Source organism: Oceanobacillus sp. M65, from assembly GCF_052246275.1.
GTDB lineage: Bacteria > Bacillota > Bacilli > Bacillales > Amphibacillaceae > Oceanobacillus_B > Oceanobacillus_B jordanicus.
Genome location: NZ_JBQQCJ010000001.1, coordinates 173,015 through 634,387, shown reverse-complemented (window position 1 = coordinate 634,387; position 461,373 = coordinate 173,015). Strand labels below are relative to the sequence as shown.

428 protein-coding genes, 4 pseudogenes and 3 riboswitches (1 of these 435 running past the window's edge) are annotated in these 461,373 nt (G+C 39.7%); of the genes and pseudogenes, 137 read left to right on the top strand and 295 right to left on the bottom strand.

Features of this window, described 5'->3' with window-relative positions; all coding sequences use genetic code 11:
- Nucleotides 1-5: 5 nt before the first annotated feature.
- Entirely contained in the window at nt 6-425 is a 420-nt protein-coding gene (fabZ, locus tag ACTWPF_RS03025) for a 3-hydroxyacyl-ACP dehydratase FabZ (RefSeq protein WP_106898005.1), read from the bottom strand.
- A 134-nt stretch (nt 426-559) separates the two neighbouring features.
- Between fabZ and ACTWPF_RS03020 the strand changes: the two genes are divergently transcribed.
- On the top strand, nt 560-709 hold the full coding sequence (locus ACTWPF_RS03020) for a lmo0937 family membrane protein (RefSeq protein WP_106898006.1): 150 nt from the start codon (nt 560-562) through the stop codon (nt 707-709).
- A gap of 279 nt (nt 710-988) precedes the next feature.
- On the opposite strand, the gene ACTWPF_RS03015 is transcribed toward ACTWPF_RS03020, so the two are convergent.
- The 69 genes from ACTWPF_RS03015 to speE all read right to left on the bottom strand — a co-directional run bounded on the left by ACTWPF_RS03015 (nt 989) and on the right by speE (nt 72,326).
- The gene (locus tag ACTWPF_RS03015) at nt 989-1,366 is read right to left on the bottom strand and encodes a DNA-directed RNA polymerase subunit beta (RefSeq protein ID WP_202606741.1); all 378 of its coding nucleotides are present in this window, start codon (nt 1,364-1,366) and stop codon (nt 989-991) included.
- Between the two features lie 48 nt (nt 1,367-1,414).
- Nucleotides 1,415-2,245 carry a flagellar hook-basal body protein gene (locus ACTWPF_RS03010; protein ID WP_443148237.1) on the bottom strand — a complete coding sequence of 277 codons (831 nt, stop codon included), beginning with the start codon at nt 2,243-2,245 and terminating at the stop codon, nt 1,415-1,417.
- 19 nt (nt 2,246-2,264) lie between these two features.
- Nucleotides 2,265-3,068 (bottom strand): flagellar hook-basal body protein, encoded by an 804-nt coding sequence (locus ACTWPF_RS03005; protein WP_106898008.1) that lies wholly within the window; start codon nt 3,066-3,068, stop codon nt 2,265-2,267.
- Between the two features lie 87 nt (nt 3,069-3,155).
- On the bottom strand, nt 3,156-4,157 hold the full coding sequence (locus ACTWPF_RS03000) for a rod shape-determining protein (protein WP_106898009.1): 1,002 nt from the start codon (nt 4,155-4,157) through the stop codon (nt 3,156-3,158).
- Between the two features lie 428 nt (nt 4,158-4,585).
- Nucleotides 4,586-4,870: a sporulation transcriptional regulator SpoIIID gene (gene spoIIID / locus ACTWPF_RS02995; protein ID WP_036578451.1), complete on the bottom strand. Its 285-nt coding sequence runs from the start codon at nt 4,868-4,870 to the stop codon at nt 4,586-4,588.
- A 486-nt stretch (nt 4,871-5,356) separates the two neighbouring features.
- Nucleotides 5,357-5,539 carry a hypothetical protein gene (locus tag ACTWPF_RS02990; RefSeq protein ID WP_443148236.1) on the bottom strand — a complete coding sequence of 61 codons (183 nt, stop codon included), beginning with the start codon at nt 5,537-5,539 and terminating at the stop codon, nt 5,357-5,359.
- Between the two features lie 133 nt (nt 5,540-5,672).
- Nucleotides 5,673-6,686: an AimR family lysis-lysogeny pheromone receptor gene (locus ACTWPF_RS02985; RefSeq protein ID WP_443148235.1), complete on the bottom strand. Its 1,014-nt coding sequence runs from the start codon at nt 6,684-6,686 to the stop codon at nt 5,673-5,675.
- A 251-nt stretch (nt 6,687-6,937) separates the two neighbouring features.
- Nucleotides 6,938-7,816: a peptidoglycan DD-metalloendopeptidase family protein gene (locus tag ACTWPF_RS02980; RefSeq protein ID WP_443148234.1), complete on the bottom strand. Its 879-nt coding sequence runs from the start codon at nt 7,814-7,816 to the stop codon at nt 6,938-6,940.
- Between the two features lie 282 nt (nt 7,817-8,098).
- Nucleotides 8,099-9,280, bottom strand: a complete 1,182-nt coding sequence (gene spoIID / locus ACTWPF_RS02975) for a stage II sporulation protein D (protein WP_443148233.1) — start codon at nt 9,278-9,280, stop codon at nt 8,099-8,101.
- 478 nt (nt 9,281-9,758) lie between these two features.
- Complete coding sequence (locus ACTWPF_RS02970; protein WP_443148232.1) at nt 9,759-10,217, bottom strand: hypothetical protein; 459 nt, start codon at nt 10,215-10,217, stop codon at nt 9,759-9,761.
- Nucleotides 10,214-10,822, bottom strand: a complete 609-nt coding sequence (locus ACTWPF_RS02965) for an ABC transporter ATP-binding protein (RefSeq protein WP_238017982.1) — start codon at nt 10,820-10,822, stop codon at nt 10,214-10,216. The genes ACTWPF_RS02970 and ACTWPF_RS02965 overlap by 4 nt, the downstream gene beginning before the upstream one ends.
- Entirely contained in the window at nt 10,819-12,801 is a 1,983-nt protein-coding gene (locus tag ACTWPF_RS02960; protein ID WP_443148231.1) for a DUF1430 domain-containing protein, read from the bottom strand. Before ACTWPF_RS02960 ends, ACTWPF_RS02965 begins: the two co-directional genes overlap by 4 nt.
- A 94-nt stretch (nt 12,802-12,895) precedes the next feature.
- A complete protein-coding gene (locus ACTWPF_RS02955; protein WP_443148230.1) occupies nt 12,896-13,249 on the bottom strand; it encodes a mediterrocin family bacteriocin in 354 nt (117 codons plus the stop codon).
- Between the two features lie 594 nt (nt 13,250-13,843).
- Nucleotides 13,844-14,851, bottom strand: coding sequence for an ABC transporter ATP-binding protein (locus ACTWPF_RS02950; RefSeq protein WP_106898013.1), 1,008 nt, complete (start codon nt 14,849-14,851; stop codon nt 13,844-13,846).
- Nucleotides 14,852-14,854: 3 nt separating this feature from the next.
- Nucleotides 14,855-15,808, bottom strand: a complete 954-nt coding sequence (locus ACTWPF_RS02945) for a C40 family peptidase (RefSeq protein WP_443148229.1) — start codon at nt 15,806-15,808, stop codon at nt 14,855-14,857.
- A gap of 20 nt (nt 15,809-15,828) precedes the next feature.
- Nucleotides 15,829-16,938, bottom strand: coding sequence for a mandelate racemase/muconate lactonizing enzyme family protein (locus ACTWPF_RS02940; RefSeq protein WP_443148228.1), 1,110 nt, complete (start codon nt 16,936-16,938; stop codon nt 15,829-15,831).
- Nucleotides 16,935-17,903, bottom strand: a complete 969-nt coding sequence (locus ACTWPF_RS02935) for a S66 peptidase family protein (protein ID WP_443148227.1) — start codon at nt 17,901-17,903, stop codon at nt 16,935-16,937. The genes ACTWPF_RS02940 and ACTWPF_RS02935 overlap by 4 nt, the downstream gene beginning before the upstream one ends.
- A 234-nt stretch (nt 17,904-18,137) precedes the next feature.
- Entirely contained in the window at nt 18,138-19,787 is a 1,650-nt protein-coding gene (locus ACTWPF_RS02930) for a peptide ABC transporter substrate-binding protein (RefSeq protein ID WP_443148226.1), read from the bottom strand.
- 19 nt (nt 19,788-19,806) lie between these two features.
- Complete coding sequence (locus ACTWPF_RS02925) at nt 19,807-20,808, bottom strand: ABC transporter ATP-binding protein (protein ID WP_106898018.1); 1,002 nt, start codon at nt 20,806-20,808, stop codon at nt 19,807-19,809.
- A gap of 8 nt (nt 20,809-20,816) precedes the next feature.
- Entirely contained in the window at nt 20,817-21,764 is a 948-nt protein-coding gene (locus ACTWPF_RS02920) for an ABC transporter permease (RefSeq protein ID WP_106898019.1), read from the bottom strand.
- A 1-nt stretch (nt 21,765) separates the two neighbouring features.
- A complete protein-coding gene (locus ACTWPF_RS02915) occupies nt 21,766-22,698 on the bottom strand; it encodes an ABC transporter permease (protein ID WP_106898020.1) in 933 nt (310 codons plus the stop codon).
- Nucleotides 22,699-22,713: 15 nt separating this feature from the next.
- Complete coding sequence (locus ACTWPF_RS02910) at nt 22,714-23,538, bottom strand: M55 family metallopeptidase (protein WP_161464231.1); 825 nt, start codon at nt 23,536-23,538, stop codon at nt 22,714-22,716.
- A 343-nt stretch (nt 23,539-23,881) separates the two neighbouring features.
- Nucleotides 23,882-25,210: a UDP-N-acetylglucosamine 1-carboxyvinyltransferase gene (murA, locus tag ACTWPF_RS02905; protein ID WP_238017965.1), complete on the bottom strand. Its 1,329-nt coding sequence runs from the start codon at nt 25,208-25,210 to the stop codon at nt 23,882-23,884.
- 34 nt (nt 25,211-25,244) lie between these two features.
- Entirely contained in the window at nt 25,245-25,952 is a 708-nt protein-coding gene (locus ACTWPF_RS02900) for a YwmB family TATA-box binding protein (protein WP_106898023.1), read from the bottom strand.
- Nucleotides 25,953-26,070: 118 nt separating this feature from the next.
- The gene (locus ACTWPF_RS02895) at nt 26,071-26,301 is read right to left on the bottom strand and encodes a DUF1146 family protein (protein ID WP_106898024.1); all 231 of its coding nucleotides are present in this window, start codon (nt 26,299-26,301) and stop codon (nt 26,071-26,073) included.
- A 340-nt stretch (nt 26,302-26,641) separates the two neighbouring features.
- Nucleotides 26,642-27,037 carry a F0F1 ATP synthase subunit epsilon gene (locus ACTWPF_RS02890; RefSeq protein ID WP_106898025.1) on the bottom strand — a complete coding sequence of 132 codons (396 nt, stop codon included), beginning with the start codon at nt 27,035-27,037 and terminating at the stop codon, nt 26,642-26,644.
- Between the two features lie 79 nt (nt 27,038-27,116).
- Nucleotides 27,117-28,526, bottom strand: coding sequence for a F0F1 ATP synthase subunit beta (gene atpD / locus ACTWPF_RS02885; protein ID WP_106898026.1), 1,410 nt, complete (start codon nt 28,524-28,526; stop codon nt 27,117-27,119).
- A gap of 98 nt (nt 28,527-28,624) precedes the next feature.
- The gene (gene atpG / locus ACTWPF_RS02880) at nt 28,625-29,482 is read right to left on the bottom strand and encodes an ATP synthase F1 subunit gamma (protein ID WP_036578475.1); all 858 of its coding nucleotides are present in this window, start codon (nt 29,480-29,482) and stop codon (nt 28,625-28,627) included.
- A gap of 130 nt (nt 29,483-29,612) precedes the next feature.
- Nucleotides 29,613-31,121 (bottom strand): F0F1 ATP synthase subunit alpha, encoded by a 1,509-nt coding sequence (gene atpA, locus ACTWPF_RS02875; protein ID WP_106898027.1) that lies wholly within the window; start codon nt 31,119-31,121, stop codon nt 29,613-29,615.
- 18 nt (nt 31,122-31,139) lie between these two features.
- Entirely contained in the window at nt 31,140-31,685 is a 546-nt protein-coding gene (locus ACTWPF_RS02870; protein ID WP_036578478.1) for a F0F1 ATP synthase subunit delta, read from the bottom strand.
- On the bottom strand, nt 31,682-32,209 hold the full coding sequence (gene atpF / locus ACTWPF_RS02865) for a F0F1 ATP synthase subunit B (RefSeq protein WP_036578480.1): 528 nt from the start codon (nt 32,207-32,209) through the stop codon (nt 31,682-31,684). Before atpF ends, ACTWPF_RS02870 begins: the two co-directional genes overlap by 4 nt.
- 127 nt (nt 32,210-32,336) lie before the next feature.
- Nucleotides 32,337-32,543 carry a F0F1 ATP synthase subunit C gene (gene atpE, locus ACTWPF_RS02860; protein WP_019378207.1) on the bottom strand — a complete coding sequence of 69 codons (207 nt, stop codon included), beginning with the start codon at nt 32,541-32,543 and terminating at the stop codon, nt 32,337-32,339.
- Nucleotides 32,544-32,633: 90 nt separating this feature from the next.
- A complete protein-coding gene (gene atpB / locus ACTWPF_RS02855; protein ID WP_106898581.1) occupies nt 32,634-33,356 on the bottom strand; it encodes a F0F1 ATP synthase subunit A in 723 nt (240 codons plus the stop codon).
- Nucleotides 33,357-33,379: 23 nt separating this feature from the next.
- Nucleotides 33,380-33,748 carry an ATP synthase subunit I gene (locus ACTWPF_RS02850; protein ID WP_443148225.1) on the bottom strand — a complete coding sequence of 123 codons (369 nt, stop codon included), beginning with the start codon at nt 33,746-33,748 and terminating at the stop codon, nt 33,380-33,382.
- A gap of 367 nt (nt 33,749-34,115) precedes the next feature.
- The gene (locus ACTWPF_RS02845) at nt 34,116-34,292 is read right to left on the bottom strand and encodes a hypothetical protein (protein WP_238017963.1); all 177 of its coding nucleotides are present in this window, start codon (nt 34,290-34,292) and stop codon (nt 34,116-34,118) included.
- A 143-nt stretch (nt 34,293-34,435) separates the two neighbouring features.
- The gene (locus tag ACTWPF_RS02840) at nt 34,436-36,613 is read right to left on the bottom strand and encodes a S8 family serine peptidase (RefSeq protein WP_443148224.1); all 2,178 of its coding nucleotides are present in this window, start codon (nt 36,611-36,613) and stop codon (nt 34,436-34,438) included.
- Nucleotides 36,614-36,704: 91 nt separating this feature from the next.
- Nucleotides 36,705-37,817, bottom strand: a complete 1,113-nt coding sequence (wecB, locus tag ACTWPF_RS02835; RefSeq protein WP_443148223.1) for a non-hydrolyzing UDP-N-acetylglucosamine 2-epimerase — start codon at nt 37,815-37,817, stop codon at nt 36,705-36,707.
- A gap of 25 nt (nt 37,818-37,842) precedes the next feature.
- Nucleotides 37,843-38,472, bottom strand: coding sequence for a uracil phosphoribosyltransferase (gene upp / locus ACTWPF_RS02830; protein ID WP_106898031.1), 630 nt, complete (start codon nt 38,470-38,472; stop codon nt 37,843-37,845).
- A 147-nt stretch (nt 38,473-38,619) separates the two neighbouring features.
- Nucleotides 38,620-39,855: a serine hydroxymethyltransferase gene (glyA, locus tag ACTWPF_RS02825; RefSeq protein ID WP_238017936.1), complete on the bottom strand. Its 1,236-nt coding sequence runs from the start codon at nt 39,853-39,855 to the stop codon at nt 38,620-38,622.
- A 22-nt stretch (nt 39,856-39,877) separates the two neighbouring features.
- Entirely contained in the window at nt 39,878-40,453 is a 576-nt protein-coding gene (locus ACTWPF_RS02820) for a TIGR01440 family protein (protein ID WP_202606440.1), read from the bottom strand.
- 32 nt (nt 40,454-40,485) lie between these two features.
- Nucleotides 40,486-40,932: a ribose 5-phosphate isomerase B gene (rpiB, locus tag ACTWPF_RS02815; protein WP_238017934.1), complete on the bottom strand. Its 447-nt coding sequence runs from the start codon at nt 40,930-40,932 to the stop codon at nt 40,486-40,488.
- 61 nt (nt 40,933-40,993) lie between these two features.
- On the bottom strand, nt 40,994-41,596 hold the full coding sequence (locus tag ACTWPF_RS02810) for a low molecular weight protein arginine phosphatase (RefSeq protein WP_161464062.1): 603 nt from the start codon (nt 41,594-41,596) through the stop codon (nt 40,994-40,996).
- A gap of 271 nt (nt 41,597-41,867) precedes the next feature.
- Complete coding sequence (locus ACTWPF_RS02805; protein WP_106898035.1) at nt 41,868-42,419, bottom strand: manganese efflux pump MntP; 552 nt, start codon at nt 42,417-42,419, stop codon at nt 41,868-41,870.
- Between the two features lie 74 nt (nt 42,420-42,493).
- Nucleotides 42,494-43,516 carry an L-threonylcarbamoyladenylate synthase gene (locus tag ACTWPF_RS02800; RefSeq protein WP_443148222.1) on the bottom strand — a complete coding sequence of 341 codons (1,023 nt, stop codon included), beginning with the start codon at nt 43,514-43,516 and terminating at the stop codon, nt 42,494-42,496.
- Between the two features lie 276 nt (nt 43,517-43,792).
- Nucleotides 43,793-44,194, bottom strand: coding sequence for a GNAT family N-acetyltransferase (locus ACTWPF_RS02795; protein WP_443148221.1), 402 nt, complete (start codon nt 44,192-44,194; stop codon nt 43,793-43,795).
- Nucleotides 44,195-44,262: 68 nt separating this feature from the next.
- Nucleotides 44,263-44,868, bottom strand: a complete 606-nt coding sequence (gene spoIIR, locus ACTWPF_RS02790; RefSeq protein WP_443148220.1) for a stage II sporulation protein R — start codon at nt 44,866-44,868, stop codon at nt 44,263-44,265.
- A gap of 325 nt (nt 44,869-45,193) precedes the next feature.
- A complete protein-coding gene (prmC, locus tag ACTWPF_RS02785; RefSeq protein ID WP_443148219.1) occupies nt 45,194-46,045 on the bottom strand; it encodes a peptide chain release factor N(5)-glutamine methyltransferase in 852 nt (283 codons plus the stop codon).
- A gap of 1 nt (nt 46,046) precedes the next feature.
- On the bottom strand, nt 46,047-47,117 hold the full coding sequence (gene prfA / locus ACTWPF_RS02780) for a peptide chain release factor 1 (RefSeq protein ID WP_106898040.1): 1,071 nt from the start codon (nt 47,115-47,117) through the stop codon (nt 46,047-46,049).
- 209 nt (nt 47,118-47,326) lie between these two features.
- Nucleotides 47,327-47,947: a thymidine kinase gene (locus ACTWPF_RS02775; protein ID WP_036578505.1), complete on the bottom strand. Its 621-nt coding sequence runs from the start codon at nt 47,945-47,947 to the stop codon at nt 47,327-47,329.
- Between the two features lie 136 nt (nt 47,948-48,083).
- A complete protein-coding gene (locus ACTWPF_RS02770) occupies nt 48,084-48,329 on the bottom strand; it encodes a type B 50S ribosomal protein L31 (protein WP_036578508.1) in 246 nt (81 codons plus the stop codon).
- A 163-nt stretch (nt 48,330-48,492) separates the two neighbouring features.
- Nucleotides 48,493-49,773 carry a transcription termination factor Rho gene (rho, locus tag ACTWPF_RS02765; RefSeq protein WP_036578509.1) on the bottom strand — a complete coding sequence of 427 codons (1,281 nt, stop codon included), beginning with the start codon at nt 49,771-49,773 and terminating at the stop codon, nt 48,493-48,495.
- A 512-nt stretch (nt 49,774-50,285) separates the two neighbouring features.
- Nucleotides 50,286-51,572, bottom strand: coding sequence for a UDP-N-acetylglucosamine 1-carboxyvinyltransferase (locus ACTWPF_RS02760; RefSeq protein ID WP_443148218.1), 1,287 nt, complete (start codon nt 51,570-51,572; stop codon nt 50,286-50,288).
- Between the two features lie 345 nt (nt 51,573-51,917).
- Nucleotides 51,918-52,556 (bottom strand): fructose-6-phosphate aldolase, encoded by a 639-nt coding sequence (fsa, locus tag ACTWPF_RS02755; protein WP_036578511.1) that lies wholly within the window; start codon nt 52,554-52,556, stop codon nt 51,918-51,920.
- Between the two features lie 47 nt (nt 52,557-52,603).
- Nucleotides 52,604-53,461 carry a class II fructose-bisphosphate aldolase gene (locus ACTWPF_RS02750; RefSeq protein ID WP_238017924.1) on the bottom strand — a complete coding sequence of 286 codons (858 nt, stop codon included), beginning with the start codon at nt 53,459-53,461 and terminating at the stop codon, nt 52,604-52,606.
- Nucleotides 53,462-53,562: 101 nt separating this feature from the next.
- Nucleotides 53,563-53,928, bottom strand: coding sequence for a response regulator (locus tag ACTWPF_RS02745; protein WP_443148217.1), 366 nt, complete (start codon nt 53,926-53,928; stop codon nt 53,563-53,565).
- A gap of 211 nt (nt 53,929-54,139) precedes the next feature.
- Nucleotides 54,140-55,753, bottom strand: a complete 1,614-nt coding sequence (locus tag ACTWPF_RS02740; protein ID WP_443148216.1) for a CTP synthase — start codon at nt 55,751-55,753, stop codon at nt 54,140-54,142.
- A 291-nt stretch (nt 55,754-56,044) separates the two neighbouring features.
- Nucleotides 56,045-56,551 carry a DNA-directed RNA polymerase subunit delta gene (rpoE, locus tag ACTWPF_RS02735; protein ID WP_443148215.1) on the bottom strand — a complete coding sequence of 169 codons (507 nt, stop codon included), beginning with the start codon at nt 56,549-56,551 and terminating at the stop codon, nt 56,045-56,047.
- A 494-nt stretch (nt 56,552-57,045) separates the two neighbouring features.
- On the bottom strand, nt 57,046-60,285 hold the full coding sequence (icmF, locus tag ACTWPF_RS02730) for a fused isobutyryl-CoA mutase/GTPase IcmF (RefSeq protein ID WP_443148214.1): 3,240 nt from the start codon (nt 60,283-60,285) through the stop codon (nt 57,046-57,048).
- A 4-nt stretch (nt 60,286-60,289) separates the two neighbouring features.
- Nucleotides 60,290-60,928, bottom strand: coding sequence for a TetR/AcrR family transcriptional regulator (locus tag ACTWPF_RS02725; RefSeq protein ID WP_443148213.1), 639 nt, complete (start codon nt 60,926-60,928; stop codon nt 60,290-60,292).
- 35 nt (nt 60,929-60,963) lie between these two features.
- Nucleotides 60,964-62,106 (bottom strand): acyl-CoA dehydrogenase, encoded by a 1,143-nt coding sequence (locus ACTWPF_RS02720; protein ID WP_443148212.1) that lies wholly within the window; start codon nt 62,104-62,106, stop codon nt 60,964-60,966.
- Nucleotides 62,107-62,121: 15 nt separating this feature from the next.
- Nucleotides 62,122-63,258 (bottom strand): acyl-CoA dehydrogenase family protein, encoded by a 1,137-nt coding sequence (locus ACTWPF_RS02715; protein WP_161463922.1) that lies wholly within the window; start codon nt 63,256-63,258, stop codon nt 62,122-62,124.
- A gap of 15 nt (nt 63,259-63,273) precedes the next feature.
- Nucleotides 63,274-64,134, bottom strand: coding sequence for a 3-hydroxybutyryl-CoA dehydrogenase (locus ACTWPF_RS02710; RefSeq protein WP_443148211.1), 861 nt, complete (start codon nt 64,132-64,134; stop codon nt 63,274-63,276).
- 136 nt (nt 64,135-64,270) lie between these two features.
- Nucleotides 64,271-65,458, bottom strand: a complete 1,188-nt coding sequence (locus ACTWPF_RS02705; protein WP_443148210.1) for an acetyl-CoA C-acetyltransferase — start codon at nt 65,456-65,458, stop codon at nt 64,271-64,273.
- 167 nt (nt 65,459-65,625) lie between these two features.
- Nucleotides 65,626-67,734, bottom strand: a complete 2,109-nt coding sequence (locus ACTWPF_RS02700; RefSeq protein WP_443148209.1) for a heterodisulfide reductase-related iron-sulfur binding cluster — start codon at nt 67,732-67,734, stop codon at nt 65,626-65,628.
- Between the two features lie 416 nt (nt 67,735-68,150).
- The gene (argS, locus tag ACTWPF_RS02695) at nt 68,151-69,821 is read right to left on the bottom strand and encodes an arginine--tRNA ligase (RefSeq protein WP_443148208.1); all 1,671 of its coding nucleotides are present in this window, start codon (nt 69,819-69,821) and stop codon (nt 68,151-68,153) included.
- Nucleotides 69,818-70,258 carry a DUF1934 domain-containing protein gene (locus ACTWPF_RS02690; RefSeq protein WP_161463926.1) on the bottom strand — a complete coding sequence of 147 codons (441 nt, stop codon included), beginning with the start codon at nt 70,256-70,258 and terminating at the stop codon, nt 69,818-69,820. Before ACTWPF_RS02690 ends, argS begins: the two co-directional genes overlap by 4 nt.
- A gap of 76 nt (nt 70,259-70,334) precedes the next feature.
- Complete coding sequence (locus ACTWPF_RS02685; RefSeq protein WP_443148207.1) at nt 70,335-70,541, bottom strand: hypothetical protein; 207 nt, start codon at nt 70,539-70,541, stop codon at nt 70,335-70,337.
- Between the two features lie 72 nt (nt 70,542-70,613).
- The gene (gene speB / locus ACTWPF_RS02680) at nt 70,614-71,486 is read right to left on the bottom strand and encodes an agmatinase (protein WP_443148206.1); all 873 of its coding nucleotides are present in this window, start codon (nt 71,484-71,486) and stop codon (nt 70,614-70,616) included.
- Nucleotides 71,487-71,498: 12 nt separating this feature from the next.
- On the bottom strand, nt 71,499-72,326 hold the full coding sequence (gene speE / locus ACTWPF_RS02675) for a polyamine aminopropyltransferase (protein WP_443148205.1): 828 nt from the start codon (nt 72,324-72,326) through the stop codon (nt 71,499-71,501).
- A 140-nt stretch (nt 72,327-72,466) separates the two neighbouring features.
- On the opposite strand from speE, the gene ACTWPF_RS02670 reads away from it, so the two are divergent.
- Complete coding sequence (locus ACTWPF_RS02670; protein WP_443148204.1) at nt 72,467-74,494, top strand: transglycosylase domain-containing protein; 2,028 nt, start codon at nt 72,467-72,469, stop codon at nt 74,492-74,494.
- Nucleotides 74,495-75,000: 506 nt separating this feature from the next.
- Here ACTWPF_RS02670 and ACTWPF_RS02665 read toward each other — a convergent pair.
- The 3 genes from ACTWPF_RS02665 to ACTWPF_RS02655 all read right to left on the bottom strand — a co-directional run bounded on the left by ACTWPF_RS02665 (nt 75,001) and on the right by ACTWPF_RS02655 (nt 77,398).
- Nucleotides 75,001-75,522: a YwhD family protein gene (locus ACTWPF_RS02665; protein WP_106898060.1), complete on the bottom strand. Its 522-nt coding sequence runs from the start codon at nt 75,520-75,522 to the stop codon at nt 75,001-75,003.
- 63 nt (nt 75,523-75,585) lie between these two features.
- Entirely contained in the window at nt 75,586-76,089 is a 504-nt protein-coding gene (locus tag ACTWPF_RS02660; protein ID WP_106898061.1) for a YwgA family protein, read from the bottom strand.
- Nucleotides 76,070-77,398, bottom strand: a complete 1,329-nt coding sequence (locus tag ACTWPF_RS02655) for an HD domain-containing protein (RefSeq protein ID WP_161465019.1) — start codon at nt 77,396-77,398, stop codon at nt 76,070-76,072. The genes ACTWPF_RS02660 and ACTWPF_RS02655 overlap by 20 nt, the downstream gene beginning before the upstream one ends.
- Before the next feature lie 344 nt (nt 77,399-77,742).
- Between ACTWPF_RS02655 and ACTWPF_RS02650 the strand changes: the two genes are divergently transcribed.
- Nucleotides 77,743-78,585 (top strand): lipoate--protein ligase family protein, encoded by an 843-nt coding sequence (locus ACTWPF_RS02650; protein ID WP_106898063.1) that lies wholly within the window; start codon nt 77,743-77,745, stop codon nt 78,583-78,585.
- 276 nt (nt 78,586-78,861) lie between these two features.
- Entirely contained in the window at nt 78,862-79,587 is a 726-nt protein-coding gene (locus ACTWPF_RS02645) for a DUF4181 domain-containing protein (protein ID WP_443148203.1), read from the top strand.
- A gap of 89 nt (nt 79,588-79,676) precedes the next feature.
- Here the strand turns inward: ACTWPF_RS02645 and pta are convergent, their stop codons facing one another.
- Nucleotides 79,677-80,651, bottom strand: coding sequence for a phosphate acetyltransferase (pta, locus tag ACTWPF_RS02640; RefSeq protein WP_106898065.1), 975 nt, complete (start codon nt 80,649-80,651; stop codon nt 79,677-79,679).
- A gap of 226 nt (nt 80,652-80,877) precedes the next feature.
- On the opposite strand from pta, the gene hemQ reads away from it, so the two are divergent.
- The 3 genes from hemQ (at nt 80,878) to ACTWPF_RS02625 (ending at nt 82,773) form a co-directional block, all read left to right on the top strand.
- Nucleotides 80,878-81,627 carry a hydrogen peroxide-dependent heme synthase gene (gene hemQ / locus ACTWPF_RS02635; protein ID WP_036578548.1) on the top strand — a complete coding sequence of 250 codons (750 nt, stop codon included), beginning with the start codon at nt 80,878-80,880 and terminating at the stop codon, nt 81,625-81,627.
- A gap of 299 nt (nt 81,628-81,926) precedes the next feature.
- Nucleotides 81,927-82,400: a spore coat protein GerQ gene (gene gerQ / locus ACTWPF_RS02630; protein ID WP_106898066.1), complete on the top strand. Its 474-nt coding sequence runs from the start codon at nt 81,927-81,929 to the stop codon at nt 82,398-82,400.
- Between the two features lie 121 nt (nt 82,401-82,521).
- Nucleotides 82,522-82,773 carry a hypothetical protein gene (locus ACTWPF_RS02625; RefSeq protein ID WP_443148202.1) on the top strand — a complete coding sequence of 84 codons (252 nt, stop codon included), beginning with the start codon at nt 82,522-82,524 and terminating at the stop codon, nt 82,771-82,773.
- Here the strand turns inward: ACTWPF_RS02625 and ACTWPF_RS02620 are convergent.
- The 8 genes from ACTWPF_RS02620 to ACTWPF_RS02585 all read right to left on the bottom strand — a co-directional run bounded on the left by ACTWPF_RS02620 (nt 82,768) and on the right by ACTWPF_RS02585 (nt 89,464).
- Nucleotides 82,768-83,136 carry a DUF423 domain-containing protein gene (locus ACTWPF_RS02620; protein WP_106898068.1) on the bottom strand — a complete coding sequence of 123 codons (369 nt, stop codon included), beginning with the start codon at nt 83,134-83,136 and terminating at the stop codon, nt 82,768-82,770. The two genes, ACTWPF_RS02625 and ACTWPF_RS02620, sit on opposite strands and share 6 nt — an antisense overlap.
- Before the next feature lie 18 nt (nt 83,137-83,154).
- Entirely contained in the window at nt 83,155-83,454 is a 300-nt protein-coding gene (locus tag ACTWPF_RS02615) for a YwdI family protein (RefSeq protein ID WP_106898069.1), read from the bottom strand.
- A 154-nt stretch (nt 83,455-83,608) separates the two neighbouring features.
- Nucleotides 83,609-83,746 (bottom strand): hypothetical protein, encoded by a 138-nt coding sequence (locus ACTWPF_RS02610; protein ID WP_199848498.1) that lies wholly within the window; start codon nt 83,744-83,746, stop codon nt 83,609-83,611.
- 213 nt (nt 83,747-83,959) lie between these two features.
- Nucleotides 83,960-84,532, bottom strand: a complete 573-nt coding sequence (locus ACTWPF_RS02605) for a cytochrome c oxidase subunit 3 (RefSeq protein WP_443148201.1) — start codon at nt 84,530-84,532, stop codon at nt 83,960-83,962.
- A gap of 1 nt (nt 84,533) precedes the next feature.
- Entirely contained in the window at nt 84,534-86,444 is a 1,911-nt protein-coding gene (locus tag ACTWPF_RS02600; RefSeq protein WP_443148200.1) for a cytochrome c oxidase subunit I, read from the bottom strand.
- Nucleotides 86,445-86,468: 24 nt separating this feature from the next.
- Nucleotides 86,469-87,155, bottom strand: coding sequence for a cytochrome c oxidase subunit II (coxB, locus tag ACTWPF_RS02595; protein ID WP_443148199.1), 687 nt, complete (start codon nt 87,153-87,155; stop codon nt 86,469-86,471).
- A 489-nt stretch (nt 87,156-87,644) separates the two neighbouring features.
- Nucleotides 87,645-87,953 carry a phasin family protein gene (locus tag ACTWPF_RS02590; protein ID WP_036578557.1) on the bottom strand — a complete coding sequence of 103 codons (309 nt, stop codon included), beginning with the start codon at nt 87,951-87,953 and terminating at the stop codon, nt 87,645-87,647.
- 14 nt (nt 87,954-87,967) lie between these two features.
- On the bottom strand, nt 87,968-89,464 hold the full coding sequence (locus ACTWPF_RS02585) for an AarF/UbiB family protein (RefSeq protein ID WP_443148198.1): 1,497 nt from the start codon (nt 89,462-89,464) through the stop codon (nt 87,968-87,970).
- A 69-nt stretch (nt 89,465-89,533) separates the two neighbouring features.
- On the opposite strand from ACTWPF_RS02585, the gene ACTWPF_RS02580 reads away from it, so the two are divergent.
- Nucleotides 89,534-89,719 carry a hypothetical protein gene (locus ACTWPF_RS02580; RefSeq protein WP_443148197.1) on the top strand — a complete coding sequence of 62 codons (186 nt, stop codon included), beginning with the start codon at nt 89,534-89,536 and terminating at the stop codon, nt 89,717-89,719.
- A 259-nt stretch (nt 89,720-89,978) separates the two neighbouring features.
- A complete protein-coding gene (locus ACTWPF_RS02575) occupies nt 89,979-91,328 on the top strand; it encodes a YjiH family protein (RefSeq protein ID WP_106898074.1) in 1,350 nt (449 codons plus the stop codon).
- Nucleotides 91,329-91,438: 110 nt separating this feature from the next.
- Here ACTWPF_RS02575 and ACTWPF_RS02570 read toward each other — a convergent pair whose 3' ends face one another.
- On the bottom strand, nt 91,439-92,443 hold the full coding sequence (locus ACTWPF_RS02570; RefSeq protein WP_443148196.1) for an acyltransferase family protein: 1,005 nt from the start codon (nt 92,441-92,443) through the stop codon (nt 91,439-91,441).
- Nucleotides 92,444-93,092: 649 nt separating this feature from the next.
- On the bottom strand, nt 93,093-93,947 hold the full coding sequence (gene ku, locus ACTWPF_RS02565) for a non-homologous end joining protein Ku (RefSeq protein WP_443148195.1): 855 nt from the start codon (nt 93,945-93,947) through the stop codon (nt 93,093-93,095).
- A 265-nt stretch (nt 93,948-94,212) separates the two neighbouring features.
- Between ku and ACTWPF_RS02560 the strand changes: the two genes are divergently transcribed.
- The gene (locus ACTWPF_RS02560) at nt 94,213-96,012 is read left to right on the top strand and encodes a DNA ligase D (protein ID WP_443148194.1); all 1,800 of its coding nucleotides are present in this window, start codon (nt 94,213-94,215) and stop codon (nt 96,010-96,012) included.
- Between the two features lie 196 nt (nt 96,013-96,208).
- Here ACTWPF_RS02560 and ACTWPF_RS02555 read toward each other — a convergent pair whose 3' ends face one another.
- The 3 genes from ACTWPF_RS02555 to chrA all read right to left on the bottom strand — a co-directional run bounded on the left by ACTWPF_RS02555 (nt 96,209) and on the right by chrA (nt 99,602).
- Nucleotides 96,209-97,603, bottom strand: coding sequence for an L-cystine transporter (locus tag ACTWPF_RS02555; RefSeq protein ID WP_238017863.1), 1,395 nt, complete (start codon nt 97,601-97,603; stop codon nt 96,209-96,211).
- A gap of 314 nt (nt 97,604-97,917) precedes the next feature.
- Nucleotides 97,918-98,358 carry an OsmC family protein gene (locus ACTWPF_RS02550; RefSeq protein WP_106898079.1) on the bottom strand — a complete coding sequence of 147 codons (441 nt, stop codon included), beginning with the start codon at nt 98,356-98,358 and terminating at the stop codon, nt 97,918-97,920.
- A 65-nt stretch (nt 98,359-98,423) separates the two neighbouring features.
- Entirely contained in the window at nt 98,424-99,602 is a 1,179-nt protein-coding gene (gene chrA / locus ACTWPF_RS02545) for a chromate efflux transporter (protein ID WP_443148193.1), read from the bottom strand.
- Nucleotides 99,603-99,783: 181 nt separating this feature from the next.
- Here chrA and ACTWPF_RS02540 point away from each other — a divergent pair, with 181 nt between their 5' ends.
- Complete coding sequence (locus ACTWPF_RS02540) at nt 99,784-100,473, top strand: DUF2294 domain-containing protein (RefSeq protein WP_106898081.1); 690 nt, start codon at nt 99,784-99,786, stop codon at nt 100,471-100,473.
- 170 nt (nt 100,474-100,643) lie between these two features.
- A complete protein-coding gene (locus ACTWPF_RS02535) occupies nt 100,644-100,817 on the top strand; it encodes a hypothetical protein (protein ID WP_443148192.1) in 174 nt (57 codons plus the stop codon).
- A gap of 193 nt (nt 100,818-101,010) precedes the next feature.
- On the opposite strand, the gene ACTWPF_RS02530 is transcribed toward ACTWPF_RS02535, so the two are convergent.
- Nucleotides 101,011-101,793 (bottom strand): TerC family protein, encoded by a 783-nt coding sequence (locus ACTWPF_RS02530; protein WP_106898082.1) that lies wholly within the window; start codon nt 101,791-101,793, stop codon nt 101,011-101,013.
- Between the two features lie 310 nt (nt 101,794-102,103).
- Nucleotides 102,104-103,852, bottom strand: a complete 1,749-nt coding sequence (locus tag ACTWPF_RS02525) for a phospho-sugar mutase (protein WP_443148191.1) — start codon at nt 103,850-103,852, stop codon at nt 102,104-102,106.
- Between the two features lie 188 nt (nt 103,853-104,040).
- On the opposite strand from ACTWPF_RS02525, the gene ACTWPF_RS02520 reads away from it, so the two are divergent.
- Both ACTWPF_RS02520 and ACTWPF_RS02515 read left to right on the top strand, forming a co-directional pair.
- Entirely contained in the window at nt 104,041-105,123 is a 1,083-nt protein-coding gene (locus ACTWPF_RS02520; RefSeq protein ID WP_443148190.1) for an AI-2E family transporter, read from the top strand.
- A 168-nt stretch (nt 105,124-105,291) separates the two neighbouring features.
- A complete protein-coding gene (locus tag ACTWPF_RS02515; RefSeq protein WP_443148189.1) occupies nt 105,292-105,468 on the top strand; it encodes an SE1832 family protein in 177 nt (58 codons plus the stop codon).
- Nucleotides 105,469-105,560: 92 nt separating this feature from the next.
- Here the strand turns inward: ACTWPF_RS02515 and ACTWPF_RS02510 are convergent, their stop codons facing one another.
- Nucleotides 105,561-107,423 (bottom strand): cation:proton antiporter, encoded by a 1,863-nt coding sequence (locus ACTWPF_RS02510; protein ID WP_238017844.1) that lies wholly within the window; start codon nt 107,421-107,423, stop codon nt 105,561-105,563.
- Nucleotides 107,424-107,965: 542 nt separating this feature from the next.
- Between ACTWPF_RS02510 and brnQ the strand changes: the two genes are divergently transcribed.
- Entirely contained in the window at nt 107,966-109,252 is a 1,287-nt protein-coding gene (brnQ, locus tag ACTWPF_RS02505; protein WP_161464364.1) for a branched-chain amino acid transport system II carrier protein, read from the top strand.
- 287 nt (nt 109,253-109,539) lie between these two features.
- Nucleotides 109,540-111,675 carry a DNA helicase RecQ gene (gene recQ / locus ACTWPF_RS02500; protein ID WP_443148188.1) on the top strand — a complete coding sequence of 712 codons (2,136 nt, stop codon included), beginning with the start codon at nt 109,540-109,542 and terminating at the stop codon, nt 111,673-111,675.
- A 264-nt stretch (nt 111,676-111,939) separates the two neighbouring features.
- On the opposite strand, the gene ACTWPF_RS02495 is transcribed toward recQ, so the two are convergent.
- On the bottom strand, nt 111,940-113,178 hold the full coding sequence (locus tag ACTWPF_RS02495) for an aminopeptidase (RefSeq protein WP_443148187.1): 1,239 nt from the start codon (nt 113,176-113,178) through the stop codon (nt 111,940-111,942).
- A 222-nt stretch (nt 113,179-113,400) separates the two neighbouring features.
- Between ACTWPF_RS02495 and ACTWPF_RS02490 the strand changes: the two genes are divergently transcribed.
- Nucleotides 113,401-113,730 (top strand): winged helix-turn-helix transcriptional regulator, encoded by a 330-nt coding sequence (locus tag ACTWPF_RS02490; RefSeq protein ID WP_106898090.1) that lies wholly within the window; start codon nt 113,401-113,403, stop codon nt 113,728-113,730.
- A gap of 176 nt (nt 113,731-113,906) precedes the next feature.
- On the opposite strand, the gene ACTWPF_RS02485 is transcribed toward ACTWPF_RS02490, so the two are convergent.
- From ACTWPF_RS02485 to megL, 4 genes are all read right to left on the bottom strand, one after another.
- Complete coding sequence (locus ACTWPF_RS02485; RefSeq protein ID WP_443148186.1) at nt 113,907-115,334, bottom strand: alanine/glycine:cation symporter family protein; 1,428 nt, start codon at nt 115,332-115,334, stop codon at nt 113,907-113,909.
- A 110-nt stretch (nt 115,335-115,444) separates the two neighbouring features.
- Nucleotides 115,445-115,966, bottom strand: coding sequence for a hotdog domain-containing protein (locus tag ACTWPF_RS02480; protein ID WP_106898092.1), 522 nt, complete (start codon nt 115,964-115,966; stop codon nt 115,445-115,447).
- Nucleotides 115,967-116,083: 117 nt separating this feature from the next.
- Nucleotides 116,084-117,526 (bottom strand): cardiolipin synthase, encoded by a 1,443-nt coding sequence (cls, locus tag ACTWPF_RS02475; RefSeq protein WP_106898093.1) that lies wholly within the window; start codon nt 117,524-117,526, stop codon nt 116,084-116,086.
- A 239-nt stretch (nt 117,527-117,765) separates the two neighbouring features.
- Nucleotides 117,766-118,947 (bottom strand): methionine gamma-lyase, encoded by a 1,182-nt coding sequence (gene megL, locus ACTWPF_RS02470; RefSeq protein WP_106898094.1) that lies wholly within the window; start codon nt 118,945-118,947, stop codon nt 117,766-117,768.
- Nucleotides 118,948-119,143: 196 nt separating this feature from the next.
- On the opposite strand from megL, the gene rarD reads away from it, so the two are divergent.
- From rarD to ACTWPF_RS02445, 5 genes are all read left to right on the top strand, one after another.
- Nucleotides 119,144-120,046: an EamA family transporter RarD gene (gene rarD / locus ACTWPF_RS02465; RefSeq protein ID WP_106898095.1), complete on the top strand. Its 903-nt coding sequence runs from the start codon at nt 119,144-119,146 to the stop codon at nt 120,044-120,046.
- Nucleotides 120,047-120,167: 121 nt separating this feature from the next.
- A riboswitch (SAM riboswitch) is annotated at nt 120,168-120,286 on the top strand.
- Between the two features lie 145 nt (nt 120,287-120,431).
- Nucleotides 120,432-122,180: an aminotransferase class I/II-fold pyridoxal phosphate-dependent enzyme gene (locus ACTWPF_RS02460; RefSeq protein ID WP_443148185.1), complete on the top strand. Its 1,749-nt coding sequence runs from the start codon at nt 120,432-120,434 to the stop codon at nt 122,178-122,180.
- 81 nt (nt 122,181-122,261) lie between these two features.
- Nucleotides 122,262-123,308 carry a homoserine O-acetyltransferase MetX gene (gene metX / locus ACTWPF_RS02455; protein ID WP_106898097.1) on the top strand — a complete coding sequence of 349 codons (1,047 nt, stop codon included), beginning with the start codon at nt 122,262-122,264 and terminating at the stop codon, nt 123,306-123,308.
- Nucleotides 123,309-124,072: 764 nt separating this feature from the next.
- Nucleotides 124,073-124,975: an SGNH/GDSL hydrolase family protein gene (locus ACTWPF_RS02450; RefSeq protein WP_443148184.1), complete on the top strand. Its 903-nt coding sequence runs from the start codon at nt 124,073-124,075 to the stop codon at nt 124,973-124,975.
- A gap of 5 nt (nt 124,976-124,980) precedes the next feature.
- Nucleotides 124,981-125,604 (top strand): YpmS family protein, encoded by a 624-nt coding sequence (locus tag ACTWPF_RS02445; protein WP_036577585.1) that lies wholly within the window; start codon nt 124,981-124,983, stop codon nt 125,602-125,604.
- Nucleotides 125,605-125,683: 79 nt separating this feature from the next.
- On the opposite strand, the gene ACTWPF_RS02440 is transcribed toward ACTWPF_RS02445, so the two are convergent.
- Nucleotides 125,684-126,313, bottom strand: a complete 630-nt coding sequence (locus ACTWPF_RS02440) for a hypothetical protein (RefSeq protein WP_106898100.1) — start codon at nt 126,311-126,313, stop codon at nt 125,684-125,686.
- A 224-nt stretch (nt 126,314-126,537) separates the two neighbouring features.
- On the opposite strand from ACTWPF_RS02440, the gene ACTWPF_RS02435 reads away from it, so the two are divergent.
- Nucleotides 126,538-128,160, top strand: a complete 1,623-nt coding sequence (locus ACTWPF_RS02435) for an ABC-F family ATP-binding cassette domain-containing protein (RefSeq protein ID WP_106898101.1) — start codon at nt 126,538-126,540, stop codon at nt 128,158-128,160.
- Nucleotides 128,161-128,316: 156 nt separating this feature from the next.
- Here ACTWPF_RS02435 and ACTWPF_RS02430 read toward each other — a convergent pair whose 3' ends face one another.
- A complete protein-coding gene (locus tag ACTWPF_RS02430; RefSeq protein ID WP_106898102.1) occupies nt 128,317-129,267 on the bottom strand; it encodes an L-threonine 3-dehydrogenase in 951 nt (316 codons plus the stop codon).
- A 28-nt stretch (nt 129,268-129,295) separates the two neighbouring features.
- On the bottom strand, nt 129,296-130,486 hold the full coding sequence (locus ACTWPF_RS02425; RefSeq protein WP_443148183.1) for a glycine C-acetyltransferase: 1,191 nt from the start codon (nt 130,484-130,486) through the stop codon (nt 129,296-129,298).
- A 435-nt stretch (nt 130,487-130,921) separates the two neighbouring features.
- Between ACTWPF_RS02425 and ACTWPF_RS02420 the strand changes: the two genes are divergently transcribed.
- Nucleotides 130,922-131,053: a hypothetical protein gene (locus ACTWPF_RS02420; RefSeq protein WP_259343647.1), complete on the top strand. Its 132-nt coding sequence runs from the start codon at nt 130,922-130,924 to the stop codon at nt 131,051-131,053.
- Nucleotides 131,054-131,153: 100 nt separating this feature from the next.
- Here the strand turns inward: ACTWPF_RS02420 and ACTWPF_RS02415 are convergent, their stop codons facing one another.
- From ACTWPF_RS02415 to ACTWPF_RS02365, 11 genes are all read right to left on the bottom strand, one after another.
- A complete protein-coding gene (locus ACTWPF_RS02415; protein ID WP_106898104.1) occupies nt 131,154-131,954 on the bottom strand; it encodes a 3D domain-containing protein in 801 nt (266 codons plus the stop codon).
- A gap of 517 nt (nt 131,955-132,471) precedes the next feature.
- On the bottom strand, nt 132,472-133,482 hold the full coding sequence (locus ACTWPF_RS02410; RefSeq protein ID WP_106898105.1) for an ABC transporter ATP-binding protein: 1,011 nt from the start codon (nt 133,480-133,482) through the stop codon (nt 132,472-132,474).
- On the bottom strand, nt 133,475-134,503 hold the full coding sequence (locus ACTWPF_RS02405; RefSeq protein ID WP_161464934.1) for an ABC transporter ATP-binding protein: 1,029 nt from the start codon (nt 134,501-134,503) through the stop codon (nt 133,475-133,477). Before ACTWPF_RS02405 ends, ACTWPF_RS02410 begins: the two co-directional genes overlap by 8 nt.
- Nucleotides 134,504-134,520: 17 nt before the next feature.
- Nucleotides 134,521-135,441, bottom strand: a complete 921-nt coding sequence (locus tag ACTWPF_RS02400) for an ABC transporter permease (RefSeq protein WP_443148182.1) — start codon at nt 135,439-135,441, stop codon at nt 134,521-134,523.
- Nucleotides 135,441-136,376, bottom strand: coding sequence for an ABC transporter permease (locus ACTWPF_RS02395; protein ID WP_106898108.1), 936 nt, complete (start codon nt 136,374-136,376; stop codon nt 135,441-135,443). Before ACTWPF_RS02395 ends, ACTWPF_RS02400 begins: the two co-directional genes overlap by 1 nt.
- A 297-nt stretch (nt 136,377-136,673) precedes the next feature.
- A complete protein-coding gene (locus tag ACTWPF_RS02390) occupies nt 136,674-138,359 on the bottom strand; it encodes a peptide ABC transporter substrate-binding protein (protein WP_106898109.1) in 1,686 nt (561 codons plus the stop codon).
- Nucleotides 138,360-138,691: 332 nt separating this feature from the next.
- On the bottom strand, nt 138,692-139,627 hold the full coding sequence (locus tag ACTWPF_RS02385; protein WP_106898110.1) for an ABC transporter ATP-binding protein: 936 nt from the start codon (nt 139,625-139,627) through the stop codon (nt 138,692-138,694).
- 1 nt (nt 139,628) lies between these two features.
- Nucleotides 139,629-140,687, bottom strand: a complete 1,059-nt coding sequence (locus ACTWPF_RS02380; RefSeq protein ID WP_106898111.1) for an ABC transporter ATP-binding protein — start codon at nt 140,685-140,687, stop codon at nt 139,629-139,631.
- A gap of 18 nt (nt 140,688-140,705) precedes the next feature.
- Nucleotides 140,706-141,725, bottom strand: a complete 1,020-nt coding sequence (opp3C, locus tag ACTWPF_RS02375; protein ID WP_106898112.1) for an oligopeptide ABC transporter permease — start codon at nt 141,723-141,725, stop codon at nt 140,706-140,708.
- Nucleotides 141,722-142,654, bottom strand: coding sequence for an oligopeptide ABC transporter permease (opp3b, locus tag ACTWPF_RS02370; RefSeq protein WP_106898113.1), 933 nt, complete (start codon nt 142,652-142,654; stop codon nt 141,722-141,724). Before opp3b ends, opp3C begins: the two co-directional genes overlap by 4 nt.
- Nucleotides 142,655-142,779: 125 nt before the next feature.
- Nucleotides 142,780-144,465 (bottom strand): peptide ABC transporter substrate-binding protein, encoded by a 1,686-nt coding sequence (locus ACTWPF_RS02365; protein ID WP_106898114.1) that lies wholly within the window; start codon nt 144,463-144,465, stop codon nt 142,780-142,782.
- A gap of 385 nt (nt 144,466-144,850) precedes the next feature.
- Between ACTWPF_RS02365 and ACTWPF_RS02360 the strand changes: the two genes are divergently transcribed.
- The gene (locus ACTWPF_RS02360) at nt 144,851-145,192 is read left to right on the top strand and encodes a DUF3899 domain-containing protein (protein WP_106898115.1); all 342 of its coding nucleotides are present in this window, start codon (nt 144,851-144,853) and stop codon (nt 145,190-145,192) included.
- Nucleotides 145,193-145,396: 204 nt separating this feature from the next.
- On the opposite strand, the gene ACTWPF_RS02355 is transcribed toward ACTWPF_RS02360, so the two are convergent.
- Together ACTWPF_RS02355 and ACTWPF_RS02350 are read right to left on the bottom strand one after the other, a co-directional pair.
- A complete protein-coding gene (locus ACTWPF_RS02355) occupies nt 145,397-146,326 on the bottom strand; it encodes a DUF1002 domain-containing protein (protein ID WP_443148181.1) in 930 nt (309 codons plus the stop codon).
- A 226-nt stretch (nt 146,327-146,552) separates the two neighbouring features.
- A complete protein-coding gene (locus tag ACTWPF_RS02350) occupies nt 146,553-146,696 on the bottom strand; it encodes a hypothetical protein (protein ID WP_443148180.1) in 144 nt (47 codons plus the stop codon).
- A 534-nt stretch (nt 146,697-147,230) separates the two neighbouring features.
- Here ACTWPF_RS02350 and ACTWPF_RS02345 point away from each other — a divergent pair.
- From ACTWPF_RS02345 to ACTWPF_RS02335, 3 genes are all read left to right on the top strand, one after another.
- Nucleotides 147,231-148,436 (top strand): MFS transporter, encoded by a 1,206-nt coding sequence (locus ACTWPF_RS02345; RefSeq protein ID WP_443148179.1) that lies wholly within the window; start codon nt 147,231-147,233, stop codon nt 148,434-148,436.
- Nucleotides 148,437-148,717: 281 nt separating this feature from the next.
- On the top strand, nt 148,718-150,070 hold the full coding sequence (locus tag ACTWPF_RS02340) for an MATE family efflux transporter (protein WP_106898118.1): 1,353 nt from the start codon (nt 148,718-148,720) through the stop codon (nt 150,068-150,070).
- 164 nt (nt 150,071-150,234) lie between these two features.
- Nucleotides 150,235-150,480, top strand: a complete 246-nt coding sequence (locus ACTWPF_RS02335) for a DUF1450 domain-containing protein (protein WP_036577616.1) — start codon at nt 150,235-150,237, stop codon at nt 150,478-150,480.
- A 114-nt stretch (nt 150,481-150,594) separates the two neighbouring features.
- Here ACTWPF_RS02335 and ACTWPF_RS02330 read toward each other — a convergent pair whose 3' ends face one another.
- The 8 genes from ACTWPF_RS02330 to ACTWPF_RS02295 all read right to left on the bottom strand — a co-directional run bounded on the left by ACTWPF_RS02330 (nt 150,595) and on the right by ACTWPF_RS02295 (nt 158,630).
- Nucleotides 150,595-151,764 carry an iron-containing alcohol dehydrogenase gene (locus tag ACTWPF_RS02330; protein WP_238017799.1) on the bottom strand — a complete coding sequence of 390 codons (1,170 nt, stop codon included), beginning with the start codon at nt 151,762-151,764 and terminating at the stop codon, nt 150,595-150,597.
- Nucleotides 151,765-151,779: 15 nt separating this feature from the next.
- Complete coding sequence (locus tag ACTWPF_RS02325) at nt 151,780-152,157, bottom strand: RidA family protein (protein WP_238017797.1); 378 nt, start codon at nt 152,155-152,157, stop codon at nt 151,780-151,782.
- A gap of 59 nt (nt 152,158-152,216) precedes the next feature.
- Complete coding sequence (locus tag ACTWPF_RS02320; protein WP_238017795.1) at nt 152,217-152,846, bottom strand: lysozyme family protein; 630 nt, start codon at nt 152,844-152,846, stop codon at nt 152,217-152,219.
- Entirely contained in the window at nt 152,843-153,271 is a 429-nt protein-coding gene (locus ACTWPF_RS02315) for a hypothetical protein (RefSeq protein WP_443148178.1), read from the bottom strand. Before ACTWPF_RS02315 ends, ACTWPF_RS02320 begins: the two co-directional genes overlap by 4 nt.
- A gap of 2 nt (nt 153,272-153,273) precedes the next feature.
- The gene (locus ACTWPF_RS02310) at nt 153,274-154,623 is read right to left on the bottom strand and encodes an MATE family efflux transporter (RefSeq protein ID WP_443148177.1); all 1,350 of its coding nucleotides are present in this window, start codon (nt 154,621-154,623) and stop codon (nt 153,274-153,276) included.
- Between the two features lie 222 nt (nt 154,624-154,845).
- A complete protein-coding gene (locus ACTWPF_RS02305; RefSeq protein ID WP_161463877.1) occupies nt 154,846-156,846 on the bottom strand; it encodes a TRAP transporter permease in 2,001 nt (666 codons plus the stop codon).
- Nucleotides 156,839-157,369: a DUF1850 domain-containing protein gene (locus ACTWPF_RS02300; RefSeq protein ID WP_443148176.1), complete on the bottom strand. Its 531-nt coding sequence runs from the start codon at nt 157,367-157,369 to the stop codon at nt 156,839-156,841. Before ACTWPF_RS02300 ends, ACTWPF_RS02305 begins: the two co-directional genes overlap by 8 nt.
- A 259-nt stretch (nt 157,370-157,628) precedes the next feature.
- Nucleotides 157,629-158,630 (bottom strand): TAXI family TRAP transporter solute-binding subunit, encoded by a 1,002-nt coding sequence (locus tag ACTWPF_RS02295; RefSeq protein ID WP_106898126.1) that lies wholly within the window; start codon nt 158,628-158,630, stop codon nt 157,629-157,631.
- Between the two features lie 301 nt (nt 158,631-158,931).
- Here ACTWPF_RS02295 and ACTWPF_RS02290 point away from each other — a divergent pair, with 301 nt between their 5' ends.
- The 3 genes from ACTWPF_RS02290 to ACTWPF_RS02280 all read left to right on the top strand — a co-directional run bounded on the left by ACTWPF_RS02290 (nt 158,932) and on the right by ACTWPF_RS02280 (nt 163,031).
- Entirely contained in the window at nt 158,932-160,548 is a 1,617-nt protein-coding gene (locus tag ACTWPF_RS02290; RefSeq protein WP_443148175.1) for a long-chain fatty acid--CoA ligase, read from the top strand.
- A 364-nt stretch (nt 160,549-160,912) separates the two neighbouring features.
- Nucleotides 160,913-161,731, top strand: coding sequence for a serine hydrolase (locus ACTWPF_RS02285; protein WP_106898128.1), 819 nt, complete (start codon nt 160,913-160,915; stop codon nt 161,729-161,731).
- A 13-nt stretch (nt 161,732-161,744) separates the two neighbouring features.
- Nucleotides 161,745-163,031: a hypothetical protein gene (locus ACTWPF_RS02280; protein WP_106898129.1), complete on the top strand. Its 1,287-nt coding sequence runs from the start codon at nt 161,745-161,747 to the stop codon at nt 163,029-163,031.
- Between the two features lie 17 nt (nt 163,032-163,048).
- Here ACTWPF_RS02280 and ACTWPF_RS02275 read toward each other — a convergent pair whose 3' ends face one another.
- A complete protein-coding gene (locus tag ACTWPF_RS02275) occupies nt 163,049-163,381 on the bottom strand; it encodes a hypothetical protein (protein ID WP_106898130.1) in 333 nt (110 codons plus the stop codon).
- A 128-nt stretch (nt 163,382-163,509) separates the two neighbouring features.
- Nucleotides 163,510-166,686 carry a DEAD/DEAH box helicase gene (locus ACTWPF_RS02270; protein WP_443148174.1) on the bottom strand — a complete coding sequence of 1,059 codons (3,177 nt, stop codon included), beginning with the start codon at nt 166,684-166,686 and terminating at the stop codon, nt 163,510-163,512.
- A gap of 256 nt (nt 166,687-166,942) precedes the next feature.
- On the opposite strand from ACTWPF_RS02270, the gene ACTWPF_RS02265 reads away from it, so the two are divergent.
- Together ACTWPF_RS02265 and ACTWPF_RS02260 are read left to right on the top strand one after the other, a co-directional pair.
- A complete protein-coding gene (locus tag ACTWPF_RS02265) occupies nt 166,943-167,707 on the top strand; it encodes an ABC transporter ATP-binding protein (protein ID WP_036577638.1) in 765 nt (254 codons plus the stop codon).
- A gap of 14 nt (nt 167,708-167,721) precedes the next feature.
- Entirely contained in the window at nt 167,722-169,575 is a 1,854-nt protein-coding gene (locus ACTWPF_RS02260) for an ABC transporter permease (RefSeq protein ID WP_443148173.1), read from the top strand.
- Between the two features lie 70 nt (nt 169,576-169,645).
- On the opposite strand, the gene ACTWPF_RS02255 is transcribed toward ACTWPF_RS02260, so the two are convergent.
- The 3 genes from ACTWPF_RS02255 to ACTWPF_RS02245 form a co-directional block, all read right to left on the bottom strand.
- Nucleotides 169,646-170,842 carry an MFS transporter gene (locus ACTWPF_RS02255; protein ID WP_443148172.1) on the bottom strand — a complete coding sequence of 399 codons (1,197 nt, stop codon included), beginning with the start codon at nt 170,840-170,842 and terminating at the stop codon, nt 169,646-169,648.
- Between the two features lie 160 nt (nt 170,843-171,002).
- A complete protein-coding gene (locus tag ACTWPF_RS02250) occupies nt 171,003-171,614 on the bottom strand; it encodes a superoxide dismutase family protein (protein ID WP_199848499.1) in 612 nt (203 codons plus the stop codon).
- A 152-nt stretch (nt 171,615-171,766) separates the two neighbouring features.
- Nucleotides 171,767-172,282, bottom strand: coding sequence for a DoxX family protein (locus ACTWPF_RS02245; RefSeq protein WP_106898133.1), 516 nt, complete (start codon nt 172,280-172,282; stop codon nt 171,767-171,769).
- A 424-nt stretch (nt 172,283-172,706) separates the two neighbouring features.
- On the opposite strand from ACTWPF_RS02245, the gene ACTWPF_RS02240 reads away from it, so the two are divergent.
- The 6 genes from ACTWPF_RS02240 to ACTWPF_RS02215 all read left to right on the top strand — a co-directional run bounded on the left by ACTWPF_RS02240 (nt 172,707) and on the right by ACTWPF_RS02215 (nt 177,676).
- The gene (locus ACTWPF_RS02240; RefSeq protein WP_238017769.1) at nt 172,707-173,438 is read left to right on the top strand and encodes a hypothetical protein; all 732 of its coding nucleotides are present in this window, start codon (nt 172,707-172,709) and stop codon (nt 173,436-173,438) included.
- Between the two features lie 16 nt (nt 173,439-173,454).
- Complete coding sequence (locus ACTWPF_RS02235; RefSeq protein ID WP_106898135.1) at nt 173,455-173,853, top strand: GntR family transcriptional regulator; 399 nt, start codon at nt 173,455-173,457, stop codon at nt 173,851-173,853.
- 2 nt (nt 173,854-173,855) lie between these two features.
- The gene (locus ACTWPF_RS02230) at nt 173,856-174,707 is read left to right on the top strand and encodes an ATP-binding cassette domain-containing protein (RefSeq protein ID WP_106898136.1); all 852 of its coding nucleotides are present in this window, start codon (nt 173,856-173,858) and stop codon (nt 174,705-174,707) included.
- 21 nt (nt 174,708-174,728) lie between these two features.
- Nucleotides 174,729-175,667, top strand: coding sequence for an ABC transporter ATP-binding protein (locus ACTWPF_RS02225; RefSeq protein ID WP_106898137.1), 939 nt, complete (start codon nt 174,729-174,731; stop codon nt 175,665-175,667).
- The gene (locus tag ACTWPF_RS02220; protein WP_443148171.1) at nt 175,660-176,898 is read left to right on the top strand and encodes an ABC transporter permease; all 1,239 of its coding nucleotides are present in this window, start codon (nt 175,660-175,662) and stop codon (nt 176,896-176,898) included. The genes ACTWPF_RS02225 and ACTWPF_RS02220 overlap by 8 nt, the downstream gene beginning before the upstream one ends.
- A gap of 238 nt (nt 176,899-177,136) precedes the next feature.
- Nucleotides 177,137-177,676, top strand: a complete 540-nt coding sequence (locus ACTWPF_RS02215; RefSeq protein ID WP_443148170.1) for a flavodoxin family protein — start codon at nt 177,137-177,139, stop codon at nt 177,674-177,676.
- A 37-nt stretch (nt 177,677-177,713) separates the two neighbouring features.
- On the opposite strand, the gene ACTWPF_RS02210 is transcribed toward ACTWPF_RS02215, so the two are convergent.
- Entirely contained in the window at nt 177,714-177,893 is a 180-nt protein-coding gene (locus ACTWPF_RS02210) for a hypothetical protein (protein ID WP_443148169.1), read from the bottom strand.
- Nucleotides 177,894-178,273: 380 nt separating this feature from the next.
- Between ACTWPF_RS02210 and ACTWPF_RS02205 the strand changes: the two genes are divergently transcribed.
- Nucleotides 178,274-179,383, top strand: coding sequence for an N-acetylmuramoyl-L-alanine amidase (locus ACTWPF_RS02205; protein WP_443148168.1), 1,110 nt, complete (start codon nt 178,274-178,276; stop codon nt 179,381-179,383).
- A 28-nt stretch (nt 179,384-179,411) separates the two neighbouring features.
- Here the strand turns inward: ACTWPF_RS02205 and ACTWPF_RS02200 are convergent, their stop codons facing one another.
- Together ACTWPF_RS02200 and ACTWPF_RS02195 are read right to left on the bottom strand one after the other, a co-directional pair.
- The gene (locus tag ACTWPF_RS02200; protein ID WP_161464957.1) at nt 179,412-179,912 is read right to left on the bottom strand and encodes a GNAT family N-acetyltransferase; all 501 of its coding nucleotides are present in this window, start codon (nt 179,910-179,912) and stop codon (nt 179,412-179,414) included.
- The gene (locus tag ACTWPF_RS02195; protein ID WP_106898143.1) at nt 179,902-180,954 is read right to left on the bottom strand and encodes a MerR family transcriptional regulator; all 1,053 of its coding nucleotides are present in this window, start codon (nt 180,952-180,954) and stop codon (nt 179,902-179,904) included. The genes ACTWPF_RS02200 and ACTWPF_RS02195 overlap by 11 nt, the downstream gene beginning before the upstream one ends.
- A 123-nt stretch (nt 180,955-181,077) precedes the next feature.
- Between ACTWPF_RS02195 and ACTWPF_RS02190 the strand changes: the two genes are divergently transcribed.
- Nucleotides 181,078-182,355, top strand: a complete 1,278-nt coding sequence (locus ACTWPF_RS02190; protein WP_443148167.1) for a hypothetical protein — start codon at nt 181,078-181,080, stop codon at nt 182,353-182,355.
- A 45-nt stretch (nt 182,356-182,400) separates the two neighbouring features.
- Here the strand turns inward: ACTWPF_RS02190 and ACTWPF_RS02185 are convergent, their stop codons facing one another.
- Both ACTWPF_RS02185 and ACTWPF_RS02180 read right to left on the bottom strand, forming a co-directional pair.
- A complete protein-coding gene (locus tag ACTWPF_RS02185) occupies nt 182,401-182,715 on the bottom strand; it encodes a DMT family transporter (RefSeq protein ID WP_443148166.1) in 315 nt (104 codons plus the stop codon).
- The gene (locus ACTWPF_RS02180) at nt 182,715-183,056 is read right to left on the bottom strand and encodes a DMT family transporter (protein ID WP_106898146.1); all 342 of its coding nucleotides are present in this window, start codon (nt 183,054-183,056) and stop codon (nt 182,715-182,717) included. The genes ACTWPF_RS02185 and ACTWPF_RS02180 overlap by 1 nt, the downstream gene beginning before the upstream one ends.
- 199 nt (nt 183,057-183,255) lie before the next feature.
- A riboswitch (guanidine-I (ykkC/yxkD leader) is annotated at nt 183,256-183,355 on the bottom strand.
- 193 nt (nt 183,356-183,548) lie between these two features.
- Between ACTWPF_RS02180 and ACTWPF_RS02175 the strand changes: the two genes are divergently transcribed.
- Both ACTWPF_RS02175 and ACTWPF_RS02170 read left to right on the top strand, forming a co-directional pair.
- Complete coding sequence (locus tag ACTWPF_RS02175; RefSeq protein WP_443148165.1) at nt 183,549-184,115, top strand: AAA family ATPase; 567 nt, start codon at nt 183,549-183,551, stop codon at nt 184,113-184,115.
- A gap of 44 nt (nt 184,116-184,159) precedes the next feature.
- Nucleotides 184,160-185,017: a metallophosphoesterase gene (locus ACTWPF_RS02170; RefSeq protein ID WP_443148164.1), complete on the top strand. Its 858-nt coding sequence runs from the start codon at nt 184,160-184,162 to the stop codon at nt 185,015-185,017.
- Between the two features lie 64 nt (nt 185,018-185,081).
- Here ACTWPF_RS02170 and ACTWPF_RS02165 read toward each other — a convergent pair whose 3' ends face one another.
- The 4 genes from ACTWPF_RS02165 to ACTWPF_RS02150 all read right to left on the bottom strand — a co-directional run bounded on the left by ACTWPF_RS02165 (nt 185,082) and on the right by ACTWPF_RS02150 (nt 190,159).
- Nucleotides 185,082-186,125 (bottom strand): ribonucleotide-diphosphate reductase subunit beta, encoded by a 1,044-nt coding sequence (locus ACTWPF_RS02165; RefSeq protein WP_443148163.1) that lies wholly within the window; start codon nt 186,123-186,125, stop codon nt 185,082-185,084.
- Nucleotides 186,106-186,540 (bottom strand): flavodoxin, encoded by a 435-nt coding sequence (locus tag ACTWPF_RS02160; protein ID WP_202606553.1) that lies wholly within the window; start codon nt 186,538-186,540, stop codon nt 186,106-186,108. The genes ACTWPF_RS02165 and ACTWPF_RS02160 overlap by 20 nt, the downstream gene beginning before the upstream one ends.
- Nucleotides 186,537-188,735 carry a ribonucleoside-diphosphate reductase subunit alpha gene (locus ACTWPF_RS02155; protein ID WP_161464697.1) on the bottom strand — a complete coding sequence of 733 codons (2,199 nt, stop codon included), beginning with the start codon at nt 188,733-188,735 and terminating at the stop codon, nt 186,537-186,539. The genes ACTWPF_RS02160 and ACTWPF_RS02155 overlap by 4 nt, the downstream gene beginning before the upstream one ends.
- 587 nt (nt 188,736-189,322) lie before the next feature.
- On the bottom strand, nt 189,323-190,159 hold the full coding sequence (locus ACTWPF_RS02150; protein WP_443148162.1) for an MBL fold metallo-hydrolase: 837 nt from the start codon (nt 190,157-190,159) through the stop codon (nt 189,323-189,325).
- Nucleotides 190,160-190,372: 213 nt separating this feature from the next.
- On the opposite strand from ACTWPF_RS02150, the gene ACTWPF_RS02145 reads away from it, so the two are divergent.
- Entirely contained in the window at nt 190,373-191,494 is a 1,122-nt protein-coding gene (locus ACTWPF_RS02145) for a DUF3137 domain-containing protein (RefSeq protein ID WP_443148161.1), read from the top strand.
- 21 nt (nt 191,495-191,515) lie between these two features.
- Nucleotides 191,516-192,082 (top strand): LemA family protein, encoded by a 567-nt coding sequence (locus ACTWPF_RS02140; RefSeq protein ID WP_443148160.1) that lies wholly within the window; start codon nt 191,516-191,518, stop codon nt 192,080-192,082.
- A gap of 132 nt (nt 192,083-192,214) precedes the next feature.
- Here ACTWPF_RS02140 and ACTWPF_RS02135 read toward each other — a convergent pair whose 3' ends face one another.
- The 6 genes from ACTWPF_RS02135 to ACTWPF_RS02110 form a co-directional block, all read right to left on the bottom strand.
- Nucleotides 192,215-192,871 (bottom strand): DUF421 domain-containing protein, encoded by a 657-nt coding sequence (locus ACTWPF_RS02135; protein ID WP_443148159.1) that lies wholly within the window; start codon nt 192,869-192,871, stop codon nt 192,215-192,217.
- A 70-nt stretch (nt 192,872-192,941) separates the two neighbouring features.
- On the bottom strand, nt 192,942-194,846 hold the full coding sequence (gene asnB, locus ACTWPF_RS02130) for an asparagine synthase (glutamine-hydrolyzing) (RefSeq protein WP_161464495.1): 1,905 nt from the start codon (nt 194,844-194,846) through the stop codon (nt 192,942-192,944).
- A 15-nt stretch (nt 194,847-194,861) separates the two neighbouring features.
- A complete protein-coding gene (locus tag ACTWPF_RS02125) occupies nt 194,862-195,635 on the bottom strand; it encodes a hypothetical protein (RefSeq protein ID WP_443148158.1) in 774 nt (257 codons plus the stop codon).
- Nucleotides 195,625-196,158: an RNA polymerase sigma factor gene (locus ACTWPF_RS02120; RefSeq protein WP_443148845.1), complete on the bottom strand. Its 534-nt coding sequence runs from the start codon at nt 196,156-196,158 to the stop codon at nt 195,625-195,627. Before ACTWPF_RS02120 ends, ACTWPF_RS02125 begins: the two co-directional genes overlap by 11 nt.
- 256 nt (nt 196,159-196,414) lie before the next feature.
- A complete protein-coding gene (locus ACTWPF_RS02115) occupies nt 196,415-196,951 on the bottom strand; it encodes a hypothetical protein (RefSeq protein WP_106898158.1) in 537 nt (178 codons plus the stop codon).
- Between the two features lie 11 nt (nt 196,952-196,962).
- The gene (locus tag ACTWPF_RS02110) at nt 196,963-198,141 is read right to left on the bottom strand and encodes an Alp7A family actin-like protein (RefSeq protein ID WP_443148157.1); all 1,179 of its coding nucleotides are present in this window, start codon (nt 198,139-198,141) and stop codon (nt 196,963-196,965) included.
- Between the two features lie 380 nt (nt 198,142-198,521).
- On the opposite strand from ACTWPF_RS02110, the gene ACTWPF_RS02105 reads away from it, so the two are divergent.
- Nucleotides 198,522-199,916, top strand: a complete 1,395-nt coding sequence (locus ACTWPF_RS02105; RefSeq protein ID WP_443148156.1) for an alanine/glycine:cation symporter family protein — start codon at nt 198,522-198,524, stop codon at nt 199,914-199,916.
- Nucleotides 199,917-200,042: 126 nt separating this feature from the next.
- On the opposite strand, the gene ACTWPF_RS02100 is transcribed toward ACTWPF_RS02105, so the two are convergent.
- Entirely contained in the window at nt 200,043-202,094 is a 2,052-nt protein-coding gene (locus ACTWPF_RS02100) for a catalase (RefSeq protein WP_443148155.1), read from the bottom strand.
- A gap of 206 nt (nt 202,095-202,300) precedes the next feature.
- Here ACTWPF_RS02100 and ACTWPF_RS02095 point away from each other — a divergent pair, with 206 nt between their 5' ends.
- The gene (locus tag ACTWPF_RS02095; protein ID WP_443148154.1) at nt 202,301-203,554 is read left to right on the top strand and encodes a GGDEF domain-containing protein; all 1,254 of its coding nucleotides are present in this window, start codon (nt 202,301-202,303) and stop codon (nt 203,552-203,554) included.
- A 75-nt stretch (nt 203,555-203,629) separates the two neighbouring features.
- On the opposite strand, the gene rlmN is transcribed toward ACTWPF_RS02095, so the two are convergent.
- The 3 genes from rlmN to gltB form a co-directional block, all read right to left on the bottom strand.
- A complete protein-coding gene (gene rlmN / locus ACTWPF_RS02090; RefSeq protein ID WP_106898587.1) occupies nt 203,630-204,697 on the bottom strand; it encodes a 23S rRNA (adenine(2503)-C(2))-methyltransferase RlmN in 1,068 nt (355 codons plus the stop codon).
- A gap of 204 nt (nt 204,698-204,901) precedes the next feature.
- A complete protein-coding gene (locus ACTWPF_RS02085) occupies nt 204,902-206,389 on the bottom strand; it encodes a glutamate synthase subunit beta (protein ID WP_443148153.1) in 1,488 nt (495 codons plus the stop codon).
- A gap of 34 nt (nt 206,390-206,423) precedes the next feature.
- Nucleotides 206,424-211,037 (bottom strand): glutamate synthase large subunit, encoded by a 4,614-nt coding sequence (gene gltB, locus ACTWPF_RS02080; RefSeq protein WP_443148152.1) that lies wholly within the window; start codon nt 211,035-211,037, stop codon nt 206,424-206,426.
- Nucleotides 211,038-211,598: 561 nt separating this feature from the next.
- Here gltB and ACTWPF_RS02075 point away from each other — a divergent pair.
- Entirely contained in the window at nt 211,599-212,618 is a 1,020-nt protein-coding gene (locus ACTWPF_RS02075) for an LLM class flavin-dependent oxidoreductase (RefSeq protein ID WP_161464391.1), read from the top strand.
- Nucleotides 212,619-212,703: 85 nt separating this feature from the next.
- On the opposite strand, the gene ACTWPF_RS02070 is transcribed toward ACTWPF_RS02075, so the two are convergent.
- The gene (locus tag ACTWPF_RS02070) at nt 212,704-213,486 is read right to left on the bottom strand and encodes an ion transporter (RefSeq protein ID WP_443148151.1); all 783 of its coding nucleotides are present in this window, start codon (nt 213,484-213,486) and stop codon (nt 212,704-212,706) included.
- A 111-nt stretch (nt 213,487-213,597) separates the two neighbouring features.
- Between ACTWPF_RS02070 and ACTWPF_RS02065 the strand changes: the two genes are divergently transcribed.
- Nucleotides 213,598-214,725, top strand: a complete 1,128-nt coding sequence (locus ACTWPF_RS02065; RefSeq protein WP_443148150.1) for a M14 family metallopeptidase — start codon at nt 213,598-213,600, stop codon at nt 214,723-214,725.
- 131 nt (nt 214,726-214,856) lie between these two features.
- Here the strand turns inward: ACTWPF_RS02065 and ACTWPF_RS02060 are convergent, their stop codons facing one another.
- The gene (locus ACTWPF_RS02060; protein ID WP_443148149.1) at nt 214,857-216,116 is read right to left on the bottom strand and encodes a cytochrome P450; all 1,260 of its coding nucleotides are present in this window, start codon (nt 216,114-216,116) and stop codon (nt 214,857-214,859) included.
- Between the two features lie 620 nt (nt 216,117-216,736).
- Entirely contained in the window at nt 216,737-217,339 is a 603-nt protein-coding gene (gene wrbA / locus ACTWPF_RS02055; protein ID WP_036577714.1) for an NAD(P)H:quinone oxidoreductase, read from the bottom strand.
- 319 nt (nt 217,340-217,658) lie between these two features.
- Between wrbA and htpX the strand changes: the two genes are divergently transcribed.
- Nucleotides 217,659-218,534, top strand: a complete 876-nt coding sequence (gene htpX, locus ACTWPF_RS02050) for a protease HtpX (RefSeq protein WP_443148148.1) — start codon at nt 217,659-217,661, stop codon at nt 218,532-218,534.
- Nucleotides 218,535-218,694: 160 nt separating this feature from the next.
- Here the strand turns inward: htpX and ACTWPF_RS02045 are convergent, their stop codons facing one another.
- The 10 genes from ACTWPF_RS02045 to ACTWPF_RS02000 all read right to left on the bottom strand — a co-directional run bounded on the left by ACTWPF_RS02045 (nt 218,695) and on the right by ACTWPF_RS02000 (nt 229,722).
- Complete coding sequence (locus tag ACTWPF_RS02045) at nt 218,695-219,291, bottom strand: response regulator transcription factor (protein ID WP_161464700.1); 597 nt, start codon at nt 219,289-219,291, stop codon at nt 218,695-218,697.
- Nucleotides 219,288-220,424, bottom strand: a complete 1,137-nt coding sequence (locus ACTWPF_RS02040) for a sensor histidine kinase (RefSeq protein WP_443148147.1) — start codon at nt 220,422-220,424, stop codon at nt 219,288-219,290. The genes ACTWPF_RS02045 and ACTWPF_RS02040 overlap by 4 nt, the downstream gene beginning before the upstream one ends.
- Nucleotides 220,425-220,518: 94 nt before the next feature.
- Nucleotides 220,519-221,571, bottom strand: coding sequence for a fatty acid desaturase (locus ACTWPF_RS02035; RefSeq protein WP_443148146.1), 1,053 nt, complete (start codon nt 221,569-221,571; stop codon nt 220,519-220,521).
- A gap of 114 nt (nt 221,572-221,685) precedes the next feature.
- Nucleotides 221,686-222,906: an MFS transporter gene (locus ACTWPF_RS02030; RefSeq protein ID WP_106898171.1), complete on the bottom strand. Its 1,221-nt coding sequence runs from the start codon at nt 222,904-222,906 to the stop codon at nt 221,686-221,688.
- A gap of 33 nt (nt 222,907-222,939) precedes the next feature.
- Nucleotides 222,940-223,986 (bottom strand): ArsR family transcriptional regulator, encoded by a 1,047-nt coding sequence (locus ACTWPF_RS02025; protein WP_161464622.1) that lies wholly within the window; start codon nt 223,984-223,986, stop codon nt 222,940-222,942.
- A 126-nt stretch (nt 223,987-224,112) separates the two neighbouring features.
- Complete coding sequence (locus ACTWPF_RS02020) at nt 224,113-224,643, bottom strand: D-glycero-alpha-D-manno-heptose-1,7-bisphosphate 7-phosphatase (RefSeq protein WP_443148145.1); 531 nt, start codon at nt 224,641-224,643, stop codon at nt 224,113-224,115.
- A gap of 179 nt (nt 224,644-224,822) precedes the next feature.
- A complete protein-coding gene (locus ACTWPF_RS02015) occupies nt 224,823-226,748 on the bottom strand; it encodes an ATP-dependent DNA helicase (RefSeq protein ID WP_443148144.1) in 1,926 nt (641 codons plus the stop codon).
- A 151-nt stretch (nt 226,749-226,899) separates the two neighbouring features.
- The gene (locus ACTWPF_RS02010; protein ID WP_443148143.1) at nt 226,900-227,766 is read right to left on the bottom strand and encodes a peptidylprolyl isomerase; all 867 of its coding nucleotides are present in this window, start codon (nt 227,764-227,766) and stop codon (nt 226,900-226,902) included.
- Nucleotides 227,767-227,784: 18 nt separating this feature from the next.
- A complete protein-coding gene (locus tag ACTWPF_RS02005; RefSeq protein WP_443148142.1) occupies nt 227,785-229,011 on the bottom strand; it encodes a S1C family serine protease in 1,227 nt (408 codons plus the stop codon).
- A gap of 222 nt (nt 229,012-229,233) precedes the next feature.
- Nucleotides 229,234-229,722, bottom strand: a complete 489-nt coding sequence (locus tag ACTWPF_RS02000; protein ID WP_106898177.1) for a PaaI family thioesterase — start codon at nt 229,720-229,722, stop codon at nt 229,234-229,236.
- 141 nt (nt 229,723-229,863) lie between these two features.
- On the opposite strand from ACTWPF_RS02000, the gene ACTWPF_RS01995 reads away from it, so the two are divergent.
- Entirely contained in the window at nt 229,864-230,925 is a 1,062-nt protein-coding gene (locus ACTWPF_RS01995; RefSeq protein ID WP_106898178.1) for an NAD(P)/FAD-dependent oxidoreductase, read from the top strand.
- A 79-nt stretch (nt 230,926-231,004) separates the two neighbouring features.
- Here the strand turns inward: ACTWPF_RS01995 and ACTWPF_RS01990 are convergent, their stop codons facing one another.
- The 5 genes from ACTWPF_RS01990 to ACTWPF_RS01970 all read right to left on the bottom strand — a co-directional run bounded on the left by ACTWPF_RS01990 (nt 231,005) and on the right by ACTWPF_RS01970 (nt 237,876).
- On the bottom strand, nt 231,005-231,694 hold the full coding sequence (locus ACTWPF_RS01990) for an LrgB family protein (protein ID WP_238017689.1): 690 nt from the start codon (nt 231,692-231,694) through the stop codon (nt 231,005-231,007).
- Nucleotides 231,687-232,058: a CidA/LrgA family protein gene (locus ACTWPF_RS01985; RefSeq protein ID WP_443148141.1), complete on the bottom strand. Its 372-nt coding sequence runs from the start codon at nt 232,056-232,058 to the stop codon at nt 231,687-231,689. The genes ACTWPF_RS01990 and ACTWPF_RS01985 overlap by 8 nt, the downstream gene beginning before the upstream one ends.
- A 104-nt stretch (nt 232,059-232,162) precedes the next feature.
- Nucleotides 232,163-234,805, bottom strand: a complete 2,643-nt coding sequence (locus ACTWPF_RS01980) for a cation-translocating P-type ATPase (protein ID WP_443148844.1) — start codon at nt 234,803-234,805, stop codon at nt 232,163-232,165.
- Nucleotides 234,806-235,207: 402 nt separating this feature from the next.
- Nucleotides 235,208-236,620, bottom strand: a complete 1,413-nt coding sequence (argH, locus tag ACTWPF_RS01975; protein ID WP_443148140.1) for an argininosuccinate lyase — start codon at nt 236,618-236,620, stop codon at nt 235,208-235,210.
- Entirely contained in the window at nt 236,617-237,876 is a 1,260-nt protein-coding gene (locus ACTWPF_RS01970) for an argininosuccinate synthase (RefSeq protein ID WP_443148139.1), read from the bottom strand. The genes argH and ACTWPF_RS01970 overlap by 4 nt, the downstream gene beginning before the upstream one ends.
- A gap of 231 nt (nt 237,877-238,107) precedes the next feature.
- Between ACTWPF_RS01970 and ACTWPF_RS01965 the strand changes: the two genes are divergently transcribed.
- Both ACTWPF_RS01965 and ACTWPF_RS01960 read left to right on the top strand, forming a co-directional pair.
- Nucleotides 238,108-238,791, top strand: coding sequence for a DUF1538 domain-containing protein (locus ACTWPF_RS01965; RefSeq protein WP_443148138.1), 684 nt, complete (start codon nt 238,108-238,110; stop codon nt 238,789-238,791).
- Nucleotides 238,788-239,513 carry a DUF1538 domain-containing protein gene (locus ACTWPF_RS01960; protein ID WP_443148137.1) on the top strand — a complete coding sequence of 242 codons (726 nt, stop codon included), beginning with the start codon at nt 238,788-238,790 and terminating at the stop codon, nt 239,511-239,513. The genes ACTWPF_RS01965 and ACTWPF_RS01960 overlap by 4 nt, the downstream gene beginning before the upstream one ends.
- Before the next feature lie 51 nt (nt 239,514-239,564).
- On the opposite strand, the gene ACTWPF_RS01955 is transcribed toward ACTWPF_RS01960, so the two are convergent.
- The 5 genes from ACTWPF_RS01955 to ACTWPF_RS01935 form a co-directional block, all read right to left on the bottom strand.
- Complete coding sequence (locus tag ACTWPF_RS01955) at nt 239,565-240,209, bottom strand: SDR family oxidoreductase (protein WP_443148136.1); 645 nt, start codon at nt 240,207-240,209, stop codon at nt 239,565-239,567.
- Between the two features lie 239 nt (nt 240,210-240,448).
- Nucleotides 240,449-241,270: a radical SAM protein gene (locus ACTWPF_RS01950; RefSeq protein ID WP_443148135.1), complete on the bottom strand. Its 822-nt coding sequence runs from the start codon at nt 241,268-241,270 to the stop codon at nt 240,449-240,451.
- 349 nt (nt 241,271-241,619) lie between these two features.
- Nucleotides 241,620-243,092, bottom strand: coding sequence for a Na+/H+ antiporter NhaC family protein (locus ACTWPF_RS01945; protein WP_161464590.1), 1,473 nt, complete (start codon nt 243,090-243,092; stop codon nt 241,620-241,622).
- Nucleotides 243,093-243,313: 221 nt separating this feature from the next.
- Nucleotides 243,314-244,519 carry a winged helix-turn-helix domain-containing protein gene (locus ACTWPF_RS01940; RefSeq protein WP_443148134.1) on the bottom strand — a complete coding sequence of 402 codons (1,206 nt, stop codon included), beginning with the start codon at nt 244,517-244,519 and terminating at the stop codon, nt 243,314-243,316.
- A 35-nt stretch (nt 244,520-244,554) separates the two neighbouring features.
- On the bottom strand, nt 244,555-245,415 hold the full coding sequence (locus ACTWPF_RS01935; protein ID WP_443148133.1) for a Cof-type HAD-IIB family hydrolase: 861 nt from the start codon (nt 245,413-245,415) through the stop codon (nt 244,555-244,557).
- Nucleotides 245,416-245,674: 259 nt separating this feature from the next.
- Here ACTWPF_RS01935 and ACTWPF_RS01930 point away from each other — a divergent pair, with 259 nt between their 5' ends.
- From ACTWPF_RS01930 to pstB, 4 genes are all read left to right on the top strand, one after another.
- Nucleotides 245,675-246,685, top strand: coding sequence for a PstS family phosphate ABC transporter substrate-binding protein (locus tag ACTWPF_RS01930; RefSeq protein ID WP_161464411.1), 1,011 nt, complete (start codon nt 245,675-245,677; stop codon nt 246,683-246,685).
- Between the two features lie 142 nt (nt 246,686-246,827).
- Complete coding sequence (pstC, locus tag ACTWPF_RS01925) at nt 246,828-247,778, top strand: phosphate ABC transporter permease subunit PstC (RefSeq protein WP_036577754.1); 951 nt, start codon at nt 246,828-246,830, stop codon at nt 247,776-247,778.
- Nucleotide 247,779: 1 nt separating this feature from the next.
- A complete protein-coding gene (gene pstA, locus ACTWPF_RS01920; RefSeq protein WP_106898191.1) occupies nt 247,780-248,664 on the top strand; it encodes a phosphate ABC transporter permease PstA in 885 nt (294 codons plus the stop codon).
- A 39-nt stretch (nt 248,665-248,703) separates the two neighbouring features.
- Entirely contained in the window at nt 248,704-249,522 is an 819-nt protein-coding gene (gene pstB, locus ACTWPF_RS01915) for a phosphate ABC transporter ATP-binding protein PstB (RefSeq protein ID WP_106898192.1), read from the top strand.
- A gap of 241 nt (nt 249,523-249,763) precedes the next feature.
- On the opposite strand, the gene ACTWPF_RS01910 is transcribed toward pstB, so the two are convergent.
- Nucleotides 249,764-250,420, bottom strand: coding sequence for a hypothetical protein (locus tag ACTWPF_RS01910; protein WP_106898193.1), 657 nt, complete (start codon nt 250,418-250,420; stop codon nt 249,764-249,766).
- 115 nt (nt 250,421-250,535) lie between these two features.
- Here ACTWPF_RS01910 and ACTWPF_RS01905 point away from each other — a divergent pair, with 115 nt between their 5' ends.
- From ACTWPF_RS01905 to tatA, 3 genes are all read left to right on the top strand, one after another.
- Nucleotides 250,536-251,285, top strand: coding sequence for a gluconate 2-dehydrogenase subunit 3 family protein (locus tag ACTWPF_RS01905; protein WP_106898194.1), 750 nt, complete (start codon nt 250,536-250,538; stop codon nt 251,283-251,285).
- 72 nt (nt 251,286-251,357) lie between these two features.
- Nucleotides 251,358-253,073 carry a GMC family oxidoreductase gene (locus ACTWPF_RS01900; RefSeq protein ID WP_106898195.1) on the top strand — a complete coding sequence of 572 codons (1,716 nt, stop codon included), beginning with the start codon at nt 251,358-251,360 and terminating at the stop codon, nt 253,071-253,073.
- 32 nt (nt 253,074-253,105) lie between these two features.
- Nucleotides 253,106-253,288, top strand: coding sequence for a twin-arginine translocase TatA/TatE family subunit (gene tatA / locus ACTWPF_RS01895; RefSeq protein WP_106898196.1), 183 nt, complete (start codon nt 253,106-253,108; stop codon nt 253,286-253,288).
- Between the two features lie 45 nt (nt 253,289-253,333).
- Here the strand turns inward: tatA and ACTWPF_RS01890 are convergent, their stop codons facing one another.
- From ACTWPF_RS01890 to ACTWPF_RS01880, 3 genes are all read right to left on the bottom strand, one after another.
- Nucleotides 253,334-255,031, bottom strand: coding sequence for a methyl-accepting chemotaxis protein (locus tag ACTWPF_RS01890; protein ID WP_443148843.1), 1,698 nt, complete (start codon nt 255,029-255,031; stop codon nt 253,334-253,336).
- A gap of 88 nt (nt 255,032-255,119) precedes the next feature.
- The gene (locus tag ACTWPF_RS01885) at nt 255,120-256,217 is read right to left on the bottom strand and encodes a glycosyl hydrolase family 8 (RefSeq protein ID WP_443148132.1); all 1,098 of its coding nucleotides are present in this window, start codon (nt 256,215-256,217) and stop codon (nt 255,120-255,122) included.
- 408 nt (nt 256,218-256,625) lie between these two features.
- Complete coding sequence (locus ACTWPF_RS01880; RefSeq protein ID WP_259343671.1) at nt 256,626-256,757, bottom strand: hypothetical protein; 132 nt, start codon at nt 256,755-256,757, stop codon at nt 256,626-256,628.
- 322 nt (nt 256,758-257,079) lie between these two features.
- On the opposite strand from ACTWPF_RS01880, the gene ACTWPF_RS01875 reads away from it, so the two are divergent.
- Nucleotides 257,080-258,549, top strand: a complete 1,470-nt coding sequence (locus ACTWPF_RS01875; protein ID WP_443148131.1) for a potassium/proton antiporter — start codon at nt 257,080-257,082, stop codon at nt 258,547-258,549.
- 50 nt (nt 258,550-258,599) lie between these two features.
- On the opposite strand, the gene ACTWPF_RS01870 is transcribed toward ACTWPF_RS01875, so the two are convergent.
- The gene (locus ACTWPF_RS01870) at nt 258,600-259,166 is read right to left on the bottom strand and encodes a GNAT family N-acetyltransferase (protein WP_443148130.1); all 567 of its coding nucleotides are present in this window, start codon (nt 259,164-259,166) and stop codon (nt 258,600-258,602) included.
- 331 nt (nt 259,167-259,497) lie between these two features.
- Between ACTWPF_RS01870 and ACTWPF_RS01865 the strand changes: the two genes are divergently transcribed.
- The gene (locus ACTWPF_RS01865; RefSeq protein ID WP_443148129.1) at nt 259,498-260,304 is read left to right on the top strand and encodes an N-acetylmuramoyl-L-alanine amidase; all 807 of its coding nucleotides are present in this window, start codon (nt 259,498-259,500) and stop codon (nt 260,302-260,304) included.
- Nucleotides 260,305-260,394: 90 nt separating this feature from the next.
- On the opposite strand, the gene ACTWPF_RS01860 is transcribed toward ACTWPF_RS01865, so the two are convergent.
- The 8 genes from ACTWPF_RS01860 to ACTWPF_RS01825 all read right to left on the bottom strand — a co-directional run bounded on the left by ACTWPF_RS01860 (nt 260,395) and on the right by ACTWPF_RS01825 (nt 266,940).
- Nucleotides 260,395-261,240, bottom strand: a complete 846-nt coding sequence (locus ACTWPF_RS01860) for a Cof-type HAD-IIB family hydrolase (protein ID WP_443148128.1) — start codon at nt 261,238-261,240, stop codon at nt 260,395-260,397.
- Nucleotides 261,241-261,305: 65 nt separating this feature from the next.
- Nucleotides 261,306-262,178: a class II fructose-bisphosphate aldolase gene (locus ACTWPF_RS01855; protein WP_106898205.1), complete on the bottom strand. Its 873-nt coding sequence runs from the start codon at nt 262,176-262,178 to the stop codon at nt 261,306-261,308.
- Between the two features lies 1 nt (nt 262,179).
- Nucleotides 262,180-262,647 (bottom strand): PTS sugar transporter subunit IIA, encoded by a 468-nt coding sequence (locus ACTWPF_RS01850; RefSeq protein WP_234368395.1) that lies wholly within the window; start codon nt 262,645-262,647, stop codon nt 262,180-262,182.
- 5 nt (nt 262,648-262,652) lie between these two features.
- Entirely contained in the window at nt 262,653-264,089 is a 1,437-nt protein-coding gene (locus ACTWPF_RS01845) for a PTS fructose transporter subunit IIC (RefSeq protein ID WP_443148127.1), read from the bottom strand.
- A 12-nt stretch (nt 264,090-264,101) separates the two neighbouring features.
- Nucleotides 264,102-265,016 carry a 1-phosphofructokinase gene (pfkB, locus tag ACTWPF_RS01840; protein WP_443148126.1) on the bottom strand — a complete coding sequence of 305 codons (915 nt, stop codon included), beginning with the start codon at nt 265,014-265,016 and terminating at the stop codon, nt 264,102-264,104.
- Between the two features lie 140 nt (nt 265,017-265,156).
- On the bottom strand, nt 265,157-265,936 hold the full coding sequence (locus tag ACTWPF_RS01835) for a MurR/RpiR family transcriptional regulator (protein ID WP_106898208.1): 780 nt from the start codon (nt 265,934-265,936) through the stop codon (nt 265,157-265,159).
- An 89-nt stretch (nt 265,937-266,025) separates the two neighbouring features.
- Complete coding sequence (locus ACTWPF_RS01830; RefSeq protein WP_443148125.1) at nt 266,026-266,574, bottom strand: alpha/beta hydrolase; 549 nt, start codon at nt 266,572-266,574, stop codon at nt 266,026-266,028.
- A 12-nt stretch (nt 266,575-266,586) separates the two neighbouring features.
- A complete protein-coding gene (locus ACTWPF_RS01825) occupies nt 266,587-266,940 on the bottom strand; it encodes a nuclear transport factor 2 family protein (RefSeq protein WP_443148124.1) in 354 nt (117 codons plus the stop codon).
- Nucleotides 266,941-267,193: 253 nt separating this feature from the next.
- On the opposite strand from ACTWPF_RS01825, the gene ACTWPF_RS01820 reads away from it, so the two are divergent.
- Nucleotides 267,194-267,568 carry a VOC family protein gene (locus ACTWPF_RS01820; protein WP_443148123.1) on the top strand — a complete coding sequence of 125 codons (375 nt, stop codon included), beginning with the start codon at nt 267,194-267,196 and terminating at the stop codon, nt 267,566-267,568.
- Nucleotides 267,569-267,620: 52 nt separating this feature from the next.
- Here the strand turns inward: ACTWPF_RS01820 and ACTWPF_RS01815 are convergent, their stop codons facing one another.
- The 8 genes from ACTWPF_RS01815 to ACTWPF_RS01780 form a co-directional block, all read right to left on the bottom strand.
- Nucleotides 267,621-268,598: a ring-cleaving dioxygenase gene (locus tag ACTWPF_RS01815; RefSeq protein WP_443148122.1), complete on the bottom strand. Its 978-nt coding sequence runs from the start codon at nt 268,596-268,598 to the stop codon at nt 267,621-267,623.
- Nucleotides 268,599-268,787: 189 nt separating this feature from the next.
- Nucleotides 268,788-270,728 (bottom strand): BglG family transcription antiterminator, encoded by a 1,941-nt coding sequence (locus tag ACTWPF_RS01810; RefSeq protein WP_238017635.1) that lies wholly within the window; start codon nt 270,726-270,728, stop codon nt 268,788-268,790.
- 103 nt (nt 270,729-270,831) lie between these two features.
- On the bottom strand, nt 270,832-272,226 hold the full coding sequence (locus ACTWPF_RS01805; RefSeq protein WP_443148121.1) for a glycoside hydrolase family 1 protein: 1,395 nt from the start codon (nt 272,224-272,226) through the stop codon (nt 270,832-270,834).
- Between the two features lie 32 nt (nt 272,227-272,258).
- Complete coding sequence (locus ACTWPF_RS01800; protein WP_443148120.1) at nt 272,259-272,564, bottom strand: PTS lactose/cellobiose transporter subunit IIA; 306 nt, start codon at nt 272,562-272,564, stop codon at nt 272,259-272,261.
- 70 nt (nt 272,565-272,634) lie between these two features.
- Complete coding sequence (gene celB / locus ACTWPF_RS01795; protein ID WP_106898215.1) at nt 272,635-273,921, bottom strand: PTS cellobiose transporter subunit IIC; 1,287 nt, start codon at nt 273,919-273,921, stop codon at nt 272,635-272,637.
- A 22-nt stretch (nt 273,922-273,943) separates the two neighbouring features.
- On the bottom strand, nt 273,944-274,252 hold the full coding sequence (locus ACTWPF_RS01790; protein WP_036577782.1) for a PTS sugar transporter subunit IIB: 309 nt from the start codon (nt 274,250-274,252) through the stop codon (nt 273,944-273,946).
- A gap of 274 nt (nt 274,253-274,526) precedes the next feature.
- Nucleotides 274,527-274,949, bottom strand: coding sequence for a DUF1801 domain-containing protein (locus ACTWPF_RS01785; protein WP_443148842.1), 423 nt, complete (start codon nt 274,947-274,949; stop codon nt 274,527-274,529).
- A gap of 479 nt (nt 274,950-275,428) precedes the next feature.
- Nucleotides 275,429-276,400: an ABC transporter substrate-binding protein gene (locus ACTWPF_RS01780; protein ID WP_443148119.1), complete on the bottom strand. Its 972-nt coding sequence runs from the start codon at nt 276,398-276,400 to the stop codon at nt 275,429-275,431.
- 184 nt (nt 276,401-276,584) lie between these two features.
- On the opposite strand from ACTWPF_RS01780, the gene ACTWPF_RS01775 reads away from it, so the two are divergent.
- Both ACTWPF_RS01775 and ACTWPF_RS01770 read left to right on the top strand, forming a co-directional pair.
- Nucleotides 276,585-277,628 (top strand): FecCD family ABC transporter permease, encoded by a 1,044-nt coding sequence (locus ACTWPF_RS01775; protein ID WP_106898217.1) that lies wholly within the window; start codon nt 276,585-276,587, stop codon nt 277,626-277,628.
- Nucleotides 277,625-278,638, top strand: coding sequence for a FecCD family ABC transporter permease (locus ACTWPF_RS01770; protein WP_106898218.1), 1,014 nt, complete (start codon nt 277,625-277,627; stop codon nt 278,636-278,638). The genes ACTWPF_RS01775 and ACTWPF_RS01770 overlap by 4 nt, the downstream gene beginning before the upstream one ends.
- Before the next feature lie 465 nt (nt 278,639-279,103).
- Here the strand turns inward: ACTWPF_RS01770 and ACTWPF_RS01765 are convergent, their stop codons facing one another.
- Nucleotides 279,104-279,529 (bottom strand): pyridoxamine 5'-phosphate oxidase family protein, encoded by a 426-nt coding sequence (locus tag ACTWPF_RS01765; protein ID WP_379551669.1) that lies wholly within the window; start codon nt 279,527-279,529, stop codon nt 279,104-279,106.
- A 181-nt stretch (nt 279,530-279,710) separates the two neighbouring features.
- A complete protein-coding gene (locus ACTWPF_RS01760) occupies nt 279,711-280,091 on the bottom strand; it encodes a helix-turn-helix domain-containing protein (RefSeq protein WP_051558025.1) in 381 nt (126 codons plus the stop codon).
- 202 nt (nt 280,092-280,293) lie between these two features.
- Between ACTWPF_RS01760 and ACTWPF_RS01755 the strand changes: the two genes are divergently transcribed.
- The 4 genes from ACTWPF_RS01755 to ACTWPF_RS01740 all read left to right on the top strand — a co-directional run bounded on the left by ACTWPF_RS01755 (nt 280,294) and on the right by ACTWPF_RS01740 (nt 286,057).
- Nucleotides 280,294-280,683, top strand: a complete 390-nt coding sequence (locus ACTWPF_RS01755) for a hypothetical protein (RefSeq protein WP_051558026.1) — start codon at nt 280,294-280,296, stop codon at nt 280,681-280,683.
- A 96-nt stretch (nt 280,684-280,779) separates the two neighbouring features.
- Nucleotides 280,780-281,616, top strand: a complete 837-nt coding sequence (glcT, locus tag ACTWPF_RS01750; protein ID WP_036577791.1) for a glucose PTS transporter transcription antiterminator GlcT — start codon at nt 280,780-280,782, stop codon at nt 281,614-281,616.
- A gap of 291 nt (nt 281,617-281,907) precedes the next feature.
- Nucleotides 281,908-283,968 (top strand): glucose-specific PTS transporter subunit IIBC, encoded by a 2,061-nt coding sequence (gene ptsG, locus ACTWPF_RS01745; protein ID WP_443148118.1) that lies wholly within the window; start codon nt 281,908-281,910, stop codon nt 283,966-283,968.
- Nucleotides 283,969-284,710: 742 nt separating this feature from the next.
- Entirely contained in the window at nt 284,711-286,057 is a 1,347-nt protein-coding gene (locus tag ACTWPF_RS01740) for a sodium/glutamate symporter (RefSeq protein WP_106898223.1), read from the top strand.
- A gap of 47 nt (nt 286,058-286,104) precedes the next feature.
- On the opposite strand, the gene ACTWPF_RS01735 is transcribed toward ACTWPF_RS01740, so the two are convergent.
- From ACTWPF_RS01735 to ACTWPF_RS01700, 8 genes are all read right to left on the bottom strand, one after another.
- Nucleotides 286,105-286,773, bottom strand: a complete 669-nt coding sequence (locus ACTWPF_RS01735) for a GTP pyrophosphokinase (RefSeq protein WP_443148841.1) — start codon at nt 286,771-286,773, stop codon at nt 286,105-286,107.
- Between the two features lie 78 nt (nt 286,774-286,851).
- Nucleotides 286,852-287,463, bottom strand: a complete 612-nt coding sequence (locus ACTWPF_RS01730; protein WP_161464847.1) for a TetR/AcrR family transcriptional regulator — start codon at nt 287,461-287,463, stop codon at nt 286,852-286,854.
- A 108-nt stretch (nt 287,464-287,571) separates the two neighbouring features.
- Nucleotides 287,572-287,859: a hypothetical protein gene (locus tag ACTWPF_RS01725; RefSeq protein ID WP_106898225.1), complete on the bottom strand. Its 288-nt coding sequence runs from the start codon at nt 287,857-287,859 to the stop codon at nt 287,572-287,574.
- Nucleotides 287,860-287,948: 89 nt separating this feature from the next.
- Entirely contained in the window at nt 287,949-288,992 is a 1,044-nt protein-coding gene (locus ACTWPF_RS01720) for a Gfo/Idh/MocA family protein (RefSeq protein ID WP_443148117.1), read from the bottom strand.
- A 10-nt stretch (nt 288,993-289,002) separates the two neighbouring features.
- Entirely contained in the window at nt 289,003-289,986 is a 984-nt protein-coding gene (locus tag ACTWPF_RS01715; RefSeq protein ID WP_443148116.1) for an ABC transporter permease, read from the bottom strand.
- On the bottom strand, nt 289,949-291,493 hold the full coding sequence (locus tag ACTWPF_RS01710; protein ID WP_443148115.1) for a sugar ABC transporter ATP-binding protein: 1,545 nt from the start codon (nt 291,491-291,493) through the stop codon (nt 289,949-289,951). Before ACTWPF_RS01710 ends, ACTWPF_RS01715 begins: the two co-directional genes overlap by 38 nt.
- A gap of 284 nt (nt 291,494-291,777) precedes the next feature.
- Nucleotides 291,778-292,752, bottom strand: a complete 975-nt coding sequence (locus ACTWPF_RS01705) for a substrate-binding domain-containing protein (protein ID WP_443148114.1) — start codon at nt 292,750-292,752, stop codon at nt 291,778-291,780.
- A 127-nt stretch (nt 292,753-292,879) separates the two neighbouring features.
- Nucleotides 292,880-293,869, bottom strand: coding sequence for a LacI family DNA-binding transcriptional regulator (locus ACTWPF_RS01700; protein ID WP_443148113.1), 990 nt, complete (start codon nt 293,867-293,869; stop codon nt 292,880-292,882).
- 192 nt (nt 293,870-294,061) lie between these two features.
- Here ACTWPF_RS01700 and ACTWPF_RS01695 point away from each other — a divergent pair, with 192 nt between their 5' ends.
- Nucleotides 294,062-295,030, top strand: a complete 969-nt coding sequence (locus ACTWPF_RS01695) for a sugar phosphate isomerase/epimerase family protein (RefSeq protein WP_106898230.1) — start codon at nt 294,062-294,064, stop codon at nt 295,028-295,030.
- A 270-nt stretch (nt 295,031-295,300) separates the two neighbouring features.
- Here the strand turns inward: ACTWPF_RS01695 and arsC are convergent, their stop codons facing one another.
- The 4 genes from arsC to ACTWPF_RS01675 all read right to left on the bottom strand — a co-directional run bounded on the left by arsC (nt 295,301) and on the right by ACTWPF_RS01675 (nt 298,710).
- Nucleotides 295,301-295,720, bottom strand: a complete 420-nt coding sequence (gene arsC / locus ACTWPF_RS01690; protein ID WP_443148112.1) for an arsenate reductase (thioredoxin) — start codon at nt 295,718-295,720, stop codon at nt 295,301-295,303.
- 15 nt (nt 295,721-295,735) lie between these two features.
- Nucleotides 295,736-297,031 carry an arsenic transporter gene (locus ACTWPF_RS01685; RefSeq protein WP_238017603.1) on the bottom strand — a complete coding sequence of 432 codons (1,296 nt, stop codon included), beginning with the start codon at nt 297,029-297,031 and terminating at the stop codon, nt 295,736-295,738.
- Between the two features lie 11 nt (nt 297,032-297,042).
- Nucleotides 297,043-297,387 (bottom strand): ArsR/SmtB family transcription factor, encoded by a 345-nt coding sequence (locus tag ACTWPF_RS01680; protein WP_443148111.1) that lies wholly within the window; start codon nt 297,385-297,387, stop codon nt 297,043-297,045.
- Nucleotides 297,388-297,477: 90 nt separating this feature from the next.
- Nucleotides 297,478-298,710, bottom strand: a complete 1,233-nt coding sequence (locus tag ACTWPF_RS01675; protein ID WP_443148110.1) for a hemolysin family protein — start codon at nt 298,708-298,710, stop codon at nt 297,478-297,480.
- Between the two features lie 154 nt (nt 298,711-298,864).
- Here ACTWPF_RS01675 and ACTWPF_RS01670 point away from each other — a divergent pair, with 154 nt between their 5' ends.
- Together ACTWPF_RS01670 and ACTWPF_RS01665 are read left to right on the top strand one after the other, a co-directional pair.
- Nucleotides 298,865-298,984 carry a DUF4023 domain-containing protein gene (locus tag ACTWPF_RS01670; RefSeq protein WP_081779477.1) on the top strand — a complete coding sequence of 40 codons (120 nt, stop codon included), beginning with the start codon at nt 298,865-298,867 and terminating at the stop codon, nt 298,982-298,984.
- Nucleotides 298,985-298,994: 10 nt separating this feature from the next.
- A complete protein-coding gene (locus ACTWPF_RS01665; RefSeq protein ID WP_106898235.1) occupies nt 298,995-299,189 on the top strand; it encodes an H-type small acid-soluble spore protein in 195 nt (64 codons plus the stop codon).
- A 47-nt stretch (nt 299,190-299,236) separates the two neighbouring features.
- Here the strand turns inward: ACTWPF_RS01665 and ACTWPF_RS01660 are convergent, their stop codons facing one another.
- Nucleotides 299,237-299,980, bottom strand: coding sequence for a hypothetical protein (locus ACTWPF_RS01660; protein ID WP_443148109.1), 744 nt, complete (start codon nt 299,978-299,980; stop codon nt 299,237-299,239).
- 156 nt (nt 299,981-300,136) lie between these two features.
- Here ACTWPF_RS01660 and ACTWPF_RS01655 point away from each other — a divergent pair, with 156 nt between their 5' ends.
- Nucleotides 300,137-300,841, top strand: a complete 705-nt coding sequence (locus tag ACTWPF_RS01655) for an NAD-dependent protein deacylase (protein ID WP_443148108.1) — start codon at nt 300,137-300,139, stop codon at nt 300,839-300,841.
- A gap of 21 nt (nt 300,842-300,862) precedes the next feature.
- Here the strand turns inward: ACTWPF_RS01655 and ACTWPF_RS01650 are convergent, their stop codons facing one another.
- Nucleotides 300,863-301,477 carry a YpjP family protein gene (locus ACTWPF_RS01650; protein WP_443148107.1) on the bottom strand — a complete coding sequence of 205 codons (615 nt, stop codon included), beginning with the start codon at nt 301,475-301,477 and terminating at the stop codon, nt 300,863-300,865.
- 349 nt (nt 301,478-301,826) lie between these two features.
- Between ACTWPF_RS01650 and ACTWPF_RS01645 the strand changes: the two genes are divergently transcribed.
- The gene (locus ACTWPF_RS01645; RefSeq protein ID WP_443148106.1) at nt 301,827-302,843 is read left to right on the top strand and encodes a DUF3231 family protein; all 1,017 of its coding nucleotides are present in this window, start codon (nt 301,827-301,829) and stop codon (nt 302,841-302,843) included.
- A gap of 73 nt (nt 302,844-302,916) precedes the next feature.
- Here the strand turns inward: ACTWPF_RS01645 and ACTWPF_RS01640 are convergent, their stop codons facing one another.
- Nucleotides 302,917-304,326: a SpoVR family protein gene (locus ACTWPF_RS01640; protein ID WP_238017584.1), complete on the bottom strand. Its 1,410-nt coding sequence runs from the start codon at nt 304,324-304,326 to the stop codon at nt 302,917-302,919.
- 188 nt (nt 304,327-304,514) lie between these two features.
- On the opposite strand from ACTWPF_RS01640, the gene ACTWPF_RS01635 reads away from it, so the two are divergent.
- The 6 genes from ACTWPF_RS01635 (at nt 304,515) to ACTWPF_RS01610 (ending at nt 309,937) form a co-directional block, all read left to right on the top strand.
- Nucleotides 304,515-305,660 (top strand): metal ABC transporter solute-binding protein, Zn/Mn family, encoded by a 1,146-nt coding sequence (locus ACTWPF_RS01635; RefSeq protein WP_443148105.1) that lies wholly within the window; start codon nt 304,515-304,517, stop codon nt 305,658-305,660.
- Nucleotides 305,661-305,976: 316 nt separating this feature from the next.
- Nucleotides 305,977-306,912, top strand: a complete 936-nt coding sequence (locus ACTWPF_RS01630; RefSeq protein WP_443148104.1) for a metal ABC transporter solute-binding protein, Zn/Mn family — start codon at nt 305,977-305,979, stop codon at nt 306,910-306,912.
- A 28-nt stretch (nt 306,913-306,940) separates the two neighbouring features.
- Nucleotides 306,941-307,723: a metal ABC transporter ATP-binding protein gene (locus ACTWPF_RS01625; protein ID WP_443148103.1), complete on the top strand. Its 783-nt coding sequence runs from the start codon at nt 306,941-306,943 to the stop codon at nt 307,721-307,723.
- Nucleotides 307,695-308,564, top strand: coding sequence for a metal ABC transporter permease (locus ACTWPF_RS01620; protein ID WP_443148102.1), 870 nt, complete (start codon nt 307,695-307,697; stop codon nt 308,562-308,564). Before ACTWPF_RS01625 ends, ACTWPF_RS01620 begins: the two co-directional genes overlap by 29 nt.
- A complete protein-coding gene (locus ACTWPF_RS01615) occupies nt 308,561-309,424 on the top strand; it encodes a metal ABC transporter permease (RefSeq protein ID WP_238017572.1) in 864 nt (287 codons plus the stop codon). The genes ACTWPF_RS01620 and ACTWPF_RS01615 overlap by 4 nt, the downstream gene beginning before the upstream one ends.
- Nucleotides 309,425-309,589: 165 nt before the next feature.
- Nucleotides 309,590-309,937 (top strand): hypothetical protein, encoded by a 348-nt coding sequence (locus tag ACTWPF_RS01610; RefSeq protein WP_443148101.1) that lies wholly within the window; start codon nt 309,590-309,592, stop codon nt 309,935-309,937.
- 42 nt (nt 309,938-309,979) lie between these two features.
- Here the strand turns inward: ACTWPF_RS01610 and yhbH are convergent, their stop codons facing one another.
- Both yhbH and ACTWPF_RS01600 read right to left on the bottom strand, forming a co-directional pair.
- Entirely contained in the window at nt 309,980-311,143 is a 1,164-nt protein-coding gene (yhbH, locus tag ACTWPF_RS01605) for a sporulation protein YhbH (RefSeq protein WP_443148100.1), read from the bottom strand.
- A 158-nt stretch (nt 311,144-311,301) separates the two neighbouring features.
- Nucleotides 311,302-311,472 carry a hypothetical protein gene (locus ACTWPF_RS01600; RefSeq protein ID WP_443148099.1) on the bottom strand — a complete coding sequence of 57 codons (171 nt, stop codon included), beginning with the start codon at nt 311,470-311,472 and terminating at the stop codon, nt 311,302-311,304.
- Nucleotides 311,473-311,498: 26 nt separating this feature from the next.
- On the opposite strand from ACTWPF_RS01600, the gene ACTWPF_RS01595 reads away from it, so the two are divergent.
- Entirely contained in the window at nt 311,499-311,606 is a 108-nt protein-coding gene (locus ACTWPF_RS01595; RefSeq protein ID WP_202606424.1) for a DUF3221 domain-containing protein, read from the top strand.
- Between the two features lie 96 nt (nt 311,607-311,702).
- Here ACTWPF_RS01595 and ACTWPF_RS01590 read toward each other — a convergent pair whose 3' ends face one another.
- From ACTWPF_RS01590 to ACTWPF_RS01580, 3 genes are all read right to left on the bottom strand, one after another.
- A complete protein-coding gene (locus ACTWPF_RS01590; RefSeq protein WP_106898249.1) occupies nt 311,703-313,598 on the bottom strand; it encodes a PrkA family serine protein kinase in 1,896 nt (631 codons plus the stop codon).
- A 55-nt stretch (nt 313,599-313,653) separates the two neighbouring features.
- A complete protein-coding gene (locus tag ACTWPF_RS01585; protein ID WP_238017559.1) occupies nt 313,654-314,919 on the bottom strand; it encodes an MFS transporter in 1,266 nt (421 codons plus the stop codon).
- 181 nt (nt 314,920-315,100) lie between these two features.
- Nucleotides 315,101-316,267, bottom strand: a complete 1,167-nt coding sequence (locus tag ACTWPF_RS01580; protein ID WP_443148098.1) for a TraB/GumN family protein — start codon at nt 316,265-316,267, stop codon at nt 315,101-315,103.
- 194 nt (nt 316,268-316,461) lie between these two features.
- Here ACTWPF_RS01580 and ACTWPF_RS01575 point away from each other — a divergent pair, with 194 nt between their 5' ends.
- From ACTWPF_RS01575 to ACTWPF_RS01560, 4 genes are all read left to right on the top strand, one after another.
- A complete protein-coding gene (locus ACTWPF_RS01575; RefSeq protein WP_238017953.1) occupies nt 316,462-316,770 on the top strand; it encodes a PadR family transcriptional regulator in 309 nt (102 codons plus the stop codon).
- 20 nt (nt 316,771-316,790) lie between these two features.
- Nucleotides 316,791-317,540: an HAAS domain-containing protein gene (locus ACTWPF_RS01570; RefSeq protein ID WP_443148097.1), complete on the top strand. Its 750-nt coding sequence runs from the start codon at nt 316,791-316,793 to the stop codon at nt 317,538-317,540.
- Nucleotides 317,541-317,615: 75 nt separating this feature from the next.
- Nucleotides 317,616-317,792: a hypothetical protein gene (locus ACTWPF_RS01565; RefSeq protein ID WP_443148096.1), complete on the top strand. Its 177-nt coding sequence runs from the start codon at nt 317,616-317,618 to the stop codon at nt 317,790-317,792.
- An 84-nt stretch (nt 317,793-317,876) separates the two neighbouring features.
- The gene (locus ACTWPF_RS01560; protein WP_443148872.1) at nt 317,877-318,185 is read left to right on the top strand and encodes a hypothetical protein; all 309 of its coding nucleotides are present in this window, start codon (nt 317,877-317,879) and stop codon (nt 318,183-318,185) included.
- On the opposite strand, the gene ACTWPF_RS01555 is transcribed toward ACTWPF_RS01560, so the two are convergent.
- Nucleotides 318,091-318,381 carry a phospholipase gene (locus tag ACTWPF_RS01555; RefSeq protein ID WP_443148095.1) on the bottom strand — a complete coding sequence of 97 codons (291 nt, stop codon included), beginning with the start codon at nt 318,379-318,381 and terminating at the stop codon, nt 318,091-318,093. The two genes, ACTWPF_RS01560 and ACTWPF_RS01555, sit on opposite strands and share 95 nt — an antisense overlap.
- Before the next feature lie 164 nt (nt 318,382-318,545).
- On the opposite strand from ACTWPF_RS01555, the gene ACTWPF_RS01550 reads away from it, so the two are divergent.
- The 4 genes from ACTWPF_RS01550 (at nt 318,546) to phnE (ACTWPF_RS01535) (ending at nt 321,913) form a co-directional block, all read left to right on the top strand.
- Nucleotides 318,546-319,469: a phosphate/phosphite/phosphonate ABC transporter substrate-binding protein gene (locus ACTWPF_RS01550; RefSeq protein WP_443148094.1), complete on the top strand. Its 924-nt coding sequence runs from the start codon at nt 318,546-318,548 to the stop codon at nt 319,467-319,469.
- Nucleotides 319,470-319,561: 92 nt separating this feature from the next.
- Nucleotides 319,562-320,350 (top strand): phosphonate ABC transporter ATP-binding protein, encoded by a 789-nt coding sequence (gene phnC / locus ACTWPF_RS01545; RefSeq protein WP_036577840.1) that lies wholly within the window; start codon nt 319,562-319,564, stop codon nt 320,348-320,350.
- Nucleotides 320,334-321,125, top strand: coding sequence for a phosphonate ABC transporter, permease protein PhnE (gene phnE / locus ACTWPF_RS01540; RefSeq protein WP_443148093.1), 792 nt, complete (start codon nt 320,334-320,336; stop codon nt 321,123-321,125). Before phnC ends, phnE (ACTWPF_RS01540) begins: the two co-directional genes overlap by 17 nt.
- Nucleotides 321,122-321,913 (top strand): phosphonate ABC transporter, permease protein PhnE, encoded by a 792-nt coding sequence (gene phnE / locus ACTWPF_RS01535; RefSeq protein WP_443148092.1) that lies wholly within the window; start codon nt 321,122-321,124, stop codon nt 321,911-321,913. The genes phnE (ACTWPF_RS01540) and phnE (ACTWPF_RS01535) overlap by 4 nt, the downstream gene beginning before the upstream one ends.
- A gap of 206 nt (nt 321,914-322,119) precedes the next feature.
- Here the strand turns inward: phnE (ACTWPF_RS01535) and ACTWPF_RS01530 are convergent, their stop codons facing one another.
- Nucleotides 322,120-322,959, bottom strand: a complete 840-nt coding sequence (locus tag ACTWPF_RS01530) for a LysR family transcriptional regulator (protein WP_443148091.1) — start codon at nt 322,957-322,959, stop codon at nt 322,120-322,122.
- A gap of 122 nt (nt 322,960-323,081) precedes the next feature.
- Here ACTWPF_RS01530 and ACTWPF_RS01525 point away from each other — a divergent pair, with 122 nt between their 5' ends.
- Nucleotides 323,082-323,630 (top strand): flavodoxin family protein, encoded by a 549-nt coding sequence (locus ACTWPF_RS01525; RefSeq protein WP_443148090.1) that lies wholly within the window; start codon nt 323,082-323,084, stop codon nt 323,628-323,630.
- A 316-nt stretch (nt 323,631-323,946) separates the two neighbouring features.
- On the opposite strand, the gene ACTWPF_RS01520 is transcribed toward ACTWPF_RS01525, so the two are convergent.
- Nucleotides 323,947-324,786, bottom strand: a complete 840-nt coding sequence (locus ACTWPF_RS01520; protein WP_443148089.1) for an aldo/keto reductase — start codon at nt 324,784-324,786, stop codon at nt 323,947-323,949.
- Between the two features lie 20 nt (nt 324,787-324,806).
- Entirely contained in the window at nt 324,807-326,018 is a 1,212-nt protein-coding gene (locus ACTWPF_RS01515; protein WP_161464994.1) for an MFS transporter, read from the bottom strand.
- 164 nt (nt 326,019-326,182) lie between these two features.
- On the opposite strand from ACTWPF_RS01515, the gene ACTWPF_RS01510 reads away from it, so the two are divergent.
- Nucleotides 326,183-326,545 (top strand): winged helix-turn-helix transcriptional regulator, encoded by a 363-nt coding sequence (locus tag ACTWPF_RS01510; RefSeq protein ID WP_106898262.1) that lies wholly within the window; start codon nt 326,183-326,185, stop codon nt 326,543-326,545.
- A 46-nt stretch (nt 326,546-326,591) separates the two neighbouring features.
- On the opposite strand, the gene ACTWPF_RS01505 is transcribed toward ACTWPF_RS01510, so the two are convergent.
- The 6 genes from ACTWPF_RS01505 to ACTWPF_RS01480 form a co-directional block, all read right to left on the bottom strand.
- Nucleotides 326,592-328,004, bottom strand: coding sequence for a DUF4179 domain-containing protein (locus ACTWPF_RS01505; RefSeq protein ID WP_443148088.1), 1,413 nt, complete (start codon nt 328,002-328,004; stop codon nt 326,592-326,594).
- Complete coding sequence (locus tag ACTWPF_RS01500; protein WP_106898264.1) at nt 327,979-328,515, bottom strand: sigma-70 family RNA polymerase sigma factor; 537 nt, start codon at nt 328,513-328,515, stop codon at nt 327,979-327,981. The genes ACTWPF_RS01505 and ACTWPF_RS01500 overlap by 26 nt, the downstream gene beginning before the upstream one ends.
- A gap of 99 nt (nt 328,516-328,614) precedes the next feature.
- Entirely contained in the window at nt 328,615-329,334 is a 720-nt protein-coding gene (locus ACTWPF_RS01495; RefSeq protein ID WP_106898265.1) for a GNAT family N-acetyltransferase, read from the bottom strand.
- A gap of 30 nt (nt 329,335-329,364) precedes the next feature.
- Nucleotides 329,365-329,868 (bottom strand): hypothetical protein, encoded by a 504-nt coding sequence (locus ACTWPF_RS01490; RefSeq protein WP_443148087.1) that lies wholly within the window; start codon nt 329,866-329,868, stop codon nt 329,365-329,367.
- Between the two features lie 254 nt (nt 329,869-330,122).
- Complete coding sequence (locus ACTWPF_RS01485; RefSeq protein WP_443148086.1) at nt 330,123-330,596, bottom strand: methylated-DNA--[protein]-cysteine S-methyltransferase; 474 nt, start codon at nt 330,594-330,596, stop codon at nt 330,123-330,125.
- The gene (locus ACTWPF_RS01480) at nt 330,589-331,476 is read right to left on the bottom strand and encodes a DNA-3-methyladenine glycosylase family protein (protein WP_443148085.1); all 888 of its coding nucleotides are present in this window, start codon (nt 331,474-331,476) and stop codon (nt 330,589-330,591) included. The genes ACTWPF_RS01485 and ACTWPF_RS01480 overlap by 8 nt, the downstream gene beginning before the upstream one ends.
- Nucleotides 331,477-331,694: 218 nt before the next feature.
- Between ACTWPF_RS01480 and ACTWPF_RS01475 the strand changes: the two genes are divergently transcribed.
- From ACTWPF_RS01475 to sspO, 4 genes are all read left to right on the top strand, one after another.
- Nucleotides 331,695-332,189, top strand: a complete 495-nt coding sequence (locus tag ACTWPF_RS01475; RefSeq protein WP_443148084.1) for a PH domain-containing protein — start codon at nt 331,695-331,697, stop codon at nt 332,187-332,189.
- A complete protein-coding gene (locus ACTWPF_RS01470) occupies nt 332,186-333,697 on the top strand; it encodes a PH domain-containing protein (protein WP_443148083.1) in 1,512 nt (503 codons plus the stop codon). Before ACTWPF_RS01475 ends, ACTWPF_RS01470 begins: the two co-directional genes overlap by 4 nt.
- Before the next feature lie 212 nt (nt 333,698-333,909).
- A complete protein-coding gene (gene guaC, locus ACTWPF_RS01465; protein ID WP_036577856.1) occupies nt 333,910-334,893 on the top strand; it encodes a GMP reductase in 984 nt (327 codons plus the stop codon).
- A 137-nt stretch (nt 334,894-335,030) separates the two neighbouring features.
- Nucleotides 335,031-335,183 (top strand): small acid-soluble spore protein O, encoded by a 153-nt coding sequence (sspO, locus tag ACTWPF_RS01460; protein WP_036577858.1) that lies wholly within the window; start codon nt 335,031-335,033, stop codon nt 335,181-335,183.
- Between the two features lie 67 nt (nt 335,184-335,250).
- Here the strand turns inward: sspO and ACTWPF_RS01455 are convergent, their stop codons facing one another.
- Nucleotides 335,251-335,592, bottom strand: coding sequence for a zinc ribbon domain-containing protein YjdM (locus ACTWPF_RS01455; protein WP_036577860.1), 342 nt, complete (start codon nt 335,590-335,592; stop codon nt 335,251-335,253).
- A 152-nt stretch (nt 335,593-335,744) separates the two neighbouring features.
- On the bottom strand, nt 335,745-336,761 hold the full coding sequence (locus tag ACTWPF_RS01450) for a YeiH family protein (protein ID WP_443148082.1): 1,017 nt from the start codon (nt 336,759-336,761) through the stop codon (nt 335,745-335,747).
- A 126-nt stretch (nt 336,762-336,887) separates the two neighbouring features.
- Here ACTWPF_RS01450 and ACTWPF_RS01445 point away from each other — a divergent pair, with 126 nt between their 5' ends.
- The 5 genes from ACTWPF_RS01445 (at nt 336,888) to ACTWPF_RS01425 (ending at nt 339,809) form a co-directional block, all read left to right on the top strand.
- A complete protein-coding gene (locus ACTWPF_RS01445) occupies nt 336,888-337,817 on the top strand; it encodes a LysR family transcriptional regulator (RefSeq protein ID WP_443148081.1) in 930 nt (309 codons plus the stop codon).
- Entirely contained in the window at nt 337,814-338,170 is a 357-nt protein-coding gene (locus ACTWPF_RS01440) for a DoxX family protein (RefSeq protein ID WP_443148080.1), read from the top strand. The genes ACTWPF_RS01445 and ACTWPF_RS01440 overlap by 4 nt, the downstream gene beginning before the upstream one ends.
- A gap of 471 nt (nt 338,171-338,641) precedes the next feature.
- The gene (locus tag ACTWPF_RS01435; protein WP_443148840.1) at nt 338,642-339,199 is read left to right on the top strand and encodes an isochorismatase family protein; all 558 of its coding nucleotides are present in this window, start codon (nt 338,642-338,644) and stop codon (nt 339,197-339,199) included.
- Nucleotides 339,200-339,335: 136 nt separating this feature from the next.
- On the top strand, nt 339,336-339,584 hold the full coding sequence (locus ACTWPF_RS01430) for a hypothetical protein (RefSeq protein WP_443148079.1): 249 nt from the start codon (nt 339,336-339,338) through the stop codon (nt 339,582-339,584).
- 66 nt (nt 339,585-339,650) lie between these two features.
- Nucleotides 339,651-339,809, top strand: a complete 159-nt coding sequence (locus ACTWPF_RS01425; protein ID WP_238017483.1) for a hypothetical protein — start codon at nt 339,651-339,653, stop codon at nt 339,807-339,809.
- 54 nt (nt 339,810-339,863) lie between these two features.
- Here the strand turns inward: ACTWPF_RS01425 and ACTWPF_RS01420 are convergent, their stop codons facing one another.
- The 3 genes from ACTWPF_RS01420 to ACTWPF_RS01410 all read right to left on the bottom strand — a co-directional run bounded on the left by ACTWPF_RS01420 (nt 339,864) and on the right by ACTWPF_RS01410 (nt 341,933).
- Nucleotides 339,864-340,826: a D-2-hydroxyacid dehydrogenase gene (locus ACTWPF_RS01420; protein ID WP_443148078.1), complete on the bottom strand. Its 963-nt coding sequence runs from the start codon at nt 340,824-340,826 to the stop codon at nt 339,864-339,866.
- Between the two features lie 77 nt (nt 340,827-340,903).
- Entirely contained in the window at nt 340,904-341,284 is a 381-nt protein-coding gene (locus ACTWPF_RS01415) for an SLAP domain-containing protein (RefSeq protein WP_161464375.1), read from the bottom strand.
- 40 nt (nt 341,285-341,324) lie between these two features.
- Nucleotides 341,325-341,933 carry a lysozyme inhibitor LprI family protein gene (locus tag ACTWPF_RS01410; protein WP_443148077.1) on the bottom strand — a complete coding sequence of 203 codons (609 nt, stop codon included), beginning with the start codon at nt 341,931-341,933 and terminating at the stop codon, nt 341,325-341,327.
- A gap of 147 nt (nt 341,934-342,080) precedes the next feature.
- On the opposite strand from ACTWPF_RS01410, the gene ACTWPF_RS01405 reads away from it, so the two are divergent.
- The 5 genes and pseudogenes from ACTWPF_RS01405 to ACTWPF_RS01385 all read left to right on the top strand — a co-directional run bounded on the left by ACTWPF_RS01405 (nt 342,081) and on the right by ACTWPF_RS01385 (nt 344,772).
- On the top strand, nt 342,081-342,221 hold the full coding sequence (locus tag ACTWPF_RS01405) for a YpzI family protein (RefSeq protein WP_084157441.1): 141 nt from the start codon (nt 342,081-342,083) through the stop codon (nt 342,219-342,221).
- 112 nt (nt 342,222-342,333) lie between these two features.
- Nucleotides 342,334-342,765: a YndM family protein gene (locus ACTWPF_RS01400; protein ID WP_161464373.1), complete on the top strand. Its 432-nt coding sequence runs from the start codon at nt 342,334-342,336 to the stop codon at nt 342,763-342,765.
- A gap of 29 nt (nt 342,766-342,794) precedes the next feature.
- Nucleotides 342,795-343,663: pseudogene (locus ACTWPF_RS01395) on the top strand (manganese catalase family protein).
- Nucleotides 343,664-343,723: 60 nt separating this feature from the next.
- On the top strand, nt 343,724-343,864 hold the full coding sequence (locus ACTWPF_RS01390) for a YpzI family protein (protein ID WP_443148076.1): 141 nt from the start codon (nt 343,724-343,726) through the stop codon (nt 343,862-343,864).
- Nucleotides 343,865-344,151: 287 nt separating this feature from the next.
- A complete protein-coding gene (locus ACTWPF_RS01385) occupies nt 344,152-344,772 on the top strand; it encodes a spore coat protein (protein WP_443148839.1) in 621 nt (206 codons plus the stop codon).
- Nucleotides 344,773-344,985: 213 nt separating this feature from the next.
- Here the strand turns inward: ACTWPF_RS01385 and ACTWPF_RS01380 are convergent, their stop codons facing one another.
- The 5 genes from ACTWPF_RS01380 to ACTWPF_RS01360 form a co-directional block, all read right to left on the bottom strand.
- Nucleotides 344,986-345,900, bottom strand: a complete 915-nt coding sequence (locus ACTWPF_RS01380) for an EamA family transporter (RefSeq protein ID WP_443148075.1) — start codon at nt 345,898-345,900, stop codon at nt 344,986-344,988.
- Nucleotides 345,901-346,086: 186 nt separating this feature from the next.
- The gene (locus ACTWPF_RS01375; RefSeq protein WP_443148074.1) at nt 346,087-346,842 is read right to left on the bottom strand and encodes a PHP-associated domain-containing protein; all 756 of its coding nucleotides are present in this window, start codon (nt 346,840-346,842) and stop codon (nt 346,087-346,089) included.
- Between the two features lie 15 nt (nt 346,843-346,857).
- Nucleotides 346,858-347,682 (bottom strand): energy-coupling factor transporter transmembrane component T family protein, encoded by an 825-nt coding sequence (locus tag ACTWPF_RS01370; protein WP_443148073.1) that lies wholly within the window; start codon nt 347,680-347,682, stop codon nt 346,858-346,860.
- Nucleotides 347,657-349,381 (bottom strand): ABC transporter ATP-binding protein, encoded by a 1,725-nt coding sequence (locus ACTWPF_RS01365; RefSeq protein ID WP_443148072.1) that lies wholly within the window; start codon nt 349,379-349,381, stop codon nt 347,657-347,659. The genes ACTWPF_RS01370 and ACTWPF_RS01365 overlap by 26 nt, the downstream gene beginning before the upstream one ends.
- A gap of 7 nt (nt 349,382-349,388) precedes the next feature.
- A complete protein-coding gene (locus ACTWPF_RS01360; protein ID WP_238017467.1) occupies nt 349,389-350,273 on the bottom strand; it encodes a cell division protein FtsQ in 885 nt (294 codons plus the stop codon).
- Nucleotides 350,274-350,424: 151 nt separating this feature from the next.
- Between ACTWPF_RS01360 and ACTWPF_RS01355 the strand changes: the two genes are divergently transcribed.
- The gene (locus tag ACTWPF_RS01355; protein WP_443148071.1) at nt 350,425-351,252 is read left to right on the top strand and encodes a MurR/RpiR family transcriptional regulator; all 828 of its coding nucleotides are present in this window, start codon (nt 350,425-350,427) and stop codon (nt 351,250-351,252) included.
- A 136-nt stretch (nt 351,253-351,388) separates the two neighbouring features.
- On the opposite strand, the gene ACTWPF_RS01350 is transcribed toward ACTWPF_RS01355, so the two are convergent.
- The 10 genes from ACTWPF_RS01350 to ACTWPF_RS01305 all read right to left on the bottom strand — a co-directional run bounded on the left by ACTWPF_RS01350 (nt 351,389) and on the right by ACTWPF_RS01305 (nt 368,593).
- On the bottom strand, nt 351,389-354,538 hold the full coding sequence (locus tag ACTWPF_RS01350) for an SNF2 helicase associated domain-containing protein (protein WP_443148070.1): 3,150 nt from the start codon (nt 354,536-354,538) through the stop codon (nt 351,389-351,391).
- Between the two features lie 456 nt (nt 354,539-354,994).
- Nucleotides 354,995-356,896 carry a PTS fructose transporter subunit IIABC gene (locus ACTWPF_RS01345; RefSeq protein WP_443148069.1) on the bottom strand — a complete coding sequence of 634 codons (1,902 nt, stop codon included), beginning with the start codon at nt 356,894-356,896 and terminating at the stop codon, nt 354,995-354,997.
- Between the two features lie 26 nt (nt 356,897-356,922).
- Complete coding sequence (locus ACTWPF_RS01340; protein WP_443148068.1) at nt 356,923-357,792, bottom strand: ketose-bisphosphate aldolase; 870 nt, start codon at nt 357,790-357,792, stop codon at nt 356,923-356,925.
- 17 nt (nt 357,793-357,809) lie between these two features.
- Nucleotides 357,810-359,672, bottom strand: a complete 1,863-nt coding sequence (locus tag ACTWPF_RS01335) for a BglG family transcription antiterminator (protein ID WP_443148067.1) — start codon at nt 359,670-359,672, stop codon at nt 357,810-357,812.
- A 177-nt stretch (nt 359,673-359,849) separates the two neighbouring features.
- Nucleotides 359,850-361,730: a molecular chaperone HtpG gene (htpG, locus tag ACTWPF_RS01330; RefSeq protein WP_443148066.1), complete on the bottom strand. Its 1,881-nt coding sequence runs from the start codon at nt 361,728-361,730 to the stop codon at nt 359,850-359,852.
- 165 nt (nt 361,731-361,895) lie between these two features.
- Nucleotides 361,896-362,690: a histidinol-phosphatase HisJ family protein gene (locus ACTWPF_RS01325; RefSeq protein ID WP_443148065.1), complete on the bottom strand. Its 795-nt coding sequence runs from the start codon at nt 362,688-362,690 to the stop codon at nt 361,896-361,898.
- A 105-nt stretch (nt 362,691-362,795) separates the two neighbouring features.
- Nucleotides 362,796-364,793: a transketolase gene (tkt, locus tag ACTWPF_RS01320; RefSeq protein ID WP_443148064.1), complete on the bottom strand. Its 1,998-nt coding sequence runs from the start codon at nt 364,791-364,793 to the stop codon at nt 362,796-362,798.
- Nucleotides 364,794-364,877: 84 nt separating this feature from the next.
- Nucleotides 364,878-366,236 carry a PTS ascorbate transporter subunit IIC gene (locus ACTWPF_RS01315; protein WP_443148063.1) on the bottom strand — a complete coding sequence of 453 codons (1,359 nt, stop codon included), beginning with the start codon at nt 366,234-366,236 and terminating at the stop codon, nt 364,878-364,880.
- Between the two features lie 30 nt (nt 366,237-366,266).
- The gene (locus tag ACTWPF_RS01310) at nt 366,267-366,551 is read right to left on the bottom strand and encodes a PTS sugar transporter subunit IIB (RefSeq protein WP_161464000.1); all 285 of its coding nucleotides are present in this window, start codon (nt 366,549-366,551) and stop codon (nt 366,267-366,269) included.
- 2 nt (nt 366,552-366,553) lie between these two features.
- Nucleotides 366,554-368,593, bottom strand: coding sequence for a BglG family transcription antiterminator (locus ACTWPF_RS01305; RefSeq protein WP_443148062.1), 2,040 nt, complete (start codon nt 368,591-368,593; stop codon nt 366,554-366,556).
- Nucleotides 368,594-369,039: 446 nt separating this feature from the next.
- Between ACTWPF_RS01305 and ACTWPF_RS01300 the strand changes: the two genes are divergently transcribed.
- From ACTWPF_RS01300 to gnd, 4 genes are all read left to right on the top strand, one after another.
- Entirely contained in the window at nt 369,040-369,774 is a 735-nt protein-coding gene (locus ACTWPF_RS01300; protein WP_443148061.1) for a GntR family transcriptional regulator, read from the top strand.
- Between the two features lie 4 nt (nt 369,775-369,778).
- Entirely contained in the window at nt 369,779-371,314 is a 1,536-nt protein-coding gene (gene gntK / locus ACTWPF_RS01295) for a gluconokinase (protein ID WP_443148838.1), read from the top strand.
- Nucleotides 371,315-371,613: 299 nt separating this feature from the next.
- The gene (locus tag ACTWPF_RS01290; RefSeq protein ID WP_238017945.1) at nt 371,614-372,972 is read left to right on the top strand and encodes a gluconate:H+ symporter; all 1,359 of its coding nucleotides are present in this window, start codon (nt 371,614-371,616) and stop codon (nt 372,970-372,972) included.
- A 15-nt stretch (nt 372,973-372,987) separates the two neighbouring features.
- Complete coding sequence (gene gnd, locus ACTWPF_RS01285) at nt 372,988-374,388, top strand: decarboxylating NADP(+)-dependent phosphogluconate dehydrogenase (RefSeq protein WP_443148060.1); 1,401 nt, start codon at nt 372,988-372,990, stop codon at nt 374,386-374,388.
- Between the two features lie 59 nt (nt 374,389-374,447).
- Here gnd and ACTWPF_RS01280 read toward each other — a convergent pair whose 3' ends face one another.
- The 3 genes from ACTWPF_RS01280 to ACTWPF_RS01270 form a co-directional block, all read right to left on the bottom strand.
- Nucleotides 374,448-375,245: an alpha/beta fold hydrolase gene (locus tag ACTWPF_RS01280; RefSeq protein WP_443148059.1), complete on the bottom strand. Its 798-nt coding sequence runs from the start codon at nt 375,243-375,245 to the stop codon at nt 374,448-374,450.
- Nucleotides 375,246-375,500: 255 nt separating this feature from the next.
- Nucleotides 375,501-375,797: a hypothetical protein gene (locus ACTWPF_RS01275; protein WP_443148058.1), complete on the bottom strand. Its 297-nt coding sequence runs from the start codon at nt 375,795-375,797 to the stop codon at nt 375,501-375,503.
- Nucleotides 375,798-376,116: 319 nt separating this feature from the next.
- Nucleotides 376,117-376,401: a CD3324 family protein gene (locus ACTWPF_RS01270; RefSeq protein ID WP_106898299.1), complete on the bottom strand. Its 285-nt coding sequence runs from the start codon at nt 376,399-376,401 to the stop codon at nt 376,117-376,119.
- A 524-nt stretch (nt 376,402-376,925) separates the two neighbouring features.
- On the opposite strand from ACTWPF_RS01270, the gene ACTWPF_RS01265 reads away from it, so the two are divergent.
- Nucleotides 376,926-377,990: an aldo/keto reductase gene (locus ACTWPF_RS01265; protein ID WP_443148057.1), complete on the top strand. Its 1,065-nt coding sequence runs from the start codon at nt 376,926-376,928 to the stop codon at nt 377,988-377,990.
- 47 nt (nt 377,991-378,037) lie between these two features.
- Here ACTWPF_RS01265 and ACTWPF_RS01260 read toward each other — a convergent pair whose 3' ends face one another.
- Nucleotides 378,038-378,250, bottom strand: coding sequence for a hypothetical protein (locus ACTWPF_RS01260; RefSeq protein WP_443148056.1), 213 nt, complete (start codon nt 378,248-378,250; stop codon nt 378,038-378,040).
- A 91-nt stretch (nt 378,251-378,341) separates the two neighbouring features.
- Between ACTWPF_RS01260 and ACTWPF_RS01255 the strand changes: the two genes are divergently transcribed.
- Nucleotides 378,342-379,013, top strand: coding sequence for an SIMPL domain-containing protein (locus ACTWPF_RS01255; protein ID WP_443148055.1), 672 nt, complete (start codon nt 378,342-378,344; stop codon nt 379,011-379,013).
- 171 nt (nt 379,014-379,184) lie between these two features.
- Here the strand turns inward: ACTWPF_RS01255 and ACTWPF_RS01250 are convergent, their stop codons facing one another.
- Complete coding sequence (locus ACTWPF_RS01250; protein ID WP_443148054.1) at nt 379,185-379,487, bottom strand: YfzA family protein; 303 nt, start codon at nt 379,485-379,487, stop codon at nt 379,185-379,187.
- 112 nt (nt 379,488-379,599) lie between these two features.
- Between ACTWPF_RS01250 and ACTWPF_RS01245 the strand changes: the two genes are divergently transcribed.
- Nucleotides 379,600-379,920, top strand: coding sequence for a hypothetical protein (locus tag ACTWPF_RS01245; protein WP_443148053.1), 321 nt, complete (start codon nt 379,600-379,602; stop codon nt 379,918-379,920).
- A gap of 274 nt (nt 379,921-380,194) precedes the next feature.
- On the opposite strand, the gene ACTWPF_RS01240 is transcribed toward ACTWPF_RS01245, so the two are convergent.
- From ACTWPF_RS01240 to ACTWPF_RS01195, 10 genes are all read right to left on the bottom strand, one after another.
- The gene (locus ACTWPF_RS01240) at nt 380,195-382,180 is read right to left on the bottom strand and encodes an iron ABC transporter permease (RefSeq protein ID WP_443148052.1); all 1,986 of its coding nucleotides are present in this window, start codon (nt 382,178-382,180) and stop codon (nt 380,195-380,197) included.
- A 4-nt stretch (nt 382,181-382,184) separates the two neighbouring features.
- Complete coding sequence (locus tag ACTWPF_RS01235; protein ID WP_161464163.1) at nt 382,185-383,162, bottom strand: ABC transporter substrate-binding protein; 978 nt, start codon at nt 383,160-383,162, stop codon at nt 382,185-382,187.
- Nucleotides 383,163-383,165: 3 nt separating this feature from the next.
- Entirely contained in the window at nt 383,166-384,173 is a 1,008-nt protein-coding gene (locus tag ACTWPF_RS01230) for an NAD(P)/FAD-dependent oxidoreductase (RefSeq protein ID WP_443148051.1), read from the bottom strand.
- A gap of 3 nt (nt 384,174-384,176) precedes the next feature.
- The gene (locus ACTWPF_RS01225) at nt 384,177-384,959 is read right to left on the bottom strand and encodes an ABC transporter ATP-binding protein (RefSeq protein WP_161464165.1); all 783 of its coding nucleotides are present in this window, start codon (nt 384,957-384,959) and stop codon (nt 384,177-384,179) included.
- Between the two features lie 263 nt (nt 384,960-385,222).
- Nucleotides 385,223-386,617: a DUF1565 domain-containing protein gene (locus ACTWPF_RS01220; RefSeq protein ID WP_443148050.1), complete on the bottom strand. Its 1,395-nt coding sequence runs from the start codon at nt 386,615-386,617 to the stop codon at nt 385,223-385,225.
- A 78-nt stretch (nt 386,618-386,695) separates the two neighbouring features.
- Entirely contained in the window at nt 386,696-387,259 is a 564-nt protein-coding gene (locus ACTWPF_RS01215) for a TetR/AcrR family transcriptional regulator (protein WP_443148049.1), read from the bottom strand.
- Between the two features lie 12 nt (nt 387,260-387,271).
- A complete protein-coding gene (locus ACTWPF_RS01210; RefSeq protein ID WP_443148048.1) occupies nt 387,272-387,973 on the bottom strand; it encodes an MBL fold metallo-hydrolase in 702 nt (233 codons plus the stop codon).
- 45 nt (nt 387,974-388,018) lie between these two features.
- Complete coding sequence (locus ACTWPF_RS01205) at nt 388,019-388,345, bottom strand: YrdB family protein (RefSeq protein WP_443148047.1); 327 nt, start codon at nt 388,343-388,345, stop codon at nt 388,019-388,021.
- A 344-nt stretch (nt 388,346-388,689) separates the two neighbouring features.
- The gene (locus ACTWPF_RS01200; RefSeq protein ID WP_443148046.1) at nt 388,690-389,670 is read right to left on the bottom strand and encodes a Gfo/Idh/MocA family protein; all 981 of its coding nucleotides are present in this window, start codon (nt 389,668-389,670) and stop codon (nt 388,690-388,692) included.
- Nucleotides 389,671-389,756: 86 nt separating this feature from the next.
- Nucleotides 389,757-390,506 (bottom strand): hypothetical protein, encoded by a 750-nt coding sequence (locus ACTWPF_RS01195; RefSeq protein WP_443148045.1) that lies wholly within the window; start codon nt 390,504-390,506, stop codon nt 389,757-389,759.
- A 226-nt stretch (nt 390,507-390,732) separates the two neighbouring features.
- Between ACTWPF_RS01195 and ACTWPF_RS01190 the strand changes: the two genes are divergently transcribed.
- The 5 genes from ACTWPF_RS01190 (at nt 390,733) to ACTWPF_RS01170 (ending at nt 396,667) form a co-directional block, all read left to right on the top strand.
- On the top strand, nt 390,733-392,019 hold the full coding sequence (locus ACTWPF_RS01190) for an MFS transporter (protein ID WP_238017401.1): 1,287 nt from the start codon (nt 390,733-390,735) through the stop codon (nt 392,017-392,019).
- Nucleotides 392,020-392,456: 437 nt separating this feature from the next.
- A complete protein-coding gene (locus ACTWPF_RS01185; RefSeq protein WP_379552261.1) occupies nt 392,457-393,050 on the top strand; it encodes an NADPH-dependent FMN reductase in 594 nt (197 codons plus the stop codon).
- A gap of 206 nt (nt 393,051-393,256) precedes the next feature.
- Complete coding sequence (locus ACTWPF_RS01180) at nt 393,257-394,459, top strand: MFS transporter (RefSeq protein WP_443148044.1); 1,203 nt, start codon at nt 393,257-393,259, stop codon at nt 394,457-394,459.
- A gap of 46 nt (nt 394,460-394,505) precedes the next feature.
- Nucleotides 394,506-395,390 (top strand): ribokinase, encoded by an 885-nt coding sequence (gene rbsK / locus ACTWPF_RS01175; protein ID WP_443148043.1) that lies wholly within the window; start codon nt 394,506-394,508, stop codon nt 395,388-395,390.
- Between the two features lie 152 nt (nt 395,391-395,542).
- Nucleotides 395,543-396,667 (top strand): NADH-dependent flavin oxidoreductase, encoded by a 1,125-nt coding sequence (locus ACTWPF_RS01170; RefSeq protein WP_443148042.1) that lies wholly within the window; start codon nt 395,543-395,545, stop codon nt 396,665-396,667.
- 47 nt (nt 396,668-396,714) lie between these two features.
- Here ACTWPF_RS01170 and yeiL read toward each other — a convergent pair whose 3' ends face one another.
- On the bottom strand, nt 396,715-397,386 hold the full coding sequence (gene yeiL / locus ACTWPF_RS01165) for a transcriptional regulator YeiL (protein ID WP_161464170.1): 672 nt from the start codon (nt 397,384-397,386) through the stop codon (nt 396,715-396,717).
- A gap of 80 nt (nt 397,387-397,466) precedes the next feature.
- Here yeiL and ACTWPF_RS01160 point away from each other — a divergent pair, with 80 nt between their 5' ends.
- Nucleotides 397,467-398,642, top strand: a complete 1,176-nt coding sequence (locus ACTWPF_RS01160; RefSeq protein ID WP_161464171.1) for an MFS transporter — start codon at nt 397,467-397,469, stop codon at nt 398,640-398,642.
- A gap of 48 nt (nt 398,643-398,690) precedes the next feature.
- Here the strand turns inward: ACTWPF_RS01160 and ACTWPF_RS01155 are convergent, their stop codons facing one another.
- On the bottom strand, nt 398,691-399,326 hold the full coding sequence (locus ACTWPF_RS01155; protein WP_443148041.1) for a FusB/FusC family EF-G-binding protein: 636 nt from the start codon (nt 399,324-399,326) through the stop codon (nt 398,691-398,693).
- Nucleotides 399,327-399,523: 197 nt separating this feature from the next.
- Nucleotides 399,524-399,787 carry a CD3324 family protein gene (locus ACTWPF_RS01150; RefSeq protein ID WP_443148040.1) on the bottom strand — a complete coding sequence of 88 codons (264 nt, stop codon included), beginning with the start codon at nt 399,785-399,787 and terminating at the stop codon, nt 399,524-399,526.
- Between the two features lie 368 nt (nt 399,788-400,155).
- Here ACTWPF_RS01150 and ACTWPF_RS01145 point away from each other — a divergent pair, with 368 nt between their 5' ends.
- On the top strand, nt 400,156-401,733 hold the full coding sequence (locus ACTWPF_RS01145) for a Na+/H+ antiporter (protein WP_443148039.1): 1,578 nt from the start codon (nt 400,156-400,158) through the stop codon (nt 401,731-401,733).
- Nucleotides 401,734-401,956: 223 nt separating this feature from the next.
- A complete protein-coding gene (gene ppsA, locus ACTWPF_RS01140; protein WP_443148038.1) occupies nt 401,957-404,575 on the top strand; it encodes a phosphoenolpyruvate synthase in 2,619 nt (872 codons plus the stop codon).
- A gap of 109 nt (nt 404,576-404,684) precedes the next feature.
- On the opposite strand, the gene ACTWPF_RS01135 is transcribed toward ppsA, so the two are convergent.
- The 11 genes from ACTWPF_RS01135 to ACTWPF_RS01085 all read right to left on the bottom strand — a co-directional run bounded on the left by ACTWPF_RS01135 (nt 404,685) and on the right by ACTWPF_RS01085 (nt 415,259).
- Nucleotides 404,685-405,110, bottom strand: a complete 426-nt coding sequence (locus ACTWPF_RS01135) for an SRPBCC family protein (RefSeq protein ID WP_443148037.1) — start codon at nt 405,108-405,110, stop codon at nt 404,685-404,687.
- A 169-nt stretch (nt 405,111-405,279) separates the two neighbouring features.
- The gene (locus tag ACTWPF_RS01130; protein WP_238017379.1) at nt 405,280-405,417 is read right to left on the bottom strand and encodes a hypothetical protein; all 138 of its coding nucleotides are present in this window, start codon (nt 405,415-405,417) and stop codon (nt 405,280-405,282) included.
- A gap of 144 nt (nt 405,418-405,561) precedes the next feature.
- Entirely contained in the window at nt 405,562-406,833 is a 1,272-nt protein-coding gene (locus ACTWPF_RS01125; protein WP_443148036.1) for a cytosine deaminase, read from the bottom strand.
- Nucleotides 406,834-406,912: 79 nt separating this feature from the next.
- The gene (gene codB / locus ACTWPF_RS01120) at nt 406,913-408,175 is read right to left on the bottom strand and encodes a cytosine permease (protein WP_443148035.1); all 1,263 of its coding nucleotides are present in this window, start codon (nt 408,173-408,175) and stop codon (nt 406,913-406,915) included.
- A gap of 278 nt (nt 408,176-408,453) precedes the next feature.
- The gene (locus ACTWPF_RS01115; RefSeq protein ID WP_443148034.1) at nt 408,454-409,119 is read right to left on the bottom strand and encodes a DUF6320 domain-containing protein; all 666 of its coding nucleotides are present in this window, start codon (nt 409,117-409,119) and stop codon (nt 408,454-408,456) included.
- Nucleotides 409,116-410,396 (bottom strand): alcohol acetyltransferase, encoded by a 1,281-nt coding sequence (locus tag ACTWPF_RS01110; RefSeq protein WP_443148033.1) that lies wholly within the window; start codon nt 410,394-410,396, stop codon nt 409,116-409,118. Before ACTWPF_RS01110 ends, ACTWPF_RS01115 begins: the two co-directional genes overlap by 4 nt.
- Nucleotides 410,397-410,844: 448 nt before the next feature.
- Nucleotides 410,845-412,041, bottom strand: a complete 1,197-nt coding sequence (locus ACTWPF_RS01105) for an MFS transporter (protein ID WP_443148032.1) — start codon at nt 412,039-412,041, stop codon at nt 410,845-410,847.
- A gap of 93 nt (nt 412,042-412,134) precedes the next feature.
- Nucleotides 412,135-412,953, bottom strand: coding sequence for a MerR family transcriptional regulator (locus ACTWPF_RS01100; protein WP_443148031.1), 819 nt, complete (start codon nt 412,951-412,953; stop codon nt 412,135-412,137).
- 67 nt (nt 412,954-413,020) lie between these two features.
- Nucleotides 413,021-413,422: a cytidine deaminase gene (locus tag ACTWPF_RS01095; protein ID WP_443148030.1), complete on the bottom strand. Its 402-nt coding sequence runs from the start codon at nt 413,420-413,422 to the stop codon at nt 413,021-413,023.
- Between the two features lie 57 nt (nt 413,423-413,479).
- Nucleotides 413,480-414,370 carry a LysR family transcriptional regulator gene (locus ACTWPF_RS01090; protein ID WP_443148029.1) on the bottom strand — a complete coding sequence of 297 codons (891 nt, stop codon included), beginning with the start codon at nt 414,368-414,370 and terminating at the stop codon, nt 413,480-413,482.
- 82 nt (nt 414,371-414,452) lie between these two features.
- Nucleotides 414,453-415,259: a sulfite exporter TauE/SafE family protein gene (locus tag ACTWPF_RS01085; RefSeq protein ID WP_443148028.1), complete on the bottom strand. Its 807-nt coding sequence runs from the start codon at nt 415,257-415,259 to the stop codon at nt 414,453-414,455.
- A 251-nt stretch (nt 415,260-415,510) separates the two neighbouring features.
- Here ACTWPF_RS01085 and ACTWPF_RS01080 point away from each other — a divergent pair, with 251 nt between their 5' ends.
- Entirely contained in the window at nt 415,511-416,956 is a 1,446-nt protein-coding gene (locus tag ACTWPF_RS01080; protein WP_443148027.1) for a DEAD/DEAH box helicase, read from the top strand.
- 373 nt (nt 416,957-417,329) lie between these two features.
- On the opposite strand, the gene ACTWPF_RS01075 is transcribed toward ACTWPF_RS01080, so the two are convergent.
- The 5 genes from ACTWPF_RS01075 to ACTWPF_RS01055 form a co-directional block, all read right to left on the bottom strand.
- Complete coding sequence (locus ACTWPF_RS01075; protein WP_443148026.1) at nt 417,330-418,346, bottom strand: oxidoreductase; 1,017 nt, start codon at nt 418,344-418,346, stop codon at nt 417,330-417,332.
- 292 nt (nt 418,347-418,638) lie between these two features.
- Complete coding sequence (locus tag ACTWPF_RS01070) at nt 418,639-419,550, bottom strand: PTS system mannose/fructose/sorbose family transporter subunit IID (protein WP_238017356.1); 912 nt, start codon at nt 419,548-419,550, stop codon at nt 418,639-418,641.
- Between the two features lie 18 nt (nt 419,551-419,568).
- Nucleotides 419,569-420,375 (bottom strand): PTS mannose/fructose/sorbose transporter subunit IIC, encoded by an 807-nt coding sequence (locus ACTWPF_RS01065; RefSeq protein WP_443148025.1) that lies wholly within the window; start codon nt 420,373-420,375, stop codon nt 419,569-419,571.
- Nucleotides 420,376-420,410: 35 nt separating this feature from the next.
- Entirely contained in the window at nt 420,411-421,379 is a 969-nt protein-coding gene (locus ACTWPF_RS01060; protein ID WP_238017352.1) for a mannose/fructose/sorbose PTS transporter subunit IIA, read from the bottom strand.
- Between the two features lie 456 nt (nt 421,380-421,835).
- On the bottom strand, nt 421,836-422,207 hold the full coding sequence (locus tag ACTWPF_RS01055) for a DUF956 family protein (protein WP_106898342.1): 372 nt from the start codon (nt 422,205-422,207) through the stop codon (nt 421,836-421,838).
- A gap of 233 nt (nt 422,208-422,440) precedes the next feature.
- On the opposite strand from ACTWPF_RS01055, the gene ACTWPF_RS01050 reads away from it, so the two are divergent.
- The 3 genes from ACTWPF_RS01050 to ACTWPF_RS01040 all read left to right on the top strand — a co-directional run bounded on the left by ACTWPF_RS01050 (nt 422,441) and on the right by ACTWPF_RS01040 (nt 424,650).
- Nucleotides 422,441-423,472: a hypothetical protein gene (locus tag ACTWPF_RS01050; RefSeq protein WP_443148024.1), complete on the top strand. Its 1,032-nt coding sequence runs from the start codon at nt 422,441-422,443 to the stop codon at nt 423,470-423,472.
- A gap of 379 nt (nt 423,473-423,851) precedes the next feature.
- The gene (locus ACTWPF_RS01045) at nt 423,852-424,025 is read left to right on the top strand and encodes a hypothetical protein (protein WP_443148871.1); all 174 of its coding nucleotides are present in this window, start codon (nt 423,852-423,854) and stop codon (nt 424,023-424,025) included.
- Nucleotides 423,973-424,650: a protein kinase family protein gene (locus tag ACTWPF_RS01040; protein WP_443148837.1), complete on the top strand. Its 678-nt coding sequence runs from the start codon at nt 423,973-423,975 to the stop codon at nt 424,648-424,650. Before ACTWPF_RS01045 ends, ACTWPF_RS01040 begins: the two co-directional genes overlap by 53 nt.
- Before the next feature lie 19 nt (nt 424,651-424,669).
- Here ACTWPF_RS01040 and ACTWPF_RS01035 read toward each other — a convergent pair whose 3' ends face one another.
- On the bottom strand, nt 424,670-424,876 hold the full coding sequence (locus ACTWPF_RS01035; RefSeq protein ID WP_443148023.1) for a hypothetical protein: 207 nt from the start codon (nt 424,874-424,876) through the stop codon (nt 424,670-424,672).
- 355 nt (nt 424,877-425,231) lie between these two features.
- Nucleotides 425,232-425,330: riboswitch (purine riboswitch) on the top strand.
- Nucleotides 425,331-425,383: 53 nt separating this feature from the next.
- Here ACTWPF_RS01035 and ACTWPF_RS01030 point away from each other — a divergent pair.
- From ACTWPF_RS01030 to ACTWPF_RS01020, 3 genes are all read left to right on the top strand, one after another.
- A complete protein-coding gene (locus ACTWPF_RS01030) occupies nt 425,384-426,586 on the top strand; it encodes an MFS transporter (RefSeq protein ID WP_443148022.1) in 1,203 nt (400 codons plus the stop codon).
- Between the two features lie 125 nt (nt 426,587-426,711).
- Nucleotides 426,712-427,821, top strand: coding sequence for a hypothetical protein (locus ACTWPF_RS01025; RefSeq protein ID WP_443148021.1), 1,110 nt, complete (start codon nt 426,712-426,714; stop codon nt 427,819-427,821).
- Between the two features lie 515 nt (nt 427,822-428,336).
- Entirely contained in the window at nt 428,337-429,719 is a 1,383-nt protein-coding gene (locus ACTWPF_RS01020; RefSeq protein WP_443148020.1) for a M24 family metallopeptidase, read from the top strand.
- A 63-nt stretch (nt 429,720-429,782) separates the two neighbouring features.
- Here the strand turns inward: ACTWPF_RS01020 and ACTWPF_RS01015 are convergent, their stop codons facing one another.
- From ACTWPF_RS01015 to ACTWPF_RS00995, 5 genes are all read right to left on the bottom strand, one after another.
- Nucleotides 429,783-430,277, bottom strand: a complete 495-nt coding sequence (locus ACTWPF_RS01015) for an LURP-one-related/scramblase family protein (RefSeq protein ID WP_443148019.1) — start codon at nt 430,275-430,277, stop codon at nt 429,783-429,785.
- Nucleotides 430,278-430,778: 501 nt separating this feature from the next.
- Nucleotides 430,779-431,840, bottom strand: coding sequence for a 5-methylcytosine restriction system specificity protein McrC (locus tag ACTWPF_RS01010; RefSeq protein ID WP_443148018.1), 1,062 nt, complete (start codon nt 431,838-431,840; stop codon nt 430,779-430,781).
- Nucleotides 431,815-434,277, bottom strand: a complete 2,463-nt coding sequence (locus tag ACTWPF_RS01005) for an AAA family ATPase (protein WP_443148017.1) — start codon at nt 434,275-434,277, stop codon at nt 431,815-431,817. The genes ACTWPF_RS01010 and ACTWPF_RS01005 overlap by 26 nt, the downstream gene beginning before the upstream one ends.
- Before the next feature lie 163 nt (nt 434,278-434,440).
- The gene (locus ACTWPF_RS01000; protein ID WP_443148016.1) at nt 434,441-435,220 is read right to left on the bottom strand and encodes a DUF6602 domain-containing protein; all 780 of its coding nucleotides are present in this window, start codon (nt 435,218-435,220) and stop codon (nt 434,441-434,443) included.
- A gap of 709 nt (nt 435,221-435,929) precedes the next feature.
- Nucleotides 435,930-436,856 (bottom strand): HNH endonuclease, encoded by a 927-nt coding sequence (locus ACTWPF_RS00995; protein ID WP_443148015.1) that lies wholly within the window; start codon nt 436,854-436,856, stop codon nt 435,930-435,932.
- Between the two features lie 308 nt (nt 436,857-437,164).
- Here ACTWPF_RS00995 and ACTWPF_RS00990 point away from each other — a divergent pair, with 308 nt between their 5' ends.
- The gene (locus ACTWPF_RS00990; RefSeq protein WP_443148014.1) at nt 437,165-437,533 is read left to right on the top strand and encodes a Swt1 family HEPN domain-containing protein; all 369 of its coding nucleotides are present in this window, start codon (nt 437,165-437,167) and stop codon (nt 437,531-437,533) included.
- Between the two features lie 118 nt (nt 437,534-437,651).
- The gene (locus tag ACTWPF_RS00985; protein ID WP_443148013.1) at nt 437,652-438,593 is read left to right on the top strand and encodes a DNA/RNA non-specific endonuclease; all 942 of its coding nucleotides are present in this window, start codon (nt 437,652-437,654) and stop codon (nt 438,591-438,593) included.
- A gap of 783 nt (nt 438,594-439,376) precedes the next feature.
- On the opposite strand, the gene ACTWPF_RS00980 is transcribed toward ACTWPF_RS00985, so the two are convergent.
- The 9 genes and pseudogenes from ACTWPF_RS00980 to ACTWPF_RS00940 form a co-directional block, all read right to left on the bottom strand.
- Nucleotides 439,377-441,080, bottom strand: a complete 1,704-nt coding sequence (locus tag ACTWPF_RS00980) for an RNA-directed DNA polymerase (RefSeq protein WP_443148012.1) — start codon at nt 441,078-441,080, stop codon at nt 439,377-439,379.
- 258 nt (nt 441,081-441,338) lie between these two features.
- Nucleotides 441,339-441,905 (bottom strand): annotated as a pseudogene (locus tag ACTWPF_RS00975) (recombinase family protein).
- Between the two features lie 83 nt (nt 441,906-441,988).
- Nucleotides 441,989-444,601: an N-6 DNA methylase gene (locus tag ACTWPF_RS00970; RefSeq protein WP_443148011.1), complete on the bottom strand. Its 2,613-nt coding sequence runs from the start codon at nt 444,599-444,601 to the stop codon at nt 441,989-441,991.
- 1,248 nt (nt 444,602-445,849) lie between these two features.
- On the bottom strand, nt 445,850-446,002 hold the full coding sequence (locus ACTWPF_RS00965; RefSeq protein WP_443148010.1) for a hypothetical protein: 153 nt from the start codon (nt 446,000-446,002) through the stop codon (nt 445,850-445,852).
- Nucleotides 446,003-446,440: 438 nt separating this feature from the next.
- Nucleotides 446,441-449,824 (bottom strand): SIR2 family protein, encoded by a 3,384-nt coding sequence (locus ACTWPF_RS00960; protein ID WP_443148009.1) that lies wholly within the window; start codon nt 449,822-449,824, stop codon nt 446,441-446,443.
- Nucleotides 449,825-450,100: 276 nt separating this feature from the next.
- Complete coding sequence (gene rlmH / locus ACTWPF_RS00955; protein WP_443148008.1) at nt 450,101-450,580, bottom strand: 23S rRNA (pseudouridine(1915)-N(3))-methyltransferase RlmH; 480 nt, start codon at nt 450,578-450,580, stop codon at nt 450,101-450,103.
- Nucleotides 450,581-450,638: 58 nt separating this feature from the next.
- Nucleotides 450,639-450,836: a hypothetical protein gene (locus ACTWPF_RS00950; RefSeq protein WP_443148007.1), complete on the bottom strand. Its 198-nt coding sequence runs from the start codon at nt 450,834-450,836 to the stop codon at nt 450,639-450,641.
- Between the two features lie 357 nt (nt 450,837-451,193).
- Entirely contained in the window at nt 451,194-451,457 is a 264-nt protein-coding gene (locus tag ACTWPF_RS00945; protein ID WP_443148006.1) for a hypothetical protein, read from the bottom strand.
- Between the two features lie 411 nt (nt 451,458-451,868).
- Nucleotides 451,869-452,303 carry a MarR family winged helix-turn-helix transcriptional regulator gene (locus ACTWPF_RS00940; RefSeq protein ID WP_443148005.1) on the bottom strand — a complete coding sequence of 145 codons (435 nt, stop codon included), beginning with the start codon at nt 452,301-452,303 and terminating at the stop codon, nt 451,869-451,871.
- 120 nt (nt 452,304-452,423) lie between these two features.
- Between ACTWPF_RS00940 and ACTWPF_RS00935 the strand changes: the two genes are divergently transcribed.
- A complete protein-coding gene (locus ACTWPF_RS00935; protein WP_443148004.1) occupies nt 452,424-452,846 on the top strand; it encodes an organic hydroperoxide resistance protein in 423 nt (140 codons plus the stop codon).
- Between the two features lie 151 nt (nt 452,847-452,997).
- On the opposite strand, the gene ACTWPF_RS00930 is transcribed toward ACTWPF_RS00935, so the two are convergent.
- Nucleotides 452,998-453,822, bottom strand: coding sequence for a hypothetical protein (locus ACTWPF_RS00930; protein ID WP_443148003.1), 825 nt, complete (start codon nt 453,820-453,822; stop codon nt 452,998-453,000).
- A gap of 122 nt (nt 453,823-453,944) precedes the next feature.
- Entirely contained in the window at nt 453,945-454,124 is a 180-nt protein-coding gene (locus ACTWPF_RS00925) for a helix-turn-helix domain-containing protein (protein ID WP_443148002.1), read from the bottom strand.
- 193 nt (nt 454,125-454,317) lie between these two features.
- Between ACTWPF_RS00925 and ACTWPF_RS00920 the strand changes: the two genes are divergently transcribed.
- Nucleotides 454,318-454,950, top strand: a complete 633-nt coding sequence (locus ACTWPF_RS00920) for a pentapeptide repeat-containing protein (protein WP_106898361.1) — start codon at nt 454,318-454,320, stop codon at nt 454,948-454,950.
- Nucleotides 454,951-454,995: 45 nt separating this feature from the next.
- Here the strand turns inward: ACTWPF_RS00920 and ACTWPF_RS00915 are convergent, their stop codons facing one another.
- From ACTWPF_RS00915 to ACTWPF_RS00905, 3 genes are all read right to left on the bottom strand, one after another.
- Complete coding sequence (locus ACTWPF_RS00915) at nt 454,996-456,405, bottom strand: NAD(P)H-binding protein (RefSeq protein WP_443148001.1); 1,410 nt, start codon at nt 456,403-456,405, stop codon at nt 454,996-454,998.
- Between the two features lie 90 nt (nt 456,406-456,495).
- Nucleotides 456,496-456,636 (bottom strand): hypothetical protein, encoded by a 141-nt coding sequence (locus ACTWPF_RS00910; RefSeq protein ID WP_155988321.1) that lies wholly within the window; start codon nt 456,634-456,636, stop codon nt 456,496-456,498.
- Nucleotides 456,637-456,873: 237 nt separating this feature from the next.
- Nucleotides 456,874-457,419 carry a GrpB family protein gene (locus tag ACTWPF_RS00905; RefSeq protein WP_443148000.1) on the bottom strand — a complete coding sequence of 182 codons (546 nt, stop codon included), beginning with the start codon at nt 457,417-457,419 and terminating at the stop codon, nt 456,874-456,876.
- Between the two features lie 167 nt (nt 457,420-457,586).
- On the opposite strand from ACTWPF_RS00905, the pseudogene ACTWPF_RS00900 reads away from it, so the two are divergent.
- Nucleotides 457,587-458,125: pseudogene (locus ACTWPF_RS00900) on the top strand (PadR family transcriptional regulator).
- Between the two features lie 13 nt (nt 458,126-458,138).
- Nucleotides 458,139-458,620, top strand: a pseudogene (locus ACTWPF_RS00895) (DUF4188 domain-containing protein).
- A 22-nt stretch (nt 458,621-458,642) separates the two neighbouring features.
- On the opposite strand, the gene ACTWPF_RS00890 reads toward ACTWPF_RS00895, so the two are convergent.
- Nucleotides 458,643-458,789, bottom strand: a complete 147-nt coding sequence (locus ACTWPF_RS00890; protein ID WP_155988323.1) for a hypothetical protein — start codon at nt 458,787-458,789, stop codon at nt 458,643-458,645.
- 288 nt (nt 458,790-459,077) lie between these two features.
- On the opposite strand from ACTWPF_RS00890, the gene ACTWPF_RS00885 reads away from it, so the two are divergent.
- From ACTWPF_RS00885 to ACTWPF_RS00875, 3 genes are read left to right on the top strand one after another with little or no spacing between them, the layout of a single operon-like run.
- Entirely contained in the window at nt 459,078-459,461 is a 384-nt protein-coding gene (locus ACTWPF_RS00885; protein ID WP_443147999.1) for a GntR family transcriptional regulator, read from the top strand.
- A complete protein-coding gene (locus ACTWPF_RS00880) occupies nt 459,451-460,320 on the top strand; it encodes an ATP-binding cassette domain-containing protein (RefSeq protein ID WP_443147998.1) in 870 nt (289 codons plus the stop codon). The genes ACTWPF_RS00885 and ACTWPF_RS00880 overlap by 11 nt, the downstream gene beginning before the upstream one ends.
- Complete coding sequence (locus tag ACTWPF_RS00875) at nt 460,317-461,087, top strand: hypothetical protein (RefSeq protein WP_443147997.1); 771 nt, start codon at nt 460,317-460,319, stop codon at nt 461,085-461,087. The genes ACTWPF_RS00880 and ACTWPF_RS00875 overlap by 4 nt, the downstream gene beginning before the upstream one ends.
- 82 nt (nt 461,088-461,169) lie before the next feature.
- Here the strand turns inward: ACTWPF_RS00875 and ACTWPF_RS00870 are convergent, their stop codons facing one another.
- Nucleotides 461,170-461,373: the 3' portion of a DUF2200 domain-containing protein gene (locus tag ACTWPF_RS00870; protein WP_443147996.1), read on the bottom strand. Its footprint extends 147 nt past the window's final position; the window shows 204 of its 351 coding nt (coding positions 148-351); the start codon falls outside the window, past its right edge — the gene reads right to left on this strand; it ends in the stop codon at nt 461,170-461,172.

Genomic DNA, 461,373 nt, shown 5'->3' with positions numbered 1-461,373 from the left:
ACTTATTATTTTATCGCAAACATAATTTCTGCTTCGCAGGCGACTTCGCCAGCAACCTTTGCAATCCCTTTACCTTTGCCAATTGGCCCTTTTAATCGGGTAATTTCCACTTCTAATTCAAGCTGGTCACCAGGTCTTACTTGACGTTTGAATCGGCATTTATCTACACCGGCAAGAAAGCCGATCTTCCCTTTATTTTCTTCCATGCCAAGCATCGCCATTGCGCCAGCTTGTGCAAGTGCCTCAATAATCAACACTCCTGGCATAACAGCATATTCTGGAAAATGCCCTTGAAAGAATGGTTCGTTGATACTAACATTCTTTAATGCTTTAACATGTTTTCCCTCTTCCATTTCTAACACTTTATCCACTAATAAAAATGGATAACGGTGGGGAATAGTCTCTTTTATTTGTTCAATTTCCATGTTTATTCTCCTATCTTTTAATGGGGTTATGTATATAGTATAGCAAAGAAAAGTTTAAAAACGTTCAAAATAAGGTATTAATCAAAGTAAACCAATTAATAATAAGCAACAACACTCGAAAGGAGGACAACCTCATGCTTTGGACCATTTTAATTATACTACTTATTTTATGGGCTATCGGCTTTGCGTTTGATGTCGCAGGCGGATTAGTGCATATCCTACTTGTAATTGCCCTGGTTGTTTTAATTTACCGTCTCGTAACAGGGAAAAAAATAACCAAGTAACGCACAAAAGCTAAGAGAGCCGTTTAGAAACGTAGCGAATGGACCTTAGCAACTGAGATAAAGGAATCATGCCCTGCAAAAGGGTATGTCGGCGTTGGCCGGCAAGGCCGGTTTTAGTCGACCTACCTTAAGTTACAATCGATGATAACTTATCGCAAAGCGCTAAGGGAAGTCGCCTAGTTTCTGGCTCTCGGAGCTAGACTGTCAAAAGCTAAGAGAGCCGTTTAAAATTTAATAAATAACTAAAAAAGCATTTCATCCCGGGTAGGATGAGATGCTTTATTCCGTTTTGGTGACAATATCTATAATGTGTCGCCATGTTTCAGTTTTCAAGGCGTCTAAAGGCGTACCATCTCCTATTACGCCATAGCCTACCATAAGACCAGCAACGAGAGCGATCATAGCAAAAAGCAGGACGACAATGATACGCAACCAAATTGGGAAAATGCGCAATCTTGCTCTTTTTTTAGATTTAGCGCTGCTTTTCTCAGCTTTTTGCTTCTTTCTTGATTGTTTGGACTCGTTTGCTTCCACTGTTGTCTCTTTTTTCGCACCCTTTTTAAATGCTTTTCGGGTTTGCTGCTCCATACCTTGTTTCGCCTCTCGTTCGGTTGACATGGTTTGTTTCTCCCTTACTTCCTGATATACACGATTCATATGTGCTTTCCTAGAATTTTACCATAGGATAGCATTCCTTAGATAGTCTTATGACCTAAGTTGGTTAATCAACCCAGACATTTGATCCCCCATCGAAATCGTTCGTGAATTAAACTGGTATGATCGCTGTGTCGAAATGAGATCGGTCATTTGTTTAGAAATATCCACGTTGGAATTTTCTAATGCTCCACTTTTCACTAGATTTTGGGTGGTGGGATCTTGTACTACTTCATTCATCGCAAAACCCAGATCAGCCAAATTAGGGAGCCTAAACCCATTTTCTCCTGCTGCTTCAAGTAAACGTGGTCGTACAACCTCTACGACATCAATAGAACCTGCATTCTCCACCTGATTTCCACGCTGAACAGTTATTTGCCCAGATTCATCAATGGAAATAGAATCAAATCCTTCGGGAATTACAATACTTCCATTCTCACCGAGTATTGGATTACCTTCACTATCTGTCAGCATAACTGCTTGATTATTGTTTACCGGATTTAAGTAGAAAGCCCCATCACGAGTATAACGGGTTTCCGGGGTCCCATTCTCTGTCACTTGCACCTGATAAAAATGATTATCTTGTAACAAAGCAACATCAAGCTCTCTACCTGTTTCCTTTATACTACCCGTAGTAAAATCCAAATTAATGGAACCAAGCTTGGCCCCTGATCCTACACGGATGCCATCTGGAGTTAGACGCCCTTCAGCCCCAGCCGGGTCTGTCATATTATCAATTTGTTGAAATAAAAGGGATGAAAATTCAGCTTGCCGGCTTTTATATCCCGTTGTTTGGCTATTTGCCATATTATTCCCAATTAAATCGAGTTTACTTTGTAATTGATTCATTGTTACTGCTGCTTGGATCATTGTTCTAGACATATGTTCCTCCTTATCCGACCTATGCTAGCCTTCCTATCTCACTAACTGCTTTCCCCATGCTCTCATCATAGGCGCGCAGTACACGCTGGTTCGTTTCGAACAGTCGGTAGGATTCCATCATCCGTGTCATTGACTGTAAAGAATCAACGTTTGACTGCTCAAGAAAGCCTTGTTGAATGGAATAGGTAGCATCAGCTGGAACAGCATCTGCATCGCCGTTGTATAGGCCATTTCCCTCTTTCGCTAACCCATTGGCATCGTCTGTATAGGAAATCCCAAGTACACTTTCTCCAGCTTCTGTCTGAACAAGGCCATCTTCTGTCACGGTAAATTCCATACCATTTGTCTGAATTGTGTTCCCTGCCTGGTCAAGCACGTAATACCCCTGATTTGTCACAAGGAAGCCTTGTCCATCCACCGTGAAGTTACCATTTCTTGTATAGCGAACATCGCCATCTTCGTTCTGCACGGAAAACAGAAGAGCACCCGCTTCATCAGGTAATGTACCGTTTACAAGAGCCAAGTCTGTCGACACTCCTGTTTCACGTACGTCCCCTTGTATGAAGTTAGGCGCTGCTTCCTGTACATATACTCCAGTGTTCAATGGACCGATTGGGTTTTGAACAGGAAGATTAAAAGAATTGGAGGTGGGGATGGTTTTGCCGCCCATTTGTTGCATCAGCATCTCTGGAAATGCCTTGAGAGAAGTCTGATCAGCTTTATATCCAGGTGTGTTCGCATTTGCAATATTATTCGATAAAGCTTCCTGTGTACGCTGTTGGGCAATCATCCCGCTCGCTGCAGTATAAAATCCTCTTAACAAACTGCTCTCCTCCTTATTTTTATGTTTCATCATTTTTTATAATGGGTATACTTATTTATCGGTTCATTCTTCATTGTATTTAATTACTTAAACAACTTTTCTGCGTTCAAGCTTATCAATATTTTCCAGCATGATGCCTGTTCCTTTTGCAACACAATGCATCGGCTCATCTGCCACTAGAACTGGTACTTTCAATTCTTCAGCAAGCAGCTGATCAATACCATGAATCATTGCACCACCGCCAGTTAAAATCACACCTCTGTCAATGATATCAGCAGATAGCTCTGGAGGCGTTTTCTCTAAAACAGATTTTGCGGCTTGTACAATAAGAAAGACAGATTCACGTAATGCTTCTTCGATTTCAGCTGAATAGACAGTAATGGTTCTTGGTAAACCAGATACCATATCTCTTCCGCGAATTTCCATTTCTTCATTTCGGGAATCTTTGAAGACGGTCGCAACATTTATTTTAATATTTTCAGCTGTGCGCTCTCCAATGAGAAGCTTATACTGCTTCTTTATGTATTGAAGAATTTCGATATCAAATTTATCCCCAGCCATTTTAATGGATTCAGAGGTAACAATATCTCCCATTGATAAAACAGCTACATCTGTTGTACCACCACCAATATCAACGACCATATTACCGCTTGGTTGGAATATATCCATTCCAGCTCCGATCGCTGCTACTTTTGGCTCTTCTTCTAGGTAAACCTTTTTTCCACCGGATTTTTCTGCTGCTTCTTTAATTGCCTTTTGTTCTACCTTCGTAATATTGGTAGGGCAGCAAATTAGCATCCTTGGCTTTGAAAGGAATCCTTTTACACTAATTTTATTTATGAAATGCTTTAACATTGCTTCTGTTACATCAAAGTCTGCGATTACTCCATCTTTTAACGGACGGATGGCTTCAATGTTTCCTGGTGTACGTCCAACCATGCGTCTTGCTTCCTCGCCAACTTCGAGTACTTTTCCAGTATAGCGGTCCATCGCAACAACTGATGGTTCATCTAAAACGATACCTTTTCCTTTTACGTGAATTAAAACATTGGCAGTTCCAAGGTCAATTCCAATATCCCTAGAAAACATGAATCAAGATCCTCCTACTTTAAATTACTTCATTTTTTACATATTCCTACTAGAGGTTGCTCAAAGAGTCCGGTAAAAATGACACATCGAATTTCTTCGTTAGCTTGCTTTTGCGTTCTTCACGTATTAATTACATACGTTCCAGTACTCAAAGCTACGCCGCCTCGAACTTCTCGGTCTTTTTTATCCTCCTTTTGAGCATGGACTACTAATATTATATTTTACCACAAAGTTCAACAATTAACTGCATTTTATTAGAAAAAATTGGGGGTTTTATGGGATTTTTGTGGAGAAGTGTGTCTGCCTTATGGAGCTATCCGGAGCCCAGGTTTGCCATCCTTTTGTTCACGTAAATAGGGAGAAAACAAAACCTGCTTAGGCTTATTTTCTCCTCCAACTTTATATAACCAAAAGCGAAAGAATGGATCCTATCCTACCGGCTTTGGTTCCGTCTCTTTTACTTGTGGTTCAATCTTGTACTTTTTCCTAGTAGCTTCTCCTCCTCGCAAGTGTCTAATCGCCTTGTGATATTCTAGAATTTCCTTCACCTTTAATGCAAGATCAGGATTAATTTGTGGCAAACGCTCTGTCAAATCTTTATGGACAGTGCTTTTAGAAACACCAAATTCTTTTGCTATCACGCGGACTGTCTTTTTCGTTTCCAATACGTAATTCCCTATCCTGATCGTTCTTTCTTTGATGTAGTCGTGCACACCGTTCGCCTCCCTATGTTGGTTAGTTCCGAGGTGTCTATTGAGACAAGGTGTTCATCTTAAGTGGCTCACATTGGAGTACTTGTATTCTGTTGTTGTTTCATCATTATGTATATTGAAGCGAAAGGACCGTTATACCTTTTACCCAATATTAACTTAATATTCTGTAATTTATCTCTATAAATCGGGGACCATTTGGATAAGTAACGTTAAGCCACACAAGCTCTCACCTCAGAGACATTACTGAATGCTTGGTTTGTAACATTTTATTATTCGATTGAAGGGTTTATGATTAAAATTGCATCTTTGTAAAAGAGGACAAGCAGTATTTTTTTGAAAAAACATCCGTTGGGGAATTTAAAGGGGTGAAAAAAAAGTATGATCTATTTAAATAAAATAAGGCTCAGCTTTTCTTTTATCAATTCAAGCATAATAATGTTGATCTTCCTACATGAATCTCTCTCTTTATATCTACTTTAACCGCAGTTAATCCATATCCCCTAATCCAGGGTCACGTGCAAGCATTTCTCCAAAAACTGGATTATATATGTCCATATCACCGAGACCAGGATCGAGCATTAACGAGGCGTGCGTAGATAGAGTACCAGAAACCAAGGAAAGCATAACCGTTAAAACTGCCATTAATAGAAAAGACTTAAACTTTTTCATTTTATTGCCTCCTTAAGGGATTTTAGCAGTAAAAGAAAAAGCTGAACCTTTTTAAACAAATAGATAGTTACTAGAGATGACTGAAGTGAGGGATGAAAGAATGATGAATGAGGGGGTAATTCTCCCCTCAGGCTTACAGTTGCTTTAGCAACGAAAGTGGTAGTCTACTAAAGAAGTAGTCACTCCGTTTTTCAATAAAAAAGTTATAGGATTGAAGAAGTAGGTTTTTATCTTGTTTGGCTTTGCCAAGGTAATATAACTGGAAGGGACTGTCTAAAGGTAGGTCATCTAATAGCTCGATTGCCCTTTGATTGTTTCCTTTTGCAATTTCGATATGCGCCTGTTCACTGGGGTCTGGCGATGTTATATTTTCGACCTGATTAAAATGGGCGGAAAGGAAGGGAATATTACGCTCCTTCACAAGCTTAACTACTTTATCCAACTTGTGCTGTTTGGCAATCTTTACCGCTTCGCTAAGGTGGTACATCCCCTGGAAGTACGTATCAAAGGTATAGGATAAACCTAGTTTTATATGCATGCTCGCCATCGTTCTTGGATTTTGGGTTTGGTTCAAAACCCTGAAGGCATATTTACGGGCCATAATGAGTTCGTTTCTTGTAAGATGATAAGTAAGGAGAATCTGATTAAGTCGTATTTTGAAATAAGAAAGCAATAGCTTATCCTCCACCACCGCGAATAATTCAGGTTGTATAGCGAGGAAATTTCCTAATCTGCTGAATTGATTTAACTCGTAATATGTTGTTACTTTAAAAAATTCTACCAGGCACTTTAATTCAGGATCTTTCGTTTCGATATGCTTGATTCTTTGGAGTGATTCATGGGGAGTATACTTTTTAAGCCTTCGATCCAGAATGTTTTGATAAACTGCTGCCCACATTCGATTTGTGGATGTTGGGTATTGGCTATTTTTCTCAATCAGGACTTGTAGGTCTTTATAAAAACCATTCATATAAAGAAACTCCATTCCCTTCTTGAGAATGTCATCCGAATTTGATTGTAAGCACCATTTTCTTGTTAACTCTATTACGGTATCTTCAGGGTGTTCATGGTAAAGTATTTCCATAAGCTCTCTTAGTGATAGGTTATCTTTCTCTTTATCCGAGATAAATATTGAAGGCGTAACCATAGTAGGGAATCTCCTTTCTACCATCCTTTTACCGTTTTACTTGGAAGAAGATCACTATTTTCGCTAATTATCAACAAGATATTCTATTAATGTTTATAATAACACATTTCAATCCCTGTAAATCGACGATCGTTCGACAAAATTCGCAAGGATCACATAGCATTCTCGTAATAGAAGGAAGTTCTTATATTTAGGAAACCAAAAAAGATCCTGGACTCTATTAGAAGTCTCAGGATCTTTTCTTAAATTAATTAAGCACTCTCAGATGACTCGGTTTCATCATTTGTTTCTTCGTTAGATGCATCATCTTCCTCTTCATCTACAGGAGCGTCTTCTTCTGTCTTATCTTTCTCATCTGCATTTTCTTCTGAAGCTTCATCTTCGACTGCCTCATCTTCAGATGGTTCTGTTGTCTCATCAGACTCTGTACTATCTACCGCTTCTTCTGTAGCGCTCTCTAGGCTACTTACCGGCTGATTAAAGAAATCCTCTGGGTTTACATGCTTATCTTCTTTTCTAAGTTCAAAATAGACATGTGTTCCACTAGCTTGTCCAAACAAGTTCTTCCCTGCAGTTCCTAGCTTTTCACCTTGTTTAACTTCTGCGCCTGCTTTTACACTTACCTCTTCAAGACTAGCATAATAAGTTTTAACATCGTTCTCATGTGAAATCACAACAACATTTCCTAAAAGCGGATCTTCTTTTACTTCATCAATCGTTCCAGTCAGTGCAGCGACAACTTCGAAAGCTTCACCTTCAGCTGTTGCAATATCTACACCTGTGCTTTGATAGTAACGGTTGTTGTAAAGAACCAAAGCATTTTCCTGATCCTCTTGTTCTGCGTTGTAGTCATAGAATTTAGTTACGATTTCTGCTTGTCCCTGATCCGCTAATGGCATTTGAATAATCTCTTGCTGTTCTAAAACAGGTTCTGCTTCCTCATCATTTGGTGTCGGAACATAGTTTTCCTGGTCTTCCTGTGCATCAGGGACCTGGTTTTCCGTATTCTGATACCATACAACAACTGAAAGAAGCACGGCAGCAATTGTTAAATAGACTGCTGGAAAAAACCATTTTTTCTTGAAAATACGGCTCCATTTGTTTTTTGAAGCTTTGTTTTCTTCATTCATTGATCATCACCTCAACAACCATTCTGATCAGAAAACGGGATATCTATACATGAAGAGATAAAATTTTTTTGAATTAATGCATTTTATTTAAAAAGACGGGGATAGTAAGAGGTTCATTCATTCTAATGTTAAAGAGTTTTGTCGTTTAACCATAGGAGATACTGGTGCGTTCTCAGCTGATGCTTTGGTGCTCACTGGCGATGTTGCAGTGCTCACTGGCGATACCGCAACGCACTCTGCCGATCCGCAGATGTAATTCCATACAAAAACAAAAACCCTCGTCTATTTCACAACGAGGGCTGGTGCTGTATCTGTTACGGTACTAATTTCAACATCCTTATAATAATGGTTCACAATATCTTTATAGGTTTTCCCTTCCTCAGCCATCCCATTTGCTCCATACTGACTCATGCCAATGCCATGGCCATAGCCTTTTGTAGTAAAGATAAGGTGATCATCTTTTTGTTCTATCGTAAAGTCGCTCGAACGTAATTCCAACTTCTCTCTAACTTCCCGCCCGCTAAATGCATCCCCATTTATCGTCAGCTCCTCCACCCGTTTTCCATCTGTTCTGGTGATCTCAATGGAGAGCGCTTTATCAGACGGAAGCTTTGTAGCAAGTGCTTGCTCTACCTGGTCGATCGAATAGGTTTGCTGGTCAAGGAATTTAGGTGTATTCTCATCCCAGTGGCTTTCCACACTGCGTAGATATGGAAGTTCATCCTTCCAATAATCCTCTGAGTTCTCTGTAAAGCCGTTACTAGTGGAGAAAAATGCTGGTGTGATCAGTTCCTTTTTATAGGTAAGCACCTCTCCTTTTGTTGCGTTCACTGCTTCTTTGATTTTATTCATTTTTTCCTGATAGTCGTCACCGAACTGCTTTTGCAATTCTGCTTCATCCTTATAAACCTGATGCTGGACAGTATCCGTTACATCTGCCTCTTCCGTTATATCTCCATGCAACTTGTAATTCACAATATAAGTTCTTGCTGCGAGGGCCTGCGCTTTCAATGCTTCCATTTCAAATTCGACTGGCATTTCAGATGCCACCACTCCGGCTACATATGTCTCTAAAGGAACGTTATCCACCTTTTCTAAATTGGAACGCATGACAGCTACCGAAAATGGTGAGGATTTCAACTCAACGGATTCCTCTGCCTTCTTTTCCTGACTTGTTGTTTCATTCCCTGTAGCATCCCCAAACGTTACAACTATTACAGTAGGAATAAGCAAAATAAGGCAGAAAAGACTTGTTAGGAGGATAGCTGTTGGCAGCTTCCATTTCTTTGGTTGCTTCCCCAAGTAGTGATTCTTTTTACTTTTTAATAAGAGGTTGTTTTTAGTCAACTCTTTCTTGGGAGCTTCCATTGTAATGGATGTTTTCTGCTTTGCATTTATCCGCTCTTGTATGGTTTTCTTCTTTAGTTTGTTGGTTTTTCCTATTTTATAATGTCCTTTTTTCATCACAATCCCCCATTCAATGTGGTTTATGTTTCATTACAAATCTAGCAATCCCACTATTAAACGTATACAAAAAGAGAAAGCAATAGAACTGAAGAATGAAAAAAACCTACGCATTTTGGGAGACCTAACTAAATGAGACAGAGAAAAGGCGCCCCTGACCCGTCAAATAGTTTTAAACACCTTTTGCTTACTAATGTGAACACTCCTTTGTTTAAAACACTCAAGATTTAATTCTATTACTAGCTCCTTCAAAATGATGAACTTCAGAACGGTGGACGGGTGATCTAAAATAGCCGTAGCAATTTCTTGGTCGTCAAGTTACACTCCCTATCCTCCGCTCCTTTATTAGACGCCAGAAAGATAGAACTTTATTCATAAAGATGGTTGGTTAGATGAAAAACAAGTTAGCCTTGTTTTGACCATCAATGAAAAGAAGACCGGATAATAGTTAGTTTTTTCTCTGGAAAAGTTGAGTAATTTAATTTATACCCCATATGCGGTTTACTTCAGACTTAAGGGCCTCGATTTCAACAGCTCTTTTATTAATTAAAGAATTTACCAAGTCTTTATCCATGGATTCAGAATTCTCATCATCTAAATAATTCATATCAGAGTCCACCATTACTGAATAAAAATTGTTGTTTTCTCCTAGAATTTGAAGACCATATTCATACCCTCCAGTTAATAATGGCCAAATGATTAATGAAAGATCGTCTTCGTCGTTTGTGATGGCAAGATTACCTGTAAAAGATAAATAAGATGGTTTTTTAACACTATAATGATATCCTCTCTCTGATAAAAGGTATATTCCGTTTTCTCTTTTAGGGATATTATCTGTATAGGGAGTATATTTTAGATAAAATACACCTACCCACGCAAGATTATATAATAAAATTAACGAAACAAATATAATTAAAATTTTCTTGTATTTTTTCACAACTCAATCACCCTTTTTGCTCTAGTTTTAATCCTTTCGTCATGCGTTACTAGAATTATAGTCTTTCCCTGTTTGTTAAAGTTCTCTAATATTGACATAACTATTTCTGCATTTTTTTCATCAAGTGACCCTGTGGGCTCATCCGCCAGAATTAAAGATGTTTGTTTTAGCATTATTCTAGCTAAAGCCACTCTTTGTTGCTCCCCGCCTGAGAGCATATATACTTTTTCCTTTAATTTATTTTCAAGCCCTACTATGCTTAATGCGCTTTCTATTGATAAATCATTTCTACTATCTTTCCTTACAATTTCTAGGTTATCTTTTACCGTTTTATTATCAATTAATGCAAAATTTTGAAAAATAAACCCTACTTTTTTTCTGAAATATAAAAGTTGAGATTTTTTATCATGGACATTAATTCCATCTACGATAATTTCACCTTCGTCAATTGTTTCAATCCCTCCTATCATATTTAGCAGTGTAGTTTTCCCACTTCCGCTTGGCCCAGAGAAGGCAATAAATTCCCCGTTTTCAATCTTGATGTTTAGGTTTCTAAATAATATTTTTTCTCCAAATTTTTTAGTTAAATTTTCGATATTAATCATAGCGAGCCACCTTTTAAGATCTTTGATATCTTAGCTTTCTCTATCCTAGCTATATTTGTCATGATAAAGAGTATTTCTATGATTAATAGAATAGCGCCACCATAAAGAAAATATTTGGATTGTGATATGTCGAATAAATGATTTACTATTAAAGATAGGACAATACTGGTAATGGTTGCTGACAATGTTATAAATATTATCTTCCTATTCTTTTGCACGGAGGAATACCCCATGATTTTTTTTATGGAAAGTTCTACTGCATTTACTTCATACTCTAATCTTAATATTAAGTTAATAATAATTAATTCTAGTAATATGACTAAAGAAAACAACACGGAGGAAATAAAAATCCCTCGTTTTATTAATGTCCAATTATATTGATAAAGCTCATAAATGTTTGTCTTTAAATGAATTTGATCAGTTAAATCATTTTTAGTAACAAAAGATTGATAACTCTTTTCAGAAATGAGGTACATAATATCATGTGCATAGGAAGTTCTTCTCAAATTAGTTTCTGTATCTAAAATTGAATTTTCAGTAGAGGTGTTATTTAAAATAATAGCTGGATTTTGAGCCAATTTACTTCTATTCATATAATTTATCTCATCAATACTTACTAATTCCGTATTTGTATTATAGAGAATTACCTCACTCTCTACATTACTATTACTTTCTAAGTTATTAAAAAAGCCATATATATTTCTTAAACTTTCGTAAAGTAATTTATCATCTGCATGTTTTTCAGGTAAAATATAATACACTTTTTCCTCATTTAATAACTGTCTGTTTAATTCAGGAATATTATCTTTCAAATATGGTATTGCATTTTTATTAGCCAAGATAGATGGTACACTTAGGTCAAGGTTATCCGATATATTCACTAACTGAATTGCGTTATTAAAATTTTCTTTATAAAATTCCTCTCTAACATCTGCACTTTTGTTAATAAGTAAATCATCCGTAGCATTATCACCTGTTAACTTATAATCAAACTGTATGTAATTATATTCTTTATGATATTTAAAGAAATCTTTCTGTTGATAAAATGATAAGCCTTGGTCAATTATAGCTATACTACCTGATAATACAGTAATTGCTAGAACAATAGTAATGATTTTTAAGACATAATTAATTTTTAATAATTGGTTTTTGCTTTTACTATTCGAAAATACTTCTCTAAGGTTATACTTATATAGGGTTAAATATATAAGTGCATTTATTATAATAAAAACTATAAATACACATATTGAAATCCAGTACTGAAATATAGAATTTGAAAAAATGGATGTAAATAATATTGATATAATGAATAAACTTACGAATACTAGTGTATCGCACCATACATTTTTACGTATTAACGTACTGATTTTTTCTCCAAAAGTAACTTTTACCAAAGCTTCTTTTTTTTGAAAAATGGTATCATAGTATGTAAATAGGAGTATGACAATTATAATAATCGACCATACATATATAATATTTTTTTTACTTTCATTATAGTCATCTTCAATTTTAGGGTGGTTTCCGCCATAAGTATCGATAAGTGAATTTTTAAATGAAGCAATGTTTTTTTGATCTCCTACTAGGAAATACTTTTCATATTTGCCTATATCAGTGATTTCATCAAAATTATGATAAGTAACCGTAACTTTACCGGAAAACATACTTTTATATGTGGTGTCTTTAATCGATAACTTATCTTTTAAATATTTGTTCGCCTCTGATGTTCCATATATTGAAATATTCATTTCAATATTACTTTTTACTTCTTGGTCGACGATAAATATACCTATATCATTTTTTTCTTTTGATTCTTTTACATCTAATTTCATTTTCTGATTAGATACATAATCTGGCTTATAGAGGGATGTACTATAAAAACTGCCAGTAAAATTATCTAAATAAAAAATATAACTTTCCCCAATAAATGAAAAAGTAATTATAAATAAGGTCATGGCAAATATATACTTTATCTTCTTCATATTTATACCCCTGTCTAATAATCCAGAAAAAAAGGAAACCTCTTCTTGAGTTTTTAAGAAGAAGAGGTCAACCTTTGATGAATTTATTTGTTTATTAGTAATTCATGGAATATCTAATAGAAGATCCTTTGTGCCTTACTTCAATCTTAGCAACCTTACCAGCGCCTTTGTTTCCACTTGTAAAGCTACCGTTACCATTTGAAACAGATGCGTAATGATCGTTTTTTGAATGATAGCCATGAGCATAATCTTCATTTATCCAAGCTGTGTTATAACCGTATGATAACGTACCAGCATTATCATACGAAGATTTACTCTTTTCCCAAGCGGTTTTAAAACTTCCAGAATAATAGGCACTAACTGAAGCTGCTTCAGCTGCATTTGGTATAGCCACACTTCCAACCACTATTGAGAGCGCTAACAAACTAGCTGCAAACTTTTTCACCATAAAACATCCCCCCCTTTCTTCTTATAATTACATCAAATTATAAAAATGTGAAGTCTAGGGTGAATGTCACTATATAAATTTAATGTACTTTTATAATATTATTTACCAGAAAAATGTCAATAATTTAAATGTCTGTATATTTTAGTAAAGTTATTTAATTTTAGTAGGTGTAAAATATTAATAAGTACTAATTTTTCTTTCATCTGTTGTTTTTTACTATGATGGGTAAAGTTAGGGCTAAAGCAGGCAAGACCCACCTCACTTCACATATCTTCTATTACATTTATACATACGATCTTTTTTCAAAATTATGCTACCTTTCCCTTTCTCAATTCAGGTCAAAGCCAGCATAGGTACTTTTTCTTTTCTCAAATTACTAGGTCAGTTCATTTTCACGTAGGCTTTTTCTTCTTTATCCCGGTGCAACCGTCCGTAAGACTCCCACTTCAAAACATGAAGTAAAACAGTAGTTTTGAGTGGGAGTAAACGGACGTTAACACCCCGATTCGTTCAACTAACACTCAGTGGGGGAAGAAGGAAAACCCCCACTGAGTGAAGTTTCACTTTATAACCGTTACTTTTCGTACGTTCTTCTTAACGTTGGACTGCTGGTTCCTTTAACGGTGTTTTGTCTTCTACTTCATTATTATATAGATGACAAGCAACGTAATGGTCTTGTTCAACTTCCTGCCAAGGAGGCTTAACTTCTGCGCACACTTCCATTGCAAAAGGACATCTTGTACGGAAAACACAACCACTTGGAGGATCAATTGGACTAGGCAGCTCCCCCTCGAGTATGATTCGCTCCCGGCTTTCCTCGATATCAGGATCAGGAATCGGGATGGCAGAAAGGAGTGCTTTTGTATATGGATGTAATGGCTCGTCATATAATGCCTTACTTGATGTAAGTTCCACAAGATTACCTAAATACATCACACCGATTCTGTCAGATATCTGCTTTACCATCGAAAGATCATGCGCAATAAATAGAAAAGTTAACCCTTTCTCTACTTGCAGCTCTTTTAATAAGTTGACAACTTGTGCTTGTACGGATACATCAAGCGCAGAAATTGGTTCATCAGCAATAATAAACTCTGGTTCTAAGGCAAGCGCTCTTGCTATCCCAATCCGCTGACGCTGTCCACCACTAAACTCATGGGGATACCGATTGGCGTGATCACGGTTTAATCCCACTTCCTCTAGCAATTCATATACCCGCTCCAACTGCTCTCGTTTGGATTTAAATAAACCATGTACTTCCATTGGTTCAGCTATTACTTCCCGGACAGTAGAACGCGGATTTAGAGATGCATATGGATCCTGGAAAATCATTTGCATCTTCCGATAAATTTTGAATTTTTCTTTCTCTGTTAGGCTGTGCACATCTAATCCGTCATAGATAACATCACCTTCTGTTTTATCGTAAAGTCCCAGAATAGTACGACCTATGGTAGATTTCCCACAGCCAGACTCGCCTACCAATCCAAAGGTTTCTCCTCTGTTGACATAAAAGGATACGTCATTGACTGCTTTGAGGACCTTCCCTTTTCCTACATCAAAATGCTTTTTTAACTGGTTGACTTCTAGTAGTTTCTCGTCCATAGTTTATGTCCCCTCTGTATCGAGCCAATAACGTTTTGCAGCACAAAGCTCTTTTTCATAAATAGTACCAGCCAGCTCAATAATTTCGATTCCCTTTCCTGTCTGTGGTGAGTGAAGCATCTTACCATCACCGTAATAAATGCCAACATGATGCAACCGCCCTTTCCCTTCCTCATAGGCGAAAAACAGCAAATCACCTGGCTTTAATTTATTGAATGGTACATCTACACCGGCTTTAGCTTGATCCCCAGCATCTCTGGCAATCTGGTAACCATTCGCTTTATGGGCAGCATAGGCGAGTCCAGAGCAATCATAGCCGTACGCACTCATTCCACCCCAAAAGTAGTCGAGTCCCGTATAGGCTTCCACCGCTTCCACGATTGCCTTGCCATTCCCCTTTTCTAATCCTCGATCTGACGGAAAGACAGTAACCTCATCAGATTGTAAGAAACGATTCCCATGTGGTGTTTTCACTTCAACCCGGGTATCTCCGACCTCTACTACTGGTAGCAATGTAAGGTAACTAAGCTCTGTTTCCCTTTGACCCGCTTCCGTTTCTAACCAAGCCTTCTTGCTGATTACAACTGCTGTAAGCTCAGATTGCCAGTCTTCTTTATCAACCTCTAGTAATTGCGCCCTCGGAACCCAGCCAGGATAACCGCGCTCATTTTTCTTCGAAGGCTGATCGGGGATCACAACATGTGCCCACTCTCCTTTTGTATCGGTTATAATCACTGGCTGTCCATATAGTAACTGGCTTTGCACCCTATTTTCATCACATAATGCTAAATTTTGTTCATAGGTTAGTTCATTAATCCACTGCTTTACATCAGTTGGTACTTTTACCCCCAACCTATCGATATCACGAGCCGAGTCGGGAGAAGTCCATACTGTAGCAACCTGTACTGCCGTTACGTATAATGAATCGGAATATTGATCAAACGATTGTTTAACCATGATTTTGCTCCTTTCTGCCTTTATCTCACTGTGTTTTTTGATTGGATAAACTTTTCATTAATCCCTATTATGCCAAGGCCTGGATCACTTCCCAGGTTAATGGTGGACTGATCGTACTCAATTCCCCCTTGGAGGATATCACCTGTAAGCATTAACGGGGCGTCAAAGTCATATCTCGTTATATTAGGCTGACTTGCTGCAAAGTGGGCAGCTGCTGTAATCCCTATCTTTGTCTCTATCATACTGCCAACCATACATTCCACATTGTAAATAGCAGCTAGCTTTGCTATTTTTATAGCCTCGTGTATTCCCCCGGCCTTCATTAGCTTAATATTGATGAGGTCCGCAGCTCCTGTTTCCAGTACCTTTTTTGCATCTATTGACGTAAAGACACTTTCGTCAGCCATAATTAACGTGTCGGTATGGCTGGTCACATGTCGCAATTCCTCTAAATCACTCGCTTTAACGGGTTGTTCCACTAACTCGATATCAAGACCGAGATCTTCCATCTTTTGAATAGCGCGGACTGCCTCTTTCGCTTTCCAGCCTTGATTTGCATCCAAACGAATTTTCACATTGGTGCCAATTTGTTTACGAATTGCCTGGATCCTTTTTATATCGGTTTCAATTAGGTCCTTGCCTACTTTCACCTTTAATATCGAAAAACCATCTTCGACATAAAGCTGTGCGTCATGTGCCATCTCTTCTGGTGTGTTAACACTCACCGTATAATCGGTTTCCATGCTTTGTTTGTATCCACCGAGAAAAGAAGATAGTGTCATGCCTGCTTGCTGTGCTAGACAGTCATACAAAGCCATGTCAACAGCCGCTTTGGCACTATAATTACCGATAAGACCCTTTCCTATCATTTCAAATATATGTTCTCGTTGGTCCAGTGAAGCTCCGATAATAATTGGCTTCACGACTCCATTAATCGCAAATTCTACCCCCGCCAGGCTATCACCTGTAATGACATGGGTTGGCGGAGCTTCTCCCCAACCTGTAACCCCATTATCACACGTTATTTTCACCAAAATTGTTTCTGCAACGGTAACCGTGCGTAGTGCTGTTTTAAATGGCGTATGTAGCGGAATAGCCGCTCGAAAGGTTTCTATACTGTTAATGTTCATAAAATCTCCTCCAACTCCTTCGCAACACCTGGGTCTACCTTAAGTGTTTTCTCATTACTGGAGAGCCTTGCCTTCACACCAAGTGGCACAGCAACATGTGGGAAGCAATGACCTATTTTAAAGCCTGAAAGCACAGGTTTATTTAGTGCAAGAAAATAGTCATTCAAAACCTCAGTTAGTGTAAGACTGGAATCAAGTGTCGATGCAGCATTTGCGAAATCTCCAACAACGAACCCGGCAGCATCTGCAAGCTTTCCCGAAACATGTAGCTGGTTCAGCATCCCGTCCACTTTGTATGGCTCTTCCCCAATGTCTTCGATAAGTACAATTTTCCCTTCTGTATCCATTTCGAATGGGGTGCCCAGTGTACTGACTATTAACGAAAGGTTTCCGCCAACAAGTTCCCCTTCTGCTTCACCAGGCGAGATAACATGTAAGGGTGATATATGCTCCGTGTACGTGAAAGCTTCCGGGTCAAACAATTGATTAAAACGAGAAGCGGTTAGTTCATCGAAATCACGCTTAGAAATATCGGATGTGGCCATTGGACCATGGAAGGTTACAAGACCTGCGTTCTGCCTTATGGCTGTATGTAAGTACGTAATATCACTATATCCCCAAAAAATTTTAGGGTTATTCTTTATAAGTTCATAATCTAGTTTCGTGGCAATTCGCCCTGTTCCATATCCGCCACGCGCACAAAGGATCGCTTTAATACTAGGATTGGCAAACATGTCATGAAGGTCATCCAATCTTTCTTGATCGGTTCCAGCAAGGTAGCCATTTGTTTTCTGGACATGCTTGCCAAAAACAACATGGAGCCCTAGCTGTTCTAGGAAGGGAACGGCTGCTTTTAGCTTTTCTATATCTATTGGCCCTGCCGGAGCGATGATTCCAATATGATCTCCTTTTTGCAGCTTTTCTGGACGAATCATGGTAACCCCACTCTCTTTTATTTTCATCATTTATGTATTTATCTACGTGCTATAAGGAGTGCAACTTCACTCCAATCAATTAAAATAATTGCCCTAACAACTATGTATGTAGAAATTAGCTCCTTTACTGGTAAATCGTAAAGGAGCTAACTCTTTATTAATAAGGTAACTATGGGCCTTGATGACGCCCACTTAGGAACAGCATTGCCTAGCTTTTAGCGCTCAGATTCTAGTACGGCTTTCCTCATCTTGTTCTTCTCGATATTACTCGCCTTTGTCTACCCATTTCAGTTCTACGTAACCTACTGGGTGACGTACGACACCTGATACGGCATCATGGTACATATGCACCTGATTATAGTAATGGATTGGGAAGATTGGCATTTCTTCAGCTAGGAGCTTTTCAGCTTCATACATATATCCCCAACGTTTTTCTTCATCTGTTTCTGTTTTCGCATTGGCAATTAACTCATCATATTCTTCATTTGACCAGCCAGTTCGGTTCATAGAAGAATCTGTGATAAAGCTTTCCAAGAAGTTAACTGGATCGCCGTAGTCAAAGATAAATGAACTTCTAGAAAGCTGGTGGTTCAATGCTTTCTGGTCATCTAAGAATACACTAGCTTCTGTATTTTCTAGTACGACGTCAATGCCAAGATTGTCTGTAAATGCGCTTTGCAGTGTCTCCGCAATGGCTTTATGTGATTCGCTAGTACTATAAGATAGTGTAACTTCAGGAAGCTCGTCATAGCCTTCCTCTTCCATTCCTTCTTCTAACAGCTGTTTTGCTTCTTCTGGATTAAATTCAACTAAATCTCCATTTTCATCACGGAAGTCATTGCCAGCAGGACTTTCGAATCCAGGTGATACGAAAGCTGTTGCTGCTCCTTCACCATTTTTCGTTACATAGTCAACGATATCCTGTTGATTAACAGCCAAAGCAAATGCTTTGCGGATTTTCGCATTTTGGAAAGGTTCCTTCGTTACATTAAAACGGTAGAAATACAGACCTGCTTGATCTTCAATTACTACACTATCTTCATTAATTAATTGTTCGGCCATCTCAGATGGAATTTCAGTTACATCAAGTTCTCCTGATTCAAACATTTGATATTCCGTATTTGGGTCATTTACCATAGCCCAGTGGACTTTATCTAATTTTACTGTGTCAGCATCCCAGTACTCATCATTTTTAACGAATACCATCTCACTGTCATGCTCCCATGAATCCAAGGCAAATGGTCCGTTTGAGACAAAGGAATCAGCCTCAGCAAACCATTCCGAATTTTCTTCTGCAACGGCTTTATTTACAGGGAAGAAGGCAGGATTAGATATTACATGTAGAAAGTATCCAGTTGGCGCTGCCAGTGTTACTTCAAATGTTTTCTCATCGACTGCTTCAATTCCTAAATCTTCAGCGGATCCTTCTCCACTGTTGTACGCTTCTCCACCTTCAATAAAGTAACCTAAAAACGCTGCCGCTGACCCAGTCTCTGGGTTTAAAAGACGTTCCCATGCAAAGACAAAGTCCTCTGCCACAACTGGGTCGCCATTAGACCAGTTTGCATCTTCACGTAAGTGGAAGGTATAGGTTTTCCCATCATCAGATAGATCCCAGCTCTCCGCTATCGCAGCTTCTGGTGTATCCCCTTCACCTAATCGCGTTAGACCTTCCATTAAGTTATTTAATGGGTTCCAAGAAACGGCATCAAACCCTACTGCAGGGTCAAATGAAGTTGGTTCTGTCCCGTTATTCATGTATAGGACTTTTTCATCTGAAGCTGTGTTTCCTTCTTCTCCAGTGTTTTCTTCCCCTTCGTCCGTTTCTGTGCCTGCGTTCTCATTGGCAGTACACGCTGCTAAAACAAATATCGCCATAGCAGCCATCAGTAAAACAAGTAACTTCTTTCTCATCCTTATTGCCCCCTCTGTCTTATTTTTCGGCAGTAGCCAATAACTGCTTTGCCCTTTCATCCTGTAACCAGCAATCTACTTCGTGTGAAGTGGATCGCACTGTTGTTACGGGGTAAACTTTATCACACACCTCCATGGCGAATGGACATCTTGCTGAAAATGGACATCCTTCAGGAGGTGAGAATAAATCAGGTGGTGTTCCATCAATTGGCGTCAGTTTCTCGCCTTGTAGGTCAAGTCGTGGCACTGAATTCAACAGCCCCTTTGTATAGGGATGCTGCGATTCGTAGAAGATCTCTCTTTTGTCCCCGACTTCGATTATCTTTCCGGCATACATCACAGCTACACGATCGGCTATTTTTGCTACAACGCCTAAATCGTGTGTTATTAAAATAATGGACACACCAGTTGCATCTTGTATTTTCTCGAAGAGCTCCAGAATCTGCGCCTGAATGGTCACATCAAGTGCAGTGGTTGGCTCATCTGCTATTAACAGCTCCGGTTCACAAATTAAAGCCATGGCAATCACAATACGTTGGCGCATGCCTCCACTAAACTGATGGGGATACTGTTTTAGTCGTTCAACTGCATTAGGGATCCCAACAAGCTCTAACATATCAAGTGCCTTGACCTTTGCCTCACTTGCAGAGATCTTTCGGTGCTGCTGAAGTCCTTCCACCAATTGCGTGCCAATCGTTAATGTAGGGTTTAAGGCAGTCATAGGGTCCTGGAAGATCATCGATATGTCTACCCCTCTAATCGACCGCATTTGTTTCTCTGTCAATCTCGTAATCTCTTTCTCTTTGAATCGAATGGAGCCATTGGAAATCTTGCCAGGCGGATCCGGAATCAGTCGCATAATTGCATTAGAGGTTACACTTTTTCCACAGCCCGATTCCCCTACAATGGCTAATGTCTCCCCTTTATTCAAATGAAAATTGACACCTCTTACTGCTTTTACCGTTCCACCATATGTACGAAAGGTTACATGAAGATCCTTTACCTCGAGTATTTTTTCCATCTTCTCACCTACTTCCTCAGTTTTGGATCCAGGGCATCCTGTAGTCCATCACCTAATACATTAAATGCAAACATGGTAAAGGATATGAAAAACGCTGGAAAGAACAGTGTCCACCAATTACCAGATAAAATCGCACCCAGCGAATCATTAGCCATTACACCCCAGCTCGCATAAGGCGCCTGTATACCAAGACCGAGAAAACTCAGAAATGCTTCCGCGAAAATAGCACTGGGAACAGTTAATGTCATCTGTACAATAATTGGCCCCATTGTATTCGGTAGCAGGTTTTTTCGGATAATCCGAGGTGTTTTGGTCCCGAACGACTTGGAAGCGAGGACAAATTCATAGTTTTTAATTTGCAGAACTTGCCCTCGCACAATTCGAGCCATTCCAACCCAGCCTGTTACGGTTAATGCAATAATAATCGTGGTCAGACTTGGACCGAGTACCACTAACAAAAGGATTACGACTAGTAAATACGGCAGACCATATAGCACTTCAATAATACGCATCATTATATTATCTGTTCGGCCACCTTTATATCCAGATAGTCCCCCATAGATGATCCCAATCGATAGGTCAATAAGTGCTGCCATCAAGCCGACAAACAAGGAAATGCGGGCTCCATACCATGTACGTGTAAATACGTCCCGCCCTGCATTATCTGTTCCAAACCAGTGATCAGATGAAGGTGGCTGGTATTGGTTCGGCAAATCCTGCTTGTTCACCTCATATGGAGATAGAATTGGACCAAATATTGCGAAAAGCGTAAGCAAAATAAGGAAGAGCAAACCGGCCATGGCCAATTTGTTTTTTACTAGTCTCCGCCACGCATCCTGCCAGTAAGACAAAGACGGACGAGCAACCGTTTCAGCAGCGTCGGTATCTTTCCCCTTCCATTTGAACCATTCATCAGGGATTGTTGCAGGAGATTGCTCCATTTTTTTTGGATCCATGTTATGCTCCCCCCTTCTTGTGCAGCTTAATTCTAGGATCTAAAATACCGTATATGATATCTACTAGAAAGAGCATGAATATTAAAAAGCCACTATAAAACACGGTCGTTCCCATAATAACTGGATAATCCCGCTGGTTTATACTTTCCACAAAATACCGCCCCATGCCAGGTATAGCGAATATTTTTTCGATGACAAAAGTTCCAGTTAAAATACCCGCAAGCAATGTTCCCATAATGGTTACCACAGGCATTAAGGCGTTTCTCAATGCATGCTTTATGACAATTTTCCATGGGGAAAGCCCTTTTGCTCTTGCCATTTTAATATAATCCTGTGTAAGCACCTCTAGCATAGTGGAACGTGTGAGACGAGCTATAATTGCCATTGGCCCTGTTGCCAGCGCAATGACAGGTAATATCATATGTGCTGGGCTTGACCAGGTAGCTGGAGGAAGAATGTTCCAATCAACGGCCAGTTTTTGGATTAGTAATGTGGCAAGCACGAAGTTTGGAATTGAAATACCGAGCACTGCTAAACTAATTGCCAGATAATCAATGATTCCGTTATGGCGCAAAGCTGCAAGAATTCCAAGAATAATACCGGAAAGCAAAGCTACCACAATCGTAATAATTCCAAGTTCAAACGATATAGGGAAGCCTCTTCCAAGCAATTCATTTACCGTTTGGTTCGGTTGTTTAATCGATGGTCCAAAATCAAAGGTTACAATGGATTTTATGTATAAAAAATATTGGACATAGTAAGGCTCGTCAAGATTATAATGCGCTTCTAAATTTGCTTGTACCGTTTCATTTGTATTCCGTTCACTGTTTAGTGGCGAACCTGGGATCGTGACCATAAGAATAAAGGTAAGCGTAACAATGACCCAGAGTGTAACAGCCATAATCAGTAATCGTTTTGCTATGTATTTCAACATTAGCGCCTGCCCCCTCTAGGAAAATGTTGTATTCATGGCCAGCTCAGTCATAACAAGCATTGCCTGGTATGCTTCCTTGATATCCTTAGCCTCATAACGCACAATGGTTGTCCCTGGCTCTATTTCGGTACCTGGCATCAGGTTAGCCCATTCCGCCTGTCCATAGTTCGTAAACTCTATCCGAAGTACCGGACGATCTGGTGGAACGAGCGGCTGTATTTTCTGCCTATTCTGCAGTGCTGTTTTTACTTGTTTTGTTAAGAGTTCCCCCGCCTTTTTCGGCGAAAGACTTTTAACCGAAGAACGAGAAATCGATGTCTTCACTGCGGCAGTGGTGATACCTTCAACGAGTTCTTCAGCTTCTTTTGCAGCCTGATCATCTCCAGCAACCATTAGTAATGGAACATTATAGTAGCCTGCTAAATAGGCATTCAATCCCATTTCTCCGATCACATGGTCATTAATAAAGAAGTTCCGAACGGCATGAATCATTGCATGTGACATGACACCAAATTGCCCTGCTCTGGCATGGTAACCAATAAACATGGCACCATCAAAGGAATCGTCAAGCCCTTGCATCATGGAATAAGGTTTTACTTCTCCGGTGATCAAATAGGCTTCTGGGTGAAGAGCTTCAATTAATAAGTTATTCATTTTAGAATGGCTGTCATTAACCACAACCTCTGTGCATCCCTGTTGGAACGCTGATTCTATGACATAATTTGTTTCATCGGTCATGATCTTTCTAGCGCGCTCATAGTTATGCTTACTGGAATCAACATATGTATAATCAGGTAGACCAGTAATTCCTTCCATATCTACCGATAAATATAACTTCATGCTGTCTGCCCCTTCTTTTTGTATTGTTAGTAATTTTCTTTCAATTTTAACATACAATTAATAAAATTTAAAGACGGAATTGTGACAAGATTGGTCTTAATGCAACAATTAGTAGTTTGTTCTATAAGAAAGAGGGCAGGCACCTAATAGCTAATTTGAGCATATAAAAACACACACACTTACCCATCATTTAGTATATAAATAGCCAGTAATTTAGAATGCTGAATATACTGAATATTCTAGATGAAAATTTCTTTTAGGAACACAAAAAAAGCAGAAGAATAGGTTCCTCTGCTTTACGTTTTTGGATCTAGTATTTGATTATATGAGGGGTTGAGCACTATTAAGAAAGTTTAGCTACATAGCCATCTTCTTGAAAGTCTTCCTGTGCAAAGGCTTCAACTGAATCACCATTTTCGTCCACTCGATCAATATCAGCACCAAGTGAAGCAAGTTTTCCAGCAAAGTTTACATAGCCACGATCAAGATGCTTTAATTCCGTAATCCTTGTATAACCGTCTGCGCGTAATCCAGCTAAGATCAGAGCAGCAGCAGCACGAAGGTCTGTAGCAGCTACCTCGGCTCCTTGCAGGTCACTTGGGCCTTCAATAAATACACTGCGCCCTTCAATTTTCATTTTTGCATTCATACGACGGAATTCTTCTACATGCATAAAGCGGTTTTCAAAAACCGTTTCCGTAATAACACTTGTACCTTCTGCGCATAACATGAGTGACATCATTTGGGATTGCATATCCGTTGGGAAGCCTGGATGTGGCAATGTTTTAATATCCGTTGCTTTCAGTGACTTCGGTCCAATTACCCGAAGGCCGCCGTTCTCTTCTTTTACAGTTACTTCCATTTCCTGAAGTTTTGAGATAACAGAACGTAAATGTTCACTTTCAGCATTTTCAATTAGAACGTTACCTCCAGTGATAGCTGCTGCAACCATAAACGTACCAGCTTCTACTCTGTCAGGAATGATTGCGTGTTCCGTACCATACAATTTTTCCACGCCTTCAATGCGGATCGTTTCTGTTCCTGCACCTACTATTTTCGCGCCCATTTTATTCAGGTAGTTAGCTAAGTCTACGATTTCTGGTTCTTTTGCACAGTTTTCAAGAATGGTCTTTCCATCAGCAAGAGCAGCTGCCATCATGATATTTTCTGTGGCACCAACACTTGGCATATCGAGGTAAATTTTAGCACCTTTAAGACGCCCATTTACATGCGCTTCTACAAAACCATTTCCTACATGTACTTCTGCTCCCATTGCCTCGAAGCCCTTTAAATGAAGATCAATTGGACGTGATCCAATAGCACAGCCACCTGGCATTGCTACATTCGCATGGCCATAACGTGCTAGCAATGGTCCAAGCACGAGTACAGATGCACGCATTTTTCTTACGTATTCAAATGGTGCTTCCGTCTTTAATCTTTTTGAAGCATCTACTGTTACAGTATTATTATCAAAGTGTACTTCAGCATTCATATTGCTTAATACTTGGTTTATAGTATATACATCAGCTAGTTCAGGGACTTCTGTAATAACACTTTTCCCTTCGCTTGCAATAAGGCTTGCGGCTAGAACAGGTAATACGGCGTTCTTCGCACCTTCCACTTTAACGGTGCCGTTCAATTGGTGTCCGCCTCTTACGATGATTTTTTCCATATTTCAAATCTCCTTCAGATCCAATTTCATAATATTAATATTCATTTATTAGGATAGGTGTTCCTATCGTGTAAGTAAGATGTCCTTCTGCATTCTCTGTAACAGCTACTTGTATGTTCATTGTTGCGTTTTCTAGACTAATTTTCTGGGTCCATAGTGGTGTATACCCGTAGAAAATAAAATTATGCGATAAATTTTCGTTGTTGTCGAATTGTACTGTTTCTTGTTGAATGTTAAATGTTTTTGTTAAATCTTTGAAAAAATAATCACTACCAATTATAGCATCATCTATAACAGTTAGACAAGCGAATGTTTGTGCCATATTCGTGAAATATTTATTCTTTACTTTCGTTATCTTCTTCACGTACAATTCCTTCACGGTTTCAGACCAATCCCTGCCTTCTATTACTGCGATGAGTTCTGCTTTGCCACTATGCACAATTACATTATAATATACGTTTAACTTGCTAGAATTCTGCGTGTCAGCAAGTGAATAGTTTGTACTATTTTCTGTTTCCTTTTTTGTTGCTTGTAAACCCTCTTTTTTCATTTTTGTCATCATTTCACTAGCATCTTCTTCTGAAATCTGTTCCCGGACTGTTACGCTCCAGTCATCTATAGGTAATTTGATAGTTTCTGTATAATCGGCTATATCAAGTAATGCATCGTTGTACTCGGCCACGGTAACTGTCTTTGTTGTTAATAGTAAAATAAATAATAGAATTAGTGCTGTTTTCCTCATAAAAAAAACCCCCGTATTCAAACTATAGTATCTATAGTATGTACAGGGGAATCTACTAACATACAGTACAATTTACGACAATATACAAGATTACTAGTCTTCTATACTGTCATCCTGCTTAGAACAGGTAGATCAGGTCGCTTGACCATTGAAGAATTTCAAGAAAGAACCGACTGACTCCAGCCCCAACTACAATGGTTACAAGCAGCAATAGTACTCTCGCTTCTGCTGCTCTTCCTTTTCTAATTAGCGGGTCAAAGTTTATCGCCTGAACTACTCTCCAAGTCAAATAAATGAATATTAAATGAGATATCATACTAAATATTGCCAACTGTCCTATTGAAAACATATATACCACCTTATATAGCTATTTGGTTCCCTACCATCAATTTATTTCCGGCAATTTCCCGGGAAATACGACATAATAAAGCACAAGACAATCTTACAGGATCGCGGAGACGATTTCCAGTTAAGAGTAGAAGAACTGTGAACTGCTGTCACTGACGACAGGCGCTTGCCTGAAAAAACTCGCTTTCGTCAGCAATGTGTATGTTCTTCTTACACTTTAAACTTCAAATTTAACTACGCTTTGATTGCTTCTTAGCTGAAATTCTATACAAACCTAGCATTTTACAAAGTTAAAATCCCTCACAACTTATATGTCGCGAGGGATTTTTATTTTAATATGCTTATTGACCAACGTCCAAGCGATTTAATGCTCTTTTGAGTGCTAATTCTGCCCGTTGGAAGTCAACATCGTCCTGCTTAGACTGTAATCGGCCTTCTGCACGAGATTTCGCTTCTTTTGCTCGTTCTATGTCGATATCTGCAGGCAATTCAGCAGATTGAGCAAGTATGGTTACTTTATCAGGTCTTACCTCCATAAAGCCACCGTTAATAGAAAGCCTCTCTATCCCATTGTCACGCTTCAATCGTACAGCGCCAATTGATAATGGGGCGACGAGTGGAATATGGCCTGGTAGAATTCCAAGCTCGCCAGTTTCTGCTTTACAGCTAACCATTTCAAAGTTATCTTCCAGTACTGGACCATCAGGAGTAACAACACTCACAGTTAGTGTTCTCAATGTAACCCCTCCTTAGACCGACAAGGAGTACGTACGATAACCATATTTTAATGGCTTCTCCTCTTCCTTGCCTATGTCTTTATTGCATGCCTTGTGCTTTTTCAACTACTTCTTCAATGCGCCCAACTAAACGGAATGCGTCCTCAGGTAGGTCGTCATATTTTCCATCTAGAATTTCTTTAAATCCTTTTACCGTTTCTGCAACTGGTACGTAGGAACCTTTTTGTCCTGTAAACTGTTCCGCAACGTGGAAGTTTTGGGACAAGAAGAATTGCACACGACGGGCACGGGAAACGACAAGTTTATCTTCATCGCCTAGTTCATCCATACCAAGAATGGCAATAATATCCTGTAATTCCTTGTAACGTTGAAGTGTACGCTGAACTTCACGTGCTACTTCATAATGCTCATCCCCTACAACCTCAGGGTCAAGAGCTCGAGAAGTTGATGCAAGCGGATCTACCGCAGGATAAATACCTTGTTCAGATAATTTACGATCAAGGTTGGTTGTAGCGTCTAAGTGAGCAAACGTCGTAGCTGGTGCCGGATCTGTATAGTCATCCGCAGGTACATAGATTGCTTGGATAGATGTTACGGAACCTTTATCAGTAGAAGTAATACGCTCCTGAAGCTGTCCCATTTCAGTCGCAAGTGTTGGTTGGTAACCAACCGCTGATGGCATACGGCCAAGTAAGGCTGATACCTCAGAACCTGCCTGTGTGAAACGGTAGATATTATCCACGAAGAATAGTACGTCTGCACCTTGTTCATCACGGAAATATTCAGCCATTGTTAATCCTGTAAGTGCTACACGCATACGTGCACCAGGTGGCTCGTTCATTTGTCCGAAGACCATTGCTGTTTTAGCAATAACGCCTGAGTCCTTCATTTCAAAATAAAGGTCATTCCCCTCACGGGTACGCTCTCCAACTCCTGCGAATACAGATAGTCCACCATGCTCCTGCGCAATATTATTAATAAGCTCCTGGATAAGTACTGTCTTACCAACACCGGCTCCACCAAACAAACCGATTTTACCACCCTTAATATATGGAGCAAGTAAATCTACAACTTTAATTCCTGTTTCTAGAATTTCTGTTTGTGTTGAAAGATTTTCAAACTTTGGCGCCTCACGGTGAATCGGATTAAGCTTAATGTCATTAGCCAAAGGCTCATCAAGATCAATATTTTCACCAAGGACATTAAATACACGACCAAGAGTTGCTTCCCCTACAGGGACAGAAATTGGTCTTTCTAGGTTTTCTACTTCCATACCACGCTTCACACCATCTGTAGATGACATGGCGATAGTACGGACACTTTTATCACCGAGATGAAGTGCAACTTCCAATGTTAGGTCGATCGCTTGAATGTCGCCTTCCGCCTCTGATTTCACTGTTAACGCGTTATAAATAGCTGGAAGCTGTCCGTCTTCGAATTTTACGTCAACGACTGGTCCCATTACTTGAGTAACGTGTCCTTTGCTCATCGATTTCCCTCCTATCTTACTTGAAAGAACCCTGTTTGATTTCCATTACAAAACTGAAATCTCGGGTACCTTTTTGCGATATATTTCTTATTGGCTACCTATTCAAGTGCTGCTACGCCACCAATAATTTCTGTGATTTCTTGTGTGATTGCTGCCTGACGTGCACGGTTATAAGATAATGTCAGATCACCAATTAGCTCATCGGCATTATCTGTAGCACTTCTCATTGCTGTCATACGTGCAGCATGCTCACTTGCCTTCCCGTCAAGCAGAGCGCCGTAAATTAGGGCTTCTGCATATTGTGGTAAAAGCACGTTCAAGATCTGCTCTTGATTTGGTTCATACTCGTACTCACTTGTTGAGCCGGTTGCTTTCAAATCCGTAATTGGTAGCAACTTCGTAGTTGTTACCTGTTGAGAGATAGCACTTACGTAATGGTTATAGAATATGTTCAGTTCATCAATTTCCCCATCAATGTACATTTGCACTGTTTCTGAAGCAAGTTCTTTAATTTCTGAAAAATTAGGTTGGTCTGCTATGCCAAGAATGCTCTTCGCTACAGGTATACCTCTTTTTCTACAAAAATCGTACCCCATACGCCCTACGGCGATAACTGTGTATTCATCTGTGGACTGATGGTTTTTTTGAATTGTTTGATACAGATTCCTTAATACACTACTGTTGTAGGCACCAGCAAGTCCTCTATCCGAGGTGATAACAAAATATCCCGTTTTCTTGACTTCGCGCTTTTCCAACATAGGATGCGATGCGTCTGGGTTATTTGCCGCAATGCTTTTCACCACTTCTTGTATCTTTTCACCATAAGGAACAAATGACTTCGCATTAAGTTCTGCCTTACTCATTTTAGAGGCAGATACCATTTCCATTGCTTTGGTAATTTGCTTTGTCTTTTTGGTGGAATCAATTCTACCTTTTATATCTCTAAGTGATGCCAAGCTCTTTCACCACCCTTTCATAACAGAGATAGACACAGGTAGGAGGAAAAAAGCGTGATCATACTTCCTTCTCCAAACACTGCCTGTGCTACATCTGTTCGTTATTTAAAAATTACTGTATTCCATTTAACTACTCTGTAGGTAGAAATGTCTTTTTAAATTGATTAATTGCATTGTTCATATCTTCTGCTTCTGGTAAGTTCCCTGTTTCACGGATTGATGTAAGCAATTCCTTGCCATTTTGATCAAGCCATACATGGAGCTCATCCTCGAAGCGTGTGATATCTTCCACTGCAATATCATCCAGGAAGCCTTTCGTTAGTGCATAGATAATCATAACCTGCTTCTCTACAACCAACGGCTTATGTAAGCCCTGCTTCAATACTTCAACTGTTCTTGCTCCACGATTAAGTTTAGCCTGTGTTGCTTTGTCTAAATCTGATCCAAATTGTGAGAATGCTTCTAGTTCACGGAATGAAGCAAGATCAAGACGCAGTGTTCCTGCTACCTTTTTCATCGCCTTAATTTGGGCGGATCCCCCTACACGAGATACGGAAAGACCAGCATTAATTGCCGGGCGGACACCTGAGAAGAACAAATCGGATTGTAGGAAAATTTGGCCATCTGTTATCGAGATAACGTTTGTAGGAATGTAAGCAGAAATATCACCTGCTTGTGTTTCTACGAATGGCAATGCAGTTAATGAGCCACCACCTAGTGAATCATTTAACTTTGCTGCACGTTCAAGTAAACGAGAGTGTAAGTAGAATACATCACCAGGGAAAGCTTCACGGCCTGGCGGACGGCGTAATAATAAGGAAAGTTCACGGTATGCAGATGCCTGTTTAGAAAGGTCATCATAAACAACTAATACGTGCTTTCCGTTATACATAAATTCTTCACCCATTGCCACTCCTGCATATGGAGCAAGATATAACAATGGAGCAGGATCTGACGCACCAGCGGACACAACGATTGTGTAGTCAAGTGCACCATAGCGACGGAAAGTTTCTACTGTCCCTCTTACTGTGGACTCTTTTTGACCGATTGCAACATAGATACAAATCATATCTTGGTCTGCCTGGTTCAAGATTGCATCAACTGCAACTGTTGTTTTACCTGTTTGACGGTCTCCGATGATAAGTTCACGTTGTCCTCTACCAATTGGAACAAGGGCATCAATTGCTTTAATCCCTGTTTGCAAAGGTTCATCAACTGATTTACGGTCCATTACACCAGGAGCAGCGCCTTCGATTGGACGTGTTTTAGATGTTTCAATTGCTCCTCTACCATCGATTGGTTGTCCGAGAGGGTTCACCACACGGCCTACTAATTCTTCTCCAACCGGCACTTGCATAATTCTACCGGTACGGCGAACTTCATCGCCTTCTTTAATTTCTGTATATGGTCCAAGGATTACGATACCTACGTTACTTTCTTCCAGGTTTTGCGCCATTCCCATAACACCGTTTGAAAATTCAAGAAGCTCCCCGGCCATTACGTTGTCCAGTCCGTGAGCACGTGCGATTCCGTCACCGATTTCAATAACTGTACCGACATCACTTACTTCAATATCTGAATCGAAATTTTCGATTTGCTGTTTAATCAAATTACTGATTTCTTCAGCTTTTATGCTCATACCATTTCACCCCTGTCATCATTTGTTTGCAGTTACAATATTCCGTTCAATTCTTCTTAGCTTCCCACTAATAGAGCCATCATATATCGTGTTCCCCATACGGATTTTGATTCCACCGATTAAGGAAGGATCCACAACATTATGAAGTTGAATGGCGGATCGATTAAAGCGTTTAGCGAACGAAACTTCAAGCTCACTGCGTTCTAAATCCGATAATTCACGAACAGAGTATACTGTAGCTTCTGCAATTCCTTTTGCATCATTTACTAAATGGATAAAATGATCAATAATGGATGGAATGATCTCAACTCGATGTCGTTCTACTAGAAGCTTTAATGTATTTACGACATCTTTATGTAGACCTTGAAACACTTCATCAAGAAATTGTTTCTTCTTCGCATTATGAACACGAGGATGCTTTAGGAATGTATAAAGATCTTTATTACGTTGGAATACTTCTTTGACTGTGCGGAACTCTTCAACGAATTGTTCTACCACAGTTTTTTCATTCGCAAGTTGAAAAAGAGCATCGGCATATCGCTTGGCTGCTACTGCTTCACTCATAGCTCTTCTCCTACCTCTTTAATGTAGTCATTAATCAGTTTCTCCTGATCCTGAGTACTAATTTCTTTTTCGATTACTTTGCTTGCAATTAATACAGATAAGGATGCCACTTTATCTTGTAAAGCCTGAAGGGCTTTTTCTTTTTCGTTCTGGATATCTGCTTGTGCAGCATGCTTTATTCTGTCTGCTTCGGCACGGGCAGCAGCGATGATATCCTGTTCTTGTCTTACTCCAGCGTTTTTCGCGTCTTCAACAATCTTTTGTGCTTCTTGCTTTGTTTGTTTTAATTGCTCAACAGCTTCATTTGATGCTTTTTCTGCTTCTTCCCGACTTTTTTCAGCAGCTTCAATTTCCCCAGCAACGTAATCTTCACGTTTTTGCATCATGTCCATTACAGGGCCCCAGGCAAATTTCCTTACTAGAATAAGCAGGATAAGAAAGAAAAATAGTTGTGTGATCATATCTACAACATGAAAACCACCAAGCGCTGCATTAATCACGGAATATTCAGTGAATGCTTGCACAGGATTCACTCCTTTCACTTGTATTAGTGAATATATAATTTACTAAACACGTTTATTTCATGTTCGGGCACAAACAAGGCGAAGGGTCTATGGAAGATGATCTTCGCCGTTTATTGTAAATCTTTCGTTACATTACCATTAGTGCAATAACTACTGCGATAATCGGCATCGCCTCAACCAAACCTACCCCGATAAACATAGTTGTTTGAAGTTGACCTTTAAGTTCTGGCTGACGAGCAATCCCCTCAACTGTACGACTCACGATTAATCCGTTACCAACACCAGCGCCTAATGCGCCTAATCCTACTGCGATTGCAGCTGCTAAAGCTCCCATAATATAAATCCTCCTCAAAATTGTTATATAAGTTTTTTACATAATCTCCAGATCCAGTAGATGGTCTACTAAAACTGGCTAATTACCAAATTAATGCTCTTCACTAACCTTGTGCGACATGTAAACCATTGTCAGCATTGTGAAGATAAATGCCTGAATCCCGCCAATAAATATACTGAATCCTTGCCATGCGAGAAACGGAATTGCTCCCCCAAGGAATCCAAGCCAACTTGACGTTGTCAAACCAACTAGTAAAGCTAACAATACTTCCCCTGCATACAAGTTACCAAACAAACGCAAACCGAGTGTTAGCGTATTGGAAAACTCTTCTACAATCTTAATCGGGAAAAGCGGCCACATTGGTCGGAAATAGTCTTTCACATATTCTTTTCCTCCACGTAGCTTTATTCCATAGAAATGAGTTAGTACAATGACCATTGCTGATAATGTCAATGTAATTCCCGGATCAGCTGTTGGTGATTTCCACCAAAGATCATGTCCAACTACTCCGTTCGTCATAACCCCAAGCATATTTCCGACAAGGATATATGTAAATAGGGTTAACCCTAGCGGAAGAAATAGTTTTCCAGTCTTCCAATCCATCGTGTCATTGATAATCCCTTTCACAAAGTCAAGCACCCATTCCATGGCGTTTTGTGCACCCGTTGGCTTCATTTGCAGTCTTCTTGCACCAAGGACACAAAGTACAAATACAATGACTGATGTGATAAACATCATCAAGATATTTGATAGATTAACACTTAACCAGGATATACCAAATAAATTCTCAATTATTGGTGCTCCATGATCCACCTTACTCACCCCTCTTTCAAACATTACTCCTTCTTCTTGTACACAGCAAAATCTATCATAATGACGAAATAGGATGTCATTAATCCAATTAGTACGGCAATGACGTGAAAAATATCTTCATAACGAAGAGCGACAATAATGGCTAACGCTGCTCCTGCAAATCGGGAAACAGTGCCTAAACCTCTTGCAGTCTGCTTTTTAGCTACCGCTTCGGTAAAGTCATCTATTTTCTTTTGCAACAAATAGAGGTTATAAAAACTTACAACTGTACCTAGAAGTAGCCCCAAGAAAACACGAGAATACGGCGTAAACCCTGCTCCAAGCACCCATAACGTTAGAAGATAGAACATGTACTTTCGTTGACGTATACTCATTTTCCCATATTGCGACATAGTTCCCTCTTCTCTCGTAAGTTTTCCAATTATACAGTTAGTTTTTCAGGTAAAAGGTCCTCCCTTTAAGAACCTTTGTCGCCAATAATTGTCCTGTGCTGTGATTTTTTCACAATCATTTAACTGAAGTAAAAACGTGTATTTCATCTAGTGCAAGATTATAGGCTTTAAACGGCAGGCTATGTACATTTTGTTATGCAAAAATATAAGTATTGCAAACCTATGAAACCCCTACCATTCTACACTTAGCAAGTGTACAATAGCCCACCCCTATTGTCAATCGGTTTTACGGATGTTTATCCTTAAAATGACATCCAATTTCTGTAGATATTTTTGATAGATTTCTGTTCTCTCCAGAGGTCCTTATTTAAGGAGAAAACAGGAGAATAATTTCTCTTTCAGGCTGTGAAGGTGGAAAATCTTCTTCACTAGCCGATTGGTGAATGCTGTATTCGGAAAACAGCATTTCCAATAGCAGGTTATGGAACATTCGCCAAGTTATGACAAAATTTTTCCTGCCTCTTCTTCTTCGGTAAGCATTCATGGCTTCCTCATGCTGTGGAATTCTTTACGGAATAAAGTATAAGGGTTACGTTTTCCATAAAGCTTCCCCTCCATTATATAGGAAATTCTGTGACTATTAAGTGACATTTTTGTGAACGATGAAAGGAATTCACCTTTCACCGTTTAATTTCTAATGATTAAGTCTGTCTGATAGCTTTCCGTGGAGCCATCATCCAAGCGAACAGTAATAAGCGCCATGTATTCTCCCGGAGCTCCCAATTGCTTCTTGGTTAACTGTCCTTCATTTTCTCCAGTTTTAACTTCGTCTAATTCCAAAAGGGTTCTTTCAAACATTAAGCTATCCGGATCGTACAAATCCACCTTTGCGCTTTCCGCATTTTCGGCGAGGTATAGTTTATAAATGTAACCCTCTTCTGAAAACGGCTTTAAAGCAAATTCAAATCCCATTGCTTTTGGATTATCAGCTGTTTGGTTTATGAATAAATAAGGAAGAAGGTAGCGATTGTCTCCTTCATCTACCGTTAGCCAACCTTGATGCACACCTTCTTCTAATTGTTTAGAAGTAATTGCCAGCTGTACCGGGACCGCCTTTTCCTCACCTGGCTTCAGTACGAATCTTTGTGGCAAACTCCATTGTATGCCCCCTTGCTTCTTCGGAATAGTAAACGTGTAGCTTTTTGTTTCATCAGATTGGTTTGTGATAAATAGCTGTTTTGATTTTTCTTCCCTATACGTTGTAAATTTTCCATAGGCTAACGCAGGGTCATTGATTATCGTGGTTGCGTTGATTGCAGCGTCCGGGTCCATCACACCTGATCCCTGCATAATGGGAGCTACAGCTTTATCATCCTGCTGCATTTTCCAAGCGGTCGTCTTTAAAGCACCAATAATCTGGTCATTTGACCAATCTGGATGTGCTTCTTTCATTAAAGCAATCGCTCCCGCTACATGAGGTGCTGCCATACTCGTACCTTGCAGAGCTTGGTAGCCACTAGGAACGGAGCTCATGATATTGGTTCCTGGAGCAAGTACATCAGGTTTAATGTCCCAATTAATTGTGACAGGACCACGTGAACTAAAGTCTGCAACCGAAGCAGGTAGCTCTTTATACTGGGTTTCCAGCTGCAAAGTGCTTTCTTCAGCCATTTGTTGTAGCCACTGTCCGTCTTCCTTGGAAATAGAGGCTACCGGAATGGTAATTGGGGCATCCGCATTGTCTATAGAACCCTGGAAAGTCCCCTCCTCACTGTTTGCAATGAGTACAGCAATCGCTCCGTCTTTTTCTGCCTGTTTTGCCATGTCATAAAAAGGAATTTCCCCGCGTTGTAAGACAACAATTTTTCTGGACAGTTCTTCTCCCTCTACAGCTATTTTATAAAATGTGTCCAAATTCCATGGTACGGATCCTACCATAGACGTTAGTCCAATCTCTCTGTCTTCCCACCTCGCATAAAGATAGGGATTCTGTTTGGCAGGACTTGTGGCCCCAACGGAGATAGCCTTCGATGCGGTGGCAGGTGAACCAACAGTCCAATCGGCTGGACCGTTATTTCCATTGGCGATGACGACAGCCACTCCTAATGCTGCTGCCCGGTTTACAGCAAGACTTGTCGGATAATCCGGTCCATTCACATTGTTACCTAATGAAAGATTCATCACATCGACGCCGTCTTTTACTGCCTGTTCCATTGCCGCTATTACTTGTACCGATGTACCACTTCCTCCAGGTCCAAGAGCTCGATAAGCATAAATTTCGGCGTCAGGAGCGACTCCTTTTAATTCCCCATCTGCGGCAATAATTCCTGCCACATGAGTTCCATGTAGTGTAGGGATGCCCTGGTTAGCTTGCGTTTCCATGGGATCATCATCAAGGTCTACTAAGTCATAGCCTTTTTTATAATTCGCTTGTAAATCAGGATGGTTATAATCTATACCAGTATCTATTATCCCAACCTTTATCCCTTTTCCTGTGTAGCGTGTGTTATTGAAAACTTCTGGATAAACAGCGTCCTTTGGCAAGGCGTCTGCCTTTAGTGAGCTCTTCTTTGTCTTATCAGATTGGTACTGTTGCACCGAGTGAATAGCTTTTACAAAGGGGAGTGCTTCCATTTTGGCAAGTCTTGTTGGGGTTCCTCTGATAGCTAATCCCTTAAATAACATTTCATAAGAAGCAACCACCTCGACATATGGGTGGTGTGCTTCTATATATTCCTTATGTACTTGCGGATCTCCAGTAACCTCAATGATCAGCGACTGTGTATCATCTTTCTCTGCCACGATCGTTTGTGGATATGGTAGCAATAAAACAATAATACTTATAATGGATAAAATATACCGCATTCCCAACCTCTCCTTTTCAGATTAGTTTTTGAAGAGAAAGGGAAATTTATGCATAAGAAAAGCCATCCCGCTCAAAGGATGGCTTCTCGCTTTATTTAAAATACTTCACAATTTCATCAGCTATTCTTTTTGAAGCTTGTCCATCACCATAAGGATTTGAGGCTTTCGCCATTTCCTTGTGTGCCTTGTCATCAGAAAGAAGCTCGTTAGCCATCGTGAAAATGTTTTCTTCATCTGTCCCAGCAAGCTTTAATGTGCCAGCGGTAATACCTTCTGGTCGTTCGGTCGTGTCTCTTAACACGAGAACGGGTACACCAAGGGATGGAGCTTCTTCTTGTACCCCTCCAGAATCCGTGAGAATCAAGTGCGCTCTTGACGCAAAGTTATGAAAATCTACTACGCTAAGTGGTTCAATTAATTGAATCCGCTCATCATCACCCAAGATGTTTTTTGCTGTATTTTGTACGACTGGATTTAGATGGACAGGATAAATAACATGGATATCATCATGTGTCTCAACCAATCGTTTAATAGCCCGAAACATCTGCTCCATGTTATTCCCAAGGTTCTCCCTACGGTGGGCTGTCATGAGCACCAATCGTTTATCACCAATTGCTTCGATAATCGGACTAGTGTATGCATGATCGACTGTTGTTTTTAGTGCATCAATTGCTGTATTCCCTGTTACCGCAATCCGTTCAGCAGGCTTCCCTTCATTTAGTAGATTCTGCTTTGATTTTTCCGTTGGCGAAAAATGAAGATCGGCCATTACACCGGTCAATTGTCTATTCATTTCCTCCGGGTAAGGGGAGTATTTATCCCATGTACGGAGCCCAGCTTCTACATGCCCTACCGCAATCTGGTTATAGTAAGCAGCAAGCGATGCAGCAAACGTAGTTGTTGTGTCACCATGCACGAGTACGATGTCAGGCTTCGTTTCCTTCATCACCTCATCAAGACCTTCGAGGGCTCTTGTGGTAATCTGTGCAAGCGACTGCTGTTTTTTCATGATATTCAAATCATAATCTGGTGTGATTTGAAAGATTTCCAGCACTTGATCAAGCATCTCCCTGTGCTGTGCCGTAACCGTAACAATGGAGTCAAATTCTTCTGCTCGTTTTTGCAACTCTAAAACAAGCGGAGCCATCTTGATCGCTTCTGGCCTTGTCCCAAAAATGGTCATTACTTTTATACGATTCTTCATGACAAGCACTCCTAACCCAGTTTATCTATTTCGTACCAAATAAACGGTCTCCAGCATCCCCAAGACCTGGAACAATATAGCCTTTCTCATCAAGTTTTTCATCCAAGGCACCTAGGTAAATATCAACATCTGGGTGTTCTTCTTTAATCATTTCTACGCCCTCTGGTGCTGCAATAAGACACATAAGACGAATGTTTTCCGCGCCACGCTTTTTCAAGGAATGAATCGCATCATTTGCCGAACCACCGGTTGCAAGCATTGGATCAATCACAATTAATTCACGTTCATTTATATCTGATGGTAATTTAATATAATATTCAACAGGCTGAAATGTTTCCGGATCACGATATAGTCCGACATGACCAACTTTTGCAGCAGGAATTAATTTTAAAACCCCATCAACCATTCCAAGACCTGCACGCAATATCGGAATGAGGCCAATTTTTTTACCTGAAAGCACCTTCGCCTGTGCTTCTACAACAGGTGTATGAATTGTCTTATCCTGCAAGGGAAGATTTCGTGTGATTTCAAAAGCCATTAGCATTGCTACTTCATCAACTAGCTCACGAAATTCCTTTGTTCCTGTGTCCTTATTCCTTATGTAGGTCAATTTATGCTGGATTAACGGATGATCCAGTACGAATACGTTACCCATTTTGCCGATCACTCCTTTAGAATTAATACATCCTTCAAATTGTACTGAAAAAAAGCCATGCTTTCAAGTTAAATAATAAAAGCTTCGTACATAACCATCTTTCTTCGCATACAAATAAAAGGATGCCCAAAAAGGACATCCTTTATCTTATGCATAGAGAGGCAATTTAGATGTTAGCTCTGCTACACGTTCCTTCGCTTCGTTAAGCTTTGCAGTATCTTCATGATTTTTTAAGGTTAGTGAAATAATGGAAGCAATCTCTTTCATTTCTTTTTCCCCAAAACCACGAGAAGTTACAGCAGCAGTTCCCACACGAACACCACTTGTGATAAATGGACTAGCGGTATCAAATGGGATGGTATTTTTATTTGTTGTAATTCCGATATCATCAAGTACTTTTTCCGCAACTTTTCCAGTAAGGCCAAGTGGGGTAACATCTAATAATAGTAAATGATTATCCGTACCACCGGAAACAATGCGTACTCCCTCGTCATTCAATGCTTTACTTAGCGTTTGCGCATTCTGGATAATTTGCTTAGAGTATGTCTTAAATTCATTACTCAATGCTTCTTTAAACGATACAGCTTTCGCCGCAATAATATGCATGAGTGGACCACCCTGCATTCCCGGGAACACAGATTTATCTATTTTCTTTGCGTACTCTTCTTTACATAGGATCATGCCGCCTCTTGGCCCACGTAATGTTTTATGGGTTGTGGTCGTAACAAAATCAGCGTAAGGTACTGGGTTTGGATGCAGGCCTGTGGCTACAAGCCCAGCAATATGCGCCATATCAACCATTAGATAAGCCCCTACAGCATCCGCAATTTCACGGAACTTGGAGAAGTCAATAATACGAGAATAAGCACTTGCACCTGCGACAATTAATTTTGGCTTTACTTCCATCGCTTTTTCAAGCACGGACGCGTAATCGAGCTGTTCTGTTTCTTTGTCTACACCGTAATCCACAAAATTGTACAAGGTTCCACTAAAATTCACTGGGCTACCATGTGTTAAGTGTCCACCATGATTTAAGTTCATCCCAAGCACTGTATCACCTGGTTCAAGCAAGGTAAAATAAACAGCCATATTTGCCTGTGCACCAGAGTGTGGCTGCACATTTACATGTTCTGCGCCAAATAAGTCTTTAGCACGGTCACGCGCTAAATTTTCCACCACATCGACATGCTCACAACCACCATAATATCTTTTACCTGGATATCCTTCAGCATATTTGTTAGTTAGAACAGATCCCATCGCTTCCATGACTGCTTCAGAGACAAAGTTCTCCGATGCGATTAACTCGATTTTTTCCTGCTGGCGGGTTTTCTCCGCCTGTATTGCCTCAAAAATTTCCTTGTCTGCTTGTTTTACATGCTCCATACGTATTGCCCCCTATGTAAATTTATTTACAGCTAGAATTAGCTTGTATATGTTCATAGTGTGCACGCTGACCACCAATGAGTTTAGGTCTAGTCATGGCAGTGGTGACCCGTGCCTTTCCAACAAATCGTTGCTTAAACCTTAATGGAACAGCAACATGCTTTAAATGCATCCCAATCATCGTTTCTCCAATATCCATACCAGCATGAGCCTGTACGGCTTCTACTACAACGGCGTCTTTTAAATGTCGGAAGGCGTAAGTAGCCATTGCTCCTCCTGCAGTTCGAACAGGGACAACAGATACTTCCTCCAACTGTAGGTGTTCCATCACGTCTCGCTCCATGACGAGTGCGCGATTTAAATGCTCACAACATTGAAAAACGGGAAAAATACCCGTTTTAGCCTGCAACTCCTTTACCGACGCAAAAACAATCTCTGCGATGGTGTCACTTCCTGCTGTCCCAATTCGCTCTCCAGCTATCTCACTAGTAGAACAGCCAATGACGAAGGGAAGGTTTTTCCGCAAATACTTCCCGTGGTTCCATTCCTGTACGATCTCTGATAACTCTGCCTTAAGGTTGTCATAGATTTCCGTCATGTTACCCACCTCAGTCTGTATCTTGTTGACGTTTAGGCATCCTTGCCTTCATACGTGCCAATTTTACCAATGCGATTTTCATGGCGACCGCCTTGAAATTCTGTTTCAAGCCAAACTCTAGCAACTTCGCGAGCAAGGTCAGGACCTATCACGCGCTCCCCAAGTGCCAGCACATTCGAGTCATTATGCTGTCTAGTAAGTTTTGCCGAATACATATCATGTGTTAACGCACAACGAATGCCTTTTACCTTATTAGCTGCAATAGACATGCCAATCCCTGTACCACAGATAAAGATTCCACGATCAAATTCCCCATTCGCTATTCGTTCGGCTGCAGGCAGGGCATAATCAGGGTAATCAACCGATGATTCACAGCTGCATCCTGTATCTTCATAGTCAATGCCCATTTCCTCTAATAATTCCTTTACTACATTGCGTACTGTCATGCCAGCATGATCTGCCGTAATAATAACCTTCATCGTGACCTCTTCCCTTCTGTGTTGGTATGTGAATTTCTTTTAAAGTATTCTAGCATCTTTCCTAGTTAATCTTCTTTTTCAGGAGATCAATATATTTATCCATTTCGTCTAGTGTTTTTTGGTACACTTCCACACTTCCACCAAATGGATCCGAAATATCATAGTTAATTAGCATCGCTTCTAGGCTTCTTATATGCTGAAGGTCGTCTGCCAAAAAGCCCCTAAGTTCTTTATCTAGCCGTATGTTATCTAATTTATGTTGGTTCTTTTGAATAAACAAAGATCGCTTCTCTTCATATTCTGCATATGCTTGCTTTAGCTCATTCCATACTTTTTTATCTGATTCTGAAACATATTCTTTCAAGGTGAAATACTTTTCCTGGTAGCTTGGAAACGTCATAATCAAGGATTGTTTATGCTGGGTTGTCATGGTCATTACCACGTCGGCCCAATGCAACAAGCTGTCGGTAACAGGTTGGGAGACATGTTGAAGCTGTATCCCGCGTTTTTTTAAAACCTCTACTGCATTTACATTTGCCCGTTCTCCAGTACCTGCATAAACCCCTGCTGACTGTACCTCTGCTTCAGGTATTTTGTGTTTAACAAGCGCCTCAGCCATCGGGCTACGACATGTATTCCCAGTACAGACAAATAATATCTTCATAAATGAACCTCCGCTGAAAAACGCACATTCGCTCGTCTTTTGGCGAACGTGTACGTTTTTCTTATACTTGGGAATTCAAAATTTCAACTACATCATCTTGCTTTCTAGCTAAAATTTTCACTTTCCTAACGTGTAAAAATTCTCTATTCTAAATATATCACATAACAGGATTGCATGTCAGTTCCATAAGGAAAAAGCATCGAAGATAACCACAATTAGTAGAAAACAAAAAAAGCCCTGGCATTTAAACCAGAGCCTTGCCGTTTACAAGTTAGCCAAATATTATTTTGATACCGAATGCTACTAAGATACTCCCACCTAAAATCTCACTATATGCCCCTAACAAGCCACGGACCTTCTTCCCTAGCAACATTCCCGTCCACGATAGAAGCATACTAGCTGCACCAAACATTAATAACACGAGAGCTGTTTTAACTCCTGACATCCCAAGACCTAACCCTACAGAGAAACTATCAATGCTAATACTAAAAGAAAGGATTAAGAGCCCTGTTCCAACTGGTTCTATGACTTTTTTCAATTCATGGTTGAAAGCAGAAAACAGCATTTGAGAGCCAATTCCAACTAACAGAAGGCCACCTAATAAAATGGTTATCTGCCCAATTCCTTCTGAAATAAATTGCCCTAATACAATTCCAATAAACGGCATTAAAATATGAAAAATACCAACGACAATGCCAATCAGGGCTATTCGTTTTAGACGCAGCTGCTGCATTCCTAGGCCCAGCCCCACAGAAAATGCATCCATACCAAGCGCAAAGGCTAGAAATAAAATTGAAATAAATTCACCAACATATCCTGACATTAAGATCCCCCTTGAACATGCTTCTAAACTATATGCATGTCCAAGAGGGATTATGAGGTCAACCCAATTATTTTCTACTTAATATAATCGCTAGCAGCTTTTTTTAATCGGTTCATGACAGCCTGTCCGATCCCTTGTTCCGAGAAAGCTTCACAAAGAATAAGGTCTACATCATGTTCATTAAACATGCGTAAGGCATCGTATAAAGTAGCAGCCACTGTCTCCATGTTAGCGCCCAAGTCTATTTTAAAATCTGCCTCTATTGCAGTCACTGTCTTGCTAGCTGCCATCACCCCAACACGATGGCCTTTCTTCATTTCCGCATCAATCACCTGTTGAAGTTTTTCCGAAGACCCTTCCACTAGCCATAAAGGAGCGTCTGGGGAATAATGCCTGTACTTCATGCCTGGGGATTTTGGACGCTCCTTATCATTCGCTAAACCAGGATCGATCATTACTGTTCCTACTACTTCCTCAAGTTGTTCCTTTGTAATTCCACCCGGGCGTAGAATGATCGGGATAGCCTGTGTACAATCAAGCACTGTCGATTCCAATCCGACTCCTGTAGTTCCGCCATCGAGTATACCAGCAATCCTTCCATTTAAATCTGCCCACACATGGTCTGCAGAGGTTGGACTTGGCTTTCCAGATAAATTTGCACTTGGCGCAGCGACAGGCACAGCAGCTTCCTGCAATAATTTCAATGCTATTGGATGACCAGGCAATCTAACCCCTACGGAATCAAGACCTGCAGTAACATTTTCAGCACATCGGCCATTACTCGGCAATACGAATGTAATGGGGCCAGGAGTAAAAGCTTCAAGCAGTTTATCCACATAGTTTGGGATTGATGTTACAAGCTCTTTTAACTGCTGGGGTGTCGCAACATGAACAATGAGGGGATTGTCCTGTGGACGCCCCTTCGCTTGAAATATCTTACTAATCGCTACTTCATTTGTCGCGTCGGCTCCAAGTCCATAAACTGTTTCGGTGGGAAACGCAACGGTCTCCCCAGCCTTTAATAATTCTGCTGCAGACTGGATTGCCTCTTGTTTATCCTGTTGAAAATCGTTAGCATACCATCGTTTCGTATCCATTCATGTCCCTCTTTTCCTTTTCCCATTTTATTAGATTCCCTCCTATTTCGCAAAGTCTCACGTTTTGTAGCATCGTTGGTATTGCGGGAACAAGTTTTCCACAAATGGAAACGATCGACTTTTCCACAACAGAAACAGCCCGTGGTTATCCACAGGCTACCCCCTTTATTTAAACTATTCCCCTTCATCAAAAGAGAAGTTATGAACAGTAATTCTTACTTATGCACAGTTTTTTAACAGGTTATCCACCGTTTTTGTGGATAAGTGTAGTATTAATCAAGAAACGTGGTATAACCACCAATTCCCCTCATCTCTCTTGTACTTATCCACGAATATCTTTTCCTTCTGTGGATGGAATTGTAATGCTTCCAATAAAATATCCACCACTGGTTGGTGACTGTGTACATAAACACTTTTAGCCTGTTGCTGCTTTGCTAAGGATAATATTGCCTCTAATAGAACAGGAAGCTTGGAAGCGTTCGTTTGGTTTATATATAATTGCTTTAACCAGTAAATTCCTTCTTCCATTGTTTCTAGAGAAAAACACCCTACGATTTCGCCGGCGACCTCAACAACATAACCTGCTCTTACTAAACTAACTTTATTTATACCCTCATTCTTCTCTAGAAACTGTTCTACCTTCTTTGCATCCATTTGATTTGCTGGAATTAGATTCATACTCGATCACCTCTACTATTTTTAATAGAATCTGTTATATTATTCTAATGTATGCCGAAATGAAACGATTATGACCAACCAAACCATTCAAAAAGGAAAAACTTCACCTCTGTTTTTTCCTCCGCCACCTGAGGTTCCTCTTCCGTATCTTCCTCTGCCGCTACAGTAGTTCCATTTGAGAAATCAAGGAAACAAAGGGGCGGAAATAACACACACCACCAATTATTGCCTTTCCCTTCACCTATCGTGATAAGCACTGCCTCATACTCTCCTGCTGGATACACATAATCTCCATATAGCTTGGCAGGAAAGGTAATGTCCGAACCATATTCAACTTTAAAGGAGTCACTAGAACCTTCTCCCTTTAATACTTCTTTTACTATTTCATTTATTTCAGGGATTCGAGCTTCAATTAGTTTACGAGCTTCCTCAATATCCGTTATTTCGGCTACCCACTCTGTAATGACTTCATTCACTTCATCCCGTACCATTCTTTTTAGCTCTTGGTCTGCATCACTATCACTATTAGCCAAAATCCTTAACCTGATTGCCTCATCTGGAATAACCTGATAATCTGTTCCACCCTGTTTTTCTTCAAGCTGACTCATTCCTATTAAAGGAAACGTTATAAGTAATAAAATAAATATAAAGACGATAAGTACTAGTTTCTTCATCATTCAATCTCCTTCCAACTGTGGGTACTAGCAACAGTATGGGCAGGCCAAGAAGATTTTAAACTAGTAAACTGAATTTGTTTTTGAAAATAGAATGATAGAGTGATAGATCTAGTTTTTATTATATGCATTGGAAGTATTTGGTGGGGATGACGTGCAGTTCAGCTCGATTTTCTTCTCTATAAGTACGTCATTCACTCCATGACCGACAGTTCTACTCCATTTTCTCCTCTACATGTCCGTCATTACGTCTATGACAGACACTTCCACTCGGTTTTTTCTCAATATGCAGGTCATTCATAAAAACACAAAAAACAGCCCACTTTTAGAGGGCTGTTGATATAATACGGTCCTTTCCGTTTATATCTTTGACGGTTCTCACTTGATAAGAAGGAAATTCCTGTTTGATTAGAGCCGTTACAGCATCTGCCTGTGTATGGCCAATTTCCACTGCCATCATTCCTTCATGCTTTAACACGCCTTTTGCCTGTTTAACGATCTCTCTATATGCCGCGAGCCCTTCTTCTTCTGCAAAAAGTGCTAATTCTGGGTCAAAGTTTTTCACCGTATCCGATAAGGTAGTTGTTTCTGACCTAGCGATATAAGGAGGATTCGAGACAAGAACATCTACGACCACATTCGCATCCTGTAGCGGCTGTAGAAAATTCCCCTGTAAAAAAGTCACTTCAGCCCCAAGCTGCGCTGCATTATGCTGAGCGACTGCCAATGCTTCTTGCGAGATGTCTGTCGCATAAACCGTCGCATTCGGGAGTTCTAAAGCGAGCGTAACGGCAATAATTCCGCTCCCTGTACCTACATCCACAATATTTAGAGGAGCGCCTGGAGGTACAGAATGAAGTATATGCTGGACTAGTTCTTCTGTTTCCATACGTGGAATTAACACATCAGGACTAACATCAAAGTCCCTGCCATAGAAGGACTCCTTCCCAATCAAATGTTGGATGGGGACCCCAGTATGGGCATGCTCCTTTATATCCTTTACATAACGTTCTAAAAGCGCTTCAGGAACAGCCTCTTGCATATCTGCATAAAACTGTGCGCTCCCTTTACCTAGATGATGCTGTAAAAGCAATTGCGCTACTCTCGCCTCGCGTTGGTGCTCTTCCAAAAAAAGAGAAGCCCATTTGAGGACTTCGTATTGTTTTCTGTTATGCATGCTATTCACCGATTTGTTCCAATTTCTTCGTTTGTTCTTCTACCAATAGAGCATCGATAAACTCATCCAGCTTTCCTTGTAAGATCTGGTCAAGTTTTTGAATGGTCAAACCAATGCGATGGTCTGTAACCCGATTTTGTGGAAAATTATATGTTCTAATACGTTCTGAGCGGTCGCCTGTACCGACAGCTGATTTACGGTTCTCATCAATTTCTGCCTGGGCTTCCTGTTGGTACTTATCATAAATTCGTGCGCGTAACACTTTCATCGCTTTTTCTTTGTTCTTAATTTGCGACTTTTCATCCTGGATAGAAACGACAACCCCTGTTGGTACGTGAGTTAGTCGTACTGCTGACATGGTAGTGTTAACACTTTGTCCACCAGGTCCGCTTGAAGCGAAGGTATCGACACGAATATCTTTTTCATTGATATCTATTTCCACTTCTTCCGCTTCAGGAAGAACAGCAACCGTAGCAGTAGAAGTATGAATACGGCCACCAGATTCCGTTTCTGGAACACGTTGTACACGATGTGCACCATTCTCAAACTTCAGCTTGGAGTATGCCCCATTTCCATTTATCATGAAAATAATTTCTTTGTATCCCCCAACACCTGTTGTGCTGGCTTCCATGATTTCAGTCTTCCAACCATATTGCTCTGCATAGCGTGTATACATTTTATAAAGATCTCCTGCAAACAAGGCTGCCTCATCTCCACCTGCAGCACCGCGGATCTCCATGAACACGTTCTTATCATCATTCGGGTCCTTAGGGAGTAAGAGGATTCTCATCTTCTCTTCTAACTCTACCTTGGACTCCTGCAATTCTGAAATTTCCATCTTCACCATTTCATACATATCGCTATCAAGATTATCGTCCAGCATTTCTTTCGCATCCTGAAGCTGAGAAGTAGTATCCTTGTACTCGCGGTATGCCTGGACCACATCCTCCAGTCCAGATTGTTCCTTGGAATACTCACGTAACTTTGTCGTATCATTTATGATTTCAGGATCACTTAACATTTCATTTAATTTATCGTAACGGTTTTCTAATGTTTGTAAACGATCTAACATCACGGTCACCTCTTTCAGATTAACAGTATAATTATAGTATACTCATGTAAGAAGGTCAAAATTATATTCAAAAGCGCAGAACGCCTGTATTAAGGAAGGACGACTAAGAACGACCCGTCTTGGGGCAATGCCGGCGTGACCAGGATACTCCAGGCCCATTGAAATCGCTCACACTCTTACCATAAATAAAAGCGCCTACCTAGGCGCTTTTATTTTAATTGGTTGGATAACCCGGATAGAATTTGATTTTTCGGCTTATTTGGCACCTCATGATGGTGACGGCAGCGCGGCTCATACGATTCTGATGCACCGACAAGTATGATGGGGTCATCGTAGGATGCAGGGTTGTCATTAATTAGGCGTTGGGTACGGCTTGCAGGTGATCCACAAACCGGGCAAATAGCGTTTAATTTGGTAACCGATTCGCTTAATGCCATTAACTTCGGCATCGGTCCGAATGGTTCACCACGGAAATCCGTGTCCAATCCAGCTACAACCACCCGAATCCCTTGATTAGCAAGTTCTTCTACTACTTCCACGACATTTTCATCAAAGAACTGTACTTCATCAATCCCAATAATGTCCACTCGCTTATCCACAAATTGCAACATTTCATCCGAGCTTTTTACAGGACGGGCAATAATCGATGTCCCATTATGGGAGACAACGGATTCCTTATCATACCGGTTGTCGATGGCGGGTTTAAATACACGCACTGTAAGATTAGCATAGGTAGCACGGCGAACTCTTCTAATCAGTTCTTCCGACTTTCCAGAAAACATACTCCCACAGATTACTTCAACCCAACCACTTTGTTTCATCACGTACATGAGCGACGCGCTCCTTTCCAAATTGTTATGTATATATAAAAGTAAAAAAACAGGCAAATTTATAGACGATTTGCCTGTTTTCCTGAATAGAATGTGTGCCTGTCCTGTTTGAAGAACAGGCATTTCATTCCACATTTTAATTCATATTATATTTTTTCTTGAATCGGTCTACACGTCCGCCGACTTTGTCAGCTTTCTGTTTACCAGTGTAGAAAGGATGAGAGTCTGAACTAATCTCAACACGGATCAATGGGTATGTGTTACCATCTTCCCATTCGATTGTTTCTTCTGAGCTTTGTGTTGAACCACTCAAGAATTTAAAATCTGAACTAGTATCAAGAAATACTACTTTTCTGTATTCTGGATGAATATCCTTTTTCATTTCTTCCACTCCTTTTTGCCCTGGATCCTTCGAAACAGAGTTATTGTAAGAGCCGTCATAGGTGCAATACCTTATCAAAACTCACATAAAAAGATTATAACAGTCAGGGTATTTGATTGCAATAGTGAGCAACTAAAAATTTATTTCCAATCTAAGGGGATAACTACCTTTTCGTTCCCTTACGCTTCATCTCTTCATCCATTTGCTTAAAGAATTCCTCGTTATTTTCCGATGCTTTCAATCTTCTTAGGAAACGTTCAAGAAATTCGTTGGAATCCTGCATTGTTTTACGAATGGCCCAAATCTTATCTAAATGAGCTTTATCGACTAGCAGCTCTTCTTTCCTTGTGCCTGAGCGAAGAATATCGATGGCTGGGAAAATACGGCGTTGTGCAAGGTTGCGGTCAAGGTGAAGTTCCATGTTTCCGGTACCCTTGAATTCCTCATAAATGACATCATCCATTCTTGAGCCCGTGTCCACTAACGCTGTTGCCAGAATGGTAAAGCTTCCACCCTCTTCAATATTACGAGCTGCCCCGAAGAACCGTTTTGGTCGATGGAAGGCAGCAGGGTCAATACCACCGGATAATGTACGTCCACTTGGAGGAATAACAAGATTATAGGCTCTTGCAAGTCTTGTAATACTATCCATCAAAATAATAACGTCCCGCTTATGCTCTACAAGGCGCATTGCTCTTTCTAGAACAAGCTCAGAGACCTTTATGTGGCTTTCTGGTACTTCATCAAAAGTTGAACTTACTACATCAACATCAGGATGTACAGAACGCTCAATATCTGTTACTTCCTCTGGTCGTTCATCTACAAGCAAAATAATGAGCTTCGCTTCAGGATGATTCTTTGAAATACTGTTGGCAATCTCTTTTAACAGTACTGTTTTACCTGCCTTTGGTGGAGCTACAATAAGTCCCCTTTGTCCAAACCCAACTGGGGTCATTAAATCAATGATACGTGTGGAGAGTCGACTTGTTGGATTCTCCAATTTCATAAAACGGTCTGGGTACAATGCCGTCAATGCTGGGAAGTGAACACGCTCTTTTGCTGTTTCAGGATCTTCCCCATTTACTGCGTCTACGTGTAACAAACCATAGTAACGTTCATTTTCCTTCGGTGGTCTAACTTTTCCTGATACTTTATCACCATTCCGCAAATCAAATCTACGAATTTGCGATGCAGATATGTAAATGTCCTCTGCGCTCGGAGAATAATTTATTGGACGTAAAAAACCAAACCCTTCTGAAGGAATAATTTCTAACACGCCATCCATAAATAAATAGCCATCCTTTTCAGCCTGCGCCTTTAAGATTGAAAATATCAATTCTTTTTTGGTTAGCTTTGCATAATAGGATACTTTGTATTCTCTCGCTAAGTTATAGATTTCTTTTAATTTTAATGTTTCCAAATGAGAGATTGTTAATGCTGCCATAAGATCACCACGCCTATTTGTTTTTAAAATAAAAATAATAATTAAATAATTGCATTGCACAGCGGAAGGCCTTCTGTACAGTTATATTTAAAATTGAGAATTGCACACTTCTTTAGTTGGAAGGTCTAGCTTCGTAGAAATGAAGAAGTTACTGTAGTTGGATTTGAAGATCATATCCTTAATCTGTATTAAGCATATTCCATATTACTCTTTTGAATACTATTATTCAACTCTATTTTTTAGGATTTATTAATTTAATAGAAAAGGAAGCCGAGATGGTATGGCTTCCTCTTATTATATACTAAAGATAGTTTACCCATTAGATAGCAAAAATACACCTTATCCTTTGATTACAAGGCGTATTGCTGCATCGTCTACTTTCATCTAACCATTATAGCAAATTAGATTCCAGTATTATTCTCTATAACGTTATTCTTCTTACCATCATCCCTACACCAAAATCCTTGTTTAGAAAGAGGGTTGTTAAGAAAGGCCCTCTTTCTAACTTTATGCTAAGAATTCTGGAATTGAATAATTTCTTGCTCGGTCATTTCCTCTCGCCATACCTTGGCTCCAAGCTGGGTAAGCTTTTCTGTGAAATGATCGTATCCTCTATCTATATGTTCTAGTCCCGTAATTTCGGTGATTCCATTAGCCATAAGCCCTGCTATGATAAGAGCTGCTCCTGCTCGTAAATCAGAAGCTTTTACTCTCGCTCCTTCCAATTGTACCGGGCCAGATACAATGGCAGACCCGCCCTCTACTTTAATGGCGGCATTCATACGTCTGAGTTCATCAACATGCTTTAAGCGAGCCGAGTAAATCGTATCCGTAACCACACCGGTATTCATTGCTTTGGTCAACAAAGAAGTAAACGGCTGTTGCAGATCTGTTGGAAAACCTGGGTAAACCAACGTTTTAATATCAACACTTTTCAAAGGATTTCTAGGCGCAATAAATAGCTGCTCATCATTTTCTTCTACTGTGACACCCATTTCTCTCAGCTTGGCAAGCAGTGACTCGAGATGCTGTGGAATGACATTATCAATGATAACCTCTTTCCCTTGAGCTGCTGCAGCAATAGCATAGGTTCCAGCTTCGATACGGTCAGGAATTATTGTATGTTTGCAGCCTTTCAACTCAGAGACCCCTTCAATTCGAATCACGTCAGTCCCTACACCTTTGATTTGCGCACCCATACTAGTGAGTAGTGTTGCAACATCAATAATTTCAGGTTCTTTGGCGGCATTTTCAATAACTGTTCTGCCTTTAGCCTTAACTGCCGCAAGCATAATATTAATGGTAGCTCCAACACTTACGACATCGAGGTAAATTCTTGCTCCCCGTAATTCGTCAGCACGCAAGTAAATTGCACCCTGTTCATTGGTTACTTTAGCCCCAAGCGCTTCGAATCCTTTAATATGCTGGTCGATCGGACGTGGGCCAAGGAAACAGCCGCCAGGAAGGCCGATAACTGCTTTTTTAAATTTACCAAGCATCGCACCCATAAAGTAATAGGAGGCTCTTAGCTTTTTCACTTTTCCGTTTGGCAATGGCATGGCAATCATATTTTCTGGATTAATATGAACTGTTTGCCCGTCCCAAGAAACCGACCCACCGATCTCCTCAAGTAAATCACCTAATGTGTAGACATCCGAAATTTCCGGTAATCCTTCAATGGTAACCTCTGAGTCAGCAAGGATTGCTGCTGGCAGCAATGCTACTGCGCTGTTCTTTGCTCCACTAATACGTACTTGACCATTTAATAGATGGCCACCTTCTACTAACATTTTCTGCATGATAAAAAAACCCCGCTTTTTTGACGTACAGGACGTACGAGTACCAGTATAGTTAGAAAAACTACGCGCTCATTTCAGAGCGGGTCTCGTTTATCTTATACTTAGAACTCCCAGATTTTTACTACGTCGAATTTGCTTCCAGCTAAATTTATAGCTTTCCTAATGTGTAACAAGAAGTCCCTCTAAAAATGAAAGGATAAACAGCTGCAGTTAAAGAAATCGGATTAGACGACTTTCCTACAAGAGTTGTAATACACATTTTTAGAAGGACTTTGGATTTGCTGGTTTAAAGTTACACGTTATATTGCTTTTTTAGATTGTGCACTAGTTACCAATTTTATGCAATTAATTTTTATTCCAGTCTGTCAGAAACTTCTCAATGCCTTGGTCAGTCAATGGATGTTTGACAAGCTTTTCTAATACGTTATAGGGAATCGTTGCAATATGCGCTCCATTTAACGCTGCATCAATCACATGTAATGGGTGACGAATGGAGGCAGCAATAATTTCTGATGGGATATCATGACGGTCAAAAATTTCTGCAATGGTCGCAATCAAATTCATTCCATCATGCCCAATATCATCTAGGCGTCCAAGAAATGGCGAAACATAAGATGCGCCAGCTCTCGCTGCTAATAACGCTTGGTTTGCGTTAAAGATCAAGGTAACATTCGTTTTGATATTAAGATCACTTAAAGCTTTAACCGCTTTAAGACCTTCTAGTGTCATCGGAATTTTTACCGTGATATTCGGGGCTATTGCTGCAAGTTCCTTACCTTCTTGAATCATTCCTTCTGCATCTTCAGCAATTACTTCTGCGCTAACCGAACCTGAAACTTCTTCTGTAATTTCACCAAGTCTGTCATGAAAAGAAATTCCCTCTTTCGCTACTAGGCTTGGATTGGTGGTAACACCAGCCAAGATACCAAGTGCGTTAGCTGAGCGTATTTCTTCAATGTTGGCTGTATCAATAAAAAATTTCACTTTCAGTCGCCTCCATTCTCCCCATACTAGGATTTCAGTTTAACTTTTTACGCTTGGTTAGAAGAACCAAACTCACGCATTTTGCCAATTACTGTTTGCTTAATAGCTTCAGAACCAGGTCCAAGATACTTACGAGGGTCATACTGATCCGGTTGTTCAGCAAGTACTTTGCGAACAGCTTGTGCCTGTGCAATTTGGTTTTCTGTGTTTACATTTACTTTAGCTGTTCCGTAAGAAATAGAACGCTGGATATCTTTCGTTGGGATACCAGTTCCACCATGAAGTACAAGTGGCAATTCAATTGTCTTAGAGATTTCTTCCATTTCAGCAAAGCCTAGGTTAGGCTCACCTTTATAAGGTCCGTGTACAGAACCCAGTGCAGGTGCCAAGCAATCAATTCCTGTTTCGTTAACAAGCTTCAGACATTCTTTCGGGTCAGCGTAAATAACGCCTTCTGCGATAACGTCATCTTCTTGTCCACCAACTGTTCCCAATTCGGCTTCAACAGAAACACCATGGATATGTGCAAGTTCTACTACTTTGGAAGTAACTGCAATATTTTCTTCTAGTGGGCCGTGAGAAGCATCAATCATAACTGATGTGAAACCAGCATGGATTGCTTCAGCACATTTTTCAAAGCTTGAACCATGGTCAAGATGAATAGCAACAGGTACTGTTGTTTTATATTCTTCCATCAAAGCTTTTACCATTGTTACAACGACTTTAAATCCACCCATATATCTTCCAGCACCCTCAGATACGCCAAGAATTACCGGTGATTTTTCTTCTTCAGCTGCTTTAAGGATTGCTTGGATATATTCCAAGTTATTAATGTTGAACTGTCCAACTGCATAACCATTGGATTTTCCTTGTTCAAGCATTTCCTTCATTGATACTAATGGCATTACTATGTCCTCCTCTGAGATGAATGGTTTCATCTACATTAAATAAGTTTTAACTACACTATAAGAATACCAACAACAACACTGCTGCGCAACAATAGTGGCTAAGAACTCAACGTAATTTTAATAAGCTCTTGGACATCCATGATGTTGAAAGGCTTTGCAAGAACATGCTTAACATTAGTATAGTCGCTAATTTCGCCTTTAACCTGATCGGATAATCCACTCATCACAATGACTGGCACCTCGATATGCCCTACGTCCATTTGTTTTAAGACTTCACCACCGTGCAAAATGGGAAGATTATAATCCAATAGAACAAGGCTATATGTATTTTTTTTTAGTTTGTCTAACGCTTCTTTCCCAGTTACTGCTGTGGCTACACTATATCCTTCTCCCTCCAGTATATCTGTTAAAAGCAAGCGAATTCCGAATTGGTCGTCGACTATTAGGATCTCTTTTTTAACCACATAACACTACTCCTTTCTATTCAATTACCCGTCTCCTCTAATGTATATATTTCGCTAAAAGCCGGAAATATCCTTCCTGTTTTCAGAATTTTTTATCGCGGTAAAACTTTCCTCAAGCATATAACAATTACCATTTAGATAGTAGACCCTTTCAATTCACTAAAAACAAAAACCGAATAGCCTTCGCTACCCGGTTATTTGCCAAAAAGGTCTATTTTGTCTGGGATTGGTTTTCCACAGATGCTCCAATGAAGCCTTTGAAAAGAGCTTGTGCTCTCGTCGGACGAGATGTGAATTCAGGGTGGAACTGACATGCGACAAACCAAGAATGGTCTTCAATTTCAATGGTTTCCACCAATCTTCCGTCAGGGCTTGTACCAGAGAAAATAAATCCTTTCTCAGCCATTTGCTCTCTATAAGCATTATTGAACTCATAGCGGTGACGATGACGCTCTTCAATGTAATCTTCCCCACCATATGCTGCTTTGGTTTTTGTTCCGTCCTGTAATTTACATGGATACAATCCGAGTCTTAATGTTCCCCCAAGATCCGAGATGTCCTTTTGTTCAGGCAGAAGGTCAATGATCGGGTATGGTGTATTCGGATCGATCTCAGCAGAATGTGCACCTTCAAGACCAATAACATTTCGCGCAAATTCAACGGTTGCAAGCTGCATACCGAGACATATTCCAAAGAAAGGTACATTGTTTTCTCTAGCATATTTAATAGCTTCAATTTTCCCTTCAATTCCTCGATCACCAAAACCACCTGGGACAAGAATACCGTCCACATTATCAAGTGCTTCATGCATTTGTTCTTTATCTAGTTTTTCTGAATTAATCCAGTGAACCTTAATATCTGTATCATAAGCAAAGCCTGCATGCTTTAATGACTCTACAACGGAAATATACGCATCAGGGAGCTCCACGTATTTCCCAACAAGGCCAATGTCTACTTTTTTCGAAAGCGATCTTACTTTGGTAACAAGTTCTTTCCAGTCATTCATTTCGGCAGGCTGGCAATTTAAGCCAAAGTGGTCACACGTAATTTGATCAAGATTCTGTTGTTGTAAGGAAATTGGCACCTGATATAAGGTGTCTGCATCCATCATTTCGATAACAGCCTTTTCGTTAATATCACAGAACAAGGCAATTTTTTCTTTCATTTCCTTGCTTATTGCATGTTCTGTCCGAAGTACAATTACGTCAGGCTGGATTCCTAATGAGCGAAGTTCCTTTACACTGTGCTGAGTCGGTTTTGTTTTCATTTCGCCTGCAGCTTTAATATATGGAACAAGTGTGCAATGGAGATACATGACACTATCCTTGCCAACCTCATTTTTAATTTGACGAATGGCTTCAAGGAAAGGAAGCGATTCAATATCCCCAACAGTTCCGCCAATCTCTGTGATGACAACATCCGCTCCTGTTGCTTCTCCAGCACGGAACACCTGATCTTTAATTTCATTCGTAATATGCGGAATAACCTGTACAGTTCCTCCCAAATAATCCCCACGACGTTCTTTACGGATTACACTAGAGTAAACCTTTCCTGTTGTAATGTTACTAAATTTGTTTAAATTAATGTCAATAAAACGTTCATAATGACCTAAATCCAGGTCCGTTTCAGCTCCATCTTCTGTAACAAAAACCTCTCCATGCTGGTATGGACTCATTGTTCCTGGATCCACATTGATGTATGGGTCGAATTTTTGAATCGTTACCTTTAGTCCACGGTTTTTAAGTAAACGGCCCAGTGAAGCAGCAGTTATTCCTTTTCCAAGCGATGAAACCACACCACCGGTTACAAAAATATAATTCGTCATCCAACTACCTCTTTCTATCATTTTATTCATTGCCTATATGGCATTATTAGGAAACGCTCGGGAATTGTATTTTCTATCTACCTCTTACTGTGCCTCTATTTCACATAGGTATGCTAATCCATACACACGTAGATGGTTGGCATCAGACAAATGGCACTATACGTATACAAAATAATAAAAGCGCCTCCCCCACTAGGTAGGGGAAACGCTTTGAAAGTTAATTTAAAGAGCCCAATAAGAATTGTACCCATCCTCTATCAAAAAGTCAAGATAGATTTCTGGGGCGTAAAGCTACTTTTTATCTTTGGTATCTTCCTCATCAACTTCTTCGTCATCATCATCGGCGTCATCTTCAAGATCTTCTTCCAGATCAGCATCAAATTCATCTTCATCATCATCTTCGAAATCATCAGCCATTTCCTCAATGTCTTCATCCACAATATCCAATTCCTCTTCGACCAGATCCAATGACTCTTCTTCTTTCTTTTTCTTCTTCGTTTTCTTTTTCTTTTTCGGTGCAGCAGCTACTTCTTCATCCATTGTTTCTACAGGGTACCAGCGTTTCAATCCCCACACATTGGAACCGATTGTAATAAAGCGACCATCCACATTTAAGTCTGTATAGAACTGGGCAATGTTAGCTGCCTTATCCGCATCAGAGAATTCCTTTATGTCTGCAATTTGCTCAAAGACATCTTTAAAATTCATCCCTTTTTTCTCATCAAGCATTATGGCATTTGCCAGTTCAATCATTGATAACTTCTTGCTCTCTTCGTGGCTATAGTTCTTTAAGCTCACGGTAACGCACTCCCTTTACTTATATATTCAAGGCTTAATCAGCCCAATGCATCTTCATTCTACTTTTTCCATTATGAAATGGTAATAAAACTCATTATACTATAAACAAGAATAAGGTATAAAGTAAAATGTGTCCTTATGTAATTTAAACTGTTAAATTTTAGCGAACGCCAATTCCATCTTGGCCTTCCTTGCAACAGCAACAAGAACCGTATCCTTCATTATAAACAAATATTCGGGCTTTATGCTATAGCAAAAAAGAAAAAGGCGTGTTTTTCTAATTCCTTTCACGCCTTTTTCTTAAGTCATCATCGATTCGTTCCTCATCATAATTCCTCTATCTCTTAAGTAGGAATGTTCGACAAGTCGAACCACCCCAAAGGTCGGGGCGCAGTTCGTACGTGGGCCCGGAGGATCCGGGTCATGCCGGAGTCGCCACAGGACGTGGCGTTCTTAGTCGGCCTTCCTTTAAACGTGTGCTCTTCGCTTTTTTTTTACATATTTCTTCTATATTGGCCGCCTACTTCGTATAGGGCGTTTGTGATTTGGCCGAGGCTTGCTACTTTGACGGTCTCCATTAATTCCGCAAAAATGTTGCCCCCAGAAGCTGCGACTTCCTTCAGTCGCTCTAGCGCCTGATCTGTTTGGGCACTATGCTCATTTTGAAAACGAAGCAGTTCTTTAATTTGATGTTCTTTTTCCTCTTTAGAAGCACGAGCAAGCTCCATGGAATCGATTTGGTCCTCTGAAGGTGGGGTAGGATTTAAATAAGTGTTTACCCCAATAATAGGTAGCTCCCCTGAATGTTTCTTCCCTTCATAATACAATGATTCCTCCTGAATTTTACCGCGTTGGTACTGTCTTTCCATCGCACCAAGAACGCCGCCACGGTCATTCATCTTGTCAAACTCTTCAAGAACAGCTTCCTCTACCAAATCTGTAAGTTCATCAATTATAAAGGCTCCTTGTAGTGCATTTTCATTTTTAGCAAGCCCGTATTCTTTATTAATAATCAATTGGATTGCCATCGCTCTTCGTACAGACTCTTCTGTCGGAGTGGTGATCGCCTCATCATAAGCATTGGTATGCAGAGAGTTCGTGTTGTCTTGAATGGCGAGCAATGCTTGTAAAGTGGTGCGAATATCATTGAAGTCAATTTCCTGTGCATGCAGGGAGCGCCCTGATGTCTGGATATGATACTTCAACTTCTGACTGCGTTCATTCGCTCCATATTTGTCCCGCATTGTAATCGCCCAAATCCGTCTTGCCACCCTGCCAATAACCGAATACTCCGGATCTAGCCCGTTAGAGAAAAAGAAGGATAGATTTGGCGCAAATTTATTAATATCCATTCCCCTACTCAAATAGTATTCTACATACGTAAAACCATTTGCCAAGGTAAAGGCGAGCTGTGTAATTGGATTAGCACCAGCTTCTGCAATATGATAGCCGGAAATCGAGACAGAGTAATAATTACGTACATTTTTATCAATAAAGTATTGCTGGATATCCCCCATCATCCGTAATGCAAACTCCGTGGAAAAAATACATGTGTTCTGCCCTTGGTCTTCCTTTAAAATATCTGCTTGAACGGTCCCCCGTACAACAGCGATGGTTTCTTCTTTTATCTGTGCATACTCCGCTTCCGTTGGCTCTCTGTCCTGTTCCTGTTTAAATTTATCCACCTGTTGGTCAATTGCTGTATTAAAATACATTGCCAAAATAATCGGCGCAGGCCCATTGATTGTCATGGAAACAGAGGCTAACGGACTTGATAAATCAAACCCCGCATACAGCTTCTTCATATCATCAAGGGTACAAATATTCACCCCACTCTCGCCGACTTTCCCATAAATATCAGGGCGATGTGCAGGGTCTTCACCATAAAGGGTAACGGAGTCAAAAGCTGTCGAAAGTCGCTTTGCTTCCTCATTTTTTGATAAATAATGGAACCTTCTATTTGTCCGTTCCGGGGTCCCCTCACCAGCAAATTGCCTTGTCGGGTCTTCTCCCTTTCGTTTAAATGGGAAAACCCCAGCTGTAAATGGAAAAGAACCAGGTACATTTTCTTTCATTAACCAATATAGCCGCTCACCCCAGTCTTGAAATCTCGGGAATGCCACTTTTGGTATGTTTATGCCTGAAAGGGATTCGGACACAATATCCATTTCTATTTCCTTATCCCGTACTTTGAAGACCATTTTATCTTTGCTGTATGCCTCTTGCATTTCTTCCCAGGAGTCAAGCAGGCGCTTGGATCTGCTATCCAGTTGTCCTTCATGGTATTCGATTAACTTCTGTAGACTTTCTTTAGAAGATTCCTCCTCAACCATTTCCGCTGCTGCTTTTAGTTGATAAATCTTTCTTGCAACATCGCTTTGCTTATTAGCGTGTTGGTGATAATGGCGTACATGTGTCGCGATCTCTCGAAGGTAATGTCTGCGTTCATTTGTAATAATCATATTTTGCTTTTCTGCGATTACATGACGTTTGAAATCAGCCTCGTCTGCCCAGTCAAATTTTTCATTTAACGTATCAATAAGCGAGGCAAATAAAGCATTTGTCCCTGCATCATTAAACTGGCTGGCGATTGTCCCATAGACAGGGAATTCCGTCTTATCCTCATGGAAAAGCATATGGCTTCGTTCATACTGTTTGCGGACCTGATTCAGTGCATCCTCTGAGCCTTTTTGTTCGTACTTATTGATCACAATAAAATCGGCATAATCAATCATATCGATCTTCTCTAACTGTGAAGGAGCACCGAATTCTGCTGTCATGACATACATGGAGAGATCTGTCACATCTGTTATAGCGGCATCTCCCTGCCCAATCCCGCTCGTTTCTACGATAATAAAATCATAGCCTGAAGCGCGTACCACATCGAGTACATCTTGAATGGCTTTTGATAATTCACTGTGAGAATCTCGCGTAGCTAGAGATCGCATGTAAACCCGTTCTGAGAAGATGGCATTCATCCGTATACGATCACCCAGCAAGGCCCCTCCTGTTTTTCGCTTAGTTGGGTCAATTGAGATAACAGCAATTTTCTTATCAGTAATCCCATGAATAAATCGACGAATAAGTTCATCAGTCAAAGAGCTTTTACCCGCTCCTCCTGTTCCGGTGATACCTAGAACAGGGGTGTTACCGTTATTCTTTTCCCTTAGTGATTGTAAAACAGCCTGCTTTTCATCTGCGTCAACTTCGGTATTTTCCATATACGTTATAAACCTGGCAATTGCCTGACGTTCTCCCTTAACAAGTGCTTCCTGGTCCTTCTCTGTATCAATTGGTGGCAGGTAATCACAGTCTTTCAGCATCAAGTTAATCATCCCTTGCAGCCCTAATTCCCTGCCGTCTTCTGGGGAAAAAATTCGTGCTACACCATAAGCATGCAGTTCTTTAATTTCACGTGGGATGATGACACCCCCACCACCGCCATAAACTTTTATATGCTCTGCACCAAGCTCCTTCAATAAGTCGACCATATACTTAAAATATTCTACATGCCCACCCTGATAAGAAGACATCGCGATCCCTTGTACATCCTCCTGGATTGCAGCATGCACGACTTCTTCCACTGATCTGTTATGTCCAAGATGTACCACTTCTGCTCCACTCGCCTGCAAAATTCGTCGCATTATATTAATCGAAGCATCATGCCCATCAAATAAACTGGATGCGGTTACAAAACGAACTGGATGTTCCGGTTTATAAATCGTCTGATCCATGCTTTTACTTCTCTCCTTTCTTAGGTGCCCCAATCGATAAGGAGCGCAAAATAAACTGGGTCTGCCGTTCAATATATTCATCCAAGGTAAATTGCCGTTGCAACATCCAACGACGAAAGCTCCACATTTGTCCTTGAATAAAAATGTTATTTGCCATAAGCATTGCATCCTTTGATGAAATGCTTTCTTCCGGCAAACAGGTCACAATCACCTTTTCTAACATTTGCACCATTTCTCTTTCCTTTTGCAGGACATACTCTTTCGTGTCCTTTTTCAGTGATTTCACTTCTTGGTACATAATGACAATCTCTTCCTGCATTTCATCCATTAAACGAAAATATGCTTCAGTTACGGAAACAAGCTTTTCAAGTGGAGAACCATGGACATTAATGACCTTCTCAAGTCGTACTTGGACCTGGTCATAGATAGAATCACATACAAGAAACAAAACGTCTTCCTTTGTTCGAATATATTCATAAAGCGTGCCAATACTGAATCCTGATTCTTTGGCAATTTCTCGAGTTGTTGTTCGGTGGAACCCTTTTTCTTTAAACAGGTTAAGGGCGCCTTTAATCATTTGTTTGCGTCTTTTCTCCACTAATCCTTTATCTTTTACTGCTGAAAAAACCTGCTCCTCGGCCACCGAGCACTCCCCCCTTCTTCTCAGCAAACTCTTTTTTAGGCTTTGGTCAACATACGACCTATGACGAGCCGCTGAATTTCATTGGTTCCCTCGTAAATTTGCGTTATTTTGGCGTCCCGCATATACCTTTCAACAGGATAATCTTTGGTGTAACCATACCCGCCAAATACTTGCACAGCCTCTACCGTAATTCGCATTGCTGCATCCCCTGCAAATAATTTTGACATAGCAGAAGCTTTCCCGTACGGAAGGCCCTCGGATTCCAACCAGGCCGCCTGATAGGTTAATAGTCTTGAAGCTTCGACGTCTGTCGCCATATCTGCAAGTTTAAACGAGATTCCTTGATTCGTTGCGATCGGCTTGCCAAACTGTTCTCTTTCCTTTGCATAGCCAACAGCTGCATCCAGTGCACCTTGGGCAATGCCAAGAGCTTGGGCCGCAATCCCGTTTCGTCCACCATCCAACGTCGTCATGGCAATTTTAAAGCCTTCCCCTTCTTCACCAAGCATGTTTCCCTTTGGTATCCGACAATTTTCAAAGATAAGCTCTGTTGTCGGTGAAGAACGAATTCCTAGCTTTTTCTCCTTCTTACCAAAGGTAAACCCGTCCGTGCCCTTTTCTACGATGAAGGCACTAATCCCTTTATGTTTTGCATCCGTGTCTGTTTTAGCAAACACAATGTAAATATCTGCTACACCACCATTGGTGATCCAAACCTTGCTGCCATTTAAAATATAATCGGCCCCGTCTTCCTTTGCTGTTGTTTTCATCGAAACAACATCACTTCCAGCTCCCGGTTCTGACAGCGCATAGGCACCTAATGCTTCTCCTGTGGCCAGACGCTTAAGAAACGTCGTTTTCTGCGCTTCATTGCCGTATGTATAAATCGGCCAGCTTGCCAAGGATAGATGTGCTGAAAGCGTTACCCCTGTTGAGGCACACACGCGCGATAATTCCTCTACTGCAATACAATAGCTGACATAATCTGCACCAATTCCGCCATATTCTTCAGGCCATGGAATGCCTGTTAGGCCAAGCACAGCCATTTTGTCAAAAATCTCCCGGTCAAATCGTTCCTCTTCATCTCGTTCAGCAGCAGTTGGCTCCACTTCTTTTTCCGCGAAACTCCGAACCATTTTACGTAGCATTTCCTGTTCTTCGGTTAATTGAAAATTCATTGCTTCATCCCCCAATCATTTCTTTAACAATTCTTTGGCAATTACCATATGTTGAATTTCGTTGGTTCCTTCGTAGATCTCCGTTACCTTAGCATCTCGAAAAAGTCGCTCAGCAGGATAATCCTTTGTGTACCCGTACCCACCAAGCACCTGTACCGCTTCAATGGCGTTTTTCACAGCTGTCTTGGATGCAAACATTTTCGCGATCGATACTTCTTTTGAGCACGAGACACCTTCTTGTACAAGAGAGGCTGCTTGGTAGGTTAATAGACTTGCCGCTTCAGCAGCTGTCGCCATATCAGCTAACTTAAAGGCAATCCCCTGATTTGCTGCAATCGGTTTTTGAAATTGCTCTCTTTCCTTCGCATAATCTGTTGCAAGCTCGACCGCCGCCTCTGCAATCCCCAACGCCTGGGCAGCAATTCCAATCCGGCCGACATGAAGGTTTTTCATCGCTATTTTATAGCCATCTCCTTCATTGCCAAGCAACTGTGTCTTAGAAACCCGGCAATTTTCCAATGTTAGTGGTACCGTGGAGGACCCATTGAGCCCCATTTTCCTTTCTTCTTTTCCAATTTCAAGTCCTGGCGTATTTCGTTCTAAAATGAAGGCACTAAGCGCAGTAGAACCCTCTCCTGTACGAGCAAACGTAATAAAGGTATCTGCATGACCACCATTCGTAATAAACACTTTTGCCCCGTTTATGATGTAATGATCGCCATCCCTCTTAGCTCTCGTTTTTATACTGGAAGCATCAGAACCTGCACTAGGTTCTGTTAATGCAAAGGCTCCTAGGAATTCTCCACTAGCCAATTTTGGCAAATAATATTGCTTCTGCTGATCAGTCCCAAAATAGAGGATCGGATTCGTTCCAACCGAGGTATGCACAGAAAGAATCACCCCTAAGGAAGCGCTTACTTTAGAAAGCTCATGAATAGTCCTAACATAGGAAATAAAGTCCATCCCACTTCCACCAAATTCTTCTGGTATGGGGATGCCGAGTAGTCCAAGCTCTGCCATCTCCCCAATTAGTTCTTTAGGAAATCGATGCTCTCTTTCCATACGTTCTACTTCTGGTGCCACCTTTTCCTTGGCAAAATCGCGTACCATCTTTTGAAGCATGGTCTGTTCTTCCGTAAAATGAAAGTCCATCTCTATCCCCCCTGTCTATCCTGTTGTTTTTTCATATTGGTAAAAGCCACGGCCAGTCTTTTTACCAAGCCAGCCTGCCTGGACATACTGCTTTAACAAGGGACATGGTCTATATTTACTATCAGCAAACCCTTCATGCAACACTTCCATAATGTAAAGACATGTGTCTAAACCAATAAAGTCTGCAAGCGTTAACGGGCCCATTGGATGATTCATCCCAAGCTTCATCGACGTGTCGACATCCTCTACTGTTGCCACTCCTTCGTATACGGTGAAGATAGCCTCATTAATCATTGGCATTAAAATTCGGTTAGAGACAAATCCGGGATAATCTTCTACTGACACCGGTACTTTTCCAAGTACTTTAGCAAGCTCTTCAATTTCTTTAAAGGTTTCCTCACTTGTTTGCAAGCCACGGATTATTTCTACTAACTTCATAACTGGAACCGGATTCATAAAATGCATGCCTATCACTTGGTCTGGTCTCTTTGTTGTTGCTGCGATTTCTGTAATGGCGAGCGACGAAGTGTTCGTAGCAAGAATAGCATGCTGTGGTGTGATCCCATCTAACTCTTGAAAGACTGCTTTTTTAACATCCATCTTTTCCACAACTGCTTCAATAACAAGATCACAGTTCGCCGCGTCCTGTAATGACGTAGAGGGTGTTAACCGATTCTTTGTAGCTGTTTTCTCCCCTTCCGTCATCCGTCCCTTTTCCACTGCTCGGCCAAGCAGTTTTCTAATGGACTGGAGTCCTTTTTGCACAGCTTCTTCCTTTTGATCATGCAAGAAAACTTCTAATCCTGCTTGGGCACAAACTTGTGCAATTCCAGCACCCATTTGACCTGCTCCTACTACAAGTACTTTTTTGATCATGCCATCCCTCCTCATTTTATGTAACGAAAATTAGGAAAACTCATGTTAGGAACCATGATACCCCGGCTTCCTTTTCCACCTGGGGTATTATGGTTTTTCAAGACACAGCGCAAAATACTGCGCTCTTCGCTTTTGTTTATTGTTTTGGTACTTCAATGAGTACTGCGTCGCCTTGGCCACCACCACTGCAGATTGCTGCAATGCCTAGCCCTCCACCACGACGTTTTAGCTCATGGATTAATGTTAGGATAATTCTAGCTCCACTCGCGCCAATTGGGTGCCCTAGCGCAACAGCTCCGCCATTTACATTCACTTTTTCCGGGTCAATTCCAGCTATTTTACCACTTGCCAATGATACTGCAGCGAATGCCTCATTAATTTCAAATAAATCGATGTCGTCCTTAGAGTGGCCCGTTTTTTCTAAAATCTTGTTAATAACAAGACCAGGCGTTTCTGGGAAATCTTCTGCCTCAACTGCTACTTCTGCATGACCGAGCACATAGGCCATTGGTGCTTTGCCCATTTCCGTTGCTTTCTCTTCAGACATAACAACAAATGCACATGCACCATCATTTACTCCAGGTGCATTTCCCGCCGTAATTGTGCCGTTTGGATCGAAGGCTGGACGTAAACCAGCAAGTTTTTCTTGCGTTGTATCTCTTCTAGGCGCTTCATCTGTGTCCACAATTAACGGATCACGTTTGCGCTGTGGTACTTCCACCGCAATAATTTCGTCGGTAAATTTACCATTGTCGATCGCTTCTACAGCAAGCTGATGACTACGATAAGACCACTCATCCTGTGCTTCTCGGCTTAAATCATGTTTACCTGCTGTGGAATTGCCGTAATTCCCCATATGTACCCCTTCAAAAGAGCACGTCAGACCATCATGGATCATCATGTCTTTTACTTGTTTATCACCCATTCGATTTCCCCAACGGGCATCTGGAAGAAAGTATGGCGCATTACTCATGCTCTCCATTCCACCTGCAACAATGATCTCTTCATCTCCTAGTCGGATTAATTGATCAGCAAGTGTCACACTACGAAGACCAGAAGCACACACCTTATTAATCGTCTCGGTTTTTACATTCCATGGTATCCCAGCTTCTCTTGCTGCCTGTCGTGACGGGATCTGTCCTTGCCCACCTTGAAGCACGGTTCCCATGATAACTTCGTCAATCTCGGAACCTTCCATTCCAGCTCGTTCTAAAGCAGCTTTTATTGCCTTACCACCCAGCTGGGATGCGGTAAATCCTTTAAGTGCTCCGCCAAACTTACCAAATGGCGTTCTCGCTCCAGACACAATTACAGATTTTCTCATTATCACTACCACCTTTTCTTCTATTTAAAAACGGCTTGTTAAACTATCACTCCATACCAAGTAGCCGCATGGAAATTGATTGAACGCTCGCTCAGATTACGTGCATAAAAGAAGAAGGAAGTCTCCCTTCTCCCTCTCTGTCATTTTACCATAGTTATGTTTTCGAATTACGCTGTTTTGCTTTCTGTTTCCGTAAACACAGACAATGCCAGGATCTCTGCAACATCCATTGTGCTTATATCCTCTTCAACATTTTTCGCTTTCGTCCCGTCACTAAGCATCGTCAAACAATAAGGACACGCGCTTGAGATCATTGTCGGTTGCACGGCAATAGCTTGTTCGGTTCTTGCCACATTAATCCGATTTCCAGTCGTTTCCTCTGTCCACATCAAGCCACCACCTGCACCACAACACATACCATTCTCTTTACTACGTGTCATCTCTACTAACTCAAGACCTGGTATGGATTTCAAAATTTCTCTAGGTGGATCATACACTCCGTTATATCTTCCTAGATAGCAGGAATCATGATAGGTGAGTCTTTGCTTTATTTCCCGCTTAGGGGCTAGCTTTCCTCCCATTACCAAATCATAAAGCATTTGTGTATGATGATAGACTTCTGCTTCAAACCCAAAATCGGGGTATTCGTTTTTAAAGATATTGTATGCATGCGGGTCAATCGTTACGATTTTGGTTACACCATTTTTCTCAAATTCTTTTATATTTTTCTCGGTAATTTCCTGGAATAAAAATTCATTTCCAATTCGCCTTGCCGTATCTCCAGAATTTGCTTCCTTGTTCCCAAGTATTGCAAATCGGATGCCTGCCTGGTTCATAAGCTTGGCAAAGGAGATTGCAATTTTCTGGCTGCGGCTATCATAAGCCCCCATCGAGCTAACCCAGAATAGATAGTCAAATTCTTTCTCTTCTTTTTTCAGTTCTTTTACTGTTGGAATATAAGCTGTCTCATCAAGCTCCCGCCATTTCACACGATCTTTTTTCGACAGTCCCCATGGGTTTCCTTGACGTTCAATATTCATTACAGCACGCTGTACATCTTGATCCATCTTTCCTTCTGTCATCACAAGATAGCGGCGCAAATCAATGATCGTACCAACGTGTTCATTATTTACTGGACAAGCATCCTCACAGTTTCGGCATGTCGTACAACCAGAAAGCTCTTCCGCTGTAATGACATCGCCAATTAAACTAGCATGTTGCACTGTGGCTGCTGCTTCTTCATTTGAAGTAGCTTGATTTCCTTGTGTACCTGCAAACGCGTAAGCTGGAACCCAAGGTGATTTCCCTGTGATTGAAGCACCTTTTTCTGTTAGGTGGTTCCTTAGTTTCACCATGATATCCATCGGAGAAAGCATTTTGCCTGTTCCAGATGCAGGACAGACATCGGTACAGCGACCACATTCTACACATGCGTAAAAATCTATCATCTGATGTTGTTCAAAATCCTCTATCTTCCCAACACCAAAGGATATCTCCTCCTCGCTTTCCTCTGCATCCTCATCAATATCGAAATCAAGTTTCTTCAGTTTACCCGGGACCCGCTTACTTAGAAATACATTAATCGGGGCAGCTATTAAATGGGCATGTTTGGATTGCGGAACGTAAACAAGGAAGGACAGTAATGTAATGGTGTGAACCCACCATGCAATGAAAAAGACAACCATTGCGGCAGTTGGTGACATCCAACTAAATGTTCCTGCTATTAAACTAGCAATAGGCTCTGTCCATGTCATTTCATGACCGTGCCAGATTTGCGCCATTCCGTTTCCAACAAGCACGGAAACCATCAAACTACCAATAAAAATAAGAACTAGCCCTGCTTTAAATCCGCGCTTCAAACGGACAAGCTTTTCCATATAACGACGATAAAAAGCCCAACCAACCGCAACAAGAATCATCAACGTTACAAGCTCTTGAAAAAATACAAAACCTGGATAAAAGATTCCAAACGGCAAATGGTCGCCCGGTGAAATTCCTCTTACAATAAAATCAATGGCACCGAACTGAACAAGAATAAATCCATAGAACATCATGACATGAATCGTGCCAGACTTCTTATCTTTCAAAAGCTTTGATTGGCCAAATACAATTTTCCCTATCCTGCGAAACCGCTCTTTATACTGTCGGTCAAACTCTGATTTTTTCCCAAGTCGAATGTACGCTACCCTAGTCGCTACAACTCTAGCGAATAAATACAGGCCATATAGTGTGATGGCTGCAAAGGCTAATCCGTTTATTAGCAAAAATGTCTCCATTATCCGCTCCCCCTCTGTCATTTCTTGGCATGTCTCCTATCCCCAAAAGATGTTAGCGATTTCATTTTTGTGAATAGTAAAAAACAAATAACTTCTACCTCTACTTTAAACGATGAATGATCATTCAGTCAACTTAAATTCTGTAAAATATTCGTTCTAAGGGACAAGATACATCTGCTTCTAATTAAAGCCACAATCTGGAGTTTTTGTTTAACCATATTTGTTGCTTGCGCAGTGGACTTATACGAAGTTGGCCGATGTTAGACCTCTCTCGGGCGATATTCAGGTATTCTTGGCCGATGTTTAATCTTTCCCGGGCGATGTTCAGCCTTTCTCGGACTATGCTCCCGTGCTCTTTATTGCTAAGCAAAAAGCCGAGCTGATCAGCCCGACTTTTACCATATAAGTTATCTTTTTTACATTTTCTCTGGTGCGGTAACAGCAATTAACTTTAATGCGTTTTGTAATACGGTTCTTACTGCTTTCATTAAGGCAATACGGGCATGTGTCAGCTCTTTATTGGATTCGTCCAAAACCTTTTCAGCGTTATAATAGCTGTGTAACAATGTCGCAAGGTCATACACATACTGTGTGACTTTATGAGGTGTTTGCTTTTCTGCAGCATCTGCAACAGTTTGCGGGAATTCACCAAGTTTTTTCAGTAGGTCTACTTCTTTCTCAGCTGTTAGCAGACTTGCATCATAGCCCGCCTCCACCTCGTATCCCTTGCTTTCCGCCTGCTTCAGCATTGTACATATCCGTGCATGGGCGTATTGTACGTAGAATACTGGGTTGTCATTGGATTGTGAACGTGCTAAATCCATGTCAAAATCAAGCTGTGAATCATTTGAACGGGTTACAAAATAGTAACGAACGGCGTCGACGCCCACTTCTTCCATTAATTCTCGAAGTGCTACTGCTTTACCTGTCCGTTTACTCATACGTAGTTTCTCGCCATTTTCAAACAGGTTCACCATTTGTATGATTTTCACATCAAATTTTTCCACTGGATAGCCTAACGCCTGAATGGCTGCGCGCATTCTTGGGATATAACCATGGTGATCAGCACCCCATACGTTAATAATTTTATTAAAACCACGATCCAGCTTATTTTTATGGTAAGCAATGTCTGGAGTTAGATAGGTGTAGCTACCATCCTGTTTCTTAAGAACACGGTCTTTATCATCACCGAAATCTGTAGTGCGGAACCAGGTCGCATCATCTTTCTCATACACATAGTTGCCATTTTTCAATACATCAAGTGCATCCGTGATTTTATCATCCTGATACAAAGAACGCTCAGAGAACCAGTTATCAAAATGCACACGGAATTCTGCTAAGTCTTCTTCAATTTTACCTAGTTCATACTTTAATCCATATTCCTTAAAGAAGGCTAGACGCTCAGACTGTTCTTTCTCAGCCCAGCTTTCACCATGCTCCTCTGCCAGCTTTTCGCCAATCTTCACGATGTCTTCACCGTGATAGCCATCTTCAGGCATCGCAACGTCTTTTCCAAGTGCCTGGAGATAACGCGCATCGACGGACAACGCCAAGTTATCAATCTGGTTTCCTGCATCGTTAATATAATATTCACGTTCCACTTGGTAGCCAGCAGCATTTAGGACATTACAAAGTACGTCCCCAAAAGCTGCGCCACGAGCATGCCCTAAATGTAGATCGCCTGTAGGATTAACCGAAACAAATTCTACTTGAACCTTTTCACCTTGACCAGCATTAGTTCTTCCGTATGATGCTTGGTCTTTAAGAATAGTTGGAATGATTTCACCGAGAAAATCATTTTTCATGAAAAAGTTAATGAATCCAGGACCAGCAATTTCCACTTTTTCGATGGAAGCTTTTGTATTGTCTAAGTTAGCCGTAATGTCTTCCGCTATTTGTCTAGGAGCCTTTTTGGCAATTCTAGCCAGCTGCATCGCGATATTTGTTGCGAAATCACCATGTGCTTTGTCTTTTGGTTTTTCGAGAACAATCGAAGGGAGCTCCTCTTCTGTCGCTAGGTCAGCCTGTATGACAGCTGTTGCTATTGCTTGTTTTAATATTTCTTCCGTTTGGGCCAACACGTTCATTTGGCACCCTCCTCTATAATTGTAAGTTTGATCTCATGGCTGCGTTCATCCTGGCCATTTAATTTAACTGTGTAATCTATTTTTAAACGCCCTTCAGAATGGTCTGTTGGTGCATTATAGCTGATTGTTTGGGTAGATGTTTCCATATGCATGCTACCATAAGGGTGCTTCAGCACATTTTCGGTAATGTAACCTTGCTGAAATTGCTGATTCATACTAACATCACCAGTTCGTTTAATACTCACTTTATCTGGCTGTATGGTAATCAGATTTTTTGTCGAAGAACCATTCTCATCCTGCTCTTCATAGCGCAGCACATCCAGCTTGCCTTTTTGAAAAAATTCGGCCGTATGCTTCATCTGGCTTTTTTCCACATTTCCATTGTCTTCAATGGAGGTAGAAAGCTCAATCATGACTTGTCGTCCTTGTTGTGTCATCAAATCTCCTCAATCGTAAAAAATCATATAATGACCTATTATATCGTTAATCAGGGGGGAAATGCCAGAACTACCTTTAAAATTCCTGAATTTGCATCATATTAAAGACGTCTGGAAGGTTGATTGGACTTCTCTCGGAATCGATTGGGTTGCTTTTGTTGTTGATTAAACCTCTCGCGTGATCGATTGGACTGCTCCTATGGTTGATTGATCCTCTCGCGTGATCGATTGGACTGCTCATCTGATTGATTAAACCTGTCACATGATCGATTGGACTGCGCATGTGGTTGATTGACCAGAGGTTTTAACAATATTGAAATTTAAAAACCTCCACCCGTAGGTAGAGGCTTGAATTTTATTTCACCCAACCGAGCAGCATTTCACGAACGAATTTACTTGCTGCAATAGCTGTCTTTTCTGAATGGTCATAGGCTGGTGCAACTTCTACGAGGTCTGCACCAATAACCTTCACTTCAGACCCGGCAATAAGTTGAATTGCTTTTAGCAATTCTTTGGATGTGATCCCACCAGCTTCAGCTGTACCGGTACCTGGAGCAAAAGCAGGGTCCAATACATCAATATCGATGGTGACGTATACCTTTCGTCCTGCAAGCTGTGGTAATACTTTTTCTAATGGATCCGCTACATCATACTTTGTCATATGCATGCCGCTTTCCTTAGCAAACTGGAATTCTTCACGCATCCCAGAACGAATCCCAAATGAATAGACGTTCTCTGCACCAAGCAAGCCACAGATCTTCCGTACAGGGGTCGAATGGGAAAGTGCTTCCCCTTCGTATTCTTCACGAAGATCGGCATGTGCATCTATATGAATTACCGCCATATCCGGATGTACTTTGTGCATGGCCTGTATAACTGGCCAGGTAACTAAGTGCTCTCCCCCAAGACCAAGCGGGAATTTCCCATCTGCACTAAGCTTTGTCACATACTTACGAATCTCGTCCAAGCTACGCTGGGGATTGCCAAATGGTAGTGGAATATCTCCTGCATCAAAATAGGAAACTTCCTCTAAATGCTTGTCCATATATGGGCTATATTCTTCCAGTCCAATAGAGGCCTCTCGAATACGTCCAGGGCCAAATCGTGAACCAGGGCGAAAGCTCACTGTCCAGTCCATTGGCATGCCATAAATGACAGCCTGTGCTTTTTCGTAATCATTTCCTGACATAATAAACACTTTTCCTGAGTACGCCTCATCGAATCGCATGGAGTCCCTCCTCTATTTCAATAAATCTGACACAAACCTCGGCAACGCAAAGGAAGCCGTATGCAGTTCTGGTGTGTAGTATTTCGTTTCGATTTCATGGAAACGTTCTGGCTTCACTTTTAGCGGATCGTGTATTTTGCTTCCCATTGTAAATGTCCACAGCCCACTTGGGTACGTAGGAATATTAGCAGTATATAGCTTTGTAACAGGGAAGATCTTTTTCACATCATGGTATACCTGATGAATGAGGTCTGCTTTAAACCACGGGTTGTCCGTCTGCGCAACGAAAATGCCATCATCTTTTAAAGCATCCTTTATTCCGCTGTAAAACCCTTCTGTAAAGAGGCTAACCGCTGGGCCTACAGGCTCTGTAGAATCCACCATAATGACATCAAATTCACGCTTGCTATTTGCAATGTATAAAAAGCCATCATCGACTTTCACTTCTACTCGCGGATCATCCAATGTTCCTGCAATGGAAGGCAGAAACTTTTTAGAGTACTCGATTACCTGCCCATCAATTTCAACAAGGACCGCCTTTTCGACAGAGGGGTGTTTAAGTACTTCGCGAATAACCCCACCATCTCCTCCGCCCACAACTAGGACATGCTTCGGATTAGGATGGGTAAATAATGGTACGTGGGCAACCATTTCATGGTAAACAAATTCGTCCCTTTCTGTTGTCATGACCATATCGTCTAGTACAAGCATATTGCCCCATTCTTCTGTTTCTATCATTTGAAGCTCCTGGAAGTCTGTTTTCACAGTAGCTAGTGTTTGTTTTATTTTTGCTGTAATGCCAAAATTGGCTGTTTGACTTTCAGTAAACCACATGCTCATTTTCTTCACTCCTTCATCTATCAAGACAATAAAATTATAGAGAATTTCTACAAAAAGACAAGCTTTTTCTCACATTTTGTTTAGATCTTTTTATCTTTTCCCATACTGATAGAAATGCACACATACTGGAGATACGAATCATGGGAAAAGGAAAGTATAACTTGGGGTCAAAACTCCTATTAAAATTAATCGTGTGGCTAGTGGCAGTTTTCCTACTTGGAGCGGGTGCCATCTACCTTACTAGTTTCCTGCTTGGCCCACCAGATTTGCAAATGGATCAGAATACCATTCTTTATAGTACTAATGAAGAAGTGATTGGAGAAGAACGTGGACCGGAATACCGGCAATGGGTTGAGCTGAGCGAAATGTCAGAGGAAATTATAGCAGCCACACTACTTACCGAGGATCAGAACTTTTATAATCACCATGGTTTTGATTTGAAACGTATCATGGGAGCAATTGTAAAGGATATTAAAACATGGTCCCTCAAAGAAGGTGCCAGCACTTTAACCCAGCAATATGCAAGGAATCTTTATTTAACCCATGAAAAAAGCCTCACCCGAAAGATCAAGGAAGCATTTTATACAGTGCGCCTTGAAATGTTTTACTCCAAAGAAGACATTCTGGAGGGCTATTTAAATTCTATTTACTACGGTCACGGAGCATATGGAATCGAAGCCGCTAGTAACTATTTTTTTAATAAACCAGCCACAGATTTAACGGTTGCTGAAGCAGCAATGCTAGCAGGCATCCCAAAGGGGCCAACCTATTACTCGCCTCTAAACGATGAAGAAAGGGCGCGAAATCGGCAAGAACAAATATTGACCAACTTACTTGATAAAGGGATTATCGACAAAAAATCTTTTGATTCGGCATTGCGACAGGAATTAATCTATGCTAAAAACAGCCCGAGTAGCCAGGAGAAAATTGCCCCCCACTTCCAAGATACAGTTATCAAGGAAGCCGCTGAGCTACTAGGTAGGAAACAGAAAGAAGTCCGGGCAGGTGGTTATTCTATCTATACAACACTTAACAGCCAACAGCAAAAGTTACTTGAACAACAAGTAGAGAAGACAGTTCAGCCTGAAACAGAACTGGAGATAGGCGCTCTAGCAGTGGATCCTAGCACGGGTGGGATTACTGCCATGCTTGGTGGCAGAGACTATAATCAGAGTCCATTTAACCGAACAACATCAGCAAAGCGAATGCCTGGTTCTTCTTTTAAGCCTTTTCTATATTATGCTGCACTTGAAAATGGGTATACGCCCAATACCATGTTGATGAGCAAGCCAACTAGCTTCGATCTAGCAGATGGCAACGTTTACCAGCCAAGCAATTTTAATGGCTATTATGCAAATGAACCCATTACACTAGCACAAGCTATCGCTTTGTCTGATAACGTATATGCGGTAAAAACAAATATGTATCTAGGCCCAGAGAGACTTGTAGATACTGCAAAAGAATTTGGCATAACAAGTAAGCTCCCTGCCGTTCCTTCCCTAGCACTTGGAACAGCAACTGTAAATGTAAAAGAAATGGTAACTGCCTATGGCATGCTAGCAAACGGGGGCCATGAACTTCAAGGCCATACAATCGAAAAAATTGTCGACCGAGAAGGTAAAACCGTTTATAAACATAAAACGAAAAAAGGGAAGCAGAAACTCGACCAAAAGACAGCCTTTCTCCTTACACAACTTATGACTGGTATGTTTGATAGGGAACTGGATGGCTATATGTCTGTGACAGGGTCGTCGGTTTCTGACCAACTCTCCAGAATCTATGCTGGAAAGTCCGGTACAACCAATTCCGACAGTTGGATGATTGGTTATAGTCCATCTCTTGTGACAGGGGTTTGGGCTGGCTATGATGATAATCGACCAATGGAGAAGGTTGCAGAATCTGCTTATACAAAGCAAATCTGGGCAGGATTCATGGAAGCAGCACATGAAGAACTTCCAGTGGAAAATTTCACTGCACCAAGCGGTGTTGTAGGAATTCCTATTGATCCTGTAACAGGACTGCGAGCAACACCATATTGCGAATCAAGCCGTGTTATGTACTTTGAAAAAGGAACAGAACCAGAGGGATATTGCACGGAACATTACCATAAAGAGGATAAAGATGAGGAAAAAAGCATGGTGGAACAATTATTTGATTTGTTTCGGTAAAAGAGTTTAAGTAAAGACCATAAACTGTGCTCCTTGCCCTTGTATCTATCTCCCGTTCTTAAAACTCATGCCTTCCGTGCCTGGAGATTGGTAGACCTAAAAAAAGACAAAAAGAAGCTGATTCCTCCCATCCGATTGGAATCAGCTTCTTTTCGTCCTAGTAATACATGAGTTAGCCCATGTATACATATTTTACAAATTCCAGTACAAAAGCGCAAGCGTCTGGGGATGGAACATCGACTAAGCCCGACCTGCCCTTGAGTCAACGCTCGCATACTCGAATCCTCCAAAACCCAGGTACATTTATACTAGAATTGTTTAAACATTGTCACAAAATCGCCACTTTTATCCCGGAACAACCGTCCGTAAGACTCCCACTTCAAATATGAAGTGAAACCGTTAGTTTTTAGTGGGAGTAAACGGACGCTAACACCCCGATTCGTTCAAGTAACAAACAGTGGAGGAAGAACGAAAATCCCCTCTGATTGAAGTTTCACTTTATGTCTTTAAACCGAAAGCACTTCTTTTAATTCATCAGTAGAATTAGCCCACATGTCAGAATCAAATTCAACTAGGAAATCCTTTAAAAGCTTTTTAGATTCCTCATCCATATGCGCTAATATAATTTTCCCTTTTAATGATTTTTCCATATGGGTAACGTGCTCTGGCATCGATTTGTATGCTCGCTTAATTGGACGGTCAACCCTGACTTCACTACCTGCAACACCAGCATAAAAGGTTCCGTTTTCGTTTCGCTCTACATTTACCCAGACAATCCAGTAAAGCAAACCGTTCGGGACTTCTTCCTTGTTCGGCAAAAATTTAACACGACGTTCAATATCACTTCGTCCATGCATTGCCCCCATGTCGACATAGGCTTTCTTCTCATTGGGATCCACAATAACGGGTGACATATTCTCTAAACTGATCGTGCCGGCGCCATAACCGCCATGCCCATCTGTTGAATCATCCTTAACTATCGTAAAAGCATTAGTTTTCTTCTTGTTTGAAGAGTTATCAGAACTCATTTCTGGAATCCTCCTTTTTCACTCTTGAATCCCATTTTAGCACAGCGAAAGCGTTGTTTCACCTTAACTGTTTTCATCACTTATAGAGGCGATAAACGAAATGGCCTCTTCTATCTCATCATCGGTATATTTTTGTTTCGGCTTTACGGTATGCACTTTCTGGATGTTTTCTTCAAGTGGTAAATCATCAAAATAGAGCATTGTTGCCACAAGTTCTAAGAAGCGAGAGCTTTTACCTTTTAGCATCGCTATTTTATTCCCCAAATCAGGCATGTCCATAGCAAATTGATCTAAGAAAGACTGGCCGTCTTCTGTTATAGAGTAACGATATTGATAATAATTGCTCTTATCTTCCTTTTCCTCTTGGATGAAATGCAGATTACAAAGCTCTTCCACACGTAATGTTAATTCCTCTGAATAAGGTCCATAGAAATGGAACTGGAATTTCTCCTCAAACGGCAGCTTGCACTTCTGCAGAATATATATCATTTTCTGAAGCTTTTTACGGCCTGTTACCTCGTTTGCTACAGAAAAAAACTGCATTAATTTAGCGTGATTCGTTAGCATCTATTAACTCCCCTTGCCCGTATAAAATTTCCTTTATCCGTGTTTTCTTTTCCTCGTCAGGCAGACTTTCAAGTAAATCCTTCGGGAAATATAATTTATGATCGGTTCTTTTTTTACCTGAAATGGATTCCACAATATCTGAGTGGCGTGAAAGTTCCTTTAAATCACCATTTGGCATAAGTAAATGGATAGGCAGTCGTTCTTCCTCTTCTCCTGGACGATAGAAATCATATGGTAAATCAGATGAAGAATCAACAACAAGATAGTATTCTGGATCAATTCCTGCATCAGAAAATAGCCTGTAGAGCTCCATCCATTCCGCCATTTGTAAATTTGGGTTGAACTCAACATACTTAAATAACCTTCTGTTCATAAACCGCTCACAAAGGTCACGTAATATCTCGTCATCTTCTTCCTGCCAGAGCTGGAAATAATACGATACGATACCCTCATCAAGCTTTAGGTACTCATCTAATTTCACGTCACCTGTGAAAAAGGAAATAAAGTGAGTCGGCTTCAGCTTGAAGTCAAATTCCTTTGTTTCATACAGATATTTAGCACGATGAAGGATTTTTGTAAGGATAACCTCTGCACTTCTTGTCACAGGATGGAAGTACACCTGCCAGTACATTTGGTATCTACTCATAATGTAATCTTCTACTGCATGCATCCCCGTCGCTTTTATGACAACCTGATCCTCTATTGGTCGCATGACCCTTAAAATCCGTTCCATATCAAAGTGGCCGTAGCTTACGCCCGTAAAATAGGCATCTCGTTGCAAGTAATCCATTCTGTCTGCATCGATCTGACTTGAAATCAGGCTAACGACAAGCTTATTTTGATACGTTTTTGCAATGACATCCGCCACTTTTTGAGCGAAGCCTTCCTCAACCTGTTCCAGAATCTCATGAACCTTTGTTTCTCCCAAAATGATTTTTTGCGTATATTCCTCGTGATCAAGCTTAAACACTTTTTCAAAGGAATGAGAAAAAGGCCCGTGTCCTAAGTCATGAAGTAAGGCTGCACAAAGACATAGCAATCGCTCGTCATTATTCCAATGCTCTCTCCCTTGGAAGTTATAAATAATTCTTCGTACAATCTCATAAACACCAAGAGAATGGTTGAAGCGACTATGTTCTGCGCCATGAAAGGTATAATTTGTAGTGCCGAGCTGCTTGATTCTGCGCAGTCTTTGAAACTCTGGAGCTGCAATCAAGTCCCAAATCACCCGGTCCTTCACATGGACATATCTATGTACAGGGTCTTTAAAAACTTTTTCTTCTATCAATTGATCGTCTTTATATGCCATTTATTTTACAACCCGTTTCTGTTCATTCTTAATAAGATGTTGTTCTAAAACTCCGGTAAAAATGACACATCGGTACTGATGACCTTCGACTAAATTCCGACACGTCCTGTGTCGAACGTCGAAGTCACCACATCCTGTGGAAGCTCGTTGGCTTGCTTTTCCGTTCCTCACGTATTAATTGCATACGTTCCGGTACTCAAAGCTACGCCGCCTCGAACTTCTCGGTCCTTTTTATCCTCCTTTTTGAACTCACTCTATAATAGTATTATTATATAATAGATAAGCATGATAAAAAAGAGATGTTTCTAATTCTTAAAGAAAGCCTACACGGTAAAGGAGTACTTATGAAAAATTGGAAAGATATTATCCGACACCAAACATTCCGTTATATTGACCATTCTAATCAACCAACCTTTCATGGTGAACCATATACTGCAATGACCTCCTTCGCTATCGATGATGCGTTGGCATTATCGGTAAGCGACGAGCAGTCCCCACCTGCTGTTCGACTATGGGTACATGATGAAACAATTGTCCTAGGGATACCTGATGGAAAGCTACCCTATATAGCTGAAGGTATTGCATTTCTTCAACAGGCTGAAAAACAAGTCGTGATCCGCAATTCTGGAGGACTTGCTGTCGCTCTAGATAAAGGGGTATTAAACATTTCCCTAATACTTCCGGGTGTAAAGCAACTCTCCATTCAAGACTGCTATGAAGCCATGGTGAGCTTTGTTCAATATATGCTACATGATCTGACAGACGCTATAGAAGCTTATGAGATTGTACAATCCTATTGTCCTGGAGACTATGATTTAAGCATAAACGGCAGAAAGTTTGCTGGTATATCACAAAGGCGTGTGAAGGATGGTGCCGCCATTCAAATCTACTTAGATGTAGAAGGAAACAGTAAGGAACGTGCAACGCTGATCCAGCAATTTTATGAAATTGGTAAAAAGAATGAGGAGACTTCCTTTAGTTATCCAAATGTCGACCCAAATGTAATGGGTTCCCTTTCTGAATTACTCGGAATCGATTTGACGGTTCAAGATATGAAGCAACGTGTCACCAAAGCATTGGCTGACTTCTCAGAGAATGTTGTGACGATGGATTTCTCGGATGAAGAGGTATCCCATTTTGAAAAGCGACTAAAACAAATGCAAAAACGAAATGAAAAAATTAAATAGATTGAATTGTTCTATCCTACTTCGGCCACAACGGGTTACGGTAGGTTTTTTTATCCCGCTGAAACCGTTAGTTTTTAGTGGTTGAAAACGGACGCTAACACCCCGATTCGTTCAACTAACAATCAGTGGGGGAAGAACGAAAACCCCCACTGATTGAAGTTTCACTTTATGACGAAAAACATTTCCTTCCCAAAGTATGGCACAATCCGTGGCTTTGATATGTTAGGATAAGAGAAAAAATTGTAGTCGCTTTCATTTTAAGGGGGGAGAGAATTCGTGTCTGGAATCTCCATTTTCAGCACTTTTATTTTGTTAGGAACACAGCTCGCGAATTATCTGATTCGACAACATTACAATATCGAAGAAGAGAAACAACCTATCGACCACAAACAAAAAATTATAAAGCGCATTTTTTTATTCTTGCTTATCCTGATTGTAACTCTTTTATTCATTTATTCTACCTTGCAATTAACGTTGTTAATAGCAATAGGCGCTTCCATATTCTATATCGGGTACCAATCTCTTGTTGAATATAAATATGCCCAAGAAGAAAAACAATATATCTTTCATTTTGTCCGTATGATTGGATTTGCTATTATCTTTATCAGCATTTTTTTTATTACACAACGAATTATTTCTATTGAGGAAGTAGTACAAGATGAAGAACTATTCGATCCTGGAACGGTCGAACAACTGGAGATTGAAAACTATAGGTGGAACGGGGATAGGTCGAATGAACGGATGATTACTATAGAGGATTCACACTTGATCAATCGTTTGTTTAATACGCTGTTTACCCTAGAGGTTCGCGAAAGACTAGAGGTTAATGAAGACTGGGAGGAGATTTATAGTTTAAACATGCAAGATCAACCTATTTATTATATTGATGTTAGTGAGAAGTTGATCAACATCGGCTACACAACCTACGAAATCGTTGGTGAAAATCCTATTTATGCGTTGCTCGAGGAAATGGAAGTGGATTGGGAAGAATCAGCATACTAACATGAGGAACCTATTTTATCTATAAAAAAACAGAACAGTTCGAAGCAAGTGCTCCGAATCTGTTCTACTTTATTTATTTCAGCTATTTATTACTCAGCTGCTTGTGCTGCAGTGATTAATGCTAGCTTGTACACATCATCAGAACTACAACCACGTGATAAGTCATTTACAGGTTTGTTCAGTCCTTGAAGGATTGGTCCCACTGCTTCCATGCCACCAAGACGCTGGGCAATTTTGTAACCAATGTTCCCTGCTTCTAGACTTGGGAATACAAATACATTAGCATCCCCTTGAATCTCTGCATCAGGTGCTTTTTTGCTTGCAACACTTGGAACAAATGCAGCATCAAATTGGAATTCCCCATCAATTACAAGAGATGGATTTTTTTCCTTAGCGACTTGTAAAGCCTCTGTTACCTTTTCTGTTTCGGGAGACTTAGCTGATCCTTTTGTTGAAAAGCTTAGCATTGCAACGCGTGGATCAACGTCAAATAGCTTTGCAGTTTCCGCACTCTCTACAGCAATTTCAGCAAGGTCTTGGCTGTCTGGGGTAATGTTAATCGCACAGTCTGCGAATACATATTTCTCGTCATCGCGAACCATAATGAACACACCGGAAGTTTTTTTGATGCCTTCCTTCGTTTTGATGATTTGAAGCGCCGGACGTACCGTATCTGCTGTTGAGTGTGCAGCACCACTAACAAGGCCATCTGCCTGGTTCATATAAACGAGCATCGTACCAAAATAATTTTCATCAAGCAGAATCTTTTGTGCATCTTCTTTGGTTGCTTTACCTTTACGTCTTTCGACAAACGTTTCCACCATTAGATCGAATTCCGGGAAATCATTTGGGTCGATAATGGTAGAAGTAGACACGTCCACCCCAACTTCTTCTGCTTTTTGCTTCACAGCTGAGCGCTTTCCAATTAAGATTGGTTTCAATACGCCTTCCGCTCCTAGTTGGCTAGCAGCCGTAAGAATTCGCTCATCTGTGCCTTCTGGGAACACAATGCTTTTGTTGTTTGATGAAACTCTTTCTTTTAATTGATCAAATAATTGACTCATGTTTCTTAACCTCCTGATTGCTTGTAGTTAAATTCTAGATGATTTGCATAGTAAATCAAAGAAATTGCTCCTGATGACGGAGTCTTTTTTGACAGACCTATGACAATATATCAAATTTCAGGTGAATTCGCCATCTCATACACAATCTATGTCATGAATATCATTCCCTAATTATGCTATAGTAAAAACATACACATAACATTTATAAATTTAAGGAGAGATAAATATGGTTGAAGCAGTAGAAACCATGGATGGTTGGTATAGTTTGCATGACTTACGTTCCATCGATTGGAATGCATGGAAACTGGCTACAGAAGAGGAACGCAAACAAGCAATCGACAGCCTTCACAAATTACTCGATAAATGGGAAGCTGTAGAAGAGGCGAAAGATGGCAGCCAGGTTCTTTATAAAGTACTTGGTCAAAAAGCTGATCTCATGTTTATGTTCCTTCGCCCCACTATGGACGAGCTTTCTGAAATGGAAACAGAACTTAGCAAATCTAAAATGGGTGAATTTCTGCTCCCAGCCCATTCTTACGTATCTGTTGTAGAGCTTTCTAAATACCGTGAGTCTAAAGACGGGATTGACCCAGAAACGTTACCTGAAACGCAAGCACGTCTTAAGCCTATCCTTCCTAAATGGGAATATATTTGTTTTTACCCAATGGATAGAAGACGCCAAGGTGATGAGAACTGGTATACATTAGAAAAAAATGTTCGAGCTAAAATGCTTTATGAGCACAGCAAAACTGGACGTAAATATGCAGGTAAAGTGAAGCAGATCATTACAGGCTCAATCGGCCTTGATGACTGGGAATGGGGCGTTACCCTATTTGCACACGAACCACTTGAATTCAAGAAAATCGTGTATGAAATGCGCTTTGATGAAGTGAGCTCCAAATACGGGGAATTTGGTGAATTCTTTGTAGGAAACCATCTTCCAAAAGAGCATCTTCGGACCTATCTTTCCATATAATTAGTTTAAAAAGGGGCTGCCTAGAAATCGATACGTCGATTAGGCAGCCCCTTTTCTTTTATTTTCACATCTATTTCTTTTTGCATATCTGCCTACTTTCCTACATATCTATTAATAGTGAGTTTTGCAACAAGATTTTGCAGAAATGAGGTATGCCTATCGATCATAACTGTCCACCCAGCGGTTCGATGGAATGTAGGACGTTTTAAGGCACACCCTTTATTGACAGTAATGGAGTGACCACGAGTCATCTGGTGATGTGGCCTTGAACATAGAAGTAATAATTAGGAGGGATTTACATGAGTGAAAGTCAAGAAAATCAAGAAAACCAACAAGTACCACAAGGAAATCAATATCCAAGTTACCCATATTATTATTACCCAACGGCCTCTCCAGCATATTATCCTGTCTATAACACACGCCAACAATATCCCCAACAAACCCAGCAGACACAGCAGCAAATGCCTTCGGGATCTGAGCAAGGTATGCTTCCACTTCAAGAATCTTATATTGAAAATATTCTACGTTTAAATCGTGGCAAGCAGGCAACCGTCTATATGACCTTTGAAGGAAATAGTCAATGGAATGCCAAAGTCTTTAGAGGTATTATTGAAGCTGCAGGAAGAGATCACATTATTTTGAGTGATCCACAATCAGGAAAACGATATTTACTACTTATGGTTTACCTCGATTATGTAACTTTTGATGAAGAGATCAATTATTCTTATCCATATGGTAATAACGCTTCCATGTCCTCTTATGCACCAAGATAACAATAGATTCCTAAATATGACAGCGATTTTAACATTTAATAAAAAGGATGACCGGGAAGCTGCATCCCTAGGTCATCCTTTTTCCTAATATTATGCAACTGCCAAGCAAAGGGGTGATCATATGCGGCATCCGCTAGAAAAAATTATCCGCATCGAACTGCTAACCATTGCGCTTGCGTTGGTCATCGGTCTTATTTCCATTATTCAAGGTTATCTATTTCTCACAATAACTAGCCTGTACCTTGTCACTATCAGCTTTAGTTGTTCCGCACTCCTTGAATGGCAATCTCATCAGGCTGCTCAAGGTGCCAAGCATGCATTGCGTGCTTTCCTCTTATTCGTTATTGCAACCTACCTGCTATTTCAATTATAAATATTTTACGACGGCTGTACCGATAAGCACCCAGCCCACCAGAAACGCTACGCCACCAATTGGCGTAATCATGGCAAACGTCTTAATAGACGTAACGGAATAAATATATAGACTACCAGAGAATAAAATAATCCCTGCAAAAAACATGGAGCCTGCCCATATAAGACTACCACTTGTGAACTTAGCCATTAGCAAGCCCGTTACAAGCAATGCCATCGTATGAAACATTTGATAGGTGACTGCTTTTTCCCATGTTGCTATGGCCTTCTCTGATATTCTACCTTCAAGCCCATGTGCTCCAAAAGCACCAAGCGCGACTGCTAAAAATCCATTAATTACACCTAATAGTAAAAATAACTTCATTATTGTAGCCCCTCTCTCTTAAAAGTCAAAGATGGAATCCCCGTTTCCTTCATCATCATCGAGTAAATTATGTTGCTTGTTCGATTGTTTCCCTGTGGCATCTTTCCCCATCATTGCCTTTAGTTCCTCAGTTGAAATATCATCTATCTTTGTTGTTGTATCAGACTGTGTTGTCTGCTCATCCTCAAGGAATAAATCGCATAATAATCGTACACTCCGTACATGCTGTTGCACGATGCGATCATCATATTTATTTGCTTTCGCTTGCTGTAATTCCTTCATCATCTTTTGTATGATGGTTTCATTTGCAACCGCCATCACCATCGCTCCTTCATTAGGTTCATTCGTGCATATTATAACACGAGCTTACTCATTGAGAGAACTAAAGCGAAGCTAGTCTATATTTCAAGCGCCAGGGTGTATTTTTCCCAAACTAAAAAACCTTGGAGTTCCAAGGTCTCATGTAAAAGAATTAATAATTATTTATAATTTCTTCTTGTTCTGCCGCATAGCGATCATACACCCATTGCAAAAACTGCTCTTCTTTATCCTCAAGCTGTCTGCCCAAACTGTTTGTGGTATCTTCACATATTTGCAAAAAGCTCTCCATTCCGCTACGTTCCCCCCAAGCGTTAACACTTTTGGTCTTGAAGCTATTGTAACGTGATTTCCTCGTATTGGCAACAAGTAAATCAATAATTTGCTGAATTTACAGATAACTACTGATTTTGACATTTTACTTTCGTTTTATTATGACAATCTTTTATCGAGTTGCAGTTTTTGCCATCATATGCTAGTAACACACTACAATCAAACGGCCCGTTTATAATAAGTATGGTAAGTAAACTATCCCAATGATAAACACCCAGACAATATCAACGAAATGCCAATAATAAGAGAAAATGCTTAGCTTTTCGGTAAATAGTGTTAATGGTATTTGTCGAAAATATTGCACAAACAGAACAGCCATCCAGCCAATTCCAAACGCCACATGTGCTGCATGGAGACCTACTAGCACATAATAAGAGGACATGAACACATTTACCCCCATTCCGTGTCCCTCTCTTACAAAGCTTGCAAACTCATATACTTCAAAGCCTAGAAAAATAATGGCAAATAACATCGTTATTCCTAAACCTGTTAAAAAGAAAGCTTGCTTTTCACTCTTTAAAGCCCGCTCCCCTATCCATAAAGTACCACTGCTAGATAAAAGAAAAATGGAGGAAAGAATGACAGTTTTAGCTTCAAATACCTCAGACGGTTGGGGACCATCTGATGCAGGGGTGAAGATTAAGTATGTCGCAAAAAGCACGGCAAACATAATTGCCTCCACACCAAGATAAATAAAGAACCCCATTTTTTTATCGTTAAATAAAGCTTGTTCAGCACGATTCATCCTATTCCCTCCTTCCATAATGGTCTTCACGTTCATCCTTTAATGAACGTATTACAAGCAGTGTAAATAAGATGAAGGCAAATAAAATAGACAGCCAGTACCAGGAAAAGGTAAGACCCAGTGATAGAAAGAAAAGTGTCATGCCGATAAGGAAAGGTAAAATAGATTGCACCTCAAGAGGTGTTGCTCGTACCTGATCCGTGACAGGCATCTTCTTTCCAGCCGACTTTGCAAACCAAAACGAATCGATTCCTTCCACAACAGGCATGGGATCAAACGTATGCCCAGGCGCTGGGGAAGCTACACTCCATTCCAGTGTTCGACCATCCCATGGGTCATTCCCAACCTTTCTGCCTTCTTTGTATGTCTTATACACATTCCAAATAGCAAATAACATGCTACCCCCCATCAAGAATGCCCCGATTGTACTCATAAAATTTAGCTCTGCTAATCCGCCTGAATCATCATAGGTGTAAACCCGGCGCGGCATTCCCTCCAAACCAGTGATATGCATAGGGAAAAAGGTTAAGTGATAACCAATTAAGAAGGTCCAAAAATGCCACCTACCTAGCTTTTCGTCCAAGACATATCCAGTGATTTTTGGATACCAGTAATACAACCCAGCAAATATACCTAAAATAGTAGAGGCAATAATGACGTAATGGAAGTGTGCTACTACAAAATGCGTATCATGGAATTGAAAGTCCGCTGCAGATACGGAAAGCATCACTCCTGTTACGCCACCCATAACAAAGGACGGAATAAAGCCTAGCGAAAAAAGCATCGGCGTCGTAAAGCGAATAACGCCAAGTCGCATGGTAAATAGCCAGTTGAACACTTTAATTCCAGTTGGTACAGCAATTAACATAGTCGTTATCGCAAAGAATGTATTTGCCATTGGACCGAGACCGACTGTAAACATATGATGGGCCCATACCATAAACCCTAAAAAACCGATCAATGCCACAGACAGCACCATAATTGGGTAACCGAAAACCCTTTTTCTTGAGAAGGTCGAAATAACATCAGAAAAGATACCAAATGCCGGAAGAGCGAGAATATAGACTTCCGGATGACCAAATATCCAAAACAGATGCTGCCAATAAATCGGGTTTCCCTCTGTTCCTGAGAAAAAGCCTGCGCCAAATAGCCGGTCAAACATTAATAGATAAAGGGCAATGGCAAGTACAGTAAAAGCGATTAGGATTAAAAATGAAGTAATTAAGGAAGTCCAGGCAAACAATGGCATTCTAGTCATTTTCATTCCCGGGGCACGATGGCGCACAATGGTTACAATTAAATTCAGAGCCGTAAAAATCGTTCCTAACCCGGAAATCTGTAAACCAAATATGTAAAAATCACTGCCCGCACCGGGTGTGAATTGCTCTGTTGATAATGGTGCATAGCCTGTCCAGCCAATCTCTGGTGTCATATTAAGGAAGAAGGAAATATTAAAGAATATAGATCCGAAAAAAAACAGCCAGAATCCTACTGCATTTAAGAATGGAAAAGCAAGATCCCTTGCCCCAATTTGCAACGGTACGACCGTATTCATTAGACCTAACAGAAGAGGCATTGCTACAAAGAAAATCATCATTGTACCGTGTGTTGTAAAAACCTCATTGTACTTTTCACCTTGAAACACCCAAAAATCATTATTAGGAAAAGCTAGCTGTGTGCGGATAAATAATGCATCCAACCCAGCTCGAAAAAAATAAATAATACCAAATAATATATAGAGGATACCGATTTTTCGATGATTGGTCGTCACCATATACTCCCATATAAGCCCTAAACGATTCTTCTTCAAGACAAGAAATACCACAATCGCACCTAATAGGAGGGTGAAAACCCATGCTGCAAGAACATCAGACGGCAACATGATATTAATCCCAAATAAAGTGAATTTCATTTTTACCACCCCTGCATTGACAGTTTACTTTTCATTTAAATAGCTGGCATACTCGTCTGCTGAAACAACTTCAGCCTCAAACTTCATATTTGTATGGCCCAGCCCACAATATTCCGCACATTTCCCCTCGTATATACCAATTTGCGGATTCTTAATTTCATATACTAATTCTCTATCAGGCATGACATCTACCTTACCACCAAGTCTTGGAACCCAGAAAGAATGAATGACATCCTCAGATTTCAGATGAAGGAGGATTGTATCCCCTTCCGGAATCACCAAACGATTTTGTTCGGTTTTCCCGTTTACGTGCTCAAACGTCCAGTTAAATTGTTCTGCTGTCACTTGCACCGAAGTTCCCTCCTGTTCGGATTCCGTAGATAGCACAGGTGACTGGTCGTATGTCATCATAATGGTCGGAACAGCTAATATTGCAAGCAAGAGGAGTGGGCCGATTACCCAAGCTGTCTCCAGTCCCTTATTCCCTTTTACATCAGGTGGAATATTATCCTTTCTTTCATCCGTATAACGATACTTAAAAACAAATCGTATAAAAAGAATGGAAACAACCAATACGACTATCAACATTAAGGCAAAACTGTATATAATTAAAAAAGCTTGATCATCCGCAGTGTCACTTCGCGAATCTAACACCTTTATATTACAACCCGCTAATAGGAGTAAGAAAGGCATTATTAGAAGTTTTTTCATACCTATCACCCTTTTTTGGTAGTTGGAACAGATCAAAAGCACTTGGTGCTGGACATCGTCATTTCTGTCAAAAAACCACGCCAGACAACAATCGCATAAAGTGAAACTTCAATCAGTGGGGGTTTTCAATATCCCCCACTGATTGAATCGGGGTGTTAGCGTCTGTTTACTCCCACTAAAAACTAACTGCTTCACTTCATGTTTTGAAGTGGAAGACTTGCGGACGGTCACACCGGGATAAACGCTAACCATTTCCCTATAAGACACCCCCATAAACACAAAAGACAAGATTGAAAACGTTAGAAAACACGCATTCGCTCGTCCTTTAGCGAATGTGTACGTTTTTCTTATATTTGTAACCTCAAAATTTCAACTGCGTCGACTTTGCTTCCTTGCTGAAATTTTATACTTTCCTAACGTGCAAAAAAGGTCGAACGTACTCTATTGAGTAATCGTTCGACCTTTAACTATATTGAGATTATTCTTCTATTAAAGTTCGCTATTCTGCCCAAGCTTTGTTTCTAGTTCTGTGATTCTTGCGCGAAGTTCATTGATATCTTCTTTTGTTGCCAAACCAAGGTCTTTCGCCATTTTTTGCGTTTGTTCATATTGCTTTGCGCTCCACTCGTCCTTTTTCATTTCTCCCTTGTCCATGTATGTTTGCATGACAGATCTTGCCTCATCTTGGGAAAGTTCATTCTTATCAACTAGCGCTTTCAACCTCTGGTCAAGCTTTTCTTTGCTTGTGACAGCTGCTCCTATTCCTAGTAAAAATCCTTTTTTTAATACTTCATTCACTTGAAACACCCCCCTCACTGTTCCGACCGTAGAAATCGGTAATGGCGTATCATACTAAGCCCTAAACCTGCGAAGCAGACAATAGAACCCCACATGAGGAATATGCTAGCTGTTGAGCCAAGATTTGAACCAAGCAGGCTAACACTCCCACTAAATACGCCTAAAGAGAATAACATGATCTCCAGCACAAGAAGAAAATGATGCTTTAGCTTCATTTGCTGCTTCTTCTTGTCCCATTGCCTATCCTTTTCCCCATTTTCCAGCCAGTTTAACATCGCTCTAGGAAAAGAAAAAACCGGCTGAATTGTATCCTTTGCGTACTGTTTGTAAATCGACTCAATAAGCCGCCTGCCACCAAACCATTTTTTGACTTTTCGCTTTACCCACTTATCCAACTCGACATCCGGATAGATTGCCAGTAAAATCCCAAGGACGATAGACATTGCTCTACCCAGATAAGCATATTCTGCAGATAGCTGAATTGGTTGATCCTTTATAAAGATACGAATGTCCTCTTTCAGCTGTTCCATTGTATGTGCATCCAGCGTTTTAAATGATCCATTTTGATACATCTCTACCGTGTGCTTAATCATTTGTTTGAGCTTTGCTCGGTTTGCATTAGGCAAAATAAACTTCATATCATCAAGGACGTCAATCACCCGTTCATAGTCATCCATTATTACATTTTGGATAATTTGCTTAAAATAATGGATATCTTGGTTGCTCACTGATCCGATCATACCAAAGTCGATAATACACAGGGTGCCATCCTTCTGTAAGAGTATATTTCCGCCATGTGGATCAGCATGAAAGCTACCTTCGTTAAGAATCTGATCAGCATAAAATTCGAATAACCGCTTAGCTGTCTGCTCTACCGAAATGTGATTTCGATTCATAAAGGCAATATCAGTTACCTTTGCACCATCCACCCATTCCATAACAAGAACCTTTTCTGTACATAGATGCCGATAATAATCTGGAATATGAATGTGCGGATTTTCTTTAAATCGGTCTTGGAAGTACAGTGCATTATCTAGCTCTTGATGAAAATTAAGTTCTTTATCCATGACCGTAATTAACTCTGTATACAACGATTTGAGATCAGCTTTTCTTCCAAACGAAGTGAATACAGATAGGATCCAAAAGACGATGCGAAGTGCGATAAAATCCATGTGAAAGATTTTCTCTATCTGATAGCGCTGCACCTTAATGGCTACCTTCTCCCCATTTTCTTTTAATGTCGCAGCGTAAACTTCTCCAATAGAGGCAGAGGCGATGGAATCTTCATCAATATGGTCAACCACTTGATCAACTTCCGTACCCCATTCATCCTCAAGTAAGCTTTTTGCATACGAATAGGGCATGGGTGGTACTTTATCGACAAGACCACTTAATTCATTAATAAAAACTTGTGGCATAAAGTCGGTCCTTGTACTAAGAAATTGACCGACCTTTATGAGCACACCACCTAGCTGAACAGCCCGTTTCCGATACTCTCTAGCTTGTTTCATTAACAATCTGTCCCATTTCTGCCTTGTCCGCTCATCCCAGATACTATGTATAAAATGGAAGGAGTATATTTGTACGAGAAACTTGCAGGCCATCCAGACCAAAATGCTGCAACGGTAAATCAGATTATAATTTCTTTTGTTTCGCAACATAAACACCTCTATTATCAATACCCTACTTTGTCCTTGAATAAAACAGGTTTTACCTTTCCAAGAAAAAGGTATAAAAAGATGGAGCAACGCTCTCTTGCTAAGTAGCTATAAATCTATAAGGAGAGGTTATAAAAAAACACAAAAACGCATAAATATTTGTCGAATCTAATATACTCGCTTATAATACAAAAGGGTGTTTCTCCGGTAGTGTGTTTTTTAAAGGGTCTCATGCCTAGATCGTTATATATTTCGTAGTCTCAATGTATGCATAAGAACATAGTAATTACTATATGCCTGCAAAATCAAACAGACCTATACAGGAGAAACCTAATCAGAAAAATTATGTTACCTAGGTGGTATTTATATGGAAAAAAATCATTACAGAATTAGTGATCATATTAAGTTTATTATTCCCTCTTTAATTGGGGTATTTCTCTTCATGTTCCCGCTCAAAACCGATGATGGGGTGACCATCCCAATTGCATTGTTGGCAGGAATCGTGCAGGATGCTCTTGCAGGCCGTCTTTCTGCCATAATGATGGTTATTATTGTCTTAACCGCAGTGTTTACCTTAATAGCTAAAATGGCCGGTAAGGATGCCTTACAAAAGACGCCCTTTTTCCAACAGCTATTTTATGTAAGTTTATTTTGGACAATTACCCGTGTGATAGCGGCTATATTCGCTGTGATGGTGTATTTCGAACTTGGCCCATCATTTATACACGGGGCAGACACTGGAAAAATGCTGCTTGATGACCTGCTTCATGTACTCTTTGCAGTCTTCTTGTTTGCTGGATTGTTTCTACCACTCTTAATGAATTTTGGGTTACTCGAACTGGTCGGTACGATGATGACCAAGATTATGCGTCCATTGTTCAAGTTACCAGGAAGAGCTTCTATTGATTCCCTCGCTTCTTGGATTGGCGATGGAACAATTGGTATTCTACTTACAAGTAAACAGTACGAGGAAGGAAATTACACCAAGCGAGAAGCTGCCGTGATTGGTACGACATTTTCGATTGTATCCATTACCTTCTCTCTTGTCATAATTGGCGAAGTCGGACTTCAACATATGTTCGTCCCATTTTACTTAACTGTTTTATTTGCTGGTTTTGTAGCAGCACTTATTATGCCTCGTATCCCACCACTATCCAGAAAAGCGGATCGTTATATCGATCCTAACTCGGACGGAGTTAGTGAGGAAATACCAGAAGGTTATAATGTCTTCACTTATGGTTATAAAAAAGCGATTGATAGAGGTAGAAAGGAAACAAGCTTCTACCAATTTATTAAAGAAGGCTTACAGAATATCCTTGATATGTGGATGGGTGTAGCACCTGTCGTAATGGCTTTTGGGTTGACGGCATTAATCATTGCGGAAAACACTCCACTCTTTTCATGGCTCGGTGTTCCCTTTATTCCAGTATTGGAGTGGATGCAAGTCCCATCAGCTACTGCAGCATCTGAAACCATATTAATTGGCTTTGCCGATATGTTTTTACCAGCAATTCTAGCTTCAGGAATTGAGGAAGAAATAACGCGATTTATTATCGCAGCATTATCTGTTACCCAGCTGATCTATATGTCAGAGGTTGGGGGATTATTATTGGGGTCTAAGGTTCCTGTATCGTTCAAGGATCTTGTTGTAATTTTCTTGCTCCGTACACTCATTACCTTACCTGTCATTATCTTAATAGCACATCTAATCTTTTAAACAGCAAAACAGACGGCCGTTAAATGGCCGTCTGTTTTTTATATTAAAAGGGGGTATCATATATATACGTTTTAATCGAGAATTTGTTTCGTTCATTTGACTAAAATAGCTTACTCTTTGTATAAATGAGACGTTTTCAGATTCTGTTTAAGAATGGATGCTTTTCCTTCTATTACTGGCTGCCATAATCCCAGGATTGGTCTACTTGAAAGTAGAAAGACGAGACCCAGTGATAATGCTGCTAATCCAAGGAAATCATGCAGTCCGTTAATCTGAAACACGTCTGCCTGACGAAAATACTGGATGAAAAAGCCGTGCAGTAGGTAGACATACAATGTACGTGCACCTAATTTCGTCCAGTTATAGTGTGTTTTAGGAATCCATGCCAACACACTGACGACCATGATAGCTGCCGTAATATAAACTAGCAAGCGAGCAAGTCCCCCATACTCTGCCATTCCTAGATCACCATATGATTTAGAAGCAAGAAGCCAGCCTGAGTTAAACTCTGGCATAAAGTAAATACTTAGAAAAACAGCACTCATAATGACAAGAGAAGCTATTTTAACACTTTTATGTTTTAAAAGCATGATCTGCTTTTCAGTCAAAAAGTAACCGATTAAGAAAAACGGGAAGAATACAAAGGTTCTTGACAGGCTAAAAGTATGACCAATTTCGCCAAAGTACCCAATGATTAAACCAATTTGCAAAGCAATTGCAATACTTAACAATGGAGGCATTTTTTTAAACCAATATAATAAAAGATGCCAACTGAATAAGCTAAACAAAAACCATAACGCCCAGTGGGGACTAAAAAGATCTGTCTGCCATCCTGATTTCCCTATTAAGAAATAATAGCCGGAGTACAATACTTGAAAAATCAAGTACGGCACGAGCAGCTTCTTAACTAGATTTATAATATAACTGAAGTTCCCTGCGCCTTTAGCAAAAAAGCCAGACATTAAAATGAACGCAGGCATATGAAAGGTGTAAATCCAAGAATATAATGTGCTCATTTCTCTTGATCCATCTACGAAAGGTTGTATCATGTGGCCGAATACAACGAAGAAAATTAAAACGACCTTCGCATTATCAAAAAAGGCATTTCTTTCCATATCTCTCATCCTCTAATAGTTAAATTAAGGTTGCATATTTCACTTTACCTCTTTTTCTATAAAAATATATAGGTTGGCCGCCGATTTTATGTAGATGTTAGGAGCGTGTAAATGTTTTGCAAAAAAAGCCTTCAAACTGTAATGATCATGGTGCAATTTGCCACATTTTCAAAAGTACCTTCTCACGTTCTTGCTAAGCTAGAATTAAAAGGCCTGGGAAATTGGAGTATCGGTAAAGCAAAAACCGGACGAATTTATTAAATACGTCCGGAACTTTTTATAACATTATGGATACGAGACGCATTAATTAGCGGAGGAAAATATAAGACTCCAGTGGGAAGAGCACGAGTTTGAAGACCCCGGAAGAAGCGTTTTTTGCTTCTGAGGAGGCTGAGGCCGTGCCCACGGAAAGCTTGTATTTTCCGTAGCGATAAGTATGCAGTACCCTAGACTCTTTTATTAAATTGTTCACTTTATAAAGTGAACCTTCAATCAGTGGGGTTTTTATCCTTCCCTCACTGATTGTTAGTTGAACGAATCGGGGAGTTAGCGTCCGTTTACTCCCACTTAAACATCACGGTTTCACTTCATGTTTGAAGGGTGAGTCTTACGGACGGTTGCACCGGGATAAATAGAACAAACCGTATTTTTATGTCGCAGTTTTCTTTTTGGTCGTACTCTTTACTTTCTTGGTCGGTTGCTTTGGTTTTGGTTTATCCTGCTTTGCACGATCAAGTGATGCTTGCAAGGCGTCCATCAGGTTCGTTGCACCCTCTGATGTAGGCTTACCTTTCTCCGTAGCAACTGGAGTTGTCGTTTCCTCATTATTTTTCTTCTGTTCAATAAGCTCCATCAGGGCTGTGCGATACTCATCTGTATATTTTTCTGGTTCAAATACTGTCGTTAGTTGCTCAATAAGCATTTTGGCAGTATCCAGCTCTTTTTCCGAATTAGCTGATGCCTCAGGAACATTCGGCACATCCGCTACATTCCTTACCTCGTCTGGATAATGAATGGTCTCTGCGACCAAGGTATTTTGGTAAACACGAATTACAGCCAGCTGTTCTTTAGATCGAATAATCATTTTAGCTACCCCAATCTTACCTGTTTCCTCTAACGCATTCCGTAACAGACTATATGCCTTAGTGCCCCCTTCATTCGGGGATAGGTAATAGCTTTTTTCAAAATAAATGGGATCAATTTCCTCTAATTTTACAAAGTCGACAATCTCCACCGCTTTATCCTCTTGCTCTTTCTGCAATGCTGCTAAATCTTCTTCATCAAGAACAACAAATTTATTTTTTGCATACTCGTAAGCCTTCACGATCTCTTCTTGCTCAATTGGCTTATCACATATTGGGCAAACTTTTTCATACTTAATTGGTGATTGGCATTCCTTGTGTAACTGACGAAGCCTTACATCCTTGTTCTCTGTTGCAGCATGCATTTTGACAGGAATATTTACTAACCCGAAGCTTATAGTACCTTTCCACATGGTGTGCATCCGAATTCCTCCTTTTTCACTAGTTTGCCGGAAGTTGTAACGTTTTATCCAAACTGTATGTTTTTCCAGTGGAAAACGAAAGCTATAAAGTGAAACTTCAATCAGTGGGGGTTTTCATTCTTCCCCCATTGATTGTTAGTTGAACGAATCGGGGTGTTTGCGTCCGTTTACTCCCACTAAAAAACTTCATGTTTTGAAGGGGGAATCTTACGGACGGTTGCACCGAGATAAAAGCATTCATCCATTTAAAAGAGGGGTTGGGAAAATGGCCGTAATGAAACCAATAGCAAGCTCAGATATACCAACAGGCGAAGAATGGCTGTATGAGATAAAATTTGATGGTTTTCGTTGTGTGATGCATTGGGAGAAGGACAGGATTCGACTAATAAGTAAAAACGGTAAAAATCTGACAGACAGCTTTCCTGAGATTGTAGAATTTTGCTTAGAGCATGAGTCAACTGTCGCTAATTTTCTCCCGCTCATTCTAGACGGGGAACTTGTCGTATTAAATACTGATTACCAGGCAAATTTTGCGCTTGTTCAACAACGAGGTCGATTAAAAGACCCCACAAGGATAAAGCAGGCTGCAGAACAGCGACCAGCTTCTTTCCTCGCATTTGATATCCTTGGTCTGCATGGGACTTCAATAGAGAAGGAACCGCTAATGAAGCGAAAGGAAACCCTTGCAACTGTCTTCCAGCAGATAGGCAAGACCAATACACTCTCATTCGTCCCCGCTCATTCTAATCCAAAGCAACTATGGGATATTCTTTTTGACCATAAAGGGGAAGGACTGATTGCAAAACGAAAAAATAGCACCTATCAAGTCGGAAAAAGCCATCGTGATTGGTATAAAATTAAAAATTGGCGAAAGCTGCATGGATTTCTTACCACATACGATTCACAAAATAACTACTTTTCCATTGGTATATATCAAGAGGACGATGTAACCGAAATTGGGAAATGTGCCCATGGACTGAGAGAAACAGATTTTCGCACATTGAAAGAATTGTTTCTTACAAATGGCGAAAAGAGAGGTGCTTTCTATCATCTCCCGCCAGCTATTTGTGCCCAGATTCACAGTTTAGATTTATACAAAAATGAGCTTCGCGAACCGGCCTTCGCTTCCCTTCTCCCACATGAGCAACCTTCTGCAATGACGAGAAAACGTTTAAAACTGGACATGGCAATGCTCCCTGAAACGATCGAACTGACGAACACGGATAAGACTTTTTGGCCTAAACCAGGATATACAAAAGGGGATTTGCTCACATATGTAAGGGAGATTTCGCCTTATATGCTCCCCTTCTTAAAGGAACGAGCCTTAACGATCATTCGGTCCCCTGATGGCGTGGAAGAGGATTTCTTTTACCAAAAACACCTTCCAGAATACGCGCCTGATTTTATAGAGCGAATACCCGCTGGGGATAATGAATTTCTCCTAACCTGTGAGGGTCTTGATTCACTCATGTGGTACGCTAATCATGGCACGGTAGAATACCATATCCCGTTTCAAAAACGGGCTTCAGAATATCCCGCTGAAATTGTGTTTGATTTGGACCCACCAGATCGAAATAGTTTTCCGCTTGCCATTGAAGCAGCTAGCTTACTTAAAGAACTACTTGATCAGCTTAACTTGATATCGTTTGTAAAAACATCTGGAAACAAAGGGCTTCAGATTTACATTCCGCTTCCTGAGAAAAGTATGTCTTATGAACAGACTGCCCTTTTTACACAGGCAATGGCCTGGACAATTGAAAAAGCCCAACCTAAAAGCTTTACTACGGAGAGAATGAAGAAAAATCGTGGCGGGCGTCTATACATTGATTATGTTCAGCATGGAAAAGATAAAACCATAATTGCGCCCTACTCTACCCGTAAGACAGCTGAAGCGACCGTTGCCACTCCCCTCTTTTGGAATGAGGTCAAGGATGGGCTATCACCCGAGCAATTTACGATAAACAATGTTCCGGGACGCGTAAAAGAACTTGGTTGCCCTTTTTCCGATTATCAACTTGCCAAGCAGGAACAACAAGTTGAATCGATTCTTACATTGGTTAACTGATTAGAAAGACTCGCATTCGCTCGTCTTTTAGCAATCTATTCGTTTTTCTTATACTTGGGACTTCAAAATTTTCACTACGTCGTTATTGCTTCCTAGCTAAAATTTTATACTTTCCTAATGTGAAATAAATAAAGCCGAGAGACCATTCGTAATGATCTCTCGGCTCTCGCTTTAAATTTACTTAACAGTTTTTATATTACAATGATGTGTTTTCTTCAATTGCAGTTTTATCATTGTACGTTTTAAGGTTTAAGGTTTTCATGATTCGTGAAGTAATCGTTCCAGAAACCATTGCACCGTTAACATTAAGCGCTGTACGACCCATATCAATTAAGGCCTCTACGGAAATTAACAAACCAGCAAGCGCAACAGGCATATTCATAGAAGATAGTACAATTAGTGCTGCAAAGGTTGCACCACCACCAACTCCAGCGATACCAAATGAACTAATACCTATAATTAACACAAGCTGTAGAATGAACATTGGATCTAATGGATCAATTCCCACAGTCGGCGCAATCATAACAGCAAGCATGGCAGGATATACACCAGCACAACCGTTTTGCCCCATTGTTGCCCCGAAGGATGCTGACATGTTTGCCACTCCTTCATTTACACCAAGCGAGTTTCGTTGAGCCTGAATATTTAATGGAATCGTACCAGCACTTGAACGAGACGTGAAGGCAAATCCTAATACAGGTATTACTTTTCGTAAATAAACCATTGGATTTAAGCCGAATACACCTACAAGTACGAGATGAATGATGAACATGACAGCCAATGCAACATAAGAAGCTATCACAAATTTACCTAATTCTATTATTCCAGCAAAGTCTGTACTTGCCACCGTATTTGCCATTAATGCAAGAATACCAAATGGCGTAAGTCGTAAGATCAGTGTAACGATACGCATAACGACTGCGTAAAATGAGTTTACAATTTTAGTAAATGTTTCTGCCTGTTCCGGATTCTTTCTTCTTACCCCGAGCACTGCAATTCCCACAATAAGTGAGAAGATTACCACTGCAATAACGGAAGTGGAACGCTCCCCTGTCATATCAAGGAAGATATTTGATGGGATAAAGTTAAGAATCTTATCTGGAGTTGACTGGGCCTCTACATCACCTAGCCTATCCTCAAGCATAGAACCACGTTCACTCTCTGCCTGACCTGCTTCAATTTGTTCAGCACTAAGATCAAAAACTGTAGCTGTTAAAATTCCGACCAATGCTGCCACCATTGTTAAAGAAATTAAAGTTCCGATTATCCAAGCAGACATTTTACCAAGCTCTGCTGTTTTTTCCAGATTAATAATCGACTGAATGATGGAAACCATAACGAGTGGAACAACGATCATCATTAGTAATCGTACATAGCCACTACCTACAATACTGTACCAACCCGTTGTTTCGGTAAGCACCTCTGAGCCAGCACCATAAATTAATTGCAACACCGTACCTAGCACTATTCCTAATCCCAAACCAGTAAATACGCGTTTTGTAAAAGAAAAATGCTTTTTTTGCATCCAAATAAGTAAACCGATGATTGCTAATAACACGACAATGTTTAATACAATATATAAAACATCCATTTTGTTGCCTCCTTTTCCTCTTGTTTTAGTTATCCTCTAACTACGATATGTATGTAGTTAGGTAATTACCTAAATCCAGTCTATGCAGACGGATCTTCTATCGTACGTTATATTATATATAATTCCGATAAAAATAGTATGCTTTAATAAGATACAATGCATCATACAAAGTGTCAAGGGATTAATTTCATTGTCAAAATGGCTAAAAGGGAATGAGAGAAAAATACATTAGATATAGTATTTTAATTAGACAAAAACCGCACGAGCAATCGAATTAAGAAGGTATTCGAACTCGTACGGTTTATATTTAATTTCTAGCCTAACATTGGTTCTAATTCGACGTCTACATTCCCTTTAATCGCACGTGAGATCATACAGCTTTCTTCAGCCTTATCCACTAACCGTCTAAGCTTTTCCTGCTCCCTCTCTGTTGCGGTAGGTTGTAAGTACACGGTTGGTTTATGGACTATTTTCTTATAGGTTATAACCCCATCTGTAACATCCACATGCCCTACAGATTCAAGTTCCATGTGTTTCAAAGGAAGACTGGATCGTTCGATCATGGCAGCGAGCGTTATAAGATAACAGGTGGCAGCTGCTCCTAAGAGCATTTCATCCGGATTTGTTCCTATACCAGGGCCATCCATTTCCTTCGGTATAGAAATTTTGGTTTTTAGATTCCCTGCTTCAATAAATCCTTCACTATTTCTTCCACCAGGCCAATCTGCCTTTAATTGAAATAGATGTGTTGCCATAAGTATCACCTCTTTTCCCATACTACCAAATTAACTTTATAACAAGGGAATAATCTGCTTCATGATTACAGAATACCGAGTAACACCTCTCCACCTAGGACCCCAATCACAACTACTGCCCAGGCAGGGATTTTCCAAAATTGCATTAGAGCAAATAAAATCACCGCTAAGGCAAAGTGCTGGCTACTTAGAATCGCGCTAGTAAACACTGGATTATAGAAGGCTGCAAGTAATATACCAACAACACTAGCATTCACACCAATTAACATACCCTGAAAGGATTGCTTTCCTCTTAATTCACTTAAAAAAGGCAAGGCACCAATGAGCAGTAGAAAGGACGGAAGGAAAATAGCGACCGTTGCGACAATCGCACCTAGTATTCCTTCCATCATCGTACCTATATAAGAAGCAAAGGTAAATAGAGGTCCTGGTACAGCTTGTGCCATCCCGTATCCGGCGAGAAATTCACTCCCTGTCAAAAATCCAGGAGGAACGATTTCCTGCTCTAACATCGGTAACACTACATGTCCCCCACCAAATACGATGGAACCAACTCGAAAAAACGTGTCGAATAGTTGAATATAGGCATTTGATACAGTTTGCGCAAGAATAGGGAGCCCAACAAGCAGCAAAGCTAGTATGCTAAGTGATAAAACTCCCTGTCTTTTCGTAATAGAAATGGAGAACGTTGATAGAGAAGGCTGCTGTCCCTTTCTGAAGCCTACATAGCCGACAAGCGCCGCCATTACAATGACCCCTATTTGCACCAAAGCAGATGGGAACATTAGCATAATAAGCATGGCCACAAGGGCAATCCCCATCCTCGGCCTGTCTGGCGCAAGTTTTCTTCCAAGGCCTAGGACCGCATGAGCCACCACTGCTACCGCAACAACCTTCAAGCTTGCAATCCAAGTTGTATCCCCTAATTGGAAATTCTGATAAAACAATGCAAACAAAACAAGGATCAGCACAGATGGAAGGGTGAAGCCAAGCCAAGATACGATTCCTCCAAGTAAGCCGCCGCGCATCATTCCTATCGCAATCCCAACTTGACTGCTCGCAGGACCAGGGAGAAACTGACATAGTGCAATAATATCTGCATAGAGTTTTTCATTTAACCATTTGCGTCTATCTATGTATTCTTCTTTAAAGTATGCCAAGTGTGCTACTGGACCACCAAACGAAGTAAGGCCAAGCTTTAGCGAGGATCTTAGTATTTCTAATTGTCTTTTTTCTTTCTTCATAAATACCTCCTATAAAAATAGTTAAAATAAAAATACCATACTTTCTACTAATGTTAAGCAAAATTTACATAATCTTTACATGAAAGGTTTGTTGGCACTCTATAGTGGGTAATGTTATACTAAAAAATAGGGAAAGCAATATGATGTGCCTTCCTCTAAAAAGAAGGATGGAACGAAACGAATGGAAAAGACGTTAGAGACCACTTTAGCCAGTACGATTGGCAAACTACTTCGTGATAACTTTGGGAAGGGACCTGGCTCGATATACGTAAGTGTCGGCAAGCCCTTTATTACGATGTATTTAAGAGACTTTTTAGCACCAATGGAAAATGTATTATTAAGTCAGGACAATCCATTACGTGTACAAGAAACACGTGATGCATTGATGAATAAACTTATCCCAGAGATTCAAAATATTATTGTTGCGGAAACAAATGAACAAGTTAAAGGCATTTATTATGACTGGTGCTTAGATAAAAAGACTGGCGTCATCTTCGCAGAATTTGTTTCGAATGAAGATTATGAAAATAATCGACTTGAAGACTATCCAGAAAAGGGTGGCCTACACGAAGAAATTAACCGATTCACAGAACAAGCACAAAAGGTACCAGAAAAGCTACATTCTTATAAGCTAAATTCGCGAACGATTGTGTCGAAACGCGATAAAATATTTGTGGAGATTGAACAAGAGTTAATACGTTCTGGTTTTAATGAACAGCTTCGCTTAGCTAAAAGGAAACTAGAAAAAAGCCTAATAAACAAACCATACCTCGAAGCAGTGCTTGGTTTAACAATAGATGACATATTTGTCGATTGGGATTTTTCAGATGACGCAGGATACGTCATATTAATATTAAATCCAACTAAATAATGGTGGGAATGTCTGGACGATAGTGCCAAGAGATAAGCCGAAAAGGAATCTTTCTTCCTTCTCGGCTTTTTTATTTTCATTTAGATAGCAGTGATATACAAAAAATATTCATCGGCGTCTGACTGAAGGTGCTTACGTGTTTTAGGAAGGACTAATCAGGAGGGATACACATGTTCAAAGTGATGGTAATAGGAAAAAACAGGATTCGCGCATACCTCGCAGAGAACGACAAAATTATTACATTCTCAAATTACAAGGCTGCCGAGAGCTATATAGATAGGATTTTGCAAGCAGATATTCTACCAGACAACTATTCATTACAAATTGAGAAGATGAGTAGCTAAGTGAAGCGTCCGTTTAGTAGCAGCGAATGAAGGAAGCAAGGTAGTTCGAGAAGCCACGCCCAGCTAAAGGTGTTGTTGTTAGTCGATCTACCATCGTGGTGCTCAAAAGCTCGGGTGTAAGAAAAAACGAGAGGATGTCTCATAGCCGAAAAAAGCAGTCATCTCTATAGAAAGATGACTGCTCTCGTCTGGCCTAGTTATCTGTATTATCTTTAACTTTCTCGACCGTGCGTCCAGAGACGAACCAACCTACAACTGCTATTCCTACCAATACTACATAGAAAATAGCCTTCCACAAAGTAGAATGTGGGAAATCATGTGGAATCAACGCAATATCCTCATGCGCTAGTACGATAAGCGCTAGCTTCACACCAACCCACCCAACGATAATGAATGCGGCGATTTCCAACCCAGGGCGCTTGTTAAGTAAATCAACAAAAATATTCGCTGCAAAACGCATAATGATAAGCCCGATCATTCCGCCTGCAAATATAACAAGAAATTGCCCTGTATCGAGACTCCCTATTGTTCCAAGTCCCGTTGCTGGAAGTGCCACAGCCAAGGCTACGGCTGCCAAAATAGAATCGACTGCAAATGCCAAATCGGCAAATTCTACTTTGAGGACTGTCATCCAGAAGCCACTGCCTTTTGCTTTTTCCGATTCTTCTTTTTCCTGAACCTCTCGCTTTGGCTTTAACTTGTCATACAAATGTTTAATCGACATGAACAATAAGTATAATGCCCCTAATGCTTGTACCTGCCAAACGTCAACAAGAAATGAAATAACAAATAGTGAGCCAAAACGAAGCACAAACGCTCCAGCCAGACCGTAAAATAATGCCTTTTTGCGTTGCTCTTCCGGAAGATGTTTCACCATAATGGCAAGCACTAATGCGTTATCAGCAGCTAATAATCCTTCCAGACCAATCAAAACAACAAGTACCCATAAATATTCCAATAATAAATCTACTGGCATTTTTTCTCTCTCCTTTTTTATGATCCTACCAACAGATAAGAACATAAAAAGACCCTTACCTGTTAGTGGTAAAGGTCTCGCAAACAACGTCCGTTGCCAAAATAAGCCGGAGAATATTTCTCGTAATGACGACTTAAATTGTACAGCTACTCCCCTTTAGGAATATTACTTTCTTTATTAAAACGTTTTACGACCAAAAAGTCAATAACAATAGACCCTACCATATATCTAATTATGGGAAAAACTGCTTTCTCTTTGCGGCTTCTTATACATATTTTAGGTTTCCCTGATAGGATTTCTCTATGCAATCTTACTTATCATTCTCTAAAATAACTGCAATTTTATTATCCATTGTTTCTTTCAATGCAGCCAATTTTTGCTGGCTGTCTTCTTTACTGTCTGTGCAAACACCATAATAACATTTGATTTTTGGTTCTGTACCAGATGGTCGTAACGTTACCCAACTATCATTACGAAGAATAAACTTGAGCATATTTTCTTTTGGAAGCTCGATGGTTTCTGACTTCTTCCCTTCGCCGTCAAAAATAGTGCGCTCACTTACCAAATAGTCCTCTATCTTTTCAATTTTGTAGGAAGCTATTTCTTCCAGTGGTTCGTTTCTAAAGCTTTCCATAATGGTAGCAATTTGATCTGTACCTGCTTTTCCTTTCAAGGTCAGGGAGGACATGCCTTCAAGGAAATAACCATGCTGTTCGTAAAGGACATCCAATGCTTCCAACAATGTTTTGCCTTGTTGTTTCCAGTATGAAGCCATTTCACAAGCCATCACAGCAGCCTGTACCGCGTCTTTATCCCTACTCATACTACTAATTAAGTAGCCATAGCTTTCTTCATAGCCAAAAATAAAGGTTTCCCCCGTGGCATCAAACTGATGGATTTTCTCTCCAATATATTTAAATCCAGTCAACGTATTGATCGTTTTCACATCGTAGGCGTCTGCAACAGCTCTTCCTAGTTCTGATGTGACCACTGTTTTGAGCATTCGTGCGCTCTTTAAGACAGTGTGATTGCTGTGAGATAAAATATAATCGAGAAGTAATGCTCCAAGTTGATTTCCTGTTAGCACTTGGTATTCTCCATCTACTCCCTTAGCAGCGACCCCTAAGCGATCTCCATCCGGATCTGTTCCAAGCAGAATATCGGCACCTATTTTCTTACCTTGGGAAATTGCCATCGTAAATGCCTGGTGTTCCTCTGGATTAGGCGAATCTACCGTGGAAAATTCTGGATCTGGAACAGCCTGTTCTTTTACAACTTCTAGCTGGTTAAACTGTAATTGTCGTAAGCCATTTACCACCAGGTCATTTGCTGCACCATGTAATGGAGTGAAGACAATCTTCAAATCTTTTTCACTATCTTGTTCTTCGAAACTTAATTTTGAGATAAGCTTCAATTGTTCCAAATAAGCATTATCAACTTCATTGCCGATCCAATCTAACAATTCCTCTTGCTCCAGGACGTCCTTCTCCATAACAGGGACAAGCAACTCATCCTCTGTCTTTTGGATTTCTTCAATAATTTGTTCAGCCTGAGACGGTGTAATTTGCCCACCATCCTCATTATATACTTTAAAGCCATTGTATTCAGGAGGGTTGTGACTTGCTGTAATCATCACACCCGCTACTGTACCAAAGTAGCGTACCGCAAATGACAGTAACGGAGTTGGTCTTAATGACTCAAAGACATGTGTTTTTATACCGTGTGCCCCCAGTACCTTAGCTGTTTCAACCGCAAATTCCTGTGACATATAACGAGAATCATAAGCAACCACTACACCGCGATCTTTCACATTCACGGTATTCTTTAGAAGATAATTCGCAAGGCCATTTACCGCTCTGCGCACAACATATATATTCATTCGATTCGTTCCAGGTCCTAAAACGCCTCGCATTCCGCCTGTCCCAAATGTTAATTCTTTGTAGAAGGCATCTTCTAACTTTGTCTTATCATTTTGCAAACTTGTTAGCTCTTGTTGCAATGATAAATCTAGATTTTGAAAAGAATGCCACTTTTGAAAACTTTTTTCCCAGTTGTACATGCATTTTTCCCCCAACATATGTATAGATGTTCAAATTCTAGCATACTTTTATTAATTATTCTATTCCTTTCGTTAGCGTGTTTAACCTAAGGGGAATAAGGTTAAACTAATACTTATATACTGCTTCCTATTTCGTTAATAAAACGGTAAACTGAAAGATATAAAAGATTACGAGAGTAGGGTTAGATTTGGTAAATAAACGTTGGTTTCAGGTTTTAGTATTCTTTATATTAGTATTTCTCCTCATTCTTTTAATTTCCGAAACAAATTTTGTATTTGATCCTGTTATCAAGTATTTGGGTGCGGTGGCATTACCTCTAATTGGGGCAGGCATTCTTTATTACCTGACAAAGCCTTTAATGCATTTGTTCGAACGTTTTCGTATTAATCGAATTGTATCTATCTTTCTTGTATTCTTTGTCCTCATTCTACTGGGATATCTCGTGTGGATCTACATAGCTCCCATAGCGCAATACCAGTTTAAGAACTTGATAGACAATATTCCAAAAATGGTAGACTGGGCACAAGGAATGATCACATATTGGCAATCCAACCAAACGATGATTCCTGAACAAGTCGATACGGCAATTAGCAATTTTACGGATAATCTGCAGTCCCATATCGAAAATGTTTTAAATTACCTGTTTGGCTTTATTGGACAGTTAATTTCCGTTATTGCAGCACTTGTATTGGTACCATTCTTCCTGTTCTTCATGCTGAAAGATGGGGATCGACTCATACCATTCGTTACCCAAATTTTCTCTAAGAAAAAAGCAAAGAATCTGCGTAGCCTGCTTGGTAAAATCGATGATACGCTGACCGCTTTTATCCAAGGACAGCTAATCGTCAGCTTTGCTGTAGGTGTTCTATTATTTATCGGCTATCTCATTATCAGGTTAGACTATTCCTTGACGCTTGCCTTATTCGCTATGGTGATGAACGTGATTCCTTTTATTGGGCCATTTATAGCAGTGGTGCCTGCACTGATCGTTGGTGCCTTTCAAGATCCCCTTATGATTGTTTGGGTATCTATCGTTATGCTAATAGCACAGCAAATTGAAAGTAACTTCATTTCACCAAACGTTATGGGGCGTGCGCTAGATTTGCATCCTTTAACAGTTATCACCGTTATCCTTGCTGCAGGTAGTATTGCTGGATTTGTAGGTATTCTCTTCGCCGTACCTTTCTACGCGGTAATAAAGACCATAATCGTTCACTTTTATAAGACTTACCAGAAATCCAAGGATACGAAAGAAGACTCCCTCATATAGAATAGGGAAAGATTTCTAACGAGGCTGGGACCGTCCCAGCCTCGTTGTTTTTTATCTTTAACACCCACAACCAAGCTTTTCACAAACTCCTTACAAATGTAGCAATTATTAGATTTGTCTTGTTTTGCAAAGGGGAAATCGGCTACACTTATTAGAGAGGTGATACGGATGAATAAACAAGCATTAGAAGCTAAATTGGATGAGTTAAAGTCAGACTATGTACGTATTCAAAGCGACATGGACAAGCTTGAGTATGTTCGGGGACGTGTCTCTTCAGCTGAGGAGCAGTTAATCAGACTGGAAAAGGAAATTGCAGAAATTCGTGAAAGATTGGATGAAGCCTAAATTTAAATGCAGAGCACTGTACTAGCAAGCGATTAATTATATTCTACTGTAAACAGAAAGAGTGGGTACCTTTTTATGGCACCCACTCTTTCTTAGTTTTGATTCCCATTTTGATTGTTATTACGATTTGTTTCCAGCTTTGCCTGTATTTTAGCTTTTTCCTTATTCGGTGGTGTCAAACTTACGATGGTATCCCCTACTACTGGGACAGTGCGCATCTCTTCAGAATAAAACTTAAGTTGACCAGACGGCTTGATTAAATATAAAAATACGGTAGATGGATCTTTATCTTCTACATACTGCTTATAATTATATTGTGCCGTTAATGTAGTCTGACGGAAAATATAATGATTTGCCATTTTATCCGTAAGATCATCCATTGAGAATTTTTTATCGAATAGGATTCTTCCGCCTACCTTAGAGACTATCTCTGAATTCGTACTTTTCCCTTCAACAAACGGACTTATCTTAAAGACATTCGTCCTTCCATACTCTGGCATAAACGTAGTACAGATGAGGGAATTATACGCACGATCGTCTGTCGCAGCAAGCAGATATTCATACGGAATTGTATCCAGGTTATACTCCGTTTGCTCTGACAGCATATTGCCATGATAGAAATTCAAACCAGATTCTCTAACCTTGCGCAATCTTTCCCATGAGGAATCTACAATGATAACTGGAAGCCCTGCTTTTTGTAGTGATTTACCAAGCTCAACAGTAAATCTGTTGGCACCGACGATTAATGTACCAGGTTTTCCTTCCATTGACAGATGGAGCTTTTTAGCAAGCCATCCAATTGAAAAACCATGGGCTAGTACGGTAAAGAACACTAAACCAAAAGTGAGGGTTGTCAGAATTCCTGCATCATCATAACCAGCCTCTTGGAGAACTCCACTAAAGTATCCTGAGACTGTAAGTGCTACAATTCCCCTTGGCGCAATCCAACCTACTAGCGCCTTCTCATTAAAGGATAACCCTGTTCCAATGGTCGAGAGAAAGATCGACAATGGTCTAACGATAAACATCATAAGAATAACGTACCCAATAATATTCGGACTAAAAATTTGCAGAAGGGTTTCCAGTTGTAATGACGCTGTCAGCATGATGAAGATCGTCGAAATTAAGAGAATGGATATATTCTCCTTAAAGTGGCGCATATCCGAAATAGAACTTATCCCCATATTTGCTAATGTAATCCCCATCGCAGTCACGGACAGTAAGCCCGTTTCATGCATGATTTCATCTGCACCTGTGAAACAAAGTATGACGACAATTACAACAGCCGGTGACTTTAGGAATTCTGGAATATGTCCTGTTTCAAACATCCAGCCCATTCCACGGCCACATGCCCAACCAAATATTATGGCAAACAGGGAAGCAGCAAAGAATAGTAATAGTTTTGTACCATCAGGATTATCAGCAGTCATAAATGAGATAATCTCGAAAGCGAATACTGCCAGTAAAGCCCCGATTGGATCTACAATGATCCCTTCCCACTTTAGAATCTTTGCTGGACGTGGGTTAAGTTTAGATTGACGTAGTAAAGGCATAATAACAGTCGGACCTGTTACAATAAATAAGCCTCCAATTACAAATGCTACTGCCCAAGATAATCCTGCTATATAATGCGCAGTCAGTGATCCTAGAATCCAGGCAATAAATGCCCCAATAGTGGAAATGCGGAATACGGGTTTTCCCAGATCACGCAATTCTTTAAAACTAAGATTTAGGCTGCCTTCAAATAGTATGATTGCTACAGCTACGGAAATAATGGGACTATATAAACTGCCGAAATCTTCTTCAGGATTAAGTATACCTAGGATTGGACCAGCTAGTAGTCCAGTTATGGACATTACAACAATTGCCGGCATACGATAACGCCAAGCAAGCCATTGAGAGCCAATCCCGAGAAGACCGATCAGCATAACTTCAAATAATAGTGACGGAACCATGTCATACCCCCTATAGGATAGTGTTAATAATAGTGTGACTTACTTTTCCACACTTTGTAATTCTATATTAATAAGGACATTTTATAGGTCTATTAGGAGAAAGTAAACAATTTTAACCTTATATTTTATCGCTAATGTTATGTACACGTATTCATTTAAATAACAAAGGCTGTAAAATCTAGCCATTGACAGCGCGTTTCCCTTCTTGTTACGATTACCTTTGTTTTGCTATCCAAAGTATGGAGTGCACCGTACGTTAAATTGTTTTTTAGCATGAAATGACTTTTTTTGTCAGATAATACAGACTAGAAAAACTAGTATTCACTCTTCTTTTAGGGAATCTGAACGTTTTTCTTGGACTTAGGATCTCAAAATTTTAACTGTACTGTTATTGTTTCCTAACTGAAATTTTATACTTTCCTAAAGTAAAATAAATAAGACAAAATGCAGTTCTAACCAGATGCCCTTTTCTCAGAGGTTCGACCTTTCCATTCTCTAGAGGACAGGGCACAACCTATTTTTCTCCCAAGGAGTTATTTTTAATGAATAAGGATAATATTATCATCGGTTTTATGTTATTTGCTTTATTTTTTGGTGCGGGAAATTTAATTTATCCTCCTGTTCTCGGAATAGAAGCTGGCACATCTTATTTTACCGCAATTAGCGGATTTGTTATCACCGGGGTTGGGCTTCCCCTTCTTGCTGTGACCGCCATATCCTATGTTAAAAATGATGCAAGGGAACTTGCAGACAAGGTGCACCCCTTATTTGGTTTGATCTTTACATCTGTAGTTTATTTAGCAATTGGGCCATTTTTTGGTATCCCTCGTGCTGCAACCGTAGGCTATGAAATGTCTATCGAGCCATTTAAGACTGGGTCCCTTTCACTCTTAATCTTTACAACTTTCTTTTTTATACTCGTATTTATATTTAGTCTTAACCCTTCGAAGGTGGTAAATCAGATTGGCAAATACCTGACACCACTGTTACTGTTGGTTATTACTGCCCTCATAGTTGGTGGGTTCTTTCTATTAAAAGAGCCACTTGGTGAACCTAGCGGTAATTACAAAAGCAATCCCTTTTTTAATGGCTTTGTAGAAGGCTATCTTACCATGGATGCTATCGCCGCACTTGCGTTTGGTATCATTGTCGTTAATGCTTACAGGGAAAGAGGGATCCATAGTAGTCGGGCCATTGTAAAGGAAACCTTGAAGTCTGGTTTGGTGACAGGAATTGGCTTAATCGCAGTATACGGATCAATTGGCTGGATAGGCGCGAAGATGGGCCAACATGGCTCTTTTGATAACGGAGGAGATATCCTTTCTTTTGCTGCTGACACCATTTTTGGAGAATATGGTGTTATTCTTTTAGGTATCATTGTCACTCTAGCCTGTTTTACTACTTCAATTGGTCTAGTCGTTGCATGTGGGCAGTTTTTTTCCAAAGTAACGCCCATTCCATACAAATGGCTAGTATTGATTGTAACGATGGTTAGTTATATTATCGCCAACCAAGGGTTGAACACTATTTTAAGTTTTTCCGTCCCAGTGTTGGTATTCATCTACCCGATTGCCATTGTCTTGATTATCCTTACTTTCTTAAATCAGATGTTTCACGGTTCTCCTTATGTATATCGTTTCGCCATTCTTTTTACAGCCTTTATAAGTCTTTACGACGGCTTAGGGGAGTTTGGTGTACCGCTAACCTGGGCAAACCCATATGTTGAAAAACTGCCTTTTTTCGGTATTGGACTGGGTTGGATTTTACCTGCGATTATTGGTGTATTCTTAGGTTTGATAATCACACAAATAAAAGAACAAAGGCGCTAAAGTACGAGGCTGTTCCATCATTTGGAACACCCTTTTTGTCAATTTAGCGAACGAGCAGCAATCCCCATATTCCGATAAAGTGAAACTTCAATCAGTGGGGGGTTTTCAATATCCCCCACTGATTGTTAGTTGAACCAATCGGGGTGTTAACGTCCGTTTACTCCCACTAAAAACTAACTGTTTCACCTCATGTTTTGAAGTGGGAGTCTTACGGCCAGTTGCACCGGGGCAAAACATACTTCTTTATTCACGAATATGTGATAGGATATTTTTAGAGGAGGAGCGTTATGATGGCAAAAGAACAAGAAATTCTGCAGTCTTATTTTGGTTATGAATCTTTTCGCCCTGGGCAAAAGGAAACGATCCAACATGTCTTGCAGCAACGTAATACCCTGGCTGTCATGCCTACCGGCGGCGGAAAATCCCTTTGTTACCAGGTTCCCGGAATGGTTCTCGATGGCACTGCCATTATTATTTCCCCATTAATCTCATTAATGAAGGACCAGGTAGATGCCCTCCAATCACTAGGGATCCCTGCTACATATATAAATAGCTCGTTAACCACTGAAGAACAACAGCAACGCATGCAGGATATTGCTGCAAAGCGTTACAAATTTGTTTACGTAGCTCCAGAACGCTTTGAATCATCCTTTTTCATCAATGTAATACGACGTATTCCTTTGTCCCTTATTGCCTTTGATGAGGCACACTGTATCTCTCAATGGGGGCACGACTTCAGGCCAAGCTATCGTTCAATTGTACCTAACCTAAGGAAGTTACAGTCCGTCCCTGTCTTGATCGCCCTAACCGCAACAGCAACGGGAGAAGTGATTAAGGACATTCAGCAAATGCTGCAGATGGATCATGTTATAAATACAGGTTTTGAACGCGCAAACCTGAACTTCCATCTTATAAAAGGAAAGGACAAGCCCACCTATATACGTTCGTTTATTCAAAAACATGAGGACGAATCTGGTATTATTTATACGGCAACTCGAAAACAAGCAGACGCCTTACATGAGCAATTGACCAAACGAGGCGTTTCGGTATCAAAATATCATGCTGGGTTAAGTGAGTCAGAACGGAAACAAGCCCAGACTGCTTTTATTCATGATGAAACAACGGTCATGATTGCGACAAATGCCTTTGGGATGGGTATTGATAAGTCAAATGTCCGTTATGTTATTCACTATGCCATGCCTATGAATATAGAATCCTATTACCAAGAGGCAGGAAGAGCCGGACGGGATGGAGAGATGAGTGATTGCATCCTACTCTTCTCCCCTCAAGACATTCAATTGCAGAAATTCCTAATTGAGCAGTCTCAGATGGAAGAAGCAGCAAAGCAAGGCGAATACAGAAAGCTACAGGCAATGATCAATTATTGCCATACCCATAGTTGTCTGACTAACTTTATATTAGACTACTTTTCAGATATGCCTTCACGCGAAGGATGTGGTCGCTGTAGTAATTGTCTAGAGCGCCAAGAAAAAAGTGATATTACAGAGGAAGCCCAAAAGATTCTTTCTTGTGTCAAACGGATGGGAGAACGATTTGGTGTAGGAATGACCGCCAAAGTGTTAAAGGGATCCAAAGATAAAAAGATAAGCCAGTTTCAGCTTACCTCCATCTCAACGTACGGCATCCTTTCCTCTTATACTGAAAAAGAACTGACCGAGTGGATTCACTTTTTGATTGCAGAGCAACTGCTTGCTACAGAAGAAGGGAAATTTCCTGTGTTAAAACTTAATCAACAATCCGTTGAAGTGCTGAAAGGAAAACGACAGGTATGGATGTTTACTGCACCTATTCCTCAATCTGAGGAGACTGACTATCATGAGGATTTATTTACAGCGTTACGAGCAAGACGGAAGGAGTTAGCGGATGAAAGGAACGTTCCACCATATGTCCTCTTTTCTGATGCTACACTAAAGGAACTAAGTCGTTACTTCCCTGTTACAAAAGAAGATATGCTAACCATTAAAGGAATTGGCGAGAAAAAATACGAGCAATATGGAGAAACCTTTCTCCAAGTTATACAGGAATGGCGCCAAGGTAATCAAGATGTAACAGAACGGGTACGCATTTCGGACACTCCTCGAGCAAAGCCACGCAAAGAGAGTGAGGAAGGTCCTAGTCACCTTGTTAGTTATAAATTGTTCCAATCTGGCAAGTCTATAAAAGATATTGCCGCGATGCGAGACCTTTCTAAGCAAACTGTAGAAAGCCATTTATTTAAAGCTTACAAAGATGGACACCCCCTCTTATGGCAAATATTTTTCAATGAAGAGGAAGAGGCAAAAGTCCTTGCAGTACACCAGCAATTAGAAGAACCTAAACTTAGAGAAATAAAAGAAACGCTCGGCGATAGCTTCGACTATACCAAAATCAAAGCAGCCCTTGTAAAGAATGACAAGATGTAATCCTAAGAGAAAGAGGCCATACTCCGCATTAACGAAGTATGGCCTCTTTTTAAATTGAAATAGGAAAGCATAAGATCTTGTTCTCATTGCCGTTCATTAACAGGAATAGCCACGTCCAGCTCCAGCATCCAGAAACTAGGCGACTTCTCGCTCCAGCCGCTATGTGGTATGTGGGCCCGGAGGATGCGGGTCATGCCGACGTTGCCTCAGGACGAGGCGAACTTAGTCGGCGTTCCTTAATACGGGCGCTTGCGCTTTTGTTTACTATTTTATATTCAATGCCCAAGTACCATTACGGAACACGGCTTCTGTAGTTCCATCAGCAAGAACACCATCAATATCAAGTTGCTCTGAGCCGATCATAAAGTCAACATGTGTAAGGCTATCGTTTACGCCATGCTTATCCAATTGCTCCTCATCCATTGCAGAGCCACCCTTCAAGTTTGTTGGATAGGCTTTACCTAACGCAATGTGAACAGACGCATTTTCATCAAATAGCGTGTTATAAAAAATTAACCCAGACTGGGAAACTGGTGATTCATGTGGTACTAACGCAATCTCACCAAAACGTGTTGCCCCTTCATCTGTATCAAGTAAATGCTTCAGTGTGTCTTCCCCTTGCTCTGCTTTAAAGTCGACAACTTTTCCATCTTTTAATGTCAGGCTAAAATTATCAATTAGGCTACCACCATAATTCAATGGCTTCGTGCTAGAAACTGTACCATTAACCCCATACTTATGTGGCATAGAGAATACTTCTTCTGTTGGCATATTCGGGTTGAACGTAGTTCCGCCCTCTGTTACAGCAGACCCACCTTTCCAAATATGTCCTTCTGGAAGTTCCATTTCTAAGTCAGTTCCAGGCGCTCTAAATAAAAGTTTTTTATAATCCTTTTTATTTAAAATCTCCCGCGCTGTTCTCAATGTCTCATTGTGGGCATCCCAAGCTGCTGCTGGGTCTTCCTGATCAACTCTTACAATCTTCACAATAGCGTCCCAAAGGGCCTCTACTGCATCTTCTTTTGTTTTGTCAGGGAAGATTTTTTGCGCCCAATCACCTGTTGGAATAGAGATAATAGACCAAGCAATTCGGTCGTTCATTGTATATTTGCGGAAATTTTTCATAGCCTGTGCTGCAGCCTTATTTGCTTTTGCTACTCTTGTTGGATCAATATCTTTAAGCAAATCAGGATTTGTAGAACGGATATTTAATACCGCTGCGCCATCCTCAGCAAAGCTGTCATGTAATTGGACCTTCCAATCTGGATAGGATGCAATCACTTCATCTGGTGCATTTTCATATTTTAACAAGGTCAGTTCATCATCAACCCAATTAATATGTACATCTTTAGCACCCATTTCATAGGCTTTACGGACAACAATTTTAGTGAAATCCGCTCCCTCTAATGGTGCATTAATCATTAACGCTTGGTTTTTTTGTAAATTAACTCCTTTACGAAGCGCTAAATCTGCATACTTTTCTTTTGTTTGTTGACTAACCATCCTTCTACCTCCAATAAATAAATTTCGTATACCGTTATTATTTCATAAAACGAAAGAAATTACCAAAATAACTTTTCAAATAGTACGACTATAATCCCCAATTCTTATCTCTATTTACGGCCAATAAGAGTTGTGTTATGATAATAAGAAGGTAGTTACTTTTTGTAATTAATGTAGATTTATTAGCTTTAGAGCATATCGTCGTAGAGTGAGGTGATGATCATGGAGAAATTATGTCCACGTTTTGAAAAGGCAATGGGACTTCTTAGCACACGCTGGGTTGGTTTAATACTATCTGATTTGCTCGGTGGGACAAAGCGTTTCTCGGAGATGGAATCTGACTTACCTATTAGCGGACGATTACTCTCTGATCGATTAAAAATGCTCGAAAAAGAAGGAATCGTAAAGCGAAATATTTATTCAGAGTTCCCTGTTAGAATAGAGTATTCTCTTTCAGATAAAGGAAAGGCTCTTGAGCCAGTGATACAAGAGATTCAATGCTGGGCCGACAATCATGTTACAGAAGAAGAATTGAATACAGAATGTGAGTAAACTGGACGGCATTTGCCGCCCTTTTTTTATATGTTAGGAAAGTATAGAATTTTGGCTAGGAAGCAATGAACGTCGTTATTTCACAGTATTTACACCATCAAAACAGACAAAAAGCCGATCGACTTCGAATGATAGTTTCGAATCACGATCGGCTTTTTCTTTACTAAGCTTTTACTTTATTTTTCTTTGTCAGAGCTCTGATCTCTGCCCCAAAAAGCAATCCCGTCTTCATCTTCAAGTGTATCTCGGTAGAAGACAGGATCCTTACCGGCTTTACGTTGTGTTATATAATCCTGTAATACCCGGTTGGCAATCTTAAATAACCGCGTTATGGCATAGAGGTTAATAAGAGCCATTACTGCCATGGCCAAATCAGCCAAAGACCAAACAAGATCAAATGCAGCGACCGCTCCAAATACTACCATAAGCAATACGGCTACACGGTAAAGAAACATCACCAATCGACTGTTTTTAATATAGGCAATATTACTTTCGCCATAATAGTAATTCCCTAAAATAGAACTGTAACCAAATAACAGAATAGCGATGGCAATAAATGTACTTGCCCAATCACCTATATGGAAAGCAAAAGCATCTTGGGTTAGCTGAATCCCGTCAAGATCTTCTTTCCCCTCATAACCACCTGCTGTAATAAGAATGAATCCTGTAGCACTACAAATAAGGATCGTATCAACAAACACTCCGAATGCTTGAATAAACCCTTGCTTTGCCGGATGTGTTACCTCTGCAGTGGCAGCAGCGTTGGGCACACTACCCATACCTGCCTCATTGGAAAATAGCCCTCTTTTAATTCCCATCATTATCGCAGCACCAAATCCACCACCAGCTACTTCTCGAATTCCAAATGCGTTTGTAAATATGATCGAAATCATATCAGGTATTGCGGTGAAGTTAGTTAGAAGTATATAGACAGAAATAAAAATATAGAGTATAGCCATTACTGGTACGATGACTTGAGACACATTGGCAATGCTTTTAATTCCGCCAAATATGACAATAGCGGTAAAGACGAATAAAATCCCTGCAAGTAAACCCTTATTCAAATCATATTGTTCAGAAAAAGCTAAACTAATCGTGTTGGATTGTACCGAGTTAAAAATAAGACCGTATGTGATCGTAATAATAACGGCAAAAGCAATAGCTAGCTTACGGTTTTTTAATCCCTTTTCCATGTAATAAGCTGGCCCGCCACGATATTGATTTTTCTCCGGAACTTTATAAACCTGTGCCAACGTACTCTCTACAAACCCAGAAGCTGCTCCTAGAAGCGCGATGAGCCACATCCAAAATACCGCTCCTGGACCACCTGCTGCAATTGCTGTAGCAACCCCTGCCATATTACCTGTTCCGACACGTGATGCGGCACTAATGGCAAAGGCTTGGAATGCAGATGTCCCCTTTTTACCAGACGCGCTTAACGTTCGCTTGTCGAAAAGGACCCGGATCATTTCTGGAAAATAACGAAATTGGACAAAACCTGTTCGAATGGTAAACCATAAACCAAGTCCGATTAAGACAACAATTAATATGTAGCTCCATAGAACATTGTTTATATCACCAATAATATTTTCTAATAATGCCATGTGATTATCCTCCTTGTTGTGTTGGTTGCTTAGGGCTCATATACCCCTTTTTTCGACTATGCGAACCTACAGACAACCAAATCGAAAAGAAGCCCCGTTATAAAGGCTTCTTATCTCTCTTTGTTCCAAGGAAAACTTGTACCGAATTCCTCCGCCAGCTCCTTGGATTGTTTTCTTCTTTCTTTACGATGGGCTGCACGAAGAGCCCCATTTTCATGAAGCTTTTTTTCATGTTCCGTTACAGGGTAGACTTGCGGAACCGGTATAGGAGTCCCGTCTTCATCAATCGCAACAAAGGTAAGAAAAGCAGTAGTACACACTTTTCTTTTGCCAGTCAGCAAATCCTCTGTTACAGCCTTCACAAATACCTCCATGGACGTATTATGTGTCCATGTTACAAAGGCTTCCATACAGATGGAGTCGCCTTCCTTAACAGGCTGTAGGAAATCTACTGAATCCGTAGAAGCTGTCACAACTAGTTGCCTAGCATGCCTGACAGCAGCAATTGCGGCCACATCATCAATATGGGCCATCAGTTTTCCTCCAAATAGGGTGCCATGTGTGTTCGTATCTGGTGGTAATACATGGGATGTCTTTACTGTTAGCGATTCAGAGCATGGCTTTCTATTCACAGCACTTCCTCCTTTATATTCCTTCATTATAGAAAATAATCGTTTTAAAGCGTATTGATATATATTACCACAAGTCATTGGATGGGCAAAAGCCCATTCCCATCTCTCTTTAGTATTTTACAAAACAGGTGATAATAGTCGTGAAATAGATTCTTTAAAGCGAATCCCGAGAGAACGCTGGTCATAAAGCTTTTTCGTCATTTGTGTCGAGTGTTCAATATCATTGTTAAATGCCTCGACTAGTCTTTCGGTTACCCCTTTATCATAAAGGAAAGCATTCACTTCAAAATTTAAACGGAAACTGCGCACATCAATATTTGCAGTTCCCACAGATGCTATTTTTCCATCTACTACAATGGTTTTAGCATGCAGAAAGCCATTTTGATAAATATAAATCTCTGCTCCTGCATTTAATAAATCGCCAATGTAGGAAAGAGTTGCCCAGTACACAAAAGGATGGTCAGGCTTATTCGGAATCATAATTCTCACTTTCACCCCTGACAGTGTCGCAATTCGTATGGCGTCTCGCAAACTGTCATCAGGAATAAAATAGGGGGTTTGAATGTATATATATTCTTTAGCTGACATAATCATTTTGATGTAACCATTTTTAATTTGTTCCCACTCAGAATCTGGCCCACTGGAGACGATCTGAATCCCGACATCTCCCTTATGGCTATGGTTATAGTATCGTTCATCATAAAAAATATGATGTCGTGAAGCCTGATTCCAATCTAGTATAAATCGTGTCTGCATATTTGTTACCGCATCTCCGCATATCCTTAAATGGGTGTCACGCCAATATCCAAATTTTTTGACTGTACCAAGGTATTCATCCCCAATATTAAATCCCCCAGTATAGCCCACTTTCCCATCAATAATGGCTAATTTACGGTGATTCCGATAATTTATTTTAAAATTGATCTTCGGTATCTTTGGCGGAAAAAAGGCTTCTACTTGAGCGCCAGCCCGACGAAGTCTTTTTATGTATCTGGGTTTTAGCGTTCTGGAACCCATGTCATCATAGAGCACCCGAACTTCAATTCCCTCATTAGCCTTCTTGATTAATACGTCTGCAATTCTATCTCCTAGTTGATCACTTCTTAAAATATAGTACAGAAGATGTATATGATCGGTAGCTCTCTCCATATCCTGGATTAAAGCATCAAACTTTTCCTTACCGTCTGTAAAAATATCCACGGTATTATCTTGGGTAAAAATAGCATCATCATTGCGTAGATGTAGATAAACTAAATCTTCATACTCGGCGATCTCCTCATGCTTAAAGCTAAAGTTATTTCTTTCCAGGGCCCGCAGTTGGGATTGGACAGCAGTCTTTACACCGAGACGACTTTTCGTGTCCCAAGTGAAAATTCTACGTTTACTTATTGGCTTTCCAAAAATTAAGTAAAGAAAGAACCCGATAATCGGAATAAACAATAATACCATCAACCACGCCCACGTAGAAGTGGCATCCTTTCTTTCCAAAAAGATAATGGAGATGCCTAGCGCAATATTAAAAAAGATAGTTAGACCTAATAATAAGGATATGATTTCCATATGTAAGGCTCCCTCCAAAACTCTGCTCACGGTCTAAAACGGATCATTTATATAATATAGCACATCTTTCCATATACCGTCATATGGGTACCATGCACCTATCCCATCTTATATATTTACCCTCAGAGCTTGAAGATTATGCCAGGAAAAAATGACAAGCAAATATCGCCTAGTTAAAAACAAAAACGAAGAAGCCGAGAAAAAACCCTCACAGAGTGCCTCTGTAAGGGGTAGCAATACTATATTTTACTTAGTGCCTGTTCCAAATCATGCCAAATATCTTCCCATGCCTCTAATCCCGCTGAAAGCCTTATAAGCTGATCAGTTATCCCCATCTCCATACGAGTGTCTTCTGGGATAACCGCATGTGTCATTGTTGCCGGATGCTCAATTAATGTCTCCGCATCCCCTAAGCTTACTGCAATTTTTATAAAAGTGAGATGGTTAAGCAATGTTTGGGCGTCCTTTTTTGAACCATAAATCTCAAAGGAGAGAACCCCGCCTCCGCGTCTCATCTGTTCATCAAAATTCTGCTCCTTCATCTGGGCACTAAATGGATAATAAACAGCCGATATCTTAGGATGGTTCTCGAGCAATCTTGCAATCTTTTCTGCATTATCACAATGCCGGTCCATTCGGATAGGTAATGTTTTCATACCCCGAAGAAGCAGCCATGCATCAAATGGAGAAATAATGCCTCCAATATCTTTCTGTGTTGTCATGGCAACTGAATCAAGAAACGCTTTCTTTCCTACTACTAGGCCTGCTATCACATCACCATGCCCACCAATATACTTGGTAGCACTATGAACTACGATGTCACAGCCAAGTTCAAGTGGTCGCTGTAAATAGGGTGTGGAGAATGTATTGTCGACCACAACAGGAATATCATACTCCTTTGCTATATCTGCAACCATTTTAAGATTAATTAACCGGATCGTCGGATTAATTGGTGTTTCGACATAAATACATGCTGTTTCTGGTTTTATTTTTTCTCGGATACTCTCTTCAGTATCCATTACTGAAAAGTCATGGCTTATCTGGTACTTCTCTTGTAGCATAGATAAAAGGCCGTAGGTACAGCCATAAAGCCCTGAAGAACATAGAATATGATCGTTTGCTTTTGTTAGAGCAATTAGCACTGAAGACACAGCAGCCATTCCTGAAGCAAAAGCTAGACCACGTTCAGCCTGCTCTAATGAAGCAATTCTCTCTTCTAGAATCTTTACTGTTGGATTCCCTAGCCGTGAGTAAATGTAGCCCTCTTCCTCCCCTGCAAACCGCCTTTCTCCTTGTTCTGCGGTAGCAAATGTGAACGTGGAGGTCTGGAAAATAGGTGGTGTCAGACTCCCCAGCATATCCTTTGCGTCATAGCCCTGGTGGATAACTGCTGTTTCGATATGTTGATCGTCTTTCTTCACAAAGATCCCCCCTGAAATGATTTCTTATTCTACTACTATCTTATTCTATTAACACTTTTTTTGAAAGCGTTTTCTTATAACTACAATCATGCTTTTTGCTTTTTAGATCAGACTCTTTTAAAATGGAGTTTATTTGATAAAAGAAGTTTTGCAGTTACACGCGGGGGACAAATTTGTATAGAAAAGAAGGGTTGGCATGAACGCAAAACAGGAACAAACAGGCATTCTACTAACTGCAGGGGCATATTTACTCTGGGGTTTTCTACCGATCTACTGGAAGGCAGTGAATCATGTATCTGCTGGTGAAATTCTCGCACACAGAATAGTATGGTCGTTCGTCTTCATGCTAGTACTCATTGCCTTGCTAGGAAAGTGGTCCACCGTACTCAAGGAATGCAAAGCAATCTTGACCAACAAAAAGCAATTAATTGCTGTGATTTTTGCATCCATTATGATTACACTCAACTGGCTGACCTTCATTTGGGCTGTGAATAGCGACCATGTTCTTCAAGCAAGCCTTGGCTATTATATTAATCCATTAATTAGTATATTACTCGGTATTCTCGTGTTAAAAGAAACCCTGACAAAAAGACAGCTGGTTTCCTTTATTCTTGCAGGTGCAGGCGTTCTATTTTTAACAGTTAGCTACGGGGTTTTCCCTTGGGTATCCTTATTGCTCGCTATGAGCTTTGGGCTATACGGATTATTTAAAAAGAGATTAAATGTAGGAGCTTTTGCTAGTTTAACAATTGAAACAATGTTTATTACACCAATAGCTATCCTTTATTTACTGATTATCCCGGAAAATATTTTTCAGGCTAATACTTTCTTTACGTCCTCCACCTTGCTACTCATTGGCGCAGGAATCGTTACAGCAGTTCCGTTACTTTTGTTTGCAGGTGGAGCAAGAAGAATACCGCTAGCCATGATTGGGTTTCTCCAATACATTGCTCCGACCATTATGTTGGTTCTCGGTGTGTTTGTATATAATGAAACCTTCACTACTGCTCATTTAATCGCATTTTCTCTTATCTGGATAGCCCTCATCAACTATATGCTATCAACTTATTTCCCTTTTCGAAAAAGGGCGAGAGAATAGACCGTATGTCACTTAACAAGAGGTTCTTGCCTCTTGTTTTTTTACTATACAATTATTTTCAATAAACGGTTGACAATCGCGTATAATCGGTTTTATAATGTGAATAATTTAAAAATTAAATCTCTTATCAAGAGCGGTGGAGGGAATAGGCCCTGCGAAGCCCGGCAACCTGAAAGCAAACCTTGTTTGCTTCCGATGGTGCTAAATCCTACAGATCATCTTGGATCTGGAAGATAAGAGGAGGAACGTGAATTATACGCCCTCTTCTTAGGAAGAGGGCTTTTTATATTCCCCCCTCCTCCCCCAGACCGGTTACACTGCAAACTGCAGTCTTACATCGAAAAGCTGTTGACTGGCAGTCCATAATCTTAAAGGAGGAATTTACATGTCATCATTTACTTACCAACAGGATGAAACAACGTTACTTCACGGAGGACAGGTGCCTGATCCATCTACCGGGGCAAGGGCTGTACCCATTTATCAAACAACTTCTTATGTGTTCAATAATACGGAGCATGCACAAAACCTATTTGGTTTATCAGAAGCGGGCAACATTTATTCACGGATAGGGAACCCAACGGTTGACGTATTTGAACAACGAATTGCCCAACTGGAAGATGGAGTTGCAGCTGTAGCTACGTCATCAGGTATGGCCGCAATATCCTTTGCAATATTAAACATTGCCGGATCTGGAGATGAAATTGTTGCAGACAGCAATTTGTATGGTGGTACCTACAACTTATTTACTCACACGTTGCCGCGCTATGGAATAACTGTAAAATTTGTAGATGGGACCGATCTTGAAGAAATCAAGAATGCTATAACAGACAAGACAAAAGCTATTTTTGGAGAAATCATTACAAACCCTAGTCTAAATATCTTTGATGTAGAGGCTGTATCAGCCATCGCTCACCAGCATGGCATCCCGCTCATTATTGATAACACGTTTGCACCGTACTTAACCAAGCCACTTACTTGGGGAGCGGATGTCGTTGTCCATTCAGCTACAAAATGGATCGGTGGACATGGAACAACAATTGGTGGTGTTGTGGTTGACGGTGGCCGCTTTAATTGGAACAATGCGAGATTTAAAGGGTTTACTGAGCCTCAGGAAAGCTATAACGGATTACGTTTTATTGATGTCGGGGCAGCCGCCTTTGCGACAAAATTACGCGTAGAGCTTTTACGTGATATTGGAGCTTGTTTAAGCCCACAAGGTGCCTTTCAGTTATTACAGGGACTGGAGACATTACATTTGCGAATAGAAAAACACACTAAAAATGCTCAAGAAATTGCTGCGTACCTAGCCGATCACCCTGCTGTTGAATGGGTAAACTACCCTGGTCTACAAAACCATCCCTCTCACCAGCTAGCTAAAAAGTATTTAAAAAACGGATATGGTTCTATCATAACGTTTGGCATAAAAGGTGGCCGGGAAGCTGGCCGGAAACTGATTGATTCCATATCATTATGGTCACATGTAGCGAATGTGGGGGATGCGAAGTCACTCATTATCCATCCAGCCTCGACTACCCACCAGCAGCTTAACCCAGAAGAGTTGAAAAGCTCCGGGGTGTCGGAAGAGTTAGTTCGATTATCTATCGGGTTAGAAGCTACTTCTGACCTGCTAAGCACATTGGATGAGGCGATCAATCAGGCTGTTGGTAAAACAACGAACCAAAAACCTTCGGAAAAAGATGCAATAGAATGGCTCGTCAGATCTCCATTCGACCGAAGTGATGGGACAGTAAGACAAAAAGCAATCGCAGTTTATACTGAAGGAAACAATAGAGAAGTGAATAAAACAATTGAACAGCTTAAAGCACTCGGATTCCTTGTTCCAACAATCCAGCAGGAAATCAACGGAGAAAAGAATCGTTTTACTCAGTTAGCAGATGTACCTTATCAAGTAGACGCTGTCTATGTAGATCACAACGTCCTTCCATCTGACACTTTAGAACAATTCATAAATAAGCAAAGCAGTATCTTATGGGTACGTTATCTAGAGGGCCATACACAACTTATCGAAAATGCTGAGGCAACCGGGATTACAGTTGTCTCTGGAAATACCCCCTATGATGAATTCATCCGCTTAAGGGGAGGGCTTCCTGAGAGTGTGATTGCAGGAGTGTGAGAATGGAAATTTCCTGGGAGGTTATCTTGTGATAAATGAATCAACCAAAGCACTACTCTTCAAGGGTAAGGAGGGCGTTTTATGACAAATTCCCAGAGAACGGTTGCTACTACTGGGGACATCACCATTGGACCACTCCTCCTCACTTCTGGGGAGCTGCTTGAGGAGGTTTCTCTCCGTTATGAGATTTCCGGACCAGAGGGTGCTCCTTTTATTCTTGTATGCCACGCCTTAACAGGGAACCAGCATACAATTGGAAATGATAAAAATCCCGGCTGGTGGAGTGGTCTTATTGGCGAGAGTATGTATGTTGACACAGACGCCTATCAAGTCCTCACCTTTAATGTACTTGGTGGTTGTCATGGCTCAACAGGTCCCACCACTATTCATAACAAGACCAATGCGGCCTACCGAAGTCATTTCCCTGACATCACGGTTAGGGATATGGTCCATGCTCAACACAAGGCATTGACAATAATGGGTATCCACCACCTTGCTGCCGTGATGGGAGGATCACTCGGAGGTATGCAGGTAATGGAATGGGGACTCCTCTATCCAGATAAAATGGATAAACTCATCGTTCTTGCCTCTACTCCAGTGTTTACAGACTACGGGATTGCTTACAACCATATTGCTGAAACATCCATTAAACAGGATCCCGCCTGGAAAAATGGCCAGTATGAATCGAACCATTCATTAAAAGGATTGGAAATTGCTAGGATGATTGGCATGGTCACCTATAGAAGTGCTACCTTGTTCAATCAGCGTTTTGATCGAAAAGGTAATCAACTTAAATATGACGTTAGTAGTTATTTAGACCACCAGGGAAAAAAATTGACAGAGAGGTTTGATGCGAACAGTTATTTGACGTTGCTCCGTGCAATGAACGAGCATGATATTGGAAAGGACAGAGGTGGTTGGGAGGTTGCCGCAAGAAGTATGAAGCCTCCCCTGCTTGCAATAAGCTACGATAGGGATTTAATTTTTGAGCCCTCCTTCATGAAACAGTTCGTAAGCGAAGTGGCAAATGGAAGTTACTTTCACGTAGATACAGAGTTTGGCCATGATGGTTTTCTAACAGAATTCAACAAATGGGGACCTGTGGTCGAACACTTCCTAAACAATTAATATAATAGCTTACAGAAAAACAGGTTTATCTTTCTGCAAAATGGGGGAAAATAAAGATAACCCCTTTTCTTTCACATATCGCCTTTTAAAAGGCGATTTTTCTTTGATGTTAAAAGAAAAGCTCAGAGCCCACGTATTAAGGAAGGCCGACTAAGAACGCCACGTCCTGTGGCAACGCCGGCATGACCCGGATCCTCCGGGCCCACGTACGAACTGCGCCTGGCCATGCCAGATGGCTCCGTGTTGCCACGCAAAGTGGCGATTTTAATGGAGCATTCCTACGTAGGAGATAAAGGAATCTCGATGAGATACGAATCGATGATGACTTTCACCCTCCGGGTATAAGGGCGACTAAGCCTCTGGTTTTCACCAGTCGGCAAGTCTTCTTTATCGTAGGGTGATGCGTGAAGCCGCCTAGTTTCTGACGCTCTGAGCTAGACAAAGAAAAGCTCAGAGCGCACGTATTAAGGAAGGCCGACGAAGTTCGACCCGTCCTGGGTTAACGATCGGCATGACCCGGATCCTCCGGGCCCACGTTGCTCTTCTAACCTAGTATTCCTACATAACATACAAAAGAAGTTGTCCACTTCCTAAATGACGGAATTCATGAGATAATCTAGTGTGATATTTTAGAAGTACTAGCCTGACAACATGTAATACAGGCCTATCTTGCATAGGATAATATGAAACCAACAAATTAATCTGTTGGAACTTACACTCCCTGACATGTTAAATAAATTCAAACAGCTAGGTGTGGGATATTGATGAAAAAACGTAATGTAATAATACTTATTTTGCTCTCCGTTCTTATTATCGGTATCGGCATGGTTGTTATCTATTCTTACCAGCCTAAACCGCAATTTAAAGATGTAACTATTATGGAAAGCGAACTGCCGGAAGAAGAAAAAGAGGACCTTGAAAAAGAAGAAGAGGAGCAGACTGAACAAGAGTCAGCTAGCGAAACAGAACAAAAGCCCCTTTCAGAGATCGTTGTTAATGTCGTAGAAAGCACCTTGGAGTTCTTTTCATTAAGAGAGACACATGTAACGGCCATCGGTGATTCGCTCACCCAGGGGGTTGGGGCGACAAATGAACAAGGTGGGTATGTCGGAATATTGGACCGTTCCATTAACAAGGAAGAGGATCTTGTAGCAATTGATAACCTTGGGATACGTGGAAATCGATCAGATCAGTTACTCTCTAGGTTAGAAGATCCCGAGGTGGTCGACTCCATACATCAGTCAGACATTGTCCTCATTACGATTGGTGCGAATGATATTATGCAAGTGGTAAAAGAAAATTTCACCAATCTAAAAATGGAAGACTTTGATGAAGCACGGGACTCGTACGAAGATAGATTAAGGAAAATCTTTTCTAAAATCCACGATATTAGTCCGAAATCTCAAATATACTTGCTAGGTTTTTACGATCCTTTTAGTAAATATTTCCGAGAAATTAAGGAGCTTAGCGTTATCGTTGAAGAATGGAATGGTACTAGTCGTAAGGTCACGGAGGAACTGGATAATACAATGTATATTCCAACGAGAGATCTTTTCGAAGGGTCAGAAGCTGATCTGTTTTCCGAAGATAACTTTCATCCCAATGATAAGGGATATAAACGGATTGCTAAAAGGGTGCTTGAATATCTAACAAGTGAAGAAGGATGAAAACAATGACAGATCGAAAAGAACGTAGGAAAGTAAAAAGTAAATGGAAAAAGTTATTTTATAGCTTATTAGCGATAAATGTTGTAGTGGTAGTCATCCTCCTTGCGCTTATCTTCTGGCCAGTCCCTGATGCTTCCTATCCCGAAAATGAGGCAACATCTCAGGATGAAAGCTCAGAATTTGTTGTAAGAACGACAAAACAAAATCTTAACGACCTAATAAACGCTTATACAGACCAATTATTGAAGGGCACGAGTCATCACTACCGTATCGAATTAGATGAGGATGTACACCTGATTGGAGAACTTCCTGTATTCTCCGCAACAGTTCCGCTCTCTGCACACCTGGAACCATTGGTACAGGAAAATGGGGATATTATATTGAAGCAAAAATCAATATCCATAGGGTTACTTGAATTACCGAATCGAAAAATAATGGAGTATATTGGAAAGTACCTCCCTATGCCAGACTGGGTGACCGTGAATCCAAAAGAGGAAGAAATTTATGTTGCCGTTACAGAAATGGATATTCGAAGTAATTTCGAAGTTGGTGTAGAACATATTGATCTTGAGGCAAATAATCTTGCTTTCCGTATCCGAATCCCTTATCAGACCTTAGGAATTGACTAATGTTGTTGGGAGAGGAAAAAGTAATCGTAATTGCATCGTAATTCTCTCCTAACATAAAAAAACGAGCAATAGCTCGTTTTTATCGAATAACAAATCGTTTAACTTTAGAAGATAATAGAAAAATAAATGATTGCTTTTGTTCTGTCTGCGTTCCAGTTACCAAAGTTTTCTCTTGCCTCATTAAATGACGCGGATAATGTTCTAATTTCCCTTGGTAAATTAATTGCATACCTTCCAGCGTTCGTAAATCACCAGGCCTTATAAAATGGGATGGTTTCTTTACCTGGATTGTATTTACACCCTCTAGTACTGTCGCCACAAATTGTGAGCAAAACAGGGCGTTTTTACGATTTATTTTAATATGAAATAATACGCCAAAAAGTCCAATGAAATTATATCGATAATTATCTTTCTTTGCTTCAATTTCTTTTATATTTTCCATGATCTGTTCGCATTCTTCTGCTGAAATGCTACAACTGTATACAGCACACTGAGAGTTTCTTAGAAAATCACTTGTTACGTCTTCTTCTACAAATCCTCCAATAAAAGGGTTTCTTGGACGTTTTCTTCCAAAGCTATATACTTGTCTTAGCTCTCCATCAAGAGAAATGGAAACGTGGTTTAGCGATTGCCGTGTACAAAAGTTTATGGCCTTTGCCAAGTAAGTACCTGTATCAGTAAATAGCAAATAAATTGTTCGCTCTTGCAAATCAGTCCCCCCTCTCCAATCTTTCTTCTCTCTATATGTTAAGATGCTTGTTTCATAATCCCTTTTTATCTACTATTGCAAAAAACGAACAAATATACAAGTAAATTTTTAGAAAAGATTACTTCCTATTATAATATATGCGTGTTATACATTGACGAAACCTCTTAAATACCGTAATCTAACTGTGACTGCAATTTCATTTTTATTGGAGGAATCGGTTATACATGATTAATGTAAATAATGTAAGTTTACGATATGGAGATAAAAAATTGTTTGAGGATGTAAATTTAAAATTTACACCCGGCAATTGTTATGGCCTAATTGGGGCCAATGGTGCAGGTAAGTCAACGTTTCTAAAGGTTTTATCGGGGGAAGTTGAAGCCCAATCCGGAAATGTAAGTCTCTCACCAGGAGAAAGACTTGCTGTATTAAAACAGGATCATTTTGCTTATGAAGATCATCAAGTGTTGGAAACAGTTCTGATGGGTCATGAGGAACTATATGCTGTCAAACAAGAAAAAGATGCTATTTACATGAAAGGCGACTTTTCCGAGGAAGACGGTATGCGTGCAGCTGAACTTGAAGGCGAATTCGCTGAAATGAATGGTTGGGAAGCTGAATCTGATGCCGCTGTTTTATTAAAAGGACTAGGCATTGACGAATCCCTTCACATGTTACAGATGGGCGATCTTGCTGCAGACCAAAAGATTAAGGTACTCCTTGCTCAAGCATTATTCGGTAATCCAGATATTCTTCTACTGGATGAGCCAACAAACGGACTAGATATTCAAGCTATCCAATGGTTAGAAGAATTTCTAATTAACTTTGAGAATACTGTTATTGTGGTATCCCATGATCGTCACTTCCTAAACAAGGTGTGTACACACATAGCGGATGTAGATTTTGGTAAAATCCAAATTTATATCGGGAACTATGATTTTTGGTACGAATCCAGCCAGTTGGCTGCACAAATGGCACAAAATGATAACAAGAAAAAAGAAGAGAAAATTAAAGAATTACAAAACTTTATTGCCAGGTTTAGTGCAAACGCCTCTAAATCTAAGCAAGCAACATCAAGAAAGAAAATGTTGGATAATATTACTTTAGATGATATCAAGCCATCATCACGTAAGTATCCATACATTGCTTTCACGCCTGAACGTGAAATTGGCAATGATCTTTTACGTGTAGAAGGGTTAACAAAAACTGTTAGTGGTGTGAAGGTCCTTGATAACATCAGCTTTACTATGAATAAGGATGATAAAATTGCCTTAGTCGGTAAAAATGACATTGCAAAAACAACGTTATTTAAAATCCTTGCAGGCGAAATAGAACCAGATGAGGGTACGTATAAATGGGGTGTAACAACATCTCAGTCCTACTTCCCTAAAGATAACGCTGCTTACTTTGAAAACAATGACCTACCATTAGTTGACTGGCTTCGTCAATATTCACCAGAGGATGAAACAGAAACATTCCTTCGAGGCTTCCTTGGAAGAATGCTGTTCTCGGGTGAAGAAGCACTTAAAAAAGCAAGCGTCCTTTCCGGTGGTGAAAAAGTGCGTTGTATGCTGTCTAAAATGATGCTAAGCAATGCCAATGTCCTAATGTTAGATGAACCAACTAACCATCTTGATTTGGAATCCATTACCTCTCTAAATAATGGACTAATTAAATTCAAAGGTTCTATCTTGTTCACGTCACATGACCATCAGTTTGTGCAAAGTATCGCAAACCGTCTAATTGAAATCACACCAAATGGTATTGTCGATAAAGAAATGAGCTATGACGAGTATGTTGCAGATAAGAAGCTTCAAAAAGAAATTTCTGCAATGTATGCTGGTTAATCTGTTACCCTAAACATAAATCGGAGCGAATTACGCATCAAGCGTAATTCGTTCTTTTTTTCACCTTAAATACTCGACTTCTTTTCTAAAAGCTTGTCTTCCTAAAAAACACCCCGAAAGTAGGGTCTACTTTTCGGGGTGTTCCTTATTGAATTCTTATTGTTTTACAAGCTTCTGTTCTACTTTTTCCAGCATTTCTTTTGTCATTCTATCAATATCGTAATCTGCTTTAAATCCCCATTCTTTTGAAGCAACAGACGAATCTATGCTATTCGGCCAGCTGTTGGCAATATTTTGTCGGACTGGATCCACATCATAGCTTAATTTGAAATCTGGTATATGCTTTTGGATCGCTGTTTCGAAGTCCTCTGGTGCAGCAGATATCGCAGAAATATTAAAAGCGTTACGATGTTCCAATCTAGCAGGATCAGATTCCATTAACTGGATAATAGCATTCAGAGCATCCGGCATGTACATCATATCCATTTTCGTACCTTCGCCTATATAAGAGTGATAGGTCTTCTTTTTAATTGCTTCATAATATATCTCCACGGCATAATCTGTGGTTCCCCCGCCCGGCGGTGCGACATAAGAAATTAGACCAGGAAAACGTACCCCTCTCGTATCCACACCAAAGCGGTGGTAATAATAATCAGCCAATAGTTCTCCTGCTACCTTATTTACACCGTACATTGTGGTTGGACGCTGGAGCGTGTCCTGTGGAGTGTTATCTTTTGGTGTAGATGGACCAAATGCGCCGATTGAACTAGGCGTGAAGAATTTTAGATCCAGCTCACGCGCTACTTCAAGAGCATTTACAAGGCCGCCCATATTGATATCCCATGCGACTTTTGGGTAGACCTCCGCTTTTGCAGACAGCAATGCAGCCAAGTGCATAACTGTATCTACATTGTACTTGTTTGCTACTTCATGAAGTTGTTCAGCATTCGTCACATCGACGATTTCAAAAGGGCCATCATTATGGCCGCCCTCTGCTTCTCGAATATCTGTACCAATAACATTGTCCGTGCCATAAGTCTCTCGTAGTTTGCCCAAAAGTTCGGAGCCAATTTGACCTAGGGCTCCTGTCACTAGTATTTTTTTCATCTTTTCAAACCCCTCATCTTCGTTGATGCTAGATTATGCCCATCTCTTTACCTACTTTTTCATAAACCTTCAAGGCGTTATCCAGCATTTCTTTCGTGTGTGCAGCAGTTGGCATGTTACGGACACGCCCTGTGCCTCGTGGAACTGTTGGAAACACAATGGATTTTGCATATACGCCTTCTTCATAAAGTCTTCTGCTAAATTTTTGGGTATCATTTTCGTCCCCAATTACACACGGGGTAATTGGTGTTTCACTATTCCCAATATTAAAGCCTAATTCTTTCAAACCGGCTTTCAAGTAGTTGGCATTTTCCCATAGTTTTTCATTAAGTTCTGTGCTTTCCATTAATAACTCAATAGCTCGGGTACTCGCAACTGCATCTGCTGGTGAAACGGCTGTGGAGAAAAGAAATGGACGGGAGCGAACTTTCAGCCAGTCAATTAAGTTTGCCTTACCAGCAACATACCCGCCAATTACGCCAATTGCTTTAGAAAGTGTTCCCATTTGGAAGTCCACCTTATCCTGCAAGCCAAAATGCTTCACTGTTCCGGCGCCTTTACCAAGTACCCCTGAGCCATGTGCATCATCCACATAGGTGATCAGATCAAACTCCTCTGCAATTTCCACAATCTCAGGAAGCTTGGCAATATCGCCATCCATAGAAAATACACCATCGGTTATAATCATTACTTTATTATAATTGCCTGACTCTGTTGCCTCTTTGGCTTTTTGACGAAGGTCTTCCATATCAGAGTGATTTACACGGATTATTTTCGCCTTTGATAGACGGCATCCATCAATAATGGATGCATGGTTTAGTTCATCCGATAAAATTGCGTCATTTTTATCCATAACAGCTGAAATTGCTGCCATGTTACAATTAAAACCAGATTGGAAGGAAATTGCCGCCTCTGTACCTTTAAATTCAGCTAGCTTTTTCTCTAAATTTAGATGGAGGTCCAGCGTCCCATTAATTGTACGTACGGCACCAGCTCCAACACCATGCGAATCTACAGCATCTTTCGCAACCGCTTTCAGTCTATCATCTGTTGCGAGACCTAAATAGTTGTTGGAAGACAAGTTCACTAACGACTTTCCATCAATGTTAATTTCCGGGCCGTTTGCACCGATTACTGGATCAATTTCATTATATAATCCACGTTCTTTAAGTTCAGCAATATTTTCATTTAAAAAGTTATTTAGTATCTTACTACTCATTACTTTTTCCTCCTTATATGGCAATCACATGGATTTATCCCGGTGCAACCGTCCGTAAGTCTCCCACTTCTTGAGGTGAAACTGTATGTTTTTAGTGAGAGAAAACGGACGCTAACACCCCGATTCGTTCAACTAACAATCAGTGGGGAAAGAATGAACCCCCACTGATTGAAGTTTCACTTTATTGTACTTCCTCTTTACTTTAAGTTTAACACAAAGCCAACTAAATGTTTAATGGAAGTAGGTACCTGATAAATAGTCTAACTCTTCTAAAACCCTTACAAATTTGTAAGAATTACCTGTAAAAATGTAACCAAAAAGCATAGCTAGGACTAACAATCTCGATTATACTTAAAATATAACGTGAACCTTCAATTGATGGGGGGATTACTGCCAGTTTTAAGGCAGGATAAATAAATTAGTGGAGGCATCAGCATGAAGAAATTACTTGTAGCCTTATTTGCAGTGCTCATCGTCGGATTTGGCGTAATTGGTTATACTCAAGTCAATGATGACGCAACAGAAATAGTTGACGAAAACTCGCATTCTATTAGTGTCCAATCTTAGATAAAATATATGTTTAATATAAAAAAATAAAAGGAAAACATCTACTAAACGATGCTTCCCTTTTATTTTATAAAGCTTATATTTAATTTTAATTGTTTACTTATTCAACAACAGTAACATCTACTGTACGTACGCCCCAGTCATAAGCGGCATCTTTGTTTGGTACGTGCAAGTCAATTTTATTACCTTTAATTGCTCCGCCGATATCGGCAGCTGTGGCATAACCATAACCTTCCACATAAACTTTAGAACCAAGTGGAATTACATTAGGGTCCACAGCGATTACTTTTGCATCAGGGTTTTTATTTAAATCAACACCTGTTGAAGTAACACCAGAGCAACCATCACAATTTGCAGTGTACGCAGTTGCTGTTACAGAGATCGTTTTTCCTTCTGCTTTTTGATCGGAATTTGAAGTTTGTTTCGTTGTTTTCTCTGCTTTAGTTTCTTGCTCTTCTTTATCGGCTTTAGCATTGTTCTGTGTAGTTACTTCTTTTTCCTCTGTTTCTTTCTTTTCAACTTTGGCAGCTGGCTTGTTGTCCTCTGCAACGTTTACACCCTGAATTTTTAACTCTTGTCCAATTGTAAGTAAATCAGAGTCTAGCTCGTTCCATTCTTTCAAATCTTCTACCGTAGTATCAAACTTTTTAGAAATACCAATTAACGTATCTCCTTTTTCTACCTCATACATTTCATTAATAAATAATGTTTGTTTTGGTAGTATCACAGTGGATTTCAATTCATTTATGTCAACTAGATCGTCTACGGTTGTGTTATATTCGTCTGCTATGTCCCACAGGTTGTCTCCAGGTTTTACCTCGTACTCTTCTGCTGAAACAGTTGTTGCAGCAGCGCCAGCAATAATAATGCCTGTTGCGAATGAAGCTACTAATTTTCTCATTCGATAGTCCCTCCTTGAATTTCTGACATTGACTATCGTACCACACGGGTAGAGTCAATGCAGTTACAAGACTTTTAAGAGTCTATTACAAGCATTACCAAAACTAGCCTCAAATATTACAAATGTAATAGATTTGTGTCAAATTGCCTATATATCTCACTAATATTACAATAGATTGCTAATATACGTATCTTATTACATAAATGCGCACAGAAAAAAGAGGACGGGACAAAGTTATTTACGCAAATGATAAATACGAAGTAATGGTGTCTGAAAAACCGCTTCAGAAAAATACTTCGCTTTCCATGGGCGGCTGGTGAGCCTCCGGATGCTCCGCATTCCGGGGTCTCGTCTAGGCCTTCCTCCCATAGGACAAGGAAGACTTCGACAGCGTTGCATCGCACGCAGAAAATCGTTTTTTGATTTTCAAGGAGTCTCCGTATATTGCTTACGCTTATTCTAGCTATCATCCGTCTTTTGACTAAAACTTTCTGTTATGTCCCGTCCTCTTCTTCTATTAATTAGCCTGTTTTTGTTTGTATTCTTGATTATACTTATCATTATACAAGTGGCATGCAACCCAATGCCCTTCTGTATGCTCTTGCCATTCTGGTTCCACTTTAGCACAAGACTCCATAGCAAATGGGCATCTTGTTCTAAAGCGACAACCGCTTGGTGGGCTTACAGGGCTTGGGACATCGCCTTCCACTATAATACGCTCGCGGGAACGTTCTACTTCTGGGTTTGAAATAGGAATAGCACTTAGTAATGCCTGTGTGTATGGATGTAAAGGCTCTGCGTACAAATCATCACTTGGCGCAATTTCTGCCATTTTCCCTAAGTACATAACTCCTACCCGATCGCTGATATGTTTTACCATGGATAAGTCATGAGCGATAAATAAGTAGGTAAGCCCATGTTCTTTTTGTAATCTTTTAAGAAGATTAACAACCTGTGCTTGAATAGAAACATCCAGTGCAGATATCGGCTCATCAGCTACAATAAATTTAGGGTCTACTGCCAATGCACGGGCGATACCAATACGTTGACGCTGCCCTCCACTGAACTCATGGGGATACCTGTTACCATGTTCACTGTTGAGCCCCACTGTTTCTAGCAATTCATTTACCTTGTCCATTCTTTCTTTTCTTGAATGAGCCAGCTTATGAATATCAAGCCCTTCTGCAATAATATCCTTAACCGTCATACGTGGGTTTAATGACGCATAAGGGTCTTGGAAAATCATCTGCATATCCTGATTAAACTTCTTTAATTCCTTTTTACGTTTCTTCCCATGAACGTTTTCACCATAGAAGTCAACTTCGCCTTCTGTTGCCTCGTATAATCGCATAATGGTTCTTCCTGCAGTAGATTTTCCGCAACCAGATTCCCCTACAAGTCCAAAAGTTTCACCTTTGTAAATATCAAATGAAACACCATCGACAGCTTTCAATATATTTTTCCTATCTAGTTTAAAATGCTTTTTTAGATCTTTTATTTCTAGTAATTTTTCTTTGCTGCTATGCATGTGTCTTCACCCCTTCAACTCTTGCAGATTGAGGTGGTTCCACATCAGGAGCACGCTCATCTAGCAACCAGCAGGCTGTTTTTTGTGTAGCAGAAACATCGGTATATTCCGGCATGTTATTCTCACAAACTTTCATTGCATAGGGGCAACGGGTAACGAAAGGACAACCCTTTGGAGGATCCTTTAAATCTGGTGGAGACCCTGGTATCGCCTCCAATTCTTCCTCTTTACTATCTAGACTTGGCATTGAAGAAAGCAGGCCCCATGTATATGGATGTTTTGGCTGATAAAAGATTTCATCAACATTCCCTGTTTCTACAATTTTCCCACCGTACATTACAGCAACCCTACTCGCCGCATTCGCAACTACGCCAAGATCATGTGTAATGAGAATAATAGCTGTTCCCGTTTTCTTTTGGATTTCACGCATCAGATCAAGAATCTGTGCCTGAATGGTTACATCCAAAGCCGTAGTAGGTTCATCAGCTATCAATAGCTTTGGATCACAAGCAAGCGCTATTGCGATCATAGCCCGTTGCCTCATCCCCCCCGAATATTGATGGGGGTATTGATTAATTCTAGTTTCTGGATTTGGAATACCTACAAGTTTTAACAACTCAACCCCTCGATTATGGGCTGCTTTTTTCGACATATTTTGGTGCTTAATTAGACCTTCAGCAATTTGCTTTCCAACAGTCATAGTTGGATTTAGAGACGTCATTGGATCCTGAAAAATCATACTAATGTCTCTTCCACGAATATCTTCCATTTGCTTGTCTGATTTATCGACAAGATTTTCACCATTAAACATAATCGAACCGCCGGTGAATTTTCCGGGAGGCATCGGAGTTAATCTCATAAGTGATTGTGCAGTTACACTTTTACCTGAACCAGACTCTCCCACAATGGCCAACGTTTCCTGTTCATGTAGGTCAAACTCTACACCACGGACCGCCTGGACTTCTCCTCCATACGTTTCAAATGCTATTGAAAGGTCTTTCACCTCTAATATTTTACTCATTTGTATCTTCCCCTTTTCTATCTTTCTTTCGGATCTAGAGCATCTCTCATTCCATCTCCAATTACGTTAAAAGCCAGCATGGTCAAACAAATGAAAAAGGCTGGAAAGAATAGCTGGAATGGGAAGTACTGAAACGATGCTAATGCATCAGATGACATGGTTCCCCAACTCGCAAGTGGTGCAGGGACACCAAGTCCAAGAAAACTAAGGAATGCTTCTGTAAAGATTGCAGTCGGAATAGTTAGTGTTAACGTAACAAGGATCGGGCCCATCGTATTTGGCACTAGATGCTTAAATAGCAATCTTACATTGCTCGCTCCTAGTGACTGTGAAGCCAGCACATATTCCTCTGATTTTAATTGCATAACCTGTCCTCTAACAATTCTGGCCATATTTATCCAGCCAGTAATCGTCATCGCTATAATCAACGTCCATAGGCCTTTTGGAAGAATAACCATAAGTAATATTACAACAAGAAGATATGGTACACCGTATAGAATATCTGCAACACGCATCATATACTCATCTACTTTTCCGCCAAAGAAGCCTGCAATGGAACCCCAAATAATTCCAATAATAAGGTCAATCAAGGCTGCCATTAGTCCAATAAACAACGAAATTTTGGCACCATACCACGTTCTTGCAAAGATGTCTCTACCTAGGTTGTCTGTTCCAAACCAATGTGCTGCAGAAGGTTGTTTGTTTGCACTTAAAAGGTCGTTTGAAAAATAATTATGTCCTGAAATTGGTCCGCCAATAAAAGACATGATTCCTAATAGAATGATGATGACCACGCCAAAAAGTGCGAGTTTATTCTTTTTAAATCGACGCCAGGCATCCTTCCAATAGGAGTTACTCTCCCCAGCAATTTTCTCAGCTTCACTTTCATCCACGTATAGTGGTTCGAAGTCTGAATCCTTCAATTGTGTTTGTGCCATTACGATTTGCCTCCCTTGCCAGTAACCTTAATTCGTGGATCAACGAGACCATATAATAAGTCCACTAGAAGAATTGATATAAGTAGTAGTACACTGAAGAATACCGTCGTACCCATGATTACGGTGTAATCCCGATTCGTTACACTTTGTACAAACTCACTGCCCAATCCGGGAATACCAAAGATACTCTCAATAATAAAACTTCCTGTAAGGATGCTGACAACCAGCGGCCCCAAATAAGATACTACTGGAAGTATGGCATTTCTAAGTCCGTGTTTGTACGTTACTACTTTTTGACTCATCCCCTTGGATTTTGCCGTTTTTATATAATCCGAATTAAGCACTTCCAGCATACTGGAACGCATAAGTCGCGCTATAAATGCGAGTGGCGTCGTAGCAAGTGCCACGGCAGGAAGAATGGAATGCCAGAATGAATCAAATCTAGCTACAGGTAACGCTCCCAGCTTTATAGCAAATATATACTGAAGAATAGTTGCCATTATAAAGCTTGGAACCGAGATACCCAGTACCGCAATTACCATTGCCGTATAATCACCAAACTTATTATGCTTTACGGCTGCAATAACCCCTAGTAACACGCCAATTGATAAAGCGATAAGAATAGCTTCTAGGCCAAGTATTAGGGAATATGGAAAGCTCCTTGCTATAATTTCCGTTACATCTTGACCTACATATTTAAAGGAAGGACCAAAATCAAAGGAAAAAGCGTTGACCACATAATTCATATATTGTACGTGCAATGGTTCATCTAACCCATATGCTTCGTTCATTTGTGCCTCTATTGCGGGAGTCAGTTTTTTTTCGGACGCAAAGGGACCACCTGGGGCGGCCTGCATCAAGAAAAAAGTAATGGTTACGATTAAAAATAAAGAAACAACAATGTAGACCAATCGTTTCAGCAGATATCTAGCCAAATGTACACACCTCCACTTTTCTTTCTAAATAAACGCAGTATTTAGTTAATTCCAAAATTAAAGAGGGTGAAATGGTTCACCCCCCTAAAAAGTACCGAGTCACCCAACATTTTGGTGTCAGATACACAGCTGATAAAACAAAGCTCTAGTAGGAGCTTCGCTGTTTTGTTCATTATTCTTTCCAGGAGTTTAATAGTCGTGTTGTTATTTTCTGAAATTTCCTGTGCTAAAAGATATGGGGAGTATAGGGATATATTTTATATACCCCTATACTCCATTATTGATTATAATTTGTTTTTACTCTTCTATTAGGTAACCCCACTTAAATTGTACTCCTCCAAGTCCAGAAACTTCGATATTTTTTACATAGTCTTTACTTAACCATGCGTTTGTATAGAAGTACACTGGAGCAATTGGCATCTCATCCATAAACAGTTGCTCTGCTTCACGTAAGATTTCTTTACGTGCATCCGCATCGCCCTCTGTTCTTGATTGCTCAAGTAGATTGGAATACTCTTCGCTCTCCCAATTTGTATAGTTATTTCCACCAACTGATTGGAAGATTTCAAGGAAGTTGATCGCATCATTAAAGTCAGCTAACCAACCCATTCTTCCTGCTTGGAAGTTACCTTCACCCATGCTGTCAAGATATACGTTCCATTCTTCGTTATTTAGCTCAACATCCACACCGAGGTTTTCTCTCCACATATCCTGTACGGCCTGCGCAATCGCAGCATGCCCTTCATCCGTATTATAAGACAAGCTTATTTGTGGTAATTCGTCCATACCTAATTCTTCCAAGCCAGCTTCTAAATATTCTTTAGCTTGCTCAGCGTTATTGTCTTCAAAATATCCTTCTTCATTTTCTTCCCAGATTGATGGAGGAACTAATGCCATTGCAGGCTGCTCTTCACGCTGCGTAATACTTTGGACAATTCCTTCACGGTTAATCGCTGAAGCAAATGCTTTACGGATATTTACATTGTCAAAAGGTGACTCTTCTGTGTTAAACGCATAATAGTATACGCCTGCTAGTGATGATAGATTTAATGAATCATCCTGTTTTAAAGATGGAATTGCGGAAAGAGGTAATGAGCTTGTCGGATCCCCTGCCCAATCTAATTCTCCACTATTGTACATTTCAAGTGCTGTATTGGCATCGTCAACCATATACATGTTAATTGTTTCAAGTTTTACAGTTTCGGCATCCCAATAATCTTCATACTTTTTAAGTACTACCTGATCTTTATGCGCCCATGATTCCAAAGTAAATGGACCATTGGTTACGTAAGTGTCAGATGCTTCCTGAGCCCAGTCATCATTACCTTCTACTACTTTATGGTTAACTGGATAATAAGTATAAAATGCTGTTAGATCAAGGAAATATGGAGTTCCTTGGTTTAATTCCACGACAAGTGTTTTGTCATCTTCTACCGTGATTCCTACATCATCCAAGGATGCTCCTTCTTCTTTTGCTGCTTGAGCTCCTTTAATTGGATATAGCTGGTAAGCATAATCAGTATCTGCATGGTCTGGATCTAGTACCCATTTCCAAGCATATTCAAAATCCTGTGCTGTTACAGGGTCACCATTTGACCAAGTTGCATCCTCACGAATTTTAAACGTGTATGTTTTTTGGTCATCTGATACTTCATATGACTCTGCCATTGCTTCTTCAACTTCGCCATCTTGGTTAATTCGCATTAGACCTTCGAAAACCTGATCAAGTACAGCTCCGGAAGTAGTATCCGACGCGGTCCCTGGATTTAGTGAAGGTGGCTCTGTTTTTATGTTTATATCAAATGTTTGGTCAGAAGCAAGCTTCTCTTCCCCGTCTGATCCTTCTGAATTATCTGAACTGTCTTCCCCTGCATTACTGTCTCCACTGGATTCTTCTCCTGAATCATCCCCGCTACATGCTGCTAATAGAAGTCCTAAAGCAAAAACCAAAGTTAATAGCAAAAACCATTTCTTCTTTAACATTCTTTGACCCTCCTAATTCTTCTCTAGTTTAGTTAACAGATAATTCTAAATTACCTATAAGCAAATTATACTACTAATTTAGAATTATTTCACTATTTTTTGTGCAAAAAAATAGTATTATTAGAAATTTTAAATATTCAATATTTTTAACCCCCCCTTTTGAACTGTTGCTACTATAGGGATTTAGGCTGATAGAATCGAAACTTTTTTTGTTAAATTAATTTCATAATAACTCTTTTTAAAAATAAAAAAGCTCCGATTACCAAATCTGATAATCGGAGCCTTCTATTTAACTAGGCTAATTATGTTGTAGTTTCTCTCTAGTGAAACCTTTATACAATATACTTTGTTTTGTATTCTGCAAACTCTTTCTCTGAACAGCTGACAAAATGTCCTGGTGCTATTTCACGCATTTTTACCTCTTCCCCTTGCGCATACTTATGCTGACTAGCGTCATAGGTTTTTCTCACTCTTGACCGTTCGTAATCAGGGTCTGGAAGCGGAATAGCTGAGAGTAATGATTGCGTATAAGGATGCATGGGATTACGGTATAAATCCTCCGCTGGAGCAAGTTCAACCAACTTCCCAAAATACATAACTCCAATACGATCACTTATATATTTAATCATGGACAGATCATGCGCTATGAATAAATAAGTTAACTGTTTTTCTTTTTGCAATTTCTTCAACAGGTTGACTACTTGCGCTTGAATTGATACATCCAAAGCCGAAATTGGCTCATCAGCAATGATAAATTCAGGATTTACCGCTAGTGCGCGAGCAATCCCGATTCTTTGTCTTTGTCCACCAGAAAATTCATGGGGGTAACGGTTAGCGTGTTCACGATTTAGACCTACTGTCTCCAATAGTGAATAGACTTTTTCCGCCCGATCTTTTTGTGATTTGGCAAGACCGTGGATGTCCATCCCCTCTGCAATAATATCAGATACCTTCATCCTTGGGTTTAATGATGCATAAGGATCCTGGAAAATCATTTGCATTTTTTGGTTAAATTCCTTTAGCTCAGAACTAGATTTTTTTCCATGAACATTTACACCTTTATACAGAACCTCACCATCTGTAGCATCATATAAACGTATTATCGTCCTTCCGGTTGTCGATTTCCCACAACCAGATTCCCCAACTAACCCTAATGTTTCCCCTTTGTATATATCAAAAGTTATATCATCAACGGCTCGTACTTCTTTTGGTTTTCCAACATTAAAATATTGTTTGAGATTTTTTACTTCCAACAGCTTTTCCGTCAAATCACTCTTCCCCTTTCAAAGAACCAGCTTTTTTCGCTTGGAATTTAGCCATTCTTTCTTTGACTGCACTAGGCGGCTCTACTTTTGGTGCATCGGGATGTAGAAGCCATGTTGCAGCGAAATGGGTGTCCGACACTTTAAACATTGGTGGTTCTTCTTCCAAATCTATCATCATTGCATAAGGGTTTCTTTGAGCGAACGCATCACCCTTAGGGGGATTAAGCAAGTCTGGTGGAGTACCAGGAATCACATAGAGCTCCTCTTCTGTACTATCCAGGCTAGGCATTGAGCTAATTAGTCCCCATGTATATGGATGTTGTGGATTATAAAAGATTTCATCCACTGTTCCAATTTCGACAATTTTACCACCATACATGACTGCTACACGGTCAGCAACATTTGCTACAACGCCTAGGTCATGCGTAATAAAAATAATCGATGTCTCAATTTGTTTTTGTAGATCTTTCATTAAGTCCAATATTTGGCCTTGTATCGTAACATCTAAAGCAGTTGTTGGTTCATCTGCAATCAGTACTTTAGGAGCACAAGCGAGTGCAATAGCAATTACCACACGTTGTCTCATTCCTCCAGAGAATTGATGCGGATATTGCTTTAGGCGAATTTCCGGTTTGGGAATTCCAACTAAATCCAACAATTTAATTGCACGTTCCTTTGCTTCCTGTTTGCTTAACTTTTGATGTTTTAATAAAGGCTCCATAATCTGCTTTCCTATTGTCATTGTAGGATTCAAAGAGGTCATCGGATCCTGGAAAATCATTGAAATATCCTGGCCACGCACTTTTTGCATCTCTTTTTCCGATGCTTTGGTAAGATCTTTACCATTAAAAAGGATATTCCCAGCTTTTATTTCAGAATTCCCTGGGGGTAGCAAGCGCATAATAGACTTGGTTGTTACCGATTTACCAGAACCTGATTCTCCTACAATCGCAAGCGTTTCTCCTTCATTTAAATCAAAGTCCACTCCACGGATTGCCTGTACTTCTCCTGCAAATGTATGGAACGATATATGAAGATCTTTCACTTCCAATAGTTTTTTCATATCCATTTCACCTCAATTTTAATCGCGCATTTTTGGATCAAATGCATCACGAAGTCCATCTCCAATTAAATTACATGTTATTAAAATAATACAAATCACAATACATGGAATAACCATTAAGTGAGGCAAGAATTGGAACGTTTTATATCCGTCGGAAATTAATGTACCTAGGGATGCTTCTGGTGCCTGTAACCCGATTCCAATAAAACTTAGAAAAGCTTCAAAGAAAATAGCACTTGGTATCGTGAACATCGTGTTTATAATAATAACGCCTGACAAATTTGGTAATAAGTGTTTAAATAGCAACCTGTTGTTTTTGGCTCCAAGTGTTCTTGAAGCTAAAATATACTCCTGATCCTTTAGTTTTAATACTTGTCCACGTACAACCCTAGCCATTCCGATCCAGCCAGTGATAACCATGGCAATTGTAATGGACAAGATACCAGGATTTAAGATCAACAACATTAAAATTACAACGATCAAATTCGGTATGCCAGAAAGCACCTCTAGGATTCGTTGCATGACATTATCAACTCGTCCACCTCTGAAACCAGAAATCAAACCGTAAATCACACCAATGAGCATATCGATAACTGCTGCTAAAAGTGCTATATATAATGAAACTCTAGTTCCCAACCAAGTACGAGTGAATAAATCACGTCCAAGGCTATCTGTTCCAAACCAGTAATAATCGTCTACATTGAGATCATCATATTTATTTACTTCTTCCCCACCAATTTTCTGGGTACCATCAAATATCCCTAATTTTTCTAAACCTTGGATACGAGGCGCAAGGTTGTTTCTTGTAACATCTTGTTCGTACCCGTCGTGAGGAGAAAGATATGGGCCTATTATAGCCATTAGAACCACAAGGGCCAAAACAACTAAACTAATTAGCGCCCCTTTATTCTTTCTAACACGAAGCCAAGCATCTTTACTAAACGAAAGTTGTGGTTTCGCGATTCTCTCATTATCACCATTCTGCTGAGGAGCAGGTGCAAACCGGTGCTTTTCTATCTCTTCTGCACTTTTTGTCATGATTTATCCCCTCCAGCCAAGCGGATTCTTGGATCAATAATTCCATAGAGTATATCGATGATTAAAATGATCACTGTCAACAAGAAAGCAAAAAACAGTGTTGTCCCCATAATGATTGGGAAATCATTTGTTTGAATGGATTTTACAAACTGCTCACCAATTCCTGGAATAGCAAATATTTGCTCTACAACCATGGAGCCGGTCATTAATCCAACGGCCATTGGCCCTAGTACAGTTATCAGGGGAATGAGCGCGTTGCGGACAGCATGTTTGAAGGATACTTCCATTCTGGAATTACCTTTTGCTTTAGCTAATGTAATATAGTCTGACCCTAAAACATCAATCAGTTCCGTTCTCATAAAACGAGCTGCTGTTGCGATAGGGAAAATTGCTAATGCAATGGTGGGCATGATCGATGAGGAAAATCCATCCCATGAAGCGACGGGGAGCCATCCGAGCTTAACTCCTATTACGAATTGAAGGAGTGCTGCGAATACAAAGGATGGAATAGATTTTCCAAATACCGCCAAGAACGTACTCCCGTAATCAATCCACGTATTTTGGAACATTGCAGCCAGTACACCAAGTAAGACGCCAATTATTGTTCCTATTAGCATTGCTTGAAAACCAAGCTGTAATGATGGTCCTACTCTATTTGCTAATAGGTGCGTTACAGATTGATTGTCAAATTGAAACGATACTCCCAAATCACCTTTTACAATATTGATCATATAATTCGCATATTGTACAGGTACCGGTTGATCCAAGCCATACTTCTCATTTAAAATCTCTCGCTGTTCAACTGATAATTTTTCTTCATTTTGAAATGGGGTACCAGGCAGAAACTTCATTAAGAAAAATGTTACTGAAGCTATAATAAACAACGTAATAACTAGAAAAATTATACGCTTTGTAATATACTTCGCCATCCTGTTTCCTCCTAAACACAAATAAATGAAAATTTTCTAAATAAATGGGTACAAAAACGGATAAAAGAGAGTATATGAAATACCCTCTTTTACCATTTTGCTGGTTATTCTTTTAATTACTTATCTTACTTTTCAATTGTTACATTTTTAAGTGAATAATCTGGGCCAAATAAATGTTCTTCTAACCCTTTTACATATGGTTTAATTAGTGTTAATCTTCCGCGTTGGTAAATAGGTGCAACTACTGTATCCTCTTGTACTAAAAGTTTTTCAGCTTCTAACATTACTTCCCAACGTTTAGCAGGATCATTTGCATATTTCACTTTAGCATCGTCGATTAACTGATCGTATTCTTCATTTGAATAACCTGTATTATTATTTCCTCCATCTGTAACATACAAATCAAGGAAGGTCATTGGATCTAGGTAGTCAGGTCCCCAACCATGCATTACAATATCGTAATCTTGCTTCGTCACTGTATCAAGACGTACTTTAAATGGTACATTTTTTAGATTAACAGTTAGACCTTCAAGATTTGTTTCCAACTGATTTTTGAAATACTCAGACGTTTTTTTGGCATTTTCTGTATCATCACTTAGATAATCTAGATTAAGTTCATCAACGCCTAATTCTTCCAAACCTTTTTCCCAATACTCTTGGGCTTTTTCTACATCATATGAAATTAGACTTCCACTTTCTTCTCTGAAGTCCTCACCAGTCTCCGGATTTTTTGCCAAGCCTCTTGGCACATAACCGTCAGCTGGAACGGAACCATTAGATAGTACCTGTTCAGTATAAGCCTCTTTGTCAAAAGACATAGCTAATGCTTTACGAATATTCTCATTAGCTAATGGAGTTTCTTCACCATTACGTTCTTGGTTAAACTTCAAATACCAAGAGCTTCCTTCTTCAAACGTAGCAGCATTTTCGTTACCTTTGTACTGTTTCGCATATTCAGCGCTTAAGGCAGCTGTACGATCTGCTTTTCCAGTCTCAAATAAGTTAACCGCTGTACCTGGTTCTTTAGAAATCTGTACATTTACTTCATCTAAGCTTACGTTGTCTAAATCGTAATACTCGTCATTTTTAGCATATTTCCAATTTAGGCCTGTGCCATCCCACTCTTCAAGTACAAATGGACCGTTTGCTAGCATATTGTCACTATTTGTACCAAAATCGTCACCTTTTTCTTCAACGAACTCTTCATTTAATGGTAAATAAGTTCCAAATGCAAGTAATGAATTCAAATACTCAACCGGTTCTTCAAGTGTTACCTTTAATGTATAATCATCTGTTGCTTCTACACTCAATTCTTCTGGATCAGCTTCTCCATTTATGATCGCCGTTGCATTTTCTATAATCCCAGAAAACATGTAAGCATATTGTGATCCAGTATCAGGATCTACTGCTCTTTTCCAAGCATAAACAAAATCGTTTGCAGTGACTGAGTCACCGTTAGACCATTTTGCATTTTCACGCAATTTAAAAGTGTATTCCTTTCCATCTTCACTTATTTCAGGCTCCCCATCGGCTATTGCTGGGATAGGGTTATCATTTTCATCTAAAATATATAGACCTTCCATTGTTTGTCCAAAAACAATAAAGCTTGAGGCATCTGTAGCTAGTGCCGGGTCGCCAGTCGGAATTTCTGCTGTTTCTATCATATTTAGGACTTGTTTTCCTGACTCTGAGGAATTGTTACTATCTCCTCCATCACCACTGCCAGAATCTGAACCAGAGTTACAGGCAGAAAGTACTAATCCTACTGTTAAAGCTAAAGCAATAATGAGATAATATTTTGACTTTTTCACTTTTTACACTCCCTTTTCTTATTCACAATAGTCATTATACAAACAAGGAAATTAATTGTAAATTGTCTTTTAATTCGATAAAATTTGACATTTTCCGTCGCGAAATAGGCCAAAATGGCATGTTATAAGGGTTTTTAAGGGGAATTATCTAACAATTTTCGACAAAAATAGCATATAATTTCATAATTTTTACAATCTTTAAAATACCAAACTCTTTCAAAATTACCAACTAATGGTATTTTATTCAACGGGACTTTAGTCTAACTAGTGATAACGGGTACCTCTTGTTTTATCACTATTTCTCTTTCCAATAATATAGAATTTATAATTTCTTAACTAACTAGTGATATAATGATCCATATATTCTTTTAAGGAAGTTGATAATATGTTTAAAAAAGTCTTGTGGTGGATTGTAATATCACAATTATTAATCCTCTTGTTCACTTTTATTTTTTACAACGGGATTAACCTTCTGTCCTATACAAATGTCTCCTTTATTGTTGGTACCTTCTTCATCCTTTATTCATTAGCAGGCTATGTGTTGAAGGGCAGATTTTTTGATATTGTATTTTATAGTTTTCAGCATTTTTTTAGTCGTATGCAGGATAAGGACAGGCGTCCGCTATCAGAACTCGTACCACAAAACTACTTAATCCCTTTCATGGTAGGTGTAATAACAATAGCTGTAATGCTTTGCACATTATTGTTGTATAACCTGTCTGTTTAAAGCATGCGTAATTCTGGAAAACGCGTAGTTAACGTATCCATAAAGCAAAATAGTCACAATAAAAGCACTCATAGCCCCGCGAGGTCAAGAGTGCTTTTATTGTGATTTATAAAATCTGCCTTTAAATAAAATTGTTTGTATATAGGTTTATCATTAGATAGAGATGGATAACTCCGATCTTTGTTCCCCATCCCCCCATTATATCTAGTTGAATAATCCTTTTATCATGTTACTGAGAGACTGGAAGATTTCTCGGAAAAAGTTTCCTACCTTCTCCCAAAAGCCCTCATCTAAGCCGAGTTCATCAGCTTTATCTTTAATTGTTGAAGCAATATCTTCTAATTGACTTTTTACCTGATCAAAATTTATATTAAGGTCACGCATTCTGTTAAATAAATCAACTAGCATTTGTCTATCTGCATCACTTAACGTGATGTTCAACTTGCTTAATTGATCTTCAACAATTTGTTCAACTTCCTCTTTTGTTGCAGGGTTTTGCTCTGCAATCATCTTCTTGATCTCGGCTAATAACTCACTTACTTTCTCTTGATCCATACCTTCTTTTTCCGCAAGGTCTGTAGCAACATCGAGCTCGTCACTAGCTAGTTCCATCCGTTCCTTGTCGAGCTCTTCTCCCTCTACATCATACGCTTTATAAATACCTGTCAAAGCAGAATGACCACTAACCTTTACAGGTGAGGCAACATCAACGGTGGCATTTTCAACCCCAGCAGTAAGCAACGCATTTGCATACATTTCCTTTGTTACTTCCGTTATATTTTCTGGTGTTACAATATTGATCGTCAGCCCATTTCCTTCTTCTTGTCGCACTATCTTTGCACTTGAATACATATTGGAGTGCACATCACCGTTAATATAATTCGCTATATCCTCTCCTGTAACATTGTATTCTTGTACTGCTGTAGCGTCGGCAACCTTCAGTAAGCTACGAACCTCTTCTCTCTGTGATTCTGATAAAGTGTCACCATAAACAACAATTGGAGCTCCAAGCTTTTCATTGATACTGTCTGAATCACTGGCACCACTATCGGCCATTACCTGTACGGAAGTTCCCAACATAAATAGTGCAATAAGCATAAGCGTAAATACTTTTTTTATCGTATATTTTTTCATCTTCGTTTCCCCTCGTATAGTATATTTAGGCATTCACTTTTTGCCTATTTCTTCTTTCATTTTTAAAGTCCTAAGACAGTTAAACACCGTTACCTTTCACTACAGACGGACGCTTTCCGTGGGGCATGGCTTGAGCCTCGGGCCAACAGGAGGTTGGTCACGAAGGCGTTGCCACGGGAGGTGGCGGTATTAGCCTTTGCTCCTTCATTCTGTGGGGTCTCAAGTCTCATGCTATTCCCACAGGAGTCGCCGCCATTCGTTCTAGGTAACTTGATTTTCGTTTCTCTTCCAATGAATTCATATCAATCACTTGGACAATCTCTGTTGTTCTTACAAAGGCATGTGCTGACGTATACACTAGCCCGGACACTTTACCACCTGAAGAGCACTCGTTCTAACCGCAAGAAAATTTGTACGCTTGGTTGATGCGCTACTACGCAAGAACCAAATCTACACGCCGTAAGGAGCGTAGATATAGGAAGAAACTTTCGTTTCTAAATCCTATTAAATGGTACCCGTAATGTACAATTTTTTATTGGTCTAGTTTCGTGATGCTTTTTTGTAAGATTTTTGCCCTGATAATCAAATAACTTATCAATCTTTCCTTGAGATGTTACCGCAGGTCTTTTTCCTTAGAATGTTAAGAAGGTTGTACGAGGGTCCAACTCTATGAGGCTTTCTGGACTTCTCTTTAGCATATGCCTGTCCATTTGGCAATATCCCTCGTTACTATTATACCTTTTTCGGGATTAAATGAATACAGTTGAATTGTTAAGAAAAGGAATGCAAATAACTTTAAACAAAGGGTAAAATAAGATATATTTAGGGTAACGAAATATTTTTAAGAAAGAAGGGCATTGCAATCATTGATCAGAATAGTTTAGTAAAACGAAACTTAGCTATCATGTGGTTAGCTAACTTTTTTATTGCCGGAAGTATCACGATGGTGCTGCCATTTATCTCTTTATATATAGAATCAATGGGGAATTTCTCTGATGCTTATGTACAAAATTGGTCAGGATGGATTTTTGCTATTACGTTCGTATCTGCTTTTCTCTTTTCGCCGATCTGGGGAAGAATTGGTGACAAATACGGCAGAAAAAGAATTCTCATTATATTAGCCATCGGATTAGGTTTATCTGTATTTTTAATGGGCTACGCCACAACAGTCTGGCAGCTTTTTTTATTGCGATTGTTTATGGGTATCGTCACTGGGTTTATCCCAATGTCACAGGCATTCATTTCTACACAAACTCCCAAAGAAGTAGCTGGGAAGGTCTTAGGAACCCTGCAAACCGGGAGTATTACAGGAACGTTAATGGGTCCATTACTCGGTGGGGTCCTCGCAGATGCATTTGGCTATGCGAGCACCTTTAAATGGGTATCTCTAACCGTTTTTCTTTCTGCTATTATTGTTTTCTTTGGCATTAAAGAACTGAATTTGAGAATTTCAGAAGATGATTCGGATTATAAATCCTACTCGAGTAAAGAGGTCATACTTCATATTATAAGGAAACCTGTCTTGCTTGTTGTTATGCTGATTTCCGTACTTGTTCAAATAGCACACTTTAGCATTCAGCCTATTCTGTCATTGTTCGTCGCCGAAATACATGGCCCAGTGAGTATTGCTTTCTTTTCTGGAATGGCCTTCTCAGCAGCCGGTCTCGGCAACTTACTCATGGCCAGGAGATGGGGCAGGTTAGGTGATCGTATAGGCTATATTAAGATTCTCATCTTCCTTTTATTCATGGCAGGGATAGTCTACTTACCTGGTGCCTTTGTTACAAACATCTGGCAACTAGTAGTACTAAGATTCTTGCTGGGGATTTCAATTGGTGGCATTATACCCGTACGTATAGCATATATAAGGCAGGAGGCACCACTTTCCATGCAAGGAGAAGTGCTCGGCTATAACACCAGTTTACGCTTCCTAGGAAACATTATTGGTCCTGCGTTAGGCGGAGCGCTGTCTGGATTTTTCGGCTTCTCTTCTGTTTTTCTAGTGACAAGTGTATTACTCATTATAAGCGGTGTTATCATGCTTGTGACATGGTATAAATATGAATATAGTGGAAGACACAGGCATTCCTTTTCCGCCTCACGACATTAGCTAGTTTACCACCTTTTTACTGAGTAGATTTTTTTAAAAATGCATGACGCTCTATAGCATCCCAGGGAGCCTTTGCCCCCTTGGGATTTTTTTATTGTCATCTTCTAGATGGCGAGGGACTACTTGTCCAATTGGGATAGGAATTAATGTAATAAATTTGTACCTTTTTATTTTCTCAAATAAAAGGTAGACTGTCTTTATTGCCCAAAACCAAATTGCATTTATAAAGCCATTAGTTAATGATTATATATTCTTTATTTTAAAAGGAAAGAGGGGTCTGAATGAAAGAAAATAAAACGAAGCATCTCACGTTATTCGCTCTTACGTGGCCTATTTTTGTCGAAATACTACTGCACATGCTGATGGGAAATGCCGATACACTTATGCTCAGTCAGTATTCTGATAAGGCAGTTGCCGCTGTTGGTGTATCCAACCAAATACTCTCTGTTGTAATTGTTATGTTCGGTTTCGTAGCACAAGGTGCAGCAATATTAATTGCACAAAACCTTGGGGCGAACCGCAGCAAACAAGCCGGTGAAATTTCTGTACTATCGATTAGCTTAAACCTCTGGTTCTCCCTCCTATTAAGTGTCGCACTGTTTTTTGGCGCGAAAGGTATCCTACGTATCATGGACCTTCCAAATGAAATTATGGGTGAAGCTACAGCCTATATGCAAATTGTTGGGGGACTTATTTTTGTTCAGGCACTCATTATGACAACTGGTGCTATTTTGCGAAGCTATGGACATACAAAGGATACAATGATGGTCACTATTGGTATGAATATCTTAAATGTGGTCGGAAACTATTTCGTTATCTTTGGGCCGTTCGGATTTCCTGTCTTTGGTGTAGCTGGTGTTGCTTATTCCACCGCCATTAGCCGTTTCATTGGTTTTGTTGTACTGTTATTACTTCTTATTAAACGTACGCAAGGTGAGCTAGACTTTTCGCGATTTCTTCGCTATCCAAGGCAGCATGTAAAAGGGTTACTGCAGATTGGTATCCCATCTGCCGGTGAACAGCTTTCCTATAATGCTAGTCAAATGGTTATTACATACTTTGTAGCACAGCTTGGTACAGTAGCTATTACAACCAAAGTATATGCCCAAAACATCATGATGTTCATTTTTCTATTCTCGATTGCCATTGGTCAAGGAACCCAGATTTTAATTGGCCATATGATTGGTGCAGGGAAGATAGAAGATGCTTATGAACGTGCGATTAAGAGCCTGCGAATTTCTATTTTCATTTCCTTGGGAACAGCAGGCATCGTCTATATACTGCACGACCAGTTACTTGGCATTTTCACAGACAACCCAACCATCCTAGAAACCGGTGCCTTCCTTCTACTGATGACTGTCATATTAGAGCCTGGAAGAGCGTTTAATTTAGTAATGATCAGTTCATTACGAGCAGCTGGCGATGTAAAATTCCCCGTCTATATTGGCATTGCTTCCATGTGGGGAATCAGCGTAACGTTTGCATGGTTCTTCGGGATCTTTTTAGATCTTGGCCTCATTGGAATTTGGATTGCGTTTATCGCGGATGAATGGTTGAGAGGAGTCTTTATGTTACGTAGATGGCGAAAACGTCACTGGGTCAGCATGAGTTTTGTTGATCGGACAGAGCAATAACCGTCGAGTTGGTTCACTACGCCTACATTGCTGCTATCTAGCCAAACTTTTATACACTTCCAGCACGTTACAAAAAACCAAACGATTGATTTCTTTTTAAATATATGCTAAAACTAACAGAGTCCTATATTAGGATAGAATTTCAATAGAAGGTACGTGATCGTATGGGTATAGTCGTAGTTGAGGTCTGTGACGGAAATGCAATCACTACAATTAATATAGAAGAAATTTTGGAAAAGGAATTTCCAGAAGTAGCCGTTTTGATGAACGAATGTTTATCCTTTTGCGGTTTGTGCAGGGTAAAACCATATGCACTTATTAATAACAGACGCATTTTCGGTAACACACCTGAAGAATGTTTAGATAAAATACGAATAGCAATAAAAGAAGAACTGGCCGTTTATCAATAAACAGTCAGTTCTTTTTTTATGTAGAAAAGCGCGGAATCGTTCATAATGAGCGAATCCACGCTCTTCTATACATAATATGACAAAACAATTTCCCGGGAAATATTTCGTCGGATTTTATAAACTTGCTTTATAAATTTCGACAGCATCCTCTTTGGTTAGCTTCTTAAAGTTTCCAAATTCCGGACTTGCTACAACCGTCTTTTCAGCCATGTCCTGGACGCTGCTCTCTTCAATATCGTAATCAGCAAGCGTTGCAGGTGCCCCAATGCTACTCCAAAATGCTCTTAACTGGTCAATTCCTTCTAGGGCTACTTCCCTGTCGGACTTCCCAGATGTCTCTACATCAAACACCCGGACTGCCATCTGCTTGAAACGTCCTTCGTTCTTCTCATCAATGACATGCTTCATCCAGTTCGGGAATAAAATTGCCAATCCACCACCATGGGGAATATCATGCACTGCTGAAACAGCATGTTCCAAGTTATGGCTTGCCCAATCCCCTCTGAATCCCATGTTCAGCATATCATTTAAAGCAAGGGTTCCGCTTAGCATAATCGTCTCACGGTATTCATAGTTCTCCATATCTTCCAACAGTTTTGGCGCGGTTTCCATTACTGTTTTCAGTATTGATTCACAGAATCTATCCTGTATTGGCGTGTTTGTCGTTTGATGGAAATAGTGCTCAAGCACATGTGACATCATATCAACAATGCCATATACTGTTTGATCCCGCGGCACGGAATACGTATGGGCTGGGTCCAAGATAGAGAATTTTGGACTTGTGTACGGGGAGCCCCATCCATGTTTTTCGTTTGTCTCCCAATTTGTAATAACAGAGCCACGATTCATTTCTGAACCGGTTGCTGCTAAAGTAAGAACTGTACCGAAAGGCAATGCGTCTGTTGCTTGTTCTTTCTTAGTCACAATGTCCCACATATCTGTATCTGTTTTAGCACCTGTAGCGATAGCTTTTGTGCAGTCAATTGTGCTTCCGCCACCTATCGCAAGCAGAAACTCAATTCCTTCAGTCTTACAGATTTCTACCCCTTTACGTACAGTAGAAATTCTTGGGTTTGGTTCCACTCCAGCTAATTCGAATACTTCTGCATCAATTTCATCAAGTTTAGTTAGTACACTATCATAAATTCCGTTACGCTTTATGCTTCCGCCGCCATAGACAATAAGCACTTTTTTTCCATATTGTGCAACCTCGTTAGGCAGTGCATCCATCTGACCTCTGCCGAAAATTAACTTCGTTGGGTTATGATACGTAAAGTTTTCCAATATATAAACCTCCTATTATTTGCGATAAACGACGACGTCCATTTCTACGAGGACATCCTTCGGTAAACGGCTAACCTCTACGGTAGCTCTTGCAGGAAATGGTTCAGTTAAGTACTTTCCATAAATTACATTTACGGTTGCAAAGTCATCCATGTTTTTCAAATAGATCGTAAATTTCACGACATCTTCAAACGTGACCTTTGCTTCTTCCAGTATGGCATTTAAATTTTGTAATACTTGCTCTGTTTGATTTTCAATTCCTTCTACTACCTCACCTGTTGAAGGATTAATCGGAATTTGCCCTGAAACATAGATAAAATCGCCAGCCTGGATTGCTTGAGAATAAGGACCAATTGCAGCAGGTGCCTTATTCGTGAATATAGCCTTCCCCATAAACTTTACCTCCCTTTGATTAGGTGTTCATTATTCCTGTCTGTTCATCATATCATGTTTCACTGGGCTTCTGCTTCTATGACGTCTCGATACCCCATCACCGCATTAACATAGTAAATGTCTCCATAGCATGCATCTAGCTCTCGTGAGCCTTCTCGCAAACAGCGATATTTTTCTTTATCTGGGTCCTGTTCATACATATGCTGTGAAAAGTCGATGGCAGTCTCCTGTGAGTATTCCCCAGACCGTTCTTGAACAAAATCAATAAAACCTAATCCGAAATTATAGGATTGAACAGCAAGCTGGACATCCCCGCTCGCTTCATCTAATGTTTTGGAAAAATATGAAACCCCCTGTTTTATTGAAAGCTCTGGATCCTCGATACAGTTTCTCTCACCACAATAGCTTTCAGATGCCTGCATAGGGTCCTGACCTCTCCCCCCAGATTCCTGCATCATAATTCCTAGGATGACATCCATATAGTCTTCGACACCGTATTGCTCTGCATACATTTTAACTAAAGGTTGGTACTGTCTGATTTCCTCACTAATCTTTGGCTTCCTACTATTTTCTGTAATATTACTTTTCTCACTCGTCAAAAAGGAAAGAATTAAAAATATCCCACTAAATAATAAAAATAGTATTGTCGCACGTTTAATTGCCTTTATGTGACGTTTCCTTCGTTTCATGGGAACGTCCTTTCTAGCTTTTGCAAGAAGATGCCAACGATTAAGCCGTATAAGAGATGCCCGAGTATCCAATAAAAGATAGCGAAATAGTCAAGAATCGCTGGGGTCCTGGTAGAGAAAGAGGTTGTCCCATAAAGCAGAACACCTATAACACCATTGGCCAGCACATATGGGAGCACACGATGCTGCATGCCCCATCGTTTGAAAATAGCATATAGGACAAAAACAACTATTACCGATATAATAATATGCAAGACAAGTTCGGTTAAAGGATGCATATTCCATTCCTTCAATACAGGAATATAGTCAACATTTATTAGTAATGTATATACATTTTTTGTCGTTATAATTTGAACGACCCACAAGAATGCCCCTAAAAATAAACCCGAAATGATTCCTATGAATGCCAGACTTAAACGTTTCATATTTATCCTCCATGCTTTTTCTTAAACAGTTCCTTCTTCCTCCATCTGCCAAACCGGTAATACAAATAAGCAACCAGACTGCTGATAAGAAAACTACTCCCCATCCCAATCGCAATCCCAGTTTCACCTAGCATTCCGGAAAAGAATGCTGTTAATGGATAGCGTAATACCCAAAAGGATAGTATGTTTAATGCCAATACCTGGTACATAGCACCGGCTGCGCGAACAATCCCATTTAAAATAAAATTTATGCCAAGAAACGGATAGCAAAAGGCAATAATTTGCAGATAAGAGGTACCAAATGCAATGGATTGAGGATCATCAATAAACAATCGAACACCGTATTCTGCCAGAAGAAACACAAGGAGTCCAACTAAGAGCATAATCGTAAAATTATACAAAACACCGTATTTAGCAATTTTATTTACCCTGCCCCAGTCATCAGATCCGATGTTTTGTCCGGCCATGCTACTAACAGAGGTTCCAAGCGCATGTGCAGGCAGCATGAGAAGACTATCGAGCCTTTGTGCAGCACTAAATCCAGCCACAACACTAGGACCAAACCCTGTTACCACACTCATAATAGCTGCCACACCTGCAGAAATAACAGCCATTTGTAAACCAGAAGGGATACCTAGATTTAAAATCAACTTAATTTCACGCCGCTGCGGCAGCTCAGGTACAGTAAAAGGTACTAGTTTACGTTGTAATATGAATATCAACCCAACGATAAAGGAAATTCCTTGGGATAAAATAGTTGCATATGCAGCACCTTCGACACCAAAACCGAAATAACTGATAAACAAAGGATCAAGAATGATGTTTAAACAAACAGCGGTTACGACGAACAATAGTGGTGTCTTGCTATCACCTATAGAACGTAATATAGTACTGATAAAATTGTAGCCAAATAAAAATAAAATCCCTAAGAAATTAATCCTTAAATAACTTGCAGCCAAACCCATCATCTCTTCAGGTGTGCCCAGAACGGATAGCAGCCAATCTGTCAGGAAAAAACCTGCAATACCTAGCCCGATAGAGATTATTGTTAATAATACAACGAAGGCGTTAAGATAATTCTTCAACCCAGTTGCATTGTTCTTGCCTTTTTGCTGAGATAAGATGGTTAACGCCGCATTATTCATTCCTATAACAAAAGATAATACGGTGAAGACGATCGTACTTGACACTGCGACAGCACCAAGTGCATTAGCGCCCAGCAGATTTCCCACCCATAAACTGTCGACAACCTGGTAAGACGTCTGAAGTAGGTTCGCCAGCATGATAGGTCCAGAAAAGAGTATGAGCTGTTTTAATATATTACCCTGTGTAAAATCATGCTGTTTCTTCATCCTTCTTCCTTCTTTCTTTCTTTTGTGTTTCACTTTATCTATTTTACTATACTCCCTACTCAAGTAACACCGCAGAGCATATTATTAGAAGAACTCGCATTCGCTCGTCCTTTGGTGAATGTGTACGTTTTTCTTATACTTTTAATGTATAAACGTGAAAAGGTGACCGGGCTAACGAGTAGTTAGCCGGTCACCTTCTTCTACACATGTTGGTCGAAAAGATCAATCACTTACTTGTTGTTTCTTATCTGTCTGATTTCCTTTTTTCCAGACAAGCTGCATAACAATCATGACAATAAATGCTCCTAGTCCGAATAAGTCTGTATTCCCTTCTGGATAGATGAGGAATAACCCTATTACTACTGATACGATTCGCAGTGTCCAGTGCAACTTACGGTACCAGAATCCTATTAAGCCAGCTCCTATAGCAATCATCCCACTAATTGCCGTAAACAATATCCAAATTATTTCCCAGAAGTGGGTATCAATCATTAAGAGCTGTGGTTGGAGTACGAACATGTATGGAATAATAAACGCCCCAATCGCTAATTTCGAAGCATTTACCCCTGTTCTAATTGGTTCCCCACCAGATATACCCGTTGCCGCGAATGCTGCGAGTGCTACAGGCGGCGTGATATCTGCAACGATACCAAAGTAGAACACAAACATATGTCCAGCTAAAACAGGAATTGCTACTTCAAGCTGGTCATTCAAAGCCAAGATTGCAGGCAATGCAATTGTGGAAGTAATAATATAATTTGCTGTTGTTGGAGATCCCATTCCCAAAATAATGGAAGCGATCATCGTAAAGAATAGTGTCAACAACAATTGAGTTTCGGGTGAACTTGCAAGTGAGCCTGCAATATCTACAAGACTGTTTCCAAGCTTCAAACCAAGGCCCGTTTTGGTTACAACACCCACGATAATCCCTGCACATGCAGTAGCTGCAGCAACCCCTAATGCGGTTCTCGCACCAGATGTTAAGGCAATCACGAATTTACCTGGGGTAATCCGTGTGTCTGCTCTAAATAAACTAACTAGAATAGTAATCCCTATCCCGTATAATGCGGTTCGCTCTATACTATAGCCTTGGAACAAAAGAAGAACAATTGCCACAATTGGCAAGAGCAAATGTATTTTTTTTAATACAGATTTCTTACTCGGTATTTGTTCCTTAGGCAACCCATGCAGTCCCATTCGCTTTGCTTCCAAATGTGTCATAATCCAAATACCAGAGAAGTATAGAATAGCTGGAATTGTCGCTGCCTTCGCGATTTCCCAGTATCCAACACCTGCAAACTCAATCATGAGGAATGCAGCTGCACCCATTATCGGTGGCATAATTTGACCACCCGTTGAAGAGGCTGCCTCCACCGCTCCGGCAAAGTTAGGTCGGTAACCAAGCTTTTTCATCATTGGAATGGTATAAGAGCCCGTTGTAACAGTATTCGCTACAGAGCTTCCAGAAATTGTTCCATTTAACGCACTGGAAAAGATCGCAACTTTCGCAGGTCCACCTGTACGTTTTCCAGCAAGCGCAATAGCAAGGTCATTGAAATAATTCCCTACACCTGTTTGTACAAGAAAAGCACCAAATAGTAGGAATAAGAAAATATACGTGGAAGAAACTTGTAGCGGTGTTCCCAAGATCCCTTCTGTTGTAAAGAACATGGAATCAATTAGCTGCTCAAGTGATAGACCACGGTGCGCAAGTCCTCCTGGCATGTCCGGGCCCAGCAATGCATAAATCATAAATAAAATAGCAATGATTGTAATTGGAAGCCCAACTGCCCGTCTTGTCGCCTCTAATACCAGAAGTATAGCAAGTCCACCAATGATTACCTGCGCCTGGTCGATTCCACCAATTTGCTGAACTAGCGTGTCATAATATACCGGCCAGTATCCACAAACGATGATTGATAATAAAACGAGAATATAATCATACCAGGCAACCTTCTTTTTATTCCCCTTCTTCTTACTGGCAGGAAACAAAAGAAAAATTAGGGATAGCGCAAACCCTAGGTGAACTGTACGCTGAATATATGCTGTATATTGGCCGAAAGCACCTGTATAGAGCTGAAATAGAGAGAATGCAAGTAACCCAAAGAAAACAACTTTGGCAGCAACACCACCTAGTTTTCTTGTATTTGCTTCTGCATCATATTTTTGTAATAACTCTTCCTGGTTTGTTTCGGTTAGGTTTTCTTTCGTTGAATCACTCATGGATGCTCACTCCTTTCATAGACTGCCATAGTGAGAGTTTCTCTACCTTTAATTTAAACCATGCTCCTGGTTCAAAATATTCGTTAAAGTAAACGAGATGTTCATCGTTCTTTCCCCATACGAGGCGGTTTTCTGAGACCGTTTTGCCGTTTCTTACATTCATTGAAGGAAAGATATTGTCAAGGTCTGCTATATGGTATTTTCCATCCTTATATTCAAACTTCTCCCCTTCTTGAGCATTGGAAGGCATTCCAATCCCAAACTCTTCGTAAACAATTTCGTACTGTTTAATATCGTGGTTGTCCATAACAATGTATTTTTCTACCACATCTGTCAGGTGTATGGAGTGTGTAAATATAATTTGAAAGGTATCCCTTTCCTGCACTGGAAGAAAGGCCTCAATCTCTTCTGTATTTTCTTTATAAAATACAAGTGCTGTTCGGAAAGGAACAAATAGAAGTAGAGAGAAAAGTGCGAGTAAAATAATTAGAATTGAAACTTTTATCTTTTTATTGTGTTTCATCATTTTGCCACCTGAAATCTTAAAGAATTACGCAATGCACGCAGAAGCAAGCCTCCACTCTGAACTACTTACATAACATGAAAAAATGGAGCGACCGACGCAACTCCTGACTAAAGGATTCACAGTCGGCCGCTCGTCACATCATGTTTATCCTGCATGTAACTGGCAGTATGAGCCTAACAAAAGAAAAGGAAAAGGCTAATTAGCCGTGTATCCAAATCTTCCCTAGAACGTTATGAAGTAAGGAACTACAGGTTACTTACTCAGCACTTACTCCTACTTCATCAAAGTATTTCTGTGCACCTGGGTGTACGTCAATCCCGATACCATCTAGAGCAGAATCAGTTGAAATAAACTCTGCTTTTGCATGCGCCATTCCATCCGTGTTTTCGTAAATCGCTTTCGTAATATCGTAAACAGCATCTTCGGATAAAGAATTGGTAACAGCAAGCATCGCCAATACAGCAACTGTATTTACCTCTTCAGCTTGCCCACTATATGTTTCAGCTGGAACCGTATCTGCTGCATAGTAAGGATACTCCTCAACTAGGGCATCTACTTTTTCCTGTTCAATTGGAACAATGCTAATATCAACAGTAGCCGCTAGCCCCTCTACTGCACCAGTTGGTGTACCAGAAGTAATGAAAGCTGCATCAATATTTCCATCTTGGATCCCACCAGTTGATTCACCAAAATCTAGATTCTCTTGATTAATATCATCCATCGTCATCCCATGAATTTCTAAAATCTGTTCTGCATTAACGAATGTACCTGAACCAGGTGCCCCCACAGAAACCGTTTTGCCTGCAAGGTCCTCAACTGATGCAATACCTGAATCGGCAGCCGTCACGATTTGGATTGTTTCCGGATACAAAGAACCGATTGCTGATACGTTGTCTACAGGGTTGCCATCAAAAGAATTAACACCGTCAATTGCATTTGCGGCTACGTCGGTTTGAACAAAAGCAAGCTCTGCTTCGCCTTCCTGAAGAGAAATCATGTTATCAGCAGAAGCATTTGAAGATACTGCATTTGTTTCCATACCTGTTTCGTCAGATATGATTTTGGCCATTTCGCCACCAAGCGGGTAATATGTACCACTTGTGCCACCTGTTAGCATTTGTAAAAACTCAGGTGTTTCTCCACCTTCAGCAGAATCACCATCTCCATTATCAGCCTCGTCATCTCCGCCACAGGCTGCTAGGAACAAGGCAAGTACTAAAATCATAGCAAATGAAAATAGATAGTTTTTCTTTTTCATACAAACTCCCCCTTATACTCTATAGTGAATTTTATTTTACAGTTGAATCTATAAAGTTGTCAAACTCTTCCCAACTCAGAGACTTTTTTTCTCCCTTCAAATTTGGATAAATACATAGATTTGACACCTTTTAGGCCCCCTATTTTGTACCAATAATTTCTAATTATGAACAAAACTAGACTTCTACATTATTGGTACATTTGTGTCTAACTTTGCTTTTCTTAATATAATTATTATTATTTTTACAATATTATGATATATTTGAACGAGTACTATACTACTTTTAAGGAGTTGATGAGAAATGATGCACGTCCCGATGACTATTGGAGCTATGATGGAGCATGCAGAGAAATTTTTCCCTAAAAAACTTGTGCACTCCCAGACACATGACAAGCTACATTCGTTGACTTACAAAGAGATTGGCGAAAGGGTAAGAAAATTGATGAGCGTGTTTGCAGAACTTGGTGCGAAGAAAGGAGATAAAATTGGTACCCTTGCCTGGAACCACCACCGTCACTTAGAAATTTACTTTGCTGCACCTGGTATGCATGCAGTATTGCATACTATTAATATTCGACTTACCCCAGAACATATCACCTACATCATTAATCATGCAGAGGACAAAATTTTATTAATTGATGAAGACATCCTTCCACTTGTTGAACTAATAAAGGACGAATTGACCACTGTTGAAGCCTTTATTGTAATGACAGATAAACAAGAACTTCCTGATTCATCCCTACACCCATTGTACTCCTATGAAGAATTACTCAGTACCGGCGATGCCGCATTTCCTTTCAAAAAAGAAATCGATGAGAATGATCCTGCAGGCATGTGTTATACCTCAGCCACAACGGGCAAGCCAAAAGGTGTCACATACTCTCACAGGGGCATCGTGCTGCATAGCCTAGCTCTAGGTTTAGCAGATTCAGCAGCGCTATCTGAATCGGATATATCCATGCCTGTCGTGCCTCAATTTCACGTTAATGCATGGGGGACACCTTTTGCCTGTACATGGTTTGGTTCTACACAGGTATTGCCTGGTCCCCATTTCACGCCAAAGAGGCTAGCATCTTTTATAGAGAAATTTCGGGTTACCATATCTGCTGGAGTTCCTACAATCTGGATAGGACTTCTCCAAGAATTAGAGGCAGGTGACTATGATACTTCCAGCTTAAGAGCAGTACTATGTGGGGGCTCAGCTGCACCTTTCGGCTTAATACGAGCATTTGAAGAAAAATTTAATATTCCTTTCTATCATGCATATGGAGCAACAGAAACAACACCCTTGGCAACTATTTCACGATTGAAGAGCTACCAACAAGGGTTGGGGCAGGAAGAAAAGATAAAAGAGCGCTCTAGACAAGGTATCCTTGTTCCAGGCCTTGAAATGAAGGTGAAAGGTAAAACGGGAGACATCGCATGGGATGATGAGGAAATGGGAGAATTGCTTTTACGCGGAAACTGGATAGCAAGTGAATATTATAAAGATGATCGCAGTGACCAAGCGTTCCAGGATGGCTGGTTCCATACTGGCGATGTCGTGACTGTTGACGAAGAAGGAACAATAAAAATAGTTGATCGTACCAAAGACTTGATTAAAAGCGGTGGAGAATGGATTTCTTCAGTTGAGATCGAAAACGCTATCATGAGCCATCCGGATGTTTTGGAAGCAAGCGTCATCGCTATTCCAGATCCAAAATGGCAGGAAAGGCCTATTGCCTGTGTTGTACTAAAGGATGGAATAAAAGAGGAGGGCACCAAAGAAAAAATACTAGCCTTCTTAGAGCCACAATTTGCTAAATATTGGCTACCCGATGATATTTTATTCTTAAAAAACATTCCAAAAACGTCTGTCGGTAAGTTTTTGAAACGACAGCTGAGAGAGGAAGTTAAAACTTATTACCAACTAAAGTAAAACTTCATTTGTTAGGGGTGTCCCTACTCCCCCAACAAGTGTTAGTTGAACGAGTTGTATCTTTACTGCCAGTTAAGGCGCATAAAAAGGATATTACTTCGTTCACTTTATAAGGGATTAGCTATAAGCTAATCCCTTTTCTTTATCCCCTTGTCCATAAAACATTTAAGGTAACTTTAGATAAGCTATTCTTGACAATTTTTCGAAAATTCAATACTATATAACTAATTATCAAATATTGTTGCAGTTTTCGATTGCGTTCTACCTATAATATACCTAGTTTCCCAATAGATAGGACTATTGATAACGTTATCACGATCTATATTTTCTACCTGATACCTTAATTGGAAAGGATAATGATTATATGAACCTAGAACAACTTAAAACATCTATCCGCGGAGAAATCCATGATCCACAAGCACAGTACTCTGTCCTTCTTACTTCAGGCGAGGGAAGCTTGGCCATTAACGAACAACAGTTACGTCCCGCTGCAAGTCTTGCTAAGATTCCAATTTTGATCGAGGCATGCCAGCAAATAGAAAGTGGTCGGTTACATCCTGACAAACTTGTCTACATAGAGGAAGAACAGTTTGTAGGAGGGTCTGGCATTATATCCTACCTTACAAATTCCCATATATATAGCTATATGAACTTAATTGAACTTATGATGATCGTATCTGACAATACAGCTGCCAATGTACTGCTCGAATCACTGGGAATGGAAGCTGTTAATCAAACGATAGAGCAGCTTGGCGCTAAAAACACAGTCGTACAGCGGAAGTTCATGGATACGAAAGCACAGCAAGAAGGACTTGAAAATTATACTACTGCTTTGGATATGGTTACGTTATTGAAGGCAATTTCTGAAGAGGATAACCATTACATATCTAGTAAAAGTAGAAAGTTTATGAGGAGTATACTAGCTAAACAACAGTTTACGAATAAACTTGCGAACTTTTTACACCCTAGTATGCCTGTAACGATTTTTCATAAGACTGGTGAGTTATGTGGAATAGAACATGATGCTGCTATTTTAGAGTGCAAGGAAGAAAGGGTATACATAACTGTGCTAAGTGACCACTTACCATCAAACGCAGAGGGACAGCACACTATTGCCCAAATAGGAAAGCATGCAATCGATTATGTAATAACAAGATCAAAATCTACTTTATCTAATTTTTAATAGGAGTGTCGTCATGAAGGCAAAAGTAGCGGTGTTTGGTCCAGAAAATGTGGTCGTTAGAATTCAAAAATTAAAGAAGGAATTCTCCAACTACGAATTGTTCCCCTTTATCTATACAGAAGCTAATCAAACTCCTGAGTTGTTAGAACAGGCTTTCCTATGTGACATCTTTCTATTTACCGAGTCCATTGCCTATTGTTATGTAAAGGACAAAACAAAAAAGCGACGCCTTTCAACGATTGTAATTCATTGCGATGAATACATTCTAACTACCGCTCTTCTCCAGTCACTGTCCAATATGCTTCCTCAAAAGCGTATTTCACTCGATGGGACAACTGAAGAAGTAGTTCAACATGTCCTTACACCATTAAAGGAAATACAAGTTGACTTATTTCCATTCTATGAAGATGTTTGGGATGGTGGTACCGTAGAAAACATAGTGGACCACCATCGTAAACTTTGGGAGGATGGAAGTATCGACTTTGCACTTACAGCTTATAGCGAAATAGCTAAGCGCCTGCAAAAAGAAAACATCCCGGTGCGTCTTATTACGACACCTGACCTATGCTTTAAATCTGCTCTCGATACGGCGGAAAGACGTATCACCTTCCATAACAATACATCCGTACAACACGTCATTGGATACTTCCGTTTTAAACATCTTGAGCAACTGCCAAGCTCACTAAAAGAAATGATTCTTTTTAGAAGGCAGGCTGAATTAGACACTTTCTTGCAGAAATTTGCTACACAACAAGATGCCATAGCCTTACGTAACAATCAGCATGATATGGTATTAATAGGCTCCAAAAAACTATTAAATTATTTAACTAATCATTTTGGGAATTTCCCACCGCTACAAAAAATCGAGGAACAGATCAAGGAGCCTGTAGGGATTGGCTTTGGACTTGGGCTTACACATCAGCAGGCGCAGGAACATGCATTACTCGCATTAGAGATGACAACTGACGAGGAAGGTAGCTCGTGCTATATCGTCAATGAAAGTCAGGCGAGTATCGGACCTGTGGGTGTGAAAAAACAAATAAACCCATCCTTTCTATATCAATCACTGATCCATAAAGCGAAATTAAACAATGAACTATCCTATAACTTTATTGAATTTATTAAGATGCGAAATAATAAACCATTTTCATCTCATGATGTGGCTAACTATTACAGCGTGACGAAACGAAGTGCAGAGCGGACAATAAATAAGCTATTGTCCGCAGAAATAATTAAGGTAGCCGGGTCAGAGAAGCCTTACCAAAAAGGGAGGCCAAGAAAACTATTCGCACTTCGTTAAGATAAGGAAAGACTACGTTATTGATTTTTATACCCTTTACTCTCTGCCAGTATGGAAATCGCTTGATCGTAGTCTTCTTCCTCTACCTTCCCTTCCAATAAGTGTGTTATTTGACCATACTCCTCTCGATTGTTATCCGAAACGTCAGCCACCCCTAGTCCCATAACTCCAGTCCCCGTGCTCATCGTCCCAGGAGTACCCATACCAACAATAGGGAAATAAGCGTTATGCTTTTTGGGTTCAGGTAGTTCATCAACCAAAACATTGGAAACTCGCAGTTTTTCTAATTTAGCCTTCGCTGTTTCTGCATCATTTTCCGATTTAAAGTATGCCACAAAGCTTTTTGTCATCGTGTAAACATCCTTTCTTTTTGTTTTAACTATTCCCCTGTTCACACTGATCTAACCAAGGCATGCAAAAAAGCCAAATGAATTCGAATTTCGTTCATTCGAATGCTCATTTGGCTTTGGAGATTTTATTATATATTTAATAACTCACGGACGTCATCTTCGCTAAGTCCTGAAAGCATGGTTTCTCCAGGCTGGATCACCTGATCGATTAGTTCTCGTTTCTTTTGCTGGAGCTCGTAAATTTTTTCTTCGATTGTCCCTTCTGCTAAGAGACGAATGACTTGAACGACATTTTTTTGCCCAAATCGGTGTGCCCTCCCTGTCGCTTGGTCTTCCACAGCAGGGTTCCACCACAGATCATATAAAATAACCGTGTCTGCACCTGTCAAATTGAGACCAGTTCCTCCAGCTTTTAGGGAGATAAGGAAGACACTTTTCTCCCCATTATTAAATCTTTCACTCATTTTCACTCGCTCTTGGGATGGTGTCTGCCCATTAAGATAAAAGTATTCAATGTTTTCTTTCTCTAGTTGCTGAATAATAATCTCATGCATGCTTGTGAATTGCGAGAATATTAGCATTCGCTTCCCATTGCCAATGGCGTTCCTAACGGTATCCATTAACTGTTCAAGCTTGCCTGATTGCCCTTCATAGTTTTCAATAAACAAGGACGGATGACAGCATATTTGTCTTAAACGCGTAAGACCAGCAAGAATTTTCATCCTGTTTTGCTGGAACCCACTTTCTTTCATGGACTGTGCCGCTTCAATTTGCAATTGCCTATGGTAACCGAGATAGAGATCCTTTTGTTCCTTAGTCAGCTCTGAAACATGAACAGACTCAATTTTGTCAGGCAGCTCCTTCAATACATCCTTCTTTAATCTTCGTAAGATAAACGGCCTTGTGATAAGTGCTATTTTTTCATTAGAGAGCTGTTTGAACTCTCGCTGTCTTGGCATTAGACCTGGTAGTACCACTTGGAAAATGGCCCAAAGTTCATCAATTGAATTTTCTATTGGTGTACCACTTAGCGCAAATCTTCTACCAGCATTAATTTCCCGGATCGCCTGAGAGGTTTTGGTTACATAGTTTTTAATATACTGCGCTTCATCTAGAATCAATGTTTGAAAACGTAACTGCCTGTAATATTCAATGTCCTGCCGTAGTGTTGCATAGGAGGTAATCCAGACATCTTTCTCTTTTTCTTCCTCCAACCGCTGCCTTCTTTCTGCAGGGGTTCCTGTCAACACTGCCACAGACAGACTCGGCATAAATTTTTCACACTCGTTTTTCCAGTTGTATACCACAGAGGAAGGTGCGACGATCAAATGTGGTAAATCACTAGGCTCTGACGCGATATAAGCAATGCTCTGCAACGTCTTACCCAAGCCCATATCATCGGCTAAAATTCCACCAAGGTGGTAATGACTTAATGACTTAAACCATTGAAATCCTGTTTGCTGGTAATTCCTCAGATTCGCTTGAAGCTCTTCCGGCAATGGATAAACCTGTTCCTCTGGTGACTTAAGCTGATGCAGCAGCTTTCTAAAGGATGGATCATAATTTTTATTCGTTTCAATCAATGCATCCACTTGTGTCCCTCGATAAACAGGAACATGTATATTACCATCATTTAGATCCTTTTTATCTACTTCCATATCCTGAAAGAACTGCTTCATAGAGCTGAATTCTTCCCCTTCCAAAGAAAGAAGGGCACCACTATCTAAACGGTAATATCTTTTCTTTTCAATTACCGCTTGAAGGATACTGGAAACCTCTTCATCCTTCACACCCTCTATATCAAAACCAATTTCCAGAAGGTTAGAGGAAGATTCAAGTCGCACACTTGTATTCGGCATAGGCTCTCTATCCATAATAAAGCTGCGAATCTCCGAGGTTAAGAATAGCTCTAAGTGTTCATCAAGCAATGGTAAGACATAATAAAGAAAATCATAAATTTCTTCCTCTGCTTCTGCTTCAATATAGAGTTCTTTTCCATTATATTTAAAGTTGGCATATTCGATTAGCTGCATGATCTGCTGCTCTTTCTCCACATCCCGTATAATAATGATGTCATGCTCTTCCCTGCCACCAAACGGGTTGATGTAATGTTCTCCATAATAATATTCCAGTTTCCCAACAATCCAATTGTCGCTCACTTCTAAATACAGCTTTGCCTGTAAAGGTAGCTGAATGATTTCTTCTGTTACCTTCTCAGAAATTTCCACTTCCCCGACTTTTTTCAATGAAGGCAATACTTCAGATAAGAAGGTGTCTGCTTGTTGCTTCGTTATTGGCAATTGTAAATCAGATAATCCAAATTGGCTTACCTGCTCGACAACGGGAATCTGCTCCTTCGAAGGAAAATAAAACACACCATCAGAAAAAAGAATATGGTAATGGCGTAAGTATGTGCCACCTCGAAGTTCTGGCATATTTAATATTAATTCATTCCGCTCATTTTTTGATAAAGAAAACTGAAATGGTAGCTTTTCTTGCGCTATCTCTACAGGATGATAACTCTTCTTTATGGTATCCACCGTAAAATCGCGATTTACCAACTCTTCAAGCAAAGCTTTCGCAGCTAATGGTGGGATGGTTATATAGCGAGTATCCTTATTACTGTTCCGAAAAGAAGAAAATTGTCTTTGTTCCTCATACATCTGCTCATTGTTTAATATTTCCCGCAATGTCTCAAAAATTGCTAAATCTTCTGGTTGAAAATAATGTTGGTCAGGGCTATAAGTAAATGCCTTTGTGAAATAATGCTCTTTCCCATCTAAAACACTATCTAAGAACAGTCCAGCATCTTTGACAACATAACAGCGTTTCTCACCTGCTTTAAGTTCAAGTTGCAGGCTGTTTTCTAAAGTCCAACTACAGAAGTATTGGACTTGCATCTCCCTTTTTTCCGGAAGAATATCATGTGTTGCCGTCGTTTGCGGTACATTCGTCAATGCCTGGATAAAATGATTTGTTGTTTGGTAATCAAAATGAGGGAGCGCTGGCGGGCGGTCCGTCTCTTTCTGTGAAATACCGATCAGGGTTGCTGCAACATGCTTACAGGAGCCAAATGTATCGAATGCAGGGCAATCACAATACGTATCAATGGACCCGTCTGCAAATTGGCTCATATTTATTTCTACAAAGTAGTCCTCAGACCCTTTCACGGTAGCGGTCCAGACCTGGTAGTTAAGATCGTATAAAAGATCCATTACTTTTCCTCGTTTATAATATTCCAGCCCACGCTTATAAATAATGGCCGGAAAAAGCTTTTGGATGTTAATATCGCTGAAACTTTTCAAAATACTAGCAACCTACCTTCCACCGTTCTTCTTCTCTCCATTGTAAACGAGTTCCCTCTGTTTTTAAACTATTCCCTTTCTTAAGGATAGGATGACATCAGCTATATTATACGTTTTAGTTGTTTCTATCTTATCCGCCTCTTTCACTTTATCCATTCTTACAAAACTGTAAGCTACCTGAAAGAAAGATACATAGCAGCCTTTCTCTATACTGTTTACACTGTAAATAGATTCAATAATATTGGAGGTAAGTGTAATGAAACAGTCCGTACTTGATGTACATCAATTAAATAAGATTTATGGGAAAAAGAGCGAGAAACAATTTCATGCCTTAAATAGTGTTTCTTTCGCTATGGCTGAAGGAGAGTTTGTTGGCGTAATGGGGCCATCAGGAGCAGGTAAAACCACGTTACTTAATGTCATCTCCACATTAGATACCGCGACAAACGGTTCCGTTAAAATTGCTGGAACAGACATCACCGCCATGAAACAAGGTCAGCTAGCTGATTTCCGTTCAAGTCAACTCGGCTTTATTTTCCAAGACTTTAATTTATTGGAGAATTTAACGGTTTATGAAAATATTGCCTTGCCCCTCTCCTTACAAAGTGTTGCGGTGCGAAACATTAAACCGGCTGTAGAAAGTGTTGCGACAAAGCTTGGGATTGAGGCAATTTTAAATAAGTACCCTGTTACTATTTCTGGTGGACAAAAACAGCGCGTAGCTGCTGCTCGTGCATTAGTACACGAACCTGCATTAATTCTTGCAGATGAGCCAACAGGAGCGCTTGATTCTAAGAATGCTCGAAGCCTAATGGAGACGATGGTCCACTTAAATGAAAATCACGGCACCTCGATCATGCTTGTAACACATGATCCATTAAGTGCGAGTTATTGTGAGCGCATCCTGTTTATCCAGGACGGAAAACTGTATAAAGAAATTCACCGAAACAGCACTAGAAGCGCATTTCATCAGGATATCCTTGACGTGCTTGCTCAATTTGCGTCACCGGATATGGACTAGGGGGAGTGAACAATATGCTGCTAAAATTATCTTTAACGAGTATGCGAAAATTAGCAAAAGACTATTTGGTCTTACTATTTGGTTTAACAATTTCCATTTCGATTTTTTATATGTTTGAAACACTTGCCCAAAATAAAGTATTTCTTGAATCGAACTCCCTTATTAGCTCTATTGTCTTCGTATTTCATGTAGGGACATTTATTCTTGGCATTATCACGGTTTTCTACATTTTTTATGCGACATCCTTTCTTTTATCTTTACGGCAAAGGGAATTAGGCATGTACATGACGTTAGGCGCTAAAAAACGTAAGATCACCCAATTAATGTTTATGGAAACTTTTTTTGTCGGCTTAACTGCCCTCATTATCGGGATTGTGCTAGGTGTTGGACTATCCTATGGCATCGCCGAGCTACTTATGTGGCAACTTGACTTTCAAGGTGGAGGATTTCAGCCACTTTACTCCTCTTCCCTTCTGATCACAGTGCTATTTTATGTCGCTTTATTCTTCCTTACTTCCATTGTAAATGCTTGGAGAGTTGGCAGGAAAAGTGTGCTTAGTCTGTTGCGTTCAGGTCAGCAACAAGATCAGGTGAAAACAAGTGGATTACGTACTTTCTTTGGCGTTTTGTTATCCGTCATCTTGATTGCTGTCGGTTACTATGCAATGGTGCATATTGCAGAATTGATGCAGTTCGGTATCATACTTGCGACCGCGACCATCATACCGGGAACTTACCTTATCTTCATCTCCTTATTGCCATTTTTGGTTAAAAGACTGAAGCAAAATCGCAACTTAAATGAAACGGGCATCAACTCATTTACATTGGGGCAACTCCGATTCCGGATGCTAAACCTGATGATGGTACTAGGTACTGTGGCGATGCTTATTGCGCTAGGATTAGGGGCAATGACAGCTGGGACATCCTTTTACCATAATATCGGGATACAGGCCTCTATGTTCCATGCCAATGATGTTGTACTTTATGAGCCAAACGAAACTGAGAAACAAACATTGGCAACAATGGATGTGACAGAAGAAGAGAATTACCGCTATAAGTACAATGATGAGGGAGTCTATTTTCTAAAAACAGACCTTGAAGCAGCACCACCTGACGTCATGGCATTTGAAGAAGGATCGGAAGGTTTTTCACCAACTACTCCTGAAGCAAAATTGTCTGCGGACGAGTATGCACTATATGGCGAAGAAGGCGTGACTGAATTACCAGGAAACTGGTGGACAGCAGTTAGTACAGAATTAGGGGCAGGCTCCATGTTTGGCAACAGATCTATTTATATCTATGAAAGATCTAGCTACCAAGAGGTAGACGGAGAAGAACAACACGTCACATTAGCGAAATTAGATGATTTTACAGCACACCTACCTGAATTAGAAAAATTGGATGCTAGCCAAAAGTCTCTCGCTGAAACCTATACTGGTAATCAAGTTGAACAACTTGGAGGAAAATACAGTAATTATGTAGCACTTAAAGGGTTTGCCAGTGGAACTATTTTTATGGGAGTGTTTCTTGGTATTGCTTTTCTTATGATGATGGCAAGTGTTCTCATGTTTAAACTTCTATCTAGCGCTGGCGCGGACGTCCATCGTTATAGTATGCTACGCAAAATCGGGGTTAGAAAAACACTACTCGTTAGGTCAATTTACCGCGAGCTGTTTCTGCTATTCCTCTTCCCAGCCATTGTTGGGATTGTCCATGTTATCGTGGGAATGCAGATGTTTTCCTTTATTATTATCGAACCATATACAAAAATATGGATCCCGCTTACATTGTTCTTCGTAATCTATGGTATTTACTATTTCATTACAGTGCAAATGTACAAGCGAATTGTACTGCCTAAGCAGTTCTAAAGGGTTGCTAGTTAATCATACAAAAAGGATGCTAAAATCCACAGATTCTAGCATCCTTTTTTAGTATTCGTTAGTTTTCTACGTACCGAGCTCGTGCCTTTAACAGCAAGTAGACATATAGAATGATAGAAAGAAGTACAGATCCAGCTGCGGTTAAATAAATAATTGCATAACCGAGTTGAAAAGCGAGCTGTCCAAATACGATAGCTCCAAGTCCGACTCCTAAATCAAAAAAGGAGAAGAACGTAGCATTGGCCATTCCTTTTCGATTATCCGGGGCCTTATTAACAGCCCATGCCTGTAGCGCTGGCTGTACACTGCCAAATCCCAATCCATATAAACCTGCCGCAATAAGCAGCGCAAGAGTGCTAGGAAGCCAAGAAAGCAAAAGCATGGCAATAAAAATTAATACCGTCCCAGGTAAAAATACATAGATATGGCCTCGTTTATCATAAATTTTACCCGCAAAGGTTCGTGAGAGCATAAGAAAAATAGCAAACACTAGGAAGTATAAACCGATCCCTTCGATTCCTTTCTCCTCTGCATATAATGGTAAAAAGGATGCTATCCCTCCGAATGTTACCGTAATGAAAAATAATAATACTGCTGGTTCTAAAGCTGTTTTCTCAAATATATCAAATTTCACCGTAGTAGATTTAGCAGGTGATTCTTCTACCATTTTATATTTAATTTTTGCTGATAGTAAAAAGGCAACAAGTCCCAATGCAGCACAGATAAGAAACAACTGTGTGAAGGAGATGATCCCTGCCAGTTGTAGACCTAATGCAGGTCCAAATGCCAAGGCAATGTTCCCTGAAAGGCCAAAGTATCCCATCCCCTCACCACGGCGCTTTTCAGGAATCAAATCTGTTGCAATGGTACCTGTAGCAGTGGTCGAGAAGCCCCAGCCTACTCCCTGTACAACGCGCATAACCAGTAATACTGCAATACTACTAATAATAGAGAAGGAGGCCACTGAAATAACGAAGATGGCAAGCCCTGTCATGTAAACAAATCTCCTGCCCTTCGAGTCAAGCGCATGACCGGCATAAGGCCGTAACAACAGTGCGGAAAAAGTAAAAATACCTACAATAATACCAATTAGTTGATCACTTCCCCCCAGTTCATTAACAAACAGTGGAAGTGTCGGTAACGTCATTTGAAAGCCAAGAAATATAAAAAAGTTTGCAAGGCATATTAGAAAAAAGTCCTTCGTCCAGATTTTATCTGAAGAAGATTGTGCGTTCATCGCTTTTTTTGTATCCATCATGATCGCCCTTTCTTCGATACTCGAAATATAGTATACAGGAGATGACCGGCAAAAGGAAGGTACGAATAGATGGTATCTATAGGATTTTAATAGTGAGAAACAAAGAAAACATACTATTATCCACCCACTAAAAAAGCCCGGATCCTCCGGGCTTATCTTAACCGCCAATAACGCCACACGCGACTCGATCACCTGCGTCACCTGACGGCTGGGAAGCGTAGTCATCTGCTCCTGCATGGATAACTAATGCTGTACCATTTTCTTTAAAAACCGAATTCAGCTCCCCATTTTTTAGGGTAACCTTTTCTGCAATTATCTCTGTATTTACCCTTCCATCCTCTGCCACTTCAATATTACGCAAATCACCAGCATGCGATCCATCCTGATGCTCTATACCATGCTTGGTATCCTCTGGGTTGTAATGACCCCCTGCTGACGTAAAGTCTGGCGCCTTGCATTCCCCCGTTTCATGAATATGGAACCCGTGTTCACCAGGAGAAAGTCCTTGCCCTTCCAATTTTATTTTCACGTAATCATCCTCTTGCGTTAAATTCGCAACTGCTACCACATCTCCAGCAGCATCTTTAAGGGAAACCAACACCTCTTCTTCAACTACACTCGCGACATCCTGTGTTTCCTTGTTTTCCTTCTTATCGCTTTCATTGCTATTGCTGCCTTGTTCCTGTTTGGTCTCATCCCCACCACACGCCGTTAGGAGAAGGACTAAAAAAGTCAAACCAGAAAATATGTACATCCTCTTCACATTCATTGCTCCCTTCCTTCGTTATAGCCCTATTTATTTCCATTTAGGGAGCATTTAAACGTTAGAAGTCCTGCTTTGATTGGCGGACACATCAAAGCCCGGGTTTCAACCGGGCTTTTTTCGATTTACTCGCTCTTAACACTGTTATCGTTTTTTGACTACGCGACAGCTAATTCTTTTTTCTCTTTCTTATTACGACGAGGCTTATGACTTTTCAAGAATGGTACAACCCATCTGTCTAAACCAAATCTTCCGGCGTTATACCCTGCAGCTATAATAAATACTGTGAGTAAAACCATTTGTGCATTGGTGCTTACGGTTCCACTAAATAGGAAAGCGAAATTCATTGTAATTGCCATTAATGCTGCAAAGTTTGTAAAGATTCCTAAAATCAACGCTGCTCCTACAAGAATCTCACCCCACATAACCATGAAGCTGAATAAGCCTGCGTTTGGAAGAGCAACCGTTTCTAGGAAAGTGGCCCACCAGCTTTGCACAGCTGGGTGATCTCCACCAGCACTGTTAATAGCACCTTGTATAAACCCAGTTGCATCAAATCCTCCACCTGTTAGTTTTCCCCATCCACCTGTTAACCATTGATATCCAAGATACACTCTCAAGAACGCTAAAATAGCTGCTGCAACACTGCTTTTTCTAATAAAGTTGTTCATCATTTTTACCGACTCCTTTTATTTAAGATGATTGCTCAATGTTTCACAATATATTGTGTGTTTCCTTCTTACACTTATATCTTAGCATCATTTTCCAATAAAAAAAGGTGATTGCTCACTGTTTCACAATTAAGACATAAAGTTGTGGCAAAACTGTGTCGTGGTGCGTTTTATCTTGAAAATATGACGTGTAAAATGAGGGAAAGGCCCTGGTAGAATGCACATCATTAAGGCTATGACGGACAAATCGAGAGAAATGCCTTGGCAGATTGTACATCATTGAGGCTATGACGAGCAAAACGAGTGAAGAATCCAGATAAAATGCACATCACCTGTTTTATTTCAAAACACTCTTGACTTTTAATCTACTACAGACATATACTGTGTATATAAATATATACAGTATAACAGTTAAGGGGTTGAGATTATGTCAGAATGGAATCAAGCCTATCAGCTCGCTAAGCTTGAGCTACAGGCTTCAAAACTTAGTTTTATCTACGGATTTGTGCTCACGATGTTCGTAACACTATTCCTTATTACCACATTGCCATCTTATTTGGACAATGGGTACGTTGGTTATGATTTCTTTTTTCTACTTTTATTTTCTGTTGGTGCTATTTGGGCAAAACCAAAGGAATTTCAAATTCAAAAGGTTAGTGGTGTCCTCCTAGCATCACCCATTTTAATGATGCAGCTGGCATTACCTATAAAGCGTTCTGTGTTGGTGAAAAGCAGGTTTATCATTCAGTTCTTTTACTCTATACCATATCAACTGCTTTTCTTAATCGCCTTCTATATCTTTTCTCCAATTACCAATGTATTAAGTACACAAGAATATTTAGCTTTTGCGGCATTATGGTTATTGATTGGCATATTTTTGGGCTCGGCCCTGCCAGTAGCAGACGCCGGGGATACGAGTAAGCTTACTACAACAGTCGCTGGGTCTATTTTTGCCAGTTTAATTTTACTCATTGGCTCATTCACGATCCTTACAACTGTGCATGTCAGCACAGGAGAAGGTCCCGTTTATTGGAGTTTAGTAGCGATTGGAAAGGGACCTGTCGCCTCTCTAGCTGTTGCATTACTACTTACCGTTGGGGCAATGGGATATTGGATTTCCTACATGAAAAAACGAATAGGGAAACAGGACTATCTATAAAGGAAGGATGTTTACAATGGAGTTACCAATAAGCCTTTCCAAAACTTCTCGTGAACCAATTTATCATCAAATTGAGAACCAAATAAAAGCGCTCATTGCTGGTGGTTATCTAAAGGCCGGGTCTCCACTTCCTTCCATTCGCCTTATGGCAAAGGATTTAGAGACGAGTGTCATCACGATTCGCCGTGCCTATCAGAATTTGGAATACCAAGGATTTATCCAGACAGAACAAGGCAAGGGTACCTTCGTAGCAGAGGTTGCCAACGAAAAGAAACAACAGATTAAGGTAACAGCCGTCTATCAGGCGTTTGAAAGTGCCTTAGATGTCGCGCTCAGCTACGAGTATACAGTAGATCAAGTGAAAGAAATATTCGCGGAAGTTATAGAATCTCGCAAGCCTAAAGGAGATGCATAAACATGAAGGCATTAGCAGAAGTAAAACAGGTACAAAAAAATGTGGACGAATTCAAACTTGGTCCAGTAAGTTTAGCGATTGAAGCCGGGACAATAACAGCATTAGTAGGAACGAATGGCTCTGGAAAAAGTACGCTCCTTAAGCTGATGATGAATCAAGCTAAAGCAGATGCTGGCAATATTAAAATCCACAACATGTTTGTGAACGGTCTTAATGAAGAGTGGAAAACCCATATCGCCTACCAGCCACAAACGATGATTGGTTGGGATGCCTTTTCTGGCAAAGCGTTAAGAGAATTTATTGCACCATTATACCCGGCATGGGATGATCAGCAATTTAACGATATTATTCAAGCCTTTTCTGTCCCATTAAATAAGCGGTTTGGAAAGCTCTCTCAAGGAATGCAACAAAAACTTATTCTTGCGTTAACTGTTGCGAGAAACACCTCCATCCTACTTCTTGATGAACCAACAGCGTTTATGGATATTCCCTCCAAGCAAAAGTTTATTGATTTGCTTATAGAATGGATGGAATCAGGGGATCGTGCCATTGTCATGAGCACACACCAAGTTAACGATATTATGAAACTTGCTGACTACCTGTGCGTATTACAAGAGGGAAAATGGATGGGGACTTATGAAAAAGAAACGATTCAACATATGTATTGTCAATACTGGATGAGGGACGCATTACCTTCAGAGTCCCTACCCGGCGAAGTTTCCAGGGAAGGAAACCAGTTTATTACAAGCAAACCAGAAGCAATGGAGGCATACATGCGAGAACATGACCTCCATTGCGTAAATCAGAAAACGTTGGACCTTGAAGAATCCCTCAGCCTATTACTAAATAAATAAGAAAAAGAAAGGAAGAGGAACATGGATAAAATGCTCTCCGTTTCAAATTTGGGGAAGGCTTTTAAAGACAAACAAGTAATTTCCAACATCTCTTTTGAAGTACACAAAGGGGAAATCATGGCTATCCTAGGCCCTAACGGTGCCGGCAAGTCTACCACCATACGCAACATTATGGGAATCATGTATCCAGATGAAGGAAGTATTCACTTTCAAAGTACCAATGGGAAGGAAATTCCAAGACATCGGATTGGTTACCTTCCCGAGGAACGAGGTTTATATAAAAATGTAAAGGTAATGGATATTCTTCTATATTTGGCTGATCTCAAAGATTATCCACTAGATAAGGCGCGTACGAGAGCACTTGAATACTTAAAAAAGTTCGACTTGGAAGGAAAGGATAAGGTTTCTGTAGAGGAACTATCTAAAGGGATGGGGCAAAAAGTACAATTTATTGCTTCGATAATTCATGAACCAGAACTACTCATTTTAGATGAGCCATTCTCCGGGCTGGATCCTGTTAGCCAGGAATTATTTAAAGATGAAATTCGCAATTTAGCAAAGAATGGAACAGCTATACTTCTATCTTCTCACCAAATGAACCTTGTAGAAGAAATGGCTGACCGTTTATTCATGATTCATCGGGGAAAAAAGGTTATTTACGGGACGATGGACGATGTGAAGCTAGAGTATGCCAACTTCAAATGCACCATTCATGGGAATAATGACCCTAAACAATTAGAGTTACTACCAGATGTTCAGCGAATTGAAGTAAATGAGGGAAGTACCATCCTCTATTTGGATAAAGATGTTAACCCAAATCAATGGCTTAAGCAGCTACCAGAAGATCTACAAATACTTGAACTAAAAATAAACAGAGTGTCCTTGCACGAAATCTTTATTGATATAGCATCAGATAAAAACCTCTTACAGGAAAAGAAAGCAGGTGAAGTGTATGCGTAACACGATGAAAGTCGCCAAATGGGAAATCAAGCGAAACATGAAAAACAAATCTTATATTATTGGCCTATTGTTAACTCCACTCCTTATAATCGGATTTATGGTGATTAGTAGCTTCTTTGATGATTCCGAGGAAGAAACATCAGATTCGGCAACGGTATTTGTTAACGACCAACTTGGTGTATATGACGACATGGCAAGCACGTTAGAAGAAACAGGTATTAGTTGGGACTTCATGCAAACAGATTTAACAGAGGCTGAAGCACAAGAAGAACTAGAAAACAGTGAAGAAACAGCCTATGTGTTCGTGGACCAGGAAGGCCTTGAAGAAGGAGCATTATCTGTTTATACGTCCGAAGATATGGACTCCTTCTTTATGAGTGAGGTTCAGGTCTTAGCAAGTCCTATTCAAGCGAAGCAAATAGAAGAACTAGGATTAACAGAGTCCCAGTTTGAGGGTATCTCCCAAGGTGTTCAATTCGTAGAAGCTGGTGACGACACGGCTACAGAGACCAGTGAAGGTAGCTTAGTAGGAATGGATGAAAATCCATTACAAACCTTGGTACCTGGAATATTTGGTGGCTTTGTCCTATTATCCGTTGTCTTTACAGGGATGGCTATTTTCCAAAGTGCTTCCCAAGAGAAAAAAGATAAGATCGCAGAGATCATTCTGTCTTCGCTAACGCCAACTGAATTGATGCAGGGAAAGATTATCGGTTATTTCGCTTTAGGTCTCATTCAAACGCTTGTCTCTACAGTACTTCTATTGCCAGTTTTTATGTGGCGACTAGATGAACCGCTTCTAGAATATTTATTAGTTCCAGAGCTTGCATTGTATCTACTTATTGCAATTCTTGGCTATCTCCTATTCGCTTCTATCTTTGTAGGTATTGGAGCGACGATGGCTGATGTTACAACTGCAGGAAACTTCCAAGGCTTTGTCATGATGCTACCGTTTTTACCATTTGTCTTTATCGGGCCTGTATTAAGTGACCCAAGTGGACTTATGGCCCAAATAGGTACCTATATTCCATTCACATCGCCTGCAGTCCTGCTGCTTCGCTTAACCACACTAGAAGAATGGCCATGGATTGAAATTGGAATCTCCTTAGCTATTCTTGCTATAAGTGTTTGGGCATTTATGAAACTGGCAGGAAAAATATTCAAAGTGGGTATCCTGATGTACGGAAAAAATGCGACCCCAGGGGAAATCATAAAATGGCTTAAAGCTTAAATTGTAAAAACGGGAGTGGGAAGCCTCTCCCGTTTTTCAAATCCACGGTCACGACTCCAACCCCCATTATAGGACTTTTTTAACCTAACTAGAAAAGAACTTTACTTCTAAATTACATTATGATGAATAAACTTAATTAGACCGCTACTATATACCTCAATGTATGAAACTTATCCTCCAACCACTGTTATGGTAGCAATAGTATGCAGCAAAGCTCGAAAAACAAGGAGGGTATATAATGAAGATCGCTGTATTTCACGGCTCCACAAGAGAAAAAGGAAATACGGAATATCTAGCTTATCAGGCCGTACCAAAGGATAAGGCCACCCATTTCTATTTAAGGGATTATGAGATTCAGCCTATTACAGACTTACGCCATTCACCAGAAGGGTTTCCAGACACACAGGATGATCATTTACAATTGGTTGATCAAATGCTCGAACATGACATCATTGTTTTTGCTACCCCTATTTACTGGTATGGAATGGCCAGCCCACTAAAAGTATTTATTGATCGTTGGTCCCAAGTAATGAGAGATACGAATTATGCCCATTTCAGAGAAGAATTGGGCAAAAAGAAAGCCTACTTCATTCTTGTAGGCGGGGACCAACCAACTGTAAAAGGCTTGCCCCTTATACAACAACTGACATACATCTGCCAATTCTACGGTACAAAAGTGGGAGGCTATGTCATTGGAGAGGCCCGGAAGCCTGGAGCGATAGTAGATGACCGCCGTGCACTGGAAGCTGCTTCAACGTTAATTAGCGAACTTCAATAATTTCTATTAAAACAGCTGCCCGCTTGGACAGCTGTTTTTAGTTTACCTTCGCTTCTCTTTTCTTCCACATGTAGTAGTTGTAACCTACATTTAATGCCCCCAACACAATCAGGACTCCCATTACCAATAGCTTGAAGCCTAGCCCTACAGGTGTAAAATATAAAACGACTCCTAAAAATAAATAGGCTGGCGGGATTGTCCACAAGTCTCTAATCATCTTTCGCCTATAACTTAACTTATAATAAAATATCCGCCGCCCTTTGTCTGTTTTACTGGATTTCCTGAATGCCCACGAGAGAACCAGTACAATGAGAAACGAAAGTAAGACTGGAAATAGGTTCCACATGGAAAATGACTCAAAGAATTCTAGTGTACGCTTACTAATACTATTCCTCCTAAATATATATGGGTTTTGCACGCTTTAAAAAGTTCTTCTTACCTAAACATATTCTACAATGGTCCTCCTTTTCCTGCTTCCTTCTCATTTCTTACTATATTCTAGTCCTTCCGATTTGTTTTCTATAAAGCACGTTTAATTTCTAGCAATCTAGGAAAATACTATGCCATAATAAAGTTATTCAATTAAAGGAGGCTATCATGAAGATTAGTAAAGCACTTATTATTTTTATTGTCTTAGTCGGAACCTTTATCTCCCTACCAAAACAAGGGAGTGCAGAAAGTGGTGACGTCTATGAAGTTGGCGACATTGTATTAAACGTAAGAAGTGAGCCATCTAGCACGGGCCCTGTAATCGGCAAATTACATAAAGGAGACCAGGTAATTGCCTTTAATGAACATTATGGCTGGCTACAAACCTATTATGATGGCGAGGAAGCATGGGTTGCAGCACATTATTTAACCAAGAAAAAAGAGAACACCATTACAAAAAATGAATCTCAAGAGCTTATGGTAACAGCTCAAAGTGTTTATATCCGTTCAGGCCCAGGTACAGACTTTGCCATTGTGGGTTCTACCACTATAGGTGATACATACAGCATGGTAGAGACAGAAGCTGATTGGTACAAAATTCAACTACACGATGGGTCAACGGGATGGATTGCCTCGTGGTTAACGGACAAGTCGAGTAAGGCGGACGCTTCCGAGGAGCAAACCGGCAAGAAGACGGGAACTGTTCCCGAAGAGGTAAAAGGGGTTTCCACTAGCAGCCCTCTTGATGGTTACAACATCGTAATTGATGCAGGGCATGGAGGAAAAGATCCAGGCGCCATCGGACTAAATGGTACGGAAGAAAAAACAGTAAATAGTCAAACAGCAAGCGAAGTTGCTAAAGTCTTAAGCGCTAAGGGAGCTACTGTCATTCAAACTAGAAGCAAGGACACCTTCCTCTCTCTCGACAGGCGCGCAGAGATAAGTAACACCTATAATACGGATGCGTTTATTAGTATTCATTATAACGCGTTTCCCGTCCAATCGGTTCAAGGAATAGGTACTTATTACTCCTCCCTGAATAAAGACCATGCATTAGCAGAAGATATTCAAAATAAACTATCCGGATCTCTCCCTCTTTATAACCGTGGGTTATTTCAAGAAGAGTTTCGAGTGTTACGTAAGAATAATGCCCCAGCAATATTACTTGAGTTAGGCTTTCTCACAAATCCTGGTGACTATGCAACCATTCAGACTACCGGTTATCACCACCAGGTTGCAGAAGCAATTGCAGTCGGATTGGTAAATTATTTTCATTAAATGTAGACGGCTGTCCTTTATGGACAGCCTATTTTAAATTTATTACCTTAGAAAAAATATATTGTTCACCTGATTTGCCATCGATTCTTCGGCCCGTATCACGGAACTCGCTCTTTTTATATAATTGCTGTGCGACACCATTTGCACTATTTACAGCCAGAACAACTTCATCTATCGTTGGAAATGATTCTGCTAAAAACAAAGTGAGTAGTTCCATGGAACTTTTTGCAATACCTTTTCCTTGAAAAGGCGTTTGAACAGAATAGGCACGCAATAGAATAGCATTAGGATTTTTCGAATAGGGTCGTACCCCTTCCTTCTCATGAAGTACGAAAAATCCCGCAGGACAGGTCCCGGTTAAAATGACTACAGGGTACCGACTTGGATCTTCCTTACACTTTTTCAGTGCATCAATTGGATGCGCTGTATACTCTAATTGCTGCTTCGTTAAATGATACGATTGCATCTGAACCTTATTTTCAGCGGAATAAAACTGTAAAGATACCCTTTCCATTGCTTCAGCTTTCATTTTCAACATGCTTCCTAGCATAGATCATACTTAAAATAGAGTTAAAGTGATGCGTTTCCACCGTGTAATCATGTTTCTGCAACCAATCAACTAGTTGTGAACGATCTGCATAATACTCATCTTCTATCGCCCCAATTGCTTCAACATTGCCTTCTTCCCGAAAACTTTGCATGATATGCTGTCTATGTTCCTCATTTAAAAACATGAGGTCTGCTATACAGATTTCTCCACGCCTTTTTAGAACCCGATCCATTTCTTCCAATGCTAGCAGCTTTTCATCATCGGTTAAATGGTGTAAGGCATAACTGGAAACAATGGCATCTACCTGCATGTTCATTACTGGAAGAGCTAGAAAATGCCCCTTCCTCGTTTCAATCTCTGGATGCTTCTCTTTACAGACAGCAAGCATTTCCTCGGATTGATCTACACCAATAACTTTTGCTCCACTCACTATAAACCGTGAACCCAAATTACCCGTGCCAATCCCAATATCAAGACAAATATCACCTGGTCTTAGGTGAACCGACTCAACAACCTTATTTAACGCTGTTTCATAATCTTGATGAACATTAAATTTGTACCCATGCATTTTAATGCTTTGATCATAGTCATGGGCTTGGCTATCAAAATTCCATTTATCCTGCCAATTTTTACGCATTGCTTTAAGGGTTTTCAATTGTTTCGCCAATCCAAATAAGTCGTTGGTAACACTATCTCCTTTTCCAGCTCGTTCTGTCATCAGATCAAGGGTCTGGATCATGTCTTTCAGCTCTAACCATTGCTCATAAAGTACACCTCGCTGCACGTTTAAATAATCTTCCACTCGCATATCCTTATCTTTTAATAAGCTATGAATCGCTTCAACTGGAAGTCCCACTTCACGAAGTGACAGGATCGTACTCAATCTTATCAGGTCTTCATCATTAAAAAACCGGTACTGATTGTTCTCTTCCTTTGCAGGAGTAATAAGTCCCTTTTCCTCGTAATACCTAATTGTCCGAGTTGATGTCTCTAATTTTTTGGCTACTTCTTTTATATACATAAATCTCACAACCTTTCGTCTATTATACTAAACGTTAACGTGACGAGAAGGTAAAGCATTTTCTTTTTACCCTGTTACACCATGTTATACTAAAGGAAATTGTAGGCAAAGTGAGGACTAAACATGAATGAACAATTACAGGAGCTGGCCGACTCCTGCCAGAAAAATTATGGCCTTGATAACTATTACTTAGAAAGATACCATCTTTTTCGTGACGATAACAGCAACGTAGAAAACGCCTTTCTTTTCTCAATGGAATGGGTTCCGAGAGTCGTAGAAGGAGAAGTAGAGGAAGGGCTAAATCCTCCAGGTACTGCTGTGATTGAAATAGAACTTGAGTCGAAGAAACTACGTCATTTTACGTTTGTACAAGGTACCAATTTAGTGGAGGAACAAGCTTTTCCACAGTTAAAGGACGGCAGCGAGGCCATCATCGAATGGGTAGAAGAAACTACCGGCCTGGAATTCGGAAGACAGTTCCAGCTAAAGGAAGAAGCGGAAAACGGAATTCGCTTTTTGGCAGCAGCTGATAACATTCCCGTATTTCCTGTTGGTACGATTGAAGTAGTGTTTAACAAAGAAGGTCTGCTGTCCCAATTTTCCATGGATGGCAGTTTTCCGCAAGAAGATCAGATTAAATGGGAACCTTTCGCCCTTACCTCTTCTATTGTAGATCCCATTATCCTTAATCAGCTTCAGTTATTGGAGATTCCTATTGAAGAGGAGGAGCGTTGGCTTCCGGTTTTTGGAACTACCACTACATTCATAACCAATAACAAGCAGCATATCATCCCGTTTGAAAAAGCAGAAATGCGGGATAGCTATGAAATCGTAGATAGAAATATAAAATGGGACTTCGAGGCTACGGAAGAAACCTTCGTTCCTCAAGAGATTGACTTATCACATGAGGTGTCTTTAGAGGAAGCTTTAGCAAACAAGCCAGACGAAAATAAACGTCCTTTAACCCCAGAAGATATAGAACGGAGTTTTGAGGCTGTAGGGTCCTTTACAAAAGAAAAATACCCAGAGGACAGTGGCAAATGGAAGCTATATGCTATTTTCTGCGAACACGGTTATCTGATTGCAGAGCTCTGGCCAAGGATGCAGGATAAAAAAGTGATACAGCATAAGCTAAAGCTTTTTATTGATCCAGCCACTTACAGTGTACTCAATTTTACAGATAACGAGTTTATACTAGAGATGTTTGACCATTTCTCTGAAGCTGAATCTCCTGTGTTAACCAAGGACGAAGCATTTGAAAAATTACATAGCTATATTGAGATCACACCTGTCTATATATATGAACCTAATAGTGAAACCTATCAGCTTTGCGGTAAAGTTGACTGTTCTTACGGAGTAAATGCTGCGACCGGTGACGTGATTTTACTAGACGAACTATAATGAAAAAGCCAAGTCAATTATGACTTGGCCTTTTCTATATTGATGTTAGGAAACCAGTTTCAAACCAATTACGGCACCTAGTATCATTGTAATAAACATAATTCTCTTCCATTCTTTTGATTCTCCGTAGAGGATCATCCCTAAAACGGCGCCCCCTGCTGCACCGATTCCTGTCCAAATGGCATAGGAAATTCCCATTGGAAGTGATTTCATTGCATAGGCAAGGAATAGAAAACTAGCACCAAAGCTAATGATTAACAGAATTAACGCCTGCAGATTACGATCCCTGTGCAATTTATTTATCATGGAAACTCCAAGCATTTCAAAGATACCCGCTACGATTAAAGAAGCCCAAGCCATTATGATTCCACTCCTTCTTTTACATTATCCTTAGTAACTAGCTTCAGTCCCATTACCCCTGCCAATAAAATCAAAATTAAAATGACTTTAGGTAAGTTGAGTGGCACCTCAAAAAACATAAAATCTGCAAGGACCGTTCCAGTAGTACCAAGCCCAACAAACACTGCATACACAGTTCCTACAGGAAGTTGTTTACTAGCCATGATCATCAAGTAAAAGCTTATATAAATAGCGATTATTGTTCCAGTCCACTCCCAAATTCCATCAGCATGTTTTAAGCCGATGACCCATAAAACCTCGAAAATCGCGGCGATTACTACTTTAACCCAGTTTGCATTCATTTTAGCCGTACCTCCATTTGTATTATAAAATGAAACTGCAATCAGTGGAGGTTTCTTTCTTCCCCACTGATTGTTAGTTGAATAAATCCGGGTTTTACGTCCGTTTACTCCCACTAAAAACTCACGATTTCTCTTCATGTTTTTACGGACGGTTACACCGAGATAAAAATAAAAATGCCCGAGAGAACTATAAAATCGTTCCTCCCAGGCTTTTATCCTTCCGTGACACAGCAAAGGCTGTGAGTTTTCTCTCGGACCAGACCAACGTGTTTCGTTGCGGAACCCTAGAAAACTTATCTCATATGCTATTACCCATTATTATATATCCCATAATTAATTAGTCAAGGTTCATCCCTTTTACCTTTATACTACACTGTCCGCTCCAATTGGTAGAGTACTATGTAGAAGGAATCTAGGCTGTTTATGTTGAAGTAGTATAGTAAAGTTCTATATTAAGATTTTAATACTCTCCGTATATATGAAGGAGGAATAATGAAAAGATTAGTTATCATGACTGTTGGTAAAACACATAGTGGCAAAACTACATTTGCTAGAGACTTAGAAAAAGAATTGGATAACTCTTTCGTAATGGACCAAGACAATCAAGCAGCGTTCTTAAACACTTTTTATGCCAAACTGCAACCTGAACAAGGACCAAACATACTTAAACACAGTCTCTCTCGGTTAATCATTCATTATGCTATAGAAAATACTGATTTACATCTTATTGTTTGTAACTCAAACCGAAGCCAACAAGGTCGATTGCGTTTACTTGAAGGACTCTTTAATAAAAAACAGTTTGTTCGTATTCTGGTTCATTTTGATATCCCAGATGATGTTCTCATGGAAAGAATTGTCCATAGTAAGCGCAGCACAAATGTATTTAGAGGGGCTTTTACTAATTTCGAGGAAGTGCTTTTAAGGCAACAAGCTGAATCCCAATTAGAAGACGTCGTAGACCCTAAAGAAGAGGAAGCAGACTACCTACTTGTAATAAAGCATACCGAAGAAGTAGATTCCGTGATTAAGAGAATTGTGCAAATCTCTAAGATGTTATAATCACCTTTAAAGTAATTCATGATAAATAACAAAGGAGAGACACATTGAAAAAGATATTGAGAAAGTGGTGGTTATACGTGTTTATTGGGATCGTTTTGTTAATCGTATTCTTTTATTATCAAAACAATTCTATCGTAATCAGTAAACATACGAAACAATCGGATAACCTGCCAGAAGTGTTTGATGGATATAAAATTGTGCAACTATCTGATTTACATAACAAGTCTTTTGGGGATGATCAAAGCTACCTAGTCGAAAAAATTAAAAAGGCAGAGCCAGATGTCATTGTATTTACAGGTGATGTAATAGATTCAAGGCGATATGATGAGAAACCTAGTATCAAGTTGATGGAAAAAATTGTGGAAATTGTCCCAGTGTATTATGTAACAGGAAACCACGAATGGCGGTCACAGAAATTCAATTCATTAGAGGAAAAGTTAAAAAATACTGGTGTACATGTGATGAGAAATGCAACAGAGGAAATCACTCTAGGGTCAGAGAAAATTAGACTAATAGGAGTGGATGACCCTTCGCATAACACTGGTCTTGAGTCTGACGTCGTGACAACCGGAAATTATATTGAGAGTGCTTTAAAAGATGTTGACGATGAGGAGACGTTTCAAGTTTTATTATCCCATAGACCTGAATTATTTTCTCTTTATAGTAAATATAGGATTGACTTGGTGTTTTCAGGACACGCTCACGGAGGACAGGTTAGAATTCCATTTATAGGTGGTTTAATTGCCCCGAATCAAGGGCTATTACCTACGTATACTTCCGGTGAACATATAGCAAACGACACGACAATGATTGTAAATAGAGGACTCGGAAACAGCCTTTTTCCACTAAGAGTTTTTAACCGCCCCGAAATTGTTGTCGTTACATTACGTACAGATGAATAAGGATTCGATTTATATAGCAAAGATGCTTGGAGGTTATCCAAGCATCTTTATTTAAACGATCATTTTACAAGTCATCAAAACCGTTTAGGTCACTTGTTTTGGTATATTGTCTTGATTTCTGTTCAAAGAAATCCGTTTTTGTACCATCAAAGTTATCCACATAAGCGCGAATCCACTTCATAGGATTCTCTAAGTTCTCTGGATAAATCTCGCTTAATCCAAGCATCCGAAGCATCTTATTGGCACGGTATTTAACATATCCTGCCATCTCGTCCAAATCAATTCCTTCTACATCTTTTAGGACATAAGTGGACCATTCTATTTCTAAGTCAACAGATTCTTTAAATTGCTCATATACCCATTCAATGAACTCTGGGGTATTATAGGAAGGATTTTCATCCAATGCTGCCCGGAATAGTTCCGCGATAAACCGGCCATGCTCTAGCTCATCCCGGTTAATATAACTAATCATCGTAGACGTCCCGACCATTTTATTATGTCTAGCCAAATTATAGAAAAAGGCAAACCCAGAATAGAAGAACATCCCTTCAAGTAATGAAGTATAGACAATCGTTTTTAAAATGTTCTCCATTGATGGTTCTTCCACAAAAGCATTGTATTGCTTAACGAGATTCTCATTTCGTTTTAGAAGAATGGGGTCTTTCCGCCCAAGCTGAAATGCTTCATTCTGTTCATCCAGGGAAACAACGGAAGACAACACATAAGAATAACTTTCATTATGCACTGCTTCCTGCTGGGCGATTACTGCCATAATTGATTGAACAGAAGCATCACTCGCATACAAAGAAAGCAATAATGCTGTGCGTGTTTGTGGTGCATCCAATGTTGACAAGAGACCAATGATTTTTAAATAGGCATCTTGCTCAGACTTATCCAGTGAAGCAAACTGTTTTACATCACTGGACATATTGACCTCATCTGCTTGCCAATAGTTTCCGATCAGTCGCTTGTACATCTTGTACCAGTGTGGGTAGGCAATGTCATTCCAGTTTAATATGCCGCTGGATTTCCCACCGAAAATTCCCGTCGATTTGTTTGGGTTTAACGGCTCTAGTGTTTTAGCCTTTTTAAGCATAGCTTCTTGCATAATTAAGTACTCCTTCCACCCAGTTCTTTACTTTCTTTTCTTGGCTGCCACGGGGGGATTGTTCGATTTTTAGTCCAGCCCATTTGCTGTGATAAAATGTTGTGAGCTTATCTACTGCCTTACAGAACAGCGCATCGCCCCCAAACTGAGTATCCCCTGTGCCAAAGACAGCTACGTTTTCAGGCTTGTAGCCGACTTCGAGCACAAAGTCCTTCACTTCATCAGGGGTGGAACCCATCTCCCACGTGAAAGTTCCAAGAAAAATAAAATCATAATGCTGCGCATCTACAGGCTGGTCGATACCAATTCGGTGAACATCCAGCTGAAGGCCTTCAGCCTCCAGCTGTTCTCCAATAAGTTCCGCTACCTCTTTTGTATTACTACTATAAGAAAGATACGCTATTAGTGCATTCAACTTTGACACCACTCACATTCTTCGACATCGTTGGATGTAGACCGGACATAGTAGGTTGTTTTCAATCCTTCGCTCCAAGCTCGCATATGAAGATCAAGTAAAACAGATGCTTTTATTGTATTTGGCACATAAAAGTTAAATGAAATGCTTTGATCAATATGTTTTTGTCTTGCAGCATTTTGTTTAATAGACCAACGTTGGTCAACGATATACGCAGAACGGCGATAGATATCGTACGTATTATGGTTTAAATCAGGTGCCGTTGTAGGAATTTTAAAGTCCTTCTTCTCTTCGTTGTAGAAGGCCTTGAAAATCGGATCAATACTTGCAGTTGAACCTGCAATCATAGCTGTAGTAGAGTTCGGTGCAACAGCCATTAGATAACCATTACGCATTCCGTTTTCTGCTACTTCTTGTTGTAATGCCGTCCACTTTTCATCGGTATATCCTTTTTTCGTGAAATAGCTTCCTGTTTCCCAGTTACTTCCGGCAAATGCTGGATAGCTTCCTTTTTCTTTACTTAATTCCATGCTATTTTTCACAGTCAGGTAGGCAACCTGTTCATAAAGGTCATCTGCAAATTGAACAGCTTCCTCTGTCTCCCACTTCATGTTCTTCAATGCTAGAAGGTGATGCCAGCCAAAGGTTCCAAGTCCGATAGCACGGTATTTTTGGTTTGTCATTTGCGTTTGCTTGATTGGCAATGTGTTTATATCAATAACGTTATCAAGCATTCGAACCTGTATTTTAATAAGGCGGTCTAAAACACCGTCAGGGACAGCTTTACCTAGGTTAATGGAACTTAGATTACATACAACATAATCGCCAGCTTTATATTTCTTAACAATGGTATCTTCATTTTCTACATATTCTTCCAGAAATTCAGTCGGTGACTGATTTTGCGTTATTTCTGTACAAAGGTTTGAACAGTAAATCATGCCATTATGCTCGTTACTGTTCTGTCTATTTACTTCGTCACGGTAGAACATGAATGGTGTACCTGATTCTAATTGTGACTTCATGATGCGTTTCATAATCGAAATAGCAGGTACTTGTTTCTTTGTAAGAAGATCGGACTGTACACACTCTTCATACTTCCTGCGCCATTCGCCATCGCCTTTTTCTTCATCATAGAAATCTTCAAGGGAATATCCCATTACTTCACGGACTTCATGTGGATCAAATAGATACCAGTCTCCCCTGTTTTCTACCTGCTCCATGAAATAGTCTGGAAGGCAGACACCAGTGAAAATGTCATGTGCGCGCATTCTGTCATCGCCGTTGTTCAACTTAAGGTCAAGGAATGCTTCAATGTCATGATGCCAAACGTCAAGGTAGATTGCGATCGCACCTTTTCTCGTTCCAAGCTGATCGACGTTGACTGCCGTATTATTTAATTGCTTAATCCATGGCACGACACCGCTTGACATGCCTTTGTAGCCTTTAATTGAACTACCACGACCACGGATTTTACCCATATAAACACCGATTCCGCCACCGTTTTTCGATAACTTGGCAATATCTGTATTACTGTCATAGATGGATTGCAGGCTATCGTCTACTGTGTCAATAAAACAGCTGGATAATTGCCCATGTGTTTTCCCTGCATTTGTTAGCGTTGGTGTTGCAACTGTCATATATAAGTTACTTAAAGCCCAATACGCTTCTGTTACAAGTTGCTCCCTTTGGGAGGATTTCTCATCTTGCATAAGATACATCGCAATAACCATCCAACGTTCCTGTGGCAGCTCGTAGATATTCTTTTCATGATCTGTTGCAAGGTAACGTGTTGCAATAGTGTGCAGTCCTAGATAATTAAATAACAGATCTCTTTCAGGGGCGATCATGTTCGCAAACTGATTAATTTCAGCTTTGCTGTATTTATCTAGCAGGTTTGATGCATAAACACCTTCATTTGTTAGTGTCTGTATCAACTCGTATAGATCTCCGTATTTTTTCTCAGGTGCGTAATGGCGGTTTTCACCCGCAAGACGGTAAAGACGATTCAGATAGATTCTACTTGCTAGATATGTCCATTCAGGTGCTGCTTCATCAATATTTTCCAGCGCATTTTTAACAAGTGTATCTGTGACTTTTTCATCAGTCATTTCAGCATGAATGGCTTTTACAGCTTTTTGCTTATAAGCCTCTGTATTCACATTCAAACCTTGTGCTGCCTCGTCAATTAGCTGCATTATTTTTTCTTCATTGGATAGAATTACGGTATTCACGATGAATCCTCCTCTTAATCTATGTAATTACTTCCCCTAGTTTTCTCAATATAAAACCGCTCATCAGACTAATAATGAACGGTTTTTAACCGAGATTACGCACGGAGATTCAAAACGTTAAGCAAAACTAGAAGTTCACTAAAATTTAACTACCTTTTCTAGGTTGTTTTATGGTAAAGTAGAACGTGCGCTATTACGCTTTTCAGCGCCGTTTTCGGGTGTTTTAATCATGTTGCTAATATATTATAAACTATAAAAAACACTATATATAGTGTTTTTTTCTTTACAATCACCAATATCTTGTATTTAAAGACTACCATATTGCAAAAACGAAATCAAGCAAAGAAGAACTCCAAAAATGCTCATAAAAATCTAGGATTTCTTATCATTTCGTTGTTTTTCACCCATTATCTATTTAAAAAATATTTTTTCTCTCTCAACTATTTTTCTAGTTAATAGAGAGGAGGGATTCTATTAAAACATGCCGAATGAATTTAAGCACTTATTAATGCTCAACTACCATTCGGCATTTGTGTTTCCCTCAATTCTGCTTATTTCTCTCCTTCTACATATCGTCCGTGACTCGGAACGGCTATCTCTTTAAAATGATCAGCTAGATTTGTTAACCCATCAAGCAACTTGTCACCCGAAACAGGTACACCATGCCCCGTGACACCATGAAGTGGTTTTAGATGTACTAATTTTTTCACTGACGCTTCTGCAGCCTCCCAATCAGGCGTAAAATACCTTGGTGGCCCATGAATCTCCATCTTCTGTTGTACAACCTCCAACATATCTTCCTGTTTCACTGTTGTAAACGCATCCCCTGCAATTAACGTCTTATCAGTAAAACGAAATGCAGAAATATGTCCTGGTGTATGGCCAGGGGTATGGATCCATTGCCAACCAGGCATAAACGGAATCGTCCCATCGTGTGGCAACTTATGGATGTGCCCTGATAGATCGACTGGTCTATTTGGGAAGAACGCAGATAACTTTGCTACCATGCCACCTGACACGCTTGGATCGGGTTCATTGTAACGCGTTTCACCTGTTAGGTATGGAACTTCTAACGGGTGAGCATAAACCGGCACACCCCACTCCTCTACAAGCTCAACTACAGAACCTACATGGTCAAAGTGTCCATGTGTTAAAATAATTGCCTTTGGCTTTGCTCCTTCTCCAAACAACTGCTCTGCCTCTGCCTTAATTTTAGAAGCAGAACCTGGCATCCCTGCATCAACCAGCACCCATTCCTCTTTATCACCTACATAACATACATTCACAATTTGGTTTGTATAGCAGTGCACCTTATCAGCTACTAATTGTACGTTTCCACTCCCGACAGACGTGAAGGGCATTTTTCTCCCTTCATTCTTGTGGTTCATATGTCATCTCCTCCTCATTTGCTGTTGTTTATCCCGGAGCAACCGTCCGTAAAACACCCACTGATTCAAGTTTCACTTTATTACTTCCCTTTGTTTCCATCCAGATAAACAAGACTGATCGCATAGTGCTTTTGGATTATTTTTCATTTATCTTCCTAGTTTATTGGGATAATTTGCTATACTATCCATAATAAAAAGCGGGAGAGGAAACGGATGAAAAAGTGGGATGAGGCATACCAGCTTGAGCGGTTTGCAAAAACAGAGGAAGAATTTGATGCGTATTATGAAGAAGAGCTAAAAAGCGATGTTGAACGTCTGGAAGCTGAAAGAAGAGAAGCAATAGGCCTGACCAAAAAGCAGGCAATGAAACTATTGCCTGCTTTTGTCGTATTACTATTAAGCTATTTCTTTTGGCCTTTTATTATAGGCTATCTATTTTTTGGCATCCTTTTTATTTGTACCTTTCTTTTTAAAGATATAGAAAGAAATCGTAGGGAACTTGAAAAAAAGATAAAGGAAGAGCTTGTCACAGATATTGTGAAGTTTATTAACCGAAGATTTACTTATTCTCGAAGAAGGTACGTTCCCCAAGAGGATTTTATTAACTCGAACATTTTCGATATCGACCCAAATCGGTATAGTGGGGATGACTTTATTAAAGGAAGTGTAGGCAGCAGTGTAGAAGGAAATCCGTCGGGTAACAGACAACCTAAAACGGAACTAATGTTTTCGGAAGTTAAAGCCTTCCATGTTGTTCCATTTAAAGATAGAGAAGGTAAGAAAAAGCAACGTATCCGCCCACTATTCAAAGGCCTCTTTTTTGTGGCTGATTTCAATAAAGATTTTGAGGGGCTTACCATTGTCACCCCACAAAATGACCGGACGGTTGCGAAGAAGCAGAAAAAGAACAGTAAGGGTAGGTTAGAAGAGGTAGAACTGGAAGACATCGACTTTATGGATACTTTTGATGTTCGAACAACAGATCAGATTACAGCGAGATATATCTTGACACCAAATTTCATGAACAGGTTACTTTCCTTTACAACACGGGATCGAACAAAAGAGATCCCCAAACCAGCTTCATTTAAAGAAGCATCTCGGATTGCGATGAATGCACGCTACTCCCCACAATTAAACTTTGTAAACCCACCTTACTTCTCTTTTAAGGATGGCAAAATGTATTTCTTGCTACCAACAGAAAAAGAGCATTTTACCTTCAGCATCTATTTGCCTTTAACGAAAGAAGTAATGAAGGGTTACTTTCACGACATTAATATTGCCCTAGAACTAGTGGATGAACTAAATCTTAATTTAAGAATATGGAATAAGGAATAAAGCGTAACGAGGAGGGTTTATATGGATACTGGCATGATAATTATTGTAGCTGTAGCAGTTACTTTTATCTTATTTTTTATCTTGAGCTATAACAAGATGAAGAAACAGGAAGTAAATGTGGAAAATGCTTTTAGTGATTTGGATGCTTTTTTAATGAAGCGAGTAGATGAGCTGGATAATCTGGTTCAAACAGCTCGAGTTGCAACGGATAAAGAAATGGAAGTATTGAAAGATGTAACAGCGTTAAGAGCAGGTGTCATGAATGCGCCTAATATGAATAAAAAAATTAAAGCGCACAATACCCTTCAGCAAGAAATGCCTAATATTATGATGAACATGGAAAGCTACCCGGAAATCCAGTTTAATGAGAACTACCTGCACATTCAGCGTTCGATCAATAATATCGAAGAACAAATTCAAGCAGCACGTCGCAATTTTAATTCCCATACAGGGAAGTATAATCAGCTGATTTCTACCTTTCCCCGTAATCTTATAGCCGGTGCTTTTGGTTTTACAAAGAAACCTATGTTCGAGACACCGCCCGAAAAGAGGGAAAACGTCGACATGAAAGCACTGTTTGATAGGTAAGCTACACTGAAAATATATTTTTGACTTTATCTGCCCCCCTTAACATTTTAAATTAAACGTTAGGGGGGAACCAATAACACATTATAATCTCATGCTGTTCTTTTATCTGACTCTAATCCTTTAAGAGATGGATTACTGCAACCGTTTTGGCGGTGTATTCTCATGATGTTTATATTGCACTTCCTTGAAAAGCCCCTCTGAATCAACATTAGATTGTTGAACCTGGGCTGATAAAGACGCTAGCTGGTTACGTAGCTGTTCTACTTCCTTCGTTGGCGTCATTGTTTGTAAATAAGTCTTTAAATCATCAGCCAGCTGTTGAAATTCCTTTTTTGTTACTGGCTGTGAATCTGGCTTTAAGGTGAAACCAACCTGGCCATTGGGCTCAAGTGTTGCCCACTGAACGTCATTTATCCGCTGTACGTTCTGTTGGCGCAGATTCATCTCCAATTGATCTACCGTTAACCGTAGCCTCTTCAAACTCGCTTCTTGTATAACCCCATCTTTTATTAAAACCTTGGACTTACCTGTAATAAGATTTTCGAAAAAATCCCCTTTAATTTGGATAAACTCCATCGCAATTAACGTTAAAACAAGAACTGTACCAACACCTAGTGTGGTCCAAATATTTGCTCCGGCAAGTGGCTGAATTAGTAGGGAACCAATCCCAATCATAATAACCGTTTGAGCCAAAGTCATTTGTGAGATTGACTTTCTACCTGCTAATCGTAATAAAAAAGTCCCTCCTAATACAATGATAATTGACTTCCAAATCCAGTCGAATTCCATCTTAACAACTCCTATAGCCTTCAATTCTTAGAGTTAGTTTGACACACATCCCTATTATTATGCTGGCATACTAGGAAGTCATCTTAGCAGGCTGCTTAAATTGAATTTGTGTGCTCAAGTCATATTCCTTTTCAATAAAGACTTGGTGCCACTGCATGAACATTAGAATTGTCCATAGCTTGCGGGAATAATCCCTTTTACCGGATGCATGACGATCCAATAATTCCAATGCAACCTGCTTCTTTAGCAAGTGATTCGTTTCGCTTTGATTAATGAGCTTTTTAGCCCAATCATACAGTTCATTTCTTAACCAATCCCTGATCGGCACAGGAAATCCCAATTTCCTTCGATCCACTACATGTTCTGGTACAATCCCTTCAGCTGCTTTTCTTAGAATTGATTTAGTGGTGCCAGATGTAAAGTTGGCTTCCACCGGTAGACGTCTTGCAATCTCGAATACTTCCTTATCTAAAAAAGGAACCCGAAGTTCAAGCGAATGTGCCATAGTCATTTTATCTGCTTTGAGCAAAATATCACCCGGAAGCCATGTGTGTATATCGATATACTGCATCTGATGAACCTTATGGGAATTCTCCACATTTCGATACAGTAGTGAAGTCCAATTTTCATATCCTGCTTCTCTATAATAGTGTTGAAGTAATTGCTCCTTATCCGCTTCCTCAAACATTTTGGCATTCCCAATGTACCGTTTTTCAAGTGGTGTCGTTCCACGTTCTAGAAAGCTTTTTCCTTTCGTCCCTTCTGGGAAAATAGCCGCTAGCCGATTTAAGAGATGGAGCAGTTTCTTTGGCATATAATCAAAGACCTTTAAAGATTCGGATTCGCGGTAAATGTTGTAGCCACCAAAGAACTCATCTGCCCCTTCACCAGAAAGAACTGCCTTCACATGCCTCCCCGCCTCTTGTGCAACAAAATAAAGCGGTACACAAGCCGGATCTGCCAATGGGTCATCCATGTGCCACATTATCATAGGCAACGCATTCACATATTCTTCTGCCGTGATATGATAGCTGGAATTTTGTACCCCCATTGCTTCGGCACTTCTTTCTGCAATAGAAACCTCGGAGTAACCGTTCTCCTCAAACCCTACTGAAAAGGTTTTAATGTGCGGATTAATTTCTTTCGCAAGTGCAACAATAAAAGTCGAATCGATTCCGCCAGATAAAAAGGCTCCCAGTGGCGCATCGCTTTGCATATGTTTTTCAACGGAGTCAATGAGCACGTCTCGGACACAACGAATAATTTGTTGTTCATTCCCTATTACCGGCTCAAAGGTTGCATGAAAATAACGTTGTTTTTTAATAGGCTCTTTCCATTCTTTTATAAAATAGTGGCCCGGCTCTAAACGGTTTATCCCTTCTGTTAGACTCATCGGATCTGGTACATACTGAAATGACATATAATGTTGTAATGCTCTTTCATTTATTGCTTGCTGTTGAGATAAATAGGTAATGCTCTTTTTTTCGGATGCCAGTATAAGCTCGCTGTCACTCTCCGTATAGTAGAATGGTTTAATTCCAAAGGCGTCTCTTGCACCATATATTACTTTTTCTTGTCTATCCCATATTAGAATAGAAAACATTCCCCGTAATTCTACAAAAGCATCTACTCCCTTATCTAAAAACATTGCACCAACTACCTCTGTATCTGACTTTGTAATAAACTCATAGCCTTTTTCCTCAAGTTTTGAGCGTAATTGTTTGAAGTTATAAATTTCACCATTAAAGACCATACGATAGCGATCTTCTCCAAATGCCCATGGTTGTTGGCCACCTTCATGATCAATTATGCTTAATCGCTTAAATGAGAGGGCTATAGTAGAATCGTAATAGAATCCATCCTCATCAGGGCCGCGATGGTGAATCAGGTCGCTACTAGCCTTAATTTCGTCTAAATGATCTGGGCTGAATTGTAGTGCATCCTCTTTTAATAAAATCCCAACAAAACCACACATGTTAACACTCCTCTTCTATTCCACTATTTCAAAGCTCTCCAGCATATAATGAAAACGTGCTCCGTGCCCTTCTTCCGCCTCCAAGAAGTATGCCTGTTTAATAACAAACACTTGGTTTTCTCTTGTTTCTGTCACATAGTATCGATGAATTGGTGTATCCCATTGATGTCCTGTTTTGCCAGATTCGTTCGTTGTTTCCTTCCCCATCCCTTGAATTACTTCTGCTTCAATTGGCTCTGTTACATGCTCCTGCCTAACTACTTCTAATCCGTCAGCTGTGATTTCTTGTTCGATATCTTGCAAAACGTCTTCCGTTGTCGTATTCTCTCTTCGACTAATCTCCATATAAACATCAGGATAACGATCACCTAACGGCTCCTTTGTTTCGATACGGTCAACTTCCTCTCCTTTGACCATTTTGTATCGGTCTTCGTCCACATAGATGACATAGCGCAATGCTTCATTCGTTTCCAGTTGGGTGTTGCTCTCTTCCTTTTGACCTTCTATTTCAATTTCTTCCTGTTTTTCCTCTACAAACATATCTTTCAAATTTTGAATCATCGCTTGGCCAGTATCTGTCATGAGCCCGAACGTAAGGAGTATAATTGCTGCTGCTATAGTGCCTAATGCCGCAACGAAGCTTTTCTTCTTCGATTTGCTTGGGCGTTTAGCTTCAAATATATTTTGATGAATTTTGTTCCATGTTTCTTCTTTTAGTTCGGAATCAACGTGAATACGTTTTTGCATTTCCTCTCGCAATTTATCATCAAATTGTTGTTTATTCCTCATCTGCGACACCCCCCATTAACGTTTTCAGCTTCCTTCGCGCTTTATACAGTCGTGATTTAACAGTATTTAGATTCAACTCAAGAATTTCAGCTATTTCCTTTTCTGTAAAATCGTTCAGGTATTTTAATATGAGTACAGTACGGTGGTTTTCTTCCAGTTTATCCATCGCGATTTCGAGATCCTCAAAATCCACTTCATCTTCTGTGCCTGTATGCAAATAATCAAGTAATTCTTCTGACTCCACACTGATTGCCTGTTTTGCCTTTTTTCCAATATACCGCCTTGCCTCATTAACTAATAATTGATAAAACCATGGCTTAAATGGCCTTTTCATATCGAATAAGTGTATGTTTCGGTATAATTTAATAAAAACTTCTTGCACAATATCAGCTGCGTCAGCCTGATTTCCGGTAATGCCATACGCTGTCCGGAGCGAGTAGTCGGCATACACGTCATACAGTTTCTTAAACGCTCGCTGATCGCCTTTTTTAATCTTCTTTATGAGCTTGCTTTCTCTATCCATCAACAGCGCCAATCCTCCTTTTAAATAACGTTCTACTCTATATACCTTAAAAATCTCACAAAAGTTTTCACAGATAGCTTATTTAATTTATATTTTTCATTACGAAAGTGAATGTATTAACATATTTGTGGTTAACGTTGCTCTTCCTTTAGCAAACGTTTACGTGTCCTTAATATGTAAGGCCACTAAATTGTATTCTTTTCCGAGCACAAAAAAAACTGCCATAATAAGTATGCTCACTTATCATGACAGCTTTCTATTTATTCATACTGGCAAAGAAGTCACCTAAGGGATTTTCCTCTTCTTGCTCTTGCTTCACACTCTCTGTTGGCTCTATCTCCAAGCCATCTATATCGACATCATCTAAGTCAAACTCCACATTTTTCGGAAGCTGGAACTCTTCTTTCTTCGTTTGCTCCTTAGCCTCATACGTAGGTGGTTCTTCATCTAGATCATAAGCGTCTCTATTAAGTGAAGCAAGCAAGGTTGTAGCACGCATTGGATCACTTAATAACTGATAGATAAGACTTCCGATCAGTGCTTCCGAATGTTCATGCTTAAGCCAGCTTTTTTGTTCTTTTGTTAGCTTTTGGGGGAGGGGAACGGTAATGGTTTCCCGTTCCCTTGTATGATCCTCATTTAGCCCCTTTAAGACAAATTGCGCAATTTCACTTGAGAAGTTTCTGCGCGCCGTTTCCTTTAATTGTTGTAGCTGCTTTAAAAGATAATCAGGTGTATCAGAAGGCACACGGAATGTGATCGACTGCCCTCTTTCAATTGTTTTCTTTGTCATGCACACTCACCCTACTTAGCTTTAGCTGTGGTAGTTGTCTCTTCTTTTACTTTTTCTTTTTCTGCTTTTCTCGCAAAATCTGTAACTAGCTTATAGTAAGCATTTGCCATCATCCAGATACTCTCATTTTCATCTTCAAAGAACTCGATATTGTACCCATCAAGCTTATTATTTAATGCTTTCAGATAATCTTTAAGGACAGCAGATCCGCCTCCAACAAAATAGCAAATCTCGGATTGAGAATTTTTTGCCCACACATTACGGAGGAATCTATATTCCTTCTTGGCGAGTTCAAGCAAAATGTGATCTGTAATATCATGCACATTTGTTCTGCTTCCCTTTACCATAATATGGTGTCTGTCATTATTTCTCGTTATAATGTCAACCACATCTCTACGACTGTCCAGTTCTACACCATGTTTAATCCGTATTTCTTCGCGAATTTGCTCCAATGACTCGGATACCCCTAGATTGAAGCCTTGTGCTTTATCATCATCCACATTACGATTTCGGATAACCGCAATATCTGTTGATAAACCACCAATATCCTGAATAAGAATCTGTTTATCAATTAATTCCTTGTTGATAACGTTAAGATCGTTATCCATGATGAGGTTAACATAGGCAGCGAAGCCCTCTGGATACACCTTTACTTCATCAAATTTGATGTTCACTTTTTTACCTTGATGTTTTGGTGTTATTAGAAATTCGATTTGATGCACGGAACCTAGGAGTTGAGATCTGTAGCCAACATCCTTTCCTTCTTTCACTTCACGCAATGGCAATCCAGTGCCAAGTGTGTAGTTCGCATCCACTACATCATTTTTTCCTGCTTTAAATGCACCTGATTCTACTGCATCCAACGCTAGGGAGGCAAATAGCATTACAAGCGTTTGATCCTCTTCGGATTTATTACTTCCAATGTCAAGCTCTGTTGAGTTATTCGTTTTTGTAGCTAAATTACCAACACGATAAACGACGTTGTTCTCCTCTAGGGCAGGGGAGTGTACGCGTATATGTAAATTATCTAATACATCTTTTTCATCCAATTCTTCTATTCCGATAACTGGACGGTCCTCCATGTCCTGTGCAACCACATTTGGAATATAGACTTCATTCTCCATTTTTCCAAAGTTTGCTTTCAAGGCATCATTTCCTACATCCACTGCTGCAATTCTTGATTTTGTCATAATAGAAAATCTCCTTTTTATATAGATAGGAAAATATAACAGTGAGACTAGCAAACCCACCACTTCCACATTGGTTAACGGCCGATCTCGCTTTTCTTATTATATTAACCGTACTTACTAGGTTAATAGTTTTTTTGGAAAATAGCAATCCTACTATTTTCGCATTCTTTTATGTATACATGTGTGCATTTTTGCATTCGTTGTTATATCAGTTTGTAAACAGATTTGTATACATGTTTTCATTATTGTTTACTTTTGTATACAATATTGTTTACATGTTTGCGGATAGTGCAAACATGAATTTCTTAATAAATCAATGACTAACTTTTATCATGAGCGGGTATCGGAGAAAAACAAATTTATAAATTGGAGATGACAACATGACAGGATTTGAAGATTTAATCGCAACCATATCCGATTTCTTTTGGACTTATGTATTATCCATTCTATTAATAGTTACAGGGTTATTGTACACCTTCCGTTTGAAGTTCTTTCAATTTCGTATGTTTGGACATATCATTAGCAAGACGATTGGACAAGTATTTAAAAAGAACAAACAAAAAGGAACCATTACTCCCTTTCAAGCATTCACTTCTGCTCTCGCTTCAACAGCCGGTGCTACAAACATCGTTGGTGTTCCAGTAGCCATTTCACTCGGGGGGCCGGGTGCCCTCTTTTGGATGTGGATGGTAGCCTTAATAGGAATGGCTACGAGGTATAGTGAGATTGTACTTGGTATGAAATACAGAGAGAAAAATGAAGAAGGTGAGTGGGTAGGTGGCCCGCAGTACTATATACGCAAGGCATTGGGCTGGAAGACAATAGCCGTCTTGTTCGCCATCTTTCTAATGCTGGAAGCTATCCCCAGCGTTATGGTGCAGTCAAATTCAATCGCTACACAGCTTCAGGGAGCATTTAATTGGCCTGTACAGGCCACGGGAATAGGCGTTCTTATTGTAATTGGAGTTATTATTATTGGTGGGATAAAAAGAATTGCCAATGTTACCGATAAACTTGTACCTTTTATGGTTTTAACCTATCTAGCATTAGCTTTGATCGTGATCATAGCAAATGTAGATCAGTTAGGAACTGTGTTTAGCTTAATTTTCACCCATGCGTTCACCCCACTCTCTGCGACAGGAGGTTTTGCAGGGGCCGCAATCGCACAGGCCATCCGTTGGGGGATCGCTCGCGGGCTATATTCCAATGAAGCTGGTTTAGGTACTGGGCCTATCGCTCACGCCCCCGCACAGACAGACCACCCTTCAAAACAAGCTTTCTGGGGAGTCTTTAGTGTCTTTATTGATACTATCGTCATATGTACGGTTTCTGGTATCCTTGTCCTCATCACAGGTGCATGGACAAAAGTAGAGTCAGCAAATGCCTCTAGCATGATTACCGTTGCTTTTTCTGATTTCTACGGATCAACGTTTGGCGGCATATTTGTTGCTATATTCCTATTGTTCTTTGTTATTACAACGATTGGGATTCTCATATTCTTTGGAGAAAAACAAGCCGAATTCCTATCAGGTTTAACCGCAGCGAAATCAATGCGTATCGTATACCTCGTGGCAATATATATCGGAGCAATTGGTGGCTTACAATTTGTTTGGCAGTTTCTTGATCTGATGCTTGCCTTTGTGGTCATCTTCAATGTGATACCTATGCTTTTCCTTAGCAAAGAAGTTAAAGCTATTACCGACGACTATGTTTATCGCTTCTATAAGAAGAATGGCGGTGAACCTAGCATAACGCTCTTTACAGACAAAGAATAAGTCCAGGGTATATTAAAATCCGCATTTACAACGAGTTTTATTAATGCTATAACACAAAAGATTCCAGTTATCACATTTGATAACTGGAATCTTTTTTTCTTACCAACGCACTAGTTTATTTTGTTTTTATCCTACATCTCTTTCCCAGAAACGGTGTTGTTTTACAGCCTCTGTAAATTGGGAAACGAAGCTCTCTGTAGAATCTTCTGTTATTACACCAGCAGCTATGGAGGAGATATCGAGATGTTTTAACAGTTCCTCTCCCTCATGTGTAGCACCAATTGGCTTGAAATGTGAAAAGGCCTCTTTCATGAAGTAACCAGCCTTGTCCCGGAAGGTTTTGTCTTGCCCGGCACCACCTGCTACATAAACGGCGTCATATAGTACAGAATCTACTGTCAGGAAGGTATTATCTACTTCAAGTTGAGGACCTTTATCTGTTTTCAACTTCCCTAATTTCGAAGCAATGATTTCTGGTTCCATCCCCTGCTTCTTCAATTGCTGCATGATATTGTTCACCACCTCACCGTTATACCCTTCATCAAGTAACACAGCGATTTTACGTGTTGCCACGGATTTTGTGCTGTTTTCCTGACTTAAGGCCGGAGAAACCTTTGTTACTTCTGATCCGCCCTCTTTGGGTTCCTGTACTCCAATGTTTTCCGCTATTTCTCTAGCCATATCTAGATTAACATTTGCAAACATATCTACTACTTGCTGCTGAACATCTTTGCTTTGCACCTTCCCAAGCTCAAAGCAAAAAGCCTCTATAATGTGTTCTTTTTCAGGTTTACTCATGCTATTCCAGAATAATGTAGCCTGTGAGAAATGATCCTTAAAACTATTGCTCCTTGCCTTCACCTTTCTCCCTTCCATCTTCTCTTGGTAATGTTCATAGCCACCGTCTTTTGGAGCTACGGTCTCAGGAGTATTATCAGCTAGGCTGTTTTTATGATAACTTACTTGGCCTTTATTAATTGTGTGTCTGCCGTACCCATCCCGCTGATTATTATGAAAAGGACACACCGGTCGATTAATAGGCAGTTCATGGAAGTTAGGTCCTCCAAGACGTATTAACTGTGTATCTGTATAGGAGAATAACCTCCCCTGTAGTAACGGATCGTTGGTAAAATCAATCCCTGGAACAACATGCCCCGGATGGAAGGCAACCTGTTCTGTCTCGGCAAATACATTGTCGACATTCCGATTTAAAGTCATCTTACCAATGATTTTTACAGGAACATCTTCTTCTGGCCAAATCTTTGTTGGGTCAAGAATATCAAAATCAAACGAAAACTCTTCTTCTTCAGGAATAACTTGGACGCCAAATTCAAACTCTGGGTAATTGCCACTTTCAATTGCATCATATAAATCAGCACGATGGAAGTCAGGGTTCTTCCCATTAATCTTTTGTGCTTCGTCCCACACGGTTGAGTGGATTCCCAGTTTTGGCTTCCAATGAAACTTTACAAAATGTGCTTTTCCTTCCTCATTCACAAAACGGAAAGTATGTACTCCGAACCCTTCCATCATGCGAAAGCTTCTTGGGATTGCCCGATCTGACAAATGCCACATAATCATGTGTGCTGTTTCCTGATTGTTTGCTACGAAGTCCCAAAATGTATCGTGTGCAGATGCCGCCTGCGGTATCCCGTTATGCGGCTCTGGTTTCACAGCATGAATTAAGTCCGGAAACTTCACTGCATCCTGTATAAAAAATACAGGAATGTTATTGCCAACAAGGTCATAATTTCCTTCTTCTGTGTAAAATTTGGTTGCAAATCCACGTACATCCCTTGCCAGTTCACCAGAACCTTTCGATCCGGCTACAGTCGAATATCTAACAAAGACCGGCGTCTTAGAACCCGGTTCCTGCAAGAACTTAGCTTTTGTATAAGGTTTCATTGATTCGTATAATTCAAATTCCCCGTGTGCTGCATAGCCTCGTGCATGCACAATTCGCTCCGGAATACGCTCATGGTCAAAATGTGTCATCTTCTCACGGAAATGAAAATCTTCCATTAACGTGGGACCTCTTTCACCTGCTTTAAGAGAGAACTCATCTTCAGCTACTTTCAATCCTTGATTTGTAGTTAGCTCTTTTCCTTTGTCGTCTACTCGATATTCTTCTAGTTGCTCATTTTTACTGTTGCCATCTACTTTACGCTTATCACTCATGCGCCTTAGCCTCCTCAAATGATAGTTAAATGGTATTGTAACTAGACTCTCCCCTAAACTCTACCCGGAGGATAATTGTGATAAACAACAAGGCTGTCCTATTAATAAATAATTATGATAATATTTCGAACATATTGGAAAAAAATGTGCTAAAATTAAAGTGAAAGTAGGATTTTATGCCTACGTTCTAGAAAGGAAGATTATGTATGCGACTGAAACTATTTATAATAAGTATTTTCATTGTTTCGCTGATTGTCGCACTATTTTATGGTGGGATTATAATAAGTAAACCATTGTTTTTTAAAGCAATTCTATTATATTGGCTTTTTTCTACCCTTTACTCCAACCTAACTATTGTTGTTAAAAAGGGAAAAGTAAACATGGACTACGGTATCTCTTACGGTCTTTCCTTTGGATTGTTGGCAGGTCCGCTTGGTCTGTTCATTTTTGAATTTGTTCAACGCTTTATTGTCTACCTTAATCGTAAATACTCCAACACCGCTGATCCGGATGAATTTCTACATACTTTTTACAATATTGGAGCATTTACTTTAAATAACTCTATTGCGTTTTTCCTATTTCAATCCTTGTATCCTTCGTTTCAGGCTATTCCTTTTGGATTTTGGTTATTAGTTATTTTACTTGTAATCGTCGTCTCTTTACTATCTGATCTATATTTAATTACTATATTTTCCTTCACTGGGGATATTAACTCAAAAAAAGAAGCATGGGACTTTTTAAGAAGCCGTAGCATGCTTGACATGGGAAAAACAGCATTTTCGAATGGGTTGCTCGTCCTACTTCTCATGGAACAGCAATGGGAAATGGTAATTGCCCTATTTATTTTGAACTATCTTGTCAGTCGCTCTTTCATGGTGAAATCTCAAACGATCCAGCATAAATTGGAGCGAGATCAATTTGAACAAATGGCGTATACTGATTTCTTAACAGGAGTGTATAATCGCACCTATATGGATAAAATCATGCAGGAATTGAATAAAAGCGGTGAATGTATCGGGGTACTTGTTTCCGATATCGATACGTTTAAACGAATTAATGATACGTATAATCATGCGGTAGGAGACCACGTGATTCAGCATTATGCTACTACATTGCAGAACAATCTCCAGGGAAATGACTGTTTAATCCGAAGTGGTGGCGAAGAGTTCACCATCTTCCTTAGGCACCGTTCATTCCAACAATGTGTGGAGCTTTTGGAAAAAATACGACTGGATGTCGAGAGCAGTCCAGTCCACACAGAATACAAGTCAGAACAGCTAGACATCAACTATACTGCCTCGTTTGGGTTATATTATTATAAAACAGGGGCTGAAACGGAGATAAAACGGGCCTACGTCTACGCAGATGATCTACTGTTACAGTCAAAAGAAACGGGGAAAAATCGGGTCACAGCAAAAAATGGTACATCGACCCTCCCATTATCCGCTAGGTTTAAATAAGTCGTGAATCGCTTTATGCTCAATCATACGAAAAAACCTGAACAGGTACTAAATAGGCCCGGTTCAGGTTTTTTCTTATACTGCATTGGTTTTCTTTATTTGCTTACTTCGAAGCTGACCGCAGGCTGCATCGATATCTGCGCCATTTTCCCAACGAACGCCACAGTTGATCCCCTTTTCTTTCAAGGTCTCAAAGAATGCTTGAATGGTAGCAGATTCACTTCGCTGATATTGGTTATGCTCATCAACAGAGTTGTACGGAATCAAGTTAACATAGGCTAAATGGCGATGGTTGTACAGTAATTTTGCTAACTGCTCCGCCTCTTCTTTATGGTCATTAACATCACGTAGCATGATGTATTCGTAGGTTATACGGCGATTTGTTTTTTCCAGGTAATAATCTACAGATTTCATCAGCTTTTCAATTGGAAATGCTTTGTTTATCTTCATAATTCTCGTTCTTAGCTCATTATTTGGAGCGTGGATCGAGATAGCAAGATTTACTTGAATACCTGTGTCGGCAAATTCATAAATTTTATGCGCAAGTCCACTAGTCGATACAGTGATATGGCGTGCACCAATATTTAATCCTCTATCATCATTTACGACATATAGGAAGTCCATTAGATTTGTGAAGTTATCAAAAGGCTCGCCGATTCCCATTACGACGATATGACTAACTCTGTCCCCGTCTCCACGTTCATCCAAATGCTTCTGTACGTTCATGATTTGCTCAACAATTTCTCCGCTTGTTAAGTCTCTGTTTTTTCTTAGCAATCCGCTTGCACAAAAGGTGCAACCGATATTACAGCCGACCTGTGTCGTAACACAAACAGACAAGCCATAATTGAAGCGCATTAACACGGTTTCGATTAAATTGCCGTCCGCAAGTTTAAATAGAAATTTAATTGTTCCATCCTGCGATTCTTGCTTAATTTCCTCATCCAAAGTGTGAAGCACAAAATTTTCTTCTAAAAGCTCAATCGTCTGTTTATTGACGTTTTTCATTTCAGAAAACTGGCCAACACGCTTTTTATAAAGCCAGTTCCAAACCTGGTCAATTCGGAACCGTTGTTGGCCCCGTTCCATTAACCAATCAGATAATTGATCATATGTCAGTCCATAAATGGATTGTTTACTCATTTTTATATTTACCCTCATTTCCAGTAACTCCTCTTCCAGAGAAGAGAATTCACTTAAAAAGCATTGCAAATTACTTACCATACTATATTACTTCATGTCGCTTTCTCTTGCAAACCCAATTGAAGGAATGTTACTCCTTATGTCACAAGTTGTCAAGCTAGAACCAAAAACCACAGCCTTATATGGCTGTGGTTTTGTGTATATTTATGGTAAAACTGTTTCTCCCATTAGGTAACGATCACATTCTCTTGCCACTTCTCTGCCTTCGTTTATTGCCCAAACAATGAGGCTTTGTCCACGGCGCATGTCACCTGCAGCAAAAACGCCTTCTACGTTCGTAGTGTATTCCCCATACGTTGCTTTCACTGTAGATCTAGATGTAGTTTCAACTTCCATTTTGCTAATAAGGTCTTGCTCAGGTCCCTTAAAGCCGATGGCAATTAATACGAGGTCCGCCGGCCAGACTTTTTCTGTCCCTGGGATTTCTTCTCGTACCTTATTGCCATTTTCGTCAAACCGAAGCTTTACATTGATCGTATGGACTTCTTTAATATGGCCTGTTTCATCACCAACAAATTTCTTGGTCATGACAGCATAGGCACGAGGGTCCTCACCAAGTACACTGGAGGCTTCCTTATGTCCATATTCTACACGATGTATTGTCGGGTACTGAGGCCATGGATTCGTTTCGATATCCCTAACCAGCCCTTTTTTATCGTAAATATCAAATTGTGTGAGACTCTTGCAATTATGTCTTACAGAAGTTGCCAGGCAATCTGTTCCTGTATCCCCACCGCCAATCACAATCACATTTTTATCTTCAGCTGAAATATAGTTTTCATTCTCCAAATTAGAATCAAGGAGGCTTTTTGTGTTAGCATGCAGGAAATCCATTGCAGGATGTACGCCCTTTAACGAGCTTCCTTCTACCTGGATATCACGGTGCACGGTGGCTCCTCCGCAAAGGATGGTAGCATCAAAAGATTCCTTAAGTTCTTGTACCGAGATATCTTTCCCAACCTCCGTATTCGTAATAAACGTGATCCCTTCTTCTTCTAAAATAGAGACACGGCGTTTTACGACATCATAGGAGAGCTTCATTTCCGGAATACCATAAGTTAATAACCCGCCGACACGGTCGTTTCTTTCAAATACTGTTACCGTGTGTCCAGCTTTATTAAGTTGCGCTGCAGCAGCCAGACCAGCTGGTCCTGAACCGATTACAGCCACCTTTTTACCGGTACGTTTTTCTGGAGGCGTAGCTACAACCCAGCCTTCTTCAAAGCCTTTCTCAATAATGGACCGTTCAATCGTCCTTATTGCAACGGGTGGCTCATTTATCCCTAGAACACATGCCCCTTCACACGGAGCAGGGCAAGCCATTCCTGTGAATTCCGGGAAATTATTCATTTCATGCTCTCTTTCCAGTGCTTCCTTCCATTTGCCTTCATAGACTAGATTATTCCATTCAGGGATAAGGTGGTAGACTGGACAGCCTGAAGTGACACCATTTAGCTCTAATCCCACATGGCAGGTAGGGACGCCGCAATCCATGCAACGTGCCCCTTGTACTTGTACTTCCTTTTCTGTCATCGGAATTGTGTAATCGTTCCAATCCTTAATTCGGACCTCAGGATCCCTCTCGTCCCTGACCTTTCTTTCATATTCCATAAAAGCCGTTTGTTTCCCCATCGATAGGTCCTCCTTTACTTATACTTGGAACACGTTATTGCAGAGCGCCTACTGCTGTTACGGTTTTCGTTTTTTCTACTGGCTGCTTACTTTCTTCAAAAGCTGTCATTTCAGCCTCAAACTTGGTTAATCCACTTTCTCTCAATACTTTAATTCGATCTTGGACTTTCACATAAGCTTTTGGAATCACCCGAACAAATTGTGGTATATATTTATCCCAATAGGTTAAAATTCGTTCAGCATGTGAGCTTTTCGTGTATAGGACATGTTGTTGAATGTGCTGGTACAATGCATCCAGTTCTTCTTTATCATTGACTTGCTCTACATGTACGAGCTCTGCATTGACTTTGGTGTGGAAGCTTTCGTCCTCATCGAGAATATAAGCAACACCACCTGACATCCCTGCGGCAAAGTTTCTGCCTGCAGTCCCCAGCACAACAACCTTCCCACCTGTCATATACTCACAGCCATGATCCCCAACACCTTCTACAACGATGGTCGCACCACTGTTTCTTACAGCAAAACGTTCACCTGCTATTCCACGAATGTATGCTTCCCCACGAGATGCACCATAAAATGCCACATTTCCAATAATGGTATTTTTCTCAGGCGGGAATGTCACGATTGGGTCTGGATGGACGATAATTTTACCACCAGATAGGCCTTTTCCGACAAAATCATTGGCATCCCCTATTAAACGTAACGTCATTCCAGGCGGGATAAAGGCACCAAAGCTTTGTCCGGCAGATCCATTAAAATTCAGCTTGACTGTATCTTCTGGTAATCCTTCTTCACCGTATAATTTGGTTATTTCGCTACCAAGTAACGTACCGGTAACCCGGTTAATGTTTCGGATTGCGGTAGTAAACTCCACAGGTCTCTTTTCTTCAATAGCTTTTCTGCAATTAGGAAGTAACTCTTGGTAGTCCAATGTTCTCTCAATTCCATGGTCCTGCTTTATAGTCGCATATCTACCTACTTTAGCAGGAAGATCTGGTTGATAGAGTAATGGGCTAAGGTCGATTCCTTTCGCTTTCCAGTGATCAACCGCATCATTCACTTCAAGTACATCTGTACGGCCAATCATTTCATTTATCGTTCTGAAACCAAGCTCTGCCATTAATTCACGTGCCTCTTTAGCAATAAATCGCATGAAATTCGCGACATGCTCAGGGTCTCCCATAAATTTCTTGCGGAGTTCTGGATTTTGTGTGGCAATCCCAACAGGACATGTATCCATATGACAAACACGCATCATGACACAACCAAGCACTACAAGTGGAGCTGTTGAAAAACCATACTCCTCTGCTCCAAGCAAAGTGGCAAGCACGACATCACGGCCTGTCATCATCTTTCCGTCTGTCTCTACCACAATGCGATCACGTAATCCGTTCAGCATTAAGGTTTGGTGGGTTTCAGCAAGGCCAATTTCCCAAGGAAGACCTGTATGCTTCAAACTTGTACGCGGGGCTGCGCCAGTTCCACCGTCATAACCGCTAATTAGAACTAAATCTGCTCTCCCTTTTGCAACACCTGCAGCTATCGTTCCTACACCGACAGCAGATACAAGCTTCACGCTTATTCTGGCATTTGGATTCGTATTTTTTAAATTATGGATCAGCTCTGCCAAGTCCTCGATAGAGTATATATCGTGATGTGGTGGCGGAGAAATCAACTCAACTCCAGGTGTAGAACCGCGGACTTCAGCAACCCATGGATATACCTTTTTACCAGGTAAGTGACCACCTTCTCCTGGTTTCGCCCCTTGCGCTATCTTTATTTGAATCTCGTCAGCATTCACAAGATAATGACTATTTACGCCAAAACGACCCGAAGCAACCTGTTTAATCGAACTTCTTCTGGAATCTCCGTTTTCATCAGGTGTAAAACGATCAGCAGACTCTCCGCCTTCCCCTGTATTACTTCGTCCACCAATTCGATTCATCGCAATGGCCAGTGCTTCATGCGCTTCCTGACTAATCGAGCCGTAGGACATGGCACCTGTTTTAAATCGTGCACAAATCTCTTCAACTGACTCAACCTCTTCAATTGGGACAGGAGTACGTTTTTTAAATGCTAGTAACCCTCGTAGTGACTGAAGATTGTTTGTTTCATCAGTCAAAAGGCTCGTATATTCCTTAAACACATCATAGTTATTGGTACGACAAGCATGCTGTAGTGTATGAATCGTTTTAGGGTTGTATTGGTGATCTTCACCATTTCCTCTATATTGAAATTCGTCTCCAGCTTCTAAGGCATAATTGGAACCACGTGCTTCTTGGAAGGCTTTCTCATGGCGCATGATGGTTTCTTTTTCAATCATGTCCATTCCAATTCCACCTAAACGAGAGGCAGTGCCGGTGAAATACCTATCAATTACGTCTGTATGGATACCAACTGCTTCAAAGATCTGCGCTCCACGGTAACTTTGGATAGTGGAAATCCCCATTTTCGAAAGGATCTTGATAATACCATCCGTCACAGAGTGAACATACTGTTCCACAGCTTGATTAGGTGTAATAGCCTCTAACTCTTGCTTATCTACTAACTCATGAATAGTATCAAAGGCCAAATATGGATTAATTCCTTCCGCACCATAACCAATTAGTGTCGCAAAGTGATGCACTTCTCTAGGCTCCCCAGATTCTACAAGTAAACTGACTTTTGTACGTATCCCTCTGCGGATCAAATGGTGATGCAACCCAGATACGGCCAGCAATGCTGGGATAGCAACTTTTCCTTCACTTACTCCTCTGTCGGAAAGAATTAACAGGGTAGTCCCTTCCGCTATCGCTTCATCTGCTTTAATAAATAGCTTTTCCATTGCTTGCACAAGGTTTCCCTCTGCTTTACTACGTTTAAATAAAGTGGAAATGGTTGCGGTCTGGAACCCATCAATTTGACGAACTCTTAATTTCTCCAACTGACCATTTGTCATGATTGGTGTTTCAAGGCGAATATGCTTACAGCTGTCAGCTTGAGGCGCAACCAGATTTCCTTCAGCACCAATTGTTGTTTCGACCATTGTAATGATTTTCTCACGAATAGCATCAATAGGAGGGTTCGTAACCTGGGCAAACAATTGCTTAAAGTAGTTATATAAAAGCTGTGGCTTTTTCGATAGAACAGCAAGCGGTGAATCGTAGCCCATCGAACCAATTGGATCTTTCCCATCTTCAACTAGCGGCTTAATAATTTTATTCAATTCTTCTCTTGTATAACCAAAGGCGAACTGCTGCTCAAGTAACTGCTTCCCCTTATACGATGGTTGGTTATTCGTGACTTCAGGAATGTCTTTAAGATCAATTTTATTTTTCAACCATTCCTTGTAAGGTTCTTCTGAGGCAACCTGCATTTTGATACCTTCATCAGGGACTATAATCCCCTTTTCCAAATCAACAAGAAGCATCTTCCCAGGCTGTAGTCTGTCTTTATACAGAATATCATCAGCGAAAATATCAAGTGCTCCAACCTCAGAGCCTAGCACAATCATCCCGCTTTTCGTTACATAATAACGTGCCGGCCGCAAACCATTACGATCAAGACAGGCACCTATCTGGTTACCATCAGTAAACACTAGTGCTGCCGGGCCGTCCCACGGTTCCATTAAGGTACTATGATATTCATAAAAATCACGCTTTTCTTCCTTAATGGACGCATCATTCGCCCATGGCTCAGGCACCATCATCATGGCTGTATGCGCAAGGGAACGACCTGATAAGTGAAGAAACTCAAATGTATTGTCAAAGATAGAGGAATCACTGCCATCTGCATCAATTACAGGGAGGATTTTTCCCATATCTTCTTCTGAAAAGTGCTCTGATGCACATAGCTGCTCACGAGCGCGCATCCAATTTACATTCCCGCGCAATGTATTAAATTCTCCATTGTGGATGGTGTATCTATTTGGATGTGATCGTTTCCAGCTTGGAAATGTGTTCGTACTAAAACGTGAGTGAACTAGAGCCAATGCTGATTTAAAATCTGGATGATTTAAATCAATATAAAACGCATCCAACTGTTCTGGTATTAGCATTCCTTTATAAACAATGGTGCGAGAAGATAAGCTACTTATATAAATGTCATCATACTCAGGAATCTTTGCCACTTCCTGTTCAATTCGCTTCCGGATCACATACATTTTTCTTTCAAACGCCATCTGATCCTTAATATCTTCTGACTTCTCAATGAAAATCTGCCGTATAGTTGGTTTGCTTTTCGAAGCTACTTTCCCGATGAACGATTCGTTTGTCGGTACCGGCCTCCAACCAAGAAATGTTTGCCCTTCTTGCTCAATAATATCTTCAAACAATTCTTTGCTCCTCATCCTTACCTCATGATCCTGCGGAAGGAAAACCATGCCTACTCCATAGTCACCCTTGTTAGGTAACGTAATATTTTCCTTGGCACATTGCTTTTGAAAAAAACGATCTGGGATTTGTGTCAGGATCCCTGCTCCGTCCCCTGTGCTCGTGTCAGCCGACTGCCCACCCCGATGCTCCAAATTACAAAGAATATTTATCGCATTTTGAACAATATTATGTGTTGGTTTACCATTTATATTTGCAATCATCCCAATACCGCATGCCTCATGCTCAAAATCCGGATGATAAAGTCCCTGCCTTTGCGGGAAGCCATTCCTTGTCATCACAACATCTCCCTTCTATCTTTAAGCGTACATTTTGGTCCTTGAAAAAGTTTATACGGGGGGATCAAACCAGGGTGGTTAGAACATCCGCATTCGCTCATCTTTTAGCGAATATGGAAGTTAAAAATGTTAACTATGCTGACTGTTCTTATATAGCTAAGATTTTTAACTATTCTAACGTGTAAAAAAGGATAGTAGAAATATCATACCATAAATCACTTTTTAACTCAAAATTCTGATAAGTTATGTTCATGCATTTTTATAAAAATTCAGTTAATGTAAACGCTATCAAATCAACATTTACTCTTTTTATATACGCTTACAATGCATAAAAGACAAGGGTTTTACATTTCTGCAGGAAAATTCACAAAAACTTTAAATTTATGACATTTTTCTTTCGTTTCTTTGTTTTAAATTTAAACCTTGAAACAAACTAAGTTTACCAACTTCTTTTGAATTATTTCAGTCTGTTATTACCAGAAAATTGGTAGGCTGATTAGTGGACGTTTGGCGATTTTAGACGTAATATTTCTTAATAAGAAATCGTGAGGAGTGAATACGATGACAACAAAATCAAAAACATTTCAAAATATACCGCTCTCTGTCCTTGATCTTGCAGCAGTAAAAGAAGGAAGTAATCCACGAGAGTCGTTTCAAAATAGCGTACAGTTGGCACAGCATGTGGAAAAGCTAGGCTTTAACCGATATTGGCTTGCAGAGCATCATAACATGCCTGGTATTGCCAGTTCTGCAACTTCTGTCATTATGGGGCATATAGCTGAAAAGACAGAAAGAATCCGAGTGGGTGCCGGTGGTATTATGCTGCCAAACCACGCAACAATCGTTATTGCCGAACAATTTGGCACATTGGAGTCTCTATTTCCTGGTCGAATTGATCTGGGATTAGGACGTGCACCTGGAAGTGACCAGGCTACTGCCTATGCACTCAGAAGAACACTCGGAATGAGTGTAGAGGACTTTCCTATGCAAGTAAATGAATTGCAGGACTATTTCTCAGACGAACCTGTATCACGAGTAAAAGCTGTCCCAGGTCAAGGATTAGATATTCCAATCTGGCTGCTAGGATCCAGCGACTTTAGCGCAAGGCTTGCTGCACAAAAAGGGCTCGCGTTTTCTTTTGCAAGCCATTTTGCACCAGCATACACCATACCTGCATTACGTCTTTACCGGGAGAATTTCCAGCCAACGGAGAAAATGGAGAAACCATATGCAATGGTAGGGGTTAATGTTATTGCAGCCGACACGGATGAAAAGGCTCAATATATCGCCACATCCCAACAACAGCAATTCCTAAGTATCCGCAAAGGGAATCCGACAAAACTTCAACCACCAGTAGAAAACATGGATGAAGTTTGGACGCCTATGGAGAAGGCTGCAGTGGAACAATCGCTCGATCCTCGAACTACCATTATTGGTAGCAAAGAGACGGTGAGAAAAGGGCTCGAAGCATTTCTTAACGAGACACAAGCAGATGAAATGATTATTAGTGGCCAAATCTACCATATGGAAGATCGTTTACGTTCTTATGAAATTGTAGCAGAACTAATGGATGAAGCTTAGTCCTAGCTAATCATTAATCATCAAAAAAGCCGAGCAAGCATGCGCAAACTAACGCGAACTTGTTCGGCTTTTTCCATAGAAAATATTATTCGTCCCTTTTTTTTAGCAACGTTTTAATCTCAGCCAATTCTTTTTGTACCTCTGCCAATTTAACGTCTGTTGGTGAAGGTGTTTCCTCTCGGTTAGCCTCTTCTACATTATTTACTATGACACCAACAAAAAGATTCACGATGACAAAGGCACCGAATAAAATAAAGGTGACAAAATACCACCATGAGGATGGGTCCTCTGCCAAAATCGGCCGCATAACGCCACTAGCCCATGACTCAAGTGTGATAACTTGGAATAACGTTAGCAACGAATCATGCAATGTCCCAAAATATTCAGGGGCAATGGAGTGAAACAGCGTTGTACCAATCACACCATATACATAGAAGAACAAACCAAGTAGCAGCATAATTGTCCCCATGGATGGGATTGTAAGAAGCAACGCATTTACTATTTTTCGCAATGATGGAATGATAGAGATTGCTCTCAACACCCGCAAGACACGTACAATTCGTAGAACGGTTATATAATGAGAGCCTACCAATACGAGGCTAAGCAAAACGATAATAAAATCAAATACATTCCAGAAGTCTTTAAAAAAGGCTCCAAAGGATTTTGCCCCAAGCAATCGAATAACTATTTCTATTGAAAAGATACAGATCAAGATTAGATCTGCTATGTATATCCACTCTGCATTAGCAAAGATGCTATATGTCGCTAATCCAGCAAGCAGTGCGTTAAAAACGATTAATGTAATAATCACCCTTGTAAATAAAGGGTGTTCCGCAATCTGCCCACAAAATTGTTTTATCTGTTTCATGTGTGCTATCTCCTCTCTTCATCCATTTTACTTAGTACTGCCTCATTTGTCACTTTTAGTTTTAAATGTGCCCAAACGGGAATCGAGAAGAAAAAGAGATGGAAAGGAAAGATGAAAGTGGAATCTTATTTTCAGAAAGATTACGAAACCTCGAGAGCCGTTTTTCGCAGTCACTTAGACAAAGTAAAATCAGTCTGGCCTAATGCTTCTTTAGAAACAGTAACCATCGGAAAAGAAGCAGATGACAACACAATTGACATCATACGCGCAGACGCCACAAGTGAAAAAGACAAGATTGCACTACTTTCATCAGGAGAGCATGGGATCGAAGGATATGCTGGAGCAGCTTGTATCCACATGTTTGTCGAGGAATGTATGGAACACATAGAGCCAGAAACGACTGGCATTTGCCTTGTACATGCAATTAATCCATGGGGTATGCGAAATTTCCGCAGAGTTACCGAAAACAACATTGACCTAAATCGAAATTATATTGATGAAGAAGGACCATTACCTATAGATGTGAATAAAAAGTACGAAAAAGAAAAAGAGCTTTTCCTTCCAAACGGGAAAATTAAGGATATCACGGATGAGCAGAACAGACTATTTAAAAAACTGACGAAGGCTCTTGCTAAAGAAGGCTATGCGAACATGAAGCATGCTAAAAGCATGGGGCAGTATGAGTTTGAACGTGGTGTATATTATGGTGGAAAGGCATTAGAGGAGTCCGCAAAATATGTACGATCTCTACAAATCGATCTGCTTGAACAATATAATCATATCGTCCATATGGATTGGCACACTGCTTTAGGACCAAGTAATGAACTAACAATGGTCGTTCCGCCAGATGAGGAACAAGACCTGGAAGAGATCCAATCACGTTATCCACTAAAAAATATTATGAAGTTTTCGGACAAGAAAGTTGTTGGCGATTCAAATCAACACTTTTATACTTTGCAAAAAAAGAATTACCCTGATACAAAGCTTTTTTCTGCATTATTTGAATTTGGAACATTTGGCGATGACAAAAAAGCTGAACTACGAGAACTTATGACAATTGTTTTAGAGAACCAGCTTTATTGGGAAGGTGCTGAAAAGGAATCCAATAGAAACTATATTTTGAATGAATTCCAAAAAATGTTCTATCCTCAAGACGAGGTTTGGCGATCTGATGTCATTAAGGAAGCGAGAATAGCAGTTAAAGTAGTACTTGGTAAGGAAAAGATACTTTCTTCTTAAGCTGTTCTCTATAAATTGGAAGATGATGCTGTTGCAGTCAGCATCATCTTTTTCTTATATAATGAGCCAAAACAAATGAAAGGGTCCTGGTGGCCAATTGGTTGCTGCTTAGCCTTCAGGATCCTCAAGCCTTACTTAACCCTTATATTTTCCATAATAAAATTGCTTTTTGGGTGTGTTGGAATACGCGTCATACTATATGATAAATCTTGCGGTGGGACTTCATAAGAGAGATCCTGTGTTAAGAAGGTTAAACTCGTTTGCATTAGTTCAATGGTTAACCATTCACCAGCACAACGATGACCCCTATCATAATCTCCCCCACCCTGTGGGATAAAGTCAAAAGGACTTCCTTGCCAGTCTTTAAACCGCTCTGGTTTGAAGCGATTTGGCTCAGACCAAAGTTCTGGACTATGATTTGTTCCGTATATATCCAAGATGACTAAGGTATCTTTTTTAAAATGGTACCCCTGCCAGTCGAAGTCTATCGCTGTTAATGCCCCTGTAAAGGGTGCAAACGGATAGTACCTACGTACTTCTTGCACAAACCACTTAGCGTATTGTCCATCCTCATGTGTTAGTTTTTCTCTCGTTTGAGGAAAATCATAAAGCGCTAACGCCCCAAACGTAACAAACCGGGCAATTGCCACAATCGGCCGTAAAAGGTTCAGAATTTCAACAGCAGCGGTTTGTGTATCAAGTAGATTCCCATCAAGGTCACGATGCCACGCCACAACATATAATGGCTTTGTTTCCTCTACATCCAATTCATCGTTGCGAACGCGTTCTACTATGTCTCTAATCCATTTTTCAGCTCGATCTCTACCCACCCGGCCTTTCCAGTGACGTGGGCCTGTTGCACCAAATGCATCGATCATGTCACTTAGATCTTTAGTGCGTATGGAGAGATCTTTAGCCCACAGTGGTACACCAACCCACTCACAGGCTGTTCGACACATAATCTTTTCTGCCTCCGGGAAAAGTTCAATCGAATCCATCGTTTCCCATTCCGTAGCTGATTGTTGCCATTTTTCTCGGCAAATCGCTGCAATCTTCTTCAGACTTTCCTTGGTCATAAGCGACATAAACAAGTGCTTTCGATGGCGATGAGCTTCCCCATCCATTCCTTGCACACCGCCTACACCAAACAAGCTTTTTTTAATTCGCTTTGGTGCTGCCCCTTGGCGTTTAAAACGTTCATTATCATAAAATAATTCGGCTGCTTGTTTTCCACTAATACAAAGAGCCTTTTGACCGCCCATCATGCGGGTTTGAAATATATCGGAGCGAAATCTTTGGAGTCGATTCGGAACAAAGCGATATCCCTCTCGCAATAATGCCACACTATGGTCCATGCCTTTTTCTGTTGGTATTTGCTTACCTGAATTCACCTATATGACAACTCCTTCGCTTATATTTGCTATTAATTTAAGTTTACCCATGTCTGAATTTCTGAAACAGGGAGAGAAGGTAAATTCATTGAGTGTAGAATTTTCTAAGGTAGTGTAGTTTGAACTTTGGAGTTGATTGGAACGCTTCTATGAGCGATTGAGCCGTTCGTGTGGTTGATTGGAGTGCTCCTACGATCGATTGAGCCGTTCGTGTGGTTGATTGAAGTGCTCCTACGATCGATTGAGCCGTTCGTGTGGTTGATTGGAGTGCTCCTACGATCGATTGAGCCGTTCGTGTGGTTGATTGGAGCTCTCCTATGATCGATTGAGCCGCTCGTGTAGTTGATTGAAGTGCTCCTACGATCGATTGAGCCGCTCTTGTAGTTGATTGGAACTCTCTTATTATCGATTGAGCCGCTCGTGTGGTTGATTGGAACACTCTTATGATTGATTGAGGCGCTTGGGTGATTGATTGGAACTCCCCTATGATCGATTGAGCCGCTCGTGTGGTTGATTGAAACGCTCGTATGATCTGGGATCAGCTACCGACTAAAAAACGCTTTATATAAAAAAGAAAAGGACTGATGTCACCATCAGTCCTATCAAAATTCATCTCTATATTAACCGTTTAGTTTTGCAGCAACCTCAACGGTACGTTTTACTTGGTGCTTCACTGCTGGTTCAACGTTCTCAACCATTTTCCCATCCTGTCCTTGCGTTACGCTTGTTCCGTATGGGTTTCCACCTGCAGGGGCAATCGACTCATCTGTATAGCCAGGTGCTACGATAATTGCACCCCAGTGCATCATTGTAGTATAGAAGGAAAGTGCTGTTGCCTCTTGTCCACCATGTGCATTTGACGCAGAAACCATGACACTGACAGCTTTGTTAACTGTTTTCCCAGTAGCCCAAAGACCACCTTGAGAATCAATATATTGTTTCATTTGGGATGGAACATTACCAAAACGTGTCGGCATGCTAAAGATAATTGCATCTGCCCACTCAATATCATCAGAAGTTGCTTCTGGTACATCTTTTGTCGCTTCATAATGCTCTTTCCATGCAGGATTTGAAGCAATTGCAGCTTCAGGAGCTAATTCAGGTGCTTTTACTACACGTACATCTGCGCCAGCTTCCTTTCCTGCTTCCTCTGCCCATTTTGCCATTTGATAGTTCGTTCCTGTAGAACTATAATAAATTACTGCTAATTTTACGTTTGCCATTGTTCGATCTCCTTCTGCCTTTTAAATTATGTTAGTTGTAATGTACCCAGCCTATATTTTTCACTTGCCATCACAATTTATGCAAGGCAAACTATATCATAATAAACTGCTTACTTTACGTCACTATCGTAATAGAGAAAGAAAGTGAAGTCAAATAACAAGCTTATAATAAGTAAGTATTATGACCAAAGCACTACAAATTCTTAGGTTATTTGTTGATAACTCCCCTATCAAACGATATAATGGAACTATGTGAAGGCTTCACAAATTCACTGCAAACATTGTAAAAATCTCAAAATCTATTATAAAGGGTGAGGACGTGGGTAAGCGAATTTTTTACTTTTTACTAACGAATGTTTTAGTACTAGCAACCATTTCAATTATTTTCATGCTAATACCTGGCGCGTGGAACTATATTGGACCAGATGGCACCATTCAATTTGGCACTTTACTTATTTTTAGTGCTGTTATCGGTTTTACTGGCTCGTTTATTTCACTAGCTATGTCAAGATGGATGGCAAAGAAAATGATGGGGGTTCGTGTCCTTGATCCAAGTGGCGCCTTATCTCAGTCTGAGCGGGAGGTTGTCGAAAAGGTACACCGACTTTCACGCACAGCCGGACTAATGCACATGCCAGAGGTAGGAATTTATGATTCACGCGAGGTAAATGCTTTTGCTACAGGGCCTTCTAAAAAGCGTTCCCTAGTTGCCGTTTCAACAGGATTACTTCACGAAATGGACGACGATGCAATAGAAGGCGTTATCGCGCATGAAGTGGCTCACGTTGCGAATGGAGATATGGTAACGATGACGCTATTACAAGGGATCGTCAACACCTTTGTTGTATTCCTTGCACGAATTGCTGCATTTGCTGTTACACGATTTGTCAAGGAAGAACTTGCACCAATTGTCCACTTCCTTGCGATTATCTTTTTCCAAATTATTTTCTCAATACTTGGAAGCTTGGTTGTTTATGCCTACTCACGTCACCGCGAATACCATGCAGATCGTGGGGGCGCAGACCTAGCTGGTAAAGATAAAATGAAGCACGCACTCGAATCATTAAAAGCATATGCTAACCGTGTACGCGGTGATGATACTTCTGTTTCTACATTAAAGATTAATGGAAAACGTAAATCAAGTATCTTCTCCACCCATCCAGATCTTAATGAACGGATCCGCCGCTTATCTTAATTTTAGATAAATTAGCATTCGTCCTTAAGTGAATGTGATGTTTTTCTTATAATCGAAGCAACTTAGCTTTGCTTACAGCTATAATTTCATAAAAATACAAAAAGCCATCTCTTTCTAAAGAGATGGCTTTTTTGGCTTTAGAGATCCTTTATCTACAATACTAGAACCAGCCCTGCTCCTTGAATTTAGAGATCGCTTCTATCCTATTGCTGACCCCTAGCTTATCTAAAATGACCGACACGTAGTTTCGTACTGTACCTGTGGTAAGATACAGTTCCTTGGCTATCTCTTTCGTCGTCTTTCCATCAGCAATGAGTTTAATCACCTGTTCTTCTCTATCTGTTAAAGGACTTTCCTCGCGATACGCCATATCAATTAATTCTGGCGCATATACTCGTCTGCCATCCATAATAGTCCGTACTGCATCTGCTAGCTCCTCACTAGGACTATCTTTTAATAAGTAGCCACTCACATTAGCAGCACGTGCCCGCTGAAAGTATCCACTACGTGCAAAGGTCGTTAGGATAATGACATGACAGGATTCGTCTTTCAGCTGTTCTGCTGCATCAAGACCACTTTTTACAGGCATCTCGATGTCCATAATGCAAATTTCCGGCTGAAGGCTTTTCACCATTTTGACTGCCTCTTCCCCATTCTTAGCTTTCCCGATCACTTCCATATCCTCTTCCAAATTAAGCAAGGAACCTAGCGCACCGAGCAGCATACCTTGATCTTCTGCAATGACAATTCGTATCATTCAAGTCCTTCCTTTCCCTTTTGCTGAATCACCTTAGGAACCTTTATCGTGAGGGTTGTGCCATTTGCTGTGTCGATAGACAGATTCCCATTTACAAAATCCAGCCTCTCCCTTATACCCTGAAGGCCGTTTCCTCTTTGGATCTCACTGTTTTCTATTGATCCTACCCCATTATCCTGGATAATGAGGACCTGCTCGCTTGCGGTATTGCTAATTTTAACCTGGCATACTGTCGCTTTACTATGTTTTACCACGTTGGTAACAGCTTCCTTCAAACACATTCCAAGCACATTTTCGACTAAAAGAGGCAACTCATTAGTTGAGTCTTCTCTATTGAATTGAAAAGAAATACCCGCAGCCTCCAGAATGTGTCGTGCATGAATGACCTCATCCTTAAGTTTTGCGTTTTTCATATCTGATACCATTTCTCTAACTTCTTTGAGGGCCATACGTGCCGTTTGGTTAATATCCTCGACTTCTTTTTTGGCTGTTTCTGGATCGCGCTCTATAATTTTGCCTGCCAGGTCACTTTTCAACCCGATAAGGGAAAGCTTTTGGCCAAGTGTATCATGAAGGTCTCTAGCGATCCGCTGCCGCTCTTCGATTACCATCAATCTGGATATCTTCTTATTTGCATCCTCCAACTTCCTCTCGAGTCGTTCCCGTTTGTTCCGACTATTTAGCGTGAGGGGAAGAAGGATTACACCGACGATACTAACTACAATAAAAGGAGTTTGTGCAATAAATTGCGGGCTTTGCATAAGAAAACCAACACTGACCGCCGAAACGGTTGTAACAAAGTTAACAATGTAGAGAACGAGAAAACCTGCTTTATTTTCTATATTACCTATGTAAAATGCCAGGAATAGCGAGAAATAGACATAGCCGAAATAGAGAATCATACCTATACTAATCGCCATTTCTATAGAAACAGAAACATACACTGTCCAACCCTTTTTAATAAAGGAAAGGCGATAGGTTGCGAAAAAGAGCAGAATCATCACAATTCCTAGCAATGTTTCCACAAGAGAGGTCGATCGGAAAATAAAATAAAAAGGAAGCAAACAAAAAACAAGCCATGCAAACGCACTAAGCCCTGTATTCTTCGGGAAAATATGATACCAATTTTGCATGGATGACACCTCTTTACCTTTGCTGTTTTCTCTATACTATACCAAAAGAAGGCAAATCAAAACCCTTCAAGACATCTTGAAGGGTTTTGTATGATTACTCTTCCTGAAAGCTTGTCTTACCTGCGTGTAACTTCAGGTTAGTCTTTTGGTTTTTCAATAACGCCTTCACTTCTCTAAAGCTAACGAACGTTCGACTCGCCTCGTCATATAAACGAAAACGAATTGACTGCAAGCTAGTCTTCAGTGTTATCGTCGTCGCATTTTGAAGCGGTGGTGTGGATTCGTGGGCTTCTTCTAATCGGTAATTCGGTACTCTCGGGCTAAGATGGTGAACATGATGATATCCAATGTTACCAGTTAACCATTGCATAACTTTTGGCAATTTATAATAGGAGCTTCCATCTACGGCAGCTTTTACATAATCCCATTCTGCTTCATTTTCAAAGTAGGAATCCTCAAACTGATGCTGTACATAGAACAGCCAAATTCCGAGAGAGCCCGAAATAAACAGGATAGGCAGCTGGATAATCAAGAATGCCTGCCAGCCAATCGCCCAGATTAACAATGCATATATCAACACGATTGAAGCATTTATTAAATACGTATTCATTTTTTCTTTTTTCCTTGCACCTTTTCGGTTAAAGCGATTGGCGATTAGGAACAAGTAAATCGGTCCTAAACCGAACATAACGAACGGATTACGATATAAGCGGTATGCGAGTCTTCCCCAAAATGAGGCTGCTTTGTATTCTTCCACTGTCATAACCCATACATCACCTGTGCCGCGTTTGTCCAAGTTACTGCTTGTAGCATGATGGATGGCATGGTCTCTTTTCCATTTTTCAAAGGCAAACAAGGTAATGATACCTGTGATAGTGCCGACTATTCGGTTTGCTTTACTCCCCTGGAAGAATGAACCATGGGTACAATCGTGGAAAATGATAAAGATTCGAATGACAAATCCTGATGCAACAACAGCTAATGCTAGTGTAAGCCACACGGATACAGCTAGACTCTGATAGGCAAGAAACCATAACAAGAAGAAAGGAAGTACCGTGTTTAGAAGTTGTATAATACTAGCCCTACGATCTGAACCTGCAAAAGTTTTCACACTGTTTCTTAATTGAGCCTGTTTTTGTTTACTCATACATATCCTCCTACGTTTAGATGACGATCTATCTCTTATATATAGGATATAAAAATTAGCGAGATTTTATAAGTCATAAACGTCAAGAAGCATATATGACAGTTGTCATGTTTTTCAGGATATATTGCTTTCCTTTTCTAAGTTTGGTTGATTTAAAAATGCAAATTGGGGTAGCAGCATTCCTAGGAGGGCTGCTACACATATTATTCCGCCGATTAATATATACAACGGCCTTATCCCCCATAATGTACTGCCTACACCTCCTAAAAGCACACCGAGGGGCATCGCTCCCCTAATAATGAGTAATCGCACAGAAAACACCTTCCCCATTAAACGCTTTGGAACTAGCTTCTGGCACAGCGTTAGATTATGTACATTGAAAACGGCCATGGCTATCCCGCCCATCACCTCTGTTGTAACTGCAAGGAGATAAGAGGTGGAGAAACCCAGAATAATAAAGGTTGCTCCTCCAGTTGTTAAAGCCCCAAGCATGATTTGTCTTCGAGTTCCTTTTTTAATCTTTCCTACCAGAATAGAACCGAGCACATACCCCAGTGGGAAACCCGCCATGAAATATCCATATTCCGCAGTATTTCCATTCAGTTCATTCGTAATATAAGGAAGGTTTATTACCATCGTCACTCCTACTCCAAATTGCACAAATGCAAGGAAAACACCAAGCCAGACAATAATTTTTTGCTTAAAGAAGTATTGTAGCCCCTCGGTGAATTGCTGTAACCATGTACTACGGGCAGGATGATGTACCCTTTTTTCATGAATCGGTAAAAGTAAAAAACCACTAACAACGAGAAAGGTCCAAACAAATAGCATTGTGGACTGTATTCCTATGTACTCTATAACAACCCCTGCTGTAACAGGGGCTATAAACATCATAAGACGGTTTGTCCCATCCACATATCCATTGGCAGTAGCTAACTGTTCCTTTGGGATGATAGATGGCAAAATTGCCTGGTTCGCTGGGATATATAGTGGTGTAATGAGGCCAACAGCCAATTGCACAGCATATATGTGCCAAACTTGAAGCATATCTGTTATGAAGAGAAGGAAAAGCAAAGCAAATAAGAAACCTCGACTCCATAAAGCGATAACCATAATCCACTTTCTGCTCCATCGATCAATATAAGGCCCAATAAATAGTTGTAATACAAGGGATGGCAGAAAATAAAGCAGCCACATGCTCCCTAAGGCCATCGTGGAACCTGTCAATGTAAAAATAAGTAGACTGTTGCAAAACGTGCCAAATGATCCTCCCAATTCCGAAATGGCATTTCCCAGCCAGATTCTTGTAAATGCTTTATTTCTTAATACATTCATCTAATTGCCAGCCCTTCATTTACGACTACCTGTTTAATCTTGGTGAATGTATAATTCCAGTTCCTCTGAGAGAGAGAAAAGCGCATGTTGTTTCAGGACATAACATGAGTTCTTTACCTCTACCAATTTAGCAGAGCGAAGTATTTTAAGATGGTGATGAATAGTTGATTTTCCAAGCTTCAATAAACCTGTTAATTCATTTAAGCTACGACTCTTTTCAAATAAAAGCTTTACCATGCGCAACCTCATTTCATCTCCTAAAGCCTTATGCCTCAGTACGAGAAAATCATTTGGCATATATGGATCCTCAGGAGCGATGCTCTCATTTGCCACTGGGTAATAAAACACTTTTGTACCCTCTAAATCGGCTACAATGCTCCACGGCCTATAAATCATATGTGGGATTAAAAGCACACGATGGACTCCAGGTTCTGCTGCATAGTTAATTCCAGAGGTAGCCCAGGATACCAATGCTTCTGATGGCATTTTCTCTTTTGCTAACCATTTAGCTTCTATATCGGTATGAAGGATTTTCTGCACATTTTCTTTATCGGGAGCTATAATGGCGTCATACCATCCGGTCATCACTGCTACCAAATGACGTTTCAGATCTTCCACAGCTACTTTACAAATATATTCAATATAACGAGGAAAGAACGGATTTTCCTCTGTCTTCGTTTGTAGTTGCTCCATTGCTTCCTGGTTTCCATCGGCAGCATCTCTCCTTATCTCTTGTTCCTCAACCCCCACAAAAGGAATACATATATAGCGGAATTCCTTTCCATCTAGGCTATGGACAAAAGCTGCAAAATCCTCTAGATCTAAAAAATCTCTTTGATGTAGCACCTGTAGCAAAGCCTTCCATGTGTTGTGCTTCTCCACCAATCCTAACTGCTGCCTCATTTCCTCAGAAAAGGAATCTCTAACCGTTCTCCAGTACTGCATCGGTTTTTCCAAGGAATCCAGTAAGGGTGTATTTGTTACAGCAGCTATACCAAGTGCACATTCCCACAGTAAAGAGCATTTTACATCGATTTGATAGGTTTTTCTTTTCAGACTCGTTGCATTTATTAAATCCATCTCATACCTACCTCCTTCCCACATTCTATATTATTAGAATTTATTGTCCAATATTTTTAGAATAATTTACTTTCATAAAAAAACCTGCTCCACAAAAGCAGGTTTACATGTTCTACGTTTTAGTTATTAAAGCGAATCAGTTATATGCTTTGCCGCTTCCAACAAATTCTCAAATACCAAATCTGCCTTTACCTTCTCTTTATCCCGCGTGCCGACAAGTATCGTTTTCGTTCCAGCCTCCCTACCAGCAATAATATCTGGCTCGCGGTCCCCAATCATGTAGCTCTTATCCAAAGCGATATCCCATTTTCTTGCCAAATCATGAATCATCTGAGGCTTTGGTTTTCTGCAAGGGCAATTTTCATGTGGTTTATGTGGACAGTACGCAATCTCGTCGATATGTGCATCATAATATCGCAATTCTTCCTTCATATGGTCATGCACGTTATCCAGCATTTTTTCATCCATAAATCCGAGCCCAATGCCGCCTTGATTGGTCACAACAAAAACTTTGTAACCAGCTTCTTGAAGCAGATGTACCCCTTCACCTGCTCCCTCCAGCAAATAAAAGTCCTCTGGCGTGTTCACAAATTTCACTCTATCTGTTAAAACTTCATTGATTACACCATCACGATCTAAAAATACAGCCTTATTCATTTGAAAAACGCACTCCTTTCACCCTATAGTTTTGTCTTAAGCATGGTATACATACAAGCAATTGAATAGAGCGGCATTTAACTATCAACTCAACAGCAGGGGCGTTTCACTTTATGCCCACATAAAAAACTCCTCATAAAAAAGCCACGCGTAAATGCGTGACTTTAATCTAAATCATTCTATGTGATCTTTACAGGCAATACTTTTTGAATCTCCGCGAAGTATTTCTGCTTATCTTCCTCTGTCATCCAGATATGAATAGTCCCATGGTCGTTGCTTGTCCGAATTAATCGTCCAATACCTTGGCGTAAGCGAAGCAACATATAAGGCACATCTACATCTGCCTCTGGATTGGCCACATGCTTCCGTTTCGCCTGAAAAACAGGGTCTTTTGGTGGAAACGGCAGGGATGCAATAATGACTTGGGTCAGTGCTTCCCCTGGAACGTCCAGTCCTTCCCAAAGATGGTAGGCACAAAGTACAGCTGAATCATCGAGTTGGAAGCTTTTGACTGTCTCACTAATCTCTCTGTCCCCTTCATACAACACAGGGAAGTCCCATTGCTGTTCGTCTGCCCATTTGCGAAATGCCTTCATCTCCTGAGCCGTTGCAAACAGCACCAAGGTTTTCCCATTATTCTCTTTGATGTCCTTATGAATCGATTCAGATTTCTCCAGTATATCTACCTCGACATGGCTAGACAGTTGCATTTTTTCTTCATAATCAAATGGCGAATTAACGGAGAAGGAATCGTAGGACGTGATACCAAGGCTGTCTGCTAGATATGTGAAGTCTTTTCCCTGTGCCAATGTAGCAGAAGAGAATACGAACGGAATGTCCTGGGAGAACACTTCTTTCCTTAGAACTTCCTCCACTAGTCTCGGCATGATGACGAGACTTGTCTCGCTATCTGTTTTCTCCAGCCAGTAAATGCCTTCATCATCTCGCATTAGGATGGATAATCCATAAGAGAAAAACTCTAAATATTCTTCAATGATTTTAATGTGGTAATCATCGATGGTAAAGAGCTCAGCGTCAAAGACAAGCTGCTCCAGTAATTCCTGTACGTTATGATGAAGCTTTTCAGCAAGTTCTTTTAACTTACTATTGAAGGTTATCTCATGACGTTCTGACCCTTCAACAGCTACCGCGCTCTCTTCCAGTAAATCAAACCAGTCATCATTCATGCCGATTATGTCTTCAATTAAGTAAAGGGACTCTTCCCTTACATCCTGTCCCATATAACCAGTCAGCACCTTACTTAGTGCATGAAAATTAAAGCGATATGTGAGACCTTTCTGTGCAGCAAATTCTAAAAGATGCCCTTCATCAAAAACAACACAGCTTGATTCTGGAAGGAGAGGCATTTGCCCTTCTCGTTTACGTGATTCTTTTGTCCAAATATGTTCCATATAAAAGTCGTGTGAACAAATAATTAAGTCAGTAGCATGACGATAGTATTCTCTGTTCAACGTTTGTCCACTTCGATGACGCCATTCACAGGTCGAGCACTGTTGTAATTTGTCCCACCCAATTTCTTCCCACTTCTCGTTTGGTACCCAAGGGTATTCCTTTCGATCCCCATATCGTTCAAAGGATTGCATGGATGCCCCAGTATCAAATACGAAATCAGGAATCTCATCATGTACCCGGAGAATGTCCTCATCATCCGTTTTATTCGCAATAGGATCAAGCTTTTTCATACAGACATAATTCTCTCTCGCTTTGGCAAGGCGAACATCTATGTTAAGGCCTAGCGCTTCTTCTAACTTTTCAATATCGCCGCCCTTTTTAACGAGCTGTTCAATTAACGTTTCATCTGCACAGGAAATAATCGCTGGCTTTCGTTTGTATCTCGCATAACAGATCGCGTATAGCAAGTACACAAAGGTTTTACCAGTTCCCACACCTGCTTCAGCGAAAATAGTTCGTTTATTCTTAAAAGCCTGTTCCAGTTGGAAGGCCATATATATTTGTTCATCCCGTAGCTCATACCCTTTTTCCGGCAGGATATCATAAAACACATCTCCAACATAATCCCCAAGCCGGTCAAAGAAATTTTCTGTCTTTGAAACAGTAAACGGAAGCGCATTTGGTTTCGTCATGTAATACTCCTCTTTTAACATGGTTTAAAAGAGTAATTATACGTGATTTAACAAGCCCTGTCACTTAGATTGTCTATTGTCTAACTACACTAAAACCGTTAAGCAATAAAATCAGGTTTATGAAGGCAATACTTTAGTTCATTATGCAACCTTATTCCGTTAGTTTGTTTTCTATCTCGTACTCATTCATTTTCTCTTCTAACCAAATACTATACTCTGTATCTGCTTTTGATTCGTATAGCATACTTTCGATTTCGTCCTTCACGTCTTCAAATACAGCTTCTTTTGCTTCCGATTTGTCCGTCACCTTAATTATATGATAGCCATAAGTGGTTTCAACAGGGTCACTAATTTCTCCTACTTCAAGTTGGAATGCAGCTTCTTCAAATGCTTCATCCATGACACCACTTCCAAAAAACCCTAATTCTCCATCTGTCTCAAGCGTCGCTTCATCTGTGGAATACTCTGCAACTAATTCAGCAAAATCTCCCCCGTCATTCAGTTTTTCTAGAACTTCCTTAGCCGTTTCTTCATCTTCAACCAGAATATGGCTTGCCTCTACTTGTTCTTCAGTAGCAAAGTTCGCTTTATTTTCTTCAAAATAGTCCTTCATTTCTTCCTCCGTAACCGTAATACGGGGTTCTAATAATTTATTTGTGGCCAGGTATGTTTCGATATCTTGTTTAACTATCGCCTCGTCTACACCACTCGCTGTTAGTGCTTCTTGAAAAGCTTCTTCACTTCCATAGGAATTAACTAATTCACTGTATTCCTCCTCTAACTCCTCATCCGTGACTTCAATGTCCTCTTTTTCCAATTCCTGCTTAATCATTTCATTTGTAATTAATGTATCTAAGGCACTTTCACCATAATCGGATAAAAGGATACTGTTTAATTCCTCTTCACTAATTTCTTGTCCATTTACTTTGGCAATATAGTCATCTTGACTTAAGGTAACGAAAAGGATGACACCTACCGCCAATACAACTGCTACGATTGATACCCATACTTTCTTCATTCTATCTTCTCCCTCTCTTTACTCATTTGTTGTTTGATTACTTGTTAACGTTATTTCTGCAGTTCTTTGCTCGCCATCATGGTAATAAGTGATGGTTAGCTTGTCACCTACTGTCACTTCTGTATATAAGTAGTTGCGAAACGCAGAAGGATCCGTAATCACTGTTCCATTTAATGCTGTAATAATATCTGCTTTTTCCAATCCGGCTGAAGCCGCTGCCGAATTCTCATCAAGAGAGCCAATAATTACGCCTTCTGTTATGCCTTCAGGAAGACTCTGCAAATAGTACGGCGATACTTCGTCAAGGCTCGCCAACCCAACTCCGACATAAGGACGGACCACTTCTCCATTTGCAGTTAACTCATCAACAATCGTTGTTACCTGATTAACAGGTATCGCAAAGCCAAGCCCCTCTACACCATCCTCCGATACTTTTAAACTATTAATCCCTACTAACTCACCGTTTGCGTTAATTAACGCACCGCCACTATTACCTGGATTAATTGCCGCATCTGTCTGAATCACTTCTATTTCCCATTCACCTGCAGAAGTAGAAACCTCAATGGAACGATTCACAGCACTAACGATTCCTTGTGTTACCGTACCCGATAGATCCAAGCCTAGAGGATTTCCAATGGCATAAACTTGATCGCCAGACCTCAATGCTGAAGAATCACCTAGCTTAACTGGTTCTATATCAAAGTTCCCGGAAATTTTTACAATTGCTATATCTGTTAATGCATCTGTTCCGATTAGTTCACCTGACACTGTCTGCCCATCATATAAACTAACCTCAAGCTCATGAGCATCTTCGATAACATGATTGTTTGTAATAATATATGCTGCGTTTTCGGTCACCTCATAGACCACACCAGAACCCGTCCCACTTTCAACAGATTCCTCGGTAGATTGGCGGCTGAACATGTTACTTTGTTGCTGTGTTTGCAAGTTCACTATGCCTACCACCGCTTCCGATGTCTCTTCGATCACATCTGTAATAGAAGTCGAAGTGGCAGAAACAGTATCTACTTCAATATTCGATACTGTTTCTGATGTCGCGCTCGCAACTTCTTCTGTGGCATTTTCCGTTTGAGTCTGGGTGATGTCCAGATGGGTGGAAAGTGTTAGGGTCAGGACTGATCCTATCACCCCTGCCGATAAAGGCTTTAATAGGTGAATGAAAGGTTTTTTCCACCTCCTTTGTTTCTTGTGGTCAATTTGATCGCTTCTATTTTCTGATTCCATTTCTATTCCTGCTCTCTATTATTTTTTAATTGGTATGTCTCTTACACGTTTTACTATAAGGGAGGTTTATGTCAGGAAAACGTCAAACAAAAAAACTACCAACAATTTTGTCAGTAGTTTTTGTATCTCTTTATAATTTTGAGTTAAGCCAGCAATATGTCATCCATACTATTGAAATATCTGCAAACGGAAATCTCACCTAAACATCCTTTCACTTTTTGATCAATCTTCCGACTCCATAAAGGTTTTAGGCATAATCGCTGCAATAACCTCTCCTTTTGCACAAAGTGTATCTTCTGCATACATTTCCGTACGGACCCGCCACTTCTTAGGGTGTATCTCCTCTACCTTACCGATTGCAGTAAGCGAAACATTCTGTGGGGTTGGCTTAAGATAGTCAATATGAAGAGATGCCGTAACAAACCGTGGAGGTTCTGGCCCTTCACCTGGCTCAAAACCATTTTTCCGATGCAGGGCCATCGCCGCTGAGGCTGTGCCATGGCAATCGATAATAGAAGCGATCAATCCGCCATAGACAAATCCGGGTATGGCCACATGCTCTGCGCGTGGAAGATAGGCCGTTACGGTTTCTTCCCCTTCCCAACGCGTCTTAATTTGTAAGCCTTGTTCGTTTAATTTCCCACAGCCGTAACACCAGGAATATTTTTCATCATAGGTGTCCTGAATAGCTGTACTAATTCGTTCTGCCATGAAAACCCCTCCTTTTTCCGTAGTATAGCATATAGGATATGTCGATTTGTGAAGAATTCAGTCTTATGGTGACATACGCTTACAGATTCGCTAAAATAGAACTATACATATTTATTCTGTACTTAGAGATGGGGTTTTGTTATGAAGCGATTGGTCGTATTAGGTGGAGGATATGGGGGATTAAAAGTAGTTCTCGGATTATTACAGCATCAGTTACCGGAATCTATTGAGATCACCCTAGTGGATAGAAATCCATATCATTCTATTAAAACAGAGTTTTACACGATAGCTGCTGGGACATCTGCAGAGAAGGACGTTCGTTTAAGCTTTCCAGATGATGACCGCGTTCAATATGTTTATGGAGAAATTATGAAGGTTGACACGGAAAAGGAACAGATTTCGTTTAAAGATTCTAGTAAAATCTTATCCTATGATTACTTGGTAATTGGGCTCGGATGTGAAGACAATTATCATGGCATAGAAGGAGCAGAAGAGTTCACTCATAGTGTACAAACGTTTGAAAAGGCTAGAAAAGCAGGGCTTGCGGTTTGTAATTTAAAGGCCTATGGAAAAGTCTCCGTGGTAGGAGCTGGACTTAGTGGGATCGAAGTAGCTTCAGAAATTAGAGAAAGCAGACCAGACTTAAACATTCGCTTGCTTGATCGTGGGGCCTCTGTATTAAAAGCCTTCGATAGTAAAATTCAAGAATATGTTGCAGAATGGTTTGTGAAAAACGAGGTAGACGTCTTGCATCATTCCAACGTGGAATACGTGGAAAAAGATGGGGTTTGTAATAATGGTGTATGTTATGTAAACGATGTAACAATCTGGACAGCAGGTGTACAGCCGAACTACCTTGTAAGAGAACTTCCTTTTAAGAAGGATACACAGGAAAAGGTCATCCTGAATGACTATTATCAGGTGCCAGATCATCCAAACGTCTATGTAGTCGGGGATTGTGCATCGTCTGAATACTCTCCAAGCGCTCAGCTTGCTGGTCAGCAAGGGGAACAAATTGCAGAGGTTTTACTAGCTGTTTTACACGATAAAGAACCGAAAAAACCGAAGGAAATAAAATTAAAAGGGACACTAGGATCATTAGGTAAGTCCGATGGTTTTGGTAACATGATGCAAAAACCGATGACAGGCCTCCTGCCAAGACTGGCGAAGTCCGGTGTTTTATGGTTAAACAAACGACATTAGAAATACTAGTATTTGCTAGACTTTTAGTGAGCATGTATACACAAAACCCAAGCCGATAGTAGACTTGGGTTTTCATAAATTATAATAATAGCGAGATAAGAGCTGGGGAGATAATAGAGACCACCACGGCACTCATTACCATGGCAACTGTACTCACAGATCCTTCTAATTGGCTATCTTCCATCAATGTTGCTGTACCGATAGCATGGGATGCACTGCCCATCCCAACCCCTCTTCCAAGGTAGTGATCCAAACGGAATAACCGAAATACAAGATTATGGATCATGACACCACCAATTCCAGCAAACATTACAAATACTGCTGCCAGTGGAATGATGCCTCCCAGCGTTTCCGTGACCGCCATGGCAACAGGAGTCGTAACCGATTTAGGCGTTAAAGCATAAATAATCGTTTCCTCAAACCCCGCCCATCTTGCCATTAGAACACCTGAGGAAATTCCCACTAAAGCTCCCATTGTTGTGCCAACAATTAAGGGAACTAACAATTTTTTCAGGGTATTTCGTTGATTATATAAGGGGTATGCTAACGCAACAACTGCTGGGCCGAGTAAATGATTGATCCATTCTCCTCCAAGCATATACGTTTCATACGGGATTCGGAATATTAAGAGCACGCAAATAATGAGTACAGTAGAAATGATCACAGGCGCTGTAATGGTAACATTCCACTTTCTATGAACACGTACCGAAAAAACATACGCGATACATGTACCAATAATGGCGGCTATGCCAATCAAAAAATCAATCATGCTCTTCTGCCCTCCGTCGGACCAACCATTGACTAGTCGCCCCTGATATTCCCATGACTAACATCGTACTAATTAAAGCAATTAAAATTAACAATGCACCTTTTCCTGCAAATACATCATAGTATTCTAATATCCCAACGGTGACCGGAATAAAAAAGAGCGCGAGATTATCTACGATAAAACGAGCCCCGTTTTCTATCCATGTAACCTTTATCACTTTCAAAGATAAAAATATAAAAAGCAGGATCATTCCTATTACACTACCAGGCACAAACAGTTGAAACGTTGTTTGAATCAACAACCCCACCTGATAAAACCCAATCAACACAATCGTATGAAGGATTATCTTTCCCAAATTTAACATGATGTCTGACACTCCATTTTTAAGCGAATATAGTTATTATAGCATCAGAAAAGGTGAGCCGTGTATGCAACTGCTCACCTTTTCTATCGCTATTTTTTCTTTTCCTATTTCTGAACAGTGTTGATAACCTTTTTCAGAATCTCCATTAAGATTACCGCTACCAATGATAATCCTGCTGCAATTCCCCACTCCTGAAAACCGAATGTATCTGGGATGGAAAATACATCTCTTGCAAATGGCATAATGGTGACCGTATAAAGAACTAAACATAGTGCTACCGCACCAATCACATACTTGTTACGGAAGAACCCAGCACCAAAAGCAGTTTGCACATTAGAACGTGCAGCAAAGGTTTGCAGGGTTCTGGCCAGAATAAGTGTAGTAAATGCCATCGCAATACCCATTTCATCGGAATGCTGTAGTCCGATATAATGGGAGATGATAACAGCAATCCCAATTAGTATTCCTCTGGTCAACACTGCTCGCATTGTTCCGCCTGAAAAGATTCCTTCTTCAATGTTGCGCGGCTTCCTTTTCATAACATCAGGCTCTGACTTTTCCATCCCAAGTGCAATTGCTGGTAAGGAATCATTCACCAGATTAATAAATAGCAGTTGCAATGCTGTGAATGGGTTTGCCCAATTGAAAATAACAGCAAACAAAATGGCAATGATCGCTCCAAGGTTTCCGGCAAACAAGTAGCCAATAGCTTTCTTGATATTATCGAAAACCGTTCGACCTACGCCCACTGCATTAACAATGGAGACAAAATTGTCGTCCGTTAATATCATTGCTGACGAGTCCTTCGCAACATCTGTTCCGCTTCCCATCGCAATTCCAATATCTGCTTGCTTTAATGCAGGAGCGTCATTTACGCCATCCCCCGTCATCGCTGTAATACTGTTTCGCTTTTGCCAAGCTCGCACGATGCGGATCTTATTCTCTGGAGAGACCCTTGCATAAACAGAAATCTGTTCCAGCTTTTCTTCAAGTTCTGCTTCTGACATAGCATCAAGTTCCTGGCCCGTTACAGCTATATCATCTTGATCCATTAACCCGATATCACGGCCAATTGCTTGTGCGGTTGTTTTGTGGTCACCTGTAATCATGACCGTACGTATCCCGGCCTTTTTTGATTCCTCGATTGATCCATAAACTGCTTCACGAGGCGGGTCCATCATGGCTGTTAATCCAATTAAGACAAAATCCTTTTCATCCTCATGGCCAACTAGTCCTTGATCTTCCTTCAAGCGTTTATACCCATATGCTAAGACGCGGAGTGCCTGTTCAGAAAAGCTTTCATTTGCTTGCTGCAGATCATTAAACAGTTCATCTGTCATTGGCTTTTCATCACCGTCGACAAGTACATAGGCCGCCCGCTCAAACATGACATCTGGCCCGCCCTTAATTAGCATACGTTTTGTGCCATCAATCGTATAAACGGTTGACATGAGTTTGCGGTCAGAATCGAAAGGAAGCTCTTCCTCTCGATCATATGCTTCGCGAATCTCTTCATAGCCCCCATATACTTTATTAGCGAAATGAATTAACGCTGTTTCTGTGGGATCTCCTATCTCCTGTCCTTCCTCATTGATATAGGAGTCATTACACAGCACAGCGGTGTAAAGTAAAAGTTTTTGTGCTTCATCCCATTCTTCCTTATCCTCCGGTAGCTCTGTGTTTTGCTTTCCAGGTAAATAGTGGTCCATCACTGTCATCTTGTTTTGTGTCAATGTACCCGTCTTATCTGTACAGATGACACTTGTAGAACCAAGTGTCTCCACTGCAGGCAATTTACGAATAATGGCATGCTGCCGAGCCATTTTGTTTGTACCAACAGATAGAACAATGGTTACGATGGAAGAAAGAGCTTCTGGTATTGCTGCTACTGCTATGGCAACAGAGAACATAAGCGCATTTAAAATAGCTGTAGTTGTATCTGCATCACTATCACCAAACCAAATTCTACCGACCTGGACAGCAAAAATCAGAATACATAGAAGCAGAATCCCTATTCCAAGTTTTTTACTAAAACGATCCAATTTACGTTGTAACGGTGTCTGTTTTTCCTCCGCGGTTTCGATCATACCAGCAATTTTACCAATTTCCGTCTCTTTTCCTGTCCCCGTGACTACGAAACTTCCACGGCCATATACAATGAGGGAGCTACTAAATACCATGTTTTTCCGATCCCCAAGAGCTACTTCTTCATTAATCGTCCTCGTTTCTTTCTCAACAGCTTCCGACTCCCCAGTCAACATTCCTTCGTCGACTTTTAAAGACCCGCTTTCTAGTACCCTTCCATCTGCAGGAACATAATCCCCTGCCTCAAGAAAAACAAGGTCTCCTGGCACTAGCTCTCGTGCAGGAATGGACTGCTTTGTGCCATCTCGAATCACTTGAGCAACTGGCGCAGACATATTTCGTAAGGCTTCCAAGGATCCTTCTGCCTTTCTTGTCTGCACAACACTAATAACCGAATTGATTAATAGTACGAGGAAGATGATGAGTGATTCAATTACTTCACCTAAGAGCAATTGAATTCCTGCTGCAACTAGAAGGACAATGACCATAGAGTCCTTAAACGTCTCCAGAAACAGTTTCCAAATTGGATCTCTCTCTTTTTCTTCAATTTCGTTATAACCTTTCTCATCTATCAATTGTTTCACATCTGCGCTCGTAAGTCCGTTTTCAGATGTATTAAACTGATCCAGCACATCTTCTGATTTTTTCTGATAATAGTCCATCATATCTTCCTTCCTGCAAATTAGTATTGACGCGTTACCAAAATAAATGACTGTAAGTATACTGAAAATATTTATTAGAAAAACTAGCATTCGCTCGCGCTTTAGCGAATGAGTTTGGTTTTTCTTATACTTGGAATTTCAACGTTTTAACTAATTGTCATTGCTTCCTGGCTGAAATTTCACTTTCAAATGTATAAAAAAAGCGAGACCTTTGCCTATAGTTAGGCAAAGGTCTCGCTGAACAGTTTACTGTCAATAAAGCCGATGGCAAGAGCCATGTAATGACGACTATTATTATGGAAATGGTTAACCATTTCCACCCGCTACTCCCCTTTGAGAGTCATTCATCTATTAATTTCCTTTAGTTTAGCACATAGGTGACTAGAAAACAAAGCAGAACCTTTAATGAATTTGTTCCGCCCATTGCGAAAGTCGGGTTTCCGTATCTTGTAAATTCTTTTTAGCTATCGTAATTTGTTCTTCCACTCGATTCTTCGCTGTTCCACCAGCAACGTCTCGCGCATTCACTACGGCCTCTGGTGTCAGGAAATCAAATACATCCGCTTCTATTATGGAAGAAAATTCTTTAATTTCCTCCAGAGTCATGTCTAGTAAATACTTGTTATGCTGGATACAATGAAGCACAATCTCCCCCACTACGGCATGGGATTCTCGAAAAGCCATTCCCTTTCCAACAAGATAATCAGCTAAATCTGTTGCATTAGAAAAGTCATTTCGTACAGCTTCATACATATTTTCCCGCTTAACATGCATCGACTCCATCATTGGGGCAAAAAGAGCAAGAGCCCCTTTTAATGTCTCCACTGTATCAAACATGCCCTCCTTATCCTCCTGCATATCTTTATTGTATGCTAATGGCAAGCCTTTGAGTGTCGTCAGCATTCCAATCAGATTCCCGTATATACGACCTGTTTTCCCACGTACAAGTTCAGCTACATCTGGGTTCTTTTTTTGTGGCATCATACTGCTACCTGTACAAAAGGCATCGTCTAACTCAATAAAGTTAAATTCGGCACTAGACCATTGAACCAGCTCTTCGCACAACCTTGATAAGTGGGTGGAAATAAGCGCCGCATTCCCAAGAAACTCTACAACGAAATCTCTGTCGCTTACCGCATCTAGGCTATTCTCGCATATACCATCAAACCCCAATTGATCTGCTACAAACTGTCGGTCAATCCCAAAAGTAGTACCAGCAAGAGCGCCTGCTCCAAGTGGTGATTTGTTAACACGTTTCCAGCTGTCACCGAGTCTCTCTACATCTCGCTGCAACATGAAGACATACGCTAACATATGGTGTGAAAACAGCACGGGTTGCGCTCGCTGTAGGTGCGTATAGCCAGGTAAAACAGTGTCCCTATTTTCTTCTACTTGTTGAAGCAAAGCCTCCTGCAATGCAGCCAATAACTGACTTATATCCATCAGGGCATCACGTAAGTAGAGCCGCATATCAAGTGCTACCTGATCATTCCTACTTCTGCCTGTGTGCAATTTACCACCGACCGGACCAATCTCATCTATAAGTAGCTTTTCCACGTTCATATGGATGTCTTCCTGCTCTTCACTTAATACTGCTTCCCCACTGTTTATCTTTTCTAGAACCACCTTGAGACCTGCTGAAATATCCTTTGCCTCATTCTCATCGATGATCTCACATTTTTCCAGCATCGCCACATGGGCTAAACTACCTTTAATATCATACGATGCAAGTTTTTTATCAAAGTGAATGGACGCTGTATATTCATCGACTAACTGGTTCGTTGGTTTGGTAAATCTTCCTCCCCATAGCTTCATGGTTTAACAGCTTCTTTAACATCCAAAATCGCCTTTTCAATGGCTTCGTCCTTGTTCACATGTGTTTGATTTACTGTGGAATGAACCTTTGTGGGCAGTCCCCATAGTTTTATAAAGCCAAGTGCAGCATTATGATCGAACGCATCTGCAGCATTATATGTTGCCAAGTCAAAGTCATATAAGGACTGTGCCGATTCACGGCCAACCACCTGTGCATGCCCTTTATACAGCTTCACTTTTACTGTTCCAGATACGTGGGCTTGTGTCTCTTCTATAAAAGCCTTTAGGGCATTTGTTAATGGCGAATACCAAAGTCCATCATAGACAGTCTGTGCCAGCTTTTGTTCCACAATCGGTTTAAATTGCGCCACCTCGCGTGGTAATGTCAGTGCTTCAAGCTCCTGGTGTGCAGCAATCAAGGTAAGGGCTGCTGGCGCCTCATAAATTTCCCTTGATTTAATGCCCACAAGACGATTCTCTACATGATCGATACGACCAACACCATGTTTTCCAGCTATTTCATTTAACTTTAAAATTAGTTTGTCTAATGATAATGCTTCCCCATCAAGTGATACGGGGGTGCCTTCCTTAAATGTTATTTGGATGGTTTCAGGAACGTCAGGAGCGTCGACAGGGTTGACCGTTAAGTCATAGGCTTCCTCAGGCGCTTCTGCCCATGGATCTTCCAGTACGCCACATTCATTGCTGCGTCCCCATAAATTCTGATCTATACTAAACGGGTTATCAATATCGACTGGTACAGGAATGCCATTTTCCTTCGCGTACTTCATTTCTTCTTCTCTTGACATCGCCCATTCCCGAACAGGCGCGACAATTTTCAAGCTAGGGTTCAATGCTGTGAATGCTACATCAAAGCGAACCTGGTCATTACCTTTTCCTGTACACCCATGTGCTACCGCAATCGCTCCCTCTTTTTCTGCAATGTTAACAAGGACTTTGGCAATTAACGGACGGGATAATGCTGAAATTAAAGGATACTTTCCTTCGTAAAGCAAATTCGACTTCAAAGCAGGTAAGACGAATTGGTTGGCAAACAGTTCCTTTGCATCAATAACATAGGATTTAATCGCCCCCACTTTTAATGCCTTTTCTTTAACAAATTCTAAGTCCTTCCCTTCTCCGACGTCTAATGCTACAGCAATCACATCATAATTATATTTATCCTGTAGCCATTTTACAGCTACTGAAGTATCCAATCCACCTGAATATGCTAAAACAATTTTTTCCTTCCCCATCGTCAACACTCCTTCATCTTTGCTTATCTTATGAATTATTATGCAATATAATGGATAATTATTCAACAGTAAACTGACGTTTTTTTAAAAATAGTTAAAATGTATTAAATGATTACAGTTTTTAAAGCGCAAAGGCAGTAATAAAATGCTTGTCCATGAATATAAATAGAAATGCCTGCTTTTTAAGGGACAACTTAAAATAGAAGGCAAGATAGACAGAGGAGGATAACGATGAAAGAAACCGTAAAAGAAGTTCTACTCTCTATCCTGCCTATTACGATAGTCATTACACTGTTGCAATTCACGATAATCCAGCTTCCTTTTGAACAATTTATGCCCTTTATTCTAGGCGTTATGATGGTCAGTGTTGGGTTAATTTTATTTTTACTCGGGGTTAATATGAGTCTGCTTCCTCTAGGAGAGATGATTGGTTCCGCTTTGCCTAGAACAAATAAAGTGTGGATTGTTGTATGGATCGGCTTTTTACTAGGAGTTGTCGTTACGATAGCTGAACCCGATGTGCGAATCCTATCATCCCAAGTAGAAATTGTTTCCGAAGGGGCGATACCGAAGCCCGTGTTACTTTTGTCTGTTTCACTTGGGGTTGGCATCTTTATTAGTCTTGCGTTACTCCGTATTATCTTCCAGATGAACTTAGCCTATCTTTTATTAGCCGGTTATGGGATTGTTTTTCTACTTGCAAGCCTTACTCCACCTTCCTACGTCCCTATTTCTTTTGATTCCGGCGGTGTAACCACAGGCCCATTAACTGTACCGTTCATTATGGCACTTGGCGTTGGAGTGGCCTCTGTTATGAAAAGAAATACTGCTTCCAAAGACGCGTTCGGGCTTGTTGCACTTGCTTCCATTGGTCCCATTATTGCCGTACTTTTATTAGGAGTGGTGTACGGATGAATTCACAACTATTTCAGGGCTTCGGGCAAACGATGCTGGAGGTTGGAGCAGCCTTAACTCCATTGCTTTTCCTATTCTTTATCTTCCAGGTGCAACTCTTCCGGCTTTCAATTAAAAAAATCCTACCAATTATGACAGGCTTCCTCTTCACCTTTTTAGGTCTATCCTTGTTTCTCCAAGGTGTGTATCTTGGCTTTTTACCTATCGGGAGGCTTATCGGAGCAGAACTTGGCACGTATGACTTTATTTGGTTGCTCCTGCCGATTGGCTTTCTATTGGGGTTTGTAGCCACCTATGCAGAGCCAGCTGTCAATGTATTAATCCATCAGGTGGAACGGGCCTCGAGGGGATATATCCCGCAAAAATTGCTTCTGTACACCATCTCTATTGGGGTGGGACTTTCTGTCGCTGTGGCCATGCTTCGACTTATTATCGGCATTTCTTTATGGGTCTTCATTCTACCCGGCTACATAGCGGCCTTCCTTATGATGCGCTACTCCTCTAGGGCCTTTATTTCCATAGCATTTGATGCAGGGGGAGTTGCAACTGGGCCGATGACTGCTACCTTTATTCTGTCTATGTTTGTTGGTATTGCAGGAGAAATTGGTGAAACAAATCCTTTGCTTGATGGGTTTGGAATGGTAGCGCTAGTGGCCCTTGCACCGATCTTATCCGTGCTAACATTAGGCATTCTATTTGGTAGAAAGGAAAGAGCACACTAAATAACATAAATCGAAAAAGGACAGCCCATCATTCGGCTGCCCCCTGATTCCTTATAATGATTCTATTGCTTGTTCGATAGATTGTTCACCTGAAGCTAGATCAAAGGAGCGATAGTAGGTTTTCTCGTTATCCACCGCCGTTATAACAAGCTTGGCAACATCCTCACGTGGAATAGATCCTTGACCTAGGTTTTCCGCAATGCTTACTTTACCGGTACCCTGCTCATTTAACAATAATCCCGGACGTACAATGGAATAAGTTAATTTACTGTTCTGTAGCATTCTATCTGCATAATGCTTGGCAACATAGTAGGTTCTTAAATCCTTATGCCAGTTTTCTCTATTATGGGCTTGCATGGCGCTTACCATCACAAACCGATTCACACCACTTTGTTCTGCCGCTTCGATTGCTTTAACCGCTCCATCTAAATCAATCAGTAAGGTTTTATCATCGCCTGTATTACCACCAGAACCAGCAGTAAATATGACAGCATCAGACCCTTCCATCGCTTTAGCTAAATCAGCTACGCTTCCTTCCAGGTCGGCCAGTACGGCATCCACCCCTGCGTCCTGATATTTTTCAAGTTGTTCTTGTTTTCTTACCATTGCTTTAACTGAATGTTTCTCATTGGCTTTTATTTGTTCCAATACCTGATTGCCAATTTGTCCATTTGCACCAATTAAAAACAGTTTCATCGTCAATCCCCTTCCCATTATAATATCTTCTTATTTACTAGTATTTCATAAAATGGAACTGGTACACAATAAAGTGAAACTTCAATCAGTGGGGGGGTTCGTTCTTCCCCCACTGATTGTTAGTTAAACGAATCGGGGTGTTAGCGTCCGTTTACTCCCACTTAAACACCACGGTTTCACTACATGTTTTGAAGTGGGAGTCTTACGGACGTTTGCAACGGGATAAATCTGCCGATTGTTTAATATGGGGCAAATCCCTCCTGACTAATTAAGACATCTTCATTATCAAATACTTCATACATTCTGTTTTCCACTATCCTGTACGCGGTATCCACAGTCCAATTCTTTTTATCGATGTCATCAAATAAGTCAAAGATCCCTAATTCTTCTGTCCGCTTACCACCACTACCATCTCCCATGTAAAAATCATCAATACATACTCGGTCCGCTATACCATTTAAAAGAGAGGGGAATTTTTCTGTACTTGGCAAAACAGGGGCAATTGCTGCTTGGGTCCGTATACCATGTTTCTTCAAATCTTCTAATGCTTTTAACCTTGAGGATATGCTAGGGGCTTGAGGGGTAAAATGTTGGCGGACAGCTTCATCATCTGTCTCAATTGTCATACTGACCCGTACCTTGTCTCCAAATTGTTTTAATATATCTATATCACGTCTGACCAACGGGCTTCTCGTTTGCACGAAAAGAAAATCCGGCTGATTCTCTACCATCGTTTCTAGTAAAAATCTTGTGACTCGCTCTTTACGTTCCACTGGCTGATATGGGTCCGTACTAGAAGACATAAAAATAGTCACTTCTCCCTTTTTCTTTTCCCTTATCAGTTCTTTTGTTAAAACCTTCTCTGCCTCTTGTTTCACATCTACCCATGTTCCCCACTCTTTTCCTTTGAATAAAGAAACAGGCAACTTCCGAACATAGCAAAATGAACAGCCAAAGGTACAGCCCGCATATGGATTAAGCGAATGGCTATAGCCAGAGAGATAACCGTTTCCTTTATTTAAAATAGATTTCGGCTGCCTATACGCAATATCCGGTTTCATACGATCACCCTTTCATATTAATTCTCAAACTAACTATAACCAAAGTAATAACAAATTAATAAAACAACAACAACAGATAGGTGTAGCCAGAAAACATTAAAAACAAATGCCGAACGAACATTCAAAGCCCTTTTGGCTATAAACTTATTCGTTCAGCATTTCTATTAGGTATAAAACTCTACTTAGCGGAGGAAAAACGTAGACTCCAGTGGGAACAGCACGAGTCCAAAGACCCCGGAAGAAGCGACCTATGCTTCTGAGGAGGCTGAGGCCGTGCCCACGGAAAGCGTAGTTTTTTTCCGTAGCGCGTAATTGGCACAACTTTTTATTGAAATATTTGTCCTTAAAGTTATTCTGATGGTCTTTCTTTTACTTCTTCCCCATTTTTCCCTTCGTAACGCAATCCCCATCCTGTTAAGGCAGCGATTAGCATAACGATCACAAGGAACCAACCCTGGAAGACAAACGGGAAAACTTCTGTTGGAGACACAACAGGAAGCCACTCATATTTTTCCTTCATCGTCTGAATTGTAGTCCAACCTAAAAGAACAGGTGCACCCCATGGGAAAATGTATCCCAATGCAGAGGTAACAGCATCTAGCATATTTGCTCTTCTGTATCGGTGAATACGGTATTTTTCACCAAGTTCTTTAACAAATGGTGCTGCGGCTATCTCAGCAGCTGTATTAATGGTAATCGCACTATTCATCATCGCTACAATTCCCCACATGGAGAGTTCAGCTTTTCGGACAGATTTCCCAATCCACTTCACAAGTCCTTTTGTGATCACCTGCATTGTTCCGCCCAATTTTAATAAATGGGCAGCTGCGACAATAAGCAAGATGAGGATTGCCATATTTACATAACCGGAAATCCCTTCAATTAAAGCACCTTCTACAACATTGTCTGAGTCCGGATTAAAGGAAATAATTTGGTCGATTGTTCCTAACTTCAGTATCCAAATTAATGGGATAGCTAGAATAATCCCCCATGTTAAGGATGTAATCAAGTGTTGGCCGGATAGGGCCAGAATTAATACAAGTGCAAATGGAATAAGCATTAAAAGTCCGCTCGGATTAGTCTGATCCATCATGGCCCCAATAGCAGCTTGATCCGCAGTTGCATTTTCACCTCCACCAAACAAGGCAAACAATATAATGGTAGGGATTGCTGCTCCAATAGCATATTTGAAACGACTACGTACAACCCCTGGGACATCAGCCTCCTGCGTCGTGGCAGACACGATTGTCGTATCCGACACTGGTGCTAAGTTATCTCCAAATACTGCTCCAGCAAGGATTGCTGCAAACAGCATAACCGGATCTGCTTCCACCGCTATTCCAGCTGGATACATTAGCGTACAAAATGCTACGGTTGTTCCATAGCCTGTCCCAACTGCCGTAGAAAAGGTAGCGGCAAGCAAGAAGGTTAATGCAACAAACAGGCCCCCTGTCAAACCAGTAACTGCCCCGATCCAAACAAGCCCTTCAACTAATCCTCCGACTTGTAAGATTTGGGCAAACATCCCTGCATAAAACCAGGCCACCATTGCAATCACACCGATTGGTTGGGCAAGCCCATCAAACATCCCCTGCGCGTAGTCTTCCCATTTACTTTTTGATAATAATAATCCTAATGTTAATCCTATTACTGCACCAAGAACAAGGCCAATTTCCGATGAAAGTTGAAGCACGCTAGTAGTAATCGCCCATATTACAAAGAACAATAAAGGTACCGCTGCTCCAAAAGCCCCCAAACGGAAATCTAGTTGTTTTACTTCGGTGCTTCCTGTAGCCCTGTCTAATGCTTCCTTGTCAGCCATCTCTATCCCCTTCCCCTTTTTTTATCCCGGTGCAACCGTCCGTAAGACTCCCTTCAAAAAACATGAAGTGGGAGTAAACAGGCACTAACACCCCGATTCATTCAACTAACAATCAGTGGGGAAAGAACACCCCTCCACTGATTGAAGTTTCACTTTATTTTTACTAGTCTATCACATGTGATTTGAGTTGAATAGAAGCGTTTGGCCCCCTTTTAAACACATTAAATGTCGCACATATTCTTATTTAACGTAATCCCTTTTGCGCAGTGGGCTGCAGCGAACCTCTCCAACCCTTGCCAAATGTTACCATGAAGCTCTTTTGTTACCTTTATAGTTGGTTCTAGCTTGAGCTGGCGAATATGCAGCTGATTGGAACTCCTGTCAAGACCAGGGTCCATTCTTCCAACAAGCTGATCTCCAATAAGGATTGGCATGGCATAGTAACCGTATTGCCGTTTTTCCTTTGGGATATAGATCTCCCACCGGTAGGTAAAATCAAATAGGTCCACAAGTCGGTCACGTCGCCAAAGCAAATTATCTAATGGTGGCAAAAAACGCACATCATCATGCTCAATGGAAAACGGATCCGGGGTCCTTTCATGTCTTTTGAGTCGGTCCAAATCTTCAGCTAATATGTAGTACGTTGTTTTTATTCCTTCTATTGTAAGTCGAATGGCCTCCCCACTAGCTACCATCGTCTCCATGGCTTGTTTTCGTTCCATTGCTTTAAGCTTTTGCCAGCCAAACCGGGGATCACGCGCATCTATCACACGATAAGCGCGAATATATTTTGCTAGCAATGCGCGCTCTGCCTCTTCTACCTCTATTTTATCAGCTTGATTCAATAACCATTGTGGCAGACTCTCTTCCGTTAGGTGAAAATATCTTTCTGATCCCTCTCTTCGAACGACACGGATGATTCCTGCATCAAGCAACAAATTTAATGCCCGAGAGGTTATCTTTGTTTTAGGTTGGGCCGTGTCCCAGCCACCATGGACCCGCTCGTCTGATCGAAAGGCACGGGATGGTAGCTCCCCCTCATCCTTTAGCCTGTCTAGAATATGTCGGACTATAGGTGAAAGCTTTTCAAGTTCAGGCTGAACCAGCTTCCTTAAACGAGAACGTACCGCTTTAAATACAGGGTAATCTTGCACAGGTATCGTACATGCAGCATTTGCCCAGTATTCAAACAGATCCCCTTTAGCGAGTAGTTGATGAAGCATATCCGGTTGATAGTCGGGAACGCGTGCCATAAGAACAAGGTGTTGATTGCGCTCGACTGAGGCTACAGGGTCGAGCTGCACACACTCCAAGTTTCGAATCATTTGTATTACAGAAATTTCCTGATCCTCTTCAGGTAGTAGGTATTGCGTTTCAAGAAGAAATCGTCTTACCGCTTCTTTACTCGTAACATAGGAAGGTTGCACAGTTCACCACACCTCTCATTAATACATAGCTTGCATTACAACTCTTTTAACATCTCTTCAATTGCATATGCCACACCATGTTCATCGTTTGATTTAGTTGTATATTGACATAGTGCCTTAATTTCTTCAACGGCGTTTCCCATTGCAACGCCACGCCCAGCCATTTTGAGCATACTCACATCATTAAAGTTATCCCCTAATGTCATAACATCTTTCATCTCAATCCCCATATTTTTTGCTAATTCTTCTAAAGCTATCCCTTTCTGTGCGTCTGGATGATTAAATTCAAGATTGACTTCACCTGAAGAAGTGATTGCCAAACCAGGATTAGAATCAAATATTGAATGCAGATCTTTGAGCTTTTTATTATCCAGTGAAAAGGCGAGTATTTTATGGATTTGTAAAGACTCTCGTTCAAACAGCTCGTCGTGACTTTCAATAAAATGAACGTCCTCATTCTGAAAACGTTTCTCTGCATCTTTCCGTATATCTTCCTCTGACATATCAGGATTTGCTGTCTGCAATATGTCTATCATGACTTGTATAAACTTTTCTCTACTAGTTGAATAGACTCCATCGCTTGTAAAGAGTTCAATATAAATGCCCTCTTGTTCACAGCGCAATTGTACCTCCCGTGCTGTAGATTTATCTAATGGTGCTTCTCTTAAGAGTTCCATCTTTTCCGAATATGTATTAGCTCCATTCAAGCAAATTACTGGAGCAATTAAATCTACTTCTTTGAAAGGCTTTCTTGCCGCCCCGTAGGACCTTCCCGTGGCCACAACTACCTTTATACCTAGATCTAAAGCCCTTCTCATTGCTCTGGCATTTTCTAAGCTTACCTGCCCTTTTGCGTTTAATAGTGTTCCGTCCAAGTCTGTTGCGATTAATTTCATGATTAGCTCTCCTATTCTTTATGTCCTTTTACTAGCGCGTTCATAATTAGTAGCAACCCCATTATACACACTATGCAACCTCATGTTCTTCTCATTCGCTTATAACATCAAACGTTATTAATCTACTGAGGACTTTTTACCTAATTTACAAAACCTTTACATTCTGATCATACTCACTTAACATTCCCCTACTATACTAGCAGTTGAGAGAGAAAATCTTTCAAAAATTAATTAGTGCATGAAGGGGAGGACAATTTATATGAATTTCAAAAGGTTTTTAATGATTCTGCTTATCGCAGGTCTAGCTGTAGTTGTAGCAGCTTGTGGATCAGACTCAGAGGATGAGAGTGGTTCCGAAACAAGCAGTGGATCTGAAAGCGGATCTTCAGAAGAGGCAAGCGCAGAAGGCGACTCTGCAGAATTAGAAGGAAATGTCGTAATTGATGGTTCAGGTACGGTTTACCCTCTAATGTCACGACTTGCTGAAGAATATATGACAACTGAACAAGAAGGCGTATCAGTTGAAGTTAGCCGCGCAGGTACAAGCGCTGGCTTTGAAAAATTCCTTGTAGAAGACGGAACAGATTTCAATGATGCTTCCCGTCAAATTAAAGATGAAGAACAAGCCAAAGCGGACGAGCTTGGGATTGAAACAAAAGAGCTTAAAGTCGCATTGGATGGATTAACAGTTGTTATCCACCCTGACAATGACTGGGCTACTGAAATGACTCCAGAAGAAATTAAAAGTATTTTCCTTGCTGATGGCGGGGTAGAAACTTGGTCTGATATTAATCCTGAATGGCCAGATGAAGAAATCAATCCTGTAGGGCCTAACGAAAATCACGGAACTTATGAATTCTTCTATGAAACTATTCTTGAAGAACAAGATCTAGTAAGTGATATCAACTTACAACAAGAATATTCAACACTTGTTACATTAGTAGCAGATGATCCAAACGCTATTGGATTCTTCGGATTTGGTTACTATATAAACAATCAAGACTCATTACAAGCAGTAAACGTAGACTTCGGTAACGGCGCTGTAGAACCTTCACTTGATACGATTGCTGAAGATGGCGACTATGCAGATTTCACACGTCCAGTGTTTACTTACTTAAATGTAAACCAAGCAAAAGAAAAACCACAAGTTCTTGATTACGCACTCTATGTAATGAACAATGTTAACGAATTCGCTGGCGAAACAGGCTTCGCCCCTATTCCTGAGGATGAAGCTCAAACACTAATTGAAGAACTAGAAGCACTTAAATAAAATGTTCATTAAAAATTAAACATACCCATTTTAAGATGAGAGCTTCCAATGCTCTCATCTTATTGTGACTTTTAATTAAATTTATAAAGAGAACAAGTAACATCATTACGTATCTGGAAATTGAAAGGGGGATCGCGATCCCATGACACCTAACGGGGATTTGAATAAGGAAAGTTCTATTCGGCATTTAATAGACGAGAAGAAACAGAAACGCAATATGTCCAACTATACAGAGAGAATGATTCCTGGACTTCTGTTTCTATTCGCAGCCATCTCGATTTTAACTACAATAGGCATTGTATATACCCTGCTAACTGAAACAATATCATTTTTCAAAGCGGTACCCTTTACTGAGTTCTTTACCGGGACAGTTTTAAAGCCACTAAGCCAAAACCCTGAGTTCGGAGTATTACCTTTAATAAACGGTACGATTATATCTTCCGTGATCGCGATGCTCGTAGCTGGTCCAATAGGTATTATGACCGCTGTTTACCTGAGTGAGTATGCAACCGACAAAGTTAGAAGAGTTTTAAAACCTATACTTGAAGTGCTAGCAGGAATACCTACGATTGTTTATGGATTCTTTGCTTTCACCTTTGTAACCCCTGTGTTAGAAAAGATTATTCCTACACTGGAAGCAACAAACATTCTAAGTCCAGGAATTGTAATGGGAGTTATGATTATTCCGATGATCGCCTCCCTTTCTGAAGATGCCATGACTTCTGTACCCAATGCGATGCGCGAGGGCGCATTAGCACTTGGCGCAACCAAGTTGGAAACAACCTTCCGTGTTGTTATACCAGCAGCATTGTCAGGAATTATCGCATCCTTCGTTCTTGGGATATCCCGCGCAATTGGTGAAACAATGATTGTTACGATTGCAAGTGGTAGCTCAAAGAACTTCACTTTTGATGTTACACAATCTATGCAAACCATGACTGCATACATTGTTGAAGTCTCCGGTGGTGAAGCCCCTGCTGGATCGACTATATATTACAGCCTTTATGCTGTTGCCATGACACTTTTTGTCTTCACCCTAATTATGAACTTACTGGCAAGATACATCTCTCGTAAGTTTAGGGAGGAATATTAAAATGAAATATATAAACCAGGAACAAGTTCAGAGTAAAATGAACCGCAGATTAGTAAAAAACAATATATTTAAGACGTTATTCGCTCTTGCAACCATGTTTGGAATCGTCGTTCTAGCCATCCTAATCATTCGTGTTCTAACACAGGGACTTGCTTGGATTGATATGGATTTCATTACAGGAAAGCTTTCGACTAGCGCCGACAGAGCTGGCATTATGGGTGCTATACTAGGCACACTTTGGCTAATGATTGTTGTCATACCAGTTACACTAATTCTTGGTGTTGCCACAGCTATTTATTTGGAATTATATGCTCCAAAAGGAAAATTCCAAGCTATTATTCAAACAAACATTGCTAACTTAGCTGGTGTCCCATCCATTGTTTACGGTTTACTAGGGCTAACTGTTTTTGTTAGAGCTATGGATTTAGGGAATGTTGTGCTTGCAGGAGGGCTTACCTTATCTCTCCTTGTCCTACCTATCGTAATCGTAGCTTCCCAAGAAGCAATACGTGCTGTCCCACAACACCTAAGCGAGGCATCTTTCGGAATGGGCGCTACAAAATGGCAGACTGTTAAAAACATCGTCCTGCCAGCTTCACTCCCTGGGATCTTAACAGGTTCCATACTCGCTTTATCACGAGCAATTGGAGAAACTGCTCCACTTACTGTAATCGGAATACCAGCATTGTTGATACCATTTCCTGGGGGCATTTTCGACACCTTTACGATCATGCCGATGCAAATTTATTACTGGACAATTGATTCATCCCTTGTATCAGAGTATGCAAACCTAGCAGCAGCAACCATCGTTGTATTACTGGTCATGCTTTTTATCCTGAATTCGATTGCCGTCATTATCCGTAATAAATTTCAGCAAAGATACTAGTCAACAAACGTTCTGGCGCAAATATAAGGAGGTATTCTAATGAGTCTTAAAACTGCAAGCAAGCCTATCTTCACCAATTATACTGAAGAGACTTTTCCAAATAAAAATGTTGTTTACGATACAAAAGATTTGAACTTATGGTATGGGGAGACCCACGCTTTAAAGGATATAAACTTATCGATTTATGAAAAAGAGGTTACGGCGATTATCGGACCTTCAGGTTGTGGAAAATCAACGTATATTAAAACACTTAATCGCATGGTAGAGCTTGTCCCAACCGTACGTACCACGGGATCGATCACTTATAATGGCATGAGTATTCTAGACAAAAAGTTTAAAGTAGAAGATTTGCGCACACGGGTAGGAATGGTATTTCAAAAACCAAACCCATTTCCTAAATCTATCTATGACAACGTCGCTTACGGCCCTAAGATTCATGGAATTCGCAACAAAAAAATTCTAGACGAAATCGTGGAAAAAAGTCTTCGCGGAGCCTCTATTTGGGAAGAAGTAAAAGACAGACTTAAAGAAAATGCCTATGGATTGTCAGGTGGCCAACAACAACGTCTCTGTATCGCACGCTGTCTTGCCATCGAACCTGATGTTATTCTAATGGACGAACCTACTTCAGCACTCGATCCAAAATCAACGCTCCGCATTGAAGAACTTGTGCAGGAATTAAAGAAAGATTACTCTATCATTATCGTGACCCACAATATGCAACAGGCAGCACGTATTTCCGATAGAACTGCCTTCTTTTTAAATGGTGAAGTGGTTGAGTTTGACCAAACGGACACCATTTTTACAAAACCAGCCGACAGCAGAACGGAAGATTATATTTCCGGGCGCTTTGGTTAGAAAATCTCGATACATTGTTCTTCCCTTGAACGATATAAACAACCCTCTGTCTAGACCAGGCAGAGGGTTTCTTGTAGGTTTATAAGTAGACCCGGAGGACTTGGGTCATACCGACGTTGACTTAAGACGGGTTGTACTTAATCGGCGTTCCCTGAAAACCGACGCCCTTCGCTTTTGTTTCATTTAGCTACGCGTGCTCAAATCCAGGCAACAACTTCCCCTAGTGCCATGCAATAAGTCTTTACTCTGTCATGTTTAGTAATTCTAGTAGATCACTTGAAGCTTCTTCGTATGACGAATCCATTATTTTTTCTTTAATCCCTTCAATTAAATCAGCTGATTCTGGATTTGTTACGGTCAACACCTTAACATTCCCATTAAACATCTCATCCATTTTCTTCATAGCTTGACTTAAATTATCATCAATTTGTGCTCCATTGCCCGCTCCATCAGGCTCACCTTTCCCTGACATTCCTTCTGTATTACTTAATAGATTACGCTGCATTGTGTCATATTCATGGCTTGTATTTTCCGCTTTGTTTCTTGCAAGAATCACTGAATCATCCACTACAAATACTTTTACTCCTGTAATCCCTTCCCCTTCAAGAATTGATTCAAAATAAGAAGATATGCCACCTTCATGCACGCCAGAAGTACCAATTGTACTGTAAAGGTTTTGCCCCATTCCACTATAGGTACTGCCGCTATTATTTGTTGTATCCTTCTTATCACGTGATACTCCTGGAATAATATCTGGATCATTCATATTCTCATGTGAATAACCCACTTCCTCCATATTGGGTTGTTCGGTACTTTCCTCTGCATTGTCCCCTTCTGTACAAGCCGCCAATAGGCCTGTTGTCATCATAATTAGCAAACTCATTTTACCTATTTTCATTTTCAATACCCTCCATTCCTTATTCACGGGATAGTATACCCAACTAAAAAAAATGCATGAATGGTTATTTATGGTGACATAATAATCCCAAGCAATATGCAGGGAGGTAAAAACAATGTCAGAAGAAAAGAATAATAACCAAGTTGAAAAGGAGAACCTATCCAGGAGAAAGTTCCTACGTAATTCAGGGATTGCGGTTGGCGGCCTTGCAGTTGGTGGGGTACTTGGGAGTGTTATCCCTTGGAACGCAGATACGGCAGAAGATACTCAGCAACAACAGGAAGAAACAAAAAATTTCAATCAAGCATTAATGTATTTCAACCAAGCAGAGTTTCGTACCATTGAAGCTGCGACAGAACGCATCTTCCCACAAGATGATAATGGGCCAGGAGCTCGGGAACTTGGAGTGGCATATTACATTGATCACCAATTAGCTGGCGCTTACGGCTTTAATGCTCGTGATTACATGCAACCACCGTTTTTCCACGGTGAAAAAGAACAGGGCTATCAAGGAAGATTAAATCGCAGAGAGATTTACAGAATCGGAATTAGAGAGATGCAAAATTATAGTCACCAAAACTATGATAAAGGATTCACTGAATTATCCGAGGAAGACCAAGATAAGGTGTTAACTGACTTCGCAGAAGAAAAAGTGAATGTAACAACCATTTCCCCTGGAAACTTTTTTCAATTAATGCGGTCGATGACATTAGAAGGTGTTTATAGTGATCCACTTTATGGTGGTAACAAGGATATGGATGGTTGGAAAATGCGGGACTATCCGGGCAACCAAATGAATTACACAGATATTATTGAAGGTGAATTTAAAGAGATTCCTCCTAATAGTCTTCGCGACCATATGTAAATAGAGTCGAAGTAGCAATGGCAAGCATGAAATAGAAGCAACCAATGCACAAGAAAGGAAGTATGTTAGAAGATGGTTAAAACACTACCAAAAACAGATGTTGTAATTGTAGGAGTTGGCTGGGCTGGTGGAATTATCGCCTCAGAGCTAACGAAGCAGGGATTAAATGTAGTTGGCTTAGAAAAAGGCCGAGAGCGTGAGACAGAGGACTACTATATGGTTCATGATGAGCTACGTTACGCACTACGCTATGAATTAATGCAAGACTTGTCTAAAGACACCCTTACATTCAGAGGGAATGAAAAAATACGTGCGCTCCCAATGAGACAATATGGTTCCTTTTTACTTGGTGATGGTTTAGGAGGAGCCGGCGTTCACTGGAATGGGCAAACATTTCGCTTTCTTCCATACGACTTTGAGATCCGCAGTAAAACCATTGAACGATATGGTAAAAATAAAATACCTGCAGATATGACCATCCAGGATTGGGGCATCACATATGATGAGCTAGAGCCTTACTATGATAAATTCGAAAAAATGTCTGGAATCTCTGGAGAAGAAAACCCACTTGGGGGAAAGCGGTCTGATAAGTATCCGACACGCCCAATGAAACATTCTCCGCAGATGAAGATGTTTAAAGAAGCCACAGAGAAGTTAAACTACCATCCTTACACGATGCCTTCTGCTAACTTGTCAGAGCCATATGAAAACCCAGATGGAATATCACGAGCAGCCTGCCAATACTGCGCATTTTGTGAACGGTTTGGTTGTGAGTACGGGGCAAAAGCAGATCCTGTTGTAACCGTGATACCTGTTGCAAAACAAACAGGAAAGTTTGACTTGCGGACACATTCCTGGGTTAGAAGAATCCTACATAAGGATGGAAAAGCAACAGGAGTCAGATACACGGATGTTACAACAGGAGAAGAAATAGAACAACCTGCTGATACTGTCGTGGTTACCAGTTATGTGTTTAATAATGTAAAACTATTATTAAATTCTAAGATTGGAAAGCCTTATGACCCTTCAACAGGGAAAGGCGTTGTCGGGAAGAACTATGCTTACCAAGTTGTAAAGGGTTCCGCAGTTGGTTATTTTGAAGACGAGAAATTTAATAACTTTGCAGGAGCTGGTGCATTAGGAATGGTAATTGATGATTTCAATGGAGATAACTTCGACCACTCTGACCTTAAGTTTCTTCACGGAGGTTACTTATCTTTAACTCAAACCGGGCACCGACCAATCCAAAACAACCCCATTCCAAAAGAATCACCAACTTGGGGGAAAGAATTCAAGCAAAATTCATTAAAATATATCAATAAAACATTGTCTGTTAGCGCGATGGGTGCCAGTCTTCCATTTAAACAGCACTATCTTGATTTAGATCCCGTTTATAAAGACACCTTTGGAGATCCTGTCATCCGCATGACCTATGACTTCAAAGACCAGGATCGCCATCTAGCACAATTTACCGCTAAAAAAGCGGAGGGAATTTTAAAAGAGATGGGCGCAGATAAAATTGATACGATGGAAGAGCTTGGCCCGTACAATATTACGACCTATCAATCCACCCATAATACCGGCGGAGTGATCATGGGCGACGATCCAAACACCTCTGCGGTTAATAATTACTCCCAAATGTGGGATATGGACAACCTATTTGTTGTCGGCGCCTCTTCTTTTCCGCATAACAGCGGATACAATCCTACAGATACAGTAGGTGCGCTAGCATATCGAGCTGCTGAGGGGGTTATAAAATACCAGAAGAGTGGCGGGATTTTAGCCTAATCTAGCTATACTATAAGAAGGTAGGGAGAGCGATGTTATCAAATATAGGAATTCCAGGTTTAATTATTATTTTGGTCATTACCCTCATTATTTTTGGTCCAAAGAAACTACCGGAAATTGGCTCGGCTTTTGGTAAAACATTATCTGAATTTAAACGATCCACAAATGAGCTTTTAGATGATGATGACCAGGAAGCACCTGAACCAAAGAAATAATTCAAAAACAACCAGGCATAGCGCGACTGCTGCCTGGTTGTTTTTTTATTCTATTTTAAATCTTTCTGTTTTGGAAGAGAGGGATTCAGATGTAGCACTCAATTTTAAACCTATTTCATGGGTAGCCTTAACAGATTGTACTTGCAGTTCACTGCTCCCTAGCATCTGTTCCGCACTTGCCAATGTCTCCTGTGATACAGAGGAAAAATCGGCTGCGATTTGTTCCAGCGAAGGTAACTGTTTTTTTACTCCACTTAATTCATTCTGCATTCCCCTCAATTTACTGCCGACATCATGAATTTCATTCAGTAATGTATCAAGGGAAACTTGTGAGCCGTTTGACATCTCCAGTGTGCGATGTGTTTTTTGAAGCATTTGTTCAAACTCCCTCGTTGCATGGTTGGTTATACTTTCCATGTTATGGATGGAAGTAGTAATCTGCGAGGCAGCTTGTGAGGATTGTTGTGCCAACTTCCCAACCTCCTCTGCTACCACTGCAAAACCTTTACCTGCTTCCCCTGCACGCGCAGCCTCAATCGACGCATTTAGGGACAAGAGCTTCGTTTGTTCTGTAATACCCTGAATCAAGCCAACTAGGTCACTGATAGACCTCGCGTCCGTTTGCAACCGTCGTACCGTTTCTGTCAATTGAGCAAAGTCTTTTTCAAAGCTATGTACTGTTTGAATTAGCTGAGACATCGATTGGTTACCCGCCTCAGCAGAAGCGTGCATGTCATCAGAACTTTTGAAGACAGAGTCCATATTGACAAGCATTTCTTCCATTTGTTGTTTCATCTCTCGGAAGTTTTCCGCGCTTACCTCTGAACTTGCAGCAGTTTGTTCTGCACCTTCCTTCACAACGTGAATTGCCTGGTTTAGCTCCTGGTTGGAGACTAGCGTCCCTTCAGAGGATTGCTGTAATTCATTCCCGTGTTTTTGGAGCTGTAACGTTGTTTTTCGTATATCGAGTAGCAACTGTACCATTTGCTCCATCATGGCGTCATAGCTTTTTTTAAGAGAAATAAATTCCGGTAAGGTCGTGTCAATGGCAACAGCTTGCTGTAAGTCCCCTTCCCTTACCTGTCTCATCGCTTTTCGCAATACGATTAACGGTTTTGTTAAACTGCTAACAAACAAAACGATCAGTAGTATGCTAATAGCTATACTTATAGCTATTACAAATATGGTGGAATAAGCCATCTCCTGAACAGGATCCATATAGGAATCGACAGGCACTGCAATAACATAGGTACCATTGATCTCCTCCATCTCTTGAAAAGTAAACGTATAATCTTTCCCATTTACTTGTCCGTTTAGAATGCCATCTTGTTCTTTGGTTATCCGGGAAATCACCTGCTCCGGTACAGCATGAAGCCCTTGGTCACCTGTTTCAAAGGGGGTCGCTTTCCCGTCTGTTATGTAAAAAAAGTCTGACTGGATCCCTTCATCAGACAGTTTTTCTTGCTGTGTCCTTATATTGGCCACAAGTTGCTGTTGAAAATATGTCTCATCACTTACATATAGAAACTTTAAATTATCCGCTATATAACCCATTAGCTCTGCTTCTCGAAGCAAGCGGTTTTCAATAGTTTCCGTCGTCATATTTTTTGCTTTCACATATGAAACTGCGCCAACTATGGAAACCGAGATAATGAAAATAGAAATAAAAAGGACGAGCAATCTACTGCGTAGACTTAGCTTAGTCAATGCTTGTCTGATTTTTGAATAGAAAGTATGTTTCATTTTACCCAATGGTGCACCCCCAAGTACTCTATTGTTAAAAGTATATCAAGGGGGTATTAAGTTACTGTAAATTCTTTGTAAAGAATAGTTAATTTGAACTAGATACATTCAATTCTGCTAGTAATGGAAGAAGATTATCAAAGATATGTGTATTTTGCTTGTAAACGGAATAACCACCATAGTATGGATCATTTGCCTCGACATTTCGGAAATCAAGCATTCGTTTATACAGTCCATCTGCTACTTCCTTTGCTCCAACCTCTAAACAATAGAGGATGAGGAGGCTATAAACTGCGGGAGATTCGTATTCGACTGTTGGAACCTTCGTCTGTCGATTATATTTACCGTATATCTTGCCATTCTCTGATAGCTCATTCTTAATAAAATCTAAAAACATTTCGGAGTTCTCCCCTTCCAAAGACAGTTGGTACGCAGTTAACGCCTGGTCGATCATATGGACTTCATTTTCGTAGATATACTGCTCACTTGTGGCATGATAGGATTTTGGAAAAAAGCCATTTATAACAGGCGCCTGCAATAGGACATCTACAGTAGCTTCATATAGTGAAGCCGCTATGAGTCCATTTCCTCTCATCTGCCTCAATGCCGCAGTGTCGATATAAGATAAGGTAAGATAATTACTATTGTATCGCATTCCTTTATCATAAAAATCGGTTAATACATCTCCACTTTTACTATAGGTACTCAGAAATTTCGCGATTTGCTCTGCCGTTTTACTGTATGGATAGCTACTCTTTGGCCAATTCTTATTGGCATCCATCAGGGCGGCAATAATCCGTAGATCGTCTACCAATGCATTGGTGTACACATCACTTTTACCCTTCTCCGTCAACTTCCAATAAACCATTCCATCCTGCTTAAGAAAATGATTAACCAACTGCATATAGGCGTTATCAAACAACTTCTTATCTTCTTTTTCGATTGCATAACGCATCCATAATCCAAGCGATTCTGAAAGAGCTTCTCTACCTGAAACAAGGTCTTCATCCAACTGCTTGTCAGGCTTGATATACGTTGCCAATGTGCCATTATCATTCTTCAACCACTTAACAATAAACTGTTCTGTAATAACGCTGTCCTCGGTATGTTTTTCGCCTTTTAGATTAATCAACACATTTATGACTATAAGAACGAGTATGATGGCAATAAATACTTGAATTAGCATTGTCCGCACCTCTTATCTTCTCCTAGTTTGAATGATTTCCTACTATGCAGAACGGTCCTTCCTAACTAGATCTTCCTGCTTAAACCGTTTTGTTTTATACCAGGTGACTTCTTGTTTAACACTTCAATTAATTTCGTACTCAATAAAGAACAAAAAAGTTAAGTAATCCCCCTTGTTCTTAAACAAACTTTGCTACTTAAGTAATTTTACGGAGATTATAGACTGTTATAACCCTTCGTTCTATATAAAGAACTTACACTACCTTTATATAGAATGCAACCCTTTTTAGTCCTTTAGATTAGGGAAACAGCATACATTTATAATAGAGAGGTCATTATTGGACAATCCTCTTCCTTAAAAAATGAAAAAGCGACCGATCCACTTACTGGATGGTCACCTCTAAACGTTCTACTTTTTTGAGATAAATTGATTTGGTTCGTCTCCGCCTTTTGAATTGCTGTTTTTATATTGGCTTTTTCTTCCATTACGATGTTCACCATGATTTTTGTTTTCCTTAAACTGGTTATTTTTCTCGTCCATTTGCACACTCTCCTTTTCTAGGTTTTTTTTAGTTTTACGCAGGCTGTCATTTATATACATGGATATAAAGTGAAACTTCAATCAGCGGGGGTTTTTCAATATCCCCCACTAATTGTTAGTTGAACGAACCGGGGTGTTAGCGTCCGTTTTCTCCCACTATAAACTAACGGTTTCACTTTATGTTTTGAAATGGGAGTCTTACGGACGGTTGCTCCGGGATAAAATTAGCTGTTAAAGTGCTTTATGTTTTGTTTTTTCTGAAATACAGTTTAAAATTAAATAGAAGTGTATATTCTTTTTGCATCGGAGGGTTGTTCATATAATGTCAATAGAAACAATGATTTTCTTATTTACTTCTATGTTGCTCATGGGAGTTCTAGCCACTAAATTCTCTACCCGTCTCGGTTTACCCTCACTAGTCTTGTTCCTCCTTGTCGGAATGGGCATGAACCAATTTGTCTTCTTTGAAAATGTTGAAATCACGCAATTGATTGGAATAATGGCACTTATTATTATCCTCTTTGAAGGTGGCACACAAACGAAGTGGTCGCAGATAAAGCCGATCATCGGCTCAGCAAGTATCCTGGCAACTTTCGGGGTACTCATAACTTCAGCTATTGCGGGATTAGCTGCAATGTACATCCTCAATTTTTCCTTATTGGAAGGTATGCTTTTCGGAGCCATCGTTGGCTCAACAGATGCCGCTGCAGTTTTTTCTGTATTAGGAAATAAAAATATTAAACGCAAGTTAACTTCTACCCTCGAAGCGGAATCTGGCTCAAATGATCCGATGGCTGTGTTTTTGACCGTCGCTTTTATTGAGATCATTCAAATACCTGATAGTTCTATCTGGACAGCCGTCGGTAGTTTCTTTTTACAAATGGGGCTTGGTCTAATACTTGGAGTGGCACTTGGAAAGTTAACTGTACTCATTATCAATCACATCAAGCTTGATACGGCTGGGCTTTACCCCGTGCTTGCTTTAGCAATGGCCTCGCTCACTTATATTTTAACTGATTCAATTGGCGGTAGTGGACTACTTGCTGTATACGTTATGGCTGTAGTTGTAGGCAACAATGACCTCCTTTACCGTTTCACGATTTTACGATTTAACGAAGGATTTGCCTGGATGATGCAAATTTTAATGTTTATTTTACTAGGGTTATTAGTCTTTCCAGGTCAGTTATTGGAAATCTTCTGGCAAGGGATTGCCCTATCTATCATCTTAATGTTCGTAGCAAGGCCTATTGCAGTCTTTCTCTCGCTGGTCTTCATGAAATACAATTTGAAGGAGCAAGTATTTGTTTCCTGGGCAGGATTAAAAGGGGCTGTTCCGATTGTACTAGCAACATACCCTATTATAGCGGGCATAGAGAGTAGCCAACTCATCTTCAATGCTGTTTTCTTCGTCGTATTGATATCTGCTCTCGTCCAGGGTAGCAGTCTATCCTGGCTGGCAGAAAAGCTTAAACTGACGGGGAAAGAAAAAGAAGATTTACTGCCGAGCCTCGAGATTATTAACTTAGGTACAACTGATTCAGAAATAATCGAGGTTGCTATTACTGAAAAGTCACCAGCAGTCGATACATCACTGATTGATTTGATATTACCTGATAACACGTTAATTATAGGGATAATTCGTGAGGGCGAGCTAATCACACCTACAGGAAATTCCGTCATTCATGTGAACGATACGCTTTACGTTCTTAGTCACAAAAAGAGTAGGGAAAAAGCAAAAGCCGTCTTAATTGGCAAAAAGAAAGAGAAAAAGCCAAAAGTTACAGAAGCTTGAAGTTAAATCTAAAGAGGCATTCAAAGGAATTCCCTGGGAATGCCTCTACTTTATTTTCTTCTATATTCTGCCTGTAGTAAGCTATAAACAACCGTATCATGGTATTTCTCCCCATCAAAATCGGTTTGTCGCAATACGCCTTCTCTTTTAAAACCAAACCTATCCATAAGTCTCCTTGATCCTTCATTTCCTGCAAATATATCCCCAACGATACGATTTAACCTTAATGTATGGAAGCCAAAGTCTAACACAACATCAAGTATTTCGGTCATAACTCCTTTATTTTGGTATTCTTTCCGTATCACCGCGCCCATCTCTGCCTTCTTATGCCAAAGATGCAACTTATGAAAGCGGAATTGGCCAACCACTTTCCGAGTTTCCTTGTCTAGAATCACCCATGGGATTTCCTTTTTTAGAGCAAACTTCTTGAGGTACCTTGTGACTTCCTCCTGCATCGCAGCTTCGGTTCCAACTGGATGTGGAGTAATATATTGCATTGTCTCTTGATCCCTCATGAAAAGATATAGCTCTTTTGCATCTTCTTTCGCTATACCCCGAAGCACATAATGCTCTGTTTCCAATACTGGTATCTCTTTAAGATCTATTTGCTCTATCATTTCTACCCCTCCACAAGCCCATTTTTTTCTATTTTAACAGGTTACGCTAGGTTTACGCCCCGAAAAGCCTATTTCTTTCGATAATAGAGAGTAAAAGGGCATTGGCAGACATGGAATTATGTCATTCTGATGTTGTTTGTCCAACAGTTAATCTGACATATTTCATAAGCTGTTAGTGAGCTTTTAGAAAAACTCGCATTCGCTCGTCCTTTAGCTAATGTATACGTTTTTCTTATACTTGGAACATTAAAATTTTAACTGCATCGTAATTGCTACCCAGCTAAAATTTTATACTTTCCTAATGTACAAAAAATGATAGGAGGCGTTCTTAGTGAAGTTATATTTAGATCCCGGCCATGGAGGGAATGACCCCGGGGCACAGGGGAATGGTTTGAGTGAAAAGAATATTACACTAGATATTGCCCAACGGATACGTAGCATTTTGGTAAGTGATTATCGCAATGTGGATGTCCGATTAAGTCGTTCCTCTGATAGTAGTAAAAGCTTGCAGCAACGGACAAACGAGGCGAATGACTGGGGAGCGGACTATTTCCTGTCCATTCATTGTAATGCTTTTAACGGGAGTGCTAGAGGGTATGAAGATTATATTCACAGCAATTTATCTGATTCCTCCAAAACCGCAGAATATCGCAACGTATTACACGCTGAAATAACGAAAGTCAATCAGTTGAGCAATCGCGGCAAGAAAAAAGCAAATTTTCACGTGTTAAGGGAATCTACTATGTCAGCAATGCTATCGGAAAATGGGTTCATTGACAACCAACAGGATGCTGCCTTAATGCGAACCGCTTCATGGAGGCAACGGGTTGCCCAGGGGCATGTCAACGGTCTTGTTAAAGCTTTTAACCTTCAGCGTAAGGAAGAAGGTAATGGAAGTGATGACCAGTTATTCAAAGTTATTGCAGGCTCCTTTAAATCCAAAGCGAATGCAGAGCAGCGAGTTGAGGCTTTAAAGAAAAAAGGAATCAACTCATATGTGGATAGTTTAACCCTATCTGGTGTGCTGTGGTTTCGAGTCCAAGCTGGTGCTTTTTCTAAGCGGTCAAATGCAGAAAATCAGCTTAATCAAGTAAAAAAAGCTGGTATACCTGATGCTTATATTATAAGTGAAAGCTAGAAACACTCGTACTCAGACCCGTTCCCGAATCACGTACATTTTTCACACATTATACAGAAAGAGGACAGTTACGAACTGTCCTCCTCCCTATTACGAATTTAAAATATATTTCCTAAATCCTTCTGCCACGCCATCTTCATCATGATCTCCTGTTACATATGTACATCGCTGCTTTACTTCCACTTCCGCGTTCCCCATTGCGATACTTATGCCAGCTTTTTCAAACATGGAAAGATCATTAAAGTTGTCCCCAATTGCCACCGTGTTCTCCAACGGTACAGAAAAATAATCAGCGATGAGCTCTAAAGCATGTCCCTTACTTGCTTTTGGGTGCCCAATTTCTAGCTTTTGCCTGCCTGAGGTTGTAATCGAAATATCCGTTCTCTCAGCAATGTGATCTCGAAGTTTATCTAATTCGTCTTTCTGAAAGGACATGACAAATAGCTTGTAAACTTGTTTGCCGGCAAAGTCAATGTCCGTGTATTGTGGGACATACTGCAGACCATGCTGCTGGTACTGTATTTCTACGACCTTTTCAGCCCAGCTTGGATCATCCTCACCAAGGTCTCTAATTTCTTGCTCAAGCTGCTCTCTTCCATTTTCCTCGACCAAAATCCCGTCTTTCGTATAAATTTCGAAATACAGACCACTATCAATTAAAACGTCCATCATAGAATCAAGCACTTGATCGGAAAAGTATAAATTATGGATATATTCCTCTGCATGGTACGATTTTGCACCATTCCCTGTAATAATAGGGCATGTAATATCAGCACGTCGCATTATTTCCCGCGTGTCGTGCAATGACCTCCCAGAGGATATAGCAACGACATGACCTTCCTCCTGTGCTGACTTAATAGCTTTTACATTTCCTTCACTAATTGTGCCGTTACTGGAAAGAAGTGTTCCATCTAAATCAATTGCGATAAGCTTCATTGTTTATTCCCTCCATTAAGAAACGGTCTTTCCCCAACAGAGAAAGACCAACTTCTTTTATTTTATCACTCAGAAAATACGGGAACAACTTTTCCTTCGCTTCCGACCATTCGAATCTTTGATTTAGCCATTTCCTTCGCTGCATCTTTCGCTTTTTGCAAATATGCTCGTGGATCAAGACTATCCGGTTCCTGCTCAAAATGCTCACGTATTGCTTTGGAGTAGGCATTTTTAAGTTCAGTAGATACATTGACTTTAGCCATTCCTTCTGCAACACACCTCCGTACATCCTGGTCGGGAACGGCAGACCCACCGTGGAGCACAAGTGGTACATCGACAACCTGTGCAATCTTTTCTATTCGGTCAAAATCAATATCAGGATCCCCTTTGTAGATACCATGAGCCGTGCCAATAGCAGGCGCAAGTGTTGGAACACCCGTTAACTCAACAAACCTTTGGCAGTCCTTTGGCACAGCTTTCTGAGCATCCTCTTCTGCTACAACGATGTCGTCTTCCACTCCACCAACTTTTCCAAGTTCAGCTTCTACATTTACTCCTAGGGAATCTGCCAAGTCCATAACTTCTTTTGTTTGTCTCACATTCTCATCAAAAGGATGCATGGACGCATCAATCATGACAGATGTGTAGCCAGCACGTATAGCTGTTTTAATCACTTCATAATCTGTGCAATGATCCAAGTGCAAACCAGTTGGTATCTGATAATGCTCTGAGGCTGCTTTTGCTACCTTCACAATATTCTCTGCGCCAAGTGATTTAACCGTTCCTACAGTTGTCTGGAGAATTACAGGAGATTTCAGCTCCGCTGCAGCCTCCAAAACCCAGAAAATACTATCGAATGAGTGGACGTTGAATGCAACAATCCCATGTTTGTCTCGTTTAGCCTTCTGTAGCATTGGTGTAGTTGATAATAAACCCATATTAATTTGCCTCCTCTGGTGTAATAGATTTTTCTACTAATAATGAAAGCTGCTCCGTAGTTGTTGCATCTAACAATTGCTGCCTCTTCTCTTCATCCATTAGTGTTCTTGATAGGGCTGAAAGAGCCTGCAAATGCGTAGTTCCTGCTTCAGCTTCTGGAATTAACAAAGAGATGAAGAAAAAGGCTGGTTGGTTATCAAATGATTCCCATTCTATGCCTGTCTCCGTACGTACGATCACAACTGCTGGCTTTGTTATCGAAGTAGACTGAGTATGAGGGATGGCAAAGCCATCCTGAAACCCAGTAGTGCTTTGTGCTTCTCTATCTTTAAGTCCTTTAACCACTTCATCGGCGTTATCCGCTATCCCATTTTCAACAGCTATGTCGGCAATTGCCTGAAAAACACCTAGCTGCGAGGATGCTGTTGCTTGTAATTTAACATAACTTGATTTGATCATATTTTTCATTTTTGTCACTCCTTAATTGGTTGGTTGTTAGCTGCTTTCTTTCTGTACAGTCCATAGATGAATGCTCCGACAAGGGAACCAATTAAAATAGATAGAACCCATTGAAATGCTCCAGTGACAACTGGTAAAACTAGAAATCCTCCATGTGGTGCAGGGACCTGCACGCCAAACATATAGGTCAAGATTGCAGCGATTGCGGAACCTAACATAATGATCGGCAATACAACGACGGGGTTTTTAGCTGCAAATGGGATTGCTCCTTCTGTAATATGGGTTGAACCAAGAATAAAGTTTACAGCACCTGCATTACGCTCTTCTTTCGTGAAGTATTTGCGGAAGATCACAGTTGCAAAAGCAATAATTAAAGGTGGCGCTATACATGCTGCAGAGACCCCTGCCATAAAATAGAGATTTCCTTCAGATAAAAGTAGTGTGCCAGTTACATAGGCAGCTTTATTAAAAGGTCCGCCCATATCAAATCCACACATCGCTCCTACAATTAAACCTAAGAGTAGTGGGTTAGTAGATTGAACAGATTCAAGAAAACTCATTAGTCCTTCATTAAGGCCAGTCAATGGCACGATGATAGGTGTCATAATAATCCCAATAAGGAAGATACCAAGTACTGGGTATAAAAAGATTGATTTTAGCCCATTTAAAGAATGTGGCATTTTTTTCAAAAGCTTTTGTAGCAAGATGATAATATAACCTGCAATAAAACCAGCGAGAATACCGCCAAGGAATCCTGCTCCTCCCTGATCTGCTAAAAGACCACCAACAAACCCAACTACCATTCCGGGTCGTTTGGAAATAGACTCTGCAATAAATGCAGCTAGAATTGGTACCATTACACTAAAACTCAGACCGCCCACATCATTTAATAGTTTTGCGAACTGGTTATATTGTTCGTTTTCAGGGTCTGCAGAATAAATTCCAAATAGGAACGATATGGCTATAAGCACACCGCCACCTACAACAAACGGAAGCATGTGGGAAACACCATTCATTAGGTGTTTATAAATGGTATGACCCCAATTCTTTCCTGAAGTAGTCTGCTTATCGTGTTGAGTAGTTGTGTCTTCGGTATTGGATTCACTACTTCCTTCATAATCGCTTGCTCGATACACGGATGCTTCTCCATTTATAATTTGATTGATGAGATCTTCCGGAGTACGTATTCCTTTCGCTACAGGTACGTCAACCAATAGCTTTCCATGAAAACGATCGGCATTAACGTCCTTATCAGCCGCAATGATAACCCCATCTGCTTCTTTAATTTCTTGAGGTGTCAAGGCGTTTTCAACACCTACTTGACCATGTGTCTCCACTTTTATTTCAACATTTAATTTTTCTGCTGCTTTCTTTAAAGCTTCTGCAGCCATAAACGTGTGAGCTATCCCTGTAGGGCATCCTGTTGCCGCAACAATTTTTTTCTTGCTCATTATTACTCCCCCTTATAAAGTAGTGATGTCAATTTGTTCTCTTAAGTTTGATACATCCTCTAAATCGCTGAGGCCTTTGGAAAATGCAGTAGAGGCCCCAGTTGCGACGGCATAGGCCAGTGCTTCTTCAATTGAGCTTGATTGATTCTGCCTTGCGATAAAAGTAGCAAGCATTGCGTCTCCAGAACACGCTGTATTTACCACTTCTCCCTTAGGCGCATTAGCTTTTAACTGCATGTTTTCAGTTAAATATAACGCTCCTTTTTCTCCTCTAGAAATGATTACATTCTGTGCTCCCTTTATTAGCAACTCTTGTCCGTATATCAGTAATTCTTCTTCAGTTAAGGGATGCTCTTTTTGGAACCACTTTGCAATCTCCTCATCGTTTGGCTTTAAAAGGAATGGCTGGTATGAAAGTGTGTCTAGTACAGAATCAACACTTGTATCAAGAACCAACTTCACCTGCTGCTCCGCACAAATAGACGCTATGTCTGTTATAACCGATTCAGGGACTCCTCTCGGCAGACTACCTGAAACCACGAGCGTATCACCCGATTTAATACCCTGAACTTTTTGCAATAAGTGCTGTACCTCTTCTGCCTTTATCGTCGGTCCCTGGTTAACAATTTTGTACTCTTCTTCGGCATTGACAAAGACGTTGATTCGAGTGATACCATCCACTTCTATAAATTCGGTTGTTATCTGTAAATCTCTCAATGAGTCGTCGATATATTTACCAGAAAATCCCCCTATAAATCCTAGGGCGGTATTTTCAATACCCAACTTTTTTAACATGATGGAAACATTTACACCTTTTCCATTCGGCTGATAATCCTCGTCGCGAGTACGGTTGACTTTATTAGGAACTAAGTGATCTAAGGCGACATATAAATCGATTGCTGTATTCATGGTGCAAGTATAAATCAAAGTCACACCTTCTTTCTTTTTGTTATTTTAAGTATTACATAATTTTTTGTGTAAATGTTTTCAGCTTTTGTAAACCTTTACAAAAACACATAAGAAAAACTAAAAAACCCTCTCTTCTAATAAGAGAGGGGGTAAAACAGCTATTTCTTTGTGCGGATAACATAGGCGTCAAGTAATATTCGGGCTATTACATTTAGGGAAAGTCTAGAACGTACTTCATATTCTTGAAATAAGGAATGATCTGTCTTATAACCAAGAAGCGTCATATCAGATAGTTCACTGAGTGTAGAGTCTACCTTCGTCGTTAAGGTGATGGTTGTTACCTGACGAATATTCAAATTCTGACATGCTTCAACCAACTCTGCTGTTTCACCATTCAATGAGACAAAAATAGCTAAATCATTTTTACCGACCTTCCTAGATTTCACACGGATAATATTAGGATCTTCGTGTGTTTCACATATCTTATCCAAGGCTTGTAACTTGATCATCATTTCCTTTGCTACCATTTCAGAAAAACCTCTGCTGAAAATATATATTCTTTCTGCGTCATGTATTTTTTGAACAGCGTCTTCTATCTGTCCTACGCTTTGTAATTGGATGGTCTTGTGTACTTCTTCTTCATTTTTACGAATGACTTGTTTAATATCGTCATCAATATCTCGCAGTGAATCATCTGCATCCATCATTTTTTTATCTTGTTTAAGCCTATACTTAAAAGATGTATACCCATTATATCCAATTTTCTTCATAAGCCTTACAATCGTAGCTGTAGATACATTGGCCTGCTCACTTAGCTTCACAATCGACATTGTTGCAATATCTCCAATATGCTGGTGAATGTACTCGAGCAGATAACGTTCGGCCTGGCTTAGTGTAGAATAAGTGTGGTGAGGAATGTTAAATAAAGGTTCTTCCATACTGCATCCTCCTGATTAATAGTTAAAAAAAGAATAACACAGTTAGACAGAACAGCAAGTTTTTTTAGTTAATTTGAACTATGAAGTTCCTACGCTTCTTTTAGCACCTCAACTAACTTAGGCAATCCATCCATAAACAAGTGAGCATCCCCTTCAAGTTCAATAAATTTAGCTTGAGGAAAGTGCTTTAAATAACGTTGCATATGTTCAATTGGGACAATTGGGTCAAGTTTACTATGAAGAAAGAAAATATTAGGAACGTATGGAATTTCCCCTGAGATATTGGACTTAAGGATAAAATCTTTTCTTTGCCATCCTTTATTAACACCCCAAAAGGGTGCGGCAATGGAAATTAGTTTGTTAAATGGTATGTTTACTTCTTCTTCAGCCAAATATTTAAGCAATACAGAACCTCCTAATGAATGGCCAATTAAAGTAACTTCTCCTTCCACTAAATCTAGTGTTCTCCGAATCTCTTTCTTCCACTCTGCATAATAAGGATCCAAAGGCGATGGCATTGCTGGATGAATAATATTATGCGTGTTAGCACATTCCTTTTTCAAATAATGGGCCAGCAACTGACTACCTTCTCGACCTTCCTGTGGACCCGCACTGTGAATAAAAAGAATTGAATCCATTCTCCCAGCCCCTTATTCTACTTCAATTAAATATGCTGTGATTTCAATTATTTTCCCATCTTTATGCTTATCCAGCTTATAAATATCACAAAAAGCGTACTTCTTATGAACACCCTCTTCCTCCATTGCCATTGTTCCTTCAATAACAGCCGTTTTCCCATGTGTAATGATCTGTTTTGTTTGATTGGCTATTTCAACACCCCTCATTGGCTCCATTTCTTTTATTACGGCATCCTTCCCTTCCAGAACATTACTCCCTACCATATTCCAAACAATATTATCTGAAATATTTGCAAAGATTGTGTCCACATCACCCGTCATAAAAGCATTATTTATCTTTCTAAAAAACTCCTGATTTTTCGTCATATAACTTCCTCCTCCACGTTCCTTTTCTTTATAATCCCACTTATCTTATTCATCTTCTTTATTATAATTTCCTGCAGTATCGGTAAATAAATTTCCCCCATATTTTATTCCAGCCAGAAAGAAAAATGCAGGAAAAGTAGTGACCGTAGAGAATATTTATATATACCAAAGAGGGCAACAAAGTTTAAGACAAGATACTACCATTTACGAAAGTTGGGCAAGGTGCAATGACTTAAATAAGGAGTGTGAATCGATGAAGAGTCCAATTAAAAATCAAATGAACACAGTATTTATCCATGTTAGTGACTTACCTACATCGGTGGAATGGTATTGTCGCCTACTTGGACAAACATATGAAGCAGAAGAAGTGAGAGAACCAGTATATAAAATGAATATCAATCATTATACGGGTCTACTATTAGACGCAGGGCCCCGCAGAGAGAAAAAGCAAGTGTATCCGTCGAAACATCCGATATTCAATTTCCACACCGATGAGATTGAAAATGCTTATTCTTTTGTAAAAGAACTAGGCTACCACGTTGATTCGCCAATTGAACGGTATGATGACCTGGCTTTTTTCACTGTAAAGGATCCTGATGGAAACATTATTATGATTTGTAATGCTTAAATAGAAAAAACCTGCCAACGCAAATTTTCGTTGCTGACAGGTTTTCTGCATACTATTCTTTTGTGAGATCCTTGGTACTTCTAACAGTATCGATCGGGCGTACCATTTTTTCGATTTCTTCCCTTTGCGGCTCTAGAAATGGAGGAAGTGATAGTTTTTCTCCTAATGTTTCGTATGGCTCATCCCCCATGAATCCAGGTCCATCTGTCGCAAACTCAAACAGAATTTGTGGTGCTACTCTGGCATAGAGTGATTCGAAAAAGTGTCTGTTCACATAACCGGATGTTTGAAAACCAAAGTCACCCATGCGTTTAATCCATTCTTCAAGTACGTTACGATCTTCTACACGGAAGGCTGCATGATGCACTGTTCCAAAGCCTTGAATTGCATTTGGCAGAACAGGGTTATACTCTACAATTACCTGTGCACCATTGCCTCCTTCACCAACTTCAAATAAATGAAAGGCGCCTTCACTGTTAACTTCTCTAAATTGTAATACTTTTTCTAGCACCTCTTTAAAGTAATCTAGATTAGCAATTCGAACAAAGATAGGGCCAAGGCCAGTAATGGCATACTCTAGTGGTACCGGGCCATTTTGCCAAGGTGTACCTGAAGCTACTCCCTCATTATGTTCATCAGAGATTAGTTGGTATTGCTGGTCATCAAAATCAACGAAGGATAACGTTTTTTTACCAAATTGCTCCTTAATTCCAGAATGCTTAACTTCAAGGCGGTCAAATCGTTTCACCCAATAATCTAGCGCGGCATCATCTGGAACCCGGAAGGACGTTTTAAAGATTTCATTCGTGCCATGGCTCCCTTTGGGGATACCAGGAAAGTCAAAAAAGGTCATGTCCGTTCCCGCACTTCCCTTATCGTCTGCGAAGAATAAATGATATGTTTGAATATCATCCTGGTTCACTGTCTTTTTAACAAGTCGCATTCCAAGTACATACGTAAAAAATTCATAATTCTTTTCTGCACTGCTCGTAATTGCTGTAACATGGTGGATTCCTTTTAATTCGTTCACCATCCGTACCTCCTATATGTTCGATTATACTTAATTAATGTATTCTTAATTCAATATAAATATATCATGAATAAAGAAGGAAGTCCACTATTAGATTTCCCCAATACCTCGTGTATTACAAGGCATTATGTGGCTTTATTATCTTGTCCTAACATGAAATAAGGAATCTATTCAACTAGAATAGATTCCTTATAATTCTGCTTCCCTTATAAGTTGGTTCATAAATTCGTCATAGTTTTTCGCACTGATTAATTTTTCTACTAGTGGCCTGCTGGCTACAATTTCCCCCAGTGCTTCGTACATAAATTGGAGGTCCTCCTGGCTATTCTTTTTCACACAAAGTACACAAACAAATTGGACCTGTTTTTCTTTCCATTCTATCGGCTCCTGTAAGGTACATACTGCTAAAAACGTTTGGGATGATTGCGGTGTTATTGGATGAGGTATGGCGACCAGATTCCCATATGAGGTTGGTGCTACTTCCTCTCTTTTATAAATAGATGAAAGGAATGTCTCTTCTACAAGAGACCGCTGCATAAGTTGCTCGGATATATAAGTCATTGTTTCTTCTCTAGATTTGAAATCCATGTTCAGAAACATCAGCTCTCGCTTAAACAACCTAGATGTATTGTTTTGCTCTTTTGCCAAAAACCGATCAACCTTTTCCATGTCGTTACTACTCAATACTGCGTTTACCTCCAATATTGGAATTGGAAATTCCTCTCTAATTGGGATGGAGCTAATAATAAAGTCAATACCTTCTAAAGACCGCTTTTTCAATTTGTAATACTCTGTTGTACCTACAACATCCAAACTCTCTCCAAATCGGTTTTTTAACCGGTAATAAATTAATTGTGCTGTCCCCAGCCCTGACGCACAAACAACCAGGCACCTTAATGGACCTGAGGTGATTTTTCTCCTTTCAATGGCGGCTCCTATATGAAGTGCTAAATAGCCTATTTCATTTTCATTTATTTTCGTTTCGGTATGTTGTTCTATCACTAATCCCGCTAATATCCCTGCTTCAAAAGCAAGTGGGTAATTCCTTTTTATATCAGCAAGCATAGGGTTGCGAATATTCATGCCGTATTTATACCGATTAATCGCTGGCTTTAAATGTAGACATAAGGCCATGACCAATTCTTGATCATCCTTCACACCCAGACTTAATTCACTTTCTACTCTTTCAAGCATCTTGGTCACAGTTTCTAGGATCTCTGCTTCCATTACCTGCTCCAGCCTATCTCCCTTCGCATCAAAGGTAAGCATCTTGGTGCCTAGCAAATGGATGGCGATATACGCTGTCTCTTCTTGCGGGAAAGTGATTAGAAATGTCTTTTGAATACTATCTACAATATTGTGAGCCACAACGTATTCCGTTTGTTCCTCAATTTGTTGTGCATCCAATCTGTACAATGTAACATGGTTACCGCTCCTAATCCGTTCATAAGCGATCGCGATATGTACGACAAGATTTTGTATGGCAATATCAGATAACGTAATAGAATGTGCTTTAATCTGTGTTAAAATAATGTCTTGAATTGTATCAAGTTCTGCCTTCGTCAAAAAGGAAAATAGAGGGTCCAGGTAATTAAACCCGTCCCCTTGCGTACGGTTAAACATAATTTCGGCAATACAAAACCTGACCTTTACTTCGTCCCCTTTTATCATCAATCCATGGTTTGGGCGGGAATCGAGAGTAATGTCATAAGCAAGCAAAATTCTTTTGACATCCTTTAAGTCATTTTGAACTGTTGATTTGCTGACAAACAATTCTTCTGCCAAATCTTCAAGCTTAATATAAAGTTCCTCAAGCAGTAATCGAACCATAATAAAGTGTACACGCTCTTTCGGTGTCTGTGGGTGTACATCATCCCTCATGTACAAATACTCTGACATCTCAGTCAAGAAATTCCGAAAGAGCTGTTCATCCTTTATAACTAATTTATATCCTTTGCTCATTATAGATTCCACTAGAGCGCCGTAATCTGCCAGTTCTATATTTAGGTTTCGAATATCGTCCCTGGTGGTTCGAGTACTTACTTTATTAATATTTGCGAGATACTTACCCGTTACATACGTTTCCGACTGCATAAGCTCCTTTAATATCACTTTCATTCTGGAGTTCATGATCATGACTCTCCTCTACACACGTGCATTATTTCTTCATGTATACCTAAAAAGTTAACGGTCCTCTTATATTCCCAGTGTGCAAATGTGGCAATACACCTGTTTAAAACCCGTTATTTATAGATACATCCTTGAACCACCTTGCACTCTTTTTCGGTGCTCTTTCCATCGTTTCAAGATCTATGGAGAAGAAGCCATATCTATTTTTGTATGCATTCATCCAAGACCAGTTATCCATAAAAGTCCAAAGGTGGTAGCCCTTAGCATTACAACCCTCTTCTATTGCCATGTGCAACCATTTCAGATGCTCTCGAATAAATTCAATGCGGTAATCATCTTGGATCTCTCCGCCCTCGGTAAAGCGTTCCTCATTTTGCACTCCCATACCATTTTCTGAGATAAACGACTCAATATTTCCATAATTTTCTTTTAAATTTATCATAATATCGTAGATGCCTTTTTCATAGATCTCCCACCCACGGTATTTATTCATTTTTCTTCCAGGCATTTCATATTGATCAAAGAACCAATCCGGCATAAACGGTGCCTCTTTATTTGGTTCATTCTCCTTCGCTTTGACGCGTCGTGGCTGATAATAATTAACACCTAGCAGGTCTACTATATTGGCGCTTATTAACTCTTTATCCCCGGGCAGCGTTTCTGGCAATTGCCCATGTTCTCCTAGAAGTTCAATTAATTCCTCAGGATATTCCCCTAATACGGCAGGATCTAAAAAACTACGATTAAAAAACAAGTCGGCAATTCGGGAAGCCTTTAAGTCTGCAGGATGTTGGCTTCTTGGATAAGAAGGTGTTAAGTTCAAAATTATACCAATCTTTCCCTTTTGTCCTGGTAAACCATGAAATACTTCTACTGCTTTAGCGTGGGCAATAATCGTATGGTATGCAACCTGGACAGCCTTTTTAGCATCGACAATATTTGGGTAATGAAAATCATATAAATAACCGCCCTCAACTGGCACAATTGGTTCATTAAAGGTGAACCAATTATTCACACGGTCGCCAAACAGCTGGAAACACTCCGTAGCATAGCTCACATATGCTCCCACTACCTCGCGGCTTTCCCAACCGCCCTCTTCTTGCAATTCATAAGGCATGTCAAAATGATAGAGATTTATAAACGGTTCAATATCATTATCTAACAATTCATCAATTACCGCATTATAAAACGCTACTGCCTCCTTATTGACCTCTCCCCGTCCACCTGGAATGAGGCGGGACCAGGAGATCGAAAAGCGAAACGTATTATGGCCAATTTCCTTCATCAGGGCAATATCCTCTTTGTAACGGTGGTAGAAATCAGATGTTTGCTCGGGTCCCACACCTTCAAAGAAACGATTTTCTTCTGTTTCAAACCAATGGTCCCAAATATTCTTACCTCTTCCACCTTCATCTGCTGCTCCTTCTATCTGGGTAGCAGATGTCGCGCTTCCCCACCAGAAATCCTTAGGGAATGAATAATTCGTTTGTTTTTCCATTTATTATTCCTCCTATTGCACTTGATGCCTTATTACTTATTCCGGTAAATTTCAATAATTTCAATCGCAAGATCTCGTACAGTCATCGCAGTCATTAAGTGGTCCTGTGAATGAATTAGCATAACGTTGATCAGGCTCTCTTCTCCATTTGCTTCTTTTTGTAGGAGTTGTGTTTGATAAGAATGGGCTTTCCCTAACTCTTCCCCAGCTTCTTCTACCAATCGATCTGCCTCAGCAAAATCTCCCTTTTTTGCCTCATGGATTGCTTCCATAACGTTGGATTTTCCATTTCCAGCAAATAATATTATTTGAAAAGCAATTTCTGTTGTCGTCTCCACAAGCTATCCACCTCGAAAGTCTATTATTATCGTGACACGTTTACTTTTTTGAAATAATCTAGAAGCCTATTTAGTTAGCTTCTTTTCTCTCTGTCTCGTAATAGTTTTTATCCAAAATCTTTAAGAATGGCCACCATATAACGATTACTACAAGTAAATTAAAGGCTTGTAATACACCGCCCTGCCAGGCATTTCCTGTGGCTAGGAATCCATTTAATATTGGAGGTGTCGTCCATGGAACAATAACACCAGCTGGTGGTGGCACAATGCCTGAATACATTGCAAAGTAAGTGATAAGTGTTACTACTACAGGTGCAACCAACCATGGAATTAAGATTAATGGATTCATAATAATTGGCAATCCAAAAATAATTGGTTCATTCACATTAAATAAACCTGCTGGCGCCCCGAGCTTTCCTAGCTCTTTTAACTGTCTACTCTTTCCAATCATAAAGATTAAAATAATTACTGCAAGCGTCATACCAGATCCGCCCATCCCTACTAAAAACGAATCTATAAATTGCTTGGTTATAATATTCGGTAATTCCGTACCTGCCTGAAATGCTGTAAGGTTTTGATCATTAAGCGTATACCAAATCGGGTCAAATACGGAGTTGATAATAATTTGACCATGCAGTCCGAAAAACCAGAAGACCTGAATTAATAAAACCGCTATGATCGTTGCAGGTAGACCGCTTCCAAGTACAGTCAAAGGCTGTTGAATAACACTATAAATAAAGTTCTGTACTGTCTCAAAGCCTGTATAACTAAATATGATACGGATTAACAAGAATACCGTTAAGGTTAACGTTATCGGAATTAGTGCACTAAACGACCTGGACACAGCACCAGGGACACCCGCTGGCATTTTAATAGTCCAATCTTTTTTTACAAAATAGCGATATAATTCTGCTGATATAAACGCTGTAAAGATACCTAGAAACATTCCTTCTGCCCCAAGAACGGAAGTAGGAATAACACCAGATACCCCGTCTAGAACTTGTGGTGTCATAATTAAGAATGCGGCTAAGGCTACTACTCCACCATAGATGGCCTCTCCACCGTAGTGCTCCGTCAGTTTATAACCAATACCTATCATGACAAAGACACCCATTATACTTAATGTTGCTGCCGAAGCCGGTCCAAGCGCGTTTTGATATGCCGTAAATGCTTCTTCACTGATCATCTTATCCAGAAAAGGAAAGTTAGCAATTACGACAAAGATAGAGCCAAAAATGATTAGTGGTAATGCAACCATAAATCCATCTCTTAAGGCAGACAAATAACGATTATTATTTAGCTTATCTGCAATTGGCAATAACATGTTCTCTAAAAAATTCATGAACTTACTATTCATGATCGTTCCCCCTCTTCATCTGTTAATTCTCCATTAACTCTAAGGCCTTATTGAGGACAGCTTCTCCATCCACTCTCCCATATGCGATTGGGTCAATCACATCAAGCGGGATGCCGTGTTCCTCTGCAACTACCGTGTACTTCTTTTTCATAAATCGCATCTGCGGTCCGATTAGCAGCACATCTGCTTTTTCGACTTCTTTCACCACTTTGTCCTGTGCAACTGCCCAAATGTTTACTTCTATTCCTTTCTCTGCAGCCTTCTCTTCCATTTTGGAAACGAGTAAGCTTGTAGACATACCTGCTGAACATGCTAGCATTATATTCTTCATGTTGGTTCCTCCTTGTTTTTCTACTACATCAAGTATATTTTAAAAGCGCTTTCAACTGAACACATTGATTTTCCGTCATATAGCGGAAATGATTAAACGCTTTAAATTTCGTAACGGCTTACCCACTATAATTAAAAATATCATCCATACGAAAATGCTGTAGAAATTCGTGTCTCTACAAGCTTTGACATTTGTTTCATTGTCCTACCCTCTACGCAAAGCCTTTCTTTATTCAAACAAAAAAGGCACCCACTCGAGGGCACCTTTAAGGGAGTTATTCTACTGGATATGTTTTTTTAAGAAAGGTAATAGACTGCGTAATGAGCTCTTTTAAGACAGATACATCTATATCGTCCAACTTATTAATATACACACAGGATTTCCCGGACTTATGCTTACCAATCTTTTTTAGCAATGCTTCTCTTTCTGTGTCACCGGTAGCAAAATACATACTAAAATTTTCCTTTCGAGGTGAAAAGCCGACAAGCATTGCATCCCCCTCATGACCGGTTTTATATTTGTAGTGGTATGACCCAAAGCCGATTATACTAGCTCCCCACATCTTGGGTGGATAACCTGAGGTTTCCGTAAAAATCTCTAAAAGCTTGTATGCGTCTTCTCGTTTTCCAGTGTTTTCTATCTGTTCAATAAACTCCACTACACTTGCCTCGTTTTCCTTTGTTTTCTGCTCATACATATACATACCTTCCCTTCCTTGGAATGTTAGTTGCCAAGCAATAGGTGTCATTCATGTTAGATATTCTTATAGTAGCATATCTGTTCAATCTTTTTCAGACATCAGTAAATTCATGTAAAACAAAAGCGCAAGTGCCCGTTTAGAAACGTAGCGAGTGGAACGAATCAACTGAGATAAAGGAATCATGCCCCTGCAAAAGGGGTATGTCGGCGTTGGCCGGCAAGGACGTTTTTAGTCGACCTACCTCTATTTACCCAATCGATGATGAAGGGTATAAGTGCGACTAGACCTCTGGTTTCACCAGTCGGCAAGTCTTCTTTATCGTAGGGCGATTTCGTGAAGTCGCCTAGTTTCTGGGCGCTGGAGCTGGACGTGGCAAATTCAATTGTTTCGTTATCCACAGCACTAGAATTTTATAATTTCCTAGACAACAAAAAAACACCTTGGCTCAGCGAAACGGAGTCGAGGTGTTCCTGTGCTTATTCTTTTACACTTTTGAGTACATCATCAATGATTTGAGAGTTGGCGATAGGGCCAGTGTAAAGCCAAGCTGAATCCCCAGAGAATTCATAAATATTTCCCTTCTTTACTGCAGGGATGTTTTGCCAGATTGGATCTTCAAGCATTTTTGATCCACTATCACTGTCATCGTTTGCTAGAAAAATATGATCTGCATCTAATTCGGCCAATTTTTCCAAGGAAATTTCAGACCAGTTTTGAACCGAATCACCTGAAATTTCTTTCACGACATTCGGGGTAGTTATACCTAAATCATTGTAAAGCACATCCCCACTAGAGAGATTTTCATTTACAATGTAAAAAGTATCACTAAATAGCCAAAGGGCTACGGCAGAGTCAGAACCGATAGCAGTATTGATTTCTTCCTTGGCACTCGCTGCCTTTTCTTCATATTCTGCCAGTACTTGTTCAGCTTTGTCTTCTTCTCCAAACACTTTTGCTACTTCTTCAAGCTCAGCACGCCACTCATTATTTTGCTCATTTCCTACTACATAAGTTGGTGCTATCTTAGAATACTGGTCATATTTATTTCCTTCTACCATTTCTGCTGAATCCATAATAAGCAAGTCTGGTTCAAAGCTTGCCACGGCCTCGTATGGAAGGTCACTTGGTATAGTTGGAACGTCACCAAGGTCATCCTGTAAATAGTCCTGCACATCTTCTCCATCACGAACGGACCATTGCGCAACAGGTGTAATATCAAGTGCTACTAAATAATCCTCTAAGTAGGAGGCGATAACGTTTTCCGGATTGGCAGGTATCTCTACTTCATTTCCTGCTGCATCTGTCAGGGTACGAGCTTGTCCTTCCTGCGTTTCTTCGTTGCTTCCGTCCTCCGAAGCATTCTCACTATCTTCGTTTCCTCCACAAGCTGCAAGCAATAAAACTAAAAATAAAATGCCTATTAGCACGAAACTTTTATTTAATTTCATTCTCATTGTTCTCCTTTATGTTGAATATTTCAGTAACTTTCCTAATGATAACAATTTTCATTCTCATTTACAATAAAATTATTTATTCCAGATTCAAGAGTGTTTCTTATGTTATTGTTGCATGCTATCCCTTATAATATAATGGCAACAGTTTTAATTTTGTTTTATACGGGGAGTAACTTTTATGTCTTTTTTAAATAGATTTTCTGCTGCAAAGGGGTACAAGCAATCAAGGCCAATGGTGGCTACGTTTATCTTAACTGGCGGCTCGGTAATACTCATTTTTTGTATTGCCTTCTCTATCCTTTATGGGAGTGCTGATATTAAAGTAAGTACCATTTGGCAGAGCTTCGTACAATTTGACACACTACAAACATCTCATCAAATTATACGTAATCTACGAATTCCAAGGGCCTTGGCAGCTACTTTAATTGGTGCGGCTCTTGCTGTTTCTGGTTCTATTATGCAAGGAATGACACGTAATCCACTAGCTTCCCCTTCTATTATGGGAGTCACTGCTGGTGCTACGTTTATGATGGCCATTTCTTTCGCCCTTATGCCAGGTGCTTCAAATGTTACCGTTATGGTTTGGGCGTTTCTCGGTGCTGGTTTGGGTGCAGGGATCGTGTTTGGTGTCGGGTCATTGTCCAAATCTGGACTGACACCTGTAAAGCTGGCCCTTGCTGGTACAGCGGTAACTGCTTTACTCAGCTCCATTTCCTCTGCGATTGCCATTCACTTCAATATAGCAAAGGATTTAAGTTTTTGGTATGCAGGCGGTGTCGCCAGTGTGCAGTGGGTCCATGTCCAATTGCTGGCTCCTATAGTTGTAATAGGCTTAATAGTTGGACTGACATTAAGCAGTTCTATTACCGTTCTCAATCTTGGTGAAGACCTTGCAAGGGGACTTGGCCAAAAAACATTTCTAGTCAAAATCATTGGGACCCTCGTTGTCTTGCTGTTGACAGGGGCTGCGGTTTCCATTGCGGGTACTATTGGATTTATTGGGCTAGTCATCCCACATATTACACGTTTTCTTGTAGGAACCGATTACCGCTGGATAATACCGTGCTCCGCCATACTCGGGGGTATTTTACTAGTGGCAGCTGACACGGTTTCCCGAATGGTTAACCCACCATTTGAAACACCAGTGGGCACCATTACGGCATTAGTTGGTGTGCCTTTCTTCCTCTATCTTGCACGCCGTGAAGGGAGGGCAAAGCAATGAAAAAGCTAACCCCAACAAAAAGAGCTTGGCTAGTGGCCGTTTCTTTATTTATAGCAATTCTTCTTACGCTTATAATTAGTCTAAACTTAGGAGTTATGCAAATTTCGCCTGTCGATGTGTGGAAAACCCTAACAGGTAATGGAACATCGCAAAGCAGCTTAGTTCTATTTGACTTTCGTCTGCCACGCATGGTAATTGCCCTTCTGATTGGAGCAGGAATGGCCGTCTCAGGGGCAATCCTGCAAAGCGTGACACAAAATGAATTGGCCGACCCAGGTATTATTGGAATAAATGCTGGTGCTGGCTTTGCTGTGGTTCTTTCTATTTACCTGTTTCAATCGGGTACAATAACAGCTTCCACTGCTTCGATCTTTCTGTTGCCAGCAGCAGCCTTAATCGGTTCTGTCGTGGCAGCTACCTTAATCTATGCGATTTCTTGGAAAAACGGTGTATCCCCTATTCGTCTTATCCTTGTTGGGATTGGAATTAACGCAGCATTCTCTGCTTTAATCATCGTTTTCCAATTGAAAATGGACCCAAACGATTTTACGCGAGCCACCGTTTGGCTATCAGGGAATATCTCAGGGACAGATTGGACCTACGTTTATGCTTTATTGCCATGGATCTTAATTCTTTTACCCTATACTTTTTTCAAGGCAAATACACTAAACACAATGAACCTTGGGGATGATATTGCAAAAGGCCTTGGTACAAAGGTGGAACGGGAAAGAATGCTCTTATTGCTCGCTGCGGTGGCCCTTGCAGGCTCAAGTGTAGCAGTAGGCGGCGGTATTGCATTTCTTGGCCTTGTCACACCACATCTAGTTAAAAAATTAGTAGGCACGAGGCATCAGGCTATATTGCCAATTACAGCGCTGATGGGGGGTTTTCTTCTTCTTGTCGCTGACACAGTAGGAAGAAACATTCTTTCTCCTTCTGAAATCCCCGTAGGCCTAGTCGTTTCCGTAATCGGCGGTATTTATTTCATCTACCTGCTCATTAAGTCTTAAATAAATAACAGGTAAGCAGAACTAACGAAGAGATATATTCAAATGGATGAGGAAAAAGAAAAATATACAAGAAAAAAGGACACTTAAGTATTGTAAAAACAGTTCGAATACTTCCGGATAATCCCTAATTTTTTGTTATCTGAATCACACTTTAGCGAAGGGAAAATGCGGAGACTCCTTGAAAATGCATTCGCATTTTCTGCGTGCGATGAATCGCTGACGAAGCCTTACTTGTCCTGTGGGAACAGCACGAGTCCCAAGGCCCCACAAGAAGCGAAGGAACAAAGGCTAAGAGCGCCACGTCCTGTGGCAACGCCTTCGTGACCAACATCCTGTTGGCCCGAGACTAAGGCCGTGCCCACGGAAAGCGGAGCATTTTTTCCGTAGCGGAGATTAAACAGTCTTTTTTCTTATTTTTTGTTTTTAAAAAGGCTGGGACGTTATGTCCCAACCCTTTTTCCTTTTTTACATTTCTAATTCTTTTGGTGGCTGCCCTTTTTTATTCATTAACCGAACTGCTACTGGTTCAACTTCCAGCACGACAAGGTTCGGATCATCCGGCCCATCAAAATACAACTTCATATGGTCATTCCATAAAGCCTTCTTTACCTCTTCCGAATCATTGAAACGTACTTTACCTTCGTATTCCACAAAACTGTCTCCAAATCCTTCCCCTTCATAACCTAAAATGATATGCGTATAAGGATTTTCTTCTATCTCTTCTGTTTTATCTGTATCTTCATTCGTAGGTGTATAAAGTTTTAACCCTTCATTATGAAACGTCATATACCTGGAATGCGGCTTGTTGTTCTTTACAGTAGCCATTGTTCCTACATGACTATTATCAAGTATATGCTCAACCTCTTTTTTGATTTCATTCTGGTTGTCCATGGATATACACTCCTTTTATTATATCTATAGGTATTATTCCATTTGGCCAAAGAAATTAAACACGAATATTCTATAGAGTGCATGATTAGATAAGCTCCATGAACACGAAAAAGCGACTAGTTCAGTAAAACCAGTCGCTTTTTATTTGCCTATCCTTGATTATTAGAATTTGCGTTATAGATCAGTGTCTTCTGCCGTAAGAACCGTTTAGTCTTCGTTCCGTTTGGCTTTTCACCATACGACGAGCCTTGATAAGTAAGATGGCATCTTCTACCTCTGCTTTGCTTAGCTCCATATGACCTACAAAGAGTTTATAGTCTTCCCATGTTTTATCTAGCTGCAAGTCGATTACTATTTTATGTTTCTCTTCTTTAAGAATATCATCAACCGTTACACCAAATAACTGCGCCATTTGGCAAAGGTGTTTAGGACTTGGTTCTCTTTTTCCAAGTTCATAGCTCCAAACAACGCTTTTGGTAAAGTGCAACTCCCTTGCAATTTCCTCTGGAGTATACCCATTTTCTTCCCTTAGCTTCTTTAATTTATCCCCTATCTCGCTCATATGTACCTCCTGCTTAACCATAAACTCCCTTTTGTTAAAAATTTGTATAGTTAATATCATAGCACATTTTCCCGAAATTTAAATGGTAATTTGCACTGTTCTGAAAAATACACATTCTGTTAACAAACTGGCTCTCTGCCTGTCATGATTTTATGGTTCTTTTCATAAACATTACTCATAAGGGAATCTAGGGGGAATGATAATGAATAACACCGAAATCGTTTCTGAAGAAGATGTAAAGCGCTACGATATATTAAATAAACAAAAGAAAGAACTGGAACAAGAAATGAATCGATTAAAGAAAAAATTTCATACTTACTTAGATGAAGAGTTAGGAAAAGACAAAGCAGGAGAAATTAGTCGTGGCCATTATGAGCTAAAGCGCCAAATTCGATCTAGTATTGCTTATGAAACAGACCTAACAATTAAAAAGCTAGAAGAGGCTAATCTTCAGGATTTTGTTCTCATTGAAAAAAAACCAGATACAGAAAAGTTAGAGGCAGCAATTAAATTGGGACTAGTAGAGAAAGAAATGTTTGAAGAATGTAAAAAGATTAAGTCAACACAAGCAATTGTAGTAAAAGAAGTTTAAAGGATAGTAGCTTTATTCTTATCCATCATATAATTAAAGTTCTTTTCATATTCCCTGGTATAATGCTATGATAGAGCTTTAAGGACGTGATAAAAAATGAATGATTACAAAGTCGTAAAGGCTCTCAATAATAATGTACTAATCGCCCTGGATGATAATCAGCGCGAAGTAGTCTTAATAGGTAAAGGGATTGGCTTTAACAAAAGTAAAGATTCCATCATTCCTGAAAATACAGTGGAAAAGCTATTTGTTCTGCGTAATGAAAAGGCGCAAGAACATTATAAGAGCCTAATCCCTGATTTAGACGAAAACACGCTAAATACTATCATTTCTTCTATTGAGATCATTCGAAGAAGAACACGAACTATACTTAGTGAAAAGGTCCATGTTGCGCTGACAGATCATATTCTGTTTGCCACTACAAGACTATTAAATGGAATGGCTATCAAAAATCCGTTTTTAACAGAAACGAAAGCGCTCTATCCATTCGAATATGAGGTTGCCGCTGAGGTAGTGGAATTTATCAACCATTCCATGCAAATAGACTTGCCAGAAGGCGAAATTGGCTTTATTGCTTTACACGTCCACAGTGCGATTACGGATAAAGCCGTCTCCGATGTAAATCGCTACTCCAAACTCATTATTCAGCTGATTGAGATGATAGAAGTGCAGTTGCGCGTAACGATTGACCGGGAAGGGATGGAATACGCCCGTTTACTCCGGCACTTACGCTATACCATTGAGCGGGTACTAAATGATGAAATAGTACAGGAGCCGGAAAAAATAGCTTCCCTATTGAAATCTGAGTATCCAACATGCTACAATCTCTCGTGGAAGATAATTAAAATTATGCAGCAAACGTTAAAAAAGCCCGTTTACGAAGCTGAAGCGGTATATCTGACAATGCATCTTCAACGGCTTATAACAAAATAATGACATACGATTATACGTGTTACTGATTCGGTCAGGCATGAGTAGAGACGATTATGAAAAAATGATATGGGGAAATTAGCCCTATCATCTTTTTCATCGTCTCTGTTCATGCCTTTTTTGTACGCTAGGAGAGTATAAAATTTTAGCTAGATTAGAAGCAATGACGAGCAGTTAAATTTTGAATTCCCGAGTATCACGTACATATTCGCTAAAAGAGAAGCTGATGTGATTTTTTCTCATTTGCTCTCATTAACTAATCAATTAAGTACTTATATTATAGGAGGGTTTCCTTTGTTTAAAAAGGCTTTTGGCATCCTACAAAAAGTAGGAAAAGCTTTAATGTTGCCGGTAGCACTCCTGCCAGCAGCTGGTTTGTTACTTGGTTTTGGTAACGCAGCTCAACAAGAATCGATGCTTGAGTATCTGCCTTTTCTAAGTGCAGACTGGATTCAACTTATGGCAACTGTAATGGAAGATGCCGGTGGCATTATCTTTAATAACTTAGCACTTATATTTGCAGTCGGAGTAGCAATCGGATTGGCCGGTGATGGCACAGCAGGTCTTGCTGCAATTGTAGGCTACTTAGTACTAAACCAGGTAATGAGTTCCTGGGTTGGCGTGACACCTGAGATGGTAGTGGCAGATCCTGGCTATGCGACTGTATTGGGGATACCTACCTTACAGACAGGTGTCTTCGGCGGGATTATTGTCGGGCTAATTGCCGCATTTTGTTATAACCGGTTCCATGATATTGAAATGCCTTCATTCCTTGGCTTCTTTGCAGGTAAACGGTTTGTACCAATTATTACGGCTGCTATAGCGTTTGTAGCAGGTTTATTGCTACTCCTTATCTGGCCACCTGTACAAGACGCGATGAATAGTGCATCTCACTGGTTAATTGAAGAGGGAACTTATCTTGCAGTATTCTTCTTTGGATTTATTAAACGATTACTCATTCCATTTGGATTGCATCATATTTTTCACGCGCCTTTCTGGTATGAATTTGGTTCGTACACAACGGCTGCAGGAAATATTGTACGTGGGGACATGACGATCTTCTTCGCTCAATTAAAAGATGGCGTTGATATTACTGCTGGTAATTTTATGGCAGGTGAATTTCCAATCATGATGTTCGGACTGCCAGCTGCAGCGCTTGCAATGTACCATGCAGCAAAACCAGCTAAAAAGAAACTCGTTGCAGGATTATTAGGTTCTGCTGCGTTAACATCCTTCTTAACAGGGATTACAGAGCCACTTGAATTCACATTTATGTTTATTTCACCACTGTTGTTTTTCCTTCACGCTGTACTGGATGGACTGTCCTTTGTACTTATGACCATGTTCAGTGTCAACGTAGGATACACGTTCTCTGGTGGTGCGATTGACTTCGCCTTATTTGGAATACTACCTAACCAGGAACCCTGGTGGATTACCATTATTCTTGGATTGACTTTTTCTGTCATTTACTACTTTATCTTTCGATTCTTCATTAAAAAATTTAATTTGATGACACCAGGACGTGAAGAAGATGATGAATTAGAAGACGACACTAAAACAGAAGCTGGTGACCTTGCTTATAACGTGTTAGACGCAATAGGTGGACAGCAAAACATTTCGCATTTAGATGCCTGTATTACCAGACTTCGTGTATCCGTTAAATCAATAAAAGATGTAGACAAAGGCAGACTTAAGAAGCTTGGTGCTGCTGGAGTACTTGAAGTCGGTGACAATATTCAGGCGATTTTCGGACCGCGATCCGAAACATTGAAAGGACAAATGCAGGATATTATTTCAGGTAGAAGACCGCGGGTTACGGACACAAATCAACAGGAAGAAGTTAAGCAACAGATGGAAGAAATAAATCCGGAAGCGATGCAGAACGATGGCAAAACAAATGAAGCGATCCACACACCACTAGAAGGCGAAATTGTCTCTATTACAAACGTACCGGATCAAGTCTTCTCTGCCAAAATGTTGGGCGATGGTTTTGCTATCATACCAACAGATGGAAAAATCGTCTCTCCAGTCAACGGAAAAGTAGTCAATGTTTTCCCTACAAAACACGCAATTGGAATCGAATCCGATGGAGGTAGAGAAATCTTAATTCATGTTGGAATTGATACGGTTCACTTGGATGGAATTGGATTTGAAACACTAGTTGAGCAAGGTGATACAGTTAGGGCAGGACAGCCTTTACTAAGTGCAGATCTGGATTATATTGAAAAGAATGCTACATCGATTATGACGCCAGTTGTCTTTACAAATCTTCAAGAAGGCGAAATGCTTACCCTCCAAAGGCAAGGTAAGGTTGCATTAAACGAAAAAAACATCATTCAAATTGAGAAGCAATAAGTTAAGGATACTATCAAATTACCATGCCGAGCGGTTTACGTACCCCGCTCGGCTTTTCCTTTTTATCCAATTACCCATGCCGATTGCCCCTTTACCCTTCTCTCCAATGATACAACTCTCTTTTTTCATCATTAAGAAATTTGGAAAGATATAATTTAGGCTAAAAGTCTTCCTTTTTCCCTACTTTTTGATATATAGTAAGAAAGGACTTCTAAATATGGGGGACTGCTCAAACGGTACATTATCTTATCTTTTTGGAAAAGAAATTAAAAGCTTATAGAAAAGGCCCATTTATTTTTTAAAACGGAAAAACCACCTTCCAAGGTAACGCTCCCCTATACAAGCGTAAACGCCACAAGATACACCTTATTTATAAGGAAATACTCAGTTGTTGTATGGTCATGCCTTTACTTAAAGAAAGACTAAATTGAAAAACATTTCGTGATATGTCCTCACTTTATAAGATCTTATTTCATATCCATTGCCCACAAGGAAAAATCACAAACCATGCTTAACTGAGGTATTCCACACGTTTTTTCACCTCATAGAGGATACCATCATCGGCCATTATTGATCCCTAAGCTTAGATCTTAAGATAAGTTATATTCTGTGCCATACCTGGTGCCTGAAGTACCAAACACATTGCACGAAACCTATTCGAAGTCTAAGAGGTGCTTTGCTCTCCCAAGAGACTTTTAGACACAAAATCTCGTAAATACACAACAAAAAGGGAGGAAATTGAATGAATGAATTTACTATAGTAGCATTTATGATTGATATAAGTATTATTTCTGGATTATTACTAGCAGGAACGATTCTGCGAGCAAAGCTAAAATGGATGCAGGCACTCTTTCTCCCTGCAAGCATGATAGCCGGTTTTATTGGACTAGCCTTTGGTCCAAGTGGTTTCGATTGGCTGCCCTTTTCAGACCAATTTAGTTCTTATCCCGGACTTCTAATTGCGGTTATTTTTGCAGCCATACCAATCGGTGCAGCAAAGGTAAACTTGAAGGAAATTATTCATCGCGTAAGAGAGATGTGGTCGTTTTCCATGCTATTAACCCTTCTTATGTGGGGAGCTGGTGCACTATTTGGGCTAATCGTGTTAGTACCCCTTTTCTCAGATTTGCCAAGTGGCTTTGGCTTAATTCTAGGTGCAGGTTTCCTTGGAGGACACGGAACAGCTGCAGCAATTGGCGAAGGCTTCCAATATTACGGTTGGGATGAGGCTATGGACCTTGCCATGACGTCAGCTACTATCGGAATTTTAATTGCAGTACTTGGTGGATTGGTTTTAGTAAAACGCAGTACTGAAAAAGGACATACGAAATTCATCCAAAGCTTTAAGGATCTACCAAACGAATTGCGTACAGGGTTAATGGGAAAAACAGAACGCACTGCAATGGGTGAAGAGACTGTATCACCTAGCTCAATTGACCCGCTTGTTCTGCATATTTCCATTATTGCGCTGGTCATTGGGGTTTCCTATTGGGTATCTGACATTTTACAAAAGGCCATTCCTGCAGTGTCCATCCCATTATTTAGTATTGCTTTTATTCTGGCTCTGCTTTTTCAAGTCGCAAGCCGCAAAGTAAAGGCAGATGAGTATGTGGATCAACGGGTAATGGAACGTATAGGTGGAACAGCAACAGATTATCTTGTAGCGATTGGGATTGCCTCCATTAATATAACGGTTGTGGTAGATTACGCACTTCCGCTAGCTCTGCTCTTCCTATTTGGGACGATTTGGGCATACATTCTTTTTCGTTTTATTGGGCCTAATATCTTTAAAGACTTTTGGGTGGAAAAATCCTTGTTCGGTTGGGGTTGGAGTACTGGTACGGTGGCAATGGGACTTGCCCTACTACGGATTGTAGACCCAGAACTAAAAAGTAAAACGACCGATGATTATGCACTAGCGTATATCGGTGTAGCACCTTTTGATATTGCGATTGTTACCTTTGCCCCTATGCTGGTGGCATTTGGATTTACTTGGGTTATCCCACTCGTGTTGTTAGTAGCGGGAGCAATCATCATTTATGTAAATCGATCATTCGGTCTATGGGGAAGACGAAAACTCGATCAATAGTTTTCAAAGAAAAGCATGGCAGGAAGCCATGCCTTTCTTTGATTTATTTATTCTTTTTCTAGGAAATCTTCCGGTAATGCAAAACGCTCATTAAGCAACATAAGCTCCAGTGGATTTTCTTTTTCTTCATTATTATCCTCTTTGATCAGAGCCATTTTGCGGTGAATCTCTTCCATTTTACGATCCAGCTTCGTCGCAGAGTCTGCGGCTTCCTTCAGCTCTTCCGTTAGGTGTGCTGGAACCTCTTTATTATACTTATAATAGATCTTATGCTCCAGGCTAGCCCAAAAATCCATGGCAATCGTCCGAATTTGAATTTCAACATACATATGTTCTTCACGATCAGACATGAAAATGGGAATCTGCAAAATGAGGTGAAGACTCTGATATCCATTTGGCTTCGGGTTTTTAATATAGTCCTTACATTCAATCACTGTGATATCCTTTTGACGTTGAAGCATGTCACTTATTTCATAGATATCTGATATAAAAGAACATGTTATTCGTATGCCCGCGATATCACGAACATTCTCTCTAATGGCAGGAAGTGACAACTCATACCCTTTCTTTTTAACTTTCTTCAATATACTCTCGGGTGCTTTCAACCGAGAATTCACATGCTCAATTGGATTATACTCATGAATATAATGAAACTCTTGTTTTAGGATATCGATTTTTGTATTCATTTCGTGTAAAGCAAATTTATAAGACATCATAAATCTAGTTAATTCTACTTTTAGTGTTTTAAGATTATTCACAGCTCCAGCGACCAATTTAAACTTCCTCTCGCGATGTCATTTACAAAGTCCTTTTTGCAATAAGTTCAATTCTATTTTATAATTCTCCATTGCCTGCTCCTCAGAAAGATTTCGTGAGAATTTCTCCATAATATTTCGCATTGTAACAGCGATTATGATTTGCATAACATGTACAAGCTCATCTTCAGATTTCGTATTTAAAGCAGACATTTTAATATAAGGTCTAAGGCCATCTATCATTTCGTTCCTATCCCCATAACTGAACATCTCTGCAAGCGATTGTTCCACTTTATGCGTCATATTAAGAAAGGCATGCCTTAAAAATTGGAGATTCTCTTGTGTTGGAATTTCTTGTAATAAGATGGCATACATTTCGGTCATTGTTTGAAATATATCACCGCCATGCTTCTCCAGGAGAGAAAAAAAGGTACGTCTGCGTTTCTGTGCTTGTGTATTCAACAGAAAAAAGAACACATCCTCTTTCCCTTCAAAGTACTGATAAAAGCTTCCACGCGGTATTCCAGCCTGCCTTACAATATTCGCAATAGAGGCTTCATAAACTGGTACCCGGGAAAATTCCTGCTCTGCAGCAGCAACTAGTTTTTGTTTCTTTTCTTCAGGAAGATTATAAAACGTTAAGGTTGGCATACAATTCACTCCAAATGTGACAATGTGTCACTTCGATATATCTCCATAATAAATGACACCAAATCATAATTCAATACATTATGACTTGGTGTCATTTATTAGACACAATTACGCTTGGCAATGTAAGCGGTAGGCTTCAACAAATGCCATAGGAGATTCCCTGACCGTATAGGAATAGACGCCCTGGGATGTGTGTAAGTATAAAAGGCCACCACCGTCAGTACCTATTTCACGGTAGGAAACATCTAGAATATCTTTCATCAAAAACTCTCTATTTTGGGTAGTAATCTTCTCATCAAATAACGTCAGTACGCGCTCATGCTCGATGTCAATTTGCTCTATGCTCGTTACCTTCCGTTCCATTTTAAAATAAGGCTGTTTTGCTAAAAGGTTCATACAAACCCTCCATTCCCCTACATCTTACTATTTCACAGAACAGAGGGCAAAAGAAAAGCGGAGGGTGCTAGGTGTGTACTTCCTTCTTCTTAAGACGGATTTATGGTGATAACACGACCAGTTTCTGCTGCTTGAAGCATTCCTAGTACTACTTTTAACGACCCTAGGGCGTCCTGGCCAGAAGCAATTGGTTTTTCACCCGTTGTTACGCACCGGATAAACGCATCAATAACACCCGTATTGGTTTGGTTATCATTCGTTTGAATTGTTTCCAGCTGATAATTAATCTTCTCACCAGTGCTTTTAATCACTTCTAACTGGTAGTCGGGGTGGTGATAAATCTTCAAAATACCTGCTTCACAATAAAGAACTGTACTGTTATCTTCTTCTCCATAATAGGACCAGGAGAAGGATGCCGAGCCGAGACAACCTTTTTTTGTTTGCATACTGGCCACGACATTATCACAGACTTCAATTGGCTTACCCTGTTCATCCACTTTATTAAGCGCTCCTTGAAAAGCACTAATCTTTGTAATCTCGTCTTCCAGAAGGTAATGGATTAAATCGAGCTTGTGAATTCCCAAATCACCCGCCACTCCAAATCCAGAACGTTCTTTTTTAAAAAACCATGTAGAATTTGATTTATTCACTCCCCAGTGTTCCGGCCCTTTATGGCCAAAGGTCGTTCTAAAGGTGAGAACCTTACCTAACTCCCCACCTCGAATAATCTCTCTTGCTTTTTGGTGTGCGCGAGTAAAGCGTTGATTATGATCCACCATCAATACCTTGCCTGATTTCTTCTCTGCTTCCAAGATCTCTTGTGCGTCCTTTACAGTTAGAGAAATGGGTTTTTCACAAAGTACATGCTTTCCAGATAATAAAGCTTTCGTTGAGAAAATATGATGATTTTCATTTGAGGAACAATCACTGATCACCTTAATTGTGGGGTCTTCTAACAAGTCATTAATTGACCTCGCCACAGAGCCATCAAACATGGAAGCAAGGCGTTCTGATCGCTCGGGATTTCGGTCATAAAACACAATTTCCGAGATCTGCTTATTTGCTTTATATTCTGGTGCGTGGCGCAATTTTGCAATCGAGCCACACCCAATAATACCTGCTTTCATTTTCATCGCCCCTCTACTACTCGCGTTTTTGAAATACTACCGCTACGATGATGATTAACCCTTTAACAAAGCCTTGCAGGTGGGGGGATACATTCATTAAGTTCATCATATTATTTAAGATACCTAGGATTAAAACACCGAAAAATGTTCCAATAATCTTCCCTCTTCCACCAGTCATTCTTGTTCCACCAATAATGACCGCAGCAATGGCATCTAGTTCGTAGGACACTCCCGAACTTGAGGAGGAAATGGAATTGAGGCGAGAGGTTTCAATTGTAGCTGCAACACTAACCAAAAGCCCTGTTAAACTATATACCCCTATTTTCACTCTATCTACCCGAATCCCCGATAACATGGCTGCTTTTTCATTACTTCCAATTGCATAAACGTATCGCCCAAATCTAGTTTTATGCATAAGCAAATAGACAAACACTGTCATGATAATAAAAATAATAATCGGGTAATCAATCATGAGGAATTCACTATTGGCAATCGCACTAAAGCCAGATACTTCTCCTGAGATACTTCCTCCGTTAGCAATATACAAGGCAATTGACCTAGCAGCTGCCATCATACCAAGGGTGGCAATGAAGGAAGCTATCCTTCCCTTTGCGACCATTAATCCGTTAAGAAGCCCTGCAAAGGAACCGACAATAAAAGCTGTCAAAACTGCTGCAATAATACTACCCGTTGCATTTAATGCTATAACAGCAATGACACCGACCAACGCAAGGACAGATCCTACCGATAGGTCGATCCCTCCAGACAGCATGACAACCGTCATTCCAAGTGCGATGATCCCTATAATGGAAACTTGCATAAGGATGTTCATCTGATTGTTAATATCGAGAAACCTTGGACTCATAAAAGATGCTGCAATAAAAATAATTAAAAAGGCTATAATGACGCTGTACTCCGACCACAGCCAAGATAGCTTATCTTTCCAAACCGAGCGCTCTTGTCTATTCTTTTGCTGTGGCTGCATTTCTGTATTTCCCACCTTTTCCACCCTCCCTTTTTGATCCCGTTGCATAGCTCATAATCAGATCCTCTGTCGCCTTATCACCATTGATACTAGCTGTGATTTCTCCTTGATACATGACGTGGATATAATGGCAAACCTTCATTATTTCCGGTGCTTCAGAAGAAAGAATAATGATTGCTTTCCCCTCCGCAGCAAGGTCAATAATATGCTGGTAGACCTCTCTTTTGGCACCAACATCAATCCCTTGAGTAGGGTTATCAAAGATAAGAACATCCGGACCTACTTCCAGCCACTTCGCAATGACGACTTTTTGTTGATTTCCCCCACTTAATTTATCTATCGTGACAGTTGGATCGTGAAGTTTTATATTTAATTTATCGCGGTAATAAGAAAACCTACTCTTTTCTCTCTTTTCCTGAATAAAACCAGCCTGTTCAAAGTGGCTCATGGAGGAGAGCGTTAGATTATGGATAACATTTAAATCTTTAATAATCGCATTTTCTTTACGATCTTTCGGAACAAGGCCAAGCCCCGCTTTTAAAGCATGTTTAGGATGATTTATTTTCACCTGCTTGCCATTCACCTTTATTTCGCCAGTCGATTTCCTTCTATAGCCAAATAGCGTTTCAATAAGCTCAGTTCTCCCATCGCCCGCAAGGCCCGTAAAGCCAACTATTTCTCCTCGCCTTACAACAAAGTTAATATCACGAAATTCACCCTCGCAGCCTAAATCCTTTACTTCGAGTATCGTATCTCCAAAGGAATGTTCCTGCACAAATCGCTCTTCTGAAACGGATCTACCAACCATCATGTTTGTAATCTGGTCTAGCTCTGCTTCCTTTAAGCTCCCTGTTGCGACCCACTCCCCATCCCGCAGTACAGTATACCTGTCGCAGATCGCTTTAATTTCCTTTAACTTATGGGAGATATAAATAATGGAGACGCCTGTCTCCCGGAGTTTTGTCATGAAACTGAATAACCTTTCCACTTCATGCTCTGCAAGGGCTGTTGTTGGTTCGTCCATGATAATAATGCGGGATCTGTGTAAAAGGGCGCGGGCAATTTCAATAAGCTGTTTATAGGACGTATCTAAATTACGAACGTATTCCTTTGGGTCAATCCTGACACCCAGCTTTGCTAAAATGTCCTCGGTCTGTCGGCACATCTCCTCTATTTTTAGAATGCCTAACTTGTTACGTAGCTCTGAACCTAGGAACATGTTTTCATAGATTCGTAAATCGCCAACGACATTTAATTCCTGGTGAATAAAACTAATTCCAAGTTGCTGAGATTCTTTTGGTGTCGTAATCGCAACTTTTTCTCCATCCACCGTAATGAATCCTTTATCAGCTAAATGCACCCCGCCGAGTATATTCATTAAGGTAGACTTTCCAGCGCCATTTTCTCCAAGCAGTGCATGAATTTCCCCTTTTTTCACTTGTAACGTGACCTTTTTCAATACAGGGATCCTGTTAAACGACTTTTCAATATCCTTCATTTCTACAATCCAATCATTCGACATAACTATCCCCCTTTATTAAACAAAAGCTTAGAGCACCGGTTAAAAACGTAGCGACTGGAGTGAATCAACTGAAATAAAGGAATCACGGTGAGCATGCGAACCGATGATGACTTATTGCAGGGCGATTCACGAAGTAGCCTAGTTTTTGGTGCTCGAATCTAGACGATCAAAAGCTTAGAGTACCGCTATTATGGAACACCAACCAATCTACCCAGCTTGGGCCAAATGAGTTAAAGGAAACACAATGTTGTAACCTTTTTACATTGTGCTTCCTCACCATTTAATTAGAATTTAGAGTCAGGATCATATTGCTCTTCTACATTGTCTTTAATGATTTCTGTCGCTTCCATAATAACCATTGTTTCTTCTGGATCTTCTCCCTTAGCCAGCTCTGCTGCAATTTTCACACCTTCTCGAACCATTGTTGGTGAATAAAGGAAAGTTGCCGAAATAAGGCCATCATCTTTAATACTTTCAAATACCTCTTTCGCTCCACCTGCACCTGTCACAAATTGAATATCTTCGCGTCCGGCTTCTTTAATTGCTTGCACTACCCCTAATGCCATTCCATCATCTTGCGTAAACACGGCATCAATTTCCGGTTGTGCTTGCAAAATGTTTTGCATTACTTCTAAAGAAGTCTCGGTTGAAAAATCTCCACTTTGAGATGCAATGATCTCCATGCCATCTGTGCTCTCAATTGCCTCTTTAAAGCCTGCACCACGTTGTTCTGTAACAGAACTAGGAGGTCCGGTAATTTCGACTATCTTTCCTTTTCCGCCTAACTTATCAATGAAGTACTCCCCAGCATTTACACCAATTCCTTCATTATCTCCTTTTACGACGACTGTAGCTGCATCATTTTCCAGCTCACGATCGACGATAACTAATGGGATACCAGCATCTTTTACTTTTTGCCCTACTGGCGACAGTGCTGCAGATTCAATAGGAAGCATAACAATTACATCTACATCCTGTGATATCAGATCATCCACATCATTTGCCTGAGAGTTAGGATCTGTTGCATTCGTCATAATATAGTTAATACCTTCTGCCTCTTGTATCTCCTTCGCCTGACTTTCCGCATTATCAATTAATGCCCCCATCCACCCATGGGTTGCAGAAGGAAGGGATATGCCAATCGTTAGATCGCTATCTCCGCTATCTCCTCCATCTTCACTATCCCCACTGCTCTCCTCTCCACAAGCAACTAAACCAATAACGAATAATGCCAACAAAAACAACCAAAGCTTTCTCACACCAACCACCCCTTTTGTGTTTTTAAAATACTAGCCAAGCTATTGTAAACGTTTACATTTACCTATCTAAGGCTAGCGCTCTACTATTAAAGCAGACGTTTAATAACAGAGCGCTAGTCTTAGGTAGTTATCCTGCAGTTGAGCCACGAATTACAAGTTCATGTTCTAAAATGACGCTTTCAACCTGTTTTCCTTTTATCCGGTCAATGAGCATGCTTGCTGCAATCTTTCCCATCTTATACATTGGCTGGGAGATGGCCGTCAAAGTTGGATAGGTCATATTGGAAAAATCGATCTTGTCAAAACCAACAATGGCCATATCTTCTGGTACCTGTAATCGTTGATTATTCACTTCCTTTAGTGCACCGATAGCCAACAAGTCTGACACTGCAAAAACGGCTGTTGGCCGATCTTTCAGCTTTAGAATCCTTTTCATTGCCTGCTGCCCATTATCAAACCCCAGCTCAGAAGCATGTAGGACATATTCTGGTCGGATTGGAATGTCGTGCTTCAACAACGCTTTTTGATAGCCCTGTCTCCGCTGCTGTGCATAGAGATAGGTCTCATCAGAGTTGATCATCGCAATGTTACGGTGGCCAATTTGAATCAGATGATTTACCGCACGATAGGCAGCCTCTTCATTATCAATCGTTACATACGGTATCCCACTGTCTGGCGTATATTCACTGCATTGAATAATCGCGTGCTTCTCAGCCAGTTTAAGTAAGGTTTCTCGATTTACCGCAGGGTCCATAGAGATAATACCATCAGCCATCTTGTTGCGCACAAGCTCAAAATAGATGTTTTCACGTTGTGGACTTGAATCTGTCTCGCAAAGTAAAATATTATAGTGAAGACTAATTGCAGTTTGCTCAATTCCTTTAATTATTTCTGTGTAGAAGGGATTAGAAATTTGCGGGATAAGGATCAAAAGTATTCTGCTTTCAGAGTTTCGTAGATTTCTGCCCAGTACACTAGGTTCATAATTCAACTTGTTGATTGCTTCTTCAACCTTTAGCTTCGTCTTGTATGTAACGCTATTTTGCCCGTTTAATACACGTGATACCGTGGCGACAGATACGCCTGCTTCCTTTGCTACGTGGTGGATGTTGGTCATTATGGTGTCCCTCTTTTCAAATGCCGCCAATTGTAATCGTTTACAATTTCATAGTAATACAGTCCCAATTTTCTGTCAATATATTTTTTAAATATATACAAAATGGTTGATTTATCATGTTGAATTATATATGTTTAGTAATGTAAAGGATTACAAAACGAGTATACAAGACTAATAGAGGAGGTTGTTCAAATGAAATTAGGTGTTTTTACAGTATTATTCTCCGATAAGTCATTTGATGACATGTTAGACTACGTTTCTTCCAAAGGATTGGAAGCGGTAGAGTTAGGAACAGGTGGTTATCCTGGTGATGCACACTGTAAGGTTGATGAACTACTCAACGATGAACAGAAATTATCCGAATTCAAACAAAAAGTGGAATCACGCGGGTTAATGATTAGTGCCCTAAGCTGTCACGGAAACCCTCTTCATCCTCAAAAGAAAATTGCAGAACCTGCAGATGAAATATTAGAAAAAACGATTATCCTTGCTGAGAAGCTTGGTGTACCGGTTGTAAATACCTTCTCTGGATGCCCAGGAGACCATGAAGGTGCCCTCTATCCAAACTGGCCAGTGACACCTTGGCCACACGACTTCCAAGAGGTACTAAAATGGCAATGGGAAGAAAAGCTTATTCCGTACTGGAAGGAAAAAAATGATTTTGCAGAAAAACATGGTGTTAAGATTGGACTTGAGTTACATGGTGGCTTCTCTGTACATACTCCTGCAACCATGTTGAAACTTCGGGAAGCGTGCGGTCCGGCAATTGGTGCCAACCTTGATCCTAGCCATATGTGGTGGCAAGGCATTGATCCTGTTGAATCGATTAAAATTCTTGGCCGTGAAAATGCGATTCATCATTTCCATGCGAAGGATACGATCATTGACCAGCCAAATATGAACCGAAATGGACTTACAGATATGACCGACTATTCCCAAATGCGTGATCGAGCGTGGTACTTTAGAAGTGTCGGATTTGGTCATGACACGAAAACATGGGCCGATATTGTGAGCACCCTACGTTTAATGAATTATGATTATGTAGTTAGCATTGAACACGAAGATGGCCTCATGTCAGTAGACGAAGGCTTCACTAAAGCAGTAGAAAACCTCAAGCCAGTCATGGTTAAAGAATCCATGGGCGACATGTGGTGGGCATAGGTTAGACGGCATATAAAAGAGAAAAGATTTATATTCAGCGCTACGGAAAATACTACGCTTTCCGTGGGCACGGCCTCAGCCTCCTCAGAAGCAAAGAGCGCTTCTTCCGGGGTCTTCGGACTCGTGCTGTTCCCACTGGAGTCTCCGTATTTTCCTTCGCTGATTGGTTTGCATTTTAATGCCGAACGAGTTGTAACTTAATATCTTGACATAGTCGTTCAGCCTTCTTAGTATTAACGTTCTTTTATAACCCTTTTCTTTATATTCTCTTCAATTTCCCGTCTCGGCAAATTGCTTGATTCTTTCACCTATTTGATCTCTAACACGTTGAAAGACTTGCCACTTCTCTTCCTCTGTTCCTTCAGCTTTTGCTGGATCATCAAATCCCCAGTGCTCTCTACGTACTTGGGGAGGTGTCATTGGGCATTTATCAGCCGCGTCACCGCATAACGTTACTGCCAAGTCTGCATTGTTTAAAATTTCCGGATCAATTATGTCAGAGGTCTGGTCAGAGATGTCGATGGAGATCTCCTTCATTGCCTGAACCGCTTTAGGATTTAAACCATGTGCTTCAATACCCGCACTCTTCACTTCCCACTCATCACCAAGTATTTTTTTTGCCCAGCCTTCCGCCATTTGGCTACGACATGAGTTTCCAGTACATAAAAAATAAATGCTTTTTTTAGCCATATGTTTTTCTACCTCCTATAGTAAAGTTAACGTTAAATATAAACCAATTAATGTAATAAATAAAATAGGGAGCGTAAGGATAATCCCTGTCTTGAAGTATGTCCCCCATGATATTTTAATTCCCTTTTGCGAGAGAACATGGAGCCACAGTAAAGTTGCTAATGAACCAATTGGCGTGATTTTCGGTCCAAGATCTGATCCAATCACATTCGCATAAATCAGCGCTTCTCTGATCACTCCTGTTGTATCTGTTTCCGCGATTGCAATAGCATCGATCATAACAGTCGGCATGTTATTCATAACCGAGGAAAGAATTGCTGCAATGAACCCCATCGCTACTGTTGCGAAAAATAATCCCTGCTCCGCGCTCTTTTGGATCACGACGGCTAAAATGTCCGTAAGCCCTGCATTCCGTAAACCAAAGACCACCACATACATTCCAATAGAGAAAAAGACTATCGCCCAAGGTGCTCCTTTGATTACAGCAAGGGTATTAACAGCCTTGCTTGACTTAGCCATGAATAAAAAGAAAATGGCTACCACACCAGCTACAATCGAAACAGGCAGATGGATGAACTCACTAATAAAGTAACCAACAAGTAATATTCCAAGTACATACCAGGAAAGACGGAACATTTTCTTATCCTTAATAGCATCTGCCGGCTTCATTAACTGCGTGACATCGTAGGTTGCAGGAATATTTTTTCTAAAGTATAGAAATAGAACTAGAATGGTTGCTCCTAGGGAGAAAAAGTTCGGTATGATCATTCGAGAAGCATATTCGACAAATCCAATATTAAAGAAATCCGCTGACACAATGTTTACCAAATTACTTACCACGAGGGGCAAAGAGGTCGTGTCTGCAATAAACCCGCTTGCCATGATAAATGGAAAAATCATTTTTTCTTTAAACTTTAAATTTCGCACCATAGCAAGCACAATAGGCGTGAGGATTAATGCTGCGCCATCATTTGCGAAAAAGGCCGCAACGATTGCTCCAAGAATACTAACATAGATAAACATTCTAACCCCATTACCCTTTGCCGCCTTGGCCATATGTAGTGCTGCCCATTCAAAAAACCCGATTTCATCAAGCACCAATGATATAAGGATAATGGCTACGAAGGCAAGTGTAGCATTCCATACAATACCGGTTACTTCGGCCACGTCATGGAAGTCCACTACCCCCACCAATAAAGCAAGTACTGCACCGGAACAAGCTGACCAGCCAATGGATAATCCTTTCGGTTGCCAAATGACAAAGATTAAAGTCACCAGGAAAATGAGTAACGCTAAGATGACAGATAACAATATATTTCCCCCTAACAACAATTTATTCTTGTACCGTTCTCCTCAAGCTCCTTCAAACGATAACTTTGATCAGGAAGCTGTTCCAATAATGGCGCAAGAAAAGTATAATACGCATTCGTTTTATTCAGCGAATAGAAAATCCATTGCCCTTTTCTTTCTTCCTTCACAAGACCAACGTCTCGAAGCTTCCGTAAATGTTGGCTAATTGATGGTTGACTCACTTGAAAAATTTCCACAAACTCACACACACAGCAGGTATGTTCATCCAACAGCTTTAACATCGTAAGTCGGGTTCTATCCCCGAGCAGTTTAAGGATCACTGCTGCTTGCTCCATTTCAACACCCGTCTTTACCATACGCCATCACCTCTTTCGCATAAGTATATAACTATATGCTTATATATGCAATACAAAAAACATGCTACTACATAGCAGCATGCCTTTTGCTTATCTAATTCCCTTTTCGGGTTCCTTCAAAATTTGGACACGTTTTAACGTTCGGTCATCTGTCCGCAAGATATTAAAGGTTAACCCAGCAGCAGTAAGGGTTTCTCCGTCTTCCGGGAAATAATTAAACTCCTTAATTAAATAGCCAGCAAGCACATCTTCCTCTTCTGGAATATTCGTATGAAAAATGGTATTTAAACGGTGGAGCGGTATTTTTCCGTGACACACGATTTCCTTATCTGATACTTTTTCCACCAGGGCTTCACTCACGACATCTGTCTCATCTTCAATTTCAAGCCCAATTAACACTTCGATGATATCCTCATGCGTGATAATCCCTTCTGTCCCCCCATACTCATCTAACACCACAGCCATATGCTTTTTCTCTTGGATCATTTTACGAAAAACATATTCAATCGAATGGAACTCAAACACAATAAGCGGGTCCATATCACTAAAGGATTCCAATGTTTGATCTGGGTCTATCGACCAAGACAATAAATATTTCGAGTGAAATACCCCTATAATATTATCCACATCTTCTTCATAAATGGGATATCTTGTGAAAGGATTTTGAATGGCGACATCACGAGCCTCCTCAAAGGTAGCATTGTTTGGCAAGCCAACAAGATCTACTCTAGGAGTTTTTAAGGCATCCTTCACATTTAAATTATTGAATTCTAAAACCCCTTTAATTCGATGGGACTCGTCTTGTTTAAAAATGCCTTCTGTCCGGGCAATATCCACCATGGCTCTAATTTCTTCCTTCGATACAGATGCCTCTTTATCCTGTCCTTTAGATAGACTCCTTATAATAAAGCCAGTAATCGAATTTAATAGGAACGTTAACGGTTTAAAAATTATGATAACGAACCGAATAACCGGATAAACAATATACGAAATGCGATCCGGAAAAGCTGCAGCAACCGATTTAGGAATAACTTCTGCAAAGATAATAATCACGACTGTTAGGATAGCAGAAGCCAAACCAACACTAAATCCATACTCTAGGGCAACCATGGTAACCAAGGTTGGCAGCAGTATATTTGAAATATTATTTCCAATTAGAATAGCGGTTATAAATTGCTCAGGCTTTGAAACGATATCGAGTAATTTTTTGGATTTTTTATCTTCCTTAGACTGTAATCTCATTTTATTCGTTGCAGTTAAAGCTGTTTCACTACCGGAAAAGAAAAACGATGTAAGTATTAAAATGATTATAGCAATAATCACTTGGTTAATTCCTCCTTGGATGAATGCACTTCTTCATATTATCCATATAATAAAGTATTACCCTCCACTTGAAAAGGAAAACGAAAATCCTCACATGATTTGGTCACCACTGGTTAAATTAATAAAGGGGACATTTTCTTCAGGAGGGGATTAAATGGAGAGTACAAATGAATTCGTTAAAAAGTTTAATGAAACAAAGCAAAAGGATATACAAAATAAAAAGCGCCAAGGGTTTAATGACCCGGCCAAAAAGCTTCCAAACAAGCGGCATTAAGGAGCCACCTATGGAAAAACAACGCGTAAGGGAAATACTAGAAGCTCCGAATTTAATTCAAGTTGATTACGCTGGGATACCGGTTTATATCCAGTCAGTTGCAGAAGATAACGGCACCGCTACTGTCTTTCCACTCGATGAGATGGACCATGAACAGATGGTAGAAATCAGCAGACTAACGGAAACCGTTCCAGTAAAACATTAGTAAGGAAACCGCCCCGTCCATGTACTGCACATAGACGGGGAATTTCCCTACTTTTTATTTTGCCTTCGATCCATTTTAAAGTGTGCTATTTGATTATCTGAGCCAGTGAAGAGCTTTGTAATATATGTGGTGGTTAGACGATAATTCTCCTCAATCTTTTCTGCCAAATGACTGGTTCGTTCGAACAAGGTAGAACGAACATGGTCAAGTTGCCTCGCCAATTTTTCCGTTAAGGCTTCCTGGTTTTCCAGACTTGCCATGACAGCTTTCTGATGCTCCTCCTGATTCGTTAGCTTTGTTTCGATTTTTTCCTGCCACTCAGATTGTTGCTGCAAACTAGTTCGTAAATCCTTATCCTCTTGTTTCCGGCACGTTATATGATCCGTCATATCTGACTGGGCCAATTGTAGATGGTTCACTTTCCCGGAAAGCTCCTTATTTGTTCGTTGTGTATCTTCTAGTAGCTTTTCCATTCTTGTATGCTTTGCCTCCATTTGCTCCAAAAGGCGAATCATCTCTGCATCACGTCTGTCTTGCATTGAATTATTTTGTTGTAATGCGTTTAACTCCGTTAGCATTTCCCGCCATTGCCCAGCATTCTTTCCTTCTTGTCTATAAAAATGCTGCTTCATTTTTACTTGCGTCTGGTGAAGCGACTCGTTTACTTTCTTTTGCTCCATTATCATTTCAGCTACATGATTTTTTATATAGATCCCTTGATTTGGCTCTTTTAATGGTTCCTTGTTTTTAAACAAGTTTCGATGCTTGTTTCGATCCATATATAGCCCCATACCTGTCATCCTTTCTGGGTTCTTTCCATATAGAATATGCAAGGACATGGATGATGAGACAGTAGTTAGAAATTTGATACACTAGTAGAGCAACACGTACTAAATATCTTCGTTTTGTTAAATTGGACACGAAAAGTTAGATGGGATGGTGGAAGGATGCTAGAGCAATGGCTTCATGATGCAAGTTATACTGTAGTATTTACAGGAGCTGGTATGTCAACCGAAAGTGGATTGCCTGATTTTCGTTCTGCAAAGCAAGGGTTATGGAATAACCTAGACCCAAGTGAAATTGCAAGTACTGATGCTTTAAATAAAAATGTGCATGCCTTTACTGAATTCTATCGCCAACGAGTGCTCGGAGTGAAAACCTATGAGCCCCATAAAGGTCACTACATTTTAGCGGACTGGGAGAAACAAGGGAAATTAAAATCGATTATTACCCAAAATGTCGATGGGTTCCATCAAAAAGCAGGTTCCCAAAAGGTAGCGGAGTTACACGGTACATTGCAAACACTGCATTGCCAGTCCTGTAACAAGAAATATAGCAGTGAAGCGTATCTTGATAAAGAATACCACTGTGATTGTGGTGGTATTCTCCGCCCCTCTATTGTTCTATTCGGAGAGGCATTGCCACAAAGCGCTTTCCAACAGGCTTTTACAGAAGCACAGGCCTGTGACCTGTTTGTAGTACTTGGTTCCTCTCTAAGTGTGACTCCTGCAAACCAATTTCCTTTAATTGCAAAAGATAGTGGAGCAAAACTTGTCATTATTAACCGCGAGGAAACTGACTTGGATTACTATGCGGATCTTGTTATCCACAATCGCAATATTGGAGACATATTAAAGGAGCTGGATGTATAATCCAGCTCCTTTCATTATCAACTATGCCATCCATTTCGGAGGAACGTTTTTATTCCAAAATATTTCACCAATCTCCCGGTGTGTTTCGAAGCGATCATTACTTACATGGTAATGAAAATTAAACCAATAACCTTCCATTGGACGGTTATCCCGGCGTACATGGAACTTCGCGAGGGCTTTATCTGTCCGAACATCATAGAGGTTAAATATCTTTTCTCCCCATCCATCTGTTGGTTGATCTGTGATCCCAATAAAAGGGTAATCCGACTCATCAACTGTAGCCAATGTTTTGGTTACTGCTTCTTCCACACCAAATAAAATGGTATCTAAGAATACAGGATCAATTTGAGAAGAAATTTTCGGGCCAAGTTTTTTCATCGTTTGTACCTTTGCCTCTGATGTCATTGACTGGACAAAGGAGACGCTTTTATCTTCTTGGCTTTTATCTTCTTGGCTTTCCTCTTCTAATGGACTATCTGCTTCTGCTATAGAGGTGGAAATATCTTCTTTTATATCGGTTTTGGCAGAGATATCGTCTTTACTCTCATCAGCATTTAAAAAAGCTGGCGGGACATACATTCCCAGCGTCATTATGGTAATGAGGGCGACTGCCGCCTTTCTTAGCCAAAGTTTCATATTACGGGCCCCTTTTATCCCGGTGAACCGTCCGTAAGACGCCCACTTCAAAACATGCGGTGAAACCGTTAGTTTTTAGTGGGAGTAAACGGACGCTAACACCCCGATTCGTTCAACTAACAATCAGTGGGGAAAGAATGAAAGCCTCCACTGATTGAAGGTTCACTTTATATACTTACTTAAAGTTTACCATGCAAAATAAATATGTCCATACATTTTCAGAACTTTAGCGTAAATATTAAAATTTTCCAAATCATTTAATGCTACCTATTTTAGAAACAACGTTCACATAATAAATGGAATTTGAGGGAAGCTAGAGATTAACTAAACTAGCCAGGAGTGAAGGAATTTGAACGAAGAAAAAAAGATTCACTTAGACTCAGGAGAAATCGCCTCCCTTTGGACTGCCTATGTAAATGACAGCATGTCTGTCCGTATCCTCCAGTTTATGATTCAACATATTCAAGATCCTGATATTAGCCCCGCCATTCAGCACGCCTTGGATATTTCAGATGGTCATCTTAAACAGCTAACAGCCATCTTTGAAGCGGAAGAATATGCGATTCCGATTGGATTTACGAGTAAGGATGTTCATTTAGATGCCCCATGGCTATTTTCCGATACATTCTGTCTTACCTACGTATCCCATATGGCAAAGGTTGGCATGCTTTCTTATAGTGGATTACTATCCATGAGTACAAAGCCTTCCATCCGGGATTACTTTACTACTTGCCTAAACCAAACAGCTTCCCTATATAATCAAACAGTAGAAATTGCGACACATAAAGGGGTTAATGCGCGCATTCCTTATATTGAAGTCCCTAAAAAAGCGGATTACATTAACAGCAAAGAGTATTATAGTGGGCTTAACCCATTTAGTGATAAACGCCCATTAAATGCCATCGAAATCTCCCATTTATATATGAATGCCCTGACCAACTATATAGGCATGAAACTATGTCTTGCTTTTGCTCAAACTTCCCCTAACAAAAAGGTACAGGATTTCCTTTTAAGATCAAAGGAAATTTCCAAAAAGCACAGCAAAATATTTAATTCCCTTTTAAGTGACAATAACATTGCAACACCACAACTTCCAGATGTAGCTGTAAGCTCCTCGACGACGGAAACATTTTCTGACAAAATGATCATGTTTCATATGGCCCTGTTAATTTCTGCTGGGATTGGAAATTACGCCACTGGTGCTTCGGCCAGCCAAAGATTAGATTTGGCCGTTAATTATGAACGCCTCTCGCTTGAAGTAGCGAAACTAGCGAAAAGTGGCGCTGACCTTATGATTGAGAATCACTGGCTTGAACAACCACCAGGTACAAGGAATAGGGAACAGCTCGCTAGGAATAAAAAATAAGGAGGAGCAGCTTATGGAAGCTGCTCCTCTTTTCAACTTAGACATTTAACACCAGGTAACAGCGCATTTTAATTTACAAATTCCGCTGATACACTTTTTTCCCATCATAGGAGTAGACGACTGGCTTTTCTTCTACAGAGGTTTCCATATAAACGGTCTTCCCCCATAGCTGATAAATGTAGGGCAAAACATTTTCTAGGTAGCCAATATCGAGCTCCATACCTTCATAGCTATGCTTCAAATATAACTCGCCATTTCGCAAGTAATCTCCATTCTCTACAGTGATGTAAGGAAACCCTCCGTTTACCCTCATGGACACAAGCTGATCGCGCACTTCTTCATATTTTTTATCGGTTATCGTATAGTCTCTGCCCTTCTTCTCAAAGAGATAAAGATCCTCCCGCTGTACAAGCTCTTTTGTTAAATAGTTGCGAATAAACGAAATATCAGCTTCTATTTCCCTTACCTCAAACATTTTCTCTCTACCCGATCCAGGCTGTATGCCGAGTTCTCGCATTTCCTTTGTTGGATTGTTATAGCGTTCTTCTATATCTTCAAAGATTTTCAACCCAAGGTAATAAGGATTAATGCCTTGCTTGGATGGTTGCACCACACCTGCATTTAATGAAGCAAACTCAATGGTATCCTCTGTGCTAAGATCCATCTCACGAAGAATACGTTGATGCCAGTACGAAGCCCAGCCTTCGTTCATGATCTTTGTTTCCAGCTGTGGCCAAAAATAAAGCATTTCCTCCCGCATCATAGTTAAAATATCGCGTTGCCAATCCTCTAGCTCCGTGCTGTACTCTTCAATAAATAATAGTAAATCTTTTTCTGGATGTGGCGGGAACTTTTTCCGCTTTTTCACATACCGTTTTCCTTTATCTGTTGTTTTATCCAAATCCCAAAGGTCATCATAAGCAGTTTTTGCTTTGTATGGCTCTTCTTCTTCATCATCCTCCAAATTATAAGCAGGGAGTTTTGGCCGAACAATGGATGGATCAATATGCTCCTGAATAGCAAGAATTGCGTTTAAGAACTGCTCCACTTCTTCCTTGCCATGAACCATTTCATAGTTAGCAATTCTTTCCGCCGTAGCTGTCATGCTTTCCACCATATCACGCCGTGTATTGGAAAAACGAACGTTATTTTTAAAGAAATCACAGTGGGCAAGGACATGTGCAATGATTAATTTGTTTTGTATGAGACTATTTGTATCAAGCAAGAAAGCATAACAAGGATTTGAATTAATGACTAACTCATATATTTGGCTTAAGCCAAGATCATATTGCAGCTTCATTTTGTGAAATTGTTTACCAAAGCTCCAATGGGAAAAGCGGGTTGGCATCCCATAGGCACCAAATGTATAAATTATATCAGCAGGGCAAATTTCATAACGCATCGGATAAAAATCCAAACCAAATCCGGTTGCAATTTCGGTAATTTCTTCAATTGCACGGGTAAGTGCTCTTGTGTCGGTCAACGAATATCCCTCCTATCATGCTTTATATAGTGTATGAGAAGGGCTATTAATGATGAACAACTTTCTAACATCCAGACATTTAGCAAAGAAACTCTCGCAAATCGAAACAATTACTATTTACAAACCGTAACCATTACGTTATGATATGAAAAGATCAAAACGATATAAACGTAAGGGAGAGCAAACAAATGAAAAAAAGAAATTACATAGTTCTAACCGGACTATTGTTTTCACTGTTATTCATAGCTGCATGTAATAGCGAGTCTGAAAATACGTCTGCTGAAAACAATGACGGATCAGATAACCCGCTTAAGATTTACACCACCTTATATCCACTTGAAGATTTCACTAAGAAAATTGGTGGTGAGTTTGTTGAAGTGGAAAGCATTATGCCACTTGGCGCAGATGCTCATACGTTTGAACCAACCTCAAAACAAATGGTGGATATCGCCGGTGCTGATGCCTTCATTTATAACGGAATGGGTATGGAATCCTATGCAGAAAGCATGTCTTCAGCACTTGAAAGCGAAGACGTTGCCCTAATAGAAGCTGCAGAGGGAATTGAGACAGTGGAACACAGCCATGAGCATGACCACGAAAGTGAAGAAGCTACCACGGATGAGCACGATCACGAAGACGAAGATGCTACCACGGAAGAGCATGACCATGAAAGTGAAGATGCTACCACGGAAGAGCATGACCATGAAGGCGAAGATGCTACCATGGAAGAGCATGACCATGAAAGCGAAGAAGCCACTACGGAAGAGCATGACCATGAAAGCGAAGATGCTACACATGATCATGATCACGGGGATATGGATCCACACGTATGGTTAGATCCAATTCGTGCTATCGCGCTTGCGGAAAATATTAAAGACCAGTTAGTAGAATTAAAGCCTGAAGAAGAAGAAACGTTTGAAGCAAACTTTGAAACATTGAAAGCAGACTTAGAGAATTTAGATGCAGAGTTTCATACTTTAATAGAATCGAAAGAAAACCCTGAGATGATTGTTTCACACGCTGCGTACGGCTATTGGGAAGAAAACTATGGTGTTGCACAAATCCCGATTTCAGGACTATCTTCTAGTGAAGAGCCGTCCCAGAAGGAACTTACAGAAGTTATTAGTGTTGCAAAGGAAAAAGACTTAAAATATGTTATATTTGAGCAAAACGTAACGACAAAAGTAGCAGAAGTAATCCGTAATGAAATTGGTGCAGAGCCATTGCAACTGCATAATCTTTCCGTTTTAACTGAGGAAGATGCGGAAAATGAAGAAGACTATTTCAGTCTTATGAAAAAAAATCTAGAAACATTAAATAAAGCACTTCAATAAAGTTTAACGAGGACGTGTCAGATGACACGTCTTCTTCATTTTAATTTCTACTCATTTAATGGTGAATACACAACATCATCTACAGTTCTAAATTTCGCTTAGACTACACGCTCCTTTTAATTAGGGGGCGTTTATTTTTTTATTGTAAAACCGTTGCATTTTTTTAGTTTACCGAATATAATTTGCCTAAGGTAAACTTTTTAACTACCGTATAAATATTTATCGCAATCACAACACTTACTAACACAGCATAAAATGCCACTATATTTTTTTGCCCGAGTTTTGCATAAGGGAAACAAATTAGGGAGAGGGGAAGATGAAAATGAAAAAATTATTCTTAATTGGTTTTGTGTTCTTGTTATTCGGATTGGCTGGATGCTCCACCAAGACAGAAATTAATGGAGGTTCTAGCAAGGAACCAGTCAAAGTAGTAACAACGATTGCCCAAATTGGGGACATAGCAAAGCAAGTAGGTGAAGAGACGGTAGAAGTTGAAAGTTTAATGGGGCCTGGCGTTGATCCACATTTATACAATGCCGTTCAAGGAGATATCCAAAAGCTTAACGAAGCAGATATCATTTTCTACAACGGCCTCCACTTAGAGGGACAAATGGATGAGATTTTTCAAAATATGCAGGAAGAAAAGCCAACGATTGCGGTTGCTGAAAGTATTCCGAATGAGGAGCTTTTGGCAGATCCAGCCAGTCCGGATATCAGCGACCCACATGTCTGGTTTGATATTGGTCTATGGAAACGAGCAACAGAAGCTGTACGAGATGGGTTAATTGAGTTAGATCCAGACAATGAGTCGGTGTATAAAGAAAATACATCAGCGTATTTAACCGAATTGCAAGAACTAGAAACCTATGCAAAAGATCGGTTTACCGAAATACCAGAGGAGAGCCGTGTACTAGTAACTGCTCATGACGCGTTCAATTATTTCGGGGAAGCGTATGGCTTTGAGGTTATCGGACTACAAGGATTGAGTACTGAATCTGATTATGGTGTAAACGATATTCAACGCATTATCGATGTCCTCGTAGAACGGAATATTAAAGGGGTATTTGTTGAAAGTAGTGTGTCTGAACGATCAATTAATGCTGTTGTAGAAGGTGCAAAGGAAGCAGGTCACGATGTTTCCATTGGTGGCGAGCTATATTCCGATGCCATGGGTGAAGAAGGTACAGAGGAAGGAACCTATATTGGGATGTTCAGACATAATGTCGATACCATCGTAGATTCTTTAAAATAAGCAATACGTAAAAAGGAGGAGAGAACCAATGCATGCACTTCATGTCTCAGATTTAACTGTATCTTATGATAAAAAACCTGTTTTGGAAGACGTATCTTTTTCCATTCCGAATGGTTCGATTACAGGGATCATCGGGCCTAACGGCGCAGGAAAATCCACTTTAATAAAATCCATATTGCGGCTAATCCCATCTATTACTGGAGATGTAAAAGTATATGGGAAACCATACGCGCAACAAAAGAAACTGATCGGTTACGTCCCACAGCGTAGTGAAGTCGACTGGGACTTTCCAACCAACGCGCTTGATGTCGTACTGATGGGAAGGTACCGCCATATCGGCATGTTTAAACGAGCAGGAAAAGAAGAGATCGCCTGGGCTCAAGCTTGTCTACAAAAAGTGGGCATGCAGGATTACACTGACCGACAGATTAGCCAACTGTCTGGTGGCCAGAAGCAACGTGTCTTTTTAGCAAGGGCACTAGCCCAAGATGCCATGGTTTACTTTATGGATGAACCATTTTCCGGAGTTGATGCCGCAACGGAGCGGGCTATTATTCAGTTGATGAAAAATTGGAAACAGGAAGGTAAGACGGTTATTGTAGTCCACCATGATCTGCAAACAGTAGAAGATTATTTCGATCATGTCATGCTTCTGAACAAACAGCTAGTAGACTTTGGGGAAACTCCAAAGGTTTTCACACTGGAAAACTTGGAAAAAACCTACGGTGGTAAAATTGCCTTTTTACAAAAAACGCCGAGCACAGAAAAGGAGCATCATGCACATGGACACCTTGCTTTCGAGTCTGAGTAATGCTAATTTCCAATGGGTGTTAGTAGGGAGTCTGCTCTTAGGATTTGCCAGCGGCGTTATTGGTAGCTTTGTATTGTTAAAAAAACAAAGTCTAATTAGTGATGCAATGGCACATGCCGCACTGCCTGGAGTCTGTATTATGTTTCTAATCTTTGAAGTGAAAAGTATACCTATTCTTTTAATTGGAGCAGCCATTACGAGCTTCCTGGCAACCCAAGCTATTCAGTTTATTATTAACAAATCGCGAATAAAAACAGATGCTGCAATTGGGATTATTATCTCCGTATTCTTTGGATTTGGTGTTGTCTTGCTAACTTATATTCAGCAAAATTCTACCGGTAGCCAAGCGGGTCTGGACACCTTTATCTTTGGGCAGGCAGCATCACTAGTGAAAAGTGATGTTCAGCTCATCACAGGGGGAGCATTCCTTTTAGTATTAATTTCTATGCTCTTCTTTAAAGAATTTAAGCTAACCTTGTTCGATCCACAGTTTGCGAAAGGTATAGGTCTACCTGTTAGCTTTCTAAATGGCTTAATGTTGTTCCTTGTTGTTGCTATCGTTGTAATCGGAATCCAAATGGTTGGGGTCATTTTAATTGCCGCTTTATTAATTACTCCTCCTCTTGCAGCAAGATATTGGACAGAGAGATTGGGTGTGATGGCGATCCTAGCCGGAATATTCGGCGCAATATCTGGAGTGCTCGGGGCAGTTATCAGTACCACGATAGTTGGCTTGCCTACTGGTCCGGTAATCGTACTCAGTGCATCCTTCATCTTTTTTATATCCTTATTGTTTGGTAAGAAAAAAGGGCTCGTCATAAGGAGGGTTAGACAGGCATGACCTATACATTATGGATTGTAATAACTGGTTGTTTAGTAGGGCTTACATGTGGTGTAACGGGCTCGCTTCTTGTTTTGCGTAAGATGTCCATGATTGCTGATGCGATCAGCCATACAGTACTACTAGGCATAGTCGGTGCCTTCTTTGTAACCCAGTCTCTTAATGGTGTTCCGATGTTAATTGGCGCAGCAATTGTTGGCCTACTTACCGCCTTCTTTGTGGAGACACTACATCGCTCTGGCGTGCAGTCGGATGCAGCAATTGGTGTTGTCTTCACCTCCCTTTTCGCGCTTGGGGTAGTACTCATTGCCTTTATTGGCGATCAAGTCCATTTGGATGTACAACACGCCTTGATGGGGGAAATTGCCTTTGTGCCATGGAACACGCTCCAAATTGGGGGAGTTTCCTTGGGCCCTGTAGCTGTTTGGATGCTTGGAGGGGTGCTCTTCGTTAACTTACTTTTAATCGCAATCTTTTACAAAGAAATCAAACTATCTACCTTTGATCCGCAATATGCACTGCTGATTGGCGTTCCAGTTGTGTTTATTCATTATTTGCTAATGATTATGGTATCCCTGTCAACCGTTGCATCCTTTGACAGTGTAGGTGCTATTCTCGTAGTAGCGATGCTTATCGTCCCTGGATCGACGGCCTATCTTTTAACAGACAAATTTTTCACGATGTTGTGGATGAGTGGAGCGATCGGTATTTTATCTGCCTTAATTGGCTATGGCAGCGCCGTATATTTTAATGTCTCAATAGCTGGATCGATGGCTAGTTCTACGGGCATATTATTTATCCTTGCCTTTTTATTCAGTCCAAGGCATGGACTTGTTTTTAAACGATTACGTACAACGTAAATGCATTAGATATATGAACAAGGCTCTGGCTAAAAACCGGAGCCTTTTTTGAGGTGCGCACTTCCTTTTTCGTCTAATTACGAATCGCAAGCTAGGTTGTTTCGCTTTTAATTCTAGGTATGTTTCTATTCAAAAGGGGGAAAATACGGTAATGGAGGGATGACAATGGACCAATACTTAACGATCGAAAAATTTAATAAGCTATTAACGAAATGGAACGGGAAAAAAGTACGGGTAGTCAAACAGGAAATCGACGACTGTGACGAAATGATTATCGACCTCCAGGCTGTCACCTATGAATCAAATCCCCACCGTCTGGATGAATACACCCCCCTTCATTCCCTACAACTGAATGGGACAGGGCAAGTGGAAAACAGTGCACAGAGTATGGAACAGCTACCTTCTTCTGTTTACGAAATTCCGCTTGAGGATTCTTCGCTGTACCAATTTGATGGCTCCCGCTTTGCTTTAACAACGGACAGAGGTATTTATACTATTGAAGTAATCGAATAGAAACTGCCGTCAGCTTTTTCTATGCTGGCGGCAGTATGTTGCTTATACTAATGCAGGTTTATTAGTAAAAAATTGCTTCATTGCGTGGTAGACATCCTTTTTTTCTTTTAACACATAATGTCGGAACTTTTCATCCGATATGGTGCTGTATGCTCGCATTAAGGTGGATGGGCGGTTATAGCTATTTACCTCACCATATCCGAACATTTGCGATAGATCCATAATTTCATTTACCAACCGAATGCAGGTTGGATTATCAGACGTAATGTTTTCCCCATCAGAAAAATGAAAAGGATAAATATTATAGCTAGATGGTCTGTACGTGTCCTGGATTAGCTCTAAAGCCTTGTAATAAGCAGAGGAACAAATCGTACCGCCACTTTCCCCTTTAGAAAAGAAGTCCTCTTCTGAAACTACCTTTGCTTCGGTATGGTGGGCGATAAACTCTATCTCTACTGTTTCATACTTGGAACGAAGAAAACGGGTCATCCAGAAGAAAAAACTACGTGCTACATACTTTTCAAATGTTCCCATGGAAGCACTTGTATCCATCATTGCCAGTACGACTGCTTTGGACTCTGGCTTCGTCACCTCATTCCACGTTTTAAAACGTAAATCATCATTATATATTGGCATAATGCCAGGTCTTCCTTCTGTAGCATTACGCTTTATGGAAGTAAGAATCGTCCGCTTCTTATCAATATTCCCCATCAATCCTTTTTTCCGGATATCATTAAATTCAATTTTTTCAGTAATGATGTTGTCCTGATCCTTTTGTTCCAAGTCTGGCAGCTCCAATTCCGCAAATAATGCTTCTTCTAATTCTGCCAGGGAAACTTCTGCTTCATAATAATCTGTTCCTGGCTTATCTCCAGCCTTTTTACCCTGACCAGCACCATCTTTACCTTTTTTATTTGGCTCACGGGCGACGACATCTCCAACCTTACTGTCTCCATTCCCTTGCCCAACATGTTTTGACTTGTCGTAATTATATCTGATCTTATACTCATCCAATGAACGTATTGGTATTTTAATAACATCGCGGCCATTCGACATAATGATACTTTCCTCACTTACTAAATCGGGGAGGTTGTTTTTTATCGCATCTTTTACTTTATCAATATGTCGTTTTTGATCTTGATAGCCTTTGCGATGGAGGGACCAGTTTTCCTGGGAGACAACAAAGGTTTCCTTTTTCTCCTGCATAACCTCTCCTCCTACTAACTTATCAAAGCAATAATGGCTTTCTCTATACTATGCAAAGACAACTTAATTATTGCATTTTTTAAACTTTTTGGACGCATTATTTGGATTGGGGTGCGGCTGGATTAATTTTTCGGGAAGGGCTGGGGGCGATTGGATTGCTATCTTAGTTGATTGGGACGCTTTCTTGATTGATTGGATCGCAATCTTGGTTGATTGGGACGCTCTCTTGATTGATTGAGCCGCATTCTTGGTTGATTGGACTGCTTTCTTGATTGATAGAACAACGTTCTTGATCGATTGGACCACATACATGGTTGATTGAATAGCACCTCTTCTCCTACACAAAGCCAAACCCTTGTTTCACAATCTTAAAATTAACCAAAAGGTAAGAATATATAGTGACTACCTACAAGAATCAAATCCTCCCAAAACGTCAGCCTACTTTATAGAGAAGCTTTCCTAACTACATCAAACGAAAAAAGCTTCCTCCTGAAAGTAAATTCAAAAGGAAGCTTTTTTATTTTTAAAACATGTTCTTTCTATCTTGCCTGCGCTTTTCTTATCGATTCAACAAGCTTCCCACATACCGCAGTAGCTCATTGGCAGATACAGAGTTGTAGCCATGTTCGTCAATCAGGCGCGAAATGACCTCATTAACCTTTTTCAATTGAGACTCATCTGGTGTTTTCGATGAGGTGGTAATTTTAACAATGTCCTTCAAGTCAGCAAATAATTTCTTTTGTATCGCTTCACGCAAACGATCATGAGAATTGTAGTCGAATCGTTTTCCCTTTCGAGCATATGCAGAAATCCGAATCAAAATCTCTTCCCTGAAAGCCTTTTTCGCATTTTCCGAAATACCAATCTGCTCCTCAATCGAACGCATTAGTTTTTCATCCGGACTCATTTCTTCCCCGGTCAACTGGTCTCGTAGCTTATTCTTATTGCAAAATGCTTCTACATTATCCAAGTAGTTATCCATCAACGTTTTAGCAGATTCTTCATAAGAATAGACAAACGCTTTTTGTACTTCTTTTTTAGCAATCTCGTCGTACTCTTTCCGGGCCACCGATATATAATTCATGTAATCTTCTTTTGCCTCATCTGAAATCGATGCATGCTGATCAAGTCCATCTTTTAACGATCGCAATACATCCAATGCATTAATGGAAGGCACTTCTTTTCTAATAATGGCAGAGGATATACGGTTAATAACATAACGTGGATCAATTCCATTCATGCCCTCAACAGGATATTCTTTTTTTAATTCTTCTACGTCTATCTGACTAAACCCTTCCACATTTTCCCCGTCGTATAGACGCATTTTCTTCACGATATCAACACTTTGTTTCTTAGAATCTTCTAATCTTGTCAATATAGAAAATATCGCTGCAACTCTCAGGGCATGGGGAGCAATATGGACGTGCTTCATGTCACTCTCATTAATCATTTTTTCGTAAATACGTTCTTCCTGACTTACCCGAAGGTTATAAGGAATTGGCATGACAATAATTCGGGAATGAAGTGCCTCGTTCTTCTTATTGGAAATAAAGGAGCGATACTCTGACTCATTTGTATGGGCAACAATTAGTTCGTCAGCACTTATGAGCGCAAATCGTCCGGCTTTAAAGTTACCCTCTTGTGTTAAGGAAAGCAGATGCCAAAGGAACTTCTCATCACATTTTAGCATTTCTTGAAACTCCATCATCCCTCGGTTTGCCTTATTTAATTCCCCATCAAACCGGTATGCACGTGGATCTGACTCAGACCCGTATTCTGCAATCGTAGAGAAATCGATGCTCCCCGTAAGATCTGCAATATCCTGTGATTTGGGATCAGAAGGGCTAAATGTGCCGATTCCAATTCGCTTATCTTCCGAGAGAAAAATCCGTTCTACCTGAACATCTTCAATTTTCCCACCATACTCTTTATCCAGTCGCATTGTATTTAATGGCGACAGACTTCCTTCTATTCTAATCCCATAGTCATCATAAAACTCCTCGCGTAAATGCTTCGGAATTAAATGCAGGGGATCCTCATGCATTGGGCAGCCCTTTATGGCATAAACTGCACCTTCGTCCGTCCTTGAATACTGCTCCAAACCACGCTTTAGCATGGTAACAATGGTAGATTTCCCTCCACTGACCGGTCCCATTAATAATAATATCCGTTTTCGCACATCAAGTCGTTTCGCTGCTGGGTGAAAGTATTCCTCCACTAGTCGTTCAATCGATTCCTCCAGCCCAAAAATCTCTTCCCCAAAGAAGTGGTACATCTTTCTACCATCTCTTTCACTTAAACCGGAGTGCTTTATCATATTGTACACACGCGAATGCGCAGTTTGGGCAACTTCTGGCCGCTCCCTTATGATTGCAAGGTAATCTGCAAACGTGCCTTCCCACTTCAATGTTTTCTCTTCTTCACGATACTGCTTCACTTTGTTTAGTATATCCATTAGGTTCCCTCCATCTAGGGCATGGTTTATACAGTTTATGCAGCAGGCTTATTCATCATGCCGGTTTGTTTTCCACAGGTTCATTCGTCCGCTTCACAGAACGGAAAACAAAATAGAAGTACAAGGAACCGACTAGGTAGAGACAGGCCGTAATTGTAAACACATTTGCATAACCCCAATAGGAGCCATACTTAAGCACAATTCCGGTAGAAACAGGTCCCATAAATGCCCAACCTAAATTGAATACCATCTGGTTTACTGAGTTCGCCAGGCCTTTCATCGAATCGTCCACCTGTGACATCATGAGCGAAGACTGAATTGGGTTCCCAGCGTTCATTAAAGCTTGCCTGAATAAAAACCCAACCGTTGCCAACAGTAAATTATCCGTATAAGCGGTCAATAGCAGGAAAGGCAGTGAAAGGAGTTGTAAGGTGACAACAGCACGTACCTCGCCCATCTTGCTCACAACAAAAGGCCCAACAAACATGGCAATAGCCGTAGCCGCTTGACCGATGGAAATAATCAGACCAACTACAGAATTTGAGGCAGAAAACCTATCGGCAAAATACAGGTTAAGATATGGAATGACAAGCCCGCTACCGAACCCAATTAATAACTGCGCAATGGCGAAAAGCGCGATAATTTTAAAACCAAACTTATTTTCGCTGACATACTGCTTCATATTGAATTTCTGTTTCTTTTCAGGCTTCGGTTTACGTTGTTCGCTCAGCTTTAATATAGGAAAGAAGGATAGAAAATAAAACAAGCTTCCAATAATTAAGGTATACCGAATACTTTGCAGATCTGTTGTTAAAAGGGAAAACAAATCGGTCAAGGTACCTCCAAGAATACTCCCAATTACATTCGCAACCGTGACAAGTGCAGCATGCAGGCTAAACAGATGCACGCGCTGTTTTAGAGCAGAGTTCTCTGCAAGCCATGGTACCGTAGAAACCTGCAAAAAGGCAGTGAATATCCCTGTAGCAAAACCTGCTACCAGTAACAAAGATTCCAATTCTATAATACTCCGTAAAAAAAGTACCAGCCCTGCTGCGAGGATGCCAAACCCCATAATGCGTTTTCGTCCCAACTTATCACTGAGAAAACCAGCTGGTACGAGAATAATCGCTGTGGCAAGTGCTGTTAACGCAATGACCTGGCCATTTACATCCTGACTATAGCCAAGCTCCCGTATATAAAAGTTGTAAACAACCATAAAAATCCCCAGACCAACTTGGGAAAAAATATTTGCCAAAATAGCTAGTTTAATATTATTATTGTATGTTTTGAATTGCGTTACCCATTCTTGAATAAATCGCATGATGTTCGCCGCCTTATTATTTCGTGTCCCTAAATATATTAGACACAAATGATAGAAAAGTAAATATAAAATGACTAGATTAACAGAAATTTATTTTTCACGATGGAGAATAATCAGAAATTGTTAGGACCTATTAAAAAGGCAAAACAAAAACCCTGGCAGGCACCAGGGTTCCTTGTTCTTATATATTTTCGATAAATCGACGGATAACATCCACTCCACCAATCAATGTTCCAAGTGAGCTTCCCAAGTTAGTCAATAATATAACCAATAGCACACGTGTTACTTTATTATGGAAAAACCCCTTCACGGTAAATACGTCCTCAGTAAGGGTTTCAAAATCACCCACATTTGGCCTCTTGAAATACGCTTGCACAAAACCAGCAAACCACCCTGCAGCAAGCAGCGGGTTTAATGAGGTTAGTGGTGCGACGATAAAGGCAGTCAAAATAGCCAGCGGGTGGGCACGTGCGATGATTGCCCCAATAGCCGAAAGGGCACCGTTCCATACGACCCAACTTATTGTTTGCTGCCAACCAGCAGTCGGATTAGATATAAAGGTGTAGGCGATGACCGCCAAAATAACAAATGGGATGGCCCAGCCAATGACTTTGGGCCAAGATGATTTTGCCGGAAGCTCCGTTAGTTTGTTTAAATCATGCTCCCGGTTTATTTCCTCTTTAATCCCTGGCACATGCGCTGCACCAAGCACGGCAACAATTTTTTTACCAGGTGCATCCTTGATCTTTTGCGATAAATATTGATCGCGTTCATCAATTAAGGGGGTTTTTAACTCTGGAAAATGCTCTGTGAATTCATGAAGAATCGTATTAATCGTATCCTGGTTCTTCATCTTTTCCAGTTCTTCCTCTGAAATGCTTTCCTTACTAAATATGCCTGCGATTACTTGCATCAGTAAGGTAGCCTTCCCTTTAAGACCAATCCCCCGCCAAATACGAGAGAAGGTCGTTTGGATATTGCGATCGGCAAGCACAAGCTCTGCCCCTGTCTCTTTAGCCGATTCAATCCCCTGGATCATTTCCTGCCCCGGATTAATATCAAACTGCTTAGCCATCCTTTTTTGGAATGAAGATATAGCCAAATTCATCAATAATAGCGTGGCCTTCTTTTCCTTAATTATTTTAAAGATGTCCATATTACGCCAGCGGTTTTCATCCTGAATGGATTGGAATCGCTGTTCATCCAGTTCCACACAAACGGCATCTGGGTTTTCTCTTTCGATAACTTCCTTCACTTGCTCTGCGCTATGTCTAGAAACATGCGCCGTGCCGATAAGGATGAATTCTTTCTCATCTATATGTATTCGCGTTATATTCTCTTCCGTCATGGGTTACCTTCCTTTTATTCCGTATAATTCCATTATACTTGAAACGGATTAAATTTTATAGAGTATCAAGTAAAAGTACAAAGTTCCAATAAAAATAACCCTTGCATTACAAGGTAAATGGTTTTATAATCACTGTATACCTTGTATAACAAGATATAGAAGAATGAGGTGAAAAATACTTGTCCACAACACAAATGATGAAGGGGATTCTTGATGGTTGTCTGCTCTCAATCATAAGCGAGAAAGAGGTTTATGGATATGAGTTGGCAGAAAAGCTAGAAGGCTATGGATTCCATTCCTTTAGCGAAGGAACCATCTACCCACTACTACTGCGAATGCAAAAGGAAGAGCTCGTAACATCTACTTTAAAGAAATCTACTGCGGGTCCAAAACGAAAGTATTATACCCTGACACCTAAAGGGGAACAGGAACTAGAAATTTTCATAACCAAGTGGAGCGACCTACAAACGACGGTTAACAACGTTTTAAACAAAAAAATATAGTAAGAGAGGAGAAATCATGGATGAAAGAAGTTATATTGTCTAAAAGAAGCCAGACATTTATTGAAGACTTGCGTGTTTATTTGTTTTCCAGTGGAAAAAAGGAAGAGGAAATCGAGGAAATCGTCACAGAGCTTGAAGATCATTTAATAGAAGCAGAGAAGCGAGGGAAGTCCACCGAGGATATTATCGGCAAATCTCCGAAAACCTACATGCAGCAATTATCAAACGAAATGAAAATTGACTATAAAACATGGATGAAGTATTTTGTGATCATCATTGCCGGCGTCTTTTCGATTTCTATTATTGGTGACATACTTAATGGTCCAATTTCATATTCCTTGTTAGAAATCGGTGGTTCTCTTGTAATTAGTTTGCTTTTTATTATGCTTACCTTCTGGGTATTTAAGCTCGTTTCGTCTCGATCCCTTACTTACGGTATACAAGGACTGTTATTTTTCCTACTCGCAATCGTCCCTCTGGGGTTATTTATTGGACTTGAATTTGCAACTAGATCCATCACCACACCAGTAGTAGAGTTCGGCTTAATTGGAACATGGATAGCCGGTGGCCTCACAGTTGTTTTTCTAATATCCATATCTATATGGGCGAAAACGCTCGTTCTACCAGTAATTGCTGCATTTCTCGTTCTACCAGAATACCTACTTGGATTTACGAATATGAACGAAGAGACAATGCTAATTTGGAGTACGATCATCACCTATGCTGGAATTGGTGCATATGTTCTATTCACAGCAAAAAAAAGTAAATAGTCGTACATAAACGCATTGCCTCGTTTAGAAACAAAGCAACAGAATTGAAGAATATAAATTATGGGAGGACTAATTATGTCCACAGATGTTATTCCAATAGTTTCTATCATTTCGATTGTTATATGGGTTGCAGTGACTCGAGAGCTTTTAAATCCTAAAAAAGAGATAAGAAAAATAATAACGTTAATGTATGCAGGTTGCTTATCGACTCTAATACTAACCATTTCTCTCTTTCAACATATCCAGGCATAATTTGAAGGTGCTGCGTTTAAACAGCTCGCAGCACCTGGTCAGATAAGGTATACTTTAGAAGAACGACATTTGAGGAGTGATAACATGAGTAGATCAAAAGCACAAAAATATCGGCAAAAGCAGATAAGGGAAGGTAGAATTGATCCAGCAAAGCTACGCAGTCCATATTCTGAGCTAGATTTACAAACTAGAAAAACCAAGACAAAAAAAGACCATCTATATCGTACGAAACACCAGAATCGTTATCCAGATCATCAAGGAGACGGTTCTTTTTTATGCCTTTTTTTAGAAAAACTCCTTACCTTTTGTGAAAGCCACACCCAACAAAAGATTGTACTTTCATATATTGGTAGAGAATGCGCGCATGTCGGCCCTCTTTCGTATATGGATTGATTTCTTGAGCTAACCGCTCCATAAACACGCGATCACACATACAGCTCGGCCCACCATAACGTTTATAGCAACGATCGTGTTCTCGACACGCAGCATCAACCGCATTAATTGGCGGTCCCGGCCCGCTACATCCCGGACCACAGTATCTATACCCTTTCGGGAAACAAATCCCCCTGCAGTTCCTCCCTCTCACCATTGCCACCTCCTTTGTACAAGGTATTCCATAAGGCAACAGAAGGTATATGCAGCTTTCACACTTCTAGAAATTTTTAACATATTATTTACACTATCTGTAAATTGGCTTAATAATTGCTTGTTATATTAAAGATGCACTAAACATTTATCATGTGGAGGTAGAATATGCTTAAAAAGTTTGCAACATTAGGTTTAACTGTCGGACTAGCTGCTGGAATTCTAAGTGGGTGTGGAGATTCTGGAGAAGCTGAAGGATCAAGTAGCTACAAACCAGAGGAATTAACTGTCCAGTTCGTGCCATCCCAAAACGCAGATACATTGGAAGCAAAAGCAAAGCCACTGGAGGAGTTGCTTTCCGAAAGATTGGATATCCCAGTAGAGGTTAGTGTTTCAACCAACTACAATACAATCATTGAAGCAATGGACTCTAAAAAAGTTGATGTGGGCTTCTTACCACCAACAGCTTACGTACTTGCAAAAGATAAAGGTGCCGCAGAGGTAATGCTCCAGGCACAACGCTACGGAGTAGAAGACGAAACGGGACAACCAACAGATGAGCTTGTTGATTTCTATAAATCTATCTTTGTTGTAAAAAAGGATTCTGGTATTGAAAGTCTTGAAGATTTAAAAGGAAAGAAAATTGCCTTCCAGGATGTTACATCATCAGCAGGCTATGTATGGCCGGCCGCATCATTGATGGATGCTGGGTTGGATCCACTTGAAGATGTAGAGGGAATTACAGTAAAAGGGCATGACCAAGGAATTATCTCCGTATTAAACGGTGACGTAGACGCAGCTGTTGTATTCCAAGATGCACGTAATACCGTTGCTGGCGATTATCCTGAAGTATTTGATGAAACCGAGATTATTGAATTCACGGAAGGCATTCCAAACGACACTGTTGCTGTAAGATCTGATATGGACCAAGAATGGGTTGATAAGATCACCGAAGCATTTATTGACATTGGGAAAGACGAAGAAGGACATGAAATTATTAAAGAGATTTATACACATGAAGGTTATGTAGAATCAGAAGATAGCAATTTCGATATCGTTCGCGATTACGCAGAAAAGGTAAAAACAGAGTAGAGTATTTATCACCCAAAACACTTATATATTTAAAACGTAGCCAGGCGATCCTTCGTCCTGGCTACCTATTTCTAAAGAAAGTTGGTTTTAACATGATAGAGTTTCAAAATGTATCCAAAACATATCCTAATGGCACAAAAGGATTGAAGGATATTAATGTTACCATCAATCCGGGAGAGTTTGTCGTTATTGTTGGTTTGTCTGGGGCAGGTAAATCCACGTTTTTACGCTCCATCAACAGATTGCATGAAGTTACAGAAGGTGAAATCTTTGTTGGAGGGACTTCTATTACGAAAGCAAACGGGAAGCAATTAAGGAGAATGCGTCGTGACATCGGCATGATTTTCCAACAGTTTAACCTAGTAAAACGAACAACGGTTATAAATAACGTTCTGTCTGGACGTGTTGGCTATCATTCTACCTTCCGTACCATGCTTGGTATTTATCCAAAGGCCGATACGGAGCTTGCCTTACAATCTCTTGAACGCGTGAACCTTGTAGAGAAAGCTTATACTAGGTCTGACCAGCTTTCTGGGGGACAGCAACAGCGCGTTTCCATCGCCCGCACACTTGCCCAGGAGGCAAAAGTGATTTTGGCTGATGAACCAGTTGCTTCTCTTGATCCATTGACTACAACACAAGTAATGGATGATTTGAAGAAAATCAATCAAGAGCTTGGTATTACCACAATAGTAAACTTACACTTCATCGATATTGCACGACAGTATGCCACCAGAATTATCGGCCTAAATGCCGGCGAAATTGTTTTTGACGGACCTGTTGAGGAAGCCACAGATCAAAAGCTTGCAGAAATTTATGGTCAAAAGTTAGAAACCACCGAAGAAGAAGCAAAAGAGGTGCCTTATGTCGCAACTAGCTGAACCTTTACGTCCGACACCACCAAGAAAACTAAAGCTTTATTTCACCATTTCCCTATTGGCACTTTTTCTTTTTGCAAGTGCCTACCAAACGGATAGCACTTTTTCAGAGTTATTAACAGGCTTACCAAATATGACGGAGCTCCTTGTGGATATGGTACCACCAAACTGGGCCTATGTTGATAACATCACACCAGCAATGCTGGAGACAATTCGTATGGCCGTAGTAGGAACAACCATTGGAGCAGTATTAGCAATCCCTATTGCACTTTTCTCTGCAAGTAACGTGTTCAAAAGCTCTTGGATTTGGTACCCAGTTCGATTTGTGCTTAACCTTGTGCGTACGATTCCTGAGCTTTTACTTGCTGCAATTTTTGTAGCCATTTTTGGTCTAGGGCCATTGCCCGGAATTTTTGCATTGGGGATTTTTTCCGTGGGGATTATCGCCAAACTGACGTATGAATCAATTGAAGCAATTGATAAAGGACCATTAGAATCTATGACAGCTGTTGGGGCAAATAAACTGCAATGGATCCGCTGTGCGGTTATCCCACAGGTTTCCGCCCATTTTATTACATACGTACTATATACATTCGAAGTTAACATACGTGCCGCAGCAATTCTCGGCCTCGTTGGTGCCGGAGGAATTGGCCTTTACTACGACCGCACGCTTGGTTTCTTGGAATACGATAAGGTAAGTACGATTATTCTCTTCACGCTAGTCGTCGTGCTTATCATTGATTACTTTAGTGGAAAGCTTAGGGAGAAATTGCTATGATTCGACCACAAAAACCTAAGAAAAAAATTGGACTATATATGTTAATCTATGGATCGCTTTTGCTACTTTACATATGGGCATTTTCCGGTGTTCCCATGGATGGCTTTAAAGATACCGCCGGCCAAATTTCAAAAGCTATTTTTAGTGGGATTTTTTCACCAGACTGGAATTATGTTTACTTGCCTGAAGGAGAGGACCTGCTCCGTGGGCTGCTCGATACCCTAGCCATTGCGGTGTTAGGGACATTTATCTCTGCTATATTATGTATTCCATTCGCCTTTTGGGCATCAAAGAATATGAATCGAGCAAGATTTACAACAGGTACTGGGAAATTTATGCTTAGTTTTATCCGTACTTTTCCAGAGCTAGTAATGGCGCTCCTGTTTATTAAGGCAGTAGGACCAGGCTCATTTGCAGGGGTTTTAGCTTTAGGTCTTCACTCCATCGGAATGCTGGGAAAATTATTTTCTGAGGAAGTTGAAGCAATTGATCCCGGCCCGTCCGAAGCCTTGGCTGCTACAGGTGCGAACAAAATTCAGACGCTACGCCTAGCCGTTCTCCCTCAAGTACTGCCGGGATTCATATCCTATACATTGTACCGATTTGAGATTAACCTCCGTTCGGCAAGCATTCTTGGCATCATCGGGGCTGGTGGAATTGGAACACCATTAATTTTCGCAATGCAGTCGAGAGATTGGGAGCGAGTGGGCATTATTTTACTCGGTATTATCGTGATGGTCGTGCTCATTGATATGATATCAGGATTCTTGCGTAAGCGCGTTGTATAAAGTGAAACTGCAATCAATGGGGGTTTTCCTTCTTCCCCACTGATTGTTAGTTGAACGAATCGGGGTGTTAGCGTCCGTTTACTCCCACTCAAAACTATTGTTTTACTTCATGTTTTGAAGTGGGAGTCTTACGGACGGTTGGCACCGGGATAATTTTAGCATTATGAGGAGCAGTACCGAACGATGGCGCTGCTTTTTTATTGGGGTTAACTCTCAAGTACTTCTAGAAACGCTCTCATAGAAGGAGAGACCCATTTATTTTTATGCATAGCGGTAAATATCCCCACCTGTTCACGTTTGGAGTTGTGTACTTCCTGCAGTTCTCCGCTTTTCATGAAATTTTCCACTGTAAAGGTAGGTAGCATCGCGTTTCCTAGCCCACAAAGTACGCTTTGCTTGATGGCTTCAACACTAGGCAACTCGACTCGTGAAATCATCTCTTTTCCTACTCCCTTTAAATATTCCTCTACTAACGGCCGCCAACTGCATGTATATTCCGTTACAAGCATGGTATCTGGCATTGTTGCAGCATCAGCTGTAACGTGGATAAGTTCATCTTTTTTAATCAGGTTTGTTACTAATTCAGTAGGATTGAAATTTAACGTTTCAACCAAAATCGCTGCATCTATATCCCCTTTCTTTAACTGGCCAGTGAGATTATCATATTGAATAGATTTCATGGTCAGTTCCACAAGTGGATATTTTTCACGAAATCTTTTGATGATCGTAGGAAGCCAGTAGATCATTAATGATTCACTAGCTCCTATAGTCAGCTGTCCAGAAGGCTCTGAGGTGTTTTGAATGGCTTCCTTTGATTTAGCGTAAAGCCTGACGATATTCTCTGCATAGGGAAGGAATTTCTTTCCTGCTTCTGTTAATACCATCTTCCTCCCCAGGCGATCAAAGATAGGTGTCCCTAATTCCTGCTCCAAGTCTTTCATATGTGCCGTAATCGATGATTGCGCATACCCCAATTCATCTGCTGCTTTTTTGTATCCATCCAATTCAACAATCGTGATAAAGGTTATTAACTGTCTAAGCTCCATTTTTTCATTCTCCCCTTCGAACGTTCAAGATTAATGAACTATAATATCAAAAACATCCGTTTTACTGAACTATATAAATACTATATGATGGAATTAGCAATAACACAAGGAGCTGAATATCTATGAAGATTATGACACTGTTGGGTAGTTCACGCAGGGATGGGAATACGGAGTATCTTGTTAATATAGCTGTAGAAGGAATTAAACACACAGAGATCTACTTGCGTGAAAAACAGATTGAACCTATCATAGATCAACGCCATGTACCAGGTGGATTCGATGAGGTAGAGGATGAATATGAAGCGTTGTTCTTTGAATTTCTGGAGCAGGATATTATCATTTTTGTAACACCATTGTACTGGTTTGGGATGTCAGCTCAGATGAAAGCATTCATTGATAGGTGGAGCCAATATATGCAGGACAAACGGATAAATTTTAAAGAAGCAATGAAGGGTAAAAAAATATATGTCATCACAGCAGGAGAAAATCCTCACCCTAGAACAGCTGCTCTTCCTTTAATATTACAGTTTCAAGCAATTTGTGAGTATTTGGGGATGGAGTTTGCCGATTATATTATCGCCAAAGGAAACAAACCAAAAGAAGTAGTACAAGACACCATGGCACTTGCAAAGGCTTCTCTGTGGAATGAAGAGCTAAAGAATACAAAATAAAACGTGTAAAAAACTCTTTCCATGTCTCATAAAGAAACGAAGCAAGAGAGCTCCTACATATTATTCATTATGAACCTCATAGAATCAAGATCAACTCAGACAAAACAGGGAACAGCTATCCGATTGGTATTCGAAAGATATATAGCAAGGTTCCTTTATGTAGTGGTAGCCCCTTAACAGAACATAGCAAAGAAGCGCGCCACGTATTGCAAGATTTAAAAGACCTGGCATTTGATTTAGAAGTGACGATTGACTCCTCTGTTCATGTCTAAATAGATAAAAAAGGCTCCCTAAGTGATTAGGAAGCCTTCTTTAATTAAAAATTAAACGTATCTGGATCGGGACCTACCCGAAGATTTTCATTTAGAGCATTTATGGATTCCATATCTTCTCCTGATAATTTGAAATCAAACACATCACCGTTTGCAATAATTCGGTGCTCCTTCGTGGATTTTGGTATTGTTGCTATTCCACTCTGCAGATCCCAGCGAATAATCACCTGTGCAACAGACTTGCCGTGTTTCACTGCAATCTCTTGAAGCAACGGATGATCTAGAAGTTGGCCTTGCATAAGTGGTGACCATGCCTGTAACTGAATAGCATTTTCTTTACTGTAACGACGCAGCTCTTCTTGAGTTAGTTTCGGGTGGTGTTCGACTTGATTGATCATTGGCTTAATCTCGCTTATTTTAGCCAAATCCTCCAGGTGGTGTACTTGGAAATTACTCACTCCAATGGCCCTAATAAGCCCTTGCTTATACAGATCCTCCAATGCTCGCCACGCTTCCTTGTATTGATCGACGCCAGGCCAATGGATGAGATAAAGGTCAAGATAGTCTAATCCTAGTTTTTCCAATGATTCATGAAAAGCCGAAATGGTCTCGTCATAATTTAGCCCGTCATTCCATACCTTGGAGGTAATGAATAGCTCTTCTCTGCTAATAGCCGTTTCTTGAAGTCCTTCCTGAATGCCCTGGCCAACTCCAGCCTCATTTCCATAAATAGCCGCTGTATCAATTAGACGGTATCCATTCTTTATAGCTGCCTTTACAGCTTGCACAAGCTCTGGCCCTTCTTCTACTTTAAAGACACCTAAACCGAGCCAAGGCAATTCCACACCATTTTGTAATGTCAGCTTACTTTGTAAATTTTCCATTTAAATTCCATCTCCTTTTTTTAACTACACTTCTGTAATGATTCTTCCTTTGCTACATCGTTGTTTTCAAGCTTTCGACTGTAAGCTGTCAGCAATACTGCTCCTGTGACCATTAATCCACCGATCCAACCTGTGTGCAATAGACCAATTGAGTCCGTAATTATTCCACCTAAGAAGGAACCAATTGCGATACCAGCATTAAATGCAGCAATGTTAATCGCTGAAGCTACATCAACCCCACCAGGAACAAATCGCTCTGCAAGCATCACCACATACACTTGAAGTCCTGGCACATTCATAAACGCAAATAACCCCATAAGCATGATGGTGATCAACCCTGCCACTTTGAAAGGTGCAGTGAAGGTTAGAAGAAAAAGGACTACCGCTTGAAATATGAACATAAAGAATAGGGACTTTATCGGGTTTTTGTTGGATAATTTCCCTCCAATCATATTCCCTACAGCTATGGCCACTCCATAAAGGAGAAGTAAAACAGCTACCACTTCACTAGAAAATCCTGTTACCTCCTGAAGCAATGGGGAAAGATAGGTAAAGACCACAAATGTCCCACCATAACCTAAAGCTGTAATGACAAAGACAAGCAGTAGTCGACCATTGGTAATGAGCTTCCATTGATCACCAAACGTTGACTTGGTTCCACGTTTCAAATTGGCTGGAACCAGAATACTATTAGCCACAAATGCTACGATTCCTATTCCTACGATTGTTAAAAAGGCCAATCGCCAACCAAATTGCTGACCAAGAAATGTTCCGATCGGGACTCCTGTAACTGTCGCTACTGTAAGCCCAGTAAACATAATAGAAATCGCACTCGCACGCCGGTCTGGTGTTACAAGACTTGCGGCAATTACCGATCCAATCGACATAAATAAACCATGGGAAAAAGCAGATATCACCCTTGCTACAAGCAGCACGCCAATACTGGTTGCTCCTGCCGCGACACTATTTCCCACAATAAAAATGATCATAATGCCTAACAGCAATGCCTTTCTTGACATAGTGGATGTCAACGCTGTAAGAATTGGAGCACCGAACGTTACGCCAAGTGCATATAAGGAAACCGTTAAACCAGCTGTGGTAACGGATATTTCTAAATCATCCGCAATAAGCGGGAGAAGACCGACACTAATAAATTCTGTCGTTCCAATAGCAAATGCACTAACCGCCAAGGCCATTAATGCGAAAAAGCTTCTTTTCTTATCTAAAGCCATAAAATGACCTCCTGTACTTAAATTTTAAAAAAGATGGTAAATTGTTGCCGGCAAATGATATTATGTAACATACAGGCATAAAAGAAAAGAACGCACTTTAAAGTGCTATAGATACTTTTTTGTAATGTAGGTACTTTTTAGTACCCATAAAAAGGAGGAAAATAATGAAAAAGAAAAAATACAATATATCAGTAGAAGCCACATTGGAGGTTATCGGCGGAAAATGGAAGTGTGTCATTCTATGTCATCTAACACATGGGAAAAAGCGCACGAGTGAACTTAAGCGATTAATGCCAACTATTACGCAAAAAATGTTAACTCAACAGCTCCGCGAACTAGAAGAGGACGGTATTATCAACCGGATCATATACAACCAGGTGCCCCCAAAAGTAGAGTATGAGTTAAGCGAATATGGACGCAGCCTTGAAGTGATCCTTGATTCATTATGTGCATGGGGCGAAACCCACATTACGAAGGTATACGGAGATAAAACTGAAGTACTTGAAGAAAGCATCTTGAATAACTAGAAAAAGCGACCTGGTATAGCTACCAGATCGCTTTTTTGTACTAACTTTATTCTCTTTCCTCCAGATTTATTTCTAACGGGTCCATTTTAATAGGCTGATTCGAACTTAATGTACCAAATGGGACAATTAGGGAGTAATCACCCATAGTTAAAGCAGCATCCACCGGAAAGCTTGATTGAAATTGGAGTGATTCTTTGTTAATCAATTCTGTTTTAACACTCCTGATTTGATGGTTGATCGTTTGATTTGGATCTGTCTCTCCATTATCCCCTGTCTGTATATCATCTGTTTCAATTAGCATAATATAGTTGGCAAAGTTATCGATGATATCCTGGGACAGTTTTTGAGTATCCACATTCCCTAGTGCATAATCAACAACAAGCTGGCCATCTTTTACTTGTGTATTTGTAACACGGATAAAATAACTAAAACGTTCACTTTCAATTTCAAAAGGAAGTGTCTGATCAATTGACGCGGTTGTATCCTGCTCATACTGTCTGATTTCTGGTTGAATGATTAGTTTACTAGCATCTCCTTCTACCTTGCTGCCAAACAATTCACGTATGTTTTTCATTACAGAATCTCCATTCTCTTCGGCCGAAATGGTGTCTGCATGGTGCTTGGATAAACGATTACCGAGGTTATCTGTTACCGTCAATTGAATATTATCATGCTTTCCACTAGCTGGAAGTCCAGTACGATAAGATAACATAGTAGTTGCTTTTCCTTTAACAAGCTTTTCTAATTCCAGCGTGTAATCTCCCCATACAACTTGACCTTCCACATCACTTTCTACCGCGGGGATTTGTTCTATTGGAACATCAAATTGCCAATTTCCTTCTTTTCCTAATATGGATGTAAACGTTAATGGTAGACTTTCTATATCGGAAAGATCTGCTTTAGGGTTATAAAATTCCATGGTACCGACATAACCTTCCTCTGTCTCTGTTATTCCTGTAGCCCCACTTGACCACTGGTTTTGTTCATCACCGTTAAATAGATGATAGCTGTAACCTATTTCCGGTCCTTTATTTCCTCCGAGGTTATCTAATGACAGTGCTTTTCCATTTGCCTTAAAAGCCACTCCAATTACATTGCCGTCATAATAAGCATTCAATATTGTGATATCTACTCCCTTGTTAGATGTAGACTCATTTATCTCTGTTACTAGATTTCCCTTCCACAAATTCTCACCAATATTTAATCCATATTTCTCATAGATGGACCCTATAACCGGAACAGCTGCAAGTACATTAGACACAGGAGCAAAAACTAATCCTGCTGCTAAAAAGGAGGCAGCAGCTGTTGAGGATACCGTTGAAATAAGTTTATATTTCTTTTTTCGCTCTTTTCCTTTCTGATCCCTTGCACGTTGTATCCCTTTATCAATTGCTGTATCTGCTTCCATCTTGGGGAAATCAATGTTCTCCATTTCAGTTTGAAAATGCTTCTTGTTCATAGTACCTCGCCCCTTTTAGAATACTTTTAAGCTCAATTCGCGCCCTGCGCAAATAAGTTTTAACCGTGTTTTCTGATTTTCCCATCGTTTCAGCTACCTTTAAAATTGTCATGTCATGAAAATAGAAAAGAATAATTGCTGTTTGGTATTCAGAACTTAGCTTTGTAATTGCTTGAAGTAGGTCAATTCTTTCGTCTAAGTTTTCCGGGTCACTTTCGGCCATATGTACAATGTCCTCGTCTAATATAAGTCGCTTTCTTTTTCGTAATATGTCTAAAGCAGTCCGAATGACAATACTTGTCAGCCACGTTTTGAAATACTCTGGCCGTTTCACTGATCGTAAAGACATATACGCTTTGTATATCGATTCCTGCATTACATCTAATGCATCTTCTCTATTTCGCACATATAGAAAAGCCGTTTTATAGATTCTTTCACTGTCTGCCTTAACTAGCATCTCAAATGCTTTTTCATTACCTTTAATTGCCTTTTTGACAAGTTTTATATCCATTTCCAAGCCCCCTTTCAATCATTAGAGCAAGCAGACCTTCAAAAAGTTTCAATCAATTATTAGACAGAAAAAAAGACTTCCCTTTACGGAAGCCTCTCCTTACTTTCTCTTTTTTTCTAATCGGTATATTCCTTTACGATCACGGAGTGTACAGCCACTTTTTATAAAAATATCTATCATAGCTTGGTTGCTAGTATCCGTGCTGCCCACATAATAGGTTGCGTTCTTCTCTTTAAGAAGGAATAGGGAAGCTAGATGCATAGAAGCTCCTAATCCACGTCCTCTCATTTCTGGGACAACGCCAAAGTAAAACATCCTACCCTCGTCTGTTGTTCCTTCTTCAATATGAGGGATACTTATGCCGCACGTCTCTCCCTCGTAAGTAAAGGAATAACAAAAATCTCGCCAAGCAGGACCCAGCTCGCTTTTTATCGAGTTCATTACTTCCTCTATCGGCTGTTTTTTGTTCTTATTCGCTGAACCGGAACGACATCGCTCATAGAGGCTTGCATAATCTTGATCCGTTAGGCGCCCTTCACTTAAGTTGTTCCAGCGAATGGGAAAAGCGTGTTCTTCTATGTTATCCAACGTTCGTGTATACTCTACGATTGTGGATACCTTTTTAAATCCCTCATCCAACAATACAGCTTCAGAGGTTTCCTCTAAAAGCACTGAAATGAATCCATACTCTTTCGATTTCCATTCCTTAACGAGTTTGTTTAATGAAGTCTCATATAATTCTTTGGATATGCCGTCCTTCTTTAACTGGTCTACAAGCCAATATTTTCCGGGACTTTTAATTGTATGAAAATGCTCCATTCTCAACCCTCATTTCTACTAAGCGAAAAATTAACGGATTGCACTAATTTTATATTTATCGCCTTCTTTTTTTATCTCAAGGGAAAAATAACTTTCTTGCTCTACTTCCGTTCCATCTTCTTCCTCATAGACTTCTTTATACTCAAAATCATAAAGGAAATAAGATGTAGCTTTCGTTACAACCTCATTTTTAACTTCTGTAACAAGTTTTGGTTTAGGACCGGCGAATTGAATAAGCTCACTTTCTTCTTCTAACATTTTCTTCGTAAACAAATCCATTTTCACTTGATCAAACTCTTCTTTCGTCTGTGCACCTAAAAGCTGATCATATTTCTGCTTTAGTCCCTGTGCAATATCCAATAATTCTTGTTCACTATATGTAAAAAAGTCTATGTCGGCTTCCTTAATTTCATTTGTCGGCATACCCTGATCAGCTACTCGTTTACGGTTTTCCGCCAGTCCGTGTTCTCCGGCGCAAGCAACTAAAAAAAGGATAAGCAAGGTGGCACCTGCCAATAAAATATATTTTAACAATGGTACTCTCTCTCCCTTTGTGAATCTGGTTGTTTTTACCTATGCTGATTATACTATATTTATAGGTAAGCGGAAGAGAAAATCTAAAAATTATACATAATATTAATAGAATTCATTTAAATATAATGTCTATGCTGTCTGTATGACTCACTCTCCCAAGAAAGCATTATACATTCCAACGCTTTCTTCTTCTAGCATTTCCCCTTAAGAAATTTTAAAAGTTCGGTACCCTTCTATACTAGTTTTTAGACACTTCATTTATTAATAATTCTTTTTTCGTGCTCCAGTAGCCATTCTTTGCGCCACAAACCGCCCGCATAGCCAGTTAGCTTTCCGCTTGTACCAATAATACGGTGACATGGGAATATAATACTGATTTTGTTTTTGCTATTCGCACTTCCCACTGCCCGTACTGCCTTATCACGTTTAATGGATATCGCAATATCTCTGTAGCTACCTGTTTCCCCATAAGGAATCTGTCTTAATGCTTGCCACACTTCTTGTTGGAAAGGCGTACCTTCCAGTTTAAAGGGAAGATTAAACTCCAAACGCTCCTCGTTAAAGTATTCATCCAGCTGTTTATAGCAATCTTTTACCGTCTGAGGAAGGCTGTCCGAATAGGCGTATTCTACCTGCTGTTTCTCTGTATAAGATACTTCATAGATCGCTTCCTCCGTGCCCGTTATTTCAATTACACCTATTGGCGACTTATAATCAACTTTATTCATATAATGACCTCCACAAAAATATCGTTGCGTAAGCTTCCCAACCTGCCCAGCCTCTCGCAAGTTCCGCTATTTCTTCTACAGTTAGCTTCCAACCAAGTTGTTGTTTTAATGCCTGGTGGATGCCGGCGTCTGCAATTGGGAAGGCGTTGGGCATCTGGAAATATTTCATGAGCACATAATCTGCTGTCCAAGCACCAATTCCCCGAATGGAAAGTAACGCTTTTTTCAACTCTGGATAGCTTTTCTCTTCAAGCTCTTGTAATGATAAGGTACCATCTCGCATTTTCTTTGCTATATCTAGTACATACTCCGCTTTTCGGGAAGAAAACTGCAAGTCTCTTACTATTTCGATGTTCACGTCAGCGATAACTGCCGGTTGGGGAAATATCCAGTATGTCTCTCCCTCCCAATCCAGTTTTTCTCCAAAGCGCTCCACAAATCGGCGTTTTAGTGTATACGCAAAACTCAGATTGATTTGTTGACCTGCGATGGCCCAGACAAATGCTTCAAAAAGATCAGGAATCCCTACACTATACGTTTTCACAAGATCCTTTAAATATGGATCCTGCTGTGCTAGTTGATAAAAAGGCTCTACATCACGTTCCAAATCAAACCACTTTGTTACATAATCAGCTACAAAATCCTTGATTGCTTTGTCGAATTTTCCGTTTAAAAACTGAATGTATAGCTTGCCATCCTCTTCGGTAACCGAAAATACAACAACATCCTCCTCCACCCTCAACGCTTTAAAAACGGTTCTCCCTTTAACCAAATGAAGGATCTCTTGATCAGACCTTTTTAAGAAAACGAGCGTTTCATCAAAACGAAAGTGACTTGGACATCCAGCTTCCAGGTACGTTTGCTTATCCTTCCATTGCATCCGTACAGCCTCCCTCCTATTAACTTGCAGTCTTTTCCCTCTCTATTAACTATTCTAACAAAATATTGACGCTTTTACGCCAGGAACTTATTGAATCGTCTGGATACGCTGAAACATTTGAGCTACTCTTTTCGTAATACGTCATGTACCGTTAAAACACATGAGCAACATTCCACCAATTAAGGTGGTGCAACGTAGTAGAAAAAGGAGTGTTACATATGTCGGAAGGTCTTTTATCTCCCAACAAAAAACTTTCCAAGAAAGCAGTAAAAGTCTGGCGGCTTACCGAAAGCCTTTCCAACGTTATTAGTATTATCGTGCTAGCTATACTGTTTTATTTGGATTATTACTTTTCTTGGGTTTACTGGATTAATTGGATTCTTATAGGGTTAGTCGTTATTGGGATTGTTGGCGGCATTTGGGGATATATTAAACCTGGATTATTGTACAAACATTGGAGGTACGATATAAGTGAGGAATTCCTGCAGCTGAAATCCGGTGCTATAAAGGAAGAACACCAGCTTGTACCCATGACAAAGATACAATCTGTCTCAACAAAACAAGGGCCATTATTGCGTAAATATGGGTTATATGCGGTAACCGTCCAAACGATGGGGTCTACCCATACTATCCCGGCACTAGAAAAAGCAGTTGCAACTGAATTGCGAAATACCATTGCCAAGTATGCAAAGGTGGAGGAGATGGAGGAATGAATGAAGCCAAACGACACCATCCCTTGCAAATCGCCTATGATCTCTGGGGGTTTATTAAAAACACCTTTTTTATTATTGTGATCCTGTTTGTTTTTCAAGCAGGTTCAGACTCCTGGCTGGTCAAGTATGGCAGGATCGCATTTCTGGCATTGGTTGCCGGAACAATCATTTATCTCGTGTTTAAATGGATCACAAACAAATATACACTTACACAAACAGCCTTTGTGTTAACTGAGGGGGTTTTTTCAAAGAAAAGAAAAACCGTACCTTATTCCAAAGTGCAGCATGCGAAGCGAGAAACAAAGTTATTCCACCGGATTTTCCGTGTCACTTCCATATCATTTGAAACAAGCTCACAAGGGGATGATAGCTCTGTGACATTCCATGTTGTGACACCTGCTGAGGCAATCCGGTTGGAAAATCAGGTTTCCCAGCGAAACGCGGGGGTGGAAGATGCGGATCAAGCCGTTGTCGACTCCGTGGATGAGACAAAACCAGGTTTAGAAGTTGAATCAGAGGCAGAAACAGGTCGTATTGTTCACTTTAGCCCAACGAAAAAAGAGGTGATAAAGGCCTCCTTTACATCCTTAAGCTTCCTCGCCATTATTCCAATCTTAGGTTCCCAAGTAAATAAGTTTGATGATATTCTTCCTAATGATCAGCAAGCAGAGGGAATGGTAGGATTTATTCTTGATCGGTGGTGGTTAATTGCCCTTACAATTATATTGATTGTTGGTTTATTAATGATCGGCGGGGTAATCTGGACTTTTTTAAAGTATGGCAAATATGAAATCGCTTCTGATAATGAGAAGGTGTATATCACTAAAGGAGTATTGGAAGAGACTGCTTTTTCCATTACGAAGAAAAATGTACAGGCCATCCAAATTCAACAGTCCTTTATGAAGCGGATTCTTGGACTCGCAGAAGTAAAGCTCGTGGTCGCAGGGGCGCTTGGAGATGATGGTGCGGACGTTAATAGCCTTTATCCTTTTTTACCAGTAAAGAAAGCCCAACAACTCGTAGAGGAAATCCTGCCGTCTTATCGACTGACAGATTCGATGGAGTCCCTACCTCGTGAATCGTTTTGGTTCCGCATGCTACGCCCAAGTTGGTTTTGGATCACTGCTACTGGGGTGCTTTTTTTCTGGAAGCCTGACCTTTTTGGTCTTTCTGAATATTGGTGGGTTTTTTCGCTTATCCTACTAGTACTAATCGTTATGTCACGGATTCTGGATTATAAGCATACAGGCTACACCATAAATGATACATTTATTCAGTTAAAAACAGGTGGCTTCGGAACAAATTTGTTTCTTTCCAAGCGGAGTAGAGTTATAGAGGTTGGTGTCTCACGAAATATCATACAAAAGAAGCTTGGGTTGGCATCACTCGCAACCGTAAACCGCGCCAAGCCAGTGTTACACACTACCATGGATGACGTACCGGAAGAATGGGCTGACGAATTTCTTGCATGGTACCAAGATAGAAATCAAGAAGTTACGTTAAAGTAATCGAACAGCCTCTGATTACAAAAATCCGGGATAAACCTGTTGTATCCTTATAATCCAGGCTGGATAGTGCACTATTTCCCCCAGAACCGAATAATCACTCTGTCTGTAACTTCCAAGCTCATTGACTTTCACTCAAAAATGGTGTAAATTAAGCAATAGACGAACGATAATTATTAGTTCGTAAATAACATTCGGTTTTAGGAGTGTATAAAGTGGAAAACGTATTTGATTATGAAGATATTCAATTAATTCCAGCAAAATGTGTTGTAAACAGTCGCTCAGAGTGTGACACAAGTGTTACACTAGGCGGACATACATTTAAATTACCTGTCGTACCAGCAAATATGCAGACTATTATAGATGAAAAAATTGCCGTACATTTAGCCGAAAAAGGTTACTTTTATGTCATGCACCGCTTTGAACCAGAAACGCGCCTTGGATTTATCCAAGACATGCAAAACCGTGGACTAATTGCCTCTATCAGCGTAGGGGTTAAAGATGAAGAGTATAGCTTTGTTGAGCAGTTAGCAAACGAAGAAGTTATTCCAGAATTTATTACGATCGATATCGCTCATGGACATTCTAATGCCGTGATTAATATGATTAAGCATATCAAACAGCATTTACCAAAAAGCTTTGTCATCGCAGGAAATGTAGGAACTCCTGAAGCAGTTAGAGAATTGGAACATGCGGGAGCAGACGCTACCAAGGTCGGAATCGGCCCAGGGAAAGTTTGTATCACAAAAATTAAAACAGGCTTCGGTACAGGTGGCTGGCAGCTCGCAGCATTGCGCTGGTGTGCCAAAGCTGCAACGAAACCAATTATTGCGGATGGCGGGATCCGTACGCATGGAGACATTGCTAAATCCGTACGCTTTGGCGCTACGATGGTGATGATTGGCTCCCTTTTCGCTGGACATGAAGAATCTCCAGGAGAAACAATTGAAAAAGAAGGAAAGCTTTATAAAGAGTACTTTGGTTCTGCCTCTGAATTCCAAAAAGGCGAAAAGAAAAACGTGGAAGGCAAGAAAATGTATGTCGAGCACAAAGGCTCTCTTGACGATACACTAACTGAAATGCAACAGGATCTACAGTCCTCCATTTCTTATGCTGGAGGCAGCACACTGGATTCTATCCGTACTGTTGATTATGTTGTTGTGAAAAACTCGATTTTTAATGGCGATAAAGTTTACTAAATCCCTAAAATATAAGACAAAAAGAGGTGCACATTTGAATGTGCACCTCTTTTTTATGCTGTTTCTATTCGTTTTCTACACCCTAAAAATCATATTTTTTTGTCTCCGTGTCATAATAAGATCCTGGAGGTGTTGATATGCCAAGTGAATCAAAGAAAAAGCGTGCTGGTATGAGTGATGAGCAAGCAGTAAGAGGAAAGTTGTCAAAGCAATTTGACCATGAATTTGCTAACGAGCCACTAACCACAGCAGAAAAGTTGAATAACAAAAAAACGAAGAAAAGACAATAGCTCCTATAAGAAAAAGCCCCTTTGCATTAAGGGGCTTCTGGTATGTACTATAGTTTTTTGCTATACTTTAAAGCTTTTTCACAAATTTGGTTTTTAACTGCATTTCGCCAAGACCATCAATTTTACAATCAATATCGTGATCGCCATCAATTAAACGGATGTTTTTAACTTTGGTTCCTCTTTTTACGACTGAGGATGTACCTTTTACTTTTAAATCCTTGATTACCGTAACGGCATCTCCATCATGAAGCACCGTTCCATTGGCATCCTTGTACACTTTCACTTCATCTTGCTGATCTGCTTCTGCTTCTCCCGTCCACTCATGTGCACACTCTGGACAGACAAATACGTTCCCATCATCATATGTATATTCTGAATGGCATTTTGGACAACTTGGTAGTTCGTTCATAGACTAACACTCCTTTACATAAAGCTAGTTTACCACATCTTCACTGTGGCGTTAGGGATAGATTCAAAACTACTAAGAGCATCTAGCTAAATAAGCCATAAACCTGAACAGATACACTTGTTCAGGCGACAAACATATTAGCAAATACATATTTAATTTAACCCAAATAACATAACGAGACCATAACCAAAAACCGCTAAGAAAACTGATCCAACCACACCTGCAGCGAAACCTTTCATGCCCAGTTTACGGAAGGTCTTGACCTCCACATTTAACCCAAGCCCAGCCATTGCCATTGCAATTAAGATGTAAGCAATCGAGACAATGCTATTTGCTACAGACTCTGAAACGATTCCCAATGTATTAAATCCACTCATGGCCAGAAATCCTAAAATGAACCACGGGAAAATAGATAGACCCGGTTTGTTTCCTGCTGTTTTTTTACTTCCTCTCTGCACTAGATAGCCAATGACAAAAGCTACAGGGACAAGCAATGCAACACGTGTCAACTTAACAAGAACCGCCATATCAACGGCCTCTTCTCCTCCAGCACCCGCAGCAGCAACAACATGGGCCACTTCATGCAAGGTCCCTCCTGCAAAAATACCATAGCCTGTTGAAGATAATGGTAACAATCCGTATATCAAACTGTACACCAAGGTGAAAGTGGTTCCTAATAATGCTACGATACCAGCAGCCACAGCTGTTTCTGTTTCCTTCGCTTTAATTATCGGGGCAATGGCTACGACAGCTGCCGCTCCGCAAATCGCTGTTCCGCATGCTGTAAGTATTCCTAGGTTTCGATCCACACCAAACCAGCGCGCTAACAAATAAACAAGCACAAGCGCAAACACGAGATTAAGGAATGCAATAATAAACACATTTATTCCAGCATTGTAGATGTCCGCGAGATTTAAACGCATACCTAGCAAGATGATCCCCAGTCGTAAAAGTTTTTTATTGGAAAACGTTACGCCTTTTTGTAGAACATCAGGTAATCCAAATGTCGCCCGCCATATCATTCCCAAGATAATCGCGATAACGAGCTGGCCCATGATTGCTAATAAAGGCAATTTTGCCAGCAGGCCTGCCAATAAGGCCAGCAAAAGTGTTAACCCAATGCCAGTAATAAAACCTTTCCCCTTGTTTTCTTGCAAAGTCTTTCCCATATCCGTCCCCATAAATTAACCACGTCCTTCTTCTCTCTCCACCTACTCTATCTAATAATTATCTATTAGTGAAATACATATAAATTATTGTTATGATTAGAAATATTAATCGCAAGGAGGGTTTTCATGTATTACGATGCACTTAAAACCTTTGTTACACTTGCTGATGTTGGCAATTTCACAAAGACCTCGCAAGCCTTACACATTTCACAGCCAAGTGTCAGCTTACATATTAAAAACCTGGAAAAAGAATTCCATACAGAGCTCTTTATCCGTTCACCTAAATCGGTACAGATTACGCCAACAGGAAAGATACTCTATGATCGAGCTAAACAAATCATCGCGATGTATGAGCAAACAAAAGAGGATATTGCCACCCATCATCAATCCATCCAAGGCCAATTAAAGATTGGGGCAAGTTTCTCAATCGGTGAATATATTTTACCTATGTTTCTTCAAAGGCTACAGAAGGACTTTCCTGCGTTGGAATTAGAAGTTGTCATTGGAAATACGGAGGAAATTATTGAACAAGTGCGCCTTTTCCAGGTTGACGTGGGCTTGATTGAAGGCCAAAGCAATGAAAAAGAACTCATTGTCCAGCCATTTATGAAAGACGAGCTCTCGGTCATTTGCTCTAATGATCATGAACTTGCTGAGAAAAAGCATATTGCAATCAAGGATTTGCAACAGCAAACATGGATTACAAGAGAGGATGGTTCGGGGACCAGGGAGTTCTTGAACCATGTGATTCGTAGCAATGGTCTCTCTGTGAAATCATTACTTAGCATCAGTAGCAATCAGGGAATTAAGGAGAGTGTCATGAGAGGCATGGGCTTATCTCTGCTATCCCGCAGTGTTATTTCCCGGGAAAAGGTACATGGATCACTGACGGTGCTGGAAGTGGAGGATGTGCAATTCACACGAACCCTTTCCTATATCTATTCTCCCGTTATGCGGAGCAAAAAGAATGTAGAAACATTTATTGGTGTAGTGGAAGCTTTTAAAGGGAACAGCATGGCAAATCGTCTCGCTACCGAAAAAGGAGTCTTAAAATGAAAAAAATAGCATTATATGTATTTGCCATTCTCTTTATATTAGCTGGGATATCCCATTTTGCGCTGGAGCCCTTTTTCACAGGGGCTATGCCCGATTGGGTCCCCTTTCGACCAGCAATTGTTTATATTTCAGGAGTCATCGAGATCCTACTAGCCATTGGCTTGCTATACAAGCCGACTCGTAGAAAAGTAGGAATTTCCATTGCAATATTTTTAGTATTAATCTTCCCAGTGAATATTTATATGGCGTTAGAACCAGAGCAGTACAGTATCCCTGCCTTTGCATTATGGTTACGTCTACCCCTGCAATTTGTGTTAATTTGGTGGGTGTTAAAAGTCAGAAAGTTTATTTAATTAATTAAAACTTATGGTAAAATTAGTTTATTGACTACAAGATTAATAAACACCGTTGTCAATCCTACGGCTGGGTGTAAAATTCCTAAGTAATGAGGGTTTCCTTCTCTACAGTTAGGGACTATTTTAGAAATGAGCAGCCCCTCCTTGTAACTAGACTTAAGGAAACCTTTGAAAAAATATGAAGTTTCTGTTCAAACTGAGAAACAGTCTTATATTTTTACATGTACCGATGAAAATTTACAAATGTATCAAATGAAGGATGGACCTATTCTAGATACAGTGAAGAAAAGCCGATACTACACATGGATATCAACTAACCACCCAAGTAACACACTTCAATAAGTTTTCTATATATCTCTTATAGGAACGATAATTATCACATAAACCAAAAAAATTGAAGTAACGTATATTAAAGGGAAAACGCCTAGTACATTTAGCTTTTCTTATAATTTAAAGGGGGAAAATCAACTGAACCAAGTATTGTTAATCATTGATGCACAGCAAGAATTAATTGAAGGAAACCGTGAAGAAAGTGCTGTTTATTATAAAGAGAAACTTATTAGGAATATCAATCTAGTTATTGAAAAGGCGATTAAATCAAGTGTGCCTATTGTTTTTGTTAGGGATCTAGATGTAGCTGGAGGCAAAGGAGAAGGTTTTCAGGTTCATAAAGAAATTCATTTACCCACTAAAGCAATGTTTTTTGATAAAGCTGCTACGAATTCTTTCCATGGTACTGGGCTTTTAAATCATCTAACATCTCAAGAAATCAAGCATATCGTTATAATGGGATGTGCAACCCAACACTGTATAGATAGTGCTGTTAGAACAGCAACTATCAGTGGTTTTGATGTCACATTGGTAGGTGATGGGCATTCGACCTCGGACAGTGTTAGTTTAAGTGCAGCCCAAATTATAAAACATCATAACGAAACTCTCCATGGTCATTATAACGTTGAACATTTTTCAGTAGTCAGAGACGCAGAGGAAGATTTATTCTATCCAACACACGATTCATATAGATAATGAACTTTTATTAAGAGGTAAGCCCATGTTAGCATGAACTTAAGAGAGTAAAGGATGAGTGTGATCCTTTCCAAATAAGGAAAGGTGTCTGCTTCGTTTTCTAAGAAGAAAAACTTTACTTGAAGGGAGTGTTTACGTGCAAGAAGAGAGCAAGAAAAAGGATAGTAGAATATTGTTGTTAACAATTAGTTGGATAGCGGTGTTTATGCCTTATTTATTTAGTCCTATTGCGTTTGGCCCTTTTTCCTTCTTTCTCGGCTTAGTTCTAAAAAGAGATTATGAGGTAGGAAAGCAAGGGAAGATAATTATGGTGTTAGCAGTAGTGAACACAATTGGGGGAATGATCTTTACCAATTGGGTGCTTCGCAGCTATGGCGGTTTATAGCTGTTTATTAGCCTCAATAAAATAGTATCTGCTTCGTGCTTAACATAGTTTTGGGGGGAGAGGTCAATGGATCAATACTTCGTAGGATGGGGGACTTTAGCGTTAATAAACGCTGGACTCGCACAAGGGAAGAATAGAACAGGATTAAACTGGTTTTTGCTCTCTCTTATATTAGGTCCGATTGCAACACTCATTTTGTTGTTTGTTGAGAAAAGAGAGCATTAATATTGTTATCATAACAAAATGGCATACGACGTTTCGTATGCCATTTTAGCGTTATTAATATCCCTTATCATAATCAACTAGGTTCTTAGAAGGTTTTTCCCCTTCAAGGTAATTCTTAAGATTTGGAATGAAGACATCCCGCACAACACGCTCCGTATAATGTTCTGTTGACCCAGCAGTATGTGGTGTAACAATCACGTTTTCCATGTCCCATAGTGGGCTATCTTCCGGTAATGGTTCTGTTGCGAACACATCAAGTCCTGCTCCAGCAATTTTGCCAGATTGGAGGGCCTCAACTAACTCATCTTCTTTTACAATCGGCCCCCTGCCAATATTGATCAGAATAGAACTATTTTTCATTTGCTCGAATTGTTCTTTCCCAAATAGGTTTGTTGTTTCATCTGTAAGTGGCAGTGTGATTACGACAACATCACATTGTGGAAGCACATCAGATAACTGGTCAGGTGTATACATCTCATCCACATAATCTGTGCTTTTTCCTGAATGTCGCACGCCGAGTACTTTCATACCAAAAGCCTTGGCTATTTTAGCTGTCTCCAAACCAATCGCTCCAACACCGAGCACTCCAATTGTTTTCTCATGAATTTCGAGTTTTAGATCTGCATGCTCCCATTGCTTTTGCTGTTGCTGACGGACATATGTATGAATTTTGCGCGTAAGTCCAAGCATCAAAGCAAAAATCGTTTCGGAAATTGGATAGGCGTGCACACCATTAGCACTCGTAATGGATACGTTACGCTCACTTAGTTGTTCAAGTGGCAAGTTATTAACACCAGCACTCCAAGTTTGTACCCATTTCAGGTCATTGTTTTGCTCCAAAACCGTTTGCTCGATTGCTTTTTTCCAGTGTAGGATGACCTCTGCATCTTTTAAATCTTCTTGCAGTTCATCCGTATCTTTCCCTGAAACAATTTCCCAGTCGGGAGCTACTTCTTTGATTTCATCGATGTATTTTTCATCTAGATCAAGATTGACTACAATTTTACGCTTGGACATTACGAACCCTCTCCTCTAAAAGTTTGTTTTATCTACTCTATACCCTAATTTCTGATGATATGCACCATACCCTTGGGCTAAGCATCTATATCCTCTAACTTTCCTTCAACCAGGTTAGGTTCTCGCTCAATGGTGTCTTCTGGAAAAATAAATGTCCATGGCATGCTGCTTCTCCCCGCTAACTCCAGGTTAGGAAAGGAAAAAGTATGACTAGCAACAAGCTCCCCTTCTTCCATGTACCTTAATGGTAGCTGAGTGAAGGGCATAGCTTCATCACTCAAATTTTGGACAATTACTGTAATAAGCAGCTCCCCACGATAGTTACGCGCTTGCCAAAAAGGAATATATTTTATACGAGTAGCTTCTTCGTTAGCCTGTTCAAATGTTATTTCTATCTGTTTTCTATCCCCAAGTGAAATCGTCTTATCCCATGCTTGTTCCCAAACTAATTGTTGCATTGTCTCATTCCTTTCCTTTTACTGCTAGTAGGTTACGGTATCAGTCCATATATTTCGTAATTAATTCATAAGACCTTTCTTTTGTTAGCTGTGCTTGTGTACTTATATATTGCATGGTTTCCATGGAGCCACCTTCATATTTGGCTGCCTCTTCTTCTGCTTTTGCATCTCTAATGTTGATCCATTCCCGTTGCTCTTTTCTCAAGTTTTCCATTTCTTTCTCCGGAAGCTGCTTCTCCAATTCAGCATATACTTCGTTTAATGCATCATCCCACATATTAAAGCTCTTCCCGGCAAATTCAGTTAATGCGCGCTGTGTAGAGCCTATTTCCTGTTCCTCAGCCGCCAATTCTTCTTCTAAATCGACTAGCTTGTTACGATAGATTGTTTTCATATCAGAATCAGCTTCTTCTGAATTTCCCTCTTCCGCTACTTCGCTATCTTCTTCCTGTTCTTCCGTTGCTGTTGTATCACTTTCTTCATCCATGTTTGTTTCTTCTTCCACATTGCTCTCATTCTCATCCGTGTCCTCAGCTGTATTGTCTGTATCATTCATGCTATTATTTGCTTCCTTTGCACCCTCGTCATTCTCGTTTCCGCAGGCTGCTAATAGCAAGATTAGCGCCCCGGCTAACAGTAATTTCTTCATATTCTAATCATCTCTTTCTTTTTTTCTTATCATGCTGTCTTTTTATAGTATCCCACGATCGACATTGCTTGTCATTTCAAAAACTTCACTTCACTCTACGAATAATCTAAGCGAAAATATCCAACTTAAGTGTGGGAGGTGCTATTTATGGGGAAAGATCGTCAAGAAAAGAAGTTAAAGGCTAGTGGGCGCGTGGAGTCCGATCGTGATACCGGACTACGTTATACCGGCTCAACTAAAATGTCTAGTCCAGAAGAAGCCAGAAGATTAAACGACGGCCATAAGTAAACCGATATACGAGGGTCCTCACAAAGTGGTGGCCCTCATTTCCTTTTACGCTATTACAGCAACGCATAGCTTTTACCTTTTTTACAAATGCTACAAAAAAAGGAGGGTCTATATGAACCACATAAAATCCATTGCAATTAAGGCAATCGCCACACTTGTTTTACTATTTGTTGTGTTAGGGCTTGTCTACGAGATGCCATTTGGCGACGTTTTGTTTATTACAATAACCTTAGGCGTTCTATCATACTTGATTGGAGACCTATTCATTCTTCCCCGAACCAATAATACAGTAGCTTCTATCTCTGACTTTGTTCTTGCTTTCGCTGTTATATATATGATGAGTGAAGGGTTAGAACCAGCAGGCGAATGGATGATTCCTGCACTAATTTCTTCCATCGGTGTCGCTGCATTTGAAGCATTCTTCCATAAGTATGTGAGCAGGCAGATGGAGAACAACTCTTCCACACCTAATGCAACAGGGAGAATGAACTTAGGTACAGAGGCATCTGAAGAGCTTGATCCACAGGATAATTACGATAAATAAAGACATTAAATTAAAACGTAGGAATACAATTGTTTAAGCATATTAAAGAACTGCAGTACAACACTAAACCTACTCAGCCAGACCCGGTCTATGCTAAAAAGCTACAAGAGATTCTCGGTGGCCAATTTGGTGAAATTACCGTTATGATGCAATACCTTTTCCAAGGATGGAATTGCCGAGCAGATCAAAAGTATAAAGACATGATTCTCGATATCGGCACAGAAGAAATTGCCCATGTAGAAATGATTTCGACTATGATCGCACAGTTACTGGACGGGGCGCCTGCTAGAGACCAGGAAGAAGCTGCTAAAAATCCGGCAGTTGAAGCAGTACTTGGGGGGATGAACCCACAGCATGTCATCGTATCTGGCTTGGCGCAACGCCGACAGACAGTGTTGGGTACCCATGGAATGCACGTTATACAATAGCAAGTGGGAATTTATTGGCTGATTTCCGAGCCAATTTAAATGCTGAATCTCAAGGACGTCTACAGGTTGTCCGTCTGTATGAATCAACTACAGATCCTGGCGTAAGAGACATGTTATCTTTCCTTATCGCAAGAGATACCATGCACCAAAACCAGTGGATGGCTGCTATTGAAGAACTGGAACAAGCACAAAAGGCGATTGTACCAAGTACCTTCCCACAGAACTTGGAAAAGCAAGAGGTTTCCTATTCCTTTATGAACTTTTCCCAAGGGGAAGAAAGTGCACAAGGCCGCTGGACCAGTGGTGAGAGCATGGATAAGCAAAGCAACTTTGAATATGTTGCAAATCCTGAAGCAATGGGGCAGATTCCTCAACTGCAACAGGCACCTGCATATATTCATAACAGTCCAGACCCAACAAAGCCCGCACCACCTAACATGGAATCAGCAAACTATGACAAACAAAATTAGATGTCACCAATAATGCGGAATTTTGTTCTAAACCTTTTTTCCATCTAGGAGGTGTTACAGTTGAATAAAGACCACCAGGATAAACATGCAAAAGCAACAAGTCGCACGAAATCTGGACGTGACACAGTCATGCAAAAGACAGATACTACAAAGTTCTCTAGCCCAGAAGAAGCCAGAATTCAAAACAAAACGAATAAGTAACGAGTAGCGGTCCCTATATAAGGGGCCGCTTTTATCTTTATCCTGATACAGCTCATTTAACCTTTCCTAGTAGGATTATCCATACATGAAGATAGCTTACAGGGAGAAGATAAAGTGAGACTTCAATCAGTGGGGTTTTCTACTGATTGTTAGTTGAACGAGTAGGGGTGTTAGCGTCGTTTACTCCCACTTAGTCACTGTTTATCTTTATGTTTTGAAGTGGGAGTCTTACGGACGGTTGCACCGGGATAAATAAGAAATATTGATAAATGGGAGGAATTATCATGATGCAAAATCAGAACCAACAATCCAATCCAAATGCTGTCATGAATCAAACGATGTCTAAAAACCACGGTGGCCATGAAATGTTCGACGCCCATGAAGTACTTGCAGGTGTGATTAGCCTGCTTGACCAATATCAAATGTATGATCAACATATACAAGATCCAGAATTGAAGAACATTGCTCACCGACAATCAAGCTTTGTTACCCAATTGTATAACACAATGGTGGAGTGCTTTAAAACCGGGCAGGATCCTTCTGTTCCTACTCAGCAATATCATATGCAACAGGAGAATGAAGTTGTTTACGGATTAAAGCCAGGACAACCAAAGAAACCGAACAGCTCTGTCAGCCAGCTTTCGGATCAAGGTCTTTCCGCATATATGCTCGGAAACACAAAATCATTAACGTCGCTGCTTGCCATGACTGCAGCTGAAATTACAAATCCTGTATTACGTCGTGTTGTCGCCGATAGTGTCCCCAATTTTATTGAGCTCAGTTATGAAATCTTCCTGTACCAGAACAAACATGGCTATTATCAAGTACCACAACTAACGGAACAAGACATGCAGCAAATGCTTAACAGCTATGCCACCGTTCCCCAACAAGGGAACAACGTACACTAGAACATATTGTAAAGGGAATAAAAGCCGGCATTACTCGAATTCACTATCATAATTCGGGTAATCGCACGGCTTTTTCATTGATGATTCACTTTGGGGTGGTTCGATTCACTTTGCCATGTTCTCGATTCACTTTCTGGCTTTCTCGATCCACTTTGCCATGTTCTCGATTCACTTTCTGGTGCCCACGATTCACTTTGCCACGCTCTCGATTCACTATCGAGTGCTTTCACTTTTTTGAAACCCGTTAACTTCCCTTCGCCGAGGTACCTCTTTTTCTGTCCCTTTAATAAGAAAGCCTATTCCTAATAGAAGCATGCTGACACCGATCCAGGAAATGAAGCTTAGTTCTTCCCCAACAAAGAAAACTCCTAAAAATGCTGCCGTTAAGGGCTCTGCAAGCGACAATGTGACAGCAGTAGAAGATGGGATATGCGCGAGTCCTTTTGCAAATAGAAAATAGGCCAAGGCAGTCGCAATTAATCCTAGGTGAAGGCTAGCAGCTGCTCCACTTAGCTCTGTAACCCATGTCATATCATAGATAAACAATAAAGGTGACAGCAAAATAGCACTTAGGGTAAATACCACTGCAACTACGGAGATAGAGGTGAATTCCCTTACTAAGTCCTTACTAACAAGCGTGTAAATTGCAAAGGATAGCCCTGCACCAAGTGCTAATAAAATACCAAGAGGATCTACATAAACAGATGATTGGTTTAAAAAAAGCAACAGGCAGCCGAGAATAGCTAAAAGTGTAGAAATCCACCAGACCTTTACAGGGCGCCTTTTCCAGATCACCCATTCCAGTAACCCAGATAAAATGGGGGCACTACCTATCGCGATTACTGTCCCAATTGCCACACCTGTCATGGTGACTGCAGTAAAGAAAAACGGCTGATAGGCAGCCATGCTGATCGCAGCCAAAATAGTTGGCTTGAGTGGCCAGCTTTTGAGATTTAATTTCCCCATTAGTAAGACAATAATGGTTAGCGCGATACCACCTACTGCTAAACGGGCAGTACCCACTGCCACAGGATGCGCGCCCTCTGGTACAAGGGTTTGCACCGTTCCCGTTGTACCCCAGAGCATTGCTGCAAATAAAACCATTCCGACTGCTACCTTTCCACCCATTTCAATCCCTCCACAAAAAAACACTGCTCTTCCTTTATCTATAATTAAGTAAAAAGATAAAAAGACGCCTCCTCACTATTAGAGTGAAAGGTCTTTTTATCCAGTTAATTTTCTTTCATTAAGTATAAAGCGAGTAGAAAAAAGTGGAAAGCGTTTCGTTTAAAAAATTTCCATTGATGTAATGCGTTAGATCATTAATGCTTCCTTCATTTTTTTCTTTACAATCTTAGCTGCATTTATCTTCGTGTGCAAAACCGGAGATATGTAGCTCGTATAGTTTCTTTCTGCAATCGCTTTTTTCAATTCTGCTACCGTATTAAATTCACCTTCAAACGTATTTTGCACAGCTCCAATATGGATCGGATGATGAGAGTCACTACCATATACAACAGGTAATCCAATGATTTCAGCAAATGCTTTAACATCTTTTCTCATCCGGTCAACACCATGCTCATGCATGTCTTTTCCATTTAAATCAAAGGCGTCAAGCCTTCTCAGTAATGATGGGTCATGATGATGTAATGGTGTGGAAGGCCTCAATGGATGGCCGCCAATAAGCAATAAGTTATGCAGTTCACCTAACTGTAGTAGCTCATCAAATAGCACAAAGTTATCTTTATCTGTATGTCTGTCAAGAAATCTTCTAATCGTTAGAAGCTTGGTTTTATTTCCGATACAAAGGATATGGCCAACCTCCTTTACATCAATCTCCATTCCTGTAAATACTTTAAAGCCATTTACATTGTAATAGTCATCGACATAAGGATAATGCTGATCAAGTTGCTCATAAATTTCATAGAAATTTTTCGTGTTAAAATGCTCTGTCATCGCTAACGCGTTCAAGCCTGATTCCTGTGCATTTAAGATAACCTCGTTAAAAAATTTAATATCAAAGTCTACTCGCTTTGCTAACTTTACATGTGTATGAAAATCAATTTTCAATTAAACCAATCCTTCCTATAGAGGCATAAGGACGCCCGTTGTGTAAACTGAAGCTGTCACCAATAATGTGATTGCTAAAAACTGCACATCATACTTTTTCATTTTTAAATAACCAAGCTTTAAATCCTTTGCTACATTGTTTTCCAAGGTGTAGCTGAATCCTCTTACTTCCAGTGCTTCAACTGTAGTCCGCGTACGCTTTGCCGTGTTTAGCATCATAGGATAAAATGCCACCACACACATTTTTGCGTAATAATATATATACCTTACATACAAGAAGCCCGGCTTTTCTGGTTGCTTTCCTCGTAATCGAAAGGAGTGTATGATACTTTGATATTCTTCGATCAGTATTGGTAGCATCCGATAGCCATAGGAGACCCCAAAGCTGAATTTACCTGGGACCCCCATTTTCAATAGGGCATCACTGAATTTTTCTGGGTCCATACTTGTGAAGACTGCCATTGTAGCAAGAGAAACACAGGAAACCTTAAGTGCTACTGGTATAACAGCAATTAGTGCGGCATAGCTGTTTCCTAAAAACATGGCCGCAAATATGAGGTAAGTAAACTGTGAAATAACCCCTATAATAAGTAGGATAATAAGCAGCGGACTAACCCTAGACAAGTATGCCAATACTGCTGTGAAAAGTGTTAAACCAATAAGAATGGTCATATTATGGGTAAGCCACGGGATAATAGAATAGACAAGTACCCACAGAATCAACATCCTAGGATCGAGTCTGGCTAGTGGCGTTTGTTCATTTCCGTATGCCGTCCGCATTAGCTCAATTTTTATATTTTCAACTGTCAACTTACTAAAAAACTTCTGAAAAACGCCCACTGGCTGCCTCCTCCAAATAAATTCTATTTAAAAATCCTTCTATGGATAGCTCAATTGGATGGATCTGCAACTGATGGCAAAGGGAAACAATTTGCGGTTCGACTAAGGAGGCTCTCCTTAATAGCGCTTCATTCGAGAACAATTCCATTGGGGAAACATCCGCAATAATACGTCCTTGATTGAGTACAACAACCCTTGTTGCCCACTCGGCCACAAGCTGCATATCATGGGTAGCCACAACAGAGGCCTTCACCTGACTATCTAGCTTTTGAAGCATGGAGATCATTTCTCGCTTGGTGGCAATATCCAAGCTTGCTGTTGGCTCATCCAACAAAACCAACTCTGGCTGCATCGCCAGCCCGATCGCAAGTGAAGCCCTTCGTTGCTGTCCTCCACTTAGCAGTCTTCCGTCCCTATGTTTGATTTCATTTAGGTGGAACTGATGCATAATTTTTTCTGTCACCTGCTCCAGATTAGGGTTATCTCTGACTTTCAGGAAGAATGCCACGTCCTTCACTACTTCGTCTTCTATAAACATTTCTTCAGGCTTTTGATAAATATAAGCAATCTTTTCCGCAAGTCTCTCTGGAGAAGTCTTGGTTGTGGAATTTCCTTGGAAACATATTTCACCACTTAGGGGCTTCAATAGTCCAGAAATCAACTTAAGGATCGTTGACTTCCCCGCACCATTACTACCTACGAGGGCAATTCGCTCTCCCTGCCTAATTTGCATTTGCAAGTCTTTTATAATTGGAACACGCTTGCGTGATAATGTTTTATACCCATAACTCACCTGATCAAATTTAATAAGCGGCGTTGAACCAGGCTGAACCACCAACTTAGGCATTTTTCGCGGGTGATTTTTATATTCCTTAAACCATTCAGCACCTTCTTTGACTGTCACTGGAAGCATTCTCTCCTGCTGCATTTGGCTCGCTGCTGCCATTGTCACCTGTGGTGGATGAATTTGCTTTTCTGTAAGCTCATCAACAGCGTTCAAGGCTTCCCGCACAGGTTTCTTCCACTTCACATTCCCCTGCTCTAATAAAATGACGTCATTACAATAGGAGGCAATAAATTCCGTATGATGCTCAATTACGATAATGGTAATATCATGTTCTTCATGTAACACTTTTAGTTTTTCATACAATTCAATAGCGTGTGCTGGATCTAATTGGGCAACAGGCTCATCAATAATTAAAACATCGGGTTCTAGTGCCAAAGCTCCAGCTAACGCCACAAGATGCTTTTGTCCACCACTTAGCTGCCACACATATTCTTCTGCCAGGTGTGTTAAATCGAGAAGTTCGAGTGCACGCTTTCCTCTCTCCTGAAAATCTTCATAGCCATAATTTAAAGGAGAGAAAATGACCTCATCAATTACTCTTGGTCTTACGAGCTGGTTTTCAAAGTCTTGGTAGACATAGGAGACTTTTCTTGAAAGGGAAGCGACATTTGCCGTAGCCGTGTCAATCCCATCCACCTGTACTTTCCCTTCAAAGTCACCTACATAGTAAAAGGGAATTAAGCCATTAATTGCTTTACAGAACGTGGACTTCCCTGCACCATTTCCCCCAATGATCGCGGTAAACGAATGTTTTTCGATCGTCACAGATACATCTTTTAAGATCCAATCCTCTGTGCCAGGATAGCGGAATGATACGTGATCGAACGTTATCATAATCTCTCTCCTTTCCATAAATAAATTAAGCTGCCTCGTCTAAGTCCATTTTGTTGTTTTTATTCTTTTTCACAAACTTAAAGATTACATAAATAATACCTACTGCTAAAATGGCCCAAGCACTATAGCCTATCCATTTTTGATCGTCCGCAAATTGCGCAATAAAGTCTCCAGACCAGAAGGCTAGGTTCATATCCATCTCTGCAATAAACTCTGCGATCATAGCCACAAAGGTCAAGACCACTATGGAGAAAATTAGTCCTGGTGTTATATAAGCACCAACCGATACTTGTACTTTAGCCTTTCGTGGATTCATGCCCAATAATGGTTCAATTTTACCGTAAAGTTTAGGCGTAAGAAGTAATGTTGGAATTAGTCCGAATAACACACCTGTGATTATCATTTCATTTAAGAAGCTCACACCTTCTAGTACTACAATACTTTCCGGTAGGCCAGGAACTGCATCAAAGCCTTCGACACCAAACCAAACCTTCCCAATATCGACGATTGTACTAAGTAACTGATCAATCCCAACTCCTACGAGTGCTGCAACTGCTAACTGCATTTTATTTAACGGGTTACGTACAAGCAGACCAGCTACATAAATTGCCAACGTAAATTCAATGAACCCTTCAATTTCTCCAATCCCACCGAAGTCACCCATTAACAATCCGGCGAAAACAATATTACCAACGGAAGCACCAAGCGCTACATACAAAGGATGAAACAAAGCTGCCAAGATAAGTGGAATAAATGCAAAATAGGAAATCGAAAACTCAATCGGACCTACTTCATTGGAAGGAAGAATTTCTGTAATCATTTTAGATAAACCGAACAGTGACATGGACAAAACAAACACCATCATTTTTTGCGACTGCGTTAACTTTCTTTCCTGGTTAATACTCTTCATTTCATTCACTCCCTCTTGTATTGTACTTTCAGTATAAGGGGTAAATATGAAGCCAGTTTTAACTATATGTAAATTTTATTTCTTTTTTTATTATATGAAATTTTTCTTTCATTTTTGTTGTATAATGGATTTTATAAAGGAGATGAGGAATTTGGTAGACTTCTCGAAATGGAACCTCTCTAAAAGCCAACAAAAAATAGCAGACTACTTACATAAAAACATAGACGTTGTCCCATATATGACTGAATCCGAGCTAGCAAAAGCTTGCAATATAAGTGCTGCGACAGTATCTCGCTTTTGGAGTGCCATTGGTTTTAAAAACCTACGTGAGTTCAAACACTCCCTTTTGCAAGACGCTTCCGTCACACCTGCAAGCAAAGTAGAATCCGCATTGAAGCAGCATGAGCAATCCTATGTCCAAGTAATGCTTGATCATGCTACCACCTATATAGCGGAGACAAAAAAGCACTTGGCCGATGATGACTTCACGCAGGCAGTAAATAGTATTGCCGAAGCGGAAAACGTACATTTATTTGGTGCTGGTTCAGCACAAAGTCTTGTTACATTGCTCAGCTTTCGCCTCAAACGTTTTAATTCACACGTATACACCCTTGCACCAAGCGGACATGAGATATTTGAAGGGGTCATTCATATTAAGGAAGGGGATGTACTGTTTATTTTTGGGTTTGTTCAAGCCTCCGTGGAAATCAATGTTTTATTGGATTATGCCAAGAAAAAGGGAGTCCGGACCATTTTAATGACCGATCTCCTTGTCTCCCCCATGCTAGAACAGGCGGATCATGTGCTGTTCACAAGCAGAGGAGATGTTGGAGACTTCCATTCCATGGTGGCGCCAATTGCATTAATTGAAAGCATTGTGATTAACGTAGGAAAGCAAATGGGAGAACATGCCCTACAAAACCTCCACGATTTACACCAAGTTAGAAAGGACTATCAGGATAAACTACCGAAGAAGTAGGAGATTTATGCCAAAAATAAACCCCACTCCTGACAACTAGGAGTGGGTAAACTAGATTACGTTACGTAACAGGGTCGGATTAGAGTGTACTACTTTCCGAAGGACTGAATACGCTATATCTTAAATGTTTCTTGCTCTATACCTGTAAAATTTCTCGTATATCCTCATCTGTAAGTGAAGCAACATGCTTTTCTTTCGGATCAATAACTGCTTCAATCAGTTGTTTTTTCCTTTCTTGAAGCTCATTCATTTTCTCCTCAATCGTACCGCGTGCAACAAGCTTAATTACCTGCACAGCATTTTGCTGCCCAATTCGATGCGCACGATCGGCTGCCTGTTGTTCAACAGCAGGATTCCACCAGCTGTCATATAAGATAACGGTATCCGCACCTGTAAGATTGAGACCTGTCCCACCAGCTTTCAAGGAAATGAGAAACATATCTCGTTCCCCTTCATTAAATCGATTACATCGATCCACACGTTCCTCTGATGGTGTTTGGCCGTCCAAATAAAAATATGGGATGCCTTCTTGGCTCAGCTCTTTTCCAATTATGGATAGCATTTGGGTAAACTGTGAGAAAACAAGGACCCTCCTGCCCGCAAGGCGTGATTCCTCAACCAAGCGTTTTAATTGTTCCAGCTTAGCTGACTTTCCTTTATAACCTGTAACGAATAATGCGGGATGACAGCAAATTTGACGTAAACGCGTTAATCCTGCAAGTATTTTTATTTTGTTTTTCCTTAATGTATCTTTGTCCAGGTGTTTTAAAGTGTCATGGCGCAGTTTAGCCAGGTAGGCAGCATAAAGCTTTTTCTGCTCTTCTAGCAATTCCACAGATTCCTCTTCCTCTGTTTTCTGTGGAAGTTCAGCAAGGACCTCTTGTTTTACCCTGCGTAGCATAAATGGACGAATTCTCCTGGAAACCTGTTTTTGCGTTAGATTGCTGTATTCTTTTAGCCCTTGAAAAAGCTCAGGGAAAACAACATGAAAAATAGCCCATAATTCTTCGAGTGAGTTCTCCATCGGTGTTCCGGTTAACGCAAACCGGTAATCTGCTTGAATCTTTTTCACGGCACGTGCTGTTTGGGTTATCGGATTTTTAAAGGCTTGTGCTTCATCAAACAGTACGGTATGAAATGCTTGTTTTTCATACCAATGGATATCTTGTCGTAACAATGGATAGGAGCTAATCACAACATCACATTCCATTGCCTGTCGCCTCATGTTAGTCCGCGCTTCCTTACTTCCATCTATAATGGTGACATTGATAGCTGGTGTAAATTTCTTTAGCTCATGTAGCCAGTTATAGGTAAGCGAGGAAGGACAGACAATCAAAGCGGGGAGCTTCTTTTTACGAATTTCCGGAAGCTCTGATAAAAGAAAGGCGATGCTTTGTAACGTTTTACCCAGTCCCATCTCATCTGCAAGCACCCCACCAAATTGATAGCTGGCTAACGTCTTCATCCACCTGTACCCATCCTTCTGGTACTCCCTTAACACGTCTAACAAACTCTTTGGAATCGAAAACGAGCTAGCTTCAGGGTGTGAAATGCGTTCAAGAAAACGCCGAAATGATTCTTCTTTCGAAAATACGTCGTCATCTACCACATCAAGCAGCTGCAGGCCCTGAAGCAACGGTACATCTAACCCACTATCTAGCTCGTTATGCTGGTCAGGCACTGCGTGCAAGAAGCGTTTAATTTCTTCAAACTCCCTTGTTTCTAATGAGAGCAGGGAACCGTCTCGCAGCCGATAATACTTTCGTTTTTCCTCTAGTGCTGCTAGCACCTCCCGGATATCTCGCTCGGGAAAACCCTTCATTTCAAACTTAAATTCCAGCCAGTTCGTCCGCTCACGGTGGGGCTTTACCCTTATCCTTGGTTTAACTGGGCTTTTCATTACTCGGGTTCTGACCGCTGTGGTTGCATACACATTAACAAGCTTCTGTAGCTTTGGAAGCAGATGATGGAGAAAGTTATACTCCAGCTCCTCATTATGTAAGAAGTAACCACCGTCTGTTTTAGCAAACTGGCCCTCCTCCATCAACTCGATAATCCTCTCTTCCTTTTCCATATCGCGAATGATAATGCCATGAGGTTCTATTTCTTCTTCTAATGGATTAATTGTATTGTTTTCATATTGGAATTCCACGCTTGCAAGCAGACGATTTTTCACACGATCTAAATAGAGCTTTGCCACTAACGGCGTTTTGGGCAAGTGGTCTGTTACTGTCCCGGCCATATTTACGGTGCCAATTTTATTTAAACTTGGAGCGACTTTCTCTGTGAAAAAGGCTGCTTGATTTTCTGGGATTGGAAGGTCGGTTGTCCCTGCGTTCTCGAGCATCTTTTTAAGCTCAATCAAATAGGTATAATCCTTCCTGTTCAATTCAATGATATTCCCGGATGCTAGAACAGACTCGTAAGCATGTAAAATCGTCAACTCTTCGAACCCATCAATAGCAAGTGTATAGTGGGTCCCATCTGCTTCTGAAAAATTAAATTGCAGTGGCAATGGTCCTTTTGCCAAACGGATCCCTGTATAACTTCGTCCGCCGTCTTGTACCGTAATCGAGGAAATCCCAAGGACTTGTGGCAAGAGCCTTTTCCACGAAGAAGTTGGGAGGAGAAGTGTCTCCCGCTCCGTCACGGCAGTATCTCCTTCCAAATACGCCATCTCATCCTGGACCGCTCGGACTAGCTGTTGGATAATGGCATCTTCCTGTGTGGAAAAGTAATGTCGGGCGGTATCATAGGTAAGCTTATCTGACAGGACATAGGAGCCCCCTGCTTTTACCTGTCTTAAAAACTCTCGTACATCTCGCACATTTTCATTTCCCAATTGTAATGCTACTCCAAAAAGGGTATCTCCTGTGTTAAGACTAATAGGCGTAAACGTAAAGGATACACGAAGGTTTTCCCGGTTCTCGAAATGTCGTTGCTCCCCACTATGGCGAACGGGTTTGTTATCAAACAGGTTTATAAACCCTGTGGCAAGCTCCTCACGATGCCGCTCACGTAATGCAAGCAACACTGCTGCGACGTGTTGGCAATCCTTGTTAAAAGAAGCAAGAGAAGGACAGCTACAAGTTGTATGCAGTTTTTCTCCTTCAGCTTGTTCAATCGTCACATAAAAGTTTTCCTTGCCTGCAACAACAGCTTCACAATGAGTTGTTGTGACAGTATCCAACGTTACTTTCGTCGCACTATAAAACGCGTGACCTTTTTTAAAGGAAACCGCTCCGCATCGTTCTATGATTTTTTTGTCAGTTAGCGTAATTTTCACAGCATCTCGCCTGCTTTTCATCAGATTCCGATCAAATTGGTATTCTAATTGTATCATATAGGGAGTAGAGCAAAAAGAATGAGTGTTCGTGTTCTAAACGAGAATCTTTTCTATGGTCCCGCCGCTTGGTATAATGGAATGCAGGAAAAATTTAGCAGGGGGAAATGAATCGTGAATAAGTCAGAAGGGTATAGAAAATTTCAGATAGGGTTCCATCTCATTATTGCCCTAATTGCCTCAGTTATTGTTTAAGCATATGCAGTAAACGACTTTCAAGCAGCATATGTAATCATTGGTTCTGTTATCGCTATCTCAAGTATTTATCAATTGGTTTTATTATTGGGGAGAAGTAAAAAAGTGAAGAATGCTAGACACTAAACTTCTTTTTATGGGTTAAACTTGTACAAAACTAAAAAACACTCTCCTACTACTAGAAGAGTGTTTTTAAAGTATAGGTTATATAATCGAACTCATATCCTTCGCAATTTCTCTATCGGCAGAAGACAAAGGTTTCTTCAAAAATCCAATTAAGAAGCAAGTGATTAGAGAACCTAGGAGTATACAGCCAATATATAGTAAAGGTTTATTACTAGCAATTGGTATAACAAAGATACCACCATGAGGTGCTTTTAGAGAAATATCCATCGCCATACACATGGCCCCTCCAACAGCTGCACCGATTATATTTGCAGGTATAATCCTTAAAGGATCAGCTGCTGCAAAAGGAATCGCGCCTTCAGTGATAAAACTTGCACCCAAAACATAACTTGCTTTTCCTGCCTCTGCTTCTTGAAGAGTAAATCTATTTTTAAACAACGTAGTCGCCAGTGCGATACCAATCGGTGGAACCATTCCTCCAACCATTAAGGCTGCAGATGGTTCAAAAATATTAGCGGCAAACATTGCCAAGCCAAATGCAGAGGCCGTTTTGTTAATTGGCCCTCCCATGTCTGAAGCCATCATACCAGCTAATAAAGCTCCCAGAATTGCTGCATTAATCCCAGTTAATCCTTTTAACCAGCCTTCTAAAAACTCATTCAACAATGACATCGGTGTATTTAATATGAAGAACATGAATGCACCGACAACTAAAGTACTTAATAATGGAACAATTAATATAGAAACAAGCCCTTGAAAGGATTTTGGTATTGCTTTCATGGATTTTCCAATTAATAGAGCAGAAAAACCACCCACAAATCCAGCGATCATACCACCAAGGAATCCCGAACCACCTATACTGGCCATCATACCACCAATCATTGCAGGGGCAAGACCTTGTTTGTCAGCTATACTATATCCAATGAATCCAGCCAAGATTGGAACCATTAATGCAAATGCCGCTTCCCCACCAACTTGACTAAAGAAATGTGCAATTACATTATATTGTTCACTTTCAGGATCTGCTGCGTAAATTCCAAACATGAAAGAAATTGCAATAAAAATACCGCCTACCACTACGAAAGGGATCATATAAGATACGCCACTCATAATATGCTTATAAAAATTTAGTCCACTTTTTTCATTAGGCGATGACTTATCTTCCACTTTAATGCCTTCTACATTGTCTTCTTTTATGTTATAAGACAAAGCTTGATCTATTAATTGATCTGCGTGTCCTATTGCTTTTTTAACAGGCACATCTACATACTTCTTACCCTGCAAAACAGAAGTGTCCACTCGTACATCGTGAGCTATGATAATAGCGTCCGCAAGTTGAATATCTTCTGGAGTTAATCTATTCTCAGGCCCATTAGCTCCATTAGTTTGTATTTTTACCTTTATACCACGTTTTGTAGCAGCTTCTTTTAAAGATTCTGCTGCCATATACGTGTGGGCAATTCCTGTCATACATGCTGTAATACCAACAATATATTTCCCAGATGCCCCCTCATCAATGGTCTCAGCAGGTTGTTTTTTCTCTTCACCCTGAATAGCGCCTAATACGTCAGTACTGGTTGTTGCTACAAGCAACTTTGCTCTAAACGTTTCACTCATCAGAAAGGTGGACAGCTTAGATAAAAGTGTTAAGTGCTCATTTGAGGCGTTCTCCGGAGCAGCTATCATAAATATTAAGTTTGTATGCTGCCCACCGAAATCAATTCCTTGCAAAGTTCTCCCCATTATAATGGTAGGTTTTGTTACAGATTTACTCTTTGCATGCGGAATGGCGACACCATAACCAACAGCCGTAGAAATCTCATTTTCTCTTTTATAAATTGCCTTTTTGAACTGAATTGGATCCGTTGTAAATTGATTTTCTGCTAATCTATTTACTAGTTCATCAATGACTTCAGTTTGATTACTACCTTTAAGATTCAAAATAATATTCTCATAGGTTAAAATATCAACAAGTTCCATACTATTTCCCCCCTTGTTAATTAGGCTTATTTAAAATAGTGGTATGCGTTATTTGTGGATTTAAATAAATCCATTTTGCGCATTACTACTTCTTGCGCCGCCTTCCGTGCACTTGGCATAATGACATCCGGTTCGTAAGCACTTGGTTGATTTGTTAAGAACTGTCTCATTTCCTGGAAGAATGCATTTTTCATATCTGTTGATAAGTTTATCTTTGCTACACCATGAAGGTACGTTTGAGAGATTTCTTCATCTTTATTGTCGCTTCCCCCATGAAGAACCAGTGGAATACCGACCATTTTGTTAATTTCTTCAAGCAAGTCAAGCTTTAATTCTGGTTTACCAGCATGTTTATATTGACCATGAGAAGTCCCAATCGCTACTGCTAAAGTATCTATCCCTGTTTCCTCAACAAATCTTTTAGCATCATTAACATCGGTATATAAAATTTCATCTGCTCCGCCTTCTGAACTTCCTTCATTGGATCCAATTGTTCCAAGTTCTGCCTCAACAGATACATTGACAGCGTGGGCGATTTTAACGACTTCCTTTGTAATAGAAATATTATCCTCAAAAGAAGCATGTGAGGCATCAATCATTACGGAAGTATAGCCATTTCTAATTGCCCTCATGACATCATTAACACAAGAACCATGATCGAGGTGAATAGCCATAGGAACCTTAGCATTTCTGCATTTTTCCCGCACATACGCAACAAACTCGTCACCGACTAGCTCAACTTCGTTTGGGTGGATCTGTATAATAGCAGGGGCGTTTTTTTCTTCCGCCGAGTCGATAACCACCCTTACAAATTCACTATTCGCTACGTTAAAGGAACCTACTGCAAATTTATTTTTGTATGCTACTCCCAAAAGATCTTTCATATTCATTAACATGACTATCTCTCCTTTATTTAAATGTGATTCCAACATTTTATAAATTCTTTTTTGGTTTCTGTTTGAATTAGCGTTCTAACATTTTCAATTCGCTTCGTTTTTTGAAAGAATTCTGTAAAAGCGTATTCATTTCGTGCAATATCTGAAGCAGGTATATAGATTATAATTAACTGAACAACTTCCTCTCCCCATTCAATCATCTTCTTATTAATCCCAATTATCACTCTCTCTTTATATTCTTTCACCTGGATATATGGGTGTGGAATGGCAACTAAGTTTCCAATAGAAGTAAAGGACATTCGCTCCCTCTGCATAATTGGTTCATATAGATGCTCTTGATTATTCAGTTTAAGGAGATGAAGAATTGCGTCATAAGGACTATTTTCATTTATCCAGTGAATCGATGCCTGTTCTATAATGGAGTGTTGTGCTTCAAGAAAAAACCTGATTTTTTTAATATCTGAACTCTGAAAACCGCTTTGAATTGTAATAAAATGAGCACTCGTCTCCGGCTTGGAAGCTAGATTTATTCCAATGTATAAATTAGAGCTATCAAAAATATAGCTTGAAGAATACTTTTCAATCTTGTGAATTTCTAGCTCATCAAAGTAAGTTGCTATCTTAGAAGCAAGAAGTTTGGTCCTTTCATAGTTTCTACTATAGAGGATTACTGTCTTGATCTTCTTTTTATCCTGAGAATCGAGAATTACTTGAATATGGTATGCTAAATAGGCAATTTCACTGTCCTGGATTTCCACGTTAAGCTCTTTTTCAATTTTTAAAGCGATATTAGACGCAATGCTGAAGGAGAAAAAATATTCGGACTTCGTCTCTTTTACAAAAGGATTATATATTAGCAAATTGTGTGATGACGGATAAATAATCCTATATATGTGGTTCGATATGTTATTTCTAAAACTTTTCTGCGAATACGTGGGCACCTGATAATTCTTTTCAACCTGTTGTAGAACGGCTTCTATCTTGTCAATTATTATTGGATTCTTATTTTCTATTTGTGTTTCGTCCAGGTCTAACTGTAATGAAATTAAATAATTGACTAATAAAAAGACTTCATCATTTGGGACTAACACATACTTATTTATTTGTGAACAAAAGGCTTCCGCAACCTCATATTCTTTAAAGCATGATAAGTTCTCTAATTCGGTCTCCTCAATGCTAACCATATGGCCCTGATTTATTTGATGTATCATAATTACTAATTGAACTGTTATCTTTCTATACATCAAAAACTCCAAGTTCAATGAATAAGATATATTGATTTCATCCACCAATTTAAAAACGCTTTCAATTAATTCTTCACTTACCCAAGAACGAAAACCATTTATTACAAACTCCTTATAAACTTCCTTTTTTACAGATATTGATGTGAAGAAGCTTTCCACCAATATTCTTTTCTGTATCTCTGTTCCTAACAGCTTAATGCCCATGAATACTTTAGTATCTATTGCTACTTCTATACCCAATGCATCAATATTAAACGTTAACTTTTGAATTCGGCTGCGAATCGTTTGAGGTGAATAAAAAAACTCATCTGCGATTTCATCATAAGTCGTATATTCGACTTTATTCATTAAGAATTTGATGATTTCAAATTCTAGAAGAGCTTCCTCCATCTCTTTTGCATCAGAACCAAATCGATTTTGTTCTATTTGACTATCACCAGTAACAACCTTATAACCACGAGAGGAAGAAACAATAGAAATATCACTAAAATTATCATTAATCTCTTTAATATAGTTGCGAATTGTTCGGTCCGTCACATCTAATATTTCAGCCATGGTGGTGGCAGATACATATTCTTGTTTCTGGTTTAATAGAAAGTCAATTAATTGATTATGTTTTTTGCGCAAAATAACCACAACCTTTCTATAAGTACACTTTATAATACAATTATTAACTGTGCTATAGCAGAAGAATTTCCTATAGGTAGGAAAATGGGCATAACTTTTACATGGTATCAAAAAAAAGCGACATCTTTACAAACTGAAAGATGTCGCTTCTATATTAGCTAATATTTGATCCTTTCCCCTTCTTACTTAAGGGACCATCACTTTACAAATATCTCGTGTGAATTCTACTGGATCATTAATCGGTAATCCTTCTATAAGTAATGCTTGATTGTATAGCAGGTTTGTAAATAAATTTAATTTGTCTTTATCTTTTTCGTATGATTGTTTTAAGGATTGGAACACCTCATGATCAACATTGATTTCCAGCACTTTATCAGCTTGAATCTGTTGGTTATCTGGCATCGCATTTATAACTTTTTCCATTTCAATAGAGATATCACCTTCTGCAGTCAAACAGACAGGGTGTGATTTTAATCGTTTTGATGCACGAACATTCTTCACTTTACCAGCCAATACTTCTTTCATTGCATCAAATAATTCCTTGTTTTCTTCCTCTTTCTCTTTCGCTTCTTCGTTCTCTTCTTCATCGATTCCAAGGTCTCCACTTGAAACAGATTTAAATTCTTTTTCCTTATAGTTCATAAGCATCTTAATAGCAAATTCGTCAATTTCTTCTGTGAAATAAAGAATTTCATAGCCCTTTTCGGCTACCATTTCTGTTTGCGGAAGCTTATCAATCCGGTCAATAGAGTCGCCGATTGCATAGTAAATATATTTCTGATCCTCTGGCATTCTTGATACATATTCTTCTAACGTTACTAGTTTCTTTTCTTTTGAGGAATGGAACAATAGTAGATCCTGCAATACCTCTTTATTTGCACCATAATCACTATATACACCAAACTTCAGCTGCTGTCCGAATGCTTTAAAGAAGCTTTCATACTTATCACGGTCATCTCGCAGGATGTTTTGCAATTCCTTTTTAATCTTTTTGTTAATGTTCTTTTCAATTAGTTTCAATTGACGGTCATGCTGCAACATCTCTCTGGAAATATTCAAGGATAGGTCTTCAGAATCTACCATCCCTTTTACAAAACTAAAGTAATCTGGCAGCAAATCTGCACACTTGTCCATAATCAGAACACCATTTGAGTACAGTTCTAGGCCTTTTTCATACTCTCTCGTGTAATAATTGTATGGAGCATTTTCTGGTATATAAAGAATTGCATTATAGCGAATGCTTCCATCCACGTTAATATGAAGGTGTTTCAGTGGCGTATCAAAGCCGTAATGTTTTTCCTTATAGAAGTTCTCATAGTCTTCATCCGTAAGCTCGCTCTTGTTCTTTTTCCAAATTGGAACCATAGAGTTGATCGTCTGTTCGGAGACAACCTCTTCATACTCTTCTTCTGACCCTTCTTTTGGTTTGCTTTCTGTAACATCCATTTTAATCGGGTAGCGAATGAAATCAGAGTATTTCTTCACGATTTGACGTAAACGGTATTCTTCAAGAAACTCATCATAATTATCTTCGTCGGTGTTTTCTTTAATCTCTAAAACTATTTCAGTACCTGGCTCGTCCTTTTGTACTGGTTTAATTTCGTAGCCATCAGAGCCTTGAGATTGCCATTGGTACGCTTCTTCACTATCAATCGATTTTGTAGTGACCGTCACTCTATCTGCCACCATGAAGGCAGCATAGAAACCAACACCAAACTGTCCGATAATGTCGTGCCCATCTTTAATTTCATTTTCATTTTTAAAGTTAAAGGATCCACTTCTAGCAATGGTTCCCAAATTGGATTCCAGTTCTTCCTTTGTCATGCCAATCCCTGTATCAATTACTTTTAATGTTCGTGTATCTTTATTTGGGACAAGTTTTATGTAGTAGTTATCTTGATCAAACGAAATCTGATCATCTGTAAGAGCGCGATAATAAATTTTATCCATTGCATCGCTTGAATTTGAAACAAGTTCTCTTAAGAAAACTTCACGCTTGGAGTAAATCGAATTGATTACCATATCCAAAAGCTTTTTTGATTCTGCTTTAAATTCCATCTTTGCCATGTAACATTACTCCCCTTCGTATTTTGTTCATTAGCACTCGACTAGCTTGAGTGCTAATCCCTCTATGTTTTTAATACCATAATCATTTTTACATGTCAATCCTATTTGCTTCTGACAGTTTCCCAATAACGAATACCAGTACAAGTTGCACGACATGGAGGGAAGCTAAATTTTTATTCTCTTTGGCTGCCTTTGTTCGAAAGTATAGATGTATTCAAAGCCAGCTTCTTTTGCAATTGACAAAGCATCTATAAGATGAGCGCCCACTGTTTCAGCAAGGTGAGAATCCGACCCGACGGTCAGAATTTGTCCGCCAAGAGAATGATAAAGCTTTAGGACGTCTATGTTCGGAAATGCTTCGTTTACCTTTACATTAGAGATTCCCGATGTATTAATTTCTAGGCCGATCCCTCTCTCAATGGCTTTTAATAGAATTCTTTCGAGATCTTTTTGGAAGTGGTTAAAATCATAATTTCCTTTTGCCTCGATAGCATAGCGCTTCATCAAATCCAAATGTGCAATAACGTCTATATCAGCATTTGACACTAGTGAGAAGATTTCATCAAAATAACTTTGATAAACTTCAACAGGTGTTTTACCACTCATAAACTTTCTTAATTTTATTTCGTTAATATTGTGTACAGACCCTAGAATGAAATCCAGTTCAAGTTCCTGTAGAACCTCCCTATAGGTGTCCATCATTATATGAGGTTCACAAAGTTCAATACCAGCTTTAATTACTAAATGTTTGCCGTATTTATTTCGTACTTGTTCAATTTGGTTAAAGTACCTTTGAAAATCCATATGACCATATGTAGGCAGATTAGGGTTTACTGCATAATGTTCAGTAAAGCAAATTTCATTAATCCCTTTTTTTATTGCTTCCGAGCATACTTTATCCATACTAGCTTTGGAATCAAAAGAATTATCTGTATGATGATGATAATCTGTAAGGTACATCTTGTCTCCTCCTATGACTATTTAGCTATAAAACTATTGAATGGTAATATTGTCATTACAAAAGCAAGAAGGCAACCCTGTAAAAGGTTACCCTCTCATTATAGTTTACAATAGTTGCTTAAAATTATTAACCACATTACTTACAGTGAAGCCATACCTTTCTATAACTTCATTACCAGGTGCTGATGCTCCGAAAGTATCAATGCTCATCACTGCCCCCTCTGAGCCTGCGTATTCTCTCCACCCTATTTTGGCTCCCATTTCAACCGTTAAGCGTTTTGGTAGGTTGGCTGGCAGTACACTTTCTTTATACTCAGGTGATTGTTTTTCAAACAAGTCCCATGATGGCATACTAACTACATTTACAAATATACCTTCTTCAGCTAGACTCGATTGGGCTTGAATTGATAACGAAACCTCGGAACCCGCTGCTATGATAATACCAACTGCTTTACCTGCTGCTTCCGAAACGGTATAGGCTCCTTTTCGAACACCATTGGCAGCCAATTTATCCGTGTTAGCTAATGTTGGTAAACCCTGTCTTCCCAAGACTAGCATTGTAGGATTATCCGTTTTCTCAATAGCTACTTTCCAAGCTTCTCTAGTTTCATTTGCATCTGCTGGACGAATTACAGAAACCCCCGGCATTGCTCGGAAGGATGCTAACTGTTCAATGGGTTGGTGTGTCGGACCATCCTGGCCAACTGCAATTGAATCATGAGTAAAGACATAGGTTACCGGCAATTTCATCAACGATGCTAAACGTATTGCTGGCCGCAGGTAATCTGAGAAAACAAAGAATGTACTTACAAATGGGCGTAAGTGATGTAACGCAAGCCCATTTGAAATAGCCCCCATGGCAAACTCTCGTACACCGAAACGAACATTTCTACCAGAATAATCCTTGCTGTTTAAGTCAACATATTCTTTTAATCTAGTCTTGGTAGATGAATCAAGGTCTGCTGACCCTCCCACTAATTCGGTTAGTTTCTCAGCCAAAGCATTTAACGTTTCGCTTGAAGCAACACGTGTGGCGAGCTCATCACCCTCTGCATAAACTGGTAACTCATCCGTCCAATTAACAGGTAAATCTCTGGCTTCAACTCTTTCCAACTCGTTTGCAAGTTCAGGGTATTCCTGCTGATATTCAGCAAGTAGCTTATTCCATTCCTTTTCTCTTGCCAACCCATTTTCTTTTATACTTCCAAAGTCTTTGTAGACTTCCTCTGGGACATAGAACTCTTCATGATTCCAACTATAGAACTTCTTGGTACGTTCAATCTCTTCTTTTCCCAATGGATCACTATGTGCATTATGTGTACCTTGCAAGGTTGGTGAACCGTAGCCAATAACGGTTTTCACTTCTATAATGGTAGGACGTTCCGCATCAGCCTTCGCTTCCTCTATGGCCTTTGTGATCACTTCTACATTATTGCCGTCTGCAACTTTTAGATACTGCCAGCCATGTGATTCAAAACGCTTTTTAATATCCTCTGTAAAGGTCAACTCTAATTCGCCATCTAAACTGATGTCATTAGAGTCATAGAGAATGATTAAACGGCCAAGCTTTAGATGGCCAGCCAGTGATGCAGCCTCATAAGATACCCCCTCCATCAAGTCACCATCACCACATATTGTATAAGTGTAATGATCTACAATTGGATAACCTGGCTTATTGTACGTGTCAGCAAGATGCCTTTCAGCTAAAGCCATTCCAACACTCACAGGGATGCCTTGCCCTAGAGGCCCTGTTGTTGCTTCCACCCCAGGGGTTATTCCAAATTCCGGATGACCCGGAGTTTTGCTTCCCCATTGCCTTGTATTCTTTAAATCTTCCATTGTTACGTCAAATCCGGAAAGATGAAGTAAATTGTATAATAAGTTAGACCCATGCCCAGCGGATAATACGAAACGATCGCGATTAAACCAACTTGGATTTTCGGGGTTAATATTCATCACATTTTTCCATAAGCTATATGCCATGGGAGCTGCCCCCATCGGCATTCCAGGATGCCCATGCTGTGCTCTCTCGACACTATCGATTGTTAAAGTACGAATGGTATTAATGGATAAGTCCTGTATTGTTGAATGTAATATTGTCATTGCAAAACCTCCAGAGATTAATTATCTGTAACTCATTCATTAAAATGGTGAAGCTCACTAGAACTTCACCATGTACAACCTGAATCAAACAGCTTTTTCTTCCCCTTTATGACTAGACTTTTTCTTTTTAGCAGGGATTGCCATTAAAGCAAGAATTACAATTAAACCAATGGTAATGGCTATTGGCCCGGAGTAGTTTGCCAAAGTACCGAAGAATATGCCTGAAACCCCAAAATCCGCATCGGAGAATGTTGTATTTGCAAAGCCTAGCTCCCCAAGCACCGGCATTAAGAATACAGGCAAGAAAGAGATAATGATACCGTTTACAAAAGCGCCTGCAATGGAACCTTTAAATCCACCAGTTGCATTACCAAAGACTCCGGCAGCTGCACCTGTGAAAAAGTGTGGAACCACACCTGGTAATATAATGACACCCCCAGCGAAAATCATAATTACCATACTAAAGATCCCGCCAATGAAACTTGCAAAAAATCCGATTAGAACAGCATTTGGTGCAAATGTAAATATAATAGGCACGTCTAATGCAGGTTTGGCATCAGGCACAAGTTTGGTAGAAATTCCTTTAAATGCAGGTACAATCTCCGCAAGTACCAAACGAACACCTGATAGAATAATGAATACACCAGCTGCAAAGCTACCAGCCTGTATGAATGAAAATACTAGGAAGTTTGTACCGCCACTTAATTCAGATTCAATGAATGAAGGGCCAGCAAACAAAGCTACAATAACATACATAATAATCATTGTTAGTGCTATACTCACCGTACTATCACGTAAGAAACCAAGACCCTTCGGAAAGTTGATATTTTCAGTGTTGTTTTCTTTACTTCCTTTGAACAGTTTGCCAACCAAGCCACTTGCAGCATATCCGACTGCACTGAAATGCCCTAAAGCAACATTGTCATTCCCTGTAAGCTGTCGCATAAATGGTTGAAGAATAGCTGGAGATAAAGTCATAATAATACCCAATGCAATAGAACCCGCAGCAATTAATCCGAATGTGTTAAATCCTGCAACGGCCATTATCACTGCTAACATAGCTGCCATGTATAAAGTATGGTGTCCTGTCAGGAATATATATTTATAACGAGTAAATCTTGCAATTAAGATGTTGACAACCATTCCAAAAAACATAATAAGTGCTGTATTTGTACCATAGTCAGTCAAAGCGAGTGCCACAATTGCCTCATTATTAGGCACAACACCGGAAACATTAAATGCTTCTTCAAACATTGCCCCAAATGGAGTTAAAGCGGTTTGTAATATACCCGCACCAGCTGAAATTACCAAGAAACCGACGAATGTTTTGGTCGTTCCCTTGACTGTGTCCGACATTTTTTTCTTTTGTGCAGCAAGACCTATTAATGCAATTAATGCTACTAATATTGCTGGTTGACTCAAAATATCAATCAGTGTACTCATAAGCATATCCTCCCCAAGATCTTATTTTTTTCAAAGAATGATTCCTCTCTCTTCCAACACCTTTTTTACCTTTGTTCTTAATTCATCCATATCAATAATACTTTCCATGACTACAACATCTCCCAGGTGCGCCCCACCATCCGCTATATCCTTTGCAAGGAAATATACATCTGCATCTCCTGGAACTGCTGAACTTAAATCAGAATGCGAGACCTCTACATCCGTTACACCTAACTCACCCAAAATTTGGTTAATATTCATTTCTACCATAAAACTAGTCCCCAAACCGGATCCACACACTGCTAAAATTTTCATCATTATTCCTCCCCCTTTTTTATTATTTCGATGACCTGCTCAGCAGTTTCTGCACTCTTTATGGATTCAAGCAGATCTTTGTCACCTAAAATTTTAGTCAACTGCGCTAACGCCTTTAAATGTGCTTCACTGTCCACAGCTGCTAGGCAGATAAAAATATCAATTTTATGATCATCTTGGTCTAACAATAAAACCGGTTTTCTTGTTCTCAAAAAAGACATGCCCAGTTGGTTAACGCCGTCTTCCGGTCTAGCATGTGGGATAGCAATTCCTTTACCGATATGAATATATGTCCCTACTTCTTCTACATTCGTAATCATGGCATTAACATACCGTTTATCTACTTTATTGGATTGAATCAATGGCTGTGATGCCTCCATGATTGCCTTTTTCCAATCCAGAACTTCATCTGTAAAACAGATAGTTTCTTGTGTCAGTAACTCTGATAACATTGGTTTATGCATCCCCTTGCTCTGGTTATGTGAGTAAAATAGATTAACTAGGTCGGAAAACAATTTGTTTTCATTTTTAATTTCTGTATGCTTTTTAATTACTTCCATCAATTGATCTACTGAGAAATTACGTTCGCTTAAGCTGGGAAACTGCTTAATGACAGATTGGTTTAGATAGTTCTTTTCCACCAATGACAACAGCGGTTTAACAATAAATACCGGCTTAACAGATACGACCTGAACAGTCGAAAATACTAAATCATACGTACTGGTAGAAATATCCTCCAGCTTATCGCCGCTGTTCACTCTGCAAAAAACTACTTCAGGAAACATATCTTTCAATTGGGCCTCAAGCATAATAGACGAACTTAAGCCATTCGAACAAACGATTAGAGCAGTTATCTTATCGGACTTAAGTTTTTTCGTGTTTTCTAGAAAGCCTCCGAAGTGCATTGTAAAGTATCCAATTTCAGCTTCACTGATGTCTTTACCTGTCCAGAGCGTCAATGGAGCGAGTGACCGTTCCACGAATTGAAATAATTCGGTATACTCAGCTTTAATGGTTTCCGTTAGGGTATTGACTAATGGTATTCCAAACGTAATTCTAAAAAACGCAGGAACAAGATGATCAAATAAACTTTGTTTCAAAAATTCTTTCTGCTTTATGGGTAAGAGTGTATTTCTTTCAAATTCGTCTACGATTTGCCCCGCAAGAACTTCCAAAGGGCGGTTATCTTTACTCGTAACAACTTGTAGTGCTGTTAGTAACTGTATCGTTACATAATAGCTCTCATTCCCACCTCCTTCAGAGAAAAGTTCTTCTGCCAATACTTTCCCATAATTAAACATGCTTTGCCGTTCAAGTAATTGCTTTTCAAATTCAGTTAACAACAAATCCATATGTTGATTACGTACATTTATAAATGCCAGATGAATTATCATTTCCGCTTTTCTGCTTTTTACAAGATTCAGTCCCTTATCTTTCAAAAAAGTATTTATTATCTGCTGTGTTTTTATTAAAATCTCTGTATTTCCCCATGACTTTAATGCTAAGACAATAATTTCTTTTCCGAGAGGTTGAGAAAGCAAATGATTCACACTGAAGATTGCCATTCTGCGTTTGTCCATCTCATGTCCGACAATATGATAGCCATCCATTCTCGTGTAATTAAATTCGCTACTCCATTGTTTACAAATGTCTTTTAACCTTTTAACATCGGTTAGTGCAGTATTTTTACTTACACCTAGCAATAGCTGAAAATGATAATTCGATACCGGCTCCTTGCGTATAAAAGTATATAAGTAAATCAGATAAACTCTATCGTGTTCAGAAATAGTGAATGGATTTGTATGCATTTCAAGAAGTAAGTTTGCCTTGGGAAGTTTTTTCAATTGATCGTCAACGTGAATTGTTGGATGATGAATATCAAACTTAGGAAGTTTATTACAACTTAATGCGTGATTAACTTTTTCCAAGTCGTACATTAACTGCCTATCAGTCAAATTTAATTGCATCATTAACTCCTGTTTCGTAATCTGTTCATGTTTTGTTATTTCTTCAAAAAGCCTATAGGACCTCTGGTCAAACAAAAGCACCCCTCCACCTCTCACCCAAATTATAAAACGCTTACAACGTTGATACAATAACATCTTAGCCCAATTAATGAAGGCCGAATTAGACACCTATTGGGCTGTCTATCATTATTATGTTGTATTCCAACTATGTACCTATTATTCTACTTGAGTGTGCCCCTATTAATAAGAACCGTAGATTACACAGCAGATTAATATCATATAGGAAGTTGGATCTTTAGAAATTATAATATTTTTAAAAACTACTTTTGGAAATTTGTTCCACAATCTTTTACCTCACTCCTTAACAATGTTATTTACCAATGGTTTCTCAAGCTATACACCAATACGTTCATCCACAGCATCGGTTATCCAATCTTAAATAGAGTCAATTAAAAGCGTTTACAACAAAAAATACATATGTTAGGATACTTGTATACAAGTATTCATCTTCTATTTAAAGGATGTTGATTCATATGAAAGCCCTTTACCCAGAAAAGAGACTAGTAAATGCGTCAATGGGTGCAAGAGTAGTGGCAGAGTTGCGTATGCGGATTATTACAAAGGCTATTAAAGATGAAACCGTTTTAACCGAAAACCAGCTTGCCAAAGAATTTCAAGTAAGTAGATCACCCATCAGAGAAGCACTCCGGACATTAACAAGTGAAAACCTTGTTCGGCCTGAACGAATGGGTGTTGTAGTAGTTGGAATTTCCGAAAAAGATATTGAAGAAATATATGATATACGCCTGATGGTTGAATCCTTTGTCTTTGAGCGATTGCTACATAAGGATAACGGCAAACTGGTCGGTGAGCTTGAAAAGTTAATTGAAATGATGAAGATCGCGGTCAAGTATAAGGATATCGACGAATTTTCTTTTCTCGACCTAGAGTTTCATGAAACGATCATCCGATCCATTGATCATCGTTATATCTCCATGCTTTGGTCGAACATTAAACCCGTAATGGAGTGTTTAATTCTTCTATCCATGCGCTACCGATTGGAAGAAAACGATAAAGACTTTGAGCGTGTGATTGCCAATCATGAATTAATCATGGAATCAGTCGCAAACAAGGATACCGATTTAATTAATCAAGCATTTTATAAAAACTTTAATGATGTCCAGAATAAAGTAGAGCAGTTATGGAGTAATGAAGAAATGATGAAGATTGCGAGGGAGAGTATTGAATTCAAATAAATATATGCTTGGGGTCGATATTGGGACAACAAGCACAAAAGCAGTATTGTATCGTGAGACGGGCGAAATAGTGGCACAGGAGAACAATGGTTATGAGCTAAGCACACCAGATGTCTCAACAGCTGAGCAAAGCCCGGAAGAAATATTTTTAGCTGTCCGCCTATCCATTAAAAATGTTATGAACCATTCAGGCATTGATCCTGATAACCTATCGTTTATATCTTTCAGCAGTGCCATGCATAGTGTCATTGCCATGGACGAAAAGAATCAGCCTCTGACCCGTTGTATTACATGGGCAGACAACCGTAGTGCCCATTGGGCTAAGAAAATCAAATCAGATTTGAACGGGCATGACGTTTATTTAAGAACAGGCACACCAATTCATCCAATGTCGCCATTGAGTAAAATTACATGGATACAGCACGATAAGCCGGAAATTGCGCAGAAAGCCAAAAAATACATTGGCATTAAAGAATACGTTTTCTATCAATTGTTTGGCGACTATGTAGTAGATCACTCCATTGCATCAGCAACAGGGATGATGAACCTTAAATCATTGGATTGGGATAAGGAAGCCTTGGAAATTGCAGGGATTTCAGCAGACAAATTATCACGTCTTGCTTCCACAACGGAAATATTAACTGGCTGTGATCCTGATTTAGCTAGTGAGATGGGCATTAAAACGGATACGCGCTTTGTTATCGGTGCTAGTGACGGCGTTCTTTCTAATATTGGTGTAAACGCCATCAAGGAAGGGGAAGTTGCTGTCACCATTGGGACAAGTGGTGCCATTCGTACCGTGATCCCTGAGCCAAGAACAGATGCAAAGGGCAGAATTTTTTGCTATGCCTTAACTGAAGATCATTGGGTTATTGGTGGTCCAGTCAATAATGGTGGCATGGTGTTGCGCTGGATTCGTGATGAATTTGCAGCAAGTGAAGTAGAAACGGCAAAACGCTTAGGTGTCGATCCTTATGAGGTTCTGACGAGGATTGCTAGTCGTGTTGAACCAGGCGCAAACGGGTTACTCTTCCATCCATTCTTAGCTGGAGAGCGTGCACCGCTATGGAATGCAAATGTTCGCGGTTCCTTTATTGGATTAACCTTAAATCATAAAAAGGAACATATGGTACGTGCAGCATTAGAAGGTGTCATCTTTAATCTATACTCTGTCTTTCTAGCATTGGTAGAGGTCATGGATACCGATGTAACGGCCATAAAAGCAACAGGCGGCTTTGCCAGATCAGAGTTATGGCGCCAAATGATGGCAGATATCTTTGATCAGGATGTTATCATCCCGAAAAGCCATGAGTCATCTTGTCTTGGTGCCTGTCTATTGGGCCTATATGCCGAAGGGAAAATTGATTCCTTTGATGTGGCAGAAGACTTAATCGGCTATACAAACAAACATGAGCCTGATAACGCACACGCGGAATCTTATCGTGAATTGATGGCCATTTTCATACGCATCTCTAGATCCTTGGAAGATGAGTACGAGCAAATCGCTAAGTATCAAGAAAAGCGTAGTGCGTCCGTTTAGCGACGTACGAACTGCGCCTGGCCATGCCAGGTGGCTCCATGTTGTCACGCAAAGTGGCGGTTTTAATGGAGCATTCCCCGCCGAAGGGAACCGATGTTGACTTTCACCCTCCGGGTATAAGTGCGACTAAGCCTCTGCTTATCACCAGTCGGCAAGTCTTCTTTATTGTACGGCGGTGAAGGAAGTTGCGCTAGTCGCTGGGCGCACGGAGCTAGACAAGAAAAGCGCAGTGCATTTGAGAAAAAACAATAAAACAATAACACTTACTAACTAGATTGGAGCTGAATGTTGTGTCTGTAATGGAAAATCTCACACCCCTTTTTATCGTAGCTTTAGGGGTTGTCGTCTTATTACTATTAATTATGAAATTAAATTTAAATACGTTTATTTCGCTAATCGTTGTCTCGTTTTTAGTGGCTTTAGCATTAGGAATGCCACTTCATGAAATTGTTAGTTCAATTGAAGGCGGGATGGGCAATACACTTGGAGACATTGCGCTAATCTTTGGGTTTGGTGCCATTTTAGGTAAACTCATTTCTGACGCGGGTGGCGCCCAACGTATCGCGCTTACATTAATTAATAAATTCGGGGAAAAAAATATCCAATGGGCCGTCGTAATTGCCTCCTTTATTATTGGTATTGCACTATTTTTCGAGGTTGGTCTAGTATTGCTAGTTCCAATCGTTTATCAGATTGCAAAACAGCTAAAAGTTTCTACCCTTTATTTAGGGATTCCGATGATTGCAGCGTTATCTGTGACCCACGGATTTTTACCACCACATCCAGGGCCAACAGTTATCGCCCAGCAATACGGAGCAAATATTGGAATGGTCTTAATTTATGGTTTAATCATAGCGCTCCCAACCGTGGTTATAGCGGGTCCGCTATTTACCATTGTTGCAAAAAAACTTGTGCCGGATGCCTTCCAGAAAACCGGGGATATTAAATCATTAGGTGAAGTAAAACAATTTGAAATAGAAGACACACCAGGTTTCGGGATCAGCGTATTTACGGCTATCTTCCCAGTTATTCTTATGGCGTTCGCCACGATTATTGATTTGCTGCAAGATGTCTGGGGCGTTTCAGACAATCTATTTTTTGAAATTGTTCACCTGGTCGGGGAGCCAACTCCTGCATTGCTTTTATCAGTGTTGCTAGCTATATACACAATGGGCATTGCACGAAGCATTCCAATGAAAGATGTCATGAAATCTGCTGAAGAATCCATTCGTTCCATTAGTATGATGCTACTCATTATTGGTGGTGGCGGTGTCCTTAAACAAGTGCTTATTGATGGTGGTGTTGGCGATTCTGTGGCAGAATTATTTGAGGGTAGTAGTATGTCACCAATTCTATTGGCATGGATTATCGCTGCTATCTTAAGAATTTCCCTAGGCTCAGCCACAGTAGCCGCATTAACAACAGCAGGTCTCGTGATTCCGTTAATGGAGGGAACAGATGTCAATCTAGCATTAATGGTTTTAGCAACAGGGGCCGGTAGCGTAATCGCCTCACACGTAAATGATGCAGGTTTCTGGATGTTTAAGGAATTCTTTGGTTTAACCATGAAAGAAACCTTTTCCACATGGACTTTACTAGAAACCGTGATTTCCGTTGTGGGTCTAGGCTTCATTTTACTACTAAGTATATTTGTTTAAAGGATGTGTCATAAATTGAATTCAATAGGTGTATTTGGGCTCGGTGTAATGGGAGCAAACCTTGCAAAAAATATGGTGAACCACCAAGAGAAGGTTGCTGTTTATAATTACACGCCGGATCTAACAGAAAATTTCATTGCCGAATTTCCAAATGAAAATGCGGAGGCACATTACGAGCTTGAAAGCTTTATCTCTTCTTTAGAGAAGCCAAGAAAGATTTTCATGATGGTGACAGCAGGCCCTGTTGTAGACTCTGTTATTAAATCAATGATCCCTCTACTCGAAAAGGGGGATATCATCATGGATGGTGGTAATTCCAATTTTCAAGATTCCAACAGAAGATACCATGAACTTAAACGTGCAGGACTTCACTTTTTAAGCGTGGGTGTTTCTGGTGGCGAAGAAGGGGCACTTAACGGACCAGCTCTCATGCCAAGTGGCGACCTGGCAGCATACAAACAGGTTGCTCCAATCTTGGAGGGAATTGCTGCACAGGTTGATGGAAAGCCGTGCTGCACCTATTTAGGGAATGAAGGATCAGGGCACTACGTAAAAATGGTCCATAACGGAATTGAATATGCGGACATGCAATTAATCACGGAGGCTTACCAATTCTTACGAGAAAAGCTAGAACTTAATGTAAACGAAATTGCAGATGTGTTTAAATCATGGAATGAATCAGAACTGGAAAGCTATCTGATCGAGATTACAAGCGAAATCCTTACCCATGTGGATGAGGAGACGAAGCAGCCAATGATTGATGTCATTCTTGATAAATCCGGCTCAAAAGGTACTGGTAAATGGACAAGCCAAAATGCTTTAGATGTTGGTGTACCACTCTCCATCATCACAGAGTCCGTATTTGCTAGATATCTTTCCGGACTAAAAGAGGAGCGCGTTTTAGCGGAATCTGAATTAACGGGTCCATCTATTATAGATGAGGAAATCGACAAAGAGACATGGCTCAACTTAGTCAAGGAAGCACTTTTCATGGGAAAAATTGCGGCATACGCGCAAGGCTTCCATCAATACAAACAAGCATCTGACCACTATGGATGGGAATTGAAACTCGATGAGATCGCGTTGATTTTCAGAGGCGGCTGTATTATCCGAGCTGATATCCTTAATCCGATTAGTGAAGCCTTTAAGGCAGATCCTAACTTACCGAACCTATTGCTTTCCCCTTACTTCAGGGAAAAAGCAGGTAAATACCAAGCGTCACTTCGTCAGGTTACGATGAAGGGCATGGAAAACGGCATGTCCTTACCTTGTTTTAGTGCCTCATTAACATACTATGATGGCTATCGTTCCGCACAAAGTGGAGCCAATATGATTCAGGCACAGCGTGATTATTTTGGAGCCCATACGTACGAACGGAAAGACAAAGATGGAATTTTCCATACAGAATGGTATTAAAGTAAACAAAACTCCCCTAAACAGAATCTTAGGGGAGTTTATTTTGTTTGAGTTACCTTTTAGGATAAGCGTTTTGTAAATTCCTGTAATGTCTGGTTCGTTTCTTTAGCCTTTTCTAAATTTACTGCATGTCCCGCATTTTCTATGATAGAGAAGGTGCCATTCACACATAAAGCTGCGGAGGCTTCTGCATGAGTAGCAGGCCACATCGGACTATACTCCCCTGCCAGAAAATGAATCGGCATGGAAAGACGCTGTAAAAGCTCACGCCAATCGCTGTTCATATGATCAAGAAATAGAGGCTTAGTCGTAGCAAAATCAAACTTTGGCCGTCTTTTCATCTGCACAAGAAGTCTTGGCAACACAAGGCCTTTTGGTAGTTTATAAAATGGGTTTGGAAGTTCACCATCCAAATAGTGGTCAAAATCAATATTTTCTGAGTTATACATTCCATATTCCCAATCGGCACTGTTTATTATTTTCGGGGTCTGGTCAAGAATAAAAGCGCCTCTGCAATTATCTTCCCCATATTGGTTTAAATAGGAAAATATAGTGGATGCCCCCATTGATTGCCCGACAAGAATTGGTTTTATTAACCCTAAATAGTCAAGTAGCTCAGCCAAATCCTGCCCATGTCGCTGCATGCTATGTCCATGAACTGGATTTTCCGAATACCCATGACTACGTCTGTCAAACACAATCGCCTTATATCCAGCTTTCACAACGCTGTTAACCTGTGGGAAAAAGTCCTCTCCTGCACCGCCATAACCTGATAGTAATACAATCGGCTGCCCTGAGCCCTTTGTTGAAAAAGCAAGCTGCACCTGATCACTTGTTGTAAAATGTTGAAAATCCATAACGCTTCCCCTCCTCCTTATTACTAGAATAGCCTTCAATCCTTCTAACCTCAATACATGCATTTAATTTATATCTTATTAAGGTCTACTTTCCCACCAATAAAAAAAGCCAAGAGTCTATAAAAAAACTAGCTCTTGGCTTCTTTGTAATCATCATTTCTATGATTTTAGTAGTAAACTGAAATTTTATTAATATATAGGTTAAACCATACTCGTCTCCGAGAGTGTAATATCCACCTCTTGCCTTTTGCTCAATTAGCCTTTCCCCGATTGAAAAAACAATATGAAAAGCATGTTTGTACTTATCCACCAATCGATAACCTCATTGTCATTCATTCTTCTATTTCCATTAGCTTCTTTTCTTAGATTTTCTATACGGTCGTTTGTGATACTTCTATAAATATCTAAATGATAACACACGGTGATTCCCCCCTTACGTTGTTTTACCTGTTTCTCAACAACTGGGAAGGCTTCAGGTCGGCATGGTGACAGACATATCCCCGAAATCCACTCACTTATAAAAGCAAGCATACTTTCAGGTGGTAATACCAATTATTTCAACTTCTGTTTATAGGGTGTGTGTTCAAAAAATTTTTACCGGACTTTTTGAACAACCTATACTAAAATCACCTTATTTAACGCATTCATCATAATGCAGCCTCCTTTCACCATTAGCTATCGCTTCATATTCATTAACTCACGAAACAACCTTACCAAACAAGGGAAAGAATGGTTATAACCATTCTTTACACCCTCTATCCTTTAGAAAAAATATGGGGTTACTATAAGCAACATGAAAAAGCGTGATGAAAAGATGCCACTTTTTCACCACGCTTTCCTTAATTCAACTCGGCTTTTCCTATGAACGCTTTTACGTTTCATCGCAAATATTACGCGTTTTATATATGATCTTTCGAATGCTGTCTATAGACAAATTGTACATCTGCTCTAGCTCTTCAAGGGAGGTTCCCTCTCTAGACATCTTAAAAATCTCTTCATTTCTCTGGGCAATAATCTCCCGTGAACCGTTTACTTCTCCCCATCCCGCCCGTTGACTTTTTTTCTTGGGAATGTAAATCAGTTCTCCCTGAATATATTTCTGCATTTCTTTCAAAAGGTTAGGGGGAAGAACCTCTTTTCCATTTTTGTATTGCACGGTTTACGTCCTCCTTCAAAAGGTCTCCATTGCTACGGTGTTCAAACAGATTCCAATTAATCATTAAACTTCATCTCCTTTCTTCCAGTTTTTTTATTTCTACTTCTTTGTCTTTAAGTATAATCGACTTTTTCAGTTACGGAAAGATGCTAATTTTCCGAATAATAATGGGATAATAAATGGGATCGCATTATGCGACCCCAAACGTTGAGATTCCCGCTATGCGGAAATCACCTCAAATTCTGCGTAAATCATAATCAGCCTCCTTTCACAAGAGTCTGTCGGTCCGACACCCTTATTAACTCATAGGATATGCTATAAGGGCAAGGGAAAGAATGATTATAATTGTTTTTTGCCAGCAATACTCATGGCGTAAAATAGAAATCCGAGATGTTTTTCTCGAACCTTGTTTGGCCATTTCACCATCTTTTCATTTCCTTATGTTCACTGAACCTTAACGTTTATCCTCCCTTCCAATCAGGGTACTTCTATAATAAAGCGTTATAAATACATGGAGGGATATAATGGAATATATTAATCTTGGAAACTCCGGTCTTCGTGTACCGAAGTATATACTTGGAACCATTCCATTTAGTGGTACAAACGGTTTTGAACCTGCTGGAGATGTAAAAGAAGAAGAGGCCCACAAGATGGTAGATATTGCATTGGATGCTGGCATCAATATGTTTGATACAGCAAACCTTTATTCTCGCGGTGATGCTGAACGGATTTTAGGTGCAGCAATCAAAGGGCGCCGGGATGAAGTGATATTAACCTCAAAAACAGGCTTCCCTCTCAGCGATGATCCGAACGCTCGTGGTGCTTCCCGAATCAATCTAAAAAACTCCATTGATGCATCATTAGAGCGTCTTGGTACAGACTATATCGATCTTTATTTTGTTCACTTATGGGATGGACGTACACCGATTGAAGAAACGGTTGAAACCATGACAGAACTCGTAAAATCCGGAAAAATTCGCTACTGGGGGGTTTCCAACTATAGTGGTTGGGCGCTAGCAAGAACGCTATCAATTGCCGAAAAGCCTGGCTATATCGCGCCGGTTTGTCAGCAAATTTACTATACTCCAGAAGCACGTGAAGCGGAATATGAGCTACTACCAGCAGCGAGTGAAATGGGCATTGGCTCTATGATTTGGAGCCCGCTTGGTGAAGGCCTGCTTACAGGCAAAATTGATCGCAATAACGATGCGCCGAAAAATACAAGACAGGGCGAGGGATGGCCAGAGCCTTGGGTAATGGATGATGAAAGATTATACAACGTCATAGACGCCTTAAAAGAAGTAGCTGAAAAACGCGGAGCGAGTGTTCCGCAAATCGCACTTTCTTGGGTAAAAGATCGACCTAATATTGGGCCTGTGGTCATGGCAGCCCGAAATGAAAACCAATTGCGGGAGAATATCGACTCCTATAAAATAAAGTTAACAAAGGAAGAGCATGACAAGATTGAATCTGTCGCACGTCCGGCACCAATCTATCCTCTATGGCACCGTGTAATGGCTGCCATGGACCAAGGATCGCCTTCTGAAATGCCATATTTAGAAGAATATAAAAAAACATTAGGTATTTAAAAGAAAAGGCATTGGGTATCGACCCAATGCCTTTTGTGTAGCCTTCATTATTCATGTTTATTACGAAGTGAATTGATATGAATACCTAAATAGACTAAACCAATAACTAAAGGAATATACGGAAAGTAATAAACAGACATTTTCATTAACGCTAGAGGCTTTTCAGGAAGTATCCATTCACCATACATGACGATAACCCTAATAATAAAAAACATTAGCAGTGAAGTTGCTATATAAATCGCTGAGATTATCTGATTCATTGACCGTCTCCTCTCTATCCAAATAAACTACTCTAATCATTTCCCCTGAATCAGCATAGTATTTAAAAAAGACAGGAGAGGGGAAATAAGTATGTATTATCCATATGTAAATGCTTATAGGCAAAACACGCCCAACGATCATAATGGGTCAAACCAGGTTATGAAGGTAGTAGGAAATGGATCCGTTTCCGTGCAGCCTAACGTTGCGAATGTAGAACTGGGAGTCATGACAGAAAACGTCTCCCTTCTTGAAGCTCAACAAGCAAACGCCACTGCCATGAACCAGGTTATCGAAGCACTGTTACGATTCGGGGTACCCCGGGAAAACATACAAACCACTAGTTATACAGTGAACCCACGTTATGACTTCATTGAGGGGGAACAAATTCTTAGAGGGTACCAGGTAACAAATATGATTACAGTGGAGATAACAGCAATTGATCAAATTGGGAATATATTGGATGCAGCTGTAGAGAGTGGAGCAAACCAGGTAAACTCTATTCAATTCACCGTCCAAAATAGCGACACATACGAACAACAGGCACTCCAGGAGGCACTAGCCAATGCCTATGAAAAGGCAAACGCGATTGCTACATCTATGCAGGTAAACTTGAACCCCATCCCTTTCAGAATCGAGGAAAGAACAGATACGATGCCAGTCCCTTTTTCTAAACTAGCCTTGTCCGCAGAAGCTGGAGCAACACCTATAGAGCCAGGACAGATTGTCATTCGTGCTACATTGGAAGTGAAGTTTCGCTATTAATTTTCTTAGCTACTATCGGCAAGTGAGAAGCTGTTATCACAAGTCAATCTTTTTCCATTCTTACTGATACAGCTTCTGCATTTTTACATACAGAAGAAAGAAAATGACACCAATACTTGTTACAGAAAATAAAATGAACTTTTCAATAGGCGTTTCAACATGGTCTCCCCCCTAATTAGATGACCTTCTCGGAATGCTAATTCGGACCAAATCTTTCGTTCCATGAAAAATAATATGCAGTACAGCGAGCAATGTAATAATATTGAAAATCGGGCTTACATACAATATCAACCAATCATAAAAGAACTTCGAATCTACTATATTATATGCCACATCACCCAGCTTTTTGCTGTTTGCCTCAAGGAACGTTCCATCTGTCAGAATGAATACAATTTGCATCACAACAAAGCCACCTATTGTAATGACCCACTTTCGAACAAGATTCTTTGGTCCTTTCTCTCTCTTTTTCCTCATTTGCGCACTCCTCTCTATTTGGTTAGAAATCAGATGATGCTTATCACTCATATAATTCTATGCTAAAGTTAATAGTAACGAATAACAACCAGCAATACTTGGAGGCTGACCCATGGAAGAGACCGTTTCATTAAGAGAACTAAAAGCATACGTTGAAAAGAAAACAAGCAAGAAAACGATTCTAAAAGTAATGTGGAATGATCAAGAGAAGATTACCTTGCTGATCACACCAAATATGAAAATTAACTCCTTTATTCTAGACGAAAAAGAAGGTTATGTGTTTTATGACCTTGAAGGGAAACCCATTCAGCAGGCCATTCCCTGTGTGTTACCTGAAGCTGCCGTCATTGGAGCTAAGGTAAAGCTTACGAAGCAGATTAAAATGATGGATCAAGCATTATCCAAGGAAGATATGGCGGCGCTATTATCGTAATAGCTCTATCTAAAGAGAGGCATGGTCACTCCACTGTCTTTCTAATTTGATCTAGAACAACCCTGTACAAAACTTCTGCTGCACCATTGAATCTATCATCTTCTTTTAGCAATGAAAGAACTTATCCCGGAGATCCAAATGATCGTATTGATGGTGGCTTATCAGCAAATTAATTAGTAGGGAACGTATTGATGCGTAGGAGAGATGTCCTTCTCCTAGCAAAAAAAGCATCCATTCCCTCAATAATAAAGGGGAGGATGCCTTTTTCTATTTTCTATTTACTCTTCACCGTATTGGTTTTCTTCAATAAATATAGAAGATATGGTGCGCCGATTAAGGAAACAATGATCCCAGCTGGTATTTCTTTAGGTGCAAGGACAAAGCGACCAAGAAAATCAGCAGATAACAGGAGTATCCCACCAACCGCTAATGTTAACGGCAATAATCGTAGCAATTTAGGGCCGACAAGCTGCCTTGCAATGTGTGGCGCCAATAGTCCAACAAAGCTGATCGCACCAACAATTGACACACAAATAGCCGATAAAACCACACCTAGCACAATCATTAATAATCTTATACGATCTGTTTTAACCCCAAGACCAATCGAAACGGCATCCCCAAAGGACATGATCTCAAACGTTGTAGCCAAGGAAACCACAATAGGAAAAATAATAATCATCGCAATGATGAAGATGATAAAGTGACCCCAGCCCACGCCATATGTGCTACCAGCTAGCCACGTTAGGGCCTGTGTAGCATGCACGTTGGCCTTTACCAGCAAAATCTGAATGATGGCAGCACCAACGGCAGAAATCGCGATCCCCATTAAAAGGAGAATCATAGGTTGGAACCCACTACGTGCACTAATAGCGAGTACGATCCCCATGGTAATAAGGGCACCAAGTAATGCACCGATTGGAACGAATATAAACGGAGCTTGTGGGAAAACGATGATAAACAACATGGCAAACACACTAGCTCCAGACGTTATTCCAAGTACAGAAGCGTCCGCAAGCGGGTTTCGCAACACCGTTTGCATCAAAAGGCCACTTATTGCCATCATCATGCCGACACCGAAGCTAACAAATACACGCGGCACACGGATGTCCCAAACAAATGTGTTATACATGATTTCCTGCGGTAATTCTAGCAACTTCGTAAAACTGGTTCCACCGAAGGATAGACTCGTCATCACAATTAGTAATGTTACAACGGCAAGAATGGGATAAAACAGTTTGTAGCGCGTGATACGTATTTTGCCTTCTAAGGCGTTCCCTGCCGCGCGTGACTGGGAACTCATTTTCAATGCTAAGTAAACAAGCCATGGAGCTCCAACAATTGCGGTCATTGCGCCGACAGGCAGTTCAGAAGTTTGCGAGATGATACGTACTAAAATGTCTGCCGCGATTAACAAGCTGGCCCCCACAACAATGTTGCCAAAGATCATGGTGCGATGCATTCTGAAACCCATTAAGCGGACTAAATGTGGCGCTATAATACCAACAAACCCAATTGGCCCTACAACAGTTACCGTAACCGCCGCTAGCAAAATAGCAATTGCCCAGCCTAGAAGCTTGCTTAATGTAATATTTTGTCCCAGCCCAATCGCTGTTTCATCACCTAATAGTAAAATATCAAATCTTCGACTTACAATAAGTGCTACGACAAGGGTAATCAGGATCCATGGTGCGGCAAATTGCACTCCGCCCCAGTCAAGTTGTAATAGGGTACCTGCTCCCCAAAGGAAAAGCCCTGAAACTTCATTTTGAAACAATAGCTGCAAGGCACTCGTAAACGAGGAAAACAACATCGTGACAATCATTCCAGTTAATGCAATACGCACAGGGTCTAGCGACTTTCCGACAAGGAACGTTACACAGAGAGCGGCTAATATACCACCTGCCATGGTAACTGCAATTGGGGAAGCCCCACTAATACCCGGGAAGAAAATCGTGAAAAAAACAACGAAAAAGTAGGCACCTGCATGGATACCTAGCGTACTTGCACTGGCAAGTGGGTTTTTCGTCATCGTTTGCAATAGCATTCCAGCTACCGCTAATGCAGCACCCGCCAAACAACCAATCACAAAACGGGGCATACGACTATGTAATAAGAAATTCATTTGTTGCTCATCGTGCCAAACCTCTGTCCAAAATGCAAAAAATCCACCTGAAGCTTGTCCCTGGCTCACGTGAATGAGCCCAAGGACAAGAAACAATAGGATACTTCCAATAGAATATAGCGTAGCTTTTACATTCATAGCCTTATTTCACGAGTGCTTCTTCTACATGCTCAATCAACGTCTCCATTGATAAAACACTACCAAATGTCCACACTCCTGCTCCTACATCATACATTGCATCTTCTTCTACAAAGTTTAAGCCGTTCCATGCACTGTTTCCTGACAAGTTGTCAAACAACGGATCATCCTCTTGCACCGTATGGATAAAGAGCGCCTCATCATAGTTAGATACACCTTCTACATTCGCTTCAATAAACCCACTAGATTGTGGTTCCTGATCCTGGATTTTATTGGTTAGTCCTAGACCTTCCAATACATGGCTCACAGTAGAGTTTTCAGTAAACAAGCGGAAGGTAGGTGCTTCATTTACCGTATATGCTTGTGTAAAGACAAAATCCTTCGTTGGTAAATCCGCCGCTTCAATATTCTCGGCTGCTGCAGACATTTTTTCTTCTAGATTCGTAATATGTTCTTCTGCTTCTTGCTCTTTTCCAACTAACTTAGCAGTTTGCTTAAATGTTTTTAACATGTCTGCATATAAATCCCCAATTGCCTCATCGGTGGTGTTTTCATACATAACGACCGGAGCAATTTTCTCTAACTCTTCTTTTAGTTCGCCTTGATACCCCTTCATGCCGATAATGACATCTGGCTCAAGCTTCGCAATTTCTTCAATATTCGGCTCTGTTCTCAGTCCGACCTCTGTTACACTATCATCTAACTCCTCATCAATGGTTACCCATTTATTAAATCCTTCAATATCCGTAACCCCAACTGGTTGTACACCAACAGCTAGTAATTCCTCAACAATACTCCACTCGATTGCAACAACTTTTTGTGGTGCCTCATCAAACTCCTGTTCACCAAAACCATCTTCAATTACAATCTTTTCACTTGCTGTATCTTCTGACTCGGATGAGCTAGTATCCTCTTCATCTTTTTGCATACATCCTGCTAAAACAAGAACCCCTACTAATAACATAAATAAGATCTTTTTCATTTCTTATAACTCCAATTCTGCGTATATTTTTTTGTTTTTAGTTTTAAATGACTCATGATGGGAAGAAACCATCGCTGTTTTAACAGCAGTTGGCTCAATAAATTGCTTTGCACGGTTTACAGCATTCGCTGCATCATGAAACGCACCGGCAATTAAATGAACTTTTCCATCATAATTAACCGCATCTCCTGCTGCAAAAATCCCCGGAACAGAGGTCTCTGCCATGCTAGTTCCTTGAATCCCGAATTCAGGATGCATTTTAATATCCACTTCACTTTGCTGCTGTAAATCGTTTTGACTATCATAACCGTGATTAATAATCACTTCCTCAACTGGAAGCTGTTCTGTCCCATTCAAGGTTACACTTTCAATATAATCAGTACCATTCAACCCTGTAATAACAGATTGATAAATTACCTCTACGGAACTGTTCAAGAGTCTTTCGATTTCTGCTTCATGGCCTGATAGGTGATCCTTACGGTATGTGACATATACTTTTTTCGCAATTGGCTCTAAAGTATTTGCCCAGTCTACGGCAGAATTTCCGCCACCAGAAATCAACACGACTTTATCTTTAAAACGGGCTATAGATTTTACCGTATAATGTAAATTTGTTTGAATGAATTTCTCCTCACCTGCTAGGCCGATTTTTTTCGGTGTAAGAATCCCACTACCTGTTGCGAGAATAACCGTTTTACTGGTATGAGTCTCTCCTGTTTCAGTAGACAATAGGAACCCTCCACCTTGTTGTGAAATCCCTTCCACTTTTGAATTTAGCACAACAGTTGGATTGAAAAGAATAGCCTGTTCAGAAAGTCGAGTAATAAGTTGCTCACCTAAAAGTGGTGGCATTCCTCCGACGTCCCAAATCATTTTTTCTGGGTACGCATGTATTTTTCCACCTAGCACAGCCTGGCTGTCAATGAGTTTCGTCTTCATGCCACGCAACCCACTATAAAAAGATGCGTATAAACCTGCTGGACCGGTACCTATTATGGTTACATCATACATGGGCTACGCCTCCTTCATGCCGTACGAAAGACATATTGGATTTTGGCTAAATGGGCAGACTGTCAGCATCGCCTGAATTTGGAACACATCCTGCAGATTCGGTGCTGTCATCACTTCATGTGGTGCACCTTGTTGTAAGACTTTTCCGTCTCGCATTGCAATAAGGTTATGTGAAAATCTTGAAGCATGGTTCAAGTCATGTAATACCATCACAATGGTTTTGTTCTGTTCTTTATTAAGCTTATCCAGCAGCTGTAAAATATCAAGCTGATGGGCCATATCTAAGTATGTTGTCGGTTCATCCAGAATGACGACTTCGGTATCCTGAGCAAGTGCCATCGCAATCCAGACACGTTGGCGTTGACCGCCAGATAACGCTTCAACTGGACGGGCTTCTAAGTCCGTTAACCCGGTTGCCTCAAGAGCCCAGTCGATCGCATCCAAGTCTTCCTGCTTTTGTTTACCAAACTTTGACTGGTGAGGAAAACGACCGTATGTAATCAGTTCTCTCACCGTTAAACCAGCAGGTGCTTCCGCTGATTGTGGCAAAATAGCCATTTTACGAGCTATATCTTTTGTAGAGGTTCGACTAATGGCTTTTCCATCTAAGTAAATCGCACCACTATTCGCTTTTAATATTCGGGCAATTGTCTTGATTAATGTAGATTTCCCACATCCATTCGGGCCGATTACTGTCGTGATTTTCCCTTTTGGAATAGTAAGGTTTAAAGAATCTATAATAAGTGCATCACCGTATCCGACTTGCACATCTTCTACCTGTATCATGTGTTCACCTCAATTGATAATGATTATCATTACTACTGATACTATAGGTATATGTCTAATTTGTCAATTGAATTCGCAAAGTTTTCACTGTTTTGTAGGAGTTTTCTCACAAATCCGAAAAAGTATCCTTGTTTAACTGGGGAGCTTATTGCAGGCGGGCGCAGTTTTCTCGGCTGATGCTTCCTCGTTCTCGGGCGATACACCCACTCCACAGGCCACGGAGCAAATGGAAACATAAAAAAATCTAGCAAGCTGCCAGATTTTCATTCGATAATCTCTGCCGCAGGAGAATTCTCTTCCAATTGAAAGTCTCCTTCTTCAGGATTAATATAATTCACTTCCAGATAGTCTGACTCCTCATCACTTTCAGTAGCTGCTTTGAACGATGGGAACGAAGTATATTCTTCGTCTTTCCACACCCATATAGCTCCTTTGCCTTCTTCCTTATCAAAGACGTTCCGGGATAACGTATTGTTTTGGTTGGTTGTAAAATAGTTGGCGATAAACAGACGGGAAGATCCTGCAGTGAGAATGTTTTTTTCAATGACGTTATTTCTCGTGTCATGCTGAATTAAAAGTTGCCCACCATCTAGTCCCACCGTGTCATTAAGATACATTGTATTTTGTGAGATGGTAGAATGGATCGTTCCCCCACGTTCCTCGTCATATCCTCCTATTGAAATGCCGGTATAGAAGTTCTCATACACTGTATTGTTCAGCACTTCAATGTTCTCGGCATACTTCCCAGCATGTTCCGAGGTTACTTCTATTCCAATATCACTCTTATAAATGGTGTTCTCTTCGATGATTATATCTTTACCACCGTCCACATAAATGCCACCGGCACTATGATCTTCACCATAAGCTGGATTGCCAAATGAAGAGATGTCGTGTATTTTATTGTTTTTAACAATGCCGTTTCTCACATAATCATCATCAGGTGAAACCCCTTCGTATCCAATTAAATCAATTCCAATATTGTCATTTCGACGAACGAGATTATCTTCAACTCTGAAACCGTCAATATCTCCATTTAGCACGAGAGCTTCACTTGCACCAAGCTTTAAATCTTCTACCGTATTATGCAAAATATTAATGTCGGTCATGGGTCCTGTGCCATAAACTGCAATACCGTGGGCATTTCCATCATCTGAATGGGTCTCCACAGAGCGTACATGGTTATCTTCCAATGTAATATGACTGCTAGTTCCTGTGACATACATTCCCATTACAGTTTCGTCAGCTAAGTCTGTTGTCAAACCTTCAATGGTTAAGCCACGTATGGTCACATGATCTTGATTTTCTATAGTGACAAGGGCAGTATCTCCCTCTTCATTTAGTAGATTCTCACCGCTGAGCACCACTTTTTCTTGCTTATATGGCTGAAAAACAACCGGTCTTGATTTCGTACCACTGTGCTGCACGACAAGCTTTTCCTTATACGTTCCTTCTCGTAGATAAACGATTGTTCCTGCTTTCGCCTCTGTTGCAGCTTTGTTTAATGTACGATAAGGCTGTGATTTGGTGCCATTCTGCTCATCATTTCCATCAGTTGCTACGTAGATAACGCTATCTTTCTCGGCTGTCACACTAATTGTTATACCTATTCCAATAATAATTACTGCTGTAAGAACTAGAATAATTATGGTCTTTTTCATGGTGTCGCTCTCCTTGGTAAGTTACTTCATCTACTTAACTCTTAAATGCAAAATTTCGGCCTGATTTTCCTTTATCATTTAGCCCTGTTTAATGCCATTAAAATAAGTGTGTAAGACATATTCCAAGCTATCATTTATATTAATCGGCATGCCAAATCCGCTCTTTTGCTCTAATGTAGCAAAGCCATGCAGGATGCTTCGCAATCCTCTAATATGATGAATCGTTTCCTTCTCATCTAAATGATAGACTGCCAATACTTCCTTAAATAATTGAACTATTTTATCGCCTGTTTCTTTTACTGCCAGTATACTGCTATCTGACTTAATTAACGTTGCCTCATACAAACCAGGGTGCTTATGGGCAAATGCTATATAAGCTTTGGAGATCGCAGAAATTGCTTCAAGCGCTTCTTTTCCCTTAGCGACTTTTTCCATGTTGTTATATAGGTCGATTATGGCAACCGAAGCTAATTGCTGACGCAAATCATCTAAGCTTTTAATATGGTTATATAACGAAGGTGGACGCACTTCTAGCTTTTTAGCTAAAGCATGCATGGTAACAGCCTCCATGCCGCCTTGGCTTGCTAATTCGATTGCTGCTTCTACTAATTTTTGTTTGTTAAGTCCTGGTCTAGGTGACAATGTAACCTCTCCTTAATCCATTCTTTGTATATTTTTTTCCGCAATTTCTATAGCGTGGCGTATTTGATTTAAGGGATTCTTCAGCGGATTTCCGTGGCCTACAGCCAAGCAGGAAGGTTTATATGCTTCAATTTTACGCGCACTTTCAAGTGCCAGCTCTTTATTCCATGTAGCGATGGCAGGAAACGGAAATGTCCATCTCATTTGTCCCGCTACAGCTATTCCACCTCGAATTTGAAAAGCATCTCCAGCTATCATAGCGTTCGTTCTTGTATCGAGAAAAGACATGGAACCTGGGGTATGACCCGGTGTAGATATGGCAATTAGAGAACCTATCTGATCACCTTCCTGAATCAGCACATCTGGCTTCGTGTTTATCCCATTAGGGACGCCTCCTCGAATTGGTGTTTGGGGCTCATCTGACTCCAAAGCGCGATCACCTGCTAGTAATTTCGCATCCCGCTTGGATATATAAACCGTTACTTTGGGAAGCAGTTCCTTTACATGATCAAGTGAACCCACATGATCGCCATGGCCATGTGTCAATATAACTTTGGTGATAGGCTTTTCTATTTCCTTTGCGGCTCTTACAATCTTTTTCGCACTATACGGTAACGCCGCATCAATAAGTGTTAACTCATTCTCCTCTTCTACTAAGTAACAATTGACAGGAAAGGTTCTCTTTAAGAACATGACAGGATGAAGTTTTTCCATTGTATAACCCCCTTATTATCTATGACGCGTCATTATACGTATTGCTTACTGTTTAAATATGTACAACAACGTTTGGTTAATTACAACAGCTAAGCCAAATATATAAGCACTTGCAGAAAATCTCATGCTTAATAAGACAAAAAAGGCTAACCCAAAGATCGCAACCTCAAAGCCAAATTTCAGCCAAAGTGGTGCATTGACAGTGGAAGCTGGTGCAAAAAACATTCCCCAGATTACTGCAATGATTAGTGGTACTCCAATCCCCAGTAGAAAACTCGTTATCATTCCACTACCTTTTTGGAATCCCCATAAACCAATTGCCACTAGTGCGAGAACTTCTAACAGAAAGCGAAGCATTACATTTAAAACCACAGTGAATCCCCCTTTGCCCATGCAACTGTAAAAGACATGCTAAAAGCTCTAAGCAAGCTTATAAAGTACGCTTATTCAAAAAACTAATGCTGTTAGTTTTATCATATAACTAACAACCTTAGTTTGGCAAGTTTTATTGGAACATACTGATAATCATCTGAATTTCGTTTAAGGCCAAGAAAAATAGGACAGCCATGTTAATGACTGCCCTACTAATAATATTGTTGTATCCTCGTGGTTGTTCGGAATCTGGATAATTAAGAGGCTCTCTAACCCTGTCCTGTTGCTGCTTCCACACTTCAGCCTTATCTAAAAACGAGCCATACTTGCTTAAAAATATACCCTTAATGCTTCCCCAATTTATCTAATACCCAGTTAGCTCTAGCCCCATTCTCGCCAGTACTTGGGGATTTAGTATCTACTCCAGTTAATTCTTTTACCATCATTGTTACAAGAGGCTGCTGGACATGCTGGGGACGGTCAAATTTCCATTGCTGCTCTCCTGCTGCAGTTGTTAATACAACGGGATCATCCCCAAACGTAGAGAAGGTAATTTTTCCTTCACTGCCTACAATTTCGTTTACATCCACATTCTCAAAAGCTGCAAAGCACCAATTTCCTATACCATGTACACCAGAATCAAAACGGTACGTACCTGTCACGATATCCTCAGCCTGGTAATAACCAGCCTGATTTGACGCAAATCCCTGAACGTCTTTGATCGGTCCGAGTAGAAAATCTAAGATATCAAGTGTGTGACTAGCTAAATCGTAGAATAGCCCCCCACCTGACATTGCAGGCTGCAGTCTCCATGGGAGTTCTTCTCCCTTTTTCACTTCATCTGCTGTTTTTTGATACTGTGTACTCGAAACAAAACGCACATCTCCAATCGCCTTACGATCCAATAATTCTTTTATTTTTAGAAAACGCGACTGCGCCCTTCGATAATAGGCAACATATAATGGTACTCCAGCAGCTTTACATGCTTGAATCATTTCATTACATTCCTCGAAATCAATGGCCATAGGCTTTTCCACATAAACCGGCTTCCCTGCCGCGGCAACTTTTAACGTGTACTCCTTATGAGATCCAGGTGGTGTTGCAATATAGACAGCATCTACCTCGGGATCCTGTATAAGCGCATCCGCGTCATCATACCACTTCGGAACATTGTGTCGCTCAGCGTAGTCCTTCGCTAATTCGCCATTACGGCGCATCACCGCTACTAACTCGGAATTCTTCACCTTTTGAAAGGCCGGCCCACTCTTCACTTCGGTCACATTTCCACAACCAATAATTCCCCAACGAACTTTTTCTAATTTCAAATGAACTCCCCCTTGTTTATTCGCCCTCTTTTTGCAGTGAAGTCTTTTTTGTATACAGCTATATAATCATATCTTTACTTGTTAGACTACACAAATAAGCTCTGAATCTCAAAGTACTCCGTCAAAGGTACTTTTCTACCTTCATTATGCCACTTATGATAATCTCTGAAAACTTGATGGATATCATGGTTCGCCTTTTCCTCTACAATATATGTAATAGCGAGGAAACTACGCCAATAATCATACATTATACTGCTCAAGCTCCCTTGATAACTAGCACTGCCAAATTCCTCTAAAGAGCGATCGCCATATTTATCTTTAAACATGTCAACCAGTTCTCGTTCGACATTCGTAATGTTGGTAAACTCTCTTTCATCTAGTAGCAGCTTTCTAGGTAAATACTCGCACATTCCCTCTTCGAACCAGATTCCATCCTCTCGCTCATCATCAAATTCATCCATAAACAAATCTGAGTGGTGTGTTAGTTCGTGACCCACTATTGTAAATATATGCTCTTCCGAAAGGTTTTCATAAAACGTTTTTACTTTGGCGTTCTCCCGTCCCTCTAGTTGATCAACAAATAATCTTCTCCAGTTTGGTAAATCAGGAGAAATATAAATAAGGTCTTTATTTGTAAAAGCTGGGATTGGTACATTGGAAAAAGTAGTGGTCGCCAACTCTTCCGAAGTCCAAACAATCCCTTTAGGTAAATCTCTTAAAGCAAAATCTTTTTCTAGTACTCTTTGGAACTTCACCAATTTCTTACTAAATCGATCAATTATACTCTGATATTTTTCATATTCCTCTTTCTTTTCGAAAGCGTAGATGTGCTTCAATTATTTTCGCCCCTTTCCTTCACAATTTTAACTCTATAAATGAGAATATCTGGCAGCCATAATTTCATATTAATATAATAACCATCGTCGATAAAATCCTTTCATACGCTTTATATTAAGGGAATGTCTTGGCAGAAGCTATGAAGTTATATAAAATTTCTGTAATTTTTTAAAATTCGCCTTCTTTATCTTGTAAATTTTAGTAAAATAGAACCAAGGGGGAGAGTTGATGAAAAAGTTTACGAAGCAAGAAACGAGTTGGATGTACTATGATTGGGCAAATAGTGCTTACTCTATCATTATTACTACTGCCATTTTTCCAATTTTTTATAAAGCACAAGCAACAGCTGCAGGTGTAGAGGCTGCAGATTCTACGGCATACCTTGGTTACACGATTGCTATTTTCACCTTTATCCTGGCAATGATAGGACCAATATTAGGAACCTTTGCTGACTATGAAGGATACAAGAAAAAGTTTTTCTTTGGCTTTTTATTAATAGGTCTGGTTTCCACCTTTTCACTCATCTTCGTTCCTGAAGGAGAATGGTTGCTATTACTGATTATCTTTACCATATCTTCGCTAGGGTTAAGAGGGGCGAATCTCTTTTATGACGCGTTTCTCGTTGACGTAACAGAGGATAAGCGGATGAATAAAGTATCAGCACGAGGCTATGCACTAGGCTATATCGGGAGTGCTATCCCGTTTGTAATCAGTATTGGAATCATTTTGATGGCACAGCAAGAAATTATACCCATCTCCAGTACGACAGCTAGTAAAATCGCCTTTGTTATCACCTTCATCTGGTGGGGCGTATTCTCTATTCCAATGTTAAAAAACGTAAAACAAATCCATGGAATCAAACGCGGTCCGAAACCAATTCGTACAAGCTTTTTACGCCTTAAAAACACAGTAAAAAATATTAGCCAATATAAGTACTTAACTATTTTTCTCATCGCATACTTTTTCTATATAGATGGGGTGGGAACGATTATCTCCATGTCTACCGCATATGGGACAGATGTTGGCGTTAGCTCCACCATATTACTCGTCGTCCTTTTGGTTACTCAAATAGTAGCGGCCCCTTTTGCTGTCTTATACGGAAAACTAGCGGATCGCTTTTCCGCTAAAGCTATGTTAAACGTAGGAATCATTGTGTATACGATCGTGTGTATTTATGGTTATTTCCTTGAAACCGCATTTGACTTCTGGGTTCTTGCCATGCTCGTTGCCACCTCTCAAGGCGGCATTCAAGCATTAAGCAGATCTTATTTTGCGAAGCTCGTTCCAAAGGCTAATGCCAATGAATTCTTTGGTTTTTACAATATCTTTGGCAAATTTGCATCTGTTGCAGGACCTATACTAGTAGGTGCCACAGCGCAAATTACCGGAAAAACCAATGCTGGTATTTTAAGTCTTATCATTCTTTTCATTATTGGCATGATCATCTTAAACTTCGTACCGTCTGATAAGAAGATGGAAGGCCTAAAAACTCCTGAAGTAAATATTTCTTAGTTTAATAGAATTTTTGTTAGAGATAAGCCGTTTATCCGTGAGGGTAGACGGTTTTTTGTTTGTGCTGGGGTGCGCCCTAGGTATCATCACGAAAGTTTGGATGGTGGATACGCGACTTTTAATAGTTCTCACGCGAGTTGTGGTAGTGCCCACGCGACTTTTAATAGTTCTCACGCGAGTTGTGGTAGTGCCCACGCGACTTTTGATAGTTCTCGCGCGAGTTGAGGCAGTGAGCACGCGACTTTTGTAGCTTCCCGTGCGACTTGAGCGTGTTCTTACGCGACTTCAAAACTAAAAGGTTGACGTTACTAAAAGTAACTGCTATGATTATACTGAATTAAAGATAATTTAATTTAAAATAAATGAATTGATTAAAGTAATTTTCCTTGCGGTTGCCAAATGGAACCCAAGATAAGTGCTTTAAGATGGAGGAAGCAATGGGTTTACTCAATAAATTTTTTGGAAGAGAAAAAGAGGAGGAAACAACAATGGAAAAATTAAACATTGGTATTATTCTAGGTTCAACACGTGAAGGACGCTTAAGTCCACAGGTAGGAAACTGGGTACAAGAATTGGCAGACCAACGCGGTGATGCAAACTATACGGTTATTGATCTTGCAGACTACAAATTGCCACTACTTGGCGAAAATGGCGGAGACACTTCAGGTGCAGCTGCATGGGCAGAAGCAATTGCGAAACAAGATGGGTTTGTTTTCGTTGTACAAGAATACAATCATTCTATTACAGCGTCACTTAAAAACGCTTTAGATTATCTACGCGTAGAATGGAACAACAAAGCTGCAGGTATCGTATCCTATGGTTCTGTTGGTGGAGCACGTGCTGCGGAACATTTACGTGGAATCCTAGGTGAATTGCTAGTAGCAGATGTTCGTGTTCACCCAGCTCTTTCTTTATTCACAGACTTCGAAAACGGAGCAGACTTCAAACCGGCTGCTGTTCAAGCAGATTCCGTTAACCAAATGCTTGACCAGCTTATCCCTTGGTCTACTGCATTGAAAACAATTCGTTAAGTATAGTAAGAAACTATCAAAAACCTCTACCCTTTATGGATAGAGGTTTTTTTACGTATCATTTTTTCACTCTCCTATACTACCAAATGGCTAGTTCGCCAGCAAAATCTCCTCCTTTACAAATCACTATATGGAGGTTATGATTTTAACTACCGAACGTTCGTCAGTTTAATCTGGTGTCATAGTCGGTGAAAGGAGTTTACACAATGGTACAGCAATCTTTGTTTAAAAATCGGACTTTCTCTATATTACTTCTCGCTGGGATCTTTGCGATTGTGGGATTCAGTATGTTTCTAACCACAACGACCTGGTATGTTACAACATCACTTAGTGCCAGCTCCTTGGGTCTAGTCTTAATCTCTGCAACCGTCCCCCGTTTAATTATGATGGTTTTCGGTGGGGTTCTAGCTGATAAATATAAAAAATCGCTGATCATGTTCTGGACTAACTTAATCCAAAGCATGCTTTTATTTAGTATTTTCCTTTTGGTCTCCAGCGATAACATGAGTCTTATGCTATTACTTATTTTATCTGGTGTGTTTGGTATGCTTGATGCATTTTTCGGCCCTGCTAGCTCCTCTATGATTCCCAAAATTGTGGAGAAGTGGCAATTACAACAGGCAAACGCCTATTTTCAAGGAATTGACCAGATTTCCTTCATCATCGGCCCCATCCTGGCTGGAATTATTATGGAAGTATCCAGTGTGGCAACAAGCTATTTCGTAGCATCTATTTTCGTGTTTCTCTCAGCTGTTATTATCTTTCCACCATTTGTGAAGGAAGGAAATGTAGAAAAGACGGACCAAACTAAACCTTTACACGATTTAAAAGAAGGAATCTCTTATATTCGCCGTTCATCCTTTTTATTAACGGGTATTCTTGTTTTAATAACACTTAACTTTTTCATTTTTGGTACACTAAATATTGCCTTCCCCCTTGTCGTTGACCTGCATGGTGGTAGCCCAATTAATTTAAGTGCCATGGAAGTTAGCTTAGGCGTGGGAATGATATTCAGTACGATTATCCTTAGTAAAGTTCATATTAAGCGAAAAGGAAGGGCATCTATTATTGGGCTACTTGCTGCCATCCTTAGCTTTTTGATTTTTAGTCAGGCACCTAGCCTTATTTTACTGACAGTTCTTGTCTTCTTTATTGGCTTTTCCATGTCCTTTGTCTATATCCCGTTTTTCACAGCAGTACAGGAAACAACGGATAATCGATTAATGGGAAGAGTCATGAGCATTATTTTCCTTGCCATGAATGGCTTTGACCCGATTGCATATGGGGTAGTTAGTGCTCTTATAACGGTAGGGATTTCGGTAAAAGTGACCCTGCTCACATTTGGTATTGCGGGATTAATTGTAGCGCTTATCATATACTTTAGGGCGCGGAATTATGTGAAAGCATAATCTAGTAAATCTTGAGACACCTTTCACATCGATAGGAGTGGTAAACATGATTACAGTAGCTGGAAGTATAAATATGGATCTTGTCGTCACAACGGATCGAACACCGAACAAAGGTGAAACGCTGTTAGGAAGAGACTTTCAAACAAACCCTGGTGGCAAGGGGGCAAATCAGGCAGTTGCTGCCGCTCGTCTTGGTAACATGACGAACATGATTGGACACGTGGGGAAAGACGCATTTGGTGTTTCATTAATAGAAAACTTAACCCAACAAAATGTGGGAACCGAATATGTAAAAGCAAAGGATGGCTCATCAGGCATTGCAACGATAACCGTAGCAGAAGGTGACAACTCTATTATCGTCATACCAGGCGCTAACTTCTTATGGGAATCGGAGGAATGGGAGCAATACGCGTCCATCATTCAAAAGAGCGATGTGTTAGTCCTCCAGCTTGAAATCCCGCTCAACGTGGTAGAGGCATTTGCAGATATGGCGAACAAGGTAGGAACCACGATCATCTTAAACCCTGCACCAGCGCAAGCCTTACCAGCTGGCCTAATTACATTAGCTGATTACCTCACACCTAATGAAACAGAATGTAAGGAACTCTTTGGGATGAAAGCAGAAGAGGCTGTCGCTCAATTTCCTAACAAATTAATCGTCACAGAAGGAGAAAAAGGGGCAGTTTACCATGACGGTACATCCCTCGTGCGCATTCCAGTTCCAGGTTTCCCTGTCAAAGCAGTGGATACCACAGGTGCAGGAGATACGTTTAACGGTGCATTAGCTTCGGCTATTGCTGAGGGTCTAACCTTAAGGAAAGCTGTCTCCTTTGCAAATGCGGCAGCATCCTTATCCGTCCAGCACCACGGAGCACAAAAAGGTATGCCGTCGAGAGAAGCCGTTTTACAGCGATTAGGTGAATTGGAGTAAATGAAAGGCATGGGATCAAGAGTACTAACACTGATTCCATGCCCTTTTTTCAGGAAAAATCGACCCCGCTCCAATGAAAGCGATTAGCGAGCATAATATTATACAAACCCACCTTGATCTATTATCATATCGAGAACAAGGAGGAGTAAAAAATGAACCCAGAATATCAAGATTTGTTTTCTCCATTAACGTTAAAAAATGGTGTTGAATTAAAGAACCGCTTAGTGATGGCGCCAATGACTAACTCTTCATCCAATCCCGATGGAACTGTAACGGATGCAGAGGTAAACTACTATGCTCGCCGTTCTAAAGGCGTAAGTATGGTCATCACGGCTACAACATATGTTATACCGAGTGGAAAAGGATTTCCTAATGAATTTGCGGCAGATCGTGATGCCATGATCCCGAGCTTAAGCAAACTAGCAAAAGCAATTCAAGCACAAGGCGCTAAAGCCATCTTACAAATTTTCCATGCTGGAAAAATGAGTCCCACAGATCTTGTTCCAGATGGCGATGTTGTGAGCGCAAGTGACGTTCCAGCGGATCGAGAAGGTGCTGCCAAGCCACGTCCTTTACGCGAAGAAGAGGTAGAAGAGATCATTGAAGCCTTCGGTGAAACGACACGCCGTGCCATTGAAGCAGGTTATGATGGTGTTGAAATACATGGAGCGAACGGCTACTTAATCCAGCAATTCTTTTCTCCACATTCCAACCTACGTGAGGACCGGTTTGGTGGAAGCCTGGAAAAACGCATGACTTTCCCACTTGCTATTGTTGATAAAGTACAAAGCGTCGTTGCAGAGCATGCAGATGACTCCTTTATCGTAGGTTATCGCTTTTCTCCGGAAGAGCCTGAAACACCAGGAATTACGATGGAAGAGACACTTCATTTAGTAGACGTGTTAGCAGATAAAAACCTAGATTACTTACATGTTTCCTTGTTCGACTTCTTCTCTAAGCCAAGAAGAGGTGTAGAGGATTTAGAGAAAACTCGTATCGCACACCTGCTAGAAACAATTGGCGAGCGTGTACCTTTAATCGGTGTAGGTTCCATTTATACTGCAGAAGATGCGAAACTAGCATTCAATACAGGTGTCCCACTTCTTGCCCTAGGTAGAGAGCTCGTTATTGATCCTGATTGGGTTCAAAAGATAGCCGAAGGAAGAGAAAGTGAAATTATTACGGAAATTAATAAAGAGAAGCAAGAAGAATTAGTAGTACCAGACCCACTTTGGAAAACTATCATAAACACACCCGGTTGGTTCCCAGGAGTGTAAGAACAAAAGGCTAGGCCACTGCACCAAACTGCAGGGCCTGTCTTTTCTTACTTATTCCTTAAAACGTGGGACAAACTTTTCAAGGAATCATATTGCTTAATGTGATATTTCCGGCCTTCCTTTTGTAAGTACTGTTTTTCACAGAATTGTGTTAGCACATGTAATAAATGTCTGTAGGACACGCCTAAATAATCGCAAACTGTAACATGTTTCTCTTTATAAACCCCGTTATCCGCCGTTTGCAGGATGAAATCAGCAAGCCTATTTTCAAGTGGGAAGGCAAGACTTTGCGTATATTTCATTGCCATCTGGGTTGCCTTTACGCTTAAAAACCGCGTTAGTTCGCGCAAAAATTTCGCATCTTCCATTAGTTGCCTTCGATAGTAATGCATCGGCAGAGCGAAACAAATGGTCTTTGTTGAGGCTTGAATCCCCTTTGTGTAATACACATCATGCAGTAATTCCATTTCCCCAATAAATTCATTGGCATTGATAAAATTAATTAGCGATACTTTCCCATTTTGATGGGTGATATAGATCTTTGCTTTTCCCTCTACCACGTAATATAGAAAGTCAGGTCTCGTTCCTTCTTGAATAATCCAATCATCACGCTGATATTCATGTACCTCCATATACGCTTCGACCGGGGCAGAAAACAAATGTTCAATGGAGTGGTTTTCTACATATAGACGTTTTTTGCTCGCTTTATAAATTTCCATTATTCACCTCAAAATAGGAGATATCTCATATTTTCTCTTTTCTTTCCATGATATCATGCAATCAATGAGGGGGATATAGAATGAACACACAACGTTGGATGGGCATACGATTTTTTAGTTTTTTTATGACATGGGGCATTTTTCTACCCTATTGGGCCGGGTGGATGATCTATACAAAAGGCATCTCTGTTTCAGAAGCTAGTTTGATCATGAGTGTAGGCTTGGTCGCAAGAGGACTCTCCACCTTATTTGCCTTTCCTTACCTTTCCGATAAGGTTAGCAGTAAGCGATTATTAAACATAGCGGGGATTGGGACATTCATTGCCCTTATCGCTTACATTCCGGCAGGATCCTTTACGAGTTTAATGGGAGCAACCATCCTTCTGCACCTTTTCTATCCAGCACTTATGCCTGCGTTAGATAGTGCTGCTGGTGTGCTTGTACAAAACAAACAATTAAAACATTATGGGAGAAGCCGGCAGTGGGGATCGATTGGCTTTGTTTCAATTGGCATGGTTCTTACTATTTTCACAGCGAGGTTTGGCGATGAGATCATTTTTTGGGCACTATTACTAGGAATAGTAGCTTTTGTGGTGCTTAGTCTGTTGCAAGCACCCGCTGTCTTATCTGTAAAACCACCAGCGGAACAAACACAAAAGATTGGCCTTTTCTCTGTATTCAAAATCAAACATTTTAGCCTCGTACTCCTAATTGTTATATTGCTACAGGCAGCACATGCGAGTTACTACAATTATGGTTATATTTTTTTACAGGATATCAATGCACCAACATACTTAATCGGTCTCATTATTAACATTGGTGTTATAGCTGAAATCATCTTTTTCTCAATTGCCGATAAAAGGTTTGGTAATTTTTCAGTAGGAGCCTTACTAACACTGTCAGCAATTGGTTCCTCTGTACGTTGGATTGCTGTATTTGCCTTTCCAAGCGTCGTTATCTTTAGTATTGCGCAAGTTCTACATGCATTTTCCTTTGCAATGGCGCATTATGCCTTTATGAAATACTTAATTAACAATATTCCGCAAGTACAGATACCAAAGGCACAGGGCATCTACTCTGCATTAGCGCTTAGCTGGAGCACTGCAGTATTCACCATTTTCGGTGGGTTTTTATATGAAATCGAACCACGCTTTGCATTTATCGGCATGGTCATTTGTACCATTCCAGCCATGTTGTTAGCGTTGGTTTATCGAAACGTGGAGACGAAGCAAGGTAATGTGCTGGAGACCATCTAAAAAACAGGCTTGTCCCTAGCGGATAAGCCTGTTACTTTTCTCAGCTGATTAAGCTTTTAAACGACGTACAAAGTCATGTAAATAATCAAGTGAGGTAATGTTCTGGTTACATGTTTCATTGTCTCGGCAGATATAATTCCCTTTCTTGGAAAACGTCCCTTGTACTTTTCCTTTTTTATGTGAAAGGAACAAACCTACCTCTTCATGTTTATGACAAATCGAACATATCCCTTTCTGTTTTATCATATCGAAGGAACCGTGTAACCCCGTTAATTTCCCGTTATGTTTCAGCACAATAAACTTTTTATTCGTACTGTAATCAATCCAGCTCAAATAACATACTTGCTGCAAGTCTAATTCTTGTAAAGCTGGTAATTTTAACTTTTTAACTTTAGGAAACAATTTTTTGATTCCTTGCTCTGTCACGTGAAACGGAATGACGTATGGTTTCAACTGTGATAAAAAACTTTCCGCTTTATCTTTATCATCCACCAATGTAATAGGTTGAAGTAACTGTGCTTGTTCCTCTGTTATTGCAGGGATTAATGCTAATACTCTTTCTTTAGCCATTGATTCTAATGCGTCCAATACGGCTTTTTCATTAGAAGTTGAGTGGCCACTAACTAAATCTTGCGCTTGCCGTGCAATGAAATTGAATTGGTCCACCCGAATAAAAGGCTCCATTTCTATCTCTCCAATCTTTAAACATAACTCAGATTCCTTATCCATTATAGAAAAGAAACCTTCTTATTCCTATGCAGAAAACAATTAGAAAACGTTTTGTACATAGGCAGAGCCTTTCTATTCGTTGTATGCATATAAGAAAGCACCGGAAGTCATCCTTTCAGAAAGACTTCCAGTGCTTCATGATCTCCTTATGTCTAGCTAGAATAGATAATCTTCTTAATGGTATCTACTGACAGATAATATTCTTCTGCTAAATCATCTATTGAAAACCCATCTTTATAGGCGTTTTTAATGGAAACGTTTCTTTCAGCAATCGCTTTTCTTGCTCCAGAAGACGTTCCCCACTTTTGATAGCTTGACTTCTCTTTCGGTATATATATCGTTTCACCTTGAATGTACTGCTGAATTTCTTTTATTAACTCTTCTGGTAAAATGGAATTCGCTTTAACATAGCTCATCATAGACAGCTCCTTATCCGTAATGTGGAAAATAAGGGGCAAAGCCTATAATTACTTTAGACGAATATATGTTTAAATGGTAACCTCATGCAAAGATTCGCCTATTCATTATTAGACTTTGCATGAGAAGCTACAATATCAGACATGATAAATGCCATATCTATCACCTACTCTTTATAACGCATTTTATATGACTCTCCTCTTTACTGTAATGAAATTTCTTCTCCTTTTCAATACAGGAATTAGGTTCCATTGTTTTTTATAGAGTTTTCATTGATTCTAAATCAACCTAGTGAGAAATGTTTTTCTCTCAATAGGGAAGTATGAATACTATGAGATAAAAATTGCATGTACGGGAGGAACGAATCATGTATGACTTGGATTTACATCATATTTTTCAACTTGGACTTATTTTAGTTATGATTGCAGCTGGAATTACGGCGATTGCAAAGAAATTTAAACAGCCCTACCCCATTGCGTTAGTCATTGTCGGGGCAATCATTGGGCTTGTGAACATTCCTGTATTAGAGCCATTAAAAGACTTTATTACAGAAGGAGAAGTTTTTAACTTTGTTATTATCACGTTGTTCTTACCTGCTTTATTAGGGGAAGCAGCGTTAAAGCTCCCTTTTTCCCATTTAAATGAAAACAAAAAACCGATTTTGGCCCTGGCGTTTGGCGGAACTTTTTTATCCTTTCTAATCATTGGCTTTTCATCCTTATGGCTTCTTGGACTTTCCATCCCTGCAGCCTTTGTATTTGCAGCATTAATGAGTGCTACAGACCCTGTTAGTGTTTTATCCATCTTCAAGAGTGTCGGTGTGAAAAAGAGACTTTCTACTGTAATTGAAGGGGAAAGTCTGTTTAATGATGGATTAGCGGTTGTCTTATTCAATATTTCCGCTTTCTCCCTGATCTCCTACCTCGACATGGGGGTACTAGGTGCTGGACATGGTGTATGGGAATTTATTAAAGTCATCTCTTTAGGCTTACTTATTGGAGGATTACTTGGCTACGGCTTTTCGCGTCTTACTCGATACTTTGATGATTATCCATTGGAAATCATATTTAGCATTATTCTTTTCTACGGTGCCTTCTTACTTGCGGAAAGCTTTGAGGCATCTGGAGTTATTGCCGTTGTGGTTGCAGCCCTTATTTTTGGAAATTATGGATCAAAGATTGGCATGAGTCCTGCCACCAAATTAAACATCAGTAATTTTTGGGACGTCGTAACACTGTTAGCCAATTCCCTCGTCTTTTTAATGGTCGGGTTAGAAATTACACGGATTAATGTGGCAGAACATTGGGGGCTTATTTTTACCGCCATTTTAATCGTGCTAATCGCCAGAAGCTTCGCAGTCTATGGCAGCCTTCTGTTCCTTAAAAACATCCCACTCTCCTGGAAGCATATCTTAAATTGGGGCGGTCTTAAAGGATCCTTATCCATCGCACTCGTACTTAGTCTTCCGAGAGATTTTGAAGGTCGTGAGGAGATCTTAATTCTTGCCTTTAGTGTCGTCTTGTTCTCGCTTGTCGTGCAGGGTCTTTCCATTAAACCGCTTATCACATGGCTTGGCGTAAATAAAAAAGAAGAAGGTTACCAAGAGTATGAAGCCCTTATTGCCCGTGCGCATCGTTACGAGACGGGAATTGAAGAAATCAATAAGGTAAAAAAGAACTTGTTTATAACAGAATTGGTTTCAGAATCTGTTGTCGATGAGTATAAAAAGCAACGTACCAAATTGCACAATGATATCAATGCGCTTTTCCATAAACACCCTGATCTTAGAAAAAAACAGGAAATCGCCCTCTTAAAACATTCGCTCTATGCGCAACACGAAGCCGTTGGGCATTTGTTAAAGGAAGATATTATTTCGAGTGAAGTTGCACAACAGGAACAGGATTTGATTACCAACAAAATCGTGGAATTAGAGGAAGATTCATAAAACGAGAAAAAGGCATCCCCTTTAGTAAGATGGATGCCTTTTTTTGAAGCATAAATGACTCAGAAATATTAAGTTCTTACTCTTTCTAGTTTAATTATAGCATAGAAAAAATCGATATTATAGACTATTCATCCTTATTTGCTACTGCTAAAATACAATAGAAACTGGTTGAGAGGAGAAATTCGTCAAAGAAAATAAACAGTCATGACTAGGAGGATACAGAATGAGTTCTTTCGTTCTCGGATTTCAGGAAATGAAAAAAACGCAACTTGGCCTTGTTGGTGGAAAAGGGTTAAATTTAGGGGAGTTATCAAAAATTGAAGGAATACAAGTACCTGAGGGATTTTGTATAACAACAGCAGCCTTCCAAAATGCCCTTGAACAAAACGAAGCTTTTCACGCGCTGGTGGATCAACTGACATTGCTAAAAGCAGAGGACCGAGATCAAATTGGTGAAGTGAGCAGGAATATTCGGAAGGTCATTATGGAAGTAGAGGTTCCTTCTGAGGTAGCGGAAGCTATTGCTCAGCATCTCTCCCAGTTAGGCGAGCAACATCCTTATGCCGTGCGTTCTAGTGCAACTGCTGAAGATTTACCACATGCTTCTTTTGCCGGTCAGCAAGACACTTATCTAAATATAATTGGCAAAGAAGCGATTATGCAGCATATCAGTAAATGTTGGGCTTCACTATTTACGGATCGTGCTGTAATTTACCGTATGCAAAACGGATTCGACCACAATCAAGTGTATTTATCCGTTATTATTCAAAAGATGGTTTTCCCGCAGGCTTCAGGAATTTTATTTACCGCTGACCCCATTACCTCGAATAGAAAGCAGCTATCAATCAATGCCAGTTTTGGGCTTGGAGAAGCACTGGTCTCTGGCTTGGTATCTGCCGATTGTTATAAAGTACACGAAGAAGACATCATTGATAAAATGATAGCAACTAAAAAATTGGCCATCTATGGACGAAAAAAAGGCGGAACAAAAACACAGCAAATTAATTTTGAACTGCAAAAGAAGCAAACACTTACTGATCAACAGATTCTAAAATTGGCACGTATTGCAAGACAGATCGAGACTCATTTCGGTTGCCCACAAGATATAGAATGGTGTTTGGTTGATGAAACATTTTATATTGTCCAAAGTCGTCCCATCACTGTCCTATTCCCCATCCCTGAGGCGAACAAGTCTCAAGAAAATCACGTCTATGTATCTGTGGGTCATCAGCAAATGATGACCGACCCGATGAAACCGTTGGGATTGTCCTTTTTTCTGTTAACCACGCCTGCACCGATGCGTCAAGCTGGTGGGAGATTGTTTGTTGATATCACACAAAGTCTTTCTTCACTCGATAGTAGAGAATCTTTATTAAATTCGTTAGGACAATCCGACCCGCTCATAAAAGATGCACTTTTGACTATACTACAACGAAAAGATTTTATAAAATCGCAACCAAATAATCAACAAAAACAGAGTCCTGGTAAAAGCAAAAAGGATATTACATCTGCGAGTTCTCAAGCACTATTCGAAAACAATCCGACAATTGTATCTGATTTGATTAGAAGTAGTCAAACTTCAATAGAGGAATTAAAACATAACATCCAAACAAAGACGGGATCAGAATTATTTGATTTTATTCGAAGGGATATCCAGAAATTAAAGGGAAATTTATTTGATCCACAAAGTTTGGCTGTGATTACGGCTGCTATGAATGCTTCATCATGGATTAATGAAAAAATGAATACGTGGTTAGGTGAAAAAAATGTTGCAGATACGCTCTCACAGTCTGTTCCAAACAATATCACTTCTGAAATGGGTCTAGATTTATTGGATGTCTCAGATGTAATTCGTCCATTTCCAAAAGTCATTGCTTATTTACAACATGTAAAAGATGATAACTTTTTAGAGGAAATCGTTAAGTTTGATGGTGGACAGGAAACTCAGGAGGCAATAATAGATTACCTTAACAAATACGGGATGAGATGTGCTGGAGAAATTGATATTACGAGAACTCGTTGGAGTGAAAAACCAATTACACTTGTACCCATGATCCTAAGTAATATTAAGAACTTAGAACCTAATGCCAGCAGACGAAAATTTGAACATGGGCGACGCATTGCTTTGAAGAAAGAACAAGAGTTATTAGATAGATTGATACAATTACCGGATGGTGAACAAAAAGCCCAAGAAACAAAACAGAAAATTGACCTAATCCGGGGTTTTATCGGGTATCGAGAATATCCAAAATACGCTATGATTAATCGTTATTTTGCTTATAAGAAAGCTTTACTGGAAGAAGCCGAAAAACTTGTACAAGAAGGCGTAGTTCACGAAAAAGAGGATATATACTATCTTACTTTTGAAGAATTTCACGAAGTTGTAAGCACAAAAAAATTAGATTATCAGATCATTAGCCAACGTAAGGATGAATACACCTTATATGAGAAATTAACTCCCCCACGTGTTATCACTTCTGATGGGGAGATTATTACAGGTGATTACAAACGGGAAAACCTCCCAGCCGAAGCAATTGTAGGGCTACCTGTTTCTTCTGGCGTTATAGAAGGGAGAGCCCGTGTTATCTTAAACATGGAAGATGCTGATCTAGACGATGGAGATATATTAGTCACCTCCTTTACTGATCCTAGCTGGACACCATTGTTTGTATCCATAAAAGGCCTAGTCACCGAAGTCGGTGGACTGATGACTCACGGAGCAGTTATCGCACGTGAATATGGCCTGCCAGCAGTTGTCGGGGTAGAAAATGCTACCAAATTGATAAGAGACGGGCAACAAATTCGCGTCCACGGCACAGAAGGATATATTGAAATATTATAAGTGCTTTCTATTGTTATAACTAAAAAGTAACATAAGAGAAAAATAATAATGGTGTATCTGTCATTACATAGACAGATACGCCATTATTCCATTTTAATGACTTATAAATTTAGTGTTCATTTTGTTCTACATAGCTTTTAAAATTGCTTAGGATCGCCTGCCAACCTTGTTGCTGAAACTCTGCTGGATGTGAAGCGTCTGCATCAAACGTCTCCACTACTTCGTTTTCCTTGTCATCACCTTTAAACGTGATGTTTACTTTCCTTCCATCCGCCATGGTATAAGTAATAACCTCATGTAATATTACTTCATCATAGATTCCACCAAAGTCGAAACCTGTACTGCCATCTTTGGCTTCCATTTTTGAAACAAATGTCCCGCCTACTCTAAGATCATTTTCTGCAAATGGGGTGTGCCAATCATCTGAAGCATTGTTCCATTGTTTAATGTGGTCTGGCTCTGTCCAATACTTCCACACCTTGTCTATTGGTGCTTGAACAGTTGCTTCTACTCTGATTTCTTTTGATGTTCCCAATTTAATACCCTCCTAAATAATCACATGATTTTTTTATCGGAGTTGGTTACATGAGATGTCTTATTATATATTATAAAAGGCCAACAGTTATTTTACTACTTAGAATTATTAAAAAGTGCATTACCCGGGAAATAATCCTAAACTATCCATACTAATTACAATCACCTGTTTAATGTTCTAACGCTTCCTTCTCTCCCTCTTTCCGTTCAGCAGGGATGTGTCCATACCGCCAAATTAAACTTCTTTCATAGAAGTCATACCAAAAATTTATCTTGTCAGAAATTTGCTCGACTTGTTCTTCCGACACAATAGGGTCTACATGTGTAAGAAGGATATCCTTATTCAATACGTACGAACGGCAAAATTGTTTCAACTCTCAGAAATATTCTAGTTACCACCTGACCATCAAAAAAAGAGCACACCAACAAAAGGTGTGCCCTCATCTCTTCTATTATCGATCAAATGTAACTCTCTCTGTTGCATTTCCCAAGGTAATCGCTGTTTCACTTGGTTTTGTTTGGGAAATCAGCTTGCCATTTCGGAAGGAGTACCGTACTGCAGCCTGCTTGCGAATCACTTCATATTCATTCTCTGCTGTCATGACGATGAAGTTTGCTGGCTTTCCTTCTTCAATTCCGTATTTGTCTTCAATATGCAATGTCTTCGCACTGTTTTTCGTGATCAAATCAATCGAGTTTACAATCTGCTCATAGCCCATTAATTGTGATGCATGGATTCCCATATGCAAGACTTGAAGCATATTTCCTGTTCCGAGAGGATACCATGGATCAAAGATATCATCATGGCCGAAGCAAATGTTTAATCCAGCTTCTTGTATTTCTTTTACCCGCGTTAATCCACGGCGCTTCGGATACGTATCAAATCTTCCCTGCAAATGAATGTTCACCAGTGGATTGGATACAAAGTTAATGTTCGAGAGCTTCAATAGGCGGAATAATTTCGTTGTATAGGCATCATTGTAAGAGCCCATTGCTGTGGTATGGCTCGCAGTTGTTCGCTCGCCCATGCCACGTTCGTATGCTTCTTTGGCTACCACTTCCACAAATCGAGACTGCTCGTCATCGATTTCATCACAGTGGATATCTACTAGAAGATCATATTTTTCCGCTAGATCAAAGGCTGTCTTCATCGACTCCACACCATATTCTCTTGTGAATTCAAAGTGAGGAATACCACCCACTACATCCGCACCCAATTTCAATGCCTCTTCAAGTAATTCGACACCATTTGGGAAAGATTGAATCCCTTCTTGTGGAAACGCGACAAGCTGAATGTCAACAAAGTCCGCCATTTCTTTCTTCACTTCTATCATGGCTTTTAATGCAGTCAGACTTGGGTCAGTTACATCAACATGTGTACGAACATGTTGGATTCCTTGTGCAATTTGCCATTTTAGTGCCTTTTTCGCTCTTGTCTTCACATCTTCCTGTGTTAACGACTCCTTGCGCTGAGACCAGCGTTGGATTCCTTCAAAAAGGGTGCCGCTTTGATTCCATTCCGGCTCTCCAGCAGTTAAGGTTGTATCTAAATGAATATGTGGCTCAATGAATGGCGGTAAAACAAGTGCGCCCTTTGCGTCAATTACCTCTTCTATACCCGAAACTTCCTCAAGATTTTGTGTAATAGCAGCAAACTTGCCATCTTCAATCAATATATGCCAATGTCCTTCTTTTCCACGTAATGTTGCATTTTTTATGAGCATGTGAGATCTCCCTTTTTCTAAAATAAGAATGTATAAAGTGAACCTTCAATCAGTGGGGTTCCCCCAAGGCAAGCCTTTCCTAGTCGGCCTTCCTTAAAACGGGTGCTTCTTCTTTTTTCATTTTTATTGATGCGAGATACATAAATACGATATAAACAGCTGCTGTTCCAATTAAGGCATTTAATGGAGTAATTCCTGGTGCTAGCTGTGCAATTACAACACCACTTGCCCATGCCCCAATCGCAACCCAGTTTACTGGTTTAAACGTCATTTCTTTAAACGTACCATACTTCCTTTTTCTAACAAAGAAATAGTCCGCGATAATGATTGCCCCAATGGAAGGGATAGCAGCGCCCAGAATGTTTAAGAAGCCGACAAAGTTGTTGTACATCCACATGGCAAGCAGTGTCCCAACGAGTCCATTTACAACAACAAATACCTTTTTAGGAAGCTTGGTGATATTCGCAAACCCTAGACCTGATGCATAGAGGGCATTGTCATTGGTTGTCCAAATATTTAACCCTAACACGATAATCGCCGGAATCATTAATCCTTGTAAAAACATTACTTCTGAAATATCTGGTAGTCCGTAAGACATTGCTCCGACTGCGCCAAACAGAAACATGAGGGAGTTTCCTAAGAAAAACGCGATAACCGTTGCTACTACCGCAGAACGTGATGTCTTGGCAAACCGTGCAAAGTCTGGTGTTAACGTTCCGCCACTAATAAAGGAGCCAACGCAAATCGTAAGAGCTGCCGCTACCGTCAATGTTTCTGTAGGTTCATAACTCCACAGGGTATCAAAACCACCCATGTACTCTGTTGCTTCAAATACAGAATAGCTTCCTAAAATTGCAATGGCAGGTACAGCAATAAATCCTAAGACGACTAAAGCTTTCATGCCAAAGATTGCTGATGCTGTAATGGCAATTCCAAAGATAAAGATTAAAGCATAGACATTCCAATCCATGGCGGTTGCGACAGGCACAGCAAACATTGCCACTCCAACACCAAACCAGCCAACCTGCGTAAATCCTAGTAAAAAGGAAGGCAAATACGATCCCTTTTCACCAAACGCGTATTTAGCCAGAAGATGTGTAGACAAGCCTGTCTTTGCCGCAATATAAGCAAGCGATCCTGTATACATCCCAAGCGCTATATTTCCGATTAACATGATTAAAATAAATTGTGAGAATGATAGGCCAGCCCCCAATTCCCCACCAGCTAGCATACTTGCAGAGAAGAACGTAAACCCGAGCATAACGGATAATGTCTTCCAAAAATTATTTCGTTCTGACTGTGGTACTGCTTGTAATGAATACTCAACATCTATTTTTTTCATCATTATTCCCCCAACTATGATTTTTCCGGCACCAAAAATCACAGCAAAAAAAGAGGCTAATTACCAGTTAACCTGACAATTAGCCTCTTTTTTATACAATACACCAGCATAGGGTAAAGCACACCTACTCCTCGTGTATTGTAAAAATCCGCTGTCCTTGTCAGCCTCTCTGGACTGAATTAAAGGTACCATATGCAATTAAGTAGATTATGACAGGAAAACTAGTTCGTGTCAATTGGGTGTGTGGACAGAAGTAGATTTCCTTTTACAAAAAGCGCTCATAGATGAAACCGTCGAATGAACTCCTCTTTAAATGTTTTGGATGAAAATAACAGCATGCCAATAAGTGTTAGCAGTGCATAGAGAGAAGTTCCTGCGCATGCCCAGAGGATTGTAGCAATCCCGGTAATATACAAGCCAATGGGAACAAAACCGATCCCAATCATGGCTAATATATAGCCCACATATTCCCGCCAGCGCATTCGCTTTTTCAAAATAATGATGGTTATCAGAAGCGTAGCCATAATAATTATCAAAGGGATGGCAAAATTTACTGACCATCGCTGGAAAACTGATGTAATGTCCACGATTACCAGTACACTAGATAGGCTTATTACCTGTAAAACAATTTTCGAGCCTGTATGTGCCGATGAAAGGATAGTATGGTTCATTGTTACGAAAAGATAAAGCGCCCCGCCTACTACATACAGCGACCAAAGGTAGTCGGGATTTACTAGAAGGTTTATAACAAAACATGTACTTGCCATAACAATAGATAGAAAGGTCACTATCTTTGCGATAAATGTCCTTCTTTTTTTCAGTATCATATCCGGATAGTCTGGATATAACTTTACCTCATTATCTATTGATTCAGCTACTTTACGATGACATAAGGGACATGTCACGTGATCGACCGACACCCCACAATAATTGCAGTAATTCATTTCGCCTCCCCCCAATTATTGGAGTAAACTTCCACATTAAGGCCTGTTAAACGAGACAGTTGATTGAAGAACGACTTAATTATTTCCGATTCTACAATCGAGCGCGCAAACGTTATGGTCATTTGGTCATTAACAGAAGAGACTCCACAATTAATGGGACTATTTTTGGTGGGATACAGGACAACTTCCATTCTTTCAATATAACTTTTCATCGAGTCAGGCAGATTAATGCTTCCTAGATTAGTCAGGGTGAGCGTTTTCGCTAATTCCCCATAATGTCTAAACCCGTAGCGCATCGCATGATACTTTATGGACAATGGTACAATTCTTGTTTTTAAGCTCTTTTGTAGCTGCACGTGTCGATTGATCCCATCCTGTAAGTGCTGTCTATCCGTCTTACTTCTTAGTTGCTCCGATACTGTTTTAATAATATCCTCTAATGTAATGTCACCCGAAACATCCACCCTTACATTGACTACGGAAAAGAAGTTTCTTAATGTTATGGAAGGAAATTTGCGACGGAGATTAGCAGGCAGCGCTATTGTAATATTTTCATTGTATACGCCGTACTTCATTGTTTCGGAATAAATAGCATGGATGAGCACTGCGGTAATAAATTCCGTTACAGACATGCCCTTTTGCTTTGCAACATGATTTAAAGCCGAAGCACGGATTACGCCATGAATAACATTTACGCCTGAAGGGTCAAATGGCGTTCCTTTAATCTGAAAAGCTCGCTGTACTTTATCCTGAAGATAATTTCGAGTCGACTTCTGATAATACTTTTCAAAACTATCTTCTGTTTCATACTTACTTGGCACTTGATCCGAAAATAATAACGCATCCCCGTCTACTGCTATGTCTTCTCCTTGCAATGTTAAATATTGATAAATTAATGTTTTAAGAAACTCAACTGCTCCTGTACCGTCTGTAAGGGAATGAAAAATTTCCACCGCTATTCGTTTGTTAAAATATAAGACTTTGAACAAATAGCCATTATTCTCCTTTGGATGAATGGGGTGACAGGGGTAGGTCGTTTCCTGCTGAACGCTAAGTTTTTCTTCATTACTCTCCATAAAGTCCCAAAAGATCCCTTTGCGTACTTTTACAGCTAGTGTCGGGAATCGTTTGATGACGTGATCGAGCGCCTCTTGCAATATCTCCTCGTCTATCATGTCTTTCATTAGTACAGAAACACGGTATACGGAGGAATTAGAAGCTTCTGTTACTGCGTGAAACACCTTACCTGCATTATCAACTTTAAACCATTTACTCATAAATGTACCTTCTTTACCTATAGCTAATTTCTATGGAAAAATGTAAACTCATTTACCAAATACATGCTATTATAGCATTTGATATTTTCGTATGATATCGCTCTTTTGATAAACAGTTTACTGGAAACGGGGAGATCTAACAAGCATCTATATAGATCTAAATGTTACATAGAGGAACTTATTTATACAGATACCTACACTATAGACACAACATTACAGTAAAGAGGATTATGAAAGAATAAGAATAACAAGCCCCCCCAAACGTCTGAGCATTGATAAAATTTGGCCAACATTAATAAAAAATGCTTCCTACTATAAGGTAAATTCTTTGAGTTGCTAAGAAAGGTAGCTTAGGATTTTCGGGGCAGCTAAGGGACCAAGACCTAGCATAGGCTGCATTGCAAGTAACAAAACCCTTCCTAACACCTGTATACCTTCATAGGCACTTTTATAACAGGTTAGTAGTTTGTTTCCTTTTTGTCATTTTCCCTTTTGCTCCTTTTGCTAGATAAACAATATATACCACCAGTAAAACACCATACACAATAGAAGCGACTAGATAGATTGCTTGGTAAGATGCAGCAGTAGCGACTAGCCCAAGAATAACAGACCCTCCTCCAATACCTAAATCGAAAAAATTAAAGAATGAAGCCATTGCATTCTCATGTTCATGCTCCTCCACTAAGTTCATACACCACGTTTGAATGGCTGGAAAGATAGCCCCAAATCCAAATCCATAAAGTAGAGCTGCTAACATAAACATGCTATCACTACCGGCGAAAAATAAAATAAAAAATCCTATCATTGATAAAATGGAACCTGGAATTACAATGACAGAAGGCCCGTGAACATCAAACAACTTTCCTGATATTAATCGAATAGCAAAACTCGCTACAGCAATTAATAAGAAAAACAATCCCACATGAGTAAAATCTTTCTCTATGGCATATAAAGAAAAGAAAGACATAATACCTCCTGCCGCAACTCCAACAAGAAGAATAAGCATTGCTGGAAACAGAACTCGCTTCTCCAGTATTTTTACTTTAACACTATGTTGTTCATCCAACTGGTTTCCGCTTGGTCTTCTCTTTATAAAAACTGCCATAACAATGGCTAGAATAAGTACGGACATTCCTCCAAAGAACAAACGTTTAAAGTCATATAATTCTAGTGTCATAACCCCAATCATTGGACCTACAGAGATGGCTACCGTTTCTCCGACACCAAAATAACCGATGCCTTCACCTCGCCGCTCCTTAGGAATAATTTCAGCAGCAAGCGTTGCAAAGTAAGTTGTTGCTAACCCAAATCCTGCTCCATGAATAAGCCGAATGATTAATAATGTTGTTACATTATTTGATAGATAGTAAGCACCTGTAGATAGAGCCATGATTAGCATACCCAAAACCAAAAGCAACTTTTTATCAAATTTTGTTGCAAGAATTCCCGCAAACGGGCGAGTTAAAATTGCAGATAACATAAAAACACCTGTAACCAGCCCCACTTTACTTGCGTCTCCTCCTAGAGCCGTGACAAATAAGGGCAGGGTTGGTAGTAACATTTCGAAAATCATAAAAGTTAAGGCATTGGCAATCGTTACAAAAATGAAAGACAATGACCAAATCTTATTATTTGTGTGAGTCATTCTTTTTCTCTCCTTCTTTTAATTCAGTAGAAAATCTAGGAAATTTCCTACCACAAACCAACACAAATAATAAACCTTCCTGTAAGGGGAAGGTCAATAACTAACTGGGATTTGTATTTCTGTTACGTGATCTTTTTTATCTTTTGATATGTATTGATCTATAATCGTTCTTTCTATTGAGTCTCCTATAATTTGAAGGCTGTTTTTCTTAATGTAATCTAGTAAGATATTATAATATGGAGAGGAATCGTGGTGTTCTCCCGTATAATAAATGCTGGCATAATTCCCTTCCGCAAAAGTTGTTACTAATGGGCTCTGTATATCTTCCTCTTCAATTGAGATAAAAATGGAGTTGTATTCCTCAAATTTGTTTTCTTTTATATTACGTTGATCTACTGTCAAGCCGACTCCGCCAATAAAAATGGAGGAATTCATATTGGACAAATTCTCTAATTGTCTTAAAGAAACCTCCATTTTAGGTGCTGTATCCATTTTGCTCATTAATCTTACTATTTTCCTTTCATTCATTTTCAGGACTCTCACCACTCCTAATTCCGTTATTTCTCGAGCAAATGTGATATCCTTTATACGGTTTTGAAAACTACGGTTAATTTGCTCTAACTCCTTTATTTTTTGTTCTGTTAGATTCTTCTGTTTCTCTAATAAACCCAGGAAACCATCAATATCTCTATGATCTAAATGGCTCTTAATTTGCTTTAAAGAAAATCCTAACTTCTTCAAGTAATGGATCGTGTTTAATTGTTCAAATTGTTCGGTTGAATAGTATCTATAGCCATTCGTTAGATCGACTTTAATTGGTCTTAATAATTCAATTTCATCATAATATCGCAATGTTTTCATTGTAGTATTATGGAGCTTCGCCATTTCTCCAATGGTAAATAGATTTTTCATTTTATCATCCTTTTTATGACTATGAGGTCCAACTTGTGTTTTGAAATGATTTCTCTTTCATAGTCAATTAATCATCATAAGCTTTATACCAATGATACGGCTGAATTTCTTTTAATGTTTTAAATTGAAGTTCACCAGACGGAGTGGTTACAGCTGCTTCTACGTCCTCTCCCCAGTAAAAAAGCCGTTCTTGGCATACACCACATGGAGTTAAAATCGTAAACGGAGCATTTTCATCATCCCTTACGACACAGATAGTATGTGTTACTCTCGTATTAAGCTTATGCGCTTCTAGAATAGCACCTGTTTCTATACATAGCTCTGTGGAAGCAACAATAACATCTGGTGATACACTGGTGAGGATTTGCCCGCTTTCCGTATACATTGCAGCGGCGCCTCCCCATCCAGAAGGGTATCTATCTTCTATTAATTCTATTGCTGATTGGTAAAGCTGTTGTTCTATGTCCATCTTATCCTCCCTAAATGATTGTTGCTAATATGTAACTCCCAACTATAAAATCGCACTCTACAACCTGTTTTCCTTTATAAACTGTTCAAAAATGATTACACTATTTTTATTAAAACGTTGCTTTTTCTTTACGAGCCAAAGATTTCGTTTAAGCTGCACATTTTCTATCTTCGTTCTACACAACACCCCTTGTTCCAGTTCTCTTGCAACTACTAACTTCGAGACAATACTAACACCAAGTCCTGCTTCTACTGCACTTTTAATGGCTTGGGTGCTACCTAGGTCCATATAGCTTTGTATCTTATCCAATACTTGATGCTTTCTGAGGAAATTCTCAATAATTAATCTTGTACCAGAGGCTGGTTCTCGCCAAAGCATTTGCTCGCGCGCTAATTCTGCCATGTTGATCGCACCCCGCTCTGCCCATGGGTGTTCTGGGGAGTGAATAAGCACTAACTCGTCCTCTGCAATAGCTTCCACTAGAACATTATCATTCAATACCTCCCCTTCAACCAAGGCAAGGTCAATTACATCATCTAGCAATGCTTCGATTACGCGTGGAGTATTCTCTACCAATAGCGATACGTTAACAGTTGGATAGTTCTTTTTCAATTGACCTAACATCCCTGGGAGAAGGTACTCCCCAATCGTTAAACTAGCTCCAACTTTAAGGGAATCGTGATACCCCTTTAAATTGTCGGAAACGGCCGATTTTGAACGATTAAAATCTGCTACAATAGCTTTTGCAAACGGGTACAAAGTCTGTCCACTCTCTGTTAACGTTAACCTGCCGTCTGTTCGGTCAAATAACAGTGCATTATATGTTGTTTCCAACTGGTGGATCTGCTTGGTAACAGCCGGTTGGGAAACGTAAGATAACTTAGCTGCTTGACTGATACTACCTGTATCTACTACGAGACAAAAGATACTTAATGTATCTATATTCATGCTTATCCCTCCTTCTTATAACGTTATTTCTATAAGTATAAAGTGATAAACGAAAAAAACATACTATCTTTAGTATGTTTTATTAGAGGAAAGCGACCTCCACAATATTATATAGGTTAATAAAAATAATAACCAAAATCGTAACACTAAATATCTTGTCTATTTGGTTATCTGTCAGTTTAACGCTAAAATTTGAGCCGATAATCCCACCCAAAATTCCTCCAGGGATCATGTAAAGTAACATGGACAAATCATATTCCGCATATCCAGTGGTAAAGGCAATGAGCAGCAGTGCAGATAATTGAGAGAAAAATATAATAAAAATAGAATTAACAGCCGCACTCTTTGTATTCATAGCAAACAATAAAATCAACACCGTAACATTTAATGGCCCTCCACCAATTCCCAGAAATGCCGATAAAAAACCTAATGCAAGGCCGATGGTAAAAATGCCAGCTTTATTTTTAAAAGCAAACGATTTTACTTTATCTTTCTTTAGAAAATAAATAAAGACGAGCGTTAATAGCACCGCTAAGACAGAGGATTGGATAATTGCCGTGATGGTTGGAATGTTCATAGACACCGCAATAACGTTGAAGATACTCTTCCCTACAACCCCGCCAAGAATAGAGCCTCCAGCAAGAATGGAACTAACTGCTTTATCAATTTGTACTTCCTTATTCTTAAGTTTGATTAACGACATACTTGCCATTGCTAGAACGGTTGCAGCGGATAAGACACCTACGGTCGGTAAATCAAAATCACCAAAGAAATCTAACACTGGCTTGATAATGACCCCGCCACCTAAACCAGCAATAGCCCCAAGAGTGGAGGCGAGTAAACCAATAATAAAATATAAAACGAATATATCGACCAGCTCCCAAAACAAATACTTTACTACTTTAAAAGCTTAGCAAACAAACCTTCATTATAAAAATACCAATATGTCATAGGGTATAACCGATTGGTATGGGGTGCTGTTCAAAAGTATAAATTTGGTCATTTAATATTAAATTTAGTAGAAAAGCCAATATGTTTCGTATTTTTCAAGTATAATGAAGCATATTCAGATCATGCATATGATATTTCCTGGAGAGAATCCTATACATATGACGAAAAAACGATTAAAGAGGTTATATAATGAGTAAAAGAAGTTTTGCGGATTATCAAGTAAGCGACGAAATAAAAAGAGCACTTGCTGTGTTAAAATACGAAACGCCAACAGAAGTTCAAAGTAAAGTCATCCCATTAGCAATGGAGAACCAAGATCTTGTCGTAAAAGCTCAAACAGGTAGCGGAAAGACGGCTTCCTTTGGTATTCCTGTTTGCAATATGATTGAATGGGAGGAAAAGAAACCACAGGCTCTCATCCTTACCCCAACGCGGGAGCTTGCCGTTCAAGTCCGCGAAGATATCACGAATATCGGCAGGTTTAAACGTATGAAGGCAGTAGCCGTCTATGGAAAAGAACCTTTTACGAAACAAAAGGATGAATTGAAACAAAAAACGCATGTAGTTGTTGGGACACCCGGACGGGTCAAGGACCACATTGATCGAGAAACCCTAGATTTGGATCAAATAAAGTACCTTATCATAGATGAAGCGGATGAGATGCTTAATAGAGGTTTCATTGATGAAGTGGAAGCGATTATCCAAGCATTACCTTCAAACCGCGTAACCATGGTTTTTTCTGCTACCTTGCCTAAAGATGTTGAAAATCTTTGCCATAAATATATGATAGACCCTACTCATATAGAGATTGAATCGACTGGGGTAACGGCCGAGTCCATTGAACATTTCTTAATTAAAGTGAGAGAAGAAGAAAAGATTTCACTTCTTAAAGATATCACCGTTGTAGAAAATCCAGATAGCTGCCTGATTTTCTGCCGAACGAAAGAACATGTAGATACAGTGTACAGCGAACTAGATAAAGCTGGATATCCTTGTGAGAGACTCCACGGGGGACTGGAACAAGAAGACCGCTTTGCTGTTATGGAAGGGTTCAAAATGGGGAACTTCCGCTATCTCGTGGCCACCGATGTAGCTGCTAGAGGGATTGATATTGATAATGTAACACTCGTCATCAATTACGACGTTCCTATGGAAAAAGAGAGCTATGTACACCGAACCGGAAGAACCGGCCGTGCCGGTAATAAAGGAAAAGCCATGACATTTTCGACACCTTTTGAAGGAAAATTCCTTAAAGCAATTGAAAAATACATCGGTTTTGAGATACCTACTATAGAAGCTCCCAGCCCACAGGAAGTGGCTAGTGGAAAAGCTGCCTTCGAAGAAAAACTTAGCAGCAGACGCATTGTAAGAAATAATAAAACCGCCCGAATCAATCAAGACATTATGAAACTTCATTTCAATGGTGGCAAAAAGAAAAAGCTTCGTGCTGTTGATTTTGTTGGAACAATTGCCAAAATCCCAGGCGTCACAGCAGAGGACATCGGCATTATCACCATCCATGACCAAATGTCTTATGTCGATATCCTAAATGGAAAAGGCTCCGTCGTTATACAAGCCATGGAGAATACAACGGTCAAAGGAAAGAAACTAAAAGTAAACAAAGCAATTAAATAATAACTTAAAAAGAGTGGGTACAATTATCAAGTCAAAAGAAAAATGATAAGGAACTAGTAAGATCTCTAATCATCGCTTCAGAAATAAACTCCGCTTTCCGCGGGCGGCTGGTAAGTCTCCTCGTGCTAACGCACTCCGGGGCCTAACCTATGCCTATGCTCCCGCAGGAGTCTACGTTTATTTCCTACGCTAATTAAAAAGTCACTAGTTAAACCAAAAATCCTAACTTGATTATTGAAAACATAATCACAGTTAGGATTTCTCTTTACCAAAATTACTTTTATTCTTGCCCCTTTTTGTTCAACTAGGGTTTTGATCAAGTGAATTAGAAAGGCATAGAATAACCTTACTCGCTATAGGCAACCTTACCTTTTTACTTTAAGTTCTTAACACCGGTTTCTAATATCTCCATTTGCAGTAGTGTCTGCTCGTCTGTGATGGTTTTATCTTTACCATGTAGGATCGCTTCGTATACGTCATCATATACTCTTCCATAATCCCCATCTACAGACTTCACTTTTTCTTCGTGAACGGTACCTTCTTCATCGATATATGTCAGCACACCATAGTGGTTTATTGTATCGACACCAAAATCTTTGTTATCCGGCATGTAAAATAGCTTCAAATGTTCTTCCTGGCGATCTTTCGTTTCTTTGACAAAGGAGCCCTTCTTACCATGGACGACGAAGCTAGGCCTTTCCTTCAGTCTGAAGTAACTAGATTTTACAGATACTTTTAACCCGCCATAATATAAATCCAAATCGAAGTAATCATTTTTTCTTCCCTGTCCTAAAATCTGCCTTACGTCATAATGAATATCATCTGGCTTGCCGAAATAACTAATGACCTGATCTAGCGTATGACAGCCATGTTCATATAAAAAGGACGAAGCAGGGTCAAAAGAATGCACAGACTCAGGTACTTCAGGACGGTAGTAATCATAATGCATTTCTACTTCTAACAAGTCGCCTGTTTTCCCTTCTTCAATGACCTTTTGAACGGTTAAGAAATCACTATCAAAACGTCTATTTTGATACGCCTGCACAATTAAGTCCTTCTCTTTAGCCAACGCAAATATCTCTTTAGCCTGTTCTGAGGTTTCCATAAATGGCTTTTCAACCAAGCAGTGCTTATTATGTTCTAATACTAATTTAGCGTAATCATAATGGCTATCGTATCTTGTGCAAACCACAATGAGTTGGATATCCTCATCATTTAATAACGCATCTAAATCAGAGGTGTAATTTACCCCTGCAATCTTATCCCAATTATCATTCTCAGGTGTTCTTCGATAAATTGTTTTCACTTTAATATTGTCTCTTTGCAGCACGAATGGAAGATGATATCTGTTCGTGCTTTTCCCATTTCCTATATAACCGATCGTAAGCATAACTGCCTCCTAAAACATATTTTTATTGTTGCTCTTTAAAGTATGTGTTCAAAAAGGAGGTTGAAAAGGACCGAGAATTTCGAGGCGGCGAAGCATTGAGTACCGGAACGTATGCAATTAATACGTGAGGAACGGAAAGGCAAGCCAACGAAGAAATTCGATGCGTCATTTTTACCGGACTTTTTGAACAACCTCTTAAACAAGTATGAAAAAGTACCTCCTTAGGTTGATACGTTATCAAACCAGGAGGTACTTTTCTATTATATTTTTCGAAAAAGGTTCTATCGAAAAATTACATTAAACCAATTACGTGGAAGACAATACCTAGAACGAACAATCCAAGAATCATAATAATTGGAGAAACTTTCTTTCTAAGTAACCACATACATAGAAGGGTTAACGCCAATGCAGCTAAACCAGGAGATAAGTCATTCAAGTTATCTTGTAAGGTCGTGACCTTATACTCACTTAACGATCGCCCTGCGGCTTGCTGTTCTAATGCTGTTCTAATTCCTTCGGCACCAGAAGGCAGGTTCTCCCAATCGATATATGCACCTTCATCAAGTTTAATTTCCGAGACGGTTGGCGTAAAGGATATGGCTACCCACCGGTTAATTAAGGCACCAAGGATGAACATACCGAGTATCGAGGCTCCCTTGGTGATATCTTGAAGTAATCCGCCAGACAAGTCATCTGTGATTTTAGAACCGGCTTTGTAACCAAGCTCTTGTGTATACCACATGAAGCCCATACGAATCAGATTCCATAATACGAAGTAAAGAATAGGACCAAGAATATTACCGCTCATTGCTAGCGAAGCCGCTAGTGCACCAAGGATCGGTTTTACCGTAAACCAGAACAATGGATCCCCAATACCAGCTAAAGGTCCCATCATACCGACTTTAACCCCTTGAATGGCCTTGTCGTCTACCGGAGCACCATTTGCCCGTTCTTCTTCAAGCGCAAGCGTTACACCAATAATTGGTGATGCTACATATGGGTGTGTATTAAAAAACTCTAAGTGACGCTGCAATGCAGCAGAACGATCTTCTTTTGTTTTATATAATCGTTTGATTGCCGGGATCATAGAGAATGCCCAACCACCGTTTTGCATCCGTTCATAGTTCCAAGAACCTTGAATGAACATGGAACGGAACCAAATAGCTATACGATCTCTTTTTGATAATTTCAATCCTTTTTCCATTTTTTAAGCCTCCTCCTTTTAGTAGTTATCAATAATGTCGCCTAACGGATCACCAGTATTACCGCCTCCGCCATTACCAGAGCCACCTTGTTTTGATAATGCAATATAAATAAGTGCAAGTGCTACACCAATACCACCAAGACCTAAAAGGGTAAGAGATGGAATTGTTGCAATTACGAAACCAATCGCCAAGAATGGCCATACTTCTTTTGTAGCCATCATGTTAATAACCATCGCAAAACCAACCGCTACAACCATTCCGCCACCGACTGCTATACCGTCTGTCAACCAAGCCGGCATTGATTCAAGTAATTCTCTAACCGGACCTGCACCAATTGCTACAATTAATGCAGCAGGAATAGCAATACGCAAACCTTGCATAATGATCGCGATAATATGCCACATTTCAACTTTTCGGAAGTTACCCTCTTTCGCTGCGGCATCCATAAAGTGGACAAACGCTGTTGCAATCGTACGAACGATAATTGTCAATAGTAATCCAGCTACTGCAAGTGGTACTGCAATCGCGATTGCTGAGGAAACACCAGATTCCCCTTGTCCACCTAAAACTAAAATAATTGCTGATGCAACCGATGCTAATGCAGCATCCGGTGCTACGGCAGCCCCAATGTTTGCCCAACCTAAAGCAATCAATTGAAGGGTACCACCTAAGATAAGACATGGTATTAATTCTCCTGTAACTAAACCGATTAACGTACAAGCAATAATTGGCTGATGGAAGTGGAATTCATCCAAAATTCCTTCCACACCAGCTAAGAATGCTACGATAATAACGAGTATTATCTGAATAATAGTCAAATCCATGATTATTCATCCTCCTTTTTGTCTGGTAATTAAAATTATCTCTGTTTATCTAACTCTGCTTGAGCTCTTCTTAGAATTTCATCCATGTTGCCATATTGATCAGCTGGAACTTTACGTACATCAAAGTCCACGCCAAACTCTTTCAATTTGCGGAACGTATCGATATCATTTTGATCAAAAGCCAATACTTTATTCGGCTGTACTTTACCAGGTGAGTGGGACATCGAACCAACATTAATGGTTTCTAATGGAACGCCACCTTCCACTGCTCTAAGCACATCCTGCGGGTTTTCGAAAAGCAGTAACGCGCGCTGACCACCAAAGTGCTGATCATCCTTTGCAAGCTCGACCATTTTTTTAATTGGCACAACATGAGCCTTAACACCTGATGGAGCAGCCTGCTGGATCAATTTCTTACGAAGTTCATCCTCTGCTACCACATCGGATACGACAATAATTCGCGTAGGCTGTGTATTCTTTGTCCAGGCTGTTGCTACTTGTCCATGCAGCAAACGCGTGTCAATACGCGCTAACACGTAGTCAAATGTACCAGGAGCGCCTGTACTAGCTGGTCCGGCATCGGCCTTCGCGGTATCCGCTGGTTCCAACTCTTCAGGTTTTATTTTAACTGCTTCTTTAGCTGTTCCCAGAATCTGTTCAGCAACCTCATACGCTGTGTCCTTAGACATGCGCGCTGCATAAGATTCGATGACCATTGCTAAATTTAAACCAGTAACGATCGCCCATTTACCCTCTTGTTCATCAATCAAGCTGCTGGCTTGGTTGAAAGGAGTTCCACCCCAAAGATCAATTAAGAATAATACTTCGTCTTGATTGTCAAAAGAGGAGATTGCTTCTTTCATTTTTGCCTTTACGTCATTAGGCCCTTCGCTCGGCATCAATGTAACAGCTTTTACATTTTCTTGTTCTCCAAAGATCATTGCTCCAGATTGCAAGATACCAGTGGCAAATTCGCCGTGACTAGCAATGACAATTCCTACCATCACTTTACCTCCTATTAATTTGATCTGTTAAATCTTAAATATGATAAACTCCTTAAGTGTATTATTTCCCAGCTCAACTAAAACGATTACATTAGAAACAAAAAATAAAAAAGACATGAGTAAAAAGTAGATTAAAGGAAGGTAGAGGTATAGTAGGACCCTAGTTCTTCATGTTTAATCAATACTTTTCACTCATGCCTGATCGAATCAGTAACACGTAAAAAATATACGATGGCTATTAAGTTTTAGTTGCAAACGCTTCAATTATACCTCGAATAATAAGTATGTTAATACTTTAATGAGTTTATCTAAGAGTATTATAGCACTCCATTTTACCCATTTCAAGAAGTAAGTTATTATTTTTAACGCAGTTCCTTTTCACTACGAATCCTATTTAACGGCATAGTCAAATGCTCCTACAAAAATAGAATCGTTCTACCTTATCTAGTAAAATGACTACTTATTAAATTTACCTTTAAACCCACGTTTTATAACATCAAAGAAACCTAATGATTGAACCAAGCGATCCTCATCCACATACTCACGAATGGTTCGTAACACTTTCTTTGGATCCTTTGAGGAAAAGGTATATGTCCCGTCACTCTTTGTTTTAATTGCATAACGCGGAATCCACTTTCCTTTAAACATGACAGAAGCGATTACAGAATCCACTTCTTCCCACGGAATTTGAATAAACTTCCGAGCATCACGAGTGTTGTAGAATTCAAACCCTTTATCACCAATCATGATCTTACCATAATCGGTCATTCTTATATGTGAGGTTCCATTAATAACTAAATCAACTTTTGTGTTGATAGATTGGACCATTTGACCTACCTCATTTCTTTCTATTACTAAAAATCATTATACACGTTTTATAGCTCTAAGCCAAAAATGCTTTGGATAAGAGAATCCTAGCAAGACTTATTATTTCATTGGTCAATTCATCATTATAATAAAAAGCATGACATTCACCCAAAAGGCAGATTGGGCATAAGCTATTTAAAATGAGACTCCATTAAGGGAATTTACAAAATTTAATCCATTAAGGAAGTGACTCCTTGAAAAATTATTATTATGTAACGGCCAATACAGCCAAGGGATTTCTGAACTTACTACCTTCCAATATAGAAGGCCTCCAGCAAGTAATTAGTCTAAAACACCCTTCCCAAAAGGTAAAAGCAAAGATCCTCCGTCAATTGGTTCTAAAATATGAATCTACTAATGCAGTGGAAGTGTTGAAAAGTGCGTTAGGTGAGGATTACTTGGATGGTGTTGTTATTCGTGAAAAAGGGATCGCATTTTTAAATGATTCCATTGTGCCAAGTGATATGAACGGGGTTATCGAACTGGATTTAAGTAACTTTACACAGAAAACCTCGGTAAAAAACACAATTCAAAATGAAAACTTCAAGCACCACACCGAAAAGGCATATAAAAGTTTTGAAACAGGATTACGCATCCATGATGACCTGGAAGAAATCTATATAAAAGAGATGCATTTTGAAAAGGCAGATGAAATGACCGATAGATTTATTCAAGAAAGATTACAAGGGCAGCCAAAGAAGACCCGCGAAGCCCATGAATACCATCGCCTTTTTGGTACGACAACCGTGGATGGCCCTGTCAATGTCATCCCCCATATTACGGAAAACCTCTCCCATGTCTTTTATGTGAAAGGGCGTGCTGGAACAGGCAAATCTACCTTTATGAAGAAAGTAGTAAGTGCTTGTATAGAACATGGTTATGATACGGAAATTTATCATTGTAGTTTCGATCCAAATAGTCTTGATATGGTATTGGTCCCAGATTTACCTTTTTGTCTTTTTGACAGCACGGACCCCCATGAATTTTTTCCAACAAAGGAAAATGAAGAAGTCATTGATTTATACGAAGGGGCCGTTACACCTGGAACTGATGAAAAATATGCGGATGAAATTAACAAAGTAAATGACAATTACAAATCGTATATGAAAAAAGGCGTGGTAGAACTGAAAAAGGCAGGAGAATACTTGGAAGAGTTGGAGCATCAGTATTCCGTTACGGAACAAGAAGAGAAGGAAATACTCAAATTTATTGAGCAACAGGTCTAATAGTTTTGCGGATCTTTTATTATTTCCCCACGCTCCAGGTAAGATAAATCCACCAAGCAATCATTGGATTTATCCTTCAAATTCTGGGAGTTGTATGCTGTTTTTAAACCTTAAGTCCATTAGCTATCTTCCCCTTCAAAGGGGAATGGGAAAGGATCACTCACTTATTGAGCCTTTCTTACTGTAGGCTGTTCGGAGCTTAGCATTTTTGCATAATCCCTAGGGTGATGTCCTTGCTACTATAGAAGGGTACGCCCGTTTTTTTACGTTTCACTTCCAGTTTTCCCCACATACAATTTTACGATTCTGAATTTATCGCCCTAAGTTTGATATAATACAACCAAACGGAACACGAAGAGGTGCGCATGGAAGTTATACATTGGATGATAAAGAAAGTGCGACAGAGGATGATGGATCAGCAATATTCGATCGGTCAAACACTGGCTGGGCGATACAAAATAGAGAAAGTGTTACAGAATGGAAGTTACGGCATCATCTATTTGTGCTGGGACCTGGACGCCAGCCAAAGATGTGTAGCCAAACAGATGCGTAAGAGCAAGAAGAAAGAAAACGCGGAGAATTATAAGCAAGAGACAACAATTCTTCAGCTGCTAGACCATGCAGGCATTCCCAAATTAATAGAGATATTCGAGTATGAGGATGAGCAGTTCTTTTCCATGGAGTTTGTCGAGGGGAAAAACGTAGAAGATACGTTATTTGACAAAAAGCAGCAGTACAGTGAGAAAGAATGTCTAGAAATCATTAAAAAGCTAACTGCTATCATTTGCTATATTCACGACAAGGGCGTGTTCCATGGTGATATCCGAATTCCAAATGTCCTCCTTCACAACGATGAACTTCATCTAATTGATTTTGGTTTAGCACACAATTTGCATACAGACAACAAAGCAATAGATCGTAAAGAACAGTTAGCACGTGATGACTTTTTTGATATAGGGGATTTCCTGTTGTTTCTTCTCTACTCTTCCTATGATGGGGAAACGAAAAGGAATAGGCCCTGGACTGAAGAGCTAAGCCTCCATCCGAAAACAACCCATATCCTTAAACGATTGCTACAGATAGAATCGCCGTATCCCCAGTGTGAAGCTGTTCTTACAGATATCAGGGAAGCGATAAGCCTTCTATCAGCAAGTGATCACCGGGATAGCAGAACATAGTTGGACTTAAAAACTCCATTTAGCAGGGCGTGTAATCTTCCCACCAAATGGAGTCTTTTTGTAATTTATTCAAATAACGATCAGCTGCTAGAGTAACGGCCTTTTTTTCTGTAATGGCTTGAGCCACGATAGGCATTACGCCCACGTCGTCCGCTGCTGCTACTTCCGTAATATCTCCGCTTTTTTCCACTGCTAGAGCCATGACGACGGTATTTCGACCGACCACTGCTGCTACCACGTTTTTTCATCTCTTTGGAAATGCCTTTTAGGAACTTTTTAAACATTGAGTTCCCTCCTTTTGTGTATATACGAATGACCTTTTAGGTAGGTTTCATATATTCGGCTTACTCTTTAAGTATACCCATAAGGTAGGTAGTAGTAAACCGAACCAATTCACTTAGCTTTTTATTAGGAGATACCCGAAAATCTTACGTTATGCCACCATCGGTAGGCTTGATTCGATATAATGAGTCCTTACCCTGTTCACACTTTTAGAACGTACTATAAATTTTAAAGCTAAAAATTGCTACTTGATAAAATAGATGAAAGCTAGTAAACTATCTAAAGTGCTCGCTTATACTAAATACTAAATTAATATAACCTGTATAACCTCAGAATATGGCTTGAGGGTGTCTACCAGGAACCTTAAAATCCTGATTACAGAAAATGAGTTAAATCATTTTTTGTAATCAGGATTTTTTTATTATTTTTTAATTCGAAAGGAAGTAAGAAGATGAATTTAAAAGTTTTTATACTCGCATTATCTACTGTAGCGGTTGGCCTTGTTGAATTAGTCGTTGGTGGAATTCTTCCAACCATCGCAAACGATTTAAACATCTCATTAAGCTCTGCTGGACAACTAATCACGGTGTTCGCACTCATTTATGCTGTTTCCGGACCTGTGTTACTAGTCCTAACAAGCAAAATGGAGCGAAAAAAGTTATATCTCATATCCTTGTCTATTTTCTTTATCGGAAATATCATGACCTATTTCAGTCCGAACTTTACCTTCATGATGGTTGCAAGGGTCATTACCGCCATGAGTACAGCACTCATCGTAGTACTTTCGTTAACCATTGCTTCAAAAGTGGTTTCACCAGCACATCGAGCAAAGGCTCTAGGCCTTGTTTACATGGGGATTAGCTCATCGCTTGTTATGGGAGTGCCACTGGGAATTCTGATTTCCGATCAATTCGGCTGGCGCGTTATTTTTCTCGGAATTGCGTTGTTATCGATCGGTTCTTTTGTGCTTATTTCCATCTTTTTAGATCGATTCCCTGGCGAAAAAACGATTCCACTATCAAAACAACTAAAAGCAGTGAGTAGCGCAAAATTAGGGAGTGCACATCTCGCGACCATGTTTATGCTAGCAGGACATTACACGCTTTATGCGTACTTCACACCATTTTTAGAAACGGAACTCCATTTGAATTCTAGTTGGCTTAGCATCTGTTATCTATTATTTGGGATTGCAGCAGTAAGTGGCGGCGCATTTGGAGGATTTCTTTCCGATTCAATTGGAGCTCCAAAAAGCATCATTGCAGTGATTGTTTCCTTTGCTGTTGTGCTATTTATACTGCCATTTACAACTTTCTCACTTATTGTATTCCTGCCAATTATGATGATTTGGGCAGCATTAAGCTGGAGTCTAGCTCCACCACAACAAAGCTATTTGATTCAAACAGATCCTGCTACATCTGATATTCAGCAAAGCTTTAATAATTCAGCATTACAAATAGGGATCTCTCTCGGATCAGCATTTGGTGGTGTTGTACTAAATCAAACTGGAAATGTTTCCAGTACAGCTTGGTTTGGCGGCGTGATTGTCCTCATCTCCCTAGCATGCGCAGTCTTTTCTTTAACAAGGAAAACAAAAGGAAGCGAAAAGACAAAGGAGAGTTTTGTAGTAGAGCGTCCTTTACAGGAACAAAACTAAACTGATTGGAGAGTTCGCTAGCTGAACTCTCCATTTTTTTAAATCTCTCTGTTAACTTTATTGAAATGAGGGTATATATCTAGAATAATAGATAGTAGAAATTAATACATAAGGAAGTGAACAACATGAAAAAATCAGCATTGCTATTCTCAGGAGTGCTTATCCTGTTTTTCCTGATCGCTTGTTCGGAAAACACCACTACCCAAGAGAATGAAAAAAGTGAAGAAGAACCAGCACAGGAAGAGGGAGCTTCAGATGAGAAGGAAGATAAGAAAGAAACAGAAGAAGAGAAGCCCACTCAACCTTACAAAGCAATGGAACCAGCAGAAGATGCTTCTCCTCTAAAAGAAACGTTATCTGAAGAGGAGATTGAAAAGATGCCTAGTGAAGAAGCTCGCGGAGGGGATCGTACTAGAATGGTTCCAGTCGGAGAAACATTGGTAAAAGGAGCCGATGATCTAACCGATGGTCCATTAAAGAATCATAGACTCGTGGCTTATTACGGACATCCTAACTCTAGCAATATGGGGATATTGGGAGAAATGGAACCAGATGAATTGATGGAGAAATTAAAAGAGCAGACCCAAGCATATTCAGATGCAGATCCTTCACGCCCTGCTGTGCCAATGATTGAACTCATTTCTACCGTAGCACAGCGCGACCCGGGGACTGAAGGGACGTACGTCCATCCAACTCCACCAGAGAAAATTGACGAATATGCCAAACTAGCTGAAGAAAATGATGCGTTACTTATGCTGGATGTCCAACTCGGAACAGATTCCGTCATCAATCAAGTTAAATCACTAGAGAAATGGCTTAAGATGCCTCATGTGCACCTAGCTATTGATACCGAATTCCATGTAAAAGAGGGAGAAACTCCGGGTATCGACCTTGGCCAAGTAGACGGGGCTGAAGTGCAAGAAGCGGTGGATTACTTGACGGAAATGGTGGAAGAAAATGATTTACCAGATAAAATTGTCCTCGTCCATCAGTTTATGGACGAAGCATTAACGAACAAAGATGCCATTCAACCAACCGAAAATGTAGAAGTGGCATTGAACTATGACGGGTGGGGCGATTCTGCCACCAAGATGTCACTCTATCGCAAATTCGTCCGAAACGAAGCAGTCCAATACGGTGGATTTAAAATCTTTTATAACAAAGATGAGCCTGTGTTGAGTCCGGAAGAGGTCTTGAAGCTAGATCCTAACCCGGCGATAATTAATTATCAGTAAGAATAATATTACCATTGGTTTAAAAAGGAGTTAGGACAAATATACTCACCGTCAAATGAACAGACGGCAACTTCTGAGAGTTAATGTAATTTCAAAATTAATGTTCCAAAAGAGAAAACAAAGCATGGGGGCGACTTTATCAATCGTCCCTGTTTCTCTTCCGTTCACTATACATAATTCTTTTCAGTGTTATTTCCACCCCATCTTTAGAATGAGTTTTTGGAATAGCACCAATTCGCATTTCATATGAAATTAATTCCCACTCCAAGTATATTCCCATTCTCTCCATGCTTCTCTCGAAATTAACAAAAAACATTTTGTATTAATAGAGTTAAACAATAGGATACATATTGATACCTTTGTTAATTGATGTTAATTCATATATTCTTGTTATGAGAGATGAGGGAAGGATTTTGATTTGATAATAACTGATTTACCAAAACATCATGATAGCTTTAAAGAAATGAGTCAAGTGACCAATATCATCTCAGTAGCTGAATAAAAGGAGAATAAAAATGGATATACAATTAACACAGCTAACACCACCGAAAATTCATCATAATAATCAATCCGTTATTTTAACAGACGAAACATTAGCCCAACGCCACACAAATTTCTTGGGAAAAATGAAAGAACATCAAGTGGATACAGCAATTATATATGCTGACCGTGAACATGGTGCCAACTTCGAATATTTCACTGGGTTTATTCCCCGCTTTGAAGAGGCCTGTCTTGTTTTGCACAGCAACGGAAAAAGCTATTTATTGCTAGGTAATGAAAATTTAAAGTTAGCAAGTAAATCACGAGTGAGAGCAGAAGCCATTCATGTTCCTTACTTTTCCTTGCCTAATCAACCCATGAATAATGAAAAGGAACTAGCTCAATATTTTAAAGAAGCCGATATTTCTCCAGACTCTAAAGTTGGCTTAATTGGTTGGAAAATGTTTACGAGCACCGTTTATGAGAATAACGACCTTTTTGACATCCCTTATTTTGTTGTAAATGAATTGAAAAAGTATGTGACACAAGGAAAGGTGTTCAACTTTTCGCCAGCCCTCCTTTCTCCTCTTGAAGGAATTCGCACTGTTAATAATGCGAATGAAATTGCTCATTATGAATACGGAGCAACATTAGCTGGGTCTCGTTTATATCAAGCGCTACAAAGTATTGAGGTGGGGAAGACCGAAAAAGAAATTGCTTCCATCCTGGCGTCGGATGGACAGCCGAATTCCGTTACGACCGTTACTGCTGCAGGTGCTAGATTTACAAACGCCATAATCTATCCAAGGGATAAAGCAATCCATTATAAAGATAACTTTTCCATTACAGTAGGCTATAAAGGTGGATTAAGCAGTCGTGTGGGCTATGTAGTGGAAGAGCCCGAGCAATTACCAGAAGAGCAAAAAGACTATCTTGAGCGTCTAGCAAAGCCTTACTTTACTGCTTATGCGACTTGGTTAGAATCCATCAAAATCGGTCAATCAGGCAAAGATATGTATGAAATCATAGAAGAGGTCTTGCCTAAAAAGGACTATGGATGGTCCTTAAACCCGGGCCACTTCACAAGTGATGAAGAATGGCTATCCTCGCCCTTCACGAAGGATTCAACAGCTGTCGTTAAAAGTGGTCAAATGTATCAGATTGACATTATCCCAAGTGTTCCAGGTTATGCAGGAGCATCATGTGAAGAACCAATTGCCATTGCAGATAAAACATTGCAAGCAGATATTAAAAACACTTATCCAGAGGTATGGGATAGAATTCAAACGAGAAGAAGCTATTTACAAGATGTTTTGAATCTGTCCATTAGCGAAGAATTACTCCCATTAAGCGATACAGTCGCCTTTTATACCCCGCTCCTGTTAAATAAAACATTGGCATTTAGTAAAAAACAATAACTTTTTTAAGCCAGGATCTGCAACGATGTCATACAGATCCTGGCTTAAATGCTAAATAAGAAGTTATGTCGTAGCTGGCGAAGACGATGCTTGCTCAGCCTTCACACAGTCTATCGCTATGACGAGCGCAATTATGATAGTCTCCATCTCTTCGTTCAGTACTTGAGCCTTGTAGCTATCTCCCCATGTAAACCATTCTTTATTCACTTTCCCAACAACTTCCCCATGCTGTAATACTTCAAAGTTCATATCCCACCAGTTACCATGCACTTCTATCCCAGCAGCATCAATAGAATAGCGTGCTTTAAAGAAAGAAAACTCTTTATTAATCGTTAATACCTCTTGGCCGTTTACCTCAACATAAAATTTCGGCAGGAAGCTGATCACCTTTTTCGTTATAAGTGCAACCTCTGCTCCAGCTGTATTCGAGATGGAGAATGTTTTTGGGATTTTCATAAAACTTCCCTCTACATAATAAGCATCATTCTTCTGATGGTCCTTTATCGTGAACTTGTCGTTAAAACTCATCACTTTTTGTTTTATAAACAATTGTTTCAAAATAAGAACACCCTTCCTTTGGTGGGAAACTTATCTATTTAGTCACTGAAGTATTTCCTATTGTACGATTTTATCGCTTATGAGGTTTCGTATTATCAATAAGGGAATCATGGTTATTCCCAGTTTTGTCATATATTTTTAAAATTTAATTTTATATCGACACTTACAAAATCTACAGAAGCATTAAAACTTATGTTAAAATTTGTAATATACTTTAATACTGAAATCGATAAAGGGAAGTTGATTAATATATGAATAAAACCCACGAAATACTTAAGAAGTACAATAAAATCCTAAAAAATCTTACGGGTTTCTTTTTTGTTGTTGGAGTACTCTCGTTTTTTTACTCTCTAATTAGAGGTGGAGAAATAAATATAGAGGCAATTCTTTTAGTAGTTTTGATGTTAACTGGATACATATATTTTAAGAAAATATAAGATATAAGGGAGTAAAAAGAGTATCGCAACTCCATTTATTCCCTTTTTATTCATTTTCTGTTCGTCACTTCGTAATTTCACCGGCCTTACTCAAAATGCCCTTCAACCTACTCTCAATATCTCTCCAGTTTTCAGCCAAATCAACACTACATATTTTCATGTGAAAACCTTGTATTTTATAATTAAAATAAAATGATTGGTATACTCTTGGGTACAACAAAATACCAACCGCTTTATCACCATTTCGCTTTCTATTGTCATTCTCTAAATAGGCATATAGCTGGTATAAATGTCCGCTACGAATAATTTCCTTGCCCTTAAATTCCAGCAAACCGTGCTGATAGAACTTTGTATCAATAATGTATTTTTGGTTTTCAATTATCATAGAAATATCCGTATGCATTAAAGGCAAATATTCATTTTTCTCACCGATTGCTCCCCAATCCAACGTTTCGCTTCTGGCATTAGATCCTGGATGTTCACGCCTGTAAAAGTTTTTAACAAAATTCTCAAAGAGCATTGCCATTTTCATATGATCACGGGAAAAATCATTAAATGCTGATTCTCCTGATCCCTCATGCAATAACACATTTTCAGAAATAAATTGACAAATATTCAATATAAATCGGTAATGTTGATTATTTCGATGTAATGTAACCTGGTTAAAGAACTTGGGTTTTAATTCAATTCTTGAAATGCTTCGAAAGTACATCAACATCCTTTTTAAGTCTTCATAATATTCTTTTTCCAAATGCTCATACATACTCAATCGAAGTAATGTTGCTTTAATTAATTGATTATGCAAAATATCATCGATAAACTCTTCATGTTTAATATGCATCTTTCCTCTTTTATAGGAAAAGTTTTCAATTGATTCTTTAAAAATCACCTTACCCCGTATAACCCCTGACTCTTCTCTCACTGGGGTGTACTCCTTATAAAATCCTCTTTTGACTAAAGATTTACCCTTTAAAATAAGAATCTTACTCAATAGATTAATAATATCTTTTTCATCTTCACTATACACATCTATCATGCGACTTTCGTGGGGATGGTCCCAAGCATATGCCAACATATAGTAAATATTCTTAACAGGGATTTTACTGGTATCGGTTGAGGAGTTCATGAACCTTATCCTCCTGATCAAACCAATATTCTTGTAAAAGTGGTTCAATTTCTAACCGTAGAACACGTTCAAACCATCCCTGTTCATCTTCAATATCATGGTCTGGTGTAAAATAACTATGTCCAATTTCAAACCCTTTACCCAGATTAACTTTGTCATTCACAATCTCTGTATTTATTTCTTTCATAAGTGAATCAATTGTATCAATAAAGCCCTGACTAATACCTTTCGTCTGCAAATACTCTTTAAATGAATCTGTATTAAACCCTGGCTCTAACTCAATAAAAGCAAACCGACGCCGCAATGCATAATCCACCATAGCTAGTGAACGGTCAGCTGTATTCATTGTACCAATTACATATACATTTTCGGGAATGTAAAAATGTTCTCCTTCTCTGCTGTATGTGGTCTGTATTTCAAATTCTTTTCCACGTTTATCCGCTTCAATCAACATCATTACTTCGCCAAATATTTTAGATAAGTTGCCGCGGTTTATTTCATCAATGATGAAATAAAAATTCTCTTCAGGCTGCTCCTGTGCTTTCCTACAAAATCTATAAAACAATCCATCCTGTAGCACGAAATGACCTTCCGTATTTGGCTTAAACCCGCGAATAAACTCCTCATAGGAATAGGATTGATGAAACTGGATCATCTCAATGTTATCAGGAGATTTAGAACCCATATGATAATAAGCTAGACGTTTCGCTACAAACGTTTTACCGACTCCTGGAGGTCCTTGCAATATAATATTCTTCTTATAGTCTAACGATTCTATTGCATCTTCTACTTTTTCTAGGTCCATAAACAAGTCACTTGTTATGTGTTCCGTTGTATAGGGTTCACTTTCGTTTACTACGTATTCACTTTCAGGCTCTTTAATAATTTCTATCTTCTGCAAGACTTCCTGTAAAAAATCTTCATATGGAGTGATATCTGTTAACGTCTTCTGATGAATAGGCAAGTCGGAAACATCCCATTCACCATACCTGATCCATTCGACATTTCTAAAAGAATGTTGGGCACCATTTTCCGGACTATATTGGTAAGCAGACGTTACCTGCCCAAATGCAACCAATTGAGATGTACCAGCTTTAATGAAGACATAATCTCCCTCTTTTATTTCTCTGACAAACTGCTCGTTGGCTAATGCGTCATTTCTGGGGTTGTGATCATAATTATGCTTTTCTTTCAACGACTGCGCTATTTCTTTCTTATCTTTATAATTCCTCAAATCACCTAGTACGTTCCAGCCGATAGATATTTGTTCATTATCCCTAAAATAATCCCAATACCTACCGTTCTCACCTGCAGCAAGTAACCAGTATTTAGGTGCTTCTTTCTCAATGGCGTGTTTATCCTTAAATTTATCAAAAATAAAACTGAAAAACTGATCGACTTCATAATAGATTGGCAGATTGGTTTTTCTTCCCACAACATTTCCGTAAGTTGCTGCTATATCATGCTCTTTTATTGCTTTTTGAAACTTTATAAACTTAGAAGAAAAAGTATCGCCTCTCTGATAACCAGGGTCTATTTCCAATTCATTTTCGACCGCTACTCGATCCCGCTGGTTATAAAAACAGTAATCTTCCGGGAAAACATTGCCTATTATTTCACTAAGAGCACTTGATCCAATACCGAACAATTTATACTGTTCATTATTCAAAAACTGTTCCATACGATACTCCAATGGGTCACTTCCATAAATTAAATAAAGAAAGGACGAGCGATATTTCTCTATGGAAGCATTCTTCTTTCCAAATGCACGACCTTTTGCAAGTGGCATCCGGTATGCATTAACATGTTCACCTATTTGCTGAAAGTCTTCCCACTCCATTGACTCAATATATTCCGGGTCTCTGAACTTTTGAAAATAACGATAACTGTCTTCCAAGTACTCAAATTCCTTAGAGAAATTATCATATTCATCTTTATAATAAAGTAAGTATCTTTCAATTAATGATTTATCCAACCTTTTTTCTACCAGCTCAGGATCCTTCCAAAATCTTAGTAATGTATCAAATTCATCATCAATTAATTTGTAGTTAGTTAACTGCGCTAGCCTCATGATTAATAGATTTCGAGTTTCAGGGAGTTCCTTTAACTTATGACGAAGAAGCATACCTCCCGACTCATTCAACCGCGTTTCTTTAACTTCTAATTCAACTTGTGAATAAGCCCCTCCATTATCCGTCGGCTCTGAGTAAACCTCAGTTAAAGCAATGATACCCCCAGTATTTTTATCACCGCCGTCTGAACGCCAAATAAACACCTGATCGCCTGTCTTAACCTCATGCGTATGTTGCTTTTGACGAATACTCCAGTCGATGATTTTCCCATCTTTCACGTACTGATTAATATCATGCAGGTCAGGATACTTGTCCTCATTTATAGTGAATTGCTTAGGGTTCCCTTGGAAGATCCACTTTGGCATAAACATACTCCCCCTGTTAAAATCTTTTGTTTAAGTATATTAAGAAATTCACTTAATTCCAACTGCTCCTTGTTTATAAATAAATTATTGAAGTCATAAATTTTGATTTAAAATTTTCATAAGAAAGGTACTTTCTCCTTTCTTATGTCGTTTAATCGCACTATCAAATATGAGTTCGGTTTACTTCATTACTTAATTTTAAATCCCTTACAATATAAAACTCTTTTCCAAATTGATTTCGTATTGGATATAAGAACCAGGATTTATCAAATACCTTATCTGGTACAACACTTTCTATCATATTTGAAATAAAGTATGAGAAGGCAAGGTCATCAATTTCATAAAAACTATAAATTCTATCCAGCTTATCTTCCTGTTTCTCTCCAACTCCCCAAAACTTAATAAATATATTTTCTCCTAAACATATATGGTTCACAACTCCATTACTTGAAATCAATGCATTCCTCAAGTTTTGATTTAAATTAGTTCTTAAATTTAACCCTCTTTTTTCATAGGCGAATATTCCATTAAACGTAGAAAAAGGAGCAATTTTTGCATTTTGGGTTGCTTTTGTTATTATTTCAGAAATATCCCCGCTCCGTATAGCTGTTTTAACTTCCACTATTGCTCTTACATTTTCTGGTGAAGTGATGATGAAATCACCTTCTTTAAATAACAGAGGGTAAGTATTATCATAAACTATTATATCAATCTGACTAGAACGAATTGTTCTACCATTTTTGTAATCCTTAGTGATTATAAAACCAGAACCGATGCTTAAGTTGCTTGGCAAAAAACGACTTACAACATTTTTCAAAACAGACTCCTTATATCTTCCTTCTTCTCCCCAGTGAGCATCACCAATTAGGTTTTTAACTCTATCTTTAATAGTATATAACTCTTTTGAGATTGATTTCTGAAATTCTTCAAAATTGGTATTCATAAGTATCTCCTCCCATTTTAAAAAACTATGTTTTATACAGTTATAAGATATAAAAGCTACATACTTACTTGCTTTCGTTAGTATTTTTATGTACCTATCTAAACCAATAGTGTTATGTACTATCCCAGTAATCTCCTTAACCCCTCCTATTTGTACCTTGAGTAATTGGTTTAAACCGTATATATATACATGCCAATGGACTAATGTTTCTTCTAGCTCATTTAGTGTAATTCCGGCTAGTTTTTCGTAAACTTCCAGTCTTTTTCCCTGAATAATAATATTGATGTTAAAATTATTCCCTTCACCTATCTATATTCGCTGCAATATGTTGAAGTCTTTCTCCTGTGCCTTTCTTTGTGGGATAATAATTTCCTTATTTACAAGAGAGTATATATACTACACTTATCCCACTCCCAAGCTGAGGATTAATTCTTAACTTTAGTAAAGCGTTCCTATCTGAGTTGTTATTTATCTGAAATATTAGAGAGACCTTAAGCTTAAGTTCCAGTACATCACCTAATATAATAATTTCCTTTCATAATTGTAACAAATTGACAAATTCACCCTTCCGATACACCCTATGTTTCAAATAATTAAGAGGACAAATTATTTGAATTAACCACCATGAAACAGGAATATACCTTTTTTCAAAATAACTTAGTTTCAATTTAGATGATGGCGGTATGTACTTGGCCGACATATTGGTTTCTTATCTTTTAAAAATGTTCTCTCTATGCCAATCCATATACTGATGCTGAGGTTCTTTCAGTTTTACTTTTATTTCTTCATTAATATTTAAGAAAAGTTTAGTTTCTTCTTCTAAACTAGCTGAAATCAGTATTTCGCTATCATTTACAAAACTTATAAGTCCTTTATCAAATAACGCATCGTGATTAGGACAAAGTAATAATCCATTATTAACATCTAACCGTTCTTGATGGTTGGATCGACTCCAGGGTTTTATATGACTTGCAATAAGAACACGTTCATCCGTAACTCCACATAACTTACATTTCTTTTCAATATTTAATAACTTTCTCTTAAAAAATGATTGACCAATTCGAGCATTAATAATTAACTCTTTTTCCGTTTCATCCAAAACAATAGCTGAATCTAAGTCTTCTTCAACTTTTTTAATGAGATGTTCTTCAGCTTTGTTTTCAATCTGGAAATTCGCCTTTGAATATCCATTATTATTTTCTATAACACCAAACAAGAAGTCTGCTAATTCTGTTGATACTCTAAATAAATACCCAGTATTACCCCGGCCTAAATTATTAAATGGAGCATATTTATCACCTTGTAATTCTAGCAGAGTCTCCATATAGTCTTTATACTTTATAGGACTTTCTAAATCTATGTACTCTGCAAATACAATCCAACCTTCTTTTTCCCATAGGGACAAGCCTTCTAAATCAGAAGGTCTTTCATGCTCCATGGCATCTTCTTTAGCTACTACTACAGAAACTAATTCACCATTAAAACTGTTGAAAACTATATCACCTTTTTTGACCTTTTTCATATCAGTCCAGTGATGAAATTTTTGCCCTGTTTTATTTTTTTGCGGGGCCCATAAATATTCACCAGATCGTTCTTCATTGTAACTTTTGTTTTGAAATACAAGAAAGTAATTCATTTTTTTGCTCCTTTAACTTAGGCCTAGAAAATAGTAAGCACCGCTAAAATTCTGAGTCCTTAACTGAATAAACTATGTATTTTATGTATTTTATTTATTAGATAAAACATCAAATATTTTACTCGCTTTGAGCCAATTTTGTTGACATATTAGTATGAATATTTTAAATTTAATACATATAGCACTTCAGCTAATATTTGTCATCTCCCTTTAAACTCCCTAAATTACCTCGCGGTGATTCAACCTATCCAGCATTTTTTCGCATTACATCTATTATAACAAATTACATATCTAGGAGTGCCTCATTTATGCACAATACAGCTTCAGATACAGAATTAATGGTAGCTGCCTACAAGCAGCTATACGAAATTGAAACTACATTAAGAAAGATTATAAAAAATAGACTTACTAGTGATTATGGAGAAAATTGGTTTTGCATTGCCCCTATGAAACATATGAAGAGGTTTATAAAACCTATTGATTCTACTAACCTTCATGAGTTATTGAACTTCTTCAATATTTATCCCTCTCTTAAGAATATATTCACTACAAAAGAAAAAGCTTATTTAAGTCATCTACCTTCAATAAGAAATAAAATAGCTCATTGTCACAAATTAGACTTACAGGAAGCAACAATCTTAAGTAATTTACATAGGTTGATAATATCAGTTCAATAATACTCAAGATAAAAGTTAATCTTGGAAGATACTATTATTAATAGGTTAATGGTAATCTATATTTAATTTCCGAGATTTTAGAATGAACAATATTAAACCTATATAGGAGAGTCTAAAAATGAAAAAGAAAAAGAACTATATAATTTTACTCTTAACAATTATCTTTATGGTTGGTTGTACCGAGGTAAATGATGCAACCATTACTGAGGGGGAAATAGAACCACAAGAAGGAAACACACCTAATAGAATTAGTGAAAAAGAAGTAGATACCACTAAGGTTGTTTATGAACCAGTATTAGAAGAAACACCAACCAAAACAGAGGATGACCTTTTTTCAGGATACGAACTAATAGAGGTAGATGGTGGTGATTTAAGCGGAGACCGAGAATCAAATGTTGTAGTAGATATAGGATATGGTGATAGGGAGTACTGGGCATTCACTAATGAGTATGGTCAGTTAGTGAGAGTCGTTGCTGAAAAAATCATTCTACAAGATGACAGTACAGAACCAGTCCTATCGTCTGGTAGATACTTCTCTGACGAGGCAAAAGTTCCAGGTGTCGAAAGTGATGTATTAGATGAGGGTCATGTTATTGCTGACTCTTTAGGTGGAGTATCAAATGCTTATAATATTACACCTCAAGAAAGCACACTTAACCGACATGGTGACCAAGCGTACATGGAGGACACAATACGTAACGCAGGTGGGGCCACTAATTTTGAAGCAGTTATCTCTTACTCAGATACGGAAACACAAATACCTTCAAAGTATCAGTATTCGTATAATATAAACGGTAACGCAGTTGTAGATACGTTCGATAATTTAAACCCCGATGAAGTTAATGAGTCGTTAGGATTATCAGGAAGTAACGAAACTTCTAGTTCAGATAACTCTAGTTCTGATGAAAAAGGTGATGTTTCTAGCGTCGATACTAATGGTAATGGACAAGTAACAATTAAAGAAGCGAAAGATGCAGGTTTCAGTATGCCGATAAGGGATGATCATTGGTTATACCCCTATATGCGAGATAATGATGGAGATGGGATGGTTGGCGAGTAAAATAAATGAACTAAAGAACGTTTTCCTCGCAGGAAAATTTATAACAATTTGCGAATGGGTGTCTATACAGGAACAACTGAAGTTAATATATTACTAGAAGAAATTGAAAATTATACAGTTATGGGGGATAGAAGGATTGGAGGGACTGTCAATAAACTTGTGTAAATAACCTTATACCTTTTCTAGTAGTGCTTTTATGTGTTAAACATTTTAAGGCTATTAAAGTAACGACCACTATTATTTTCTCTATTTCCCAAAAAATAAGACCTACCACCTAAAGTGTTGTAACCCTGAATCACGAAAGAATCGATTAAGGAGTGTAAATTCTCGTATTGGATTGAGTGTTGTATTACTTACTTTTCTTCACTAAAATCAAATACTGCGAGTCTTGGAATAGTAACACCCAATCGAATATTTAAAAGTTTTAGTATCATTTGTCTCTTAAAACACCCCTAATGGAAATTTTATTTATTTTCTTTGGAACAGAAATTATAAATATTTAACTATAGAAGTAATGGCCTTTAGTTTTATTTAGCTCACTAGATGAAAAACCTTATTCATTTACTATACGGTTCACCAAACCTCACTAAAGAACATAGTTAGCTTTGAATACAAAGTTTTAATAACAATTTAGCTAGCATCTCTAACTCAAGGAAACTATTTTTTTCGGATTATGGAAGTAGGTGGACACAATTTATATCCGATAAGTTATTTTTATTGTTTTATTATCCTCCATAAGAAAAACAAAAGACACTTTTGGTGTCTTTATTTTTCCCATTAGCATTAATTTAAATGGACAAAACTTATTTTCTTATCTAGTAGTACCTTAAAAAATTTAGAAATATCTTGGTCACTATTTGTATGTTGCCATGCTACATTAATTGGCGACTCAACCTTTTTTATATTACTCTGATTAAAAAATTCAGATTTCTCAATTCCATTATTATAATTATTATAAAGGTAATCTTTATATAGTTTGTAAAACTTTGACTTTTTATCCTCATTTATTCTATATAATACGTGATACTTAAAAAGCCAGAACTCTTCCTCCCAACCATTTGAGTTTTCAAGTTTAGTTTCAATTGTTTCAAAAAGAGTATTATCAATATTTAATTCATCATTTAACAAGATTTCCAATGATAAAATTGAACTCAAATCATCCATTTCTAATATTACATTTAATAATTGTTGTTTAGAGCATACTTCCAAAATGTCTAGATAATAGAAAATACTAAGTAATGAATATAACTCTTGACTGTAGTTCAAATCAATATATCGATTTATATTATCTCGAATTTGTGTTTCTATTTTTTTTATGCCATATCTTAATTCATTTTCTAGTTTATCTTCTTCCAAAACATCTACAAATTCCAAGTAATTTACTGATAAGTTAGGTTTCATCAAAACTAAATTAAATAATTTATTTAACATAGGCATGGTAAAAGCTTCTTGTTGTAAATATTCTTTATTTATACTATCTTTTAATGCCTGAAACATTAATGTTAGTGAACCTTTATAACCTTCCCTTTCTTTGTAAATACTCTCTTCTATAAAATTATATATCCTTTTTTGTTGAGTTTTAATATTTTTATCATTTTTTGCAAAATAATCAAAGAAAAAAGCTAAATTATTACCATTTTGAAACGGAAATAAATCTGTTTGATTTTTTTCAACTTTGACCTTTAAGTTTAAACTAGCTAGTACCTTATTTAAATCCTTGTAAAACTCACTCTTTTCTCTTTCATCATTATAGGGAAATTCAAAGTCATCTACATACCTTACATATTGATATTTACTTAATTTGTCATCGAGTTTACACATGAAAATTTCCGCTATTAACCTTGAAGCAAAACTTCCTGTAGGTATACCATGTGTTTCCCCAAATTGACACCTCTGAATTAAAGTATCTAGTAAATTATAGTATTTCTTTTTATCATTCTTGTTCCTTTTTGCTTCAGCTTTACCCACTAACACCCATGGAATCGAATGCGTGTATATACTCGGATAAAAATTTTGGATGTCAGTTTTAAATATTTTCCTCTTTCCTATTCTATTATCCTCACGCTTTATTTTACCAGTTAAAAAGGTAGAACTATAAAAGTTCTTTGATATGGACTGATAACTAGATCCCAAAATTTCTATATATTTATCTTGATATTCTGATAGGTGTCTACATAGACATATGTAAGAATAAATATTAGGTAACTTAAAAATTCTTCTTTCATTTTCGTTTTTATAGATTGACAATTCAATAGGCACCGTATCTTTTTTAGAATTAAATTTTACTTGTTTATCTATCTCTTTATAATTACCTTCCAAATCATTAGTATTAAATACTTTCTTAAATACTAAATTAGACAATATGTAATCTTCCTTATATTGTCTTGAATTATATATAAAATCAAAATAACCATACTTTAATAGATAGCTCAAAGAAAAGTATTCACCATATTTTATTTTATTTATCGAAATTCTTTTAATTGCCATTACAATCCCCCCATTAAAGTTCCTCTAAATTAGTATAGATATATCAACCATAATATATCATAGTTCCCATTTTATAGATTATCCTCTGCCACACATAAATTGTTGTTCTATAAATAGTGCATTATAATCATTTCCCTACTGTGTCATGAATTTCACTTTGTTTGTAGGGATGTAAGAGCTATTATATTCCTCAACATATCATTTAACTTTTTTGGTAAAAAGTACCCCCTATAAAAAGCAGATACTATCAAAGAGCGTCTATAAATATTGTTCATATTCTCTAATTATTTTATAAAAGGAGTTCTTTTTTAAACCTAACAGATTCATAAATTCAACTCCTGTGACTTGCTTGTTTCTTCCAGATTATATAGTTTTTTTCTAATGCTAGCTTTTGTTCCTTGTTTAGAGTGCTTAAATTTAATTTAGGTCTACCTAGATGTTTTCCCTGTGCCCTTGCCACTGCAATTCCTTCAGCCTGCCTAGTTCTAATATTATCCCTTTCTCTTTCAGCAACAAATGATAATACTTGAAGAACCAGGTCACTAACAAAGGTTCCTAATTGGTCTTTATATTGAGTTGTATCTAGTAATGGCATATCCAACACCTTTATATCAGCTTTAATATTTTGGGTTATATCTTCCCATTCTTTCTTGATATCTTTTGAATTTCTTCCAAATCTATCAATAGACTTTATATAGAGTAAATCACCTTCACGTAAACATTTTTTAATGCTTGGTATTGGCTTCTATTGAAGTCTTTTCCACTATCTTTATCAATGAAAATATCACGTTCATTAATAAATTTATAACTTTTATAAACTAATATAACTCTATAATATTAATTTCCTTAAAGGTATAAGATTATAAACAAAAAACAGTAGAAACAATCTACTGTTTTTGACACGATGGTTATTCTTCAAAATTTAACAATGGATATAAAGTAGTTTCTACTGCATTTAACGCGTTTAGATTTCTTTCGTATGCTATTTCCTTTGCTCTTATAGACCTTTTTGACTGGTTTATTATTTCTCTAACTTGTTCTATATCGTCAGGTAGTGGTACGAGTGTTTCTCTTACATGAGCAGGTTCTAAATGTTGTTGTATAGTCCCATATTCATTCATTTTAAATTGGTCTTGTGCATACTTACTTAAAAGGTAATGATATACATAATATCTTATGTCCTCATCTGGAATTATTACCCTGATTAAATCATCACTTACTATAGCATTATCATGTTGATTTGTTACTAAACTTACCCTTCCTACAGTTCCAGATCTTGAAATTAGTAAATCTCCTCTTTTAACCCTGAGCTTTCCAATCATATCTAACTGACGTTCACTGGCCTGGCTTAAATCTAAATACTTAATGCTATCAGATCTATCTTGTAGTATTGCAGATGGAGTATAATATGGTTCTACTAAAGGTTCGGCTAATTGTTCTTCAGTTATGTCTTCGATAATAAGATTTTCACTTTTAAATCTTGGGCCCTTAAAAATTTGAATATCATTATCGATAGTTCCCAATGTTACTACTGACCAGTTTGGTATATCTTCAACTTGAGCCACTTTTCTCAATGTTTCATTTAGATGTGGCATGAACTTTTGTGGATTTAGTTTCAAACTACCATCTATATCAGACTTATTTATAGAAAAGTAATATTCAGAGTTCTGAAGAGTATTGTTTTTATGTTCATTATAACTTTCTAATATTTCTTCAAGGTCATGATCTAACTCATCTGTAAGATTCCCAGCATGATCTCTTTTATATACTGGTACCCCCTCCGAATCTTGTCCAATTTTACGTGAAATTGCCATAAAAATTGGATAATCTACTGGTAATTCTTCATTTGATTTTTTCTCTATAATTAATAAACAAGTTCTTACACCAGTATGTGGTTGAAAAGTGTTCTTGTGTAAATTTACTACAGCCAATAGTTTACAATGGTCAAATAAGTATTGTCTTCCAGGCAAGTAAGTATTAGTATCTAAAAACCCTTTTGGTAATACGATACCTAACTTACCACCCGGTGAAAGCCAATCAATACAACGTTCTAGAAACAACATTTCTGGGGGAGCACCATCAGTTAATAACTCGTTTGTCGGTAAATACTTATTCTCATCTTCACTATAAATCCATCTTCTTGCTGTTTGAAATCTCTCTAATGTTTCTATATCAGTTATTCGCCCTTCTCCTACACCTGCAAATGGAGGATTGGTTAATATAACTGTAGGAACTCCACTATTACATTGAGCAAGAATTGTTGAATCAAAATTTGTGTAATCACCTAAACTATCACCCTGGGTCATTCCAGCATGACCATCACCATTTAATATCATTGAAGTCTTTGCAACTTTAACTAGCCTTTTACTAGATTCAACAAGAAATAATCTTGTCCTGAACCTATCCAACTGTCTTTGTTTCGAAATGTTGCTTCCTCGTCCTTGTAAGATTTTATTTCTCACAAATCTCATAGCACCAGTTAAGAATCCACCAGAGCCTCCTGCAGGATCTAAAATAATATCTGTAGAGGTTGGATTAATAGATGAGACCAAGAAATCAACAACTAAACGATTTGTAAAAAATTGACCACTTTTACGTTTTAGATAAGTTTCTGTGTATTCTTCATACGCGTAACCCATAAGGTCCCATTCTTGGGCATCACTTATATCCGATAATAATTGGTAGTCCTGCAATTCACTTACTACTTCACATATCGCTCTATTTCCTACTGATATTCTTTCATGTTCTGAGAATACTTCATTATTTAATGCTTTCACTTCATTAAATAAACCTTGAATCCTCTCTTCAACTGCAATTCTTCCTTCTTCAGATCTATATTCATCTGGCGTACAATAAAATTCTGGAAGCTCATTCTCTTTTTCTTCATCCATTGCTTTTGCTAATATGATTCTTACCATATCCATAGTAAGATCATCTTCTTCAGTACCACGACCATGAAGTTTATTATGACATCTTCTTAACAAACCTTTAATATCTCTTGGTTTTTTCAGTTGATCTTTTGTTCTTCTCCCTATTGAATCCCATCCTTCATTTTTCCGAGGGATTCCTGGCCATTCTTGTAAAATATTATTTGGCTCTGATTGCCTTCTATAGTAGATAACTTCATTTTCAGTATCGCTACCATTAAACCAAACCCCACCTGAAGCACTTGTGTTATAGATATATGAGACTAACTGATCATATCCCTTCGTAATATTTGGGGCTTTACATTCTACAACTAATAAAATTCTTCCCTGTTGTCTTGATCTACATGCTGTAGCATTCTCATATATTACAATATCTGCTCTTACTGGATTACCCTCACGGTCCTTTAGGACATCATGTCCATAATATATTGGTACTTCTATTGCTATCTGATTTTTGGCGTATCCATAATCATAATGTACCGTTTTTAAATATCTTTGTCTTACTCTTTCTTCAGGCTTGTCCACTAGTAAGTTTCCATCTAAAAAAGAAATTATCTTTCCTTCTTCATTGTAATCTACATCAAAATTAATCAATTGGTATTCCTCCAGATTCATAAACCTAAATCTATTACTTATTAAGTTAATTATATCAAGTTTAAATGCAATAGGATACTTATTTAACGAAGTTTGTATTCCCCCCCCAAAAACAAACAAAGTTATACGGTAATTCATACGTGAAATTACCTCTATAGAGAGGATTTTATTACTATTCATACAGGCTTACTTATTTAACATGTTTTGGAAGTATTGCACTTAAAAAATCTTTATCAATTGTATAACTATAATTTATGATCCAGATCCAAAGAATCCCATGTAATGGGAATTCGTCGATTTGTGTTGTTTAGTTTTTCAGTGGTATATGTTAGGGATTATTCTATATAGAATTATATTTATAAAGGGATAATCTTTAGTGTAATATAATACAAAGCTGTTCATGATTAATGTTCTTATCTTTTGCTATTCTCATATATTCATCTAATAATTTTTTTCTGTTTCTAAATGTTCCAATTGTGTATTTCCCCAATTCTAACTACTAATTTTTTACCCTATTGTTTTTTCAACATTAGCTACTTTTATTACAGTTAATTCCTCAAATAGTCGATTCCTTTCATATTCATTTTGGAATTTAGTAAATCATTTATGTTAAATTGCTCAATTATGTATAAAAAATAGTCTGTTGTTAAAAAATTTAATGCATTTTTCTACGTGAATATATTCCTTCATATGATAAGTAGCTGGTCTTATCTCAAGTCTTAATAATCTTTTTGCTTGTTTTATTATATTTCGTGGCTCCTTTTTGTTAATACACTTTTTTCTTATCTTAATAACAATAGAGCCACTTTTATTCTTAAATTCAATTATTTTATTTTTATTGAGAATCAGACAGGCCACCTTCTTCCCTTGTAGAAAGAATATCAGGTTAAGACAATGAGATAAAGGAGCTCATTGACCAGAAAAATTAGAACTTGAATTAAATAAGCAGCTTACATTCAATGAAGTTTCATCATTTAAACAAATACAAAATGTAATGGATGTGTTTTCTAAGGTTTTACCTAATATTGATCCTGAAATGCAAAGAGACTTGCTTCATATAATCATTAATAAAATACTTAATCCAGGTATTTCAAAAGAAGCGTCTAGGACATTAAATTGTTCTTTGACGCTTAAGCTAAAAGTGAATTTGTGCTTACTTATGGTACAGCTTTCCGCTGTCATGTAACATTTTGACAATCTATAACCAATAAAACCATCGCTCTTCCGGATCTTCACCGTATCCTTCAGCTAGCTAGCTATCTCGTATACAGGCACCTGTTCACCTGAGAAATTATCTATAGCATTTAATCTTGTCATAATGATATCGTACCACTCATGGTCTTCGGTAAGATGTCTTAATTTAGTTGGTTCTCGATAGAAGGTTATTGTATTTATTTTCATCTGCTACAATGCTTCTTCCTTCATTTTCTTCAATAGCTTCTACAGTCTCTACTACGGTCTCTTGTGTTTTCTTCTCTAAACTTTATTCCACGACGATTGCTGCAGAACAAGCACCTAGCACCAACACTAATGATCGAATTAATAATAATTTATTAACAATCAACTCCTCCAAAGTATAATATATATAGCTTTCATCCATATATCCTCAATACATAAAATTCCAACTATTATTTACTCTTTTAGAAATATACTCTAGTTTTTCTAAACCTTACGCCTAAAGCCTGTTGGCTCACTAAGAGATGTTAAATTTAGGTATAGAGTCTTCCCCTTATTACATATTGTCGTTATACAATGAGTGTTACAGAGTGAACTTTCAATCATTGTTTTACCAATCTTTTATGATACAGTTCTCATATCAGTTGTCACTGCGGTTTTTAATTACTTAGAAATCTCGACATTAAGACTTGAAGAGATTTCTACTAGATTTATATTCAAATCATAACCTTTATCAAATATACTCGCTAAAATATCGTCAACAAGTTCCCTTGAGAGACTATCAATCATGTCTTCATTATCTTCAAAAATGCTCTCTAAGCAGAATGTCAAAATTAACTGTATTATATTATTATTTTCATCATTAATATCTATGTCATTGAGTTCATATAAAACGTTAATAGGAGATTTTATTTCTTTCTCCATACTAGCAATAATATTTCTCACCTTATCAAAAAGAAAATCATATTCCAATAAAATTGATAAAATCCAATTTGTTTCATCTGTATTATAAGGAATGGGAATGTTGTTAATACGATTGTGAATAAATTTTTCTAACCATTTTTTCCAAATACTCTCTTTATTTTTTATCTCTCTAGATTTTAGTGTATAAACCAAATAGCTATAAAAATCTTTAACGAATTCATTAGAGTGTTTATATAAATAAGGAATATACTCTAATAATGGATCTTCCACAACATCAATACACATTAAAGTATACACACGAATAAAGGTTTCCCTTAATTTTGAATGATCTATTCTGTTTACATTTTTTATAGTGAATAAGAATGCATCACTTAATTTGTTACATGTTTCAGGATTGAATGAAGAATTAAATAGATAACCTTGCCAACTTATATTAAATTTGTCTTCATCCTTAGAATTAAAATTAGGTATTAATTTCTCATCAGTCCATTGAATATCTAATACGTTAAGATGTTCTAAATAAATATATAAGACTGTATGAGCTTCTCCTGCTTCTTGCTTATCTATTATTTTATCAATGTACTTTTTTAATTCTTCATCAATGAAATAATCACTTTTATTTCTATTTTTATTGAGTAATAAAATAAAATTAATTACTAATTCAGTGGCTACGCCATAAGATGTATTCATTGCTTTGTCTACCCAACTTATATCGCTATTTCCTTCATATGGTTTTGAATATTTAAGAATAGAATCTATTAAAACACATATTTCATTCTTATATTGATTATAGTCATCGACAATAATTTTTTCTGAGTATTTCAGTAAAACTCTAGCAACATCAATAGTGAAATTTTTAATGATTTTAGAGTTTAAAATGTTATTAATCTGAACGAATTTATTAGAATCGATTGCATGTTTTTCAAACCCCTGTAATATGTATTTCCACAAATCATTCTCATGATTTCCTATATCAAGTAACTTGATACTAAGCTCTAACCCTAGATTAATTTTCTCTTCAATAGCTTTGGATGCAATCCTCAGAATTGCATCTCGATTTGGCTTTTCAAAACCATCCCCTTCGTAGTTTAATAAATCACTAAAATAATCATCAATATCATTTTCTAAAAAATCTTTTGTTGAAATTTGTATATTTTCATTAGCAAATCCACTCTCTATCGGACCAATGTTTCTATCTGGATAATCCCTTTCCCCAAATTCAGGATATACCTTTTTAATTTTTGCAATTGAATTATCTATTTCTTCATTTTCAACATCCAGTCTTTTTAACCAAATTAACATATTAAATTTACTATAATTAGATGAGCGCTTGAAACTTTGCTCTTCAGTATTGCTTTCGTTTTTAAAATTATAATCCATTATATATTTAATAAACGCATTTTGTTGTTCTAGTGTGAGTTTTGGAAATTCAGTTTTTATAGTAGAAAAAACTTCTTCCTTTTCGATAAAACAAAATATTCCCACTTTTTTGTTAACGAAATATAATTTGTCTTCTGATGGTACATTTTCTAAATAGCTAATTAGATAAATTGAAATTCTTCTTAATATGCTTAGATTAGAATTAATGTGTCTATAAATCCATTTTTCAATAAAATTTGAGTTTGTAGTACTTAACTTCATTAATAAGTTGATAAAAAACTTGATATAGGTTGTTTTATCATCAATATATCCAGACTCATCCAAAAAACTGTTATAGGGAGAAAAATTATATTCAACTTCACCGAGAATGGACTTACTTTCCAGATTTGTGAGTTCTTCAGTTATAGTATCTGCTAAACTTTCTAAGTGAATTTCCTTTTTTTTAATTAATTCCCATATTCTCCTAATTAATTCAGTTTTTACGTTAACTTGAACATTGTATTGGTTCTCCTCAATTCCGAAATATGGTTTAACAAATGAATATTCGAATTTAAGTACTTCTTGAAATAATTTAGTAATTACTTTATTAAAAGTCTTATAGCTAGATAATTTTTTAATTAACGAATAAATAGTATGATCGTCTACTTCATCTAAACTAATTAAATTCAAAAGCTTTTGTAAAGCTTCAATATTAACTGGCTTATTTGAAAGTGCCCTCAATACCAAACTCTTAAAATGACTATTCACCTCCGTATTATGTTTTATAAGAATTGAAATTATTTCTTCACAATCACTATTAACAAATTTATCAAGGATCCAATTAATAATTAATACTTCTGATTGTAACAAGTCATTTTTTGTAAATAAAAAACTAAAGTAATTATTTTCATGTAAATAATAGAACCAATCAGCACCATCAATTTTATCTAAAAATTGCTCCAGTAAATATTTTTTGCTGAAAACATGCTCAATTTCGCCACTAGTTGTTAAGTCAATTTCACTAACTTTACTTGAACTTATTTTAGTAATTATCTCATCCCACGAGGAACTATTTCTATTTGAAAAATCACCTATCTTTTTAATGGTGTTATATAGATTTTCATAGTCTCCTAATTCATAAATTATAGGAGTTAATCCTAAAACTTCATGAGATACTTTTTCCTTTTCATTAGAAAAAATATACCTCTTCTCCCCTGATAGATCAGGCAAAGCCCTTGTAAAATATCTTAAAACGGTATCGTTATAACTATATCCGATAAATAATACTGTATAATCTGAATTAAACACTTGAGATAAAAATCTTGATGTCTCCCCATAGAGCATATAAGCTCTCCCAAAATCACTATCAGTCAATACCATATGTTGAAAGTCTCCTACTATACCATGTAAGTGTACAATTCCCGAAAAATTGTCACCTCTAGGAAAAGCAGGATTTGTATATTTATTTGTATTAATATTCAATCCTTTACATATATCTTCGAACATTAAATCATAATTTGTAGTAACTATTTTTATATCATTTTTAGGAAATAATTCCACTAAATTTTTGTGATATTGATTTGGGTGTAAATTATATTCACTTAATTGATCGCTAGCCAATTTTTGTACGGGAACATCTTCTTTTTCTAATTCCCCTAAAAAACGTTCTGGAGTATCTTTATAAGAATCGAATATTTTTCCCGACCCTCTTGCAATATTAATCGTTAGATCATTGAAATTTGGTAAATTAGTCGGTTTTCCCATTGATACCCCTGCTCCAGCAAAAATAACAAGGTTGTTGTTTTCTATTGAATTGATAATTTGATCAGGAACATCTATATTATTAATAAAAATATTAATTTCCCCCTTTTTTAAAAAGTGAGTAATTTATTAGATATTACTGCTTTCCGATTTTAATTTAAATAAATGCTTAATTATTTTTCTTTTCATTATGATCTTTACTACTAGGGAAAATTTGAGACTTCTTTTAAAATCGTCTGGAGTACTATTCCTTTAATCTATGGTGTTGTAAAACCTCATTTACTTATGGTAGGGCTCCCCCCGATTTATCCGAAAAGCCCGATAAACCTGCTCCAACAAAATCAACCTCATAACTTGATGAGGAAACGTCATCTTAGAAAAAGACAAAGCCAAGTCACTCCGCTTCTGAACCTCTTCACTAATCCCCAATGATCCCCCAATCACAAAAGCTATCTTGCTCTTTCCATATGTCGCAAGCTCGTCCATCTTTGCTGCAAGCTGCTCAGAGCTTAGCATCTTTCCATTAATCTCAAGGGTGATGACATAGGTATCCTGGCTAATATGGGAGAGGATACGCTCGCCTTCTTTTCGTTTTACTTCCAGCATTTCCGCATCACTCATATTTTCTGGTGCCTTTTCATCAGCGACTTCAACAATATCTACCTTGGCATACGCACTCAGCCGCTTCATATACTCCTGAATGCCTTGCTTAAGATACTTTTCTTTTAATTTTCCAACTGATACGAGGGTTATTTTCATTGTAGCTACATCCTTTTCCGTCTTTTATCCCCTATAGTTTACCACAATTACTCTATAGCTAACGCCGGATCACGTTCACGAATAACCTTGCTAATATAGCAGCCAACGGAACCAGTAAAATAAAAATCAACATTAAACTCCATAGATCGGTTACAGGTGTCCATGGCATAAAGCTCCCCCAGTAAGATACAAAGATTTTTAATAGGATCCAAAACAACATAAAAAAAGCAACAACAGAAATAATTTTATCTTTCATAACGATCCCTCCCCTTCTAAGGAAATGGACCTACTTCTAGTTTATAATACTTTCCATGTTTTTCCCATTAAAAATTTAACGATTCTGAATTTATTGTGGTATAAAACAAAACATCGCTGTACTTATACTCCAACCCTCTTCGTAACTTGTATTACGTTTCCTAACTTATTCGTACGCAAAAAACTCCATTTAGTGAGAATTGTTGATTCCTCCCACCAAATAGAGTCTATTTACGGTTTATTTAAACATAGTCACTAGAGTAACAGTTTTTTCATTATAAGATGTGAACCATAATAAGCGTTACATCCCCGTCGATCACTGATTCAAAGTGAACTAAAAATCTCTCCGGTCCATTTATTATTCTTTATGTGTCACGTCCTTTAGGTTCTCAAACAGCCTCTTAAGTATTTGTTTATCAACAATTTCTGGGTCGACAGTAGAAATCTTATTCAAAACATATGCTAAAACGTCTTGAACGATAAAGCCATTTGAATTATCAACCACAATATTCGCCTGTGACATTAACCAGTTCACATCGCATTCAACCATAGAGAAGTATAAAAAACTATCTGTAATCAGAAAGGCGTCGTCACCTTTTTGAACCTCTGTTTCTAATTGCAAAGGTGTATAACTATTCTTAGCATGTAATCTAGTCGATTTATTGGCATGAGCTTTGCTTGGCTGACCTTTATTTTTTTCGCTTAAAATAGTGATTCACCTTCTTTCGATTAATTTAAAAGCTGTATGGAATTGTTGTTAGGAATGGAACTATTGGAAGTAAATTGTAGAGCGAGTGCTGAAATAATGAGTATGATGACGGTTAGAGGGACAAGGAGAGTTACAATCAGTAATAAACACAACGAGAAAGTCGGTATCAAAGTGACTTTTCCTTCGCTCCATTCCCAATAAGGAAACGGGCTCCTTCCAGTGTATATGGCTTAGCAGGCTATTCATAGGTGAAATTACAAATCGTTTTGTTTTATGTTACATAAAGAGCCCAGGCATCCTATATTGATATCTGGGCTCTATTTTCTACGCCTCATCCAACTGAGCAAGCATTTTAGACAGGGTTTGTTTTAGCTGGTTCACTTCTTCTTCGTTTAGATTGGTCTGTTCAATAAATCGTAGTGGGATCTGTTCTGCTTGTTCTTCTGATTGCTTCCCTTGTTCGGTTAAGACGACTTCCACGACTCGTTCATCTTCTTTGGAACGCGTTCTCTGTATGAGGCCATGCTCTTCCATCCGCTTCAGCATTGGTGTCAGTGTTCCAGAATCTAAGAAAAGTCGTTTACCTAATGCTTTTACCGAGATACGATCTGTTTCCCAAAGTACGAGTAACACCAAGTACTGCGGATACGTGACGTTCAATTCCTCTAATAATGGACGATACCGCTTCGTCATTTCGCGTGTTGTTGCATATAGTTGAAAGCATATTTGATTATCTAATTTTAATATTTCATTTGCCATTGTTAATCACTCCTGGACTTATTATAACAAGTTACCAAACAGAATTATAATAATTGACGTCACACTATTTAATTGTGTACAATCTAATTGTACACAATATAAAAAGAGGAGTGTTTGATTATGGGATTAGCATCATACACAGCGTCTTCAACTGCAGCGGGTGGTCGTCAAGGAACGGTTAAATCATCTGATGGCACATTGGATCTAGCTTTATCTTTACCAAAAGGATTGGGTGGAAATGAAAAAGAAGGCACCACAAACCCAGAACAGCTCTTCTCAGCTGGCTATGCTGCCTGCTTTGACAGTGCCTTGCAAATGGTTGCCGGTCAATCTAAGAAAAAAATCACCTCAGAAGTAACAGCAGAGGTTAGCATTGAAAAACAACTGAAAGGCTTTGGCTTGAGTGTGAAGCTAAAAGCTGAGATGGAAGGCGTTACACAAGAAGAAGCAGAGGAACTAATGGATAAAGCACATGAAGCTTGCCCATACTCTCGTGCCATTGAAGGAAATGTGAAAGTGAAGAAAACAGCAATCGCAAAATAAATAAAAGTGGAGCATTCTTAACTACCACCGCACAGACCCCTTTATAGGGTTTTGCGGTGTATTTTTATATATCCAGAATCTGGTATATAGCGAAGAGTTCCCAGGCAGTGCAATGTTTTGGACTGAGAATAGCTTTATCCGACCGCTCTATTCATTGCTGCATCGTAATGTCTTCATGTATTTTAACACCATGATCCACAAACATTTCTTTCACAACCCGTTTATACTCCGCATATTCTTCGGAATTTTTGTAGTCATGATGTTCGGCTATTTTCTTCAATGACCCGTATACGTATGCCTTTAGCTTTTTATCAGGAACGTTTCGATCATTGGCCACGAACTCTCTTGCGTATTTTTCAATAATTTTATGCCACTGTTCCTTCGCCCACCTCCCTGCAGCGAAGTCTGCATAAAATTCGTTAGCGATATTAATAATTTGATCCGCTTTATTGGCTGGCTTGTTAACAGTTGCTAATGAATGTTTTTTTGTATGTATTTCTTTTGTCTTTGTTTCATTTGTAGTAGCACTTTTTGCACTGTCCGCTTTGCATTGTACATTTTGTAAATCAGAAAAAAAATCAGGTACAACAAGGGGGGAGTCCTTAATCGCTTTAATATTAAACACGGCTAGACCTTTTTCTTCAAGCTCTTTTTTCTGTTCCCCAACAAATGTTTCAAAGTCGCTTTGTGAGAAAGGATGATCGGCTGCCTTATAGAAATACTCATGATGTCCATCCACATGACAGAAAAAACCCATGATGTAGCGATGCTCAAGCAACACCTTCCAAGAACTATCCACCTTTCGGCGAGTGAATTGTTTATGTAGCTCTGATTTACGTATTCTCCAAGTTGGAGAATGACTTAGAATGTGTGTGAGTAATCCAATTGCCGCCAAGTCATTTAAGTCTTTTTGAACTGTTTGGTTATCAATCTTAACGAATCCAGATTCTTTACGATTTTTCTCAATATATTTCATACTTGTCCATCCTTTTTATTCGCAGGCGAAAAGGCCATCCTCCCAATAACGCTGAGACAGACCTTGCGTGCGGTATTTTAATTTCGAATTTCGTTATTTACTTTAGGTTATAGTTGGAACGCTCATGCGCCATTACATCCGCTATCCCCAGCCCAAACGTCCAGCGATTCCTTAGTGAATATGATTGTATTAAGAATGACCAAATGTGGTATCTTGTTTCGCTTCACCAATAAGTAAACCATGTCTGTATGTATGCCAAGATACGCAGCAACTTCTCTTACACATAATGTTGTTCGGTTCATCATGCTCCCTCCTCCCTACGCTATAATCCTTATATTTTTCCTACTCACTTCTATAATCGAAAAAAGAGATGCTTTGGGGGCATCTCTTTGAAAAAAACTTTTTATAGGCAGTGTCTTTTATTGAAATGGTATAATATCGGTAGAAATGACATGCAACGTTTTTTACTACTACTTTAAAATTGAAGGTGGAAATATGAAATTAACTAAACCGAACATATTAGAAGCACTGCCAAAGGGGAATTTTCAAGATATTTTATTTGAGGAAGATCCGCATCTAAGTAATATGGAAATTGAAGGCTCTTATTTTGATAACGAGGTACTGGATCGTGTCCATTTAAATGGCATGGTGATTAAGCATTCGACGTTTCACAATACATCTTTTGAGAATATCGATATGACGGACGTGCACTTTGAGAATTGTGATTTTTCCAATGCAAATTTAAGCACAGCAAGCATTCATCGCGTTACGTTCAAGAACTGTAAGCTTTTAGGTGTGCAGTTTGTCGAGGGGCGCTTTGGCAATGTTTCCTTCGAAAATTGCTTGCTATCCATGTGCAATTTCGGTGATTCCAAATTTGAAAAAACCCAGTTCACCGAATCAAACCTGCAGAGTGCAGACTTCTTCAATTGCAAACTGAAACAAACGTTATATTCTTATTGTGATTTGAATGGGGTTAGCTTTGACAGCACCAAGCTGAAGGGGATTGATATTAGTACGTCTTACTTTGAATCTCTCGTGGTTAAGATGGAAGACTTGAAAGACTGCATCGTTTCCCAGCATCAAGCCATTTACTTTGCGTCTATGTTGGGGTTAGATATTCGGTAGTCTTTCCACGAAAAAAGCGATACCACACTGGAGTATCGCTCTTTATCAGGTCAGTTGTTCTTTCATTTGCTGTTTACCAAGCCGCTTCATATGGTGTCGGAAGCAAGTCATAATAAATAGATGAGCGTGAGCCTGGGTGTATTGATAGACAAACCATGGGAGGGACGGTAGGTAATCGTGAATAGCTATGATCGCTTCGTTAGATTCTGGTATTTTTCTAAATTCCATGCGGCCGCGTTCATTCCGGCTGGAATCTGACAGAAAGCCACCACTTATATAATAAAGCGCACGATCTTCTGTACTACGTTCTGGTGCATAGGCAAGCTCCAGCAAAGGCTTCTTGTTACCAATCCAGCCAATCTGGCAATTTAGATCCTCATCAACCGTTGTACGAACCCATGGATTTAGGAATCGTTCCAGCCAGTGCACGTAATATTTTGCCACCTCATCGGCACGATAGCCGTCTGGTAGTGGAATCCGCTGTACGGAGCGCACATCTCTTTTCAGTGGTCCAATTTCAGGTTTTGGAAATAGCTTGCGCTTCTTTTCCTCCTCCCTTAGCGAATATGCTGCCGCTTCTTTAAAGGGAATCGTTCCATGGCTGACCCCAGCTTTATCTTTTTTGGCAGTTAAGGGATGCTTTAGACTCGCCAATAGCGGATACACCGTTTCCTTTGGCGTTTGCGTGATTAGTCGTAACCATAAACGGGACAGATACAAGGAGAAGAAGGGAACATTATACATGACACGCTTTTTCCCCATGACTTCTGCCGTTTGCTCCATCATCTGGCGGTATGTCATAACCTCAGGACCACCAAGATCATAGGAATCATTCACTGCCTTCTCTTCTGAAACCGTTGTATCCAAGAAGTTCAGCACATCCGGTAATGCAATAGGCTGTGTCTTGGTGCGTGTCCATTTTGGTAGAATCATAATAGGTAGACGCTTAACCAGCTTAGCTAGAATCGGGAAGGACGAGCCTTTTGGTCCAACAATCAGCCCCGCACGTAATGCAGTCACCGGCGTACCATATGCTCGGAGAATGCGCTCTACTTCCAATCTACTTTTCAGATGGGCGGAAAGCTTTCCTACCCCTTCAGGTACAATGCCACCAAGATAAATAATTTTTTTAACACCTTGCTTCTTTGCTGCCTGAGCGAAGTTGTCAGCAAGGATCACATCCATATCCGCAAAATGACCCTGTGTAAGCTTAGCTGACGGCATCATGGAATGCACGAGGTATACTGCAATCTCCGCTCCCTCTAGACCTTTTTCCGCATCCTTTAAGGAGAACAAGTCACAAGAACGCCACGTGATATCTTCTGTATCTTCACGCTTATCTCCGTTTCGAGAAAGCCCAATAATATTCATACGTCCACGTAGCTTAGCAAGTAAGTTCTGTCCAATATAACCACTCGCTCCGGCTACTGCGACGACGGGTTTGCTTTCTGACATAGGTCCACATCCTTTTAATCTCTTCTACTAGGTTGTACCCTCTTGAGGGCGGCTGTAACCAATGGGCAATAATTTCATTTAAAAGGAATGCTACTTAAAATAATTAATTACTATACTGCCTATAATCACCAATAAAGTAAGGATAATCATAAAACCAGGCTTTCCTACAAATGCTCTGTCAAAAGTGTCTTGTTTATCTTCTCTTTCTCGATCGTTTCTATTTCGACTCATAAAAGCCCTCCTTTTAGTAGGGTTTGAAAAAGCTAGTCTATCCAAATTATAAACTAGCGTGATCGAACAAAAGTATTAGATTAAACAATTATATCATCCCTTACAGAGTATGAAATCGCCGCTAATATTTGGTAAGGTCCTTTTATAGAAAATCAACCTTTCGTTTACTGGAGAATCTAAATGTTATAGAATTCACACTGTTTTCACCTTTCATCAATACGCCAAACTCCTAAATAATTAATTTATAATAGAATATATAAACTTTGTTTTAGACTTTGTGTATTGCTCTCGATCATTTTTGAATTTTTCAGCTGATTTCCTTTTTAGTTTTGCGTATTCATTCGCCAGATCTTGGTTAGATCGTAATCGATCCCGAAACAATAACTGTTTATCCCACCTATCATCACCTTTTAGCAATAAATGTAGATGCGCTTCCCGCTTATTATTACTTACTTTTACGAAAAACCGTTGCCAAGGTCGCTGGTCTAAATCTGGGTGTACATAGTGCCAGTTATGATTACTTAATATAGAGAGTACATCATCCTTTACAGTTTTAAAGGAATCAACCTTCGCCATAAGATCGATAATTGGCTTAGATGGTAAGTTGGGGATAGATGTACTTCCATAGTGTTCGATTTCCTGTATTCCTATAGGGTCTAAAAGATCTAGGAGTAACTGTTTCTCCCGTTCCCCTTTTTCTAACCAAGCTTGGTTTGGCTCCTCGATCTCAACTTCTTCTGTAGCCCATATCGGCCATGTAGATTCATCATGAAGATTACTCATATTGTACCCCTTTCTAAAGGTTTACTACATTAAGTTATTTGTATATTACTACTGTTTAGACTTACTAACAATTTGACTTCCTTGTAAATCTTTAAATTAAAACTTCCCTTTACTACATTTTTACTATATATCTAAATGATACATATCATAAAGATAGGATGAATTTCATGGAAAAGTACAATAATACAACCTACGCAATTCTTGGGATTCTTACAACTGGATGCAAATCAGGTTACGACATTAAGCAGCTTATGGATCGAAGCCTCTCCCACTTCTGGAAAATTAGTTATGGGCAGATCTATCCCACACTAAAACAGCTAACGGAGAGCGAATTAGTCACCGTCACGACAACCACGCAGGATGGAAAGCCAGATAGAAAGGAATATGATCTCACCAGCAAAGGAACGGAAGCATTGGAAAAGTGGCTCATACAACCAATTGAGCAGACTCCAGTGGAACGAAATGAAGTTCTACTCAAACTTTTTTTCGGGAGACATCAACCCACAGATAAAACGCTCGCCCAACTGGATGACTATAAACAAAAGTTAGAGGAACGACTGCAGACTTATACTTCAATCGAGCAAGCATTCGTACAAATCACGAGACTGACCCTAATGCACAATATTGGTTATTTACACTCGATTATGGAAAGCGGACTACCGTGGATGCCATCGATTGGTGCGATGCCACGATAAAAGCGATTTAAAGGAGGAAACATATTGGATAAAGCAATTTTTAGTGGAAGGTTTACAACCGAAAACGAGGAAGACCTTGTTGTATTTATCATTGGCATGCGTATTAACAAGCGAAGGGCTGTCCATAAATGGCTCCCTGTTATGAAATCTATGCCACCTATGGTTAGAGAACTATACTCGAACAAGGAAGAGCTTGGCTTCCTATCCATGGAAAGTTTCTTCGGTCTTCGCACAACCGTCATGATCCAATACTGGCGTTCAACGGAAGACTTGCTTGCCTATGCGAAGGGGAGCAACCATTTAAAGGCTTGGGGAAAATTCAACAAAAAAGTGGGGGACAATCTCGCAGTCGGCATTACCATGAAAACTATGTAGTGAAGCAAGGCAACTATGAATCTGTTTATGGCAACATGCCACAGTATGGGTTGGCAAAAGCCATGCCCCACGTTCCAATTAATCCGAAGAAAAGAACAGCTAGGAAACGCCTAGCATCGTCGACTAAATAATGCCCCACACTCATTGCTTGCATTAGGCTTTCGGTCCCTTTCTATAATCCGTTTGCCCGCTATTAAATTTCTTCACTTCTTTCTCTAAATGGTCAAGCCGTTTATGAATTCGATAGAACATAGGAAGGTATGCCACGATAATAATAATGATAATCCATGCTATTTCCAAAACCTTCACCTCCTTTGATTTTTTCATCTTCTTTATTGTAACAACATATGGATAAGCTAACTAGGATTCTCTAGTAAACCTTTACTTTAATTAACGCTTCTTGCAGCATACATCCAAAACCACACGTCTGCTTAATAAGCTATGTGTGGTTTTTGGCGTTCCTATAAAACTCCAACACACCCAATTTCACAGTTAATATTGACTTCAAAAAAGTTACCTGTTATGGTTATACACATAAGTATATAACCATATAAGTGTATAACACAAAAAAGGATTGTGGGAGATAACATGAGAGGTGCATTTACGCAAGACAAACCGATATATGTCCAGGTGCGTGAAAGATTGGAAGATCAGATATTAAATAATCAATTAAAAGAAGAGGAAAAGGCACCTTCCACCAATCAGTTGGTTGATTTTTATAAGATTAACCATGCCACGGTGACCAAGGGGATTAATCCGCTAGTGGAGGAAGGAATCCTTTATAAGAGGAGAGGGATTGGGATGTTCGTTGCCGTTGGGGCAAAGGAAAAACTGAAGGAAAAGCGTAAGCTCTCCTTCATGGAGGACTATGTTGTCAAATTAGTTCAGGAAGCTGACAAGCTGGAAATTGAAGAGAATGAGATCATTCAATTAATAAAAAAAGTAAAAGGCCGTGATCAAAATGACTATTAAAGTGAAGAACTTGAGTCTGCATTATAGGAATCATACCGCCCTGCATGATATAAACTTTGCGTTAACAGAAAAGAAAATCTATGGTCTGCTTGGCAGAAATGGTGCTGGGAAAACAAGTCTGTTATCCATCCTCGCATCCTTTAATGAGCAGTCTAGTGGCTCGCTTACCATTAACGAGAAATCCCCTTTTGAAAATGCGGATGTTATGCAGCAGGTCGCCTTTTTATATGATAAAGACTATAAGGATGAAACAGATAAGATAGTTTCCTTACTTCAAGATGTTCAGCAATATCGCCCTAATTTTGATATGGATTATGCAGAAGCGCTTGTTGCAAAATTTAAACTGCCCAAAGATAAAGCAGTTAAACACTTTTCAAAAGGAATGCAGTCCGCTCTCAATGTCATCATTGGTCTCGCGGGCAGAACACCTATCACAATTTTTGATGAGGTATACCTCGGAATGGATGCCCCATCACGGGATATCTTTTATAAAGAAGTATTAGCAGATCAGCAAGAGCATCCGAGAATGATCATTCTTTCCACACATCTCGTTTCCGAAATGGATTATCTATTCGATGACGTGCTGTTATTAAACAACGGAAAGCTTTTGCTTCACGAGGAATACGATACACTTCTTGCAAAGGGTGCATCTATTACAGGGAGCAAGGAGATCGTGGAGGAGTTCGTTAAAGACATGGAACAGATACATGAAACGCAATTAGGTGGGACCAAATCAGTCATGGTTTATGGCACATTACGCGAAGAGGAAAAACAGGCTGCGCTCGCTAAAGGGTTGGAAATCGCACCACTATCGCTCCATGAACTATTTGTCCACTTAACTGAGGAGGAAGCGGTATGAAAAAACATAATAACTATCTCAAAGTGATGACGGATATGTTCTTAATACAGCTATTTTGGGCATTGGGCATTATGGGGGTAATGCTGATTATAGGACTTGTAAGGCTCATCTTTCATATGCAAGAAAACGGCCAAGATAATTTGTATAATTCTTTCTTTGTTGTAGCTACTTTTTTCGTCTTTGTTATTGGGGTCATGGCCACATACTACCTCCCACACTATGTGGGACTTGGTGTGACAAGGAAGAATTACTTTAAAGGGGCGACGCTCGCCTTGGCTGGTTTGTCCGTTATCCTCCCGTTTATCATTTGGGGTACTTCCGTCATAACAGAACTCATTATTGAAAATATAACGAGTTTTTCGTTTAGAGAACCAAATATAAACTTTTTTGGAGACGAGGATAGTTTAATAGGGGATATTATTCAGTTTCTGATTATAACGCCATTTGTGGATCCTGAGAGTAATTGGATACTAGCCATTGGCATCTTTAGTTTGAAGATATTGACTTACTATTTGGCTGGATGGTTAATTAGCGCAGCCTTTTATAAATTTTCGGTTATTGCCGGCTTAGGGGCTATTGCAATTTCAATCGTTCTTCTAACAGTGGAAAATGTACTCCTTAGATCGGTCTTGAGCCTGCCCATTCCTAATCGATATGCGTTTCTTGAAATGCCCGAAGGAATCGCTATTGCAGCCCTAATCCTTATTCCTCTTGGCATGTTTTGCTTAATCCGTGTTTTGACAAAGCGCGTTTCTATTCGAATGTAACTTACTTTAAGGAAAGGGTAGCCAAACAGAGGTTACCCTTTTGTATAGATATAATTGGGAGCAAATTCTTCGTTAGTATTTATTACTTCCGTAAAATTTTCTCCATCTTTTTTCCTTTTGCTAATTCATCGACCAATTTATCCAAATAACGAATTTCCCTCATCGTTGGTTCTTCGATGTCTTCTACTCTGACACCACAGATCACACCTTTAATAAGCTCGCGTGAAGGATTCATATTAGGTGCTTCCGCAAAGAAGGTCTCAAAGTCTGTCTTTTTTTCCAATTG

Bases quoted from the DNA above. Each gene is read 5' to 3' on its own strand.
- ACTWPF_RS02940 (WP_443148228.1), bottom strand. From the start codon at position 16,938: ATGAACATTAACAGTATAGAAACCTTTCGAGCGGCTATTCCGCTACAT.
- ACTWPF_RS02710 (WP_443148211.1), bottom strand. From the start codon at position 64,134: ATGATCAAAAAAGTACTTGTAGTAGGAGCAGGTCAAATGGGTGCTGGA.
- ACTWPF_RS01755 (WP_051558026.1), top strand. From the start codon at position 280,294: ATGAATAACACCGAAATCGTTTCTGAAGAAGATGTAAAGCGCTACGAT.
- ACTWPF_RS01170 (WP_443148042.1), top strand. From the start codon at position 395,543: ATGAACCCAGAATATCAAGATTTGTTTTCTCCATTAACGTTAAAAAAT.
- upp (WP_106898031.1), bottom strand. From the start codon at position 38,472: ATGGGTAACGTATTCGTACTGGATCATCCGTTAATCCAGCATAAATTG.
- ACTWPF_RS01345 (WP_443148069.1), bottom strand. From the start codon at position 356,896: ATGGAACTTGTTGATATTTTAACCTATGAGAATATTATTTTGAATCTT.
- ACTWPF_RS02560 (WP_443148194.1), top strand. From the start codon at position 94,213: ATGGCCGTAATGAAACCAATAGCAAGCTCAGATATACCAACAGGCGAA.
- ACTWPF_RS02230 (WP_106898136.1), top strand. From the start codon at position 173,856: ATGAAGGCATTAGCAGAAGTAAAACAGGTACAAAAAAATGTGGACGAA.
- ACTWPF_RS01710 (WP_443148115.1), bottom strand. From the start codon at position 291,493: ATGTCGAATGATTGGATTGTAGAAATGAAGGATATTGAAAAGTCGTTT.
- ACTWPF_RS01905 (WP_106898194.1), top strand. From the start codon at position 250,536: ATGTCAGAAGAAAAGAATAATAACCAAGTTGAAAAGGAGAACCTATCC.
- ACTWPF_RS01055 (WP_106898342.1), bottom strand. From the start codon at position 422,207: ATGGTCCAATCTATCAACACAAAAGTTGATTTAGTTATTAATGGAACC.
- ACTWPF_RS02600 (WP_443148200.1), bottom strand. From the start codon at position 86,444: ATGAAATTCACTTTATTTGGGATTAATATCATGTTGCCGTCTGATGTT.
- ACTWPF_RS02915 (WP_106898020.1), bottom strand. From the start codon at position 22,698: ATGTTGAAATACATAGCAAAACGATTACTGATTATGGCTGTTACACTC.
- ACTWPF_RS01910 (WP_106898193.1), bottom strand. From the start codon at position 250,420: ATGAAAATAGGTAAAATGAGTTTGCTAATTATGATGACAACAGGCCTA.
- ACTWPF_RS01310 (WP_161464000.1), bottom strand. From the start codon at position 366,551: ATGAAAATTTTAGCAGTGTGTGGATCCGGTTTGGGGACTAGTTTTATG.
- ACTWPF_RS00990 (WP_443148014.1), top strand. From the start codon at position 437,165: ATGCACAATACAGCTTCAGATACAGAATTAATGGTAGCTGCCTACAAG.
- ACTWPF_RS01830 (WP_443148125.1), bottom strand. From the start codon at position 266,574: ATGGATTCAATTCTTTTTATTCACAGTGCGGGTCCACAGGAAGGTCGA.
- ACTWPF_RS00885 (WP_443147999.1), top strand. From the start codon at position 459,078: ATGAGAGGTGCATTTACGCAAGACAAACCGATATATGTCCAGGTGCGT.
- ACTWPF_RS00915 (WP_443148001.1), bottom strand. From the start codon at position 456,405: ATGTCAGAAAGCAAACCCGTCGTCGCAGTAGCCGGAGCGAGTGGTTAT.
- ACTWPF_RS01740 (WP_106898223.1), top strand. From the start codon at position 284,711: ATGAATGAATTTACTATAGTAGCATTTATGATTGATATAAGTATTATT.
- ACTWPF_RS02025 (WP_161464622.1), bottom strand. From the start codon at position 223,986: ATGGATTTAATAAATGCAACGAGTCTGAAAAGAAAAACCTATCAAATC.
- ACTWPF_RS02490 (WP_106898090.1), top strand. From the start codon at position 113,401: ATGGAGAAATTATGTCCACGTTTTGAAAAGGCAATGGGACTTCTTAGC.
- ACTWPF_RS02720 (WP_443148212.1), bottom strand. From the start codon at position 62,106: ATGAATTTTCAATTAACCGAAGAACAGGAAATGCTACGTAAAATGGTT.
- ACTWPF_RS01185 (WP_379552261.1), top strand. From the start codon at position 392,457: ATGGGTTTACTCAATAAATTTTTTGGAAGAGAAAAAGAGGAGGAAACA.
- ACTWPF_RS02310 (WP_443148177.1), bottom strand. From the start codon at position 154,623: ATGAAGAAACAGCATGATTTTACACAGGGTAATATATTAAAACAGCTC.
- ACTWPF_RS02840 (WP_443148224.1), bottom strand. From the start codon at position 36,613: ATGCGGTATATTTTATCCATTATAAGTATTATTGTTTTATTGCTACCA.
- ACTWPF_RS02250 (WP_199848499.1), bottom strand. From the start codon at position 171,614: ATGAATGTGAAGAGGATGTACATATTTTCTGGTTTGACTTTTTTAGTC.
- ACTWPF_RS01280 (WP_443148059.1), bottom strand. From the start codon at position 375,245: ATGGATTTTCAACATTTTACAACAAGTGATCAGGTGCAGCTTGCTTTT.
- ACTWPF_RS02225 (WP_106898137.1), top strand. From the start codon at position 174,729: ATGGATAAAATGCTCTCCGTTTCAAATTTGGGGAAGGCTTTTAAAGAC.
- rarD (WP_106898095.1), top strand. From the start codon at position 119,144: ATGAACGCAAAACAGGAACAAACAGGCATTCTACTAACTGCAGGGGCA.
- ACTWPF_RS01030 (WP_443148022.1), top strand. From the start codon at position 425,384: ATGAATTTAAAAGTTTTTATACTCGCATTATCTACTGTAGCGGTTGGC.
- ACTWPF_RS01075 (WP_443148026.1), bottom strand. From the start codon at position 418,346: ATGCTTACGATCGGTTATATAGGAAATGGGAAAAGCACGAACAGATAT.
- ACTWPF_RS02110 (WP_443148157.1), bottom strand. From the start codon at position 198,141: ATGACAAAATCAAGAATTGCAGCAGTGGATGTAGGAAATGATGCCTTG.
- ACTWPF_RS02030 (WP_106898171.1), bottom strand. From the start codon at position 222,906: ATGAATGTATTAAGAAATAAAGCATTTACAAGAATCTGGCTGGGAAAT.
- ACTWPF_RS01160 (WP_161464171.1), top strand. From the start codon at position 397,467: ATGAACACACAACGTTGGATGGGCATACGATTTTTTAGTTTTTTTATG.
- ACTWPF_RS02485 (WP_443148186.1), bottom strand. From the start codon at position 115,334: ATGGCATTATTAGAAAATATTATTGGTGATATAAACAATGTTCTATGG.
- ACTWPF_RS01875 (WP_443148131.1), top strand. From the start codon at position 257,080: ATGTCAATAGAAACAATGATTTTCTTATTTACTTCTATGTTGCTCATG.
- ACTWPF_RS02450 (WP_443148184.1), top strand. From the start codon at position 124,073: ATGAAAAAACGTAATGTAATAATACTTATTTTGCTCTCCGTTCTTATT.
- ACTWPF_RS01340 (WP_443148068.1), bottom strand. From the start codon at position 357,792: ATGTTAATGAATATGAAAGATCTTTTGGGAGTAGCATACAAAAATAAA.
- ACTWPF_RS02240 (WP_238017769.1), top strand. From the start codon at position 172,707: ATGTCAGAATGGAATCAAGCCTATCAGCTCGCTAAGCTTGAGCTACAG.
- ACTWPF_RS01735 (WP_443148841.1), bottom strand. From the start codon at position 286,773: ATGATGTCTTATAAATTTGCTTTACACGAAATGAATACAAAAATCGAT.
- cls (WP_106898093.1), bottom strand. From the start codon at position 117,526: ATGGAAATCATATCCTTATTATTAGGTCTAACTATCTTTTTTAATATT.
- ACTWPF_RS01455 (WP_036577860.1), bottom strand. From the start codon at position 335,592: ATGAACGAACTACCAAGTTGTCCAAAATGCCATTCAGAATATACATAT.
- gerQ (WP_106898066.1), top strand. From the start codon at position 81,927: ATGAGTGAAAGTCAAGAAAATCAAGAAAACCAACAAGTACCACAAGGA.
- ACTWPF_RS03020 (WP_106898006.1), top strand. From the start codon at position 560: ATGCTTTGGACCATTTTAATTATACTACTTATTTTATGGGCTATCGGC.
- ACTWPF_RS02740 (WP_443148216.1), bottom strand. From the start codon at position 55,753: ATGACGAATTATATTTTTGTAACCGGTGGTGTGGTTTCATCGCTTGGA.
- ACTWPF_RS00905 (WP_443148000.1), bottom strand. From the start codon at position 457,419: ATGAGTAATCTTCATGATGAATCTACATGGCCGATATGGGCTACAGAA.
- ACTWPF_RS01145 (WP_443148039.1), top strand. From the start codon at position 400,156: ATGTATGACTTGGATTTACATCATATTTTTCAACTTGGACTTATTTTA.
- codB (WP_443148035.1), bottom strand. From the start codon at position 408,175: ATGAAAAAAATAGATGTTGAGTATTCATTACAAGCAGTACCACAGTCA.
- ACTWPF_RS01650 (WP_443148107.1), bottom strand. From the start codon at position 301,477: ATGAAACTTTGGCTAAGAAAGGCGGCAGTCGCCCTCATTACCATAATG.
- ACTWPF_RS00920 (WP_106898361.1), top strand. From the start codon at position 454,318: ATGAAATTAACTAAACCGAACATATTAGAAGCACTGCCAAAGGGGAAT.
- ACTWPF_RS02295 (WP_106898126.1), bottom strand. From the start codon at position 158,630: ATGAAAAAGAAAAACTATCTATTTTCATTTGCTATGATTTTAGTACTT.
- ACTWPF_RS02930 (WP_443148226.1), bottom strand. From the start codon at position 19,787: ATGAGAAAGAAGTTACTTGTTTTACTGATGGCTGCTATGGCGATATTT.
- ACTWPF_RS02210 (WP_443148169.1), bottom strand. From the start codon at position 177,893: ATGATTAGAGACTTGTGGACAATCCCGCCAGCCTATTTATTTTTAGGA.
- ACTWPF_RS02325 (WP_238017797.1), bottom strand. From the start codon at position 152,157: ATGGGGAAGGCTATATTCACGAATAAGGCACCTGCTGCAATTGGTCCT.
- ACTWPF_RS01990 (WP_238017689.1), bottom strand. From the start codon at position 231,694: ATGATTGATTTTTTGATTGGCATAGCCGCCATTATTGGTACATGTATC.
- ACTWPF_RS01680 (WP_443148111.1), bottom strand. From the start codon at position 297,387: ATGGTAAAGACGGGTGTTGAAATGGAGCAAGCAGCAGTGATCCTTAAA.
- ACTWPF_RS01235 (WP_161464163.1), bottom strand. From the start codon at position 383,162: ATGAAAAAGATCTTATTTATGTTATTAGTAGGGGTTCTTGTTTTAGCA.
- ACTWPF_RS02315 (WP_443148178.1), bottom strand. From the start codon at position 153,271: ATGAAACGTTTAAGTCTGGCATTCATAGGAATCATTTCGGGTTTATTT.
- ACTWPF_RS01720 (WP_443148117.1), bottom strand. From the start codon at position 288,992: ATGAAAATGAAAGCAGGTATTATTGGGTGTGGCTCGATTGCAAAATTG.
- ACTWPF_RS01620 (WP_443148102.1), top strand. From the start codon at position 307,695: ATGGACACCTTGCTTTCGAGTCTGAGTAATGCTAATTTCCAATGGGTG.
- ACTWPF_RS02665 (WP_106898060.1), bottom strand. From the start codon at position 75,522: ATGAGTTCTGATAACTCTTCAAACAAGAAGAAAACTAATGCTTTTACG.
- ACTWPF_RS02085 (WP_443148153.1), bottom strand. From the start codon at position 206,389: ATGGGGAAACAAACGGCTTTTATGGAATATGAAAGAAAGGTCAGGGAC.
- ACTWPF_RS01835 (WP_106898208.1), bottom strand. From the start codon at position 265,936: ATGGAAGAACCTTTATTTAACATTCCTCACCACACTTATTCTACACTA.
- ACTWPF_RS00960 (WP_443148009.1), bottom strand. From the start codon at position 449,824: ATGGGAAAACCGACTAATTTACCAAATTTCAATGATCTAACGATTAAT.
- ACTWPF_RS01625 (WP_443148103.1), top strand. From the start codon at position 306,941: ATGCATGCACTTCATGTCTCAGATTTAACTGTATCTTATGATAAAAAA.
- atpD (WP_106898026.1), bottom strand. From the start codon at position 28,526: ATGAGCAAAGGACACGTTACTCAAGTAATGGGACCAGTCGTTGACGTA.
- ACTWPF_RS02075 (WP_161464391.1), top strand. From the start codon at position 211,599: ATGACAACAAAATCAAAAACATTTCAAAATATACCGCTCTCTGTCCTT.
- ACTWPF_RS02415 (WP_106898104.1), bottom strand. From the start codon at position 131,954: ATGAGAAAATTAGTAGCTTCATTCGCAACAGGCATTATTATTGCTGGC.
- tatA (WP_106898196.1), top strand. From the start codon at position 253,106: ATGTTATCAAATATAGGAATTCCAGGTTTAATTATTATTTTGGTCATT.
- ACTWPF_RS01695 (WP_106898230.1), top strand. From the start codon at position 294,062: ATGAAATTAGGTGTTTTTACAGTATTATTCTCCGATAAGTCATTTGAT.
- ku (WP_443148195.1), bottom strand. From the start codon at position 93,947: ATGCACACCATGTGGAAAGGTACTATAAGCTTCGGGTTAGTAAATATT.
- ACTWPF_RS02020 (WP_443148145.1), bottom strand. From the start codon at position 224,643: ATGAATAAGGCTGTATTTTTAGATCGTGATGGTGTAATCAATGAAGTT.
- pstA (WP_106898191.1), top strand. From the start codon at position 247,780: ATGAAATATATAAACCAGGAACAAGTTCAGAGTAAAATGAACCGCAGA.
- ACTWPF_RS01670 (WP_081779477.1), top strand. From the start codon at position 298,865: ATGGAGAGTACAAATGAATTCGTTAAAAAGTTTAATGAAACAAAGCAA.
- pstB (WP_106898192.1), top strand. From the start codon at position 248,704: ATGAGTCTTAAAACTGCAAGCAAGCCTATCTTCACCAATTATACTGAA.
- ACTWPF_RS01450 (WP_443148082.1), bottom strand. From the start codon at position 336,761: ATGGGAAAGACTTTGCAAGAAAACAAGGGGAAAGGTTTTATTACTGGC.
- ACTWPF_RS02380 (WP_106898111.1), bottom strand. From the start codon at position 140,687: ATGAAAAAACTATTGGAAGTGAAAGATCTTCATATATCGTTCCATACA.
- ACTWPF_RS02870 (WP_036578478.1), bottom strand. From the start codon at position 31,685: ATGAGTGAAGCAGTAGCAGCCAAGCGATATGCCGATGCTCTTTTTCAA.
- ACTWPF_RS01405 (WP_084157441.1), top strand. From the start codon at position 342,081: ATGGGGAAAGATCGTCAAGAAAAGAAGTTAAAGGCTAGTGGGCGCGTG.
- ACTWPF_RS01485 (WP_443148086.1), bottom strand. From the start codon at position 330,596: ATGAATAAAGTTGATTATAAGTCGCCAATAGGTGTAATTGAAATAACG.
- opp3b (WP_106898113.1), bottom strand. From the start codon at position 142,654: ATGGCGAAGTATATTACAAAGCGTATAATTTTTCTAGTTATTACGTTG.
- metX (WP_106898097.1), top strand. From the start codon at position 122,262: ATGACAAATTCCCAGAGAACGGTTGCTACTACTGGGGACATCACCATT.
- ACTWPF_RS01150 (WP_443148040.1), bottom strand. From the start codon at position 399,787: ATGAGCTATGTTAAAGCGAATTCCATTTTACCAGAAGAGTTAATAAAA.
- ACTWPF_RS01240 (WP_443148052.1), bottom strand. From the start codon at position 382,180: ATGAATGTAAAAGCTACGCTATATTCTATTGGAAGTATCCTATTGTTT.
- ACTWPF_RS01400 (WP_161464373.1), top strand. From the start codon at position 342,334: ATGAACCACATAAAATCCATTGCAATTAAGGCAATCGCCACACTTGTT.
- ACTWPF_RS02140 (WP_443148160.1), top strand. From the start codon at position 191,516: ATGGATACTGGCATGATAATTATTGTAGCTGTAGCAGTTACTTTTATC.
- ACTWPF_RS02245 (WP_106898133.1), bottom strand. From the start codon at position 172,282: ATGATGAACAACTTTATTAGAAAAAGCAGTGTTGCAGCAGCTATTTTA.
- rbsK (WP_443148043.1), top strand. From the start codon at position 394,506: ATGATTACAGTAGCTGGAAGTATAAATATGGATCTTGTCGTCACAACG.
- ACTWPF_RS01870 (WP_443148130.1), bottom strand. From the start codon at position 259,166: ATGATAGAGCAAATAGATCTTAAAGAGATACCAGTATTGGAAACAGAG.
- ACTWPF_RS02850 (WP_443148225.1), bottom strand. From the start codon at position 33,748: ATGTCGCAATATGGGAAAATGAGTATACGTCAACGAAAGTACATGTTC.
- argH (WP_443148140.1), bottom strand. From the start codon at position 236,620: ATGAAGCTATGGGGAGGAAGATTTACCAAACCAACGAACCAGTTAGTC.
- ACTWPF_RS01780 (WP_443148119.1), bottom strand. From the start codon at position 276,400: ATGAAATTAAATAAAAGTTTCGTGCTAATAGGCATTTTATTTTTAGTT.
- ACTWPF_RS01530 (WP_443148091.1), bottom strand. From the start codon at position 322,959: ATGGAGCTTAGACAGTTAATAACCTTTATCACGATTGTTGAATTGGAT.
- ACTWPF_RS01505 (WP_443148088.1), bottom strand. From the start codon at position 328,004: ATGAACAAGAAGCATTTTCAAACTGAAATGGAGAACATTGATTTCCCC.
- ACTWPF_RS02760 (WP_443148218.1), bottom strand. From the start codon at position 51,572: ATGCAGAAAATGTTAGTAGAAGGTGGCCATCTATTAAATGGTCAAGTA.
- ACTWPF_RS02390 (WP_106898109.1), bottom strand. From the start codon at position 138,359: ATGTTAAAGAAGAAATGGTTTTTGCTATTAACTTTGGTTTTTGCTTTA.
- ACTWPF_RS01255 (WP_443148055.1), top strand. From the start codon at position 378,342: ATGTATTATCCATATGTAAATGCTTATAGGCAAAACACGCCCAACGAT.
- ACTWPF_RS01730 (WP_161464847.1), bottom strand. From the start codon at position 287,463: ATGCCAACCTTAACGTTTTATAATCTTCCTGAAGAAAAGAAACAAAAA.
- ACTWPF_RS01070 (WP_238017356.1), bottom strand. From the start codon at position 419,550: ATGGAAAAAGGATTGAAATTATCAAAAAGAGATCGTATAGCTATTTGG.
- arsC (WP_443148112.1), bottom strand. From the start codon at position 295,720: ATGGCTAAAAAAAGCATTTATTTTTTATGTACTGGAAACTCATGTCGT.
- ACTWPF_RS02340 (WP_106898118.1), top strand. From the start codon at position 148,718: ATGAAAGAAAATAAAACGAAGCATCTCACGTTATTCGCTCTTACGTGG.
- ACTWPF_RS01440 (WP_443148080.1), top strand. From the start codon at position 337,814: ATGAAAAAAATAGCATTATATGTATTTGCCATTCTCTTTATATTAGCT.
- ACTWPF_RS01630 (WP_443148104.1), top strand. From the start codon at position 305,977: ATGAAAATGAAAAAATTATTCTTAATTGGTTTTGTGTTCTTGTTATTC.
- ACTWPF_RS02005 (WP_443148142.1), bottom strand. From the start codon at position 229,011: ATGGAATCAGAAAATAGAAGCGATCAAATTGACCACAAGAAACAAAGG.
- sspO (WP_036577858.1), top strand. From the start codon at position 335,031: ATGCCAAGTGAATCAAAGAAAAAGCGTGCTGGTATGAGTGATGAGCAA.
- ACTWPF_RS02900 (WP_106898023.1), bottom strand. From the start codon at position 25,952: ATGAGGAAAACAGCACTAATTCTATTATTTATTTTACTATTAACAACA.
- ACTWPF_RS02100 (WP_443148155.1), bottom strand. From the start codon at position 202,094: ATGAGTGATAAGCGTAAAGTAGATGGCAACAGTAAAAATGAGCAACTA.
- ACTWPF_RS01265 (WP_443148057.1), top strand. From the start codon at position 376,926: ATGGAATATATTAATCTTGGAAACTCCGGTCTTCGTGTACCGAAGTAT.
- ACTWPF_RS01775 (WP_106898217.1), top strand. From the start codon at position 276,585: ATGTCTTTTTTAAATAGATTTTCTGCTGCAAAGGGGTACAAGCAATCA.
- ACTWPF_RS01985 (WP_443148141.1), bottom strand. From the start codon at position 232,058: ATGTTAAATTTGGGAAAGATAATCCTTCATACGATTGTGTTGATTGGG.
- ACTWPF_RS01855 (WP_106898205.1), bottom strand. From the start codon at position 262,178: ATGGGTTTATTATCAACTACACCAATGCTACAGAAGGCTAAACGAGAC.
- rpiB (WP_238017934.1), bottom strand. From the start codon at position 40,932: ATGAAGGTTATTATTACGGCAGATCATGCTGGCATGACAGTACGCAAT.
- ACTWPF_RS00950 (WP_443148007.1), bottom strand. From the start codon at position 450,836: ATGAAAGATAAAATTATTTCTGTTGTTGCTTTTTTTATGTTGTTTTGG.
- ACTWPF_RS02750 (WP_238017924.1), bottom strand. From the start codon at position 53,461: ATGCCATTAGTATCAATGAAGGAAATGCTTGAACAAGGAAAATCCAAT.
- ACTWPF_RS02705 (WP_443148210.1), bottom strand. From the start codon at position 65,458: ATGAGAAAATCTGTAATTGTGTCTGGAGCGAGAACGCCATTTGGTAAG.
- spoIIR (WP_443148220.1), bottom strand. From the start codon at position 44,868: ATGAAGAAACTAGTACTTATCGTCTTTATATTTATTTTATTACTTATA.
- ACTWPF_RS01820 (WP_443148123.1), top strand. From the start codon at position 267,194: ATGAAGAGTCCAATTAAAAATCAAATGAACACAGTATTTATCCATGTT.
- ACTWPF_RS01885 (WP_443148132.1), bottom strand. From the start codon at position 256,217: ATGCTAATTCAAGTATTTATTGCCATCATACTCGTTCTTATAGTCATA.
- ACTWPF_RS01155 (WP_443148041.1), bottom strand. From the start codon at position 399,326: ATGGAGCCTTTTATTCGGGTGGACCAATTCAATTTCATTGCACGGCAA.
- ACTWPF_RS01555 (WP_443148095.1), bottom strand. From the start codon at position 318,381: ATGGTGAGAGGGAGGAACTGCAGGGGGATTTGTTTCCCGAAAGGGTAT.
- ACTWPF_RS02935 (WP_443148227.1), bottom strand. From the start codon at position 17,903: ATGATGAAAATAAAAGAGAGTGGGGTTACCATGATTCGTCCAGAAAAG.
- ACTWPF_RS01995 (WP_106898178.1), top strand. From the start codon at position 229,864: ATGAAGCGATTGGTCGTATTAGGTGGAGGATATGGGGGATTAAAAGTA.
- atpE (WP_019378207.1), bottom strand. From the start codon at position 32,543: ATGGGAGCTTTAGCAGCTGCAATCGCAGTAGGATTAGGCGCATTAGGC.
- ACTWPF_RS00995 (WP_443148015.1), bottom strand. From the start codon at position 436,856: ATGAATTACTTTCTTGTATTTCAAAACAAAAGTTACAATGAAGAACGA.
- ACTWPF_RS01360 (WP_238017467.1), bottom strand. From the start codon at position 350,273: ATGAAGAGTATTAACCAGGAAAGAAAGTTAACGCAGTCGCAAAAAATG.
- ACTWPF_RS03015 (WP_202606741.1), bottom strand. From the start codon at position 1,366: ATGAATCGTGTATATCAGGAAGTAAGGGAGAAACAAACCATGTCAACC.
- ACTWPF_RS02200 (WP_161464957.1), bottom strand. From the start codon at position 179,912: ATGAAAGCTGAAGCAATGGAAAGGGTATCTTTACAGTTTTATTCCGCT.
- ACTWPF_RS01580 (WP_443148098.1), bottom strand. From the start codon at position 316,267: ATGACGGAAGAGAATATAACGCGAATACATATAGATGAGAAAGAATTC.
- ACTWPF_RS01880 (WP_259343671.1), bottom strand. From the start codon at position 256,757: ATGGACGAGAAAAATAACCAGTTTAAGGAAAACAAAAATCATGGTGAA.
- ACTWPF_RS02335 (WP_036577616.1), top strand. From the start codon at position 150,235: ATGGGTATAGTCGTAGTTGAGGTCTGTGACGGAAATGCAATCACTACA.
- ACTWPF_RS02620 (WP_106898068.1), bottom strand. From the start codon at position 83,136: ATGAAGTTATTTTTACTATTAGGTGTAATTAATGGATTTTTAGCAGTC.
- ACTWPF_RS01960 (WP_443148137.1), top strand. From the start codon at position 238,788: ATGAATTCACAACTATTTCAGGGCTTCGGGCAAACGATGCTGGAGGTT.
- ACTWPF_RS01250 (WP_443148054.1), bottom strand. From the start codon at position 379,487: ATGAGGAAAAAGAGAGAGAAAGGACCAAAGAATCTTGTTCGAAAGTGG.
- ppsA (WP_443148038.1), top strand. From the start codon at position 401,957: ATGAGTTCTTTCGTTCTCGGATTTCAGGAAATGAAAAAAACGCAACTT.
- ACTWPF_RS02260 (WP_443148173.1), top strand. From the start codon at position 167,722: ATGCTGCTAAAATTATCTTTAACGAGTATGCGAAAATTAGCAAAAGAC.
- ACTWPF_RS02045 (WP_161464700.1), bottom strand. From the start codon at position 219,291: ATGATACGAATTGTCATTGCAGAAGATCAAGGTATGCTGCTCGGTGCG.
- ACTWPF_RS02690 (WP_161463926.1), bottom strand. From the start codon at position 70,258: ATGACACAACAAGGACGACAAGTCATGATTGAGCTTTCTACCTCCATT.
- ACTWPF_RS02120 (WP_443148845.1), bottom strand. From the start codon at position 196,158: ATGGATAGAGAAAGCAAGCTCATAAAGAAGATTAAAAAAGGCGATCAG.
- ACTWPF_RS03010 (WP_443148237.1), bottom strand. From the start codon at position 2,245: ATGTCTAGAACAATGATCCAAGCAGCAGTAACAATGAATCAATTACAA.
- ACTWPF_RS01790 (WP_036577782.1), bottom strand. From the start codon at position 274,252: ATGAAGAATATAATGCTAGCATGTTCAGCAGGTATGTCTACAAGCTTA.
- ACTWPF_RS01385 (WP_443148839.1), top strand. From the start codon at position 344,152: ATGCAAAATCAGAACCAACAATCCAATCCAAATGCTGTCATGAATCAA.
- pstC (WP_036577754.1), top strand. From the start codon at position 246,828: ATGACACCTAACGGGGATTTGAATAAGGAAAGTTCTATTCGGCATTTA.
- ACTWPF_RS02345 (WP_443148179.1), top strand. From the start codon at position 147,231: ATGTGGTTAGCTAACTTTTTTATTGCCGGAAGTATCACGATGGTGCTG.
- ACTWPF_RS02040 (WP_443148147.1), bottom strand. From the start codon at position 220,424: ATGCAAAATTGGTATCATATTTTCCCGAAGAATACAGGGCTTAGTGCG.
- ACTWPF_RS01560 (WP_443148872.1), top strand. From the start codon at position 317,877: ATGAGTAGATCAAAAGCACAAAAATATCGGCAAAAGCAGATAAGGGAA.
- ACTWPF_RS02965 (WP_238017982.1), bottom strand. From the start codon at position 10,822: ATGATTAATATCGAAAATTTAACTAAAAAATTTGGAGAAAAAATATTA.
- ACTWPF_RS01655 (WP_443148108.1), top strand. From the start codon at position 300,137: ATGCTAGAGCAATGGCTTCATGATGCAAGTTATACTGTAGTATTTACA.
- ACTWPF_RS01105 (WP_443148032.1), bottom strand. From the start codon at position 412,041: ATGACTCACACAAATAATAAGATTTGGTCATTGTCTTTCATTTTTGTA.
- ACTWPF_RS01565 (WP_443148096.1), top strand. From the start codon at position 317,616: ATGTCCACAGATGTTATTCCAATAGTTTCTATCATTTCGATTGTTATA.
- ACTWPF_RS01180 (WP_443148044.1), top strand. From the start codon at position 393,257: ATGGTACAGCAATCTTTGTTTAAAAATCGGACTTTCTCTATATTACTT.
- ACTWPF_RS02910 (WP_161464231.1), bottom strand. From the start codon at position 23,538: ATGAAGTTATATTTATCGGTAGATATGGAAGGAATTACTGGTCTACCT.
- ACTWPF_RS01850 (WP_234368395.1), bottom strand. From the start codon at position 262,647: ATGAAAAATATGATCAAATCAAGTTATGTTAAATTACAAGCAACAGCA.
- ACTWPF_RS02650 (WP_106898063.1), top strand. From the start codon at position 77,743: ATGAAAAATTGGAAAGATATTATCCGACACCAAACATTCCGTTATATT.
- ACTWPF_RS02575 (WP_106898074.1), top strand. From the start codon at position 89,979: ATGGAAAAAAATCATTACAGAATTAGTGATCATATTAAGTTTATTATT.
- ACTWPF_RS02145 (WP_443148161.1), top strand. From the start codon at position 190,373: ATGAAAAAGTGGGATGAGGCATACCAGCTTGAGCGGTTTGCAAAAACA.
- brnQ (WP_161464364.1), top strand. From the start codon at position 107,966: ATGAATAAGGATAATATTATCATCGGTTTTATGTTATTTGCTTTATTT.
- ACTWPF_RS02660 (WP_106898061.1), bottom strand. From the start codon at position 76,089: ATGCTAACGAATCACGCTAAATTAATGCAGTTTTTTTCTGTAGCAAAC.
- ACTWPF_RS01425 (WP_238017483.1), top strand. From the start codon at position 339,651: ATGGATCAATACTTCGTAGGATGGGGGACTTTAGCGTTAATAAACGCT.
- ACTWPF_RS01970 (WP_443148139.1), bottom strand. From the start codon at position 237,876: ATGGGGAAGGAAAAAATTGTTTTAGCATATTCAGGTGGATTGGATACT.
- ACTWPF_RS02985 (WP_443148235.1), bottom strand. From the start codon at position 6,686: ATGGTTACGCCTTCAATATTTATCTCGGATAAAGAGAAAGATAACCTA.
- murA (WP_238017965.1), bottom strand. From the start codon at position 25,210: ATGGAAAAAATCATCGTAAGAGGCGGACACCAATTGAACGGCACCGTT.
- ACTWPF_RS02820 (WP_202606440.1), bottom strand. From the start codon at position 40,453: ATGACGGAAATCTATGACAACCTTAAGGCAGAGTTATCAGAGATCGTA.
- ACTWPF_RS01010 (WP_443148018.1), bottom strand. From the start codon at position 431,840: ATGAACTCCTCAACCGATACCAGTAAAATCCCTGTTAAGAATATTTAC.
- ACTWPF_RS01525 (WP_443148090.1), top strand. From the start codon at position 323,082: ATGAAGATTATGACACTGTTGGGTAGTTCACGCAGGGATGGGAATACG.
- ACTWPF_RS02655 (WP_161465019.1), bottom strand. From the start codon at position 77,398: ATGGCATATAAAGACGATCAATTGATAGAAGAAAAAGTTTTTAAAGAC.
- ACTWPF_RS02585 (WP_443148198.1), bottom strand. From the start codon at position 89,464: ATGAAACAAGCTAGAGAGTATCGGAAACGGGCTGTTCAGCTAGGTGGT.
- prfA (WP_106898040.1), bottom strand. From the start codon at position 47,117: ATGTTAGATCGTTTACAAACATTAGAAAACCGTTACGATAAATTAAAT.
- ACTWPF_RS02540 (WP_106898081.1), top strand. From the start codon at position 99,784: ATGGAAAAGACGTTAGAGACCACTTTAGCCAGTACGATTGGCAAACTA.
- ACTWPF_RS00980 (WP_443148012.1), bottom strand. From the start codon at position 441,080: ATGGCAATTAAAAGAATTTCGATAAATAAAATAAAATATGGTGAATAC.
- ACTWPF_RS01860 (WP_443148128.1), bottom strand. From the start codon at position 261,240: ATGAAGCTTATCGCAATTGATTTAGATGGAACACTTCTTTCCAGTAAC.
- ACTWPF_RS01945 (WP_161464590.1), bottom strand. From the start codon at position 243,092: ATGGCTGACAAGGAAGCATTAGACAGGGCTACAGGAAGCACCGAAGTA.
- ACTWPF_RS01635 (WP_443148105.1), top strand. From the start codon at position 304,515: ATGAAAAAAAGAAATTACATAGTTCTAACCGGACTATTGTTTTCACTG.
- ACTWPF_RS02275 (WP_106898130.1), bottom strand. From the start codon at position 163,381: ATGACAAAAAGCTTTGTGGCATACTTTAAATCGGAAAATGATGCAGAA.
- recQ (WP_443148188.1), top strand. From the start codon at position 109,540: ATGATGGCAAAAGAACAAGAAATTCTGCAGTCTTATTTTGGTTATGAA.
- ACTWPF_RS02950 (WP_106898013.1), bottom strand. From the start codon at position 14,851: ATGGACGAGAAACTACTAGAAGTCAACCAGTTAAAAAAGCATTTTGAT.
- tkt (WP_443148064.1), bottom strand. From the start codon at position 364,793: ATGACAATATTACATTCAACAATACAGGACTTATCCATTAATACCATT.
- ACTWPF_RS02195 (WP_106898143.1), bottom strand. From the start codon at position 180,954: ATGTATATAAAAGAAGTAGCCAAAAAATTAGAGACATCAACTCGGACA.
- ACTWPF_RS01610 (WP_443148101.1), top strand. From the start codon at position 309,590: ATGGACCAATACTTAACGATCGAAAAATTTAATAAGCTATTAACGAAA.
- ACTWPF_RS02190 (WP_443148167.1), top strand. From the start codon at position 181,078: ATGAATGAACAATTACAGGAGCTGGCCGACTCCTGCCAGAAAAATTAT.
- ACTWPF_RS02155 (WP_161464697.1), bottom strand. From the start codon at position 188,735: ATGCAGCTAATTGACGAGGCAGCACAAGGTTTGAATGTGAATACAGAG.
- ACTWPF_RS01365 (WP_443148072.1), bottom strand. From the start codon at position 349,381: ATGGAAAGGAGAGAGATTATGATAACGTTCGATCACGTATCATTCCGC.
- ACTWPF_RS02070 (WP_443148151.1), bottom strand. From the start codon at position 213,486: ATGAAACAGATAAAACAATTTTGTGGGCAGATTGCGGAACACCCTTTA.
- ACTWPF_RS02285 (WP_106898128.1), top strand. From the start codon at position 160,913: ATGAACCTAGAACAACTTAAAACATCTATCCGCGGAGAAATCCATGAT.
- ACTWPF_RS02845 (WP_238017963.1), bottom strand. From the start codon at position 34,292: ATGAATGCTTACCGAAGAAGAAGAGGCAGGAAAAATTTTGTCATAACT.
- ACTWPF_RS02305 (WP_161463877.1), bottom strand. From the start codon at position 156,846: ATGAGTGATTCAACGAAAGAAAACCTAACCGAAACAAACCAGGAAGAG.
- ACTWPF_RS01475 (WP_443148084.1), top strand. From the start codon at position 331,695: ATGTCGGAAGGTCTTTTATCTCCCAACAAAAAACTTTCCAAGAAAGCA.
- ACTWPF_RS01290 (WP_238017945.1), top strand. From the start codon at position 371,614: ATGGAAAATCTCACACCCCTTTTTATCGTAGCTTTAGGGGTTGTCGTC.
- ACTWPF_RS01760 (WP_051558025.1), bottom strand. From the start codon at position 280,091: ATGAGCGAGATAGGGGATAAATTAAAGAAGCTAAGGGAAGAAAATGGG.
- ACTWPF_RS02265 (WP_036577638.1), top strand. From the start codon at position 166,943: ATGAAACAGTCCGTACTTGATGTACATCAATTAAATAAGATTTATGGG.
- ACTWPF_RS02955 (WP_443148230.1), bottom strand. From the start codon at position 13,249: ATGGTGAAAAAGTTTGCAGCTAGTTTGTTAGCGCTCTCAATAGTGGTT.
- ACTWPF_RS02805 (WP_106898035.1), bottom strand. From the start codon at position 42,419: ATGTCAGGATATGTTGGTGAATTTATTTCAATTTTATTTCTAGCCTTT.
- ACTWPF_RS02400 (WP_443148182.1), bottom strand. From the start codon at position 135,441: ATGGCACAAACACAATTGAAGGATTCAGACTTCGAACCACTATACGTG.
- ACTWPF_RS02510 (WP_238017844.1), bottom strand. From the start codon at position 107,423: ATGGTTCCGTCACTATTATTTGAAGTTATGCTGATCGGTCTTCTCGGG.
- ACTWPF_RS01950 (WP_443148135.1), bottom strand. From the start codon at position 241,270: ATGAAACCGGATATTGCGTATAGGCAGCCGAAATCTATTTTAAATAAA.
- ACTWPF_RS02530 (WP_106898082.1), bottom strand. From the start codon at position 101,793: ATGCCAGTAGATTTATTATTGGAATATTTATGGGTACTTGTTGTTTTG.
- spoIID (WP_443148233.1), bottom strand. From the start codon at position 9,280: ATGAAAAAAGGACATTATAAAATAGGAAAAACCAACAAACTAAAGAAG.
- ACTWPF_RS01080 (WP_443148027.1), top strand. From the start codon at position 415,511: ATGAGTAAAAGAAGTTTTGCGGATTATCAAGTAAGCGACGAAATAAAA.
- ACTWPF_RS02800 (WP_443148222.1), bottom strand. From the start codon at position 43,516: ATGGATACGAAACGATGGTATGCTAACGATTTTCAACAGGATAAACAA.
- ACTWPF_RS01590 (WP_106898249.1), bottom strand. From the start codon at position 313,598: ATGGATATACTAAACAAAGTGAAGCAGTATCGTGAAGAAGAGAAAACA.
- ACTWPF_RS01470 (WP_443148083.1), top strand. From the start codon at position 332,186: ATGAATGAAGCCAAACGACACCATCCCTTGCAAATCGCCTATGATCTC.
- ACTWPF_RS02175 (WP_443148165.1), top strand. From the start codon at position 183,549: ATGAAAAGATTAGTTATCATGACTGTTGGTAAAACACATAGTGGCAAA.
- ACTWPF_RS02435 (WP_106898101.1), top strand. From the start codon at position 126,538: ATGATTAATGTAAATAATGTAAGTTTACGATATGGAGATAAAAAATTG.
- ACTWPF_RS02555 (WP_238017863.1), bottom strand. From the start codon at position 97,603: ATGGATGTTTTATATATTGTATTAAACATTGTCGTGTTATTAGCAATC.
- phnE (WP_443148093.1), top strand. From the start codon at position 320,334: ATGTCGCAACTAGCTGAACCTTTACGTCCGACACCACCAAGAAAACTA.
- ACTWPF_RS00965 (WP_443148010.1), bottom strand. From the start codon at position 446,002: ATGAAAATAAATACAATAACCTTCTATCGAGAACCAACTAAATTAAGA.
- opp3C (WP_106898112.1), bottom strand. From the start codon at position 141,725: ATGACAAAAAGTGCAGAAGAGATAGAAAAGCACCGGTTTGCACCTGCT.
- speE (WP_443148205.1), bottom strand. From the start codon at position 72,326: ATGAGCATGTGGTTTACTGAAAGTCAAACAGCCAATTTTGGCATTACA.
- ACTWPF_RS02945 (WP_443148229.1), bottom strand. From the start codon at position 15,808: ATGGTTAAACAATCGTTTGATCAATATTCCGATTCATTATACGTAACG.
- ACTWPF_RS02990 (WP_443148236.1), bottom strand. From the start codon at position 5,539: ATGAAAAAGTTTAAGTCTTTTCTATTAATGGCAGTTTTAACGGTTATG.
- ACTWPF_RS02795 (WP_443148221.1), bottom strand. From the start codon at position 44,194: ATGAATCTAATTCCAGCAAATCAAATGGATGCAAAGAAGGTAGAACAG.
- ACTWPF_RS01415 (WP_161464375.1), bottom strand. From the start codon at position 341,284: ATGCAACAATTAGTTTGGGAACAAGCATGGGATAAGACGATTTCACTT.
- ACTWPF_RS01410 (WP_443148077.1), bottom strand. From the start codon at position 341,933: ATGAAGAAATTACTGTTAGCCGGGGCGCTAATCTTGCTATTAGCAGCC.
- ACTWPF_RS02980 (WP_443148234.1), bottom strand. From the start codon at position 7,816: ATGAATGAAGAAAACAAAGCTTCAAAAAACAAATGGAGCCGTATTTTC.
- ACTWPF_RS01570 (WP_443148097.1), top strand. From the start codon at position 316,791: ATGAAAGAAGTTATATTGTCTAAAAGAAGCCAGACATTTATTGAAGAC.
- ACTWPF_RS02320 (WP_238017795.1), bottom strand. From the start codon at position 152,846: ATGAAACGAAGGAAACGTCACATAAAGGCAATTAAACGTGCGACAATA.
- ACTWPF_RS02670 (WP_443148204.1), top strand. From the start codon at position 72,467: ATGGGAAAAGGAAAGTATAACTTGGGGTCAAAACTCCTATTAAAATTA.
- yeiL (WP_161464170.1), bottom strand. From the start codon at position 397,386: ATGGAAATTTATAAAGCGAGCAAAAAACGTCTATATGTAGAAAACCAC.
- coxB (WP_443148199.1), bottom strand. From the start codon at position 87,155: ATGAAAAAACTTCTAATAATGCCTTTCTTACTCCTATTAGCGGGTTGT.
- ACTWPF_RS02445 (WP_036577585.1), top strand. From the start codon at position 124,981: ATGACAGATCGAAAAGAACGTAGGAAAGTAAAAAGTAAATGGAAAAAG.
- ACTWPF_RS02010 (WP_443148143.1), bottom strand. From the start codon at position 227,766: ATGAAGAAAGTATGGGTATCAATCGTAGCAGTTGTATTGGCGGTAGGT.
- ACTWPF_RS01770 (WP_106898218.1), top strand. From the start codon at position 277,625: ATGAAAAAGCTAACCCCAACAAAAAGAGCTTGGCTAGTGGCCGTTTCT.
- ACTWPF_RS00930 (WP_443148003.1), bottom strand. From the start codon at position 453,822: ATGAAATATATTGAGAAAAATCGTAAAGAATCTGGATTCGTTAAGATT.
- ACTWPF_RS02460 (WP_443148185.1), top strand. From the start codon at position 120,432: ATGTCATCATTTACTTACCAACAGGATGAAACAACGTTACTTCACGGA.
- ACTWPF_RS02615 (WP_106898069.1), bottom strand. From the start codon at position 83,454: ATGGCGGTTGCAAATGAAACCATCATACAAAAGATGATGAAGGAATTA.
- ACTWPF_RS02165 (WP_443148163.1), bottom strand. From the start codon at position 186,125: ATGCAAGAAGCTATGCTTAAAAAGGCTAAAACACTAGAGCCGTTAAAC.
- ACTWPF_RS01420 (WP_443148078.1), bottom strand. From the start codon at position 340,826: ATGTCCAAGCGTAAAATTGTAGTCAATCTTGATCTAGATGAAAAATAC.
- ACTWPF_RS02410 (WP_106898105.1), bottom strand. From the start codon at position 133,482: ATGCATAGCAGCAAAGAAAAATTACTAGAAATAAAAGATCTAAAAAAG.
- ACTWPF_RS01115 (WP_443148034.1), bottom strand. From the start codon at position 409,119: ATGAATTACTGCAATTATTGTGGGGTGTCGGTCGATCACGTGACATGT.
- ACTWPF_RS01315 (WP_443148063.1), bottom strand. From the start codon at position 366,236: ATGAGTACACTGATTGATATTTTGAGTCAACCAGCAATATTAGTAGCA.
- ACTWPF_RS02150 (WP_443148162.1), bottom strand. From the start codon at position 190,159: ATGAACCACAAGAATGAAGGGAGAAAAATGCCCTTCACGTCTGTCGGG.
- icmF (WP_443148214.1), bottom strand. From the start codon at position 60,285: ATGGATCAGACGATTTATAAACCGGAACATCCAGTTCGTTTTGTAACC.
- ACTWPF_RS01090 (WP_443148029.1), bottom strand. From the start codon at position 414,370: ATGAATATAGATACATTAAGTATCTTTTGTCTCGTAGTAGATACAGGT.
- ACTWPF_RS01210 (WP_443148048.1), bottom strand. From the start codon at position 387,973: ATGGAAAAACTTCATCCTGTCATGTTCTTAAAGAGAACCTTTCCTGTC.
- ACTWPF_RS01700 (WP_443148113.1), bottom strand. From the start codon at position 293,869: ATGACCAACATCCACCACGTAGCAAAGGAAGCAGGCGTATCTGTCGCC.
- ACTWPF_RS01935 (WP_443148133.1), bottom strand. From the start codon at position 245,415: ATGAAATTAATCGCAACAGACTTGGACGGAACACTATTAAACGCAAAA.
- ACTWPF_RS02360 (WP_106898115.1), top strand. From the start codon at position 144,851: ATGTTTAAAAAAGTCTTGTGGTGGATTGTAATATCACAATTATTAATC.
- celB (WP_106898215.1), bottom strand. From the start codon at position 273,921: ATGAATAGTAAGTTCATGAATTTTTTAGAGAACATGTTATTGCCAATT.
- ACTWPF_RS02525 (WP_443148191.1), bottom strand. From the start codon at position 103,852: ATGTACAACTGGGAAAAAAGTTTTCAAAAGTGGCATTCTTTTCAAAAT.
- ACTWPF_RS01515 (WP_161464994.1), bottom strand. From the start codon at position 326,018: ATGGCTTTAGATAAGAAAAGAAGCTTTTTCGCATTAATGGCCTTGGCG.
- ACTWPF_RS01930 (WP_161464411.1), top strand. From the start codon at position 245,675: ATGAATTTCAAAAGGTTTTTAATGATTCTGCTTATCGCAGGTCTAGCT.
- rlmN (WP_106898587.1), bottom strand. From the start codon at position 204,697: ATGAGTAAACAATCCATTTATGGACTGACATATGATCAATTATCTGAT.
- ACTWPF_RS01845 (WP_443148127.1), bottom strand. From the start codon at position 264,089: ATGAGCAAGAAAAAAATTGTTGCGGCAACAGGATGCCCTACAGGGATA.
- fabZ (WP_106898005.1), bottom strand. From the start codon at position 425: ATGGAAATTGAACAAATAAAAGAGACTATTCCCCACCGTTATCCATTT.
- ACTWPF_RS01245 (WP_443148053.1), top strand. From the start codon at position 379,600: ATGGAAGAGACCGTTTCATTAAGAGAACTAAAAGCATACGTTGAAAAG.
- ACTWPF_RS02775 (WP_036578505.1), bottom strand. From the start codon at position 47,947: ATGTACGTGATGAAACAAAGTGGTTGGGTTGAAGTAATCTGTGGGAGT.
- ACTWPF_RS01000 (WP_443148016.1), bottom strand. From the start codon at position 435,220: ATGAATACCAATTTTGAAGAATTTCAGAAATCAATCTCAAAAGAGTTA.
- ACTWPF_RS02920 (WP_106898019.1), bottom strand. From the start codon at position 21,764: ATGGATCCAAAAAAAATGGAGCAATCTCCTGCAACAATCCCTGATGAA.
- prmC (WP_443148219.1), bottom strand. From the start codon at position 46,045: ATGCATAACAGAAAACAATACGAAGTCCTCAAATGGGCTTCTCTTTTT.
- rho (WP_036578509.1), bottom strand. From the start codon at position 49,773: ATGGCAGCATTAACAATCTCTCATTTGGAAACATTAAAATTAAAAGAA.
- ACTWPF_RS01805 (WP_443148121.1), bottom strand. From the start codon at position 272,226: ATGGAAAAACAAACGAATTATTCATTCCCTAAGGATTTCTGGTGGGGA.
- ACTWPF_RS00985 (WP_443148013.1), top strand. From the start codon at position 437,652: ATGAAAAAGAAAAAGAACTATATAATTTTACTCTTAACAATTATCTTT.
- ACTWPF_RS02235 (WP_106898135.1), top strand. From the start codon at position 173,455: ATGGAGTTACCAATAAGCCTTTCCAAAACTTCTCGTGAACCAATTTAT.
- ACTWPF_RS01125 (WP_443148036.1), bottom strand. From the start codon at position 406,833: ATGCTCATAAAAAATGCAACATTACGTGGAAAAGAAGGACATTGGCAT.
- ACTWPF_RS02220 (WP_443148171.1), top strand. From the start codon at position 175,660: ATGCGTAACACGATGAAAGTCGCCAAATGGGAAATCAAGCGAAACATG.
- ACTWPF_RS01615 (WP_238017572.1), top strand. From the start codon at position 308,561: ATGACCTATACATTATGGATTGTAATAACTGGTTGTTTAGTAGGGCTT.
- ACTWPF_RS00910 (WP_155988321.1), bottom strand. From the start codon at position 456,636: ATGAGTCGAAATAGAAACGATCGAGAAAGAGAAGATAAACAAGACACT.
- ACTWPF_RS01665 (WP_106898235.1), top strand. From the start codon at position 298,995: ATGGAAAAACAACGCGTAAGGGAAATACTAGAAGCTCCGAATTTAATT.
- ACTWPF_RS01005 (WP_443148017.1), bottom strand. From the start codon at position 434,277: ATGCCAAAGTGGATCTTCCAAGGGAACCCTAAGCAATTCACTATAAAT.
- ACTWPF_RS01980 (WP_443148844.1), bottom strand. From the start codon at position 234,805: ATGGACTATTATCAGAAAAAATCAGAAGATGTGCTGGATCAGTTTAAT.
- pta (WP_106898065.1), bottom strand. From the start codon at position 80,651: ATGAGTCAATTATTTGATCAATTAAAAGAAAGAGTTTCATCAAACAAC.
- ACTWPF_RS01900 (WP_106898195.1), top strand. From the start codon at position 251,358: ATGGTTAAAACACTACCAAAAACAGATGTTGTAATTGTAGGAGTTGGC.
- ACTWPF_RS01890 (WP_443148843.1), bottom strand. From the start codon at position 255,031: ATGAAACATACTTTCTATTCAAAAATCAGACAAGCATTGACTAAGCTA.
- ACTWPF_RS01060 (WP_238017352.1), bottom strand. From the start codon at position 421,379: ATGGTAGGAATTGTCATTGCTAGTCACGGCGAATTTGCCACTGGTATC.
- ACTWPF_RS01510 (WP_106898262.1), top strand. From the start codon at position 326,183: ATGAAAAAGAAAAAATACAATATATCAGTAGAAGCCACATTGGAGGTT.
- ACTWPF_RS02280 (WP_106898129.1), top strand. From the start codon at position 161,745: ATGAAGGCAAAAGTAGCGGTGTTTGGTCCAGAAAATGTGGTCGTTAGA.
- ACTWPF_RS02715 (WP_161463922.1), bottom strand. From the start codon at position 63,258: ATGGACTTTCATTTTACGGAAGAACAGACCATGCTTCAAAAGATGGTA.
- ACTWPF_RS01810 (WP_238017635.1), bottom strand. From the start codon at position 270,728: ATGAACTCCAGAATGAAAGTGATATTAAAGGAGCTTATGCAGTCGGAA.
- ACTWPF_RS02515 (WP_443148189.1), top strand. From the start codon at position 105,292: ATGAATAAACAAGCATTAGAAGCTAAATTGGATGAGTTAAAGTCAGAC.
- ACTWPF_RS01230 (WP_443148051.1), bottom strand. From the start codon at position 384,173: ATGTATGATGTAACCATAATAGGTACCGGTCCAGCAGGTTTATACGCA.
- ACTWPF_RS01500 (WP_106898264.1), bottom strand. From the start codon at position 328,515: ATGGATATAAAACTTGTCAAAAAGGCAATTAAAGGTAATGAAAAAGCA.
- ACTWPF_RS01225 (WP_161464165.1), bottom strand. From the start codon at position 384,959: ATGATACAGGTAGAAGATGTGCAAGTCGGATACGGTGATGCACTTATT.
- ACTWPF_RS02185 (WP_443148166.1), bottom strand. From the start codon at position 182,715: ATGGCTTGGGCTTCTTTAATCGTAGCGGGTATCTTTGAAATGCTTGGA.
- ACTWPF_RS01955 (WP_443148136.1), bottom strand. From the start codon at position 240,209: ATGAAACTGTTTTTAATTGGTGCAAATGGACAAATTGGCAATCAGGTA.
- ACTWPF_RS02685 (WP_443148207.1), bottom strand. From the start codon at position 70,541: ATGCGCAGTCCAATCGATCATGTGACAGGTTTAATCAATCAGATGAGC.
- ACTWPF_RS01445 (WP_443148081.1), top strand. From the start codon at position 336,888: ATGTATTACGATGCACTTAAAACCTTTGTTACACTTGCTGATGTTGGC.
- ACTWPF_RS02550 (WP_106898079.1), bottom strand. From the start codon at position 98,358: ATGGCAACACATCTATTTCAATTAAAGGCAGATTGGCCTGGTGGAAGA.
- ACTWPF_RS02420 (WP_259343647.1), top strand. From the start codon at position 130,922: ATGAAGAAATTACTTGTAGCCTTATTTGCAGTGCTCATCGTCGGATTT.
- ACTWPF_RS02405 (WP_161464934.1), bottom strand. From the start codon at position 134,503: ATGAGTAAAATATTAGAGGTGAAAGACCTTTCAATAGCATTTGAAACG.
- ACTWPF_RS00875 (WP_443147997.1), top strand. From the start codon at position 460,317: ATGAAAAAACATAATAACTATCTCAAAGTGATGACGGATATGTTCTTA.
- ACTWPF_RS02095 (WP_443148154.1), top strand. From the start codon at position 202,301: ATGCGACTGAAACTATTTATAATAAGTATTTTCATTGTTTCGCTGATT.
- chrA (WP_443148193.1), bottom strand. From the start codon at position 99,602: ATGAAGAAAGAAAAAAGACAATTAGAAATACTAAGATCCTCGCTAAAG.
- ACTWPF_RS02605 (WP_443148201.1), bottom strand. From the start codon at position 84,532: ATGAATCGTGCTGAACAAGCTTTATTTAACGATAAAAAAATGGGGTTC.
- ACTWPF_RS00880 (WP_443147998.1), top strand. From the start codon at position 459,451: ATGACTATTAAAGTGAAGAACTTGAGTCTGCATTATAGGAATCATACC.
- ACTWPF_RS01300 (WP_443148061.1), top strand. From the start codon at position 369,040: ATGTTGATTCATATGAAAGCCCTTTACCCAGAAAAGAGACTAGTAAAT.
- ACTWPF_RS02355 (WP_443148181.1), bottom strand. From the start codon at position 146,326: ATGAAAAAATATACGATAAAAAAAGTATTTACGCTTATGCTTATTGCA.
- ACTWPF_RS02000 (WP_106898177.1), bottom strand. From the start codon at position 229,722: ATGGCAGAACGAATTAGTACAGCTATTCAGGACACCTATGATGAAAAA.
- ACTWPF_RS03000 (WP_106898009.1), bottom strand. From the start codon at position 4,157: ATGTTTTCTAGGGATATTGGAATTGACCTTGGAACTGCCAATGTTTTA.
- ACTWPF_RS01660 (WP_443148109.1), bottom strand. From the start codon at position 299,980: ATGGGGCTATATATGGATCGAAACAAGCATCGAAACTTGTTTAAAAAC.
- ACTWPF_RS01725 (WP_106898225.1), bottom strand. From the start codon at position 287,859: ATGAACCTTTTAGCAAAACAGCCTTATTTTAAAATGGAACGGAAGGTA.
- ACTWPF_RS01965 (WP_443148138.1), top strand. From the start codon at position 238,108: ATGAAAGAAACCGTAAAAGAAGTTCTACTCTCTATCCTGCCTATTACG.
- ACTWPF_RS02625 (WP_443148202.1), top strand. From the start codon at position 82,522: ATGCGGCATCCGCTAGAAAAAATTATCCGCATCGAACTGCTAACCATT.
- ACTWPF_RS01520 (WP_443148089.1), bottom strand. From the start codon at position 324,786: ATGGAAAATTTACAAAGTAAGCTGACATTACAAAATGGTGTGGAATTG.
- ACTWPF_RS01325 (WP_443148065.1), bottom strand. From the start codon at position 362,690: ATGTACCTTACAGATTATCATCATCATACAGATAATTCTTTTGATTCC.
- ACTWPF_RS02135 (WP_443148159.1), bottom strand. From the start codon at position 192,871: ATGGAATTCGACTGGATTTGGAAGTCAATTATCATTGTATTAGGAGGG.
- htpG (WP_443148066.1), bottom strand. From the start codon at position 361,730: ATGGCAAAGATGGAATTTAAAGCAGAATCAAAAAAGCTTTTGGATATG.
- ACTWPF_RS02215 (WP_443148170.1), top strand. From the start codon at position 177,137: ATGAAGATCGCTGTATTTCACGGCTCCACAAGAGAAAAAGGAAATACG.
- ACTWPF_RS02960 (WP_443148231.1), bottom strand. From the start codon at position 12,801: ATGAAGAAGATAAAGTATATATTTGCCATGACCTTATTTATAATTACT.
- ACTWPF_RS02290 (WP_443148175.1), top strand. From the start codon at position 158,932: ATGATGCACGTCCCGATGACTATTGGAGCTATGATGGAGCATGCAGAG.
- ACTWPF_RS01765 (WP_379551669.1), bottom strand. From the start codon at position 279,529: ATGGACAACCAGAATGAAATCAAAAAAGAGGTTGAGCATATACTTGAT.
- ACTWPF_RS02610 (WP_199848498.1), bottom strand. From the start codon at position 83,746: ATGGAGAGCTTTTTGCAAATATGTGAAGATACCACAAACAGTTTGGGC.
- ACTWPF_RS02115 (WP_106898158.1), bottom strand. From the start codon at position 196,951: ATGACAAAGAAAACAATTGAAAGAGGGCAGTCGATCACATTCCGTGTG.
- yhbH (WP_443148100.1), bottom strand. From the start codon at position 311,143: ATGCAGGAGAAAAAGGAAACCTTTGTTGTCTCCCAGGAAAACTGGTCC.
- ACTWPF_RS02700 (WP_443148209.1), bottom strand. From the start codon at position 67,734: ATGGAGACATTTTTGCTAATAAACGGATTAGCCTTTGCAGCCATCACA.
- ACTWPF_RS01495 (WP_106898265.1), bottom strand. From the start codon at position 329,334: ATGGAGCATTTTCATACAATTAAAAGTCCCGGAAAATATTGGCTTGTA.
- ACTWPF_RS01550 (WP_443148094.1), top strand. From the start codon at position 318,546: ATGCTTAAAAAGTTTGCAACATTAGGTTTAACTGTCGGACTAGCTGCT.
- ACTWPF_RS01220 (WP_443148050.1), bottom strand. From the start codon at position 386,617: ATGAAAAAGACCATAATTATTCTAGTTCTTACAGCAGTAATTATTATT.
- ACTWPF_RS01260 (WP_443148056.1), bottom strand. From the start codon at position 378,250: ATGAATCAGATAATCTCAGCGATTTATATAGCAACTTCACTGCTAATG.
- ACTWPF_RS02205 (WP_443148168.1), top strand. From the start codon at position 178,274: ATGAAGATTAGTAAAGCACTTATTATTTTTATTGTCTTAGTCGGAACC.
- ACTWPF_RS02895 (WP_106898024.1), bottom strand. From the start codon at position 26,301: ATGTTTTCAATAGGACAGTTGGCAATATTTAGTATGATATCTCATTTA.
- asnB (WP_161464495.1), bottom strand. From the start codon at position 194,846: ATGTGTGGTTTTGTTGGGATTTTATTAAAAGAGGATGCACTACAATTC.
- ACTWPF_RS01480 (WP_443148085.1), bottom strand. From the start codon at position 331,476: ATGCAATGGAAGGATAAGCAAACGTACCTGGAAGCTGGATGTCCAAGT.
- glcT (WP_036577791.1), top strand. From the start codon at position 280,780: ATGAATGATTACAAAGTCGTAAAGGCTCTCAATAATAATGTACTAATC.
- ACTWPF_RS01065 (WP_443148025.1), bottom strand. From the start codon at position 420,375: ATGGATTTGACTATTATTCAGATAATACTCGTTATTATCGTAGCATTC.
- ACTWPF_RS01585 (WP_238017559.1), bottom strand. From the start codon at position 314,919: ATGCGATTTATTCAAGAATGGGTAACGCAATTCAAAACATACAATAAT.
- ACTWPF_RS01025 (WP_443148021.1), top strand. From the start codon at position 426,712: ATGAAAAAATCAGCATTGCTATTCTCAGGAGTGCTTATCCTGTTTTTC.
- ACTWPF_RS02065 (WP_443148150.1), top strand. From the start codon at position 213,598: ATGAAAGTGGAATCTTATTTTCAGAAAGATTACGAAACCTCGAGAGCC.
- ACTWPF_RS01825 (WP_443148124.1), bottom strand. From the start codon at position 266,940: ATGACGAAAAATCAGGAGTTTTTTAGAAAGATAAATAATGCTTTTATG.
- argS (WP_443148208.1), bottom strand. From the start codon at position 69,821: ATGAACGTGTTGGCCCAAACGGAAGAAATATTAAAACAAGCAATAGCA.
- ACTWPF_RS00935 (WP_443148004.1), top strand. From the start codon at position 452,424: ATGGGATTAGCATCATACACAGCGTCTTCAACTGCAGCGGGTGGTCGT.
- ACTWPF_RS01575 (WP_238017953.1), top strand. From the start codon at position 316,462: ATGATGAAGGGGATTCTTGATGGTTGTCTGCTCTCAATCATAAGCGAG.
- ACTWPF_RS02810 (WP_161464062.1), bottom strand. From the start codon at position 41,596: ATGAAGATATTATTTGTCTGTACTGGGAATACATGTCGTAGCCCGATG.
- ACTWPF_RS02925 (WP_106898018.1), bottom strand. From the start codon at position 20,808: ATGGAAAAAATACTCGAGGTAAAGGATCTTCATGTAACCTTTCGTACA.
- ACTWPF_RS00925 (WP_443148002.1), bottom strand. From the start codon at position 454,124: ATGAACCGAACAACATTATGTGTAAGAGAAGTTGCTGCGTATCTTGGC.
- ACTWPF_RS02125 (WP_443148158.1), bottom strand. From the start codon at position 195,635: ATGAGGAATAAACAACAATTTGATGATAAATTGCGAGAGGAAATGCAA.
- gntK (WP_443148838.1), top strand. From the start codon at position 369,779: ATGCTTGGGGTCGATATTGGGACAACAAGCACAAAAGCAGTATTGTAT.
- ACTWPF_RS02035 (WP_443148146.1), bottom strand. From the start codon at position 221,571: ATGAGTAAACAAAAACAGGCTCAATTAAGAAACAGTGTGAAAACTTTT.
- glyA (WP_238017936.1), bottom strand. From the start codon at position 39,855: ATGGAGCATGTAAAACAAGCAGACAAGGAAATTTTTGAGGCAATACAG.
- ACTWPF_RS02015 (WP_443148144.1), bottom strand. From the start codon at position 226,748: ATGACGAAACCAAATGCGCTTCCGTTTACTGTTTCAAAGACAGAAAAT.
- ACTWPF_RS01100 (WP_443148031.1), bottom strand. From the start codon at position 412,953: ATGAAAAATCTATTTACCATTGGAGAAATGGCGAAGCTCCATAATACT.
- ACTWPF_RS02495 (WP_443148187.1), bottom strand. From the start codon at position 113,178: ATGGTTAGTCAACAAACAAAAGAAAAGTATGCAGATTTAGCGCTTCGT.
- ACTWPF_RS02770 (WP_036578508.1), bottom strand. From the start codon at position 48,329: ATGAAAAAGGATATTCATCCAGAATACAGAAAAGTAGTATTTCTTGAT.
- atpA (WP_106898027.1), bottom strand. From the start codon at position 31,121: ATGAGCATAAAAGCTGAAGAAATCAGTAATTTGATTAAACAGCAAATC.
- ACTWPF_RS02425 (WP_443148183.1), bottom strand. From the start codon at position 130,486: ATGAGTAGTAAGATACTAAATAACTTTTTAAATGAAAATATTGCTGAA.
- phnE (WP_443148092.1), top strand. From the start codon at position 321,122: ATGATTCGACCACAAAAACCTAAGAAAAAAATTGGACTATATATGTTA.
- phnC (WP_036577840.1), top strand. From the start codon at position 319,562: ATGATAGAGTTTCAAAATGTATCCAAAACATATCCTAATGGCACAAAA.
- ACTWPF_RS02180 (WP_106898146.1), bottom strand. From the start codon at position 183,056: ATGAATGCAAACTGGGTTAAAGTAGTAATCGCCGCGATTTTCGAGGTT.
- rlmH (WP_443148008.1), bottom strand. From the start codon at position 450,580: ATGAAAATAACCCTCGTATCAGTTGGAAAATTAAAAGAAAAGTATCTT.
- hemQ (WP_036578548.1), top strand. From the start codon at position 80,878: ATGGTTGAAGCAGTAGAAACCATGGATGGTTGGTATAGTTTGCATGAC.
- ACTWPF_RS02300 (WP_443148176.1), bottom strand. From the start codon at position 157,369: ATGAAACACAATAAAAAGATAAAAGTTTCAATTCTAATTATTTTACTC.
- speB (WP_443148206.1), bottom strand. From the start codon at position 71,486: ATGCGATTCGATGAGGCGTACTCAGGAAAAGTGTTTATTATGTCAGGA.
- ACTWPF_RS01785 (WP_443148842.1), bottom strand. From the start codon at position 274,949: ATGTATGAGCAGAAAACAAAGGAAAACGAGGCAAGTGTAGTGGAGTTT.
- ACTWPF_RS02570 (WP_443148196.1), bottom strand. From the start codon at position 92,443: ATGGAAAGAAATGCCTTTTTTGATAATGCGAAGGTCGTTTTAATTTTC.
- ACTWPF_RS01095 (WP_443148030.1), bottom strand. From the start codon at position 413,422: ATGGACATAGAACAACAGCTTTACCAATCAGCAATAGAATTAATAGAA.
- ACTWPF_RS02535 (WP_443148192.1), top strand. From the start codon at position 100,644: ATGTTCAAAGTGATGGTAATAGGAAAAAACAGGATTCGCGCATACCTC.
- wrbA (WP_036577714.1), bottom strand. From the start codon at position 217,339: ATGGCAAACGTAAAATTAGCAGTAATTTATTATAGTTCTACAGGAACG.
- wecB (WP_443148223.1), bottom strand. From the start codon at position 37,817: ATGAAGAATCGTATAAAAGTAATGACCATTTTTGGGACAAGGCCAGAA.
- ACTWPF_RS00940 (WP_443148005.1), bottom strand. From the start codon at position 452,303: ATGGCAAATGAAATATTAAAATTAGATAATCAAATATGCTTTCAACTA.
- ACTWPF_RS02430 (WP_106898102.1), bottom strand. From the start codon at position 129,267: ATGAAAAAAATACTAGTGACAGGAGCCCTAGGTCAAATTGGCTCCGAA.
- gltB (WP_443148152.1), bottom strand. From the start codon at position 211,037: ATGACAAGGAATGGCTTCCCGCAAAGGCAGGGACTTTATCATCCGGAT.
- ACTWPF_RS01380 (WP_443148075.1), bottom strand. From the start codon at position 345,900: ATGGGTGGAAAGGTAGCAGTCGGAATGGTTTTATTTGCAGCAATGCTC.
- ACTWPF_RS01020 (WP_443148020.1), top strand. From the start codon at position 428,337: ATGGATATACAATTAACACAGCTAACACCACCGAAAATTCATCATAAT.
- ACTWPF_RS02105 (WP_443148156.1), top strand. From the start codon at position 198,522: ATGACAGGATTTGAAGATTTAATCGCAACCATATCCGATTTCTTTTGG.
- ACTWPF_RS02255 (WP_443148172.1), bottom strand. From the start codon at position 170,842: ATGGATACAAAAAAAGCGATGAACGCACAATCTTCTTCAGATAAAATC.
- ACTWPF_RS01110 (WP_443148033.1), bottom strand. From the start codon at position 410,396: ATGAGTAAATGGTTTAAAGTTGATAATGCAGGTAAGGTGTTTCACGCA.